Below are 461373 nucleotides of genomic sequence, written 5' to 3' on the forward strand. Positions count from 1 at the left end.
CGTGACGGTCCGCCGGTTTTTTCAGTCGAGGGGAGCAACTCATACTGCTGCGAGATAATCTCGTGCAATTCGTCGCTGGAACAGTAAGCCTCGGCCCGGTCATGCTCGGTTATCGCCCCCAGAGGCATCTCTTCAATAAAGGTAATATCGAGCCCTTTACTGCAGGCATAATCAACAAGATCAATCACCTCATCATCATTACGCCCCTTCAATACCACAGCATTAAGCTTAATACGCTCAAACCCGGCAGCAATTGCGGCATCGATACCCGCCAGTACTTTATCCAGCTTACCAGTCCGGGTCAGACGCTTAAACTTATCGGCCTGCAGGCTATCAAGACTGATATTAAGACGATCAACACCCAGCCGCTTGAGGTCTTTTGCCATTACCGGCAGCTGCGAACCATTCGTCGTGATAAGCAACTCTGCCGGCAATTTTCCCAGACGCTCTATCAACGTCAGGATACCTTTACGCACCAAAGGCTCGCCGCCAGTCAGGCGAATCTTATTAACCCCCAGCTCAACAAAAGCACTGGCTACCTGATACAGCTCTTCGAGTGATAATACATCACTGCGCGGCAGAAACTGCATCTCTTCCGCCATACAATAAACACAGCGGAAGTCACAACGATCGGTAACCGACAGACGCACGTATTCGACCCGGCGACCAAAACGGTCAACAAGCTGACTGGTGTTCTGCACGTCTGATTTTTTACTCATAATTGTTCTGGTATCTACTGTCTGTTTAGGCAAGAATATACCCGATCATTTTAATCGGTTATTACACAAAATATAAGGCCTGCCCCACAATGTACATGGTACTTAAGCATACCCACATGACCTGCGCTGCTCTTAGCATCCTATTCTTCACCATCCGCGGCTACTGGATGCTGACCGATTCAGACAGACTGCAGCAGCGCTGGGTAAAGATCACACCACATATAATCGATACCCTGTTACTGGCCAGCGCCATCGCTCTGACCATAACGCTGTCACAATATCCGCTAAGCCACGACTGGCTTACCGCCAAGGTAATTGCTCTACTTGCGTATATAGTCTTCGGAGCGATCGCACTGAAAAGAGGGAAGACCAAAGCAATCAGGACATTCGCCCTGATCCTGGCCTGGTCGAGCGTGGCATATATTGTCTGGGTTGCCCGCTACCACTACCCATGGCCGTGGCAACTGATGTAATAACAAGGCACTACAAGCAATACCCTTAACCGAATCAGACTCTAGTCGCCATCAAGCTGATTGCGACGCTTCCTGCTCCTGATACTGCAGCTTGATCATACTGATCAGCTCGTGCCGCCATGGAATCTGACGAATACCAAAGGCATTCAACAACTTAGAACAAACCAGCACCGAAGACTCAGGCCGTTCCGCATCCTGACTCTGCTGCGCAGAGCTGATCGCAGTCAGCTGCTCTGCTCTAAGCTTCTCATACTGCCCGGCAGCCGCGAGTACCGCCTCAGTGAAGCCATAGCGGGAAGTAACTTCGGCACCACAATAATGATAGGTACCCCAGTTTTCAGCTCCATTATGGATCTGCTTCAGCATCGCAAGAATAACCCGGGCAATATCAGCCGCAGAGGTTGGACAGCCGCGCCGGTCATCAACCGCTGCGATGCTCTCCTGCTCCCGGGCCTGCTTTAGTGCCCGCTGCATAAAATTATCACCGTAGGTACTGAATACCCAGCTTACGCGTAAAATTATATGTTGAGGCAGTGCCGCACGAAGCAATTCTTCGCCACGCCATTTGCTGTCACCATATACTCCTAAGGGAGATGCTTCATCATCTTCGGTGTAGCCACTCTGATAGTGTCCATCAAACACATAGTCTGATGAAAGATGAAACAACGGCACTGCCAGCTGACCACAAACCAGGGCAAGATTTTCAACCGCCTGGGTATTTAGCGCGTAGCAACGATCCTGTTCAGACCCGACCTGATCCACCGCATTAAAACCGGTGGTATTTATTACATAATCCGGCAGGTGCAGGTCCAGCTGATGCTGAACTGCTGCCAGATCACTGATATCCAACTGCTTATCAGATAGTGCGATCACATCAAAAAAGGGATCAGCAGCAGCGGCCAGGCTCAAAAAATAACCGATCTGACCATCTACTCCCGTTATCAGGACTTTAGCCGGACGGGTCAAAAATTCCTGCACCATAGATCAACCAACCCTGTCAGAATGGGATATCGTCGTCGAAGTCATCCATGCCAGGGGCAGGCTGAGGTGCAACGTTTTGCTTTGGCTGCTGGTTTTGCTGGTTTTGTTGATAACCCTGCTGTGGCGCTTGCTGCTGATATTGCTGCTGTGGAGCCTGCTGTTGAGGAGCCTGCTGCGGTTGTTGTTGCTGATAACCCTGCTGCGGAGCTTGCTGCTGCGGCGCCTGCTGCTGATAACCACCGGACTGTGACTGCTGCTGGAAACCGCCTTCGCTGCGACCATCAAGCATCTGCATTTCGCTGGCAACAATCTCAGTTGTATAGCGATCCTGACCGCTCTGATCCTGCCACTTACGGGTACGCAGAGATCCTTCCAGATAAACTTTAGAACCCTTTCGCAGGTACTCACCGGCAATCTCCGCAAGACGGTTGAAAAACACCACTCGATGCCATTCAGTACGCTCCTGCTGTTGCCCGGTATTCTTATCTTTCCATGATTCTGAAGTCGCCACAGTGATGTTGGTTACTGCGTTGCCGCTTGGCAAATATTTGGTTTCCGGGTCATTGCCCAGGTTGCCAATCAGAATGACTTTGTTAACACCACGTGCCATTGATCTCTCCAGTGCTCTTGTTCATTTCAACCCGACGGTCATTTATCGGGCCGGGTTCAGATAGCATTACAGCATACCATATTTATGCCGTTTAAAAGGCTATATTTCTCGCTTAATCAGGTGTTGGTTACGACGATAAATCTCTATAATTGATCCTTTTGCATCACTGTCAGGTAAGCAGATGGATAAGATACTTGTACGCGGCGCCAGAACCCACAACCTGAAGAATATCGACATCGAGCTTCCCCGGGATAAACTGGTAGTCATCACTGGCCTGTCCGGTTCAGGTAAATCATCGCTGGCCTTCGACACCTTATATGCCGAGGGACAACGACGTTACGTGGAATCACTATCCACCTACGCTCGCCAATTCCTGTCGGTAATGGAAAAACCCGATGTCGATCATATTGAAGGACTCTCACCGGCGATCTCTATCGAGCAAAAGTCGACTTCCCACAACCCTCGCTCGACCGTCGGCACTATCACCGAAATCTACGACTACCTGCGACTTTTATTTGCCAGGGCAGGAGAACCACGCTGCCCCGACCACGACCTGCCACTAGCCGCACAAACTGTTAGCCAAATGGTAGACCAGGTACTAGCCCTGCCAGAAGGGACTAAGTTAATGCTGCTCGCTCCAGTCATCCAGGGCCGGAAAGGTGAGCACTTACACACTATCGGTGAACTAAGGGCACAAGGCTTCGTACGCGCCCGAGTCAATGGCATCGTAGTGGATATCGATAGCATTCCGGAATTGGACAAGAACAAGAAACATGATATCGAAGCGGTAGTGGATCGCTTTAAAGTTCGTGATGATATGCAGATCAGACTGGCGGAATCATTTGAAACCGCACTGAATATGACCGACGGTATCGCCACAGTCAGTTACATGGACGGCGACGGTGATGAGCTTGTATTCTCAGCCCGCTTTGCCTGCCCCAAGTGCGGCCACAGCATCCAGGAACTTGAACCCCGATTATTCTCATTCAACAACCCTCACGGCGCCTGCTCGGCCTGTGACGGCCTGGGTGTAAAGCAATTCTTTGATCCTAAAAAAGTTGTCAGCGATGACAGCCTGACACTCTCAGAAGGCGCTATACGGGGCTGGGACCGTCGCGCACTGTATTATTTTCAGCAACTCAAAGCCGTAGCCGAGCATTACAGCTTCGATATGGACACCCCGTTCAGTCAGCTGAAACCAAAACAGCAGCAAGCTATATTGAACGGCAGCGGAAAGGAAAACATCTCTTTTCGCTACCTCAATGACCGCGGCGACATCATAAGCAAGTCCCACCCTTTCGAGGGCGTTCTTAACAATCTGCAACGGCGCTACAAAGAAACAGAATCCGATATGGTGCGCGAGGACCTGTCCAAGTACATTAACATGCAGGAATGCCCATCCTGTAGCGGAAGCCGCCTACGCCGCGATGCCCGACACGTATTTATCGACAAAGAGACGCTGCCGGAACTGGTACGACTATCAATCGGCGACAGCTGCACCTACTTTGAACAACTCAGCCTGCCCGGCAAGCGCGGCGAGATAGCCGAAAAAATACTCAAAGAGATCCGCTTGCGCCTGGAGTTCCTGGTCAACGTTGGACTAGATTACCTGTCGCTTGAACGCAGCGCCGACACTCTGTCCGGCGGCGAAGCTCAGCGCATCCGTCTGGCCAGCCAGATCGGCGCCGGACTGGTCGGCGTTATGTATATTCTCGACGAGCCCTCTATCGGTTTGCACCAGCGCGATAATGAAAGGCTGCTAAAAACTTTGATTCACCTGCGGGACCTTGGCAATACCGTCATCGTCGTCGAGCACGATGAAGACGCAATACGACTGGCAGACTACGTTGTCGACATTGGTCCCGGGGCTGGCATCCACGGCGGCGAAATCGTTGCGCAAGGCACACCAGAGCAGCTGTTACAATCGGAGAACTCAATGACCGCCGACTACCTGTCAGGGCGGCGTAAAATTGAAGTCCCAGCCGAAAGACATAAGCCTGACGAACGCTGGCTTAAGCTGCACGGCGCAACAGGCAACAACCTGAACGGTGTAAACCTCGACATCCCACTTGGCCTTCTCACCTGCGTTACCGGAGTATCAGGCTCAGGAAAATCAACACTGATAAACGGCACTTTATATCCGCTCGCAGCCACCGAACTAAACAATGCCACCACACTGGAAGCAGCACCCTACAAAAAGGTTGATGGCCTGGATCTGCTCGACAAAGTGATCGATATCGATCAGAGTCCGATTGGACGCACTCCGCGTTCGAACCCTGCAACCTATACCGGAATTTTCACACCGATTCGCGAACTGTTTGCAGGCACTCAGGAATCACGTTCCAGAGGCTATAAACCCGGCCGCTTTAGCTTCAACGTTAAAGGCGGTCGCTGTGAAGCCTGTCAGGGCGATGGCGTGATCAAAGTTGAGATGCACTTCCTGCCAGATGTCTATGTACCTTGTGATGTCTGCAAAGGCAAACGCTATAATCGAGAGACCCTCGAGGTAAAATACAAAGGCAAGAGTATCCACGAAGTACTTGAGATGACAGTAGAGGACGGACGTGAATTCTTCGATGCTATCCCTGCCCTGTCGCGCCGCCTGCAAACCCTGATTGATGTAGGCCTGTCGTACATCCGCCTTGGCCAGGCAGCGACAACCTTGTCCGGCGGTGAAGCGCAACGGGTTAAGCTGGCTAAAGAGCTGAGTAAGCGAGATACCGGCAAAACCTTATACATTCTGGATGAGCCTACCACCGGCCTGCACTTCTACGATATCCAGCAACTGCTGAACGTCCTGAATAGACTACGCGATCACGGCAACACGATAGTAGTCATCGAGCACAACCTGGACGTTATCAAGACCGCCGACTGGATCGTTGACCTCGGCCCTGAAGGCGGCGTTAAAGGCGGCATGATTATCGCCACGGGAACGCCTGAAGCGGTAGCGGAAAAGCCTCAGTCTTATACAGGGCAGTTCCTTAAACCGATGCTCAATCAGTCTTAGCCTGGAAGATAATTAAAAAACGCCCGCTCGGGCGTTTTTTTTTCACTTTTTCTAGCCACGAGCAAGGAAGGCTTGCCTTCCGTCTAGCAAGTCGAACTTATTCGACGATCTAGCTACTGTTTTTTAGACAATAAAAAACCCGGCGCAAGGCCGGGTTTTTTTAAGAACACTGAAGATTAATCTTCAGAAGTATCTTCAACCATTGCAGCGTCTGCTGGACGGTCAACTAGTTCAACCAGAGCCATCGGCGCGTTGTCACCAGTACGGTATCCACATTTCAGAATGCGAATGTAACCGCCTGGACGACCTTCGTAGCGAGGACCCAGTTCGTTAAACAGTTTACCAACAGCTACTTTGCTGCGAGTACGGGCAAAAGCCAGACGACGGTTTGCAACCGTGTCATTCTTTGCCAGTGTGATCAGTGGCTCAGCAACACGACGCAGCTCTTTAGCTTTAGGCAGCGTGGTCTTGATAAGCTCATGTTCAAACAGGGACACTGCCATGTTTTTGAACATTGCCTTACGGTGTGCACTTGTACGGTTAAAGTGCCGACCTGATTTACGATGACGCATCTTTAATTCCTTGCCAAACTATTCAGTTTAAAACCACTGATCAGGAAGCGACTTTATCGTCGTTTCTGATGCTCGCAGGCGGCCAATTTTCAAGGCGCATACCCAGAGACAGACCCTTAGACGCCAAAACATCTTTGATCTCTGTCAGAGATTTCTTACCTAAGTTCGGAGTCTTAAGCAGTTCTACTTCGGTACGCTGAATCAGATCACCGATATAGTAGATCTGTTCTGCCTTGAGGCAGTTGGCGGAACGTACAGTCAGCTCCAGATCATCAACCGGACGCAACAAGATCGGATCGATCTCTGGCTCTTCCGGCTCATCGTTAACCTGATCCTTACCACCTTCCAGATCTACAAATACAGCCAGTTGCTGCTGCAAAATAGTTGCAGCGCGACGGATGCACTCTTCCGGATCGATAGTACCATTGGATTCAATGTCAATAACCAACTTATCCAGGTCTGTACGCTGCTCTACACGAGCACTCTCAACTACATACGACACCAGGCGAACCGGGCTGTAGGTAGCATCAAGCAGTAAACGGCCGATAGTCCGAGACTCGTCTTCATCAGATACACGCGCGTCAGCTGGTACGTAACCACGGCCGCGAGCGATCTTCAGTTGCATGTTAAGGCTTGCACCTTCGCTCAAATGAGCGATGACATGCTCAGGATTAGCGATTTCAACGTCCTGGTTAAGCTGAATATCAGCTGCAGTAACAGGACCTGCTTCGCTTTTCGACAGAGTCAGGGTAGCTTCGTCGCCGTTATGCAACGCAACTGCAACACCCTTCAGGTTGAGCAGGATTTCGATAACGTCTTCCTGCACACCTTCAATGGTGCTGTACTCATGCAATACACCTTCCATCTCTACTTCAGTGATGGCACAGCCAGGCATTGAAGAGAGAAGGATGCGGCGTAGCGCATTACCCAGCGTGTGGCCAAAGCCGCGCTCCAGTGGTTCTAGAGTAACTTTTGCACGAGTCGTACTAATCTCCTGAACGTCGATATGACGGGGGCTTAGAAACTCGTTTACTGAACGCTGCATAGTTCCACCAATTAAGAAGTCAATTATTACTTAGAGTACAGTTCTACAATCAGCTGCTCGTTGATGTCAGCAGACAGATCGCTACGCTCTGGCAGGGACTTGAAAGTACCTTCCATCTTCGCAGAATCAACTTCTACCCACTCAACAGCGGTACGCTGAGAAGCCAGTTCAAGTGCGTTTTTAATACGCAGCTGAGTCTTAGACTTTTCACGTACTGCAACCACGTCACCAGACTTAACCTGGAAAGACGGGATATTTACAGACTGACCGTTAACCGTAATCTGGCGATGGGAAACTACCTGACGTGCTTCTGCACGGGTAGAGCCAAAGCCCATACGATAGACAACATTGTCTAGACGCCCTTCCAGCAACTGAAGAAGGTTAGTACCAGTCGCACCAGAGCGACGGGCTGCTTCTTTGTAGTAGCCGCGGAATTGCTTTTCAAGAACGCCGTAAGTACGACGAACTTTCTGTTTTTCACGAAGCTGTAGACCGTAGTCAGATAACCGACCTCTACGAGCACCGTGTACACCTGGAACATTTTCAGCTTTACACTTACTGTCCAGCGCGCGTACACCGCTCTTCAAGAAAAGGTCAGTACCTTCACGGCGAGACAGCTTACATGTTGGTCCTATATAACGAGCCATATTATTACTGTCTCCGGTTTAAACGCGACGTTTCTTCGGTGGACGACAACCGTTGTGAGGAATCGGTGTCACATCCGTGATGTTGTTAACCTTGTAGCCACAAGCGTTCAATGCACGCACTGCGGATTCACGGCCTGGGCCTGGGCCCTTAACAAAAACGTCTAGATTCTTTAGACCATACTCTTGAGCAGCTACACCCGCACGTTCCGCAGCTACCTGAGCCGCGAATGGTGTACTCTTACGAGAACCACGGAAGCCGGAGCCGCCCGCAGTTGCCCAACTCAGGGTATTGCCCTGACGATCAGTAATTGTAATGATCGTGTTGTTAAAAGAAGCGTGGATGTGAGCGAATCCGTCAACAACCTGCTTTTTAACCTTCTTACGTGTGCGATTACCTGGCTTAGCCATACTGGAAATTCCTATCGCTTACCACTTACTTACGGATTGGCTTACGTGGACCCTTACGGGTACGCGCATTAGTTTTAGTGCGCTGACCACGAAGAGGCAGACTGCGACGATGGCGCAGACCACGATAACAACCAAGATCCATCAAGCGTTTGATGTTCATGGATACTTCACGGCGAAGATCACCTTCAACTGTCAACTTGGCGATTTCGCCACGTACTGTATCCAGTTGTTCTTCTGACAAATCTGCAATTTTAGTGGTTTCTTCAATACCACAAGTTGTGCAGAGTTCCTTCGCTGTAGTGCGGCCAATTCCGAAGATGTAAGTCAATGAAATTACCGCATGCTTATTGTCAGGAATATTGACGCCAGCTATACGGGCCATTCAATTTACTCCAACTCTTTAGCATGCACCTGTCTAAATAACAGGTACTGCAAATACTTCTATTAATGGAAGGCGCGAGATTCTACCCTTTGATCAAAAATAAATCAAGGGCTCGCGCCAACCACTCCCAGACCAGGCTTAATTAACCCTGGCGCTGCTTGTGTCGTGGTTCAACTTTGCAGATTACTCGCAAAGTACCGTTACGACGTACGATCTTGCAGTTACGGCAGATTTTCTTTACAGATGCACGTACTTTCATGATCAACTCCAATAGCAGGGTCTAGCGCAGCAGGCCAGCACCACCACCTTTAAGATTCGACTTTTTCATCAGGGAATCATACTGATGAGACATCATATGCGATTGCACTTGTGCCATGAAATCCATCACAACAACAACTACGATCAGCAGCGACGTTCCACCAAAGTAGAAAGGCACATTCCAGGCTACCACCAAAAACTGCGGCATCAAGGAAACAGCGGTAATGTACAGAGCACCGAACAGCGTAAGGCGACCAAGAACATTATCGATGTACCGAGCAGATTGCTCCCCTGGGCGAATACCCGGGATGAATGCACCAGATTTCTTCAGATTATCAGCAACATCTTTCGGATTGAAAACAATCGCGGTGTAGAAGTAACAGAAGAAAATGATACAAACAGAAAACAGCAGAATGTACAGCGGCTGACCCGGACCCAGCGCTAAAGCGACATCCTGTAGCAATTCCATACCTTCCGTCTGACCAAACCATTGGCCAAGCGATGCAGGGAACAGCAAAATACTAGAAGCGAAGATCGGCGGAATAACACCGGCCATATTGACCTTCAGCGGCAGATGACTGGTCTGTGCAGCATACATACGACGCCCCTGCTGGCGCTTTGCATAGTTAATGGTAATACGGCGCTGACCGCGCTCCATAAACACAACAAAACCAACAGTGGCGATCGCCAGCACAGCAATGGCCAGCAGCGCCAGGATGTTTAAATCACCCTGACGAGCTGCTTCAAAGGACTGACCGATTGCACTAGGCAGACCGGCCACAATACCCGCGAAGATCAGAATCGAGATACCGTTACCGATACCACGCTCAGTTACCTGCTCACCTAGCCACATCAGGAATACTGCACCAGACACCAATGTCACAACTGCTACAAAGTAGAAGCTGGCATCCGCACTGAAGGCAATACCCTGATTAGCCAGGCCAACCGCCATACCAAACGACTGTACAGTCGCCAGGATAACAGTACCGTAGCGGGTATACTGATTGATCTTACGACGACCAGCTTCACCTTCCTTCTTCAACTGTTCGAGCGTAGGACTGACAACAGTCATCAGCTGCATGATGATCGATGCTGAAATGTACGGCATGATACCCAAAGCTAGGATACTCATACGTTCCAGCGCACCACCGGAGAACATGTTGAACAGACTCAGGATCGTGCCCTGATTCTGATCGAAAAGTTGTGCCAGACGATCAGGATTGATACCAGGTACCGGAATATGCGCACCGATACGGTATACAATGATCGCAATCAGAACGAACAACAGGCGCGACTTAAGCTCGCCTAAGCCGTTCTGACTTCCTGCTGGTACTGGTCCTTTCTTAGCCATTTATTCCTCGACTTTTCCGCCTGCAGCTTCAATTGCAGCCAGCGCGCCCTTGGTCACTTTAAGACCTTTGACGGTGACTGCCTTGTTGATCTCACCAGACAGAATCACACGCGCACGCTTGATACTGTTCTTGATGATATCGGCGTTCTTCAGTGCTTCCAGATCGATTACGTCAGCATCGATCTTAGCCAGTTCGTTGAGACGAATCTCAGCAACGAACGGTGCCTGGCGCGAAGTAAAACCAAACTTCGGCAGACGACGTTGCAAAGGCATCTGACCGCCTTCGAAACCTGGCTTAACAGAACCACCAGAGCGGGATTTCTGACCTTTATGGCCACGACCACCGGTTTTACCCAGGCCGGAACCAATACCGCGGCCAACGCGCTTTGCAGCGCTCTTAGAACCTTCGGCAGGACTAAGTGTATTAAGACGCATAACGGACTCCTTATTCGCCTTCTACACGAACCATGTAGTTTACTTTGTTGATCATGCCGCGAACGGAAGGAGTATCTTCCACTTCGACAGTATGACCGATACGGCGCAGACCAAGACCCTTAACGCACTCTTTGTGCTTAGGGAGCTTACCGATGGTGCTGCGTACAAGTGTAACCTTGAGAGTAGATGCCATCGTTAATTACCCCAGAATCTCGTCAACGGATTTACCACGCTTAGCAGCAACATCTTCAGGAGATGTCATGCCAGCCAGGCCGTTGATAGTTGCGCGAACAACGTTTACCGGATTGGTAGAGCCGTAGCACTTAGCCAGTACGTTGTGTACACCAGCAAGTTCAAGTACGGCACGCATCGCGCCACCGGCGATTACGCCAGTACCTTCAGATGCTGGCTGCATGTATACCTTAGAAGCACCGTGACGGGCTTTAATAGGGTATTGCAGCGTAGTACCGTTCAGATCAACGCTGATCATGTTACGACGCGCTTGCTCCATCGCTTTTTGAATAGCAACAGGGACTTCGCGTGATTTACCACGTCCGAAGCCTACGCGGCCATTTCCGTCACCAACAACAGTAAGGGCTGTGAAACCGAAAATACGACCACCCTTAACTACTTTGGCAACACGGTTAACCTGTACAAGTTTCTCTTGCAGGTCACCGTCTTTCTGATCGTGATTTGCCATTGTCAAACCCCTTAGAATTCCAGGCCGCCTTCACGGGCTGCATCTGCCAATGCTTTAACACGTCCATGGTATTTAAAACCAGAACGGTCGAAAGCAACCTTAGTCACGCCAGCGTCTTTCGCACGCTGAGCGATCAATGTGCCAACCTTATTCGCTGCATCAGAATTACCGGTAGCATCGCTACGCAGATCTTTCTCAACAGTTGAAGCTGCAGCAAGAACCTGACCACCATCCGCAGAGATAACCTGCGCATAGATGTGACGAGGAGTACGGGTTACGCACAGACGGACTGCACCCAGCTCACGCATCTTGAAACGAGCACGGCGGGCACGGCGAATACGAGATATTTTCTTATCGTTCATGACCCTACCTTACTTTTTCTTAGCTTCTTTACGGCGAACATATTCGTCAGCGTAGCGAACACCCTTGCCTTTATAAGGCTCTGGTGGACGGAATGCGCGAATCTCAGCTGCGGCCTGGCCAAGAGCTTGCTTATCGGCTGCAGTCAGCACGATAGTAGTCTGGCCTTCCATAGCAGCTTTAACGCCTTCAGGAAGTTGGTAATCGATTGGGTGTGAGAAACCCAGAGTCAGGTTCAGCGTAGTGCCTTTAACGGCAGCACGATAACCAACACCCTGAAGCAGCAGTTTCTTTTCGAAACCAGCATTCACGCCAACAACCATGTTATTAACCAAAGAACGAGTAGTACCGGCCAGAGAATTGGCCTGCTTGCTGCCATCGCGTGGCGCAAACTTCAGTACGTTTTCTTCGTTGGTTACTTCTACAGACTGGTGTACAGACAGATCCAGGGTACCGTTCTTACCCTTAACATTGATCTGCTGACCATCAACTTTAGCTTCAACACCTGCCGGTAGGACAACGGGACTTTTAGCAACTCGAGACATAGTTCTAGCTCCTAGAATACCGTACAGATGACTTCGCCGCCGATACCGGCAGCACGTGCAGCGCGATCAGTCATAACACCTTTAGAGGTGGAGATGATAGCTACGCCCAGGCCGCCGGATACTTTAGGCAGCTCGGAAGCGCCTCTGTAAACACGTACACTTGGACGGCTAACACGCTGGATAGACTCGATAACCGGCTTGCCTTCGAAGTATTTCAATTCAACAGTCATTACAGGCTTAGTTTCGCCCTCGACGGAGAAATCAGAAATGTAACCTTCCTCTTTCAAAACGGCAGCGACAGACGCTTTCATTTTGGAAGCAGGCATAGCTACAGCTGATTTTTCAGCCATATGACCGTTACGAATACGGGTTAGCATATCCGCAAGAGTGTCTTGCATACTCATGGTTTATTTTCCTTTGTGCAGCGCAATGCGGTAGCAGGGTGCGAATCACCCTGCCCAGACCATTGTGCTTACCAACTTGCTTTTTTCAGGCCTGGAACATCACCACGCATAGCTGCTTCACGCAATTTGATACGGCTCAGGCCGAATTTGCGGTAAACAGCGTGTGGACGCCCTGTAACCTGACAACGACGCACCTGGCGAACCGGGTTTGCGTCACGCGGCAGCTTTTGCAAAGCTACCTGCGCATCCCAAACTTCATCTTCAGAAGAAGCAGGGTTTTTGATGATTGCCTTAAGAGCAGAACGCTTCTCAGCATACTTAGCAACCATTTTTGCGCGTTTTGCTTCGCGCGCTTTCATACATTCCTTAGCCATTATTCTACCCTTACTTTTTGAATGGGAAGTTCAGGGCTGCCAGCAGGGCACGACCTTCATCGTTGTTGCGAGCAGTGGTGGTAACGGTAATATCCATACCACGCAGCTTATCTACCTTGTCGAATTCGATCTCAGGGAAGATGATCTGCTCTTTAACACCCATGCTGTAGTTACCACGGCCATCAAAAGACTTTGGGTTCAGACCACGGAAGTCACGAATACGAGGAATCGAGATATCAACCAGACGATCTAGGAATTCCCACATACGCTCGCCGCGCAGGGTCACCTTACAACCGATAGGCCAATTTTCACGAACCTTGAAGCCAGCGATTGATTTGCGGGCCAAAGTTACAACAGGCTTCTGACCTGCAATCTGCTGCATCTCTGCAACAGCGTTTTCCAGCTGCTTCTTATCACCAAGCGCTTCACCAACACCCATATTCAGGGTGATCTTGGTCAGGCGGGGAACAGCCATTACGTTAGGGCAGTTCAGCTCATCTTTCAGCTGTTGCTTAACGGAATCATTATAAAGGGCTTTAAGTCTAGACATGGCATCAACTCCTATTACTTAGCGATTACTTCGCCGTTGGATTTGAAGAACCGGACTTTGTTGCCATCTTCCAGAACTTTGAAGCCAACACGGTCACCTTTACCGGTAGCAGAGTTGAAGATAGCGATGTTAGATACTGCGATCGCTGCTTCTTTCTCTACGATACCGCCAGCCTGACCCAACATTGGGTTCGGCTTGGTATGTTTCTTAACCATGTTGATGCCAGACACGATCATACGACCGTTAGCAAGTACGCTAAGAACCTTACCGCGCTTACCTTTGTCTTTTCCTGCAATGACGATGACTTCATCGTCACGAATGATTTTACGCATTATTTATCCATCCTTTCCTACTACCCTCTCATGCTTAAAAACGCCAAGCCCTCGCGAGCTTAGCGTTTTTGCAAAATCCTGACTTAAAAAGTCGAGATCTTTATAGCACTTCAGGCGCCAGGGAAATGATTTTCATAAACTTCTCAGTACGAAGCTCACGAGTTACTGGGCCAAAGATACGAGTACCGATTGGTGCGTCGCTGGCGCTCAACAATACCGCTGAGTTTGTATCAAAGCGAATTACTGAACCGTCCTCACGACGAACACCTTTACGGGTACGTACCACAACAGCATTAAGGACCTGACCTTTTTTCACCTTACCGCGTGGAATTGCTTCCTTAACGGTAACTTTGATGATGTCTCCCACCCGCGCATAGCGACGGTGAGAACCACCCAGGACCTTGATACACTGCACTCGCTTGGCGCCGCTGTTATCAGCAACATCAAGCATAGATTCTGTTTGAATCATGGGTCTTTACTCCAAAATTCAGACTGTTTTCTTTGCTCTTTCAAGCCCAAAAAACAGCCTGCCAGAAGCAAAGGTGCGTTATATTACACCTTTACCGCCTGTTCTTCAATCTTAACTAGCGTCCAAGACTTACTTTTTGAAAGCGGACGGGATTCAGCGATAACAACCGTATCACCCATCTGACATTCATTCTGTTCGTCATGCGCATGCAGCTTAGTAGAGCGTGTTACGAATTTCCCGTAGATCGGGTGCTTCTCTTTACGCTCAACCATAACGGTAATAGTTTTGTCAGCCTTGTTGCTAACAACCTTACCAGTCACAGTACGTGTACGTTTTTCTGCAGCCATCATTAGTTACCTGCTTTCTCATTCAGTACGGTCTTTACACGCGCGATATCGCGGCGTACTTGACCCAACATGTGGTTCTGAGCCAGCTGACCAGTCGCTTTCTGCATACGCAGATTGAACTGATCCTTCAGAAGACCCAGCAGCGTTTGCTGCAGCTCTTCAGCGGATTGTCCGCGCAGTTCAGTTGCATTCATTACATCACCGTCCGTTTAACAATGGTGGTAGCAACCGGCAGTTTCGCCGATGCCAGGTTGAATGCCTCAATTGCCAGATCATCAGGCACACCGCTCATTTCGAACAGCACTTTACCTGGCTTAATCTGAGCAACCCAGTATTCAACACTACCTTTACCTTTACCCATACGTACTTCCAATGGCTTACCGGTAATCGGCTTGTCAGGGAAGACGCGGATCCAGATTTTACCACCACGCTTTACGTGACGAGTCATCGTACGACGAGCTGCCTCAATCTGACGCGCAGTGATACGACCGCGCCCAACAGCTTTGAGAGCAATCTCACCAAAGCTTACAGCGCTACCGCGCTCAGCCAGACCACGGTTACGGCCTTTCATTACCTTACGGTATTTAAGTCTCTTAGGTTGCAGCATTGATAATTACCCCTACTTTGAACCTTTCTTCTTAGGTTGAGCATTCTTCTGAGCGCGCACTTCTTCAATGCCTCCCAGAATCTCACCTTTAAAGATCCAGACTTTAATGCCAAGCACACCATAAGTAGTGTGCGCCTCATAAGTACCGTAATCGATGTCAGCACGCAGGGTGTGCAATGGCACACGACCTTCGCGGTACCACTCGGAACGCGCAATCTCTGCACCACCCAAACGGCCACCAACCTGAATCTTGATACCCTTGGCACCAAGACGCATCGCATTCTGTACTGAACGCTTCATCGCACGACGGAACATAACACGACGTTCTAACTGGCTCGCAATGCTCTGAGCAACCAGCTTAGCGTCAAGTTCTGGCTTACGAACTTCTTCGATGTTGATGTGGACGGGAACACCCATCATGTCAGAAACAGCGTTACGCAGCTTCTCTACATCTTCACCCTTCTTACCAATCACGATGCCTGGACGGGCAGTATGAATGGTAATTTTTGCATTCTGTGCAGGACGCTCGATTTCGATGCGACTTACTGATGCAGCTTTCAACTGACCTTCCAGATACTCACGTACCTGAAGGTCGTTCAACAGTTTACTTGCGTATTCGTTCTTGTCTGCGTACCACACCGAAGTATGATCTTTCACAATACCAAGTCGAATACCTGTTGGATGTACCTTCTGACCCATAGCGGTATCTCCTAGCAGTCAGCTACCTTAACGGTGATATGTGAAGAACGCTTCAAAATGCGATCTGCACGACCCTTAGCACGGGGACGGATGCGCTTCATCGTCATACCTTCGTCTACGAAGATTTCAGATATGCGCAGCTCGTCGATGTCAGCACCTTCGTTATGCTCTGCGTTAGCAATAGCAGATTCCAGTACTTTTTTAACAAGACCCGCAGCTTTTTGAGGGCTGAAAGCTAGAATATTCAGAGCTTCACCCACCGCCTTTCCGCGGATTTGATCGGCAACCAAACGCGCTTTCTGAGCGGAGATATGGGCGCCTTTATGCTTTGCGGCTACTTCCATTTTCTAAACTCCCGATTAGCGTTTAGCTTTCTTGTCTGCAGCATGACCCTTGTACGTACGGGTAGCAGCAAACTCGCCTAATTTATGACCAACCATATCTTCGGTGACAAACACCGGAACGTGCTGACGGCCATTATGAACTGCAATCGTAAGTCCTACAAAGTTTGGAAAAACTGTAGAACGGCGAGACCATGTTTTGATCGGACGACGATCATTGGCCTCAACTGCAGCTTCTACCTTTTTCAACAGGTGAAGGTCGATAAAAGGACCTTTCTTCAGTGAACGTGGCACAGCTGTATCCTCTGATTATTTCGCTTGACGACGGCGTACGATCATCTTATCAGTACGCTTATTCTTACGAGTTTTCTTACCTTTAGTCGGCATACCCCATGGCGACACAGGATGACGACCACCGGAAGTACGACCTTCACCACCACCGTGCGGGTGATCAACCGGGTTCATCGCCACACCACGAACGGTAGGACGAACGCCACGCCAGCGCGTAGCACCAGCCTTACCCAGTACGCGCAGAGAGTGTTCGGAGTTACCTACTTCACCCAGAGTCGCGCAGCAATCAACCAGCACTTTACGCATCTCACCGGAGCGCAGACGCAGAGTCGCGTGAGCGCCTTCACGTGCAATCAGCTGTGCCGAAGTACCAGCGGAACGTGCAATTTGAGCACCTTTACCTGGCTTCATTTCGATACAGTGGACTGTGCTACCAACAGGAATGCTGCGCAGTGGCAGACAGTTACCTGGCTTAATATCAGCACTCTGACTAGAGATCAACTGGTCGCCAGCCTTCACACCCTTAGGCGCGATGATGTAACGACGCTCACCGTCAGCATACATCAGCAAAGCGATGTGCGCGGAGCGGTTTGGATCATACTCCAGACGCTCAACGATTGCAGGGATATCCAGCTTATTACGACGGAAATCGATAAGACGGTAATGCTGCTTATGACCACCACCAATGTGACGAGTCGTAATGCGACCATACGTGTTACGACCACCGGTCTTGCTTTTCTTTTCGACCAGAGCAGCGTGAGGCTTGCCCTTGTGCAGATCAGGGTTAGTAACCTGGACTACGTGACGGCGGCCAGCGGAGGTCGGTTTAGATTTAATTACAGCCATTCTTGTAACCCCTCTTATTCGCCATCGATGAAGTCGATGTCGTGACCGTCAGCCAGGCATACATATGCCTTGCGTACGTCAGAGCGCTTACCCATACCGCGCTGTGTGCGCTTGGTTTTGCCCTTAACGTTGACGACGTTCACGCCTGTTACTTTAACGTCAAACAACTGCTCAACAGCCTTCTTGATTTCAGGCTTAGTTGCGTCAGTTGAAACACGGAATACTACCTGCTGAGAACCTTCAGCAACGATAGTTGCTTTCTCAGAGATGTGCGGCCCTAGCAGCACTTGATAGATGCGTCCTTCGTTCATGACAACGCCTCCTCAATTTTCTTGAGTGCAGCAACTGTCACCAGAACCTTCTCAAAGCCAACCAGACTAACTGGATCGATACCGGCAGCATCACGTACATCGACGTGCGGCACATTACGTGCAGCCAGGTACAGATTCTCTTCGAGATCTTCAGTGACAATCAGTACGTTCGCCAGCTCAAGCTCATTCAGCTTAGCTACAAACGGCTTAGTCTTTGGCGCTTCTACCTGGAAGTTATCAACAACAACCAGACGCTCTTGACGAACCAGCTCAGACAAGATGCAACGCATCGCAGCGCGATACATTTTCTTGTTAACTTTTTGAGCATGATCACGCGGCTGAGCAGCGAATGTTACGCCACCAGTACGCCACAATGGGCTACGGATAGTACCGGCACGTGCACGGCCAGTACCTTTTTGACGCCATGGCTTAGCACCACCACCGCTTACAGCGGCGCGGTTCTTTTGAGCCTTGGTGCCTTGACGACCACCGGCCAGGTACGCCGTAACGACCTGATGAACCAGTGATTCATTGAATTCTTTACCAAACGCCAGATCGGAAACTTCAACGTTTCCACCAGCTCCTGCAAGATTCAGATTCATTACAAACCCCCCTTAGGCGCCAACTTTAACAGCTGACTTAACGATTACGTCGCCGCCGGTAGCACCAGGGACAGCGCCCTTAACTAACAGCAGATTACGCTCAGCATCGATGCGGACAATTTCCAGGGACTGAACGGTTACACGCTCATCACCCATATGTCCGGCCATCTTCTTGCCTTTCCATACGCGACCAGGAGTTTGACACTGACCAATAGAACCAGGAGCACGGTGAGAGATTGAGTTACCGTGAGTAGCGTCCTGCATAGAGAAGTTCCAGCGCTTAATACCGCCCTGAAATCCTTTACCCTTAGACTTACCGGTTACATCAATTTTCTGACCCGCTTCAAAGCGTTCAACCGTCAGTTGATCACCAACATTTATTGCTTCGTCACCCGACAGGCGGAACTCCCACAAACCACGACCTGCTTCGGTCTCAGCTTTAGCGAAATGACCCGCTGCAGCTTTAGTCACACGGTTAGCACGACGAGAACCAACTGTTACCTGCACAGCAGAATAACCATCAGTCTCTTCAGTCTTAACCTGTGTAACCCGGTTCGGTTCCACCTCGATAACAGTAACTGGCACTGACACACCGTCTTCATTGAAGACACGAGTCATACCTGCTTTACGTCCGATTAAACTTACAGACATTTTATTACCTCAATTGCCAGTTGTGTACGGGGCTATTTACCCGCTATGGCTGCCCATCCAAGGCATTCCACACGCAGATATTCCCATCTGCGCATCGTTCTAATTAGCCGAGGCTAATTTGCACTTCTACACCCGCAGCGAGGTCCAGCTTCATCAGTGCGTCAACAGTTTTTTCTGTTGGCTCAACGATGTCGAGGACACGCTTATGTGTACGGATTTCATACTGATCACGCGCATCTTTGTTCACGTGAGGAGAAACCAGCACTGTAAAGCGCTCTTTGCGAGTAGGAAGTGGGATCGGACCATGAACCTGAGCTCCGGTACGCTTAGCAGTCTCAACGATCTCCTGAGCGGAAGAGTCAATCAGGCGATGATCAAAAGCCTTCAGACGAATTCTGATTTTCTGGTTTTGCATATCGATCACACAATTCCTAAATTGTTAAACGGCTTTCGCCGGCCTACCCCCATTTAACGGGGTAGCGCATTCTACTTAGCTGATACCCCCAAGTCAAGGGGATATTGCTTACGAAATAAACAGGACGTTTTTTAAACGCTTTTAACGAGAGAAACTGCTGCAGGGCGGAGCTACGAAGAATCAGACCTATTCTCCACTTGCTCAGCAAATGCGAGCCAAAAAAGCCCAGCAAAGTTTCTTTGCGCCCGGCTTTTCCGGCTATAACTGATATGGCCACACAAGAGGACGGAAGAACATTATCCTAAAGCCATATCAGTTAATAACCAGCAACAAAAAAGGCCCCCGAAGGAGCCTTTTTCAAATCAGATCAATGATTACTCAATGATCTTAGCAACAACGCCTGCGCCAACTGTACGACCGCCTTCACGGATCGCAAAACGCAGACCATCTTCCATCGCGATTGGGTTGATCAGGGTAACATCCATCTTGATGTTATCGCCTGGCATTACCATCTCAACGCCTTCTGGAAGCTCACAAGCACCGGTGATGTCAGTTGTACGGAAGTAGAACTGCGGACGGTAGCCCTTGAAGAATGGAGTGTGACGACCACCCTCATCTTTGGACAGTACGTATACTTCACCTTCGAAACGAGTGTGAGGTGTGATAGAACCTGGCTTAGCCAGTACCTGACCACGCTCAACTTCTTCACGCTTAGTACCACGCAGCAGCGCACCAATGTTCTCACCAGCACGACCTTCGTCAAGCAGCTTACGGAACATCTCTACACCAGTACAGGTAGTAGTCTGAGTTTCCTTAACACCAACGATTTCGATTTCTTCACCGGTACGAACGATACCACGCTCAACACGACCAGTTACCACGGTACCACGACCGGAGATAGAGAATACGTCCTCGATAGGCATCAGGAATGGCTGATCGATTGCACGCTCTGGCTGTGGAATGTAAGAATCCAGCGCTTCTACCAGCTTCTTAACAGCAGTAGTACCCAGCTCGTTTTCGTCTTCGCCGTTCAGCGCCATCAGAGCAGAACCCGCGATGATTGGAGTGTCATCACCTGGGAATTCGTACTGATCCAGCAGCTCGCGCAGCTCCATCTCAACCAGTTCCAGCATCTCTTCATATTCTTCAGAGTCAACGCCGCCGCAATCTTCAGCCAGCAGGTCAGCTTTGTTCAGGAATACAACGATGTATGGTACACCTACCTGACGAGACAGCAGGATGTGCTCACGAGTCTGTGGCATAGGGCCATCAGTCGCGCCACAAACCAGGATAGCGCCGTCCATCTGAGCAGCACCAGTGATCATGTTTTTAACATAATCGGCGTGTCCCGGGCAGTCTACGTGCGCATAGTGACGCTCAGTAGAATCATACTCAACGTGAGAAGTTGCGATTGTGATACCACGCTCACGCTCTTCCGGAGCATTGTCGATACCGTCAAAAGCTACAGCTTCACCACCGAATACTTCTGCACAAACACGAGTCAGTGCAGCAGTCAGAGTTGTTTTACCGTGGTCAACGTGGCCGATAGTACCAACGTTAACGTGCGGCTTGTTACGTTCAAATGCTTGTTTAGCCACGATCAATACCTCATTAATATATTGGGCAAATTATCTTGCGTTGATTACCGCATCGGCGACGTTATTCGGCGCCTCTGCATAATCAAGGAATTCCATAGAGTAGGTTGCACGACCCTGAGTAGCGGAACGCAGATCGGTAGCATAACCAAACATCTCTCCCAGAGGGACCTGAGCATTGATTACCTTACCGGAACTACTGTCTTCCATACCCTGAACCAGTCCGCGACGACGACTTAAGTCTCCCATCACGTCACCCATATACTCTTCTGGAGTAACGATTTCTACCTTCATCATAGGCTCAAGCAGACAGGGACTTGCTTCCTGCGCATACTTTTTTAACGCCTGAGATGCGGCAATTTTAAATGCCATTTCGTTAGAGTCAACATCATGGAAGGATCCGTCAAAAAGGCGCGCCTTTAAGCCGATCAGAGGATAGCCGGCAATAACACCGTTTTGCATCTGCTCTGCAATACCCTTCTCAATCGCAGGTATGTATTCTTTTGGAATAGCACCACCCACAATCTCGTTAATGAACTCCAGCCCCTCTTCATCAGAAGGACTAAACTCAACGACAACGTGTCCATACTGACCACGACCACCGGACTGACGAATGAACTTATGATTCGCCTCGACCGGCTGACGTATTTTCTCGCGATATGCGACCTGCGGCTTACCGATGTTCGCTTCCACGCTAAATTCGCGTTTCATACGATCAACCAGTATATCAAGATGCAGCTCACCCATACCCGAGATAATCGTCTGGCCACTTTCCTGATCAGTTTCAACACGGAAAGATGGATCTTCCTGCGCCAGCTTACCCAACGCGATACCCATTTTCTCCTGATCGGCCTGAGTTCTAGGCTCAACCGCTACAGAGATAACAGGCTCAGGGAATTCCATGCGCTCAAGTATGATCTTATGATCAGGAGCACACAGAGTCTCGCCAGTTGTCACATCTTTCACACCGATCAGAGCAGCGATATCGCCTGCGCGAACCTCTTTAATCTCGTCACGGTTGTTAGCGTGCATCTGCACCATACGGCCGACACGCTCTTTTTTACTTTTTACAGAGTTGATTACACTGTCACCGGAGCGCAACACGCCGGAGTAAACACGAACAAAGGTCAGAGAGCCAACAAACGGATCGGTCGCGATCTTGAATGCCAATGCGGCAAAAGGCGCATCATCATCAGCTTCACGGGTCGCGACTGTTTCAGCAGCATCATCCAAGGTACCTTCAATCGCCTTCACCTCAATCGGAGACGGCATGTACTCGATAACAGCATCCAGCATCGCCTGAACACCTTTGTTCTTGAAAGCAGAACCAGCCTGCATCAAGATAAGGTCGTTATCCAGGGTACGGGCGCGGAGACCAGCTTTGATCTCCTCGTCAGACAAAGTACCTTCTTCAAGATACTTGTCCATCAACTCTTCAGATGCTTCAGCGGCAGCCTCAATCATCTGTTCTCGCAGCTCGTCGGCCTTGTCCTGCAAATCAGCCGGAATATCTTCCAGCTCATAAGTCATACCCTGATCCGCTTCGTTCCACATAATGGCTTTCATGCGAACCAGGTCAACAACACCCTTGAAGTCCTCTTCTGCTCCGATCGGGAAATTGATCGGTACAGCATTAGCTCCCAGACGCTCTTTCAACTGATCAACGACCATGAAGAAGTCAGCACCAATACGGTCCATCTTATTGACGAACACCATACGAGGAACCTCGTACTTGTTCGCCTGACGCCATACGGTCTCAGTCTGAGGCTGGACACCAGATGATGCGCACAACACGACAACAGCACCATCGAGAACCCGCAGGGAACGCTCTACTTCAATGGTGAAGTCAACATGCCCCGGAGTATCGATGATGTTAATGCGATGCTCATCAAACTGCTTGCTCATCCCCTGCCAAAAACAGGTGGTAGCAGCAGAAGTGATGGTAATACCACGCTCCTGCTCCTGCTCCATCCAGTCCATGGTCGCAGCACCATCGTGCACCTCACCGATCTTATGGGAAAGACCGGTATAGAACAGGACACGTTCGGTAGTCGTGGTTTTACCCGCGTCTACGTGCGCACAAATACCGATATTACGGTATCTATTGATAGGAGTTTTACGAGCCACTGCTTAATCCTCAGATGCTTAGAAGCGGTAGTGAGCGAATGCTTTGTTCGCTTCAGCCATGCGATGAACGTCTTCACGCTTCTTCACTGCTGCGCCACGACCTTCAACTGCATCACCGATTTCACCGGCCAGACGCAGTGCCATGGATTTCTCACCACGCTTACGGGAAGCATCAACCAACCAGCGCATCGCCAGAGCAGCACGACGGGAAGGACGTACTTCAACAGGCACCTGGTACGTAGCACCACCAACACGGCGGGATTTAACCTCAACCATTGGCTGAATAGCTTCCAGCGCCTTGTTGAAAGTTTCAATTGGATCTTCGCTGCCACGCTCCTGGATTTTCTCCAGTGCAGTGTAAACGATTTTCTCAGCTACAGATTTCTTACCACTGATCATCAGATGGTTAGTAAACTTAGCCAGTACAATATTTCCGAATTTAGGATCCGGCAGAATTTCGCGTTTTGCCGCAACTCTTCTTCTTGGCATGATAAGCCCCTTTAAATATAGGTCTTCAGGTTATTTCAGGAATGGATACCTGACCTTACTCTTATTGCTTGCGGTCTAGCGCAGTTGTATGACACATCAATGCCGAACTTCTTTTGCTGTCCCGAAAAACGATTAAGACTTAGGACGCTTGGTACCGTACTTAGAACGACCTTGCTTACGATCGTTTACGCCACTGGTATCCAGTGCGCCACGTACTGTGTGGTAACGTACACCCGGCAAATCTTTTACACGACCGCCGCGGATCAGAACTACAGAGTGCTCCTGCAGGTTGTGACCTTCACCACCGATGTAGGAAGTCACTTCAAATCCGTTAGTCAAACGAACACGGCAAACTTTACGCAGTGCTGAGTTCGGTTTCTTAGGGGTCGTTGTATAGACACGAGTACAAACGCCACGGCGTTGTGGACATGCCTGCAAGGCAGGAACGTCGCTCTTGGCCGTTTTGCGCTTACGCGGCTGTCGTACCAACTGGTTAATTGTTGCCATTAAGCAAACTCCAGGCTTTTATTTAAGCACCAAAAAAACAGGATTTTTATTATCCCGTCACGAAAGGGCCGAGATTGTACTCAATCTCGGCCCATCAGGTCAATATTCAACCAGATTTATTCTGAATCCGGCATTGCTGCCTGATTCAACGCTTCGGTCAGCGCCTGTTGAACGTCTTCTGCACTTACAGTTACGCTTTCATCAGACTGTTGAGCCTTACGCTTACGCCCTTTGTGATACGCCAGACCGGTACCAGCCGGAATCAGACGCCCCACAACAACGTTTTCTTTCAGACCACGCAGGTAGTCTTTCTTACCTGTCACAGCACCTTCAGTCAGTACGCGGGTTGTCTCCTGGAAGGAGGCCGCTGAGATGAAGGACTCTGTCGCCAGAGATGCTTTAGTAATACCCAGCAGTACACGATCATACTTAGCGGTTATCTTACCTTCAGCTTCCAGACGCTGGTTTTCAGCTATTACCTTATGGAACTCAGCCTGTTCACCAGTGATGAACGAGCTGTCGCCACTGGTCGTGATATCAACCTTACGCAGCATCTGACGAACAATTACTTCGATGTGCTTATCGTTAATACCTACACCTTGCAGACGGTATACATCCTGAATTTCAGTAGTGATGTATTCAGCAAGCTTAGTAACGCCTTTAATACGAAGGATATCATGCGGGTTAGACGGGCCATCAGAGATAACCTCACCCTTCTGTACAGTTTCACCTTCAAATACGTTCAGGTTACGCCACTTAGGAATCATGATCTCGATCGGATCTGAATCCGCCGGACTGATTACCAGACGCTTCTTACCTTTAGTCTCTTTACCGAATGTAACGGTACCGGAGGTTTCCGCCAGGATAGAAGAATCTTTTGGCTTACGCGCCTCAAACAGATCAGCAACCCGCGGCAGACCACCGGTAATATCCTTGTTCACAGAACCTTCCTGTGGGATACGCGCCAGTACATCACCAACACCGACATCAGCACCATTAGCCAAGTTAAGGATCGCCTTAGCCGGCAGCAGGTATTGCGCAACCTGATCAGTTCCTGGGTAAAGCAGATCGTTACCACTCTCATCAACCAGCTTAACCAGCGGACGGATATCTTTACCAGCAGCAGGACGCGCTGCCGGATCCAATACCTCAGTAGTTGACAGACCAGTCAACTCATCAGTCTGTTGCTTAACGGTAATACCGTCTTCCAGACCAACCAGCAACACCTTACCCGCAACCTCAGAGATAATTGGGTGGGTGTGTGGATCCCAGTTCGCAACGATCGCACCAGCATCGACGCTATCGCCTTCTTTAACTTTAATAACGGAACCGTAAGGCAGCTTATAGCGCTCACGCTCACGTCCGTGCTCATCGGTAACACCTAACTCACCGGAACGGGAAGTCGCTACCAGAGAGCCATCAGCCTTTTCTACCGACTTCAGGTTATGCATCCGGATCGTACCGGAATTCTTAACCTGAACACTATCAACTGCCGCTGCCCGCGATGCCGCACCACCGATGTGGAACGTACGCATGGTCAGCTGAGTACCAGGTTCACCAATTGACTGTGCTGCGATAACACCGACCGCTTCACCCGGGTTAACCCGGTGACCACGACCCAGATCACGACCGTAACAGCTGGAACACAGGCCGTAGCTTGTTTCACAACTGATCGCGCTGCGTACACGAATCTCATCAATAGAAGAGTAACGCTCGTCATCAGACAGACGTTTAACCCACGCCTCGTCCATCAATGTTCCACGCTCGATCAGAACGTCAGCACCTTTCGGATCCATCACGTCACGCGCTACGGTACGACCCAGCACCCGGTCACCCAGACCGACGACTACGTCACCACCTTCGATCAGCGGCTGCATCACCAGACCTTCTTCGGTACCACAGTCGTCTTCAGTGATTACCAGATCCTGAGCTACGTCTACCAAACGACGAGTCAGGTAACCAGAGTTCGCAGTCTTAAGTGCCGTATCCGCCAGACCCTTACGTGCGCCGTGAGTCGAGATAAAGTACTGCAGTACGTTCAGGCCTTCACGGAAGTTCGCAGTGATTGGCGTTTCGATGATAGAGCCATCCGGCTTAGCCATCAGACCACGCATACCCGCCAGCTGACGAATCTGTGCAGCACTACCCCGGGCACCGGAGTCGGCCATCATGTAAACCGAGTTGAAAGAATCCTGATCAACCATATTGCCTTCGCGGTCCAGGACCTGCTCAGACTTCAGGTTATCCATCATCTTCTTCGCCAGAATCTCGTTGGCACGAGACCAGATATCGATAACTTTGTTGTACTTCTCGCCCTGGGTTACCAGACCGTCACCGTACTGCATCTCAATCTCTTTCACTTCGGCATCGGCTTCAGAGATGATATTAACTTTCTCATCCGGAATAACGAAGTCGTTAATACCGATCGAAGAACCGGATACAGATGCCTGACGGAAACCCGTGTACATCAGCTGGTCAGCAAAGATAACTGTCTCTTTCAATCCAACAATTCGGTAAGCCGTATTAATCAGACGCGAGATAGCTTTCTTGGTCATCGCCTGGTTAACCAGATCAAATGGCAGACCAGTCGGTACAATATTGAACAGCATGGCACGACCAACAGTCGTCTCAATTATGCTGGTACGCTGCTCTTCGCCGCCTTCGATATCACGAATTACTTCGTTAATACGAACTTTAACTATCGACTGTAGATCAACCTGCTTAGCACCGTAAGCACGCTCAACTTCCTGGATATCTGCAAATACAGTACCTTCACCCAGACCGTTAATACGGCTACGGGTCATCCAGTACAGACCCAGTACCACGTCCTGCGAAGGTACGATAATTGGTTCACCGTTGGCAGGCGACAGTACGTTGTTGGTAGACATCATCAGAGCACGAGCTTCAAGCTGCGCTTCAATGGTCAGCGGTACGTGTACCGCCATCTGGTCACCGTCAAAGTCGGCGTTGTATGCTGCACACACCAATGGGTGCAGCTGGATCGCCTTACCTTCGATTAGTACCGGCTCAAAGGCCTGGATACCAAGACGGTGCAATGTTGGCGCACGGTTCAGCATGATCGGGTGTTCACGGATCACTTCATCCAGAATATCCCATACCAGTGCTTCTTCGCGCTCAACCATCTTCTTCGCGGCTTTAATGGTAGTCGCATGACCACGCAGCTCCAGCTTGGAGAAGATAAATGGCTTGAACAGCTCCAGCGCCATCTTTTTAGGCAGACCACACTGATGCAAACGCAGGTAAGGACCCACCACGATTACGGAACGGCCTGAGTAGTCAACACGCTTACCAAGCAGGTTCTGACGGAAACGACCCTGCTTACCCTTGATCATATCAGCCAGGGATTTCAGCGGGCGCTTGTTAGAGCCGGTAATAGCACGACCGCGACGACCGTTATCCAGCAACGCATCAACAGACTCCTGCAGCATACGCTTTTCGTTACGCACGATGATATCAGGCGCACTCAGATCCAGCAGACGCTTCAGACGGTTGTTACGGTTAATTACCCGACGGTACAGATCATTCAGATCAGAGGTCGCAAAGCGACCACCGTCCAGCGGTACCAGCGGACGCAGATCTGGTGGCAGAACCGGCAGAACCTGTAGGATCATCCACTCTGGCTTATTACCAGACGAGGCGAATCCTTCCAGCAACTTAAGTCGCTTGGAAATCTTCTTGATCTTGGTTTCAGAGTTAGTCTGCGGTAACTCTTCACGCAGAACCTCAATCTCTTCAGCCATATCGAGAGACTTGAGCAGTTCCTGGACCGCTTCAGCACCCATACGGGCATCAAAGTCGTCACCGAACTCTTCCAGCGCTTCGAAATACTGCTCATCATTCATCAGCTGACCACGTTCCAGGGTAGTCATACCCGGATCGATCACGACAAATGATTCAAAATACAGTACACGCTCAATATCACGCAGCGTCATATCCAGCATCAGACCGATACGGGACGGCAATGACTTCAGGAACCAGATATGCGCAACCGGAGATGCCAGCTCGATGTGACCCATGCGCTCACGACGAACTTTAGCCAGCGCAACTTCTACGCCACACTTCTCACAGATAACACCACGGTGCTTCAGACGCTTGTACTTGCCACACAGACACTCGTAATCCTTAACAGGACCGAAGATCTTGGCACAGAACAAACCTTCGCGCTCAGGCTTGAAGGTACGGTAGTTAATGGTTTCCGGCTTCTTTACTTCGCCAAAAGACCAAGAACGAATCATCTCAGGTGATGCCAGACCGATACGGATCGAGTCAAACTCGTCGTTCTGTCCCTGGGATTTCAACAGATTAAGTAAGTCTTTCATTTATTTCAGCTCCTCGGGGGAGTTGACTGCGAAGCAACTGATCAGCTTCGCAGTAAACTATCTGTTAAAGGGTTACTCTTATTCCAGCTCGATGTCGATACCCAACGAGCGGATCTCTTTCACCAGCACGTTGAACGACTCAGGCATACCAGGCTCCATGCGGTGATCGCCATCCACGATGTTCTTATACATCTTGGTACGACCATTCACATCATCTGACTTAACCGTCAGCATCTCCTGCAGAGTATAAGCAGCACCATATGCTTCCAGTGCCCACACCTCCATCTCACCGAAGCGCTGACCACCAAACTGAGCCTTACCACCCAACGGCTGCTGAGTAACCAGACTATACGAACCGGTAGAACGAGCGTGCATCTTGTCATCAACCAGGTGATTCAGCTTCAGCATGTACATGTAACCAACAGTTACAGGACGGCTGAATGTGTCACCGGTGCGACCGTCAAACAGCGTAAACTGTCCGGTATCGCTCAGATCCGCCATGCGCAGCAGCTCTTTTACTTCTACCTCTTTGGCGCCGTCGAATACAGCAGTTGCCAGTGGCACACCACCCTTCAGGTTGTTCGCCAACTCAAGTACATCATCGTCAGACAGTGAATCGATATCTTCATGAGGGCCGGACTTATAACCGCCCAGCTCGCTGTTGTAGATACGTTCAAGGAACTCACGCAGCTCTTTAACTTTCTCGATGCGATCACGTTCTGCCTGCAGCATAGCGTTAATCTTAACACCCAGACCTTTAGCCGCCATACCCATATGGGTCTCAAGCACCTGACCTACGTTCATACGAGACGGTACACCCAGCGGGTTAAGCACGATATCTACCGGCTCACCATTCTCGTCGTACGGCATGTCTTCAACAGGCATGATTACGGAGATAACACCTTTGTTACCATGACGACCCGCCATCTTGTCACCAGGCTGTACACGACGCTTAGTCGCAACATACACCTTAACAATCTTCAGAACGCCAGGAGCCAGGTCATCACCGGTCTGCAGCTTGCTCTTCTTATCTTCAAACTTAGCATCAAGCTCAACACGACGCTCTTCAAGCTGTTCCTGTGCTTTTTCAAGCTGTTCCTGCGCAGAATCATCCGCCACACGAATCTGGAACCACTCGCCTTTCTTCAGCCCGGAGAGGAATTCAGAGGTAACCTCTTCACCCTTCTTAAGACCTGCACCACCTTCAGCCTTCAGGCCAACCAATGCACGCTCAAGACGCTCGTAAGTAGCTTGCTCAACGATACGAAGCTCTTCGTTCAAATCCTTGCGGATGCGATCCAGCTCAGCAGTCTCGATATCCAGTGCACGTTCATCTTTAGCAACACCATCACGGGTGAATACCTGGACGTCGATTACCTTACCGATGGTGCCGGTCTTAACACGCAACGAAGTATCTTTAACATCAGACGCTTTCTCACCGAAGATCGCACGCAGCAACTTTTCTTCCGGAGTTAGCTGGGTTTCACCCTTAGGTGTAACCTTACCAACCAGGATATCGCCAGGACCTACTTCAGCACCGATATGCACGATACCGGACTCGTCCAGCTTACCCAGCGCCGATTCACCGACGTTAGGAATATCAGACGTAATCTCTTCAGAACCCAACTTAGTATCACGCGCCACACAGGTCAGTTCCTGAATGTGGATAGTGGTGAAACGATCTTCCTGAACAACACGCTCAGAGATCAGGATGGAATCCTCAAAGTTGTAACCATTCCAAGGCATAAATGCGATACGCATATTCTGCCCCAGCGCCAGCTCACCCAAGTCAACGGAAGGACCGTCAGCCATGATATCGCCACGCTGCACTGCCTCACCTTCACGTACGATTGAACGCTGGTTGATACAAGTGTTCTGGTTTGAACGGGTGTACTTAGTCAGGTTGTAGATATCTACACCCGCTTCACCCGCCTGCGTCTCTTCATCGTTAACACGTACGACGATACGCGCCGCATCAACAGACTCGATTACACCACCACGCTGTGCAGTAACACATACGCCGGAGTCACGCGCTACGTAACGCTCCATACCGGTACCAACCAGCGGCTTATCAGCACGCAGTGTAGGTACAGCCTGACGCTGCATGTTTGATCCCATCAATGCCCGGTTAGCATCATCGTGCTCCAGGAATGGAATCAGCGCCGCCGCTACGGATACTACCTGACGTGGAGATACGTCCATGTAGGTAACTTTTTCCGGAGGCATTACGGTAAATTCATTCAGGTGACGTACCGCTACCAGCTCATCGGTCAGATTGTTGTTTTCATCCATGCCTGCAGAGGCCTGGGCGATAACATGACGACCTTCTTCGATTGCAGACAGGTATTCGATATCGTCGGTAACCAGTCCATCAACGACCTTACGGTACGGACTTTCCAGGAAACCAAAATCGTTAGTGCGGGCATAAGTCGCCAGCGAGTTGATCAGACCGATGTTCGGACCTTCAGGGGTCTCGATTGGACATACACGACCATAGTGAGTCGGATGTACGTCTCGAACCTCAAAGCCGGCACGCTCACGGGTCAGACCGCCAGGTCCTAACGCGGAAACACGACGCTTGTGAGTAACCTCTGAGAGTGGATTGTTCTGATCCATAAACTGGGACAGCTGGGAAGAGCCAAAGAACTCTTTAACCGCAGCCGCAACCGGCTTGGCATTGATCAGGTCCTGAGGCATCAGGTTGTCGGATTCAGCCATGCTCAGGCGCTCACGGACCGCACGCTCAACACGCACCAGACCAACTCGGAACTGATTTTCAGCCATCTCACCTACGGAACGGATACGACGGTTACCCAGGTGATCGATATCATCCACAACGCCTTTGCCGTTACGAATATCGATCAGGGTCTTCATCACATCCAGGATATCTTCCTTATCCAGGACACCGCTACCGGTCTCGACTTCACGCGCCAGACGACGGTTAAACTTCATCCGACCTACTGCAGAAAGATCATAACGTTCTTCAGTGAAGAACAGATTTTCAAATAGGTTTTCAGCAGATTCCTTAGTAGGTGGCTCACCAGGACGCATCATACGGTAGATTTCTACCAATGCTTCCAGCTTATTGCGAGTCGTATCGACACGTAGCGTATCAGAGATAAACGAACCACAATCCAACTCGTTGGTGTATAGCGTTTCAAAACCCGCAACACCCGCTGCACGCATCTCTTCCAGCAGCTCTTCAGTGATTTCGCTATTGCCTTCACAAACCAGCTCACCGGTCTTCGGATCAATGATGTCTTTCGCCATCACCTTACCGACCAGATACTCAACCGGAACGTCCAGCTGAGTCATGTTCTCTTTTTCCAGCTGACGAATATGACGAGGCGTAATACGACGACCAGACTCAACGATCACGTTGCCCTTGCCATCTTTAATATCAAAAGTCGCCGTCTCTCCACGCAAACGCGTAGGGACCAACGTCATTAAGACCTGCTCGCCTTTCAAATTCCACTCAGTGTTGTCAAAGAAGGTCTCGAGGATCTCTTCACCGGTATAACCCAGAGCGCGCAGCAGAATAGTAGCCGGCAGCTTACGACGACGGTCGATTCGTACGAACAGGTTATCCTTAGGATCAAACTCGAAGTCCAGCCATGAACCACGGTATGGAATAACACGAGCAGAGTACAACAACTTACCGGAAGAGTGAGTCTTACCCTTATCGTGATCGAAGAATACACCCGGCGAACGGTGCAGCTGAGATACGATTACACGCTCTGTACCGTTTACAACGAAAGTACCGTTGTCGGTCATCAGCGGCATTTCGCCCATGTATACTTCTTGTTCTTTAATATCTTTGATCGCTTTATTCGATGAATCACGATCATATATTACGAGGCGTACTTTTACGCGTAGCGGCGCCGCATAGGTGATACCACGCATCTGACATTCTTTAACGTCAAAAACCGGCTCGCCCAGACGGTAACCTACATATTCCAATGCCGCGTTTCCGGAATAGGAAACGATCGGGAATACGGAACTGAAAGCCGCATGAAGCCCTGCATCTTTGCGTTCTGCAGAATCAGCATCCTGTTGTAGGAATCTTAAATAAGAATCCAGCTGGATTGCCAAAAGATATGGCACATCCATCGCTTGTGGTAATTTACCAAAGTCTTTACGGATGCGTTTCTTTTCAGTGTATGAGTAAGCCATCTAAGTTCCCCAGCATCTGCACCTGAAAGATTCAACCAGATCGAAGGTATTTTCTCGATCTGTGAAACCGTTATTATTTGCTCTTACTAATAACGGAAAAAGGCCGGTGGCATTTTGCCACCAGCCGTATATGTATCAGCTATCAAATAGCTTGATACGAAGCACAGCTCTGTTTACTTAACTTCAACAGATGCGCCGGCTTCTTCCAGAGCTGCCTTAAGCTCTTCAGCTTCTTCCTTAGTAACACCTTCTTTAACAGGTGCAGGAGCGCCGTCAACCATACCTTTAGCTTCTTTCAAGCCCAGGCCAGTCGCTGCACGTACAGCCTTGATTACGTTAACTTTCTTGTCGCCAATAGAAGTCAGGATAACGTCAAATTCAGTCTGCTCTTCAGCAGCTGCAGCGTCACCGCCAGCAGCACCAGCAACAGCAACAGCTGCAGCAGATACGCCGAACTTCTCTTCCATCGCTTCAACCAGCTCAACAACGTCCATTACGGACATTTCAGCTACTGCATTCAAGATATCTTCTTTAGATACGGACATGGTTCAATTCCTAAATATTATGTGAGCCAGAGGCTCTTAAACTCGTTACTTAAGCGGCTAATAAAATTAAGCTGCTTCTTGTTCTTTCTGCTCGCGAAGAGCCGCCAGAGTGCGGACCAGCTTGCCTGCTGCAGCTTCTTTCATGCAGCCCATCAGCTTGGCGATCGCTTCGTCGTATGTTGGCAGAGATGCCAGCATAGCGATATCAACAATCTGTCCTTCAAACGCTGCGGTTTTCAGCTCCAGCTTGTCATTTCCTTTCGCGAAATCCTTAAGGATGCGCGCACCGGCACCTGGGTGCTCAGCGGAAAATGCAATCAGAGTTGGACCAACGAATGATTCAGTGATGCATTCGTAGTCAGAGCCTTCTACTGCGCGACGCGCCAGCGTGTTACGTACAACTTTCAGCCATACGCCAGCTTCACGTGCCTGCTTACGCAGAGCAGTCATATCCTCAACGGCTACGCCGCGGGAATCTGCAACTACAGCAGAAAGAGCGCCCTTAGCAGCTTCCTGGACTTCAGCGACAATCGCTTTTTTATCTTCGAGTCCTAATGCCACGAATTACTCCTGGATTTAGTCTTTTCGACTGTTTACCAATCGCTTCAGTTAAAACTTAAATGAAGCGCCGAGTACGGTGGTTGAATTGATCCTGTTAAGGGGATCACACCGTCTGCGCAGGCTGTTACATTAAGAGCACATCATTCGACTTGCTCACCTGCGGTCTTTGACGACCCCTGCAGCCAAAAGCGCAGGGACCCTCAATATTTACTGCCAGCTGCTTAGACGCTCAGAGAGCTCTGATCAACTACCAGACCTGGCCCCATAGTGGTGGACAGGGTGATTTTCTTCAGAAAGATACCTTTCGCAGAAGCAGGCTTAAGCTTCTTCAGCTCAGTCAGCAGCGCTTCAACGTTAGCCTTGATAGCATCAGCTTCGAAGCCGACCTTACCAACACCCGCGTGAATGATACCGTTCTTATCAGTACGGAAACGAACCTGACCCGCTTTAGCATTATTAACTGCAGTAGTTACGTCTGGAGTAACAGTACCAACCTTAGGGTTAGGCATCAGACCACGAGGACCCAGGATCTGACCCAGCTGACCAACAACGCGCATCGCATCCGGAGTAGCGATAACAACGTCAAAATTCAGATCGCCACCTTTAATCTGCTCTGCAAGGTCATCAAAACCAACAACATCTGCACCGGCAGCCTTTGCTTTTTCAGCATTTTCGCCCTGAGCAAATACTGCAACGCGTACGTCTTTACCAGTACCGCTTGGCAGTACGGAAGAACCACGAACGTTCTGATCTGATTTACGAGGATCAACACCCAGGTTTACAGAGATATCAACAGACTCTTTAAAACCAACAGTGGACAGCTCATTCAGCAAAGAAACCGCATCTTCTACGGAGTACTGCTTACCAACTTCTACTTTCTCAGCAATCGCCTTCTGGCGCTTAGTCAGGTTAGCCATTATTTTACACCCTCAACATTCAGACCCATGCTACGTGCGCTACCAGCGATGGTGCGTACAGCCGCATCCATATCAGCAGCAGTCAGATCAGCATCTTTAGTAGTTGCAATCTCTTCCAGCTGAGCACGGGTAACAGTACCCACCTTCTCAGTATTTGGACGACCAGAACCACTCTTGATACCAGCAGCCTTCTTCAGCAGGATCGCCGCCGGAGGAGTCTTAGTGATGAAAGTAAAGCTACGATCACCGTATACAGTGATAACAACAGGAATTGGCATGCCTTTTTCCATACCCTGCGTAGCAGCGTTGAACGCTTTACAGAATTCCATGATATTAACACCGTGCTGACCCAGAGCTGGACCAACTGGTGGACTTGGGTTTGCTGAACCAGCAGCAACCTGCAGCTTAATATAAGCTTCGATTTTCTTAGCCATGTTTACTCCTCGTGGGTAATAACGCCTTTCAGCTTCCCAGTTTTAAATACGGAAAAACCCCAGTTCCCAAAAAGGACCGAGGTTTTGTCCAGAAATCTGTTTATCAGGCTTTTTCGACCTGACCAAATCCCAGCTCAACCGGAGTCGAGCGACCAAAGATCAGCACCGCAACCTGCAGCCTGTTCTTTTCATAATTAACTTCTTCCACAACGCCATTAAAGTCAGCAAACGGACCATCAGTAACGCGAACCATCTCGCCCGGCTCAAACATCGTCTTCGGACGCGGCTGATCAACACCACTCTCGACGCGCTGCAGAATTGCTTCAGCTTCTTTCTCGGTAATCGGAGCCGGCTTATCCGCCGTGCCACCGATAAAACCCATCACCCGGGGAGTATCTTTCACCAGGTGCCAGGACTCATCATTCATTTCCATCTGAACCAAAACATAGCCCGGATAGAACTTGCGCTCTGACTTGCGCTTTTTGCCTTCCCTGATCTCAACCACTTCTTCAGTAGGAACCAGAATCTCACCAAAGCTACCTTGCATCTCATGCAGCTCAACCCGCTCTTTCAGGGTGTTCTGCACGCGCTTCTCGTAACCGGAGTACGCATGTACAACATACCAACGCATAGCCATGCCTCTTTCCTCTTATCCGATCACACTTGAAACAACGAAGCCCAACAAAGTATCAAGCCCCCACAAGAACAAACCAACTATCAAAACCACTACAGTAACAATCAGAGTTGTCTGCAACGTTTCCTGACGGGTTGGCCATACAACCTTACGAATCTCAGACTTAGCTTCTTTAAACAAAGTAAAGAAAGCCAGACCCTTAGCCGTCTGCAAAGCAACAAAGCCTGCCACACCAGCAAGAACCAGCAATGCAAGCACGCGATATAATAGAGACTCTTCTGAATAGACAGAATTTCCCACCACACCAGCCGAAACCAGCGCTACTACCACAACCCACTTAAGGGAATCTAGTTTTGAACCTTCGGAAGTCACTTTAGAGCTCACGATGGGCCTCGGTTTCTGATGATTTGCTTTGACTAGGTTAGATACCAACTCAGAAGAGAGTTGGCAGGCCAGGAGGGACTCGAACCCACAACCTGCGGTTTTGGAGACCGCTGCTCTGCCAATTGAGCCACTGGCCTAGTACTAACAGGGAGGCGTATATTACATGCCCCCCTGCTTATTAGCAACACTTAAGTTGCTAAATTTCAACGATTACTCGATGATTTTTGCAACAACGCCTGCACCAACTGTACGACCGCCTTCACGGATCGCAAAACGCAGACCATCTTCCATCGCGATTGGGTTGATCAGGGTAACATCCATCTTGATGTTATCGCCTGGCATTACCATCTCAACGCCTTCTGGAAGCTCACAAGCACCGGTGATGTCAGTTGTACGGAAGTAGAACTGCGGACGGTAGCCCTTGAAGAATGGAGTGTGACGACCACCCTCATCTTTGGACAGTACGTATACTTCACCTTCGAAACGAGTGTGAGGTGTGATAGAACCTGGCTTAGCCAGTACCTGACCACGCTCAACTTCTTCACGCTTAGTACCACGCAGCAGCGCACCAATGTTCTCACCAGCACGACCTTCGTCAAGCAGCTTACGGAACATCTCTACACCAGTACAGGTAGTAGTCTGAGTTTCCTTAACACCAACGATTTCGATTTCTTCACCGGTACGAACGATACCACGCTCAACACGACCAGTTACCACGGTACCACGACCGGAGATAGAGAATACGTCCTCGATAGGCATCAGGAATGGCTGATCGATTGCACGCTCTGGCTGTGGAATGTAAGAATCCAGCGCTTCTACCAGCTTCTTAACAGCAGTAGTACCCAGCTCGTTTTCGTCTTCGCCGTTCAGCGCCATCAGAGCAGAACCCGCGATGATTGGAGTGTCATCACCTGGGAATTCGTACTGATCCAGCAGCTCGCGCAGCTCCATCTCAACCAGCTCCAGCATCTCTTCATATTCTTCAGAGTCAACGCCGCCGCAATCTTCAGCCAGCAGGTCAGCTTTGTTCAGGAATACAACGATGTATGGTACACCTACCTGACGAGACAGCAGGATGTGCTCACGAGTCTGTGGCATAGGGCCATCAGTCGCGCCACAAACCAAGATAGCGCCGTCCATCTGAGCAGCACCAGTGATCATGTTTTTAACATAATCGGCGTGTCCCGGGCAGTCTACGTGCGCATAGTGACGCTCAGTAGAATCATACTCAACGTGAGAAGTCGCGATTGTGATACCACGCTCGCGCTCTTCCGGAGCATTGTCGATACCGTCAAAAGCTACAGCTTCACCACCGAATACTTCTGCACAAACACGAGTCAGTGCAGCAGTCAGAGTTGTTTTACCGTGGTCAACGTGGCCGATAGTACCAACGTTAACGTGCGGCTTGTTACGTTCAAATGCTTGCTTAGCCATAATGTTATTCCCTTACGAAAATAAGTTGTGAATTACCACGTTGACACATACAACAAAGGGCAGACATATCGCTATATCTACCCTCTGAAAAATTCTGGAGCTCATGGGCGGATTTGAACCGCCGACCTCACCCTTACCAAGGGTGTGCTCTACCCCTGAGCTACATGAGCACAACAACTATTGGAGCGGGTAGCGGGAATCGAACCCGCATCATCAGCTTGGAAGGCTGAGGTTCTACCATTGTACCATACCCGCCTAACAGTCTGATGGTGGTGGGGGGTGGATTCGAACCACCGAAGCTCGCGCGTCAGATTTACAGTCTGATCCCTTTGGCCACTCGGGAACCCCACCTCACCAATTACTTCGCCACCAAAATGGTGCCGGCACCAAGAGTCGAACTCGGGACCTACTGATTACAAGTCAGTTGCTCTACCAACTGAGCTATACCGGCATCAGCAGCGAAGTGGCGCATATATTAATCACGCTCCCCTGTGCTTGCAACCCCTTTGCATACTTTTTTTTCAATTTTTATTCCACGCTGAAAATATTCTTGCAGCTCATTGATTTTATTAGATGTTTCAGAGCCTGCTTCAAGCTTAACCCAAACCTGATAGAGGCGATCCTTGCTGACAACCTGATATACCTCCGACCGTAACAATCTATCCAACCGCTGCTGCGCCCCATTTACCTCTGCGCGCGCACCATAACGACCAAGCACATATGCCGGACCACCATTCACAGTTACCTGCTCAGCAGCCAACCCCATAGCTTTTATATTTGCCAGCAAGGCCTTGTCTGCGTCGCTAACTGACGGCCTCCCGACAATCAACTCGTAGGCCAATACTCTCTCTTCATTATCCACAACAAGCGACGATTCAATTCCGCTCATCAATAACTTCGCCTGCATTTCTTCAGCAACACTCCGACTGGATATTCCGCCAATCACATGACACCAAGACCGCACTACAGATACATCTTGCACCTCTTGCACCTCTTGAACCTCTTGAACCTCTTGAACCTCTTGAACCTCTTGTAGAGATGGCTTTCGAGACAGCAGTAGTGACTGATCCACCTCACTCAACAGTCGCAACCTGGCCACATTAGCGGGCACAGCCTTAGCTACAGACGGGTTCACCGGGGGGCGTAACTGCCAGGAAAAATACACAACATTGACCAACAAAAGCAGAATGAACATCCAACGCATACCGCTACCCCAATGCCAGCTCCAGCCCATCCATAACTAACTCCGGGCTAAAGATAAATTTGCTATTCAGGGAGCTGAATAATTCGCCGTCACCTCCGGTGACAAATATTGGATCAGTAATTGCCATCGCAGCTACTTTCTCAGCTAATCCTGAAAACAACAGATTAATACCGTGTTGCACAGCTTCAGAGGTGTTAACACCAGGCCTGGCATCAAAGGCTTGTATTGAATGATCGACAATAATTTCAGCTGTATTACTCAGCAGGTTACGGCTCATCAACTGCAAACCCGGGATAATATACCCCCCCAGATGACGGCCATCTGCAGCGATCTGCTCAACCGTAATAGCGCTACCGCAATCTACCACCCAACAAGCCTTCTTTGCTTTGCTATAGGCACTGATAATAGCAAGCCAGCGATCGACACCCATCCGGGCAGGATCTTTATAGCTATTCACTACACCCGCCTGCGCGGCAACTGTCACAGCAAACTCTGGAACCACCCCCCAACGCTGCCCGGTAAATTCAATTAACTGCTGGTTAACTGCCTTACCGGCTACCGACGCGATACGCACCCTTTCAACCCGGTCTGGCCAGATAGTATTATCAAGGTCCGCCAGACGAATACTTCCCTGGATACCGGGGCTTTGTGCATCACGCCACTTCAGAAACGTATTACCGATATCGATATCTAATACAGTCATGGTAGCCGGACACTCACTTCACCGCCGTGAAACTCACGAGTACTACCATCAACCTCTAGCAACAAGGCGCCATTAGGCCCCACCCCGCGACAAACTCCTTGCTCACTATTGCGACCTATATGTAGAGAAACAACCTGATCACGGTGTGCATTCGCCTGCTGCCACTCCTCAACGAGAGGTGCAAAACCATGTTCAGAAAACTCCTCCAAAACCGGCACCAGACTATTCATCAGCACCGCAATCAAAGTATTCCGTGACGGAGCCTGACCTGCAATTTCCTGCAGATCGGTCCAGGGCTGATCAATTTCATCAGCACTGCTGCGAGGCATATTCACATTAAGCCCCACACCTATCACTACAGAGCACTCCCCAGAGGCATCGCCTACCATCTCCAGCAGTACTCCGGCCAGCTTCCGGCCACGCCACAGCAGATCATTCGGCCACTTTACCTCAACATCCGGGATATCTAACTCACGCAGGCCACGAATCAGCGCAACACCTACCGCCAGACTAAGCCCTTCAAGGGCTGCAGCACCTTTGCTGAACTGCCAGGTAAGCGAAAAACAGAGATTACTAGCAAAAGGGCTGACCCAGTTACGCCCGCGGCGTCCACGACCCGCAGTCTGCTGCTCTGTCAGATATAACGAGCCATGCCCATCCTCATACACCGACTGCATCGCCTTAGCATTAGTCGAGGGGATAACCAGATCCAGCGAAACACGACCCAGCTGCTTAAGCGTGCTCGCTTCTAACTGCTCGGTAATAGCATCTTTATTAAGCAGATCCAGCCCTCCGGGAATTCTGTATCCCCGCCCTTTAACGCTATAGACCTCTATTCCGGATGCTTCAATCTGCCGCATCTGCTTCCATATCGCGCTGCGGCTCACACCCAGCTGACCACCCAACTCCTGCCCGGAGTGAAAACAACCATCCGCCAGCACTGTCAACAGCTGCTCAATCATCGCTATGCCCGCCTATGCAATTCGTTCAAGCACAATAAAACTATAATCATAAGGATTGGGCCCTTCGGCTGAAAAATCTTCACGGCCAATCTCAGCCCATTCTCCCGGATTAAACTCAGGGAACCAGGCGTCGCCATTCACCTCAGCATGAACCTGAGTCAGATAGAGACGGTCCGCTAACGCCAGAGCCTGCTCATAAATCTGGGCACCCCCAATCACCATCGCCTCATCACGACCGTCAACAGTACAGATACTCTCAGCCAGATCTTTAGCTGCCTGCAGGCTATTAACTACCCTGACACCATCGGGCTGATAGGCAGCATCCCGGGTAATCACAATGTTGGTTCTACCTGGCAGGGGCCGACCTATGGAGTCAAACGTCTTGCGCCCCATGATAATTGGCTTACCCATAGTAACCTGCTTGAAATAGCGCAGATCCTGAGGCAAATGCCAAGGCAGATTATTATTGATGCCAATGACACGATTTTCCGCCTGAGCAACAATAATCGCCAGATTCATAACTTCCCCTTAATACTGCTCTTTGACAAAAGCTTTGGTAACATTGAAAACTGAATTTAACCACAGGTGTTAATAACAAACCAATGAGACAATACCTCGATCTTTGCCAAAGAATAATAGATGAAGGCGTCTGGGTGGAAAATAAACGCACCGGAAAGAGATGCCTGACAGCCATTAACGCTGACTTAACTTATGATGTTGCTAGCGGTGAATTCCCGCTTGTAACGACTCGTAAGAGTTTTTACAAATCAGCAATCGCCGAGATGCTGGGCTACATCCGCGGTTATGATAACGCTGAGGATTTCAGAAAAATCGGCACCAAAACCTGGGATGCAAACGCTAATGACAATGCTGACTGGCTTGCGAACCCCTACCGCAAAGGTACCGATGATTGCGGCTTTATTTATGGCAAGGTTGGCAGGAACTTCCCGAAACCGGATGGCGGCAGCATAGATCTGCTGCGTAAGATTGTCACCGACCTGTCTCAGGGCGTTGATGATCGCGGTGAGATCTACACATTTTATCATCCGGGCGCATTTCATATGGGGTGCTTACGCCCTTGCATGTATAGTCACCACTTCTCCCTCCTGGGTGACACCTTATATCTGAACAGTACGCAACGCAGCTGCGATGTGCCGTTAGGGCTTACCTTTAACATGGTGCAGGTTTACTTTCTGCTGGCGATCATCGCTCAGATTACCGGCAATAAACCGGGCAAGGCCTACCACAAAATTGTGAATGCCCATATATACGAAGATCAGATTGAGCTTATGCGGGATGTGCAGCTCAAGCGGGAACCAATGCCGCTACCTCGGTTCAATATCAATCCGGATATTAAAACTCTGGAAGACTTGGAAACCTGGGTGACTACGGATGATTTCGAAGTGGAAGGTTACGAATACCACGAACCGATCCAGTACCCCTTCTCTGTCTGAAAAAGCCGCCCGTTCAGGGGCGGCGGGTGAATCCTGACAGCAGAAAGCCAGACTCAGGAAGCCTTAACTGAAGCGCTAGTCCGGTACGCTAGTGCGACAAGAACAGCTCCCAGTATAATCATCGGCAGAGACAGCAACTGCCCCATAGTCAGCCAATCCAGCGCTACAAATCCGATATGACCATCGGGTTCTCGGAACAATTCAACACACGAGCGAAACAGACCATACAGCAACAGGAACATACCTGAGACCGCCATCGCCGGCCGTGGCTTGGCCGAATAGAACCAGAGCACAATAAATAGCACGACCCCTTCCAGAGCAAATTCATACAGCTGCGACGGATGCCGACCAAGCCCGTCCATCGCACGGGGAAAAATCACGCCCCAACTCTGATCTGTTGCGCGTCCCCAGAGTTCTCCACCAATAAAGTTCCCCAACCGGCCTGCACCCAGACCAACAGGGATCAGCGGCGCAACAAAATCAGCAATAGCAAAGAAGCCTTTTTTATAATGATGCGCAAAATATCCAATTGCTGCGATTACCCCCAACAGACCACCATGGAACGACATGCCACCTTCCCAGATCGCAAACAACCACAACGGATCATCCAGAAACTGTGGGAAGTTATAGAACAACACATAACCAAAGCGACCACCCAATACAACACCGATCGCACCCCAGAAAATAAGATCCGATACTTGCTGCTCGTTCCAGCCGGAACCCGCTTTTCTGGCACGCCGGTTACCCAAATACCAGGCGGAGCCAAAACCGATCAGGTACATCAGCCCGTACCAATGAATTTTCAGCGGCCCCAGCGCCACCGCAATCGGATCTATATCATGCAACCACATGGAGATAATCTGCTCCCTTATATTGAAAACTGCCCCGATATAACCATGCCCGCCGCAATCGAACAATAGCTATCCCGCAGATATTGGTTTTAAATAAAGCCTCAACAGCGAAAAGCGGAGCAACACAGTGTGCCTGATCGTCTTTGCCTACCAATACCATCCTGAATATAACCTTATACTGGCCGCTAACCGTGATGAATTTTATGCCCGACCCACCCGTCCAATGCAATTTTGGAAACCACAAGACAACACCCGGGCCGCCCAACATCAAGGTCAGAACGAATTTTATACCTCCCGACTTACATCGCCGATACAGCACTGCCAGCAACCAAATAACATTCTGGCCGGACAAGATCTGGAGCAGGGAGGCACCTGGCTGGGCATGCAACAGAATGGACGTTTTTCCGCAGTAACCAACCACCGTGACGGACGTAACCGCAGCAATGGCAAAAGATCCAGAGGATTTCTGTCAACCAGCTTTCTGAGCTCTGAACAACCGGCCAGACTCTATGCCGAACAACTGGAGAGCGATCTTTACGACGGTTTCAACCTACTGATAGGCGATAACAGCGGCCTGTACTATCTATCCAACCGAAGCCAGGGCAACCATAAAATAAGCCACGGCATTCACGGCCTCAGCAACGCTCTGCTCAACACCCCATGGCCTAAGTTGGATGCCCGTAAAGAGATGCTCCAGCGACACCTTGACCAGGAGACGCCAGACGTCGAGCATCTTATTAATCTGATGGCTGACAATACGATCTACCCCGAGCACTTGCTACCGAATACCGGTATTAGCCCGGAGTGGGAGCAAGCACTGTCATCGAGCTTTATCAAACTGGAGAATTACGGCACCCGCGCCACGACTGTCATCTTGCAGAAGCACAATGGAGAAACCGAAGTAGTGGAACAAAACTATGATGTCAGTGGCGCAGGCGATCGCTACCGTTATCAGTTAGAACTGCCGCCGATCGGCGGCAGTTAAGAGACAAGCACTGACTAAAATACCAATTAATCCGGGATTGTCGGCCTGGTAAGCTGCCCTAAACCCAGGTCTTTCAGAGTCTTACGCAACAGCATATGAATCTTATCCACATCATCCATCACGATAATACGACTCAGCAGATCCTGCGCCCGTCCCATACTTACACCACGAATGGCAAACTTAATCTTCGGCAGGTTAGTCGCGTTCATAGACAACACGTCATAGCCCATCGCCATTAAGAGCAAAGCACCACCCGGATCCGCAGCCATCTCGCCACAGATACTCACCGACACACTCTCTTTATGCGCCTCACGGGCAATATACTGCAACGCTTTGAGGACCGCCGGATGATAGGAAACATAAAGCCCGGCTACCCGGGGATTATTTCGATCCACCGCCAGCAAATACTGGGTCAGGTCATTCGAACCCACTGAGATAAAATCGACCCGACGGGCAAACCGCCGCGCCTGGTAAACCGCAGCAGGCACCTCAATCATCACCCCGATCAACGGTTGATTAACGACATGACCCTCTTCCCTTAACTCATCGACAGCCCGCGCGATCAATTTCTTCGCATCTTCAACCTCCTGCACATTAGTTACCATCGGCAACATAATCCGCAGGTTATCCAAGCCCTCAGCAGCCCGCAGCATCGCCCGAATCTGCACCAGGAATATTTCCGGATGATCCCGGGTTATCCTAATACCCCGCCAACCCAGCATCGGATTATCTTCATCTATCGGAAAATATGACAACGGCTTGTCACCACCAATATCCAGCGTTCGCATCGTTACAGGGCGGGGAGCAAAGGCTTCCAGCTGCGCCCGGTATGTGATCATCTGCTCGTACTCGCTGGGAAAGAAATCCCGGATCATAAACGGAATTTCTGTGCGGTAGAGTCCGATACCTTCCGCGCCCCGATCCAGCGATCGGGCAACATCGGTAACCAGGCCGGTATTCACCCACAGCGGCATCCGATAGCCATCGGTGGTTTCAGCAGGCAGCTCTTTAAGCCCCTCCAGACCCGCATTGACTTCATTTTCTTCTCGGATAATATCCCGATAACACTGCGCCAGGTCTTCCGATGGATTAATAAAGACCCGGCCGGAGTAACCATCCAGAATAACCTGCAGGCCTTCCAGTCGGGTATAGGGCAGATCCACCGCCCCCATTACCGTCGGAATCCCCATAGAACGGGCCAGAATTGCGGCATGGGAGTTACCGGAACCATTGACCGACAACAGACCCGCCAGCTTATCTGCAGGCACTTCACCAAGCATCGCCGGGGTCAGCTCATCCGCCACCAGAATCGCATTCTCGGGAAAATCGATCTCCGACAGCGCGGGACCCGACTCCTGCAAACAGGTCAGCATTCGCCGCCCCAGATCTTTTATATCGGTAGCACGCTCCCGCAGATAAGGATCATCCATCATTGAGAACTGATGAACGTGCTCGCCAATAACATTCTTCAACGCACCCTGCGCCCAATGCCCCTGTTTGATCTGCGCAATCACTTCACCCGCCAGGGCATTGTCATCCAGCATCCGGATATAGACATCGAACAACTCACGCTCTTCAGAACGCAGCCGTTTGGCCAGACTCCGCCCCACTTTCTTAATATCGCGTCGAACCGAGGCCAGTGCTTTTTTAAATTTAGTAATCTCTTCCTTTATATCTTCAGTCTTACGCTCCGGCACACCATCAAGGTCGGCTAATGGAGTCATAACAACCGCGGGCCCTATCGCAACCCCGATACAACCCGAGACACCTTCAAACTTACGATCTGATTCACCTTTCTCATGTTCCGATAGTTTCTTTATCGAACCGGTAGCTTCAGCATGAGCAATAACGCCAGCCAACTGGGCCGACATTGTCACCATAAAAGCCTCTTCGTTTTCATCGAAACGACGTATAGCCTTCTGCTGAACAACAAGAACCCCGAGCAGGGTGCGATGATGAATGATGGGAACACCAAGAAAAGCGTGGAACTTTTCCTCGCCGGTGCCTTTGATAAAGGTATATGAGCTATGAGCCGCTGCGTTTTCCAGGTTAATAGGCTCAGCCCGATCACCAACTAAACCGACCACACCCTCAGATAATGACAGACTCGCCTGACCCACAGAGCGTTTATTAAGGCCCTGGGTCGCCATCAGAACATAACGCTCTTCGCGGGGATCAAACAGATAAATTGAACATACATCCGTGCGAATCGCACGTTGTACCCGACGCACAATAACATCCAGTACCGAGTCAAGATCCGGTGCGGCGTTAACTTCCTGTACAATTTTGCGCAGGATTTCCAGCATGCATCAATCCTCTGTTGCTTTCGCTACCAGCCGCCAAGAACCAGTCGCGTCAGTTTCGGCGACAGTTCCCGCATCGCCTTACGATACACATCACGCTTGAATGCAACCACCTGACCCAGCGGATACCAGTAGCTAACCCAACGCCAGCCATCAAACTCCGGCGAGTCGGTTTCATCAATCGAGACCGCATTATCTTCACTGAGCATTCTCAGCAAATACCATTTTTGTTTCTGACCCACGCAAACCGGATGGGAATGGTGCCTAATCATTCGCTTGGGCAAGCGATAACGTAACCAGCCACGGGTAACTGCGACAACCTCAACATCCTGAGGCGAGAGACCTATCTCTTCTTTCAGCTCCCGGTACATCGCCTGTTCCGGCGACTCTGACTCATTGATTCCCCCTTGAGGGAACTGCCACGCATTTTGACCTATGCGCCTTGCCCAAAGCACCTGACCCATCGAGTTTGCCAGAATGATACCGACATTCGGCCTGAACCCGTCTGAATCGATCACGGTGATTTCCTTAAAAACTTTTCCGCTATTGTTCCATAATTCGTTACGATTCAGCAAATGAGAGTGGTTAACAATTGCCACCAATGCAGCAAGCCACTATCCTAAGCGCACTTTTATACAATTATGGAGTTGTAACGTTGAGCCTGGCAATTTTCGATCTTGATAACACCCTGCTGAATGGCGATAGCGATCATGCCTGGGGCGAATTTCTCTGTGACAAGGGAATTGTCGACGTCGATGCCTATCGCGAAGCGAATGACTACTTCTTCCAGCAGTACCAGAACGGTACGCTGGATATTTTTGAATTCCTTGAATTTGCCCTCAAACCACTGGCCGATCATAGCGCCGAGTATATGCAGCAGCTACACCAGCAGTTCATGCAGGAAAAAATTGCGCCTATGATGCTGGAAAAAGCCGAGACACTGCTGAAGAAACACCGCAACCAGGGCGATTTTCTGCTCATTATCACCGCTACTAATCGCTTCGTTACGGGACCTATCGCCGCACATCTGGGTATCGATGACATTCTGGCGACAGAACCGGAGCAGATCAATGGCGAATACACCGGCAAGGTCGCTGGAATCCCGTGCTTCCAGCATGGCAAAGTAGAACGCCTGCATGCCTGGCTGGAAAGTACTGACCACAACCTGGAAGACAGTTATTTCTATAGCGACTCAATCAACGACAAACCTCTGCTGGATCTGGTTACCTATCCGGTCGCAGTTGATCCGGATGAGTTGTTGAAACAAGCTGCTGAAAGTAACAGCTGGCCCATTATCAGCCTGCGCTAGCCTCCAGACTGAATAAAAAAATGCGCCATGTGGCGCATTTTTTTATGCCACCCGACATTGTTTCAGCTGCTGATTAAGCGATGCCATCACCTGACTCCGATGTACCACTCCCATAAGCTTGCCACTTTCGATCACCGGATAAATTTTCGGTTTATTCAGCGCCATCATCTGCGCCAGTTCGAGAATTGTATTAGTGGGCGATACGGTCAAAGGCTCCTTATGCATCATATCCTTTACCAAAACATGGCTATCACAATGATAGCTATCATCCAGCAGAAACGGGATGCAATCCTGTTCGGATAGAAAACCGACCAAGTGCTTTTCATTATCGACTACCGGCAGCCCGATCATCTGTTCGGCCATCAGATGATCGACCGCCTGTGCCAGGGACATATCCATATGTAGCGGGGTTAAATGCTCAGACATGATGTCTTGAATCAGAATCATCGTCCTTCCCTCCTGTTATTAGATATATTTCAGTGTCGCACCGAAAACAGGATTTAACCAATCGTAACTGCTTATCTGCTCTATAGCGAAAAACTAACAGCCATAAAAAACGCTCCCAGACCTTGCGACCGGGGAGCGTTATTCGCCTAACTATTGCCCGCTTAACTGACCGGCAACAGCCTTACAAAGTAAGATTTCAGGTAATCTGTTTCCGGAATCGCCGGATGCACCGGATGGTCCCCCCCCTGATGCCCCTGATCGAAAATCTGCGCCTGACGATCCAGGGTACGGCTTTCGGAGCGAATAATGTCCACCAGCCGCTCGCGCTGCAGATGCATCGAACAGGATGCGGAAATCAATATCCCATTCTTGGCAACTAAGCGCATTGCCAGCTGATTAATCCGCTTATAAGCCTGCTCACCGTTACGAATATCTTTACGCTTCTGGATGAAGGCCGGCGGGTCAAGTACTACTACATCAAACTTCTCACCCTCTTCGAGCAGCATCTTACAACCGTCGAAAGCGTCACCCTGTATTGTTTCCAGACGTGAATCCGCATCGTTTAACCGGGCATTTTCAGTCGCCACATCCAAAGCAAATTCAGACGCATCCAGACAGGTCACATGCTCGGCACCAGCACCCAGCGCCTGCACACCCCAGCCACCGATATAGCTGAACAGGTCGAGCACTTTTTTTCCGGCAACATGCTGCTGCATGCGGGCACGGTTAAGACGATGATCATAGAACCACCCGGTTTTCTGCCCCTGCTTCACTGGTGCAACAAAAGACACGCCATTCTCTTCAAACGGAACCAGATCAGGCACTTCACCGTAAGCGGTTTCAACGTAACTCTCCAGGCCTTCCATCTGACGCATCTTACCGTCGTTACGGAACAGGATACCCTGCGGCTTAAACACCTTCTCAATTGCTGTCACGATCTCATTCTTCATCAATTCCATACCGGCAGTAGATATCTGCACGACAAAAATATCAAAGTAACGATCGATGACCAGGCCAGACAAACCATCACTATCTCCGAACACCAAACGGTAGCAGGGCTTATCAAAACATGCCTCACGCAATGATAGAGCGATATTCAGACGATGTACGAACAGCGAGCTATCCAGAGGAGTCTTCACCGTACGACTGAACAGGCGAGCGCAGATCAGAGTGTTCGGGTTTACATAAGCCAGACCCAACGCTTTGCCATTAGAACTTTCCACAACCACTTGCTCACCGGCGGCAAACTGCTTCAGCGGTGAAACTTTAGTATTTACTTCATTACTGTAAATCCAGTGATGACCACCACGAAGACGCTTATCCGCGCCGGCATTCAAACGTAACTGTTGCAAGGTAAGTACCTTTAATCTGGCTTAATAAGAAAAAGCCCCGCCAGAGGCAGGGCTAGAGGCTGATACCGGCCGGTATCAGCTCTCAGATTCGCAAACTGCGGAATAACCGTCGGCATCCAGTAACTCACCCAGCTCTTCCGGCGCACTCAGGCGGATCTTGATAAACCAGCCGTCACTGTATGGATCGCTGTTTACCAGCTCCGGTGTATCCTGCAACTCTTCGTTTACGGCGATGACTTCACCGCTCAGAGGTGCATAGATATCTGAAGCCGCCTTAACTGACTCCACAACGCCGATATCATCGCCATTGGCAAATTCAGTACCGACATCAGGCAGCTCAACGAAAACCACATCACCCAGCAGATCCTGGGCATGATCGGTAACACCAATTGCTACTACACCATCACCTTCATCACGGATCCATTCATGGCTGGCAACATACTGCAGATCACTTGGGATATCGCTCATTTTCTCTTTCCTACACTGAGAGTTTATGAAAATACTTTCTCGCCATTGCGAACAAATGACGGTTTAACAACTTTAACCGGAACCTGCTTACCACGCATATCGACGTGACAACTGTCTCCGGTATTTGCCGGCACCCTCGCCATCGCGACAGAGTAACCCAGCGTCGGTGAAAAAGAACCGCTGGTAATTTCACCCGCTTCTTCATCATTTACAATAACCTTCTGATGACTGCGCAGCACGCCACGGGTCTCCAGCACCAGTCCCACCAACTTCTGATCAACACCTTCCTGACGCTGCTGCTCTAATGCGGTGCGCCCGACAAATTCACGATCCGCCGGTTCCCAGGCGATAGTCCAAGCCATATTGGCGACCAGCGGAGAGATGTTTTCATCCATCTCGGAACCATACAGATTCATTCCCGCTTCCAGACGCAACGTATCCCGTGCACCCAGACCACAGGGCGCAACACCAGCATTTGCCAGGGCTTGCCAGAAGTCTGCGACCTCATCCTGAGGTATCATCACTTCCAGACCGTCTTCACCAGTATAGCCAGTTCTGGCGATAAACCAGCCTTCAGACTCAACACCCTGAAATATTTCAAGATTTTCGATCAACTTAACCCTGGATTCACTCAACACCGATTCTGCCCTGGCACGGGCATCAGGCCCCTGCACAGCGACCATCGCCAGCTCTGGACGCTCAGTCAGAGCAACATCATCAAAGTGTGCGGTATGATCAGCCATCCAGCGCAGATCTTTTTCGCGGGTTGCACAGTTCACTACGACCCGGAACCATTCGCCATTTACATCCGGCTCAGTCATCAGATAGACAATCAGATCATCAACCACACCACCGGTTTCATTGAGCATGCCGCTATACAGCGCCTTACCCTGAGTCTTCAGGCGATCGACATCATTTGCCAACAGGTAACGCAGGTATTGTTTTGCATCAGACCCGGTTACATCCACCACGGTCATGTGGGACACATCAAACATTCCGGCACCACGCCGCACCTGATGATGCTCTTCTACCTGGGAGCCATAGTTGATCGGCATATCCCAACCGCCGAAATCAACCAGTTTTGCACCCATCTGCTGATGTTTTTCATAGAGCGAAGTTTTACTTCCCATAACTCAAACTCGTATCTGTAACAGTGGAACCGGCAGAGTAGAACTCTGCAGATTCAGAAAAAGGGAGGTCAATGTATAGAGATTCAGGATGCAGTGCAATATATGTTCAATGATCCCGCATCCGACATAAGTCCCAGAAACCGCTGTCCTTCCCGATAAACCGATTAATCTACAACAGGGCGTCGCGCCAGTGCCGGCAAATTGCCACTCAAGCCCATTGCCTGTTGCACCAGGTGGTTTTTTACCAGCGGCGTGCCATTCATCAGATTCATACCGACATTACGTAACAGTCGCAACGCAGGCTGCTCTGAATTGAAAAGCTGTTTAAAACCCTCCATCGACGCAGCCATCTGCAGGTTGTCACTGTGACGAGCCCGTTGAAAGCGGCGCAGAATATATTCACTACTCCAGTCTTCCTCCCGTTCAACCGCCTGCAATACGACTTCAGCCAGAGCAGCAGCATCCATCAGGCCAAGATTTACACCCTGCCCCGCCAGCGGATGAATGGTATGAGCCGCATCACCAATTGCAGCAAAGCCCGGCTTTACATACTGTTTAGCATGGCGCTGACGAAGCGGAAAAACAGAACGCTGATCGGTTTCGATAACCTTACCTAAACGCCCCTCTATCGCCAACTCCAAAGCCCTGCAAAAAGCGCTATCATCCAGTTCCATCAACTCCCGCGCATGATCCGGTGAGGTGGACCAGACTATAGAGCTTAGCTGACTGTCACGCTGCCCGGTTTCAGTCTGCAGTGGCAATAACGCCAGCGGACCATCTTCCGTAAACCGCTGCCTGCAGGTAGCCCGGTTTGGCAGTTCTGTTTTTATTGTAGTCACAATTGCATGATGGCCATAATCCCACTCCCACATGGCAATACCTGCCATCTGGCGAGTTCTGGACATTGCGCCATCGGCAGCGACAACCAGTCCGGCATCAATTTCAGCTCCACTGGACAATGTTAAAAGCCTGCGCCCTGCAATCTGTTCAGACAATGAAATCAACTGCGCGTTATCGATCAGTTCAACGTTCGGCAACCCGGCACTGGCCTGATACAACGCTGTCAAAGTCACTCTGTTTTCAACAATGTGTCCCAGGCAAGGCTCATGTAGTTCGGCACTGCTGAACTGGATATTGCCGGTACCTTCACCATCCCAGACATCCATCGCTTTATATGGAGACACCCGCATCTGTCGCATAAACGACCAGGCTCCGGCGACTGTCAGCACTTGCTGTGACGCTGCGGTCAACGCACTGACCCGCGGATCAAAACCGACCTTGCGCTGCGCCGATTCAGCTTCACCAACCCGACTGAGATCAAGTGGCCGACTCTCAAGTACTTTAATACTCAAGCCACTCGGTGCCAGCAAACAGGCTAACGTCATGCCCACCATACCGGCACCGACTATGACCAGATCTGCCTCGGTAAGGTTTGTCTCTGCCGGATCATTTTTCTGAGGATGGCTCATAACTTCAATTCCGTTTATTTCAGGTCAGGTGCCGGACTATCCAGCCCCATAGCGCTACGGGCAAAAACCGTCTTTGCCATCGGGCACAGATCCAATAGCTGCAACCCGGCACTGCGCCCGAAAGCCAGCAAAGGGTCAGGATTGGAGAACAGCTTCATCGTCTGATCACTGAAACCGATAGTTTTCTGCTGATCACCACGCACCTGTTCATGAAAGGCGGACAATAGTTCCAGATTACCCAGACTCTCGCCCCTTTCTGCAGCCCTGATCAACGTTTCCGCCAGTGTCGCAGCACCGCGCAACGCCAGATTGTAACCCTGACCAGCAATCGGATGCAGCGCATGAGCAGCATTGCCAAGTACAACCAGCCCACGGCGTACCTGTTCATCCGCAACGCTTAACTGCAACGGATAACTATGCCGCTCGCCAACTTTCAGTATTCGGCCAACCCGATAACCAAAGCGCTGTTGCAAACGTTCAATAAAATCCTCATCGCTCAACCCCATCACCTCATCTATCTGAGAGTCAGGCACTGTCCAGACTAACCCCATCCGGTGCTTCCCAGCCTCACCCTCAAGGGGAAGAAAGGCCATCGGGCCGGTGTCGGTGAAACGCTCATATGCCACCTGGCGGTGATCTTGTTCCGGACTGATATTGGCTATTACAGCGTGCTGTTGATAACTCTGCTGGCGGTAGCCTATGCCCATCTGCTGCCTTAACTGTGACCGGCCACCATCAGCCATTACGACCAATTGCGAAGTCAGCTCATGAGACTCGCCCTCAGACTGCAGTCTGAGCGTCATCAGCTCACTGCCATATTCAACACGGGTTACTTCCGCCGGGCAGATCAGATCAATACGTTTCGCTTCGGGCTGTTGAATACGATCCATCAACACCCGCCCCAGCCATTGGTTTTCCACCACATAACCCAGCGCAGGCACATTTTCATCCGCGGCTTTCAGACGGGCAGCACCAAACTGACCTTTATCAGAAACATGGATATCCGTAATCGGGCAGAGATGGGTTTTCAGGGTATCCCAGATACCCATCTCCTGATAAATCATCCGACTACCGTAGGCCAGAGCGGTCGCCCTCGAATCATAACTGGGCTGGTAACTCAGACTACCTGCTGCAGGCATCGGGAACGCTTCAATTACTGCAATATCCAGCCCCAGACGATTACTGGCAGGAATCAGTGCTGCCGCCAGACTAGCCCCAACCATTCCACCGCCCACAATTACGACATCGTAACGCTTCTTCATCGTCCTGTTATCCTGCTGCAGCCATCAGTTGCTCTATCTCATCGACTGTTTTTGGCGCTCCGGCTGAAAGCACTTCATAACCCTGTTCGGTAATCAGCACATCATCCTCGATCCGGATCCCGATACCCCGCCAGCACTCTTCGACAGTTTCATCCTGAGGTGCGATATATAACCCGGGCTCCACGGTCATTACCATGCCTGGTTCGAGGGGACGCCACTCACCATCAATTTTGTAATCACCCACATCGTGCACATCCATCCCCAGCCAGTGACCGACCCGATGCATATAGAAACGTTTGTAAGCGCCACTTTCGATCAGCTCCGCCGGTTCACCCTGTAACAAGCCCAGCTCGACCAGCCCCTGCACCAGAACCTCAACCGAGAGATCATGAATATCGTTCCAGATTACACCGGGCTTAATCGCTTCAATACAAACCAACTGCGCTTTCAGTACAAGTTCATAGAGCGCTTTTTGCTCTGTACTGAAAACGCCGGATACTGGAAAAGTCCGGGTAATATCGCCAGCATAGTAATCTAACTCACAACCGGCATCGATCAACACCAGATCATCGGCCCTAAGCTCATCCCAGTTCTCGGTATAGTGTAGAACGCAGGCATTATCGCCACCGCCGACAATGGATGAATACGCTGGCTGGCGACAACCATTGACCGCAAAATGATGGGTGATTTCAGCCTCCAGCTGATACTCGGTCAGCCCCGGCTTGCAATACTGCATGGCCCGGACATGCGCTTCGGCAGAGATCCTGCCCGCATCACGCATCAGCCGGATCTCCTGCTCGCCCTTGATCAGGCGCATCTCATGCAGCATATGATCCAGCATTACCATTTCACTGGGTGCCACAGCGCCCTGCCTGGCCTGAGCGCGGATTCCGTTGAGCCAATCCCGCACTTGCTGATCCAATTTTTCATTGGTACCGATTGAGTAGTAGAGCCGCTGACACCCTTGCATCAGGGACTGTACCTTCGCATCAATATCGCTGACCGGCCACGCCTGGTCTGCACCATACTGATTACAGGCGCCTTCGGGACCCGCACGATAGCCGTTCCAGATCTCCATTTCCGGATCCCGGTCGCGACAAAACAATACAACCTCGCCCGCTTTCCGGCCGGGGATCAGAACCAACACCGCATCCGGCTCGTCAAAACCGGTCAGGTAATAAAAATCACTGTCCTGACGAAACGGATATTCGACATCACTATTACGGCTCACGGCGACAGCAGAAGGAACAATAGCAACGCTATTTCCGGACATTTTCGCCATCAGATCACGACGGCGCCGGGCAAATGTATTCTGGTTGATTCTTTGTATAGTCATAGCGTGCTCAATTTTAGTGAAGCGTAGTTCCCGGCTCAACCGACTCATCCGGTTGCTGAGGGTTAAATTCGCTGAAAATCATCATAGCAGCCATCCGTACATACTCGTGCAGCTCCATCAGATCAGATTCGCTATCCTCATTATCCTCAGGGTCCAGCTCAAGCTGGGCGATCTGCTCCATATCACTCAGGGTTTCCCGCAGCTCTTCCGTCAATGAGGCATTCGTCTGCCCACCCTGCAGCCCGAAACCGGTCAAAAACCCCTGACACCAGGCGCCTAAAGCTTCAGCACGCTGCCCAATGGCAAGATCATCATCCGGTAATAACAACTGAAAACCAAAATCAGCATTTTCCAGCAAACTCAATACACCCTGATACATATCAACCAACGCCAGCTTGGAGCTTTCGTGACGATACTCAGCAATATCCATAAGCTCGGCAGCCTGCTTAAGCCAGTCATCGGCCTTAAACCTGGCGCCAGCGGCCAAAAAGCCGCACAGCAGACCGTGTAACTCACCGGCGTTGGTGGTCAGACTGTCTTCAGCAATCAGCATATCGGATATTTCGTAGTACTCGGGGATAAACTCTTCGGGGGACTGATCAGCGCTCATAAAAGGATACTCTGTAGCTGGTAAATTACCCTGTTCAGGTAACGTATTAAACAGCCTGCTATCCTAGCATTTCACTAACCACAGCACCATTTATTAGACATAGCCAAATAGCTCAGTGAAAACCTCGATTGAGAGCGTAAATCCGCTTATGATAGGACAACATTTTTGGATCCGGACAGACCATGACCGAGCAATATTTCAACCAGCTGGAGCAGCAGGTAGAGCAACTGCTGCAGCGCTGTCAGCAGCTACAGCAGGAGAATCAAATGCTGCGACAGCAAGAAACAGCCTTAAAGCAGGAGCGCAGCCGCCTGCAGCAAAACAATATTGCGACCCAACAACGGATTGAAGCGATGATCACCCGGCTCAGATCACTGGAGCAACAAGCATGAACACCCCGCGTACCACGTCAGTCAAACTACTGGACAAAGAGTATGTGATTGCCTGCCCCGAAGAAAATGAAGCCCAGCTTCTGGCGGCTGCAGATTACCTGAAAAAGAAAATGCAGGAGGTCAAAGCCTCCGGCAGGATCATCGGCCTGGAAAAGATCGCGGTCATGGCCGCCCTGAACATTTCTCACGAGCTACTCCACTCCAGCCAGGGGAATGAAGCGCAACTGGAGCAAAGGCTGCAACAACTAAGCGCAAAAATCGAACAGGGCCTGGGCAGCTTAGAGCCCTGAGACAAACTACCTGAACCATGATCTGAAACAGTTACTACCTCGGAATAGCGTGAAAATATTTCATCTGAATTAAAACAACATGTGTTTCAAGCAGTTACTCTTATATACAAATAACGCTTTAGCATAGAAAAAAGGTTTTACAAGAGCTGACTTTCAACGCTGTAGCAGTATAATGGCGTCAGCTCCCTGGGGCTCTCGGTTGACTGGTTACGTCCCTTGAGCCGATAAGCATATATCCGGAAGCTTCTCGATTGGCCGATGTGCATGTCCGCTCGACGGAAAGCCTAAAGTTTTTCAGAAGTTACCACCTTGAACCTTCGGGTTCAGGGCCACAATCAGCGCCGAAGTCTTGGGGAGTCGCTATCTACAGCCGTATCCAGCTATGAATCTATCTACTGATCCGAAAATCAAACCATCTGGCCAGCAACCCAACTTTAAAGTTCAGCTACGGCGACAGATGCGCAAACGGCGTCGTTCACTAACCGCACAGCAGCAACAACAAAACAGCCTGGGCCTGCTGAAAACCATTCGCAACCTGAATAGCTTCCGCAACAGCGACCACCTGGCACTGTATCTGCCCAACGATGGTGAGATTGACCCTCAACAAATCATCAAGTTGTGCTGGGCCCTGGGTAAAAAGTGCTATCTACCGGTATTGCACCCGATCCGCCATAACCGGCTCTGGTTTGTCGAATACACACCGCAGACCCGGCTACATAAAAATATCTACCGAATTCTTGAGCCATCTTTAATTAAAGCGCCGCGCCGGCCAGCCTGGGCCATCGACCTGGTATTGTTACCACTGGTTGCGTTTGATGCTGAAGGAGGACGTCTGGGTATGGGCGGGGGTTATTATGACCGCACATTCGCCTTTAAACAGGGTTGGAAGAAGGGTAGCGGTACTAAACTGATCGGCCTGGCGCACGATCTGCAGAAAGTTGCACGGTTGAAAACCGAAAGCTGGGACATTCCGCTCGAGGGCGTCGCCTCAGAAGAGCGGTTCTATCGTGCTGTTCGCTAATACGTTTAAATCCTGAAGGTATTTAATTAGCCGTTAAATACCTGTCCGACTATAGCTGCCAGCTCAATATCACTGTTTGAAACTCCGGTAATCACCGTCCCTACCACAAAGGCAGCGATCAATAGCGAAACCAGATCTGGTCCTTTTTTCATAGTAGATTATTGCCTCGTTTTTTTATTATCAAGCTCATCGCCCGCCTGAAGGCTGGGTAGTTTTCCATACCAGGATTTTTTTGCAACTATTTCCTATAGTTACGGCCTATTTATCGACAACTTTATTAAAAGTTATATAAAAGAGCCTAAAAACCGGAAAAAAGTTCCAGTTATTACAGACAATTTCAGAAAAATTGATTAAAAAGCGCTAAAACAACAGGAATAGTCAAAAAAGACAGAATTGTCTGGGCGGTTATGATCGCTGCCATCATCGGTGCGTCACCACTCAACTGCCGCGCAAGGATATAGGCCGTTGAAGCAGTAGGCAAAGCGCTAAACAAAACCAACACTGCAGCTACCAGATAAGAATCAATAAACAGGCTACAGATCAACAACATCAGTAACGGAAAAAACAGCAGTTTGATGATACTGCTATAAATTACGGAACCACCGGCACTGCGCAAGGCTGTAAGGTTCAAACCGGCGCCTACCGCTAACAGCCCCAATGGCAGAGCCATGCTACTCAATAACTGAGCCACCGAACTAACCATTGAAGGCAGCCCCAGGCCACTAAGGTTAAGCAAAATGCCCAGCAGACATGCCAGTATCAGAGGATTTTTACACAGCGCTTTTAGGGTACTGGCAACACTCGACTCCCGCTGCGTATAAGCACTAAAAACCAGTACACACAAAACATTCAACAGCGGCACCATGAGTGCAATCACTACCGCTGCAATAGCCAGACTGTCATCACCATATAAAGCGGCGCTGGCTGCCAGCCCGACATAGGTATTAAAACGCATCCCCCCCTGATATACCGAAGTAAAGGCCGCACCAGACAGCGGCCGCAAACGCTGCACTAATATTAACAGCATTGAGCCTGCCGCCAACAAGCCAACTACAGCAGCTGCCACCTCAAATATCGGCACCGCTGCAATCTCTGCCAAACTTAACTTATACACCAGCAATACAGGAAAAAGCAGGAAATAGATCAGCTTTTCAGCCGGTTCCCAAAAACTATCATCCGGAAAATTTAGTCGTCTGATACCGTAACCGATGCATAACAATGCAAAAACCGGCCACAAGGCAGTGAGAATCTCATTCATTAATGGTTATAATCCAGTTACGCCTGCATTTTATTAGCGGCTGATTGAATAAGACTGGCAGCAACGGGGACAGTGCTGCCAGTCGTTTAAAACTATACAGGAGCAGACAATAATGACATCTCTCGTGCTAACGATTATCGCCCCGGACAAACCCGGCCTGGTTGAACTTCTGTCCCAGACGATCGCGTCCCATCAGGGTAACTGGCTGGAAAGCAGCTTATCCCGACTGGCCGGTAAGTTTGCCGGCATCCTGATCGTTTCGATACCGGAAGCGCAGGCAGAACCCCTGAGCAAGGCACTGGCTGAGCTCGACGCTCAAGGCCTTAAGGTCGTTGCTGAACGCAGCCAGGAACCGCAACTGAAGACCGCATATAACAGCATCAACCTGGCACTGATTGGTCATGATAAGCCAGGCATCGTTAAAGAAATTTCTCAGGCGCTGACTGCAAATAAGGTCAACGTCGAACGACTCAGCACTGAACTGGTCAGCGGCTCTATGTCTGCTGAAGAACTGTTTAAGGCTGAAGCGCACCTGCTGGTCCCTGATACGGTCGATCTGGATGATCTGCAACAGGCACTTGAGAATATCGCTAGTGACCTGATGGTTGATATTACACTTAACTGATCGTTTTCAGTTACCAAAAAGCCCGCCAAGTGCGGGCTTTTTTATTCACAGCAGGCCTTCTCAGTCAATGGAAAAGCGCCGCAATAAAGCTTGTTGCTGATGTGCAACGTCGAGCAATTCATGACTACTGTGCGCCGCCTGCTCTGCTCCTTGAAAGGTTTCAGCCGCTGCACTATTGATCGACACCAGGGTCCGGCTTACTTCAGCTACCGCCCCGGTTTGCTCTCCGGCTGCATTTTCAATATGTGCATTCATATCCCTGATATGCGATACCGCATCATTCATCGCCTGCAGCACCTGCTGCGATTCACTGGCTTTCTCAACACAGTCCTGACTCTGCTGATAACTCTGGTTCATAACCTCAGAGACCCGGTGAATAGCGTCCTGCATGCTTTCCACCATCTGCTTTATATCCTGCACCGAATCCCGGGTTCGGCCCGCTAACCCACGAACCTCATCAGCAACTACAGCAAACCCCCGCCCCTGTTCTCCGGCCCTTGCCGCCTCAATTGCCGCATTCAGGGCCAACAGATTAGTTTTATCGGCAATGCCCTGAATAGTTGCCAGAATGGTGGCAATTTTATCACCAAACGAAGCCATCTCATTACTAACACTCATCGCCTGATCGATACCACTGGCCTGGGTTTCGATACTGGCGATAGTGCCCAACATCTGTCGACTGACATCGTTACTCAGCTGCTCAAACTCATCGACCGCATTCAGGGTCGTCTGGCTATGTTGAGCGACTTCCGCGACACTATGCTCCATCTGAACCGCAGCCGAAGATGTTTGCTCCAGTTGCATGCTCTGCATATTCATAGACTGAGTTGTTTGCTGACTGATAGAAGCATTTCTTTCCGCCACATCAGACAACCGTGCCGAACCATCTGATACTTGCTGAAGAGTATCCTTCAGGCCTTCCACTACGGAGTTCAGGTAACGACTCAAATCACCAAACTCATCATTACGCTGTTCTTCAAACTTAATCCGCAGGTCACCCTGCCGGACCTGCGCCAACCCCTGATGAATTTGCGACAAGGGGCGACGAATCGCCCGTACCATAACCCCGCCGACAACCACAGCAAAAAACACGGCACCAACAGAAAGCCCCAGAATCCAGGTATGGCTAAAGCTCTCTTGCTGTTCCGCCTGATGCCTGGCGTTAACTGCTAATTGATTATTAGCTGCAATAAACGCATCCATCTCTTGCCGGGCCTGAACAATCAGCTGATCGGTTTGCTTCAGACGTTCCGCCAGCTGCAGGTCCGCAGCTACTTGAGTGGCGTAATAACTAACCAGACCATCACCATAGATATGCTTCTGTATTGAATCGACAACTCTTTTTAGCACGGCTTCACCAGGTGCGACCTGAGCCAATGCCTGGTAGGCGCGGAGTAACTCACCGTCACTATCCGCCAGCGTGGTATTCAATTCATCAAGGTCTCTGGTACGTTGAAAATTGACCAGTTGAAAACGATGCATACTAAACATCAGGCTTAGCTCTTTCGCCCTTTCAAGGACTTCTGGGCCGGGGTTACTTTCTGATAAACGCTGCATCCAGGCGTGTAGAGAATCGCCGAGTGACAAAAATTCAATTTCTGCCTGTTGCGTACGAAACTTAAGGATCAGGCTCTGCTTACGATCAGCCATCACTTTCTCTGTAATACTGAAAAATCGCTCACTAACAGACTGTATCCGCTGCAGGGCGACAGTTAACTCAGGGTTTCCGGTAACTTTTTCCGCGACTAACGCCTGCTCCTCGTTAAACTGCAAAATCCTGGCCTTAAATAACTGCCGCTTACGGTTCAGATCTTTTACCCGATTCTGCGAAATCGCCGCAAAAAGCTCAGCATTTGCCTGTTCGAGGTAGATCATCTGCTGAAAACTACCCGATAAAGAAGGGATTACATTATCTGAAACTTTAAAGAAATGATTTGATATGGTGCGGCTGGCAAACAATCCGCCAGCACCGACGACCACAATAAAAATCACCATCAGAGCGAACCCGATAATGAATTTATGAGTGACATTCAATCTCATCCATGCCTCCGCTATAGCGGTTTGTCACACCACTATAAGATCATAGGCCCCTTACCAAGGGCTCTTATTTCTATTTATGTAAACAACCGTTTAACTACTCCGATAAATGTATCCCGAATGTAAACATTTTTCCGACCACAACCAACCACCTTGGGTAGTGATTTTCAGGCACAAAAAAACCCGTACTACGATGTAGTACAGGCTTATTTTATAACGTCTCTATTTATACACGACCGGCCAGCATCTGCTCAGCCCGGTCACAGGCTGCACGCACCTGATTTGGCGCGGTACCACCAATATGATCACGGGCGCTGACAGAGCCATCCAGGGTCAGCACATCGAACACATCATCGGTAATCTGGTCAGAGAACTGCCGCAGCTCTTGCAGACTCATCTCACCAAGATCTTTACTCTGCTCAATACCGTACGCTACGGCCTTACCTACGATTTCATGAGCATCGCGGAAAGGGATACCTTTACGCACAACATAATCAGCCAGATCGGTAGCAGTGGAAAAACCACGTAACGCCGCCTCACGCATACTTTCTTTCTTCGCTTCAATGGCCGGAACCATATCAGCAAAAGCCCGCAGGCTGCCTTTGACCGTATCGATCGCGTCAAACAGCGGCTCTTTATCTTCCTGATTGTCCTTATTGTAAGCCAGTGGCTGGGATTTCATCAGGGTCAGCAAAGACATCAGATGTCCGTAAACACGACCACTCTTGCCCCGCACCAGCTCAGGCACATCCGGGTTTTTCTTCTGTGGCATGATTGAAGACCCGGTACAGAAGCGGTCCGGCAGATTGATAAAATCAAATTGCGCCGATGCCCACAGCACCAATTCTTCAGAGAAGCGGGACATGTGCATCATCAGGACACTTGATGCGGCACAGAATTCGATAGCAAAGTCTCGATCCGAAACAGAATCCAGCGAATTTTCAGTCGGTGCGGTGAAGCCCAGCAACTCAGTAGTCATCTGACGATCGATCGGGTAGGTTGTACCAGCCAGAGCAGCAGCACCCAGAGGAAGGATGTTGACCCGTTTACGGCAATCAGCGAAACGCTCAAAATCACGGCTCAACATTTCAAACCACGCCATCAGATGATGCCCAAAAGTCACCGGCTGTGCAGTTTGCAGGTGAGTGAAGCCAGGCATTACCGTATCAGCTTCCTGACGAGCAAGACCAACAAGACCCTGTTGCAAACGGCTGATCTCAGCCAGAACCAGATCAATCTCATCACGCACATACAGGCGAATATCGGTGGCCACCTGATCGTTACGAGAACGACCGGTGTGCAGCTTCTTACCGGTAACGCCGATTTTCTTAGTCAGCGCCGCTTCGATGTTCATGTGTACATCTTCCAGCTCGATCGACCACTCAAAGTTACCGCTCTCGATATCCGACTGAATCTCTGCCAGGCCATTCAGGATATCCTCACATTCAGCGTCCGTCAGCACACCAACCTTCGCCAGCATCTTGGCATGGGCAACCGACCCCTGGATATCCTGTCGGAACATCCGCTGATCAAACTCCACAGATGCAGTAAAACGTGCCACGAAGGCATCCGTCGGCTCATTAAAACGGCCGCCCCACTGCTGGTTGGTTTTTTCTTCACTCATGCTGACACCTCAAATCTTGTCGTCCCATCGGCCTGAAAGAGAGCCCGGGTACCTTGTCCTGAATCAATGGCGGGCATTATACAGCATTGCACCGGCTATCGGCATGCCGGATCAGCTGTTCCTGAGAGACTATTCTGATAAAATCGTTCTTTCACTAGTAGTTTGCCGGGCACATGCCCTCCAGGACCTTTTTATGACCGATAAAGTAATCCGAATTGCCACCCGCCAAAGCCCCCTAGCACTATGGCAGGCGGAATATGTAAAAGCTGAACTGGAGAAGCACCACCCGGGCATTAAAGTGGAGCTGCTGGGTTTCACAACTAAAGGCGACGTTCTGCTCGACTCACCGCTATCCAAGATTGGCGGTAAAGGCCTGTTCGTAAAAGAGCTGGAAGTCGCGATGCTGGCAAACGAAGCCGACATCGCGGTGCACTCAATGAAAGATGTGCCGATGGAATTTCCCGAAGGCCTGGGCCTGGCAGTGATCTGTCCACGGGAAAAACCAACCGATGCTTTCGTATCTAATAAATACAAAACCATCGATGAACTGCCGCAGGGAGCAGTAGTAGGTACTTCCTCACTACGCCGGGAATCCCAGCTGCGCGAACGCCGTCCAGACCTTAAAGTCACTACTCTGCGCGGCAATGTTAACACCCGCCTGCGCAAGCTTGATGAGGGCCAGTACGATGCCATTATCCTGGCAACAGCAGGCCTGATTCGTCTGGAGATGCAAGACCGTATCGCCAGCGAGATCAGCCCGGAACAGAGCCTGCCAGCAGGCGGTCAGGGTGCCGTAGGTATCGAATGTCGCACCGATGACCAGACCACCCTGGATCTGCTTAAACCGATGCATGACGCTGAAACAGCTTCCCGGGTAATGGCAGAACGCGCCATGAACCGTCGGCTTGAAGGTGGCTGCCAGGTACCTATCGCCTGTTATGCCACCCTGAACGAAGCCGGCGATGAACTCTACTTACGTGGTTTGGTCGCCAGTACCGATGGCAAAGAAATTCTGCGCGACGAACTGCGCAATAGCCCGGATCAGGCTGAGCAAATGGGTATCGAACTGGCAGAACGCCTCTTAGCAGCTGGCGCAGACCGAATCCTGGCCGAAGTCTACAAACAGAATAACTAACCCTGATGCCCAGCACTCTGCAAGGCAAACGCATACTGGTTACCCGGCCTGTCCATCAGGCCGGAGATCAGATTCGTCTGATCCGGCAACTTGGGGCTGACGCCGTCAAACTACCATTGCTGACCATAATCCCCACCCCTGAGGACAGCCCTGAATATCAAATAATAAAAAGCCGCATTCTCGATCTCGACCTTTACCAAAAGATAATATTCATCAGCGCTAACGCGGTCCATTATGGCTTTGAGTTGATCGATCAGTACTGGCCGCAACTGCCAATCGGCATTCAATGGCTGGCTATTGGTAAGCAAACTGCCAGTGCTATGGAGTTGAATCAGGTCAAGGCACTGCATGCCGCCAATGGATATGATTCTGAAGCACTGCTTGCTTCAGAACATCTTCAGCAGGTAGCCGGAGAACGCATTCTGATTATGCGCGGCAGCGATGGCCGGGAGACGCTGGCACAGGAGCTAGCCCGCCGCGGTGCTAAAGTAGAGTATGCTGACCTTTACCAGCGCAGCTGTCCGGACTATACGCCACAAGAGATCAGCAGTACTATTGGTAGTCTGCCGCTGGATGCAATTTTAATCACCAGCGGTGAAGCACTAAAGAATTTAACCCGTGTGTTATCTGCATACGAGGTGACACAAACACCAGTAGTGGTTCCCGGCCAGCGGGTGGCGCAACTGGCAAAGCAACAAGGCTATACCCGGATTACTGTAGCTAACGGACCTGATAGTAAGGCCATGGTACAGAGCATTTTATCGAACCTCGATATGGATGAGTAACAATGAAAAAGAGCGGGAATAACAATCAGACCAATTCCAAAAAGCAGGGAGAGGTGATTGAGGGAGAACTGATCGACAAGGAGAACGCCCCCGCAGAGGAGTCAGCCGACGAGGCGAAGCAGAACACGGCCGCCGCAGCTAAAGCCGACCCTGAAAAAGAGAAGAGCTCTGCGGCCGCCTCTAAAGCAAAACAAACATCTGAGAAACCAGCCAAACCGGGAGCAACCTGGCCAGGTAAGCTGGCACTGCTACTTGCGTTTATCGCAGTAGCCGGAGTTGGTTACCTGTACTGGCTACAGCTTCAGGCAGGCGAGAACCTCAATGCCAGCCAGCAGCAAACCAATGCCTCTGTTGAGACCGCTATCAACAAAAGTCAGCAACAGATCAATCAACAGATCGGCGCTGTCAACCAGCAGATCTCTGGCTTGAAATCCGATAGTGAACAGGAAAAGTCCAATATTACCGAACTGCAGGATCGCCTGACCAAGAGTATTCAACAGGTTACTGCACAACAGCAAAATACCCGCAAAGACTGGTTACTGGCAGAGGTTGAATACCTGCTCCGCCTGGCTAACCAGCGCGTGCTGATGGAACAGACGCCACAGGGAGCCCTGCAACTGCTGCGTTCTGCAGATAAGATCCTCAGTGAAACCGATGACGTCACGATTTATGAAGTGCGCAAAGCGGTTGCCGCTGACATTGCAGCTCTGGAAGCGGTCCCTGAACTGGATACAGAAGGGGTTTTCCTGCGCCTGAGCGCACTCAATGCTCAGGTAGAAAAACTACAGGTTATTCCACTGACCGAACAGCATAAACTCCCCGAAATCATGGATCAGGTAACCAGTGATGAGTTCGCCAGCAACTGGGGTGAAGACATCAAAGTAGCCTGGGCTAAAGTTGCCGATAAATTTGGTCAACTGGTCGTCGTTCAACACTGGGATGAGCCGGTTGAGCCACTGCTGTCGCCACAGCAGAGCTACTACCTGCAGCAGAATCTGCACCTGATGCTGGAACAGGCACAACTATCCCTGTTACAACGCAAGCCCCGCTCCTACCTGACCAGCCTGGAAAAAGCGGAAGGCTGGATTGGCACCTACTTCGAGCAGAAACACAGCAACACCCGAGCACTGCTGAAAGCGCTGACGCAACTGAAGCAGATTGAAGTTGCACCGCAGATGCCCGACATATCCAGCTCGCTAGTCACTCTGAAAGCTTACCTGCTGCAGATGCGCAAGCTTAAGGAAAGGGGGGCAGCATAAATGAAACGGATATTTATACTCCTGCTAGCCCTGCTGTTCGTCGGCGCCTGGGCTGGCCAGAAAATGCTACAGGATTCAGGTTACGCCCTGATCGCCTACGGCCAGACTAGTATCCAGATGAGTATCTGGGTCTTCCTTGCATTATCCATTGTAACCTTCCTGTTACTCCACTGGGGGATCAACCTGTTGAATCGTTCCCTGCAGTCAGGCGCCCGATTCAGGCTCTGGAACAGGGGCCGGAGCCTCAAGGTTGCCCACAATAAAACCCTCAAAGGCCTGATCGCCTTGTCAGAAGGTAACTGGTGGAAAGCTCAGCGCCTGCTTAGCCAGTCCGCAGAGAAGAATGAAATCCCTCTCGTCAATTATCTCGCTGCAGCTCGTGCGGCACAGGAGCAAGGCGAAGAGGAAACCTGCGACGAACTGCTACAAAAAGCGCGCAACAGCACCCCCGAAGCAGAGATTATCGTCGGTATCAGCCAGGCTCAGATCCAGCTCAGCCGCGGCCAGCTGGAACCTTGTCTGGCCACACTGCTGAACCTGCGTAAACGGGCGCCCAAGAACAGCTACGTGATGAAGCTGCTACGCGAAGTATACATCCAGCTCGATGACTGGAAAGCGCTCAGCCAGCTGATTCCTGAGCTGCGCCGGGCAAAAGCCCTGAAGCAGGAAAAGCTACTCCAGACCGAACAGCTCTGCTACAAGAAAATACTGGAGCTGAGCATCAGCCAGACCCTCGCAGCCAGCAACGAAGATAAACGTAAAGCACTCGGCGAAAGCTGGCACAGCATGCCGGGACAACTGATTAAAGATGATATCCTGGCGCGCCATTATACCGATCTGCTAGTCAGTATCGGCGCTGAGGAGAAAGCTGAAGGGGTCATCAAAGACCTGCTGAAGCGAAAATGGGATGAGCAACTGGTCAACCTGTACGGCCGACTCAAAGGTGCTAACCCAAAGAAACAACTGGATACTGCCCGCGGCTGGCTTAAAGACTACCCTCTAAGCCCTGACCTACTACTCACATTAGGCAGGCTATCCCAGCGCAACCAGCATTGGGGAAAAGCCGTGACCTACTTTGAACAGAGCCTGGAGCAGGATCCGCGCGCCGAAACCCTTAGTGAACTGGCTCGCCTGCTACAGCACCTGGGCGAGACCGATCGCACCCTCAAGCTAATGGAGAAGAACCTGACGCTTGTTGGCGGCGGTTTACCTGCTCTACCACTGCCGGAGAAAGGCGCAAAACTGGCAGCACCTGCGGAGCAGCAGCAGCAGCAGCAGTAGCTAGAACGTCGCTGCACGACTTGCTAGATCGCTGAACAAGTTCCGCTAGCTAGTGTCTAGAAAAAGCAAAAGCCAAAAACATAAAAACCGCCAACAGGCGGTTTTTTTATTCCCGCAACGCGGGAATGCTCTTTCTAGCAACTAGCAGGAAAGCTTGATTTCCGTTCTAGCTAGTCGAACTTGTTCGACGGTCTAGCTAGCAGCGCTTGCGCTGCGGTCTGAATAAATAAAAGCTCTGCTTTTATTTATTGCGTGGCGCGTAAGCGAACACATCGGAATGCATGTGCGCTTCGTCGAAGCCTTTTGTTTCACAGGCATCAAGCAAGGCATAAACCATCGCCGGAGAGCCGCTGGTAAAGACTTCAACATCATCGAAACTATCAAAGTCAGCAATCACCGCTTCCGGCAACAGACCGGTACGGCCGGCCCAACCCGGACTATTACCTGGCTCACTGACAGTAAAATGGACATGAACATTGGCATGCTCACTGGCCCACTGCAGAGGCAGCTTTTCCAGATAAAAATCCTGCTCGACCCGGGCACCCCAGTAAATATGAATAGGATTACTGACCTGGTTAGCGAGCAGATGCTCGGCAATACTTTTTATCTGTGAGAAGCCAGTGCTTGCCGCGGCAAGAACAACTGTTGTACTGGCATTAAGTGAGCCCGCCTCCAGATAACAATCACCTTTTGGCAGTTCAATTTCAACACTGGCATTAGTTTGCAGATGCTCCATAATTGCCACTGACAACTCACCTTCCGGCATTCTTCGAATGTGCAGCTCAATATCACTGCTCATATCCGGCGCACTACCGATAGAAAATGCAGCCCGACGACCATCCGGCAAGATCATTTCCAGATATTGACCGGCATGAAATTCAATAGCCTGACGCCCGGTTACCGGCAGATGTAAGCGAACCCGATAAACATCGCTGCTCAACTGTTCTACCGCTGCAATATCACAAACCAGTTTTTTCACTAGTAACTCTCCAGGACGCAACAGTCCTTCTATTTTCACCCAAAGATCACTGCGTGGTACCGCGGTACACGCAAATATATGCGAGGGCTGATGCCCCTCTTCTACTATCAGATCCAGCTCCGGATAACGCTGAATTATACTGCCCTGCAGCAGACTAAGCTGACAGATTTCGCAAACTCCGTTGCGGCAGCTGGATCTCATTTTGTAACCAGCAGTAACCAGACTATCCAGTATCGGTTTACCTGATTCTGCCATTACTACATGTTCATCATTAATAGTAATAGCGTAGCGGTCAGTCACCCAGAATGCCTAACTCATCCCAGATATCGTCAACCCGTTGCTTAACCTTATCGGTCATCGCAATTGGCTCACCCCATTCCCGATCAGTCTCCCCCGGCCACTTATTAGTGGCATCCATACCCATCTTGGACCCCAGACCGGAAACCGGCGAGGCAAAATCAAGATAGTCGATCGGCGTGTTATCGATCAGGGTTGTATCCCGCGTAGGATCCATTCTTGTAGTAATCGCCCAGATCACATCATTCCAGTCCCGCGCATTGATATCATCATCACAGACGATAACAAACTTGGTATACATAAATTGTCGCAGGAACGACCAGACCCCCAACATGATTCTCTTGGCGTGACCCGGATACTGTTTCTTAATCGTCACGACGGCCATACGGTAGGAACAACCTTCCGGCGGCAGATAGAAATCCACGATCTCAGGGAACTGTTTCTGCAAAATCGGTACAAATACCTCATTCAGTGCAACTCCCAGAATCGCCGGTTCATCCGGCGGACGACCGGTATAGGTACTGTGGTAGATCGGGTCCGGACGATGCGTTATACGCTCTACAGTGAATACCGGAAAACTGTCCACTTCATTGTAGTAACCGGTATGGTCGCCAAACGGGCCTTCATCGGCTATCTCTTCAGGATCGATATAGCCTTCGAGAATAAACTCAGCACTGGCAGGGACCTGAAGATCATTACCGATACATTTGGTCACTTCGGTCTTACCGCCACGTAGCAGGCCTGCAAACGCATATTCCGAAAGCGTATCCGGTACCGGCGTTACCGCCCCCAGAATAGTTGCCGGGTCAGCACCCAGCGCAACCGCAACCGGGAACTTCTCACCGGGATGCTGCTCTTTCCACTCACGAAAATCCAACGCCCCGCCGCGATGGGACAACCAACGCATAATCAATTTGTTTTTGCCAATAACCTGCTGTCGGTAGATCCCCAGATTCTGACGCTGTTTGTAAGGTCCCCGAGTGATAACCAGCGGCCAGGTTACCAAAGGCGCAGCATCACCGGGCCAGCAGCGCTGTACTGGTATTTTACTCAGATCAACATCTTCGCCTTCAATTATATGGGTCTGACAGGCTGCCGAGCGGACATTTTTCGGCCCCATATTCAGCACCTGCTTAAAGATTGGCAGCTTCTCCCAGGCATCTCTCATACCTTTCGGCGGTTCGGGCTCTTTCAGCATTGCCAGCAGCTTGCCGACTTCTCGCAGGCTCGCCACATCTTCTTCGCCCATGCCCATAGCCACCCGCTTGGGCGTACCAAACAGGTTAGCCAGCACCGGATAGTCATAGCCTTTCGGATTCTCAAACAGCAATGCCGGCCCAGCGGCACGCAGAGTACGATCGCAGATCTCGGTCATCTCAAGATCCGGATCAACCTCCACTGTAATACGCTTCAGCTCACCCTGTTTCTCAAGGGTCGTGATAAAGTCCCGCAGGTCCTTATATTTCAGGTTACTCATAGTGTCTCGGCAACAAAAAAAAGGGCAAGCCTAAGCTTACCCTTTTTTAATTTAGAAGTGGATCAGGAACGACGCATCGACAGGAAGAACTCATCGTTGGTCTTAAAGTCCTTCAGCTTATCCAATAAGAACTCAATCGCCGCCGAATCCTCCATCGGATCAAGCAACTTGCGTAGAATCCACATCCGCTGCAGCTCTTCTTCAGAGGTCAGCAAATCTTCACGGCGGGTGCCGGAACGACGGATATTGAATGCCGGATAGACACGTTTCTCAGCTACCTTACGATCCAGGTGTACTTCAGAGTTACCGGTACCCTTAAATTCTTCGAAGATAACTTCGTCCATCTTAGAGCCGGTATCAACCAGCGCAGTGGCGATAATTGTCAGACTGCCACCCTCTTCGATGTTACGCGCAGCACCAAAGAAACGCTTAGGACGCTCCAGTGCATGAGCATCAACACCACCGGTCAGTACCTTACCAGAGGAAGGAATCACGGTGTTATAAGCACGCGCCAGACGGGTAATGGAATCCAGCAGGATGACCACATCCTTTTTATGTTCGGTCAGGCGCTTAGCCTTTTCCAGAACCATTTCAGCAACTTGCACGTGACGGGAAGGCGGCTCATCAAAAGTAGAGGCTACCACTTCACCACGCACGGTACGCTGCATCTCAGTTACTTCTTCCGGACGCTCATCGATCAGCAGTACGATAAGATGCACTTCGGGATTGTTACGCGTAATCGAATTAGCAATATTCTGCAGCATCAGAGTCTTACCCGCTTTAGGCGGAGACACCAGCAGAGCACGCTGGCCTTTACCCATAGGGCAAGCCAGATCAATAACCCGGGCGGTCAGATCCTCAGTACTGCCGTTACCCAGTTCCATCTTCAGACGGTCCTGTGCAAACAACGGCGTCAGGTTTTCGAACAGGATCTTGTTCTTAGCATTCTCAGGCTTGTCAAAGTTGATCTTGTCGACTTTTAACAGAGCAAAATAACGCTCACTGTCTTTTGGCGGACGAATCTTACCGGAGATAGTATCGCCGGTACGCAGATTGAAACGACGAATCTGGCTCGGTGAAACGTAAATATCATCGGGACCGGCCAGGTAAGAGCTGTCAGCGGAGCGCAGGAAACCAAAGCCATCCTGCAGAATTTCCAGCACACCATCGCCGTAAATGTCTTCACCACTCTTGGCGTGACGCTTCAGAATAGAAAAAATAACATCCTGTTTACGGGAGCGACCCAGGTTATCCAGTCCCATCTCTTTGGCTATTTCTAGCAGTTCAGGAACGCTTTTCTTTTTCAGTTCGGTAAGATTCATAAGATATCAGTTGAAAGACGCATCAACGGCGTGAGTAGAATAATCAGGCGATCATTCAGACCAGATTGAATTGATATTGTGAAACCGGTTCTAGATACAGATTCCGGAATTTGGAGACAACACTATAGATCGTTGCCAGAAGATAGTCCAGCTATAAAGGGGAGGAATCATTGATCCTGATCAGCTCCCCATATCATGCGTTGTTACAGGCTGGCTTCGATAAATGCAGCCAGCTGAGACTTAGACAGTGCGCCGACTTTAGTTGCTTCAACGTTACCGTCTTTAAATAGCATCAGGGTAGGAATACCGCGAATACCAAATTTCGGTGGAGTCTCGTTATTCTCATCGATATTCAGCTTACAAACCTTCAGTTTGCCCGCGTAATCTTTTGCAATCTCTTCCAGTACAGGAGCGATCATCTTGCATGGTCCACACCATTCAGCCCAGTAGTCGACCAGTACCGCGCCTTCTGCTTTCAAAACATCTTCTTCAAACGAAGCGTCGCTTACGTTAATAATATTTTCACTCATAAAAGCCTCTGCAATGAGATTCGCGATTCAATTAACCGCCAATCATAACACTGTAGCTCAACTATTGTGAATACTCTGTTAAGCACTCTGTTGCTCGCAATAATTCTGCTAAGCTGTGCCAATAATTATCCGGATCTGAGCGTTTATGACACAGGAAAATATAGCCCTCGGCAATAACGAGGCCCCGCTGCTAGCCGCTATTGATCTGGGCTCGAACAGCTTTCACATCGTGGTAGCCAAACTGATTCAGGGTGAACTTCAGCCAATCGACCTTCTGTCCGAAAAAGTACAGCTGGCGGCGGGGCTGGATTGTGACCGCAACCTCACCGAAGAAGCCCAGAACAGAGGGCTCGAATGCCTCAGTCGATTCTCCGAACGTATTAAAGATATCCCACGGAGCAATATTCGCATCGTCGGCACCAACGCCCTGCGTGAAGCCCGTAACAGTAAAATGTTCATCAACCGGGCAGAAAAGCTACTCGGCAACCCGATAGAAACCATCGCCGGTATCGAAGAAGCCCGTCTGATCTATCTCGGCGTATCTCATACTCTGGCCAGCAACAGCGGCCGTCGGCTGGTTATAGATATCGGCGGAGGCAGTACCGAATTTGTTATCGGCGAACGTTTCGACCCATTGCAACTGGAAAGCCTGGAAATGGGCTGCGTCAGCTTCACCCGACGTTATTTCAAAGACGGCCGGATCAACGAAAAGAGCTTTCAACTCGCATCCTTCGGCGCACTGCGCGAGTTACTCTCGATTAAGCGTAAGTACCGCCGCCTGGGCTGGGAAGACTGTGTCGGCTCATCAGGTACCATCAAGGCGATACGTAACGCCTGTATCAATTGTGGATTTAGCAAGGAGAATATCACCGCCACCGCGCTACAAAAGTTACGCCAGAAAATTCTCAGCTATGGCCATGTCGATGAGATAGATATCGAAGGCATTAAGACTCAGCGTAAAGCGGTACTGCCTGCCGGCATCGCAATCCTGTCGGCGGTATTTGATTCGCTGGGCATAAAACAGATGAGCTTTTCAGAGGGCGCCCTGCGAGAAGGCCTGCTTTACGATATGACCGGTCGCCTGCGTCATGAAGATGTCAGGGAGCGAAGCATTAACGCTTTGATGCAACGTTATCGTGTCGATCATGAACAGGCACAGCGGGTTGAGCAGACTGCCATGATAGCCCTGACCCAGGTGCGCGACACCTGGCACCTTGAAGAAACGGCTTACCATAACATGCTGAGCTGGGCTGCCCGCAGCTATGAAACAGGCCTCACCATCGCCCACAGCCAATACCATAAGCACAGCGCTTACCTTCTACTTAACTCCGACCTGCCCGGCTTCACTAAACGTGAGCAGTCACACCTGGCTTCAATGGTGCAGGGCCACCGCAGGAAGTTTCCTGAATCTCATTTCGAAGCGATGACAATGCGTGATGGCAAGCACTATCGCCGCCTTACCGTTCTGCTCAGACTGGCCATAGTACTGCACCGCAGCCGCAGCAAAGAGCGCTTACCAGCGTTCAGACTAGAGGCGCGAAAGAAACAACTCGAGCTGCATTTCCCGGATAACTGGCTCAGCTACCACCCCCTGACCCGCTCCGATCTGGAACAGGAAGCAGGCTATCTCGAGACTGCAGGGTATACGCTTACTATTAAATGACAGTAGCTAGAACGTCGCTCCGCGACTTGCTAGATCGGAAGGTAAACCTTCCTGCTAGTGGCTAGAAAAATCAAATACAAAGTCAAAAACCAAACACATAACGGTCAGCTGTTGTTTATGCTCCCGCATCGCGGGAGTGATTTTTCTAGCTACTAGCTAGTCGAACTTGTTCGACGGTCTAGCAAGCAGCGTAGCTGCGTTCTAGCCACTTAACGCAAAAAGGCTCCCTATGGGAGCCTTTTTTAGTTCGCAGTTGCGATTAAGCTTGTGGGCCTGCCGCGATGATCGCTTCAGCAACACCATCAAACTTCTTGAAGTTCTCGGTGAACTGACCGATCAGGTCATTAGCAGTCGCATCGTATGCGCCTTTGTCTTCCCAGGTAGCACGTGGATTCAGCAGCGCAGAATCAACACCCGGTACAGACTTAGGTACGGTCAGGTTAATACCTGGCAGCTCTTCAGTCTCAGCACCAACCAGCGCGCCATCCTGAATTGCACTGATAATGCCACGGGTTGTCGGGATGCTGAAGCGTGAACCAACACCGAAAGAACCACCGGTCCAGCCAGTGTTAACCAGATATACCTGGCTATCGAATTCTTCGATACGCTTGATCAACAGGTCAGCGTATTCGCTGGCCGGACGCGGGAAGAACGGCGCACCAAAACAGGTAGAGAAAGTGGACTTGATACCACCGCCTGAACCCATTTCTGTAGAACCGACCAGCGCAGTGTAGCCGGACAGGAAGTGGTATGCCGCTGCTTCTTTAGACAGGATAGATACAGGAGGCAGAACACCGGTCAGGTCGCAAGTCAGGAATACGATCGCTTTTGGCTCGCCACCCATGTTGCTTTCAGTACGTTTTTCAACGTGCTCCAGCGGGTATGCACAACGACCATTTTCAGTCAGAGATGTATCGCAGTAGTCGGCTGTACGAGCGTCATTCAGCGCTACGTTCTCAACGATAGCGCCAAAACGGATAGCATCCCAGATGATCGGCTCGTTTTTCTGGCTCAGATCGATAGTCTTAGCGTAGCAACCACCTTCCAGGTTAAAGACAACGCCTTTACCCCAACCGTGCTCGTCATCACCAATCAGGTAACGGGACGGATCAGCGGAAAGAGTCGTCTTACCTGTACCAGACAGTCCAAAGAAAAGAGTCGTGTCACCATCTTCGCCAACGTTGGCAGAGCAGTGCATTGGTAGAACATCTTTCTCAGGCAGCAGGAAGTTCTGTACGGAGAACATCGCTTTCTTCATCTCGCCAGCGTAACGCATACCAGCCAACAGTACTTTACGCTTGGCAAAGTTGATGATCACACAGCCTTCACTGTTAGTACCATCACGCTCAGGATCACAGGCGAAACCTGCAGCATTCAGGATCTGCCATTCTTCCTTCGCTTTCGGATTAAACTCTGCAGGGCGGATAAACAGGTTCTGACCGAACAGGTTCTGCCACGCAGTTTCAGTAGACATCTTAACCGGCAGGTAGTGGCTAGAGTCGGAGCCTACGTGAACGTTGGATACAAAATGTTCGCGTTCAGCCAGATGCTCTTCTACCCGGTTCCACAGCGCGTCAAACTTATCCGCATTGAATGGACGGTTGATCGGCCCCCAGTGGATCGCATCGGAAGTGCTTGGCTCTTCTACGATAAAACGGTCCATTGGAGAACGGCCTGTACGCTTGCCGGTTTTAACTACCAGCGCACCGGTATCAGCGAGAGTTCCTTCACCACGTTGTATGGCTTTTTCAACTAGCTGAGCCGGGCTCAAATTTACGTGTACAGTGTTCACGGTTTCTTTGCTCATTACTGGATTCCCTTGGCCTTTTGCCAAAAAAAATAATTTACCTGAAAAGCTGCCAAGCCCCTGTCGACTTACATTACAACGGGACCCTTTTTTATAAGGAGGCGTATTATGTCAAAAAAGTGTACAAAACACCATCAACTGAGATCGATTCCTATCTGGCTAGCCTGTGCTAATACCTGGGGGGTCAATGTACCTGGTCCGAACCTTCGATATTAGCGCTATCTGAAAACATCATGGTGATATCAGTCTGGTCAAACTGATACAGCTCATTGCAAAACTGACAACTGACTTCGATAACGCCCTCCTCCCTGACTATTTCTTCCAACTCATCCTGAGTCATATACTTCAACGCGTCTTCCGTACGTTTACGCGAACAATCGCATTTAAACTGCAGCGCATCAGCCTCATACAGCCGACACTTTTCATCATGGAACAAGCGGTGCAGAATCGTTTCGTTATCCAGCTGTAGCAACTCGTCATCCTTCAGGGTTGCTCCCAGATAGCTGAAATGCTGCCAATCGTCGCCAGAATCCCCTTTGGCCGGCATAACCTGTAGCAGAAAGCCTGCGGCACGCTCAGCATCAGCAGCCAGGTGAATCTGGGTCGGCAACTGCTCTGAACGGCTAAAATAGGCTTCCAGGCATTGGTTCAGATGATCACCTTCAAGTGGTACCACACCCTGATAGCGCTTACCGTTTTCCGGTTCAATTGTGATAACCAGCTGACCACCCGCCATCATTTCACGGAAACAGCTATAGTCCGGCAGTTCTCCTTCAAACCGGGCAATGGCCCGCAGGTCACGCTGATGGTTACATTCAGCCACTAAAACCCGGACCTGATTTTCACTTTGCGCTTGTAACATCAGGCGGCCATCAAATTTAAGAGTTGCACTGAGCAAGCTTACTGCGGCCATCATCTGGCCAAGAATATCGCGTAACTGATCCGGATACTGGTGCTTAGCCAGCGCCTGCTGGTAGCTATCCTTAAGTCCGGTTAAAACACTGCGGATATCGGCGTCTTCAAACAAGACTCTCTGAATCTGATCGGGGCTACTCATGCTTACTCTCGTTGTACCTGGGCTGATTCGGCACAGCACACCGGATCTTCCGGTCGCTGTAAAATTATGCGCGCAATATTAACACAGTGAATCGGCGCCTTGAATCCGTCAAAAGTGAATCATGGAGCTTGCCGGGGAGGAGCAAGGCCTTATTCGCAGCGTACTTAACTATCTTTAAACTGCATAATTTTACGCCGTTCTTTCTTATTTGGCCGATGATCCGGAGCCGCAGTACCGCGCATGCTCTTGCGCTGGATTGCGGAGGTCTCCCGCTTTTCGATGCTGGCTTCGGTTTCCCTGTATAGTGTCAGCGCTTCCGGAGCCCCCCGACGCTGATCCGATATAGCCTCAATAATGACAATTTTTTCATCATATCCCTGACGAATTACCAGCCTGGCACCAAGCTCGACATTACGGCTGCACTTTGCACGCTGACCTTCATAATGAACTTTGCCGCCCTCGATCGCCTGCTTAGCAATAGCGCGGGTCTTAAAAAAACGTGCAGCCCAGAGCCACTTATCCAGGCGGACCTTCGGTTGCTGATTGCTACTATTATTCATTTATTTGCTGATTATCTCGTTGAAGTGTTCGATCGCTTTAAAATCATCGATCTCACGTTTTGGCTGCTGACTATCGGGCTGACTGATGCTCAGCAGATGGCCAATGCCGTACTGCCGGGCAGACTGCAGCACCGCCAGACTATCATCCACCAGCAAAGTACGGGCGGGGTCAAAAGGTTCATCCTGCTGCAGTTGCCGCCAGAAACCCTGATCTTCCTTTGCAATCTGATAATCATGGGAACTGATTATCCGATCAACCAGCTGATCCAGCCCGGTTTCTTCCAGCTTCAGATCGAGACTATCCCGGTGAGCATTTGTCACGATCACCGTCCGTTTGCTTTCACTGCGCAGGTGCGCCAGAAAATCCTGTACATGGGGGCGAAACGCAATACGCTCCCGAATCTCGCGTTTCAATTCGGCAATATTAACTTTCAGTTCTGCGGACCAGTAGTCCAGGCAATACCAGTTAAGGGTTCCCTGTTCTTCTCTGATACGTTGATGTAACCACTGCCTGGCCTCGGTCTGATCCATGCTATGCAGCTGTGCATAACGCACCGGCAGATGCTGCAACCAGAAGAAGGTATCAAAATGCAGATCAAGCAGAGTGCCATCCATATCCAACAGCACCGTATCGATATTTTGCCAATCCATATAAAAAGTCTGACCAGAGGGTTAATATTACTAATATTGGACATTTAATTCTGAGGATCGATCCAGTATGCCTGCAAAACCCGAAATTTTGAAGGTGACCGCTGCCACCGAAAGCCGCCTGTTTAAGGTAGAGCAGATAGAGCTGCGATTTTCCAATGGCGTCGAACGAACCTATGAACGCCTGGCAAACAGAGGCCGGGGCGCGGTAATGATCGCAGCCATCGATGAAGACGACAACGTGCTGTTGATTAAAGAATATGCCGTGGGTCTGGAAGATTACCTGCTAACCCTGCCTAAAGGGCTGATCGATCCGGGTGAAGATGCTCTTCAGGCCGCTAATCGCGAGTTAAAAGAGGAAGCCGGTTTCGGCGCCAACCAGCTGGAAGTGATCAAGCAGATGACCTCTGCACCGAACTACATGGGCCATAAGATTACTTCGATACTGGCCCGTGGATTATTTCCCTGCCGACTGGAAGGTGATGAGCCGGAAGAGATGGAAGTTGTGCGTTGGCCCCTGAGTAGAATAGAAGAGCTGTTCGCCCGTGATGATTTTTCTGAAGCCCGGGCAATTGCTGCACTGTATATGGTACGCGATAAACTCAGGCTGGCCTGACCATGCTCCTGCAGCCACTAATCAAACCTCTGCAGGTTATCAGCCACCATGCGGGTCAGGCCATAATGCAGGTTTACCAGCGGAATGATTTTGGTATCCGATCGAAAGCGGATGATTCACCGCTTACAGAAGCTGATCTGGCCGCCCACAGAGTCATCCACAAGGCACTGCAACAACTTACCCCACAAATCCCGCAGCTGAGTGAAGAAGACGCCAGTATCAGTTTTGCCGAACGGAGTCAGTGGCAACAGTACTGGCTGATTGATCCATTGGATGGCACTAAAGAATTCATCCGTCGCAATGATGAATTTACCGTCAATATAGCCCTGATCGAAAACCATCGGCCGATTTTGGGAATCATCTATCTACCGGTTAACAACACCTTTTATTACGGCGGCATAGGTATTGGCGCCTGGATACGGCAAGGATCTGGTCCGGCGCAACAGATTCACTGCCGTAAATTGAGTTCCAGCCTGAGAGTGCTGACCAGTCGACGACATAAGAATGACCGTGACCTGCCACTTCTGAACAAGCTACCAACACACTTTGACTCCGTCACTACGGAAAGCTATGGCAGCTCTTTAAAGATGTGTCGGATCGCCGAAGGTAAAGCTGACTTCTATCCCCGCCTCTACCCCACCTGTGAATGGGACACCGCAGCAGCCCAGGCGATCGTAGAGGCCGCCGGTGGACTGATAATCGATATCGATCTAAAGCCACTTCGATATAACCTGAAAGACAGCCTGCTCAATCCCGACTTCTTTGTTATAGGCGACCCGAACTTTCCAGCTAAGCTACTTACCGGTTAAGGTGTTTTACATTCCCGCGAGCCAACCCGAATAATACTTGCAACTTTCGACTGCATCGCCGGCTCGGTGATAGTTCCCGCCATAATCTGTTCGACTTCATTGTCACTGAACTGTTTATGGACATAATCAGCCAGGCAGCTGCATTGTTCTTCCGTTGCTGTACCACCCGCAACACAGCCCTCTTTAAACGGTGCCCAGGTTTTTGATGTCAGAAACTGAGTCTTCATGGTGAAGATCACCAGCATGACCGCTGCAATCCAGAGAAATACCTTACCCATAATGCTGATAGCACCTTAAAATTAATCATTATTGTGCTGCCATTCTACCAGTTTGCTAAAAGCTTTCAGCTTACTTTAGTCGACATACGGCGGTTTACTGCAGATAAAACCGTCGTAAATGTGTGGTTTTTCATTTCATGAAAACTATATTTAACGGTGCTATTATGCTGCCACTCGAGTCTGGACTATGCTTGAAAAATCATTACCAAGACCTTATCTATACTTACAACAATAATTTCTATGCTGAACCTGTCACTTAAAGGTAAATACTTATGAGCTTTGAACTACCAGCCCTGCCATTCGCCAAAGATGCCCTGGAACCACACATCTCTGCTGAGACTCTGGATTACCACCACGGTAAGCACCACAACACTTACGTGGTAAAACTGAATGGCCTGGTACCAGGATCCGAGTACGAAGGTAAATCTCTGGAAGAGATCATCATGTCTGCTCCTGCTGGCGGCGTATTCAACAACGCTGCTCAGATCTGGAACCACACATTCTACTGGAACTGCCTGTCACCAAATGGTGGCGGCGAGCCTACCGGCGCTATTGCCGATGCGATCAACGCTAAGTGGGGATCTTTCGCAGCTTTCCAGGAAGAACTGAACGACAAAGCCGTCAACAACTTCGGCTCCAGCTGGACCTGGCTGGTTAAGAATGCAGATGGTTCACTGGAAATCGTAAACACCAGCAACGCTGGCACACCGATGACCAATGGCCAGAAAGCACTGCTGACTGTTGACCTGTGGGAACACGCTTACTACATCGATTACCGTAACGTTCGCCCTGACTACCTGAAAGGCTTCTGGGCGCTGGTTAACTGGGACTTTGTAAACCAAAACTTTGCATAAAAGTTCGCCAGCTTAATCAGAACTACTCAAAAAGAGACACCTGCGGGTGTCTTTTTTTTTGATCCGTGCTGAAATGGATTACACTTATTAGGAATTTGCTAAAAACGACAAAAAATTTATCTGCCGTAATTAGTAACCGATATGGATTTCACATCAGTTTCAGGGATTAATTGTAGCAATGCGAAAAACCTATTTTCCTCTCATTACTGCCGCCTGGTTAGCTCTGACCATCGTGATGATGGGGCTTACCCTGCTGTCAGATTACAATCGGCTGAATAAAAACCTAACCAGTGATGCTCACTACGTCTACTCTTCAGCCTACGAAAAGACCCATATCAATGAAGTCCTGCTACAAAACTTCACCGCACTGGTCAGTGCAAACCCATTAGATCAGGCGGTTATTCGCAGCTTTGCCAGTGATATGCGTAAACATTATCCCCATATAATACGGCTGCAGATATTACAGCAACAACCGATATCTCCAACCGACTCAGCCTACTTTACCGGCACCGCTTTCAACAGTGACAACAATGAAACGCAGCCACTACCTTTTCCAATTATATTCATAGAACCCCTGAGCCCGGACACCCGCTACCTGCTGGGAGATGATCTGCAACTCAATCCAACCTTTGACGAAACCATTAAATATGCCCGAAAGTATCATCAACCGGTCGCATCGCCACCATTTGCTTTAACTAACCAGCGTACCGGTTACAGTTTGTTTCTGGCGTTTTATGATCGCAACACCCCGCCAGATGAAGGTAATCTGTATATCGCATCCCTGGTGATCGATATCGCCAGCTTGCTGCCCAGCTCCAGCTTTCTTAACCAGGGTGCCAGCGTCACCCTGACCAGTGAACAGGGGGAAATTCTCGACCAACGCTTCTCCCCGGACCAGGATAAACGAACAGGACAATGGCTTCCTCTGCTGAAGCAGCAGCATACGATTAATACGTTTGGTCAGTCATTCCAACTTGAGATCAGTCAGCAAGTCACCCTAAAGAATTTAAACCTGACCCTGCTCATTACTATTCTGTTCAGTTCGTTCGCCGTCTATCTTCTGCTGATGGCTTACCTGCGCCAACGCCTCAGTGTTGAGGATGAGCATTCAAACATATACAACAAACTCAAAATTGAACGCCAGCAGCTGGAACAACGGATCCACACCCGAACCCAGGAGCTTAGTGACCAGCTGATTGAAAACCGGCGTCTGACTCACCAGGTTCTCGCAGTTCAGGAAAAGGAGAGACGCAATCTGTCACGGGAGCTGCACGATGAACTGGGCCAATCTCTGACAGCGATTCGTACCGACGCCAAGATTCTCAAACGTATTCATCCCGAAGAGAGCAGTATCGTAAACCAGACCGCAGATTCGATCGATGCCATCGCCCAGAACATCTACGATGTAACCTACGGTATGATGCGCACACTGCGCCCTTCCGCCCTCGACGACCTTGGCCTGATGGATGCGATACAGGAGTGCATCGTGTCCAATCGCTTTGAAGAACACAGCATCACCCTGCATACCGACTTCAGAGGCGCCCTGAATGAGATGTCAGAGGATTACAACATCACCTTGTTCCGCCTGACCCAGGAATCATTCAGCAATATTATTAAATATGCCCGGGCCAAAAATGTCTGGATCGATATTCATCGAACTCAGTCAGGACAGCGCAAAGAGATCAGCGGCGACCGCATCGAGCTGATGATCAGTGATGACGGGATTGGCTTTAATATTGAGCAGGAAGCGTTTAAGAGCGGCTTCGGCCTGATAGGGATGCGGGAACGGGTCAGAGCCCTCGGCGGCACCTTCCAGATTCGCCGCAACCATGAAAGCGGCACCCGCATTGTTGCGATTATTCCGATCGCACCTGAACATTCAAAAGAGCTTGCAGGTGTGGCCATAGCTGATCAAGAAGTACCGGTTGGGCACGGGCATTAGGGTGCAGGCCGTCAGCCTGCATAAGTTCAGGCCGCAACACTACAGGCGCCATAAAGAAAGGTACCAGCGTTGCATTTTGTTGCTGTGCGACCTGACCAAAGATGCTCTGAAACTGCTGGCTATAGCTGGGGCCGTAATTAGGCGGCAACTTCATTTCCAACAATATAACGCGAGCCCCTGCCGCCTGGGATTGCTGCACTAATGTCATAAGATTACGCTGCAGAACTGTCAGTGCGGTCCCCCGCAGACCATCATTAGCACCCAGTTCAATCATCACCAGTTGCGGCTTGACCCGCTGCAGCTGACGGGTTAACCGGGTGACGCCGCCGTGGGTGGTTTCACCGCTGACACTGGCATTAATCACCTGATGGGAATAGCCTTTGTTGTCCAGCCTTTGTTGTAACAGGGAAACCCAGCCTTTTTCACTGGGCATGCCATAAGCCGCCGAAAGGCTATCGCCCATCACTAAAATTGAATCGCCCCATGCTAAGCTAGAAAACAGAAACAGCAGGATTGCGGATACAGGTGCCATGGATACTCCAGATTTAAAGCCGGTAATTGTTGCCAGAAACGTCGCCAAGAACTTTGCCGATATAAACCGGCCACTGACTATTTTCAATGATATCAGTCTAGCGGTAAACAGCGGAGAAAGCGTAGCGATTACCGGCCCATCAGGCGCAGGAAAATCAACTTTACTAAGCTTACTGGCAGGTCTGGACCAACCGGTTGCCGGTGACATCGAGATTCTCGGCAAGCCTCTGGCATTGATGGATGAAGCCAGTAAGGCTGAGCTAAGGGCACAACATATCAGCTTTATTTTTCAATCATTTCAACTGCTACCGGAGCTCAACGCTCTGGATAATGTTCAGCTGGCGCTGGAGATACAGGGGCATCCTGAACCGGAACAACAGGCCACACATTGGTTAAATCAGGTAGGCCTTGAACAACGTCTAAACCATACCCCGGCACAACTATCAGGCGGAGAACAGCAGCGCGTAGCGATTGCCCGGGCATTTGCCACCCGCCCCAGCCTGCTGTTTGCTGATGAGCCGACCGGCAATCTGGATGATGCCACCGGCAGTGAAATTATCGATCAACTGTTTCGCCTCAATCAGCAGCAAGGCACAACCCTGATTCTGATCACCCATGACCAGCAGCTGGCGCAACGTTGCCAGCGACGACTCAAACTACACCGCGGTCAGTTACTGGAAGTATCAAATGCGACATAACAAGCTACCAGAACAATCTGAGCGACGCCGATTCAAAACTTTACTTTTCTCGTGGCCCTGTTCTGGAAAAATCAAATACGACATAACAAGCTACTGGAACAATCTGAGCGACGCCGATTCAAAACTTTACTTTTCTCGTGGTCAGTTACTGGAAAAATCAAATGCAACATAACAAGCTACGAGAACAATCTGAGCGACGGCGACCCAGGCTTTTCTCGTGGCCAGTTCCTGGAAAAATCAAATGCAACATAACAAGCTACGAGAACAATCTTAGCGACGGCGACCCAGGCTTTTCTCGTGGCCAGTTCCTGGAAAAATCAAATGCAACATAACAAGCTACGAGAACAATCTGAGCGACGGCGACCCAGGCTTTTCTCGTGGCCAGTTCCTGGAAAAATAAGATGAGGCATAACAAGCTACTTTCGATGGCCTGGCGACAAGCGGTTACCGATCTGCGCCATATCGAGTGGCGCTCGTTGCTATTGGCGATTGCTTTGGCGACGACTTTAGCCACCTTTCTCTCCTTACTGGGTAATCAACTTGAAAAAGGGCTCGGTCAGCAGACCGCCGAAATTCTTGGCGCCGACCTGACCCTGAGCGGATCGAGACCCGTAGCCGACGAAGTCCGCGCCGCAGCAAGCCAGCAACAGCTACAGCAAACGGAAGTCATTCAGTTCTCATCGATGCTCAGCTTCAGGCAACAGATGTTACTGGGCTCTGTTCGCGCAGTCACCACACCCTACCCCCTGCGGGGCAGTATCATAACGGACTCTGGCAATACCCCGGATATACCCGCACCAGGCACCGCCTGGGCAGAACCGCAACTGCTGGAGCGACTGGGCGCCAGGATAGGCAGCCAGGTGCAACTGGGTTACAGCCAGTTCACAATTAGCGCCACTATGCTGAGCTCACCTGACCGCGGCAATGGTTTCCGTAGCTTCAGCCCGCAACTGCTGATCAATAGGGCAGACCTCGCCGCTACTCAGGTTATACAACCCGGCAGCAGAATCGGCTACCGCATGCTGTTCAGCGGCAGCGAATCACGCATTAAAGGCTTTGAACGATGGTTGCAAGATCATCTCGAGCCACAGCAACGCGTCTGGTCAGTCTATGCCGATCAGCCGATGGCCCCAGGCGCTCAGCGTAATGCATCTATGTTCCTGAAGCTGGCGGCGCTGTTTGGCCTGTTACTCTGCGGTCTGATTATCAGCCTCAGCCTGCAACGTTATAGCCTGTCCCAGTATCAGCGCTGCGCCCTGCTGATCAGTCTGGGAATGAGCCGCAGTAAACTACTATGGCTGTATTTTACTCAGCTCTGCATCGGCTGGAGTCTTGCCGTGTTGCCCGGAACCCTGCTCAGTCTCGGACTGGTCAGGCTGGTTGCCTATATGTTGCAACCCATTCTTCCCGCAGGACTCCCCCCAGCAGATCCTCAATATTATGCCAGCGGTGCAATGCTGAGCTTTGCTTTGCTTCTGATTATCGGTTTTGTACCGCTGATCCGAATGAGCCGGGTACCGGTTATGGGGTTACTGCGACAGGAAGCACTCAATCCGGGGGCGTTGCACTGGGGCGGACGATTGTTATTGGCAACTGGAATCTGGACAGTGCTGGCCATCTATCTTAGTTCTGCGCTTTCTGCACTACTGGCGATTCTGCTAAGTGCTGCCATTACACTGCTGGCCGGGCTTATCGCCAGCACTGCACTGGCACCAATGGGTAAAGCCACAGCGCGCCGCTTCAGGTTAGGTCGACTACTCAGATACAGGCTCGTGCAACAACGTAAGTGGCATCGAATGCAGCTGGGCGTGATGAGTCTGCTACTGGCCCTGCTCAGCACTCTCTTTCTCAGTCGAAGTGAATTAGTCGAGCGCTGGCAGGATCAACTGCCCGGCGATGCCCCGGATCAGTTCCTGATCAATATCCAGCCATGGGAGCTGGAGCCGCTCGGTAACTTCCTGCAGCAAAGCAATATTGAACATCAGCTATACCCGATGATTCGTGGCCGGATTATTGCCATCAACGGACAACAACCTGAGCAACGACTCAGCGCCGAACAGTTACAGCATAACTCGCTTCACCGTGAGTTGAATCTAAGCTGGTCTGCTGTCGCGCCGGATCATAACCAGCTGGTAGCAGGACAGTGGTGGCCTCAGGGCAGACAACAAACTGCCGGGCCCTTGATTTCAATTGAGCAGGAGCTCGCCGCAAGCCTTGAACTTAAACTTGGCGACCAACTCAGCTTTGATCTGGCAGGGCAGGAAATAACAGCAGAGATCAGTAATATTCGCGCGGTCGAATGGCGTTCCTTTAAACCAAATTTCTATGTTATTTTCAGCCCGGGAGCTCTGCAACAATTTCCCCAAACCTATATCACCAGCTTCCGCCGGCCTGACAACAGGGAAGGTTTTTCACAACGACTGGTGCAACAGTTCCCCGCGCTGACTCTGATCGATGTACGACAGATAATCGCTCAGGCAGAGCGCCTGATCAGACAGTTGATTCAGGCTTCGGGAGTGATATTGCTACTGACTTTATTAGCGGGATTATTCCTGATTCAACTGCTGCTGCATCAGGAGTTGGAACAACGTAACCATGAAAACTCAGTATTACGAATACTGGGTGCCACGACGACACAAACCCGTCGCCTGGATCTGTTGGAGTTTTCCCTGCTGGGATTATTGAGCGGATTAATGGCAGCCTTCATCAGCGAACTGTTAGTTGGCTTTATCAGCTACCGGCTACTGGGATTGCCACTTATTCTGCACCCATCCATGTGGCTCGCCCTGCCCGCAGGCGGAATATTAATCTTCATATCCAGCACCTTGCTTCGCAGGACAAAGTCGCCCGGATTATAAACCAAGAGCTATAGACCCAGAGAGGCAGTTGGCGCTGTCCCCGCATCATCTAATCGGGGCACAGGAAAGCAGCTGAATAATCGCTCGCCAGGGATATTTGCCAGCAGATTCTCCTTAATCGTATCCGACCGTAGCTGGGCTAAAGCAATCAGCCTTTGATTCAGTTCCTCAGCAAGGGCCTCGGCGGGCAGTGGCTTCTTACGGGCCGCGTTCTCTTCTAACAATACCGGCTCCAACTGTAACTGATCCTGCTGTACCGCCTGACCACAGATATTCAGACGCATCCCTTTACGCTCGGTCATCATCCCGCTGATTTTAGTCAGGTAATCGAGCGATTCAGCACTTAAAGCAGCCTCACCCGGTGCAAACCCAACAGGCTGGAGGGTTATAAATGCGCCGTCGGCAGCGCTTTTAGCCAACGTTATAAGGGTGGCATAAGGCTGTAAAGACTTGGTCAGAATGCCGAAAGCAGCCTGCTTCAAACCTTTTCCAGCAAGGCGCTGTACCACGCTTTGCAAGCCAAAATCAGGATCTTCCAGCGAGCCACTAATAGGAATATCCAGATCAATGTTGTCATCACTATCTTGCAGGATAGCGATCGCCGTGCCTAACGGCATCGAGAGCTGCTTACCAAACTTTGCCATCTGCTCCTGATCTGCAGGTTCAACTTCGAGGCGATTAAGCTGGATATGATTACTGCCTTCAATCATTCCCTCATTCAGTTTGCCGCTGCTCGTCAGGTGTAACTGGCCACTCTGCAGATAATATCCGGTATAACGAATACTATAAGGGCTGAGCCGCGGCATCTCTAGCTGTTGCAGTTCGCCTTTCCAATTGGCACTGTCACCGCCTCCGGCCAGGTTAGTCGCGCCATTCAGGTCCAGCCGGGTAAACTTATTCAGCGCCAGTTTCAGGTCGAAAGGAGACATCGCTCTGCTGGCGGTATCCAGCTGTTTAATACTGGCCTGTTCCAGCAAGATTTCAGTTTTAAATACCGGTTCAGTACCCAGATCCTCAAAATATATCCGGTTGTCACCGCGCAACCTGATCTCACCCACCAGAACCTGCAGGGGCGGCCCCGAAGGTTTTTCTTCAGCGTCCACTTCACCCTCAGAAGTTTCTGCAGCACTGTTATCTACTGCCGTCATTGACTCTATAGACGCCAACAGCCGATCAACATTCAGTGGAGCACCTTCGGCGGACAGGCTTTCCCGCAAGGTATTATCGACCAGCGTAATCTGCCCGATTTTCAGAACCGAATCAGGTTCAAAATGAATATCATTAACGGCAAGCTGACGGAACTGGCTCAGGCTGACCGATTCGGTCTCGCCAATCCTGGCGTTGTCTGCAGTGATCATAGCAATATCGGCAATGCCATCGGCAGCGAGCCCAATGCTTTCAAGCTTCAGCTGTTGTAGCTGCAGTAGAGAATGGTCGTTCTGTGCTGTAGTGAGGCGGGTTTCGGCCAAGGCCAATGTTTCAGCTTGCATACTGAATCGCGGTTTATCATTGCTGAGATCCAGGCTCACTGCGCCGCTCCAGCCAAAAGAGGCCAGTGCCAGCTGCAGTTTTTTTGGCATAACAAGGTCGCTGCTCTGACCACCCACATCCCCTTTAGCAACGATCGATGCAGGTTTGCCAGCAGCAATATCGACGGCAACATCACCCTGCCACCTTAAGCTCTGCTGCTTAAGCGCCAAAGCTTCATCCTGCCACGCAAGATCATCAAGCCGCAACGAACCCTGCTGGGTTATTTTGGCATTATCTCCGGTCATTTCGGCGCTGATCACCAGGTCAGTGCTCAGGGTCGCTTTTAATCCCGGCAGGAAAGGTTTAGTAAATGAATGTAGCGGCAACCGTTCAAGTTTAATCGTCAGTTCAGAACGCTTGGTATCCGGTAATGGTTTGGCCTGGGTATCCAGATCAAAACCGCCACCATTAATCGCCCCATGCAGATTTATGCTGGTGAACTCCTGCTCCCGCCACATATAGAATTTTTGTAACGAGCCGTTACTAATATCGAGTTTATGGGTCTGTTCAGGTAACCGGGCCTGCCAGCTAAAGTCATTAATACTCAGCTGATCTAAACCAAACAACCAGGCCGACGGTGCCTGTTCATCCGTTTGTAGGTCTTCTGTTTCCGGCGCAGGCGTAATCTCAACGGGACCTAAGAACAGGCGCTCAGTATCACCCTCTTTGGTCTGCCGGATATCCAGGCTAACACCATCAAGCACCACCTGACTGAGCAGGATACGCTGCTCCAACAGTGCACTGTTATCAATATCCAGTACCAGCAGGTCAAGTCGTTGTACCGGCTGATCCGGAGTCACTATCTTCACCCCTTTGACGGTAATACGACCGGTAAACCAGTTGATTCCAAGATGCTGTAGTTCAGCCTTTTCAGCCCCCTGATCCAACAGCCATTGCACTGCAATATCCCGGGCCAGATAAACTCCGGTATGTAATATCAGAAACAGCACAACCAGGCTGATAACCGTTTTACGCAACATCCCTTTGAAACTCATAGCAGCAAGCCTTTATAACAAGCATATAATCAGACACAACCTTTGATACTAGCAGCTCAACCGCTCTTGATCTGCAAAAACCAAAACTTCAGGCTAAAACTTTTATCGGGACTAAGCCCTTGTTGCTACAGCACTTTAGGATCGGGTTGGGGGACTGAGACAAAGATATAACTATCCAGCCGGGGCTCGGATTGATAGAATCGCCGCCGAAACCACATGAAAGATGTCTTAAGACACGCAGCAGTAGTGGTTTACAACAGTTCTATTACTTACATTTACGGGTGACTAATCATGGCTAATCATGACGAAAACTTCCGTGATGGTTCAGGTCCGGTATGGATCCTGATCAACCTGTGCGCACTGGCCTGGATCACTATGCCAGCCAGCATCGCATGGTCCCGGGTTATGTTTTAACCCGCCATCACCGGAACAAAAAAAAAGGCCTTCATCATGAAGGCCTTTTTTATATCTGCTACCGGGTCTATTTAATGGTTTCAACACCATTTGGCGTGCCCATCAGCACCACATTAGCGCCGCGGCGGGCAAACAGGCCATTAGTCACAACACCGACAATATTGTTGATTGTTGTTTCCAGCTCTTTCGGCTGTTCCACTTCCAGGCCGTGCAGATCCAGAATTACATTACCATTATCGGTCACGAAACCATCACGATAAACAGGCATGCAATCCAGCTTAACCAGCTCCCGGGCCACTTGTGAACGAGCCATAGGGATCACCTCTACCGGCAATGGGAAAACGCCCAGCAGATCAACCCTTTTAGTCTCATCTACGATACAGACAAACTCTTTCGCAACATCAGCAACAATTTTTTCACGGGTCAACGCACCGCCACCGCCTTTAACCAGATTCAGGCGACCATCGAACTCATCGGCGCCATCGACATAAACTTCCATCTGATCGACCGAGTTCATATCGTAGACGCTGATACCATGGCCTTTGAGACGCTCTGCAGTGGCTTCTGAGCTGGCCACAGCCGCCTCGAACAGGTTTTTAATTTTAGCCAGTTCATCGATAAAGAAATTGGCGGTCGAACCGGTACCAACACCTACAATAGAATCTCTGGATAGCTTAGGCTTGATGTACTCGACTGCTGCCTGAGCAACCGCCAGTTTCATTTCGTCCTGTGTCATTGCGTGCAAAACCCCGTATAAAAGTCTGGAACTGGCGCAGATTATACGCGTAATCACCGATATCTTATAGACGAAATCAGCCCCAGAGATTACCATTTAACGCTTTATTCATCCTGATAGCTGGCAACAGTATCAGCAGCAGATTGAAAGCATCTAATGGCTCACCGATATATTAAAAAAATACTCGACGCCCGCGTCTATGACGCCGCGATCGAAACCCCGCTGGACGAGGCGATGTCCCTCAGTTCCCGCCTGGGAAACAAGGTGCTGCTCAAGCGCGAAGACCTGCAACCGGTATTCTCCTTTAAGTTGCGCGGCGCCTACAACAAAATGGCTCAGCTGACCGAAGCAGAACGCAACCGCGGAGTGATTGCCGCTTCTGCCGGCAACCACGCACAAGGATTGGCGATGTCAGCCAAGATTCTGGGTGTAAAAGCCACTATCGTGATGCCTAAAACTACACCGGACATTAAGGTCAACAGCGTACGCGCCCGCGGCGCTAAAGTGATATTGCACGGTGAAACCTTTGACGAAGCATCTACCCACTCCCACAAGCTGGTTGAAGAACATGGTTTTACCTATGTTCATCCGTTTGACGATATCGATGTTATCGCCGGTCAGGGCACCATCGCCATGGAACTGCTGCGTCAGGAAAGTGGCCCGATCGATGCGGTTTTCGTACCTGTCGGTGGCGGCGGTCTGATAGCCGGTATTGCGGTCTATATCAAATACCTGCGCCCGGAAACAAAAGTGATCGGCGTCGAATCGGAAGATTCAGCCTGCCTCAAAGCAGCACTGGAAGCCGGTGAGCGGGTTATTCTGCCCCATGTCGGTATCTTCGCTGATGGCGTTGCAGTAGCCCAGATCGGGGAGAATACCTTCGACATCTGCCGTCAGTATGTCGATGAAGTAATCACGGTGAATACCGATGAGATCTGTGCTGCGATCAAGGATATCTTCGAGGATACTCGCTCTATCACCGAGCCGGCCGGTGCGCTGGCGGTTGCGGGCATGAAAAAATATGTCGCCCGGGATCAGATTGAAAACAAAACCCTGATCGCTATCGACAGTGGTGCTAACGTTAATTTCGACCGTTTGCGCCATGTCGCCGAACGCGCCGATCTGGGTGAAAATCGCGAAGCAATTATCGCGGTAAAGATTCCGGAAAAACCGGGCAGTTTCAAACAATTCTGCGCCGACCTTGGCAAGCGTAATATCACCGAGTTTAACTACCGTTACGCCGATGATACCGACGCACAGATTTTTGTCGGAGTGCAACTTCGACCGGGCGGTGACGGCCGGGCAGAACTGATCGATGAGTTGAAGCACGAATCTTACAAAGTGATCGATCTGTCAGACAACGAGATGGCCAAGCTGCACATCCGTTACATGGTTGGTGGCCGTGCACCGGAATCAGTAACCAACGAGATCCTGTACCGCTTCGAGTTCCCTGAACGCCCTGGGGCACTAATGAACTTCCTCAAGAAACTGGGCGGGCGCTGGAACATCTCCATGTTTCACTACCGTAACCATGGCGCAGCCTATGGCCGGGTTTTAGTCGGCATGCAGGTACCGGAAGATGAACGCCATCTGGTTACTGAATTCCTCGATGACATCGGTTACAGCTACTGGGAAGAGACCGAGAACCCGGCGTATAAGCTATTCCTCGGACAATAAAAGCAGTAGCTAGAACGTCGAACAAGTTCGACTCGCTAGAACGCTGGGCAAGCCCAGCTGCTAGTGGCTAGAAGAAACCTTCTTTATAAAAAGAGCTGTAAACGTGCTTCGTAAGCCATGTCTGTTTGCTTTACTCTGAAACCAAAAAAACCGCCTGACGGCGGTTTTTTTTTGGTTTTGCTTTTTCTAGCTACTAGCAGGAAGGTTTACCTTCCGATCTAGCAAGTCGCGAAGCGACGTTCTAGCAACGTCGAACTTGTTCGACGGTCTGGCCAAGAAGGCTCCGCCTTCCGGTCTGCCATAAAGCCCCGCTTTATGGCATTTCAGGGGAGTGTTCGAAACGATCGGTAAAGAACGCTTGCAGGGTAAACAGTATGATGGAGATACTGCCCCAGGTCAGTCCGACCACCACACCCAGGTCGACGATACCCCGCCATGGTTGCTCCAGCATATGCACCAGTTGAACCAACGCCAGAATCCCTAATAACAGACAATAACTGACGATCATCCGTTTCTTCTGAATATCGAAAAACCCCATACAGAACAATGGAGCAAGAACCAGCCGTAGCGGTGTGACGTTATCCTTCAGGAAACGCAGGCGGGCTGCAACCCGGGGCGAATAGCCCTGCTGAAAGCCACGATAGCCCTCGGCAAAGCCCATAAAAATGACACTGAAAACCAGCGCCGCCCAGTGAAACCACTGCAGTGAGTAACTAAAAGTATCCAGACCGATCAGCCCAAGGCGGAGAATCGCATTGCCAAAAATAAACGCAATACCGGCAAAACCCCACAAAACAGCAACAAAACCAAGCACAGTTAATCCATCATCATTGTCTAAAGAGCGCGAATTATAGAGGATCTGACAAACATTGACGATATCGCGACCAATTCATGCAGATAAAAAAAGGCCGCGTAAAGCGGCCTAAGAGAGAAGTTCATTCAGATTGGGATAGATGAACGACTGACAAAACATGATTATTGCTGATTAATAGCCCTGCAACTTATCGATATATTCCGGCAGGAACAGCGATATCTGAGGGATATACGTAATCAGAATCAGGAAGAACATCAGCAACGACAACCATGGCAGGCATGCCTTTATTACCCAGATCATATTCTTACCGGTGATACCGGCAGTCACAAACAGGTTAAGCCCCACCGGTGGCGTCAACATTCCGATCTCCATATTCACCACCATGATGATACCCAGGTGGATCGGATCGATACCCAGCTGAGTAGCGATCGGGAACAGGATTGGTGCCATGATCAGGATGATTGCAGACGGCTCCATAAAGTTACCGGCAATCAACAGCAGGATATTCACCACGATCAGGAAGCCCCAGGCCGGCAGACCCCAGTTTATGATCACTTCAGCAATCGAGTGCGGAATACGTTCAGTGGTCAGAACGTGAGCAAACAGCATCGCATTGGCGATAATGAAGAGCAGCATCAGGGATACTTTAGACGCATCCAGAATCACTTTCCTTATCTCCGGATGACTCACCGACCGAGGCATCGCCCACAGCATCTGCGCTATATTTCGCAGCGATGCGGTGCCAACAGTTTCGCCCTCTTTACGCCACAGTACGCCTTTCATCGGCCCGATGTCGCGGTAACCCAGCACCGAAACCAGATACGCATAAACTGCAGCTACTGCAGCGGCCTCTGTCGGACTGGCGATACCACCGTAGATGGATCCCAGAACAATGATGATCAGCATCAGACCGCCCAGAGCGATAAAGAAGGATTTACCCAGATGCCGGAAACCAGGGAACGGTTCAGCAGGTAGCTTCATCACTCGTGCGGCGATATAGATGGCGATCATCAGGATACCGCCCATCATCAGCCCCGGAATGAAGCCCGCCATAAACATCCGCGAAGCCGACACTTCTGTCGCTGCAGCATACACCAGCATAACGATCGAAGGCGGAATCAGAATACCCAGGGTGCCGGCATTAGCAATAACGCCCGCGGCAAAGGATTCGGGATAACCGGAACGCACCATACCAGCGATAACAATAGTACCGATCGCTGCAACGGTGGCAGGCGAAGAGCCTGATACCGCTGCAAACAGCATACAGGCCATAACCGATGCCATCGCCAGTCCACCACGGACATGACCGACACTATCAACCGCAAAGTTGATCAGTCGTTTAGCCACGCCGCCAGTCGATAAAAATGCCGACGACAAGATAAAGAATGGGATAGCCAGCAAGGTATAGTGCTCGGAAGTCGCCTCAAAAAACTTGAGTGCCACCGAGGCCAGAGAGTCATTAGAGAACAGCAGGATCGTTGTAACACTGGACAGACCCAGTGCAATAGCGATCGGCATGCCCATAAACATACAGGCAAACAGAATAATAAATAGCGCAGCAGTAGTCATGAGCGGTCCTCCTTATCTGAGTCCTTACGGCCTTTCTCCAGCCTTTCCTGCTCCTCCATCGCTTTCAGCTCTTTAGCAATCTCCATGCTTTCTTCGGCTTCATCGGTCATGCCAAAGCCTTCGGCCTGATTTTTAATGACTTTCCAGCCCAGCTGTAGAAAACGCAGGATCAGCATGGCAAAACCGATTACCAGAATGCTCATCGCCATCCATTTCGGCACCGGCATATCCTCCAGCTCGATACCGATCATTTTCATCTTACTCAGATAGATCCATGATCCGTAAAGCAGCAAACCGCTATACACCAAACACAAAGCGATCGCGACCAGAGTGAAAAAACGGTGTGCATTACGCGGTAGCAATTTAACAAATACATCAACACCGATATGCGCCCCGACTTTAATGCCGTAGGACGCACCATAGAGTACAAACCAGGCTGCCAGCAGCAGAGTCATCTCCTGCGCCCAGTGAATGCCCGTATTGAAGCCAAAGCGCATTACCACTTCAACGAATACCAGCAGCGTCATCGCCACCAGTAGCAGGGAGAGAAACGTCTCTTCCAGCTTTGTGACCAGATTACGAACCATAACGGCCCCCTTATAACAACGGAGAAATCCCGCACTTTGTTATTGTTATTACACCTGCTCCACAGGACAGCCTTACAGACCAGAATACAGAGCCGGCGTGGCTCTCCTGTGAAACCATAAATAGAAACATCTTCAGAGAGGGTGCTACGACGAGACCTATACTCCCGTCGTAGCTATCGTGCCTAGTGTTCCGGGAGGCCTCGCACAAGGCCTTCGGAAAACCAGTTTTACTGGTTAGAAGCTTCAGCAGCTTTGATCAGGTCAGCACCGATCTCATCTTCAAACTGAGCCCATACCGGTTTCATGGCAGCAACCCACTGAGCACGCTCTTCAGCAGAGATTTCAACTACTTCAGAACGCTTAGAATCGATGATTGCCTGCTTATCGCTGTTGGCTTTTTCAGCAGCAATGTTATTACCGAACAGAATTGCTTCATCCAGCGCTTTCTTAACTTCTGAGCGCAGATCGGCATCCAGCTCATTCCAGAATTCAGCAGAGGTTACAACCATGTAGTCCAGTACACCGTGGTTAGACTCGGTGATGTAAGGCTGAACTTCGAAGAACTTCTTGGAGTAGATGTTAGACCAGGTATTTTCCTGACCATCGATCGCTTTAGTTTGCAGCAGGGTAAATACTTCAGAGAATGGCTTCTTCAGAGGCACCGCATCAACCGCTTCAAACTGCGCCTGCAGTACGTCAGAAGTCATAATGCGGAACTTCTTACCGTTGGCATCAGCAGGTACACGCAGCACATCGCTGGCAGACAGCTGTTTCATACCGTTATGCAGGTAACCCAGACCCACCAGGCCTTTAGATTCCAGTGATGTCAGCATCTTCTGGCCATCGGCACTACCCTGAAAACGCTCTACCGCAGCCATATCCTTAAACAGGAACGGCAGATCGAACAGTTGCAGGGTTGGTGTGTATTTCTGGAATTTAGACAGAGAAGGGGCAGCCATCTGCACGTCGCCCAATAACATCGCTTCCAAAACCTTGTTATCACCGAACAGCTGGGAGCTTGGGAAAACCTTCACTTCCACTTTACCTGCCAGACGCTCTTCAACCAGCTCAGCAAATTTATTTGCCATCTGGCCTTTCGGGGTGTTCTCAGCCACAACGTGGGAAAACTTGATTTCAACAGGTGCAGCTGAAACAGCTGTAGCACCAAACATCAGGGCCATTGAGGTAACGGCGGCAGTAACTAAACGCATAACGCATCTCCAGTCTTGTAATTATTAAGGCGTTTTATTATTTACGACGGATCTAACAGCAGAATCCTCGTAGAATCTTTATTTCACCTAGTTAAATGCAAGCCTCAGGCCAACCCAACAAAATAAAATTTAAATCATTTAAACCTTTTTAATAACAACAGCTTAAACAAGCACTCCCTTTTTCAATCTTTGTCCCAACAAAAACCCAACGGGTGGGAAACCACCCAAAAAGCCAGATCAAAATGGCGGTTATCCGCCCATCCAGGCAGTACTGCAGAGACAAATAACGCTGAACACGGCCTACCCTTTTCTCTTGAAGCACGTAAAACACTAACTACAAGTACTCAAAATGATGAGAAACAGCATCGTTTAACAGATTAAAGAGACGTATATTGGCGGCACTGGCAGTCACCTGACATATATCTGGAATTAGTATGCCTATTCAAAGCAAAGTAAACCTGAGCCTCGCACTGGTTTTTCTTGTCGTTCTGATCACTTCTGTATCTGCAATTTATAAAAGTGAAACTGAGCTCTCTCTGAACATCGCCCATCAAAACACTCTCAGTACCGCCGATGCCTATTTCGACAGTATCAACATCATGATGTTGAGTGGCGCGATGGCCAACCGTCAGGATCTGCAGAAGAAGATTCTCAGCAACCCCCAGCTAACCGAAGCCCGTATTATCCGGGGCGATGCGGTTGCCAATATGTACGGTCCTGGTACAGCCGACTCAGGTATCGAAGACGAATATGATCAGCGGGCAATGAACGGTGAACCGATCACCATAGAATTAAATGACGAACAAGGTCACCGCCTTACGGTGATCCAACCGCTTCGTGCCAGCACATCTTACAAAGGCACAAACTGCCTGCAATGCCATCCGGTCAATGAGGGCGACCTATTGGGTGCTGTGCGGGTAACCTACTCTTTTGACCAGATGGATAAGCAGATCTTCAGTAACCTGATCAGTATCGCGTTACTGGAATTGGGCTTATTTATTACAGCACTGGTTTTGATCGCCTGGTTACTGCATCGGATAGTGATTAAACCGATCAACCAGATGAACCAGACCATTTGTGAAATCGAGAAGAATTCAGATCTAACCAAACAACTGGAGATCAATTCTAAAGACGAAATCGGGCAGATGTCTGCTTCCTTCAACAGCATGTTACGTAACTTCCGCGGCAGTATTGAGCACGTTGTTGAGTCCATTGAGTTACTAGGTACCAGCAGCCAGGGTATCTCGGCGGTAGCTGACGAAGCGACTTGTGGCTCAAGCACCCAAAAGGATCGGGCCGATGCAGTATCTCAGGCGATGGTCACTATGGATAATGCTACCCAGAGTGTCGCCTGCAGCGCCGCAACCACCATCAAGGCATCCAACCTGGCACTGAAACAAAGCAGCCAGGGTGTCGAGATCACCTCGGGAACAGTGCAAAAAATCGAAGACCTGCAGCAACGGATAGTGAATGCCACCGATGTTATTCTGCAACTCGAACAACAGAGCTATAACATCGATACCGTACTGGGTGTTATCCAGGGTATTGCGGAGCAAACCAATCTGCTGGCGCTGAATGCCGCGATTGAAGCAGCGCGGGCCGGTGAACAGGGCCGGGGGTTTGCGGTTGTCGCCGATGAAGTGCGTTCCCTGTCGCTACGAACCCAGAATGCAACCGTTGAAATAAACACCATCATCGACGCCTTCCAGCAGAACGCCAAAGGTGCCGCGCAAGTGATGGCTGAGGCGCGCACCGCTACTGAAGAGAATGTCTCTGAGATACAAAGGACATCACAGGTACTGAACAGCATTAAAGCCGAAATGGAGGCGATCAATGCCACCAATCTGGCGATATCCGACGCTGTAAAACAAAGTTCGGAAGCAACTATCAGCATTGAACAGTCGGTCTGTGAAATCAGTATGGGAACTGAGCAGGCCGGGGATCGGGTAGCCCGGCTGGCTCAAGTTTCCAGCCAGATATCGGAACTTGCCGGGCAGCTTGAACAACACGCCCGCCAGTTTAAGATCTGAGGTTTAGAATGCAGAACGGCAAAACCGCTGGTTTTGCAGCGTTTTTGCATTGCGCCTTATCGCTGAAGCTACTTATAGTCGCTTTTATCCAAACCGTATTTACGCATCTTGTCATATAAGGTTTTTCGCGGCAGGCCCAGGCTATCCTGAGTACCCTTGATCGACCCCCGGTTACGCGACAGCTCCTCTTGCAGCACCAGCTTCTCAAACTGGTCTATCTGTTCCGGCAGGCTCATTCTACCGCTGTCCGTCGAACTGAGTTGCTGGTCAAAGTCAAAGCTATAGGCTTCGCCAAGCAGCACATAACGTTCCGCCGCATTGCGTAATTCGCGCACATTACCCGGCCAGTTATGCGCCAGCAGCATACGCAGGTTTTCCGGATTCAGTTGCGGCACTTCTTTATGATACTGGGCCGAAGCGATCAGGGCGAAATGCTGAAACAGCATCGGAATATCTTCACGTCGATCCCGCAGCGCGGGAATATCAAGCTGGACCACATTGAGGCGATAATACAGGTCTTCCCTGTAATCACCTTGTTCACTGAGCTGCTTCAGATCCACCTTGGTGGCTGCAACTACCCGCAGATCCAGCGGAATCTGTTCATTCGAACCCAGCCTTTCAATACTTCGCTCTTCCAGCACCCGCAACAGTTTCACCTGCAGCGAGAGAGGCATACTCTCGATCTCATCGAGGAATAGCGTGCCGCCATTAGCATGTTCAAACTTACCTACACGCCGGCTCTTGGCATCGGTAAAGGCGCCTTTTTCATGACCAAACAGCTCGCTTTCAATCAGGTTTTCCGGCACCGCACCGCAGTTGATCGCAACAAAGTTTTTATCCCGCCGCGGGCTATGTTCATGAATATAACGTGCCACCAGATCTTTACCGGAACCGGTTTCCGCCTGAATCAGAATATCCGCCGGGGTATCGGCAATATGCTGAATCATCATACGCAGTTGCTGAATCCGCGCAGAGTTACCGATAATTCGAGGACCGATACCGCCCTGGGCTTCCAGCGCCTTGCGCAGTTCGCGGTTTTCCATGGTCAGGCTGCGCTTCTCCACCGCTCGTCGCACCACATCCACCAGCAATTCGGAAGAGAAGGGTTTCTCGATAAAATCGTAAGCTCCGTCACGCATCGCATTGACCGCCATCGATATATCACCATGCCCGGTGATCAGTATCACCGGCAGGTCCGGATCGATCGCCTGGACTCTTTGCATCAGCTCCAAACCATCGATGCCCGGCATATTAATATCGGTAACAATGACCCCTGGCCATTCCATATCCAGCCGGTTGAGGGCCGCTTCTGCGCTCTCCATCGCTACAACATCGTAACCAGCAAGCTCCAGGGTCTGGCCTACAGCAAGCCGGATATGTTGTTCGTCATCCACCAGCAAGATCGGTTTGTTTTGATTGCTATCACTCATCGATTCAGCGCCATTAACTAATTTCACTCTGTAACAAAAAGACTATTCGGTTTCGGTCGAATATGTTGCTCATCATCTACCAAAAACAAGGAACGGTTTATTCTGATTGCTATTATTTATCGGTTCAGCACTATTAACTCGTTTCACTGCGTCAGGAAAAATTACTCTGCTTCGGCCGAAGGCTGCGGTGCTTCTGCGGCCGGCAGATCGATTGTAAATACCGCTCCTCCGTAAGGATGATTACTGACACTCAGATGACCATCCATACTTTCAATTATCCTATACGATATCGATAAACCTAATCCCAAACCCTGCCCCGCCTGCTTAGTGGTGTAGAATGGTTCAAAGACTTTACCCAGCTCCTGCGCGGGAATTCCCGGACCATGATCACGGAAAGATATTTTCAGCCGTTCACCACAACGTTGCTGCTCAATCTCAATCCATTTTTCACTCTGCTGCTCCATCGCCTGCAACGCATTGCTGATCAGATTGACCACCACCTGCTCCAACCGCAACATATCGCCGCGTAGAAATACCCGGTCCAGATGCGCTGGCCATTCGATCCTGGCATTTTCCTTATCCAGGCGACCATACATGATCGACATAGCGCCGTCTCTGACCGCTTTCAGACTAATTGTTGTGGTTTGTCCCGAGGTCTTGCGGGAAAATTCCTTCAGCGGCGAAATGATCTTAGCCATACGCTCGGTCAGCCCCCGAATCTCAGTGAGATTGGTCGCTACTGGCTCCAGCTTGCCCAGTTGCAGAAATGAACCGGCATTATCGGCATAGCTGCGGATCGCTGTCAGCGGCTGATTAAGTTCATGATTGATACCGGCTGACATCTGCCCAATGACCGCGAGTTTGGCAGTCTGGATCAGCTCGTTCTGAGTCTGCTTATGTTCATCCATTTCGTGCACCAGCCGTGCATTGGCGCGAGTAAGATCCCGGGTTCTTTCCTCGACGCGGTGCTCCAGCTGGTCCCGGGCCTGGCGCAACTCTTCCTCATACTCTTTGCGCTGGGTAATATCATGAATCGTCACGATAAAGCGATTGCTTTGCGCATCCGACATGCGGCCAATAATCAGTTCTATCGGAAACAGTGTGCCGTCCATCCGCTTACCACAGGCTTCGATCATAAGCTCATTCTGCAGAGACTCCGGCTCCACCGTCGTAATATGCTGCCAACAGACAGCACGGTCCTGCTGACCGATCAGATGGCTGAAGTACTGTCCGGTCATCGCCTGCGCCGAGTAACGGAACAATTTTTCAGCGGTCGGATTAAATGTTTCAATTTTACCCAACGCGTCTAAGGTGATCAGTCCGGCATGGGTATTATCGATAATTGCCAGAATTCGCGCTTCATTATGCTCAAGAGCCAAGGTTTGCTGCTGCTTAAATCGCTCCCGTTCCTGTGAAATACGTCGTTTAGCCAGGAGGAACAGCATCAGAAAAACCAGCGCGCCATAAATAAAGCCTACTAACAGGATATTACTCCAGATCCGCCATTCCACCGGTTTCAGGCTGGCCAGCATCGAGACATTAAAACCGGCATCGGGAACGACCCGGGTTTGTTGCATAAATTGCCGGGTACTGACGCCATCTAACGCTTTATTGTCTATTCTATCGCCATCGATCAGGGTAATCAGCTGACTGCCATCCTGCCACTGCTGGCGCTCAATAACCTGCAACGAAGCGAGCTTATGGTCACCATAACGCAGGCTGGACATAATCCGCTGCAGGTCCGCCTGAGGCAGTGGATTAAGCGTGCGGAATTTCCATTCCGGACGGGTGCTGATAAACACGACGCCATCCTCGTCGGTCACCAGAATATCCGTCATCGGATCGCTCCAGTCTTTCTCGATATCATTCAGATCGATCTTAACGACAATGACACCCAGGTTACGACCCCGATACTGCACTGGGTAGGAGAAGTAATAGCCGCGCATCTTGGACGTTGTACCCAGGGCAAAGTAACGCCCGGGTTTGTTCGCCAGCGCATCCCGGAAGTAAGGCCTGAAAGAAAAATTTCGTCCGACAAAGCTGCGTTCCAGATGCCAGTTACTGGCCGCCAGTGTGGTGCCATCGAGGTCCATCAGATAAGTATCGGCAGCTCCGATCGTACTATTGACCTTTTCCAGATATAGATTCACCCGGTACGTCGCATCGGTACCCGGCAGTAATAACAGGTTGATCAATTCAGAATGACTGGACAGCAGTTTCGGCAGATCCTTATAGCGATCCAGTTCCTGCTGCAGACTCAGCGCATAACGACTAAGATCTGCGGCCGTATTACGCTGCAGATCATCCAGCCCCTGACTACGACTGATCGTTGCCGTCTGATACATCACCAGCACAAACAGCGCGACCAAAATCACTGTCCAGAACGACCTGAATCGGGTTATCACCACAAAGATTCCTGCAATTTATTCACAAAATAATGAGAAACAGTTTCAGATTACGCAACCTACAGACTTGAAATACAGCGGCCACAGACATACCTTTTAATAGCATACCCTGAAAATGGCAGTGTCGCTAAAAGCGCCGCTAAACTCGAATCTGCACCGCGCTGCCAAATCATCAATCGATCCCACTGCCTGGATACTTAATAATGCTGAAACGAACAAAGATTGTCGCAACACTGGGTCCATCTACTGACAAACCCGGCGTGCTGGAGCAACTGATCCGTAACGGCGTTAATGTAGTACGGCTGAATTTTTCCCACGGCAGCGCTGATGATCATCGCCGCCGGGCTACTGAAGTGAAAACCTTATCACAGAAACTGGCTATGCCGGTTGCGGTATTAGGTGATCTGCAGGGACCGAAGATCCGTATTGCACGTTTTAAAAATGACAAAATTCAGCTCGAGAAAGGCGATCGCTTCGCGCTGGACTCGTCCCTCGGCACTAATGATGGCGACCAGAGCCAGGTCGGCATCGACTACAAACAACTACCAGAAGACAGCAAACCAGGCGATATCCTGCTGCTGGACGACGGGCGGGTGCAGCTACAGGTTGAATCTGTCGAGGGCAGTCGTATCAACTGTGAAGTCACTATCGGCGGCCCCCTGTCGAATAACAAAGGTATCAACCGCCAGGGCGGCGGCCTGTCTGCGGCAGCACTGACCGATAAAGACAAACGCGATATAAAGGTCGCAGCGGCTATTGATATGGATTACATGGCGGTCTCTTTTCCGCGCTCCTCCGCCGACCTTATCGAAGCCCGTGAGCTGATAACTGCCGCGGGAAGTAATGCCGAAATTATAGCTAAGGTAGAACGTGCCGAAACCGTCAGCTCTACCGAGGCCTTAGATGACATTATCCTGGCCTGCGATGGCGTTATGGTTGCCCGTGGCGACCTGGGTGTCGAAATTGGCGATGCCGAGCTTATCGGCGTCCAGAAACACCTGATCAATCGCGCCCGGGAGCTGAACCGGACCGTCATTACCGCTACGCAGATGATGGAAACCATGATTCAGAGCCCGATGCCGACCCGGGCCGAAGTATTTGATGTGGCCAATGCGATCCTCGACGGTACCGATGCAGTCATGCTCTCGGCTGAAACCGCAGCAGGGGATTATCCGGTAGAAGTAGTCAAAGCGATGACTAAGATCTGCCAGGGCGCTGAGAAGCATCAGCTGTCCCGCCCGGCTCCCACCGGCATTACCCAGCGCTGCGAACATATTAATGAAACCATCGCCCGGTCTGCGATGTATACCGCCAACCATCTGGTCGGCGTAAAAGCGATCATCTGTCTCACAGAGTCCGGTTCCACCCCGCGCTGGATGTCTCGTATTCGTTCCGGCTTACCGATCTTTGCGCTAACCCGCAATGAACGCACCATGCGCCGTATGGCGCTGTACCGTGGCGTACAGTCGATGCTATTTGATGCAACTCAGCTGGATGACATCGAAGTTAACCAGCAGGTCCTGGAAGGCTTAAAAGCCAAAGAGTATCTGCAAAGCGGAGACTTGGTACTGCTGACCCGTGGCGCAATTATCGGCGCGGGCACCGGCACCAATTCAATGCAGGTGCTACAGGTCCCTTAAAATCAGTTCCTTAATAACAGGCATCTCAATAACTGTTATTATCCGCTATATAACAACCCGGAATCCGCCAGGATTCCGGGTTTTCCGTTTTAAGAGAGATACCGATGTCAGACCTGTCGCAACAGATTTCCGCGCAACTCAATATTAAAACCAGTCAGGCCCGCGCCACTATTGCGTTGCTGGACGAAGGCGCTACCGTGCCGTTTATCGCCCGCTACCGTAAAGAAGCGACCGGCGGGCTGGATGACAACCAACTGCGACAACTGGCGGAGAAGCTCAGTTATCTGCGCGAGCTTAATCAGCGACGTCAGACCATCATCAACAGTATCCGCGACCAGGGCCTGCTCAACGATACGCTGTTGCAGGCACTGAATAGCAGCGATAGCAAAGGTCGGCTGGAAGACCTGTATCTGCCCTATCGCCCGAAACGCAGTAGCAAAGCACAAACCGCGAAGGCCGCAGGCCTGACTCCGCTGGCGGATAAACTGACAAAGGCTAACGCTAAGCCAGAACAGCTGGCGCGAAATTTCGTCAATCCTAAACACCAGATCAACACCGTTGACGATGCCTTAGTCGGTGCGCGGCATATCCTGATGGAACGCTTCGCCGAGCAGGCGGACCTGCTGGCAGAACTGCGTGACTGGCTCTGGCGCAGAGGAGAACTGTCAACCAAGGTTATCAAGGGTAAGCAGGAACAGGGGGCTAAATTTTCCGATTACTTTGAATTTTCTGAGCCGGTGCGCCGCATCCCGTCACACCGGGCGCTGGCCATTTTCCGGGCCGCCAAAGAAGAGATCATCCGTTATAAACTACGACCTCTGGTAGAAGAGGCTGACCGGCCGCTACAGCTTATCCAGCGCTACTTCAGGTTACCCCTGAATCACTCTGCTGGCGGCATATGGCTATCGGAAACGGTACAACAGAGCTGGAAACAGAAACTACTGCCGCAACTGGAAACTAACCTGTTAAAACAGCTTAAAACTGCGGCAGACAACGAAGCGATAACAGTATTCTCACGCAATCTCAAAGACCTGTTATTAGCCCCCCCTGCCGGAATGAAAGCGACTATGGGACTGGACCCGGGCCTTCGTACCGGCGTTAAGATTGCGATCGTAGATAATACAGGAAAAGTTGTTGATCACGGGGCCATCTTTCCCCATCCACCAAAAAAACAATGGGATCAGTCGATACAAACATTAGCCAGGTTATGCCGAAAACATGCGGTTGAGCTGATCAGCATCGGTAACGGCACCGCATCAAGGGAAACGGAAAAGCTGGTCAAAGAGTTGCTCCAACAGCACCCGGAATTGTCGCTGCAACCGGTCGTGGTCAGCGAATCCGGCGCGTCCATATATTCAGCCTCAGAAGCTGCCAGTAAAGAACTCCCCGACCTCGATGTGACGATCAGAGGTGCTGTATCAATTGCCCGGCGGCTACAGGATCCGTTGGCCGAACTGGTCAAAATCGAACCAAAGGCGATCGGCGTCGGTCAGTATCAGCATGATGTCGATCAAAATCAGTTGGGCCAGTCTCTGGAGCACTGTGTTGAAGATTGTGTCAACCATGTCGGGGTTGACCTGAACACAGCATCGGCTGAGCTACTTACCCAGATTTCAGGCCTTAATAGCACTTCAGCCGGCAATATCGTAGCATTTCGTGACCAGAACGGTCGTTTTCGCAACCGTAAGCAACTACTAAAAGTCCCCCGCCTGGGCCCAAAAGCATTTCAACAAAGTGCCGGGTTCCTGCGTATTAATGGTGGCGATAACCCGCTAGATAATTCGGCAGTGCATCCCGAAGCTTATCCCCTTATAGAGCAGATCGCCCGCCATCAGAACTGTGCGGTGACCAGACTGGTCGGCAATAAAGATCAGCTATCAAGGCTCGACCCCGGACATTACATCAGTGGTCAGTTTGGTAGCTATACTGTCCGTGATGTTCTGCAGGAGTTGGAGAAACCAGGCCGGGACCCACGCCCTGAGTTCAGAACCGCACAATTTTCCGATGCGGTAGAAAAACCATCCGACCTGCAACCCGGCATGAAGCTTGAAGGGGTTGTCACCAATGTCACCAACTTCGGCGCATTCGTCGATATCGGCGTACATCAGGATGGTCTGGTACATATATCACAACTGGCCGACCGTTTTATCAAAGACCCGCATAGCATTGTAAAAACCGGTGATATTGTCCGGGTAACCGTGCAGGACGTCGACCTTAAGCGGCAACGCATCGCCCTGTCGATGAAACAAAAATAAGCTGGTCTTTGGCCTTTGCTACCCAAAAAAACGACAGATGGTCGCTTTTGAATAAAATCCTGCAGCTTTCACAGGGTTATGTTTACCCTTCTGTGGGTTATAATGGCGCTCTTTTTATCTGGTAAAGGTATTGTGTTGTGTCTGCGGCACTTGAACAGAATCTGAAATTACTGGCCGACAACGGCCAGGTATCTGCCCTCAGCGGAATTTTGCACGGCATTGAGAAAGAGGGCCTGCGAGTTGATGCCGAAGGCGCTATCAGCCAGACCGGACATCCTTTGGCGCTTGGTTCTGCACTGAGCCATAGTCATATCACGACTGACTATTCAGAAGCGCTGCTGGAATTTATTACTCCGGTATTCAAAGAGTCCGGCGAAGCGCTGAATTTCCTGCAGCAACTGCACAGTTTTACCTATCAGAATATGGGTAGTGAAGAGTTGTGGAATGCCAGTATGCCATGCCAGATCAGTGGCGAAGATGCCATTCAGATCGCAAGGTATGGCAGCTCCAATGTCGGCCAGATGAAATATATCTACCGGGTTGGCCTTGAGCACCGCTACGGCAAGATGATGCAGGCAATTGCCGGTATCCATTATAACTTCTCTCTGCCAGAAACATTGTGGCCGGTATTACAGGAGTTACAAGGCAAGAAAGGTGATCTGCAGCAGTTCCGGTCCGATGGTTATTTCGGCCTGATCCGCAACTTCCGCCGCTACTCCTGGCTGCTGTTGTACCTGTTCGGCGCCTCGCCAGCACTCTCCAGCAGCTTTATGTGCGGCCGCCAACATGATCTGGAAGAGTGGGATGAAGATACCCTGTTCCGACCTTATGCTACGTCACTGCGCATGAGTGACCTGGGCTATTCCAACAAAGCCCAGGCCGATCTGAATATCTGTTTCAACCATCTGGATACGTACGTTAAAACCCTGACTCAGGCGATCAATACGCCTTATCCGGCCTATGAAACCTTAGGTGTAAAAACAGCCGCCGGTTACCGTCAACTGAACAGTAACGTGCTGCAGATTGAAAATGAATACTACAGTGATATCCGCCCCAAGCGGGTCGCACTGTCCGGCGAAAAGCCGATCAATGCCCTGACCGAACGCGGCGTGGAATACATCGAAGTCCGTAATACCGATATTAATCCACTGCTGCCCCTGGGTATCGATCAGCAACAGTCCGACTTCCTCGACGTATTTCTGGTTACCTGTCTGCTGTCAGATCCATCTGAAATATCTGATCAGGAATGTACTCTGATCAATCAGAATAATGACTTAGTGGTTAATCGCGGCCGTGAACCCGGCCTGACTCTGACCCGGGAAGGACAACAAATAAGTATTGCTGACTGGGGCAACCAGATTCTGGATGATGTTGAAAAGACAGCCCTGTTAATGGATCAGATAAATAACAGCTCTCGTTTCAACGACGCCGTGAGTGCACAGCGAGCAAAGCTGACCGATCCCTCCCTGACTCCTTCAGCGCTGATTCTTCAGCAGATGAAACAGCAGGGCTTAAGCTATGAAGCATTCATTCTGCAACAGAGCCGAAAACACCGAACAGAACTTAGTGCAACAGCTCTGCCTGCAGAACAGCAATCCTATCTGGAACAGATGAGCAGCAGCTCCATGGAAGAGCAGGTCCAGATCGAACTTGCTGATAGCCAGGATTTTGACAGCTATCTACGCGACTACCTGGTTCAGTAATCAACTATTTACTGCAAGCATTAAAAAGCCCCGCATTGCCGCAATGCAGGGCTTTTTTATACTCTGAATATACTCCAGAGACTGAATACAAAACTAAGCAGGCATAACGCAGTATTTTTACTGCATCACAAAGCTGGTAAAGAACAGGTCAGCAACAAAGGCCTCGCCCTCTTCTGCTAACAAGACCTGCTGCACCTTTGCCAGCGCTTCCTGAGCCAGCAGATGCTGAGCGTCTACCGTTTTCAACTCTTCTTCCGGCTTTGAGCTAAGCAGCATCAGCATCTCATGGCGAATCTCCGGTTTATGATAATTCACCGCATGGTGCGCCTCCGGGCTGGATACCTGAATAGTTACTTCACACTTAAGAAAGCGCAATTTCCCCGGGCTGACAAAATTAGCTACAAAAGGCTTCAACTCAATGTAGTTTACATAGTCATCCTCTATCTGGGCTTCCGTTTCTTCATCTGCGGCCCAGAGAGGCTGCATCAATGTGCTAAGAAACAAAACCAACAATATGCGCTTCAGCATCTTTCAGCTTCCTCATGGTGTATAACTTTTATAAACCTGCCGCCATTTAAACGGCAAGATCTGTAAATCAATTAGTTATCCGCAGTATAACCTTTGATACAAAGCAGTTACCACACTCATTCACTATTGCCAGTCCAGTTCAGTTAGGATTAGTATTGATCTACAGCTAAGGCTTTATTGACAACTAAGTATCGGTTTCGATCGTCATACGCTAAACCTAGCGGCCTTACGCTAAACCTATTACAGGAGGCTGACCATGCTTGAGAAATGCCGTACGGCGCAGGAGCGCTGGGGTGGAGTAAGCGAGATCATCGATAGCTGGCTGGAAGAGCGACAGCAGCTGATCAGCAAATTCGTAGCATTGCCGCAGCGCAGTGTCAGCGAAGGCCTGGTGGAGCATATACAAGAGTTCTGTCAGATACTGATGGACTATCTATCTTCAGGACATTTCGAAGTTTACGAACAACTACTCAAAGAGGGTAGTGAATTCAATGATGGCAGTCTCGAAAAAGCCCAGGAACTGTTTCCCCTTATTCAGACCAGCACCGATGCAGCGCTGGACTTCAACGATAGCTATTCAGCCTTTGATGGCCAGACCCTGCAGGAGATGCACGAGATTACCGTGCAGCTATCCAGTTTAGGAGAACAGCTGGAAGAACGCTTCTCGCTGGAAGATACCATGATTGAAGTACTCCATACTGCCCATCGTGACCAGGTGTTTGCCGAAACGCAGGTATAAAAGGAATATACTGCCTGCTCAGACATGGCAACAATCAGGGACATATATGGGGATCACGTTTCGTACTGCCGGCTGTGCACTGCTGTCGTCAATGCTGCTCACCGGCTGCGGTTCCGGCGATAAACCGGATAAGCACGTCGAGTATGCTGTACAGGGTGCTTATTCGGCTGCAATATCTCCCAGCGCCAGGTTTGCTGCACTGGGCTCGTTTAATCATGGCGGCAGTCTGTGGAATATCCAACAACACGAACGACTCTACAACTGGAACCACAAGGCCGGTGACTACAGCATCATCGCCGCCAGTGCCTTCTCTCCTGACGAGCTCTATGCCGCTACCGCTAATCAACAAGATCTGGTGCTATGGAATCTGAGTAATGGCCAGCCTGAGGGCTTCTGGAGCTCTCCTGCGGAGATACTGGGGATGGACCTGTCTGCCAACGGAGATTACGCTCTGCTGGGGCTTGCCGATCATACTGCGGTCTACTTCGATGTGAAGAATGGCGGCGTGATGCAAACCTTTCGCCATGATGCCCGGGTAAAAGCGGTCGACCTCAGTGGCGATGCCCTGCTTGCCCTGACCGGCTCCGATGCTTACAACGCAACGTTATGGGATGTACAAGGCAATAAAGTACTGCACAGCATCAAATTCGGTAATGTGGTGGATACTGTCGCCCTGTCACCGAACAACCAGCTGGCATTCAGTTCCGGCAGTCTGGATCGTGCCGTGATCTGGAGTACACAGACCGGAGAGACACTACACACCCTGTCTGACAATCGAGATCTGTTCGGCAAGCGCCTGAGCTTTCTCTCCGCCCGTTTCTCCCCTGATAGCAGCCAACTCCTCACCGGTTCAGCATCCGGTTCAGTGCAGCTATGGGATGCGGCAAGCGGTGACCTGCTGCGTAGCTGGGAGATACATAGACGCGATCCCTACGGGCCAACCAGTACCGGCGCCTACGCCCTGGGGTTCGGTGAAGGAACTTATTATGCGCTCGGGTCTAACGGGATTTTAAACGAGTTGAAATAGGTAACTGCTTACACTGTAGTTTTTAACAGGTAAGACCGTCGAACGAGTTCGACTCGCTAGACCGCTTAGCAAGCTCAGCTAGCTAGAACGGAAAGCAAGCTTTCCTGCTAGTGGCTAGAAAAAACGTAAAAACAAAAAACCGCCGATAGGCGGTTTTTTGTTTTCTAGCTAGCCGGGCTTGCCCGGCGATCTGGGAACATTAAAAAAGGCCGCTTTCGCGGCCTTATTGTTAATGTTCCAATATCTGGCTAAGGAACAGCTTAGTCCGTTCATGCTGAGGATTATCGAAAAACTCATGGGGGTCGTTCTCTTCCACGATCTGACCGCCATCCATGAAGATGACCCGGTCGGCCACGGTTTTGGCGAAGCCCATCTCGTGGGTTACGCACAGCATGGTCATACCTTCGTGAGCCAGCTCGATCATTACATCCAGCACCTCTTTAATCATCTCGGGGTCGAGTGCAGAGGTCGGTTCATCGAACAGCATCACATCCGGATTCATACAGAGCGAGCGGGCTATCGCCACCCGTTGTTGCTGACCACCTGAGAGCTGCCCCGGGTACTTCCGTGCCTGATCAGGAATTTTCACCCGTTCCAGTAATTCCATTGCCTGTTTTTCAGCTTCCTTGCGGGGCATTTTTTTCACCCAGATCGGTGCCAGTACACAGTTCTCCAAGACAGTCAGGTGCGGAAACAGGTTAAAGTGCTGGAACACCATGCCTACATCTTTACGTACCAGCTCGATATTTTTCAGGTCTTCGGTCAGCGGCACACCATTAACAATGATATCGCCTTTCTGGTGCTCTTCCAGCCGGTTGATACAGCGAATCATTGTTGACTTGCCTGAGCCGGAAGGGCCGCATATAACAATCTTCTCGCCCTTTCGTACTTCCAGGTTAATATTTTTCAGAACATGAAACTCGCCATACCATTTATTAACGTCGCGCAGTTCCACCATCAATTGATCAGTTACAGCTTGTGGATTACTCATATCAAAATCTCTCTGTGAATCAGGCACGGTTGCTGTGGCCGGTATGGAGTTTCTTTTCAAGATGCATCGAATAACGGGACATACTGAAGCAGAATATCCAGAACATCAGGGCAACAAACAGGTAGCTCTCTGAGGAATAACCGATCCATTTCGGATCCTGGTTTGCCGCCTGACCGATCGCCAGAATATCAAACAAGCCGATAATCAGTACCAGGCTGGTATCCTTGAACAAGGCGATAAAGGTATTCACGATACCCGGAATCATCAGTTTCAGGGCCTGAGGCATGATGATCAGAATCATCTTCTGCCAGTAGCCCAGCCCCAGCGCATCCGCCGCTTCATATTGCCCGCTAGGTATCGCCTGCAAGCCACCCCGAATAACCTCAGCCATGTAGGCTGACTGGAACAGAGTGATACCGATCAGTGCCCGCAACAGCTTATCGAAGCTCATCTCTTCTGGAAAAAACAGCGGCAACATAACCGATGCCATGAACAGCACCGTAATCAGTGGCACACCACGCCAGATCTCGATAAAGATGACACAGACAGAGCGTACGATCGGCATCTCAGACTGACGCCCCAGTGCCAGCAGGATACCTAAGGGTAACGATGCGACAATACCCACCACCGCAAGTACCAGAGTCAGGCTCATACCACCCCAGAGATGGGTTTCTACCTGCACCAGACCAAATGAGTTGCCATACAGCAGGAAGAAAGCGATAACCGGATAGATCACCAGCAGAAAGATCGCCATCAGACCTTTTTTCGGTGTTTGTGGCATCACCAGCCAGACAATGGCAACCAGCAGCATGATAAAAGCCAGATTCAGTCGCCAGTATTCCTCCGACGGGTAAAATCCATACAAAAACTGATTCAGTCGAGCGCCGATAAATACCCAACAAGCACCGCCACTCGTACAAGCCTCCCGGCTGTCACCAAACCAGTCGGCATCGATAAAGACCCACTGAATAACCGGGGTTAGCCAACCGATCAGAAGATAACCCAGCACCAATGTCGCAATTGAGTTATAAGGACCGTTAAACAGATGTTTACGCATCCAGCCGATAGCACCAATGGTACTTGCCGGTGGCGGAAGCGTAGGTTGTAATTCATATTTCATTGCATCCCCTCCTAGCGTTCGGTCAGTTGCATTCTGGCGTTATACCAGTTCATAAACAGCGAGGTTACCAGACTCAGAGTCAGATACAGCGCCATGGTCATCGCAATAACTTCGATCGCCTGACCGGTCTGGTTGAGCGTGGTACCGGCGAATACGTTAACCAGATCAGGATAGCCAATTGCAGTCGCCAGTGATGAGTTCTTAGTCAGATTAAGATACTGGCTGGTCAACGGTGGAATAATGACCCGCATCGCCTGTGGAATAGTGACAAAACGCAGCGTCTTGCCTTTTGACAAACCCAGCGCAGAGGCTGCTTCAGTCTGACCGTGAGATACCGCAAGAATGCCGGCCCGCACTGTTTCAGCAATGAACGAAGCGGTATAGATGGTCAGTGCCAGCCACAAAGCGATAAGCTCCGGAATGATGGTCAGACCACCGCGGAAGTTAAAACCTTTCAGTTCCGGATGATCAAGACTCATCGGCATTCCGGCAAACAGGAACATAAGCAGAGGCAGGCCAACAATCAAGCCCACGCTGGCCCAGAATATAGGGAACTGCTGACCGGTCGAATCCTGTCGTTTATGCGCCCAGCGCGCCAGAAACCAGCTGCCGATACAGGCGACTATAAAGGCTGCAAAGACAATACCGAAGCCATCTTCAGCAACCGGTGAAGGAATTATAAGCCCCCGGTTATTCAGGAAAGAACCTAAAAACTCCATGCTCTGTCGGGGATGAGGTAAAGTCCGCAATACTGCGAAGTACCAGAAGAATATCTGCAGTAACAGTGGAATATTGCGGAAAATTTCAATATACGTTGCCGCTATCTTAGAGATCAGCCAGTTATCCGATAGTCGGGCGACCCCCATGGTAAAGCCCAGGATAGTGGCGGCGATAATACCCATCACGGCAACCAGAACCGTATTCAGCAAGCCTATTACAAAGGTCATGCCATAGGTAGACTCCTCGGTATACTCGATCAGGGTCTGAGATATTCCGAAGCCGGCTTCCTGAAACAGGAAGTCAAAACCGGTGGTAACACCAAGCCGTTCAAGGTTGGTAAGGGTCGTCGTGACTATTGAGTAGAAGAACATGCCCAGGACTGCCAGCAACAGCACCTGAAACAGTAACGATCGCTTTTGGGGATCGTTCCAGAACTTTGGCCGATTCTCAGGTGCCGCTTTTGGCTGCGGAGAACCACCGTCGGGCTTTTGACCCGGATTGGAAATGTTGGAGGACATTACTAACTCCAGTTATCAACATACAGATCATCCCGCTATAAGATAGATTCCTGCAGCAGGAACAAAAACGGCCAGCCCCGGGGCTGACCGTTGATCGAGCTGTATTAACGCATAGGCGGTGCGTATTGCAGGCCACCTTCATTCCACAACGCGTTGATACCACGCTCCAGACCTAATGGCGATCCTTTACCTACGTTACGCTCGTAAGCTTCACCGTAGTTACCCACTTGCTTAACAACCTGGTATGCCCAGTCATCAGCCAGACCAAGGCCTTTACCTTTAGGTCCGTCCAGACCCAGCAGACGCTTCACGTTCGGATCAGCACTTTCAGCTTTCATCTTATCAACGTTAGCCGATGTCAGACCCAGCTCCTCAGCGTTCAGCATCGCATTATGCGTCCACTTCACTATGTTAAACCACTGATCATCATTCTGTCGCACTACCGGGCCCAGAGGCTCCTTAGAGATAACTTGTGGTAACGCAGCGATTGAGGAAGGGTCCTGCATCCGGGTGCGCAAGCCAGCAGCCTGAGACAGGTCAGTGGTAAAGGCATCGCAACGACCAGAATCGAAGCTTTGCGCCGCCTGGTCATTAGTATCAAATACTACCGGCGTGTAGCTAATGCCCTTAGAACGGAAGTAGTCCGCCATATTCAGCTCAGTGGTCGTACCGGACTGTACACAGACCGTCGCACCATCAAGTTCTGAAACACTTTTCAGCCCCAGCTCTTTCTTCACCAGGAAGCCCTGGCCGTCGTAGTAGTTAACACCCGCGAAGTTAATACCCAGCTGAGTATCACGGGTCTGGGTCCAGGTAGTAACCCGGGACAGCATATCGATCTCACCGGAAACCAGCGCAGTAAAACGCTCTTTTGCGGTCAGCGGGATAAATTTAACTTTTGTTTCATCGCCCAACACAGCTGCAGCAACGGCACGACACAGATCGACATCCAGGCCTTTCCAGTTACCTTTATCATCAGGCACTGAGAAACCGGGCACACCACTGGTTACACCACACTGCAGCGAGCCACGCTCCTGAACGGATTCCAGGGTGCCCGCCATCGCGGAGCCGGAAACAGCCATCATCAGAGCGGTAGCAGAGATCAGGGTTTTCTTCATCGGGTAGATCCTCTTTCATGTAAACGCATTGTTTTAAGAAAAAAAGCGGTCCGCATAGAAACGGTTGAATTACATAAGTTGAGGCTCAGCAAAGAGCATTCCACTTTTTATTTTTCTTATTTGGTTTAGTGCTTAATTAGTTTCTCAGTCTAGCAACGTATTGCGTGCTGTACAGAAAACACTAAGCATCTCTTAGACTTGCAGCTTATTATAATGTTGAAAAGCGCTCACAAATGAACTGTCAAAAGCGCTCATAATTACTAACAAAATCAGTCAAAAATGTTTTTTTGACCAAAAAAAACCACCCGGAGGGTGGTTTTCGTATATCGATCAATATTGCAGTTTATTCCGCAGGATTTACTTCCAGAAGTTCAACTTCAAACACCAGCGTTTCATTCGGGCCGATCGCTTCGCCCATACCGCCCGGCCCGTAAGCCAGGTCAGCAGGCAGTACCAAGCGAGCTTTACCACCCGGCTTCATCAACTGCAGACCTTCGGTCCAGCCAGGAATAACACCATTCAAAGGAAAAGATACCGGCTCGCCACGACTGTATGAGCTATCGAAATCGGTGCCGCTAATCAGGCTGCCACGGTAGTGTACTTTAACGGTATCTGTCGCTGCCGGGCTATCGCCATTACCGGCGGTCATCTCTTCGAACTGCAGACCGCTTTCAGTGGTCACAACACCTTCTTTCTTGCCGTTCTCAACCATAAATGCCTGACCCTTAGTCAGGTTGTCTTCGGCCATTTTAGTGAACGTAGCCTGTTGCTCAGCTACCTTCTTCTGCTGGAATGCCATCATGGTGGCTTCAACTTCTTCCGGTGTCAGCAGCGGCTCTTCACCAGCATAGACTGACTCCACAGCACGGCGTAATGCTTCAATGTCCAACTGTTCGACATCAGACTTAAGCCGCTCACCCAGCATCAGGCCCAGGCTATAACCCAGCTTCTGCTCTTCAGTTTCAAGGGTATAAGGTTTCTCTACTTCGGCGACTTTCTGCTCTTTTTCAGAGCCACAACCGACCAGCATCACACTTGCTACAGCTATCGCCACCAGCGTTTTTTTCATCTTCATTCCTTAATATTCGGGTATCTGTAATCAGCAGTTAGTAATCCATTAAACTGAAAAGTTCCGGCAATTACCACCGTATTCGTCAACTGGCGGCAATAGTTAAGGTTTCAGCTTGATTATCAACATCTCTAACAAAGCTTCTAAGCTCGCCGAAGGTTTAATATTACGGTGCTGCAGGCAGGCCCGAAGATTGCTGCGGGCCAGATCAGACAGGTCACGTTCACTCGCGCAACAATCATCGGCCAGTTGATATAACCGATTCAGTTCCACCCGCTCGGCTTCCAGCTCGGCCTGTTTAAATTGCTGATAGCAGTTATTAAAACCCTGTTTATCCAGGCTCTGTTGCTGGCGTTGCTCCCGCACCCGGTAACGCAGCTGACGCAACGGCAGCAACACCGAGTCATGCCATTCAGACAGTTGCCTGTCATCCAGTAACTGCCCGCCCAGCAAGCGTTTTTCCCGAGCCAGCCAGATAGCAAACAGCAGTCGATTTACACTCAGGCCGAAATCATCCTGCAACCGCAGGCAGGTCGCTGCTACTTCAGGATCAGAATATATCTTCAGGGCAAAGTCCCAGAGCCTATTATCGTCTGACATCTGTGTTAAAATCCGCCGCCATGATTCAGTTAAACCAACTTAGCTTACAACGGGGCACCCTGCGCTTACTAGATAAAGCGCAGCTGACCATCCACGCCAATCAGAAAGTCGGCATTATCGGTGCAAACGGCGTCGGCAAATCGTCGCTGTTCAAACTGATTATGGGGCAGTTACAGCCGGACGAAGGCGACCTTCTGCTACCATCGAACCTGACTATATCCCATATGGCGCAGGAAGTAGCCGATAGCGATCGCAAGGCGCTGGACTACATTCTCGATGGTGACCACCGCCTGCGCCGTATTCAGCAGCAGCTTGCCAAAGCCGAGCAGAACGACAACCACCATCTGATCGGCAGCCTGCACGCCGAACTCGATGCAATTGATGGCTATAGCGCCGAATCCCGGGCTCACCTGTTACTCAATGGCCTGGGCTTTGTCACAGGCGATGCCGAGCGACCGGTCAAAACCTTCTCCGGTGGCTGGCGGATCAGGCTGAATCTGGCCCAGGCGCTGATGTGCCATTCCGATATTCTATTATTGGACGAGCCGACCAACCACCTGGACCTGGATGCCACTATCTGGCTGGAACAGTGGTTACGCAGCTATCCTGGCACCCTGCTGCTGATCTCCCACGACCGGGATTTCCTCGATGCGGTAACCAGCCATATCGTACATATGCATCAACAGAAAACCGATCTCTACAAGGGTAGTTACAGCGACTTTGAAAAACGTCGCGCCGAACGCCTGGCGCAGCAACAGTCTATGTTTGAGAAGCAGCAAACCCGGATTGCCGAGATCGAAAGCTTCGTACGCCGCTTCAAGGCCAAAGCGACTAAGGCCAAACAGGCCCAAAGCCGGGTCAAAGAGCTTGAAAGAATGGAGCAGCTATCTCCGGCCCACGTCGATAGCCCTTTCACTTTCAGTTTTCAGGCTTCGGCCAAGATATCCTTCCCCCTGCTCAGCCTGGATAAGGCTGATCTGGGCTATGACCAGACAATCCTTAGCCAGGTAGGGCTAACGCTGTCTCCTGGCGATAGAATCGGCCTGCTAGGTCCTAACGGTGCAGGTAAGTCGACTCTGATCAAAAGCCTTACCGCTGACCTGAACCTGCTCAAAGGTGAGCGTAAGTCCGGCGAGCACCTGAAGATTGGCTATTTTGCCCAGCACCAACTCGAAGCGCTGGACCTGGAGGCATCTCCGACACTGCACATCAAGCGTATGTCACCGAAAGCAACGGATCAGGAGATTCGAAACTACCTGGGTAGTTTCGATTTTAACGGCGACCGTGCACTGGAGCCGGTAAAACTGTTCTCCGGCGGCGAAAAGGCCCGGGTTGCATTAGCTCTGATCGCCTGGCAGAAACCCAACCTGCTGCTGATGGATGAGCCGACCAACCACCTGGATCTTGAGGTTCGTCACGCCCTGACCCTGGCTCTGCAATCATTTGAAGGCGCACTGATACTGGTATCCCACGACCGTCACCTGCTGCGTAATACCGTGGATCAGTTTCTGCTGGTTGCCAACGGCAAGGCCGAGCTGTTCAAAGGCGACATGGATGATTACCAACAGTGGCTCTCCAGCCAACGAAGAGAACAGAATCAGCCGCAACAGATTGAGCGAGAGAATCGTTCACTCAGTGCCGCTGATAAGAAAGAACAGAAACGCCTGGAAGCAGAGCGCAGAGCGCAGCTGCGACCGCTAAAAAAAGCGATTGAAAAGCTCGAAACTGCACAGGAAAAGCTGACCCAACAGCAGCAACAGATCGAAACCCTGTTGAGTGATAACAGCATTTACGGTGAGGCCAACAAAGAACAGTTGAAACAACTGCTACAACAGCAGGCAGAAACGCAGCAACAGGCTGAAGAAGTGGAAATGGACTGGCTCGATAAGATGGAACAGCTGGAAGAGTTAGAAGCGCAGATTTAAACTGCGCTTCTGGCCCATTCACATAGCCTTAGCATGCGCAATAGTGTGCACCAGCGAGTCCAGTTCACCACGACACTCGACGACTTTATTGACCACCTCATCAAGCGTTTCCCGGCTAATCCTCAATTCATCGAAGAGTTGCTCAGGAATTTCCTCGATCGGCCCGTCTGCCAGCCCCTCGCTACGCAGAGCCCTATTCGAAATAAATAGTAACAGCGCCTCATGACGGGCAACGCCATCATATTCCAGATCATTATGGTGACGAATTGACTCGCTCACGACAGTCGGCAATGACCAGTTATCTAACAACCAGCAACCGACCTGTTCACGGGTCACGTTCAACACCTGCATCTCCACATACTCCAGCGGCATATGCGGGTTGGCCTCGACATAGCGGGATAGCAATGAGAAATGCGGCGGGAAAAGATGCGCCAGAATCAGATAACCAAAATTCTGTAACAAACCTGACAGATACACCATTCCCGGTTTAGGGCGGATTTCTGATGGCATTTTTTTGCATAACAGCTCTGCCGTTGCCGCCGCATAGACCGACTGTTGCCAGTACGGCACACTATCGCGCGGCACATCATCCGGCACGTTCAGCATCTTACCCATAGCAACACCCAGTGCCAGGTTTACTACCAGATCAAAACCCAACACCCGGATTACCGCATCTTCTACTGAATGAATATCACCGGGGGCAGCGTAATAAGGCGATGCTGCCCAGCTCAGGACCTGCGCAGCCAGACTGGGATCGGTACGTACTACAGGTACCAGATCATCGATACCCGCGACCGGATCGGAACGTATCTCAACCAACTTCTGCATTGAAGCAGGCAGGGAGGGAAGTCCCAGGGTATCTTCCAGTCGCTGTTTAATGCGTAGCGTAGTAAAACGCTCTACCGCCCGGGTAATCACATGAACATCATCACCTTTAGGCTGGTTTTGCTGAATTGAACTGGTACAAAGACCCAGTGAACAGAGCGCGACATGATCCTGAAACCACTCCCGGCTCGCGCTGAACTGCAGTTCAGTGAACGGCTCGACAATGGTAAAATTATCCTGCGCCGCGATCGATTCATCGACGAATACCGGCAAAGAAAACAATTTCTTTTGCCCTTCACCGCCCTGTAACGCCGACTGACTAAAAAACTTAACCGCATCACTGCCGCGAATCGGTTGCAGATGACGTCCTGAATGCTTCCAGATACTGACCAGATTAAGCAACATATTTGCCGGAATCAGGACCAGCGCTTTACCTTCGCGGTCATTCAACAGCAATATTCTGACCAGAGGGGCTTCACCGGTGACACTTTTTTGTGAGCTAACTGCTAAAGACAAGATTCTTCTCCAAAACAGAACAAGATGCTAGACAGAGTCGGCATCCAGCCACCACTCTTTAATGATTTACTCCATTATAAAGTGCTGTCGCAAATAACACACAGAGTCTCTACCCATCTTGTGGTTCCTGTCTTTGCGGATGTTTGCTATCTCATCACGAGACACCAGTGCGCACGTTCTGGCACAAACAAAAACCAGCTTTTCACAGAAAACCAACCTTAAACTATTGAAAGAAAGAGTATTTATTTACTGAAAAACTTTACCCTCTGATTTCCCCAGCTTCAGATATACTTATCCAAGTCCCCCTTCAAGCCTTTCATGTTCTGCAGGAGCCTGTATATGATGATTTTCCGCGCTGTCATTTTGGGTACAATAATTCTCTTTTCCGGCGCTGCTATAGCAGTCAATGAAGATCTGGCACCAGAATCGGCAACCGGAATCCAGCCGGGCCAGCAACTTCAGGCCCAGCAGCAACTGGTCGTCAGCGCGCATCCCCTGGCCACCGCTGCAGGTTATGAGGTTCTGCAGCAGGGCGGCAGCGCAGCCGATGCTGCCGTCGCCATACAAGCGATGTTAACACTGGTAGAGCCGCAGTCCTCAGGTATCGGCGGTGGTGCCTTTATGCTCTATTGGGATAACAGCAAGCAGCAACTCAAGGCCTATGATGGCAGAGAAACCGCACCAGCCAGTGCTGATGAAAACCTGTTTATGCAGCAAGATGGCAAACCGATGAGTTGGTGGGATGCTATGGTTGGCGGCCGCTCAGTCGGCACTCCCGGCGTATTAGCCCTACTCGAACTGAGCCAGCAACAGCACGGCAAACTGGCCTGGAGCACTCTGTTTAATAGCACAATAGAACAAGCGACCCAGGGTTTTAGCGTATCCCCCCGACTACACCAGCTGATCAGCTCTAAGTTAAACCCGGGGTTAGGCCGTTACCCCAGCGCCCGGAATTATTTCTTCACGCCCTCAGGCCATGCAATTCCCGTCGGCCATCTACTGAAAAATCAACAGCTGGCAAACTCCATGAAACTGATTGCCAACAATGGCAGCGAAGCCTTCTATCGCGGCCCTCTGGCACAGCAGATAATTGCAGCAGTGGCGGCAGCAAAAGACAATCCTGGTAAGTTAGCACTAACAGATCTTGCAAATTATAAGGCGATTGAACGGCAGGCTATCTGCCAGCCATTCCGCGAATACAGGGTCTGCGGCTTCCCCCCACCAACCTCCGGTGGTGTTACGACACTGCAGATCATTAAGCTGCTGGAGCGTTTTCAGCTGGAACAGTTGGCACCTGAATCGGTCGAACTCAATCACCTGTTTACTCAGGCCGCCCGCCTGGCCTATGCCGACCGGGCCCGCTATCTGGCCGACAGCGACTTTGTCGACGTACCGGTTCAGGCTCTGCTGCAACAGAATTACATCAAGCAGCGCAGCCAACTTATCGATCCGGCAAAAGATATGGCTAAAGCAATACCTGGCGAAGTTTCACCGCTGCTTAGCCGAGCCGATGATCGCTCACCGGAGCTCCCCTCAACCAGCCATTTCGTGGTGGTCGACCAGTGGGGCGATGCGGTTTCGATAACCAGCAGTATTGAAATGGCGTTCGGTTCCACCCTGATGGCTGGTGGCTTCCTGCTCAATAACCAGCTCACAGACTTCTCCTTCATCGCCGAGCAGGATGGCAAACCCATCGCTAACCGGGTTCAGCCTGGCAAGCGACCACGTAGCTCCATGTCACCATTTATGATCTTTGATCAACAGGACAAACTGGTTGCAGCAATGGGCTCACCGGGCGGCAGCCGGATTATCAACTACGTCGCAAAAAGCCTGTTGCTGAGTATGACTTCAGACCTGTCACTGCAACAGATCTTCGCCCTGCCCCACATAGTTAACCGTAACGGTACCACCGAGCTGGAACAAGGAACTAAAGCAGAAGAACTGAGCCCCGCATTGCAAGCGATAGGCCACGAGATCAAAGTCCGCGACCTCAACAGCGGGCTGCACGGGTTTGAAAAGGTTGAAGGAGCCTGGCACAGCGCGGTTGATCCCCGCAGGGAAGGCGCGGCTATGGGGGATTAACAGCAGACCGCGGCTGCGCCGCTAGCTAGAACGGAAGGTAAACCTTCCTGCTAGTGGCTAGAAAAAACGCTCTCCCTGACTGACTACATAATTAATTCTCCACAATATGTATTGTGAAGATTACATATGTGGACTTTAAATATCAGAATATTTTAGAGGGCTTGGAACCGTGATGGGCGACTGAAGTCGCTGAATGGAACGTGACTAGAAAAAACGCGTTTCCTGACTACACTTCTAATTTTCACAAAATGGATTTTGAGGATTAGAGATATGGACATTAAAGATCTGGATATTTTAGAGGCTCTTGCAAACGGGACTAATCCTGTTTCCGGAGAGCAGTTACCACCCCACTCTCCCTACAACTCACCTGAAGTTATCCGGGCACTATTCAGTTGCATCAACCATATAAGACACCCACCCAAAAAAGAGAAGATGACGCCGGAGCAGCGTCAGGCAGAGAATTTAGCTAACGGTCATCCCAGAAATGCAGGACTGCCCTGGAATGATGAAACAAGAACAGCATTAGCAAACAAATTTAGTCAGAGCACGAATGTACAAACCCTCACTGAGCAGTTTGAAAGAACCCGAGGATCGATTATCTCCGAGCTCCGACGCCAGGGCCTGATCACAGAGGAGGATAGCCGAAAACTCTGAGATCTATTTACTAATAATATAATTAGCGTAGCTGGCTATCTTTGCTGCCGCGGCGATTGATAGTGTTCTGAGCTGTCTGCTGTGCTTCGAGTTTTGACTGACAGCTGACACATAAATGAATACCTGGAATCGCCTTACGCCGCGCTTCCGGGATGGGGCTGTCGCACTCCTCACAGTGGCTTAAGCTTTCACCGCTGGCCAAACGGCTTCTGGCCAGCGCTACCGCATCTTCCACACTGGCATCTATCTGATCCTGCACCGCCCCGTCATGGGCCCAACCACCCGCCATAACATACTCCGTTTTACCTGCCTTCTTCTAATATTCAATTATAGCCCTGCCAAAACCCCGCACTTGATGCAGAGCGACATTCACTGCCCACATATAAGACCAACGATTAGCAGATACAAAAAAACCGCCAACGGCGGTTTTTTCGGAAAGGTTTTTCTAGCCACTAGCAGGAGCATTTGCGCTCCGTTCTAGCGAGCGGTGAAGCCGCGTTCTAGCAACTGATTTTCATACCCGGGAGAGCTTATGCACGGCCTTAAGCGATTTCAGCTTACGCATGATCTTCGCCAGGTGAATCCGGTCGGTCACTGTAATGTCCATATGCACGGTATTGAGCTGCCCTTCGGTTTCAGTAATATCCACTTTAAGGACATTAGAACCAGCACCGGCAGCAGTCGTCGCAAGCGTTGCGATCAGGCCACGGCTGGATTCAATCTTAAGGTCGAGGTTAACCACAAACTCTTCATCGATAGCCGCCGACCATTCCAGATAAATACACTTCTCGGCATCGTCTTTCATAAAGGCGATATTGCGACAATCGGTACGATGTATCACCAGACCACGCCCGGAACTGATATGACCGGTAATAGAATCCCCCGGAATCGGTCCGCAACAGCGGGCATAGTGCAGCACCATACCTTCTGCACCTTCAATCGCCAGTGGTACTGCGCCGGAACTGGAGCTTCCGGTATCGGCTTCAACCTCTGCTCCATTATCCACCGGACGCAGACGACGGGCGACCACGTAGGCCATCCGGTTCCCCATACCGATATCTTCCAGTAACTCATCCAGGCTACCGAACTGGGCTTCATCCAGCAGAGAATTCAGTACAACCGGATCGATATCATCCAGAGTAGTGCCGTAATTCGACAGAAACTGGGTTAACAGGCGACGACCCAGCTCAACCGACTCACCTCGCTGCTGCACTTTAAGGAAGTGGCGAATAGCCGAACGCGCTTTGCCGGTCACGACAAAGTTCAGCCAGGCCATATTCGGCTGTGCACTTGGCGTTGTTATTATCTCGACCGTCTGGCCACTCTGTAGTGGCTGTGACAGCGGTGACAAGTGGCGGTTGATCCGACAGGAGACACAAGAGTTACCGACATCGGTATGCACCGCATAAGCAAAATCAACCGGGGTTGCGCCATGAGGCAGCTCGTAGATCCGGCCTTTCGGGGAGAATACGTAAACTTCGTCCGGGAACAGATCCGTCTTAACCGTCTCGATAAACTCCATCGAGTTACCGGCACGCTTCTGCATTTCCAGCAGACCTTGTACCCACTTCCGGGCCCGGTTATAGCCGTCGATAGCTGAGCTGGAATCACCATAAATCTTATAGTGGCTGTGCTCGGCAATACCCTGGCTGGCAACCGCATCCATCTCTTTGGTGCGGATCTGCACTTCGATAGTAATATCCCGTGCACCAAACAGATCAGTATGCAGGGACTGGTAACCATTGGCTTTGGGGATCGCAATATAATCTTTGAAACGGCCCGGCACCGGCTTATACAGATTATGTACAACGCCCAGCGCCCGATAACAATCGTCGACCGACTCAGTCACCACCCGGAACGCAAATACGTCCATGATTTCGGCAAAAGATATGCCTTTAGATTTCATCTTGCTATAGATACTGTACAGATGTTTTTCGCGGCCACTGACGCTACCACCCATCCCTTCCTGCTTAAGCCGGGTACGCAGTGATTCTTCTATCGTGGCGATCACATCTTTACGCTGCCCCCGGGCCTGAACCACAGCCCGGCGAATATATTTGGAGCGCATCGGGTGATACGACTGAAATGCCAGGTCTTCCAGCTCCAGCTGCAAGTCCCGCATGCCAAGTCGCGCGGCAACCGGGGCATATATATCCAGGGTTTCGCGGGCGATCCGGCGCTGCTTCTCTGGCGGCATCGCCCCCAGAGTGCGCATGTTATGCAGGCGGTCAGCCAGTTTTACCAGGATTACCCGGATATCCACCGCCATCGCCAGCACCATCTTCTGGAAGTTTTCCGCCTGGGCTTCGGCCCGGGTTTCAAATTCCAGGTGGGTCAGCTTACTGACACCATCAACGATATCGGTAACCGTCTGGCCAAACTGACCTTCCAGGCCGTCCCGGGAGACCTCGGTATCTTCGATAACATCGTGCAGCATGGCCGCCATCAGACTCTGATGGTCCATATGCATTCCGGCAAGGATTGAAGCGACTGCAAGGGGGTGGGTTACGTAGGGCTCACCGCTTTTACGGCGCTGGCCATCGTGCGCTTGTTCAGCGTAATAATAGGCACGCCTGACCGCCTTGATCTGTTGCAGGTCAAGGTATTCGGTCAGGCGGTCAGAAAGCGCATCAACTGTGGGCATCAATTACTCCTATGCCTCTAGTAACGTAGTCGACTCAGAACGACTACTAAAACAATAGAAACTATAGTGATGATGCCTTATTCGGGCGGTTTGAAAAAGCGTTATTCTTCTTCGTACTCATCAAGAATGGAAACGTCTACCAATTGTTCAGCGATTTCACGCAAAGCAACAACAGTCGCCTTGTCATTTTCCCAGTCAACTTTAGGATCTTTACCACCAGTAGCGATCTGACGCGCACGTTTAGATGCGATCATTACCAGTTCAAAACGGTTGTCTACATTTTCCAGACAATCTTCAACAGTTACGCGAGCCATCGGCGGCGACCTCAGTATAAATAGTGCGAAAGCAAAAATTTCGGGCATTTAGCCCTACTATAAAATAGCCGGCCAGTGTACCTAAGCCTGATCAGGCTGACAAGAGCCCTTCCAGCAATGCTGTCTGTTTTATCTGCTGCCGGGACAGTTCCAGTCGCCGTGCGCTGAATACAGCCTGCAGATCCTGTAGTGCCAGCTCAAACTGGTCATTAATGATCAGGAAGTCATATTCGTTATAATGACTCATCTCACTAAGGGCTTCAGACATGCGGTGGTTAATCACCTCTTCACCATCCTGGCCACGGCCGGTCAGCCGCTCACGCAACGCGGCAGTCGATGGCGGCAGGATAAATACCGAAACACAGTCAGGCATCAGGCGACGTACCTGCTGAGCCCCCTGCCAATCGATCTCCAGAATGACATCCATACCTTGTTGCAGCTGTTGCTCAACCCAGATCTGCGAGGTGCCGTACTTATTGGTAAAGACTTCAGCAAACTCGAGGAACTGACCCTTTTCAATCATGCCGTTGAACTGGTCCATGGCAACGTAGTTGTAATCCTTGCCATCCACTTCGCCAGGGCGCATATCCCGGGTAGTATGGGAGACAGAGACGCAAACCTGTCTGTCCTGTTCCAGCAGAGCCTTAACCAGGCTGGTTTTCCCGGCACCGGACGGCGCTGAGATTACATATAAAGTACCTAACTGATTCATTGTCGGTCTCTGATAGTAAATGTTCTGAATCTGCAAAGGCGAGAATATACCTTATTCGGGTAACGGTAGCGAACACCGAACCCTGAAAGCTGTTTAACGTTAAGCAAAGAAAGAGAGGGATATCAGACAGAATTCATCCTGAAACGATAACCTTTATAAATCAGAATAACGCCGCTACGGGTGATCTCATCCAGCCGGACCTGTGGGCTGATCTGATCCCCCTCACGCAGCATCCGGCCATTTACTTTGACCATTCTGGACGCTGGCTGGCGGGCATAGATGTGCACTGAGAACGATAACTGCGGTAGCTCTCTCTGAACCCCTGCCGGTAACTGACGCCAGTAAATAACCTCTTCTTCTGCCGCTGGCTGAATTTTCTCGGGCGCTGTTACAGGCTTAGCCATTGCCACTATTTCAGTAGTCGCTTCGGTTGCAGGTACCTTAGTCACAGTTGCCGGCTCTGCTGCTGTAAGGTCAATCGATGCTTCAACCTTTCTGACAGGCAACGGTGCCTTTTGCCGAGCCGTTTGCGCCGCTACAGATTCCGGCTCAGCCACCTTGATACTGACACCGTACAGCGCCTGCTTATCCACTGCATCGGGCGCGGACGGCAAACCGACATCTTCGACGATAATTGCAGGGGGCAGCACGCTGGTACCTAAAGCCGCCACCGACGACTGAAATGAATTATAAATACCACCAGCAATCAGCAACAGAACCAACACCCCAGCGGCGAGCCAATAGCGTTTTCGTTCAGGCAGAACCTCATCTGTCGCAGCCATCGACGGCACTACAGAATCAAGCTCAGAACTCATTTGGCGTTGTTTATCTGATTGTTTCAGGGCATCCAGAATATATGACATACCGGCTACCTCGTTCAGGGCACGAGCAACAGAGGCACAGATTGCCCGGTTGCCGTGTTCAGATGTATCGAAGTTTTCGGCCCGACAATACCATCTGCCGTCAGCCCCTTACTCTGCTGAAATTGTTTAACCTGCTTTACCAGAGCCCAGTCATAAACAGAACTATCTCTGCGCCCCGCCCTGCGCCCCTGAATAAGCGCCAGCTGTTTATCAAGCCACAGGGTATTCCTGCTTTCATTGCCGGGCTGAATCACGCCATCATAACCGGGAGGCATTTGCCAGAAAACAGTATATACATTGCGCCACCAGCGTTTTAACTCGGCGAGCGAGACCTCTAATTTACGACCATCAATTCTGATATCAGCCCGCTCCCCATCTATCGCAACTAGCGTGGCAAAGAAGTCCTCCCCCTTTTGATTCACCAGTTTAAGAACCGCCGGCCGGTTAAGACCGATCAGGGATTCCAGTTCACCGCTGCCAAACAGACAGGCGTAGCCCTGGCTTCGGGCAAATTTACAGACAATTGGATTCCGCTTCGGACGATACTCGACACCCCAGACATCAAATAGCGACTGGTAGGCAAAAATCTGGTTCAGCTGATACTCCTGTTTATCAGGCCAGGACCACAAGCCAAGGCTGGATGGTACAGAACCTCCGCTGGCCAGATCTGCATCAGCAGATAACACACGCTCCTGCGCCAATAACGAATTATCGAACAGACTATCACCCCACTGCCGGGTCTGATCTTTAACGCCGGGTACAAATAACCATGTCAGCAATAGCAGTACTGCAACGGCCAGCCCGGTAAATTGCCAGCGTCCTGCCATCCAACCGGTCATCCAGCCAGCCACACTGGATGAGTCCCCGCCAAGCACTTCAGAGGCGGCCCGCTTTAGGACATTCACCTCGACACGGCTTTGTCGTTCAACAAAAGCCCCTAATAAAGCCCTGTCACAGAGGATATTGATCAACCGTGGCACCCCCCGGGTCATCCGGTATAGTCGATTCAGGGTTGCGGCGGGAAACAGACGCCCCTGCACCCCGGCCACGGCAAGACGATGGCTGATATAGGCTTCCAACTCACTGCGGTTCAGTGCGCCAAGATGAAAGCGCGCTGTAATGCGCTGGGATAGCTGACGCAGTTCTGGGCGCAACAATTGCTCCAGCAATTCGGGTTGCCCGACTAATACAATCTGCAGTAATTTATGGCAATCGGTTTCCAGATTGGTCAACAGCCGGATCTGCTCTAATACATCGACCCCCAAATTCTGCGCCTCATCCAGAATCAGCACCGTATGCCGGCCCTCGGCATGAGATTGCAGCAGATGTTTAGTCAAAGCATCAATATAGTGCTTAATCCGGGTTTCATGTTGCGGATAAGTGATTCCCAGCTCGTCACATATCGATGCCAGTAACTCTTGTGAACTGTATTTAGGGTTCAGGATCAAAGCGACATCGGTAGCTTCGGGCAGTTGATCAAGTAGCGCACGGCATACAGTGGTCTTGCCGGTGCCGACCTCCCCGGTCAGCAAGACAAAGCCACCGTCATTGCCTATACCATAGAGGAGATGCGCCAGAGCCTCCCGGTGCTGCTTGCTCAGATAAAGGTATCGGGGGTTTGGCGCAATCGAGAATGGAGGTTCCTCCAAACCAAAATAGTTGCTGTACATAACAGATACCGTTGCTTTGAATATTTTTCACTATAGATCCAATATCCCGGCTTTACCTGCGGGCAGGTCAGGTGAAAATCGTTCGGTAGCAGTTGAAAAGACAATGGAAAATTGTAGCAATTTAGCCAGAGCCCAGTGTAAATCACACTTAACGGTGAAAGCACTGCGGCAGTCGGAGCCGGGAAATATGAAAATAAGCCACATAAATCATGTGCAACATGAAAAGATATCTACCGTCTGAGCAGGGCTGTCAACTAAACTTAGCAACACAACCACTAACAGACTAGTAATCCTCATGGCTAATATATCCAGGGGGGGGCTTACCAGTTCAGATTGGCATATAGATCCATCGCGTAAGGCGATCTACCTCGATGTCAATCCATCCAATCCAGTTGCATTGCCAGCGCATCTCCTTGAGCAATGGCATATTGATCGGCTATCCGATCCGAACCACGCCCGAACCCATCTGGAGTCAAACCACTACCCGGTCGGGATGGCCCGACTGGACAATTTGTCATCGATACAACTCAGCCAGATCCAGGAGCTGGTAAATGATACCACCCACACCAACTGGATCGCCCTGCTGCATAAACCCTCATTAGACCATCCGGTTGTGCGGCAACTGATCCACGACTACTTTTATGATTTCCATACTTTGCCACTCCCCCCCCAGGAAAACGTTTCCAGACTGCAGTCAACTCTGGGCCACGCCTACGGTATTGAGCTACTCGACACACCCCAGACCAGAGAGCCGCACACTGAAACAGAGTGCCAGATGATTGGTGCCAGCGAAGAGATCCTGCAGATATTTAAGCTGATACGTAAAATTGCCCATACCGATGCGCCGGTACTGATCAGCGGCGAAAGCGGTACCGGCAAAGAGCTGATTGCCCAGGCCCTGCATCAACGGTCTGACCGTGCCGAAGGACCTTTTATCCCGGTCAACTGCGGCGCCCTGCCCGATACACTGATCCACTCGGAGCTGTTCGGCCATGAGAAGGGCGCTTATACCGGAGCCCACAGGCAAAATATCGGCCGTCTTGAGGCCGCCAACGACGGCACTATATTCCTGGATGAGATCGGCGACCTGCCGATTGAACTGCAAACCTATCTACTACGGTTTCTGCAGGAAAAAACTATTGAACGACTTGGCAGTACCAAGACCCAAGTGGTTAATGCCCGGGTAATCGCTGCGACCCATGTCAATCTGCAAGAACTGGTCAGCCAGGGCAAATTCCGAGAAGATCTGTTCTTTCGGCTTAATGTACTGAATGTCAAAGTACCACCCCTGAGGGAACGCAATGAGGATATTATCCTGCTGGCGCAATATTTCTTTCAACAGCTGAAACAGGAAAGCAACAGCAGCGCCAAAGGCTATGCTAAAAGCGCCCTGACCAGCATGACCCATTACCTCTGGCCGGGAAATGTACGGGAACTGATCAACCGCGTACGCCGCGCACTGGTGATGAGCGAGCACAAGCTCATCACTGCCGATGACCTGGGTCTGGAAGAAATAGCCCCCTCCTCTCTGATTACAACATTGGAAGATGCACGTAATCTCGCCGAAAAAGAGATGCTAAAAAAAGGTCTGATGGCATCAGATAACAACATATCCAAGGCCGCCCGCAGCCTTGGCGTCTCCCGTGTCACCTTGTACCATCTGCTTGATAAACACCATATGCGTTGAAAGCGTAGTGTCTATTGCTCTGTACAACTGCCCTGAAGGGGGTGTTAGGAAAACTTAGCACTCCCCCCCCTACCTCAAATCAACAAAGCAACAAAATCATTAAATTTCAAACGGTTAGATATTTGGCCCTAAGCTTGCTTCTTACTTATGTAGAGCCTGGAGCCGTACTATGAAAAAGAAACAGAGGCCGGACGAGAAACCTGCCTACCCCTCCAAAGGCACTACTGACAGAACCGCAACAAATTCACACCGACTAATCCGATCAGTGTACGAAGATAGAGATCTACAGGAAACCGACGAAGACACTGATATGTATTTTTTACGCACTCTGTTATACAGTGCCACCCACAAGAGATACCGGCATATCAGCCTGTGGGATGAGTGCGAGCCTGCCCCTGAAAAATATCACTGACCAGGCCTGCTTACGACTATCCTAGTCACAAAAAATACTCCTTTCCCCCAATACCGCACCTGCGAAACAGCAACGTTCGCCATCTGCGACAGGCAGCATCGTTTACTTTTCATACAGTTAACTGACCCGGCAAAAACCTAGTCTGCATTGAGAGACAGTTTGAGCGTAAAGCTTGCGTTACAATTTTAACAATACAGCACCCGATCAATGCCCCTTTAACTGCCCGCAACCATTGGGCTGAATGGTATATCCGTCAATCCCCACGCCTGTAGCCAACAGCTCTGAACCAGAAAAGCAGGAACAACTGGTCGCACGGCCAACGGTTAGCACGACACTTCTCTTTCAATTTCCTATCTATAGCCGTTTCTCTTACCCCTTATCAGGTTTGCTTACCGGCCTATCTCATTGATTAAAAAATAAACAGTCTTTTTTGGCATAACTCATGCTTATAGGACCGGCACTATGGAAATCCTGACCCCGGTCAGGACTGGCCAAATCAGAATCCAGACGATTCTGACTGCCAGAGTGCGGGAAAAGACCTCCCGCAGACAGTACTAACACTATCGATTAGATCCTCTCACGAAAAGGCCATGCCTGAGTGTTCGGGCAACGCAAAGTCACGGACTCCCTCTTTTAAAGACTTTCTCTTTAAAGAGCAGGAGCAGCCGGGCTGCCGAATGAGAGATATGCCACCTCGGGCTTGCCTGATGAGGATCTTCGACCTGATAAAACCTTTAACCGGGTAAAAAAGGAGAGATCTTTACATGAGTCAGCGCTCTATCGGCCAAAACAGGCCCCGTTTCGCATCAACATTAGCTACCCTCAGCCTGAGTGCTGCCGTAGCTTTAGCAAGCGCCAATGCTGTCGCACAGCAACCTGAGCAAGCTCATTCAGCAGATCATTCAGCAGATCATTCAGCTGGGCACGGCCAGCAGGTAGCCGCAACCAAGTCTGCTGCTCAGCGTAAAGCCGCTATCGATTCTACCGAAGCATTGATCAACTCGCACAAGCAGTGGGCACAGGCCCGTGGCGCATCCAACAAGGCAACTGCTCTTGAAAGCCTGATCGCAAAAACTGAAGCCCGCCGAGAACTGATGGCTGACCTGATCAGAACCAGCCCGTCCGAAGCCCTGCGCATTGCAATTCCGGAAGAAAAGCAATCAGAGATGCCTGCCGCAGTGCAGGCGATGCTGGAACAATCTATCGACGTTGAAGGCGAACTGGAAGTAGTAATCGCAGATTATGAAGATGGCAGTCATACACAACGTCAGACACTGAAAACCCCGCAGGGTGATCGCTTTGAACTACATATCAGCGGCGGTCACTCAAAGGCCCTGCAAAGTGGCAAAAAAGTGCGCCTTAACGGTATCTTACTGACCGACAAAGACCTGAACAGCGACGGGGATATTGCGCTGGCTGCAGATGACCTTTTAACTCTGGCTGCCGATGGCGGTGCAGATGGTGGCAGCAACGGAGGCGCTGCCGGCCCTCTGCCCAACACCACAGGTGAAAGAAAAGTCGCAGTAATCATGGTGAATTTCCAGGATCAGCCAAATGATAAACCATGGACAGCCAGTCAGGCGCAGAGCCTGATATTCGATCAGGTAAACAGTTTCTATCAGGAAAACTCCTACAATCAGACCTGGCTCACCGGCGATGTACTGGGCTGGTACACAGTTCCCTTAAACGGTGCAGCCTCCTGCCCAGGTGATTACGATACCGCTGCAGACGCAGCTGCGGCAGCGTCTGGTGTAAACCTTTCTAACTACGATCATATAATCTACATGCTTCCACCTGCGAGTGCCTGTAGTGGTAACTTCGGTACAGTAGGCGGTAGCCCATCCAGAGCATGGATCAATGCCGGACTGGATTTTCAGATCCTTACCCATGAACTGGGCCATAATTTTGGCCTGCGTCACGCGCACGGACTTGACTGCTCAGGCGGGGTTCTTCAGTCCGCCTGCGTTCAATCCGAGTATGGAGACATACTCGATATCATGGGTGTTGAACAGGGTCACCTGAATGCATTTCACAAAGAACGCCTGGGTTGGTTAGGCTACAACCAGTCACCACCGATTACCGAAATCGTGACCAGTGGTACCTATACCATCACCCCGACAGAAACTAACGATAACAATCCGAAAGGGTTAAAAATTCTGCGCGGAACCGATCCATCAACAGGTCAGAACAGCTGGTACTACCTGGAGTATCGACAGCCTATAGGCTTTGATTCACCGCTGTTCCAAACCGGCAGCTATAAGTACCCGGAAAACCTCAGAAACGGAGTAGTGATCCATAAGATCATCGAAGGCGACGGAAACAGCAGCAACCTGCTGGATATGAACCCTGACAGCATTTCACGTGCTGGTCTGGATCTTAGAGATCCAGCGCTGGAAGTTGGCCAAAGCTACACGGATTCGGAAGCCGGTATCACTATTACGCCTATTTCAAACAGTACCAGCGGCATTACTGTCGATATTAGCTTCGAAGGTGGCAATGGCGGTGGTTCAACTAACAATCCTCCAGTTGCGGCCAATGACAGCACCAGCACCGAACACAACACTGCGGTAAGCGTTCCGGTTCTGAGCAACGACTCTGATCCGGATGGCGACGCCCTGATCATAAGCAACACCAGCGGCGTTAATGGCAGCGCCCAGATCAGTGGCGATAACATTATCTTTACCCCTAATACTGGCTATAGCGGTACTGAAACATTCAGTTACAGCATCTCTGATGGCAAAGGCGGGAGTGATACTGCGTCCGTCAGCATCACTGTTGCGGCGGCCAGCAATACCAACCAACTGCCTGTAGCGGCTAATGATAGTGTAAGTACTGCACACAACACTTCTGTCACTATTGCAGTACTCGGTAACGATTACGACCCTGACGGCGATACATTGTCTATTAACGGTACCAGCGGTGTTAACGGCAACGCTCAGGTCAGTGGTGGCAATATCATCTTTACCCCGAGCACAGGCTTCAGTGGCACTGAAACCTTCAGCTACACCGTCTCTGATGGCCGTGGCGGGAGCGACAGCGCGACGGTTTATGTCAATGTTGCAGCAGCACCAACGACTAACCAGGCACCGGTAGCGGTCAATGACAACGCGACTATGACTAGCGTTACAGCGGTAACCATTGCGGTGCTTAATAACGACTACGATCCGGATGGCGATGCTATCAGCGTTGTTACAACCTCCGGCGGCAATAAAGGTACGCTAATCGTTAATTCTGACGGCACGCTGACCTATACTCCGGGCAGACGTTTTAAGAATGGCGACAGCTTCAGCTATACCATCAGCGATGGAGAAAAAAGTGCCAGTGCTACGGTGAACGTCCAGCTGCAACAGAGCGGCGACTCAGGTGGTTCCGGTGGTTCCGGTGGAAAGGGTAAGGGCAACGGCAAGAAGTCCTGAATACAACATTATTCCACCTTCCAAAAATAGAAAAGGGCGCTGATAATCAGCGCCCTTTTTATTTTCTGTACTCAGCTAATCAAACGATCAATCAAGCAAATACGGTACATTGCTTGGATGCGGACAAGCAGAAGGCAAGCCCGGGTTAGTCTGATCTGAATAACAGATTGAGCAATGGGCACTATCTGAAACAGGGCCCAGTGTGGTACTGGTTACAGGCGCAAATGCAAAGGCAGAAGCTTCATTTGAGAACAGAGCTTCTTCCCAAAGATCCCCGCCTGACAACAAGGTGAATATAGAGTAAGTGGTTTCACCATTTATCTCTTCAAGCACATTGCCTGTAGGCATATCAGGCAGATAACAGTGGGTCTCTGTCACTTGCTGATTAGGTATTAAAGTACCATTACCAAACTGCACTGCAACACCGCTACCGAAGACTTCAGCATCCTCAATTTCAACGTTGGTTAACAGCTGGTCAGACAGGTTGCTCACTGTGATATCGACACAAGCCTGAACGGCAAGGATGTCGGCACCTGAAGCATCAGTAGTTGCCAGCAGCCTGATCATTGGTTCCCCACACGCTTTCTCAATACCGAGTTGTGGCGGTGCTGGTTGCGGACAATTATCCGATGCATCATCGAAAACATCTGCTGTTCCAGCATCGACAGTACTGGCCCGTGTATGAATGGTGTTACTGCCAACTGGAGAAGCGCTTTCACAAGTGACTTCTAATGTCACTGTCTGATCCCAGGCTAATGAGCCAATAACGTTACCCCAGGTTCCGGCAGGGTGCAGATTAACTGCTGCGCCACCACCATTTACCTTAGTGATACTGCAATTATTCATAGACTCCTTAATCTGAACATCATACAGAGTCGAACCATCGGTGCTGGTGTTCTTGATTGTATGGCTCATGGTATAGATGAGGCCATCACCGGCACTGTTGAACACTGGTTGAGGACAAGATTTCTCAGTCGTGAGTTCAGGCGCACCCGGAACATAACAGAACGAGATATGGCTCAGTCCATAAAAACGACCATTTTTCTGATTTACAGGTGAATGTAGCAAAGTATCAGTATTGGTATCTACAACAACATGATCATCATAATCAAACAAATTACCGTTTGGTCCACCTTTAACGAAGATACCCTCCATGCTGCCGCCTGAGCTGGTCCAGGTAAACGTATTCCCTCCGGTAATGACAATATCAACCGTCAGGTCGCCATCTGAGAATTGCCCGGTGAAAGGATCATTGACCTTAAACTCAACCATATCCTGTATGTCTCTTATACCATCCAGTTGAGAACAGGTTGGGTTTCCTTCTTCAAACCTTGGATAAATACCCAAACCAGAGGCAGCACCTGCTGCAGGATCGAATACATGGTTTGCCTGTGCCTGTGGCACTCCCATCAGCATAAACGCTATAAAAAATGAGAAGCATACCGTGAGGGCAGTACTTAATATTCCCCTCGTCCGGCCTGCTTCGGGTCTACAGTCATTTGAACTATCCATGACTATATCCTCCGTATTAATTAAATAATATTACAGGCCCTTTCTGAGTCTGCATCCCGATAACCCCCCCTCTCCATAAGAGATCAGTCACCGCATGTCTGGGGCATATTCCGTATAGCTCTTTATAACTAGCTTCAGGTACAACATAAGCTGCACACCAGACGAGAAAATAATTGAAGTTAAAATATATGCCCGGGCTCTTTTTTTTTCAGAGAAGACAATGTGGCTATGCAAATATGCGCTACCGAATTGGTATTGCTAAACATTCTACAGGCCGCTGCTTTCCCCAGATGTCCCCGGAATACAACCTTCTCACAGAGCAGCTGCAAACCTTATGCCAGACAAGCAACCCACTGATACAAAAGAAGTTTTAGTAAATTTCTTAGCTATAAACTATGCAAAATATGTAATGCAGGCTTAACAGTTTTAAAGGAATGCTTTTAACTGGATGAAAACTAAGAGGAAGTAATACAAACAACTGTTAAAGAGGCTTAACAACAAATTATAAGCGCTCGGTTGCAGTGTAAACTTTATATAACGATTGTCTGAACTGATCGGAATATGAAGAGAGAACCACAGAGAGAAAAGACAACGGCATCTGGATATTTTTTTCCTGCACAGCTATACAGTGCCGCACGCTAAGGCCCTGAAATAGTAAGCCCGCAGGATAAATCCAGCTACCGCTTATCGAACCTGTCGCTTCACTGATGAGCTGACAACAGGGTCAGCTTTCGCGACAAGAACCCTGCTAAAGGCCAACGTTTCACATCCGCGACAGGCACAACTGGTTAGTTTTCATACAGTTAAATCAGGTACTGAAAGGCCCGTCTGCATTGTGAGACAGTTTTTGCGTAAAGCTGCCGTTACAATTCTACCGGCCTATGCCCGATACCGCTCCCTTTTAATAGCCCTGAACCGCAGGTCTGAAGGTACCTGCAGCGATTTATAGCTATCCATCTATCGACCCTGAACCAGCAAAAAAACGCAGCCTGGAATACCGCTATACCGTTCATCAAGGCTTACAGCGACACTTTACTATCAACTTCCTGTCTTTTATCCCTTATAAATCCCTTTTGCATAAGCGCTTGCCCTCCTATCTCATTGATTAAAAAATAAACAATTCTTTTTGGCACGGCACATGCTTATAGGTCCGGAACTATGGAAATCCTGGCTCCGGTCAGGACTGGACAGATCAGAAACCTAAGGAATCTGAATGCCAGAGTGCGGGAAAAGAACTTCCGCAGACAGTACTAACACTATCGAAAAGATCCTCTCACGAAAAGGCCATGCCTGAGTGTTCGGGCAACGCAAAGTCACAGGGTTTCTTCTCTTAAAGACATTCTCTTTAAAGAACTGAAACAGCCGGACTGCCGAATGAGAGATACGCCACCTCGGGCCTGCCTGATGAGGATCTTCGACCTGATAAAACCTTTAACCGGGTAAAAAAAGGAGAGATCTTTACATGAGTCAACTTAGGCCCCGTTTCGCATCAACATTAGCTACCCTCAGCTTAAGTGCTGCCGTAGCTTTAGCAAGCGCCAATGCTGTCGCACAGCAACCTGAGCACGCTCATTCCGCGGATCATTCAGCTGGCCATGGCCAGCAAGTAGCAGCGACTAATCCTGCTGCACAACGTAAAGCCGCTATCGATTCTACCGAAGCGTTGATCAACTCGCACAAGCAGTGGGCACAGGCCCGTGGCGCAGCCAATAAAGCGGCAGCACTGCAAAACCTGATCGCTAAGACAGAAGCTCGCCGCGAGCTGATGGCTGAACTGATTAAAACCAACCCGGCAGAAGCACTGCGCGTGGCTATTCCTGGCGAGAAGCAATCCGGCATGCCCGCTGAAGTACAGGCGATGCTGGAACAGAAGATGGAAATCGAAGGTGAGCTGGAAGTCGTCTACGAAGATTACGAAGATGGCTCACACAAGCTGAAACACTTCCTCAAGACCTCTTTCGGTGAGCGTTTCGCACTCCACTTTTCAGGTAAAAAGCCTGTCCATAACAGTGGCAAACTGGTTAGTGCTTCCGGCGTCATGCTGGAAAACAACGATGCTGACAACCTGTCCGAAGACGGTGATCTGGTACTGGGATCAGAAGAAGACGCGCTGCTGACTCTGGCGGATGGCGGTACCGGCAATGGTGGCAGTGCAGGTTTGCCGAATGCCCTGGGTGACCAGCACACTCTGGTTATTCTGGTTAACTTCCAGGACAAGCCTTCAGAAAAGCCCTGGACCGTTGCTGAAGCACAGAATATGGTGTTCGGTACAGTAAACGATTTTTACGCCGAAAACTCTTCCCAGCAGACCTCAATTTCAGGTGATGTTTACGGCTGGTACACCCTGCCCCTGAGCAGCACTTCCTGTGACGGTTTTGCAATTCAGGACCAGGCTAAAGCAGCTGCTCAGGCCGCTGGTGCTGATCTGAGCAGCTACGACCGTTTCGTCTTCGCGTTCCCGAAGAATGGCTGTGGTTATTCCGGTATGGGCCAGGTTGGTGCGTATCCATCCAGCACCTGGATCAACAACAGCCTGACACTGCGTACCGTCGCCCACGAACTGGGCCACAACCTGGGCCTGCACCACTCACACGCAAAAGATTGTGGTGATACTACTTTGGGTAACAGCTGCTCTTCTCAGGAGTACGGCGATACCCTGGATATCCTGGGTTACTCCGGCACTGTGGGTCATTTCAACGCCTTCCAGAAAGAGCGTCTGGGCTGGCTGAGCAGCACTGAACTGGTCAATGCAGACGCATCCGGCAGCTACACCCTTTCACCGTATGCGCAGACAGGAAACACTCCGAAGGCCCTTAAAGCGCTGAAAAGCACCGATCCTGTAACCGGAAACCGTACCTGGTATTACATCGAGTACCGCCAGCCGGTAGGCTTCGATAGCGAACTGGTCAACAGAGGTATTGTTGATACGAATAACGTATTCAACGGGGTAACTGTACATATCGGCACAGAGAACGAAGGCAACAGCAGCTACCTGCTGGACATGACGCCGGGATCTGAGTTTATCGATATGAAAGATGCAGCCCTGACTGTCGGCAACCTGTTCAGCGATTCCAGCAGCAATATCACAATTGCTACGGACTCTGCCAACAGCAGCCAGGCGCAGGTAAGCCTGTCAGGCGGTTCCGCGCCAGTCTGTACCCGCGCTAACCCGACTATCTCTGTAACACCGGGTGAGAGTCCATGGGTTGCTGCAGGTACCGCAGTAGATTACCAGGTAACCGTTACCAACCGTGACAGCAGCGCTTGTAGCAACAGTACATACAACCTCAGCTCTACAGGCCTTTCCGGCTGGAACAGTAACTTCAGCAACAGCGCGCTGAATCTGGCGCCGGGTAACAGCAGTACAGCTATCCTGACCGTAACCTCTTCTGCGACTGCAGCCGATGGCTTCTATAACTTTACGGTAACCGCTAACAGCAATGGCTACAGCGCTAACTCTGCAATCACTTACGTAGTAAGCAACGGCAGCAGCAACAGCCTGCCAGTAGCGATCAGCGACAGCGCAACAACCGATGCGAATACGCCAGTGACCATCAATGTGCTGGGCAACGACTACGATCCGGATGGCGACAGCCTGAGCCTGGTATCTGCCAGCGGTAATACTGCGGTGAACAGTAATGGCACTATTACTTATACACCGGCAAACGGTTTCAGCGGCATCGACAGCTTCAGCTACAGCATCACTGATGGTAACGGCGGCAACGCCAGCGGTACAGTTACCGTTACTGTAAACGCAGTTAACAACAATCAGGCGCCGGTAGCAGTCAGCGATTCTGCAACAATGCCAAGCAAGTCTGCAATTACTATCGCGGTACTGGGTAACGATTACGATCCTGAAGGCGACAGCCTGCAGGTAACTGCAGTTACCCAGGGAGCCAAAGGCTCGGTACAGGTAAATGCCGATGGCAGCCTGACTTACATTCCGGCTAAGCGCTTCAAGAGCAGCGACAGCTTCAGCTATACCATCAGCGATGGCAATAAAACAGCAACTGCAACGGTTAGCGTTCAGCTGCAAAGCTCTGGTGACACTGGCGGTTCAGGCGGCGGTAAAGGCAACGGCAAGAAAAACCAGTAATCCGTAATAGATTCTGAATTTCAGGAAGTTAAGGAAGCGGAAGTAATTCAGGGATGAACAGGAAGGCAGAGGGAACCATAGGGACCGGTCAGGGACGACCGCATTTATACAAAGGCAAGATCATACGTAGCCTGTTAACCATTCCCCGTTAACAGGCTACCCCTGTGAATCAGGCATAAAAAGGGCGATGGAGTTAAATCCATCGCCCTTTTCTGTTTTCCCTGCCTCGCAGGGGATTATTATGGTCTCAGCGGCTATCTCCTGATTTCAGCTTTACCCGTAAGCTTTATCCATAAGCAACGGTTAAGCTGTACCGCCTGAAGCCGATTCCTGTTAAGGCAACTCCGCACGAGCCAGTGGGCAGTCACTATCTTCATTGAGACTGGCCAGAATGGCATGCGCTGCTGCTTCGTTGCCATTGATCCAGGCATCCTGCACCAGAGCAATGATCTGAGCGATACTCATCGGATAACCTACATCAGCACTGGCTGCGTTTAACAGAGCTGCAGCACTGTGCCGCAACAGGGCTTCATGATCCGTATTACCCTCGGCCCACAATGCATCCAGCAACGTATCGTGCTTATGATCGTTAGGCAGAACGTTTCCGCCCAGACCAAATGCATCCCTGTACTTAGTTTCAACCGGTACCGGACTGTATGGTGCAGTCCAGTTGCCAAAGTGCTGATCCTGCTTCCAGTAACCCGGTGTACAACCTTCGTTGGAAGGTACGAAACAGGTTGCTGTAGCAGATGCCTGTACCGGAGTACCATCTACGGCATCGTTACCGCTGGCAATGACAACATCGGTAGACTCACCAGTACCTGCTGGTATATAGCTACCGTTGTAGTTAGCAGAAGCTCCCGGAGCCAGTGAAGCCGGACCATATACGGTCTGGTCATCAGCAAGATTGCCCGGTGTACCATTATCATCGACAACCGTAATACCGTTCAGGGTTACGTTACCGGTATTGGTAACTACGCCGTTAAACAATATTGGTTGTCCTGCACCTGTCGAATCAGTACATAGCTTGGTTACTGCGATGGCAGGATTAATATCTGCCGCACAGGTGGCCTGCGCTGTATCTGAAACGGGGGTACTGGTAAAGGTATCAGCACCACTTGCAGTAACGATATCGGTTGAGCTTGAGCTGTTAGTGATAAAGCTACCACTGTAATTAGCAGAAGCACCCGCAATCAGGGTTGCAGGTCCGAACACCTGAACATCATCACCAGGAATACCTGGTGTGCCGTTATTATCCATAACAATTACACCGTCCAGAGCAACATCGCCATTATTGGTCACAGTACCGTTAAAGCTGACAACTACCGCATCGGCAGAAGCATTCAGCGCAGCAGTACACTGCTTGGATACCATAATGTCCGGATTAACATCCGGCTGGCAGGTTGCCTCGGCTGTATCGGAAACAGGTGTGCTGGCTAATGCATCAACACCTTCAGCGGTCACTGTATCAGTGGAGCTGAAGCTGGCAGTCGTAAATCCACCGGAGTAGTTTGCACTGCCACCCAGTCCCAGCATAATAGGACCAAGTACCTGAACATCGTCACCAGGATTACCCGGCGTACCATTATCATCGGTTACGGTAACCTCATTCAGTTTGACATTACCGAGGTTGCTGACAACACCGTTGAATGTAACATTGACCATATTACCGGCACTGTTAAGTGACGCGAAACAAGCTTTAGTTACTTCAATTTCAGGCTCGATAACCGGCTGACAGGTTGCTGTTGCATTATCAGATACGGGCGTACTGGTCAGTACGTCGGTACCAGTTGCTACCACAATATCGGTTGAGCTGGCACCTGAAGCGCCAAAACTACCGCTATATCCTGAAGACGCTCCTGGCGCCAGATCGATAGGACCCAGTACCTGTTGGTCATCAGTAGTATTGCCCGGGGTACCGTTATTATCGGTCACTGTTACGCCGGTCAGTTTAACGTTACCGGTATTGGTCACCGTACCACTGAAGGTAACATCCAAGCCGTCGCCGGTATCGTTGATATCGGCTACACAGGCTTTGTCGACCATGATGTCCGGATTAATATCCGGAGAACAGGTCGCTGTATCCGTTGCAGTTACCGTTGTCAGGCCGCGTGTACCGGTTGCATTCACAACATCGGTAGACGGGATAGACATGGTCAAGAAACTACCGTTGTAGTTATCTGAAGCACCGGCTGCCAGCGTTTGCGGACCATAAACAGTCACATCATCGCCGGTATCGCCCGGTGTACCCATATCATCGACTACTGTGACTTCCAGAGGCAGTGCGCCGGTATTAGTCACAACACCGTCGAAGCTAACTTCGATCATGTCACCAGCAGTATTGACGTCGGCGGAACATTGCTTAGTTACCGCAATGCTGCACACTTCAAAGGCACCCATGACATAGTCCTTCAGTACCGCATCTTCAGAATGTGAAGCCCGTGTTTCCGCCAGGAAGGCACTGAAGCAGGGAGTTTCACCCAGCAGTGCGGTGACGTTAACGCCGCCTTCATAGAAGCTTTCAAACGGAATACTGTTCAGCGGCCCGGTTCTATCTGCATAAGGCCAAAGAACAGAGACACTGTCGCTATTTGTGATAGCACAGGCAACTTTATTACCACTGCCATCACAGGTAGGGTCGCCACCGGTATCGGTTTTGGAATCAAACAGCAGATCCAAAGGCCCCAAGGAGTGCCCCTCGGCATCCAGGTTGCCATCACCATCGAAGTCATTTGGGTCCCATTCGTAACCCTGGATCCGCGGAACCGCATTGGCCCCCTGCGGATACTCAACCAGCATCAGCAGATCGCCAGCCCCCAGCGCTGATTTAGCCACATGGTTGCCGGTAAATTGCTGGGCCGTTTCACCGATAGCGGGATCCTGGAAAAACCAGAAACCGGCAAAGGCGTCACCGTTATTGGCCAGCCGGTCCAGGCCGAAGTAGATGATCAGGTCACCTGCCTGATGAGTCGGAGTAGCCATACCGGCTTCAACCACATAAGCCGCCGCGTAAGCATTCTGGATCTGGTCTTTAGGCGGTGTACTACCCGCCTTGTGCCACCATTGATCGACATCATGGATATCCTTAGAGCCACCTTTCCAGAACACACTGGTATCGGCTTCAGGATCGTTGAAATCGGGCAGGATGCCGGTAAAGGCAACCGGGCTGCCGCCATTATTAGCGCCCCCGTTATAGAGCGTTGCCCAGTCATCCGGCAGCCCTGCCCCACTATCGTCAAGGGTATTACCCTCAAGTTCAAACAGCCCCGGAGGATTTCCATCCACCGCGACGGCAGGCATCATAATCATCAGGGCAGCGGCAAAGACGCTAGCCATGATGAATGATGTAAATTTAAAAATTGATGAGAACGTTCGCATGTCCCACCTCCTCCATCTCCCGCAAACTGAAATCCTGCGAAAGATAATTTAATTTTCGATCCGGTTACGGGAGATCCCTCTGACAACAACGACGGTCATCCATTTCCCATACGACATCCAGCAGATGCCATAACCGGAACACATGAAAATAAATAGCTGTAAAACATAGGAAAGTGGCTTTATCTTTTCCCCGGTAAACCCCTAATAAAACAGGCGACGGAGGCTTTTGTTCCACCGAATATCAATCCATACAGCTACAACCTTGCCCTATCGACCATTGCGCAGATAAGGTCTAGGCAGAAACCTCTGTTTCCGTCGCTAATATAAAGTGCAAAGTCCGGGCCAAAATCGTAAGTCATTGATATTAATGTGATTAATAAGTAAAAACTCCTTTTTCAGAGCGTCGATTGTCATCACTGCTTTACAAACTTTGCAGCTATTTATTTAACCCTATGAATATAAAGAAGAAGTTTGGCGAACCTGGTTGTTAAGACCAATTAACAACCACAAATTCCTGCTTACATTTTTTGTTCAGAGGCTTTTGAGGGTGGGCATTTAAGGCTGGCTTGTGAGTTAGGGTCAGGGCTTACACCATTGAGAATAAAAAAAGGCGACGGGATTAATCCCGTCGCCATGATTTCGATCTTTTATCTTTACCTCATTATTAGTGGTATCCGATCAGGTTGAAGGACCGGAATCGTCATCCAGAACGTCAGGAATACCATCGTCATCGTCATCACACAGATAGCACTCTGCGGTAACATCATCTGAACCGACAGGCCCGGTACCTAAAGCGCCATCAGCTGTAGCATTCACTGTATCAGTGGTGCTCAGGTCACTGGCCATCAGCGTAGGTACACTGGCTGCAGTAGGATAATAGCTGCCACTGTAGTTCTCACTGGCCCCTGGGGCCAGGCTCACATTGCTTAGCACAATGCCTGCTTCGCTATCGGTTACACTAACGTTGGACAGCGCCACGTTACTGTTATTGGTGACTACACCACTAAAGTCAACCTTCACTACAATCCGCGCAGGGCTGGCCTGTGCCTCAAGCAGTACATCACATTCCTTAGTAATATCCAGTATCAAAGTGGCATCACCGGCACAGCTGGCATCACCCGTGTCTTCAATCTTCGGTCCCTGCTGATCAAAGAAGTTGGTTCCGCTTGCAGTCACTGTATCCGAGTGGCTGAGTGTACCCGGATCGCTGACTGTCAGAGAGCCTTCGTAATCAAAGGCCTGACCTGGCAACAGGTCAAATGCACCGTTAGTCACAGGAGTATCAGGAGTACCATCACCTGAAACGTCGATTCTGATCAGGTCAAATGAAGCACTTTCACTGTCGCTGAGAGTGACGTTCAGCAGTTTAAGCTGACCATTGTTAGAGCCATCACCGCTGATATCTACATCGAGGTCTGTACCATTACTGCTGACCGCAGCAACACAGTTTTTATTCACATCGATGTCAGGTATGCCCGTCACGTCACAGGTAGCCTGAGCCATATCATCAACCACATCCACATTACCGTTAACCAATGTTGCAGTCACGGTGACTTCGTCGGTCAGGAATACCTGTCCATTGGAGTCAAACTGTGGATCAGACTCAATATAGCTACCTTCGAACAACACCGTTTCTCCGGACATCAGCAGGAAGCCTGCGATACCGGCGTTGATTACGCTGCCATTGATGGCAGGCGGAATCGTATTACCGTCTCCACACTCACCCGCCGTATTACCATCATCGAAGCAGACATCGGTGATATCACCCATATCATCACTCAGTGTTACTTCCAGGGAAACCGCACCATTATTAAGAACGGTACCGTTGAAATTAACGGTAACTGTGTCACCGGCAGAGTTCAGGTCCGCAGCACAGTCTTTGGTTGCAGAAATACCACACAATTCAAACTCACCTAACACAAAATCCTTCAGTGATGCGGTAAATGAACTGGATGAACGGGTCTCAGCCATAAAGCTGGCAAAGCAACCGTCACCACCCACCAGTTGAGTGATATTGATACCCCCTTCAAAGAAAGTTTCATAGGGAAACTCGTTCACAAAGCCATCTTTAGAAGTGTAAGGCCAGACTGAAGGAGTCGGATCGTTAGGGCCGTCCTCCGCATTAGAAATAGCGCATGCCAGCTGATCACCGGCAGATCCTGCACCGGCATTATCACAAATAGCATTAGCGCCTGAAACACTGGCGCTCAGGCGAAGGTTCTTAGCAGTACAATCGCCATCCTGGGGATTATTGTTGTCTGCTTTACTACAACTAGGGTCCCACACTGCGACCTTAATTTCTGGTTGCGCATTATTTGCCTGTGGAAAGTTAACCAGTACCAGGGTATCGCCAAGCTGGTGCAACCCGCTGAATGATCCATCATTCTCGGCGGCCACTTCATCCTTAAAGAACCAGAAACCCATAAAGGTATCACCGGCATTGGCGATACGATCAGCACCAAAATAAATTATCAGGTCGCCGACATCGTTATAGGCGGCTGCATAGCCATGGGTCAGGTCAGACTTATCCGGTACGGCACCGTCTTTCCAGCTCCACTGGTCGATATCCTGGATATCCTTCTTACCGCCGTCGAATATACTCATCAGGTCCGGGTCGGTAATAATGCCGGAAAATACGTTCGCACTACCTCCGCCGTTATACAAGGTTTGCCAGTCATCCGGAGGGGTCGCACCACCATCGACCGCGTTACCCTCTAACTGGAACAAGCCCAGATCGTCTACTGCATAGGCCGCAACCGGCCCCATACATAAAAAGACTCCCAACAGCCACGCTGAGAGCGTCGTAAATAAGTTGGACGTTTTCATGTCCTACCTCCCAAACCGCCGCACTTCATGTAAGTGCGACAAGATTTAAAATGCCTTTCTGGCTATGGAGGCCTGTGTCCCCAATTGCTTTACATATCCGATTAGCTGATATGCCTGCCCTTAAAAATCGGCATTGCTATACCGTTGATAACTCGCCGCTTTCAGGCCCTGCTTAAGATAGATCGATAAATACCTGTCTTACCCAAACCAGAAAATTTGAATACATAGCTGACGTTATAAGCAGGCAGATAAAGTGTTGGAAAAACCAGCTATCCCTTACTGCAGATCACTGGCTTTTGTTGCAACTATCTCCGGTAATAAGGCCCCTGAAACGGGTGACGGAGCTTTACGTGTTACATTATTCGCCCTGTTATCAGCTACTCCCTTACTCCCCTTTCCGCATATAGCCCGGAAATGGAATTGGAAACGCTTGTTTCCATCAGACAGGTAAAAGCAAAACCCACGCCAAACAGGCAATTCGTTGATAAATAAGAGTTTTTACTTACGGAAGAGATAGCAATAAGAGGAAACTGTAAAGATGCTTTTATAGTTTTACCAGAAAGGGATCTAACTAACTGAATTATATGGGGTAAAACTATGGAAGGCTGCTAAGTGGCCTTAACACCCTTCCATTCGTTGTAAATCTATTCTTACAATGCAGAGGATTATTTCTTGGTACCTGAGGCAGCTGCATCCGGCACCAGAATGCCGCGTAGCTTGTTACGGTATTCGCGGGTTACATCCCTTGCTTCAGCCCGATCAGTTACGGCTGTCGGCGTAATCAGGACCACCAGCTCTGTCCTGGACTTGGTTTTGCTGTCACTACTGAACAGCCAGCCCAGTAAAGGAATATGACGTGCCCCGGGCACTCCTTCATTGGAGCGTGTGTCGCTATCTTCAATCAGGCCACCCAGCACCAGAGTTTCTCCGCTTTGCACGGCAACGCTAGTATCTATCTTACGCTGGGTTATAGTGGGTGAATCAATACCTGAAGTGGCTGTTTCAGCTACATCATTCACTTCCTGAGTAATATCCAGCACCACCATACCACCTGCGTTCACCCTTGGCGTTACCTCAAGCAGTACCCCTGTATCCTTGAACTGAATAGTACTGGTGACATTGGAGCCTACATTGCCATCATCATCAGTAGTAGCGCTACTGGTATTAGTAGTCTCAGAGGTTCTTACCGGGACCTGATCACCGACACGGATAGTCGCAGTATGATTATCAAGTACCATCAGCGAAGGAGAGGAGATAACATTAAGCTTCGAGTCCGATGCCAGGGCGGTTAACAATAACCGGGTGCCCACCGCATCAAATATTTCATATGAGGCACTGGGTGAATAGGCACCCGGCGCTGTGATACTGCCACCATTAAATGAGTTTCCCAGGGTACCCCGCCCGGTTTTAGAGCCGCCATCCAGCCTGTTTTTAAAAAACCACTGCAAGCCATACTGTAGTTCATCTACCAATGTGACCTCTACGATCGTAGCCTCAACCAACACCTGCAGCGGCAACACATCCAGCTTGCCCAACGCACCCAATACTTTTTCATAATCTCCGGGTGATGCCAGAATTAACAAAGCATTGTTCTCTTCATCGGCAATAATACTGACCTCACCGACATTCAGATCTGCAGGAGCATCTGATGATCGCGCTATTGTCGGCGGTGCTGATTCAGTGTCTTCTCCTGTAGCAGCGACAACCAGTTCCGCTCTGGCACGGCGATTATCTCTACCGAGGTCACTTCGCCGCTGCCCCTCAAACAGTTGAGTCAGCATGTCGGCGAGATTCTCTGACTTTCCATTCTGTACATAATAAACATACAATCCCAGCCCGCTGGATGTTTCAGCCCGGTCCAGCCGTTCGATCCAGACCCGGGCATCGCGCAGGTATTTTTTTTGTGAGGTCATAACCAGCAGAGCGTTCAAACGCTCGATCGGCATATAGCGAACCACACCGGCAAGGGGGCCATCGGCACTGTCGCCAAAAATGGCTTCCAGCTCATCCACCAGCACATCAGGCGCTACTGACTTCAACCGGAACAGGCCAACGGACATACCCACCAGCTGATCAATATCGAACACTTTTATCGTCTGATTCAGGTTGATCAGCTCTTCCTGGGTGCCGGCAAGCGTTATCAGGTTGCGGTGTTCATCAGCTTCGATTAATCCCTGCCTTGGTTTGATCGGTTCGAGGATCTTCGCCATCTCTTTCGCCGAGATATACTGCAACGGTACTATAAGCACCTGGTAGCCTTTATCCGCAGACAATTTAGATGTGATTCTCAGTTTACTGGCAGGCACCGAGTCCGCAGGTACCACTTCATAAAAGTCGTGCATCTTCACCAGCGCCGCACCATTAATCTGCAGCAGGTGTTCAAGAATCGGAATCAGTGATTTGCGAGGAATCGGTGAGCTGGTTTGAATATAGGCTGTGCCCCGTACCCGTTCATCGATGGAAAAGTTCTGCTGCAGAATATCGCCCAGTATGGTTTTCACTACCTCGGCGATCTCCGCTTCCTGAAAATTCAGCGTAATATCACCCTCTTCTGACTCTGTGACTTCCGGCCGGTTCAGGGGTTCAAGGCTCATAAAGCGTCCATTGCCCTGATACAGCTCGTACGCTGGCAGAGAAGGTGCCGGAGCTGCACCAGTCTCGGTCGCAAACCGGTCGGTTCGCAGCTCTTCCGGACTGGCGCTGTCATCCAGAGCGTTTGCCACCCCTTTGGGCATCAGGCCAGCATTATCGGCAGGCCGGTGCCAGGGATTATCCAGTGTCGCCCGCTCTTCAGGTGCCGTACAGGCACCTATCACCACGCAGCAGAGCGCCACCAGGTAATATCTTAGCTTGCTATTATTCAACATAACCATTCATCCTCAATCCAGCTACATTTCCTGCACCTTTCCTGCTCGGGCAGCAGGTTTCTGAGTCGGATTCGTTTTCCTTTCTGTAGCAGTTGAATCACTGCCCTGAGCACCATTTACCGGTGTTTTTCTCTCTTTCGGCGATACCGGCAACGACTCCCGTGGTTGCCTTAATTCCATTCGGACTAACTGATCACCGGAGATCACGCTGACCCAGTCAGCATTCACTTCTTCTAACTGCCATCGATCATCCAGCGCCATCCCAACCTCTAACCTCAGCCGTTTATCCCCTTTACGCTCCTGAAACAACGCCATAACCCTTTCACCGATTATAGTAATACCGGTTAATTTCCAGGTTTCTCTTAACTCCTGTTCATTACCGCCAGCGGGGCCGGAACTTTTCGGCTGCGGCTTGCGCCCCTCATTAAACAAAGGTCGTTGCATCACCTCTTCAAACTGTGACAATGCTGGAAACTCTGGCAGTGTAACTACCTGATCGTTGCTCCCGGCAGCTTCCTCTGCAGAAGTCTCGTCCACCGTCAGGACAACACTGAGTAAGCTCAGAAAAAGCACAGCAGATAACATCTGAAACCGCCTTGTTGAGACTGCTGAATTTTGAAAATAGCGGCTCATAAGGACGGCTCCTTAACGGCATAACCGATCAGGTCAAAGCGAACATCCATTGGTCTTGTCTGCGGTGTGCTTGATCTGGTCACCCCTGCATTGCGTTGCCGGGCCTGCCTTTGTTGTCGTAACTGCCGCAACCGTTGCTGGCGGGACTGTCGGGTCTGACGGGCATTCGCAGTCACTGAGAAGTTTTCCACAAAGAGCAAAGGCTTGCCTGACTCAAGACTATGTAGCAACGGTACCAGTTGATCGATCTCCAGGCGCAAGTGCACCTGAATAGCCACACTCTGCAATGGAGAATCATCCGACTGGTTCAGGATATTAGTACTGGCTACCTGCCCGCCATAGCGGCGAATAGCCTGGTTCAGGTACTGTTGCAAACCTGCTGCGGCAAGCGCGGGTTTAGTTTCAGGCAGATAAAATTCAACCGAGGGATTATTCTGCTGTAGTTTTTTCAGCTCTTCTTCGGTCTGCTCCATTCCTTCTCCCAGACGCCGATAAATCAACACCTGCTGTTCCAGAGAATCAATGGTCTCGCCATAATCCATGTAACTTGAAATAAACGGCCTTACGAAAAATATAATAAGCAACAGCAACAAGATGGCCAGAATAGAGACCGCCAGAATCTGACGCTGCTTTAATGGCAACTCAGCAATCATTGCGCACCTCCCGCAAGAGGCCCTTGCAACTTAGCCGTAATTGAAAAATGCTCTTTCTGTGAGCGGGGGTTAATTGTGACAGGGGATGAAAAACGGACATCATGGAACATCGTCGATTCTTCAACCAATCCGATAAGGGCTGACGCGCTGGTCGACTCGCCCTGAAAAGTTATCTCCTGGTCCTTAACAAACAAGCGTGTCAGCCAGGTATTGTCAGGGATTATCCCGGTTAACTCATTCAGCAACAGCAACGCTGAAGGCGCGGTTTGTTTCCGATTAACCAGAAACTGGCGACTTTCCTGCAGCTGTTCCAGTTCAGTCCTCAGTTTTTTCGCCTGCATCGCCAGTGCACGAGGCTCTTCAATCTCGCGGGTTAGTGATTCAACACGCTGATAGCGCTGATACAAGCCGCCAAGGGCAACCAATACGATAAGAACCAGTAAAAGCCAGAACTTTTGTTGTCGCTGGCGTTCGGCCCTGATGCGATGATCAGCACCGTCCTCCCGGGGCAAAAGATTTTTAACAGGGTTATCTATTTCTGTCAGATTGAGGCTCTCGGGAACAACGTTGGTGACTTTAATACCTTGTGCAGCCAAACGATTCAGCAAACCGTCCAGCACATCCTGGGTAACAATTGTGAGTTCTACATGAATTTTATGCTGTGCCGGATCACGACTGATAATTTCATGGATGAAATAGACCTCTTCTGCTTTGAACGGGGTATTTCGGTCCATCTCAAATTTTAAGACATCATCCAGTTTGCTGGCAGTTGCCTGCGGTAAAATTACTGTTTTGCGAAGGATATAATGACTGGGTAACAGGAGCACCATCTGATCAGCCATACCCGCCAGAGTCTTTCTCTGCTCTATTTCGTTATAATCAGGATCATCATCCAGATTAAATTCAGCTAATAACTCCAGGCCTTGTGGAGACTTCGTTTTCAGGTAACAGACGCCATTGTCTATAGCGATTAATAAAGCCTTGCTCTGTACTTTAAACTGGCTACGCAATACTGTGGGCATCAACCCTGCCAGCTCTCCTGTCCACCAATGCCAGAACCCTTTAACCGATTCGGCTACTTCATCAAGGTAGGAGCGAGTGTCAACATTAGTGTTTTCATCACTCACGGGGGTTCACCTTTGCTTTTACTAAAGCTCTGTCTGACCGAATATTTCAATTCGCCTCGAATGAAAATCCAGTATTTTAAATACCCCTTTTCCCTGCCCCCCACGACGCTGAACAACTACAGACATCCCTGATCTTGTTTGCGGATCGATCACCGCTTGCGTATGAATAGTGTAGTTTACACTTCGCATGCTTGTGGAAAAAAAAGACGATGCAAACAGCTCACCAGAGGGTTTCTCTCCTTCTGGATGTAAACGCCTGCGATCGTCTATATACTGCTCTACTTGTGCTTCAGACGCCTCAGACAGTGCTAATAAAACCCACCTGGAGGCCACCAGAGGGTTTACTACCTGTTTACCCGAGTAAACAGTCACACTGTCTCTGATCACACTAAAAACCTGTTCATCCATTCCCAGAACCCGTCTCAGCTCCAGTATCGATTCAAAGGGGGCATCTTTTGCTTCCCAATCTAAACCGGCCAGCAAGTAATCATCATCTTCAGCACCATTGAGTCGCTTCAGATCATCACCATCCCGCCAATCGAGAATAGCATCGGCCAGACTATCCGCCCTTGCATCATCAACATCAGCGGCTATCAGTAAGAGCCGTAACATGGTATCTGGCGCGCTATTGAGGTCGATCTTGCCGTTTTCATCCTCTACCGCAACCTGTATTAACATGTCAGCCAGCGGCATTTCATGAACCGACCCATCAGCCAGCCATGACACCTGATCAGCCGGTATATCCAGACCCCAGTATGCCCATTGAACACCCGCTTCAGCTGCGTATTTTGCCTGGGTGGCATGCCGCAGATTATTAGTCAGCTGACCCGAACTTCGGCTGGTTGCCGAGATAGCTGCCGCCATCAATGACAGCAATAACACAACCCAAAGCACGCTGATCAACGCGATCCCACGACTAAGCCTGAGATTACAACCGGGGGCACAGCTAAAACTCAACATATCAGCGGGCCTCCCTGATACCAAGCGCAGGCTCGCGGGGTATAACAACAAGATCAGGCCAGCCTCGGATCCGTTGCTGTTCCGACAGGAATCGTATCTGAATAGCTGCAGGCATCATTGGCAAAAATCGCCATTCGGGTTGCCAGCCGATAAAGCTATCCTCCTCTATATCCAGATAACCAAACTCAATCTGTTCAACTGCTCCTTCAGCCAGCACAAAGCGCGCTGCCGCCTGGCCACCACGGAACTCAGCCAGCAACAGATCCCAATCAACAGGTTCCTCCGAATCATAAGGTGCGGTGATCATCTCTAACCGGGCAATATCTTCAAAATCCTGCCTGATCGTCAGGTAGATCCAAAGCAAGGGCCCCTCTTCATCAAAGCGGGGCAGTGAGGCAACAAACAGTAACTCATTCTCAAGCCCCAGAAAGCCCACCGATGAAGTTGCATCGCTGCTATCAATAACCAGCTCAGGACGGGCTGTTGCCAGTAAGCGGCGCAGAAAACGTTGCGCAAGAAAGGCATCAGACACCTCCTCATTGCGCTCTGTCACCTTTTCCCAGCTACTCATGCCGATCTGCAATCCGCCATACACCAATACGGTTAACAGGCCCGTTAGCATCAGGGCGATCAACAGCTCCAGTAACGTGAAGCCAGATTGAGCGATGCGTTCAAAGGCTTTGTTCTTCATGCTGTCGCTCCAGCCGGATAGTACTCAGGGTGATATTCTGAGCTTTAGCACCATCACCCCAGCTCACCGACACTTCGATCAGATAAGGCTGCAATGACTGATTATCCACCGGTGGGTCGTCGGGAAATTCATAATCCGAGACTTCGGTTTGCCACTGCATATCCAGCATCACACCATCGTGATCACGGTCATCATACGAACCATCATCCCGACCGGGCTCAATAAACGGCTCTGACAGCAGTTCAGCCATCTTACTCTCAGCAACTAACAACGCCTGCTGGTAGACTTCCGAGGTTCGGGTTATGCGGCTGGATAATGAAAATATCTGCAGGATGATGCCCAGAGAAAGCGACAGAACGACAAAGGCAACCAGAACCTCCAGCAGTGAAAAACCTCGCGCTCTTCTGCCAGTATTAATCATCGATTGTTACCTTGCCGGTCAGCCAGTGGACAGCTATCTGATATTCCCCGGAGTCAGCTGCCACCGATAAAATACCGCCGTTTGAGCTGCCGTCAGGATAAAAGCTGATCCTGGCTGCAACGTCCTGCGCAATACCATACTGTGGCGGGTCTACTTCATTATCCAGGCTCAGTTGAACGGATTTCGGCCAGCGGTAGTTTTTTGACTGGCCGCTGATCCGCAAGGCCGGTAGTTCATCATCATATTCCACCGTTATCACCCGGCCCCCAGCTATCGCCAGGCTTCGGGCGTGACGCAACATGGCGGCCAGCTCCTGGGTACTGGTTTTCAGTTCAACGCCGGGCATAACCGCAAACAATCGCGGCGCTACTACACCCAATAGCAGCGCTGCAATCACCAGCACCACTAGCAACTCCAGCAATGTATAACCACGTTGGCTATCGTTATTGCCAGCTGCCCACATCACTGCTTTCACCCTCGCCACCTTCCTGACCATCTGAACCTAATGAGAACAGATCAAAGTCACCGTGCTCACCTGGAAAACGGTAGTGATAGTCATAGCCCCAGGGGTCTTTACGAATAATCCGTTTTTTCAGATAAGGGCCATTCCAGTTACTGGCACTCGATGGTTTACTTATCAAGGCATCGAGTCCTTCACTACTAGCCGGGTAACGTCCTACTTCAAGACGATACAGGTCCAGGGCCGCGCTATATTCCTCAATTTGCAGCATTGCCGCTTTGGTTTTTGAACCACCCAGTTGCTTCAGTACCTGTGGTCCGACCAGACTGGCCAGTAAACCCAGGATAACCAGCACCACCAGCAGTTCCAGCAAGGTAAAACCCCGCTCGGAATAATGCCATCCGATCAGTGTCCTGTGTCCGGATGGTATTTTCAGGCTATTCATAGTTTCCTCCAGCATATTCAAAGAGGCAGTTGATTAAGCGAAAGAATCGCCACCAAAATCGAAATAATAATGCCGGCAATTAAAACTCCCAGGCCGACAATCAGGGCCGGTTCAAGAATCGTCAACATACGCTGAATCGCTGTGCCTACCTGCCGGTCATAGACATCGGCAACCTTCAGCAGCATCTGATCCAGCTGTCCGGTTTCCTCCCCGACCTGAATCATCTGCAACATCAATGGCGGAAACAGCTCACTCTCGGCCAGCGGTTCGGCCAGAGTGCTGCCCTCCTTAACCCGGTCAGTTGCAACCTCGATCACTTCAGTCAGGGCGCGGTTAAGCAGCGTCTCTCTGGCAATCGTTAACGCACTAAGCAAAGGGACTCCGGCTTTAGCCAATGTACCCAGGCTGCGGCTGAACCGCGCCACTTCAAGCTTCTGACTCAGCGCGCCCCATAAAGGTAATTTAAGGCTGCGACGATCCCAGCGCAGGCGAATCTCCGGTTGCTGTAACAGGTAACGCAGATAGAATCCCAACAGCAATAAAACAAACAGAAACAACAAACCGTAATCGGTAATGCCACGGGCGGTAGAGATAACAATACGGGTTGCCAGAGGTAGCGCTTGCCCCATATCACTGAACAGCTGCTCAAACTGTGGCACGACATAGGTGAGGATAATCAATAACGATAATGCGGCGACCGCCAGCAGGATCAACGGATAGATCAGTGCCGACAAAGTACGCTCCCGCAACTCCCTGCTGCGTTCGAGATAGATCGCAAGGTCGCTCAGACCAGCCCCAAGATCACCAGCCGCCTCGGCCGCCTGTACCATATTGATGTAGAAGCGGGAAAAGGTATCCGGTTGCGCGGACAACGCTACAGACAATGATTGTCCTTTCCGAACGCCCTCCTGCACCGCCATGATAAGCTGTTTTGAGCTTTCTTCCTGGGTTACCGAAAGCATGATGGCCAGAGCCCTGTCCAGAGAGATGCCCGCCTGCAGCAGAGCAGAAAGATCTTCGGTAAAGATCATCATCTGGCTATGCTGACTCGCTTTACCCCAGCTGAGTTGCTGTGAAAGAAAGCCAGAGGCTTTCTTTGTGCCGGCCCGTTCAACCGACATCGGGATCAGCCCCTGACGTTGCAGCTTTTCAACAGCGGCATTCTGGTCCGGCGCTTCGATAAGGCCACTACGCTCGTCGCCATCACCAGTCACGGCCTGATAAGAAAAAGAGGTCATCATCAGGTCTCCCGGGTTACCCGGATCACCTCTTCCATGTTGGTGATGCCCTGCTGGGCCTTATCGCGACCATCCTCATACATGGTCTTCATCCCGGTCTGTTGCGCGGCACTCTGGATCTCCGACACATCCGCATGGCGCATGACCAGACGTCTGATATCGTCATTCATCAGCAGCAGTTCCTGTATCGCGACACGGCCGTAAAACCCGGTTTGGTTGCAATGGCTGCAACCTTTAGAGCGATACAGCAATATCGCCCCGGTAACCTGATCGGGCTGTAACCCCAACTCCGCAGTCACTTCAGGCAGTGGCGTATAAGATTCCCGGCACTTCTGACACAACATCCGCACCAGACGCTGACCGATAACCGCATTCAAAGTCGAGGTCAGCAGGTAATCTTCGACTCCCATCTCGAGTAACCGGGTGATACTGCTGGGGGCATCATTGGTATGCAGGGTAGACAGCACCATATGCCCGGTGAGTGCCGATTGGACACAGATTCTTGCTGTCTCAAGATCTCGCATCTCGCCGACCATGATCACATCCGGGTCCTGCCGCACAATCGAGCGCAAAGCATTTGCGAAATTCAACCCTATGGCAGGCTGAACCTGTATCTGATTCACCCCTTCCAACTGGTATTCAACAGGATCTTCTACCGTAATCAGTTTACGGGATGCGGTATTAAGCATATTCAGCGCAGTATACAAGGTCGTGGTTTTACCACTGCCGGTTGGCCCGGTGACCATCAACATTCCGTTCGCCACAGACAATACCTGTAGCAACCGGTCACGGGTGTGGTCGGAGAAACCCAGAGCTTGCAGATCGAGAATCACACTCTCCCGGTTTAATAGTCGCAGCACCACACTTTCGCCATGCATCGTCGGCACAGTAGAGACCCGGATATCCAGGTCATTACCCTGCACTTTCTGCTCAATACGACCATCCTGAGGTAAACGTCGCTCGGCTATATTGAGGCGAGCCATAATTTTAAGGCGGGATATTACCGCCGCGGTCAGCTGCACCGGCGGCGCTTCACCCTCCTGCAGCACACCATCAATCCGGTAACGGATCTTAAGGCGATTCTCAAACGGCTCAATATGAATATCTGATGCTCTGGCCTCAACCGCACGCTGAATCACCAGATTGACCAGGCGTATGACCGGAGCCTCACTGGCCATATCTTTGAGGTGTTCAATACTCTCATCGCGGGCATCCGCTGCCGGCTCAACCTCCGACAAAATATCGCCCATTTCGCTCTGACCTTCGCCATAAAGTGCTTCAATAGCAGAATCTATCTCAGAGGAAATCCCAACACTGGGAATTACTGAAAGGCCACAGGCAAGGGCGACTGCATCAGCTGCATAGTTATCCTGAGGGTTAGCCATGGCCAGACGGATTGAGGTATTGGTCAGTTCAATGGGAATCAGATGGAATTCCCGCAGGAAACGGTAGGAAAGCTTATCCGGCAGCAACGCCTGGGATGGAAACTCAGCAGGTTGAACCAGCGGTAGCGACAGCAGTTCAGATAGTACTTTGGCAATCTCCTTTTCTGAGATCAACCCGAGTCTGGCCAGCAATAATACCAGCGGTTCATCCCCCCCCTGCTCCTGTCGGACCTGACTTACCTGAGAGTACTGAGCTTCGGTTAGCAAACCTTGCGTTATCAACGCCAGACTCAGTTCCTCTTCCGTAACTGCCCGACTATCTGCAGAGTTCATTCAACTATCCTCCACGTCCATCGGTGAATAACAGAAACAATTTAGCTACAGAGACCCCTTAGTAAACCAGCAAATGACTCTGCAATTCGGTAACACTTTATTCGGTCGATCTTGTATCTGTAGATTTACACTAAAATATAGTCCCGATTTTATGCTCCGAATCTAAATTCTTTTGCCGGCCTCTCTGCTCACTGAATAACATCAATTAATTCAAATCCTTAAGCGCTAAAAAAATCACGTGCTATAAAAAAATACAGCAGAATATAAAATCAGAATTTTTAACCGTTAAGACGCTGAAATTACGCTTGAGAAAAATCGATAAAACTCACTGTAATCAAAGATTAACAGTTAAGGAACGTACTTTTTAATCGATTAAAACACCCTCTCAGGTGGAGGATATTTCAGTACTCTGGAAACCAACCCAAACTTTGACAGATCATCCATTTACGCTAAACCATTAACTAAAGAAACCATCGATACAGTTTGAAAAGGACCTGTCACTTACTGCTCTGCCTGTCGTGAAACTGGCTGCTCTATAGCCCGCAGAGAACAAAATGGAATTATTCGCAGGTTTCCTAACCGGGGGGACATTGGCGCGATAACTCTTCCCATAATTTTTTCTCTGACAGAGCCTGTTTTATCTGGCTCAGATTGCTGTCAGAACGGCTGCCCGGCATCAAAATCCGGACAGAGTAAGTGGGGGTTCAACATGAGCAGTATCCGTCTGATACTGGCCGGTGCAATTGTCGGCTGCATATTATCCACATCAGTACTTTCAGCCCCGGGGGGCAGCAGCGGTTTCAGCTCCGGCTTCAATGGCAATGTCGATGCATTACCACCGGGCCGACTCAAGCAACAGATTCAGAAGCTACCACCGGCAGCACAACAACAGGCACTGGAGTGGCTTGAACGATTCAATATTCCCAGCGCAGACTATGAATTCCTCAATGCCGATGAGAATGGCGCTCTGTTCTACACCGATACCGTACTGCCCGATGAAGCAGGCGGTGAAGCTGCACCTGAAAGTGAACCACAACCGGTGGCTCCGGCCGACACTTTTTTGCTCCACAGCCGTCCCGGCGCCAGTAATATAGTTTTCCTGGACTTCGACGGCCATAACATCACTGGTACCGCATGGAATAGTGGAGGCGCTTCGACATACTACGCAAAGCCTTATGATACAGATGGAGATGAGCAAACCTTCAGCGACGTTGAACGCAACAAAATCGCTGAGATATGGCACCGGGTTGCAGAAGATATGGCACCGTTCGATATAGATGTGACCACAGAGGATCCTGGCAGTTTCGGGCCTACCACCGGTCATGTTCTGATCACGGCCGATACTGATGCAACCGGTGAATCCATGCCCTACGACAATGCTGGAGGTGTTGCCTATGTCGGCGTCTGGGGAGCCTCAAGCTATACTTACTACCAGCCGGCTTTGGTCTATTACAGCAACTTGGGATCAGGCTACCCGCCCTATGTCTCTGAAGCGTCAAGCCACGAACTTGGCCATAATCTCGGACTTGGCCATGATGGCACAGCCAGCAGCAGCTATTACTCTGGCCACGGCAGCGGCTATATTTCCTGGGCGCCAGTCATGGGCGTCGGTTACTCTATGAATGTCACGCAATGGAGTAAAGGCGAATATTCCGGAGCCAATAACCAGCAGGATGATCTGCAGATTATCAGCTCTAAACTGGGCTACCGGGCCGATGATCACAGCGATAGTACAGCATCGGCCACCGCCTTACAGGTAGAGCCGGACGGTATTATTTATGTCACCTTCCCTGAAATTGATCCGTTTAACCTGCAGACGGCTAACAAAGGGATTATTGAAACCACAGCAGAGACCGACCTGTTCTGGTTTGACACTGCAGCGGGTGGCGTAACCCTGAACGTGACCCCTGCCTGGGAAGCCTTCTATCGCAGTAGTCGTCGCGGAGCCAACCTGGACATCGAAGCTGCGCTGTACGATCAGTTGGGGAACTTTGTCACCAGCAGCGACCTGCAGGATGATACACGGGCGCAGATCAATACCAGCCTTGCCGCCGGACGCTACTACCTGGCAGTAACGGGCGTCGGCAATAGCGTATCACCGTACAGTGACTACGGCAGCCTGGGGATGTATTTCATCTCCGGCTCGGTACAGCCACCACCTAGCAACGATTTCACTCCACCTGATCCGAACCCAATGGGCTGGGCTACTACGCCTGCAGCAGCAAGTCATACAGCTATATCAATGATCGCCACCACCGCCATTGATGAATCCAGCAGCGTGCAGTACATGTTCCAGTGCAGCGCCGGCGGAAGTGGCTGCAATAGCAGTGGCTGGCAAGCCTCTACCCAATACAACGCCACAGGCCTCATGCCATCCACCGGCTACAGCTATCAGGTAAAAGCCCGCGATATGAGCGGTAATGAAACCGGCTGGTCTGCCATATCCAGTGCCAGTACAGACGCAAATCAGCCGCCGCAAACATTGGATGACTCAGCGACCACTGAAGAGGACAGCAGTATTTCGATCACGGTATTGGGCAACGATAGTGATCCGGACGGTGATAGCCTGACTATTACCTCATACACCCAACCAGCCAATGGTAGCGTAAGCCAGGATAGCAGCAGCCTGGTATATAGCCCGGACAGCGGGTATTACGGTAATGACAGTTTCAGCTATACCATCAGCGATGGCTTTGATAACGCCAGCGCTAATGTAGCGGTTACTGTTTCTGAGGTGAACAATCCTCCGATCGCCGCAGCCGACTCTGCCACTGTAGCCCAGGGAGACACGGTTACTATCGCTGTACTGACCAACGACAGCGACCCGGATGGTGATAGCCTGACCATCGACAGTTATACCCAGGGCAATAAAGGTTCAGTGATTCAGGTGGGCTCTATGCTGGAGTTCACCAGTACCGGCAAGCGTGGCGGTGACAACTTCAGCTATACCATCAGTGATGGAAAAGGCGGTTTCGCATCCACAGTTGTAAACATCAGCATCACCCGCAACGGAGGAGGTGGTGGCGATGATGGCGGCGGTGGTGGCGGTAAAAAGTGCAACCCTAAACATGGCTGTTGATAACACAGAAATGCCACTATAAATAAAAAGCCCCGCTATGCGGGGCTTTGTTGTTAATTGCTCAGTAAACCGATATCTGAATCATTCTATGTTCTGGATCTATACACACATTAAAAACTCAAAGTCCTTTATTGACGAGGACTTCAGAGCACTTCTACGCGTTATAACTTAACAAAGTTACCGTTTTAGTTACCACTCGGATGACTAAACACACAGGAATGAGCCAAAACAATATTATATACAGAATATCTTATCAGCTTACGCTGATCGATAGCAGGGAAGTTGAATCCGAATATTGGAAGTTGGCTGAAGGTTAACCCTAACAGCGAATAGAACCTGTTAGGTACTTCTAGAGCTAGAGCTATGCGGGGGCGGCGAGCTCAGAATATTCCTAGCAGCAGTAGACCATAAGTGAAATTTATGTTTATTTGAAATTTATTTCAAACATTCCTATATTTTTTAATTCTTAAAATACAGCAGCGTCCACTTTTCAAACTAAGCAGACACTGGCTGTCACATTGAGTTTAGAGCGCTAAGCTTAGATATCAGAAACTGGAAGTCGATAGCGATTTTGAAGATTAATGAGACTGTTAATCTCTTTCTTATATTCCTCATACCAAAACAGTTCAATCTTTTCTGGCTTGTTCGTTTCAATATAACTCTTTATTAAATCGAAAAGCACCTTCAACCCTCTAAACTCCATGTCAGACACTTCTTCCGAAAAAACACTATAAAACATTTTTATAAATGATCGCCTAAGAGCATTATCCATTGACAACATCACACTCAACACATTCTCAGCCGTTTCCTCGGTAATATAAATCGTATTCATGCCTCTCTGACCATAATTTATAAAAACCGAACTCAATTCCCTTGGCGTTCTAGATTCGCCAACGGCTTTCCAAAGAAGCCTACCTTTCTCAATTCTGTTAGCTGAATCAGAAGCAAAGTACAGCTCCTTTAATAATTTTATTGTACTAGAAAAAAATTCAGCTTCTTCAGTAGAGTCTCTTGATGAATACCTTTCTAATCTATTTAGAGATTCTGGCAAATCGCCTCTTATCCTAAGTTCTTCATTTAGATTAATTAACTGAACCTTCTCTAGATACCTCTTCCAATCACTTTTTAAGTTAGTATTTATCAAACCACGTTTTTTCATTTCAGCCATAGTTGATACGAGGGAGCATAGATCACTTAAGTCTTGGATATCTCCTTCTTCAAGCGCTCTCGTCGTGGCGTTAATAAAATGATCAAAACCATCATTTGATAATTCCTCGTAATTATATAAATTACGCTTCCATGGGGTTTCACTCAAATCAGACCGATGATTTTTGTATTCTTCTTCAAATTTTTCCTGATCCCAATATCCCTGTTCAACGAAATAAATAAGAGAACTATACTGTGTCGTTCCTAATATGGCATCAACACTTTCAATTTTATTAACTAATTCATTTTTTGATGCGTTTTCTGGCTTATCTCTCTCTGAACTGCTGCCGAGCTTCATTCGCATACCGACAAGGGTGTTTTTCCTGTCATAAGATGGAATCATCATAAGTTCAGGATGCTTATGCCAATAAATAGTGAATAGACCTTCAAGTAAGAAGTTTCTTTGTAGCTCACTATCTTTATCACAATAACTTTCAACCTTTTCGAAGAACCCTTCAAGTCTAGTCAGACCATCAATCCAGATTCTTAAGTTATGACATTTAGTCGTATCAATCAGCTGAATAACATCGTTTAAATGTTCTTGAACTACAGGCTTTAAGCGCTCTCCAGCGTTCTCAGCTAGCAGCTTAGCCATATCAAAGGTATCCCACTCAAAAGTCCAGGTATAACCAATAACTTTTTCTTTCGCTTCTTTATAAAGAAGATCATCTTTATTATCAGATTCACTATTTTTATCTAATAATCTAGCTTCGTCCGCCAAAAGAATAAGCTTACAACCTTGTTGCTCAACGAGGTCATTTAACACACCAAGCATTTCAGGTATTTCCATACTTGTCCGCTCGATATCATCGATGGCAATGACTGTATTGCTACCCAAAGTTTCAATCAGCCTTCTTTCAACTACGCTACCCAAAGCTGAAGCAACTTTATCAACACCAGGTACACCGCCAAAAAACTTAGATGTAGTACCTGCCAAAGAAGGAACTAAGCTCGCTATATCTAAGGTCTTATTACCAAGTACTCCAGCAGCAATTTTTGCCTGTAAAGATTTTGAATCAGTCACTCCAAATGCGCTAACTCTGAAAAACTTTTTTTGTTTTTTTTCTGCAATTGGAAATAATTGTTTTGTCAGTAAGTACGTCTTGCCTGTACCCCACTTTCCATTAATTAATACAGCAAAACGACTATCTGAAGTAATGTAGCTTTCAAAGCTTTTTTGTAGGTGCTCGATATCCATATACCCAACCGAATAACAATTAAAAATCAATAAGTTAAGGCCTTACAGGATACAGCCACCCCCCTAAAAATCATAGCTAATAACCATCATATATCTAAAGTTGGCTGAAATATTCAACGATAGTGAACACTCATCCTCTTCTATATGGTTAAGAGTTAAAGGAGTTAGGGGGTACGGCCTACCCAACCAGCACCGCCAGGTACCCATCGATAATATTTTTCCTGCCTACAGATTACTCATCTGGAAATGACGCAAAGTAACGATAATTCCAGCTTCCCTGTCGAGTCGAAACACGTTCTCGTCTGATCCAGCCCAGCCGTTCAGCCTCATCGAGATACTTTCTAATGGTCTTCCTTGTAAACCTGGTATCACGGCTTAACTGATCCTGAGTGGGAAAGCAGACCCCTGTACGGGTATCCATATAGCCGCTCAGAGCCCAAAGCACATGACGAACACCTGAACAATCCGGACCTTCTTCAGATCGCCAGCAATCTCGCCAACGAAACAAAAGCAGCTGAATCGGATAGTTCATAATACTGGCGGTTATCTTTTTTAGTTCGCACCGAGTCAAAGGCTGCTGACAGCTAAAATCATTTTTTTGGATCAATTCCTGAAGAATTTCTGCGTATCCGGCTCCCTGTCGACGCAATCGACCAGCCAGCGATGTTAGCTCAGCGTTTCTACAACCGCTCAGGATCAACGAAGAGTTTTCAGGCGGTTTAGCCTTACCATCTGACAACAATAGCGATAACAGCCACTCCGGCAGCGCAGACAGTTTTATATCGGGGTTATCAAACTGATAAATACAACCTGATTGATGACGGCTGGGAGCTGCTACGATATAGCCACCATCCCCGCGTATATCTAAACCTTTACCCAGACGCCCCTGACTATTACGGGTATAACTGCCTGGATGCTGAAAAAAATAGTGGCTACCCCCACCACCAGTATTAGCCATGATAGTTTCAGACAAGCCACCGAAACATTTAACGAGGTTTTCCAACGACTTTTCACCACCATGATCGGGATCGACATCGAGTACTACAATTCCAGATTCAGCCCCAGTTCTCAGGCCAATATTTGCGTTCGGCCAACGCTCCCACCACTGCTGGATAATATTTTCGTCAGTCGTAGCATCTTTATGGCCCTGTCGCGTTCGGGGATGCTTACCGGGACTGGAACAATTGCGAGTACAAGAGCACCGCCCCCACGCACAGTCATGAAGAGGAATAACAGGCCAACCATTTGCCGCATAAGAAAGGGCCGCTTCCAGCAGCCCTAACCCATTAACTTTTGATATAGCCATGACTTTATTCCGGGAAATTATCCAGAAGCCAAAAAAGTTGCCAGTAATCTCCAACCTTAAGAGTCTCCCCTCTGGTTTTTCGAAACTCCCAGATCATATCTAAGACTTTTTTAGCTTCACGTCTCGAAGGTAGCCAATACCAAGTGAAATATGTATCACCTCCATTCTGATGCCGGTGTGGTCTCCGTTCTCGGGCTATGTTAATTCCTCGATTAAGGCCTAAATGGCTTATTGTGGTGTTTAAACAGGTTTCACCATATGCCTCCAGCATAGCCAGTTTAGAGACACCAGCAGGTCCCGCTTTCAGCAATTCAATACCTAACAACTCTTCTTTAACTGGAATGTACTTTTCAGTGCGACTTACAGAGCTAATCTTGTTCATTTCTCAGCTCCTTTGATCTGCTTTGAATAATTGATTTTGGCTTGCTGCGCGAGCCATGCTAGTAAGTCTGATTTCAGCCATGCGACTGACTGAGGGCCGAGAACTCGACGCTTTGGGTGCTTTCCTTCTCGCTCTAGCTGCCAAGTTCTAGATCGGCTTAAGCTAGTTATCTTCTTTCTGTCAGGATCGCGACATAGTGCTTCTTTTTCACCCGCTGCTGCGAGCAATTCAGCACGCTGCTGCGCTGATGGTTCAATAAATTTATTCATCTGAATAACTCCATATAGTTCTATAGCTTACGGAGCCATTTCAGTGGATTCTCCCCCGCTCTGCGTTACAGAGTCGGCAAGGTTTTTTGTCAAAAAATTCGGGAGATATGAGATCGTGACATTTTCATACTCTGTGAAAATGTCACTTTTGGCGGGATTTACTAATTTTAAAGGTGGCCGAGGCTTCAACTATGGATAAATACAATTATTTATCTCGAGATGATCCGATACCTTCCTGTTAATAAGTTCGGGATTATGTTTTAAGAAAAGGCAGAGGCTTCGATAAAAGTCATCTGAAAGAGCTCTTTTAGCTGCTGGAATGTAGACCCTCTTCATATCCAAACCATTCGGATATGTAGTAGCGTGATAACTATCAAAGATGATACGGGACAGCGCTTCGTAAGTTATTTCAACTTCCATATTTTTCTGCCAGATCAACATATCGATCAAAGGGATCGTTCTTTGAACAATGAGTTTTCCCAAAGTCATATTTCCTATACGACCGCTATCCAACGGTTCGATCTCTACGTTTAGATCTTTACGATACCCGGGCAGTAGCTCACTGATGTCTTGAATAAGCTCTTCATCAATAGCTCTTAAGTCTAAAATCAGCATCAGCGGAAGCCAGCCAACATCTTCTGTTCCTCGATCTCTGATGTCTTCAATATCCATATAAGAAAAGCTTGCTTCTGAGTATTCAGCACTAAGCTTTCCATCGATAAAAGCACCATTTTTCTCGGCCATTAATCCTGCGCTATGGATTTCCCGAAAAGTCACCGGATAAACGTGTTCTCCACATTTAAGCCTTGGCTTTTGATCTGAAAAGGGGGTAGCAATTTTTTTATGTGCTCCCCCCGCATCAGAATATGATTTCGATACCAAGATTGGATCACCCCTTAGAATCTGACTAAAACCCATTCCGTCGCACTCATCTCCGGACAAATAGTAAAGCAACATCCTGCTTTCCAATTGAAAAATCAACTCCTGTAAAGTCAGATTAAGTAGCGCATCATAGTTTTCAGGCCGGTACCAGCTTGGCTTGTCTTGATACTTCTTAATTTTTTCCATTTACAAACCTCCATTAAGCGAATATGAGAAGTCGATCAAAAATTATTGAGAACTTCCACCGCGACCAAAGCGAATGAATCTTTTCACCCAACAATATGCGCTATCAGAGCAGCAACCTTTTCCATCGCATCAGATCGTTCCTGAAGATAATCGTGGCGGTCATACACACCCTCAACACCGTTTATTTTGTGATTAAGGCAGCGCTCTGCTATATGCGGGGCAGTCCCGACACTAGCCAAGAGCGAACGGAAGCTGCGCCGTAGATCATGAACCGTAAAATGCTTAAACAGTTTCTGTGCGGCTAACTTATTAAGCGCAGCATTCAGCGTATCGGGGCTCATATGCGGATAACGCTTGCTGGTACGACGGCGGGGAAATACAAACGCACTGCCGCAACTTCTTACTTCCAGTTCAACCAGCCAACTGATGATGGGGGCCGCTAAAGGGATGGTGATCGTTTCCTCAGTCTTACTGCGCTCCGCAGGCAGAAACCATAGCCCCTGTTCCAAATCGAATTCAGTCCAGCGGGCAGCCAACAGCTCCATTTTCCTAACCCCTAGCGTCAGCAGCAGAGCGCATGCCAGATAATTTTCCCGAGTGAACTGATCAGGTCGTTCATGAAGGATTTGAAAGGTTGAATTCAACTCTTCCAGTTCCAGTATGCGATCACGGCTTCTCTCAACGCCACCAGCGTCCTTTACAGTAAAAGCGATTGCGGGATTGCTATTAAGGAGATCCAGCTTCATTCCGTGGTTGAAGAGCTGTTTCATCAACGCTAACGCATCATTCGCTACGGTGGGGCGTTTGCTGGTAGTGATACGATGAATAACCGCCCGAACGTCTCGCGGTGTTATCGCTTCAGGCCGCAAGCTGCCCAGCAGCGGTTGAACGTCGCGCTCATATTTACGACGCGGGATTTTAGGATGTTTAAGATGACGCGACTGTTCTTTGTGCCAGTCTTCAAACAGATCGTCAGTTGTACGTATTGTTCTGAGCTGATCCCGATGTCTTTCTGCTACCGGATCGAATCCATCTTTAGCAATTTTTGCCCTCAGCAAGCCAGCCTCAACCCGCGCCTGCGACAGAGAAAAATGCCCATAAACACCAATCGTAAACAGCTTACGTTTTCTGTTCATGGTGTACCGCAACGCCCAGTACGCCTTACCACCAGGTCTAACACAGAGATATAAACCATCCCCATCAGCGTAGCGCCCTGATTCAGACGACTTAATAATCGCCCGGATACTCTTATCGCTAAGTTGTCCCATCCCCATACCTACCTAGTTACCAGCTCATGCGATTGCTAGTTACCGCCGCCGAGTTACCAGTTTAGTTACCACCCGGTAACCGTTTTGGTTACCATAAGTATAGGTACAGTTGAAACAACACGAGAACAAACAGAAACAAAAAAACCTCAGAAAAGAGGCTTTTATAAATTAAAAATCAAAAAATCCGAACAAACGAGATCATTATTCGATGTTCTGGATCTGTTCGCGCATCTGTTCGATAAGCACTTTCAGCTCTACAGCACTCTGCGTGGTATCCGATACGATCGATTTGGATGAGAGTGTATTGGCTTCCCGGTTCAGTTCCTGCATCAGGAAGTCGAGGCGGCGGCCCACCGGGCCTTTCTGCTTCAGTACCCGCTTCACTTCCAGAACATGGGTATTAAGGCGATCCATCTCTTCATCGACATCGGCTTTTTGTGCCAGGATCACCATCTCCTGCTCCAGCCGGCCTTCATCCAGATCATCTTTCAGCTCTTCAAGGCGGGCTTTAAGATTATCCCGCTGTGCTTGCAGGATACCCGGCAGCTTGGTCCGGACATCAACTACGATCTCGCTGATGGCATCTAACCGCTGATCGATCAGCGACGCCAGTTCAACACCTTCCCGGCCACGGTTTTCGATCAATTCATCCAGCGCGTTCTGGAACAGCTCCAGGGCACTCTTCTTTACCGCATCCATATCCAGCTTGGTATCCTGCAGTACACCTGGCCAGCGCAGTACTTCCAGAGAATCAAGCGGCTTAGACTCAGGCAACAGTGCCGACACTTGCTGTGCTGCAGCCACCAGTTCCTTGGTAAACCCTTCGTTTACCGTCAGCGTCTGAGATTGCGCCTCTGCAACAAAGCGCAAAGTACATTCCACCTTGCCCCGGCTCAGGTTCTTACGCAGTTTCTCACGCAGCGGACCTTCCAGATCCCGCAGGCTTTCGGGCAGGCGCAGATGGGGCTCCAGGTAGCGATGGTTTACCGAACGAATCTCCCAGATCAGACTTCCCCAGGTTTGCTGAAGTTCCTGACGGGCAAAAGCGGTCATACTACGTGTCATATTGTCTATTCTCGATTAGAATTCACTTCTCGATATACTAACAGTCCTCGACGTCCGCCTCTACGCGCAGAGTCGTCATTAAAGAACAGAGAACTTAATACATGACATCATCCATCTCCGATCAGTTACAAAACCTGGGCGTAACCACTATCCGGCCAAGCAACCGCGCCCTGGACCAGACGCGGGACGTCCGTATTACGCGCCAGTTCACAAAGCATGCGGAAGGTTCAGTACTGGTTGAGTATGGCGATACCAAGGTGATCTGTACTGCTTCCGTCGAGCGCGGCGTGCCCCGTTTCCTGCGTGGCTCCGGCTCCGGTTGGGTAACCGCCGAATACGGCATGCTGCCACGGGCAACCGGTAGCCGCAGTGGTCGTGAAGCGGCTCGCGGCAAGCAAGGCGGTCGTACCGTTGAGATTCAACGCCTGATCGGCCGCTCCCTGCGCGCCTGTCTTAACCTGAAGAAAATGGGCGAGAACACTATCACCATCGACTGCGACGTTATCCAGGCCGACGGCGGTACCCGTACCGCGTCTATTACCGGTGCTTATGTTGCCCTGATTGATGCCATTAATACCCTGAAGAAAGACAAGAACGGCGCGATGAAAGGCGACCCGATCAAGTATGGTCTGGCAGCGATCTCTGTCGGTATCTATAAAGGCCAGCCGGTTCTGGATCTGGATTACGATGAAGATTCCGACGCCGAAACAGATATGAACGTGATCATGACTGACAAGGGCGGTTTCGTTGAAGTTCAGGGCACTGCTGAAGGTGCGCCATACAGCCAGGAAGAGCTGAATGCGATGCTGGATCTGGCACAGAAAGGTATCGGCGAGCTCGTCGAGCTGCAGAAAAAGGCGCTGGCTGAATAAGCGAGTCGGGAACAACAAAAAAGGGAGCTATTAGCTCCCTTTTTTATTATCTGTGTCCTGATCAGGAAATTACAGATCGTAATCAATAATCAACGGTGCATGGGCCGAGAAGACCTGATCTTTATAGATAGATGCAGACTTGATGGTTTTACGCAGGTTTGCCGTAGTGATCTGGTAATCCAGACGGGCGCCTTCGTTCAGCTCGCGGGCCTTATTGTAATCCGGCCACCAGGTATACTGCTGATCGACATGGTTTACCTGACGGAAAGCATCGACATAACCCATCTCGCCAAGTACTTCCTCCATCCATTCCCGCTCCTGGGGCAGGAACCCGGATACTTTCTGATTAACATACCAGTTACTCAGGTCGATTGGCTTGTGGGCAATCTGAAAAGGGCCGCAGAAGATAAATTCACGACGTTTACGCAGGGTCTTAGAGAAGTGACCTTTGAGCAGCTGCAAGTACTCTTCTTTTGCTACCTGAGCTTCATCACTCTTCAGGCCCGACGGTACACTCATCGCCGCTACACTGACATTATCGAAGTCAGCCTGGATAAAGCGACCGTTAAAGTCGCATTGCTCAAAACCAAGACCGGTCATAATCGCTTTGGGGATATGACGGGTGTAGATCGCAACACCGCTGTAGCCATCTTCGAAAGCATCGAAGAAATAGGCTTCATAGCCTTCCGGATGAAAACGTTTGTCGTCCAGCTGGTACTCTTTCGCGCGCAGATCCTGCAGGCACACCACATCGGCGTCCTGCCGGACCATCCAATCAAAAAAGCCTTTGTCTGCTGCCTGTTCAATACCCTGAGCATTGAAAGTGATGACGCGCATAAGTGAAAACCTGTGAAAAATCGCTGAATCTGATACCAAAGGCGCATTGTATAGGGATGTGAGGCAAATTTGAATCAACCAGAGCATCTATTTACACCCCAATCTGGGCCTTACCCTCCCCTCAACGACAGCATAGAGAGAAGCGTCGAAACCCTGTATCATACGCGCACTTTTTGAACAGCTATGCGGAGACCAAAATGCAGGATTACCAGAGAGAGTTTATCGAGTTCGCGATTGACAAAGAGGTGCTGCGATTCGGCGAGTTCACCCTGAAATCCGGTCGCACCAGCCCCTACTTCTTCAATGCAGGCCTGTTCAACAGCGGCGAAGCCCTGGCCCGCCTGGGTCGCTGCTACGCGGCGGCAATCGAAGAGTCCGGTATCGCATACGATGTTATCCTCGGCCCGGCTTACAAAGGCATTCCACTGGCTGCAGCAACTTGTATCGCCCTGGCCACCGAATTCGATAAAGATGTACCTTACGTATTCAACCGTAAAGAAGCCAAGACCCACGGTGAAGGCGGCAATCTGGTAGGCGCACCACTTGAAGGTAACGTGCTGATTATCGATGACGTAATCACAGCCGGTACTGCAATCCGCGAAGTGATGACCATTATCGATCAGGCTGGTGCTACCCCAGCCGGTACTGTTATCGCGCTGAACCGTCAGGAAAAAGGTAAAGGCGAATTGTCCGCAATCCAGGAAGTTGAGCGCGACTACAACATGCCGGTGGCCAGCATCGTATCCCTCAACGATGTGCTGACCTACCTGACCGAAAAAGGCGGTATGGACGCCCAGATCGCTGCGATTTCTGCTTACCGCACCCAGTACGGTATCTGATCGTTAAAAAAATAGCGCCTAAACCCGTAATTCTGTTGATTTTTTAACATCATGCGTGTTTAATAGCGCCCGTTGCCCGGATAGCTCAGTCGGTAGAGCAGAGGATTGAAAATCCTCGTGTCGGTGGTTCGATTCCGCCTCCGGGCACCACTACTTTAAAGCCTTGTTTTCGAACAGGGCTTTTTTGTATCTGAAGATTACCTAGTCGGTGGTTCGACTGGTTACAACTTCAGGCCTCCGGGCACCAACTTCAAAAGCCTCGCTCTCGTAGTGGGGCTTTGTTGTTTCTGGAGGATAGGATTTTTAACCACCTCTCTGGAAAAGTGGCTAGACCGCCGCTTCGCGGCTAGCTAGTTGCTAGAAAAATCAAAACTTTCCGAGTCGGTGGTTCGACTGGTTACAACTTCAGGCCTCCGGGCACCAACTTCAAAAACCTCGCCTTGTTGCGGGGTTTTGTCGTTTCTGAGGGTCGAAATTTCTTAAGCACCTCTGGAAAAGTGGCTAGACCGCCGCTGCGCGGCTAGCTAGTTTCTAGAAAAAGCCAAAAACCTTTTTAGCTAGTCCTGATGTTCATATCCTCATGCCTCCGGGTAGCAACGTCAAAAGCCTCGCTTTCGTAGTGGGGCTTTGTTGTATCTGGAGAATTGAAATTCTTTATGACCTCTCTGGAAAAGCAAAACTTTCCCAGTCATTGGTTCGACTAGTTTTACATTCAGCCTCCGGACACTACTACTTTAAAGCCTTGCGATAACCCGCAGTACTTTTTTGCTCTGTGGAACCTAACAGCCGGTTTATCGACATAGCCGACATTTAGATTCGGCTAATATCAGGGCTGACTGTGAATCTTCGATTTCTGAAAGGGGACATCTGGAGAAGGTTTGCTTGTCGTTCTTTACAACCGCCGACGATCACTTGAATTAAGTCCCTCTTCGACAGGAAAGCGCACATTTAAGCCGCACTGCAGGTGGGCTTTTTAGCCTCAACTAACGAGTGTAGGTAGAGAAAGAAAGTGCTCGAATAACGAGTTTCGATCTTGCCGCAAGATATCTACAACACTGAGCATTCGTCTTGATAAAGTTACAGCTGACTTGATTGTCACCAACTTAAACTCATATACCGAATCGGCTAAAACCGAGTAGCTGAACATCGGACGCTAATCCTATTTATCGTAGTGAGTATCGAAAATATCGCTGAATACGCCAGTACATCGCTTGAACGCGGTCAGCACCTGAGGGTCAAAATGATCGGGCTTGGTTCGGTCATCGCCCTTGGTGATAATTGACAGTGTCTGTTCATGGTTAAACGCGGGCTTGTACGGTCGTGTACTCCGCAGGGCATCGTATTGATCTGCGATACACATAATCCGGGCAGGGAGGGGGATCGCTTCCCCTTTCAATCCACCGGGGTATCCTCCGCCATCCCAGCGTTCGTGGTGGCCACCGGCAATGTCTGCCGCCATTTGTAGTAAAGGCGAGTCGGACCCCTGCAGTAACTTTTGGCCGATTTCGGTATGAGCCTTCATGATGCGCCATTCATCTTTATCAAGGGGGCCCTGCTTAAGCAACACCGCATCGGGAATAGCCACCTTGCCGATGTCATGCATGGGGGATGAATAGAAAATGGTGTCACAAAACTGAGCCCCCATACCCAACTGCTGTGCCAACTCCTTGGTGTAATAGCTTATCCGCCTGATGTGAGATCCGGTATTCTCGTCCTTATATTCCGACGCCATCACCAATCGCTCGATGGTGTCGATATAACCTTTTCTAACCTGTTCTGTGCGCTTCTGTACCAACGCCTCCAGATGTTCCTGGTGGAGATGGAGGTTCATATGGTTACGCACCCGGGCGCGGACAATGGCCGGGTGGATCGGCTTGGTAATATAATCCTCCCCTCCCTGATCAAACCCTTTGCGTTCATCTTCAATTTGATTCCTGGCCGTGACGAACAATACCGGAATATATTTGGTTCTTTCATTGGCCTTCAACCGCCGGCACACTTCGTAACCGTCCATCTCCGGCATCTCCACATCGAGAAGAATCAGATCCGGCTTGCCGATAGAAAGCGCCTGTTCCAGGGCATCAGGACCATTAGTGGCCGCGCTGATGTGGTAATCGTCCTGTAGCAGGTCTGCGAGAATTCTGATATTTGTCGGAGCATCATCGACAATCAGAATACGTTGTTTGCTGTCAGACATTAACCTCACTCCTTCATAAGTTTCAAACCAAGTTGTTGCGCTATGTCGCCAAGCAGCTCACTGGCTTGCTTATAATTATAGGATTCGATCAGCGATTCCAATTGCCGGATCGGCTGCCCTCCGGCTGTGGCGTCCAAGGCCAGGAGCTGATCCCTGATCTCAGTAAAGGCGGGCTCTGCCCCCATATCGTTAATCGCCAACAGTTTTCCCAATGCATGCAGTCGGGCTTCGAGAGCCACAACATCCACCTCTGCGGCGGCTAACGTCACTGAGCGCTCTTCCGGTTCGGTCGGTAGTGCCGCCTGGATCGCCTCAGATACCGCCTGCAAAGCGCTCGAGGTATCAAGCAACAGCGTGGACGCGGTGCCGGTTTGCTTACGGATAGCAGATTCAAGCGTCTGCGCCTTTTCCTCCACCCCAGTCGCCCCGATCTGGCCCGCTACGCCCCTCAGGGTATGGGCCAGCAATTCAGCCGTTTTAAAGTCACCCGCATCAAGGGCCTGCGAAACCTGGTCCGAAAAGCGCCTATTATCCTGCACAAAATCCAGCAGCAGGCTCTGATAAAGTGCTTTGTTCCCCATCACCCGTCGGAGTGCCACTTTGACATCGACACCCGGGATATCCGATGGCAAATTGTTGACCTGCTCACCCACCTCGGCCGGCATTGGAATATCGTTCGGGGCTTCCTCCTGCTGAATAGGGTCTGGGCTCTCTCTCACCGAACGTTCCAGCTTTGCTGTTTTAGCCAACTCGATCCAACGTATCAGTGCTGCAAACAGGTTGTCGGGATCGATCGGTTTGGTGATATGGTCGTTCATCCCGGCGTCGATAGATTTCTCCCGATCACCGGCCATGGCATGGGCGGTCATGGCAATGATCGGCACCTGTTGATTGACTGAGTCAAGGCTGCGGATCGCTTTTGTGGCTTCGATCCCTCCCATCTCCGGCATCTGGATATCCATCAGGATGGCTTCGTAGGCGCGATCTTTCACCATCGCTAATGCTTCACGGCCATTGCTGGCTATATCCACCTCAAGGCCCGCATTTTCAAGGAGTTCAAGGGCGACCTGTTGGTTAATTTTGTTATCCTCCACCAACAAGATAACAGCCCCATGAATTCTCTTTAATGCATCAATCGCGTCGCTCCGATCGATCCGATGGGGACGGACAGTGACGTTTGGTCTTCCGAATACCTGCATCAATGTATCGAACAGTATCGACCGCCCGACCGGCTTGACCAGCCTGGCTTCTATTTCGGCATATTCTACGTGCCGCATCCGCTCGTCCTGACTATGGGCGGTCGCCAGGATAATTTTGGGGTCCTGGGACAGCGACAAGGACCTGATTTGCCGGGACGTGGCCAGGCCATCCAGGCCGGGCATCTTCAAGTCCAATAAGATAACCTCATAGGGAACGCCGAGATTATCTGCCCTGGCAACCTCGGCGATCGCTGCATCACCGGAGTCAACTTGCGCGACCTCAAAGGTCATGGACTCGAGCATCTTTTCCATAACCTCGCGGGAGGTTTTGTTGTCATCCACTATCAGGGCGTGCAGGCCGCGCAGGTCCGGTTCCGGTATCAGTGGTATGCCCTCTGCCTGATGGCGGCCAAATCTGGCGGAAAAGATAAAGCTGGAGCCCTCACCCAGGGTGCTCTCGACCCGGATCTGGCCACCCATCAATTCACAGAGCTTTTTCGAAATCGTCAGGCCCAGGCCTGTGCCACCATATTTTCGGGTCGTCGAGGTATCCGCCTGGAAAAATGCCTCAAACAGATTATCCCGTACGTCCTCGGAAAGGCCGATGCCGGAATCTTCTACCGAGAACTGCAGAATTGCAGTCGTTTCATCCGCGTGAAGCGTAGAGACAGCCACCAGGATCTGTCCTGTTTCGGTGAATTTAAGCGCATTATTGACCAGATTGATGAGAACCTGCCCCAGACGCAAGGGGTCGCCAACTAAAGCAGTCGGCACTTGAGCATCGAGATCGAACAGCAGCTCCAATCCCTTTTCCTCGGCTCTGGCGCCAACCACGTTGGCAAGATTACCTAACACTTCCTCCAATTGAAAATTGGTGGACTCCATATCGAGTTTGCCCGCCTCGATCTTGGAAAAATCCAGAATATCGTTAACGATACCCAGCAGCGCCTTGGAAGAGGTTTGAACATTACTGATGTATTCGTATTGTTTGGCTGTCAGCTCCGTTTTCAATGCCAAATGACTCATCCCGATAATGCCATTCATCGGTGTACGGATCTCATGGCTCATGTTGGCCAAAAAGGCACTTTTGGCCTGGTTAGCTGCCTCAGCAGACTCCTTAGCCCCGTGCAAATCCTGTTCCGCCTGTTTGCGCTTGGAGATATCCACGACCACGGCCATGTAGAAATCGGGGGATTCTCCCTCTTTCCACAATGGAGAAACACTGAGGGTCACCCAGAAAAAGGAACCGTCCTTGCGTAGGTATCGCTTATCCACAGTATATGAACGGACCTTTCCGCTTTTGAGCCGTTCCATGTTTTCGACATCGGCTGGAAGGTCTTCGGCGTGGGTGATGTCCTGAACCTTCATAGCCAGTAACTCCTCCGGGGAGCAGCCCAGGATATCGCAATATTTCTGATTGACCCGGAGGAACCGGCCACTCGCTGTCTCGAGTAACCCGACTCCCACCGCAGCCTGTTCGAAGATAGCCCTGAATTTTCCTTCGCTTTCACCGAGGGCCTGATGAGCCTTCTTCAGCCCATCTTCGACCTTCAGGCGTTCCTGAACCTCTCTTCTCAGGCTCCGGTTCCAGAATATGACGAGGGCAATCAATAACGACGCACCTGCCAGGACTTGCCAGAGCAAATCATAATCAAATTCGAGCTCAAAGGTGACCGTGACCCACTTGCGGGTAATGGCATTGCGTTCGGCCTCATCAATGGCATCAATCCCCTTCTGAAGGATGCCGGCAAATAGAGGCCAGTCTTTCCGGACCGCCATCGAGAGTTCTACACGGTAGGGGGTTTCGCCCGAAACTTTGATACTCTTATGAAAACCCAGTTCACGCAGAGAATGGCTGGTAGTGAGAATGCTCCCAACATAGGCAAAGACTTCCCCCCGCTGCAATTGTTGCAGAGCCTCCGGCAAACTAGGAGCTTCGATCAGCTCAATGGATGGATGATCTCTTTCAAGCTGCTCTATAATTGCATAATCGGCCACCACCACGACCTTTCTCCCCTCCAACTCCCCAATATCACCGATATACCCGACCTCCTCCCGGGTGAAGATTACCGCTGCACTGGAGAAGTAAGGACGGGAAAAAGAGAGGTGCTCTTCCCGCCCCGGCGTGTGGGCAAGGGCAGTGAACATGTCCAGTTCGCCGCTCATGAACTGTTGCGTCAACTGCTCCCTGTCATCGGAGCGAAAGATCTCAAAATCAACCCCAAGAAGCTCAGACAACCTGGCAAGGTAATCTATGGAAATACCACGAAATTCATTATTCGCGTCAATGAATGAGACCGGAGCCCGCTGTGAATTGGTCCATGCCTGGATCACCGGGTGTTCCTTAAGCCAGGCTCGCTCCTCAGGGGTCAGAGGGACTTCGGGCTTATCTTTATCAAAGGTAAGACTCCACTTACGTTGAATTACTGCTTGCTCTTCTTCTTTCAAAGACACTAACCATTTATTAAAGATCGAGGCCAGCGGCGCCCAATCTTTGCGTATACCCAAGGCCTGCTGGTGATCCCCTAATGACGCACTCCCTATGACCTGTAAATTTATCAATCCTTTATTATTAATTTCATAGGTGGATAAAGCATAACTGCCAATATAGGCATCTACCTTCTGTGTTGCCACAGCCAGCATTGCCTCCATCTTTGATTCATAGATTTCAAGCTGTATTTCCGGATACTTCTTTACTAAAAGATCATGCATGACATAGCCACGCTCAACCCCTACCACTCGGCCCTTAAGGTCGTCCATTGTTTTAATGTTTTTCACTTCCGTGCGTGAAATGATGACCCACGGAGAAGAAAAATAATGATCAGTCATAGCGAAGCGCTGAAGTCGCTCGGGAGTCCGCATCATGGTGGGATGCAGATCGTAAAAGCGGCGGGCTGTTGCAATATCATGGACAGACTCGAGAAAGGGCATTTCGCTGGGGAGGAATTCAATCGATATGCCGAGATGCTCACCAAAAAGGCGCAGATAGTCCATTGATATACCTTGTATCTGCGGAACAACGAACATATAAGGAGGATACTGAGTAACACGCACACGAACAGTATGTTTTTCATCAAGCCAGGCTTGTTCTTCTGCAGATAAATTAATTCTCTGTTCATTCTCGGTTAGTTCAAACGTTGGATCATCGATCCATTTCTTACGTAGCTTATTATAAGTTCCATCATTAATGACTTCCGACAGGCCCTCATTAAGCAATGCGAGTAACTCGTCATTTCCCTCTTTTACGGCAAAGGTAAAATAGTGTTTATATTTGTCGATCGTTAGCGCCGGAACAACATTGGTAGTGCTGAATTTCTTTAGCATATGCTTGCCAACAAGCTCCGGAGTAATGATTGCATCATACTTTCCCTCAGAAAGGAGCCTGAAGGCTTGCTCGAAAGTATCGATGATTATGACGCGTGTTGAGATCTGTTCCCGCCTGATAAATTCTTCTGAGCTATCTGCTTTTTTCACCATCACCTGCATTTCGGCAAGATCATCTAATGTCCTGATTCGATTATCCCCTGCTCTCACGAAGACCATTCCATTGCTGAATAAATAAGGGACACTAAAATCAAATTCAGCCTCTCTCTCCGGCGTTCTTCCAACCGATGGCAGCACATCTATGGTGCCTCTGGCCAGCTCCTGTTTGATCTCTGCCCAAGGGACGACATCAAACTCAACCGCCAGACCTACCGCATTAAGGCTCGCCCTTAAGAGCTCAACAGAAAACCCATCCGCCTCTCCAGACTTATTTGCACCAGACAAGGGAAAATAGTCAAAATCTGATGCCGACTTTATAGGAGACAGTGACCGCCGAATGGGATCAGCGGCAGGAGGACGATAGATAAAACCCTCCAGAATTCTGTCATGATTAGCAGGAGCCAATTGAAGATCGGCGTAGGTATTCGCGATATTCTGGACGATTCTGGGGCTGACACGACCAAGCTCTACCAGATCCAACAGGATCAGTGCCTGGATAATGGCGGCCTCGTATTTGAGATGGTCTCGAATTTTTCCGGGGGCATACTTTTCAAGAATCATATCGATGGTCTCATCGATATGCTCTAAAGAATATTCCCAGCCACGCAGGGTTGCCCGCCGGAAAGCAGCTACCTGTTCTGGTTTGTTGGTTAAAAACTGCTCTGAGGTAAACAGGGAGTCACCGATAAAGTTCACCCCATAGTCGATAGCCTGAAGCAGACGAACCGGCGTGCCTCGCTGGCGAAATGTATAAGGCTGATTAGCAATGCTGCCATTCATTGCCACAATGTCTCCGGTAATCAGCTTATCCATTGCCGTCTTGTCCTTGGACTGAATATTCAGGCTTTGTGGGGCAATGCCTTCACGGGCAAACATCGCCATAAATTCGGCGCTTTGCGGTGCGTTGAGCATGATAGGTTCGCCAACAAGGTCAGCGGGAGAGACGATGTCTCTTTTGGCATCAATCATTAAGGCTTGCTGCGAGCGATGAAATATCACCGCCAGAAGCACGAAAGGCTTGCCTTTGAGTCTCTCGAGTATGACCTCTGAGGCCAGCACGCCAAAATCGGCTTCGCCAGAGGCCACGACACTGGCCACGTCGATACCAGGGCCGCCAGGCACTATATTGACGCTCAACCCTTCCTCGGCATAAAAGCCCTTTTCCATAGCCGCGTAGTACCCGGCAAACTGAAACTGATGCTCCCATTTGAGCTGCAGGGTTATTTTCTCCGGGGATGATGCTGCCGGAGTATCAGCTAAGGCTGGCCACGCTAGCGCTAACAGCAATAACGATAGCAGTAGCAGCCAAAAATGTTGAATTGGTTGCCTATACATATGGCTGCCCACGATTGAATGGGGTCTGCGAACAAGTACAGAGCCTCTAAACTGACGAGAAGACGACCCAGCTGCTGGAGGCTTGTTTTCAGGTTCGTGAGGATAGTATAGCTAATAGCGTTAACTTCCCCCGATGGAAATGGATGCTGCAGATCTCAGACACGACTCAGCCTGTCTACTGGTAACAGTACTGTTCTAGCATCGACGCCAATGTGAATTTTCATGCCGAAATGCCAGAGGTTGGCCTTCTTCATCTGGTGCATCTCTGGATCACGCTCACCCGCCTTGTTCCTGGTGGAGCCAGACCACCGCTGCGAAATCAGCTAGTTGCCAGAAAAATCGAACAACCTCAAGCGACGACAATCGTCAGCAGCAGCGCGCCCAAAATTGCTGTGATAGTTTCTTGATACTTTTATTAAGCTCTCGTGATATCTCTTTATAAACAAACCCTTACACTGCAACAAGTCGATATGGACTGACTAATCTCCCCCTAACAACACTATGTCTCGTTGCGATCCGGATCATCGATCGAATAGTAATAGGCATGCAAAAATGGAATTTACAGCATGAACAATATCAAAAGACGTTTTGGCATCAGTATGGTCGTCGCGCTGGCCGCAACTGGCCTGAGCACATCTGCATTGGCAAATGATGGATTATATATTGGCGGGCATCTTCAAAGCTCAACGCTGTCCCATAGCATAGAGCGCAATACCGGGGATGCTTCCAACCCGAGCATAACCAGCTTTGCTGAAGAAACCGATGCGGGTCTGGGCCTGCACCAGGGTTACAAGCACCACCTGGGCAGCGATACTTTTGTTGCAGCGGAGCTGTTCTACACCGATGAAAACACCAGCACGACCAATATCAACAACATGCTGCAAACCATAGTTGACCTGAATTCAACTTACGGCATCAATGTAAAAGCCGGCTTTGATGTCACCGACAAGTTTTCGTTATATGGCATCGTGGGCGCTACCGCATTGGATATCGACCTGCATAACAGCTACCCCTTCGCTCCGCCAATGCGTAACGGCAGTACAAGTGAGGTCGATTTGGCATTGGGCGCCGGTTTTGAATTTGCGTTGGATAAGAACTGGTCTGTGAAAGGCGAATATACCCGGATTAATGATGTCGATTTCACACCACTGCCAGAGGTCGCCGTTCCCGGAAAAATTAATCCAAATGAACTGGACTACGACAACATGAAAATTGCGATCAGCTATTCCTTCTGAATAACAGTATTAGTGCCAGCGTCGATTGCCTGCTTTACAAGCAATCGACGTTGCTCTTTAGTCATCATAACCTACAACAAAACAGCTCATACAAAAAAAGCCTGGTACTGCTTTGGTGTGACTGCCAGGCGCTTCTTGAAGTTACGCTGGAAGTGGCTCTGATCGGCGAAACCCAGCAGGCTTGCAGTATCCACCAGGCTGTTACCCTGCTGCAGCAGGAATTTTGCTTTTTTGATCCGTTGATCCAACTGAAAGGCGTGGGGAGACTGGCCGTATTTCGCTTTAAAACTACGGATCAGATGGTAGCGGCTCAATCCTGATTGTTCTGAGAATTCGTCGAGAGAGAGGTTCGCTTCAAGCCGGTCCATGATCATCTCTTTCACCCGTTGAACCCGATAGCTATCGGGGGTTTGCGCATCTTTCGCCCGACAAAAACCAGGCATAAAACGCTCTTCAAGAAATTGAATCAACAGACTCTCTGCCTGCAAGGGATTAGTTTCTGCCAGCAAGCTTTCAAACAGCGAATCAAAAGCCCGGTAGGTTGCAGGATCATTCTCAAACAGATCGTGGAATGGCAGATAATCCAGGCCATGAGTATTCAGCATCTCTTGTTGCAGCTGACCGATCCAGGCGGTATCAACAAACAGCATTCGGTATGACCAGCTGCCTGCTTCGGGGTTACAGGAATGCGCATCGCCGGGGTTAATGGTGACTGTAGTACCGCTACTGACAAGGTTTCGCCGGTTCAGGTTGAGATAATCCGCCTGTCCTGCATCGATTACGCCAAAAGAAAATTCATCGTGAGAGTGGGTGTGATAACAGGCACTGGAACGATCAGCACGGCGCAGCTCGACAAACGGCAGCGCCTCACTTCTTTTTAAAAAGAGTGTCTGATCTCTGGTCACCTGTGCTCTCCCCTATTGATTAACAAAAATTGTAAGCACAGTACTGCTCAGTAGCAAGCCCATCACAATATTGAAAGCTACCTGATAGCGTGCATTGGCCAGCAGTTTACGAATCAGATGGCCGATTGCGGCCCAGCTTCCGACGCCAACAAAACAAACCACAAAAGAGATCAGGCAGAACACCAACAGGTACAGTGTAGCGGGAGAATTGGCCACCACAAACAGACTGACACCCGACATCGAAACCAGCCAGGCTTTAGGGTTCAGTCCCTGAGCCAGCGCGCCTTCCAGCATACTGGGAGGGCTTTTCTCAGTCGTAGTGTCATCACTTAGCGGCTTAGCCGTCGCTATTTTATAGGACATATACAGCAGGAAAGCACCGCCCAGATACTGCAGGGTTGCGGTTATCTGGGGGTAAGCTTCCAACACTTCATTCAGACCGACCCCCACCAGAAAAACAATCAGGGTATAGGCGACAGTCGCCCCCAATACATGGGGCAAGGCCCGCATAAAACCGAAGTTCGCCCCTGCCCCCGTGGCAATAATATTAACCGGTCCGGGAGAGATTGCGCCGATCAGCGCAAATATAAACATAGAAATAAACACCGACAAAACACAGCTCCCACTGAGATACAAAGACTCGTTAATATAAACGCAGTTCTCAGTCAGTTATTGAACAATATTGCGCTCCGTCAAAGCCTCCTTATTTTGCGCAGCATCATAGCCTCGGCACAGTGACCCGGTGCTACACTGAATAGCTGATACTGAAGAGTTAATCAGGTAAAGGGATACTCCTATGGCAGGGCATCTGGCCAGCAGAATCTACGACCAGTTCAGACGCATTAATCGCAACCTGATCGGTTTAGTATTTTTATTACTAACACTGCAACCGATTCCGGCAGCAGCTATTGAAGTAGATGAACTGATTCGCCACATCGACAGGTTATGGCGCGGCGAAACATCCCAGGCCAGCATGACTATGCAGGTCAAGACCTTACGCTATGAGCGCACTATGACCATGGAAGCCTGGTCCCGGGGTAAAGATTACTCTCTGGTGGTTATCCGCCAGCCGGTTAAAGACCGGGATATCGCCACCCTCAAAGTCGAAGCGAATATCTGGAACTACCTGCCGAAAATAAACCGGGTTACCAAGATCCCCTCAAGCATGATGTCCGGTTCCTGGATGGGCAGCCACTTCACCAATGATGACCTGATCAAAGAGAGTACTTTCGAAGACGATTACCGCTCTGAGATAACCTTTGAAGGGCTCAGGGAAGACACCCTAATGTACGAGATCACCTCACTCCCAAAAGAGGATGCTGCCGTGGTCTGGGGTAAAGTTATTATGCAGCTTGAGCAAACCAGCCTGGTGCCTGTCAGGGCACTCTATTACGACGAAGATAATATCCTGATCCGCACCTTGCGCTTCGACCAGCCCCGCGAGATAGGGGAACGCATAGTGCCGATGCGATTAAGCCTGACGCTACAGCAAAAACCCGATGAATCGACGGTGATTGTGTATAACGATATCGCCTTCGGAGTCCCTCTGGAGGAATCCTTCTTCTCTTTACAAAACCTGCAACGCCGGCGCTAGCCTATGATAAGCCAGCCTCCAGCCCCTGCCCCTGCCCGGCAAAGCATTCCGATCATATTCTTTATGGCCTGGCGCAATATATGGCGTAACCCGGTTCGCAGTGCCCTGACCATCTCAGCGCTGGTCGGAGGCTTAGTGATGATGGTGCTTTATTCGGCCCTGCTGGAGGGAATGATGCGCCAGATGGTGCGCCATGCCACCGAGATATCAACCGGTCATATTCAGATTCACCGCCAGGCTTTTGCCGCTGATCAGGATCTCTACGCCACGTTGCCTTCAAGCTACCTGACGACGCTGGAACAGCAATTCCCTCAACTCAGTATCACCCCGCGGCTTTATTCATCTGCTCTCGCCAGTTCAGCACAAACATCTACAGGCGTGATGATCAGGGCGGTCGATCCGCAGCGGGAAGTGTTAGTCACCAGCATGCTGAAACATATTCGCGAGGGCAAAGCAGAACTTGGCATTGCCGACCCAGATACCGCTACGACAGAGGCCCCCGGCCTTAGCCGTTATAACCTGATCATCGGGGCTAAGTTAGCCCGTAATATGAACCTGAGCCCCGGCAGTGAACTGATTCTGGTCACCCAGGCTGCCGATGGCAGTATCGGTAACGCCCTGTTCCGTGTTGCCGCAATACTTAAGCCGCTAGAGCCAAACTTTGACCGGTCCGGCGTGCTGATGTCTGTCGAGGCCTATCAGCAACTGATGTATCTGGAAAACGGTTTTCATGAGCTGGTGATTAAACTTACCGATATAAACCAGCTTGAGAGCGTGCAAAAAAAGCTCAATACAGCACTGCAGAGCTTGCAAGCAGATCAGCCACTGGATCAACTGGGGGGCAATACCAGAGTTCGCAACTGGCGCCAGCTGACACCGATGGTGGCTGATATGCTGGAGTTGAGCCAATCGATGATGCTTCTCATCGGCCTGATTATTATCGGCCTGGCCTCCATGGGTATTCTCAACACTATGCTCATGGCGATCCATGAACGCAGTCACGAATTCGGTATTCTGCTGGCGATCGGTATGAAACGCCGCCTGTTGCTCCTTATGGTGTTGTTCGAAACGCTACTGCTGGCGCTGATTTCAGCATTGTTCGGTAGCCTCGCCGGTTTGGCAATCACCCGCTATTTAGAACCCCGCGGGATCGATTTCAGCCAGACCATGCCGGACGGTTACGACTGGGCCGGTATGGTCTTCGAGCCGGTAATGGATATTTATCTTGAACCAAGTCATATAGTCAGCGCCTGCCTGCTAATGATCGCGGTTTCGCTGATCACCTCGTTAATCCCATGCTGGAGTATCGTCCGGCTCAAGCCGGTGGAGGTGATGCGGTGAACCGACAAAACGACGATAAACAGTCAGGCTATCAACAAACCGGTCATCCACAATCCGACCAGCAGCAAGCCAGCCACTTCCCGATTGCTGTAATGATGCGACTTGCCTGGCGCAATCTGTGGCGCCATCGCAAGCGAACCCTGATCACACTCAGCTCAATCGCGGTCGGCTTCGGTCTGGCAGTGCTGTCTATCGGCTTAGGCGACGGCAGCCACAACTCAATGGTGCGCAACGCAATAAAACTGGGCGAAGGGCATCTCACGATTCAACCCCGGCATTACATCGAAGCACCGGCTAATTATAAATATCTGGTCGACGGACAACTGCTGGCAAACACGCTTGAAGAACTCACTATTGCAGGGCGTTATGAGCCCCGAATCTCACTACAGGTATTGGCCAGCACGGCGAATAATTCCACCGGCGCAGCTCTGGAAGGTATGAATCCGACAACCGATCAGCGAGTCGCCATGCTCAGACCCCGGCTGATCGAGGGCCACTGGCTTAACCCAGGAGACCAACGCGGCATCATAATCGGTAGCGGAATGGCCCGAAAACTGAAAGCCAGAATCGGCAGTAAAGTGGTTTTAATGGCCGGCACACAGGGCGGCGATTCCCAGGCACAGCTGGGCCGGGTACGGGGCATTTTTGCGGCCCAAATGGAGGAGGTGGATAACTTCCTGATTCTCTCCGATATAGAGTTTTCCCGTTACTTCCTGAGCGGCGAAGGTGCTGATGTGAAACGCCAGCCGGTAACCCGTTTTGCAATTTTCCTGGATGATCCCGACCGCACAGATCTTTGGCAGGCGAAGCTCAACGCGGTGATCGACAACGATCAGGTTGCGGTACTTAGCTGGCAACAGATGATGCCGCAACTGGTGCAATTCATCGTCATCGACGACGCCGGTAACTATATCTTTCTATTGTTGATACTGATCATGGTGATATTCGGTATCGTCAACACGGTGCTGATGAGCGTGTTGGAGCGGACCCGTGAGTTTGGTCTGCTACGGGCGCTGGGGCTGAGTCGCCATCATCTGCTGCTATTGGTTATCTGTGAATCGATCTTATTAAGCCTGCTGGCACTGATCGCAGGCTGGCTGGTCGGGGGTGGCGCGCATCTCTGGTTTTCACTGCATGGCATCGATTTTTCGGCTCTGATGGGGGAAGGAAAAGGCACCGCAATAATGGGCACTTTTATGGACCCGGTAGTATTTACCGAGCTGTCATGGCATCGGGTATTACAGCTGAGCATAATCATCTTTAGCGCGACTCTGTGCAGCGGTATCTATCCGGCTATTAAAGCGGCCAGAATCACCCCGGTAGAGGCACTTCGGACATGAGCATACACTGCAGCAACAAGAGCAACGGAGCGAGCCTATGGCGCTACTAACACTGCAGGGCGTAACTAAACACTACCGGCAAGGAGAGATCGACGTCGCTGCCCTGCGCGATATAAATCTGCAGGTCGATAAGGGCGAGTTTGCCGCGCTGGTCGGCCCCTCCGGGTCAGGTAAGACCACCCTGCTGAATATTATCGGTGGCTTAGATGCTCCGACCGAGGGCAGTACTCTGCTGAACGGTACCGATATCGGTTTGCTCAAAGATTCCGAGCTATCCAGTTTTCGCCTGTTCCAACTCGGTTTTATTTTTCAGGCATATAATCTGGTGCCGGTATTAAGCGCACTGGAGAATGTTGAGCTGATCATGGTACTGCAGGGGCGCCCTGCCGCTGAACGACGGCAGCGGGCCAGACATTATCTGGAATTAGTCGGGCTGCAACAGATGATGGATCGCCGCCCCGCCGCCCTCAGTGGCGGTCAGCAGCAACGGGTTGCAGTGGCCCGGGCGCTCGCCGCAGGACCCCGTCTGGTACTGGCAGATGAACCTACCGCCAACCTCGATTCGGAGAACGCCACCGCCCTGCTAGATATCATGCACCGCCTCAGCCACGAAGAACAAACCACCTTTATCTTCTCCACCCATGACCCCAGAGTCATGGCCCGTGCCGAAAGGATCATCACCCTGCATGACGGAACAATTGTTGAAGATGAACAGATTGATCAACCCCATGCCGCACCAGTTTAGTTTTTCCCTGCTGACGTCCACAATGGTGCTGATCCTTACTCCGTTGACGGGCCTGAGCGCCGCAGACCTGACTGGGCGCGTCTCAATACTAGGCAATGTCGCCTGGCCGGAACAGGGGGATATCGGCGATGCACACCGCACCACCGCTGATCAGCAAAGCCTGCGTCTGATGCTGGATGACTATAGCGATAGCACCGAATGGTCGCTGCACCTGAAAACCCTGCGGCAGCACTTTAACGGTCTCAGCACTGCTGCACCTACAGCCCCGCAGCAATTCCGCCTCCATTCTCTGGCAGGCGAGTTCCTCAACGAAACACCTGATGACAGCTATACCCGGCTCGTCTATGAATTCGACCAGGCGGTATACCGCTGGCGCTCGGAGCAGACCACGCTGAGTCTGGGACGGCAAGCCATCGAGTGGGGCAGCGGCCGCTTCTGGCAACCCCTGAACGTATTCGGCGCATTCGCACCCACCGACCTGGATACCGATTATAAACAGGGCATCGATGCTGCAACTCTACAATGGTATCCCTCCGCTTTCGCCTCACTGACTGCCGCTTATATCCCTGGCCCTGCAGATGACAACACGAGTAAAGATAGCGCCGCCGCTTATTACCGTGGTCTGATTGGCGACCGCGCCGAACTATCCCTGTTGGCCGGGCAGGTACTGGGCAACAACCTTCTGGGCGCAGCATTAGAAAGCGACTGGGCCGGCATCGGCTGGCGCATCGAAGGCATCCATTACGATCTGGATAATAGAGAAGACGCCGGAATATTCTGGATCGCGGGTGCTGATTACCAGTTTGAAAATGGCATTCTCGCCACCGCCGAGTGGTATCACAATGATCTGGGCAGTAGCACCGAAGCCGGCCTGGCGACAGTACAAACCACTGAACTGATCAATGCAGGCATACAACCCTATTTCGGTAAACGGGTACTGGGGCTATCCCTTAGCAAAGACCTAACGCCACTGCTTCGTGGCAGTTATACCCTGCTGGTTAGTCCCCTCAACGACAATGAAAGCCAGCACCAATACTCAACCCTGCAGCAACTTAACCTGAGCTACTCACTGAGTAATGACTCGGTACTACTGCTGTCACTGCTCACCACCAGCGGTGAAGGGCTTAACGGACAACAGAAGGTCCAGTCTGAGTTCGGACACATCCCAACAGGGGCTGTTGTTCGGTGGCGAGTGTATTTTTGAGTTGGTTGCTGTGGGTATTTCACTAACGCAGTAAAAAGCAGGAAGTCGCTAGAACGTCGCTGCGCGACTCGCTAGAAAAAACGGGCAGGCCTTTTTAGTTTGTTAGAGTCGCTATGCGGTAACTGCTAAAACCGGCTCGAATAACCTCTTGCAGCAATGCATCTTCGACGTTGAAACCATCCTCATTGCTCAGCAGTAGATGTTCAGCGGTTCGATCTGCAAACGCTTGTATTACACCGTCCTGCTCGACAAGTATTCCACGATTCTGATCCTGCAGATAATCGACACATGACTGCCAGATTTTCTCGCTGACCCGGCTAAAACCGTCAGCGCGTTTGGATAAACACGAGGAACAGACTCGGACATCAAGCATTAGATATACCATTCAGCTGAAATAGATAGGACTAGTGTTATATCTCTTTCTGCTACATTTGAATAGTTTAGAAACTTTGGGGTTGTCTGGCTTTTTCTAGATACTAGCTAGCCGAACCTGTTCGGCGGTCTGGCGAGTCGAGCAGCGACGTTCTAGCCACTGCGAAGCTACGCTTCGCCGGGTTCAGTTAATTCATAATTCGCAATCATCCGCTGCAATCTTGGCCGCGACACCCCAAGTATTTCGCAGGCTTTACCACGGTGCCAGCTGGTACGTTCGAGAACTTGTTCAACGTGATAGCGCTCCATATCCTGCAGACTGAGGCTGGCAGTCTCTTCTGCTGCAGCGGGTACTGCGAGTTCCACACCTTCACTCAGATGCACAGGCAACAGGTCCTGAGTAAGGACATCACCCTTGCACAGCGCTACCGCCTTGGTGAGCAGGTTTTGCAGCTCCCGCACATTACCCGGCCAGTGGTAGGTATTGATACAGCCCATCGCTTCCAGCGAAATAGTATTCACCCTCCGACCGAGATCTTTATTGATCCCGCTCATCAGGGTTTGTACCAGCTCTACCAGATCAGATTTACGCTCCCGCAAAGGCGGCAGGTGCATATTGACGATCTGCAGGCGGTAGAACAGGTCTTCCCTGAATGCGCCTTTTGCCATCGCCTGCTCCAGATTAACATTGGTCGCGGCGATAATCCGCGCATTGGTGTGTTGCGGCTGACCAGCGCCAACCGGTGTAAACTGACGCTCTTGCAGCACCCGCAGCAGTTTGGCCTGAATTGATGGCGACAACTCCCCCACTTCATCGAGAAACAGGGTGCCATCACTGGCCAGCTCAAATTTACCAAGCTGATCTTTAACCGCACCGGTAAAAGATCCCCGCTTATGGCCGAACATTTCGGACTCCAGCAGGCTATCCACCAGCGCAGCACAGTTAATTGCGACAAAAGCGCCGTTACGCCGGTCACTGGCGTTGTGTATCGCCCGCGCCACCATCTCTTTACCGGTACCACTTTCGCCGGTAATCAGCACCGAAGCTGTAGTATCTGCAACCCGGCCAATGGTTTTAAAAATTTCCCGCATGGCACTGCTGGAGCCCACCAGGTTGTATTCGCCATAGCCGGTATCCAGCGGGATATCGATACCGCTATCCGACTGCTGTTGCTGGTATTGCAAGGCGTTAGCCACAGCCTGATCGATCTCATCCAGATCCAGTGGCTTATGAATATATTCATCAGCACCCTTCTGCATCGCTTCGATGGTGCTGCTCATGTCATGGAAAGCGGTAATCATGATGATTCGCAGGTCTGGCAGCTGTTGCTTAAACAGTGGTAAGCCTTCCAGACCACTCATTCCGGCCATACGGATATCCAGGATCATCACGTCCGGATTGTCGCCACTAAGGTGTTCCAGCGCCTCTTCTACTGAGTGACGAATCTGTACCCCGTGAGCCTGACTCTGAAAGTGCATCTCCAGTGTTCGGCAGATAGCGTTGTCATCATCAACGATCAGTATCGTACTCATGCTTGCATCTCTTCCTTAACAACCTCAGCAATGATCTCTGCAGGTAATAGTACTACCGCCCGGGTACCGCTTTCAGCCATCGGTTCCAGTCGAACCTGCCCGGTATGCTGTTGAATAATCCGTTGCACAATTGCCAGTCCCAAACCGGTGCCTTTTGCCTTAGTGGTGAAAAACGGTTCAAACACTTTGTCGCAGATACAGGGATCGATAGTGCTGCCATTATTGCTGATAGCGATCTCTAGTTTGTGCCCCTGATCGCTGAACAGCAGCCGGGTTTTCAGCGCCACCCTGGCGATCTGGCTCTCGTTGGCTTCAGCCGCCTGAATCGCATTAACCACCAGGTTCTGGATCGCCTGACGTAATTTCACCGGATCAGCATAGATCCGTGGCAGGTTATTATCAAAATCCTGATCGATAAACACATTGCGATCCTGAATCAGCCGTAGCTGGCCCATGACCACCTGCTCCAACAGTTTATTGATCGATAACCATTCCTGACGCAACTCATCGGGCCGGGCGTAGGTCAGCATATCTTCCAGAATACCTTCCATATGGCGGATCTGATCTAATGATATCTGACACAGTTCGCGGCTGCCGCTATCCAGATCAGGTTTACGGCTGGTCATCTGCAGCCCCACTTTGATCGAGCTCAGAGGGTTACGCAGGTCATGGGCTACCATATTGGCCATCCGCCCTACTGCGGCCAGCTGTTCATTACGGACCCGTTCCTTGGTTTCCTGCTCCAGCTCAACCTGTAAGCGCTTCTCTTCGGTGACATCCTGCTTTACGGCGATATAAGCCAGGGTTTTACCCTGACTATCCCGTACGGGAGAGATCACTACGCTCTCCCAGAATAACTCACCGCTTTTCTTACGATTATGGAATTCTCCCTGCCAGATTTCCCCCTTGCGCAGCAGTTGCCACAGTTCCAGATACTGGTCATCACTGGTATAGCCGGATTTAAGAAAGCTAGGATTTCTTCCCAGCACTTCCTCGGGACGATAGCCTGTCAGATTACAAAATGCAGGATTAACGTAGGTAATACCACCCTGCGTATTGGTCATCATCACCGTATTTGCGCTCTGCTCCACCGCCTGAGTCAGCAGGCGAATCTCTTGTTCGGCCTCTAATCGCGCGGTAATATCTTCGCCCACCAGCGATATCTGCTCCACGAAGCCGTCACTGTTTTGCTGCAGGGTACAGGTCCAGGCCAGTGTCAGGCTAGCCTGCTCACGGGTCAGAATATTCCCCTGGTAGGGCGCAGCCACACGCTGCCCGGAAAAGGTCTCGTTGATCTGTTTACTGTCCCCCAGTTGATACTGCTTGGGAATAAACATCTGCAGCCAGTTCTGACCATCAACTTCGCTACGCTGATAACCGGTAAGTGCCAGGAAATGGTCGTTACAAAAGCGGATGCGACCATCCCGGTCCAGTGACACTGCCGCCAGTTCGATCTCTTCCAGCAGGTGGCGGAAGCTGCGCTCGTAAGCATTATGCTCCTGTACCTGCTGGTGCCGGTATTGATGCCGGGCATGCAGAATCGAAATCCCTATTATCATCAATGCGATCAGGCCGTAGAGTGGCAGATTGGTATAGGCAAACTGCATATTCACCTGCCGTAACGCACCCTCATTGAGAATGGTAAAGATCTTCCACTGATTGTTCCCTATCGCCTGATCCACATCCAGCGAGGAGAATGAAAAAAAGCTGTTCTTGAATAGAATCTGCCCCAGCGGGGTCTGATTTATTTTCTGCCACAAGTCCGGTGACTTTTCAGCCAGCGGATTAGTGTTACTGAAGGTCACCCGGTTAGTCTCCGCCTGGGGGCGAATCAGGCTGAAACCATTACTGCTGAGCAAAGCGATGGCATCGGCCGCAATAGCAGCATTACCCCAGACCTGTTCAAACAATTCTGCTCCATTCAGGTTCAGTACGACAATACCCCGAACCTTGTTGCCCTGACGTACCGCCGCCGCGACCCGCAACGTAGGATTATTTTCCTCGACTCTGCCTTGCTCAACATTAAGATCGAACGGCGAGATATACACCTCACCGGAATTCAGAGTCATTCCCTGCTGAAAATAGTAACGTCCCGATTTATTCTGCAACCGGCCCGGGGGTACAGCGACCAACCCACCCACATTATTGATCCGCACCACTTCCCGGCCACTGGCATCGATATAACGCAGTTGAGCATACGCGGGCTTGTGACTGGCAAAGCGCAGGAAATAACCGGTCAGATCGCGGGCCAGAGGCGATTCCAGACCGACACTACTGACATGATCCGCCAGAATATGGGCATCAGAGGTCATCTCACGTAGCCGGGTATCCATCATCTGATGGGTCAGCTCAGTGGTGGCCTGCGCTTTCTGCAAAATCAGGTCTGATTCCTGGTCCAGGGTGATTTTATAGTGCGCCGCCAGCAGCAGGCACAGCACTGCGATCCCCGGCAAGAGAGTCTTAAATGCGTCGGGCAGATATTGCCTGAGCCGGGGGGTATCAGTTTTGTTATAGGTCATAGAGCGATAGTTTACAGCTGCTCCGCCAGAATAGTCAGCATCTGCAGCGCTTTTGGCCGCTGTTCCGCAAAATCAGGCTCCAGAATCGGCTGTAATAACTGCTGCGCAGCGACTTGCGGGTCAAGCTTTGCCACAGTTTTCGCGGCAGCCGCAGTCAACGCGCTGTTACCTAATCCAAGATCGACGATCTCGGCAACTTTCTCTTCTGCCTTTTCGTGACTAAGGAAGGTAAATGCCGCCAGCACTACACCATCAACCGGATCCTGCAGGCAAGCTTTAACCCCGTTCAGCACGCTTTGCGGTGCTGGTTTATGCTGCCACACCAACTCCCCGGCCTCACCTTTAACCTGCTTAAAGAATAGCTGCTCCAACGCCCGAATCGACTCGATACGTACATTGCTTTCTTCATCCTGCAGCGCCTGAGTCAGAATAGGCATCGCGGTGCGATGGCCCACCAGCCCTAAGGTACGGGCAGACAGCTGACGAATCTGATCGGTACCGCCGAGCAACAGCGTTGACAGTGGCCCCACCACTTTAGTCAACGCTTTAAGCTTTGCATCACGCGCGGCAATCTGACCCAGGCTATTGATCGTTTCCTGCAGGATCTGTGGTTCGGTTTCCAGTAACAATAGCAGCAACCGCTCTACGGCTTCTTCGTTAACAATCTTACCCAACGCCCGGATGGCCAGAATCTGATTGGTATAATCCGGCAGCGGCGCAATTTTCTTCCGGCTCAACTTCAGCTTTTCACCACTATCCAGATGACCAACAACTATATTGCCAAACTCATCCATTTCGTCTGGCAGCTCATCGACCATCTCCCGAATATGTTCACCCAGGCCACTATCCTCTGTTGCAGTGGTGGTTTGCAGGGCAGCCTGAATATTAGCCTGGTTGATCGCGTCCAGAGTCGAACGGGGGGCGCTGTTGTTGACCTGCTCCAGCTCCTCTTCGGTCGGATAGGCGTCACCGAACTGGGCCATGATCGCCGCCATCCGGTCATTCTCAGATGGCTCTTTCTTCGGCAGTTCAGCCTCACCTGAATCATTCACCATGACGCAAGGGATCATACCCTCTGCCGGTTCTTCGCTTTCAACCTCAGCCAGCAGTTGCTCCTCACTGACCTGCTGATCATTCAGGCACAGCTCAAGTAATTCCTGGGCGGCAATGCCCGTGTGCTGCGCTGGCAGTTGCGCCAGTGCTGCAAGCGCCTCTAATACGATCTGGCGCAAAGCAGCGTTATCTTCATTTAACAATCGGTTTAGCGGCACCAGATAATCACGATGATTTCCGGCCAGCGCCTTAAGTCCGTTAACCAGATTACAACGGCTACTCAATGGCAGTGAATCATCCAGCAGTCGCTGTAGCAGCACCTCTTTCGCCTCTGCCACCGGGACGGTCTGCAACAGCAAAGCTGCCGCCTCTACTTCGGCGGCATTGTCAGAAGCGATACCCTGACGAATCGCTTCAATCAACGCAGGTTCCGGCTCCGAACCTGCTGGCAGCATGCGGCTTAAAGCATTCAATAGCAGCGCCCGCCCTTCGGCATCCAGTGTTGGCAATATCTGGGTCAGCTTTTCCGGCGAGATATGTTTAAGATGGTGTGCCTGTAGCTGTTTCAGCATCGACTCCGCCGCCGCCAACGCCTGGCTACGTACCTCAGCCAGAGGGTCATTCAGAAGTTGCACCAGATCGATAAAGTATTGCTTTGCCTGACGCTGTCCAAGGGCTTCTGCTGCCATTCCCCGAATATCACCGCTTTCGTTACGTAACGCTTTAAACAATGCAATCAGGCTGTTTTCACACTGAGCATGGCGCAGCGCTGCCGCAGCACGGCGGGCAAGGCGGGCATGACTCCCCTGTAGCAACTCGATTACATAATCGACCCCTTCCTCGCCACAGAGAGTCAAAGCCCTTAACAGGTCTGACTCAATATCCAACGGTTCCTCAGACAACACTTGCTTAAGCACTGATACCGCTTCCGGACGCCCCTGGTTAGCCAGTGCATTAATCGCATTCAGCTGAATATCCCACCAGTCGTCCCAGTCAGACGGAAAATCAGCATTGTTTTGGGATGGGTTGCCCAACGCCCATGACAGCAGTGCTTTATGGGCCCGTTCATCATCCAGCTGAGCCAACGCATTGGCGGCGGAGACTTTGGCATCCCCTTCCGGGTGTTGCTCCACAACTTCGACCAAACGCGGAATCGCTTCATCCCGCTTGAGTTGGGCCAGGGCATCGGCGGCGTCGATACAAACATCCGCATCTTCATGATAGAGGCAATCCAACAGCGGCTGCAGGCTGCCCTCAACCCGAATCTCCCCGGCTGCCCGGGCAGCATAGCAACGATCCGCTTCATCGCCATGCTGGAGTAAGTGGCTTAATACCTGATCTAACTGTTCGCGAACCTGTAGTGACATAACGTATTACCCCATAAAGCAGATGCCGGTCCGGTATCACCGCGCCGACTTTAAATATCTGATTATGACCCGTTGCCAGCAGACTCAATATCACTGCCGCTAGCAACCGATCCTGAGCAGAAAGTTCAGCTAATTATTTTCTGCTGCTTCCTGCCCTGCTGTACAACCTCTGTCCTATCGACGCGATTATTGAACGTTTCGTTCAACAGCCTTCTATTTCGATTAAACATTTCGTTGCAATAATTCTTACCCAAACATCCCGATTAAACATAAAGCACTGAAAACAAAGGATATTTACAAATCCTTCCTGTTGGTATGGATTATGCAAAATATATAACGCAATTAGTTTGCCAGACCGACAAACGCCCTCTTGAAATAATTTCACAAGCGGCGGAATCGGTCCTCCACTCGGCGAGAAATCAAGAGGTGAGATATTAAAATGACAATTCGGCACAAGAGTAAGCGGCCCTGGCTACTGGCTACTGCAGTCAGTGTTGCGCTTATGGCGACCACAGGTCAGGCCGCCGATAACAGCAGCCAGCAACTACCGCAATTGAAAGTAGATGCGGCCAAAGCAGAACTGGGCAAGCGCCTGTTCTTCGATACCCGTCTGTCCGGCGATGCGGCGATCAGCTGCTCTACCTGTCACCAGCCAGACAACGGATTTTCCCATCCGGACGCGCTGTCTCCGGGTTATCCGGGGAATGGCCATTTCCGTAACAGTCCGACTCTGATCAACACTGTCTATAAAGATCAGTGGTTCCACGACGGTCACATGGGTACCAACCTGAACGATGTAACCCGTGAAATGATCACCGAAGATTTCCTGATGAATATGGATATGCGCCTGATGCAGGAGCGTATCAAGCAGGATCCAATTTACGTCAAGATGTTTAAGGATGCCGGCTACGGTGAACCCTCTAACGGTTCAGTGCGTAAAGCAATTCCGGAATACCTGAAGACCCTGACCTCGCGTAATGCACCGTTCGATAACGGCAGCATGAGCGAAGCCGCACAACGTGGTCAGGCGTTGTTTGAAGGTAAAGCCAGCTGTAATCAGTGCCACACCGGCGCGTTGTTCTCCGACAGCAAAGCCCATAATACCGGTGTCGTAGAGAACTTCGATATTTTCAAAGATCCGCAGCGCCATCAGGCATTCATCGCCTTCAACATGTTCATGGGCAATGAAAATTACATGAACCTGAAACGTGACGTTGGTGCCCATGTGCAGAGTCACAATGCTGATGGATCGGATATCGGCAAGTTCATGACACCCACTCTGCGTGAACTGAAATACACCGCGCCTTATATGCACAACGGTACCTTGCAGACGCTGCAGGAAGTTGTCTCGTTCTATAACGGTGGCGGCGGTGAAGACAGCCAGAAGAGTGAACTGATCAAGCCGCTGAACCTTTCGGTTCAGGAGCAGCGTGATCTGGTGGCGTTCCTTGAGTCTCTGTCCGGTGATGAGTTGAACACCGCTGAGCACGTCTGGGATAAAAAAGACTACAGCTACCAGCTGATCCAGAACTGGCGCGAAGCGCGGAACTGAGGCAGGGGACAGATCATGAAAATGAATAAGAAATTTAATCTGCTGGCGATTGCAATGGCAGTCGGTAGCGTCGCTTGCGCACCATTGAATGCAGGCAGCACTTCCGCAGAAAAAGACACACTATCCGAGGCTTCAAGCACCATTGCTATCGCGCTGCAACAGAGCAAAGCAGTACCGTTGGCTGCGTTAGAAGTTAATGGTAAATCATACCCTGCGCTGGCTCCACTCGGCCCTATTCCGGTACCCCCGGATAACCCGATGACTGCCGAAAAAGTTGCGCTGGGTAAGATCCTGTTCTTCGATGGTCGCCTCGGGGGCGATGGCTCTACCGCCTGCTCCGCCTGTCACGTACCGAGCCTGGGTTGGGATTGGCCGGATGATGTGTCGCTGGGCTACCCGGGCACTATCCACTGGCGTAATTCGCAGACCATCGTCAATTCGGCTTACTACGGCAAGCTGTTCTGGGCGGGTTCTTCCAAGTCACTTGAAGCGCAGGCTCGTTCTGCAGCTAAAGGCGCAGTCGCCGGCAACGGTGAAGACGACATGATGGAAGCCCGCTTAGCGCTGATTCCGGAATACCGCGAGCGCTTTAATGACGTGTTTGGTGACGACTATCCTAAGTTATCTAATGCCTGGAAGGCCATCGCTGCCTACGAACGTACTCTGGTTCAACGTGATACTCCGCTGGATAAGTATCTGGAAGGCGACCGTACCGCCCTGTCTGCCGAACAGCTGCGTGGTAAAACGCTGTATGAAGGCAAAGCCGGATGCGTGCAGTGTCACAACGGCGCGCTGGCTTCCGACGATAAGTTCTACAACGTCGGCGTACCACCGCTGAAGCGCTGGGAAGAAGACCCTCTGGCGCAGATTACTTTCCGTTACGAGCTGTATGCGAAAGGCTCCAACGAAGAGATGTATCGCCATACTAAGGCCGACCCGGGTGTTTACTTCCGCGGTAAGATGAAATCGATGAAGGGTAAATTCCGTACACCTTCACTGCGTTACACCAAATACACTCCGCCGTATATGCATAACGGTGCGATCGCTACCCTGGAAGATGTAGTCGATTTCTATGATCGCGGTGGTGTTGCTGCCGATGGCCGGACTACCGGTTTCCCACAAAACAAGAGCGACATGATCAAGCCTCTGGGACTGACTCAGACAGAGAAAGACGATCTGCTGGCATTCCTGGATGCCTTCACTGGCGAAAGGCTGAATACCGAACGTCCGACGCTGCCACCTTATGCGCCACTGTTTACCGAGCAAGAACTGCTGGAGGCAAAAAAATGAATCCGGATAAATCTAAACAAACCGCTGAAGAGCATGGCAAGTGCATGCTGACCCGTCGTAAGTTCCTGATGTATTCCGGTACTGCGGCGGCGACTTCCAGCGTTATTACGCTGAATATGTTCCCGGGCACTGTCCAGGCTAAAGAGCTGCAAGCTCAGGTAACAACATACCCACGGACCCTTATCGCCAAACTGAGCGAGCTGAAAGCCAACCAACCTCTGGATTTCAACTATCCGGATAATGGCCCTAACTCGCAGGCGATGCTGGTGAAGATGGATGTTCCTGGCGGTGGCGGTGTCGGACCGAAGCAGGATGTCGTGGCATACAGCTATATGTGTACCCACCAGGGTGGCCCGCTGCAGAACGAATATAAGGTTGTCGGCGAGCACCGGGTACTGGGCCAGTGCCCGTTCCATTTGTCGACCTTCGACCTGCGCCGGCACGGCATCATAGTATCCGGCCAGGCTTACGAGAGCCTGCCTCAGGTATTACTGGAGCTGGATGGTGATGAAATCTACGCCGTTGGCATTATGGGTCTGCTGTTTGGCCGTACCGATAACAAACTGGCTGGCTAAGAGGAATACGTTATGACTACCAATTTCTACATTCCGGAAGACCATGCACCGCTGCCACCGGTAGGTGCAGAAGTGCTTACTACCGCCTGTGACTACTGTATCGTCGCTTGTGGCTATAAGGTCTACCGCTGGCCGCTGGAAAAAGCTAACGGCGGCCTGAAGGCGGCTGAAAACGCCTTCGGCATCGATTTCCCATCGGCACCACTGCAAGCCTGGGTCGCACCTGCCCAGCACAACGTAGTGATGCATCAGGGTAAGCCGCACAATATCGTTATCATCCCGGATAAAGATACCAAGTATGTAAACAGGAACGGTGACTCCTCCATGCGGGGCGGTCTGATCGCGCAGAAGGTATACAACCCTGCGACTGGTACCCGTGACCGTCTGACCCAGCCTATGGTTCGGATCGGCGGAACGCTGCAGCCGGTGCCATGGGACATGGCGCTGGAAATAGCAGCGGCGGTAGGTAAGCATGTAATTGATAAGCACGGGGTCAGCGCTTACGGTGTTAAGACTTACTCTTATCAGTACATCGAAAACACTTACGCGATCTCTAAATACGCATTGCGTCACGTGAACACCCCGAACTTCACCTTCCACGATACCCCGTCGGATGTGACTTCAACACCGGGTTTCCGTGATGCCGGTTTCGATAACTTCGGTCCAAGCTATGACGACTGGGGCAGCGCCGATACCCTGATGATCTGTGGTACCGACCCATATGAAACTAAGACCGTACTGTTTACTCAGTTCATCATGCCGGGTGTTTACCGTGGTATGCAGACAGTCATCCTGAACCCTCGTGAAACTGCGGGTATCGCATTCCTGAAGAAGCACGGAGGTCTGCACCTGGATGTTAATCCGGGTACCGATAACCTGGTTCTGGGCGCTATATCCAAAGTGATCATGGATAAGGGCTGGGAAGACAGCGAATGGATCAACAACTGGGTTAACAGTAAATGGGAATCAAACTCCGGCTTCGGTCAGGGCACCCGTAACACCCCCTGGCAGTGGCGCACTACCTGGGGCAAATTCCAGACTAACGGCTTCGAAGACTACAAAAAGTGGGTCAAAGGCCAGAAGGAATACGATCCTAAGTATGCGGCGAAGATTGCTGGCATCGATGTGGATAAGATCTACAAGGCAGCTGAAATGCTGGCTAAGCCAAACAAAGATGGCAGCCGTAAGAAGACCTCTATCGGTATCGAAAAAGGCTTCTACTGGTCCAACAATACCGGTAACACTAACGCCATCAGCTCCCTGGCAACTCTGGTCGGTGCCGGTGGTCGTCCAGGCCGCGTTGTAGGCCGCTTCGGTGGTCACCAGCGTGGTGGTGTTAAAGGCGGTAAGTTCCCGCGCAACAAGTCGCCGGAAAAACTGCCGGGACGTCGTCGTCGCGCACTGGATACCGACCGCTGGCTATATTCCGGCCATACCCGCTTTGCCCATGTAATCGGTACTACCTGGATTCAGGCGATGAGTGGTTCTCAAGGTCTGCAGAAAAAATTCTGGGAGCTGACAACCGCTAACCCACATCAGGTATACAGCTACGATACTCAGGAGATCATCGATACCCTGAAAAAACGTGCCGACTCCGGTGGTATGGTGGTAATCAACCAGGATATCTACCTGCGTGATCCGATCGGTGCCAAGTTTGCCGATATCGTCTTCCCGGCTGCAACCTGGGGTGAAGAGGACTTCATGCGGGCAAACGGCGAACGTCGCCTGCGCCTGTACCAGAAGTTTAACGACGCACCAGGGCAGGCCAAGCCTGACTGGTGGATCATCTCCCAGCTGGCGAAGAAGATGGGCTTCGATGGTTTCGACTGGAAGAACTCCAACGAAGTCGCTGAAGAAGCATCCCGTTTCAGCCGTGGCAGCCGTAAAGACTTCCACATGATCAAAATTGCGGCGCATAAAGAGGGCAAGACGCTGCATCAGAAACTGCTGGAATTCGGTACTGACGGTATCCAGGGTCCGGTTGTGTATAACTACGACACCGGTGAGCTGGTTGGTACTAAGCGTCTGCACGACACTGAGCTGGAGAAAGATGTTGCTCAGCTGAAGAAGATGGGTCTGGAGCACGGTCCTAAGGGCGCCAACGTTCTCGGCAAGAAGATGACTCACTTCAACTCGCAGACCGGTAAGATCAACCTGCAGAAACACCCATGGAGTCTGTTCAGCGACTTCCATGAGTGGCTGACACCGAAGGATGACGAGCTGTGGTTCAGCAACGGTCGTATCAACGAGATCTGGCAGTCAGGTTTCGATGATGTTGAACGTCGTGCTTACGTGAACCAGCGCTGGCCGGAAAACTGGGTTGAAATCCACCCGGATGACGCTAAGGCTCGTGGTATTGAGTCCGGCGACCAGGTAATGATGTACTCCGATCGTGTGGTCGGTGTGAAAGACACTATCCTGGGTATCCACGGTAACGACTTCCAGTTCTCTGAACTGATGAAGAACGGCCACGTTGAGCTGAGCAAAGCCGCCGTAACTGCTGTCGCAATTGTGACTCCTGCGGTTAAGAAAGGCGTGCTGTATGCCAACATGATGGATATGCGTCAGCCTTCAAACTCACTGACCGCGCGAATCGTCGATAACATCAGTGGTAACTACAACTACAAGATGGGCGTTTCCCGCATCAAGAAGATCGGTGAATCCCAGTACAAGAAGGAGTTCCGCAGCTTCTCCTTCGCTCCACGTAACATCGTGTAATAGCCGCATTTCGGGGGCCTGATGGTCCCCGATCCTATTTTTAGACCGGAGCCTCTTTTAAACTAAAAGTGGTACAGGTTGGTTCACACCGAACACCTGATGCGCTCCGCTCATTTTCTGCTTTCAGCGTGTTTACAGATTTTGTGTAAGGTAAAGCGATGACTAATCTCACCGATGGCTTTGGCCGTTCTATCAACTATCTGCGCCTCTCGGTAACAGATCGCTGCGATTTTCGCTGTGTTTACTGCATGAGCGAAGATGTTCGCTTCCTACCTAAAGCACAGGTTCTCACGCTTGAAGAACTACTCCTTACCGCACGCAGCTTTACCGAGCTCGGTGTAAATAAGATTAGACTGACCGGTGGTGAGCCGCTGGTCAGACCCGGCATTGTCGATCTATGCCATGAGATAAGTCGACTGGAAAACCTGCAGGAACTCACCCTGACAACCAATGGCTCTCAGCTGAGTGGTCTGGCTCATGGTCTGGCCGGTGCGGGCGTTAGCAGGATTAATATCAGTCTGGATACGCTACAAGAAACACGCTTTGACAGCCTTACCCGGCGTAACAAGTTAAGCCAGGTATTAGATGGCATTGATTCAGCCATTGACGCTGGCTTCAAGCGCATAAAACTTAACGCGGTAGTGATGAAGCAGCGCAATGATGATGAGATTATCGATCTGATTAATTTCGCGCGCAGCCGTGAGCTGGATATTACTTTTATCGAAGAGATGCCGCTGGGCGAGATCAGTAGCCACTCACGGAGGGAAAGCTTCTGCTCCAGTGATGATGTTCAGGCGATTATTCAACAACAATTCCCTTTACTCAGCAGTGCCGAGACAACTGGCGGTCCGGCTCGTTATTTCCGTATGCCGGGCGGCAGTAGCAGGATTGGTTTTATCTCTCCCTACAGCCATAAGTTCTGTGACAGCTGTAACCGTGTGAGAGTTACCGTCGAAGGGCACCTCCTGCTTTGTCTGGGCAATGAACACTCACTGGACCTGCGCTACCTGATCAGAGCGAACCCTGGAAACCTGGAACCGGTGAAAAACGCGATTATAAAAGCGTTAGGTAACAAACCGTTAGACCATCAGTTCAGCCATAGCGATGAGGTTCAACTGGTTCGATTCATGAATATGACCGGCGGTTGATTAAATTGCCCACAAATAAAAACATCGCCAAAGCGGTGTTTTTCTATATTACTTTAAGGTTTAACTTAGCCAACAATACAAACGCCATGATCAACGTAGTGAATGCTGCCGGAAGTACCTTTAGAGAGATCACTCAGATAATACAGCGCCGCACCGCCAACCTCTTCGATAGTTGGCAACTGATTATCGACCGCCTTATGCTGGTTGTACTCAAGCATCGCATCAAAATCTTTAATACCACCTGCTGCACGGGTCGAGATAGTACCCGGAGAAATACTATTCACCCGGATATGACGCGGCCCCAGATCCCGAGCCAGATAGCGGGTCGCCGCTTCAAGCGCAGCTTTTGTGCAACCCATAATGTTGTAATCACCGGTCGCCAGCGCGCTTCCCAGGTAGGAGAAGTTGATCATAGAGCCGCCATCTTTCATCAGGTCCTTGGCAAACGAAGCCATATGAATGAAAGAGAAGCAGGATACATCCATTGCCTGCAGGAAACCCTCACGGGAACACTCTGAGATCGGCGCATGAAGGTCTTCAAGCGGACAGAAGGCCAGAGAATGCACAACCCCGTCCAGCGAGCCCCAGGCCTCTTCTATGGCCTTGAACAGTTGCACCATCTGCTCATCCTTAGTCACATCCAGAGGCATGAATATTGTCGCTTCCAACTCATCGGCCAGCGGTCGAACAAATTTTTCAGCTTTGTCATTCAAATAGGTAATAGCCAGCTCAGCACCTTGCTCATGTAACTTTTTTGCAACGCCATAAGCAATACTCTTATCGTTTGCTATACCAACAACCAGAACCTTTTTACCCGCCATCAACAAATTAGACATTTGGCTAACCTTAAAATAATAAAAACAACAACTTAAAATCCATCTATAAAAAATAACTAAAGAATTAAATGATAGAGACTAAGCATTACAAACCTATTACGCACATGCACAATTTCTATGTTCATTATAACGACCCCAGCCCCAAAAAAATGAACCACAGAACACCATAATGGGTACTGGAAAAAGCAGTAGCTAAAAAGCAGAACGTCACTCCGTGACTCGCTAGAACGGAAGGCACGCCTTCCTGCTAGTAGCTAGTGGCTAGAAAAAACCTTCTTAAATGGATGAGGTGACAACGCAGGTATAAGGGGGGACTGTGCTTTTAGCTTTTGACTTTGACCTGGCCTTTGATTTTTCTAGCCACTAGCAGGTGCGCTTGCGCGCCGTTCTAGCAAGCCAAACTTGTTTGGCGGTCTCGCCACTGTTTTCGTTTTGGCGTCAGCCCAAAACGAAAAAACCCCGATCACAAAGTGATCGGGGCTTTCCGTAATTTGGTGCTTGGCGATGACCTACTCTCGCATAAGGAAACCCTACACTACCATTGGCGCTAAGACGTTTCACTTCCGAGTTCGGTAAGGGATCGGGTGGTTCCATCTCGCTATGGTCGCCAAGCAAAAACTGTTAACAAAAGTAATCCTGTAAGAGAAGGAGAGTACAAGCTCTAATCCTTCGTCTGTTCTTATCGAACAGTGTATCTTAATCTATCAGCTCAACAAACGCTTTTGGCGTTATATGGTCAAGCCTCACGAGCAATTAGTACTGGTTAGCTCAACGCCTCACAACGCTTACACACCCAGCCTATCAACGTCCTGGTCTTGAACGGCTCTTCAGGGGGCTCAAGGCCCCAGTGAGATCTCATCTTGAAGGGGGCTTCCCGCTTAGATGCTTTCAGCGGTTATCCTGTCCGAACATAGCTACCGGGCAATGCCATTGGCATGACAACCCGAACACCAGAGGTTCGTTCACTCCGGTCCTCTCGTACTAGGAGCAACTCTTCTCAAATCTCAAACGTCCACGGCAGATAGGGACCGAACTGTCTCACGACGTTCTAAACCCAGCTCGCGTACCACTTTAAATGGCGAACAGCCATACCCTTGGGACCGGCTTCAGCCCCAGGATGTGATGAGCCGACATCGAGGTGCCAAACACCGCCGTCGATGTGAACTCTTGGGCGGTATCAGCCTGTTATCCCCGGAGTACCTTTTATCCGTTGAGCGATGGCCCTTCCATACAGAACCACCGGATCACTAAGACCTACTTTCGTACCTGCTCGACGTGTCTGTCTCGCAGTCAAGCGCGCTTTTGCCTTTATACTCAATGCATGATTTCCGACCATGCTGAGCGCACCTTCGTACTCCTCCGTTACTCTTTAGGAGGAGACCGCCCCAGTCAAACTACCCACCACACAATGTCCTCGATCCCGATAAGGGACCTGAGTTAGAACCTCAATATTACCAGGCTGGTATTTCAAGATTGGCTCCACCTGAACTGGCGTCCAGGTTTCAAAGCCTCCCAGCTATCCTACACAAGTAATATCAAAGTCCACTGCGAAGCTATAGTAAAGGTTCACGGGGTCTTTCCGTCTAGCCGCGGATATACGGCATCTTAACCGCAATTTCAATTTCACTGAGTCTCGGGTGGAGACAGTGTGGCCATCGTTACGCCATTCGTGCAGGTCGGAACTTACCCGACAAGGAATTTCGCTACCTTAGGACCGTTATAGTTACGGCCGCCGTTTACTTGGGCTTCGATCAAGAGCTTCGCCGAAGCTAACCCCATCAATTAACCTTCAAGCACCGGGCAGGCGTCACACCCTATACGTCCACTTTCGTGTTTGCAGAGTGCTGTGTTTTTAATAAACAGTCGCAGCCACCTAGTATCTTCGACCACCAACAGCTTAGGGAGTAAATCCCATCACCGTCAGCGGCGTACCTTCTCCCGAAGTTACGGTACCATTTTGCCTAGTTCCTTCACCCGAGTTCTCTCAAGCGCCTTGGTATTCTCTACCTGACCACCTGTGTCGGTTTGGGGTACGATTTCTTGTTATCTGAAGCTTAGAGGTTTTTCCTGGAAGCATGGCATCAACCACTTCGTCCAAAAGAGGACTCGTCATCAGCTCTCAGCCGTATGAGATCCCGGATTTTCCTAAGATCTCAGCCTACTGCCTTAAACACGGACAACCAACGCCGTGCCGGCCTAGCCTACTCCGTCACCCCATCGCAATAACAAAAAGTACAGGAATATTAACCTGTTTCCCATCGACTACGCTCTTCAGCCTCGCCTTAGGGGTCGACTCACCCTACCCTGATTAGCATTGGATAGGAACCCTTGGTCTTCCGGCGGGGGAGTTTTTCACTCCCCTTATCGTTACTCATGTCAGCATTCGCACTTCTGATACCTCCAGGATGCTTCTCAGCTTTCCCTTCAACGGCTTACAGAACGCTCCTCTACCACGCAATAAATTGCGTCCGTAGCTTCGGTGTATGGTTTGAGCCCCGTTATATCTTCCGCGCAGGCCGACTCGACTAGTGAGCTATTACGCTTTCTTTAAAGGGTGGCTGCTTCTAAGCCAACCTCCTAGCTGTCTGAGCCTTCCCACATCGTTTCCCACTTAACCATAACTTTGGGACCTTAGCTGACGGTCTGGGTTGTTTCCCTTTTCACGACGGACGTTAGCACCCGCCGTGTGTCTCCCATAATTGCACTCTACGGTATTCGGAGTTTGCATCGGGTTGGTAAGTCGGGATGACCCCCTAGCCGAAACAGTGCTCTACCCCCGTAGGTGAGATATGAGGCGCTACCTAAATAGCTTTCGAGGAGAACCAGCTATCTCCGAGCTTGATTAGCCTTTCACTCCGATCCACAAGTCATCCGCTGGCTTTTCAACGACAGTCGGTTCGGTCCTCCAGTTGATGTTACTCAACCTTCAACCTGCCCATGGATAGATCGCTCGGTTTCGGGTCTAATCCTAGCAACTGTACGCCCTATTAAGACTCGGTTTCCCTACGGCTCCCCTAAACGGTTAACCTTGCTACTAAAATTAAGTCGCTGACCCATTATACAAAAGGTACGCAGTCACGGTCTCAAGGACCGCTCCCACTGCTTGTACGTACACGGTTTCAGGTTCTATTTCACTCCCCTCACAGGGGTTCTTTTCGCCTTTCCCTCACGGTACTGGTTCACTATCGGTCAGTCAGGAGTATTTAGCCTTGGAGGATGGTCCCCCCATATTCAGACAGGATATCACGTGTCCCGTCCTACTCGATTTCACTGTAAGTAAGTTTTCGCATACGGGGCTATCACCCACTATCGCCACACTTTCCAGAGTGTTCTGCTAACTACATTACAGCTTAAGGGCTGGTCCCCGTTCGCTCGCCGCTACTAGGGGAATCTCGGTTGATTTCTTTTCCTCCGGGTACTTAGATGTTTCAGTTCCCCGGGTTCGCCTCTCAAAAGTTATGTATTCACTTAAGAGATACCCAGCTTATACTGGGTGGGTTTCCCCATTCGGAAATGTTCGGATCAAAGCCCATTTACCGGCTCCCCGAACCTTATCGCAGGTTAACACGTCCTTCATCGCCTCTGACTGCCAAGGCATCCACCGTGCACGCTTAGTCACTTGACCATATAACCCAAAAGGGTCTGATCGAAGAGACTGATAAAACTTCATGTCATTTTTCAATGACGATGAAATAACGATACATTTACGCCGGATTAGCGCTTGTACATATTTTTCATTCTCGTTACAGGATTCAATTGTTAAAGAGCGTTTAAAGCAAAAAGCTTTAAAAGATAGTCACTTAAGCAGTGAGTATGTTTTAGAGCTTTTGGGTATTCTTCAGTTAAGAAGAAATGGTGGAGCTATGCGGGATCGAACCGCAGACCTCCTGCGTGCAAAGCAGGCGCTCTCCCAGCTGAGCTATAGCCCCAGTTGCTCTCTCTAAAGAAGATCAGATAATTCGTGTGAACGCTTGCTAAGATTTCGCTATCGTTTAAGGAGGTGATCCAGCCCCAGGTTCCCCTAGGGCTACCTTGTTACGACTTCACCCCAGTCATGAACCACACCGTGGTAACCGCCCTCCCGAAGGTTAAGCTAGCTACTTCTGGTGCAATCCACTCCCATGGTGTGACGGGCGGTGTGTACAAGGCCCGGGAACGTATTCACCGCGACATTCTGATTCGCGATTACTAGCGATTCCGACTTCATGGAGTCGAGTTGCAGACTCCAATCCGGACTACGACCGGTTTTCTGAGATTAGCTCCCCCTCGCAGGTTTGCAGCCCTCTGTACCGGCCATTGTAGCACGTGTGTAGCCCTACTCGTAAGGGCCATGATGACTTGACGTCGTCCCCACCTTCCTCCGGTTTGTCACCGGCAGTCTCCTTAGAGTTCCCACCATTACGTGCTGGCAAATAAGGACAAGGGTTGCGCTCGTTACGGGACTTAACCCAACATTTCACAACACGAGCTGACGACAGCCATGCAGCACCTGTCACAGAGTTCCCGAAGGCACTAAGCTATCTCTAGCGAATTCTCTGGATTTCAAGAGTAGGTAAGGTTCTTCGCGTTGCGTCGAATTAAACCACATGCTCCACCGCTTGTGCGGGCCCCCGTCAATTCATTTGAGTTTTAACCTTGCGGCCGTACTCCCCAGGCGGTCTACTTAGTGCGTTAGCTGCGCCACTAAGAGATCAAGTCTCCCAACGGCTAGTAGACATCGTTTACGGCGTGGACTACCAGGGTATCTAATCCTGTTTGCTCCCCACGCTTTCGCACCTCAGCGTCAGTATCAGACCAGGTGGTCGCCTTCGCCACTGGTGTTCCTTCCTATATCTACGCATTTCACCGCTACACAGGAAATTCCACCACCCTCTTCTGTACTCTAGTTTGCCAGTATCAGATGCAGTTCCCAGGTTGAGCCCGGGGCTTTCACATCTGACTTAACAAACCGCCTACGCGCGCTTTACGCCCAGTAATTCCGATTAACGCTTGGACCCTCCGTATTACCGCGGCTGCTGGCACGGAGTTAGCCGGTCCTTCTTCTGCAGTTAACGTCACAGGATGCCGCTATTAACGACACCCCTTTCCTCACTGCTGAAAGTGCTTTACAACCCGAAGGCCTTCTTCACACACGCGGCATGGCTGCATCAGGCTTGCGCCCATTGTGCAATATTCCCCACTGCTGCCTCCCGTAGGAGTCTGGACCGTGTCTCAGTTCCAGTGTGGCTGGTCATCCTCTCAGACCAGCTACGGATCGTCGCCTTGGTGAGCCATTACCTCACCAACAAGCTAATCCGACGCAGACTCATCTAATAGCACGAGGTCCGAAGATCCCCCGCTTTCTCCCGTAGGACGTATGCGGTATTAATCCAAATTTCTCTGGGCTATCCCCCACTACTAGGTAGATTTCTACGCGTTACTCACCCGTCCGCCGCTCGTCATCTTCTAGCAAGCTAGAAATGTTACCGCTCGACTTGCATGTGTTAGGCCTGCCGCCAGCGTTCAATCTGAGCCATGATCAAACTCTTCAGTTTAAATCAAGAATGTCGGAAAAAGACATTCTGTAAATCTAGCTCAAAGTACTAAACAACTACATGTAAATGAATTCACATATGGTCGCTTTGTCTTTGATAAAGCTTTTGTGCTCCATCTCAACAAGCGCCCACACGAATTATCTGATCAATCTGTTAAAGAGCGTTGCCTGAGTGACTAATGCATGCTGAATTCTTCAGCTACTTGCGAAAGCTTGTCGCTTCCGCCGTCTCAAGCGAGGTGCGTATTCTACTCAACACCCTGTTGAAGTCAACCGTTTTATTTGAGAAGTTGTAATAAACTTACAAACAAACCGTTGTGCTTCATGTTGTGATTAATTCGTTTAAAAAACTCTGTTTTTCAAAGAGTTAAACTCAACACCTCAACCTGTCTCAGTGGCCGTTGCCGGCTGCTGTCTCAAGCGAGGAAGCGCATTCTACATCGACTGGCAGAGGAGTCAACAGTCGGGCTAAGAAAAAGTGTGAATTGTGTCGAAAACTTGGTTAGTTCTTACAGACACGTGGCTCGACCGCCGCTGCGCGGCTCGTTCGTTGCTCGTGGCTCGGAAGAGCCTTCTTAAATGAGTTAGGTGAAAACGCTGATGTAAGGGGGACTCTGTTTATAGCTTTTGACTGTGCTTTTGACTTTGACCTGGCTTTTGATTTTTCTAGCCACTAGCTAGCCGAACGTGTTCGGCGGTCTAGCGAGTCGCGCAGCGACGTTCTAGCCACGGTCTTTCGTTTTGGCGTCAGCCCAAAACGAAAAAACCCCGATCACAAAGTGATCGGGGCTTTCCGTAATTTGGTGCTTGGCGATGACCTACTCTCGCATAAGGAAACCCTACACTACCATTGGCGCTAAGACGTTTCACTTCCGAGTTCGGTAAGGGATCGGGTGGTTCCATCTCGCTATGGTCGCCAAGCAAAAACTGTTAACAAAAGTAATCCTGTAAGAGAAGGAGAGTACAAGCTCTAATCCTTCGTCTGTTCTTATCGAACAGTGTATCTTAATCTATCAGCTCAACAAACGCTTTTGGCGTTATATGGTCAAGCCTCACGAGCAATTAGTACTGGTTAGCTCAACGCCTCACAACGCTTACACACCCAGCCTATCAACGTCCTGGTCTTGAACGGCTCTTCAGGGGGCTCAAGGCCCCAGTGAGATCTCATCTTGAAGGGGGCTTCCCGCTTAGATGCTTTCAGCGGTTATCCTGTCCGAACATAGCTACCGGGCAATGCCATTGGCATGACAACCCGAACACCAGAGGTTCGTTCACTCCGGTCCTCTCGTACTAGGAGCAACTCTTCTCAAATCTCAAACGTCCACGGCAGATAGGGACCGAACTGTCTCACGACGTTCTAAACCCAGCTCGCGTACCACTTTAAATGGCGAACAGCCATACCCTTGGGACCGGCTTCAGCCCCAGGATGTGATGAGCCGACATCGAGGTGCCAAACACCGCCGTCGATGTGAACTCTTGGGCGGTATCAGCCTGTTATCCCCGGAGTACCTTTTATCCGTTGAGCGATGGCCCTTCCATACAGAACCACCGGATCACTAAGACCTACTTTCGTACCTGCTCGACGTGTCTGTCTCGCAGTCAAGCGCGCTTTTGCCTTTATACTCAATGCATGATTTCCGACCATGCTGAGCGCACCTTCGTACTCCTCCGTTACTCTTTAGGAGGAGACCGCCCCAGTCAAACTACCCACCACACAATGTCCTCGATCCCGATAAGGGACCTGAGTTAGAACCTCAATATTACCAGGCTGGTATTTCAAGATTGGCTCCACCTGAACTGGCGTCCAGGTTTCAAAGCCTCCCAGCTATCCTACACAAGTAATATCAAAGTCCACTGCGAAGCTATAGTAAAGGTTCACGGGGTCTTTCCGTCTAGCCGCGGATATACGGCATCTTAACCGCAATTTCAATTTCACTGAGTCTCGGGTGGAGACAGTGTGGCCATCGTTACGCCATTCGTGCAGGTCGGAACTTACCCGACAAGGAATTTCGCTACCTTAGGACCGTTATAGTTACGGCCGCCGTTTACTTGGGCTTCGATCAAGAGCTTCGCCGAAGCTAACCCCATCAATTAACCTTCAAGCACCGGGCAGGCGTCACACCCTATACGTCCACTTTCGTGTTTGCAGAGTGCTGTGTTTTTAATAAACAGTCGCAGCCACCTAGTATCTTCGACCACCAACAGCTTAGGGAGTAAATCCCATCACCGTCAGCGGCGTACCTTCTCCCGAAGTTACGGTACCATTTTGCCTAGTTCCTTCACCCGAGTTCTCTCAAGCGCCTTGGTATTCTCTACCTGACCACCTGTGTCGGTTTGGGGTACGATTTCTTGTTATCTGAAGCTTAGAGGTTTTTCCTGGAAGCATGGCATCAACCACTTCGTCCAAAAGAGGACTCGTCATCAGCTCTCAGCCGTATGAGATCCCGGATTTTCCTAAGATCTCAGCCTACTGCCTTAAACACGGACAACCAACGCCGTGCCGGCCTAGCCTACTCCGTCACCCCATCGCAATAACAAAAAGTACAGGAATATTAACCTGTTTCCCATCGACTACGCTCTTCAGCCTCGCCTTAGGGGTCGACTCACCCTACCCTGATTAGCATTGGATAGGAACCCTTGGTCTTCCGGCGGGGGAGTTTTTCACTCCCCTTATCGTTACTCATGTCAGCATTCGCACTTCTGATACCTCCAGGATGCTTCTCAGCTTTCCCTTCAACGGCTTACAGAACGCTCCTCTACCACGCAATAAATTGCGTCCGTAGCTTCGGTGTATGGTTTGAGCCCCGTTATATCTTCCGCGCAGGCCGACTCGACTAGTGAGCTATTACGCTTTCTTTAAAGGGTGGCTGCTTCTAAGCCAACCTCCTAGCTGTCTGAGCCTTCCCACATCGTTTCCCACTTAACCATAACTTTGGGACCTTAGCTGACGGTCTGGGTTGTTTCCCTTTTCACGACGGACGTTAGCACCCGCCGTGTGTCTCCCATAATTGCACTCTACGGTATTCGGAGTTTGCATCGGGTTGGTAAGTCGGGATGACCCCCTAGCCGAAACAGTGCTCTACCCCCGTAGGTGAGATATGAGGCGCTACCTAAATAGCTTTCGAGGAGAACCAGCTATCTCCGAGCTTGATTAGCCTTTCACTCCGATCCACAAGTCATCCGCTGGCTTTTCAACGACAGTCGGTTCGGTCCTCCAGTTGATGTTACTCAACCTTCAACCTGCCCATGGATAGATCGCTCGGTTTCGGGTCTAATCCTAGCAACTGTACGCCCTATTAAGACTCGGTTTCCCTACGGCTCCCCTAAACGGTTAACCTTGCTACTAAAATTAAGTCGCTGACCCATTATACAAAAGGTACGCAGTCACGGTCTCAAGGACCGCTCCCACTGCTTGTACGTACACGGTTTCAGGTTCTATTTCACTCCCCTCACAGGGGTTCTTTTCGCCTTTCCCTCACGGTACTGGTTCACTATCGGTCAGTCAGGAGTATTTAGCCTTGGAGGATGGTCCCCCCATATTCAGACAGGATATCACGTGTCCCGTCCTACTCGATTTCACTGTAAGTAAGTTTTCGCATACGGGGCTATCACCCACTATCGCCACACTTTCCAGAGTGTTCTGCTAACTACATTACAGCTTAAGGGCTGGTCCCCGTTCGCTCGCCGCTACTAGGGGAATCTCGGTTGATTTCTTTTCCTCCGGGTACTTAGATGTTTCAGTTCCCCGGGTTCGCCTCTCAAAAGTTATGTATTCACTTAAGAGATACCCAGCTTATACTGGGTGGGTTTCCCCATTCGGAAATGTTCGGATCAAAGCCCATTTACCGGCTCCCCGAACCTTATCGCAGGTTAACACGTCCTTCATCGCCTCTGACTGCCAAGGCATCCACCGTGCACGCTTAGTCACTTGACCATATAACCCAAAAGGGTCTGATCGAAGAGACTGATAAAACTTCATGTCATTTTTCAATGACGATGAAATAACGATACATTTACGCCGGATTAGCGCTTGTACATATTTTTCATTCTCGTTACAGGATTCAATTGTTAAAGAGCGTTTAAAGCAAAAAGCTTTAAAAGATAGCTGCAAACTGCGCAGATATTTTTTAAAACTCTGTCTTTACAGAGCGGATTGACCAGATAATATGTGATTACTTGGCAGGCCTGAGTGGACTTGAACCACCGACCTCACCCCCTTCTTTTAGATGAAGTGTGGGATGCGTTCTAACCAGCTGAGCTGGCTTTCAGTTCTAACTAACCATCTACCTAGCCGAAGCTTTAAAATGGTAGGCCTGAGTGGACTTGAACCACCGACCTCACCCTTATCAGGGGTGCGCTCTAACCAGCTGAGCTACAAGCCTATTTCATAACCTGTTCTCTTATCGGTTTGACCTCACCCACTCTTTATTAAAAGCAGGGGTGCGCTCCAACCAGCTGAGCTACAAGCTTTTACATTGGTTAGAACCAATTCGCTCTCTCTATCAGTGATCAGATAATTCGTGTGAACGCTTGCTAAGATTTCGCTATCGTTTAAGGAGGTGATCCAGCCCCAGGTTCCCCTAGGGCTACCTTGTTACGACTTCACCCCAGTCATGAACCACACCGTGGTAACCGCCCTCCCGAAGGTTAAGCTAGCTACTTCTGGTGCAATCCACTCCCATGGTGTGACGGGCGGTGTGTACAAGGCCCGGGAACGTATTCACCGCGACATTCTGATTCGCGATTACTAGCGATTCCGACTTCATGGAGTCGAGTTGCAGACTCCAATCCGGACTACGACCGGTTTTCTGAGATTAGCTCCCCCTCGCAGGTTTGCAGCCCTCTGTACCGGCCATTGTAGCACGTGTGTAGCCCTACTCGTAAGGGCCATGATGACTTGACGTCGTCCCCACCTTCCTCCGGTTTGTCACCGGCAGTCTCCTTAGAGTTCCCACCATTACGTGCTGGCAAATAAGGACAAGGGTTGCGCTCGTTACGGGACTTAACCCAACATTTCACAACACGAGCTGACGACAGCCATGCAGCACCTGTCACAGAGTTCCCGAAGGCACTAAGCTATCTCTAGCGAATTCTCTGGATTTCAAGAGTAGGTAAGGTTCTTCGCGTTGCGTCGAATTAAACCACATGCTCCACCGCTTGTGCGGGCCCCCGTCAATTCATTTGAGTTTTAACCTTGCGGCCGTACTCCCCAGGCGGTCTACTTAGTGCGTTAGCTGCGCCACTAAGAGATCAAGTCTCCCAACGGCTAGTAGACATCGTTTACGGCGTGGACTACCAGGGTATCTAATCCTGTTTGCTCCCCACGCTTTCGCACCTCAGCGTCAGTATCAGACCAGGTGGTCGCCTTCGCCACTGGTGTTCCTTCCTATATCTACGCATTTCACCGCTACACAGGAAATTCCACCACCCTCTTCTGTACTCTAGTTTGCCAGTATCAGATGCAGTTCCCAGGTTGAGCCCGGGGCTTTCACATCTGACTTAACAAACCGCCTACGCGCGCTTTACGCCCAGTAATTCCGATTAACGCTTGGACCCTCCGTATTACCGCGGCTGCTGGCACGGAGTTAGCCGGTCCTTCTTCTGCAGTTAACGTCACAGGATGCCGCTATTAACGACACCCCTTTCCTCACTGCTGAAAGTGCTTTACAACCCGAAGGCCTTCTTCACACACGCGGCATGGCTGCATCAGGCTTGCGCCCATTGTGCAATATTCCCCACTGCTGCCTCCCGTAGGAGTCTGGACCGTGTCTCAGTTCCAGTGTGGCTGGTCATCCTCTCAGACCAGCTACGGATCGTCGCCTTGGTGAGCCATTACCTCACCAACAAGCTAATCCGACGCAGACTCATCTAATAGCACGAGGTCCGAAGATCCCCCGCTTTCTCCCGTAGGACGTATGCGGTATTAATCCAAATTTCTCTGGGCTATCCCCCACTACTAGGTAGATTTCTACGCGTTACTCACCCGTCCGCCGCTCGTCATCTTCTAGCAAGCTAGAAATGTTACCGCTCGACTTGCATGTGTTAGGCCTGCCGCCAGCGTTCAATCTGAGCCATGATCAAACTCTTCAGTTTAAATCAAGAATGTCGGAAAAAGACATTCTGTAAATCTAGCTCAAAGTACTAAACAACTACATGTAAATGAATTCACATATGGTCGCTTTGTCTTTGATAAAGCTTTTGTGCTCCATCTCAACAAGCGCCCACACGAATTATCTGATCAATCTGTTAAAGAGCGATGCCTGAGTGACTCAAACCGTTGCCGGTGTGTCGTCTCAAGCGAGGTGCGTATTCTACTCAACACCCTGTTGAAGTCAACCGTTTTATTTGAGAAGTTGTAATAAACTTACAAACAAACCGTTGTGCTTCATGTTGTGATTAATTCGTTTAAAAAACTCTGTTTTTCAAAGAGTTAAACTCAACACCTCAACCTGTCTCAGTGGCCGTTGCCGGCTGCTGTCTCAAGCGAGGAAGCGCATTCTACATCGACTGGCAGAGGAGTCAACCGCCGGGCACAAAATAGTGTCGTTTTTATGAAAAACATCGCACTTCGATAAGACAAGTGGCTAGACCGCGACTGCGTCGCTCGCTAGAACGTAGCGCAAGCGCTACTGCTAGTGGCTAGAAAAAACCTTCTTAACTGAATATGGAGAAAACGCAGGTGTATGGAAAAGCGGTGGGGATTTTGTTTTTGCTTTTGACTGTCGTTTTTGAACTGGCTTTTGATTTTTCTAGCTACTAGCAAGTCACGTAGTGACGTTCTAGCGAGCCAAACTTGTTTGGCGGTCTCGCCACTGTGTTCGTTTTGGCTCCGCCAAAACTCAAAAACCGCCTGACGGCGGTTTTTGGTTTTGCTTTTTCTAGCCACTAGCAGGAAGGTTTACCTTCCGATCTAGCAAGTCGCGCAGCGACGTTCTAGCCACTTAGCGAAGCTCCGCGCTGCTACGCGTTTTTATTCTCGTCTTCCTCTTGCATCGCTTCTTCGAACTCGTCGCCTTCCTCTTCGCCTTTTTCTCGCTTACCAACGATAACGGCCAGCACAATACCCAGCTCAAACAGCAACCACATTGGAAACGCCAGCAGGGTTTGTGAAATAACGTCCGGCGGAGTCAGCAACATACCCATTACGAAACAACCGACGATCACATAAGCACGCTTGGCACGCAGACTTTGTACATCGGTCATGCCACTCCAGACTATCAGCAAAGTAGCAATGGGGATCTCGAACACCACACCGAAAGCAAAGAACAATTTCAGGACGAAGTTCAGATAGCTGCTGATATCTGTCATCACTGCCACGTTTTCCGGACCTACGCTGGTAAAAAAGCCAAAGATGATCGGAAATACAACAAAGTAGGCGAAAGCCATCCCTGAGTAGAACAGAAATATACTGGAAGCCAATAATGGTATCGCTAGCTTTTTTTCGTGCTTATACAGTCCCGGTGCAATAAACCCCCAGATCTGATGCAATATAAATGGCATCGCCAGGAAGATCGATGCCACCAAAGTCAGTTTAAACGGCGCAAAGAATGGTGATGTCACATCCGTTGCGATCATACTGGTGCCTTCCGGCAGCAGTGCAGTCAAAGGCTCAGACAGCATCGAATACAGATCATTGGCGAAATAGAACAAACCAAGAAACAGTACCAATATTACTAACAACGCCCGCATCATACGGGTTCGCAGCTCTACCAGATGGGAGATAAAAGGTTGTTCCTGGTCCTGCTCTGGCAGGTCATGGTTAGGATCAATCATCGGCCTTCGGCTTACTCTCTTGCGATCCGCCTGCTACTGCGGAGTCATTACTGTCATTCACAGGCTTGGCAGCGCTATTGGCCACAGGGGAATTGGAATCCAGAGTTCCTGAGAATGGTTCTCGCATCTCATTCAACTCTTTGTCCAGATCCTCTTTCTGTATAGCGACCTGACGCTTCATCTCGTCCAGCCGCAGCTCTTCATTTATCTCTGACTGAATACCGCTAATTGTGCGCCGTGCCTTACCAACCCATAACCCTACGGTACGGGCGGCAACAGGCATCTTATCCGGTCCTAATACCACCAGACCGACAACACCGATAATCAGTAGCTCCGCAAAGCCGATATCAAACATCTGCAAGCTACCCGCTTATTTGTCAGATTTAGGCTCTTCCGGTGCAGCGTCTTTTGCTGCCGGCTTTTCGCCTTCAAATTCAGCATCACCTTCCAGCTGCTTCTTGTCTTCTTCTTTAGGCTCTTCGTTCATCGCCTTCTTGAAGCCTTTTACAGCGCTGCCCACATCACCACCGATATTGCGCAGTTTCTTAGTGCCGAACAGCAGAATGATAATCAGAGCCAGAATCGCCAGCTGCCAAATACTAATACCACCTAACATATTATTACTCTCCGTCTTACATCGGGGGCAGTTTTCCTGCCACCCATCAAATGAAAATACACGTTGTCGATCTTTGATCTGCGCCTGGTATCTTCAAATATGAACACCAGAAAGCAGACCTTTTAAAACACTACCCGGAAATATACATCATACGATGTAACTGCCATTGACCGTAGTCATCCCCGGATCGTAAAACCTGCCCTTACTAACTCTTATTAGTGCGGGACGCTTTTTCTTCCAGGCCAGACATATCAAAGCGACGAGCCAGTTCATTGATTACCGCTTCTGGACGCTCGCCCAGATGGGATAGCGTCACCAGTGTGTGAAACCAAAGGTCCGCTGTTTCATAGATCAGCTCTTTGTTATCACCACTGTGTTCGGCATCTTTTGCCGCCAGAATGGTTTCTGTGGCTTCTTCGCCGACTTTTTCCAGGATTTTATTCAAACCTTTCGCATGCAGACTGGCAACATAGGATTTATCTGCTGTTGCGGCCTTACGCGCTTCCAGTATATCGCCCAGCTGCGCCAATACATCGCTCATCAAATTAACCTATTTATCGTAAATCTTATTTGGATCTTTCAGCACCGGCTCAACCGATACCCATTCGCCATCGCGCAGCGTTTTATAAAAACAGTTTTCCCGGCCGGTGTGGCAAGCGATACCGCCCAGTTGCTCGACGCTCAACAGTAGCACGTCATCATCACAGTCGAGACGAATATCATGTAGCTGCTGAACATGACCGGACTCTTCACCTTTGCGCCACAATTTCTGGCGGGAACGGGACCAGTAAATAGCACGATTTTCTGCTATCGTCAGCGCCAGTGAATCACGATTCATCCAGGCCACCATCAACACCCGACCGGTTTTGTAATCCTGAGCGATCGCCGGTACCAGGCCGTCGCTGTTCCACATAATCTGTTCTAACCATTGTTCAGACATCGATACTAACTCAAAATTTCCACTCAAAGACCAAGCGCTCAAGGATACCCCATCCCTGACAACTCGGCTATCCCCGAATTGCGGGGCTTCTAAAGGCTAATAGCCAATTATTCTATTTAGCGGCGTAGCAGTAAAAAAGCGGCAATACCACTAAACGCCCAACTTAGCGCAGGCAATGAATCCAATGTCGCTTGCGGATCATCCACCGCTACGGCTGCGGCCACCAAAATACAAGCCACGCCGGCAAAACGATCCCAGCGTGAGCGCTGATGTTTAAGCTCCTGACGGGCGACAGACAACGCCAGCATATCCCGGCGCCGCACATCATCAAGATTCTTCAGCTGATGCAGTGCTTCATAGGCCATCTGCGGCAGATGCGGCATCTTATCCAGCCAGTCCGGTGCTTGCTGCTTCATTGTACGGTAGACAGCTTTCGGGCCCATCCGTTCTTTCATCCAGCGCTCAAGGAACGGCTGAGCGGTTTGCCATAGATCCAGTTCCGGATAAAGCTGACGCCCCAGGCCTTCGATATTAAGCAAGGTTTTCTGTAGCAGAACCAGCTGTGGCTGCACCTCCATATTAAAACGGCGGGCGGTCTGGAACAGACCCATCAGCACCAAACCAAATGAGATATCTTTCAACGGCTTTTCGAATATCGGCTCACAGACACTGCGAATCGCTGTTTCAAAGGCATATACATTGGTATCTTCCGGTACCCAACCAGAATCAATATGCAACTGAGCAACCTGACGGTAATCCCGTTGAAAGAAGGCCAGAAAGTTTCGCGCCAGGTAACTCTGATCCTCTGTCGTTAATGAGCCGACAATACCAAAATCGACAGCAATATACTGTGGCGATGATGGATTATCACGGGAGACAAAGATATTACCGGGGTGCATGTCGGCATGAAAAAAACTGTCGCGGAAGACCTGGGTGAAGAAGATTTCCACCCCCTGCTCCGCCAACTTTTTCATATCCGTGTTTTGTGCATTCAGCTGATCGACATCAGCAACTGGTATACCGTGGATACGCTCCATCACCAAAACATTCTGACGGGTCAGATCCCAGAATATTTCCGGTACATAGAGAATTGGTGAGTTGTCAAAGTTACGTCGAATCTGGGAGCAGTTAGCGGCCTCTTTACGCAGATCCAGCTCATCAAAAATAGTGGTTTCATAATCAGCCACGACTTCTACAGGACGTAAACGACGACCTTCGGCCCAGAGTTTTTCAACCAGGTGAGCCAGGGTAAATAACAAGGCTACATCTTTCTTTATTGTGCGCTCGATACCGGGACGAATAACCTTAACCACCACCTCTTCGCCGTTATAGAGCAAAGCAGCATGCACCTGCGCCACTGATGCTGACGCCATCGGCTCAGCACTAAACTCAGCAAACAGCTCCTCAACCGGAGAACCTAGTGACTGCTCGATAAGCTGTTGTGCGTATACACCGGAAAAAGGCGGAACATTGTCCTGCAGCTTTTTCAGTTCCAACGCCAGATCATCTGACAGCAGATCCCGACGGGTCGACAGCATCTGACCGAACTTTATAAAAATCGGTCCAAGCTCTTCCAGTGCCAGCCTGAGTCGCTCTCCCTGAGAGCGGTTGCCAACTGGAACGAAATAACGCCAGAACATCAAACTGAATAACAGTCGTATGTGCCAGCTAAGCTTAGTCTGGTCAAATAAAGTATCGAGACGGTATCTGGCAAAGACCCGCGCTATTTTGAAAATTCGGAGTAAACGTCTCACCGGAGGTTCCGTTATCTATTAGACTGTTTAATTGCAGGCGCAATATTGCCCACTTGGATACAGAAGGTAAAGAGCCAGCATCTTACTGCAGTTTTCTGTAAATAGCTTTAACCCAGCTCAACTCTGTTACGCCCTTCCCGCTTCGCCTTATAGAGCGCTTTATCGGCCCTTTCAAAGAGTTCATCTGCTGTTTCCTGCCCCTGAATTTCAGCAATGCCAAAAGACATCGTCACTGTGACGGGCTTACCATGAAAGTTAAAGGGGCTCGTAGCAATCGCCTGGCGTACTTTTTCCATCGCTATTTTTGCTTCTGCTGCGGTGGTTGCCGGCATCAGCACAACAAACTCCTCACCACCGTAGCGGGCTACGTAATCAGTGCTGCGGCAACGTCGGGTCAGGATACTACCGATCAGACGCAATACTTTGTCCCCGGCCAGGTGACCGAAACCATCATTGATCGCTTTGAACAGATCCAGATCAGCCACAACCACTGAAAAATGATGCTTATAGCGCTGCCAGCGGGCCAGCTCAGCCGCAATCTGTTCATCATAACCGGCACGATTCGGTAATGAAGTCAGCGGATCAGTCATCGCTTTTAAACGCTCAGCTTCCATATGAACTTTTACCTTCAGCGTTTCCTGCTCCATCTGCTCCAGGCGACTATTCATCTCCTTGTAACGCTGTAAGAGTGTCAGCTCACGACTGTCTTCCTGGCGCTTATACTGATCCACCGATTTGACGATACCTAATAGCTGAGTCGACACTTCTTGCTTCAGCGCATGCAGGTCCATCGACTCACTCACTACCCGATGAATCTGATCAACATCCTGATGAATAAGCCGGCTCAATTCAGATACTTCCCGACCACCAACTTCCTCCTCCTTGCGGCTATCCACGAGAAAGGACTGCACTTCAGCCAGTTGACCAGTCAGATTGAGCAGATAATTTTCAAAATCGGCTCCACCGTGTGCTGTCACATCAGCAATCAGCTTTACCAGATCATGTATAACCGTCGGCAGTGTATTGAGTTTAACCCCTCGCTCAATCTCGATAATCAGCTTTCGAGCATTATCACGATCGGCTTTAGGTATATGCAGGCCACTCATTAACGTCAGTAGCTCAGCGCTAATTTGCTGTAACAGCAGCTCATCATCCTCTACCGCAAGATCATTTACCTCTGGTCCATTTGAGCTCAACGAAGCTGACAGATCATTAGTCACCAGCTCTTGTCGGCTATAGCTATCTTCTGCCAGCAACGGCTCCTGTAAGGCCAGCAGGTCGTTCATCAGACCAGGCAGCTGCAAAGGGTGATGCACTACCGATGTAGATACACTTTCAGCCTGGCTCAGCCGTTCTATACTTAAGTCGGTAGTTAACTGCTGCCGTAGCTGTCGCAGCCAGCGCTGCAACGCCTGTAATAGCTCATGCCGGGATCGCTCCTGATCCTGTTCCAGACCACGCACCTCTTTTCCCACCAGCTTAACCACTGAGTCAAAAGCGTTACCCCGCTCATCTCCTTTCAGAACATTCCGAAGGTTGGCCAGGGAGCTATCCAGGATTTCCGACTGACCTTCCAGCGCAACCGCCATATTAAATAATAAATGCTTAAGCGACTTATCATCAGTACGGTCTTGCAACGCATCCATATCCAGCGCCAGTTGTTTATATTTCTCTTTCCAATCTTCCTGATTCATCCCTACACAGCCCTATCTATGGTACTCAACGATCCTAACCCTCAATACTATGCGAAACCACTCCGTTTAAACCACCCCCCCAGATAGTCCTATAGCGTATTCCGGACACAAAAAAGGCCGCTAAAATGCGGCCCCTTGTTTCAGGTCAGTGCTATAGCTCCGGAACTACAGCGCCTGACGCTCCTTCTCAATAAGATACCGGGCAACTTTCAGCATCCCCGCGTGACCGCCGGCTGTTTCCGCGGTGATGCGGTACTTACCGTTGACAATCAGGGTTGGAACGCTCTGAACCCCATAACCTTTCAGCTTAGAGGCGCCTTGGTTCATACGCATGTTAACGGCAAACGAGTTTGCCATCTTATTGAACTTAGCCTCATCCACGCCCAGATCTGCATAAAACTCAGCCAGATCCTCAACACTGCGGAAACGGCGACGCTCTTTGTGCACCGCATCGAAAGTCGATTGATGGGTTTTCTCAGTTACCTGCATCAGGTCAGCTGAATAGTAAGCACGAGCCATCGGCTCCCACGACTTACTGAAGACAACCGGCAGGCGAACAAAGTTAACATCATCAGCCTGCTGGGTAGACCACTTATGCAACATCGGTTCAAAACTGGCACAGTGCGGGCACAGATAACCAAAAGCCTCGGTCACTTCAACTTTGGACTTATCCGCAGTTGCAACCGGGAATGCCAGCTCTTCATAATGCACTCCACTCTTGTACTCCTCTGCAGCGCTAAGCAGCAACGGACTAACCAGCAGTAATACCCCCAGGCAAAGTTTCTTAAACATCGCACTTTCTCCAACAAACCAATAATTTATGTCAGTTTAATGACTCAACAATATGGGCTAAGTTCATTTTTTTAGCAATTATCGCTCAAGTACATCAACATACTTGCGATCTGCCCTGGACATATCGCTGCACCGTCATCCATGGTTCTTTGCGCCACACTATACATCCCGGACATAAAAAAGGCAGCTTACGCTGCCTTTCTTTAACCGGGACTGAATCCTGGGCCGACTATCAGTTCAGGCCCTGAATGTAGCTGGATACTGCCTGGATCTCTTTATCGCTCATCTTAGCCGCGATATCACGCATCATCTTACCTGGATCGTTAGTACGAGCCTCAACGCGGAAGTCCTTCAGTTGCTTCTCCGTGTATTGTGCATGCTGTCCGCTCAACTGAGGGAAACCAGCAGATGCCAGACCAGCACCGTTAGGACCGTGGCATGCTGTACAGGCAGAGATACCTTTAGATTCGACACCGCCACGGTAGATCTTCTCACCCGCTGCGACCAGATCAGCTTTGGCAGCACCGATCTGAGCATTCTGGGATGCAAAATACGCTGAGATATCTGCCAGATCCTGATCGCTCAGGCTGGTCAACATGCCAGTCATCTCGACAACCTGACGGTCGCCGGCTTTAATTTCCTGCAGCTGCTTCAGCAGGTAACGCTCGTTCTGGCCAGCCAGCTTAGGGAAGTTACCCACAGCGCTGTTGCCATCAGAACCGTGACATGCGGCACAGATTGCAGTTTTTGTTTGTCCTGCAGCAGCATCACCCGCCGCATGTGCAACACCCGTGATACCCACGCTTACCAGTAAGGCGATCAGTAGTTTATTCATCGACTAACCTAGACTCTTGCTATAAATTGCGAACGGTTTCTGCGACAACCTGACCCCAATCAGATTGCAACAGGGCTACCCCACCAACACCCGGACTGGCGTAATATCTCAGCCACAGGTAGAATTCCGGCGGCATTATAACCTAATATCCACACAAACTGGAACGATTAAGTCTGTTTAAACAGATAGATAGGCACAAAGTATATGTCTCAAACACAAATTCAGTACCATCTGACACGTTTTAACACTAGTGCCAGCAAACTCAGTCAGTGCCCTGAAGACATGGGTGCGGAGGTTGCTTTTGCCGGTCGTTCCAACGCGGGTAAATCCAGCGCAATCAATACCTTAACAAACGCAAAACTGGCCAGAACCAGTAAAACTCCGGGCCGTACTCAGCTGATTAACTTCTTCGATACCAATGTCGAAAATGTGCGTATTGTTGACCTGCCTGGCTATGGCTACGCTAAAGTCCCCATTGCGATGAAAGAGCACTGGCAGAAACATCTCGATGACTATCTGCAAAATAGGGATTGTCTGCGCGGCGTCGTGCTGATGGTAGATATCCGCCATCCTATGAAAGAATTCGACCAGATGATGATTAACTGGTGTATCGAAGCAGAGATGCCCCTGCATATCCTGCTGACCAAAGCTGACAAGCTTAAAAAAGGTCCGGCGCAAAATGCGGTACTGAAACTGAAACGTGATCTGGATGCCCAGAACAACCCACGACTCAGTATTCAGGCATTTTCTGCTCTGAAGAAGACCGGTGTAGAGCAACTGCGCGATCATCTGAATGGCTGGCTGCTGGCTGAAGCCGATTATGAGGAAGATGGAGAATAGGTTTTAACCATTCCTTCACCAGGCAACGCCTGTAAAAAAGAAGCTCTCAGGATCAGTAAGGGGAACACGGGATACTGAGAGCTTCAACGCATGCTTATTATCGAGAGCCACAACCTTGGCAAGGACTGTGAACGTGACCCTCATACATAAGAGTAGTCAGGGATTTGAAAAGTTCCCAATATTCGACTACCGCAGCAAGATTCTATCAATTGCTGTTATTTAGTGCGCCTGATCCCAGTTATCCCCGATACCCGCTTCCACCAGTAATGGCACATCCAGATCGGCAGCACTCTGCATCAGTTCAACTAATTGCACAGAAACGCTCTCGACCTCTGCTTCTGGCACTTCCAGAATCAGTTCATCGTGCACCTGCATTATCATACGAGCACCGGTGTCACTGTTCTGCAACCAGTGATCCACCTTGACCATCGCCTTTTTGATGATATCCGCGGCAGTCCCCTGCATCGGCGCATTGATCGCGGTTCGTTCTGCAGCCTGACGCCGCATACCGTTACTGGCTTTAATTTCCGGCAGGTACAGTCGGCGGCCAAACAGAGTCTCAACATAGCCATCTTCAGCAGCTTTCAGGCGAATATCGTCCATATAACGCTGCACACCGGGGTATGTTTCAAAGTAATGTTCAATGTACTTTTGTGCTTCATTACGACCAATCCCCAGCTGTTTCGCCAGGCCAAAGGCCGACATACCGTAAATCAGTCCGAAGTTAATCGCTTTAGCGCTGCGCCGCTGATCCACTGTCACCTGATCCAGCGCCACCTTAAATACCTCTGCAGCAGTCGCCTTATGGACATCCTCACCGTGGGCGAACGCGTTCAGCAGGCCCTGATCCTGGGACAGGTGGGCCATGATACGTAGCTCAATCTGAGAGTAATCCGCCGCGACCATTTTATAACCTTGCGGTGCGATAAATGCCTGGCGAATCCGTCGTCCCTCAGTGCTTCTGATAGGAATATTCTGCAGGTTAGGATCCGATGAAGATAACCGTCCCGTTGCCGTTACGGCCTGATGGTATGAGGTATGAATTCGACGCGTCGCCGGATTGATCATCAGCGGCAGCTTATCGGTATAAGTGCTTTTCAGCTTACTCAGGCTGCGATGCTCGATAATCATTTTCGGTAATGGGTAGTCCAGCGCCAGCTCCTGCAACACCTCTTCCGCGGTAGACGGGGCGCCTTTCGGGGTTTTCTTAATCACCGGCAGCTTCTGCTGTTCGAACAAGATCTCCTGCAGCTGCTTTGGCGAACTGAGGTTAAAAGGTGCCCCTGCCAATTCATGCGCCTTAGTTTCAAGTTCTGCCAGACGAGCTGCGTGCTCCATACTCTGCTGGGCCAATATCGTTGCGTCCACCAGGGCACCCTGTTGTTCCATGCGTGCCAACACAGGTATCAGTGGCAATTCGATATCACTGAAAACCTGTTCCAGATCAGCATCTTTAGCCAACTTAGCGTTCAGAGTCTGATGCAAACGTAAGGTTATATCTGCATCTTCCGCAGCGTAGGGCGCGGCCTGTTCCATCTCGATCTGATTGAAGGTCAGCTGCTTCTTGCCTTTACCTGCTATCTCTTCAAACTTGACGGTTTTAATGTCCAGATAGGTATCCGCCATGGCATCCATATTGTGCCGGGTCGCGGTGGAATTAAGCACATAAGACTCGAGCATAGTATCGAAAGCAACTCCCTTAAGCTCAATACCGTAACGAGCCAGAACGTTCATATCGTATTTGATATGCTGCCCTACTTTCTTATGGTTTTCGCTTTCCAGTAACGTTTTCATCTGCTCCAGCACATAGTTACGATCAAGCTGAGATGGCGATCCCATATAATCATGGGCAACCGGAAGATAAGCGGCTTTACCTGGTTCCACCGAGAATGACAGGCCGATCAGGTTAGCTTCCATATAGTTAAGGCTGTCGGTTTCAGTATCAAAGGCGAAAAGCTCTGCCTTTTCCAAACGTGTCAGCCATTCTTTAAAGTGTTTTTCATCCAGAATCGTTTCGTATTCAACAACTTCTGGAGCGGCGATAAGGTCATCATCCACTGCCGCAGGGGAGCTGCCTGAAGTTTCGCCCAGATCACTGATCCAGGTACGAAACTCGCACTGCTGAAACAGCTCGATCAGTGCTGCATTATCTGCCTCTGGTACAGGCACATCTTCAACCTTAATATCCAGCTCAAGGTCGGTCTTTATTGTCGCCAGCAGGTAAGATAGCTCCGCCTCAGCGCGATTTGCTTCCAGTTTCTTTGCCATGGTTTTAGAACCACGGAAGCCCAGCTCGGCGATGTTATCCAGGTTCTGATACAGCTGTTCAATACTGCCAATACCCTGCAACAGCGCCAAAGCAGTCTTTTCACCGACCCCTGGTACACCTGGAATGTTGTCCACTTTATCGCCCATCAGCGCCAGATAATCGATAATCAGCTCCGGCGGAATACCGAATTTATCCTTTACCCCGTCAACATCCATATGGCTGTCATTCATAGTATTAATCAGGCTGACGTGCTGATCCACCAGCTGCGCCATATCCTTATCACCTGTGGAGATAATCGTATCTATCCCTTTACTGCTGGCTTCCCGGGCCATAGTGCCAATGACATCATCCGCTTCAACGCCCGGCACCGACAGCAGTGGAAAACCCATCGCCCGGACAATATTGTGGATCGGCTCAATCTGGGTTCGCAGATCATCCGGCATTGGCGGGCGCTGCGCTTTATATTCAGTGTAGATTTCGTCCCGGAAGGTCTTACCCTTAGCATCAAACACCACCGCAACAGGGCTCTGTGGATACTGTTTAATCAGACTACGCAACATACTGGTGACCAGTCGGACTGCACCGGTAGGAACGCCTTCAGACGTCCGCATATCCGCTTGCTGTGAGGCAAAGAAGGCGCGATACAGATAGGAGGAACCATCTACTAGAATTAAGGGAGAAGTATTTGCGGTCATAGTATTGCAGTCATTGTCCGTCAGAGGATAGTGTAGGCAAGGTAACTGCCCGGATGCACCATCATATTCGATTCGCCCCTGTCACTAAAGGGGACGATTTAAAGACACGGAGATCTTATGAAAAAAGTCCTGTTATTGGCGGCCCTGTTGTTTGCGGTTCTTCAGGCCCCTGCCACGATAGCCGAGCCTCTTCCCGAATTTGATGAAAACGAACCTGTTGTCACTATTCGCCAGGGCAAGAAAGCCACTTATTACGAATACCGGATTAATGGCAAACTGAAAGAGATAAAGGTGGAACCTGTGGTAGGTAAGACTTACTATCTGGTACCCACCGATGAAGGTGAATTCAGCCGCTTTGAAAACTCATCGCTGATGCTGCCTAAGTGGATTATTTTTAGCTGGTAGATTAACAATAGATAGGTTTTATGGCTGTATATACCACCGTTAGCGGCGCCGACCTGCAGGCACTGCTACAGGATTTCGATCTTGGCCAACTGGTTGATTTTCAAGGCATCGAAGGCGGTATTGAGAATACCAATTACTTCGTTTCCCTGAACGACAATGCCGGTTGTCGCCAGGAGTATGTTCTGACCCTGTTCGAAGAGCTGAACCAGAGCGAAATGCCCTATTTTGTCGAGCTGACCACCTGGCTGGCGGAACAGGATATTCCTGTGCCATACCCGTTGCAGGACAGAAACGGCATCGCCCTGAAATCTATGCATAACCGTCCGGCTCTGCTGCAGCCGCGCTTTCCTGGCCGGCACCTTGAAACTCTGACACCGGATCATTGCACCCAGATCGGCGCTGCACTGGCAAAATTTCACGTTGCTGGCAAAGACTTCTACCTGCAGCGCCAGGCCCACCGGGGCGTATTCTGGTGGCGCCGGGAATCCGAGCATCTGACCAGTAAGCTAAGTACTGAAGATGCCGACCTGCTGCGCCAGGAAGTCGACCTGTTTGACCAATTACGCGAGCAGGACTGGCACCTGCCTCAGGGCGCGATCCATGGCGACCTGTTCTACGACAACGCGCTGTTTGAAGGTGATCAGCTAAGCGCCATCCTGGATATCTACAACGCTTGTACCGGTTACCTGCTATACGATCTGGCAATCGTTGCCAACGACTGGTGCGTTAACCCTGACGGCAGTGTAGATTCCGATCGTGAAGACGCACTACTGAAAGGATACGCATCAGAACGCCCATTTGAAGACAACGAATACCTAGCCTGGCCCCAGCTGGTAAGAACCGCCGCGATGCGCTTCTGGCTGTCACGCCTGATCCCCGCAATGGACCCGGATTCAACCCAGAAGATCAAAGACCCGGATGAACTTCGGCGGATTTTACTAAGCCGTATTGCAAAGCCAGCCAAGCTGCCTTGAGGCAGCAGACCGCCGAACAAGTTCGGCTAGCTAGTAGCTAGAAAAAGCAAGTAAGCCTTCTTTTCATGGAAAGTGAAAACGTGCTTTGTAAGAAGGGGGCGTGGATTTTGATCTTTGCCTTTGATTTTTCTAGCCACTAGCAGGCGTGCTTGCACGCCGTTCTAGCAAGCAAAGCTCCGCTTTGCGTCTAGCCACTTGCCGCCTTGGCGGCTATACTCCCCTACTGATTATTTATACAGCAATTCATGCGAGCCACTATGGACGTCTCTCATCTCCTCGATTCACTGAATGAACCCCAGCGGGAAGCGGTTTCTGCGCCGGTCTGTAATATGCTGGTGCTGGCCGGTGCCGGTTCGGGTAAAACCCGGGTGCTGGTGCACCGTATCGCCTGGCTGGTCCAGACAGAAGGGCTGTCGCCTTACTCTATTATGGCGGTGACCTTTACCAACAAGGCCGCCAAAGAGATGCGCGGCCGAATCGAAGAGCTGCTGGGCGTCAATCCCAGCGGCATGTGGGTCGGTACTTTTCATGGCCTGGCACACCGTATCCTGCGAGCCCACTGGCGCGACGCAGGATTAACGGAAAACTTCCAGATTATGGATTCCGATGATCAGCTGCGGCTGATCAAACGTCTGGCAAAAGAGATGAATCTGGACGACAGCCGCTGGCCGGCGCGACAGTTCCAGTGGTATATCAACGCTCAGAAAGATGAAGGCCTGCGTGCCGCACATATTGAGCCTGGCGGCGATCCGTATGCCCAGATGATGGTCAACATGTACCACGCCTACGAAGATGCCTGCGAGCGTGGCGGTATGGTCGACTTCGGTGAACTGTTGCTACGCTCTCTGGAACTATTACGGGATCGCAATCCTGCCCTGCTGGAACATTATCAGGAACGTTTCCGCTACATTCTGGTAGACGAGTTCCAGGATACCAACGCGATCCAGTACGCCTGGCTGAAACTGCTCTGTAATCCGCTTGATCCACGTAAGCCACTACCGGAAAAACTGATGGCCGTGGGCGATGATGATCAGTCCATTTACGGCTGGCGTGGCGCCCGGATTGAAAACATCCAGCGCTATCACCAGGACTTCGTCGAGACTTTAATCGTCCGCCTGGAACAGAACTACCGTTCAACCAATACTATTCTGCAGGCCGCCAACGAAGTTATCCGCAACAACCAGGGCCGCCTCGGTAAAGAGCTGCGCACCGACCAGGCCGACGGCGAAGCCATCTCGCTGTACGCCGCTTTCAATGAGCAGGATGAGTCCCGCTTTATCGTCGATCAGATCAGCAACTGGGTACAACAAGGTAACTTACGCAGCGAAGCGGCGATCCTGTACCGATCCAACGCCCAGTCCCGGGTGCTGGAGGAATCCCTGATCCGCGCCGGAATGCCATACCGGATTTACGGTGGCCAGCGTTTCTACGACCGGCTCGAGATCAAAAACGCCCTCGCCTACCTTCGCCTGCTCAGCAACCGTGAAGACGATACTGCGATGGAACGGGTTATCAACGTGCCGACACGCGGCATCGGTGGTAAAACTATCGAAGAGGTGCGGCTGCATGCCCGTACCGAAGGCGTCTCCATGTGGCGCGCTGCAAATGAGGTGATCGAGCTGAATAAGCTCACCGCCCGGGCAGCGAATGCGCTGCAGGCCTTTATCGATCTGGTCAACCAGATCGATCAGGAGACCGAAGGTACCGATCTGCACGAACAGACCGAGCATGCGATTCAGAAATCCGGTCTTATCGAGCACCATATGAAAGAGAAAGGGGAAAAGGCTCAGGCCCGAATCGAGAACCTTGAGGAATTGATCAGTGCCGCCCGGCAGTACCTTTCAACCTGGGAACCGGAAGCTGAGAAAAACGTTAACTCCACGCCCTTGTCAGCTTTCCTCGACGATGCCGCGCTGGATGCCGGTGATGCCCAGGCAGATGAACATCAGGACAGCGTACAGCTGATGACGCTACACTCGGCGAAAGGTCTGGAGTTCCCGCTGGTATTCCTCGGCGGTATGGAGGAAGGTCTGTTCCCCCATAAGATGTCAATCGAGGAACCAGGCCGTCTGGAAGAGGAGCGCAGACTCTGTTACGTCGGAATCACCCGGGCGATGCAGAAGTTGTTTATCACCTACGCTGAATCACGCCGTTTGCATGGTAATGAAACCTTCAACCGGCCTTCGCGCTTTATTCGTGAGATTCCTGAGCAGTATCTGGAAGAGGTGCGCCTCAACGCCAGTATCAGCCGTCCGGTGACCGCACGTCAGCAAAAACCGCAATCCTCTATGTTCAGCGGTACCGAAATACCCGAGACCCAGATCATACTGGGCCAGCGGGTCAATCATCCAATTTTTGGTGATGGCATCGTAATTAACTACGAGGGACAAGGTCCCAAGGCCCGGGTTCAGGTTAACTTCGACTTCGAGGGCACTAAATGGCTGGTGGTTGGTTTCGCCAATCTGCAGCCGCTCTGAGCACACGGAAAGCTGAGTCACTTAAAAAGGCAGATATTTATCTTCCTTTTTTCTTTTCTCCCCCGCCATTGCCGACCTTAACCTATAATCATAAGCTTGCTTTGATGTGTCTATATGACCGGTCGAACCGGGCAGCGGCCTTCCTTCAGTTAAGGAAGCATGTTGCAATTAAAATCGCCTACTTAGGGGTTTTCCACTGAATGGGTAACCCAAACTTGCGATTAGTTGTAACAAGGGAACAATGTAGTACATGGATAGTATCAGCATGCGTTACCAGGCCAGACAACGTCTGACCAGAATCAGCGGACAGCTTTTTCTGGGGCTGATCTGGTCCTATCTGATGACCTTCTACGGTATTCAGGTATGCCCCTATATCAGTGATCTCGAAGCGATGTCAGCATTCATTATGTTTGCCAGCGGTATCTTTTTTTTACTGCTGGCACAGCCTCGATTGGAACGCCTGCTGCAACTCCCTGGTCACAGCCGCTTTCCACGCCTCGTCAGCCACCTTGCATGTTGGATTATTGTTGGCAGCGCAATCAGCCTGTTCAATTATTTTTTGCTCGGTTTCCCGGCGGGCAGTGGTTTAAAAGTCATATTTGGCTTTATTGGGCTGGGCTTTTACTCAAGCCTGTCGCATAACCTAGACCATCGCTATGCACAGCTACAAAATCAAGCCACCGGCGACGATCTGTCAGAATTGCAGGATTCGCGTTTTAATTCGGTCACCACCCAGTTGATGGCCTGCTTCCTGGCAGCGCTGACTTTTGTCGGCCTCGCTATCATTCTGTTGCTCCATAATGACCTGACCCTGCACGAACAGGAATATATTGGACAACCACACAAGATCCTGTTTTCTTTACTGCTACATACCCTGTTCATCATCGGTATTACCACACTGGCTGCGATTCTGCTGACCCGTAAAATACAACGTAATATGAAGCTGATTGTCGAACATCAGCTGCAACAGATGGATAAGGTACTTCATGGCCACGCTGACGCAAAAATTCCGGTACTATCAAACGATGAATTTGGCCAATTCGCACAACGTACCAACTTATTAATATCGGACCTGCACAATAAAAACCGAGCCATAAAAGAACTACAAACGGCTTCTCATACCGACCCTTTAACAGGCATCAATAACCGACGCGCCCTCTACGATTACATATACTCGCGCCATGAAGCAGGCGAACTGAGCCCATCCACCTTGCTGATTCTCGATCTTGATAACTTTAAACAGATCAATGATAACCACGGTCATGATGCCGGCGACCGGGTACTGATCGCATTTGCCCGACAGGTAAGTCAGTTTCTGAATCCGGATTCCGTGTTCTGTCGGATCGGTGGTGAAGAGTTCGTGGTGTTGTTACCCGATGAAGACCCGGACCGCGGCTTTGCGCAGGCCAGCGCCATTTGTCAGTTAATAGCTGGTCAGCCGGTACAGGCGGGAAATATCAATATCAAAGTAAGCTGTTCGATCGGGCTGACTGAATTCAAACCACAGCGGGATACTTTTGAGGAAGCTCTGAAGCAAGCGGATCAGGCGCTCTACCAGGCGAAGGCCGATGGCCGCAACAGGGTTATCGCGGCCGCCAGCTTACCGGGCTAACGCTTACTGACCAAAATCCAGCGCCCGGATATGGCCATGGCCATCGATAGCCACCTGCACGCATTCGGTTTCAGACACTTTACGCAGATCCCGGCCATCCGGGCAGCAGCCCCAGACTTCGACTTTGATCCGCAAGGAGCTGGTGCCCTGCTCCAGTACGGTAGTATAAAAACTGAGAATAGTGCCTTCGATCACCGGCGCCATAAACGACATTGCACCGATCGAGACAGTCGCGACACGGCCCTCAGATGCTTCTGCTGCACGAATTTCTGAGGCAAGGACTGCCTGGGAGGCAACCCAACCACCATATACATCGCCAAACATATTGCTGGCAACGGCAGTAGCAGGACAACGAAGGCTTAATTCACCTTCCGGCTTAAGCAGCTGATCATCGCTTGTAATCATCATTCAGTTCCGAGTTCGGGTTGTATCTATTAGGAAAGCAGTATTCTACTCCCCTATATTAAATATAGTTAGTCCCCGATCCTAACGCATATACATTCTTTGTCAGCTGTCACATCCTTGTCATATAGCCGCCTTATAGTGACCAGCATCGAAACAAACTAATTTTCAAAAATTAATTTTAGATTCAACTCTGTGGAGCTTGTGATGAAACCGATGAAGAAGATTTTTGCCGCGGTTGCGATGACTACAACTTGCCTGACAGCGAGTGCGTCTGACCTGCTGGATCCAAAACTGCCAACGTATACTAAGGCTTCCGGCGTTTCCGGTAACCTGTCTTCTGTAGGTTCCGACACTCTGGCGAATCTGATGACCCTGTGGGCTGAAGAGTTTAAGCGTAATTACCCGAACGTTAATGTTCAGATTCAGGCAGCGGGTTCTTCTACTGCGCCGCCGGCACTGACCGAAGGTACTTCTAACCTGGGTCCGATGTCCCGCAAGATGAAAGACAAAGAGCTGGAAGCGTTTGAGAAGAAGTTCGGTTACAAGCCGACTCCTGTTGCTGTTGCGATTGATGCCCTGGCGGTATTCGTACACAAAGACAATCCGGTTAAAGGTCTGACCATCCCTCAGGTTGACGCTATCTTCTCTGCCACCCGCAAATGCGGTCTGGCACAGGAAGTAAACAAATGGGGTGGCGTAGGCGTTGCAGGCGCACTGGCTAAGCAAAGTTTCCAGATCTTCGGTCGTAACTCAGTATCCGGCACTTACGGTTACTTCAAGAAGAAAGCGCTGTGTAAAGGTGATTTCCGCAACAACGTAAACGAGCAGCCTGGTTCTGCTTCTGTTGTGCAGTCGGTATCCACTTCCCTGAACGGCATCGGCTACTCCGGTATCGGTTACAACACCTCTTCTGTCCGCGCGCTGCCGCTGACTAAGAAAGAGGGCAGCGCTTTCGTTTCACCAACACCGGAAAACGCCCTGAACGGCTCTTACCCTCTGGCGCGTGCTCTTTATGTATACGTCAACAAGAAGCCTGGTCAGGATCTGGCCCCTCTGGAACGTGAATTCCTGAAGATGGTTATGGCTAAAGTAGGCCAGGAAGTCGTAGTGAAAGATGGTTACATCCCACTGCCATCCGCCCTGGTTGAAAAGCAGATGAAGGCGCTGGGCCTGTAAATACAGCCCATCGCTTCAGCCCTTTTTTTTTTGGGGGGGGGCTAACTAACAGACCTGAATAAAGGAGCCCTGCGGCTCCTTTTTTGCTATATAACAGCTTTATTACAACCCTGTAACATGGCTGTCATATTGCTGGGCTATCTTTATCGCCATAGCCTTTAAGCATTGCCTGTAACCATGGCCTTTAACCAAAGTCTTTTAACTTCGTAGAATTGTTTCATGAATATTGATAACAGCTCCGCTATTCCTGATCTGGATTTTAATACTCCTGCAGCCCGACGCAGTCGTAAGTTTCGCGCCCTTAAAGATAAGGTCGCCAGCCTCACCATCGGCCTGGGTGGAATCAGTGTAATTATCGCTATCCTGTTGATTTTCTTCTACCTTCTCTATGAAGTCCTACCTATGTTCCGGTCCGCTGAGATTCAGCCATGGCAGCATAACGGTGCAGCAGTTGAGCCATATACCGTACCGGGATCGGGTGAAAGCCTTTATCTTGCGATGGAAGAGCAGGCTGAGATCGGATTACGGGTCAGTGATAGTGGCGAAATTCTGTTCTTCAGTACACTGAACGGTACAGTCATCCAGCAAAATCAGGTGGCACTTCCTGAAGGCACTAGCGTAACCAGTTTTGCTCTCGCGTCTGAAAACAGCCGCATCTTTGCTATCGGTCTGAGCAATGGCCAGGCACTGGTATATAAGCATGACTACAAATCCAGCTATCCTGATGGGCAGCGGGTTATAACCCCGAATCTGGCTTATCCTCTGGGTGAAGCTCCAATTACAGTAAGCGACAGCCCTCTGGAGCTACTGGCACTGAATGGTGATGAAGGCAGCTACGCACTGATCGGCGGTAATAACGAGTCTCTGAACGCGGTATTTCTTACCCTGGAAGAAAACCTGTTTACCGGTGACGTTCAGCTGGAGAGCGAAGCCACTGCGTTACCAAAGCTGAATATTCAGGCGAATAAACTGCTGCTGATGCCGGACCTGCAATGGATGCTGATCGCCGGTGAGAACGGCAAAGTAGCCGTACTTAATCTCGCCAATAAAGAAGCACCCGTGGTCAGCCAGCTATTAGATGCTTCAGACAGTAAGATCACTACCTTTGACCTGCTGCTGGGCGGCTCTGCCCTGTTACTGGGTAATGAAAGAGGTGAGGTGTCACAGTGGTTCCTGGTACGAAATAGCCGGGGACTATGGCAACTGACTAAGATCCGCAGTTTTACACAAGCCGATAGCGCTGTAACCGACCTGGCAATTGAACATCGTCGTAAGGGTTTTGCCACTATCGACGGCGAAGGCACATTGCGTCTGTTTAACACCACCGCAGAAACCAATGTGTTAGCGGAGAAAGTTGCCGAAGCAAACGCTAGCATGATCGCCATGTCGCCGCGGGCCAATGCAATCCTGATTGAGACCGGCGATACGCTGAAGTTTATGCATATCGAGAACGAGCATCCGGAAGTATCCTGGAGTGGCTTGTGGGGTGAGGTATGGTATGAAGGTCATGAAAAGCCTAAGTATATCTGGCAATCTTCAGCGGCTAACAATGACTTTGAGCCTAAATACAGCCTGATGCCACTGGCATTCGGTACCCTTAAAGCGGCCTTCTACGCAATGATTCTGGCGACCCCGCTGGCTATCTGCGGTGCTATCTACACCGCTTATTTCATGGTGCCGGGGCTACGCCGTAAGGTGAAGCCGTTTATCGAGCTGATGGAAGCCCTGCCAACCGTAATCCTTGGTTTCCTTGCCGGACTCTGGCTGGCTCCCTTCATGGAAGAAAACCTGCCCGGGATTTTTGCCATCCTGATAATTGTGCCCTTTTCAGTGCTCGCCTTTGGCTACGCATGGGCCCAGCTGCCACAACGTCTACGTTTCCTGATTCCTGATGGCTGGGACGCACTGCTGCTGATACCGGTTATTATTCTGTGTACTCTGTTCAGTCTGTGGATCAGTGGCGGTATCGAAGTGCTGCTCTTCGATGGCAATATGCGTAGCTGGCTGAGTAATGATCTGGGTATTACATTCGACCAGCGCAACGCTCTGGTTGTCGGTATCGCAATGGGCTTCGCAGTCATACCGACGATCTTCTCGATCACCGAAGATGCGATCTTCGCGGTACCTAAACACCTGAGCTTCGGCTCCCTGGCACTGGGCGCTACACCATGGCAGACCCTGACCCGCGTCGTGCTGCCAACTGCCAGCCCGGGTATCTTTTCAGCGGTGATGATTGGTATGGGCCGGGCCGTAGGTGAGACTATGATCGTGCTGATGGCCACCGGTAATACGCCGATCATGGATATGAATATTTTTGAAGGCATGCGCACCCTGGCAGCTAACATCGCTGTTGAGATGCCGGAATCCGAGGTCGGTAGTACTCATTATCGGATCCTGTTCCTGGCCGCATTTGTACTGTTCCTGTTTACTTTCGTAGTCAACACCCTGGCGGAACTGATCCGGCAGCGATTACGTAAAAAATACGGTTCGCTTTAGGTTGACTGATGATTATTCAAACAATGAAAACAGACAGTATCCGACTCTCAGTGGATTACTTAAAAAGTACGGTTCACTTTAAGCTGATTGATAGAGGATTATTCGAGTAATGAATATCTCCCTGCGTGAATGGACTAAAACCGGCTCCCCATGGGTATGGCTGAATGCCGGAGCCGTTGCCATCTGTATTATCATGGTGGTCGGCCTGTTATCACTGATTGCGGTGCGTGGTCTGAGTCACTTCTGGCCCGCTGATATCCTGCAGGCGCAACTCACTAGTAATAGCAACGGCAACAACGCCCGTATCATCGGTGAAGTCGTTGAATCGAATGAAGTACTGACCAGCCAGTTGAGCGAGGCCGGTATCAAAGGACTGCCAGACGACAAAGAGTTTCTGATCCGTAACCTGATGAAAGTAGGTAACCGTGATGTGCTTGGTCAGGACTTTACCTGGGCACTGGACTTCCACCTCTCCGATAAGCAGTACCCTGAAATGCTGTTCGCCGCAGAACGCCGTGAATGGGGCAACCTCTACGGTTACCTGCGCTCGGTAAAAGAGAACGGTGAGCAGGTCAGCAGTTACGACGGATATACTAAAACTGTCGAATATGAAGCCCTGTGGAACGACCTGGATCAACGTATCGAACGCGCCGAAGAGATCCATCAGCAGATTCTGCAAATCGAAAAGGACAAAATAGGTTCAATCAACTATGAGATTGAGCGACTACGTCTGAAAGAACGAGGCCTGCAGCTAAAAGAAGTTAGCGATTCTGCACCCTACACGGCAATCAATGATCGTCGCGCTGAACTGAACGCCGATTACGAAGTTCTGCAGAATGACCTGCTTGATCTTTACAACGCCTTTAATCGCGACAGCCTGACTGCCGAAGTATCCAGTGGCGAGATCGTTGAGATAAGTCTGTCTAAGATCGTACGTGCGTTCCGCCCTAATGATATGGGCATATTCGCTAAGATCGGCCACTACATAGCTAAACTGTGGGAGTTCATATCTGAAGATCCCCGTGAGGCAAACACCGAAGGCGGGATCTTCCCCGCAATATTCGGTACCGTAATGATGGTTATCCTGATGTCGATTCTGGTGACCCCCTTTGGCGTAGTCGCGGCAGTGTATCTTCGCGAATATGCTAAACAGGGATTCATCACCCGCCTGATCCGGATCGCGGTGAACAATCTGGCCGGTGTACCTTCTATCGTATACGGAGTATTTGGTCTGGGCTTTTTCGTATATTTCCTCGGTGGCAATATCGATCAACTGTTCTTCCCGGAAGCGAAACCGGCGCCGACCTTCGGTACACCGGGCCTGATGTGGGCATCGCTGACCCTGGCACTGCTTACGGTGCCAGTAGTCATTGTCGCCACTGAAGAAGGCCTGAGCCGTATTCCCCGTTCCGTCCGCGAAGGCAGCCTGGCACTGGGTGCGACTAAGTTTGAAACTTTATGGCGGGTTGTACTGCCGATGGCCAGCCCGGCGATGATGACCGGCGTGATCCTGGCGATTGCCCGTGCCGCTGGTGAGGTAGCACCGCTGATGCTGGTTGGTGTAGTAAAACTGGCACCGAGCCTGCCGCTGGATGGCAACTATCCGTTCATCCATCTGGACCAGAAATTCATGCATCTGGGCTTCCACATCTATGATGTTGGTTTCCAGAGCCCTAACGTTGAAGCGGCACGTCCGCTGGTCTATGCGACCGCACTGCTGCTGGTGGCTGTAATCGCCCTGCTGAACTTATCAGCAATCGCGATACGCAATCATCTCCGCGAAAAATACAAAGCTTTGGAAATGTGATCATGGATAGGAAACTAATTCTTATCACTTGCGATCCGCAACCAGCTGCTTTGGCGAAAAAGACAAAGCTCTTGAAATATAAGCCGAGCAGAAAACAGGTTTAAAGATGACTATGGAAACTAAAACTCACGCTATCGATATTTCCGCGATGCAGCGCAGCAATGAAGCGCTACGCCTGGAAGATGAAACCGTAGCCCTGACCGTCAATGATCTGGAGCTTTATTACGGTGATAAGCGCGCCCTGCACGGCATTAATATGATCATCCCGAAGAACCGGGTAACCGCCTTTATCGGTCCATCCGGTTGTGGTAAATCAACGCTGCTGCGCTGTTTTAACCGGATGAACGACCTGGTGGACAGCTGTACTATCAGTGGTGAAATAAACCTGGATGAGATGAATATCTACCAGCGCAAGGTTGATGTTGCTGATTTGCGTCGCCGGGTCGGCATGGTCTTCCAGAAACCTAACCCGTTCCCGAAAAGTATCTACGAAAACGTCGCTTACGGCCTGCGGATTCAGGGTATCACTAAAAAACGCGTGATCGACGAAACGGTTGAGTGGGCGCTTAAATCTGCAGCACTATGGGAAGAAGTAAAAGACCGCCTGCACGAAAGCGCACTGGGTATGTCCGGCGGTCAGCAGCAGCGTCTCGTTATCGCCCGGACTATCGCTGTAAAGCCAGAAGTTCTGCTGCTGGATGAACCCGCTTCAGCACTGGACCCGATCTCTACCTTAAAGATCGAGGAGCTGATCCACGAGCTGAAAAAAGACTTCACCATCGTCATCGTAACCCACAACATGCAACAGGCAGCCCGGGTGTCTGACTATACCGCCTTTATGTATATGGGTGATCTGATTGAGTTTGGTGTAACTGATACACTGTTTACCAATCCAGAAAAGAAACAGACTGAAGACTACATTACCGGTCGTTACGGCTAATACGCGGAGACACTACAGTGACTTACGAACAAGACCACCACAGTACTCACATATCTCAGAAGTTCAATGACGAGCTGGAACAGATCCGCACCCACCTGCTGACCATGGGTGGTGCCGTTGAGCGCCAGGTTAATGATGCGGTTGAAGCGTTGATCGAGGGTGATACCGAGCTTGCCGAGCAGGCCCGGAAAAATGAAAAAGCGATCAACGATATGGAACTGATGATCGATGAACAGTGCACCCTGATCATCGCCCGGCGCCAGCCTGCCGCTGGCGACCTGCGACTGATTATCTCCGTTAGCCGCGCAGTCAACGATCTGGAACGGATCGGTGATGAATCCAACCGTATCTGCCGTCACGCCATCGAACTCGCAGAACAGGGTGGCAAGATCCATGGCTATCAGGAGGTTCGCCATATCGGTAATTTAGTGCGCGACATGCTGAAGGACTGCCTTACCGCCTTCGCCCGCAGCGATGCAGAGCTGGCTTATAAGGTCGCCAAACAGGATAAAGAAGTCGATCAGGAGTATCGCTCTGCGATGCGCTCCCTGATGACCTACATGATGGAAGATCCCCGCGCTATCTCAAGCGTTATGAATGTTATCTGGGTACTGCGTAGCCTGGAGCGGATCGGTGATCACTCACGCAATATGGCGGAGCATCTGATCTACCTGGTGAGTGGTACTGACGTCCGCCACAGCAGCCTGAAAGAGATCAGGAAGACCGTCAAAGGTACTGAATAAGCCTGTTTAGTTACTGGTCACCGGACATAAAAAAGGCAGCCCCTGGCTGCCCTTTTGTATCTGTTACTCATCAGCCTATCTTTTGCACTCTGAGCTGAATCTTACCGCCTTCTTTTGGCTCGGCACTCAAAGAGAGGCCTACTGCCTGATGTCGGCCTGTATTCTTCAATCCTTCCATTACCTCAGAAGGCAGGCTACCACCGCACCAGCCGGGTACCATCTCTTTCATATAGATAAGAAAGGCTGCATCAATTTCCCACAGATCACCCTTCATATCACAAACCGCTTCACCGACACGGTCTGACGCTCTGCGCCCATGCTTTCCAGGCGTCTTCCCTCTGCGCTCAACTAACACTGTTTCACCATACAAATTGTATTCAAGATTCTGCGTACCGCTCTGATCGCTCCATGCTCACGACAGAAACCACTGTTCAAATGCCGAAGTTTCCAGATTTTAACTGAATTAACTCTGCTCTTGTAGTACGAAAAACATGATACACAGTATCAACAGCAAATTATTTTCTTCACTATCTCCTTATAAAACAATCCAGTTGGCCGATACAGCGCCTACACTTGACCCATCAGCACAATTATTTCAGGACGAAAATGGCAGAGTATATAGTTTACGGCGACCTTAACTGCCCATTCAGTTACGCCCTTCATGAGCTGCTCTGCAGCAATAATCTGCTGCATAAAGTTGACTGGCGTCTGGTAGAGCATAATTCCGAGATTGGCAGCTACCTTGGCTCTGCAGAAAGCATGGCCGAGCTTGCCAGCGACGTATTCAACATTCGTAACCGTACCCCGGATGTCGCGATATCTCTGCCGCTCAATCGCAGCGATAGCTACTTTCCCTGTTTGTGTGTCATCGCCACGCAAAAAATCGATCCAGGCAAGGCGGAAACATTCCGCCACAACCTCTACCGGGCGCTGTGGGTCGAAGGTAAAGATATCTCTAATCCATCGGTCATATTCAACTGTCTGGAAGCGTCCGAGCTACCGACAGAATTAGATGCCGATGAAACGTGTGAACAGATCCTTGAAGCCTGGCAACAGCAATGGGAACAGGGCAACTTCACCCTGCGCACACCGGCAATGCTGGCCCCGGACGGCCGTAAATTAGTCGGTCTGATGAATCATGAATCGATCATCAATTTTTTGCAGGGCGACTCGGTTGCAACGCCCGAGCTGAACAGCGGCACCCGCTATCATGAACGCCAGACTATCGCCCTCTATGGTGGCGACTCTGTTGCCGAACTCTGGGGAGTACTCTCAACCCTGCGTGATGAAAGCAATATCCTGCTGCCACAATCCTTGCAAGCATTGAAAGATCAGTTGCTGAGTGATGAACAGTGCCCCGATCTGGTACTGCTGCATAATGATGGTCAGCAGCATGATCTTACCGAACAGTGTCGGGAGCTGGGCCACTTTACCCGCGAGCAGCAGATTCCCCTCGCCGTAATCGGCCAGCCGCTGGACGATAGCGCTGAAGTCGCCCTTTATGATGTTGGGGTTGCTGATTATCTGTTGCAAAACAGAGATCCGGCAATCATTCAGTCCCGTATCAATATACTGCTGCAACTGAAACGTTCTCATGACCTGCTGGCACGGGCCGCAAGTATCGACAATCTGACTCAGGTATTTAACCGGCGAGAATTCGAACGTACTCTGGAGATAGAGTGGCGACGGGGCCAGCGATCTAAGCAGCCGCTATCTCTCATCCTGCTGGATATCGACCACTTCAAAGCATTTAACGACTACCTGGGACACCTTAACGGCGATAATTGTCTGCGCCAGGTTGCGTTAGCAATAAAGGAATCCGCGCGCCGAGCCCAGGATATTGTCAGCCGCTACGGCGGCGAAGAGTTCTGCATCCTGCTACCTGATACAGATCAATCCGGTGCACAGGTACTGGCAAACAACATCTGCAACAAAATCAGCCAGCTTGATATACGCCATAGCCCGGAGTTTCGTGATCAGCCGGTTACCGCCAGCCTGGGTATTACCACTATGACGCCAAACAACAAGGGCGTATCACCCCATAAACTTATCGAGCAGGCCGATAAAGCCCTGTATCAGGCTAAAGAACAGGGCCGCAATCGTGTCATCTGCTTTACTGCTGAATAGCCATATTCAGCAGTAATCAGCAAACGGAGGGAAGCGCTCAATTAACCCCTGCCGTCCCAGATCTCTTAATAACTGCATATTCCGCTCTGGAATCTGCTCCGGATTCTTGTAATGGGTCAGGGCCCGGCTCATCTGGGCTTCCCTGATGATATGAAAGGTTGGATAGGGTGAGCGGTTAGTCCAGTGGCTCAGATCATTTTCATCGACGCCGCCAAACAGGTAGCCCGGATGGAAACTGGCCAGCTGTAATACCCCTTCAAGACCGGCATCCTGTAACAGCTCTTCAAACAGTGCCAGCGTATCCAGATAATCGTAGAAATCCTGCAACATACGCGGCACGATCAGCAACGTCGTGGCTATCTCAGCTTCATCTGACTGCTGAATCGCTTCGATCTGCTGCAGAAAATCAGCCACCAAAGCCTCTCTTTCTATGGCAGTAGATACGCTGTAACGCAAGCTTTCATCTTGTACCACTGGCGCGGCAAAAGGGCATAGATTGAGGCCAACAACCATAGTTTCGACCCAGCGTCGGGTCAGACTAGTAACTGATTCGGGGTTATCAATATTAATTTCTTTTTTCATCCACATATACTACCTAAAACCCTGATCCCACCCCAATACATTTATTCCCTGCGGATGGTAATATAGCGCCAGTTTTTCTATGAGTATTAAAAGTGCCGATTCCTGCAGCCCTGACCCAGAATAGCTTCGATGTGCGTTGGTATACCCTGCGCCGTCCGGCAGCCACCGACGCGCCGCTGATATGGCGTAAATGGCTGCTCGATTCTGGCTCCCTGACTCAGCGACTTATAGATCTCAGCCAGGGTGACTTTCGGGTCGAAGTGGTGCGCCAGGGCTGGTCCCGGCCAACCCGTTCAGAGGCAAAAGCTCTGGGCATACCGACCCGGCAACTGGCGCTGATCCGCGAAGTGCAGCTGATAGGCAAAGGACAACCCTGGGTCTACGCCAGAACAGTGATCCCCGCCTCAACCCTGACCGGTAAGCAGCGCCAGCTCAATGCCATCGGCAATCGCTCCCTCGGCAGTGTTTTGTTCACCGACCCGACCATGCAGCGTGGGCCGCTACAGGTCAGTAAGCTTAAACTCACCAGTGGAGAGACCGTATGGGCCCGACGCTCTCAGTTTCGACTCTCCGATAAGCCGTTGCTGGTTGCAGAAGTTTTCCTGCCCGAGCTGCAACAGGTACACTATCCTGCAACCTGATTCCCGCAGACCTGTTTCTGCAAAAAATATCCCGGAAGCCTGACCATGCAGCAAGCAACACCCCAACCATCATCTCAGTGGCAGCAAAAGCTCCGCGCCTGCGGTGAGCTGATGCGGGTTGAAAAGCCGATCGGTACCTATCTTCTCTTATGGCCAGCCCTATGGGCCCTGTGGATCGCTGCTGAAGGCGTTCCCGGCATCGACCTGCTGGTTATCTTCTGCCTTGGCACATTCCTCATGCGCTCCGCTGGCTGCGTCATCAATGATTTCGCTGATCGTAAAATAGATGGTCATGTTAAACGTACTGCTCAGCGCCCGATTCCGGCAGGCCGGATCTCCGCCCGTGAATCTATCTATCTGTTTGCCGGGCTGTTAGTGCTGGCTTTCAGCCTGGTGCTGCTCACCAACCAGATGACTATTTTACTCTCCTTCGGCGGTGTTGCCCTGGCGGCCTGCTATCCATTTATGAAGCGTTATACCCACCTTCCCCAGGTTGTACTGGGTATGGCCTTCGCCTGGGCCGTGCCGATGGCGTTCAGCGCAACCCTGGCAGAGATACCACACTACGCCTGGCTGATCTATATCGCGACAGTGCTGTGGACCGTTGCCTACGATACGATGTATGCGATGGTCGATCGCGATGATGATCTGAAGATCGGCGTAAAATCCACCGCAATTCTGTTCGGTGACATGGATAAGCTGATTATCGGTATCCTGCAACTGAGTACCTTGGCAATCTTTATCATGCTGGCGCTGCAGCTTGATCTTTCGTTCTGGTTCTATCTTGGATTAACCGCAATGGCCGCACTGTTCGGTTATCAGCAGTACCTGATCCGCAACCGGGACCGGGACCTGTGCTTCAAAGCCTTTCTCAATAACCATTACGCCGGTTTGCTGTTGTTAATTAGTCTCGCGCTGCACTATTTCTTTAGCTGATTCCGCCCGAATTGTTACAATTGTCATATTCCTGTAACAGTTTCATCTTTTAATTGGGCCATCTAAATCATTGAAATGAGGTAACAGATCATGGCTTCAGGTAAACGGGTTCTGATCGTTGATGACGAAGCCCCGATCCGTGAAATGATCGCAGTTGCACTGGAGATGGCTGGCTACGAATGTATTGAAGCCGAGTCAGCTCAGGCGGCGCATCCGCTTATTGTCGATAATAAGCCGGACATGATTTTGCTGGACTGGATGATGCCAGGTACCAGCGGCGTTGAGTTTGCCCGCCGTTTGCGTAAGGATGAGATGACCTCAGATATCCCGATTATTATGATTACCGCCAAAGGCAACGAAGATAATAAGATACAGGGACTGGAATCCGGTATTGATGATTACATTACTAAACCGTTCTCGCCCCGGGAACTGGTCGCCCGGCTGAAAACAGTATTGCGCAGGACCACACCGAAAGGCGTTGAAGAACCAATTACCGTTGATGACCTGACCCTGGATCCGGTTTCGCACCGGGTCAGTGCAGAGCTGCAACCGCTGGATCTGGGACCCACTGAGTTTCGCCTGCTACAGTTCTTTATGACCCACCAGGACCGCGCCTATTCAAGAAGCCAGTTGCTTGATCTGGTATGGGGCGGTAATGTCTATGTTGAAGAGCGGACCGTCGATGTGCATATCCGGCGTCTGCGTAAAGCACTGGGGAAACGCCATGACTATCTGATTCAGACTGTCCGTGGCACCGGTTATCGCTTCTCATCACAGGTAGTCTGAGACCAACCTATGTATAACAGCAACCATTCTATAGCCAGCAACCTGCTGCTGACAGTGGTTGTCTCTCTGTTTGCCGGCTTCATTATCGGTTATCCAGGCTGGACGCTTGCCTTTGCCCTGCTGGGCTGGGCGCTGTTTCAGATCAAACAGTTTAATCGCCTGCAGCAGTGGCTGATGGATAGCTCAAATAGCGATGTACCGGAAACCTCTGGTCATTGGGGCGAACTGTTTGATGAACTGTCCCGGGACCAGAAACGCCAGCTTGGCAGAAGCCAGTCACTACGGGCTGTTATTCACCGGTTTCAACAATCATCAGCGGCCCTCAGCGATGCGATTGTCATCATCGACAACCACAACAACCTTGAGTGGTGGAATCGTGCTGCTGATCGCTTACTGGGGCTGAAGGCCAGTACCGACCGGGGCCGCTCAGTGATGAACTTGCTGCGCGATCCGCGCTTTGTCCGCTACTACCGCAAGCAAAATTACGACGATCCGTTGCAACTACCCTCGCCGCTCAGTAACGAAGTTATCCTTGAATACCGGCTGACCCGCTTCGGTGTCGGCGATCGGATTCTGGTAGCACGGGATATTACCCGCCTGAAGCAATTGGAGCAGACCCGGCAAGACTTTGTCGCTAACGCATCCCATGAGCTGCGTACACCGCTCACTGTCATCAGGGGATATCTGGAAACCTTCCTCGATCAGGACCTGCCACGCCCGCTGCAGCGGGGCATGAACCAGATGGCCAACCAATCCAGGCGGATGGAAAACCTGGTATCAGACCTGTTACTGCTGTCCCGGCTGGAAGCCAGCCCGCATATCTCAGACGAACTACCGATCCCGATCCAGTCAATCATCTGTCGTATACGCGATGACGCAATAGCACTGGGTAAAGATAAGAACCAAACCATTGAGCTCGACCTGGATCCGAACAACACCCTGCTGGGGCAAGAAGCCGAGATCTACAGCGCATTCTCTAACCTGGTATTCAATGCCGTTCGCTATACACCTGCCGGTGGCCGTATACAGATACGCTGGTGGGCAGATAAAAAAGGCACTCACTTCTCGGTTGCGGATAACGGCCCCGGCATCGACAGCATTCACCTGCCCCGTCTGTCGGAGCGTTTCTATCGCATCGACGAAAGCCGCTCCTCTGATACCGGCGGTACCGGGCTTGGGCTGGCGATCGTCAAACATGTGATGCTGCGCCACAACGGTCGACTGTCAATTAAGAGCGAGATTGGCCAGGGCAGCACTTTCAGCTGTCACTTTCCGAAAGAGCTGTTAAGCAGCGGCAGTCAGCGCCAACCTGATGATCCTGATGAACAGGAACCGAAAGATCAGGCGGCACCATCCTCGATCAGATAAGCTTTCGATATAAAAAAACCGCCGGATGGGCGGTTTTTTTTATATCGGGAGAGATACTTAATCGGAGCCCAGTCGCCCGGCCGGATCAGTACCGACTGACTTTGCAGCAAAGCCGCGCAGGTCAATCTCACCCTGATCGCTGGCATACTCTTCAACCCAGAAAATCGTCGCGCCCACCACCGCTGCCGGCATTATCAGCAGGTTAACCAACGGGATCATCATGCCAACCGAAACCAATCCACCGAAGCCCAGCGAGGTAAAGCGGCGCTGCTTCAGGGCTTCCTTCATGTCTTTGAAACTGACCTTGTTATTATCCATCGGATAATCACAGTACTGAATCGCCATCATCCAGCAACCAAACAGGAACCATAACAGCGGAGCAACCCAGCCGATAACCGGAATAAATGTCAGTATCAATAACAGCAGTAATCGGGGCAGATAATAGATCAGCTTTGAGATTTCCCGCGCTACCGCCCGGGGAATCAGAGCGATAACCGCCTGCCAGCCTTCGTCAGTGACTAACTCGCCGCGCAGACGCTGTTCAACCTTTTCTGACAAAATACCGTTAAAAGGCGCCGCAATAATGTTGGCGACAATGCTAAAGCTGTAATAGACAACAATCAGAATCGAGCCCGCCACCAGCGGCCAGAGCAGGTAACGCAAGAACTGTAACCAGTCCCAATCAGGCAAGATACTGCTCAGCAGATAATCTATCCAATACCCCATCTGGTCAATCAGAAACCAGATAGCACCACCAAATAACACTACGTTGATGAGCAGTGGAACCAGCACAAAGTGCCGTATCCCCTTCTCTGGTAACATACTGAGCCCACGCAGAAAATAACCTGCACCTTTGACCGGATTCCCTTTCATTTCTTACACTTACCTTTTAAAAACTAAAAACACTTTCAGCGTTATGCGAAAAAGTGATTGTAAAATCTGAGTAGCACTGCCAGTACCATCATCGATAAACCGATCCGGTTAATCATAAATTCCTGCTTGGTAAACTCAATCGTCGCCTGCCAGAAAACCAGAATCGACTTAATATCTTTGGTTCTGAGTACATAAAGCACCAGAGACACCAGAAAAACTCCAAAACCACCAAGCATTAACAACTGTTCTGCGACCACAAGATACATCTTTATTTCCGTTTATTTTTCTGATTAGGAAGGTCATAGATTAACAGAAATATCCTGCATAAGTGGCTGGTTTGACCTATAACTTTATGTGAATATGCAGGATATTAAGTGCAGTGAGTTCAATTTTCACCTGCAAACTATCGGAGTAAACCATGAAAGCGATCAGAATCCATCAATTTGGCGGTCCCGAAGTTCTAGCCTATGAGGATGTACCTAAACCTGAGCTGAATAACGGCGAGGTACTGGTGAAAACGACCGCCGCCGGGGTCAACCCGATTGACTGGAAAACCTGTTCCGGAGGTGGTGCCAGTGGCTTCATCGGCGACCTGCCGTTTATTCCTGGCTGGGAGTTCTCTGGGGTGATTGAGGACCCGGGTAACAGCCAGTTCGCAGCGGGGGACTCGGTATTCGGGCTAATCAATTTTCCCCAGCGCGCCGGTTGCTATGCCGAGTATATTGCGGCTCCCGCAGAGCAGATTGCCAAACTACCCGACGCTGTCGATCCGGAACTCGCCGGTGGTCTGGCCACTGCCGGCCTGACCGCATGGCAGGCGCTGTTTGATAAAGGCAATTTACAAAAGAACCAACAGGTGCTGATCCTCGGTGCTGCTGGTGGTGTCGGCCATCTGGCGGTCCAGATCGCGAAGTGGGCCGGTGCCCATGTCACCGGAACTGCATCGGTGCATAACCACGAATTTCTGGCCGAACTGGGTTGCGACCACCTGATCGATTATCACAATGAAGATATCAATGACCATGCCGCAGAGATGGATCTGATTATTGATTGTGTCGGCGGTGAAACCGGTATTCAGGCTCTGCCCTGCCTGAAACCTGATGGCGTACTGGTGACCTTGCCCTCTGTCACTAAAGACAAGCTGATCGCCGCCGGTGACGCGCAGCGACGTCGTGTCGAAACGATACTTTGTCAATCGAATGCAGATCAACTGGTCAAAATTGCGCAGCTGGTGGCAGACGAAAAACTGCACCTGCATATGGCAGACAGCTACCCTGCTGAAGCGGTTGAGGATGCCTTCCACCTCAGTGCTGAAGGACATGTCTGCGGTAAGCTGGTACTTACTTTCTGAGTCGTTCCTGTTTTCTGAAAAGCTGAGGCTATAATAAAACCCTCGGCTTTCTCAGCCGTTCCGGACCCTCTAATCATCCAGGGTCCGGGCCAGCACCTGATACTCATCCTGCAGTTCACTGACCTTTTTCAACATTTTCACCACCGAACGATCGATCAGCCCTGGAATATAGGTATCGCTACTGCTCTCAGCGGTGATACGGATACGCTGCAACTGCCGCTGCAGGTCTTTCAGGCTATGGTTAATCAGCGCAGTATTATCAGGTACTTTCTGCAGCGCTTCTGATGTCTCTGAGAAACCACTATAAACCGCCTGATATCCAGTTTTTGCCTGGGCTTCATAGCCCCAGGCCATCATTCCATACAGCGCAACAAGCCGTACGGATAACATCCCCTGCCGGCCAGCAAGGTCAATCATAGGACCGGTTTTAGAACCATCGCTTTGCTGCAGCGACAACACCAGTTGCTCAGACTGCTGCAATAGCTGCTCATTGAGGGAGAAGAGGTTAAGCAGCTGTGATTTATCCGGTTTAACCTGATACTTCGGCTTAGTTTGCTGCCAGTGCTGTACCAACTGAGTGAGCTGGGTTCGGGTTGCGTTATCCGTTACATAACTCAGCAGCGCTGTGTTATTAGCTTCAAACTGCCCGATAGCATTCTGTATAGCCTGATCGGCTTTACGTGATCGCACCCCCAGGCCAGACAGAACATAGCTTTTCAGTAGCTGCTGGGTCAGGATTCGCTGTTCGGTAGCCAGGCGCATAGCCTGGGCGGCATTATCGATAACTGCCGCCCAGACAGGCGCGCCACTAAGCAGGCAGCAAAGCGAAACCGTGGTGAGAAATTTTGCTGTTTTTATTGTTATTTTTTTCATGATTATCTTTTGTAACTCGTGAATCGAAATTTAAGTCATGCTTTGCGGCTGGAGCAGGCTTTCGACCTGCTGCAGTAATCCGCTTTCAGTCCAGGGTTTGGTTATAAATGAAGCCACTCCGGCTGCACCCGCTTCACGCTGATGCCGCTCTGTGGTTCGGGATGTAATCATCATCACCGGAATATGCTGCATCTCTTGCCGGCTTTGTATCATCGCCGCCAGCTCCATTCCAGTCATCCGTGGCATCTCCAGGTCGGTCAACACCAGATCCGGACTGTCCTTACGAATCTGATTCAACGCGTCCAGCCCATCGATCGCGGTACGCACTTCGTAGCCGGTATCTCTTAGCAGGGTCGACAAAGAGCTGCGCGCACTAATCGAGTCATCCACCACCAGCAACTTGGGCAGGGACAACAATTCCCCATGATCAACCTGACGGAACAGGTTTTTAGTGACACTCAGCTTATGCCGGATTCGCGCCGGTAGATCGACAATCGGGGCAGTATCGCCATTGGCCAGAATAGTCAGCCCCGGAATGCCCGGAATATCCGGAATATAATCACCCATATCCTTGAAGGCCAGCTCCCGATGCGCGATCACTTCACGGACTAATACAGCGACCCGTTCACCCTGCCCCATATTCACCAGAAGCACTGGAAAAACCTGATCTTGTGCATAGGGCTTACCGGCTTCTGCCACCAGGGATTCCAACGGATATGCCGGATAAGACTGATCAGCATAAGTAAAGTGTGCGCCTTGTTCGGTCTCGATAAGCTGACCATCAAGGGAGATCAGGCTCTGTTCAAGGCCATGGCTGGACAGGGCATAAATCTGCTTACCAGCCCGCACCAGAAGTGTTTTTACCATCAGCGAGTTGGCCGGCATAGACAGTTCAAAAGTGGTGCCCGCATTTTCAGCAGACCTGATATCCAATGATCCCTGTAAACGCATCACTTGCTGATAGACCACATCCATCCCGATACCACGACCGGACAACTGACTGATCTGGTCACTAGTAGAAAAGCCAGGTACCAGTATAAGTCGTTGCAGCTCTTGCTCGCTTAACTCGGTATCAGCGTCGATTAGTTGTTTATCGCTAGCAACCTGGCGCACCTTCAGGGTATCAATGCCAGCTCCGTCGTCACTACAGGTTACCCGCACCAGGTCGTTATCAAGGCGGAAGCTTAGCGTTAGCCGACCCTGTTCAGGCTTACCTTTCGCGAGTCGCTGCTGCGCCGTTTCAAGGCCATGATCCACCGCATTACGGATAATATGCATCAACGGATCGGCCAGCTGATCCAGAATCTGGCTATCGATCCGGGTATGCTCACCTTCAATTTCCAGCACGGCATCTTTACCCGAGGCCCGACAGGCCTGACGCAAAATACGCTGCATCCGATTGGTCATGGTTTTTACTTCCACCAGCCGGGTGCTGAGTACCCGGTCCAGAGTCTCTTTCTGCAACCCAGACTGAGCTATATGTAATTCCCCTGTACGCCGGATATGCTTGTCCAGCGTATCTTCAACCTCCCTGATATCCGCCGCTGCCTCCTGTAACCGGGACAGACTGGTATGCATCTCGCTGTAACGGTCCATTTCCAGGGGATCAAATTCAGAGCTCTCCCGATCCAGCTCTGGCTGCAGGGTATAATACTCATTCAACTGTTGCTCCAGCTCGAACATTATTCGCTGCAGCGCCCGCTGCCGGTCCCGACCGATCCGGCTATAGCTGCGCAACTGGGTAATCTCTTCATCAAGCTGAGTACTCAGAGTGCTGGATTCACCGGTCAGCCGCAACAAGCTATCAAGGGTCGCCTGTGGTACCCGCTGCAACACTTGCTCCTGCCTGAGCGGCTGTTGATCGGGCACATCAGGCTGAAGTGAATCACCTGACGGCGAATTATCGGGCAATGAGTCAACTAATAATGATCCGGCAAACTCGTCGCTCATTTCTTTGGCAACGTTTGCTACGGTATCAGTTTCTGCTGCAGACTCAGTGATATGCCCGGACTGAAGTTCAGCAGCCGCTAATGCTACACCTTCGTTGCGCAATTGGTAATGCCAGTCCATCAGTTGCTGTAGCAGCTGTACACTGCCCTGAGGAGCTGGGCTATTTGCCACCACCGCATCACTCATTGCGGCAATGGTATCGGCAGCAGCCAACACAGTTTCTGCCAGTGCGGAGCCCGGTAGCTGTCCAGCTTCGGTCAGCAGTTCCAGAATATCTTCCAGACGGTGTGTCAGACTGGCCAGACCGGCGATACCCGCCATATTGGCCAGGCCCTTTATGGTATGGGAAATACGCTGCGCAGAACGCAACTCCTGGAGATCATTGTCGTGCTGCAAATGACTTATCAGCTGCTCCGATTGCTGTGGCAGTTCGTCGAACAGCATATCCAGCAACTGGGGGTCTATATCATCAGACACCTGCAGCTGCAGATCGCCAGCATTCGCCACCTCAGGTTCAAGAAGATCCGCAAATTCAATACTGGCCAGCGCCAGCAAACCACGTATAAAACCGGCTTGCTCCTCGCTTGGAGCACCAGGCAGGTCGGCCAACAGCAGCTGATCAAGCAGCTGTTGATGGGATAGTTGGTCAGTAATATCGTCAAAATAAAGGATAAACTGCCGGAAAACAGCGGCTATCTGTAACTTGAGGCCTGATTCCAAGAGTCGGGGATGGCCTGCCAGGTATTCAAGATTAATCCGGATCCCCTGCACAATAAACAACGCTCCGTGCAGATGCAGCGTCTGTAGAGCCCGCTGTACTGGCTCAAGCTGCTGCAAGCTGATTGCCAGCAAAGACTCAGTGGTCTCAGCTTCATCCAGCCATAACGGTTCCAGCTGCTGCAGAGTAGCCGTCAGCATCGCCAACACATCAGGATCAATGGCAGGTCCTGGCTGTTCCAGCAAAGAAAAATCTATATCACAGAAAGGCTGTAGCAGTGGCTGTACTGGTGATTGCTGTAGTGCCGGTACAGTTGCCTCAACCCTTTCAGGCGCTATATCTGCCAACCCGAAGGTAAGCGGACTCAGGCGCTGAAAATCGGCCATCAGAATCTCCGCCAGAAATTCACGATCATCACTCGGTAAAGGCTCGTTCCAGCGCGAATCCGACATCAGTTGCAACAAGGATTCTGTCTCAACGACCTCTCGCGCTGACAGAACATTTATCAGCAAAGGAAGATACTCGCCTGATAGCGACGTTTCTCCTCCACTTTCCAGTAGTTCAGCACTTAAAGCTAAAAGATCTGAGATCCCCGAAAACCCGTCTTCGCTGCATTTATCTGCAATATCATGAAAATTATCTGCAATATCTTCCAGGTTTTCTCCTGACTCAGAAAAACGCTGCAGAATATTTGCAATGATCGTCGGCTGCGTCTGTACTGGGCTCCCTTCAGTCTCAGCAGAGACGAGCTCCTCTTCTGACCATAACTTTTCGACATCCTGTTGCAGCAGCTCAGCAAGAAAACCGCAGTCTTCTTCATCGACCGGTTCCGGCCAACGACTATCCGTCAGGCTGGCCAGCAGATATTGCCATACGGCCGGTTGTTGCACATTGGCCAGATCCAGCAGCGCTTTGCCGCAATCGTCCAGCAGCACCCGCTGGTCATCTTCCAGCTCCGGCGGTAACTGCTCCAGCTGCTCAGCAACCAAAGCCAGCGCATCCGCCAGACCGATAAAACCCTGCTCACTATAACTATCGATCCACTGTTGCAGCTGGTCGATGATTACAATACTGGTCAGTTCATTACGCTCAAGCTGTTGCAGTAACGCCTGCAACAGCTCCATATCGGTTATAAAAACCTGCTTCATGCTATTCACCCGCAACAGCTATCGGAGCTCAGGATACTTCAGGCGCAGCCAGCTTAAATACGCTGACCGAGCGCTGCAGTTCTTCAGCAGCATCTACCAGCTCATCAGACAGTTCCGCCTGCTGCTGCATCTCTTTGTTGGTTGCAACGGTGGATTGATCGATCATACTGGCCCGCTCGCGCAGCTCTTTAGCTACCCGCGCCTGCTTCGCCGAGTTCTGCGCAATACGGATTACCGACTCAACTAGGGTCTGTGTGGTAGCACGCGTTTCGCCCATTCGCTCACCAGCTTCTTCTGCCAACCGGGTGCCTTCAACAACGTCACTGATTACTGTATTCATAACATTGATGGTATCAGCGGTTTCCAGCTGAATATTGTTTACCAGGGACTCGATTTCGGAGGTTGCTTCCCGGGAGTTCTCCGCCAGTCGTTGTACTTCATCTACCACCACCATCAGACCGCGTCCGGCTTCACCTGCCGATGCGGCATGCATACTCGCATTAAGCGACAAAACGTGGGTCCGCTCGGAAATATTGTTAATCAGGTTTACAATGCCGCCGATCTCCTGGGAACGTTCGCCCAGTCGTTTAATCCGTTTTTCAGCTTCGTGAATGGTCTGGCGAATCTTGTTAATACTGCTGATGGTCTGAGATACCGAATCCATCGCCGTTTCAGAGGTTTTAATCGCTTTTTGTGAAGCATTATTAGACAGCACCGCCAGTTTCGAGATCAGCTCCATCGCTTTGATCGCCGACTCCAGACCTTTCAGGGTCAGCAGAATCTCTTCCTGATCCCGGCTGGCGTAGCTGAGCACAGTTTCTGACTGGGATTTAACCTGCACCGAAGCACTGTTTACCCGGCTCGATACAGCACTTACATCATGCAATACCGATTCAATGGATGTTGCCAACTGATTGATAGAATCGGCGATGGCACCGGTAACATCTTCCGCCACCGGCACCCGTACCGTCAGGTCCCGCTGACTGATCTGGAATACACTCTGGATCAACTCGATAATCGATGCGTTTAGGGCGCTGTTTTCCTGCTCTTTCACGGCCAGTGCCTGCTCTTTCTCATCTAGCAGACTATCCAGTACCGATGCCAGCTGTCCCAATTCATCTTTTGTTTCCAGCTCACTACGGGCTTCTACATCACCTTCGCGTACCCGGTCTACGGTAGACTGGATCTGCTTTACCGGGTCAATTACGCCATATTTGATAATTGACAGAGAGACGGCCATCGCGATGATCATCAGCGCCATCGAGATAAAGAAGTAAGTTACCGTGTCCAGTGTATCTTTTGCCTGCCGTTCCTCGTTTTGTACCTTATAGATCCCGGCAAGCGCCGTTACTGCCTGAATCTCCGGATCGAGTGCCGCAATAATTGTCTGCAACTGGGTAAACCGGGTGTTACTGCGGTCAACCGCCTGATTCAGTTCACCGAAAAGTACCCGGGCAATATCCAGATTCTCCAGTACGGCAATTTTGTTCTGTGGAAACTTATTCACGCTGATCGCTTCAAGCTGATTCGACATACGCAGCAGATCGCGATTAATCTGGGCAACCGTAACGGTACGACCGTTACTGCTTATATACTCATCAAGGTTATTGCGTAAAGTATTGAACTGATCCCGCAACCAGCCACGCTCCAGCCAGACAATCAGGGCATCGGTTTCCCACATCAGGTTTCTGATCTGTTTTGACAAGCCTTGGTCGGCGGTCAGACCGACTTCGATACTTGCCTCAGAGCCGTCATAAAAAGTGTCCTGATAGCGATCGATAATCTCCTGGAACTTCTGCACCTGGGCTTTATCTTCTTCCGTTCTCAGATATTCGTGCAGACGCTCAATATCGTTATCCACCTGCGCCATGACCTGATTAAACAAGGTCAGCTGCTGCATCTGCTTATCTGCCAGGAAGCTTTTCTCCTGGAAGCGCGCCTGCGCAACGTTAGATTTAATATCACCCACCAGCAACAGGAAATCATTCAGCTGCTGCGATCTGGCCTGTGCTTCTTCCTCGACTACAATCGTTTTGTAGTATGAGGCCGCCATAAATATCAGACCCATCACAAGTAGCGCGATAGCGATCGCAAATTTAGCCGACATCCTGAGGTTTTTAAATTCCCAGACTTGACGATCATTGATAGTGTTAACTTCCCAGAATGAACTCATCAGCTCAGTTCCCCGTTGTTTTTATTGTGCTGTTATCTTTATTGAACGCGGCCTTCTGGGTCGCAAAAAATGCCCGGTGATCGAACTCCAGCCAAAGCATGTCCTGATAGTGATACTGACCACTACAGAAACGCTTCAGTTCATCGGGTATTGCAATACACTTTTCCTGTTCAAGCTGTTGTGGATCCGTAATACTCTGTGGCGTGCTATATAACAACAGTGCCGCAGTATCCGGTTGCCGGTCCAGCAATAACAGCCAGCGCTGTCTGGTTTTTTCTTCCTTCTGACTCAGGCTGCGAGCCAGGTCATACACTGGTACAGCCTCACCCCGATGATTAATAAAACCAACGAACCAGTCCGGCGTCTCTGGTATCCTGCAGACCTGACCACAAGGGATCAGTTCAGAGTGGGTATGTTGCTGTAATAACAAAGCAAAGCCTCCCACCCTGAAACCATGCCTCAGGTCGTAAAATTGTTGTTCCGAATCATTACTCAATGCGGTCTGTGGCATCGCTCTTTCCCTGGCTGTTAATCAGATCAGCGCGCTGACCTGCGCCAGCAACTCCTGTTCGGTAAATGGTTTTCCAACCACCGTGGTAGCACCCTGCAACTGTGCCCAGACTTTGTCAGCATCCTGATTCTTACTGGATACCATCACCACTGGAATATTTTTAGTCGCAGAGTCGCTGGTTATCTGACGACAGGCAGAGAAACCATCAACTTCAGGCATCACGATATCCATCAGAATCAGATCAGGCTGCTCCTGTTGCGCCATACTGATGCCCTGCTGACCATTCGCCGCCAGAACTATCTCGGCATCGATACTGCCCAGTACATTGCAGATATGTTTCTGTTGTACCGGATCATCCTCAACGACCAGGATCTTCTTGCTCATGTTAACTCCACAGATATTTTTACCGTTGTGCAGCCAATGCTACACAGCGAAGATTTAAGCTTTTTTAAATTCATCGACCCAGTTAGATACCCGGCTGATAACACCCTGGAACTCTGCCTGATCGATCGGTTTTGTAAGGTAGGTAGAACAACCCGCCATGATGCCCTTTACCTCATCTAAGGGTGAGGTTTTAGAGGTCAGCATAATAATCGGGGTTTTTTTAAGCTCAGGAACCTCCCGCATACTGGAGCAAGTTTCAAAGCCATCAATACCTGGCATAAGAATATCCAGGAAAATAAAATCGTAATGCTGCGAAGTAACCCTCTGCAATGCCTGCTCACCGCTATCGGCGTAATCAATAGCAACCGGCAGCGGTAACTTATTCAGTTCCAGAGCAAGTGCCTGCTGCATCGCATTATTATCATCCACGACTAACACTTGGTAGCTATCGCGGTCTACTTGCTGAGCAATATTGCTATCAGCCTGATCGTCGTATTTACTGAATCGGGCATCTGCCTGTTGCTGCGCCTGCTCCAACTCTGCAGAATCTGCTTCTTCGTTCTCAAAAGTCATCTGATCCAGCGCCCGAATCACCCGGGAAGAAACCAGTGGATAGCGAATATGTGCCAGATCGTTCTGTTCCGGCTTTTCTTTGCTGACCTGAATCAGTCGGGAACGAAAGCCCCTGGGTAGCTCTTGTACCAGAGGATCACTCGCTGCATCAGCACCAAACAGCAGTAGCAGGTCAGGCAGACTTTCCTGCTCAAAATCGATCAGTGAATAGCGATTATTTTTTGACAGGCTAAGAATCTTTTCCAGCTTCTGCTGCTGATCCAGAGGGAAACCAAGCGTTCCGATATTCATTGTTATTGCTACCTTCAGACTTTAAATAAGCGTAATAACTGATGCTACCTGAGAGTTATAAAAACAGGCGGCAAAACAATTAATCAACTAGCCAGAGGTGGAATAAGTGTCCGCCAATAACGGACCGGACTACCGTAACAAGCAGGGTTCTGGGAGATAGATTCAGAATGTAGCAGGGCATCAATAACCATTGATGATACAGGTGGCAATTCACCCGTTAAATTTAAATAACTTCGCATAATGACAATGCTGATCCGAAATGTAATCTCAGTTCTCAGGATCAGCTACAACCTTTTTTATATTTATAATCTGTTGATAATCTGACGATTTTTGTTTGATCGAACGATCAAACAACCGTATTAAACTACGTGCCGAGGGACAAATTAACAAGCCCCCGAGTGTTTTTTTTGCTCGCTAGAGCAAACCTATGAACTAAAGTACTACATAAATACTAAATATAATTCTAATTTAGAATCGCGTTTTGAATATCTTCACTTTGCAGCATAAATTTTTGGCGCAGCTCAGAACCCTCTATTACGCAGGCAAGGTCTTGCCTCAAAGTGGCAACAGCAGCGACAGTCCGCGGAAAATCCAGACACCAGTTATCGATGATAAAGCTATAAATAGCAGTGGAACCTTCACCTTTGTATTTCCGAAACAGTTTCTTAAACCGTAGAGTTAGCAGGTTGAGTTCATGTTTTTCAAGGGTTTGAGGATCGAGGATTTGCGTATCAGCAGGCAAAGCGCTTTGTGCGGGGGCGGCTATGCCGCAGGCAAGCAGGACTGCCTCGCGCCTGCTGCCAAAAGAAGAAGGGACGACTTTTTCCGTCAGTAATGGCGGCTCGGAATCTGCCTCGCCATAAAATGGATCAGTAACACTAATGATTGTCCTGTTTACTGGCCTGTTTAAGATACTCACAACCTCTCCCTGGCTTATTCAGTATATTCAGATAAAGATCTGCTTAACCTGAACCTTTGACCCGACAAATAGAATTTTTTAGCCTGGACCAGCCTGAAAATATTATCATCCCTGCGACCCAAAATATTACACTTATCAACCGTTACTACATAACTGCATTTTCTGCTTAAGCAGTATACGACAACCTTTTGCAGTCGCCCCCAGCTCAAGGCAGCGGTCCTTAATCCAGGCTTTGTCATCCTCGCTCGGCGAATCAGAGAAAGCCGGTAGTCCATCACAAAAACCTTCGCTGGGCAGACTTTCCTGCCAGCAACTGCGCAGATACATACCACTGCTGACAGTACACTTATATTCCGTTTCCTTACAACTTTCCAGCCGCGCCAGGGCGCTTGAAAAACAACCTTGCCGGTCATTTTCACGACCAAACGCAGTACCCGCAACGCGCTGCTGCTCAACCATCTCCTGGTGACCACTATTCCAGGAGGCCAGCCATTGCGGACCATTCTGCCAGCCATAAAAAACAGCGATGACAATGAGTATAAGAAATACTATCCAGAAACGTCGCATTAACTCGCTACCTTCAATCAGCGGGCTTTAACATAGAGCCCGAAAAGACACATAAAGAATCCCGCCGCGGAAGCCAACATCGTAAGATTCAACAGCAGAGGGTTACGTGCAGAGAAAGGGATGAAATCATGATTACTCTGCTTATCACACAGTTGATTCAGGTAATCAAAAGATCCACCGGATGATAGGCAGTCATTAACTGCCGATAGTTCATTCCAGAACACAGCCATTAAAATAACGCCGGGAAGTACCAGCAGCAACAGACCCAGACGCAGCATTAATCGTCACTCACCCCGATATTGCTGACACCATCATTTGCTGCCAGCAGTTTCAGTTCAGCAATAAACGCCGGGGTCGGGTTGGCAACCTTATGAAGACGTTTGATCACCTCTTCCTGAAAAGCCTCTTCTTGCAATAGCATATCGTGATCATTGATAAAACGAATAAGCTCTTCATCGGACAATTGAGCTTCAGCGGTCACTTCAATAAATGTTGCGACACACTCCTGAGACAAGTTGCCAATATTAGCTGCTTCGGAACGGTTTGGCTCAAGAAGACAGTTAATACAGGAGTATAGAGCGACCATTGCATCCAATGCCGGAGATGCGCCATACATATCGAATTGTTCAAGGTCAGGCATGTTATCTTCAACATTGACCAGCTGTACCTCGAAATTCATCTTAGCACCGCTATTAGCCAACTGATTCCAGACACCATCAAGGATTATTCGTATCTGTGTACGGTCACCAAATTCCAGCAGATTAGCGAACAAAGCAAAATTAGGAAACATCCGTTCGGTTATCGCTGCAGAAAACGCACTCAGCTTCCAGCCTTCGAGAGATTTAAGCTCTTGTTCCAACAACCACTGTGACATTTCAACAATACTCCGGACATTCAATTTGATGCTCTATTGTACGGATATTGGACAAGTTTGCAGCTGTTATACCGCCTAAGATGGTTTTAACCCGAGATTTCATGAAGCACTTAAGCCCGTCATGAATAATCAGCTTTAACACACTGATTAAGCATTGTTTTTATTGTTATACTTTTTCCCGATATCTAAGGAAACTGCTTAAAAAGCATGTTGGGCCCGCTGAGAAAATATTGGGCTTATGCGCAGGATCCCTAACTCCTGACAGGAAGAAGGATAATGAAAACAATAAACCCTCTGGCTACCCTGGTGAAAGTGCTCGACACTTTCAGCGAGTGGACCGGACGCACCATCGCCTGGCTCACCCTGCTGATGGTGTTAGTCACTTTTATCGTCGTAGTCATGCGCTACGTCTTCAATATCGGCAATATTCCGCTGCAAGAATCAATTATCTATATGCATAGCTTTGTATTCCTGCTCGCCGCCGGCTACACCCTGAAACATGATGGTCATGTCCGGGTCGATATCTTCTATCGACCGATGACTGAACGAGGCAAAGCCATCATCAATATCTTAGGTACCCTGCTATTGCTGCTACCCGTTTCTATCTTCATTCTGTTGATCTCCTGGGATTATGTGGCGTTCTCCTGGGCAACACTGGAAGGCTCACAGGAAGCCGGCGGAATTGAAGCTCTATTTATTCTTAAAACATCTTTGATTGTGATGCCAATTCTCATGATTTTACAGGGTATTGCAGAGTTGCTACGCAGCATCCTGGTTTTGACCGGGCAGGGTCACCTGCTGGAATCTGATCCACAGGAGCACCCGTTATGATCGAATTGCTACCACTGCTGCTATTTCTCGGCGCTATTGTTGTTCTTCTATTGGGTTACTCAGTCGCATTTTCCCTGGCGGGAACAGGCCTGGTTTTTGCCGCTATCGGCATAATGACCGGACATTTTGAAGCAAGCTTTCTCGAAGCCGTTCCGAACCGCCTGTTCGGTATCATGAATAACACGGTCCTCATCGCCGTTCCCCTGTTTGTCTTTATGGGGGTGATGCTGGAGAAATCGAAAATTGCTGAAGAGCTGCTCGATACTATGGCCGCGCTATTTGGACCAATGCGTGGCGGCCTTGGCATCTCTGTAACGGTTGTGGGTATGTTGCTGGCAGCCAGTACCGGCATCGTCGGTGCTACGGTAGTTACAATGGGCCTGCTATCCTTACCGACGATGTTACGCCGCGGCTATGACCCCAAAGTTGCAACCGGTGTTATCTGCGCTTCGGGTACACTAGGCCAGATCATTCCTCCATCAATTGTCCTGGTTTTGCTGGGCGACGTAATCTCGTCTGCCTACCAGCAAGCGCAACTTGACCAGGGTATCTACTCGCCTGAGACGGTAACAGTTGGTGACCTATTTCTGGGTGCACTGATACCCGGTTTACTATTGGTCGGTGCTTACATTCTTTACCTGGTCTATAAAGCAATATTCGATCCGACGTCGGTTCCGGCTATCCCTAAAGAAGAACGGGATGCCATGGACAATATGCTGAAACGAGTGCTTTCTGCATTGCTGCCTCCAGTATTTCTGGTTGGCCTGGTACTCGGATCCATTCTTGCCGGTTGGGCGACCCCGACTGAAGCCGCCTCTGTCGGCGCAGTAGGCGCGATGGTTCTGGCCATGCTGCGACGTTGCTTTACTCTGGATATACTTAAACAGGTAATGCGAACCACCACCCAGGTCAGCTCAATGGTATTTATCATCCTGGTGGGTGCGTCAATATTCTCGTTAGTATTCCGCGGCTACGGTGGCGATGATCTGGTGCGGGAATTTCTTTCAGACCTGCCTGGTGGCGTGTTCGGAGCAGTGCTGCTGGTGATGCTGGTGATATTCCTGCTCGGTTTCTTCCTCGACTTTATTGAGATCACTTTCGTCGTAGTCCCTATCGTCGCACCGATTTTGCTGGCTATGGGCCTGGACCCGGTATGGCTGGGTATAATGATCGCGATTAACCTGCAAACCTCTTTCCTGACACCTCCATTCGGTTTTGCCCTGTTCTATCTTCGTGGTGTAGCGCCTGCAAGTATCGCTACTATGCAGATTTATCGTGGTGTAATTCCGTTTATCTTTATCCAGCTAATTATTCTGATTGCTCTGGCGCAGTGGCCGGCATTAGCAACCTGGTTACCGGAGCTGGTATACGGTTAATATTATTACAGGCACAAAAAAAGCAGGCATACAGCCTGCTTTTTGTTAAAGAAACTTAATTACAAAGAACGGGCGTTCAGGTAAGCCTGCTCAGATACCGCGTGCCACTTCTTGGCCTGATCACGGAACTGAACGAAAGAATCGAATACTTTCTTCGACATAGGATCTTTCGCTGCTTCTTCAGCAACTACCTGGTCAGACAGATCTTTGATCGCTTTCAGAACTTCATCAGGGAACTGACGCAGCTCGACGCCTTGCTCATTCACCAGTTGCTCCAGGGCACGATTGTTCTTCGCAGTGAAGTCAGACAGCATATCCTGGTTTGCAACACGGATAGCGCTGCGTACGATAACCTGAAGGTCTTCAGGCAGCTTCTCGAACGCTTCCTTGTTTACAAAGCACTCCAGTGTAGTACCTGGCTCATGCCAGCCTGGGTAGTAGTAGAACTTAGCCGCTTTGTGCAGACCGAAGGCCATATCGTTATACGGGCCTACCCACTCAGTTGCATCGATAGCACCGGATTGCAGGGATGGGAAAATCTCACCACCAGGCAACAATACCGGAGTACCACCGGCACGTTTCAACACTTCACCGCCCAGACCCGGGATACGCATCTTCAGACCTTCGAGGTCTTTAACGGTATTGATCTCGCGGTTGAACCAGCCGCCCATCTGCACACCGGTATTACCCGCAGCGCCAGGAATCAGACCAAATTCAGCATAGATCTCTTCCCACAGCTCCATACCGCCGCCATGGTACAACCAGGAGTTCATCTCCTGCGCCGTCAGACCAAACGGCACTGCAGCAAAGAACTGTGCCGCACGAGTCTTACCTTTCCAGTAATAAGACGCGCCGTGACCCATTTCTGCAGTACCACGGGAAACAGCATCGAAAATTTCCAGCGCGCCGACGAGCTCTTTAGCGCCATAAACCTTAACTTTGATCCGGCCACCGGACATCTGTCCAATCAACTCTGCCAGATTATTTGCACCGACACCCAAACCAGGGAAGTTTTTCGGCCAGGTGGTTACCATTTTCCATTCGATCGGTTCAGCGGTGGCTGCCGGAGCAGGTGCAGCTGCCGATTCAGTCGGCTTACAATCTGCAACTGCTGGCGCTTTCTGCTCAGTACAGGCAGCCAGACCAGCTGCTGCAGCACCCAGGCCCAGGACTTTAACAATCTCACGACGCTTCACTAGGATTCTCCCTAATATCAATTTTTTTGTTTTTCATCAACAACCTAAAGAACATATCACCAACTCATAAATGCTGCAATTTCAAACAGTAAGCAACCCCTTTAACGAACAGGGGGTTTTCCCCTGATGACTATAGAATGGCGCCCGATTTATTCTATTAAGTACAATTGCTGATATACTCATCGCAAAGCGTAAAGCCAACCAGGTAGGAATAACGTTGCAGTCGTTGAATCTTTTAAAATCGATCGCTGATGCCAAAACAAATCTGCGAAAATCAGAGCAGAAAGTGGCTGACTATGTGTTGGAAAACCCTTCCGATGTTATCCATATGCGTATTGTCGACCTGGCCTCTGAAGCTAATGTCAGCGAGCCTACTGTTGTCCGCTTCTGCCGGGCTCTTAACTATGATGGATTTCAGGACTTCAAACTAACCCTCGCCCAGGGACTCGCCAGTAATGCTAACTTCGAGCAGTTTTCACTAAACAGTAAAGATACCGTTAGCGAATTTAAGCAGAAGATCTTTGATTCAACCGTTGGCAATATGATGCGAGTCAGAGAAGAGCTGGATGCGGATACTCTGGAGTCGGCTATCGATGCTATCGTCAATGCCAGTCGACTTGAACTATACGGCTTTGGTGCTTCCGCGCCGGTATGTGATGACGCACAACATAAGTTTCACCGACTAAAACTTTCCGCATCGGCTTACTCCGATCCGCATATGCAGATGATCTCGGCCACCACCCTGACCGAGAACGATGTGGTTATCGCAATATCCCAGACCGGCCGTACAAAAGACCTGTTACATGCGGTTAAACTGGTTAAAGAGGCTGGGGTAACCGTTATTTCACTTTGTCCAAGCAATACTCCGCTGGCTGATATGGCTTCAATTTCGATCCATATCGATCTTGAAGAAGATAAAGACCTGAGCACCCTGATGTCTTCCCGGGTAGTCCATCTGGTTGTTATCGACGTCCTGGCGGTTGGCGTAGCGATGAAGCTGGGACCTGGTTTGCTGGACCATCTGAAAACTATTAAGCGTAGCCTGAAGAGCCTGCGTCAGAACGATAAACGTTTACCGGTAAGAAAGTCCTCCTCCTGAGACTTAAATGATCTTACATCGGTCAGATAATAAAAAGCCTGCTAATTATGCAGGCTTTTTTGTGTAAACGATGTCTCTCTAGAACTCCGGATAGAGAATATCCAACGGCACAGAGCGACCACTATCGATGACAATTGCAGCATGTTTCCGTTTCAGTTTTCGCGGCTCAGAAACGCCGCAGGAATGGGCTATCATCTCTACTTCATTAACCAGATGATTATGATAGTTCATCACCCTGACCGATTTATCTTCCGGCACTAAGCCACGCTGCAGATCTTTATCATGAGTCGTGATACCCGTAGGACACGTATTCTTATTACACTGAAGGGCCTGGATACAACCCAGTGCAAACATATACCCACGGGCACTAACACAGAAGTCAGCCCCGAGACAAAGTGTAGCGGCGACATCGGTGGGGTTAATACATTTACCCGAAGCAATAATTCGAATGCGATCGCGCAGGCCATGCATGATCAGTTTATTAACTAAAGCCGGCAAACTTTCACGTAACGGCAAGCCAACACTATCCATCAATGGCATCGGTGCGGCACCGGTACCACCGTCACTACTATCCAGCGTAATAAAATCCGGTGCCTGTTCGATACCGCGACTGATAATCGCTTCACAAAACTGATCCAGCCAATCGGTTGATCCCAGGACCATTTTAAAACCGACCGGTTTACCGGTAACTTCGCGAACATGATTCACCATATCAAGAAGATCATCGATAGACGCCACTTCCGGGTGGCGATTAGGACTGATAGAAGCCTCTCCTTCAGGGATGCCACGAATCGCGGCGATCTCTTTGCAGACTTTCTCTGCCGGAAGCATACCGCCTTTACCCGGCTTAGCTCCCTGGCTCAGCTTTATCTCGAACATTCTGACCTGTTCGATCGCCGCTTTCTCCCTGAGCTTTTCATCACTCATGAGACCGTCGCCATTGCGCACACCATATTTCGCAGTACCGATCTGGCAAACTATATCGCAACCACCTGCAAGATGATGTGGCGATAAGCCACCTTCACCTGTATTCATCCAGCAACCCGCTTCACGTGCACCATTAGCCAACGCCAGTACCGCGGGCTTAGAGAGTGCGCCGTAGCTCATACCGGAAATATTAAAGAATGATTTAGCGTCAAAAGGCTTTTCACAATAGGGGCCAATCCGGGTCGGCTGGGTCTTGGCTGCATCCTCTTTTAGTGTCGGAAACGGACAGTTGAGGAAGAAATAGGTACCGGGAATTCGAAGATCACGGGTAGAGCCAAATGCGATCGTGTTATCTACATCTTTGGCTGCCCTGTATACCCAACTACGCTGAGCACGGTTAAACGGCATTTCCTCGCGATCCTGAGCGAAGAAATACTGGCGAAAAAATTCACCAACATGTTCAAACAGGTATCGGAAACGGCCAAAAAGAGGGTAATTTCTTCGTATTGTCTGTTTCGTCTGATGCTTGTCTATCTGGTAGATAATCAGCGCAGCTATCAGGCCAACAACAAAAATAAATAGAAAAATGCCACCTAAAACAGCGACGAAATTGATCGCAAAACTACTAACGGGATCAATCATATCCGCACTCCATCATATTGTTCTTATTAATAAAGTCTGACGGCTATTCTATTCAGGCTAAACGTTACAAAGAGCCCCCAAGGGTTACTTCAATCCTATCCTGTTGCAACGCTGATGCCTATCAGCCACATAAATGTAAACGGCTGTTCAGAAAAAATATCTCGCTTATTGTTACCCGTTTTGTGGAAATGAAACTGAGAATCAGGAGAAAAGATTAGAAAACCGGCATTATCGCCGGTTTTTCTCTGATTCAATAAAGTCGAAAGTTTGAATCCCTTCGGTTAAGAGAAGTCGTTTAAGAATCACATCATCGGCGTTTTTTATAGTTTCGGGTAGGTCGAGCAGGACCCCTGTCTCGCCCTTAATCCTACCCTGCTCATCGGACAGCCCGCCGCCTTCATAACGGTCTGACTGTCCCCCAGCGTCAACAAAGATAGAGAGGCTCGACCCGCCATGGTAACTGTTAGGACCGGCCCGCCCTGGTGTGATTTGGTAAAGGTCCTCCCCATCATGGTCGACAAATAACGCAAAACCGTTGTGCGCCGAGGCCCCAAGGGAAAAACCTGAGCCAGCTGCATAGTGATCGTTCCCGCCATCGTCCAGGAAGACCGTAGCAGACAGGTCCCAGGCCGCGCTGTTGCCGGCACCGACCCAGCTTTTATATATATCGTTCCCACCTTCATCCAAGAACGAGCCGAGAGCCGAGTGGGAAGCAAAGCCTTGCGCATAGCGCGAGCCTTCGTAGCGATCAGGGTCGACCCCCAAATCAATCAATAGACCCCAGCCAAAATAGTAACCTCCGCCCTGCGAGAAGTTTCCGGCTTCGTAAAAATCTTTGCCGCCATCGTCCAGCAGAACACCTATCCCGCCAGAGGACAGGTGCCGGAACCCGATCCCAGCTCCCTGTGACATCCCCCTATAGATACCAACACCATTGGGATAGCTAGAGCGATAAAGCCCCAACGCTTCATAATAGTCATCCCCTCCGCGAGAGATCAGCCCCCCAAAGGCGCCCGGCCCCGCAAATCCCTGAGCGAAGCCCCCAGCCGAAAAGATATCGTTGCCGTCGCCATCCAGCACTGCACCCAGGCCATGGCATAGAGCACTGGCCTGTGCGTAACGAATCCCACGGTACACATCATCACCAGCACGATCAATCAGCAAACCAGCTCCGGCCAGGGCGCTCCCCTGGGCGAAACTCTGATTGCTTGTGTAGCGATCATCACCGGCCTGGTCGTAGAGGACGCCTACGCCCATAAACCCCGTACCCTGCGAGAAAGGCTTGTCAGACTGATAACGGTCATCACCGGCCAAATCAATCACTAACGCGACAGGACGATCGGGGCGGCCAGCACCAACCGAAGTGCGGTAGCGATCATCGCCACCGATGTCGACCACGACCTTAAAATCGAACCTATACTCGTTTTCTCCACTACCACCAATCACTATGTCCTCAGCCGAGCGCCACAAAATCGTGCCGCTTGTTCCCGCCGCCTCCGAAGCCCGTTCCCCACCGGCTTCGGCCGTTTTCAGATCACGTTCAATCTGGGCCAGGTAGTCTGGCATCACAGCTAATAAGAGCACCTCCAACCCAGCCAGAAGTTCGCTCCGGTCAACCTTCGGTAGTATTCGGATCACCTCAGCGTGCTGCCCCCAGCGCTGTCTGTCGACATCATTATGCAGATAAATAATCTCCGCAAACTGATCCGCTAGGGTTGGTAGCGAGTCGGCCAGGCGCTTGCGCTCGGTCACGCTAAGATAGCTAAAGGCTTGGGCCACATGCTGTTCTGCCAACCTGACCAACGCAAGCAAGTAACTTCCATGGTCAGCAGCCGACGCTCCTGATCCCGGTCGAGCTGTTAGATTCGCAGAAACCTTCGAAACCGCTTCAGGCATGTCCAGGTGCCGGCGAACGATTCCGAGCAGGACCTCAAGGTTAGGACCTTGCAGGGAATCTGCCTGAACCGAACGCAAGTCACGACCAAGCCCTCTCGTAGAGTTGGTGAGTTTGAGCGGAGCCCGGTGCAAGTACCGGATTGTCCTTAGCCGGAATGGATCATCGATCCGCTCATCCTGCTCAAACCGTTCGAGAAGCTGGTCAAAGCGTTCCTGCAATGGAGACTGGGATATATGAGCCAGCGCAATCACACGCGCCGCAAGCGCCGCACTGGGCAGCAGTGGTTCCGCCTCCAGATCTGGGCGCAGACTCGCATTATCTGGGAGCGGGTGATCGAGAGCCCTAGACCGCGCAGTGAGCACAACCTCGACTTCTTGCTCCCTGTCCAATGCGCGCGTGCGCACCTCAACCAACTGGTCAGGGTGCTCCTCCATAAGCTGATCCAGGTCAGGCAGGCGCTGTTGATTCTCGACCGAAAGGTCTTTAGGTTCGCCATACGACGTATCGTCAAGGAAGGTCTGGACACTGATAGTCCTGCGACGGATCAGGAGTGAGAGTCTTGTACCAGCGCTCCTCGCCTGAACCAACTGGCGGAAGTGACTTAGCACCTCGGCCGGTGGTTTCTCGAGTGAGTTCCCGTCCAGCCCAAGCAGCAGGTCTCCGATCTGGAGGCCTGCTTTATCCGCCGCCGATCCGGGTACAACGGTCGTAATCCTCACCAGGGCTGCAGCAGGTACTTTGCTCTTTACTGTTTGGGCTGTCACCATAATTCCCAGATACCCTCCGGTATCCGGTTTGGTAGAAATTGCTGATTTGACCTGCGCAGTACTGCACGACGTTAGCGTTAAAAACGCAACCACAAGCAAACAACAGGTACTAAATCTGGAGTAATATGTCATTCCTCTTCCACTGATAACTAAACTGCATTTAGGTCAACCTTACAGTTACATCATTGAAGTTTGTGCCTTCAGATTCAAGTTTTCAAATTTTGTAACCCGTTTTGTGGAAATGAAACTGAAAACCATCCACTTTTTAGAAGATATAAAAAAACCGGCTATAAAAGCCGGTTTTTCAGAGTTGATAGAGTTACTCAACAGTAACCGATTTAGCCAGATTACGGGGCTGATCAACATCGGTACCTTTCAGTACTGCAACATAGTAAGACAGTAACTGCAGAGGGATTGAATAGATAATCGGCGCCATCTCTGTTGCCAGATCCGGTAGTGTGATTAGTTGTACATCATTCCCGGGTTTAACTTTCGCTTTACTGTCCGCGAACAGGAACAACTTACCACCCCGGGCTCTTACTTCCTCCAGGTTAGCCTGTAGCTTCTCCAGTAAGGAGTTATTCGGTGCCACGGCCACAACCGGCATATCGTCATCGACTAACGCCAGCGGACCATGTTTCAGCTCTCCGGCAGGGTAAGCCTCAGCATGAATATATGAGATTTCTTTCAGTTTAAGCGCCCCTTCAACGGCAACCGGATAGATAGTCCCGCGCCCCAGAAACAGGGTGTGATGCTTATCAACAAAATGCTCAGCCATCTTCTGAATCGCAGGATCAAGCGCCAGTACCTGTTCACACAGGCCGGAAAGCTGCTGCAGATTAGCAACAATACGCTCTTCTTCGGTAAAGCCATGACGCCGGGCAAGGATCAGCGTCGTTAGCATCAGCGCAACCAGCTGACTGGTAAAAGCTTTGGTTGAGGCAACGCCAATTTCAGGACCGGCATTGGTCATCAGACACAGATCAGACTCCCGTACCAATGAGCTGCCCGGTACGTTACATATAGCCAACGAAGCCAGATAACCTTCACCTTTCGCTTCACGCAGCGCTGCTAACGTATCCGCAGTTTCACCCGATTGAGAAATAGTGACAAACAGCGTTCCAGGCATGCAGACAGTAGCCCGATAACGGAACTCACTGGCGACTTCTACCATGCAGGGGATACCCGCCAGCTTCTCAATCCAGTAACGCGCAACCACACCCGCGTTATAGCTGGTACCACAGGCCACTATCTGGATGCATTTGACCTGATCAAACAGCTCAGAGGCATCAGCTCCAAAAATCTGCTCCAGCACTCGTCCCTGGTGGATACGCCCTTCCAGTACGTTTTTGATAACCTGCGGCTGCTCGTAGATCTCTTTCAGCATGTAATGCCGGTATTCACCCTTATCGGCGGCATCATGGCCATGCTCAAATTGTTTGATCTCCCGTACTGCCAGATTGCCGGAACTATCCTCTATCGCAATCTGCCCCTGACTGATCAGGGCCAGGTCGCCCTCTTCCAGATAGATGAAGCGGTCGGTTACCTGCAACAATGCCAATGGGTCGGAGGCGATGAAATTCTCTTCGATACCAACACCGATAACCAGCGGGCTGCCCATCCGGGTTGCCAGCATACGATCCGGTTGCTGCTGATCTATTACTGCCAGCGCATAAGCACCTTTAAGCCGCTGACCTGTTGTTTTTAATGCTTGCTCAAGTGAGCTACCGCTGGATACTGCCTGATGAATCAGGTGGGTGACTACCTCAGTATCGGTATCGGACAGAAACGTATAGCCATCGGCTGTCAGTTCATCCTTAAGCTCAGCATAGTTCTCGATGATTCCGTTATGTACGATCGCAATACGATCCGAAGACAGATGGGGATGCGCATTACGCTCCTCCGGCTTGCCGTGGGTTGCCCAACGGGTATGCGCGATACCCAGACTACCCGGCAACGCATGTTCCTCTAGCCCCTTTTCCAGTTCAGCAACCTTGCCCAGGCGTTTAACATGATCAAGTAAACCTGTCTCGGCGTTATAAACCGCCATACCCGCTGAATCATAACCGCGGTATTCAAGCCGCTTCAGTCCTTCCAGCAGAATCGCTGAGACATTACGTCCGGCAATGGCGCCTACTATTCCACACATAATCCTGCTTCCCTTATGATTTCTTAACCGGACGCTGCCAGCTCTTCAGATTAACCTGTTTCGCCCGGGTTACCGCCAGCTGATCCGCTTCGATATCTTTAGTAATAGTCGAACCCGCGCCCACAGTTGCACCCGCGCCAACTTTTACAGGGGCCACCAGAGAACTATTTGAACCAATGAAGGCACCATCACCAATCTCGGTTTTTGATTTGTTCACGCCATCATAATTACAGGTAATAGTACCGGCACCAACGTTCACCCCGATACCGATTTCGGCATCACCGATATAGGTCAGGTGGTTAACCTTGCTGCCCTCACCAATATTCGCTTTCTTGGTTTCGACAAAATTACCGACTTTAGCTTTATTGGCAAGCTTGCTACCAGGACGGAGACGGGCAAAAGGTCCTACTTCACAGTTTCCCGTCAGTTCTGCCTGCTCCAGCATCGAGTTGGCTTTAATATGCGAACCAGAACCAATAACAGAGTCTTTGATGATGCAGTTAGCTTCGATAGTAACGTTATCACCGATACTTACCTGACCTTGCAGAATAACATTGATGTCGATCGCTACATCATGACCTGCCGTTACCTCACCACGAATATCGATACGTGCAGGATCCGCCAAAGTGACACCTTCCAGCATCAGCGCTTCAGCCTGGCGCAGTTGATACCAACGCTCAAGTTCGGCCTGTTGCATACGATTATTAACGCCTTGAACTTCCTGTTCGGTCTGCGGTTGAATCGCCTGAATCCGTATACCCTGAGTTGCCGCCATAGCTATAATGTCAGTCAGGTAATATTCGCCCTGGGCATTATTCGAAGACAATTCAGGAATCCACTGGTTCAACAGCGCCGCAGGTACTGCCAGTATTCCGGTATTCACTTCAGATATTGCCAGTTGCTCAGGATTAGCATCTTTCTGCTCAACAATTGCCACAACATTGCTGGCATCATCACGAACGATCCGACCATAACCCGTCGGATTATCAAGATTCACCGTTAGCAAGCCAAAATCACCCTGCTCAGCGATTTTAACAAGATCAGCCATCGTCTCGGTTCTGGTCAACGGTACATCACCGTAGAGCACTAAAACTACACCATCATTCGCAACCTGAGGCATCGCCTGGGCTACCGCATGACCGGTACCTAACTGTTCAGCCTGCTGGGCAAATTTAACCCCCTGACCCGCCAGCTTAGCTTCTACTTTTTCGGCTCCGTGTCCGATCACTACGTGAACCTGGTTATCGCCCATTTCCGAAGCAGCATCAATAACATGCTGCAACATCGGCTTACCGCCGATGGTATGAAGCACTTTAGGCAGAGAGGATTTCATACGGCTGCCCTGTCCGGCAGCGAGAATAACTATATCGAGATGGTTCAACTTTGCGGCATCCTTGGAGTATCGAAATTAAAGTCAGGTCAATTCCTGTTGACTGTTTTGTATTGACATAACTACGATTTTGGACCAACTTTAATCGATCTGTAAGCAGATGCAATATTAATTGTCAGAGAAAAATTGACAAAATGAATGAAGAAATTTATGGGCTACTCGATCTGAGTCGCCGTGAGATACAAATTTACCGCTCGCTACTATCTTTAGGGCCAAGTGCAATACGCACTGTTGCCGAAAAAGCAGGCATAAACCGGGGCACGACCTATGAGCTGCTGAAACAGATGCAGCAGAAAGGAATTGTCACCTATCTGCCTAAAGGAAAGCGCCGTTTGTTCACCGCCAGAGAGCCGGATATCCTGCTTCAGCTGGCCGAAGATCGCAGGGAATCACTTGATCAGGCGATCGATCAGCTGAAAACCAAAGTGATCCCTGATATGCATCACCTGATGCCGGACTTCAACACGGCCAATGTCAGCTATTACGAAGGTGATAGTGGAATTGAGCTGGTTTTGCGGGATATTCTGAATACAGTTGCCCAGCAAGATAACAGAAGCTATTCGGTTTTTTCGTCCAAGCCTATCCGGGAACACCTCTACCGCCCCTTCCCCAACTTCACCGCTCAGCGAATTGCAAAAGGCATTGAGGTCAATGTAATTGCTATCGGCGACGGTGGTGAAGATGCCGAGCTGAGTGCCCGTAAATGGATAAAGACTGAAGGAAAAGTCGATGCAGCCTATATAGCCGTCTACCCGCCTAAATGCGCGATTATCTCCCTTGCCTCGACTAACTACCCTACCGCCGTTGTAATCGAATCTCAGGAGGTTGCAGCGGCGCAGAAGATCATTTTCGATACCTTGTGGGGGCTGTTATAAGACAGTGGCTAGATCGTTGAGCCAGCTCAGCTGCTAGTTGCTAGTTGCTAGAAAAAGCACTCAGATAACACTTTTTCCTGGCAAAAAAAAACAGCCCGGAGGCTGTTTTTATTCGAGTAGCAATTCAGTAAGGCTGGGTTATTTACCCATCTTCTTACGAATCTGCTGAATAGTACGCAGTTGAGCTGCAGCTTCGGCCAGCTGAGCAGTCGCACGGGAATAATCCAGTTCGCTGCTCTGATCAGCCATCGCTTGTTCAGCATGTCTCTTCGCTTCTTCTGCAGCTGCTTCATTGATGTCGCCGGCACGCAGTGCAACGTCCGCTAGGACTGACACTTTGTGCGGCTGTACTTCAATGAAGCCGCCAGAAACGTAGAAAATCTCCTGCTCACCACCCTGTTTCTTAAGCTCTACAGGACCTGGTTTCAGTTCCGACAGAAGCGGAGCGTGACCCGGGTAAATACCCAGATCACCCAGGCTACCTGTCACTGAAACGAACTCGATAAGACCAGAGAATATCTCTTCTTCAGCACTTACGATGTCACAATGAACAGTCATAGCCATGTTGTTATCCTTTTAAAGGTTAACTAAGCGCAATTACATGCTCTTAGCTTTTTCAACCGCTTCTTCGATACCGCCAACCATGTAGAACGCTTGCTCTGGCAGCTCATCATAATCGCCTTCAAGGATGCCCTTGAAGCCGCTGATGGTGTCTTTCAGAGATACGTACTTACCTGGAGAACCGGTGAATACTTCAGCTACGAAGAATGGCTGAGACAGGAATCGCTGGATCTTACGAGCACGTGTAACAACTTGCTTGTCTTCTTCAGACAGCTCGTCCATACCCAGGATCGCAATGATGTCTTTCAGCTCTTTATAGCGCTGCAGTACACCCTGAACCTGACGTGCAATATCGTAATGCTCCTGACCGATTACCAGTGGATCCAGCTGACGAGAGGTGGAATCCAGTGGATCTACCGCAGGGTAGATACCCAGCTCGGCGATCTGACGAGACAGTACAACTGTTGCGTCAAGGTGCGAGAAGGTTGTCGCAGGAGATGGGTCAGTCAAGTCATCCGCCGGTACGTATACCGCCTGGATGGACGTGATGGAACCAGTCTTAGTAGAGGTGATACGCTCTTGCAGAACACCCATCTCTTCAGCCAGTGTAGGCTGGTAACCTACCGCAGAAGGCATACGACCCAGCAGTGCAGATACTTCTGTTCCTGCCAGTGTGTAACGGTAGATGTTGTCAACGAACAACAGTACGTCACGACCTTCGTCACGGAATTTCTCAGCCATCGTCAGGCCAGTCAGCGCTACACGCAGACGGTTACCCGGAGGCTCATTCATCTGACCGTATACCAGAGATACTTTATCCAATACGTTGGATTCTTTCATCTCGTAGTAGAAGTCGTTACCTTCACGAGTACGCTCACCTACACCCGCGAATACGGAGTAGCCAGAGTGCTCGATCGCGATGTTACGGATCAGTTCCATCATGTTTACGGTTTTACCTACACCGGCACCACCAAACAGACCAACTTTACCACCCTTCGCGAATGGGCATACCAGATCGATTACCTTGATGCCGGTTTCCAGCAGCTCGTTAGAAGCCGCCTGATCAGCATAAGAAGGTGCAGCACGGTGAATAGGCATACGCTCTTCTTCACCAATTGGGCCACACTCGTCGATTGGGTTACCCAATACATCCATGATACGACCCAGAGTTGCTGTACCTACAGGTACAGAAACTGGCGCACCAGTGTTTACTACGTCCAGACCGCGGCTAACGCCTTCGGTCTGACCCATAGCGATTGCACGTACAACACCGTCGCCCAGCTGCTGCTGAACTTCAAGTGTCAGACCGGCTTTATCAACCGTCAGTGCGTCATAGATCTTCGGTACACTGTCACGTGGAAATTCCACGTCGACTACTGCGCCGATGATCTGAACAATACGTCCGCTACTCATGTTCGGATCCTCTTAACATTTAAACCTGTTAACTGCCTTATACAGCAGCAGCACCACTAACGATCTCAGAAATTTCCTGAGTGATCGCAGCCTGACGAGCCTTGTTGTAAATCATCTGCAGCTCATCGATCAGATCGCCGGCGTTGTCAGTTGCATTCTTCATCGCCAGCATTCGTGCTGCCTGTTCACAGGCATTGTTCTCAACCACCGCCTGATAGACGAGGGATTCAATGTAGCGAACCAGTAAGCCGTTCAACAGCTCTTTTGCATCTGGCTCGTAGATGTAATCCCAGTGATGGTTAAGACGGTCATCATCGTCTTCTGCTTTCAGCGGAAGAATCTGCTCTACTTGTGGCTGCTGTGTCATGGTATTAACGAATTCGTTAGATACCACAAACAGCTGATCCAGCGCGCCTTCGTCATAAGCATCCAGCATTACTTTAACGGTACCGATCAGCTCCGCCGCTTCAGGCTTATCGCCTAAACCAGTTTTCGCTGCGGTCACGTTACCGCCGAACGTCTTAAAGAAGGTTACCGACTTAGAACCCAGTGCACAGATATCGATTTGGATATTCTGGTCACCAAACTCTTTCATCTTGGCAATCGCTGCTTTGAACGCATTAATGTTCAAGCCACCGCAGAGACCGCGGTCAGTTGCTACAACAATGAAACCGACACGCTTTACTTCGCGCTGTTGCAGATACAGATGCTTATATTCAGGATTGGACTTCGCCAGGTGCTGAATTACGCCACGGATACTCCGGGCGTAAGGACGGCTTTCCTGCATGCGATCCTGAGCTTTACGCATTTTAGATGCAGCTACCATTTCCATGGCGCTGGTAATCTTACGTGTGCCCTGAATACTGGCTATCTGCGTCTTTATCTCTTTTCCGGCTGCCATAGTTCCACCTATTAAACCTTTACTTAGTTCAGGTCTGCATAGCGTGTATGCAGACCCCCACTCTTACGAGTTATTACCAAGTTTGGGTAGATTTGAACTTTTCGATACCAGCCTTGAACTGAGCAGAGATTTCGTCGTTATAAGCACCGCTGTCATTGATCTTAGCCATCAGGTCAGCGTATTCGCTGTTGAAGAAAGAGATCAGTGCAGCTTCGAAATCAAGGATCTTGCTCAGGTCGATATCGTTCAGGAAGCCTTCGTTTGCAGCGTACAGACTCAGACCCATGTCACCTACGGACATCGGGGAGTACTGCTTCTGCTTCATCAGCTCGGTTACGCGCTGACCATGCTCAAGCTGAGCACGTGTCGCATCGTCCAGGTCAGATGCAAACTGAGCGAATGCCGCCAGTTCACGGTACTGAGCCAGAGCCAGACGTACACCACCACCAAGTTTCTTGATGATCTTAGTCTGAGCTGCACCACCTACACGGGATACAGACAGACCAGCGTTGATCGCCGGACGGATACCTGAGTTAAACAGGTCCGCTTCCAGGAAGATCTGACCATCGGTGATGGAGATAACGTTGGTTGGTACGAATGCGGATACGTCACCACCCTGAGTTTCGATTACTGGCAATGCAGTCAGGGAACCAGTCTGGCCCTTAACTTCACCGTTAGTATACTTCTCAACGTAGTCAGCGTTAACGCGCGCAGCACGTTCCAGCAGACGCGAGTGAAGATAGAATACGTCACCTGGGTATGCTTCACGGCCCGGTGGGCGGCGCAGCAACAGGGAGATCTGACGGTAGGCCCAAGCCTGCTTAGTCAGGTCATCGTATACGATCAGAGCGTCTTCACCGCGGTCACGGTAATACTCGCCCATAGAACAACCAGCATAAGGCGCCAGGAACTGCATCGCTGCAGGATCTGATGCACCGGCAGCTACTACGATGGTGTGCTCCATCGCGCCGTGCTCTTCCAGCTTACGTACTACGTTGGCAATGGTGGACTGTTTCTGTCCGATTGCTACGTAGATACATTTAACGCCGGTACCTTTCTGGTTGATGATAGCGTCAATCGCGATCGCAGATTTACCAATCTGACGGTCACCGATGATCAGCTCACGCTGACCACGGCCGATTGGCACCATGGCATCGATAGATTTCAGACCAGTCTGAACTGGCTGATCTACTGATTGACGCTCGATTACACCAGGTGCAACCTTCTCAACAGCGTCAGTCAGTTTTGTTTCAATTGGGCCTTTACCGTCGATCGGGTTACCCAGGGCGTCTACTACACGACCCTGCAGTTCCGGACCAACAGGTACTTCCAGGATACGGCCAGTACAACGCGCGGTCATACCTTCTACCAGACCCTGATAGTCACCCAGTACTACAGCACCTACAGAGTCACGCTCAAGGTTAAGCGCCATACCGTAGATACCGCCAGGGAATTCAATCATTTCCCCGTACATTACGTCAGCAAGACCGTGAATCAGGATGATACCGTCAGAAACGCTGACGATAGTACCTTCATTACGTGCTTCGGAAGAGACATCAAGTTTCTCGATGCGGCTCTTCAGAATCTCGCTGATCTCAGATGGATTCAGTTGCTGCATGTTTAATCCTCACACTCAGGAATTCATTGCTTCGGCCAGCTTTGCCAGTCGAGCACGAATTGAGCCGTCGATAACCATATCTTCGGTTCGAACGATCACGCCACCGATAATAGACTTGTCTATTTCGGCAGTCAGACTCACTTCGCGGCCCAGCTTAGAGCTAAGTGCCTGAGTTAATTTTTGTTGCTGCTGCTCGCCCAGATCAAAGGCAGTTGTAACGTTTACATCAACAGATTTCTGCTGACTCGCTTTCAACTGTTCGAACTGTTCAGAGATCTTTGGTAACAAAGCCAGACGCTGGTTTTCTGCCAGCAGAACAATAAAGTTCTGGGCGGAGTCATCCATCTGCTCTTCGCAGACGGAGATCATTGCCTGTGCTTTCTGCTCGCTGGTCAGACCAGGGTTACCCAGAACCAGATTCATCGTCTCATGCTGAGAGACTGCCGCAGCAGTTGTCAGCATTTCAGACCACTGGTCCAGGTTGCCCTTATCGACAGCGTGCTCGAAAGCGGCTTTGGTATAAGGCCGAGCAACTGTATTGAGTTCAGCCATCGTAAACCTCGCTTAAAGCTCAGCAGCTAGTTTTTCAACAAGCTGTGCATGCGCGCTTTCGTCTACAGACGCTTCCAGAATCTTTTCAGCACCGGCTACTGCCAAAGCAGCAACTTCTGCACGAAGAGTTTCTTTCGCACGGTTAGCTTCCTGATCGATTTCAGCTTGCGCGGCTACTTTAAGGCGGTCTGCCTCATCGCGTGCCTTGTCTTTAGCTTCGTCAACGATCTGGTTAGCTCGCTTATTAGCCTGTTCAATGATGGCGGCTGCTTCTTCTTTGCTTTTACGCATATCGGACATGGCTTTTTCCTGAGCCAGTTCCAGATCACGTTGAGCACGGTCAGCAGCGTCCAGACCTTCTGCAATTTTCTTCTTACGTTCCGCCAGCGCACCAGTAATTGGTGGCCAAACGTATTTCATACAAAATACAACGAAGAAGGCAAATGCAATAGCCTGACCAATAATGGTTAGGTTTATATTCACGCCATTACCTCTCGCGGTTGTCTTAAAAAGTAGTTACCCATAAGGGATCGTATGTAGCTCTACTTAAGCAACAGCGAACAGTACGTACAGACCCAGACCAACACCGATCATAGGTACGGCATCAACCAGACCCATTACGATGAAGAACTGCGTACGCAGCAGAGGGATCAGTTCAGGCTGACGTGCAGCTCCTTCCAGGAACTTGCCACCCAGGATACCGATACCTACAGCGGCGCCTACAGCACCCAGACCCATCATCAGTGCACCAGCGATGTACAGCAATGCCATTTCCATCAGTTTTTCTCCGATATTTAATTGCTAAAGTTAAAGTTAAATTTGAAACTGTTTTAATTAGTTATTCGGTATTACAACCACTTAGTGGTCTTCATGCGCCATGGCCAGATAGACAATTGTCAGTACCATGAAGATGAAAGCCTGCAGTGTAATTACCAGAATATGGAATATCGCCCAAGGCACAGACAGTAACCATTGCGCCCAGAACGGCAGCAGAGCGATCAAAATAAAGATCATCTCACCTGCATACATGTTACCGAACAGTCGCAGCGCCAGAGATACTGGCTTAGCCAGCAGGCCTACGATTTCCAGGAACAGGTTAAACGGTAGCATCCACTTACCCAGTGGCTGGAACGCCAGCTCACCCAGGAATCCACCAAGACCTTTCATCTTGATGCTGTAGAAAAGAATCAGACCGAATACAGAAATTGCCATACCCAGTGTTGCGTTGATATCGGTGGTTGGTACGACCTTCATATACACGTGATGCGGATCAGCGCCGAACGCTTCACCAATCTTCTGCGTAATGAACGGAATCCAGTCAACCGGGATCAGGTCCATAGTGTTCATCAGGAAGACCCAGACAAAGATAGTCAGTGCCAGGGGCGCTATCAACGCATTCTTGTGATGAAATATGCTGCTGACATTGTCTTCGACAAACTCAATGATCGTCTCAACAAAGTTCTGCGAACTGCCCGGCACACCGGAGGTTGCACTGACCGCAACTTTGCGGAAGAACCAGATAAACAAGCAGCCCAGTAAAACTGACCACATCATTGTGTCAACGTGAATAGCCCAAAATCCCATCTCTGCCGCTTCCTGAGTGGTCTTAGCGAAGCTCAGACCATTTTCAGGGTGCATGCCTAACGTCCAATTCGTCAGGTGGTGGGATATATAGCTTGAGGAAGTCATTTCTCCAGCCATTATCATCTCTCTCGTTTAAAGTTTTAGGAATCTGTTATTCAGCTTCATCTGGACCACAAAAGCGGTCAGCTGGAGCCATACATAAGTGCAAAATAAGGAAAATGGATTCAGTGGTTGAATCAGGATAAACACCGCCGCAAAAAGCAGTACGGTAATCATCATTTTCCATATTTCACTCGCATACAGCTGTCGAATCACAGCACCGGGAGTATTCTTTGCCTGAACTGCTAACGCTTTTCGGGCAAAAACATAATTGGGAAGTAGATAAATTAGTCCGCCAAACAAGGCAGAGTAAGCCGTCACCCAATTATGCAGAAGTAATACTCCTGCAATCAGAAACACGCTAACCGCTTGAATTAGAAAGACTTTATGAAATTGCTGTCGTGCAATACGAGCATGAACTCCAAGCTTCTGGTGCTCGTTTGTCATATTGCAAATAACCTCTAATCCCCTAATTCGAAGCTCAAAAACGTCAGCACGCCTCAGAACAGCCTGCGCATTATAGGGATTTCGTGCACTTGCATCAATAAGATTCACAAGCTTTTGCACTATTGTCGTACATGGACCAACTGGAAGAAGTAAGTAAATACCCTAGTATAGGTATATCTTGTATTGCTGCAGCACACAAAACACTATTTATTGTATGAGCTGCAGAATCGCTTCAAACTTCTCCCGGTTTTCATAGGCGATGGTTATTTTGCCTTTGCCGGTGGCATTTTCACTGATACTCACTTTACTGTTTAACCGCTGGGACAAGTTATCTGACAGGTCTTTCAGCAGTGGATCAGGTTTCTTAACCACTTTTGCGGGTTCATTTTTCTTCTGCTGCAGCTTACGCACCAGATCTTCAGTCTGACGTACGGAAAGATTCTTTCCGACTACTTCTTTTGCTGCTGCAACCTGCTCTTCACCTTCCATACCCAGCAAGGCACGGGCATGACCCATTTCCAGGTCACCGTATTCCAGCATCCGCTTTACTTCGTCGGTCAGATTCATCAATCGCAACAGGTTGGTGATTGCAGAACGGGATTTACCCACCGCATCAGCTACTTCCTGCTGGGTCAGTTCAAATTCTGTCTTCAGACGATCCAGAGCGATCGCTTCTTCCATTGAATTCAGGTTTTCGCGCTGAATATTCTCGATCAGCGCCATCGCAATAGCCTGTTCATCAGGCACATCACGTATAACTGCCGGTACTTCATCCAGTCCGGCCATCTGGCTGGCACGCCAGCGCCGCTCACCAGCAATAATTTCATAGAAATTATCAGATACCGGGCGAATTACGATCGGTTGCATCACGCCTTGTGCACGGATCGAGTTAGCCAGTTCTTCCAGGGCCTGGGGCTCCAGATCCCTACGCGGTTGGTATTTCCCGCGCTGAATTTGATCAACCGCCATCATCCGGTAGCCACTACCATCGTTCGTTGCCTGCGCAACAACTTCCTCTTCAAAATTTGTAGTGGTGGATAGCAGCGCATCCAGTCCGCGCCCTAAGCCTCGCTTCTTAGCCGCCATTGATCAGCCTTCCTGTTCCTGTTGTGCCTGTTTTTGGTCCTGATCCGTCTTACGGATCAGCTCTCCGGCCAGTGCCAGGTAGGCCACTGATCCGCGTGAATTTTTATCGTACATAATTGCTGGCAGGCCATGACTTGGCGCTTCTGCCAAACGAACATTGCGTGGGATTACCGTGCGGTAAACCTGGTCGCCGAAATATTCAACCAGGTGGTTGGATACATCCTTGGTCAGACTCATTCTCGGATCAAACATAGTCCGCAGAATACCTTCGATCTTCAAGTTTGGATTGAGTCGTTTATTGATCTTGTTAATAGTGCCTATCAGGGCACTGATCCCCTCCAGGGCATAGTATTCACACTGCATCGGTATGATCACGCCACAAGAAGCAGCCAATGCATTAACTGTTAGTAAGTTAAGCGAAGGTGGATTGTCGATAAGTACAAAATCGTAGTTTTCTCTAACCGTTTCCAGTGCCATCTTCATCCGGAATTCACGCCGGGGCATCTGTAGTAACTCGACTTCTGCTGCGGTCAGATCACCATTGGAGCCAACCAGATCGTAACCTGCAGGACTGTTATGGATGATAGACTCTTCTATCGTGGCGTCACCGGTAAGTACTTCATAGACAGAATTGTTCAGCTGGTGCTTATCCACACCACTACCCATTGTGGCATTGCCCTGGGGATCCATATCAAGCATCAGAACACGCTTTTTGGTTGCCGCCAGCGATGCTGCCAGGTTGACGCAGGTTGTTGTCTTACCTACACCACCCTTCTGATTGGTAATGGTTAAAATTTTGGCCACGTTCAGGTTCTCCCTAAAATCAGCAAATGCCGTTCGCCTTCAGTGTCCGGCACATCTAGCCGGATACTCTGGCGCAATTCTATCTGTTCGGGTAATTGTTCAATCTCATCAGCAGGATACATGCCTTTCATCGCAAGAAATACACCCTGCTCTGAGCATAAGTGTTCAGTCCAGTGAAGCATATCCTGCAGTGAAGCAAATGCCCTTGATATGACGCCATCAAAACGCTGTTCCGGGATAAACTTTTCTACCCTTTCATGGATAACTTCAACATTGTCCAGGCCAAGTTCAGCCTTAGCCTGGAACTGAAAACGGCTTTTTTTAATGTTGCTATCAAGTAGAGTTATCGGCAGATCCGGCCGGCAAATAGCTAGTGGAATACCTGGTAATCCAGGACCACTACCCACATCGATCAGACGCTCAACATTGATATGAGGCAGAACGCTGAGGCTATCGGTCAAATGCCGGGTTACCATATCTAAGGGTGATCTCACCGCTGTCAGGTTGAACGCTTTGTTCCACTTCACCAGGAGTGCGTGGTATTGCATGAGCTTATCCAACTGCTGTTCGCTGAGCTCAAGCTTCATCTGGCGGCTTTGTTTTACCAGCAGATCTCGATATTGCTGTTCCATTAACCGTTCGCCTTTTTACGCATCAGTTGTTGTTTCTTGAGATGCACCAGCAGTAAAGAGATTGCCGCCGGCGTCATGCCCTGAATCCGGGAAGCCTGAGCAATACTGGTTGGGCGAACATCTTCCAGCTTAGATTTCAGTTCGTTGGATAAACCACCGACGCTATCATAATCAAAATTTTCAGGTAGCGGAGTATTCTCCTGACGCCGAACTTTTTCAATATCGTCTTTCTGACGATCGATGTATCCGGAATATTTAATCTGGATCTCTACTTGTTCAGCCACTTGAGGATCACTGACTGCTTCACCTTTCAGGCTGGCGACATCACTGTATTTCAGTTCCGGGCGCTTAACCAGATCCTGCAAATTATATTCACGGCTGATCGGCTGTTGTAACTTCGCGTTAAGCGAATCACCCTCAGCTGTACCAGGCTGAATCCAGGTTTCTTTAAGACGCTGATTTTCCTGTTCAATCGCTTCCCGCTTTTCACAGAAACGCTGCCAACGCTGATCGCTGACCAAACCAAGCTCCCGCCCTTTTTCCGTGAGTCTCAGGTCGGCGTTATCTTCGCGCAGGATTAACCGATACTCTGCACGACTGGTAAACATTCGGTAAGGTTCTGAAGTACCCAGGGTAATCAGGTCATCAACCAATACACCTAAATAAGCTTCATCCCGTCGTGGATACCACTGCTCTTTATCCTGAGCCCGCAATGCCGCGTTAACACCGGCCAGCAGCCCCTGCGCTCCCGCCTCTTCATAACCGGTTGTACCGTTTATCTGGCCAGCAAAATAGAGGCCGTTAATAACCTTGGTTTCCAGGGTATGCTTCAGATCCTGTGGATTAAAGTAATCATACTCGATGGCATATCCAGGGCGGGTGATATGGGCATTTTCAAAGCCTTTGATTGATCGTACCGCCGCCAACTGGATATCAAATGGCAAACTGGTTGAAATACCATTTGGATATAGTTCATGGGTAGTCAGACCTTCCGGCTCAACAAACACCTGATGGCTGGTCTTATCCGCAAAGCGCATGATCTTGTCTTCTACCGATGGGCAGTAGCGTGGACCAACGCCATCGATAACCCCGGTATACAAGGGCGAACGATCAAGTCCGGAGCGCAGAATTTCATGGGTGCGCTCATTGGTATGAGTTATATAACAACTGATCTGCCGTGGGTGATCGGCTAACGATCCCATAAACGACATAACCGGTGTTGGCATGTCCCCTGGTTGCTCCTGCATCACGCTGAAATCAACGCTACGTGCATCAATTCGCGGAGGGGTGCCTGTTTTCAGTCTGTCGACTCGTAATGGTAGCTCTCGTAAACGGTCTGCCAGGGCGATTGAAGGTGGATCACCAGCACGACCGCCAGAATAATTATCCATACCGATATGAATTTTTCCGCCGAGGAAAGTACCTACTGTCAGCACAACGTTATTTGCTGTAAAGCGAAGACCAGATTGAGTAATCACGCCCTTTACTGTTTCACCTTCAACTATCAGATCATCGGCTGATTGCTGGAAAATCTGCAGATTAGGCTGGTTCTCAAGTATCGTTCGAATTGATGCTTTATACAGAATACGATCAGCCTGAGCCCGGGTTGCACGAACCGCAGGTCCTTTACGTGAATTCAGGGTTCTGAACTGAATTCCTGAGTGATCGGTAGCGACAGCCATTGCACCATCGAGTGCATCGATCTCCTTGACCAGATGGCTTTTACCTATGCCCCCGATTGCCGGATTGCAGGACATCTGTCCCAGAGTTTCAATGTTGTGTGTTAACAGTAGTGTTTTTACACCTGTTCGGGCTGCCGCCAGAGCTGCTTCAGTTCCGGCATGACCTCCACCAATAACAATCACATCAAAGTGGTCAGGATAGTCCACTTAACAACCTCATATTCTTACGGTTAAAGCGAGCCGATACCTGTGCAGATGACGAGGTCGTTTAATGGCTCTTTGAAAAGGAAGCTAAGTATAAACCTATGTCCGTAAATTAGAAATGGCCAAAAAATGATCACTGATTAACGATCTTTCTTTTAAATAATATAAGTAGTTTAAGTATATAAAGATCTTTTTATTATGGTTGTTATTAATAGGCAGGACGTTTTCTGTGTCTAACCTTATAAAACACAATAGAAACAGTGCTTTAGAATGGCTCAAACCTTGTGATTTAACTGCGTTTAAGCATTTAATAAGCCGTCAGATAGCTGTGTATAAAGGGGGCGGTTTTCCACAGGGGTAGTTACTCACAGCAGTACCAACCGGTTATTCATGCCTGGTTATACAGTTTACTAACAGCTTATAGTGGGTAACTTGGATGAAATAGCACCGTTAATCTGGCCATTCGTGAAAAATTACATCTGATTGCTGCTATTTTTATGCAAAAATATTTCTGCTTGGGCTGAACGAAGTCGATGTGATCCTAAAATTGATTAGTTCAGCTCGACACTGGCTGTTTTATCCCCTCTTGTTTAGCAAGCAGCTCGGCAATCTCAATCTACAGACTTTGGCATCCAGGCCAGGGAGTGGTTGTTGGATAACGTGGTATCAGCATAGCGTCGTTTGTTATCTCTCTGCAGTTATCAAATCATACTTAGCATCAGATCATGATCTTGATTAGTTTGTCGATTTCCAACTGCTGAATTTGCACACTGCTTATGCTCAATCATGAGTTATAAAGGATTTCATCGCGATCAGAGTATCCTTGTCGTTCTAGAGACATTCAGTGGAGAGCTAAATTGAGTAAGTGATGCCTTGTTTACTCGGATTGAACGGCGTTGCTGTTAGATGGTGGTTCGGACTATAACTTGTGCGAAGGTTTTGACTGTTAACGCTACTTTATATTGCGCAGCAGTGTTAACTGATGATTGAGTAAACGCCCGCCAGTCAATATTGTTCATAGCCTTATGCACAGATTATTCCCAGACTATCAACGGCTTGTCCTTCAGGCTAAGGAGAGCGTGATCACTTGTTACCTAACATTACTCGCGCCGTATTGTCTTGGTCAGAACTTCTATGCTAGATCAGATAATCTAGGGTATCTGCAAGAATTTAGGTAATCGATTTATTGTTGTGAATAACTCAAATATAGATAGGTAACTTCATTAGATTGAGTGATTTACCCACAGCAGGGATAACAATCAGATCTCGACTCCCTGTTGGCTTAGCCATTGCTTAAGTTGGGGCAGTGGCAATGCGCCGCTGGTTCGTGCAATTTCTTTACCTTGGCGAAACAGGATCAGGGTAGGTATTGATCGGATGTTCCATTTAGCGGCAATAGCTTGTTCTGTTTCGGTGTTGAGTTTGGCCAGACGCAGCTTTGGTTCAAATACTTGCGCTGCCTGAGCAAAGGTGGGAGCGAATTGTTGGCAAGGACCACACCAGCTGGCCCAGCAGTCGACAAGTACCGGGATATCGTTGCGCTGAATCAGCGAAGTGAAATTAGCGGCGTTGATGTCGATGCTGCTTCCTTGAAACAGTAATTGCTTACATTTTCCACACTTAGGTCCGTCAGCCAGACGGGGCTCTGGTAACTTATTTGTAACATTACAATGGGGACAACTAACGTTAATTGACATATCAGGGTTCCGGTATTTATGTAGAGGCTGGTTTAGAAAATAGGTTACCCACAAGTATTATTCTATAGCAGGTGCTACGCCCGCCGCCGGGCAGTTTTTCGATGCAGTTTTTTTGCACCAGATCCGCGAGGTGTCGGGTTGCGGTTGCTTTACTGACTGCTGTGAGCCGTTGGTACTCAGTGGCATTGATTGTTGTGGATAGTTTTATATTGTCTAGCAGGTAGTGCAGTATATTTACCTGTTCAGTGAGTAGCCCTGAATCTGAGTGGCGTTGCCAGAACTCTAGTACCGATTGATTATGGCTTTGCTCGGATATCGCCCGGTCCAGGCTAAGCTCCAGCTGATAAAGAAAGTAGCTTATCCACAAGGTTATATCCAGATCGCCTTGTATGCCCTGTTGTATCTGTTTTCGGTAATTTTCATTATCGCCTAGCAGGCTTTCAGATAGAGAGTATAACGGTATGCTGTTTGGTTCCGCCTGTGCCAGTGCGTGGTCTGTAAGAAACCGGGTAAGCATTGCGTTGTTTGATGCGAATGGTTGCACACAGCTGAAATGAAAATGGCTGACTGCTGCGCGAACTAGCGGATCGAGGTTTTTTTGATGTCTGGAGCTATTAAACCAGTCAACAAATCCGCAAAGCTCAAGTATGACCTGGTTAGGAGCATCGTTATTCTGCTTTGTTTTTCTTAAGTCGGTTTCGCTTTCCGATAGCAGGTTCTGTTGCCATTCGAGTATACGCTCCAGCGACAGTTCTGGTTCAATGTTGATAACTGCGTCGACTACGGCTTTAGCTATGTTTTCTGAATGTTCAGAGAGGGTTGCTTCAGCGCTGATCTTTATCCCAAGTTGTCTGGCTAAGGAATTACCAATTGCTGTCGTTTCGGTATCTGTTTTTACCGTATCGATTAACTGTTCAATATTGCTAAGCAATCCGCTGAGCTTTACTTGCGTATCTATTTTTCCAGTTGCAGTGCAGGCTTTGCCGACCAGTAGCCCCTGTTTGAAATGGATAGTTCGTATTGCCTGGATGAACTGGTCTTCCCGCCACTCTAATTGCGGCCAGTTTGGGTGTTTCCATATTCGGTAAACAGAATCTTTCATGGTTTGATTGCAGCTTCACAAATATTAATCGACTCATTTGGTGATTGGAATATTATTGTTTATCGACTCACTTGGCAAGCCGTATACTGTGCAGTTAAAATTATACCGTTTTAAAACAGTAATATAGGTTTTTGAGTGGCTTTGAAGGGGAATGCTTTGGTGAATCCAGCTAAAGGTTTAAAACCTTTAGCTGGATTGGAAGGATAGATTTTTACTTGCCGATACAGAAAGAGCTGAAGATCCGACCCAAAAGATCGTCTGAGCTGAACTCTCCGGTGATCTCGCTGAGTGATTGCTGGGCCTGACGCAGATCTTCCGCCAACAGCTCTCCGGCAGCACCGTAGATGAGTTGCTCCTGGCCAGTTAACAGCAGGCTTTCGGACCGGTTGAGGGCATCTATATGCCGTCGACGTGCGAGGAAGCCGCCTTCCGTGGTATTGGCAAAGCCCATGCAATCTTTAAGGTGTTGCCTGAGGTTATCCACACCGACATTCGCTTTAGCTGAGAGTGAAATCAGGGTGTGGCCATCATGTTCACCAATCTCAGGTGTCTCAGTGGTAAGGTCACATTTATTACGAATCACCGTGATCTTACTTTTATCATCCAGTTTACTAACGAATTCTGGCCAGATCTGCTCCGGATCATCGGTTGCGGTGGTCGTCCCATCGACCATCAACAGTACTCTGTCGGCTTTTTGAATTTCTTCCCATGCCCGGCTGATACCGATGCGTTCCACTTCATCCGGTGCATCACGCAGGCCAGCTGTATCGATGATATGCAGGGGCATACCATCGATATGTATATGCTCACGTAAAACATCCCTGGTAGTACCTGCAATATCTGTAACTATTGCGGATTCTTTTCCAGCCAGGGCGTTAAGCAAGCTGGATTTGCCAGCGTTTGGTCTGCCGGCAATAACCACATTCATCCCTTCACGGATCAGGGAGCCCTGCCTGGCTTCCTGTTTAACTTCCCCGAGTTGATCGATAATCAGCTGCAGATCTCCGGCAACTTTACCATCCGCCAGGAAGTCGATCTCCTCTTCCGGAAAGTCGATAGCAGCTTCAACGTAGATTCGTAGCTGGGTCAGCGACTCTACAAGCTGATGAACCCGCTCGGAAAAAGCACCCTGAAGAGATTTCAAAGCACAGCGGGCAGCCTGCTCAGAGCTGGAATCGATCAGATCGGCAATCGCCTCGGCCTGAGTCAGGTCAAGTTTATCATTGAGAAAGGCGCGTTCAGAGAACTCACCGGGATTGGCCAGGCGGGCGCCGCATTCAACGACTCTGCGCAGGATGAAATCCATAATGATAGGACCACCATGGCCTTGCAATTCCAGAACATCTTCTCCGGTAAAGGAGTTGGGTCCTGGGAAATACAGTGCTATACCCTGATCCAGTTGGTTTTTCTGAGCGTCGAGGAAAGGCCCGTAGTGGGCGAAGCGAGCTTTCGGCACAAAGCCCAGTACCTGTTCAGCAATCGCTGCTGAGAGTTTGCCAGAAACCCGCACAATACCCACGCCACCCCGACCCGGTGGGGTCGCCTGGGCTGCAATAGTATCCTGATCTGTTAATGACATAATGGCCTCTCTGCACGGAAAAACTAAGATTCTAAGTATATTAAAAAAGGCCTCATATGAGGCCTTTTTTATCAGATCGACTCTTACAAGAGTCTTAAGGTCAGGCTTTCTTGCCGCCGTCGCCTTCAATCTGCTTGTTGATAACATACTGTTGTGCGATAGACAGTACGTTGTTCACCAGCCAGTACAGAACCAGACCTGCCGGGAACCACAGGAAGAAGAAAGTAAAGACGATCGGTAGCATCTTCATGATCTTCGCTTGCATCGGGTCCGGAGGTGTCGGGTTCAGCAGCTGCTGAATGAACATAGTTCCACCCATCAGGATCGGCATCAGGAAGTAAGGATCCATAACCGACATATCGGTAATCCATAGCATGAATGGTGCGTGGCGCAGTTCTACGGATTCCAGCAGTACCCAGTACAGAGCGATGAAGATTGGCATCTGGGCCACGATAGGCAGGCAGCCACCTAACGGGTTGATCTTCTCTTTCTTGTACAGCTCCATCATGGACTGAGACATCTTCTGACGGTCGTCGCCATGCAGTTCTTTCAGGCGAGTCATCTCAGGGCCAAATTTACGCATCTTAGCCATAGATTTAAAGGCTTTAGCGTTAACCTGGAACAGCAATGCTTTCACGAGAATCGTAATGAAGATGATTGCAACACCCCAGTTACCAACGAAGCTGTGAATCCATTTTAGTACCATCGCCATTGGTGATGCGATAAACCAGAGGATACCGTAATCGACGGTCAGCTCCAGGTTTGGTGCAGCTTCTTCCAACAGCTCTGTTACTTTCGGTCCGGCATAAAAGTTAGCACTTACTGTCTTGGTTTCGCCTGGCTTTACATCAAATGCTGGTGAAACAAAGCCTGCGATGTGGTTGTCACCACTGACCCGGCTGCTGTAGCTATACTCAGCGCCAGAAGCTGGTATCCATGCACTCAGGAAGTAATGCTGACTCATCGCAACCCACCCATCCTGGCTGGCAGCTTTGAAGTTCGCTTCCTTCATGTCGTCAAAAGATATTTTTTGATAGTTATCTTCTGTTGTTGAGAATACGGCACCCAGGTAGGACTGCATGCCCATATCGGTTGTTTCTGAAGGGTCTCCAGAACCATCACGCTTGATCTGGCCAAACAGTTTAGCCTGCCAGTTTTCAGCGGAAGTGTTATTTACCTGATAATCCAGAGCAACTTCATAACTACCTTTGTTGAAGCGGTAGCGTTTAGTGATGATGACACCGTTATCTGCTGTATGGGTCAGATCAACAACCAACTCATCGCCTTCCAATTGGTAGCTATTAGCTGTAGTCGTATAGGTTGGACGACCATCAACACTGGCATCAGGACCGTTAGTTCCAATGAGTCCGCTTTGCGATACATAGGTACGGTTACCATTCTGTTCCAGCAGGACGAAAGGCTGATCTGCACCTAGGGTAGCTTTGTACTGAGGCAGAGCTACCTCAATAATGTCGCCACCTTTGGAATCGATTAACAGTTCCAGCACATCAGTTTTTACGCTGATCAGTTGCTTCTGCTGAGTGACTACCGCTTTAGCACCAGGAACATCGGCACCGTTTGCTGCAGGTGTTTCAGTTTGTGGCAGGTCACCACCGTTGCTGGCTGTGGTATCAGTTGATGACTGGTATGCGGAAACAGACTCGGTCTGAACAACCGGCTCCGGCTGAACGCCGTAGTCCTGGTTCCACTGTAGCACCAGCATATATGAGATTATGCCGAGTGCTGCTATCAGAATAATGCGCTGTACATCCATGGTTTCTGGACCATTCAGTTATTTGTTTGATGTCGGTTTAGGTCTTGCAGTTGCTTTAGCCTTCTTAACCAGCCGCGACCAGCTCCGCTTAATTAGCGAGTGAACATCCGGGTTTTCAATATCGCCCAAGCCTTTTCTGGCAAGGATAACTATGTCGACATTGGGAAGATCATGCTGATTAAGTCGAAAAGACTCGCGAATGATACGTCGAACGCGATTACGATTAACAGCTAAACGGATATTTTTTTTGGAGATGACGAAGCCGATACGAGAATGATCGAGTTCGTTGGGACAGGCAAGTATCAACAGATGTTTATCTGACACCTTGATGCTGGCTCGGCTGAAGACCTGTTTAAAATCCCCACCGGTTAATAGCCTTAACTGGCGGGGATATCTGAATTCATTCATTCAGTCAGCCTGACGGGCAATAATTATGCTGCCAGACTCTTACGACCTTTAGCGCGACGACGGTTGATAATTACACGACCGCTCTTAGTTGCCATGCGAGCACGGAAACCGTGAGTACGTTTGCGTTTCAGGTTACTTGGTTGAAAAGTTCTTTTCATTGTTCAGTCCTAACTTACTTAGTGTGGTGGTATCAGTAAGGTGGCTGAATCCCACGATCAAAAAACAGACGCGGAATTTTAGTTAAAAGCTAAGGCCTTTACAATCCCTATTTGGTTTTTTTTTATATATCTGACCGCCTGCATATATAGGTGGGGCTCAGTATTGAGTGCTTCTGCAGGTTTGCTTGTTTTCTATAACAATTGTTGATTATTTTGTTGTTAAACATGTAAACGCGATTAAAAACAATTGGTTGTCTTGTTGGTAACTATGGTAATTAGTTGTATTTAAGCTTTGAGCAAGCTGTTTACTAGTTTTTGTCAGTGGATATGTGCTGCTTTTGAGTGGCAAATTATCTGAAAAACAGCCTAATAAAAAGAATTAGTAACAGGGTCGTCAGAACTGTGGATAAGACGCTCTATAAAGGGTATTATCTGGGCTGTTTTTGATTTGGCTTTCGTGGTTGTTTTTGTAAAGGATTTTTTATGTCGGCGGAGTTGTGGGAACGGTGCTTGCAAAGTCTTCAAGAGGAGTTCCCAGCCCAGCAATACAATACCTGGATTCGACCACTTAAAGCTTCTCCTGATGCCGATGCTGAACTTATACTGCTTGCCCCAAACCGGTTCGTTAAGGATTGGGTAAGCGATAAGTACCTGAATCGTATCCGCGAGATCGTTAATGCAGTCAGTGGCGATATTAGCGCTAAGGTCAGTATTACTATCGCTGGCCAGAGTGCTGGTTTTGGTGGCCGCCCGGTTCGTCCAGCCCGTCCGGCACAACCTGCTGTGCAAGCACGACAGCCGGTTTCCCAGTTTGCAACTCCTGAACAAGCCGCGCCTGCGCCTGCTCGAGCCGCCAGTGTTCGTGCGCCTATTGCCGAGCCAGAATTGTTGCAGGATGCGCCGACTCAGCTGGCAATTGATGACAGCAGTTTCCAGCCGGTAGGCCGGGACATCATTGCTCCGCCACCGCCTACTATTATCACCCAGCCTAAACGCAATGTTGATGTAGAAGGTGGTGTACGGCATCAGTCCAACCTGAACCAGTCATTTACCTTTAATTCTTTTGTGCAGGGTAAATCGAACCAGTTAGCCCTGGCTGCAGCTCAGCAAGTAGCTGATAATCCTGGTGGATCATATAACCCGCTGTTTATCTACGGTGGTGTTGGTCTGGGTAAAACGCACCTGATGCATGCTGTCGGGATGGAGATGTTGCAGCGTAACCCTAATGCCAAGATCGTTTATCTGCATTCAGAGCGGTTTGTTGCCGACATGGTTAAGGCGTTACAGCTCAATGCAATTAACGACTTCAAGCGTTACTACCGTTCGGTCGATGCGCTGTTGATTGATGACATTCAGTTTTTTGCCGGTAAAGAGCGCTCCCAGGAAGAGTTTTTCCACACTTTTAATGCCCTGCTTGAGGGTGGTCAGCAGATGATTCTGACCAGTGATCGTTATCCGAAAGAGATAAACGGTGTCGAAGAACGGTTGAAGTCTCGCTTTGGCTGGGGCCTTACTGTTGCGATTGAACCACCGGAGCTTGAGACCCGGGTTGCGATTCTGATGAAGAAAGCCGAGGAGGCGCAAGTACGCCTGCCGGATGATTCTGCTTTCTTCCTGGCACAGAAAATTCGTTCCAACGTGCGGGAGCTTGAAGGAGCCCTCAAACGGGTAATCGCTAATGCCCACTTTACCGGTAGTGCGATTACCACACCATTTATTAAAGAATCACTGAAAGACCTGCTGGCTTTGCAGGATAAACAGGTTAGTATTGATAACATTCAGCGGGTTGTTGCCGATTACTATAAGATCAAAGTATCGGACCTGCTTTCCAAGCGTCGCAGTCGCTCTGTTGCCAGGCCCCGCCAGATGGCGATGAGTCTGTCAAAAGAGCTGACTAATCACAGCTTACCTGAGATTGGCGATGCGTTTGGTGGCCGGGATCACACGACGATTCTGCATGGTTGCCGTAAGGTGGCTTCGTTGCGTGAGAGCGATACGGATATAAGAGAGGATTATCAGAATCTGCTACGTCATCTGACGGCGTAACAGACTGATCTATTAAGGTGGATAGGAAAACATGAAATTTGTTATTTCCAGAGAAGCGCTAATTAAGCCGTTGCAGTTGGTTGCTGGTGTAGTAGAACGTCGTCAGACACTGCCTGTGCTGTCCAATATCTTGTTGGTTGCTGAAGGTGATCAGCTATCGATGACGGGTACCGACCTAGAAGTAGAGCTGGTTGGTCGGGTGCAACTGGATGAGCCGGCTGAGCCGGGTTCGATCACGGTGCCAGCGCGAAAGCTGATGGATATCTGTAAATCCCTGCCGGATTCTGCCCAGATTGAGCTTACGCTGACCGGTCAGAAAATGGTTATTAAGGCGGGTCGTAGCCGCTTTACTCTTTCTACCCTGCCGGCGGCTGAGTTCCCTAATGTGGAAGATAGCCCTGAAGCATTTGAGTTGAGTGTATCGCAGAACCAGGTGCGTCGACTGATCGATCAAACCGGCTTCTCAATGGCGCAGCAGGATGTCCGCTACTACCTGAATGGTATGTTGCTGGAAATTACTGAGAACAGCCTCCGTGCGGTATCTACCGATGGCCATCGTCTGGCAACCAGCGTTGCTGAGGTTGATACTAACGGGCCGGCTAATCATCAGTTTATTGTGCCGCGTAAAGGTATTCTTGAACTGGCCCGTTTGCTGCAAAATGGCGACGAGCTGGTTAAACTGGTTGTCGGTGCTAATCATATCCGTGCCCATGCCGGTGATTTTACCTTCACTTCTAAACTGGTTGACGGCAAGTTCCCTGATTATCAGCGCGTAATCCCGCAAGGTGGCGACAAGTTTATGCTTGGAACCCGGCAGGAACTGCGTCAGGTATTCAGCAGGATTGCGATCTTGTCGAATGAGAAATATCGTGGTGTGCGGTTGTCTCTGACCAGTGGTTATCTGCAGGTTATGGCGAATAATCCTGAGCAGGAAGAAGCGGAAGAAACCGTAGCGGTTGATTACGAGGGCGATAGTCTGGAGATCGGCTTTAACGTTAACTATCTGCTGGATGTGTTATCAATCGTTAATTCTGATGTGGTTCGCTTTACCCTGGCCGATTCAAACAGCAGTGCGCTGATTGAAGGGCTTGATGATAGCGACTCCCTTTATGTCGTAATGCCGATGCGTATGTAATGCCTTCTGAGGGGCTGAAGCCTTCAGCCCCTCTTCTCTCCTATGCCAATAAAAAAACTCAGCGTACGGAATGTACGCAACCTGACAGACGTTTCTCTGCAGCCCTCCTCTCATATCAATATCATTCATGGTGCTAATGGCAGCGGCAAAAGCAGTTTGCTTGAGGCGATTCACCTGCTGGGTCTTACCCGTTCATTTCGTACCAATAAATTGAACCATCTGATCCAGGCTCAGCAGCAAAGTTGTATGGTGTTTGCCCAGCTTGATGCGATGGGCACCGGCGCGGTTCAGCCTGTGGGTGTGGAACGGACGCTGGAAGGTGATGCACGTATCCGTTACGCCGGCGATAATATCGATCTGACCACCCTTGCCGAGCTATTACCGATTCAGGTTATCAACTCTGATACCTTCCAGATTCTTGAAGGAAGTCCTACTATCCGGCGACAGTTTGTCGATTGGGGAGTTTTCCATACAGACCCTTCATTTATAAGGCTTTGGCGCGCCTGCAGAAGGGTATTAAAACAGCGTAATTCTCTGCTGAAATGTGGTAAAATTGACCCTAATATTCGCAAGGTCTGGGACCGTGAGTTTATAAACTATTCTGAGCAGGTGAATACGCTTCGTGAAGCGTATCTTGCACTGTTAAAACCGGAATTTGATGCGATTCTCGATGATCTCCTCGGTGGTCTGAAAATCGATCTGAGATTCAGCTCCGGATGGGATAAGAAGCGTAGCCTCGATCAGGTGCTGGAAGACAGCTTTGAACGGGATCTGCGTCAGGGTTTTACCAGCGCCGGACCACAACGTGCAGACCTGAGAGTTAAAGTCGATGGTCATAACGCTTCAGAACGCCTCTCAAGAGGCCAGAAGAAGGTTGTGGTCAGTGCGTTGAAACTGGCTCAGGGAGCCCTGTTTTATAAACTCAACAGCAGAGCTTGTATCTATCTGATTGATGATTTGCCATCAGAGCTTGATCGGCATCATAGTCAGTTATTTTGTAATTATTTGGAGAAAACCGTCAATCAGTGTTTTATCACTTGTGTTGATAAAGCATCTCTAAGCGGTTTCTGGTCAGAACAGACCGATCTGTGTTTTCTCGAAGTACAAGAAGGTGCCCTGAGCACCGGATAATAACCAGGAGAGTTAGATGAGCGGCGACAATCAGGAATACGATTCTTCCAGTATTAAAGTTCTTAAAGGACTGGATGCAGTTCGTAAGCGCCCGGGCATGTATATCGGTGACACTGATGATGGTACCGGCTTGCACCATATGGTTTTCGAGATTGTTGATAACTCAATCGATGAAGCGCTGGCTGGTCATTGTAGTGAGATCCGCGTTGTTATCCACAGCGATGAAAGCGTAACTGTGTCCGATAACGGTCGTGGTATACCGACCGAGCTGCACGAAGAAGAAGGTGTGTCGGCTGCCGAAGTTATTATGACTATCCTTCACGCCGGTGGTAAGTTTGACGATAACTCTTATAAAGTCTCCGGTGGTCTGCACGGCGTGGGTGTTTCGGTTGTTAACGCCCTGTCTGCCGAACTGAAGCTGACTATTCGTCGTCATGGTGAAGTCTTCGAGCAGATCTATCGTCATGGTGTTCCTGATGAACCGCTGAAAGTGGTCGGTAAGGCCGAAACTTCAGGCACGATGCTGCGTTTCTGGCCTTCCGCAGATACCTTTAAAAACATCGCGTTTAAATTCGATATCCTGGCTAAACGCCTGCGCGAGCTGTCATTCCTTAACTCCGGTGTGGCGATCCGTCTGATCGATGAGCGCAGCGGTGACGAAGAGTTATTCGCCTATGAAGGTGGTCTGAGCTCTTTTGTTGAATTCCTGAATACCAATAAAACAGCCGCTAATAAGATGTTCCATTTCAATACTACCCATGAGAATGGCGTCGGTGTTGAAGTGGCTATGCAGTGGAATGACAGTTTTCAGGAAAGTATCCACAGCTTCACTAACAATATTCCGCAGCGTGACGGTGGTACTCACCTGTCAGGCTTTCGTACCGCCCTTACCCGTGCGTTGAATAACTATATCGATAGCGAGAAACTCAACAAAAATGGTAAGGCTGCGACCACTGGTGATGACTGTCGTGAGGGTTTGACGGCTATTGTTTCTGTTAAAGTGCCGGATCCTAAGTTTTCTTCTCAGACTAAAGATAAGCTGGTTTCTTCCGAGGTTAAAACCGCCGTTGAGCAGGCCATGTATGAAATGCTGAACGATTATCTGCAGGAGAATCCACAGGACGCTAAAGCGGTCGTTTCAAAGATGATCGATGCGGCGCGTGCCCGTGAGGCTGCTCGTAAGGCGCGTGAGATGACGCGTCGTAAAGGTGCTCTGGATATTGCCGGCCTGCCCGGCAAGCTTGCCGACTGTCAGGAAAAAGACCCGGCACTTTCTGAAATCTACCTGGTGGAGGGTGATTCCGCTGGCGGTTCTGCCAAGCAGGGTCGTGATCGGAAGACCCAGGCTATTCTGCCACTTAAAGGTAAGATCCTTAACGTTGAAAAGGCGCGCTTCGATAAGATGCTGTCGTCTGCTGAAGTAGGAACACTGATTACCGCGCTGGGTACCGGTATTGGCCGGGAAGAGTTTAACCCGGAAAAATTGCGTTACCATCAGATCATAATCATGACCGATGCCGACGTCGATGGATCTCACATCCGAACTCTGTTGCTGACTTTTTTCTTCCGTCAGATGATCGAAGTTATCGAGCGTGGCCACGTGTATATTGCACAGCCACCTCTGTATAAGATCAAGAAAGGCAAGCAGGAGCAGTATCTGAAAGATGATGATGCGCTGGATAACTACCTGCTTCAGGGTGCACTTGAGAATGCTTCTCTGCATGTTAATGCCGAGGCACCTGCAATCAATGGCACGGGACTGGAAGAGATCGTAAATCGTTACCGTAGTGTTGATAAGATGATTGCGCGTTTGTCCAGGATCTATCCTGAGCCGGTTCTGCGTCAGATGGTTTATACCGATCGCCTTACTGTTGAGCAGCTGACCGATGACCAGTCAGTCGCTGAGTGGATTGATAAAGTCTGTGATGGACTCGGTGATACTTTGGATGGTGGCGATGTTTACACCTCATCGGTACATGAAGATAAGGATCGCCTGGGCGTATTCCTGCCCGATGTTAAAGTGTTGCAGCACGGTGTAAGCTCAAGCTTCACTTTTGATCTGAGCTTCTTTGAATCTAAAGATTATGCAGCTATTGCAGGTCTGGGTGAAACATTGACTGGCTTGCTTGAAGAGACCGCATACTTCAAGCGTGGAGAGCGTACTTTTGCAACGACTGAGTTTTCATCCGGACTGACCTGGTTGATGGATCAGTCTAAACGTGGTCACAGCATTCAACGTTATAAGGGGTTGGGTGAGATGAACCCTGAGCAGTTGTGGGAAACTACAATGGATCCTGAATGCCGTCGTATGTTGCAGGTGACTATCGATGATGCGATCGCAGCTGATCAACTCTTCACTACCCTGATGGGTGACGAAGTTGAACCACGACGTGACTTTATCGAAACCAACGCTCTGAATGTTTCCAACCTTGATGTTTGATTGAACTGAATGTGATTACAGGTGACAAATAGTGTCGCTTGTAATGATTGCCAAAATTTAAAGCAGCCAAGTGGCTGCTTTTTTTTGACCTGGCCTATACGCTCTTCAGTGGCGCTTCATGCTATTTTTCTTGTTAGCTATCACATCATATTGCTAGTGATGCTTTTTCCTTGTGAGTGGTGTTTCAGGACGTTGATTTTTAATGAAAACCCTTAAAATTCTCAGGTTTCCATTGGTCATAGCTTGAAGTTAAATAGTTCGCTTGCTTCTTAGCGGTCACTATTTTTTGATCAGATAGAAAGCTCAATCCAGGGTAGGTCGTGTTTAAGCTTTAAACTGATCGACCCTGCTGTTCTCTTTCGATGTGGCCGGTCAGGCGAGCCAATCTTTAAGTGAGCCATGCGATCCTCTACATGTGTTGTCACTTTGTTTAAAGCAGCGGCTCTTTTTGGGCTTATGTTTTGGGAATATATATAGCTCCGTTATTTCGCATCAGTACCAATGGCGCACATGTACCTACTTTGAGTAATCGCGATCGGTCGGCTATCTCTGTTTTCTTTAAGTAATCTATTGAGTCGCAGTTTTAGGTTACTGGCTAGGCTGTTGGATTCAGCTTCTGCTGCGGATAGCAGCGCTTTTTTTAATGAGTGTGGAATTAGTGGCTGTGTAATACCATTCTTGTTTCAGTGTTTATTACTGTTCTTTGATCAGGCCGTTTTTCTTCAGGACCGCATAGATCTTTCTACTGGTCTTGGCGAGGCTGTGAATATCACCCAGGTTTGGTTGGTTGCCTGCTGCGATATCACTTTCCCATTCCTCTATCTGAGTATCGAGAAAGTCGAGTAGCTTCTTAGAGCATCCAGTACATGGGCCGTTGCATAGCTCAGACATCGGGGTATCGAATGGTATTGATTCCCTTACCTGAGCAATCAGGTCATTCATGGCTGTCGTTGTATCGGGTTTCAATATGGGCACCGGGAAAGTTAAGTTTACTAACTTTACTCCTGCTTTTGTTCTTTTAATACCTTTCTGAAGTGGTACATGCGGTACCGTAATTAACGGATGTTTCACGTGAAACATCCGCTGGCCGGAATAATATTCAGCTGAGAATATAGGGGATTGCTGATTTAAGGTCGTCACAAATCAACAGGTTTTCTGGCAGACCGCCTTTAGTGATGGTTCGCTCGCCCTTACCTGTTCTAACAAGCAACGGCTTACATCCGGCAGTGAGGCCGGCTTCCAGATCTCGCAACGAATCGCCAACAACAAAGACTGATTCAGTGTCTGCTTCCGGGTATTGATCCAGTATGCTGTTGATCATTCCAGGCAGCGGTTTTCGGCAATCGCATTGGTCATCGGGACCATGGGGACAGTATTCGATATGGTCGATATGGCCGCCCTGCTCGCCTACTAAGTGGCGCATTTTGGAGTGCATCAGGTGCAATGTTTCAGGGCTGAAATAACCTCGAGCGATACCTGATTGGTTGGTCGCGACAGCGATGGTGAAGCCCGCTTTGGACAGTTCAGCGATCGCTTCGATACTACCAGGGATTGGTAGCCACTCATCGACAGATTTAACATAGTCGTCTGAATCGAAATTGATGACACCATCGCGATCAAGGATAAGTAGTTTCATGTAGATATTATTCTCAGAATATAAAGCCATTCCTGTGCGTTTTATACTAAGGCAAACCGCACATCCTATACACAAAAAAGCCGGTATAGAACCGGCTTTTATACTTGCGGATGAGGCCGAATCTTAGCTCAGTGCAGAGATGTCAGCTACACCAAGGAAGAGGTTGCGCAGTTGCGAAAGCAGTGCAAGACGATTGTTTTTAACTGCTTCATCGTCAGCCATAACCATAACATCATCGAAGAAACTGTCGACGTCACTCCGCAGATCAGCCAGCTGCTCAAGGATAGCCTTATAGTCGCCTTGCTCAAACAGTGGGGCCAGAGATGTCTGCTTAGCAGCAACGGCTGCTGCAAGTGTCTTCTCTGCAGGGTCATGCAGAAGCTCCTGAGAGACGCTTAGCGCATCGCTAACACCTTGCTTGCTCAGGATGTTGGAAACACGCTTGTTTGCTGCGGCGAGAGCCTCAGCTTCGCTTAACGTACGGAAGTGGTTAACAGCTTTAACACGCTTGTCGAACTCTAAAGGTTGCGTAGGTTTGACCGCAAGCACGGAGAGGAATACTTCAACTGCAATGCCCTCGCCTTCGTACCAGGCGCGGAATCGCTCAAGCATAAAGTCGAGTACTTTAGTCTCGGCACCGGCGCTTGCCGGCAGATGACCATGGTTAGAAACGGCGACTTGTATAAGGTCCGCCAGGTCGAGGTCTAGTTTGCCTTCTACGATAATGCGCAATACACCCAGGGCTGCACGGCGCAGAGCAAAGGGATCTTTAGAGCCGGTAGGTGGCTGATTAATACCGAACAAGCCGGTAAGTGTATCCAGGCGATCTGCGATTGCTACAGCTATTCCAGGCTCAGACTGTGGTAACTCATCGCCGGCAAAACGAGGCATGTATTGCTCATTTTGGGCCAGTGCAACCGCTTCGTCTTCACCGTCGTTCAGAGCATAATGGTAGCCCATCAGACCCTGCAGATCGGGAAACTCAAATACCATATCGGTCATTAAGTCAGTCTTGGCAAGCATCGCTGCGCGTTCCGCTTTGAACTCATCCTGCTTCAGGGTGGCGGCGATGTGCTTCGCCAGCGCTGCTACACGAATGGCTTTAGCGTGCAGTGTGCCGAGATCTTTCTGGAATACGATATTGTTAAGGTCGTCGATGCGTGATTCCAGGGTGCGCTTCTTATCGGTTTCTAAGAAGAAAGCGGCATCGGCCAGACGTGGACGAATAACCTTTTCGTTACCTGCGATAACCTGCGCCGGATCTTTTGATTCGATATTACAGATAGTAATAAAGTAAGGCATCAGGGTGCCTTCCTCGTCAGTGACGTGGAAGTATTTTTGGTGCTCTTTCATGGAAGAGATTAGTGCCTGGGCTGGAACGTCCAGGAAGCGTTCTTCGAAGCGACCGGTCAGCGCAACTGGCCATTCGTTTAGCGCCGTTACTTCATCAAGAAGTTCGTCGTCGATCTGGGCAATACCGTTGACCAGGGCGCCTTCGGCTTCTACCTGGGCGCGGATTTTTTCACGGCGCTCGTCGAAGTCGGCGATAACTTTGCCGACGCTTTCAAGGTTTTCAAGATACTCGCTGGCGTTGCTCAGCTCGATTTCCTGATCGTAGTGGAAACGATGGCCCCGGGTCGTACGACCCGATTTAAGCCCCATTATTTCGCAATCAACAATCTGATCGCCCAGTAGCATTGCAAGCCACTGAACCGGGCGTACAAATTCGGTGCGGGATGCACCCCAGCGCATGCGCTTAGGAATTGGCAGTTTGGCAAGAGCCTCTTCAATAATTGCAGGTAGCTGGTTTGAAACTGGTTTAGCAGGCACCTCTTTACTGAAGTGCATTTTGCCATTGATCTCCTCCAGCTGTGCAACTGAAGCGCCGCACTTACGGGCAAAGCCTTCCAGAGCTTTGGTTGGTTTGCCGTCGCCGTCGAATGCGATACGTGCCGGAGGGCCTTGCATAACAAAGACGCTGCCAGGGACTTCAGTTGGTAGGTTTTGTATAACCAAGGCCAGGCGTCGTGGTGCTGCGTATGACTTTATTTCGCTATTTTTCAACAGCAAATCTGCGTCTTTACCGAACAGTTCTTTCAGGCCTGAAGTAACGTCTGCTTCAAGTGCATCTGAAAGACTCTTCAATGCTTTTGGTGGCAGTTCCTGAGTGCCCAGCTCAAAAAGGAAGTCTAGAGTTTCCATTATTTACTCTCCTCAGCACAAGCGGCCAGAACTTCGTTGCGTACACCCTCTTCCGCCAGTGGGAAGCCAAGTGCCTTGCGAGTGTTGAAATACCCCTGTGCAACTTTGCGCGCCAGGGTTCGCACCCGCAAGATATAACGCTGGCGTTCGGTAACCGAGATCGCGTGACGGGCATCCAGCAAGTTAAATGTATGAGAGGCTTTCAATACCTGCTCGTATGCAGGTAGTGGTAACGGAGTCTCAAGTGCCAGTAGTTTTTCGCACTCAGCTTCATGGTGGTCGAAGTTTTTAAACAGCTGCGGTACGTCAGCGTGCTCAAAGTTGTAAGTCGATTGCTCAACTTCGTTCTGGTGGAAAACATCGCCGTAAGTGACTTTAGTGCCGTCAGGGTTGATAGCCCACACCAGATCATAAACGCTCTCGACGCTCTGGATGTACATTGCAATACGTTCCAGGCCGTAGGTGATTTCACCAGTGACCGGGTAGCACTCAAGGCCGCCGGCTTGCTGGAAGTAAGTGAACTGGGTCACTTCCATACCGTTAAGCCAGACTTCCCAGCCAAGACCCCAGGCTCCAAGGGTCGGAGATTCCCAGTTGTCTTCAACAAAACGAACGTCATGAACCAATAGATCCAGGCCCATATGTTTCAGGGAGCCAAGATAGAGCTCCTGCATATTGGCCGGTGATGGCTTCATCACAACCTGGAACTGATAGTAATGCTGCAGACGGTTTGGGTTGTCACCGTAACGACCGTCGGTAGGACGACGGCTTGGTTGTACGTAAGCTGAGTTCCAGGTTTCAGGACCGATCGCGCGGAGGAAGGTTGCAGGATGGAATGTGCCTGCACCTACTTCCATATCCAGCGGTTGAATGATTACACAGCCCTGCTCTGCCCAATACTCTTGCAATGCCAGTATCAGCCCCTGGAAGGTGCTTACGTCTGGAGACGCTTTATCTGTCACGGAGATCACCCTTATGAATCTGTTGCTTCAAAAATAGAGCGAAATTATACACCAAAAGCTGACAGTTAAGAGGTGTGTGTGGCGGCAAATGTTTGTTTTTTGACCGCCTTGGTGGCTTATTACCTAAGTTATTTATTGGCTATGTTGCTTATCAATAATCCCGGCAGAGGTATTCCAGTATCTGGATAACCTGTTCTGTGTTTTCTGCGACTGCCATTGCTGCAGCGTCGATCTCTTTCAATGGGTGGGTGATATCAGTAGCGTGCTCAACGATCAGTCCTTTACCGAGCGCAGCAGCCATGCCAGCATCGAATGCTGCGTTCCATTGTTTGTATTTATCGCCAAAGCGAACAACGACAATGTCTGATCTTTCAATAGCTCTGGTGTGACGAATGCTATTGATCTTCGCTGCTTTATGGTCTTTCCAGAAAACCTTTTCTTCCTGGCCCAGAATGCTCACGCCGCAGTCGTCGCTGCTGTCGTGATCTGTATTTGGCGTCAGAATATCCAGCGGGAGGTTCTGTGCTTTTACCGCTGCTTTGATTTTATCGCGCCAGTCCGTGTGAATCTCACCAGATAAATAAACTGTATATCGCATCGCTCTATCTCTACTAATTGTTCTTTAATTGATCGGCTATTATATAATGTTCGCCTGATTTCATCCCGCAAAACAATTTCACAATACAAAAGGTTTCACGTGAAACATATCAAAGGTCTGCTGGCAGTTTCTGTTCTCTTTCTGATTTCGCTGTTGCCCTTAGCTTGGGCGCAACGGTTAGGATCTGCGTTGGGTCGGAAGATGGCGCGAGGAGAGAGTAAGCTGGCGAGGATTACCAGGAAGAATGTTGAGATATGTTTTCCTGAGTTGGACTCCTCTCAGAGAGAAGCACTGGCAATTAGTAGTATTGAACAAACGGGGTGTTCCGCTGGAGAGATGGGGATGTCCTGGATGTGGAAGCCAGAAAGGGTTCTAAAGAAAATCAAAAAAGTTCACAACGAAGACGTTCTAAGAGAAGCGCTGGCCCGGAATAAAGGTGTTATTGCAATTGCCCCCCATCTCGGAAATTGGGAAGTTTTAGGTTTGTATCTGAGTAGTAAATATCAGATGACATCGATGTATCGTCCGCCAAAACTAGAATTGATGGATAAGGTAATAAGACGTAAGCGCGAACGGATGGGGGCGAAGTTAGCACCGGCTAACGTCAAAGGTGTACGGATGACAATGAAGGCCCTTAAAGCGGGAAACCTGGTTGGTATTTTGCCAGATCAGGAAGCTGATCGCGGTAGTGGTGTATTCGTCCCATTTTTTGGAATCGAGGCGTATACAATGAAATTATTGCCTCAACTGGCGGCTCAAACTGGTGCAGAGGTTATTTCTGCATTTGCTAAAAGATTACCGGATGGTGAAGGTTTTGAAATCTATTTTAATAAAGCTGATCCCGCTATCAGAAGCAAAGATATTGAAGTTTCGGCGCGGGCTATGAATGCCGAAGTCGAATCTTGCGTACGTCAGATTCCGGAGCAGTACCAGTGGGAATATCGGCGCTTTGATTATCGCCCTGAAGGTGAAGCTAAGGTCTATTGATAGAAAGGTAACCCGACCAACGTTCTGTTGGTCGGTTAGACAGCTGTAAGTTTTAGCGCCTCCAGAATGCCGGAGTGAAGAGTACCAACAGGGTAAATACTTCAAGTCGCCCTAGTAGCATTGCAAAGCAAAGAACCCATTTAGCCGGCTCGTTGAGATCCCCGTAATGTACTGCTACCTGCCCGAGGCCCGGTCCCAGGTTGTTCAGGGTGGCGCCTACCGCAGACCAGGCGGTCACCTGATCCAGGCCTGTTCCCAGCAGGATTATCAGCATTATGACGAATACGATCAGGTAGACGGAGAAGAAGCCCCATACAGCTTCCAGGACGCGGTCTGAGATGGGTTTGCTGCCAAACTTGACTGGTATCACTGCGTTGGGGTGAATCAGTCGTTGAATCTCTCTGGAGCCCTGTTTAAGGATCAGCAGTATTCTTATAACTTTCATGCCGCCACCGGTTGACCCGGCGCAGCCGCCTGAAAATGCGGCCACAAAAAGAAGAAATGGCAGCATTACCGGCCACTGAGCGAAATCGGCTGTGGCAAAACCGGTAGTGGTTGCGATAGATACAACTTCGAAGACCGCTTTGCGAATGGATTCACCGGGGGGATAAGTTTCCGTTAATACAAGAACTAAAGATGCCAGAATTGAAATGCCTGTCAGGATAGTCAGGTAAAATTTGAATTCAGGGTCCCTGAAGTAATGTGTCAGGCTGCGCTGTCGCCAGGCGAAGAAATGCAGGCCAAAGTTAACCGCCGAGATCACCATGAAAAAGGTACAGATCGCTTCAATAGTCGGGCTGTCGAAGTAGCCGATACTGGCGTCATGGGTTGAGAAACCACCGATAGCAACCGTAGAGAAACTGTGCCCTATCGCATCAAATGCAGTCATGCCTGCAAGCCAGTAGCCAAGAGCACAGGCGATGGTCAGCGACAGATAGATATACCAGAGCGCTTTAGCTGTTTCTGTAATTCGCGGTGTAAGTTTACTGTCTTTTACCGGTCCGGGTGTCTCGGCGCGATAAAGCTGCATGCCACCGATACCCAGCATCGGCAGAATGGCGACTGCCAGCACGATGATACCCATGCCGCCAAGCCATTGCAGTTGCTGACGGTAGAACAAAATTGATTCAGGCAGGTAATCGATGCCGGTAATTACCGTTGCCCCGGTGGTTGTCAGACCAGACAACGATTCAAACATCGCATCGACGAAACTCAGATCCGGGGTTTGCGCCAGCATAAACGGGATCGAACCAAACAGTCCAAGTACCACCCAGAACAATACCGTGATCAGGAATCCATCACGGGTTCTTAGATCTTGCCGCACCCGATAAACCGGAGCCCAGATAATAAATCCTGTGAGCAGTGTGATCAGGAAACCTGAAATAAATGCCAGGTGAGAGCCGTCATTGTAGGCGTATGAAATGGCGATGGGCGGCAGCATAGAGATGCTGAAGATCATCAGCAGGATGCCTAGAATGCGAAGTATGACTTTATAATGCATGGTGGCGTCCGATCAGAAGAAACCCAGTCCAACCTGGAATAAGCGCTCGACTTCACCGATCTTGCGCTTGTCTACCAGGAACAGAATTACATGGTCATCATTTTCTACAACTACATCGTCATGGGCGATCAGTACTTCTTTGTTGCGCACGATAGCACCGATGGTTGTACCTGTTGGCAGGTCGATCTCTTCAATCGCTTTGCCGACCACCTTGGAGCTTCGTTTGTCACCATGAGCAACCGCTTCCAGTGCTTCGGCCGCGCCCCGGCGCAGGGAGTGGACTGCAGCAACATCGCCTCGGCGGACGTGGGTCAGCAGGCTGCCGATAGTTGTTTGTTGAGGTGAAATGGCGATATCGATCACCCCGCCTTGCACCAGGTCGACGTAGGCAGGGTTGTTTATCAGGGTCATTACCGTGCGTACCCCGAGACGTTTTGCCAGCATCGAGGCCATAATGTTGGCTTCATCATCATTGGTAAGCGCGCAGAATACATCGGTGTCTTCGATATTTTCTTCCAGCAATAACTCTTTATCAGAAGCGCTGCCGTGCAATACTATCGTGTTGTCCAGGCGCTTAGCCAGATCATTGCAGCGGCGGATGTCGCGCTCGATTATCTTGACCTGAAAGTTATCTTCGATCATTTTGGCCAGGCGGGCACCAATGTTGCCACCGCCGGCAATAATGATTCTTTTATAAGGACGATCAAGACGGCGTAACTCGCTCATTACTGAACGGATGTCGCGTTTTGCGGCGATAAAAAACACCTCGTCATCGGCTTCGATGACGGTATCGCCCTTAGGAATAATTGGACTGCCCTGCCGGAAAATTGCCGCTACCCGGGTGTCAACTGCTGGCATGTGCGCCCGCAGGAAAGATATTTCGCGGCCGACCAGCGGGCCACCATAATAGGCTTTAACTGCGACCAGCTGAGCGCTGCCATCGGCAAAATCCAACACCTGCAAAGCGCCTGGATGCTCGATAAGTCGTTTTACGTGCTTGGTAACCAATTCTTCAGGGCTGATCAGGACGTCAACAGGGATCGCTTTATCAGTGAAGATTTTTTTCTTGCTTTGCAGGTAATCGTGTTCACGCACCCGGGCGATCTTGGTGGGGATGTTATACAGGCTTTGGGAGATCTGGCAGGCGATCATATTAACTTCGTCACTGTTAGTAACGGCGATCAGCATATCGGCATCCTGGGCACCGGCCTGTTCCAGAATCGATGGGTAGGATGCTTTGCCTTCAACGGTTCGGATATCGAGACGGTCCTGCAGTTCGCGCAAGCGGCTCATATCAGTATCGACAATGGTTATATCGTTGGCTTCACTCGCCAGATTTTCAGCGAGGGTGCCGCCAACCTGACCTGCGCCTAGAATTATAATTTTCATATGTCCGCTAAGCTCCGATCAGATTCCCTGCGGGTTACTTCTGATCCTGGTTTTCTGTCTGTTTCTGGTCGTTGGTCGGAACAGTACTTTTGGTCAGTATCGCATAGTAAAAACCATCATGGCCTTCTGCCTGTGGAAACAGTTGCCGGCCTAACGGCCGTTCTATGCCCCAGTCTGCAGAAATTGGCTGATGACTAGCATTGTGCTGCAATTTCAGGAAGCGCGCCACAACCCTTTCATTCTCCTGTGGAAAGACCGAACAGGTTGCGTATACCAGCGTGCCGCCGGGCGTTAGCATCTGCCAGCAGTTCTGCAGAATATTAAGCTGTATATCGGCCAGTACTTTCAGGTCTTCACTCTGGCGCATATGCTTGATATCCGGGTTGCGCCGGATTACGCCGCTGGCGGAACAGGGAGCATCAACCAGAATTCGGTCATAAGCCTGGCCATCCCACCAGTCTGCCGATGCGGCATCAGCAATGATAACTTCAGCATCGAGCTGTAAACGATCGAGATTTTCATCGATACGCAGCGCCCGATTATCCTCCAGTTCGATAGCGGTGACATGATCCAGATCAGGCTGATGCTCGAGAATATGACAGAGTTTGCCGCCGGGGGCTGCACAAGCGTCCAGTACCCGCTGGCCCGGTTTCAGGTCGAGCAGGTAAGCGCTCAGCTGCGCAGCTTCGTCCTGCACGCTGGCCAGGCCATCATCGAAACCGGGTAAGCGGCCTACATCACAGGGGCTGGTTAGCTGGATAGCAGAGGCGGAAAAGGCGGTAGCACTGGCATCTATGCCCTCTTCTTCAAGTTCCTGCAGGTATTCTTCACGGCTGATACGGTGTCTGTTTACCCGCAATGTCATTGGCGGATGCTGATTGTTTTGTTCGAGAATCTGTTGCCAGTGGTCGGGCCAGTTATGGCTGAGTTTATCGATCAGCCACTGTGGGTGGTTGTAACGGAAGACCGGATTGCTATCCAGTTGTTCATACAGCGAATCCTGTTCCCTTTGGACCCGGCGTAAAACCGCATTGAGCAGGCCCTTGGCCCACTCTTTGTTCAGATCGGTAGCCGCCTCGACTGTTTCGCTGAGCGCTGCATGCTGAGGAATGCGCATTTCCAACAGCTGATAGAGACCGATTAACACCAGCGCTTCCAGATCCCGGTCATAGTCTTTAAAAGGTTTCTTCAGCAGCTGTTTAGCGAGCAGGTTAAGACGGGGATAATAGCGCATTACGCCATAGCAAAACTGCTGTAGCAGCGCCCGCTCCTGATCAGTTACTTTAGTTAGCCCTTTAGGCAGGGCTGTATTCAGGGATTCTTTACGGGCAATCACCGGAGCCAGGGTTCTGGCTGCTATGGCGCGGATTTTCATGTTGAATTAACCCAGTTGGGTGCCGTCAGCAAATAACTCACGTTTGGCGTTTAATACCGCAGAGGTATCCATTGCCTTGCTGCCAGGCAGTTGAATTTTAAGTAATTTTAGAGCTTTGTCAGCACAGGCAACATAGATCGCTTTTTTATCGGTGGCGATTACCTGCCCGGGCATTGTATTAGTACTGTCCTGCCCGGTCGTTTCTGCGAGCCATACTCGCATAGTGGAACCGTCCAGGCTGGTATAAGCAACCGGCCAGGGTGACAGTCCGCGAATCTGCAGGGCGATATCTGCCGCCGGGCGATTCCAGTTGATCTCGCCTTCCGCTTTTTCAAGCTTATGTGCGTAACAGGCTAGTGAGTCATCCTGCTGCTCATGGCTGATCGTCTGATCAGCTATGCCTGGCAGGCTTTGCAATAATGCTTCTGCGCCTATCAGGGCCAATTTGTCGTGCAGATCACCACTGGTTTCGTTGGCTGTAATAGGGCATGGCTTTTTAAGCAACATCGCGCCGGTGTCCAGACCTTCATCCATCTGCATAATAGTGACGCCGGTTTCACTGTCGCCGGCAAGCAGGGAGCGGTGGATCGGCGCAGCACCCCGCCAGCGAGGCAGCAGTGAGGCGTGTACGTTGATACAGCCCAGGCGCGGAGCATCAAGCACTGCCTTAGGCAGCAGTAACCCATAGGCAACTACAATCATCAGGTCAGCTTGCAGTTCGGCCAGTTGTTGGCGGTCTTCTTGCTGCTTAAAATTGAGCGGCTGGTAAACGGGCAGTTGATGCTTGAGCGCGACTTTTTTAACCGGGCTTGGAGTTAGTTTACGCCCCCGCCCTGCCGGACGGTCCGGCTGAGTATAGACACCGATCACCTCATGGCCGGCATCTAACAGAGCCTGCAGGTTGGCGGCGGCAAAGTCGGGCGTGCCAGCGAATAGAATACGCAATTTATTTGCAGAATCAGACATTTAGAATACTTAGGCCAGTTGACGATGCTGTTTTTCGAGTTTGCTGCGGATGCGATTACGCTTCAGTGGTGACAGGTAATCAACGAACAGCTTGCCATCCAGATGGTCAATCTCATGCTGGATACACACCGCCAGCAGATCATCGGCTTCCAGAGTGTAGCTCTCGCCGTGCTCATCCTGCGCGGTCAGGCGTACTTTGTTCGGGCGTACGACATCTTCGTAGAAGCCGGGTACAGAGAGGCAGCCTTCCTGCATTTTCTCGGTTTCACCGGCCAGAACCTCAAACTGGGGATTAATTACCACCAGAGGTTCGTTCTTCTCTTCAGAGGTGTCGATAGTGATGATACGCTGGTGAACGTTGATCTGCGTAGCAGCAAGGCCGATACCTGGAGCATCGTACATGGTTTCGAACATATCCTTGACCAGCTGGCGAAGTTCATCATTAAACTCGGTTACCGGTTCGGCAACAGTGCGAAGTCGTGGATCGGGAAATTCAAGAATAGGAAGTAATGCCATAGTCGCAATATATAAAGAAAAGGTTGAAAAAAGGGCGCACTAGAATTGATAATCAACCTATTATACTGATATAGATGCGCTTTGCATTGCCGATACTGTTATAGACTCCTAAAATTTCAGCGGTCTAAGACAAGGATTTGAAGAATGAAACGACTTGTTAGTAGTTTACTCAGCGGTTTTGCGGTTTGCTGGATGCTGTTATCCCCCGCCCAGGCTGAAGTGCGAAGTGACACGCTGGTGCTACAGGAAAATCATCCGAAGCAGCATGTCGTTGTTAAAGGGGATACCTTATGGGATATTTCCGGCATGTTCCTGCAGACTCCTTGGAAATGGCCGCAGTTGTGGGGATTTAACCCGCAAATAGATAATCCTCATCTGATCTACCCTGGCGATGTGATCACCCTGAAGTGGGTCAATGGCCAGCCACGCCTGATGCTTAATGATGGTATCGTTAAGCTTCGGCCCCGAGCGAAAGTATCACCTTTACATGATGCGATTCCGGCTATTCCCCTGAAAGATATCATCAGTTTTCTTACCGATAATATTGTCATGAACAGTGATGAGCTTCAGGCCGCGCCTTATATTGTTGGCAGTACCAATAACCGGATTGTTGCTGGCGCGGGTGATCGGGTATACGCCAGGGGTGAGTTGGTAGAAGACTTTCATTTTCAAAATATCTATCGCCCGGCCCGGGAATATGTCGATCCGGTGACCGACGAGCATCTTGGTTTTGAAATGTTTAAGATCGGTGATGCGGTCGTGGCATCACGGCAGAACGATATTATGACCCTGGATCTGCGTAAGACACGCGAAGAGGTTTCAGCTCTGGATCGTGTCTATCCGTCACAGGAAGAAGCGGTGCAGTCAATTTTTTACCCGGCGGAGCCGGTAGTCGAGGTTGATGGGCAGATCCTGTCTGTATTGCGGGGCGTGCGTCAGGCGGGTCAGTATGACGTAGTCGCGATTAATCAGGGTCAACGTGAGGGGCTGGAGCCTGGTCATGTATTGTCTATCCTGCGTGCGGGAGAGACGCTTAAAGATCCGATGACTAAAGAACTGATCACCCTGCCGGCTGAAAAATCCGGTTTGATGATGGTGTTTAAGGCCTATGAGAAGGTCAGCTACGCGCTGATCCTTAAGGCGACAGATGTTATTTCAATCGGCGATGAGATTCGTAATCCGAGTTAATCGCCAGGTCAGAAACAGTCGATGGACAGGGAGTGTCCATGTCAGATTATAAGGATTGGGTGACATTAAGTATGCTGCCCGGCGTTGGAACTATCACTGCGCATAAGCTGATACAGAGCTTTACTTCACCGACTGCTGTTCTGCAGGCGGATCCTGATATCTTAAAAACCTTTAATCTGCCTCTGCGTACATTGCAGGCGATATCAGATTACAACGGTGAGCACGGCAATATCCGTAAATATCTGCTGCAGGTGGATAACTGGCTGCAATGTTCCGATAATCACCTGATCTGTTTTGATGATCAGGATTATCCGCAGATGCTGCGTGAGATCGCCGATCCGCCGTTACTTCTTTATGTCACCGGTGCGGTACAACGACTGTGTTACCCCCAGATTGCAATTGTTGGCAGTCGCAATGCCAGCGTCAGTGGCTTGCAGCACGCTGAAAACTTCTCCAGAGCACTATCAGAGGCGGGATTGACGATAACCAGTGGCTTAGCCCTGGGGGTTGACGGCGCGGCACACAGCGGAGCTGTAGCGCTTAATCTGCCTACCATTGCCGTTATGGGATCGGGCGTTGATCGCATCTATCCACGGCGTCATAGCGGGCTGGCGGATGCAATTCTTGCTGCCGGAGGCGCTCTGGTCAGTGAGTATCCGTTAGCGACAGCTCCTTTGGCGCATAATTTCCCGCGGCGTAATCGTATTATCAGTGGCCTGAGTGCGGGTGTACTGGTTGTCGAAGCGGCCTGCAGAAGCGGCTCACTGATTACGGCCAGGCAGGCACTACAGCAGGGACGAGAGGTGTTTGCTCTGCCCGGCGCGCTGAATAATCCGCAAAGCCATGGTTGCCATGCTCTGATCAGAGAGGGGGCGGTACTGGTTGAGACGGTCGGGCATATTTTGGAACAGCTGGGTGCCCTGCTCGGTGGCTATGAGCTGGAAGAGCAGATGGATGAGAGTGACACCTTGCCCATATCAGACGCCGATGCCTGGTTACTTGAATTGATGGGCTATGAGCTTTGTTCTCTGGAACAGTTGATTGAACGAAGTTCTAAACCCACTGCTGAACTGATCTCTCAGTTGGTGGGGATGGAACTGAATAACTATATTGAAAAGAGGTCCGAAGGCTATCTGCGTTTAATATAGAGTGGTAAAAAGTGATAGAAAAATCTGACCTTTCAGATAGAAAAACCATACCGTTGTGTGGTTGAAACTTGATCAGTTTTCCAGTACTTTGCCAACCTTCCCGATCAACTTCATTTTTTAGAAGAGAATCATGACAAAACCATTTGTAGCTATTCTTATGGGTTCAGACTCGGACCTGCCAATCATGAAGGCTTCTGCCGACATCCTGCGTTCCCTGAACGTACCTTTTGAAATGAAGGTAAGTTCTGCGCACCGTACACCGGTTCAGACCCATGATTACGTTAAAGATGCTGATCAGCGTGGTGCTGTAGCGTTTATCTGTGCAGCAGGTATGGCAGCACACTTAGCGGGAGCAGTAGCAGCTAATACTACTAAGCCTGTTATCGGTGTACCGATTGAATCTTCTCTGGATGGTCTGGATGCACTGCTGTCTACCGTACAGATGCCTGGTGGTATCCCGGTTGCTACAGTTGCTATCGGTAAAGCCGGCGCGAAAAACGCGGCTTACCTGGCGGCGCAGATCGTAGCGGTACAGGATGCTGAACTGGCAGAACGTATCAAGGCTGAACGTCTGGCGAACACCGATGCGGTTATTGCTAAAGACGCAGCTCTGCAGGAAAAACTGGCTAACGGCGAAATCTAATCGCTATGGGCTGGTGGCATATCCGTCAGGCAGCCAGGGCGATGCACCAGGGTGGTGTTATCGCCTATCCAACTGAAGCTGTCTGGGGTCTTGGCTGTGACCCTTTCAATCAAACTGCAGTCAAACATCTTCTTAAAATAAAACGCCGACCGATGCATAAAGGGCTTATTTTAGTCGCATCAAGCTTGCAGCAGGTTGAGCCTCTTCTTGCTAACCTTACAGCAGAGCAAAGAGCCAGAGTAACCGCTAGCTGGCCTGGCCCGGTAACCTGGATTCTTCCGGACCCTGATGACCTTATTCCAGTATGGGTAAAAGGAAATCATCCCTCTGTAGCGGTGAGAGTAAGTGATCACTATCTGGTAAAAGAGCTGTGTGAAGAGTTTGGATCGATGATTGTGTCTACATCGGCTAACTATTCAGATAAGCTTCCCGCAAGAGATAAACTGAAAGTTAGTATTCACTTCAAGCGCGTAGTTTCTACTATCGTGCCTGGTAAGTTAGGTCAGCTGTCCCGACCGACCCAGATCTTAACGTTGGGTAATGATAAGCCGGTACGAATTTAACATAATAATTTCTGTTAGTGTTTGCTGACAGGGCTGAAAAAATGGGTGTAAATATGTCGGTTCCGGATATCGAATCGGTTAAAAGTTACCTGCTGGATCTGCAAGACCGAATCTGTAAAGCCTTAGAACAAGCCGATGGCTCAGCGCGCTTCGAAGAGGATGCCTGGGACCGTGAGGCCGGAGGTGGTGGCCGAACCCGGGTAATCGCAAATGGTGCTGTGATTGAGAAAGGCGGGGTTAACTTTTCTCATGTTTTCGGTAATAAATTACCCGCTTCGGCTACCGCACATCGACCGGAACTGGCCGGGCGGGATTTCCAGGCGATGGGGGTTTCTCTGGTTATCCATCCGCACAACCCATACATCCCTACTTCCCATGCCAATGTACGTTTCTTTATCGCCGAAAAAGAGGGTGAAGATCCGGTTTGGTGGTTTGGCGGCGGCTTTGACCTGACCCCTTACTATGGCAATGAGGATGATTGTCGTGCCTGGCATCAATCGGCTAAGGATGCCTGCGATCCTTTTGGCGATGATATCTATTCGCGTTTCAAAATCTGGTGTGATGAGTATTTCCATCTGAAACACCGGGATGAGCCCCGTGGTGTCGGTGGCTTATTTTTTGATGACCTGAATGAATTGGGCTTTGATCAGAGTTTCGCTCTGATGCGTTCCATCGGTGACAGTTATGCTCCGGCATACTGTCCGATTATCGAGAAGCGCAAAGACCACCCTTATGGCGAACGTCAACGGGATTTCCAGCTGCACCGTCGGGGGCGCTATGTAGAATTCAATCTGGTCTATGACCGCGGTACTTTATTTGGTTTACAGTCCGGCGGTCGGACTGAGTCGATTCTGATGTCTTTGCCACCGGAAGTACGCTGGGGTTATGACTGGAAGCCTGAACCGGGTAGTGAAGAAGCTGAGCTATACGATATCTATCTCAAGCCACGTAACTGGCTGGAGGCTTGATAATGACTGATCGCTACGCGGTATTCGGTAATCCGATCATGCATTCCAAGTCACCGCTGATTCACACCGCATTTGCCCGTCAGACCTCTGAAGCGTTGAAGTATGATGCAATTCTTGTCGCGGAAGATGGTTTTGATGAGGCTGTGGATAACTTTCTCGATGGGGCTGGCAAAGGGCTCAATGTAACGATTCCGTTCAAGGAAGAGGCCTGGGCATTAGCACAGCAGCATTCAGCCCGAGCGAAGCTGGCCGGAGCAGTTAATACACTTTACCGCAACACTCAGGGAGAGCTGTGTGGTGACAACACAGACGGCGTTGGCCTGGTTACCGATATAACCGTCAATCATGGCGGCGAGATCCGAGGTAAGACGCTGCTGATATTGGGTGCCGGAGGTGCCGTACGGGGTGTATTGGAACCTATTCTGGCGCAACAGCCTGGCCGGTTGGTCATCGCTAACCGTACGCTGTCCAGAGCAGAGGCACTGGCCGAGCTGTTTGCCGACTATGGTGATATCGAAGCCTGTAGCTTTGCTGATCTGCAAGGTCAGCAGTTTGATCTGGTGATAAACGGCACCGCCGCCAGCCTTCAGGGCGAAGTCCCTCCCCTGCCCGATGATCTGCTTAAGAGCGGCGCCTGGTGCTACGATATGATGTATGGCGCTAAGCCAACTGCGTTTAATCTCTGGGCACTGGATCATGGCGCAGACAAGGCGCTGGACGGGCTCGGTATGCTGGTTGAGCAGGCGGCGGAGTCGTTCTCTCTATGGCGTGGGATCCGCCCGGATACTTCCGAAGTAATTCAAGAGCTTAGACATCAACTGCTGGCTAAAAAATAAGCCATTGCAATCCGTTCTTGCGCCTGTTGTCTCAGGGGGTTATAACTAGTTAAAGCCCTCTGAGAGGCTGTATGAAAACGCAGCGAGCCTAGTCGTTTTCTTACGACCTCCTGAGCCGATCTCTCATCGACGCAGGATTAAGCCGTTATGGAAAAAGAGACCCGACTCTCCCCCGACCAGCTTTACCGTCACTGCAACACCGAACTACTGCCTTTCAAAACCACCGAGACCCTGGAGCCTTATACCGGTTTCTTTGGCCAGGAACGAGCCGTGGAAGCGATGGAGTTCGGTATCGGCATGAAACGCCCCGGCTACAACATGTTTGTTATGGGCAACCCCCATACAGGGCGCTTCTCCTTCGCGATCGATAGTCTCAAGGCGATCGCCAAGAAAGAACTGAAAAAAACCAGAGATTGGTGTTACCTGAATAATCTTTCGGAAAGCCGCAAGCCTGTGGTCATCCAGTTGCCCGCCGGTAAAGCCTGGCAATTTAAACGGGATATCAAGCATCTGATCGAAGGTATTCTCACTGAATTGCCAGCCGCTTTTGAAAGCCCGTCATACCAGCGTAAGAAAAGTAAGGTGGATCGGGATTTCAACCGTATGTACGACCAGGCGATTGAGAAGGTCGATAGTCTGGCTCGGGATCACAGTATCGCCCTATACCGGGATGCCGGCAGTATCGGCTTTACGCCGGTTGCCGATGGTCAGGGTATGGATGAAGCCGCTTTTTCTCAGCTATCAGAAGAGATACGGGATGAGTTCACCAGTAATATTGCCCGGCTGGAAGATTATCTGAATGAAGAGCTGGCGAGCCTGCCTAAGTGGCGTCGGGAAGCTGGCGATAAGATGAAGGGGTTGGATCGGGATACCGCCCGGCAGGCTATATCACCACTGATTCAGCCGTTACGGGAAAAGTATCACAGTAATTCCGGCGTGCCGGATTATCTGGTTGAGCTGGAAACCAGTATCGTTAAGAACGCACTGGATATCATTGGCGACGATAAGCCCAATGAAGCCCCTACTGATTCAGCACGTCGTCAGTATATGGAGAATACCTACGGTGTAAACCTGATAGTCGATAATCAGAAAACTAAAGGCGCGCCGGTGGTGTTTGAGACCCACCCTACGTATGACAACCTGTTCGGCCGGGTCGAATATAACTCTGAAATGGGTTCCCTCAGTACCAACTTTCAACTGATCCGCTCCGGTGCGCTGCACCGGGCAAATGGAGGTTATCTGGTACTGGAATCGGAGAAGCTGCTGGAGCAGCCGTTTGTTTACGGTGCCCTGAAACGGGCCCTGAAATCCCATGAGATCCGTATTGAAAATCCGATGAGCGAAATGACGGGTATGGGCACGATAACCCTGGCTCCGGAATCGATCCCCCTCAGTGTTAAAGTGGTATTGATCGGCACCCGGGAAACCTATTATCTGCTGCAGGAGCTGGATCATGACTTCGAGAAGATGTTCCGCGTGGTGGTGGACTTCGACGAAGATGTTAAACGTGATCCTGCGGCGATTCGCAACTATGCCCGATTAATGAAGACCCTGGCCGATGAAGAGGGATTGGCACCGCTTAATCGTCAGGCAGTGGCTCGTCTGGTGGAGCATAGTTCGCGTCAGACCGAAGATCAGGAACTGTTGTCTGCCCATGTTGGAGAGCTGGTGGATCTGCTCTGTGAGGCTGACTATAAGCGCATTAAGCATAAAGACGAGCTGATAAACGATCAGCATGTAGAGATGGCCCTGCAAGCCAAGGAGCGCCGTACCAGCCGGATCTCCTCGAAGATCCTCGATAGCATCCTTAACCAGACAGTATTGATCGATACTGAAGGCGAAGCTGTAGGTAAGTGTAACGGTCTTACCGTGCTGGGGGTTGGTGATGTCTCCTTTGGTTTCCCGGCTCGAATCACCGCTACCGTGCATCCTGGAAACAGGGGGATCGTTGATATTGAACGGGAGGTAGCCCTGGGCCAGCCGATTCATTCTAAAGGGGTGCTGATTCTGTCCGGTTACCTGGGGCATAAATATACACAGGACTTTCCACTTACCCTTTCAGCCAGTATCGCTTTGGAACAATCTTATGGTTATGTCGACGGCGATAGCGCCTCGATGGCAGAGATATGTACATTGATCTCTGCGCTGATCCATATTCCGATTAAACAGCAATATGCGATTACCGGCTCGATCAACCAGTATGGAGAGGTACAGGCGATCGGCGGTGTAAATGAGAAGATTGAAGGCTTCTTTAACCTTTGTAACACCCGTGGATTAACCGGCTCGCAAGGGGTGATCATCCCCCAGGCCAACGTACGTAACCTGATGCTGAAGCGAGAAGTAGTTGATGCCGTAGCTGAAGGCCAGTTCAGTATTCATGCGGTGGCGACGGTCGATCAGTGCCTTGAGCTGCTGATGGGCCGCAAAGCCGGCCAGCTCAAGGAAGATGGCACTTTCACGCAGCGGTCAGTTAATGCGCACGTGGTTAAACGACTCCGCGAAATCGCGAAAGCAAAGGCTTGATAAATGGCGAGTAGCTAGACCGCGCTTCGCGCTGCTAGTGGCTAGAAAAAGCCTTCTTAATCAGGGTATTAAGTTGGCTTAACTACAGAACGTTGTAAGAATTGTAGGTTGGTCTGAGTGAAACGAAGCCCAACAAATGTAGCGTGAAAAAATTATTTGTTCCCGCTAAGCGGGAATGCTTTTTCTAGCGACTAGCTAGCCGAACTTGTTCGGCGGTCTAGCGAGCGGCGCAGCCGCGTTCTAGCCACTTACCGTTTATTCCGCATAACCCTCAGCCAAATGATTATCCTTCAATTTCACATAATTCCCCGCCGTATAGGTAAAAAAGTCCATCTCTTTTTCAGTAAGTTCCCGTACCTCTTTAACCGGGCGGCCGACGTAGAGGTGGCCGCTTTTCAGAGTCTTGCCAGGCGGTACCAGGCTGCCGGCACCGATGATGACGTCGTCTTCTACTATTGCGCCGTCCATAACCATAGCGCCCATACCGACTAAGACCCGGCTGCCGATGGTGCAACCGTGCAGCATCGCCTGATGGCCGATAGTTACGTCGTCACCGATGATCAGTGGGAAACCGTCCGGGTTGAACGGGCCGGCGTGGGTGATATGCAGGACTGAACCATCCTGGACGCTGGTGCGACTACCGATACGGATGCGGTGCATATCGCCGCGGATTACGGTTAATGGCCAGATGGAAACGTCATCGCCCAGTTCGACATCACCCAGTACTACGGCGCTGGGATCAACAAATACTGCGTTGCCAAGTTTAGGTGTCATGTTCTGGTAGGTACGGATATTCATACGTAGGTCTCATCTGGAAATGTCGGTGATGCCCCTATAATAAACGCAGTTATGCTTAAAAGCCGATAGCGGCGATTGAAAACAGTGGTTTCAGCCCCATCTATTAAGCCATTAGGCCGTATTACAACGATCCACTAAGGGCCATTTTTTATCGATTTGTCAGGAGTTTTTCATGTCTAATCCTCTGCTGCTAAGCAATCTGCTACCCCCCTTCAGTGCGATTAAGCCGGAACAGGTTGAGCCTGCCATTGACCAGCTGCTGGCCGACTGTCGGGCGGCAGTGGCAGAGGTGATGAAAAATGTAACGCAGCCGGATTGGAACAATCTGGTCGCGCCGCTAGAGCAGAGTAATGATTGTCTGGCGCAGGCATGGTCACCGGTGTCCCATATGAATGCGGTGGTGAACAGTGATGAGCTGCGTGATGCGTATAACGCCTGTCTGCCGAAGCTGTCTCAGTTCTGGACCGAAATGGGCCAGCATCAGGGCCTGTATCAGGCGTATCAGACCCTGGCCAACAGCGATGCTTACCAGCAGCTTGATACGGCACAACAGAAAGTGATAGATAACACGCTGCGTGATTTCCGTCTGTCTGGTATCGCTCTGGAAGACGATGCTAAGAAGCGCTATGGCGAGTTGCAGCAGAAGCTGTCTGAGCTGACCACAAAGTTCTCTGAAAACGTAATGGATGCCACCGACGGGTGGAGCAAGCTGATCACCGATCAGGCTGAGCTGGCTGGACTACCGGATAGCGCTTTGGCTGCCGCCAAGCAACTGGCCGAAGCTAAAGGAGAAGAGGGTTGGTTGATAACACTGGATTTTCCATCCTATTTTGCGGTTATTACCTATGCCGATAATCGTGATCTGCGGCGTGAAATTTATACCGCTTTTGCGACCCGGGCTTCTGATCAGGGGCCGAATGCGGGTAAGTGGGATAATACGCCGCTGATGGAGCAGATCCTGACGCTGCGGGAGGAGCTGGCGCAACTGTTAGACTTCGAAAACTATTCGGAATACAGCCTCGCCACTAAGATGGCGGAAACGCCGGATCAGGTGATCAGCTTCCTCGACGATCTTGCGGAAAAGAGCCGTCCTATTGCCCGTAAGGAATATCAGGAACTGCAGGGCTTTGCGCTTGAGGAATATGGCCAGACTGAGTTGGATGCCTGGGATCTAACCTACTTTGGCGAGAAGCTGAAGCACGCCCGCTATGAGATCTCTCAGGAAGAGCTACGTCCGTATTTTCCGATGCCGAAAGTGCTGGATGGCCTGTTCCAGGTGACCGGTAAGTTATTCGATATCGAGATTCAAGAGGTCGAGCAGTTCGATAGTTGGCATCAGGACGCGCGTCTATTCAATGTTTTACGTGATGGTCAGCCTATTGCCCGCTTCTTCCTTGATCCGTTTGCCCGGGCTAAGAAACGCGGCGGTGCCTGGATGGATGATTGCCGGGTGCGTCGTCGCCTGGATGACGGTTCCCTGCAGTTGCCGGTAGCTTATCTGGTATGTAACTTTAACCCGCCGGTGGGCGATGACCCTGCCCTGCTGACCCACAATGAAGTGACCACCCTGTTCCATGAGTTTGGCCATGGCCTGCACCATATGCTGACCCGGATCGAATACGCGGATGTCAGTGGCATTAACGGCGTTGCCTGGGATGCGGTCGAGCTGCCAAGTCAGTTCCTGGAAAATTGGTGCTATGAGCCGGAAGCGTTAGCGTTGATCTCTGGTCATTATCAGAGTGGAGAAACCCTGCCCCAGGCGATGTTAGACAAGATGCTGGCGGCAAAGAACTTCCAGTCCGGTATGATGATGGTGCGTCAGCTGGAATTCTCGCTGTTTGATTTCCAGCTGCACCGTGAATTTAAAGCCGGCGATACTGTGGTGCAGGATGTGCTGGATCGTATTCGTGATCGGGTATCGGTGGTTAAGCCCCCTGCTTTCAACCGTTTCCAGCACAGTTTCAGCCATATCTTTGCCGGCGGCTATGCGGCAGGCTATTACAGCTATAAATGGGCTGAGGTGCTGTCTGCAGATGCTTTCTCCCGCTTTGAAGAGGAAGGCATTTTTAATACTGCAACCGGACAGGATTTCCGCCAGCAGATTCTGGAGATGGGAGGCTCAAAAGAGCCGATGGAGCTGTTTATTGCTTTCCGCGGTCGTGAGCCGGAAGTTGATGCGCTGCTGCGCCACAGTGGTATAACTGAATAATTGAGAAATAAGATGACTGTTGTAAAACGCTTTATAGCCGGTGCGGTATGTCCCCGTTGCGGCGAGATGGATAGCCTGAAAATGCATCGTGCAGATGGTCGTGAACATCGTGAGTGCGTACGCTGTGATTTCAGTGATTCGATGGCGATGGATGGCTCTGATCAGCCAGACAGCGAGCTGGAAACCCGGGTCAACCGGGCTGGCAAGGTTGAGCTGGAGCCAGCTCAGCCGCTTAACTTTGTCTCAAATCCATCCAGTACCAAGCACTAAAAGTCCGTTCAGAGGGATCTGCTATGTGTCAGCGTTGTGCCTGGGCTCAGGCTACCGAGCTGGAGCAGGAATACCATGATCAGGTCTGGGGCGTGCCCCAGACCGATGATCAGCAGCTGTTTGAGTATCTGATACTGGAGAGCGCACAGGCGGGCTTGAGCTGGCGTACGATTTTGCAAAAAAGGCCGGGCTACAGCCATCAGTACGAGGGTTTTGACCCAGCTACTGTAGCAGCCTTCGATCAGAATAAGATCGAACAGATGTTGCTGGATCCGGGCATCGTGCGTAACCGGCTGAAGGTTGAGTCGTCGGTACGCAGCGCGCAGGCTTTTCTTGAGCTGCAGGCTAAGCATGGTAGCTTTGCCAACTATATCTGGCAGTTTGTCGATGGTCAGCCGGTGCAGAATAGCAGGCAATCGCTCAGCGAAGTGCCAGCGGAAACCGAACAGTCAAAGGCGATGAGTAAAGCGCTGAAAAAGGCTGGTATGAACTTCGTCGGCCCGACTATCTGCTATGCCTACATGCAGGCCACCGGAATGGTTAACGACCATGAAGTCAGCTGCCTGCGCTACCAGCCATGCAGCGAATTAGGTGCTCAGTTTAGTCTTTAGCTCCGGTTGCTGCTGGGTTTTGCTGAAGCATTAGTCATTTCAGGCCCTGGCTACTGTTGTTTTCCGGTGTAGCTGACTCGATAGATCGCTCCGGCCTTATCGTCCGAGATCAGCAAGCTGCCATCCCGATCGACAATAATATCTGCAGGCCTGCCCCAGGCCTTTTCTCCCTGTAGCCAACCTTCGACAAATACTTCCTGTGTGGGCGGTGTATTCGCGGTATCGACTTTTATGACCCGGTAACCCACTTTGCTGGATCGATTCCAGGAACCGTGTTCGGCTATAAACAGGCTATGTGAAGACGTCTTCGGATAGCTGTTGCCGGTATAGAAGGTCAGCCCCAGAGGTGCGACATGGGCGCCAAGTTTCAGTGCTGGAGGTTGATAAAGACTGAACTCCTGCCCGTCATAGAGTTCGGGATCGGGAATATCTCCGGCATGGATGTAGGGAAAGCCAAAGTGCTGTCCGGTTTTGGATAACCGGTTGAGCTCATCGTCAGGTTGGTCATCACCCAGATGATCGCGGCCATTATCGGTGAACCAGAGTTCACCGGTTGTTGGATGCCAACTGAAGCCAACTGAATTACGTACCCCGTGGGCGATAATACTTTGTTTATTACTGTCCAGATTCAGACGCAGGATAGTGGCAAAACGAGGATCGGTGTTGAGGCAGGTGTTACAGGGCGCGCCAAGATTAAAATAGAGCTGGCCATCAGGGCCGAATTTCAGGTACTTCCAGCCATGGTGCGAGGCATCGGGTAAACGGTCAGTCACTAACTGGCCTTTTACCGGCAGGTCATCAACATGGCCGGCATCATCAATGCGCAGAATTTTATTTACCGCCGCGACGTAGAGGGTGCCATTGCGGTAGGCAATCCCAGAGGGCATGTTCTGGCGTCGTAGCAATATTTCCCGCTGTTCGAACACGCCATCGCCATCGCGGTCTTGCAGGCGATAGACTTTTCCTTCCCGGCGACTGCCTACAAACAAAATACCTGGCTCTCCCAGAGCCATCTGACGGGCGTTCTCTGCTTCTGCCACTGTTGTGATCCGGTAACCCTCGGGCAGCTTCAGCAGATGCAGGGGCAACGCCTGGCTGGTGATTGGTAGCAGCGATAGCAGTAACAGGTAGATATATTTCATGGCCCGGACCTTGGTTGACCGCTTTATTTTTTATCTTTGTTTCAGATAGAGGTTTTACTATTTAGTAGTTCTATTGTTTAACAGTTCTACTAAGTAGTCGCTCTATAAGAACTTTCTATAAAAAACATAGCCGCCACTTAGTCCCCGTGCCACAAACAAGGCCATAAATGCCAGCCACAGGCCGTGATTTCCTAATGGCTGGCTGAAATACCAGATCGGTGCAAAGACACAAAAGACGGAGAACAACATGGTGTTTTGCATCGCTTTGACCTGTGTCGTGCCGACAAATATGCCGTCTAGCAGAAAGCTCCAAACTGAGACCAGCGGTAGCAGAATTATCCAGGGCAGATAGACCGCAGCAATTTCGCGTACTTCCGGGATATTCGTGAGCAGGGCAATAATCAGCTCTCCAAACAGCCAGAAGAACAGGGTAAACAGTATTGCCGTGACCAGGGACCAGGATAAAGCCGCGGATATTATCCGATGTAATCCCTGGCGGTCTTTGGCGCCGAAAAGTTTACCGCTGAGGGCTTCGGTGGCGTGGGCAAAACCATCCAGGCCGTTGGAAATGATGAGGTAGAAATTCAGCAATACGGCATTGGCCGACAGAATTACCATACCTTGCTTGGCGCCTTGAGATGTGAAGAAGGCGAGCGTCAGAAGAATCGCCAAAGTACGAACGAAAAGGTAGCGATTAATGGCGATAAGTTGATAGTAATCGCCAACTGACTTGAGTTTATCCCAAGCCAGGGAGCCTTGTTGTCCGGCCAGCATTTTACGAACAAAATACAGACCGAGCGCGAGGCTGAAGTATTCTGAGATAACCGTTGCCAGTGCCACCCCATCGGTATGCATACCCAGACCATATACCGCGACCAGATCCAGCAGCATATTGAGCAGGTTAGTAGTGATCAGCAATAGCAAAGGGATGCGTGTGTTCTGGTTACCCAGAAACCAGCCCAGCAGGGCATAATTCGCCAGTACCGCCGGGGCTCCGAGCACCCGGATGTCGGCATAGAGCCTTGCCTCTTCAGTAACCAATGGCTCGGCACCGATCAACTGCAGGGCAATCTCGATCAGCGGATACTGCAGCAGCATAATGGTCAGGCCGATAATGCCGGCAAGTACCAGTGATTGAGCCAGCAACAGGCGACTGCCGCTATAGTCATGCTGGCCCAGCGCCTGGGCGGTCAGGCCGGTAGTTCCCATACGCAGAAAACCGAAGGCCCAGTATAGGATAGAGAAGATCATCGCCCCGACCGCCACTGCAGCGAGGTATTTCGGGTCTGGCAGGTGGCCGATTACCGCAGTATCGACCAGACCCAGTAAGGGGACGGTGATGTTAGACAGGATCATCGGCCAGGCCAGTGACCAGACCTGCTGATGGTCGCGCCGGCTTGCCTGCTTCAGGTATTTCAGCATCGTTTTTCCGTCGAACTTAATCAGTTAATTTGTCAGAGCGGTTTCAGGCACGACGCAACGGCAGCGAGTAGAGAAACAGGAACTGAAACAGTGCGGCAACCACTACCGACGGTCCGGCAGGGGTATCCCAGTGCCAGGAGGCGGTTAAACCCAGCATCACAGCAACCGATCCTATCAGGCTGGCAAACAGTGCCATCTGCTCCGGCGTACTGGCCAGGCGACGGGCGCTGGCGGCGGGAATAATCAGCAGTGAGGTGATCAGTAGTATGCCAACCACTTTCATGGCGATAGCGATTACCACTGCGATCAGCAACATCAGGGCCAGGCGGATTGCGGTTACCGGAACACCTTCAACCTGAGCAAGCTCTTCATTTATAGTGATTGCGAGCAGCGGATTCCATAGTCGCCATAACAGCAGCAATACCAGCGCGCCGCCGGCATAGATCCAGGCCAGATCGGTCGGTGCTATGGCCAGCAAGTCACCAAACAGGTACTCCATCAGGTCGACCCTGACATCATCCAGCAGGGCTATCGCGACCAGGCCCAGCGACAGGCTGCTATGGGCCATAATACCCAGCAGAGTGTCAGTGGCGACCAGTCTTTGCCGTTGCAGGCTGACCAGCAAAACCGCGAGAATCACACAGCAGCTGATGACAGCAAGGTTGAAGTTCAGGTCAAACAGTACGCCAACAGCTATGCCCAGCAATGCCGAATGGGCCAGGGTATCACCGAAGTAAGCCATCCGGCGCCAGACGACAAACGAGCCTAGCGGGCCTGCGACCAGGGCAACACCGATGCCGCCGAGCAGTGCGAAGAGAAGAAAATCAGCCACAGTGATGATCCTTACAGGCAGATGTTGTGTGTTCGTCAGCAGTAGCATCTTTAATAGGCATAATATCGCCATGCTCGTTATGCTGGTGGTTATGGTGGTGGCTGTACAACGCCAGATTTTCAGCCCCGGGAATGCCGAACAGTTCGATATAGGAAGGGTCGTTGCTGACCTGCTCCGGATGGCCGGAACAGCAGATGTGACGGTTCAGACAAATAACATGGTCAGTTGCCGCCATCACCAGGTGCAGGTCGTGGGAGATCATCAGTACTGCACATTTATGCTGATCCCGGATACGGGCGATCAGGTTATACAGTTCGATCTGACCATTGATATCGACTCCCTGAGCGGGTTCATCCAGCACCAGCAACTGAGGGTTTTGCAGCAGGGCCCGGGCCAGCAGTACGCGTTGCATCTCGCCGCCGGACAAGCTGTGCACTGATTGTTTCAGTAGCTTTTCGGCGCCGACATCAAGCACTGCCTGCTGCATCTTATCCCGGCTGTAGAAAGCGGCGGTCTTGAGGAATCGCTCCACGGTCAGAGGAAATGTCGAATCGATGTGTAGCTTCTGCGGCATATAACCGATGCGCAGCCCCTGCTGCTTTTCGATAGTCCCGGAATCGACTTTCAGTAAGCCTAAGACGGCTTTAACCAGCGTGGTTTTACCTGCTCCGTTAGGGCCGATCAGGGTAGTGATTTGTCCGGGTTTCAACACCATCGAGACATCACTGATGACGGTGTTTTCACCGAAACTGATACGCAGATTTTGTAGCCGTATCAGGGCTTGTGACTCACTCATTGATTGTTCTCTGATGGATTGTTTTCGGATTTGCTGTTCAGAACTTCGGTGCAGTTTGGACAAAGCCCCAGCAGCTCGACATTTTCCTGTTCAACACTGAAGCCTGAGCTTTGTGCACAGCGGCTGATGCTGTCCTGTATTTCTGATGATTCTAACTCTACCGTAGTACCGCACTCACGGCAGATCAGGAAATAACCCTGATGCTTCTCGCCGACATGGCTACAGCCGATAAACGCGTTCAGGGTTGCCAGCCGGTGTACCAGCCCTTGCTCCTGCAGGAAGTCAAGCGCCCGGTATACGGTGGGGGGCGCCGAATTAAAACCTGCCTTGGCAATAGCTGGTAGCAGATCATAAGCTCCAAGCGGTTTGTGGCTTTGCCAGATAAGTTTAAGCACCAGTTCGCGAATTTTGGTTAAACGCTGGCCGTTGGCTTTGCATAACTGCTGCGCCTGCTTTAAAGCGCTGGTCATGCAATGGCTATGATCGTGATCCTGCTGGTAGGCGATATTATTGGCTGCGTTTGAATGCATCGAAAAACCTGATTGCGAAATGTTTTGTTATATTATAACTTTACACGCACTGATTAACAGCCTGTTTCCTTTTTCCTATTATTAGCAGTGATCTGAACCTGATGCTTTGTCAAACGCCCCTAATCTTGTCCGCTACCGCCCTACGCTCAGTTGTTATCTGTGTTTGCTGTATTTTTTCGAGCCTGGTGCTGGCTCAGCAGAATAAACCGCAGGAGCAAACACAAGAGGTGCCGTTGCAGTTATTAGCCAGCATCAAACCGGTGCAGCTGATTGCAGAATCATTGCTGGGTGATCTGGCCGAGGTGGAACTGCTGATCCCTGCAGGTAGCTCGCCGCACCACTTTTCACTGAAGCCTTCAGCGATCCGCCGCATGCACGCTGCAGACCTGGTGCTTTGGGCGGGGGCTGATCTGGAGCGGTTTCTGGTTAAGCCGGTCGCCCGGCTTGAGCGGCCTGCCCTGGCTCTTCTGATGGAAGATGATGAGCATGTTGAACAACTGGCTGTTAATAATACTGCGGAGGATGAGCATCAGGATCACAACAGCCATAGCGGGCATGAGCATAACCATGGCCACGAGGGAAACCCGCATTTCTGGATGAAGCCGGAGAGGGTGCAACTGGCAGCTGAAAAAATAGTTCATGAACTGGAACGACGTTATCCCAAGATGCGAGAACAGCTGGAGCGGGCATTAGCCGATTTTAATAGTCGTCTGACGGTGGCTGACCAGCAACTACAGCAACAGTTACAGCCGCTGCAGGATAGGGGCTTCTTTGTCTTTCATGATGCTTTTGCGGGCTATGTTGAACATTACGGCCTGAAGCAGCTGGGCTACTTTACTGTCGACCCGGGTCGTAAGCCCGGTGCCAAAAGGCTGGGACAGATTCGCGCCGCGCTGGAACAGCAGCAAGCGGTCTGTGTTTTTGTTGAACCGCAGTTTACTGCACCAGTTGTCAGCAGTCTGACCCGGGGGTTGGATATCGGCGTCGGCACGTTGGATCCGATGGCGATAGAAACTACTGTCGGGCGGGATGGCTACATGGATTATCTGCAGCAATTGGCCGATCAGTTCAGCGCTTGTCTGGCAAAAAATCAAAAAAAATGAAAAAAGTTGCTAATCCCTCTTCACAAATAGAAAGGCCGTACTTATAATGCGCCCCTCTTTACGGAGCAGATGTGGTGGAATTGGTAGACACGCTAGCTTCAGGTGCTAGTGCTCGCAAGGGCGTGGGAGTTCGAGTCTCCCCATCTGCACCAATCACTTTCGGTGATTGAGTTCCGTAAGAGAAAGCTATACTCATAGCAAGGGGACGCCCTTAAACGTAACAAGTTGTTATGCAGATGTGGTGGAATTGGTAGACACGCTAGCTTCAGGTGCTAGTGCTCGAAAGGGCGTGGGAGTTCGAGTCTCCCCATCTGCACCAACTTACTCTCCCTGATTGATATCCCGCTTTCTATTCACCTATTTTTTAATTTTGTTGATTCTAGTTTTAACGTCTTCTGTTTCAAGTTTCTGATCGTATTCTTGTATTCCCTGATTCTTATCTTTTATCTGCATTCCTTTGCGTACTTCCTTCACAGTTTCTCTTTAAGTCGTTCCTTTAAGTCGTTCCTTTAAGTCGTTCTTTTTCAGTAGCTCAGTTGATATATCTGTGTTGAACTATTCAGCTGAATGCCTTTCTCAGAAACAAGGAAAGCTTTATACCGGGAGGGATTTGTGATCAGTTTAAAGGGTAAAACAGTTGTTTTGGCGTTTATTTTGCTGATCTCCCTGACAGCCGTCTGGTTAAGCTACGCCTTTCCTCCGCTGCAATATATGAAGCAATATGTTGATCCACAGCTGTTGGCTGGCTGGGTTCAGCAGCATGGTTTCAACGGTATCGTTATCTTTATCACATTGGGTGCAGTTACCGCTTCGTTTGGCTTGCCACGACAACTGGTTGCATTGGTAGCCGGTTACAGTTTTGGTTTGTTACAGGGAGTGTTGCTGGCCATTACCAGTATCAGCTGTGGTGCGCTGCTGACTTTCTGGTTTGCCCGGTTTATAGCTCGGCCCTGGGTACGGCGGCGCTTTCCAGAGGCGGTCACAAAGGTCGACCGCTTTACCGAGGATCAGGCTTTTCTGAAAATACTCACAATCCGTTTTTTACCATTAGGTACCAACATGTTAACTAACCTTGTGGCGGGTACAACCAAGCTGCCAGCATGGGTATTTTTTGGCGCCTCGTTTATCGGTTTTTTACCGCAAACGGCTATCTTCGTATTGGGCGGACATGGTTTCAACATGGGCTCAACGGGACAGCTGCTGTTTGCCGGAGCATTACTTCTGCTCTCTACCCTGTTTTGCCTGGTGATTTACCGCAGCCATAAGCTGCATCAATCCGGCACCGCTGAGCATGAGTAAAACCATCGTACTGACGATTACTGTCTTTTTTCTGTTTCTGTCAGCGGCTCTGCTGACGGGTATTACCGCGACGCCAGAGCACCGTATCTTCATTAATGGCACCGTGCTGACGATGGATGAACACAACTCGGTGGCCCAGGCTATCTCTGTTCGTGATGGTGTTATCGAAGCGGTAGGCAGTGATCAGACGATCCGTCAAATGATTGAAGCAGGTAGCCAGATTACTGATCTGCAAGGTAAAACCCTGATCCCCGGTTTTATCGATGCGCATAGTCATTTTCCTGTTTCCGGGCTGAATGCGATATCTGCGGATCTGAGCCCGCCACCCGTTGGTAAGGTAGAAACAATAGCGAAGCTGTTGCAGCAGATCCGGGAGAAGGTGGAAATTACGCCCACCGGCGAGTGGATTCTGGGATTTGGCTACGATGATTCATCACTCATGGAACAACGCCACCCTACCCGCTTGGAGCTAGATCAGATTGCCCCTGATCATCCGGTATACCTATGGCACAGTTCCGGGCATATGGGGGTGGCCAACAGCGTCGCGTTAAAAAAAATAGGCTTTAATGAGATGACGCCGGATCCCCCCGGCGGTGTCATCGGCAGGGATGCCAAAACAGGATTATTAAATGGCTTGTTGCAGGAGCAGGCCGCGCTGTCTCTGAACGAACTGATCAGTGATTTCTCAGCTATCGATTATTATCAGGTTTTTCAGCAGGCTACTGATGAGTACGTCAGTAAAGGTATTACAACGGCCCAAAGTGGGGGGATCGGTTTATCGCTGGCCCGGGCGTTGTATTGGGCAAACAAATTAGATCAGTTGCCTTTCCGGCTGGTGATTTTCCCCAATGACGAGGGCTTCGGCAAGCAGTTATTGAATGGCCAGCTGGCACCCACCGACTTTAATTCAGAGCGGTTTTATATCGGCCCGGTAAAAATTATTGCCGATGGTAGTGTGCAGGGAAGAACCGCCTTTTTACGTGAACCTTTCTATCAGAACCCATCGGATAAACCAGATTATCGGGGCTTTCCGTCAATAGAGCAGGCATCGCTGAGCAGTACTGTTTTCGCATATCACCAGGCTGGTTTTCAATTAGCGATTCACGGTAATGGCGATGCCGGTATTGATAATATTCTCCATGCCTTCAGTGCGGCGCAAAAAGAGTTTCCGGTGGCTGATCCGCGGATGATTCTGGTGCACGCTCAGATGGCCCGTACAGATCAGTTGCAGGACATGCAGAAGCTGGGCATAACACCGAGCTTTTTCCCGACCCATACCTATTATTGGGGTGATCAGCACCTCGCCCGTTTTATGGGGCCGGAACGGGGTCCGATGATGAGTCCTACCGGTTCGGCCAGCGTTATAGGACTAAAATTCAGCGTGCATACCGATGCGCCGGTAACGCCTATAGATCCATTACAGCTGCTCTGGAGCACGGTTAATCGTCGATCCGCTACCGGTCAGCTGATCGGTGCAGGACAGCGTATTTCAGTGATGCAGGCGCTCAGGGCGATGACGATTGATGCTGCCTGGCAAGTGTTTCAGGAAAAAAATCGCGGCTCGATTGAGCCTGGAAAATATGCTGATCTGGTTGTTCTGTCGGGAAATCCGCTGTTACAGCCGCAGGACATGCGCCAGTTAAGCGTTGATGAGACCATCGTTGGTGGCAAAACGGTTTATCGATCGATAAATTGATCTGCTCAGGATTATTTGTAACGGTAACTATTGTTTCCGGTATGAGCGTTATAGCAGTGAGCTTTTCCTTGTAGCAAAGCCATAGCCAGACCTGCGGTAACCATACCAATGACCAGCTCTGTTACTGGCGTATAGCATTTAATGCCTTTAAAAACCCAAAATGGTAACTTTGTCAGCTACCGACATTTGCTAACTCGCCTGCTATTCAGCTATAGATATTTATCTATTGGGTGCGTTTTTCCTGCCTGTACCACATTATTTTTTCGTCATTAATTATGATGGTTTCAAATAGATTGATTGCCGATCTTCCAGAGAAAGGATTTTTATGGTCGATATAATTCTTGAAGTGACAGGTTCTTTATTTGCTGCGATCATTTTCTTCACAACTCTGCAGGGCCTTCGTCATCATAGTGTCAGGGAACAATCAGGCACCAACCTGGTAATAGCGGGTTTCGGGCTGCTTTTTTTCGGTATGCTGATCGATATAACGGACAATTTTCCTGAGCTCAACTATCTGGTATTTATTGGTGATACTGAGGCCCAGGCGTTTCTCGAGAAAGTGGTCGGAATGCTGCTGGGACTATTGCTGCTGACATTAGGTTTCTGGCGCTGGATTCCTAGTATTAAGGCGTTGGAAAGTACTCGTAAGTCACTGGATCAGCTGAATGCACAGCTTGATCAAAGGGTGCAACAGCGCACTCAGGAACTGGAGATTGCTAACAGGCAGTTAAACGATGAGATCTCTGAACGTTGCAAAATGGAAGAGCAGCTGCAGTATAGGGTAACGCATGATCCTTTGACCGATCTGCCTAACCGTTATGCAATGAATGAGATTCTGGAACAGCAGGTTTCATATTGCCATAGCCAAAATGTCTCCAGTGCTGTGATGTTGCTGGATCTGGACGACTTCAAGAAGATCAATGATCACCTTGGGCATGAAGTGGGTGATCGGGTATTGCATCAGGCCACTAATCGTCTGAGAGAAGCCATTCCCGATGGCGGAAGTCTTGGTCGTTTTGGTGGCGATGAATTTATAGTGACATTACCTGAAATAAAAAATCCGGAAGACGTTAAGCTTATTGCCGATTTACTATTGAAGCAGTTCCGCCTTCCTTTTGTATTACTTGAGCGGGACTTTTTAATTACCGTCAGTATCGGTATAGCCACCTATCCACGGAATGGTGTGAATCCTCAGGAACTGGTGCGACATGCTGATTCAGCCCTGCACCGGGCAAAGATAGATGGACGGAATATCTATCGTCTTTTTACAGATGATATGAATAAGGTCCTGGCCAGACGTCTGGCGCTTGAGGAGCAGATGCATGGTGCCCTGGAAAGAGATGAGTTCAGTGTGAATTATCAACCGGTTATTGATCTGAACAGACAGTGTGTTGCCAGTGCCGAAGCGCTGTTGCGCTGGAATAATCCAATACTTGGCGCTGTTGCTCCGGATGAGTTTATTCCTGTTGCTGAACGCACGGGCCTGATTGTGCCTATCGGACAGTTTGTACTGAAAACTGCGCTGCAGAAAACAATTGCATGGCGAGAGCGTAGCCATGGCAGCTTCCACATCGCGGTGAATATTTCTCCCCTGCAATTTCGCGATCACAAACTAGCCAGTTTCTTAACCAGAATATTGGAGCAGACCGGGCTTCCCGGCAGTAGTCTTGAGCTTGAGCTGACAGAGGGGGTACTGATGGATAGCTCTGAGGTTGCAGATGATACGTTGAGAGTGTTGCACAAGTTGAGCATAGGCCTTTCGATGGATGATTTCGGGACCGGCTATTCATCTTTGAGTTATCTGCGTCGCTATCCTTTCAAGACGCTTAAGATTGATCGTAGCTTTATCAGTGAAATTGCTTCCAATCAGGGTGATCGGGAGCTGGTTAGCGCAACGATCTCTATGGCTCATCGTATGGGATTAAAGGTCGTTGCTGAAGGTGTAGAAACCGAAGAGCAGCTTGCCTTCCTCAGATTGGAGCGGTGTGATTTGATACAAGGGTATTACTACAGTAAGCCTGTTGTTGCTGATGATTTTGATCGTTATCTGGATTGCTGGTCTGAACCGTTAGTAGCAAGTGAAAAGGCTATAGTCTGACTGCCTGATCGCGATTGTCGCCGTCAGATTCGAGGCTGCAGGCAGTCGGCAAGACCCTATGCTTAGTTACCTAGGTGGGCCGTTGTAGCAGCGCTATTGCCATGCCAACAGTAACCAAAATCATACCGACTATTTCTTCTGTAACCGGTTGATATTGCAGTACTGTTGAGCCTAGCAGCATAACCCCTACCGGTGCCAGTGCAGTAAACAGAGCGCCCTTCTCTACACCCAGCAGCGCTGTTGACCGTATGTAGCAGATCAGCGCCACGCCTCCCACTAATACACCCTGATACAGCACTTGAAACAACAGCTGAAGGATCGAGACTTTATTCAGCCCGGGCTCAAGCTGCCAGAAATAGACCACCAGATAAGGCGCCGAGAAATAGTTGGTGGCGGCGACTCCCAGCAAGGCGTTTATATTCCAGATTCGGCCCAGCACCGCATAACTGGCCCACATTATTGCACCACTGAGAAACAACAGGTCGCCAATCCAGTATTGGGGGCTTAGACCGGGTTGGCTACTGGCAACAGTAGTAAGGATGATACCTCCACAGAGTAAAAGTAATGCCAGCACAAAGTTAAGCTGCAAGCGGCTCCTGCCTAGAATCACCATCAACAGGAAGGCAAACAGAGGTACTGTACCCAGACTAATTGCTGCTGAGTGGGTAACCGGCGCAAATACCAGTGCTGAAGTAATCACTACACTGAAGCTGGCTCCGGCACAGAGTGCCAGAATAATCCCTCGGGTCAGGGTGAGGCCCGCTTTTTGCGACGGTTTACTCAGCAGTATTACCGGCAGGAAAATAACTATGTTGGTCAGTATCCGCAACGCAGTCAGGTCGTAAGCGCTGAGACCCGCGTTCAGACCGAGCGTGGAGGCGATACTGTGCCCGCTCCAAATTAGCGCAGCCAGCAGACCATAAGCGATTCCCTGACTTTGGGGACTTAGTTTCAGTGATAGTGATAAAGACATTATTCGTTCCTCAACAATGGGTGTTGAGAGACAGCCCGGAGCTAATAATCCGCTGCGGTGAATCAGAGCAAACCACCCTGCTTAGTCAGAGTGGCGAGAGAGATTGCCGATGTTATAGCATCATGCTGGATTGATGAAGTAGGTCTGGGAAGTAAATAGTCGGAAATGCTGTGGATAACTTACTTCAGATCGATATCTTCCGGTCTGATCTGCTGCAGTACTGTCATTCCCTGAGTCTGACTTTCGAAGCTATTGATAAATTCCTCAGCCAGCGATGATATCTGTTTATTTACTGGATAGATGAAGCCGAAGTAGAACGGAATATCGGCGCTGAAGTCCCGGCTAATGCCGCCTTGCTCGGTAAACATATGGGCAGTGTAAGGATCGACAATGGATACCCCCAGCCCTTCACTGACCAAAGCCTGTGCAGTGCTAAACATAGGCGTTTCTACGGTCTGATTGGGTTTTATATTACTGCCGTGAAGAGCTGAATCGATGCGATAGCGGGTAAGTGGATTTTGATCGCCGATAGCAACAAATGGTTCACCATTAAGCTGAGCTGTTTCAATCGTGGTTTGTCTCGAAAAGGGGTGATCTTGGGGGCAGATTAGTTTACAGGTGGTGCGATAGCAGCGGTAGAAACTGATTTCACGGGTATCCACCGGCAGGTGCACTATACCCAGGTCGAATTGTTGTGATCCGATTAGTTCCGTCGCTTCAATTGAGCTGCAGGGATTGAGCGTCAGGGAGACGTTTTCGTGTTGTCGGAGGAAGCCACTCACTACACGTGGCAGGATGCTGTAAGACAGTGCCGGCATAGCTGCGATCCGCAGCCGGTCGGTGCGCTGTGTCTTAATCTGATCGATACTCCGGGATAGCTGATCTAGCCCCATAAAGTGCCGCTTGACCTCCTGATAGAGGGATTCTGCCTCGGGCGTGGGAAACAGCCGGCTGCTACGTCTTTCAAACAGAGCGAAACCGCAGTTTTCTTCTAGATCCTTTATCAGCCGGGTAACCGCTGGTTGCGAGATATAAAGCATTTTTGCCGCACCTACCATACTGCCCGAAATCATCACCGCTCTGAAAGCGGAGATCTGCTTTGCATTCATAAGGTTACCTGTTCACTTTTTAGCTGATACTCGTCAGCCTATAACATTGAGTGATAGATCGATATAAATATTGTATTAGAAATTATCGGCATAGATGTCAATAATAGTTTCCGAGAGACAGGCTGGTTATTTCTTAACCGGTGAGATAAGAGCAAAGCGAGAAGAGAACAGGAGCGCAGAGCATGGCTGTAGATCGTATTGGTACAGGTACTCGTATGAGCCGGGCGGTAATTCATAACGGTACTGCCTATTTTTGTGGCCAGGTGCCAAAGGACGAAACAGTCGGTATGAAGGGCCAGACCGAGACGGTACTGGAGAAGATTGAAGATCTGCTGGCTGAGGTTGGCAGTGATAAGAAAAATATCCTGTCGGTGACTATCTACGTCAACAATATGGCTGAATTCAGCGCGATGAATGAAGTCTGGGATAGCTGGGTAGAACCGGGTTTTGCCCCTGCCCGCGCCTGTGTTGAAGCGCAGATGGCTCGCCCTGAACTAAAAGTAGAAATGTCGGTAATCGCAGCAATTACTGCATAGATGACCGGCAGCAATCCCTGCCAGAAAACTAAAACAACGTTTAAAATAGAAAATAACAATAATTGAGGAATCGATATGCGACACTCACTCCGTAAGCTGGCTAAAGCAGTAGCGATCACATCTATCGCTGTAACCAGCACTCTGTCTATGGCGGCAGAGAAGTGGGATATGCCGATGGCTTATACCGACTCTAACTTCCACACCCAGAACGGTAAAGCCTTCGCGGAAGCGATCACTATGGCGACCGGCGGCAAGCTGGAAGTTAAAGTACATGGCGGCGGATCGCTGTTTAAGGGTAGCGAGATTAAGCGTGCAGTGCAGACCGGCCAGGCGCCGATCGGCGAACGTATCCTGTCTGGCCATGCCAATGAAGATGCGGTGTTCGGCTTTGATTCAGTGCCTTTCCTGGCGACCTCTTTTGAAGAGTCTGAAACTTTGTGGAAAGCGGCCCGTCCGCACCTGGAAAAATTGTTAGATAAGCACAATCTGGTACTGCTGTATTCAGTGCCATGGCCTCCACAAGGTATCTATACCAAGAAAGAGCTGAACTCACTGTCAGATCTGGCGGGTGTGAAATTCCGTTCTTATAACAATGCCACAGCCCGTCTGGCGGAACTGGCCGGTGCTGTGCCGGTACAGGTTGAAGCTTCTGAGCTGAGTCAGGCACTGTCTACCGGCGTTGCGGAATCATTCGTATCTTCCGGTGCAACCGGCTATGACCGTAAAGTGTGGGAGCAGCTGACCCATCACTATGTGGTAAATGCATGGTTGCCGCGTAACTATATCTTCGTCAACAAGCAGGCGTGGAATGGCCTGGATGAAGAGACGCAGAACATCGTACGGGGTATCTCTCTGATGGCTGAAAAGGCCGGTGCGGCCCGCTCTGAGCAGCTGACTGGCTGGTACCTTGAGCAGCTGTCCAGCAACGGTATGACGGTTACTGAAGCCGGTGATCAACTGCGTGCCGATCTGAAGAAAGTAGGTGAAACTATGACCGCCGAGTGGCTGGAAAGCGCTGGTGAAGTCGGTCAGGCGATCATCAACGACTATAACGCAGCTAAGTAGTTACATAAGCATCGCTGATGTTTTAAACCCTCCCAAAGCTTTAACCTGGTCGGCTGTTGTACCCAGACTTTACAGCAGTCGACCTTTTTCCCCATCGGGTATTTCTATGAATATGCATACACAGACTAAACTGGAAGGATCTGAATCCTCAATCCGGTTAAAAGGACCTGCCCGTATGATTCGCAAAGTGCTGAATGGCTTGTATAAAGGTTGTGGTGCGATTGCTGCAATGTTTCTGTTGGCGATCCTGTTTATCATCATTGCGCAGATGGTCGCCCGCTGGAGCGGAGTTCAGTTTCCCGGCTCCGCCAACTATGCGGGCTACTGTATGGCAGCAGCATCCTTTTTTGCCCTGGCCTATACGCTGAATCATAACGCACACATTCGGGTCACACTGTTTTTATCTAAGCTGAAAGGCTGGCCGCGTCACCTGGCAGACCTCTGGTGTCTTGGTGTTGCTTGTTTTCTATCCTGCTACCTGGCGTATTATGCCTGTAAGAACGTGTATATCTCACATCTGATCCATGATATTTCCCAGGGTCAGGATGCGATGCCGCTGTGGATTCCTCAGCTGTCTGTCGCTATCGGCAGCGTGGTATTTGCGATCGCCCTGCTGGACCACTTTATTCGTACATTGCTGTTCAGAGATGACACCTTTGCCGAAGATCATCATGTAGAAGGCGAGGAGTTCTGATTATGAACGAAGTACTTGCAACCGGTATTTTTCTGTTTACGTTGTTCTTCCTGTTAGGAAGCGGCGTATGGATCGGTCTTGCCCTGTTGGGTGTGGCCTATGTTGGCATGGAGCTGTTTACTGGCCGTCCGGTGGGTGATGCCATGATCACTGCTATCTGGTCCAGCTCAGCGGGCTGGTCGCTGACCGCCCTGCCACTGTTTATCTGGATGGGAGAGATCCTCTATCGGACCCGACTATCGGAAGATATGTTCCGCGGTCTGGCACCCTGGATGTCGCCTCTGCCTGGTGGCCTGCTGCATACCAATGTTGTTGGCTCGACAATTTTCGCAGCGGTTTCCGGCTCATCAGCAGCGACTCTGACCACTGTTGGTAAGATGTCGATTCCTGAGCTGAACAAGCGTGGTTATCCGGAGTTTATGATCTTCGGTACGCTGGTGGGCTCCGCCACCCTGGGGCTGATGATTCCGCCGTCGCTGACGCTGATTGTATACGGCGTGACGATTAATGAATCGATCTCTAAGTTGTTTATGGCGGGTATTCTGCCTGGCATAACCCTGGCTGCGATGTTCATGTTGTATGTCGCCGCATGGTCTTACTTTAAGCCGGAGCAGGTACCGCCCCGCGAGGCTAAAATGAGCCTGGCTGAGCGTATCAGAGAATCGCGCTTCCTTATTCCGGTTATTTTGCTGATCGGTGTGGTGATCGGTTCAATTTATACCGGTACCGCAACGGCCACTGAATCGGCGGCCTTCGGTGTGGTCGGGGCAATGACGCTGGCGATATTCCAGGGCTCACTGACTAAAGATACCTTTATTCAGAGCCTGATGGGCGCGACCCGTACCTCTTGTATGATCGCGTTGATTCTGGCAGGTGCTGCCTTCCTGGCTCTGGCGATGGGCTTTACCGGTCTGCCATCGGTGGCTGCTGAGTTTATTGCCGGATTAGAACTGTCGCCGCTGACTCTGATTCTGGCCTTGATGGTGTTTTATATCATTCTGGGCTGTTTCCTCGATGGTATCTCGTCGGTAGTACTGACCATGGCGGTGGTTGAGCCGATGGTACGTCAGGCGGGCATCGATCTGCTCTGGTTCGGTATCTTCATCGTGGTAGTTGTAGAAATGGCGCAGATTACGCCGCCAATTGGCTTTAACTTGTTCGTGCTGCAGGGGATGACCCGTAAATCGATCGGTTATATCGCACGTTGCGCGTTCCCGATGTTCCTGATCATGGTGGTGATGGTGGGTATCCTGATCACTTTCCCTGAGCTGGCAACCTTCCTGCCTGAAAACATGCGTCAGGCTCCTGGCTGATTAGCTTGTTTATCGCGTAAGCCGTTACGGAGCGGATGGTCATCCGCTCCGATTAAGTCAGTTTGTAAATCATGTTGCACTACTCGCGACAGGGACCTGTACGTTCGCAATAGCGTTGTGGGCGGTCTTAGTGAGGGAGTAATAAAGGTAGCATTATGGATACTCAACGAAATATTTCAGATGTAACCGTGGTTGGAGCCGGCATTGTCGGTATCTCCTGTGCGCTCCAGCTACAGAAAAAAGGCCACAGTGTCATCGTTGTGGATAAGTTGGCACCGGGTGAAGGAACCTCTTTTGGCAATGCAGGTGTGCTGGCGGAATGCGGTTGTGTTCCCGTTAACCTGCCGGGATTTGCCTGGAAAGTGCCGGGCCTGATGCTGGACTCACACGGGCCTCTTTCCATTCCATTCAGCTATATGCACCGGGCGGCTCCCTGGGGCCTGTCCTTTATGTGGAATAGTCGGACCAGCAAGTTTAACCGGGTTGCAGATGCGCTGAGCAGCCTGTTGCAGAATGCGACTCAGCGACACCTGCAACAGGCCAGTGAAAACAACGCCGGGCAATGGGTGCAATCTTCGCCCTACTATTATCTGTACCGTGACGAAGCCAATTTTCGTGATGACAGCGTCGCCTGGAACGCCCGGGAGAATCGCGGTATTACCTATGATCTGCTACAGGATGAACAGTTGCACAATGCTGAGCCAGCTGTATCAGGCCAGTTTAATTTTGCCGTGTCGCTACATAACCACGGCTATGTTAGTAATCCGGAAAAACTGGTCAAGGCCCTGGCTGATTCGTTTGTCAGAAAGGGGGGGCGAATTCTGCAGGCAGATATACGCGATATCAGGTTCACCGATGGTCAGCCATCCGGGCTGATTACCCATAAGGAAACTTTACCTATCAACTCTTTAGTCGTTGCCGCCGGGGTCTGGTCCCGCAAGCTGGCAGCGAAGCTGGATCGTGATATACCGTTGCAGTCAGAGCGCGGATATCACATTGAGATTAAAGATCCGGGTATTACGCTGCATAGCCCGATTATGTTTGCTGATGGCAAGCTGGTGGCCACTCCGATGGAGAACGGTATTCGCTTTGCCGGGCTGGTGGAGTTTGGTGATCTTGACGCAGAACCGAACGAGGACTTTTGCCATCGTTTGTTTTATCACGCGAAACGCCTGTTTCCTGAAATTAAAACCGACAGTTACAGCGAATGGATGGGACATCGTCCTTCATTGCCGGACAGCCTGCCGGTGATAGGTCGCTCAGAGAACTACAGTAATGTCTTCTATGCATTCGGACATCAGCATATGGGCCTTACTCTGGGGCCTCACACCGGCGAACTGATCGCCCAGCTGGTGGATGGTGAGCAGCCCGGTGTGGATCTTACCCCTTTCAGTATCAGCCGTTTCTAAGCCTCTAAACAGGGGCTGCTGTAGCGGCCCCTTTCCTTCTGATAACTGCGTTATCTGAATTTAAGTGAGGGTGCCGCAGTTTGCCCTTTGAAGAGTGCAAACACGTCCTGAGCAAGCTGCGGGACAGGGGGGAAATGGCGCCGGAATTCATGCTCAGCAATTGTGCCCATGAATTCCGGCGTCGACCTTGAGTCCTGCGACGGTATTGGTATTGGCGCGAAAACGGTCAATGCCCAGCGCAGCCGTTGAATCAGAAGTCAGTAGTCACTCTTAAAGTGATAACATTTTCTTCCGCATCAACCGAAGGTAAGTTAGAGCGTGTGTTTGTGTACTCATAATCAAGCACAACATCAAAGCTCTCATTGATAGGTTTAATGAGTTCTAAACCGATTAAATCCTGGTTATCGTCACGCTTTTTTCCTATCGAGAGAGTGACATTGTCATAATCGCGCCAATAACGCTCGTACCTGCCCTTAAGATCGATTAACTTTTCATTGTTGTAATAAAAAGGGAAAGAGACTGCGGTCTTTAAATAAATGGCCTGGTAATCCAGCTCATTATCTTCAGCGTCTTCCAGCTCCAGTTTTGCTCCTAAGGAGACAAATGCGGAGTTGTCCATAAAGAAGTAATAATTATCCGCAGATATGCTGTTTTGAGCCGCATCGCGTTCAGAGGCTGAAGCAAAATCTTTTGAGACATGGCCATAGCTGAATCTGTTATACCAGCCTTCAGCCAACGCGAATCCTAAAGATGGTGTAAGGCTATGGGAGTCGTATAGAGCTTCATTACCCAAATCAACCATTGAATAACTGTAGTAAAGGCCCAGGTCCATATCATCAACCTCCCAGGACCCGAACGCAGACAGTGTGTGTATCTGCAGATCAAAGTCACTGAACGTATCATGCTTACTTTGGTATAAGTCATAGACCAGCTCAAGCTCAGTATTTTCGCTTTCTATAGCCAGATAGCTGGCAGAAAAATCCAAAACAATTGCTTCGTCCGATTGGCCGGTCGTTGTATCCAGAGCGGAGACAGATAGATTGTCATCGTATTCAACACCAATCGATGCCGATAGCGAGAGAGGGGACTCACCCGCATACGATAATGAGCTGAATAGTAGCACCGCCCCTGCAAAGAAAGTATTCGAGTTAGCTTTATCCATGATAAGCCGATTATCCTTTTATCAAACGGGTATCAAGGGAACCTGAAAATAAGTCCCGTAGCGTTTATGGCTTACGGGACCTGCTATAGGTTTCCTGGTAAAAATTAAGCGTGCTTAGCTGCTTTTTTGGCGTTTTCTCTGGCTGCTTTTTTTGCAGCACTTTTAGCCGCTTCTTTAGCCGCTTCTTTAGCCGCTTCTTTAGCCGCGGCTTTAGCTGCCTGTTTAGCTTCGACCTTCGCTGTAGCTTTTGCTGAGTCTTTAGCCGCGGCTTTAGCTGCCTGTTTAGCTTCGACTTTCGCTGTAGCTTTTGCTGAGTCTTTAGCCGCGCTTACTGCAGATTCTTTGGCTGCTTTTTTAGCTTGGCTTTTGGCGTGAGCCACTGGCTGCTCTGAAAACTTAGCAATACGCGCGTCAAATTTTGCTTGTTGCTGAGCTCCTTTTTGCTCCATAGAAGAGGCCTTGTCCAGAAAGTGCTCATTACCGCTTTCATCGTATTGAGCTGTGAACTTATCAGCCTTAATTTGAAAACGAGCCTCTTGCTCAAATGACTGTGTGAAAGCGTTTATCTGCTGCTTATTAAAATTGCCGTCAATGACACGCTGTAAGTCAACAGCATCGATATCAAGCATCAATTTTCCGTCCGTTGCGTTATTTAACGACCGGTTCATTGCAAATAGCTGTTCAGGAGATAATTGTCCAACCAGTTCAGCAGTTAAATCAATATCGGCTTGAATAGCATCTGCATCTGTCAGGTCGGCAGTGGCTTGTAGCACTTCAGCGTCTGTTTCGTCCGCAATCGCCTGCAGTGCTTCAGCGTCTGTTTCGTCAGCAATCGCCTGCAGTGCATCGGCGTCTGTTTCGTCAGCGATTACCTGTAGTGCTTCAGCGTCTGTTTCGTCAGCGATAGCTTGTAGAGCCTCAGCATCTGTCTCATCGGCAGTTGCCTGCAGGGCCTCAGCATCTGTCTTATCCGCAATTGACTGCAGTGCTTCAGCGTCTGTTTCGTCAGCGACTGCTTGCAGAGCCTCAGCATCTGTCTCATCTGCAATCGTCAGCAGAGCCTCTGCGTCTGTCTCGTCTGCTATAGCTTGTAACTCTGCCGCAATTGCCAGGTTTTCTTCTGTAGGATCAGCATCAGCGACTTCTTGCGCTGTCGCAGCAGCTGCATCCGAATTGATCGCGGATTGGGCTTCCGCATCTGCAGCAATGGCAGCCTGAGCTGTTGTATCGGCATCAACTGCTGTTTGGGCTGTTGTATCGGCATCAATTGCTGTTTGGGCTGCTGCATCTGAATCAGTTGCTGCCTGAGCCTCCGCGTCAGCTGCGGATGCCTCCTGGCTGGCTACATCTGCCTCAAGCGCGGCTAGTGTCGCGGCATCTGCATCGGCTGCTACTTGCGCAGCTGTATCTGCCTCCTGCGCAGCCTGTGCTGCGGCATCATCAGCCAACGCCTGCTCTAAGACTGCTTGGTCATCTGTTGTAAGCGTAGTGATTAACCGCTCATCGCTATTAAATTTCTGATCATCTGCAACATCATCTGTATAACCCACCGGAAGATAGGACAAAGAAAGCACCAGAGTGGAAATAGCCGTTTTTTTGAACATGTAAGATATCCTTCATAAAGCCGTTAGAAAAAATCGCTGTTAAGTAAGCACAGAAACACATAGGAAAAACCGTCCCGTATACTTTCGCTGACTGGTTTTTAAACACTCTGTACAGATTAGGGTTCTCTGCTGTGCTTGTGAGACAGGCTTCTAATCTTCCGATTTTTCGTGCACTGAAAGAGGGTTGTATCCCCTCGCTCATCTGAGCCCATACCAAAATGCATTTAATTACAGTTGGTGGGTTATCTATGTTGCTTCAGGTTATGGTGGTGTAAACCATAGCCTCAGCATTGAGCTGGTTGGGGAGCATTAACTGCGCCAATAAGTAAAATATTGTTTATTTTCAGTGGCTTGGGTATGCGGTGCTGGTTGGCCAAAGCTTGTATGGGAATATATACAGGCTTTCATATGGCATACATGTCTCCTTTTGAACACATTGCATTGCCGAATATAGGATAATCTCTTTTATATCAGCAGGTTATCTTGTCTCTATTTGGAGATGGTGCATGTAAATCAAACCTTACAATTACGAGAAAACGGGCAGGCAAACCAGGATGAAGAGACATATTGTTTGTTATTACTCTTGTTCTGGCTGCAGAAACCCTCAACTCTATGAGTAATATACAGCAAGTATTGAGTGTTAAGATCGTCAGAGTCTGTGTAAAAGGTGGCAGGCACTTTATTCGGCAGGCTGAAAGCCCACCATGAAAGCTTGTATCATCTGGACGACAACAAGTACTAAACAGCAGCCTTTATTAAAGTACTACCTATTTTGGCGACTAAGCTGGACCGGAAAATCCCACTGCAGTCTGAGCGGGGCTATCATATCGAATTTAAGAATCGGGTATTACTATATATAGCCCGGTGTTGATCTGACCCCTTTCAGTATTACCCGCTTTTAAGCTGCAATAGCTTTTGCTCCGGGAGGCTGTCAGGCAGCTTCCCTTAGTTTCCTAATATGACAGTGTTATTCTCAGCATTATCTGAATCTTTTGACTAAAGTGTTTTCAAACAACCTGTAAGTTCTCCGTTGGGAGGTATGCATGGTTATAGCAGGCGTTGGTTGTTACTGTTGCCTACGAAGATTTGATAATTGCTTTAGATATTATCTGTTTCTGAGCCTGATGCTCGTTTTCGGACTTTTTTTTACATCCGGCTCGCTGTCCGCACGTACCCTGAATGGCTTTGATCTTTCTGACAGCCTGATCTATCAGGGGCATATCATGCCGGGCGGTCCAGCTAAGGACGGTATTCCTGCGATTGATGAACCCGAATTTGAGGCGACGACCGCTGCAGACTGGTTGAAACCGGAGAGTCGTATTATTGGGGTGGTACATAACGGAATCGCCAAAGCCTATCCAATAGCGATACTTAACTGGCATGAGATCGTGAATGACCGTTTCTCCGGGGACGGCGTGGTGATTACCTATTGTCCACTGTGTGGCAGCGGGGTGGTATATAGTGCCAGGGTTGGCGATCGCAGCCTTAGCTTTGGCGTGTCCGGGCTGCTCTATAATAATGATCTGCTGCTATATGACCGTCAGACTGACTCTTTGTGGTCGCAGCTGCATAATCAGGCTATATCGGGGCCGTTGAAAGGTTCTAAGTTAGTACAACTCCCCTCCTCTCATACCCGCTGGACTGCATGGCGTAAGCGCTATCCGGATACTCTGGTGCTGACCCGAAACACCGGTGCAATCAGGGATTATCGGCGCAACCCTTACTACGGATACGATGATAGCCCGCGTCTGTTCTTTCCGGTTGAGTTTATGAGTCATGCTTTCCATCCGAAGGAGCGGGTTATTGGTATTGAACTGAACGGTATTGCTAAGGCTTACCCTTTTTCTGAGCTGGCCAAAAATGGTGATTCAGGAATGATTGACGACCAGTTGGGAGGGGTTCCGATACAGATCGAATATGACTCGGAGCAGCGTGAAGGTCAGATCTATCTGGCTGGAGAGGAGTTGGTAACGACCAACTTGTTCTGGTTTGCCTGGTTTGCGTTTCATCCGACAACCGAGGTTTTCAGAGTAGAAAAGTAGCAGCCAGAAAATCAAAATTGAGTTTTGATTTTCCCTCCTACCTCTTATGAATCGCACGATTGAGGCCGGGAACTGATATATATCAAGAAGCTTTTTTGCCGGGCAGTTAATCTTAGTGGCAATAACTTGAGAGGTAGATGAACCATGATTTCCAATTTTTCCGACCTGCTGGAGATGTCTGTTTCCCAGGATGAGCCGCAACGTTTATTGATGTTGTTTGCACTGGCCGAGGGTGGCTCTGGTAATAAGAAAAAACAGCGTAAGAAGCAGAGCGGTACTATCTCTCCGGTGATGTGCGTTGATAAGTTGCCAGAGGAGATAGAGTCTTTTGCCGCACTGGTGAAAGAGGCCGATAGAATTTCTACGGATTGGAATTTTATAATTGTTGCTGGTCTGAGTGGCGAAAATGGCGTTGCGCCAACCACCGAAGATGCCGACCCTTATCTGAATCAAATGGCTAACGGCCTGACTATGGGTGAAGACCTGTCCCGTTATCTGATCTTTGATCGAGACGAGACACCAATTGTTATGGAATAACTCTGTGCCGGAGTTATGATCTTTAAGGGCCTTTTATGGCCCTTTTTTCTGCCTGGAATAAAGTAAGGGGCTACGGAGGGAGCTGTAAGGAGGGCCAAAAAATGAGCAAAAAAAAGGGCCGCAAATTGCGGCCCCAAAGGAGTCTCGTTTAGACCTAAACGGTCCCGAATGAACGAGTGCTGTTAAAACGCTGCTTGGCAAACATTTTAGCCTTCAGGCCTTTGAAGAAGGCGGAAGCAGTTTTGCCAAATTCAGCCAGAGCTTCGCCACGCAGTGTGTGGGCCTGACCGATGTAATAGTTGGTGTCGATGTTGTCGTGCTTGTCTAATTTAATGTCTACGTAGTAATTTTGCATTTTTTACACCAAAAATATTTAACTAATATCGCAATGATTACGATTGGGGATCTCTGCACCTTTCTGCTTTACTTCGCTCTCAATTTTGAAAACCTTAGTAAAGACAGCGGGTTTAACTAGATCGCCTCTGGATTGGTGTTTATACTAAAGTTGCACTGACTAAAAAACAAACGACAGATTTTCAGGATAATGATGAAATTATTTCATCAGTGAGGTATGTATCAGACGACTACCCCCCCTTAACGCGCTGCGCAGTTTTGAAGCTGCTGCGAGACTCGGTAGTTTTAATAAAGCGGCGGAAGAGCTTTTTGTTACGCCATCGGCGGTCAGCCATCAGGTTAAGTCACTGGAAGAGTTCATGGGACTGAAGCTGTTTCACCGTGAAAAGAGGCAGGTTCAGATTACTGTTGCCGGTGAAAAATATCTGGTAGCGGTTCAGCATGCCCTTGATGAACTGGATGGCGCGACCCGGCGCCTGATGTCAGCCCCCAATACCAGTGCTGTGACTTTTGAGGCGCCACCGGCGTTTTTGAATCGCTGGCTGATGCCCCGGATTAAAGATTTCCAGACGTTGTATCCCGACGTAGAGCTTCGGCTCAGTGCCGGTGGTGTGAGTTATATCGATTTTGACCACAGCGACCTTGATATGGCGGTATTCTTCGGAGATCAGCCGCTGGAGAACGTAGAGTCCCACCTGGTCCATCGTTCGGTGGTTGTACCGGTATGTAGTCCCCGGCTACTTGAGAATGAGGAACCGATGACTACGGCGCGGGACCTGACTAAACAGACTCTTATTCATGTTACCAGCCGGCGCAATGAATGGATGCGATTACTGCGCCAGGGTGGTGTGAGTATGGCCGGTCATGAGAAGGGATTATCTTTTTCCAGTACCCAGTTGGCACTGGGTGCCGCTCTGGAAGGGCTGGGTATCGCCCTGTCGGACCGGGAGTTGATTAGCCGGGAATTGCAGTATGGTCAGTTGGTGGTGCCTGTTGATCTGGAGCTGATAACCGGTAAAGCGTTCTATCTTATTTATCCTAAAGGACGGCAATTAACCTATGGTATGCGGGTGTTCCGTGATTGGTTGCTGGACACTATGGGACTAAATGGGGATAACCGGACGGAATAAACATAACCAGCCTTCGCAGAAAGGCTGGTTATAATCTTATAGGCTGTTACAGGGGGACTGTTGTCAGGTGATTATCCCAGGCGGGATTTATTGCCTGCGGTAACCGGGTGCTCAGCCCTGTTTGCAGGTTATGCCGGGAGCAGTGCCCTGCTCCCGTTGTAATCAGGAATTCTGCCGGGCTGCTGGTGGCGGTTACACCACATCCGTCCCTGCTTTTGATTGCGGAATGGAAGCTATCGTTATGCAGGTCCCAGAAGGTAATCAGGTTGCCCCGTGGCGCGGAAACGGCGACAAAGCGTCCGCTCTGGTCGAAGCGGCTACTGCCACAGTAGCGTTTCATCGCCAGATTGATCGGTTCGGGTGCAGGCAGCAGTTTAATTGGCTGGCCTTGCCGGTGCACTGCAACCAATGGCGGATTCTGTTCTCTACCCCCCTGATACTGGAGCGCTATTGCGGTCTCTCCCGCAGCGTTACAGTCCAGATGGCGAATGCTTAGCTGGTGGTTTTCTGCAGGCAGCAACTGCTGTTCGAGCAGTTGCCCTGAAATGAGGTCGATAGCGGCCAGTGATGGCTGCATTGAGTCCAGGTTGAGTTTTTCCCTGCCGTGATCGGGATGGGTCAGAATACCACCATTGGCGACCATCAGGCGGTTAGTGCCTGGTATGAGCCTGAGTTCATGGGGGCCGATACCGTAAGACTGAGTGTCGGTCACGATAGCAAAGCCTTGCTCAATATCACGTACTACAATGCGGCCCTGGCCATCGGCCAGATTATTCTCAGGCACTATCAGGTAGCGGCCGTCTTCGCTAAAGATACCGTGGCCAAAGAAATGCCGCCCCGGCGCGGCTGCTATACGCTCCACCAGCTGACCGCTGCTGTAGTCGACGATATCGATGAAAGTTCCGGGTCGACGGGCAATACAGGCCAGCAGTGTGCGCTGAGGATGGGCTGCGACATGATGTGCCCGATCAGGTAAAGGGTGATCGAGTAGCACACTGCCGTCCCTGCCCATAAGGTACAGATGATAGTTGCCCTGCTTATCTTTCGCCGCGGAAGTAAATAGCGGTTTATCCCGGGCCAGGGTTAAGCCGGGCAATAAAGTGGAACCGGCCAGCAGCTGGCAAAACCGGCGTCGTTTAATCTCCATCACGGCTATTAAACCCCAGTTGAATATTGAGCGGTTGCATCGCTGTGGATAACTTCTGGTGAAGTTCTTTCAGTTCGTCACTAACCTGCTGTAGCTGTTCAGCGGAAGTACCTTGTCCTAACTGTTGGATCAGGGGCGAAGGAACCGCCTGCAGCTGTTGATCGAGTATTACAAAGTGCTGTTCAATAGCATTGGCAAGCTGGGTAGCACCCTGGTTTGCCAGCAGTTGCTTAACGTTAAAAGACTTCGTGCCGCTGTAGAGATGATGCAGGGCTGCAACATTGAGCCTGATATTTTGCAATGAGCGCTCACTGCGCCATGATTCAGTGCGTTTAGCGCGGATTTTTCTCTCTTTGCCCTCTGCCTTGCTCCCGCCAAGCGGCCGCAGGATCTTCAGGTCCCGGATGACTTCGACCGGCTCTACCAACGATTTCATCATATCCACCGCGGCCTCCTGATGATCGTCGTAGTAGCTGTCAGGATCGCCGGCGTTGTATATCGAATCAGAGAAGTCTTGCCATTCCCTGACAGTGGCACTGGCGTTTGCTGCGATGTAAGAAGCGATAGCGCTGTTTAGCTGGCACTTGTAGCTATTACCTTTGAAGTCGGTAACCTCGTCGCTGCTGAATAACAATCGCTCTACAGCCGGTAGACCTTTTACCCCGATGCTCGCCCTGTGGAAATAGTCAGGCTGCAGGGTTTCAGGGTCTTGCGCCCGAAGCAGGCTGTTCAGCTGCTTTCCGATCAGGTTTTTCTTGTCCGGCCAGAACTGCATGCTGAAATTTCGCATCAGCTTCTCGATTGGGCCAAACTGGACATGCTGAATACCCTGCCAGGCGCTCATGGTGTTATGGAATGCACGGCGTGTCTGTTGCAGGTGTTCTGCATCAGGAGCTAAGCATAGCGCTTTGCTGCGCATCTCGAGTTCAGCACTGGTTTGTTGTAGCGCCTGGTAGCGGGGCAGTATGTGTTGCTTGATCTGAGCTGAATTCAGTTGTTGCCATTGTTCAGATGTTGGCGCTGCGTGCAGAGAGCCGGCACCTACAATTAACAGGCTTGCCAGCGTCAGAATTGGCCATAAACTGGCGGCTTGGTTTTTCATAGGGACTCCAGAAACTGAATCAGGTTAGTTCTATCCATTTTACTCATCTTGATTACCTGTTGTCGGGCAGGTTCTGCTTCGCCGCCGTGCCAGAGGATCGCTTCCATCAGGTTACGCGCCCGACCGTCATGTAGAAACTGAGTATGGCCATTGACCGCTTTAGTCAGGCCGATACCCCAAAGCGGAGGTGTGCGCCACTCGCTCCCGCTGGCTGCAAATTCCGGGCGATTATCCGCCAGGCCTTCGCCCATATCGTGTAACAACAGGTCGCTGTATGGCCAGATAAGCTGTTCAGATTGCTCCGGTATATCAGTGTGCTTCGTGGTAACGAATTTCGGCTGGTGACAACCAACGCATCCGCTTTGGTAAAACAGCTTCTTTCCGGCCAGCACTTCCGGCTGGCTGGCATTGCGCCGCGCCGGTACCGCAAGGTTGCGGGTGTAGAATAATACCAGATCCAGCATCTGCGCACTGGCTTCCCGGTTACCCTGCGCCGGGGTATCGCCATTCGGTTGCTGCAGACACCGGCTTTGCTGCGAGGTGCAGTCACCGTAGGGATCTGACCGGGTTGGTGTTGATATACCTATATCACCATTGAAAGCGCCGTTGTTCTGCTGATGCAAGGTCGGATTACCCGCTTTCCAACCAAAGCGACCGGTAACAACGGTCTGTTTACTGCTATCCCAGACCCGGTTGGTGCGACCGGATATTCCGTCACCGTCACTATCGTCCGGATCCGCTAATGTCAGCAAATCCTGTTCGCTGATTGCTTCCAGTAATCCCAGCCCGATCATAGGTGGAGCAATCCTTGGCGAGAGCATAGTATCCGGATGCAGCGGACCATATTGGGTATCAGTTATAGTGTACTCAGGTTTGCGTAGTACGACCGTTGAGCCATCGGTAAAGTTAACCGGCAGATCGGTATAACTGATCTGCATTCTGCCTTCTGCGGGCATACCTGTGACGGCGAAGTCCTGCAGCTGGCCTCCATAAGTCGGCTCAGGTACAACACCTATCCGGTTGTTTTTCAGTTGAATTTCTTGTTCTGTTGTCTGCGGCGGAATGCTTAGCCGCAAAAACATTGAGATCGCATTATCTTCAGGCCAGTTATTCTGCGGTGTGTGGCCCCGGCCATCCTGCTGATGACAGCGTTCACAGGAGCGGGCGTTATAGAGTGGTCCTAAACCGTCACTGGCGGTGGTTGAAGATGGTGATGAAACCCACAGCTTACGAAAAATGCTATTGCCCAGCTGGAAGTTAAGCTGATGGTCAAATTCCATATTGGCTGCGGGGTGGGAAAAGGCATTACGGTCAGCCTTGTTAAAATGTGTGGTGGCTCCACCCTGCATCACCTCACCGGTTTCGGCAGCTACGAATTGCCGGGCAGGTGACAGATCATAATCCGCGGCAGTAACGCTCCCGTGGAGACTCAGGAGCAAAGCTGCAGTCAGAGTACCGATGATGCAAAGTGGTTGTGCCATGGTTTATCCAGTTAGATTGAAAGGGTTATTGCAATACGGCAGTCGGGTTATCCAGGCTATCTGAACCTTCCAGCTCGATGTTATCCAGCTTCAGAACCGCAATAACATTTTCGATCGCTTTGGTTTCAGATTTCAGGGCATCAACAAAGTCCTGTACAACCTGATTACCTGATTTGTTGCCTTCAGCGATAAGTACATCGAAAGTTTCACCTTGTGCCGCGCGATCAACCATTACCTGAGCGGCAGCTTCAGTCTGGTCGAGCTTAGTACGAAGATTCTGGTCTACTACAGTTGCCTGAGCTGCGACATAATCAGACAGGCTAGGGCCTGAAACCTGAGTGCCGTTGACCCGGGTATAGCTACCCAGGTAGACGTTTTTAATACCCTTCGCATCGTAGTAGTGGGACCAGTGAGTGTTATCTGAGAAGCAATCATGTTCTTCTTCAGGGTCGTGCAGCATCAGGCCCAGTTTGGTACGTTCGCCAGCCAGCTCGCCATAGGCCAGGCTACCAATGCCGGTCAGGATCGTAGCGATAGCACCCTGCTCGCCTTTTTCGATAAGAGCCTTTCGAGCAGCACCGTCTTCTTTCCAGTTGCCTACCATCTCCTGCAGATCTGTAATCAGCAATGTCGTTGCCGCTTGCAGATAGTCACGGCGACGATCGCAGTTGCCGTTGGTACAATTTTCCAGGCTGAAATCGGTCGCCGGACGGTTACCCGCACCCGGATTAGTGCCATTCAGATCCTGGCCCCAGAGCAGGAATTCGATCGCATGGTAGCCACTAGCTACGTTCGACTCGATACCATCCACTTCGTGCAAGGTTTCAGACAACAGGGCTGGAGTAATTTTAGTCGCGTCAATCTTTACGCCACCGACGGTCAGGGTTGTGCTGGCAATGATGTTGGCGGTGTACTGTTCGTTTTCATCGGATTCATCACCATAGCTGCCGGCATCGACATAATCGATCAGACCTTCATCCAGCGGCCAGGCATTGACCCGACCTTCCCAGTCATCAACGATCGCATTACCGAAACGGTACGCTTCTGATTGCTGATAAGGCGCGCGGGCTGCGGTCCAGGCAGAACGTGCCTGATTCAGCGTTTGCTGGGTAGGGTTATTAAGAAAAGCGTTAATACTCTGCTGCAGATCTTTAGCAGTAATCAGAGAGTCTTCATAGGTTGCAAAGGCTATATCTGCATAAGTGTTAAGAACAGCGTCAGCGGATGGCTGAGTTGCGGCACTAACACTGCTGGCTACAAGAGCGCTGACTATAGCAATAGGTGTGAATAATGATTTGATCTGCATTACCGGTATTCCTGTTACGTGAGTAAATTGTTGCGCTGGATCTTAATGCAAACAAGAATGATTCGCAATACGAGTCTGTCATTGAGTTGTCCTCGCTCAATATTTCACCATTATGGTATGCTAACCAATGAGTCTGTATTGGTCCGAATATCTTCCGGTGCTGTCTGTATGGCAGACTCTTAACAGGGAATGTTGGAAGGAGTGTTTAAGGAAAGACCATGGCAGTCCCCTCATATCCCATCACGCGAATTCTGACTATGCGGTTTATTCAAACAGCAGGCGTTGTCTCGTGTTTTTTTGGGATGCTGTCGCATTCTGTGGCTGTTGATGCCCGGGATGATCTGGCGCAGTTATCACTGGAAGCGCTAATGAGCGTTGACGTCAAAGTGACCTCCCTGAATAAGCGAGAACAGTCGCTTTCTGAAACCCCGGCCGCCGTCTATGTGATTGATCATGAGATGATTCAGCGCTCGACCGCCCGCAGCCTGCCGGAGTTGTTGCGAAGCGTACCTGGTATGTCGGTGGCTAAATTTGGTGCTCTCGATTATGCGATTAGCGCCCGTGGCTTTAATGAATTCTTTACTAACAAGCTATTGGTCATGGTCGATGGCCGCAGTGTATATAACCCGATAAATTCAGGCGTCTATTGGGATGAGCTGGATATGTCGCTGCAGCGAATCGAGCGTATTGAAGTCATTCGTGGACCGGGAGGGGCGATATGGGGGGCAAACGCGGTCAACGGCATTATCAATATTATTACCCGCAAAGCCGATGCAGATGCGGGGCAAGGCATCTATTTAAATCAGAGCGATAAAGAAAACCGATTTGGCGAATTCTACGCGAATGGTCGTTGGCAGGAGGCCGATTGGCGTATCGATGGCCGGGTCACCGAGAATGCTGACTACGGGGATGATGAAGAGGCTTTGCAACTTAGCGGCAGGGTTGACTGGAATCTTCCCGATACTGAAGCAACCCTGCAATATGGTATAACTCATACTCGAAATGAAGCCTATAACTGGGTTTATGAACCCTGGCCAGTGGCGGCAGAAAGCACGATAGATGCCAGCAAGAGAGTTACCGACTTTTACGTGCAGGGGGAATACACCTACGCACTGAGTCCGCTGCAGACTCAGACGGTAAAAGCTTACTGGCAACATAATCAGCGGGATGATTTTCAACTGGATATTGAGTATGACATTCTGGATGTGGAGCTGCGGCGTAATTTTGTAATGAGTAGACAGAATCTTGTCTACGGTGGGGGAATCCGCTATTACACCGATCAGCTTCAGAATCGATTTGCTGAAGATTACTGGGTCTTAGGAGGATATAACAGCGATGATTCTGATATTACAAATACAACCTACAACCTGTTTATCAGCGATGAGATAAGCTTCGACTGGGGTCGCCTGAACCTGGGGCTTAAGGCTGAGTATACAGATTATAGTGGTTTAGAATGGCTGCCTTCAATGAGGGCTGCTATTCCACTCATGAGCGATCATTTTTTCTGGATTGCGCTGAGTCGCAGCGTGGTTCAGCCTTCGCGCACGTATTTGACGATCGACTATCTTGATGGTTACTACTTCGACGACTTTTATGAAGAATCTTACATAGTAAAAGCCAACCCCGGTTTTGATACTGAAAAAGTGACTGCCTTCGAGCTGGGCTTAAAAGGCCAGTTTCAGAGATTAAGTCTGCAATATGATCTGAACGCTTTCTATAATCGTTACGATGACCATTATGGCTTGGAGCAACTCGGCTACAGTTATTATGGCGATTTTGATTCCTTTGAATTGCAGCCGCAGAACCGTATTACGGCATTCGCTTATGGCTTCGAAACCAGTTTGCGTTACCAACCGGATATGCGCACTAATCTGGGCTTGAGTTACTCCCTGGTTAAGATCGATGAGGACCTGGAAACAGGGTCAACCGCTATCGATACGGTATTGTTTGATGAAGGTGCCACTTCGAAGCATCAGCTGGTGTTGTGGGCCGATCGTCAAATTACAAACCGTTTACTTCTGAGTGCACAGCTGCGTAAGGCAAGCGCCCTTTCAGATCCATACTATGGTGATCTGAAGTTAGAGCCCGTACTGGATCTGGCTGCCCGCTATCAGGTGACACCTGATGTTGAGTTTAATCTGGCAATATCCAATCTCACCTATACTTATAAAGAAGAGATTGTTTTTGGTCTGCCGCAACAGCGGGAGTTGTGGCTGGGTGTAGGGATAACTTTCTAAAAAAACAGCCAGCATATGCTGGCTGCTTTGTTTTTCATGTCGTCAAATTAACTGGCCAGATAGCTCTCCAGCTCGTCGGCGCCGCCGATCAGCTCACCATTGATGAAAATCTGAGGCGTTGTGCCCCGACCACTTATAGCCGTCAGAGAACTGTAACTGACGCCATTACTGCCCAGCTCAATCACTTCAAAGTTAAAGCCTTTTTCTGTCAGCAGTTTCTTGGCGCGGACGCAGTGTGGGCAGCCGGGCTTAGTTAATACACTGACTTTTGCAGGCTGCTCAGCATTCGGATTAATATACTCCAGCATAGTATCGGCATCGGATACCTGGAACGGGTCGCCTGGCAGGTCGGGTTCGATAAACTGTTTCTCTATTACGCCATCTACTACCAGCATTGAGTAGCGCCAGCTACGGTCGCCGAATCCGAGAACATCTTTATTGACCAGCATCTCCATGCCTTTGCTGAACTCTCCGCTGCCATCCGGGATAAAGGTAATGTTGTCTGCCTGCTGATCCGTCTGCCATGCATTCATCACAAAGGTATCGTTAACGGACAGGCAGATGATTGCATCGATACCTTCCTTAGCAAATACCGGCGCCAGTTCGTTATAACGTGGCAGGTGGGTAGTAGAGCAGGTTGGCGTGAATGCACCCGGTAGAGCGAACAGGATGACCTTCTTGCCAGCAAACAGCTCATCACTGGTGATATCGACCCACTGGTTATCCTGCTGGGTGTGAAAGGTTACCTGTGGAACTTTCTGGCCTTCGCGATTAGTAAGCATCTGTTTTTCCTTTGTCTTGGCTGTTGATTCGATGGAGTAATGATGACTCAGGTCTTGAGATAATAGAAATTAATTAAATATAGTTACTCGATAGATTTTAGCTAATCGCGGTGATTTGCTATCGAATCGAGATAAATATCGGCTCATTACTAATAGCTGGTTTTTATCTGATGCAGATGCTGGAAAGATTAGTGCTAATCCCTTAGAGTTTGGCCGTTTTTCAGATAGATCCTCTTTATATGTTGTTTTGGAATTAATGATGCAGATCTCCCATCCCCTGGCGCAGGCTTTCTACAGTAACTTTCTGGGTAATTCTCCGGCCTGGTATAAGCTGATAATTCTTGCTTTTCTGATCGCTAATCCTCTGATCATGATGGTTGCAGGTCCCGTTGTGGCGGGGTGGGTTCTGATATTTGAATTTATCTTTACCCTGGCGATGGCGCTCAAGTGCTACCCACTGCAGCCCGGAGGCCTGCTGGCGATGGAAGCGGTGGTCATTCATCTGACAGAGCCGTTGAGTGTATACAAAGAAGTAGCGGCAAATCTGCCGGTGATCCTGTTGCTGATGTTTATGGTGGCCGGTATCTACTTTATGAAAGGGATGCTGTTGTATGTCTTCACCAAGTTGCTGCTGAATGTGCGCAATAAAGCAGTACTGTCACTGCTGTTTACTCTTATGGGAGCAGTTCTTTCTGCGTTTCTCGATGCCCTGACGGTGACTGCAGTGCTGATAAGCGCCGGCGTTGGCTTTTATTCCGTATATCACCGGGTAGCTTCGGGCCGTCGGCCGGAAGATGACCATGATCATTCTAATGATGATCACCTGAAGGATGAGCATCGGACCGAACTGGAGCAGTTCCGGTCTTTCCTGCGTAGTTTGCTGATGCATGGCGCGGTGGGCACTGCGCTGGGTGGTGTGAGTACGCTGGTGGGCGAACCGCAGAACCTGTTGATCGGCGAGAAGATGGGCTGGCACTTTGTCGATTTCTTTCTCTACGTCGCGCCGGTCTCAATTCCGGTTCTGTTTTGCGGCCTGTTGACGACTCTGGTGCTGGAAAAGACCGGTTGGTTCGGCTATGGCGTGGATATACCACCGCCGGTACTGCGTATTCTGCAACAGTTTGATCAGGTGCAGCAGGCTAAGCAAAGCTGGAAGGACAAAGCGGAACTCTATGTACAGTTCATCGTGGCGGCCTTTCTGATTCTGGCGCTGGCTTTCCATCTGGCTGAAGTGGGCATAATTGGTCTGACAGTGATCATTCTGGTGACCAGTTTCAACGGTATCACAGAGGAGCACCGGATTGGCCGTGCCTTTGAAGAGGCGCTGCCTTTCACTGCCCTGCTGGTGGTGTTCTTCACTATTGTTTCGGTGATCCATGAACAGCATCTGTTTACACCGATTATTGAATGGGTATTGAACCAGGACTTGCGCAGCCAGCCGGCGATGTTCTTTATTGCCAACGGCCTGCTTTCAGCGATCAGTGATAATGTGTTTGTGGCGACGGTGTATATCAACGAGGTGGCAGATGCCTTTAAGGCAGGCCGTATCGATCGTGAGCATTTCGATACACTGGCTATAGCGATTAATACCGGAACGAACCTGCCCAGTGTTGCGACTCCTAACGGCCAGGCTGCATTTCTATTCCTGCTGACTTCTGTGGTCGCGCCACTGGTGCGCCTCTCCTATATGCGTATGGTAATTATGGCCCTGCCCTATACCATCGTACTCAGTATTTCCGGCTTGCTGGCAGTTATCTATCTGATTTGATCAGTAGCCGCCACAGCTGCTGCAGCAAAGAAGGCTTCGCTGTACCACCCACAACCGGTTGAGCCCGTTACTGCTGCCGGCGGGCCTCCCTTCTTTCCCATGCAGCATTTGCCCTTATTGCATACCGGGCATGCTGACTTCCACTTAGCTGAGTTGTGCGAAGGCTGCTGCCTTTACCGGCTCGATCTTGATGACTGGCTTTAGGCGAACTGCACATAGGGCTATCCTCTTAAATCGATAGCTCTGGTATGTGACAGCGGCCTGAAATCTGCCTGAAAGTGCTTTATTTCATAGGTGTTGGCCGGAACAGGCGTAAACGGTTGGCATTAGTTACTACAGTGACCGATGAGAAGGCCATAGCTGCACCGGCGATAACGGGGTTAAGCAGTAAGCCTGTGAGTGGGAACAGAACTCCTGCCGCAACCGGAATCCCCAGGCTGTTGTAGATAAAGGCGCCAAACAGGTTTTGTCTGATATTGCGCAGGGTCGCGCGGGACAGCTCAATTGCGTCGGGGACCGAATGCAGAGAATTTCGGATCAGTACCATATCAGCGCTCTCAATCGCGACATCGGTGCCGTTACCGATGGCAAACCCTGTATCGGCCTGGGCCAGCGCGGGAGCATCATTGATTCCGTCTCCGGTCATGCCGACCACCCTGCCCTGTGCCTGTAACTCTGTTACTTTACCGGCTTTATCGGCGGGCATCACTTCGGCAATAAAGTTATCCACACCAACCTGGTGAGCTACTGCAGCGGCGGTCTGACGGTTGTCCCCGGTCAGCATGATGACCTCTATACCGCGCTGCTGCAGACGGTGGATGGCAGCTGCGGAATCTTCACGAATTGGATCGGCGATAGCAATAAGGCCCAGCAGTGTTGAGTTTGCTGCAACATAGATTGGAGTCTGGGCAGCTGTTGCCATGGTGCTGGCCTGCTCATCCATCGTCTGGCTGGCAATGCCCTGCTCCTGCATAAAGGCCTTGTTACCAAGTACAACTTTTTTATTGGCGAGGGTTCCGCTGATACCCCGCCCGGTATGGGCATGGAAGTCTGATACCGGGAGCAGGCTGAGTTGTTGTTCCGTTGCGGCGTTGATCATTGCTTCCGCAAGGGGATGTTCTGAGGCGGCTTCAAGCGAAGCTGCTAATTGTAGTAAGCGGTTATTATCGTCATCGACAGCAATAAGCTGCGTTACTTTTGGCGCGCCTTCGGTGATTGTGCCGGTCTTATCCAGAATCAGGGTGTCGATTTTTGAGGCGGTTTGCAGTGCCTGGCCATTGCGGATCAGGATGCCGTATTCTGCGGCTTTACCGACCCCTACCATCACCGACATCGGCGTTGCCAGCCCCAGTGCGCATGGGCAAGCGATAATCAGTACGGTGGTGGCTGTCACCAGCATGTAAGCCAGCTGCGGCTCCGGACCGAACAGGTACCACAGCAACGCGGTGAAAATACTGATAATGATAACGGTCGGGACAAAGATTCCGGCAATGGTATCTGCGAGACGAGATATCGCAGGTTTGCTGGCCTGCGCCTGTTTAACCATATCAATAATCCGGCTAAGCGCGGTTTCACTGCCAACCTTCTCTGCGACAACCAGCAAACTACCTGACTTATTCAGGGTGCCTCCTGTGATGAGATCGCCCGGTTGCTTGCTGACCGGAACAGGTTCTCCGGTCAGCATCGATTCATCCACCAGACTTTGCCCTTCCAGTACCTGGGCATCGACCGGGATCTGTTCGCCGGGACGGATACGCAGTACATCGTTTTTGATAACCAGATCCAGCGGCAGATCCTGCTCTTTATCGTTGCGGATCACACGGGCGGTTTTAGGTTGCAGGTTAAGCAGCCGTTCGACCGCTTCCGAAGTTCGCCCGCGAGCGCGGATCTCCAGTGCCAGGCCGAAGTTGATCAGGCCGATAATCATCGCCGCGGCTTCAAAATAAACGTGCCGGGAGCCTGCCGGCAGCATTTCGGGAAACAGCACTACAGCACTGGAGAACAGCCAGGCGCTACCAGTGCCCAGCGCAATCAGGGTATCCATCGTGGCGCTGCGGTTGCGCAGTGCGGCCCAGGCTCCGGTAAAAAAATGGCGACCGGGAAACAGTAGGATCAGCAGGGTAAGCAGGCCGACACTGCCCCAGAGTATCTGGTCCTGAGGGGTGCGAACGCTCATTTCAGCCATAAAAAAACCGGCAATCATCAGCGGTATACCGAGGCCTAAAGCAAGAGCCGCATTGATCAGATGCTGCCTGTATTGCTTAGCATCCTGCGCTTTCTGACGGGCCCTGTCTTCTGCTTCATTACTGGCCAGGTGGGCACGGTAGCCGATCTCCGCCAGGGCGTTTATCAGGTCATCGTTGCTGATCTTGCCTTCAACATTCAGGCGACGCTGGGGGAAATCAACCAGCGCCTGATCGACATCGGGCAGCTGATTGATGCCGGTCTCAATCTTCTTAACGCAGCCGGCGCAGGAAACATTTTCCAGAATCAATGTTGTGGTCATTGCCCTACCTCAGAGAAATCATTAATCATTGTCTATAAGGTTAGAGCTTCCTGCTACTGTAAGGTCAAACTTTTTGTGATGAATATTTGATTTCTATCACATTCACAGGGAACCTATAGCGATGATGATGTTCACAGCCGAATATGAAACTGAATAAATTCACCGCATTACTGCTGATGTTGCTACTGGCCTGGGGGCCAGCGATCAGTGCTGTCGTGCTTTCCGATAGCGTCCCGACAGATCGGGTGATGACCAGTATCACAATGCCAGGTGCTGCGATGCTGGATATGCAGCAGTGCGGTGATAGTTGTGAAATGTCTGAAGCTCCTTGTGGTGAAGGTTGCATGCCGGATCCGGGATGCTGCGTTCAGGTATCAGCAGCTATCTATCTACCGGCGGAGCTGGTGGTATACAGTGACAGACAGGGCCCGGGAAATAACCGTTCAGCTGCCAGTTACAGTTTTCTGCAGTATCATCTGATCTATCACCCTCCCCGGCAATCCGCCGTTTCCTGATCGTCGACGCTGAGATAGATGCTTAGATAAGTACTTTGATCAACAATATGTCGACATGAAATTCTGATTATCTGATCTAGGTATAAACACTGCCGAACTAATGTGCAGCTAATATGCAACTACAGCAAGGTATAGCGATGAATATATCCCAGGCGGCGAAGGCAACAGGCCTGAGCAGTAAAACCATTCGTTACTATGAGCAGCAGGGTATTATCCCGGCCGCTCAAAGGACGGCGAACGGTTACCGTTTCTACGGTACATCACAACTGGAGATGCTGAGCTTCATCAAGCGGGCGCGTGGTATGGGGTTCTCTCTGGAGCAGAGCCGTGAGCTGTTGCAGCTGTCCCGTGACCCCGCGCGCACCAGCGCCGAAGTTAAGCAAAAAGCTGAGCAACATATTGATCAGATAGATCAGCAGATAGAACAGTTACAACAGATGCGGGCGGTACTGAGTGCCGCGGCAGAGCATTGCCGTGGCGATGAAAATGCCGAATGCCCGATTCTGGACCAATTAAATGGCAGCAGAGATGAACAACGGGTCTCTCTGTCTGAGGAATGATGATGAAAAAAATATTTTTGCCGGTAATGGCTTTTTTGGTGAGTCTGTCTTTTTATAGTTTGTCTTTTAATAGCTATGCCGGCGACCCGGTATGGCTGGATAACAAAACCGATCAGCAATATGAGATAACCGTTTATCGCAGTGCCAGTTGCGGCTGCTGTAAGGGCTGGATCAGCCACCTTAAAGAGCATAATTTTAGTGTTAAAGATATCACCGTAAATGATGTGACTCCCCATAAAACGCGGTTGGGAGTGCCGGCGCAAGCAACTTCCTGCCATACCGCTGAAGTGAACGGCAAAGCGATAGAGGGACATGTCCCGGCGCAGGACATTAAACGCTTACTCGCCTCTGAGAATAATATTCGCCTGTTGGCGGTACCGGGTATGCCATCCGGCGGTCCGGGTATGGACATGCCAGGAGCGCGTCGCGATGACTTCACGGTGTTTGCTGTTGATGAAAATAACAAGGTCGGCACGTATAACGAATACAGCGGGTATTAAGCATCATGACCGGTTCAGGACTATTTTCAGGACTACTGCGTAGAGGTTTGCTTGTGTTGGCTGTGGCGGCGACGGTGCTGTTAAGCGGCTGCAGTGACGGTGAGCCCAAGGTCGATGGACGCTGGTATACCCAGTCTCAGGTCGATAACGGTAAGTCATTGTTTCTGGCCCAATGCGCCAGCTGTCATGGTGCTGCGGCTCAGGGAACGCCTGATTGGAATAAGCCGCTGGCCAATGGCAAATATCCACCGCCGCCGCTGAATGGTAAGGCGCACGCCTGGCACCATCCATTGAAGGGGCTGAAGCAGACGATTCAGATCGGTGGTATCCCTCTCGGCGGCACAATGCCCGCGTTTGGCGAGAAACTATCGGAAGCGGATCAGGAAGCGGTGATCAGTTACTTCCAGAGTAAGTGGCCAGCAGCGACCTATCGGGCCTGGCTGGACCGGGGAGGCTTGAAATAGGGTAAAGGACTATCTGAAGGGTAAAGGACTTCCTGCTATGTCTTCTACAGAGCGATTTTTTGGTTTCATGGAACTACTCAGATGGTTATTTGTGTGCAGTTTTGATTCCAATTAGATCAAAAAATGTGCAGCTAAAGTTGACAGGAAGGTCAAAAAACAGGGATCATCGCCGGTTTTCAAACCGGCCCCCCAAGGGCGAAAGGCAGAGTTATGGTCAATAAAGTTTATCTGAGTGCGCAGGATCTGTTGGAAGATTCCTACCGCCTGGCACTGGAAGTATTTAATAGCGGTTTCCGTCCAGACTTTATTGTCGGTGTCTGGCGTGGCGGCACACCGGTCGGTATTGCGGTGCAGGAGCTGCTGGACTACATGGATGTGAAAACCGACCATATTTCTATCCGCACATCTTCTTACACTGGCATCGGCACCCGCAATAAAGAGGTGCGGGTACACGGCCTGGATTACCTGATCCGTAACGTCAATCAGCCTGATTCGTTGCTGATTGTGGATGATGTGTTTGATACCGGGCTGAGCATTAAGGCAGTGATCGATACCCTGAAAGATAAGGCGCGCCTTAACACGCCTCACGATATTCGTATCGCCACGCCCTGGTTCAAGCCTGCGAACAATAAGACCGAACTGGAACCGGACTATTACCTGCATAAATCGGAAGACTGGTTGGTGTTTCCCCATGAACTGAACGGTCTGAGCCGCGAAGAAGTGGTCGCCAACAAGCCGGGACTGCAAGCTATATTCGATGACTACGGTGTCTGATAAAAACTGAATCAAGATGAAAAAGCCCGCAATATGCGGGCTTTTCTTTTTTTGGGATGACTTCAATAGGGTGAGTTCAACGGAAATTGTTCCGGGCCTCAGCTGGCAATACAAGCCTCCAAATATTAAAGCCGGGGTTGCGGAGGACCACAAAGTTTAATGCGTTGATATATGAAAGGTCATCGTGACGAGGGATGAATTGTATGTATACAGATTTTTTGTCTAAAAAATAGACAGCGCGTAACAAAAATGCAGCTTAATGCTGGTATTTTGGTTGTAAATAACAGTCAAACTGGCCGTAAAACAATAATATCGTTCATGAATTCTCGTAAAAGTAATTTTATTGTTCAAAGTATCTACAATTGCCAGAGAATCTAGTATAATCTCGCGCAATTTACGGCCCATACTATTGAGTGATGAAATGGCAGACTTATCCCACTACCGAAATATTGGTATTTTCGCCCACGTTGACGCGGGTAAAACTACTACCACAGAACGTATCCTGAAACTGACTGGTAAGATCCATAAGACCGGTGAGGTTCACGATGGTGAATCTACGACCGACTTCATGGAACAGGAAGCTGAGCGAGGAATTACTATCCAGTCAGCGGCGATCACCACTTTCTGGAAAGATCACCGCATGAACATCATCGATACTCCAGGACACGTTGACTTCACTGTTGAAGTTTACCGTTCCCTGAAAGTACTGGATGGTGGTGTTGGTGTATTCTGTGGTTCTGGTGGTGTTGAGCCTCAGTCAGAAACTAACTGGCGTTATGCAGATGAGTCGGGCGTTTCCCGTATCATCTTCGTAAACAAGCTGGACCGTATGGGCGCTGACTTCATGCGCGTTGTTGACCAGGTTGAGAACGTACTGGCTGCGAAGCCATTAATTATGGTTCTTCCTATCGGCCGTGAAGAGGACTTCGTCGGTGTTGTTGACCTGTTAACTCGCCAGGCTTTCGTTTGGGATGATACTGGTCTGCCTGAAAACTTCACTGTTCAAGACATCCCTGCCGACATGGTAGAAGACGTTGAAATGTACCGTGAGCAGTTAATCGAAACAGCGGTAGAGCTGGATGACGATCTGATGATGGCCTACATGGACGGTGAAGAGCCTTCTATGGAAGACATCAAGCGTTGTATTCGTAAGGGTACTCGCGAACTTACATTCTTCCCAACTTACTGTGGTTCTGCATTTAAAAACAAAGGCATCCAGCTTATTCTTGATGCGGTTGTAGATTACCTGCCAAGCCCAACAGATGTTATCCCACAAGACCTGACGGATGAGATGGGTGAGGCAACTGGTGAAGTTGCTACTGTTTCCACTGATGAGCCTTTCCGTGCACTGGCATTTAAGATCATGGATGACCGTTTCGGCGCCCTGACCTTTATTCGTGTTTACTCGGGTGTGCTGAAGAAAGGCGATACGATTCTTAACTCGTTCACAGGTAAAACTGAACGTATTGGTCGTATGTGTGAAATGGAAGCCGACGAGCGTAAAGAGCTGGATACAGCTCAAGCCGGTGACATCATTGCAATCGTAGGTATGAAAAACGTTCAGACTGGTCACACTCTGTGTGATCCTAAGCACGAATGTACTCTTGAAGCCATGGTATTCCCTGAGCCAGTAATCTCCATTGCAGTTACACCTAAAGATAAAGGTGGAGCTGAGAAAATGGGTATCGCTATTGGTAAGATGGTTGCAGAAGATCCTACTTTCGTTGTTGAAACTGACGAAGATTCTGGTGAGACCATCCTGAAAGGTATGGGCGAACTGCACCTGGACATCAAAGTAGACATCCTGAAGCGTACTTACGGCGTAGAGCTGGAAGTTGGTCAGCCACAGGTTGCATACCGTGAGACTATTACTCAGCCGCTTGAAGACTCTTACACTCACAAGAAGCAGTCTGGTGGTTCTGGTCAGTTTGGTAAGATCGACTACCGTATTAAGCCGGGCGAGCAGAACACTGGCTTTACGTTCACCTCTACGGTTGTTGGTGGTAACGTACCTAAGGAATTCTTCCCGGCTATCGAGAAGGGCTTCAAGGGCATGATGGATACAGGTCCGCTGGCGGGCTTCCCTGTACTGGACGTTGAAATCGAGCTGTACGATGGTGGCTTCCACGCGGTTGACTCCTCTGCTGTAGCATTCGAAATCGCTGCGAAAGGTGCTTTCCGTCAGTCCATGCCTAAAGCGGGTCCACAGCTGCTGGAGCCGGTCATGAAGGTTGATGTGTTTACTCCGGAAGATCACGTTGGTGATGTTATCGGTGACCTTAACCGTCGTCGTGGCATGATCTTAGGTCAGGAAGCTGCAGGTTCAGGTGTTCGTATTAAAGCTGACGTGCCTCTGTCTGAGATGTTCGGTTACATCGGATCCCTGCGTACTATGACGTCTGGTCGTGGTCAGTTCTCTATGGAATTTGCACACTACTCTGCATGCCCTAACTCTGTTGCAGACAAAGTTATTGCTGAAGAGAAAGAGCGTAAAGCTAACAAGTAATTGTTGCTGAGGCTCTAGTGAAAAAGCCCGCTTAACGCGGGTTTTTTTGTGCCTGAGTTAACGGGATGCACTTTCTGCATGCCGCTTATCCCTGAGAATCAGTTGCCGATAAGGTAATCGCAGAAGAGAAAGAGCGTAAAGCTAACAAGTAACCATTACTTAGTTGCTTGATAAAAAGCCTGCTCAATGCAGGCTTTTTTGTGCCTGTGAATCAGGTAACTATATGCGAATATCTTTCACTACATGCCTTGCCGCTTACCCCTTGGAGTCAGTTGCTGAGAAGGTGATCGCAGAAGAGGACGAGCGTAAAGCTAACAAGTAACCATTACTTAGTTGCTTGATAAAAAGCCTGCTCAATGCAGTCTTTTTTGTGCCTGTGATTCAGGCGGGCATTGATGATTTCCGCTCACTACATGCCTTGCGCTTACCTCTTGGACTCAGTTGCTGATAAGGTAATCGCAGAAGAGGACGAGCGTAAAGCTAACAAGTAATTGTTGCTGACGCTCCGCTAAAAAAGCCCGCTTAATGCGGGCTTTTTTGTGTCTGTGATTTCTACTCTGAGCTGTTCATCTTGTATTCTGCGAGGTAGGGTTAGCATCTGAGGTGTATGTTTAGGGCTCAATTCCGTTCGGGCGATTGAGTATTAAGTAGAAAATGGAGAGTTATTACTATGGAAGAGTTAGATAGATACAGCGATCTGGCCATCTCTTTGGCTATCAGTTATACCCCGAAATTAATATTAGCCCTGGTTACACTGATTGTCGGTCTGTGGTTGATCAGAGTGGTCGTTCGTTTGTCGGAAACAGGGATGGCTAAGTCGAAAACTGATCAGACCCTGATTACCTTTATAGGTAACCTGCTCTCCTGGGGCCTGAAAGCTTTGCTGCTGATCAGTGTGGCTTCAATGGTAGGCATAGAGACTACGTCGTTTATCGCAGTGCTGGGTGCTGCTGGTTTGGCTGTGGGCCTGGCCCTGCAAGGTAGTCTGGCAAACTTTGCCGGTGGCGTGCTGGTGATTCTGTTCAAACCCTATAAAGTGGGCGATCTGATTGAGGCACAGGGCCATCTGGGGATCGTCAAAGAGATTCAGGTCTTTACCACGATTCTGACCAGTCTGGAAAATAAGCGGATTATTATCCCCAATGGTGCGATGTCCAACGGCAGCATTACGAATATTAGCGCCGAGGGTACATTGCGGGTCGATCTGTCCATGGGCATCGCCTATGACGCAGATATTGCTAAAGCGAAGCAGGTTATTATGGACGTGTTACAGTCCGATGGTCGGGTATTACAGGAGCCAGCACCATTCGTCGGTGTCACCGAAATGGCCGACAGCTCTGTTAATCTGGTCGTGCGGCCATGGGCCAAAGTGGAAGATTACTGGGATGTTCACTTTGACGTTAACGAGAAGATGAAAGTCGCTCTGGATGCTAATGGTATCGGTATTCCTTTCCCGCAGCGGGATGTGCACCTTTACAACCATTAAATGACATAGGTTTTGTTGATCCCGTCTGCAGAATGTTGAACATAAAAGCCCGCAAAATGCGGGCTTCTTTGTGTCAGGGGAACGATTGCCGAAACTACGGGTTAACCTCTTAAAAGGGTCCGTGTGATGATCGATTTCTGATACAGAGATTCAGGAATCTTATCTGCAATGGTGGCGTGAAGTGCTGGTAATTTTGACCAGTGGACACCTTGCTTATGGTGGTGGGCCGTATGATATCCGAGGTTACCGGTTAAACGATTGAACAGCGGATTGAGATTGTTATAAGAGGCTTCAAACTCATTTTTTGTATCGAGGCCTGAGTGATGTTCGTAGGTCACATATGCAGTGAACAGCAAGCTGGTAATCATCGGCAATACAAACAGTAGAAGAGCTGGCACGGGCTTGTACCAGACCATCAGGGCAACAATAAGGAATGTTATCAGGCTGTAAATGATAAACGGCTTTAACTGTTTGGGGTGTCGCTTACCGACGGTATAGCCGCGTGGATAGGCGGTGATGGCAACATCCCAGGTGTATTCAATAACGCCCATTTTTGAGCCGTCTTTACGCATCCAGCGACTCTCATCTTTCTCCTGGTCGAGGAAGTTCAGGTGGTGGCCCAGGACATGATGCAGACGCCACAGATGGGTTGTTACACCGGTGTGAAGTGCGTAGAAGAACTCAAGGCCGCGGTTCAGCGGCGTATTACGAAAGGTAAAAAGGTGCTGGTGATGATGGTTCCAGGCGCAAATTGTGCCTTTGGGAATAATCATCAGCAGATAATAGGCGAACAATAACGTCAGATTATCAAGGGTAAAGTACAAGACAAAATCGATAACCGTCAGCAACAAAATAATGGCCACCGGCCAGCGATCTTCTTTGTAGCGAAAAATAGCTGGTCCTTTAGGCGCTTGGGTCTCGGTCTGCATACGGTCTCTCAGTGACGATCTGATAAATTAAATCGGGCGCAATAGTATTTCATTGACCAGTAGTTATCCAGTTTGTAGTGAATAACCGGAGAATATGGCTGCATCAGGCGCTGATGCATTGATCTGAAGTAGATAGCACAAGGGTAGGCTGAAATATCTGCGGAGCTGTCAGGGCTAGCGTAAGGTTATTCTGGCAGGGTCTCGGTCGCCTGGTATTGTTCAATCCAGGGCGACAGTTGTTCTGCCGGCATCGCTCTGGCGATACCGTAGCCCTGGGCAAAGCGGCAGCCCAGAGCTTGTAACTTATAACCATGCAGTTCGGTTTCGACACCCTCTGCAATCACCGTCCGGTGGAAAGCATCAGCCAGGCCGATTACACCCTCGACAATAGTGAAGTCCTCTTCATCGTCGAGCATATCGATGACAAACGAACGATCGATTTTTACGGTGTCGATCGGCAAGCGTTTGAAGTAAGTGAGAGAGGAGTAACCGGTGCCAAAGTCGTCCAGTGCAACGGTAACGCCGAGCTGATGGCATTGCTCGATAAGATTGGCGACGCGGTCTAACTCTTCCAGCGCGGTGGTTTCAAGAATTTCCAGCTCTAATGCCTGTTTCGGCAATTGCGGATAGTTGGCCAGCAGTGCCTGCAGTCGCGGAATAAAGTCTGCGGATTCCAGATGGCGGGCTGCAATATTCACGCTGATATTGAGCTTCAGACCGGCCAGGTGCCACTGATTCAGTTGCCATAAGGCCTGGTTCAGGACCCAGTGACCGAGTTCTGTCGCGAGATTTGAATTTTCGATAGTGGGCAGGAAGTCATTTGGGAATACTAAACCCCGGTCCGGGTGCTGCCAACGAATAAGTGCCTCGACCCCAAGCACCTTGCGCAGCGCCATATCGACTTTAGGCTGGTAGTGCAGCACAAACTGATCAGTTGTCAGTGCATTCTGAATTTCAGACAGCGCATCCTGCTGTTTTTTGGCAACCTGTTCCAGGCTGGGATCGAAATAGTGATAACAGTTCCGCCCGCATTGCTTGGCGGTATACATCGCCTGATCGGCATGGCGCAGCAGAGTATCGGCGTCGGAATTATCTATCGGGTAGAGACTGATACCGATACTGGCCGACAGATTAATTTTATGGTCGTTGATGTAATAGGGTTCACTGATTTTGGTGGTGACCCGATCAAAGGCAATATTTGATTGTTCGACTGATTCCAGCTCCGGCAATAGCAGGACAAATTCATCCCCGCCTAAGCGTGCAGTGGTATCGTCAGCACGAATGCTTTCCTGCAATCGGTTGGCCACAGCGACAAGCAGTTTGTCGCCGATATCATGTCCCAACTGGTCATTGATCGGTTTAAAATCGTCCAGATCGAGATATGCCACCGCCAGAAGATTCTCCATACGCGCGGTGTGAGAAAGCGCCTGAGCCAGCCGGTCTGCAAGTAAGATTCGGTTCGGCAAACCGGTCAGCGCGTCATAATGCGCCATCTGCACCAATCGCTGCTGATTCTCTTTTAGATCGGTGATATCGGAGAAAATGCCAATGTACTGGTCGACCACGCCTTGTGAATTCTTCAATGCGGTGATGGTGAGCTGCTCTGCATAGAGCTTACCGTCTTTACGGCGGTTCCAGACCTCGCCTTTCCAATAGCCCTTTTGACTGATGCTATGCCAGAGCACTTTATAGAAGTCCTTGTCCTGACGACCTGAACTGAGAATGTTGGGGTTGCGGCCTATTACCTCGTTTCGGGAGTAGCCGGTCAATTCACAGAAGGCTGTATTCACGTCGATGATATTGTTGTCTGAATCAGAAATCATTATCCCTTCGTGGGCATGCTCAAATACCCGGGCAGACTGTCGCAGCTGGATCTCGTTACGTTTGCGCCCAGATATGTTCTGCAGAGTGCCGATCAGGCGTGAAGGCGCTCCAAGTTCCGAGTATTGCACTACCATGCCGCGGCACTCTACCCAGATCCAGTGGCCGGATCGGTCCTGCATACGCATCTCGCAGTCAACATGGGGGTAATTGATATCCTGTTGCCGGAACCGCTGTAATTGATGCTGATCGTCGGGATGGATCAATGCCAGCCAGGTATTGATATCGGTCGGTTGTAGCTCTGCCAGCTGGTATCCCAGAATACTGGCCCAGTTTTCGTTGAATGAGGTGACCCCATCATCGATGTACCAATCCCATAAGCCGAGGTTGGAGCCTTCCAGCGCCAATTGTAATTGCTGCCTGGTCTGATCCAGTTCCCGGGTACGCGTAGCAACATTGATTTCAAGAGTGTTGTTAGCGGTTTCCAGCTTGCGGGTGGCTGAGACCCAGCGGCCACTAAGGATTGTAGATATCCATATGCCAAAGCCGCTGACTGATAGCAGTATCAGAGCAACAAGTGTAGTGGTGTTGATAATATGGCGGTTGAAATCGTCAATAATACTGTCGACACGGCGCTGAATAACCAGACTCCAGCCGCTGGGCAGATTGGTTATAAAACTTAGCAATTGCACTTTGTCAGTATTGAAGCTTTGCTTAACCAGAAAATTGCCTGGTGGGGTGGTATTGATCTGGGCATGCCATTGTTGCAGTAGCGGTTGTTCCGAAAATTCAGTACGGAGGGCAAGGTTTTCAGGATCAGAGTGTGCAATCAACAGGCCTTTTCTGTCCAGCAGGAATGCCTCATCAAAAGGTTTAATGGTGTCGGTTGTGATCAGTCTGGAAAGGTCGTTGAGGTGTACGACACCACCAAGGTGGGCGATTAACTCTCCCTGATAGTTGAGTATAGGAACATCGATAGCGATCGCTAATTTACCATCGGCACCAATAAAGCTATCTGAGAGACTGGTCTGCAAGGTGCGGGCGGTTTGTTTAAAATATTCCCGATCCGACAGATTATAGCGCTGTAGTTTCTGTTGTACTGAAAATGGATGCGCCAGGTAGTGATCACCGTTTGGTAGCAACAGGAATACAACTGAAAAAGGGCCGTTATCGCCGACCAGTTGGCTTAGAGTTGAGTGTTTTAACGGGGCGAGTAGTTCCGGGATGCCGTTGATATTGAGATCGATCTGACGGGGGCTAAGCAAACGCCTGAACTCAGGCATTCTTGCGGTGAATTCAAGCAGACTCTGGGCGCGCTCGATCTCTCCTCCGATCTGGTTGCGCAGGGCGTTTATCAGTACCGACTGGTTATTCGCCCAGTTTTCAATCGCAAAATTTTTCAGGCTGCGCTCAAGGAAAACCGAAACCAGTAGTACGCCAAAAATAATTGAAAATACAAAGGCGAGAATAATCTTGTGACGTAGCGTCAGGGTCACCCTGTTCTCTCCGTAATAACCCATTAATCCGGGAGTGAAAAACTGCCGACAACTGTAGCACGTTGAATAAAGTGGGTGCGGCAGGCGAAACGCTTAACTGCCCAGTATGGTTAGCAGTGCTCAGAGGATTGAGAGTGGGAATAGAAATACAGGGAGGCACTTAAACTACCGGGGTGCTGTACGCTTATTAAGCTGCGTAACAGCACTCCCGGTAAGCCAGAGAGATTACTGTGCAGTCCAGCCGCCATCCATAGGTAAAGCTGAGCCCGTAATAGCCGCCGCTGCATCACTGCAGAGGAATACGGCAAAGTCACCCAGTTGCTCGGTGGTGACAAATTGCTTATTAGGCTGTGCGGCCAAAATAACATCGCGCTTTACCTCTGCTTCCGTTATGCCGCGTGCTTTAGCAGTATCCGGTATCTGATTTGCAACCAGCGGTGTCATCACATACCCGGGACAGATAGAGTTCACTGTAATACCTTGTTCGGCGGTTTCCAGAGCAACGCTTTTGGTCAGTCCGACTATGCCGTGCTTGGCGGCTACATAGGCTGATTTATAAGGTGAAGCGACCAGTCCGTGCGCCGATGCGATATTGATAATGCGCCCCCAGCCCTGCTGTTTCATACCGGGTAGGGCGCTGTGGATAGTATGGAATGCGCTGGACAGGTTGATGGCGATAATGGCATCCCATTTTTCCGCCGGGAAATCATCCACTGCTGCTACATGTTGAATGCCGGCATTATTGACAAGAATATCGACCTGGCCAAAATTTTGCGTAGCAGATTCAACCATCGAGCGGATCTGAGCAGGCTGGGTCATATCGGCATCAGAGTAAATAACCTCTACACCATACTGCTCGGCAAGCCCTTGTCGGATTGTTTCAATCTCAGCAGGGCTACCAAATCCATTTAACATAATGTTTGCGCCTGACTTAGCGAACGCGGTAGCAATTCCTAAACCGATGCCGCTTGTAGATCCTGTTATGATTGCGTTTTTGCCCTGTAGCATAAACTGACCTCCTCTAAATAGACTGTTCTTATCATATTCATTTAATATATTGGTCTTACCAATGTACCAATTGATTGAATGAAAAGTAGTCTATGTTCTTTTGTCAGAATTCACAAATTTAAATTTGTGGTGGTGACGCAGATGCGTAGCAGGGTATTGAAAATAGCTAGTCACAGTCACCGGTCAGATCCTGTTTACGACTAGCATTTCAGGCGAAACTTGAACGCGCCGATATAAGAACGAGAGGCAATCTTATAATTGTGGGGTGTTAGGGAACCTTTGAATAAGTCCTGTAAGCCCCGTAGGGCTTGCAGAGCACGAACAGGATCTGTTCGCAGGTTCCTTATTCTAGATTAGGCTGCAGCATTCTGTTTGGATCGAGCAACAGGTCGACATCGCTACTGCTAAGCAGTTGCTGTTCAATGACTAAATCGCGGATGCTTTTACCTGTCTGCAAGGCCTTTTTAGCCAGCTTGCTAGTGGTTTCATATCCGAGTCTGCTATTCAGCGCTGTAACGCCTCCGATGCTTTGTTCGACTAAATAGCGGCAGTGCTCCTTGTTAGCAGAAATACCTTGTATGCAAAATCTATCCAACAGGCTCACCGCAGATGAGAGCAGTTGGAGAGAATCCAGAATGTTATAAGCGATCACCGGCTCCATAACATTGAGCTCTAACTGGCCAGCTTCGGCAGCCATGGTCACGGTCACATCCTTGCCAATAATCTGGAAGGCGATCTGGTTGACCACTTCAGGAATCACCGGGTTGACTTTTCCTGGCATGATGGAGGATCCGGGCTGGCGCGGTGGTAAATTGATTTCATTAAAGCCACCGCGTGGACCACTGCTCATTAGTCGCAAATCGTTGCAGATTCTGGATAGTTTGGTCGCGGTACGTTTCAGGCTGCCTGAGAAAGCTACGAAAGCGCCCATGTCGGAGGTTGCTTCAATCAGGTCATCAGCCAGCTTTAGGGGTTCGCCACTGATTTCGGCCAGTTGATCGATGACAAATGCTGCGTAGTCGGGGTGCGTGTTGATCCCCGTACCAATAGCGGTAGCTCCCAGGTTAACTTCCCTGAATAATGCTGCATCACGCTCGATGCGTTGAGATTCTTCTTTTAAGGTGGTGTGGAAGGCATGGAACGTCTGACCCAGAGTCATTGGTACAGCGTCTTGTAACTGAGTACGACCCAGCTTGATGACATCCGAAAATTCATCAGCCTTTAGCTTGAGGCTGGCGGATAAGTGATCCAGCGCGTTTGTGAGTCTGTGATAATCCAGCAAAATACTTAACCTGACGGCAGTTGGATAGGCGTCATTGGTCGATTGAGACAGGTTAACGTCATTGTTGGGGTGTAGTGTCTGATAGCTGCCCAGAGTTTCGTTACACAATTGAGATGCCCGGTTGGCGATTACTTCATTCATGTTCATATTGGTGGAAGTGCCGGCACCGCCCTGCATTGTGTCTACTACAAACTGGTCATGCCATTGGCCGGCCAGAATCTCGCTACAAACCCGGTCAATCAGAGCGACCTTGCCGCCGCTCAACAGCTTTAGCTTACCATTTGTACGGGCGGCAGCCTGTTTAACCATCGCCAGCGCGATGATCAGGTGTGGAAAGTGATTAATGGCGATATTGGTAATCGGAAAGTTAACCAGGGCTCGCGCAGTTTGGCCGCCATAAAGTGCGTCAGCAGGTACAACCTGATCGCCAAGAAGGTCATGCTCGGTACGGAATTTCATTGTTTTTTTCGCCTGCAATAGGTGGATAGTGAGTGGCAAAATCAGGATTGGAAAGTAACGACTATCGGACGGTTTAAGAACGTCAGTCCTCCTAATAAAATATCAATTAAGCAAGAAGGCGGCCAAAGCCAGTGAATGTCAGCTGACTGTCAGCCAGGCGCAGGGCATGCCAGAACATTGCCTGATTAGAGGACACCATTGGTAGCCCGAACTGCTGTTCCAGCTTATCCAGGATCTGCATCGCCCGTAGATTGGTGCAGGAAAGAAAGACTGCATCAACCTGGGTATTGGCGAGCAGATCCTTCACTGCGGCCTCAATTGAGGTGGGATGAACCGAGGGAATCTCAGTATCTTTGGTTAGTTGGAAAGCACCGAAAGCCGCGACATTGAAGCCTTCCTGTTCAAGTGCTTCAAACAGGGGCAGGTTAACGTCACTGGTGTAGGGTGTAAGCACCGCTATTCTCTTTGCCTGCAGGTGATGAAGGGCTGCTTTACAGGCATTCCAGGGATTTGTGGCAGGGAGGCCGGGGCGTTGCTGTGTCAGTTGAGCTGCTATTTGTGCATCGCCAATCAACATGCTGGCAGCGGTGCAGCCGTAAGCCATTACATCCAGCTCCTGGCCCGGGGCGACCAATGCAGCGGCGGTGCCAATATCATTTTCCATTGAACGCAGTACTGTCGGATTGATCTCGCTACTGTAAGGCATCCGCGTACTGTAGAGTTCCACTTCGTCACCGACCAGCTGGTGCCAGTCGTTTTCCAGCGTATAGTCGGTTGCCAACTGTACCAGGCCTATGCGCACCCTGGCCCGATGGCTCAGATGGTCACAGGGGTAGGATTTTTCTAATGTTTTAAACTTATCGGTTGGCCTGGACATGGTGCGGTTCTCGACTGGTAAAAGCCGACCGGAGTCGGCAAAACAAGAGTAGGTAAAATAGGATTTTCAAACTATATAGCGGCTTGCATCTTCTCAATTGCTGCTGAGTTCTCTATTGATTTAATAACGACGCGGTATAGTTGGCGATAGCCGTATCCTGAACGCCGGTTCCGGTCAGGTCACAAACCGTAATTTGCGTGGCATTGCTGCGTAGCTTCGTCTCTTCTGCAATCAAGGTACCCAGTTCATAGATTGGGTTAGGGAACGTGCCAGAATAGTGGTTGAGTTCCCCCAGGGTTTCTGACTGGCTGCGCCGGTCGACAATCATAAAGTCGGCATTGCGAAGTATCGCAGGCTCCAGTTCCTGTTTGTGGTTATTGTCTGATCCCATAGCGGTGACATGAGTACCTGGTTTCAGATCCTGCCAGTGCAGTACCGGAGCAGTAGCGGGTGTAGTTGTGACCACGATATCTGCCTCGGCGCAGGCGCTGCCGGCACTATGATGAATCTGAACCGGCAGATCGTACTTCTCTGCCATTCTGGCTTTGTAGGCTTCCATATGTTCGTTGTTGCGGGCAAAGATATGTACCTGGCGAATATCGCGTACCAACTGCAATGCCGCCACCTGTAATTCTGCCTGCATGCCGGAGCCGATAACAGCAACCGATGTGGCTTCCTGGCGAGCCAGGTGTTTCGCTGCAATAGCGCCAGCCAGTGCGGTGCGAATGTCGGTCAGGCAGCCTTCATCGAAAAGTACTGAGTCCACAAGCCCGGTGGTTGATGAAAACAACACCATCAGGCCGTTGAGGCTGGGCAGTCCCAATTTCGGGTTATCAAAAAATCCCGGGCTGATTTTGATGGCAAAGCGAGCTTTGCCATGAATATGCGCGGTCTTAACATCAACTTCGCCATTACTTTCAGCAATATCCATGCTTAATATCGGAGGCATGGTGACCTCACCCCGCCCCAGTGCGGCGAATCCGCCTTCAACGGCCGCCAGAGCATCATGATCCAGTCGTGTGACGGCGCTGACCTGATCCTTATTATAGATATTCATAGTGCTTCTCTTATTTTTATAGCTGGCTTTGGCATAAGCTGCGGGCGTGATCATAGGTATCCACAGCAACGTTCTTGCCGCTGATGACAAATACAACCTTCTTGCCGCTGACATCGAGATTATGCTGATCGATCGTGGCAACGCCGATGGCGGCAGCACCTTCGACCAGCATCTTCTCCTCTTCCAGAAAGTGAACCATAGCTTTGGCGATAGCGGCTTCTGTCACCAGATAGGCTTGGTCCATCACCCTCTGTACTGCGGGCATGCTGTAGTGATTTTCCAGGCCGATACCCCCGCCGAGGCTGTCAGCGAAGGATTCATACTCAGTAACCTGCACCGGTTTGCCGGCTTCGAGGCTGGCAATCATAGCGGCTCCCCGCTCCATGCTGGCGCCAATGACTTTAACACTGGGGTTGATGGTTTTTGCGACGATGCCTATACCACCAAGCAAACCGCCCCCGGATAGTCCGGCAAAGATCATCTCCACGTCGGGCAGATCTTCAAAAATTTCGATACCGATGGTGCCCTGGCCGGCCATGATATCCGGATGATCGAAGGGGGGCAGGTAGATCATGCCTTCTTCGTTCACCAGGCGGCGGACTTCGACTTCAGCTTCATCCTGAGACTCACCAATAATACGGACCTCTGCACCCAACTCACGGATCGCACTGACCTTGTTGTCAGGTACCAGCCGTGACATACAGATGATGGTATGCACGCCAAGCTTTTTACCCGCGAAGGCGATAGCCCGACCGTGATTGCCGGTGGAGCAGGTTACGACACCCGCTGCCCGTTGTTCAGCGGTAAGGTTGTTCATGGCAAAGGTTGCACCACGCAATTTAAATGCGCCGATTGGTTGCAGCGTTTCCAGCTTCAACCAGGCTTCACAACCGAAACGTTTTGATAGCGCTTCGGAGCGCACCAACGGGGTACGGGCAACATGTCCATGAATGGTCTGTCGGGCCCGGTAGATATCGTGCAAAGTGACAATGCTATTACTCTGTGGCATCGCTTTAATCCTTGTATTATGCAGCCTGTACTTACGCTGCATGACTCCAGCCTAACCCTGTAGACAGGTTTAAGTGTGGAGTCATGCAGGTTATTTACAGTGCTTAGCGGGCGACCCAGTCACCGCTGGTGATAATCTTGTCGGTGACCCGGTTAACAGCCCGCTCAGCGCGCTCCACGATAGTATCGATATCGGCGGGGGTTGCTATCAATGGCGGAGCAAAGCCGAGAATGTCGCCATGGGGCATTGCGCGGGCGATCAGCCCCTCTTCGAGGCAGGCTGCAGCGATCTGAGGCCCGATTTTCAGGTTAGGATCGAAGTGCTCACGTTTGGCTTTATTGCTGGAAAATTCCAGTGCGTGGAGTAAACCAATACCACGTGATTCACCGATTAACGGGTGATCAGCAAAGGTTTCCTGCATGCGTTGCTGGAGGTATGCGCCGGTATCACGGGCATTACCAACCAGGTTCTCTCGGGCGATGATATCCAGGTTACACAGAGCTGAAGCAGCGCCAATAGGGTGGCCGGAGTAAGTGTAGCCATGGCCGATAGCACCCCATTGGTCGGTGCCATCTTCCAGAACACTCCACACCTTTTCGCCGACGATAACGCCGGAAAGCGGCTGATAAGCCGAAGTCAGGCCTTTAGCGATAGTGATAAGGTCGGGTTTCATATCATAGTGGGCTGACCCGAAGTCGGAACCCAGCCGACCAAAACCGGTGACCACTTCATCGGCGATTAGCAGTACGTCATATTTATCCAGCACCTTACGGATCTCTGCCCAGTACCCTTCTGGTGGTGGTACGATACCGCCAGTGCCCAGAACCGGCTCGCCGATCATCGCCGCGACAGTATCAGGACCTTCTGCGAGGATCATCTCTTCCAGTTTAGCCGCGCAGAATTTGGAAAATTCCAGCTCGCTCATGTTGTCATCTTCACGGCGATAGTAATGCGGCGCAATAGTATGCTTGATGCGCTCCAGAGGCAGGTCGAAATGGCTGTGAAACAGCGGCAGGCCGGTCATGGAACCGGATGCGATGCTGGAGCCGTGATAGCCACGGTCACGGGAGATAACTTTCTTCTTCTCTGGCAGGCCCCGGGCATTGTTGTAGTACCACACCAGTTTCAGCTGAGTTTCGTTAGCGTCACTGCCGGACATACCGTAGTACACCTTACTCATGCCTGCCGGGGCCATATTGATAATACGCTCAGACAGTTCCACCAGTGCTTCGTTGGTGTGGCCAACATAGGTGTGATAGTAGGCCAGTGTTTTAGCCTGTTCGTAAATCGCTTCTGCCATTTCGGTACGGCCGTAACCTATGTTTACGCAGTACAGACCGGCAAAAGCATCAATCAGTTCGATACCTTCAGAGTCAGTAATGCGCATACCTTTACCACCGGTGATAATCCGGCCTGGTAGTTCGCCAGCAGCATACTGTTTCAGGTGGGTGGAAGAATGAAATACGTTCTTGCGATCGATTTCGAGTAGTTTTTTAGTATCGATAGTCATCTGATCTTTCTCCAGGATTGAGCTTGCCAAAAGAGAGCTGCTTGCGCGGCGCTTTTGGCGCATCATTTGTTTATATGTCGCTTTTTTAAAGTCAGGTTTATTTAACTGCCACTGACGGTGGGTAACGCACCCAGGCAGTAGTATTTGATCTCGCTGTATTCATCGAAGCCGTGGAGACTGCCTTCACGGCCCAGCCCCGACTGTTTCACGCCGCCGAACGGCACCGGGTGGCCAGTCATCTTTATTGAGTTGACTGTAACCATGCCGAAGTCCAGAGCTCGCATCAGTTTCCAGATGCTGCGGATATCGTGCCCGTAGATATAAGCGGCCAGGCCGTATTCGGTATCGTTTGCCATGGTAATGACCTGATCGATGCTGTCATAAGGCAGGACACCCGCAACGGGACAGAAATTTTCTTCGCGGTATACCTTCATTTCCGGCGTCACATCTGCCAGCAGAGTTGGCATAAAGAAATTTGAGCCTGGCGCCTGGGTCTGATCTCCGGCAAGTAGCCGGGCACCTTTGGTGACTGCGTCATCGACAATGTCGCGGGCTTTTTCTACCGCCCGCTCGAAAATAAGGGGGCCGAGGTTTATGCCTTCATCGAAGCCGTTGCCCACTTTGAGCTTTGCCATACTGTTCTGGAAGGCTTCAAGAAAGGCTGTATATTTTTCGCGAGGTACAAAGATCCGGTTGGCTGCCAGGCAGTCTTGTCCGGAAGTTTGGAACTTAGCATCCACGGCAGCCTGTGCGGCTTCAGCGACATCCATATCCGGCAAGACTATAAAGGGCGCATTGCCGCCAAGCTCCATAGAACATTTCTTTACGGTAGGGGCGGATTGCTCCAGCAGCAGTCGGCCAACCCTGGTTGAGCCCGTGAAAGACAGCGCCCTGACTTTATCGGACTTACAAATTACCCGGGAAGCCATCGGTGCATCACCGGTCACTATGTTGAACACGCCAGCGGGAAAGCCGGCTCGTTCTGCCAGTTCCGCTAACGCCAGTGCAGAAAATGGTGTTTCACCGGCAGGCTTGACGATAACAGTGCAACCAATAGCCAGAGCCGCGGCAGCTTTGCGGGTGATCATCGCATTGGGAAAGTTCCAGGGCGTGATGAGGGCGGCCACACCTATCGGTTCGCGGATGGTGGCAAGTTGCGCATTTGGTATATGGCTTGGAATCGTTTCGCCGTATGCGCGACGTGCCTCTTCGGCAAACCAGCGCACGAATGAAGCACCGTAATCGATTTCGCCGCGCGCCTCATCCAGTGTTTTACCCTGCTCCAGTACCATCAGGCGAGCGAGATCTTCTTTGTTTTCCAGTAACAGGTCGTACCAGCGCAGCAATATGGCGGCTCGTTCGTCGGCCATCAGTCCGCGCCATGCTGGAAAAGCATCTTCTGCAGCATCAATCGCATCGTTGATCTGTTGCGTATCCAGCAAAGTGCAGTGGCCAATGACTTCATTAGAGGCAGGGTTAATCACCGCTTCGTCATTACTGCCGTGGATCCATTTACCATTTACATAGGCTAATTCGCGAACTAACCGGGGATCTTTCAGGTGAGGCATGATTGCCTCGGTTACTTTGCTGTCACTAACTTGCTTAGCTATTGAGTTCATATACTTCACCGACGATTACTTTCGTTGCTGTCTTTGCTATGTAACAACTGTACTGGGTCACCGTTAGCGATGTTTTTTGTTTGCCGGGGTGTTGGGCTGGTATTTTTCTTTTTATAAGGGGGAAATATGTTGTTTTTGCTTGATCAAAGTCAGGCATCAACGTTGACTTATTTTTTCACCGTCGTGGTCGCCATTGCTGCAATGAAAGCGGCTGCATTCAGGTTTTTTCGTCAGCCAGGCTCTGATCAAAATTCAGTTGTTGACGTTGTTGCTTGATCGTTTTGGTGACTATATAGGTGTAGTAGCGTTCGATGCCCAGGTCGGAGTCGAGCCAGTTATCAATCAGCCTTTGATACTGATCAATGTCCTTACACATCACTTTGAGGATGTAATCAACACCACCGCCGGTGGCGTAGCATTCGACAACTTCTTCGCAAGTCTGTACGGCGCTTTCAAAGCGTTGGAACGCTTCAGCGCTGTGCTGTTTCAGACTGACTTCTAACAGTACAGGGGAGCGCTTAAATAACAGTTCTGAGTTAATTCGTGCCCCGTAGCCTTCTATCACACCGGACTCTTCCAACCGTTTAACCCTTTCCCAGCATGGGCTGATGGATAGGTTAATCGCTTCAGCAAGACCTGATTTAGTGATCCGGCCCTGCTGATGGAGGATCTGAAGAATCTGTATGTCATATCGATCTAAACGCATGTTATTTTCCTGATGTGTTGAATGAATTCACAACGGCGATCCAGGCACTGCTGTCGGATTCGTCCGGCAGCAGCCCCGATTCACGCTCTTATTCAGACGCTGCAGAAGCAACATCGGTAGCCAGTACCGCAAAGGTATCGCCGATATCGATCAGCGCCGGATGACGCCGCGCCGCCAGTACCCCATCACGCCTGGCGAAATATTGCTGGGGTGGCTGGCCGGTCCGTTCGAGTGAATATACCCGCGCGACCAGCTGACCTTCGTGTATGTCATCGCCCAGAGAAACACACATTTCCAGCAGCCCCTTGTGTTCACTTTGCAGGTAGCAGGTGGCGTCGGGCATGTCGAGCAGTCTGGTCGGCTGCTGTGGCAGGTCATACTCGCCCTCGGTAATGCCGGCAAAGATCAGAAAATTATGGATACCCCGCTCTGCCAGAGCAACCGTTTCGGGGGTACTTGTGCCGCCACCGCAGAGCTCTGTGGTGACCAGTATTTTGCCCTGAGACTCAACTGCGGTGTCGTACAGGGAGGCGGCGTCCAGCTCGAACAGAATCATCGTATTAGGGGCGCCGAACAGTTTTGCGCCTTCAATACAGCTGGCTTCCTGATTGGCGTTATCCAGGCGATGGGCCGCTGCAAAGGGGATGATATCCAGCGTCTTGCCACCGGAGTGGATGTCCAGTGCAAAGTCGCACATAGGTATCAGGTAGCGCTGGAAATAATCAGCAATTCGCTCGGTGATACTGCCGGCAGGATTGCCCGGGAAAGAACGGTTCATATTGCCCTGATCGATCGGCGAAGTGCGGGTGCCGTTCAGCACCGCCGGGTAATTCATCGCCGGCACGATGATGACCCGGCCATTGATTTGCTCCGGTTCCAGGCTGTTGGCCAGCTTCAGCAGGCCAGTGATGCCTTCGTATTCGTCACCATGATTACCGCCGGTCAGCAGTGCTGTCGGGCCGTCACCATTCTTGATGACAGTGACCGGAATCATGATACAGCCCCAGGCCGAATCATCATGGGAGTATGGTAGCTTGAGAAAGCCGTGCTGCGTGCCATTCAGGTCGAAATCGACCGATGGCGAAATAGTCGAGTCCTGCATGTTTGTTATTCCTTTCATATATCAGCCTTTGACAAACAGTTGTCGTGGATAGTCGCAGAGCACTTCGACACCGGTTTCGGTAATAACGATGCTCTCGGTAGTCTCAATGCCCCAGTCGTCCAGCCACAGGCCCGGCATGAAGTGGAAGGTCATGCCTGGCTCAAGCAGGGTCTCGTCGGTTCCGCGCAGACTCATGGTGCGCTCGCCCCAGTCGGGTGGGAAGCTCAGGCCGATGGGGTATCCGCAGCGGGCACCTCCGCGGTCGAAACCAAATTTGGCCAGCTCTCCGTTAAGCGCATTTGCAATGTCGGCACAGCGGTTACCGGGCTTGGCTGCCGCCAGACCAGCTTCCAGACCGGCGTAAAGGGCGTCTGCACCACGACGGAAATCGGCGGTGGGCTCACCCAGATAGATAGTCCGTGACAGCGGGCAGTGATAGCGCTTATGGCAGCCCGCTATCTCAAAGAAGGTGCCTTCGTTGTTTTTGAAAGGGGTGTCATCCCAGGTCAGATGAGGTGCCGAGGCGTCTTTACCGGACGGTAGCATAGGGACAATGGCCGGGTAGTCACCGAAGTGACCATCATGGCCCTCCATGGCTACCTTGTAGATTTCAGCTACCAGGCGATTTTTAGGCAGGCCGGGTTCAATCATCTCCAGCGCCGCCCGGTGCATGTTTTCGACGATGCGGGCCGCGACCCGCATATATTCGATCTCCTGGTCAGATTTAATCGCGCGACACCAGTTCACCAGTCCGGTGGTATCTTTCAGATTGGCGTCGGGAAGATTGTCTTTGAGTGCCAGATAGGCGGTGGGGCTGAAGTAATAGTTGTCCATTTCTACGCCGATCTGACCCCTGTTCCAGCCTCGCTCGCTCAGCACCTGACTGGCTAGGTGCTCCATGGCGTGTCGCGGTGGATTCATGACGTAGTGATCCGGGTAGCTGAGAATATCTGACTCAGCCATGTAGACCGTACGCCTGGCCCCGTTGTCGTCCATCCTGCGGCCGTACCAGACCGGGTCGCCACTGGGGCCGACAATAACCACCTGGGGGGTATAGAAAGACCAGCCGTTATATCCAGTCAGCCAGGCCATATTGGAAGGGTCATGCACGATCAGAGTGTCAATATCGTGCCGGGTCATCGCTTGCCGAACCTTTTCGAGCCGGGTCGCGTACTCCTCGCGGGAGAAATTCAATGCCACGTCATTCATTATTATTTGTCTCTTGACGGTTATGTGGATTGCTTATGTGAATTGCTTATGTGAATTACGGCAGGCCTTGCTGCTGTCAGAAGCCAGGCCACTGGTATCGAGTCTTAAGGATCGCTGATCACCACTGTTGAGCGTCAGGTTGCTGGCGTTCCTGTTCGTTCGATTTTGTATCAGGACAATAAGCAAAGAAGCGCTGGCTTAAATGAACATATTGTCCTAATATCTGCTTTAGTTCGTGCAGTACACATCATGACAATCAATCAGGTCAATATTTTTTTTGAACTATGACAATTAATATAAAGCCCCTAATGAAGAGCGGAATTCCCAAATACCTGGCGATTTCAGAGGCTCTCGAAGAAGCTATCTCCAGCGGTGATCTGCAGGCTGGTACCCGGCTCCCAACCCACCGCGAGCTGGCAGATCAGCTTGATGTCAGTGTGCAGACGGTGAGCAATGCTTACGCTCATGCAGAGAAGAAAGGCATTGTCGATGCCTGGGTGGGTAGCGGTACTTTCGTCAGTAACTATCCGATCGAAAAAGAAGCAGAATTTATGCTTATTGAAGATAAGGATACGGAGGGGAGGGCCATTGATCTGTCTATCGCTCATCCGGTTTGTACCATTCAGCATAAACAGTTGTTCAACGATGCACTGATAAAAATTGCACACAGTGATACCGATGCTTTAATCCGGGCAGCAAGGCCGGTACAAGGGCAAAAACATCATACTGAAGCGGCTGCAGAGTGGCTGGCAACACAGAAAATTCCGGTAGAAACAGATCGCATCGTACTGTGTAACGGCGCATCCCACGGTTTAATGCTGGCGTTAGGCACCGTGGTACAGCCTGGTGATCTGGTTGCTTGCGAAGAACTTAGCGATCATGGACTTATTGCCCGTTCCAGAATACTCAACTTCAAACTCTGTGGTTTGGATACCGACAGAGAGGGCATTATTCCGGAAGCTTTTGAGGCGGCCTGCAAGCAAAACAAAATAAAGGCGCTGTGCTGTACTCCAAGTATGAGTAACCCAACCAGCTCTCATATGGGATTGGAGCGGCGTAAGGCGATCGCTGATGTCGCTCGCAGGTATAACGTGCTGGTGATTGAAGATGATGTGTATGGGGCGCTTGAGCCGGATCGGGTACCTCCGTTATCCAGCTTTCTCCCGGATCAGGCGTTTTATATTACCGCGCTCACTAAAACGGTGGCCCCGGGCTTGCGTGTCGGGTTCATGGTTGTGCCCAGGCATTTGTTGCAACACACCATCAGTCGGTTGGCTGCTTCCAGCTGGATGGCTACACCAATGCTGTTTGAGATCGCTGCTATCTGGATTAAAGATGGCACATTGCAAAGACTGATTGAATTTGAACAGCAGGAATTCGCCGCCAGGCAGCGACTGGCGAGCGAGCTGTTAGCCGGGTTTGAATATGATTGCCATCCTAATGGGATGCATCTGTGGTTGCATCTGCCAGAAGGTTGGGGGGCGGATGAGCTGGTCGCAACGGCGCAAAAAGCGAATCTGTTAATTACCGGTTACCAGCCCTTTATTGTTGATCAGGGGCAGCGGCTGCATCGGGTCAGGATCAGTCTGGGTATGGAAAGTAGCCGTTATCGCATCAAGTATGGCCTGAAGCTTCTGGCAGAGATGCTTAGCTCGGCACCGCCGCCTACACATTTTCTGTTATGAGAAGAAAAACAGAATAATTCATAAGTGGAAGGGCGGTGACACAAAAAAAAACTCTGAACTGTTTATATAAAGTATGGGTATGGAGATTTTTTCCATATCTGACTGACAGGCCGGGCCTTGTTCGCAGGTTCCTTAATGGGGACCCGAAATGTTACAGCCAGTAAGAAAATGATGACGCTTGGTAAATCTGGAAATAATAATAAGTGAGATTACTGAAATGATTAAAAACATATTGAATACAACGAAGGCCCTTTCGCTGGCTGCCTTGACCCTGACTTCGGTGCAAGCGGGAGCCGCTAACTGGAAATATGCGATTGAAGAGAGCCTGAGTGAGGTGCAGGGAGTATATGCGACGCAGTTTAAAGAATATATCGAAGCCAACTCAGATCATCGCGTTCAAATCTATCCGTTCGGCACCCTAGGCGAATCGACTGACATCATGGAACAGGCGCAGGCCGGTATCCTTCAGTTTGTTGACCAGTCACCTGGCTTTACCGGTAGCCTGATACCTGAAGCGCAAGTCTTCCTGATGCCTTACGTGCTGCCGGAGACCGAAAGTGAAGTTAACTATTTCTTCAAAAACTCGAAAGTGATCAATGAAAACTTCAAGGAACTCTACGCTCAGCAGGATCTGGAGCTGCTGAAAATGTTCCCTGAGGGGAGTGTTGCTATCACTACCCAGGAAAGCTTCCGCAGCCCTGCCGACCTGGATGGGATGAAGATCCGGGTGATGACTTCACCGCTCTTAGTAGAAACCTATAAAGCCTTTGGTGCCGTACCGACACCTCTGCCCTGGGGTGAAGTGTTTGGTGCCCTGCAGACCAAACTGATTCAAGGCCAGGAAAATCCCTGGTTTTATATTGAAAGTGGCAAGTTGTACGAGGTGACTGAAGTTATCACCGAAGCGGGCCACAATATTTTCACTACTGCGGTAATGGCAAACAGAGATTTTTATCAAGGTTTGTCTGAGACTGATCAGCAGCTGGTTCAGCAGGCATCTGAAGTTGCTCTGGATTACATTCTGAAGTATCAGGAAGGTCTGGCTGAAGAAGCTAAGGCCAAGATTAAGGCAGCCAAGCCGAGCATTGAGTTTGTCACGCTTACCGAAGCTGAGCGTGTGCCTTTCCGTGCGGCAGCCAAGGAAGTCAGAGCTAAGTTTATAGAGATGACCGGGCCTTCCGGTCAGGCCATTCTTGATCAATTAGAAGCAGACCTGGAGTTAGCCCGCAATAACTAAGGCTGGGCTGGTAATACAGGATTTTTCCTGTATTACCAGCGACTAAAGGAGCTTCTAATGATGACATCAACTTGCAGTCTGATGCGATCAGGTTACGAAAACTTTATTTTTCTAGCGAATAAAATTGAAGGTGCGATCCTTATCATCAGTGTGCTGATAATGGCACTGAATAATGTTTCGAATGTGGTTGGTCGTGTCGTATTTAATCAAAGCCTGTTTTTTACGGATGAGCTGAATAGCATTCTTATTATTTTCATTACTTTTGCAGGCACAAGCTATGCGGCAAGGCTGGGCAGCCATATCCGCATGACCGCAATTTTTGACTCTTTATCCTCGGCATATCAGAAAACGCTAATAATTATTATCGCATTTGTGACATCGATCTGCGTCTTCGCAATATGCTACTTTTCGGTGGAATACATCAGCTGGATTGCGCCTAAAGGTAAGATCCTGCCAGCTATGCAGATTCCAGTGTATCTGACCTATATCTGGGTACCGTTGAGTCTGTTTTTAACCGGTCTCGAATATTTTGCTACCGGGGTAAAGAATTTGTATAGCGAAGATATGCATCTGGCCAGCCAGGTTACCGGCGATGGCTATGATGATATTAATGAACTTTAGAGGAATAGTGCTGTGGATATGACCTCTATCATGCTTATTACCATGATCGTGTTGTTACTGCTTGGCTTCCCAATGATGATCCCATTGCTAGCTGCCACGCTGATCGGTTTTTACTTCCAATTTATGGGTTTTGATAACTCGCAGTTTATGATCCAGCAGATGCTGGCGGGTATTAAGCCGGCTTCACTGATCGCCATCCCGATGTTTATTCTGGCTGCCGATATCATGACCAAGGGACGCTCTGCCACCAGACTGATCGACATGGTTATGGCGTATATCGGCCACTATAAAGGGGGGCTGGCGGTGAGTACGGCTACGGCCTGTACAATGTTTGGAGCTGTTTCGGGTTCCACCCAGGCGACGGTAGTCGCGGTCGGTTCTCCATTGCGTCCCAAGCTGCTGCAAAATGGCTATAACGACTCATTTATTCTGTCGCTGATCATCAATTCCAGTGGTATAGCGCTGCTGATTCCGCCCAGCATTGGAATGATCATATACGGTGGTATCTCGCAGACCTCTATTTCTGAACTGTTTATTGCGGGGATCGGGCCAGGGATCCTGATGCTGATTTTATTCTCAATGTATTCGATTTTCTTTGCCGTCAGGCATGAAGTTCCAACCCTTGAGAAAGCATCTTTTAGTGAGCGTTTAGCCGTGACCAAAGAGGCGCTCTGGCCTCTGGGCTTTCCGGTTATCATTGTAGTTGGTATCTATGGAGGCATCTTCAGCCCAACAGAAGCCGCATCGACCTGTGTCTTATACGCGCTTATTTTAGAAGTGATCGTATTTAAGTCGCTGGACATCAGGGCCGTCATAGGTATCGCGAAGTCTACTGGTCTGATTACCGCGATCGTCTTTATTTTGGTGGCCGCGGGTGCTGCATTCTCATGGGTGATCTCTTTTGCCCAGATACCCCAGGCAATAATGTCGAACCTGGGATTGAATGAAGCGAATGAACTGCAACTGTTAATGGCTATTTCTGTGGCCTTTTTTGTTGGTTGTATGTTCGTTGATTCCATAGTGGTAATTTTGATTCTGGTACCGATATTCTTACCGGAGATCGACCGTGTCGGGCTGGATAAGGTATTAGTAGGCGTGATAATTACGCTTCAGGTTGCGATAGGTGCTGTGACCCCGCCATTTGGCTGTAACATATTTACCGCGGTGGCGATCTTTAAGCGGCCTTATATTGAGGTCGTAAGAGGATTGCTTCCCTTTGTTCTGATATTGGTGCTGGTTGCGGTACTGCTGATTCAGTTCCCGCAAATAGCACTGTTCCTGCGGGATCTGGCTTTTGCGGATTAAGCTGAAACCTTCCCACTTAGGAAACCCTGAATGGGAAGGCTTTACCGGTCATCTGAGTTTATCGGGAAGGCATACTGAGGTTAAATGAACCCGTAAGCTGAAATACTGAGGGATACTAAGATTCTGACCGCTGGTCATTGATGCTCAGCGCGATCGCTTCGGCGATCTTAATGCCATCGATAGCCGCCGACATAATACCGCCGGCGTAACCGGCACCTTCACCGGCCGGGAATAAACCCCGGGTGTTAATGCTTTGCATATCATGGCCCCGCTTGATAGAGACCGGCGATGATGTACGGGTTTCGACACCGGTCAGCAGCGCATCGTCCTTGGCAAAGCCTTTAATCTGTTTATTAAACGCGGGAATTGCCTCGCGAATGGCTTCGATACAGAAGTCCGGCAGAGCCTGAGAAAGATCGGTTAACTTTATACCCGGCTTGAATGATGGTTTTACCGTGCCGAGTTCGTCTGAGCTGGTGCCCTTAAGAAAATCACCGACTTTCTGCGCCGGGGCATCGTAGTTTTCGCCGCCCATCAGATAAGCGTTACTCTCCAGCTGGCGCTGAAAGTCGACGCCGGCTAAAGGATTGCCAGGGTAATCTGAAGGATCGATACCAACCACGATAGCGCTGTTGGCATTACGCTCCTGGCGAGAGTACTGACTCATGCCGTTGGTGACCACACGGCCCTCTTCAGAGGTCGCAGCCACAACTGTGCCGCCCGGGCACATACAGAAGCTATAAACCGACCGACCACTTTTACAGTGATGCACCAGCTTATAATCGGCAGCACCTAAGATCGGGTGCCCGGCGTTTTTGCCGAAACGGGCTTTATCGATCAGCGACTGTTCGTGTTCTATCCGGAAGCCAACAGAGAACGGTTTAGCCTCCATATAGACATTCTTGTCGAACAGCATCTGGAAAGTATCGCGGGCACTGTGGCCGATCGCCAGGGCAACATGTTTCGACTTGATGGTTTCACCATCGGCCAGGGTAATACCGGTAACCTGACCGTCTTCGATATGCAGATCATCGACGCGGGCGCTGAAACGGATCTCACCGCCCATCTCAATAATCTTGGCGCGCATCTTTTCTACCATCGAAACCAGCCTGAAAGTACCGATATGCGGCTTGCTGACGTACATGATTTCTTCCGGTGCGCCGGCTTCGACAAACTCGGACAGTACTTTTCGACCGTACTGTTTAGGGTCTTTTATCTGGGTCGAGAGCTTACCATCGGAGAAGGTGCCCGCGCCGCCTTCACCAAACTGAACGTTGGATTCGGTATTGAGCTTTTTCTGACGCCAGAAACCAAAAGTATCTTTGGTACGTTCGCGTACCGCTTTGCCCCGCTCAATAATCAGGGGCTTATAGCCCATCTGCGCTAATACCAGTCCCGCCAACAGACCGCAGGGTCCAAAGCCGATTACCAGTGGCCGTTCCTTCAGATCGGTCGGCGCCCGGGCGACAAATTTATACTCCATATCGGGCGTTTGGCGAATAGATTGGTTGCCGGAAAACTTTTCCAGCAGCTGCTCATTCTTTGTGGTGTCTATATCCAGGGTATAGATCAGAAAGATAGTGTTTTTCTTACGGGCGTCGTAGCCGCGACGGCGTATTTCAAAACCGGTTAGCTGCTCAGCAGTGATTTCGAGAGTAGTTAAAATGGCATCGGTCAGCGCCTGCTCATCGTGATCAAGCGGCAGTTTAATATTGGAAACACGTATCATCTGATAAAACCCGGAATGAGGGAGCCGAATCGTAAAGGCTCTGAGGTTACTTAGTTATAGTAAAGCGGGCATTTTACTGTATTTCTCAGTCAATGTATTTCAGGGGTGATCAGAAACTGTTCTGAAACCCTGAAGTTACTCCGCAGGGCCTTCCTGGAGCGTCATACTCATCTTGCGAACAGAGTTATCCACAGATTTTGGGGGTGTTTATCCTGACGGTATAAAGCTCTTACCTATTTTAAGATAAGAGCTTTGCAACTGGTGAGTTGTTGGAATGTTGTATGGTTTATTCAAGTCCCTCAATAACGCCACTTTTTAGCAATTGAATGCTGTTCGCTGCAGGTTTCTTTGGCAGCCCGGGCATGCGCATGATCTTACCGGTGAGTATGACCAGAAAACCGGCCCCCGCGTTAATCTGAATCGCCCGTACGGTAACCTCAAAGTCTCTTGGTCTGCCGTGGAGTTCCGGGTCATCGGACAGAGAGCTTGGAGCTTTGGCGATACAGACCGGCAGATGGGTGAGCCCCAGCTGCTCGACATGTTTCAGGTCTTTTTCGGCATCTTTGGAAAACGCTACGTCATCTGCGCCATACATGGCTTTGCATACCGCCCGTACCTTTTCGATAACCGTCAGGTCAAGGTTGTACAAAGGCTTAAAGGGTCTGTTTTTCTCAACTGATTTGATCACCGCTTTGGCTAATTCAATCGCGCCTTTACCACCATCGGCATGATGGGTTGTTTCCGCAAAAGCGACACCATGCTCGGCGCAGCGGGCGCGAATTATCGCTACCTCGGCATCGGTGTCGGTAGCAAAACGATTCAGCGCCACCACCGGGTGTTTGTTGAATATCTCGACACTCTCGATATGTTTATCAAGATTACCGAGGCCCTGTTTTACCGCTTCAAGATCTTCTGTTTCCAGATCGCTCTTATGATTACCACCATGCATCTTCAGCGCCCGTACGGTGGTAACCAGAACCACGGCGTCGGGGTCTAAGTTGGCTACCCGGCATTTGATATCGAAGAATTTTTCGGCCCCAAGGTCGAAACCAAAACCCGCTTCGGTGATCGCCCAGTCGGCGTACTGCATCGCCATCCGCGTTGCGATAACGCTGTTACAGCCGTGGGCGATATTGGCGAAAGGGCCGCCGTGGACAAAGGCCGGGGTGCCTTCAAAGCTTTGTACCAGGTTGGGCTGCATTGCATCCCGCAGCAGCGCCATCATAGCGCCGGTAATATTCAACTGCTCGGCATGAATTGGCTCGCCAGCATAGGTATATCCGATAAGGGTACGATCGAGGCGTTGTTTCAGGTCTGCTGCATCTTCGGCCAGGCAGAGCATCGCCATTACCTCAGAAGCTGCTGTGATATCAAAACCGCCTTCCCGGGGGATACCCTGCATCTTACCACCGAGGCCGAGTACTATTTTTCGCAGGCTGCGGTCGTTCATATCCATCACCCGGCGCCAGACGATCTGCCGCGGATCAATATTTAACGCATTGCCCTGGTAGATATGATTATCGAGGGCCGCCGACAATAAGTTGTTGGCGCTGGTTATGGCGTGAAAGTCACCGGTAAAGTGCAGGTTGATACGATCGGCGGGCATTATCTGGCTATAGCCACCGCCGGTTGCGCCGCCTTTCATGCCTAAGCATGGGCCAAGAGAGGGTTCTCGCAACGCCATACAGACCGATTCGTTGAGTTGGGTAAATGCCTGGGCAAGGCCGATAGTTGTGGTCGTTTTACCTTCACCGGAGGGTGTTGGAGTGGTTGCCGAAACAAGAATCAGCTTGCCCGGCTTTCTGCCGTTTTGGGTTAGCGCCTGCAGGTCGATCTTGGCGATATCGCGACCATAAGGGTGCAGGTAGTCACTATCAATGCCCAGCTTTTCACTGATTTCAGAAATTGGCTTAGGGGTGAATTGCTGGGCGATCTCGACATCTGTTGCCATGACAGGCTCCTTAATGATCATTCACGTATCTGCGGCTAATCTATACCTTATTTAACATTGGATAATTGATAAGCAGCAAAGAACAGTACAACTCAACTACGCAACTGCATTCATGCAAGGTATCACCCTTTAGCAGAAATTACATAGCAGCTTAAGACGCATCTGTTTGCTGATGTCGCTATCAGAACAACTCGTTCGCTTTCCATAGCAGATAGATCAACAGTTAAAGAATGTGCCGGCGTTTAGATGTAAGAATTCGTCTTTATTGGCATCACTCCTCTCACTTTGCTGGTCCTGTCGGAGTATCCGCAACAGCGTTTATACCTACAGCGTTAATGTTTAACCGGATGGTATCTTTATGAGTGAAATCGAACAGCAACTTCTGCCTTGCCCATGTTGTGGTGAAAAGGTTTCCTGTAGTGCAGCATTTCAGAATGGCTACGGCACCTATTACTCGATCAAATGTGCTTGCGGAATATCCATCAGTGGTCAGTTTGAAGCAGATGTCATGCAGCGCTGGAATCTGCGTGTCGTGGTGGATTAGCCAGGGAATTGAAGTAACAGCTGAAACCGGCAGGTCAGAAAAGAAGGCCCCATATTGTTTAAATATGGGGCCCTGTTTGATTTTTACTGAGTTAAGCGCCGAGTTCTGCCGGCACTTTTGGTTTGGCCTTAAAAGGTATCTGTGACAGCAGCACGCCGGCCAGCATCAGCATACAGCCCGTCAGTTCCCGGTTTGAGAGATGTTCATTCAGCCATAGCCAGCCGCCTAAGGCAGCAAATACCGCCTCGAGACTCATGATAATTGCGGCGTGGGAGGCTGGTGCAGATTTTTGCCCGATTACCTGTAGGGTATGGCCGATACCGACGGTTAACGCACCGGCAAACAGCAGCGGCAGCCAGGCTGCGATTATGTTGCTACCGACAAATCGCTCGGTTTCCCAGAACAGGGCGATCACTGTGCAGAGCACACCGCAGAATAGGAATTGCAGGAGAGATAGCAGCAGGTTATCCAGTTCACGCGCCAGTTTTGCGATAATTAGTACATGACCGGCCCAGAAACAAGCCCCTAGCAGGATCAGTACGTCCCCCGAGTTGATTTCAAAGCTATCGCTGACGCTGAGCAGGTACAGACCAAGCACTGCGAAAGCAGCCCCTATCCAGGTATTCAGGCCCGTTTTCTGTGCCAGTGCCAGACCGAAAACGGGCACCAACACGATGTACATACTGGTGATAAAGCCGGCGTTACCTGCGGTAGTATATTGCAGGCCGGCCTGTTGCATTGACGCGCCCATAAACAAGCAGAATCCAGCGGTTAAACTTCCTATCAGCATCGGACGCCAGTTAACCTGTTGCGGACGATGGAAAAATACCACCACCGGCAGCAGGGTCAAAGCACCCAGTAGAAAACGTCCGGCGTTAAAGCCAAAAGGCCCCAGAAAGTCCAGCCCCATGCTCTGCGCCACGAGGGAGAAACCCCAGATCGCAGCTACCATTAGTAATAGCAGATCAGCTTTTATATTTTTTGTATGCATCGCTACATTCACCCAAGAGAAAAGAGATCAAGATACCGGGCATCGGCAGGCCATGAAAATCAAAGATCTCATGCTGTATTAGTCAGACTCACCAGAGGATAGATAGCTGACAAACAGCGCCCGATTCTGTCGTGCAGATGTCATTTCTGGTCGAATAACCGATAACACCTGAGCTGTAGTGAAGAGTAATCTGTAGTGAGAAAGCCCCGTTAGTTCTCACGGTGACCGCTATGTTGTAAGGCTTAAGTGTCAGAACCGGCTTAACAGCGTGGCATAAACGACTTTTTCGCTCTATTGCTTTGTGATCTGAACAATCATTCCATATGATTCGTAGGGCTTAATTTAGGCTAATACAAAACTATAATTATAAAACTGTCTCCGCCAGCAGCATGAGCGGGGCATCGACGCATAATTTCGTATGCATGGGTGTAAAGGATGTTGTTACCATTTAAGTCCCTCCTGGTGTTTGAAGCTGTCACGCGTAATAGCAGTTTTACTAAAGCTGCCGATGAGTTGAGCGTTACCCAGTCCGCGATTAGTCATCAGATTAAAAATCTGGAAGAGTACTTCAGCGTCAAGCTTCTGGATCGCTCCGGCTCCTCAATAGTGTTAACCGAGGAGGGGGAGATCCTGTATAAGGACCTCGCTGAGGCGATGACCTTACTGCGCCGCGGAGTCAGCAGTTTAAAAGCCTCGACCTCGATGGCCCCGGTAGGAATTTCAGTACGTCCGCACTTTGCGATGAAGTGGCTATCGCCGCACCTGCAAAATGCCAATTTTGGTTTCGATTTTCGGTTTCACCACAGCAATGATTCCGCCGATTTTTCTGATTCAGATATTCAGGCTTCCATTGAGTGGTTACATCAGTCTGAAGTGCCAGAAAACGCCCGCTTACTGGTGGCTGGTAATTTGACCCCGGCATGTCATCCTTCAATGCTGGAGCGATTTGACAGCATTGATCCCGCTCTTCTGGAACAGTTCGTGCTGTTGCACGAAACCGATGCCACCGGCTGGCAGGAGTGGTTGGCGCTGGCTGGGGTGCCTGATCTCGAACCAATGAAGAACGAATATTACAGTGACACCAATGTGCGCCAGCAGGCTGCGATTGAGAAGCTGGGATGCGCCCTGGTCTGCCCGGAGCTGGTGGCTGATGATATTGCCGCCGGAAGGTTGGTGTGTCCGTTTGATCTGCACCTGGAAAGCTATTCGTACTATCTGATCGTACCGGAAGACCGGATGAATATTTCCAGAGTACGTACATTTGTGGACTGGCTGATTAACGAGTTGTAAATGGGAAGGCGGTGGCCAAGTAGCGGCTGGTTATAAAGATTCTTCAGACGAAAAAAGGGCTCATACGAGCCCTTTTTTGTAGCTATAGAACAGGATCAGGTGGTCTGTTGGATCTCAGAGCTGATGAGTTCTCCTTCGTCGCTGTTATCTACTGGTTGAGCCTCTGGTGCAGGTACATAGTCTGACTTTGAAATCATCGAACTAAGCAAGCCTACTATCATCAGTACCATCACAACCGAGAAAGGTAATGCCGCAGCGATTGAGGCTGCCTGCAATGCTTTGAGGCCGCCTGCCAACAATAGAACAGCAGCAACAGCGCCGACAGTCAGGCCCCAGATAACCCGGAATCTCACGGGTGGGTTATCGTTACCCATTGATAGTAAGGTACAGATAACCAGGGTTCCTGAATCTGCAGACGTTACAAACCAGGTCAGGATCATCAGTGTTGCCAATGCGGCCATGGCATAGCTGGCCCACTCGACATTGAGTGCTTCGATGGTGACATAAAGCGCTGTGGTGAGGTTGTTGTTGACCGCCTCTACGATACCGCCATTACCATACAGTTCCATATGCAGGGCAGTGCCGCCGAACAGTGCCAGCCACAGGAAGCTAACCAGGCAAGGTACTAAAATAACTCCTAGCAAGAACTCACGTACGGTACGGCCACGGGAGATGCGGGCAATGAACAAGCCAACAAAAGGTGCCCATGAGATATACCAGCCCCAGTAAAAAACTGTCCACCAGCCCTGCCATTGGCTATCAGGCTTAGGATCAGCCCAGAAGCCCATCTGAACCATATTGGCTAAATAATCACCGACACTGGTGACATAGAAGCCTAACAGGAAGATAGTCGGTCCGGCGAAGAGGAAAAAGGCCAGCAGGATAACGGTCAGCTTGACGTTGAACTCACTGAGAATACGGATGCCTTTTTGGACACCGGATACCGCAGAAAAGGTTGCGACGACGGAAATTACAGCGATCAGCAGCACCTGATTAACGACAGATATCTCCATATCGAACAGGTAATTAAGTCCGGCATTCATTTGAGAGACGCCGAGGCCTAGTGAAGTAGCAACACCGAAAATAGTGGCAAATACTCCGAGCAGATCGACAGCGTGGCCGATCGGACCGTAAATTTTATCGCCCAGAATCGGATAGAGAGATGAGCGAATTGTCAGCGGCAGGCCTTTACGATAGGCGAAGTAAGCCATCGCCAGACCAGCTACCGCGTAGATCGCCCAACCGTGGAAGCCCCAATGGAAGAAAGAGATTCGCATTGCCACCTGCGCGGCTTCTGCGCTTTGTGCCTCAATTCCTGCCATTGTAATAAAAGGATTGCCCTGAAAGTGATAGATAGGCTCGGCAATACTCCAGAACAGCATTGCGATACCCATTCCGGCACCAAACAGCATGGCAAACCATGAGAAGAAACTGAACTGAGGCCTTTCGTCATCGGCGCCCAGGCGCAAATTTCCCAGGCGGCTGAAAGTCAGCCACAGGCAGAGAAAGAAGAACACCGAGATAAGGCTGACGTAATACCAGTTGAGGGTCGTTTGAATCCAGTTTTTGACGTCGGCATATACGCCACCGGCAAAATCGACATTGAGTATGGTAAACAGCAGGAAGGCCGCCACCATCGCTTTTGCGAGTATCCCCATAGAAGGATTGATACCGGAGAATATTCCGGACTCGGCAATATTTGATTTATTTTTATATTGCATATTTTCTCCCGATAACAAGGAGGCGGTCGGCTAAGAGACATGCATTGCAAGTGCAAATTCAGATGATTGAAAAACCTGGATTTAAAGCCTGAACTCTAAACTGCTGGTTTTAAAATCACTGACGCCAGCCTGGCAGCAAGTGACCGTTCTTCTCGAAATCGTAATTTATTATTTTAATTAATTTATTGAGAAAAAGAGACTTATTTATCTGATGCGCTAACAAGCGCTCAAACCGCTCTATTCTGATTTTCAGCCAGCTACGACATATCAGAGCGATTAAGTTAGCAAAGCCATCAGCCTGCATCCCAATTCAAATTTCACAACTGACATTAGAAAAATTAATGCCGCGATGAATAGCGACAATAAAAGTCTGTTATTGCTAATTCTGGTTTACAGAGGGGGACCGAAGATTACAGAAAATAACTCGCATCATTTGTTTAAGTTGTTGAAATAAAACAAGTTGTTTCTTGTTCTTATGCCGGTCTTGGAGTGTTATTAAAAAAATGTCATGAGCTCAGCTAATGATGAGCGTGGAATTTGAATTGGGTTTATTAATTCTTCCTTGATAGATTTCGTTGACAGTCAGCTACGACTATGAATCACAAGCGATTCAATCAGAGATACATTCTTCTTATGACGAGAAGTAATACGGCATAAAAATCGCCTGATCCGGCGACCGATGCACAAATACAATAAGAGATTCGGAGAACAATAATGTCCCTGATTGCAACAGACCAAACACTCAGCGGTAGTTTTGATGCCTTTAAAGAGTCGGGCCCCCTGAAGACCGGGTTGCCGCCATCAGCCTATACCGATGAAAAATTCTGGGAAGCAGAAAAAGCCAAATTGTTTCCTGCGTCCTGGGTCTTAGTGGGCTTTGCCCATGAGATGGCCAAATCCGGCGACACAGTCCCAGTGACGGTCGGCGACAGTCCGCTGATTCTGGTACGTAATCAGGATGGCAGTATCAAGGCGTTCCATAATGTCTGCCGCCACCGTTGCTTGAAGCTGGTTGATAGCCCGCAGAATGTCGGACGACTGCTTAAATGTCCTTACCATGCCTGGGCCTATGGCCTCGATGGCGCACTGCGTAGCACGCCTTATTTCGGTGGCGAGGAACCTAATTCGGTACCGGAGGGCTTTGATCCACAGGAACATGGCCTTAAAGAGGTTCAGTGTGCAGTCTGGTACGACTGGATTTTCGTTAACGTCAGTGGCGATGCGCAACCTTTCGATGAATTTGTCGCGCCATTGAAGAACCGCCTTGATGGCCTGGATTTTGAAAAGGCCAAACTGGTCGGCGTGATCGACCTGGGGATAGTTGATACCAACTGGAAGTTCCTGATGGAGAACTTTATCGAGCCATACCATGTGCAGTTCGTGCACTCCTCCACCACAGATCAGCCTTTGATTGATCATTACATTGTCGACGATGGCCACTGCCAGGGCAGTGCGGTCGATCTGGATGATGAAAACGAAGGCGGTGATGGCAGTGGTAATACCCTGGCGGTCAGCTCCCGGTATCTGACGCTGTTTCCTACCTTTGTATTCGGCCGTTATTTTCCGGATCAGATGGGAGTTCACCTTAATATTCCGGTCGGCCCGGGGAAGACCCTGCAACGTCGCGCTATTTACATGACCGATGGTACTGAACTCGATACGGAAAGCGCTGAAAAACTGAAGCAGCTGTGGATCGATGTGCACAAAGAAGATCATGAGGTCTGCATTCGATTACAGGAAGGCCGTAAGTCTACTGTTGCCGATGGCGGTGTGTTGTCGACCCACTGGGAAAGCAGTGTGCGCAATTTCCAGGAGCAGGTTCTGGAAGCGGTGAGCAAATAATAAAGCCAAATCGGGGGGCTGTCAGGCCCCCTTAGATCGATTTTGTCGGGCTGTATAAGGTCGGCACTTTTTACAAGTAGGGTGAGCAATGTCTGATACAAATAATATCCGTTTCCGTCTGGATCATACAATGATCCGGGTCTGTAATCTGGAAAAGTCACTGGATTTTTATACCCGACTTCTGGGTATGGAAGTTTTGCGCAACACCGATTATCCGGAAGGCCGCTTTACCAATGTCTTCATCGGTTTCGGTCCTGAAAATATCACCACTACGCTGGAACTGACCCATAACTGGGATCAGCCAGAGCCTTATGAGAAAGGTAAAGCCTACGGACATCTGGCGTTCAACGTCGAGAGTGTTGTCGAGGCCATGGCCTATCTGGAAAGCGAAGGTGTAACGATTCGCAGCCCGGCAAAGCCGATGAATCACGGCACCCGTATGCTGGGTTTTGTTGAAGACCCTGATGGTTACGTAATCGAGCTGAACGAACCCGTTAATTCTTAAGTTTTTATGTTGTAGCAACAGTATCCGGAACCCCGGAGGGTTTGCTGCTGCTGAAATAACTGTTCCATGCTAATAAATCCAATAAAGGAAGCAATATTATGCCAACTCCAACGCTGTTTAAGTTTACAGATATCGAACACCGTTATCACGAGCTGCAACCAGGCGGTACTTACATTAAGCCATGCGTCACTACTAAGGTAAGTGAATCTATGGCCGGTGGCGTTAACTTTCTGAACAACATCTCCGTACCCTGGAACCTGGAAGTTGATGAGATCGTGTTCGTTAAAGAGGGCAACTTTCGCCTGATCGCCGATGGCGTTTCTTACCAGTGCGCCGAAGGCGATGTGCTGTATATGCCCAAGGGCATGGATGTTAAGTATGAGTGCGATGAGCGTTGCATTATTTTCTATGCGGTTTACCCGGTCGACTGGAAGCAGAAGCTGGGCATCACCGAAGTACCAGGTATTGATCCGGAAGATATGTAAGCCTCCCTTGTGATCAACACAGGACCGGTTATCCGGTCCTGACGATCGCCGGACAGTCATTGCACCAGATATGTCCGGCCGGTCGTTATTATCAGTTCCCTAAAGCTACCCGATCAGAATATCGCCTGACTGTTACACCTAAAAAAACTCCTGAAAATAACTACCATAATAATTGAGGAGGTCAGCCATGACATCCCAGAACATTACCACCCGCGTTACCGCCGTTGAGCAGGTAGCCAAAAATGTTCATGCTTATACTTTAGCCTGCGATGACCGGTCGGTTCTGCCGGAGTTCAGCGCCGGTGCGCATATCGATCTGTTACTGGATAATGGTCTGATCCGACAATACTCCCTGTGTAGCGACCCGGCCCACCTTCATGAATACCAGGTGGCAGTGTTGTTGGAAGACGACGGTCGCGGCGGTTCCGCCTGGATTCATAAATATCTGCAACAAGACAGCGAACTACAGATCCACGCGCCGCGTAATCACTTTGAACTCAATGAAAGTGCGGATAATTACCTGCTGATTGCCGGTGGTATTGGTATTACGCCGATAATGCTGATGGCAACGCGACTACAGCAGCTGAATAAACCTTTTACCCTGCACTACCTGAGCCGTACTCCTGAACAGGCCGCTTTTGCCGAACAACTCAGCCAGCAGCTGGGCGACCGGATTCAGTGTCACTATAGTTACGGTGACAGCAACAAACGCCTGAATATTAATGAACTGTTCGGTGCACAACAGCAAAACACCGAAGTCTATACCTGCGGCTCAGAGCCGCTGCTGCAATCGATTCTCGATGCGGCTGAAGATAAAACCAATATCAAAGTCATTTATGAGCGTTTTTCCGCGGCGCCAATCGACGAGTCAGCTGTTAACGGCAGTTTCGAAGTCGAGCTGGCAAACAGTGGCAAAGTGATCGAGATCCAGCCGGAACAGAGCATTCTGGAAGTGCTCAGAGCCGAAGGACATCAGATCGAAACCATGTGTGAAGAGGGCTTGTGCGGTAGCTGTGAAGTCGGCCTGCTTGAGGGCGAAGCTGATCATCGCGACAGTGTTCTCACCGCAGAAGAACAAGCCGAACAGAGCGTACTAATGGTCTGTTGTTCCCGCGCTAATTCTACCCGGCTCAAACTTGATCTCTGAGTCGAGAGCTCTATATGTAAGGCCTTTGCACAGGGTGTAACACAAAGTCAGCAGTGCAAAGACATACAGCTAATCAATACAAAAAAGATAATAAAAACAATACGGTATATGCTATGAATACAGAGTCCTCCCTTTTGGGGAAACCCGAAATTATACAGTTCAGTTGCTTGTCCGATAATTATTGCAGCCTGATTCATGATTCCGTAAGTGGTCAGACCGCTATTATCGATACTCCGGATGCAGCTGAAATCATTCGGCAGTTAGAGGCCAGAAACTGGCAGTTAAGCCATATCTTAACCACCCATCATCACTGGGATCATATCGATGGTCACCTCGAGCTGAAGCAGCGTTACAACTGCGAAGTAATTGGTTCTGAAGTCAATGGCGATATTATTCCGGGAATCGATCGCGCGGTTGAACATGGCGATCAGATCCAGCTCGGCGAACTAGTGATTGAGGTATTATCAACGCCAGGACATACCCTGGGGCATATTGTCTATTGGGTGCCATCCTTAGACGCGGTGTTTGTTGGTGATACCCTGTTTTCGATGGGATGTGGTCGTCTGTTTGAAGGCTCTCCACAGGATATGTGGCAGAGTATTCAGAAACTTCGAGACTTACCGCCCACGACCGCTATCTATTGTGGTCATGAATATACCCAGTCCAATGCCCGCTTTGCACTCTCACTGGAACCGGATAATATCGCGCTGCAACAGCGAGTCGCTGAAGTTGATAGGCTTCGTGCAGAGAACTTACCTACAGTGCCTACCTATGTGCAGCAGGAGCTTTTGACTAACCCCTTTATGCGTGCCGATCAGCCTGAACTTCAGCAGCAACTGAATATGCTGGGTTATCCGGCAGACCAGGTGTTTGCTGAAATTCGCCAGCAAAAAGACCAGGCGTAAACGCCTCTGATGGTGTTGGATATGTCTGTATTGAAGCGCTGCATAGAGGGGTGATGTCATGCTTAAACCTGAACTGGACGGCAGTTACCGGCTGTCATTTTTACTATTACCCGGTTATTCAATGGCCTCGCTGCAAGCGGCGATAGATCCTTTGCGTCTGGCCAACGAGATTACAGGCCAGTCACCTTATAACTGGGAACTGCTCAGCCCGGATAGCAAAGAGGTGGTGGCCAGTAACGGTCTGGCTCTGTCTGCAAAGGACTATCAGCACAGTAAGCCTGGTAACCTGTTTATCTGTAGTGGTGCGCGGCCATGGCAATATAGTAATCCGGCCCTGCTGTGGTGGTTACGCATGCTGTATAAGCAGAATACAGTCTTTGGCGGTATCGATACCGGTAGCTATCTACTGGCAGAGGCTAAGTTATTGAATAAAGGCCCGGTCAGTATTCATTGGCAAGCCGCGGCCGGATTTAGCAAACGTTATCCACAACTGGAGATCAGTCGGTCGCAGTTTGAAATTGCGACCGGTTGCATCAGTTGTGCGGGAGGCTTCGCGGTTAGCAGTCTGATGCTACATATGATCGAGCAGCACTTCAGCTCGGCAGTGGTTGAATCGATAGCCAGCCATCTTATGATCCCTGAACGCCAACCCAGTGTTTCAGAAGAAGATATTATTCAGCTCCATGAACCGCGCCTGTATAAAGTACTGAAGCTGATGCAGATCAGTATCAGTACGCCGCTCAGTTCGATGGAGCTTGCTGATAAGGCGCATGTTTCAGTGCGCCATCTGGAGCGTTTGTTTAAGCGCCATCTGCATACTACTCCTGCTAACTATTATCTGAAAATCCGGCTCGAGCATGCCCATCAGCTGATCCATAATTCGCCTCTGGATATCGGAGAAATAGCCGCTGTGTGTGGTTTCAGTTCAAGTCCGCATTTTTCCCGCACCTATAGCCGGTTTTTCGGTATCGGGCCAAAACGGGATCGGATGGATGCGATCGTAATCGAGCGGCCGCCGCAATCACTCTGCCAGCGCTGAGCGGACTTCGCGCTGACGGGATACAAGAATAATGACTGCGGCAATGAATACCAGCCCGGCGCCGATGATCTCTTCTGTGGTGACATTCTCGTTTAACAGTAACCAGGCTAAAAACAGGGTTGAGCCTATCTCTGTTGTGGTTAAAACCGCGACATCAGTGGCGCGTCTCATCAGGCGGGTACCGGCCATCAGTAAACTGAATGATAGCAGTGTGCTGACCAGGCAAAGGCCAAACGCCGCACCATAACCGACGTAACTATCAGGTAGCTCAGCCTGGCCTGCCAGGGCCGGGACAGATAAGCAGATAAGCGCTCCGGTGGTGACCCAGCTTAAAGATTCAAATGGTTTTTTATGTACCAGAAAATGATTGCTGAGCATGATATAGGCGCCGTAACAGGCGCCTGCAATCAGGCCACAGGTTATTCCCCATAAAGGCAGAGCGCTGTCGGTATCAACGCTGATATAGATACCGATCATGGCAAAGATGATGGCATTAAACTTCATCAGCGAAACGGATTCCTGACGCAGTAATACTGAAAAGAAGAAAATATAGACCGGAAACAGAAAGAACAACAACGTCGCTAAGCCTACGGATAGCTGACTCAGGGCAAAGAAATAACACAGAGCGCCGGTCGATAGAACCACCCCTATCAACAGTGGTGACAGCCACCCCTGAGTGCTGGCACGCCAGGTAATCAGCTGTAACAGTATCGCGGCCAGCAGAAACCTGAGCCACAGCAAGCCGACAGCGTTAGCGCCGTCAGCGTATGCAAGGTGGCCAAAGACCGGTTGAAAAGCGAAGCATATCGTCGCCGCAACAACCAGTAATACGCCTTTGAAATAGTCTGTATCATCCGTCACTGTTGTTTGCCCGCTACATTGATAAAGATCAAAATTAAGCTGTTTTTCTGGTTAACAACAGTGCTAAATACTCATGCCAAATTAGTCTGGCTAATAGTGTTCTGAGTGCATGTGGATAGGTTTAATATCTGCAAATCAAACCCTGAATTAAAACCCGTAAATAAGGCCTGAACAGCGTTATGCGATTACTGAAATCGACTATTCACCCGGAACTTCAAGCGATCAGCGGCAGCGTTTTTACGCGCCAGGCGGCGCGCGGTATTATCCTTGATGGCGAGCAGATTTTATTGCTCTATACCGAACGTTATCATGACTATACTTTGCCGGGTGGTGGTATTGATGAGGGTGAAGAGCTGCGGGCCGGATTGATTCGTGAACTTCAGGAAGAGACCGGCGCTAAAAATATCAGACATATACAGGGTTTTGGTTTGTATGAAGAATACCGGCCCTGGCATAAGCACAGCTACGACATAGTGCATATGGAGTCCTATTGCTTTCGCTGCACTATTGACGAAGAGCTAGGTGCCACCGGGTTCGAAAGCCACGAAATAGAAAATGGAATGAAGCCGGTGTGGATCAATATTCACGATGCCATCGCCCATAATGAAGAGACCATGGCAACCAGCGAGAAGAAAGGAATGTCGATTGAGCGGGAAACCTTTTTATTGAAGCTGATAGTGGAAGAGTTATTAGCTTGAATTTGCACGCGCCTGATAGCTATAAAACAGCAGAGCCAGAATAACTACAGCACTACCCAGAAACGTCATTTCACTGGGTTCTTCACCTAAGCCAATCCACACCCACACCGGTGCAATTATTGATTCTAATAACAGAAATAAGCTGACTTCGGTTGCACTGATATAGCGCGGTGCAATTTGTAACAGAACAAAGCCGATCGGCATGGCAATCGCCGCAGAGACAAACATAGCCCCGATCTCTTCATGGCGGGCAATCACTGTATCGGTATCCAGCCAACCAAAAGCAAGGATAATCAGCCCTCCGAAGATCAGTCCCGGTGTAATATCCCGTGGCGCGAATCGACGCGCCCAATTGAAATTCAGCGCCATGAATAGGGCACAACCAATTGCCATCAGGTTACCCGTTAAGCTGTTTACTCCTGTATCGTCGCTGACAATGATCGCCATACCAAGCAACGTCATTGCAATAGTCAGCCCCACGGTTAAGCTAACCTGTTCCTTCAACCAAAACCATGCAATTACTGCTGCAAATACAGGTGCTGTGCTGATAATCATCATTGCCGCAGCAGCACCCGTTTGCTGCAATGCCTGGGTATAGAAATAGGTATTCATAGCGAAAAAGAAGCCGCTAACCAGCCCTGGCCATCCTGCAGAAACGATTGCGCGCAATGCCTTCGTGCGATGACGAAGCAATACGATCAAAGCAAAACCCAGCGAAAAGAATACGCCACGCCAAAGCAACACTTCACTATGATCGATAGCCACCCAGCGTAAAATCAGGGCGTCAGGGGTCAGTAATAGCGCGCCGACCAGGCTATATAGCATGCCTGTCGTGCGAACAGGCAGACCTTGTCCTTGTCGTAGCCCCATAGCAAATCTGGCCATAGTAAATCAGCCCCATAGTAATCTTGTATAAAGGAAGTTGAAGATAGATACGCGCTGATAAAGCCCATCAGGCAATTACAAAAATGGCCCTGCCAAGCAGAGCCATTGTCGGTTATACGTAAGCAGGGATGTTATCGGGTAATCACCGGCAGTGTTGGCCATGCCCGCTTATGCAGCATCTCGCAGCCATTCTCGGTAATCAGGATATTTTCTTCGTGAACCATCATCTTTCCAGGCGCAAAGGTCATTCCCGGCTCAAGCGTCATGATCATCCCGGCCTGCAGGATCACATCGCCGCCTTCAACGTTGGATGGCCATTCTGTCAGTTGCATCCCCAGGCCATGGCCCATTCGGCCGACACTGTTACCCAGCGCACCGGCATCTTCCAGTACCGACCACATCGCTTGCCAGACATCACCGGTGGTGCGCCCCGGAGCTGCGATATTCAGGCCTGCCTCGGTGGAGGCGTAAACTGCTTCATAGGCATCATGAGTGGCTTTATCGACCTCGCCAAAGGCGAAGTTGCGGTCATAATCGCTGAAATAACCGTCGAAGTTTGCACCGGTATCAATAATCAGCACATCGCCTTCGCCGAGACGCCGGTCTGTTGGTCCCATGATGATATCGTCGTATCCTCCCTGGCCTGATGCCGAAATCAAATAGGGGCATGCATCGGCGCCTAAACGCAGCATTTCCAGATGCATCGCTTTACAAGCTTCACGCTCTGTCATACCGGCTTGCAGGTTGTCCAGCAGGAAGTCAAAACCGGCTGCGGTAACATCACAGGCAAAGCGAATCTTGGCAATTTCGGCGGCGGATTTAACACTACGCAGATCACGGACGATCTCGCTGACATCGACCATCTGATGCTGGCTTAAACAGTTTTGCAGGGCCTGATAATTTGCCGCAGGCATGCGTAAATGCGTTTCCGGGCCAAGCATTGCGCCGATGCGTCGGGAGCTTTTTGAGGCTTCGGCGAGAGTCTCTGCTAACAGCGTTACACCGTCATCTTCAGGGCGCGGTGCCGGCCAGCTGCGCACGTCTTCGATCCAGGTTTCTGCAAAGCCGGCAACGCCGATTCCCGGCACTACGGCTATTGGTTTTCCCTGCGAAGGTACTACCAGGAACCAGGGGCGCGTCGGGCTTTCCCAGAACTGTGATTTGAAACCGCTGAAATAACGGAACTCAGGCTCGGTAGAAAAAAATACAGCATCGATTTGCTGAGTAGCCATCAGACGTTGCAATTTTTCAGTACGCGCTGCAAATTCATCGTGTTCAAAGCCGCGTGGCGGAGCCATCAGTAGATCAGTCATAATATTTTCCAGTTTCTTTTTAGCCTGTTGCTTTGTTTTCCATTCAGTCGACAAATGCCAGGTCTCTTAACAATAGGGCAATATCCGGGAAGAAGATCAACAACGCCGACATAAAGAACAGGATCAGAATGAACGGCAAAGTCCCCCTGATAACTTCCATATAGGGCCTATTGAAGATCGCGATCGCGGTAAAAATATCGCAGCCGAACGGCGGTGTCGCTGAACCGATGGCCATCTGCAGGGTGATCATCACGCCGACTAAGACAGGATCGAGGCCAACTGAGGCGACGATAGGCACGAAGATCGGTGTCAGGATAACCAGGACGACCAGGGAGTCGACAAACATGCAGCCGACAAAAAAGCTCAGGGCGATCACGAACAGGATGTATTCCTTGGATGCATCTTCCAGGTTCAGTGGCGCTAACAGTTCCTGCGGAATCTGTTCAAACGAGATATACCACGAGAACGCCTGGCCCATACCCACAAGAATGAATACTACGGCAGTAATGAGGCCGGTGCTTAAAGCGGCATCGACGATGTCTTTGTATTTCAGTTCACGATAGATCACACACTCTACGATGATGGCATAGAGCACTGAAAATGATGCCGCTTCGGTGGGCGTCACCGCCCCCGAATAGATACCGCCGACTATAAGCGCAGGGAAGCCCAGCGGCAGCAGGGCTTTCTTAATAGCCTGCAGCTTCTCTTTGGTCGAGGTTTTATCCACCAGGGCGATACTGTCGCCCTGATACACGCTATAAATGTAGCAATAAGCGGAGAACAGAATTGCGAGCAATATCCCCGGGCCGATACCCGCAATGAACAACTCACCAACACTGGTATTTGCCAGTGTGCCGTAGAGGATCAGGCCGATACTAGGCGGAATCAAAAAGGCAATATCGCTGGCGTTGATGATCAGCGCCATGACAAAGCTATCCTTATAGCCTGCCTGCAGTAGTTTGGGGCGCATGATCTGGCCGACAGAAACTACAGTTGCCTGGGTCGAACCCGACACCGAACCAAATAGTGTACAGCTGATACAGGCTGTAATCGGCAGTCCACCACGCAGGTGTCCCACGAATGCTTCGATCAACCCCAGCAGGTTATGTGCAGTATGTCCGCGGGTCATAATATCAGCAGCAAGAATAAACATCGGTACTGCGATCAGGGCATTTGGCGAGATGCCGGTGACCATCTGCTGAATGATCACCCCGGTATCTATACCGGAGAAATGCACCAGGCCGATCAAAGCGCCTACTGCTAAAGGCACCACCATTGGGAAACTGAGAAACAGCAGGATGACCATCGCCGCGACGAGGGTAAAAGTAACAACGTAGATATCCAGTTCACCGGCTACGATGTCAGAAAAAAACTCAATAAACGAACTCATAATATTCCACCGGCAATCATATCGGTTAGCTATCAATTACTTCGTGCGATAAGTAGATCTCTTTATGCGTAATGTTCATAAAGAAGGCGATCAGATATTGCAGCCCGGCGATACTCAGCCCCACCGGGATAATGGAATAGATAATGTATACGGGGAACTGCAGTGCCGGACTTAAGCGGTTGAGATCTTTTATTTCAATAACATAGAAGATCGCTTTATAGGCCAGATAGAACATTAACAGTCCGGTAGTAATTGAAATTACCGTGGAAATCACTTTTTTCGCTGCGTAACTTAAAGAGTCATACACCGCTGTCATGCGTATGTTACGGCCTTTTCGGACGGCATACGCGAAACCGATAAAGGTGACTGCCACGATCAAAAACTGGTTAAGTTCTTCGGAAAAGAACAAGCTCTTACCAAAAACATATCGCCCGATGGCATTGGCTGTGGAGTTGACCATCATCAGCAGTATTGAAAAGAACACGACAAATTTCTCTATCGATTCAGTGAAACTACTGATGCTGTTGAATATATTTTTCATAAGAACACACCTTCAAAGCCACGTACTTGATTGTGACTTTTTTACGTTAATGACTCAGTAAGCACAGGCCTGATCAGGCCTACGCTTACTGATGATCAATAAATAATTAAGACGCGTCCTTAACTTCCTGAATCAGGCTTTGTAAGATTTTCTTAGCGCCTTCACGAGCGGCAACTTTATCGGCGCTGTCGTAGGCATTCTCAACAACATCATAGTAAGTCTCGTGCAGCGTAGAGCTCAGCTCCTTAAAGCGGGCGCGCTCTTCGGCATTCAGGGTCACCACTTTCATGTCAGGGCGCTCGGCCATGATTTTGTCCATGTTTTCCTGATTAATGCGTAGCTGGTAGTCATGGGCGGCCTGTTCAGCAGCGGCGATCGCTTTCTGCACCATCGTCTGCTTCTCAGCGCTCAGGCCTTTGTACCACTCGCTATTGGTAGATACTGTACCTACGTATGGTTGCTGGCCCGGGACCATCAGATAATCCTGAACTTCGTGCCACTTGGCGTTATAGACAAAGTAGATAGGGTTAACCATGCCGTCGACTGTTTTCAGCTGCAGTGCGCCGTATACTTCACCCCAGGATAGCGGCGTTGGCGTAGCTCCGAATGCTTTATAGGTTTCAACCGGAATCGTTGAAGTGAAGGTACGAATCTTCTGACCGGCAAAATCTTCAGGGCTGCGAATTGCTTTGTTTGCGCCCCACACCATTTCACCCTCTGAAATCATGGTTAACAGCTTCAGGTTTACGTTTTCGAAACGATCAGCCAGATCGTTGTAAATAGTCTTACTGCCGGTCAGTACCTTACGTACCACATCGGTATCGGTTCCCATCACGTAAGGTACGCTGAGTGCCTGTACTTCAGGGACATAAGAACCCAGATGACCGGTACCTACGGATACGAACTGTACTGTTCCTTTCGCAGTGAGTTCTACGATATCGTTCTCGGTGCCCAACTGGCCGTAATAGTAGACCTTGACGCGAATATCGCCGTCAGATTCTTGCTTAATCGTATCGGCAAAGGTCTGGGCGAAGATATCCTGCACGTCTTTCTTATCTTCTTCAGAAGCGAACTTCCAGGTTTCGGCGCTAACACCGAAGCTGATACCCATTGCTAACAAGGCTGCTAAAAGCTTTTTCATGGTACGTTCCTCAAATTTTATTTTTAGAGTTAAGGTAAGGTTTAAGTAATTATTTCAATTGATCACACACCAACTGCACCCAGTACTGTGCACCATGTCCCAGGATACGGTCGTTAAAGTCGTATTCAGGGTTGTGCAATGCACAGCCGCCAACAGACTCAACTCCGTTACCCAGAAGCGCGTAGCAGCCTGGTTTTACACGTAGCATGCTGGAAAAATCTTCTGAAATAGTGAGAGGTAAACAGTTAGCCTCGACATTCTCACGGCCCAGAACGGCTTCGGCCGCCTGGATTGCGTGCTCAGTCTGTGCCGGACTGTTTACGGTGGGGTAAAAAGTATTCACAAAGGTGAATTGGTACTGCGCACCGGCTGCCTGGCAAATACCGGCAACGATACGCTCCATGCTCTGTTCAATTTTCGCCAGGCTGTCCTCAGTGAAACAGCGACAATCACCCTTAATTGTTACCTGGGAAGGAATCACGTTTACGGTACCGTTAGTCAGAAACTCGGTAGCTGATACCACGGCGGTTTCTTCAATCGCACTCAGGTTTCTTGAAACGATTGTTTGCAATGCTAAAACAATCTGCGAGCCCACAACAATAGGATCAATTCCGCGATGCGGCATAGCGGCGTGACCACCGACACCCTCGATCACAATTTCGAAACTGCTCTCACTGGCCATCAGGGAGCCAGGGCGGACAGTGAAATTACCTTCTGGCAAGCCAGGCATATTGTGCAGGCCGTATACGGCATCAATCTGAAAACGCTCGAACAGACCATCATCAATCATCGCCTGTGCGCCCTGACCATGTTCCTCATCGGGTTGGAAAATAAAGTGCACCGAGCCATTAAAGCCTTTGTTTTTGGCTAAATAACTGGCGGCACCCAGCAACATTGCCGAATGACCATCATGGCCGCAGGCATGCATTTTTCCATCGTGTCGGGAGCGGTGATCAAAGTCATTTTGCTCATGGATAAACAGGGCGTCCATATCAGCACGTAAACCAATGCTGGCACTGCCATCACCACAACGTAAAACACCAACAACGCCTTGCTGACCAACATTACGGGTGACCTCGATGCCAAAGCTCTCGAGTTTGTCGGCAATGAAATCGGCGGTCAGTGGCAAATCAAATCCACATTCGGGAAAACGATGCATATGACGACGCCATTCGGTCATCTGAGCAATCAACTGTGGGTTTAAAGACATTATTTAATCTCCAAAAACTTATTATTTCGCAGGCTACGCAGCGTTATGGCTTAACTGTTCGCGCAGTAATGCGCCAAAACCGAATACGGAGCTGGGGTAGTTCACCAGCTGCAAGCTATGCCACGCTAATGCCTGATTACTGCTAACGACCGGGATATTCAAACGTTGCTCAATATCATCAAGTACTAACGATGCCCTTAAGGCGGTACAGGAGATAAACATCAGGTCGGCTTCAGGGTCACAGCTGGCGACTGCTGCATCGGCAATATCTTGCGGAGTGATATAGGTCATCGCGGTATCATCCTCGAATCCGAAACCGGCAATGTTTAAGACCTCATAACCCTGGGCGCTGAAAAACTCGGCGACTTCACGGTTCACGGCCTCGGTATAAGGGGTCAGGATTGATATCCGTTTGGCCTCAAACCGCTGAAAAGCAGATAGTGCTGCGGTTACAGGATTAGTGACGGGGACCCCCGGGCGCGTCTGGTGGACTAATTCGGTAATGCGCTCTACGCCGATAGCAACCGTGCCGGAAGTACAGGCATAAATGATAGCGTCGAGATCGGTGCCAGGCAGGATTGTATCGGCTGTCGCACTGATGCCTGGAGCCATGCTGCGCAGGTTTTCAATTGTTAGCGGATTTACATTGCGAACCCGGCTTGTGAAAAACTGCACATCATCCGGATACATCCGTTGCAGGTCGGCTTCGATGTTGAAGTCCGTGGCCAGGGATATCACGCCGATGCGACCTGCAGGGGCAAGATATTCCAAGGGCTGCTGATGTGTAACAGTGGTCAATTTCATCATCGTGTCTCGTTGCTCAGACTTTGTATCCTGAGCTTTTTTTATTGTTGAGATGGTGAATAAGTTATTAATCAATAATACGGTGTTGGGATGCGGTAATTCATGTAATAGCCATTGCTTGGCGATGGTCTGCCGCGAAGTTGCTAAAAAAATGCAGGAATACACTACATAGTTGTTTGGGGCTGTACCTCCTGCAGGCAGAAGCCTCTATGATTAGTAGTAACTCTTATTAGTAGTAGCTCTTATTTATTAGTGCTCTTACTTAATAGAAACTTTGACGGTCACAGGTAGAAAACCTTATGAGTAGTACTCAAGCGGCAAATATTGATGGTTTCGATCGCAAGATTCTGGAGATCATTCAACAGTCCAACCGCACCACTTCAGATCAGATAGCGGAACAGGTCGGTTTATCTCCAGCCGCGGTGCAACGGCGAATGAAACGTATGCGTGAGCAGAATATCATTCAGTCGGATATTGCCGTGGTGAATCCTAAAGCGGTGGGTCGGGGCGTCACCCTGATAGTACAGGTAACACTGGAGAGGGAGCGCTTAGACTTGCTTGATACATTCAAAAAAGAGATGAAGGCCCATCCTGCCGTACAACAATGCTATTACGTTACCGGCAGTGCCGACTTTATTCTGTTGGTGACAGCTAAGGATATGGAAGACTATGAGGGATTTACCCGCGAGGTCTTCTTCGACAACCTCAACATCCGCAATTTCCAAACTAACGTAGTGATGGATGCTGTTAAGACGGGTCTTTCGGTGCCGGTTATTCTGGAAGAAAGCTAAGCGTAGCGTAGCTGCCCTTAATTGTTCGGTAAAAAAAGCCTCGCAAGTGCGAGGCTTTTTAACTTATCTGGTAGTACGAATATTAATCGTGCGCTTATAAATAGCGCGAATATTAGCTTACCAGCTGCTGATAAAGCTCAGGATCGGTTGCACCTTCGGTACCGATTACCAACACTTTACTCAGAGCATCCAGATTCAGGGCTTCGGCAAAGGGCTCTTGCTTACGGGCAATAACAGCCGCAGCCAGGCCTGGTACTGCTGACTCACCGGCTTCGATTGCCGGATCACTGCCATAACCTTTGGCAAGCAGGCGCATAGTTTCGGCAACTGCTTCTTCGCTCAACGTCATAAAATCGTCGGCACCATTGGACAGAATCTGCCAACCCAATGCAGAGACTTCACCGCAGGCTAAGCCGGCCATCAAAGTTTCAAGATCACCATCGACTACCACAGGTTCACCCGCTTTAGCGCTCATCTGCAAACAGTTTGCCTGTTCCGGTTCAACGATAATAAAGCGCGGACGACGCTCACCCCACAGGTCCCAGAAATAACCAGCAACTGCAGAAGCCAGACCACCGACACCGCCCTGAACAAAAACGTGGGTCGGAATATCATCGTTTAGCTGTTCTACGATTTCGGACAGCATTACGGTGTAGCCCAGGGCAACATCCTTCGGCACTTCCATATAGCCTTCATAGCTGGTGTCGGAAACGATGATACGGCCATTCGCTTTAGCGTCGGAATCAGCCTGACGTACCGATTCATCGTAATTTCCTGTAATACGAATTACTTCTGCGCCAAAGGCTTCCATTGCTTTCTTGCGACCTTCAGATACATCGCGGTGAATATAGATTACGCAACCGCAACCAAACATCTGCGCGCCCCAGGCGACGGAACGACCGTGGTTACCATCGGTTGCACAGCTGACAACAATTTCAGCGACCTCATCTTTCAAGCTGCCATTCAACAAATCAGCAATGGTTGGTCGTTCACCTAAACGTTGTTCCAGGACTTTTTGCAGCTGGCAAGCGACAGCGTATGCACCACCTAAAGCTTTAAAGCTTTTCAGGCCAAAGCGCTGAGACTCATCTTTGTACCAGATAGCACCAAGTCCGGCGTCTTTAGCCATCGCGGTCAATGAATGTAACGGAGTCACTGAATACGCAGGCCATGTCTTGATGTCTGCGATCGCCTCTGAAGCCTTGGCAACGCTGATCACATCGCGTTGCGTGTCAGAGTATAGGTTTTCACTGTTGGCTACAGGATTCGCAAAGTGGGTCAGAGTACCGTTCAGTTTACACATAGTTATCAATGCCTTTGGTTGTCACAGGGTCTGCCTGATGACCACTGAATCCGGTTTATGAGATAACCGGATTCAGCAGCGCTACTTAAGGCAGATCGCTATTCGTCTTAACTAATATTTCTAATCTGCATCAGATCAGAGGGTCCATAGCCTCTGCTGCTGGAATTTAGGGTTCCTGTTGCGAGGTAATGATTATGAAAAGTTTACGAGAAGACGTTGCGGCAGTTCTTTCTAATTGGCTCTCTGGGTAATGTATTTAATCTAAATTGGCAGAATAGTGACTTTTATCCTCACTGAGGTGCTGTTTCTTTCAAAATTGCACTTAGCCGGAATTTTGTTTCCGATAAAGTAGTGTTTTAACTAAGTAAGAGTTTCGCCAGATAGAACTGGAAAGTTTCGAGAAGGATCGTCTAGGTATTTGGGAGGACAAAACATTAGCTGGAAGAGGCGGGTAAGCTGAAAAAGTCAGGTATCGCGAGCTCTTCCTGATTACTTTAGGACTTGTTTAATCTCCTGTTGTTAATTCTTTGTGCTGCTGGCGGTATTCGCGGGGTGAAACTCCCAATTCTTTTTTAAACAGTCGACGTAGCGAACTGGCACTGTTGTAACCGACCCGTTCAACTAACTGTTCGATACCCAGGCTGGTGGTTTTCAGCAGCAGCTGGAGGTGTTGCAGGCGAATGTTTTGCAGATATTCCAATGGGCTGATGCCATGGGCTTTTTTGAAGCGGCGGGATAGCGTTCTGGCGCTGACACAGTGAAGCTCTGCCAGGGTCTGTATATCCAGAGGCTGGGATATATGCCGTTGCATCCAGCTTTCGATCGAGAGTATCAGTGCATCTTCATGCTGCGCCTGTTCCTGGGTAAACATATAGGGGCTGGCGTAGCTCTGAGTTGCATCGATGAGCATGGTTTTGGCGCAGGCCAGAGCCAGCTGCCGTCCGACCTGTTGTTCTACTATCTGTAGCATTACGCCCATGTTGGCGGTCATCGCGCCGGTGCAGAATGTTTGGGGGTTCTCTACCATCAGGGTTTCCGGGCGAAACTGAACATCCGGGTAGCGTTTCTGGAACAGCCCTGATAACCACCAGCCGGTCGTTGCCGCCTGAGAATTCAGGGCGCCGCTGTCAGCCAATAGAAAGACACCGCTACAGTTGGCAGTAATCATCGTGCCTTGTTGAAACTGCTGGCGCAGCCAGGCGCACTCGCGGCTCAGGCTCTGCAACTTATTGAGCAGGTCTTTACTATCGTAGTGATGAATCCCCGGAATTATGATCAGGTCAGCTTTTGGTGCTGTCGCCAGGGAGTAGTCTGCCAGTGTTCTGCTGCCATTGGACGCAGCGGTAATCTCGCCATCCAGGGATACCAGGCTGCATCTGTACAGCTCGCTGTTATCGCCGCGTTGCCGCCATAACGTGTTAACAACATTAAAGACATCGAATGTTGAGGCGATGCCGGATGACTGGTACCCGTCGAAGACTAATCCAAGGATCTGATACATGTTGGCTGATTACGCTCGTAATATGGCGGTAAAGTGACCGGTTATTCGTGTTTTTCGTTGCTAGCATGGCAGCCCTGTTCTGATAAATCAAAAGCATGAGGTGCGAACGATGAGTGATTCCCCGATTAGCCGCTATCCGGTTCCTGAGTTGAACTCACTGCCAGATGATGTTCGTGACCGGATATTGGCGGTGCATGAGAAAGCGGGATTTATTCCCAATGTGTTCCTGACACTGGCGCACCGTCCGGCCGAATTTCGAGCCTTCTTTAATTACCACGATGCAATTATGGAGCGCGAGGAGGGCACTCTGACCCCTGCCGAAAAAGAGATGATTATTGTTGCCACCAGTGCCCTGAATGGTTGTCAGTACTGCGTTATTGCCCATGGTGCTTTGCTGCGTGTGTTTGCCAAAGCGCCTAAGCTGGCAGACCAGATAGCGATTAATTACCTGCACGCCCCGATCAGCGAGCGGCAGAAAGCGATGCTGGAATTTGCCATTATGCTATCCCGTACCCCGGAGCAGGTTCAGCGCAGTCAATATGCGGCGCTGTATGAGCAGGGCTATACCGATGATGATATCTGGGATATTGCGGGTATCACCGCATTTTTCGGATTATCGAATCGGATGGCGATTGTCACTGAGATGCAGGCCAATGATGAGTTCTACACTCTGGCCAGGGTGCCCAGGTAAAAAATAGATAAAAAATAACAGAGTGATTCCGCCTGACTTACCCCCGAATGCTGTGGATAACTCTGTTTGTATTATGGGACTGGCTCTCTCGGAGGCCCCGCAGGGCCTCTTCTTGGGGAGTGGGTTAATCTGTGAGCGACTAACAATAGCCGACTGACTACAACAGACCAGGCTCTATAACTTTGCTAAAGGTCGGTAGGGGATCCGGTAGAGAAGGGTGAAGAGAACCGGCACTACGATCAAAGTTAATACCGTGGCAAAGCCCAGGCCAAACATAATGGTTACCGCCATCGATTCGAAGAAGACATCAAACAGCAGTGGAATCATACCCAGAATCGTGGTGATCGCCGCCATGGCTACCGGTCGTACCCGGCTAACCGCCGAGTGAAATACTGCCAGGTAGGGGTCTTTACCCTGAGACAGTTCAAGGTTGATCTGATCAACCAGTACTATCCCGTTTTTGAGCAACATCCCCGACAGGCTGAGCAGGCCCAGCAATGCCATGAAGCTGAACGGAGCGCCCATAACCAACAGGCCGACAGAGACACCGATCAGTGCCAGCGGGACGGTGGCCCAGATCACCAGCGGTGCCCGGATCGAATTAAATAGCAGTACCGTGATGATAAACATCACCAGATAGCCCATAGGCAGGCCGCCAAATAGCGCCGCCTGAGCATCGCTGGAGGACTCATATTCGCCGCCCCACTCCATTTTATATCCCGGAGGCAGAGGGATCGCCTCGATTCCCGGTTTGACCCGCTTAAACAGGCTGGCGGCGGTTTCATTGCCCAATACATCATGATCGGCCATTACCGTAAGGGTGCGTTTGCGGTCCCGGCGCAAGATCAGTGAATCTTCCCAGTCTGTATCGAAGCCATTGGTCACCTGAGTGATCGGCACGTAAGCGTTGGCGGCCTGACTGTAGATCTGCAGTTCAGGCAGGCTGTCGATGGTTAACCGCTCAGACTGTGGTGCCCGCGCCATGATTGGTAGCAATTGAGTTCCTTCCCGATAAAGTCCTACCTGCTGACCTGAGAAAGTAGAGAGCAGCAACTGGTCGAGATCCTGTTTGCTGATACCGACTCTACGACCCATGGCCTCGTTGAACTGGGGACGGATCACCTTGGTTCGCTGGCGCCAGTCGTGGCGAATATTATGGGCACCCGCGTCAGCTTGCAGCACCGCGATGGCCTGACCGGCCAGTTGGCGCAGTTGATCCGGGTCTGGGCCGGTAAAGCGGGCCTCGATCTTGGCATCGGTCGAAGGTCCGATCTCCATCTGTTTGATCTTGAACTCTGCCTGTGGATAGTTATTGGCCATATAGTCACGCAGATCGGCCATCACCGGGTGCAGCGCTGCCCGGTTCTCTACCCGGATAATCAGCTGGCCGAAAGCGGCATAGGATTTTTCCGGGCCATAGGTCAGCATAAATCGCGGTGCGCCACGTCCTGCGGTAGTGGTAATTTGCTCCACCGATTTCTGTTGTAACAGGTAGGCCTGGATCGCTTCGATATCCTTCTGGGTCTCACGGATATCCGACCCCTGGTAACGCCAGTAATCGAGGTAGAATATCGGCGTATTAGAGGGCGGGAAGAACGACTGTTTTACCTGACCAAAGCCGGCTACCGCCGCGACAAAAAGCGCCACCATCAATAGCATGGTCAGGGCGCGGAAGCGCATACAGATATTTAACAGCGCTTTATAGCCGGTGAAGATCGCACCCTTGTAAAGTTCAGCATCATCTTCGTCATCGATGCTGACGTTTGGCTTTTCCTTAAACATCAGGTCGGCAAAAAATGGGGTCAGGGTGATGGCGGTAATCCAGCTCAGCAGCAGGGATATCAACAGCACCCAGAACAGACTACCGGCAAACTCCCCGGTGGCGTCGGAAGATAGGCCGATAGGAGCAAAGGCTGTGACGGCAATCACTGTGGCACCCAGTAATGGCAGATTGGTCTGGCGGGTGATCTCCATTGCAGCCTGCAGCTTGGTCTTACCTTTCTTTATCCCTATCAGGATACCTTCGGTAATCACGATGGCGTTATCCACCAGCATACCCAGGGCGATAATCAGTGCGCCCAGTGATATTCGTTGCAGATCGATGGCAAAGATCTTCATAAATATAAAGCTACCGAACACGGTCAGCATCAGGATCAGACCGATCAGGATGCCGCTCTTCAGCCCCATAAAGATCAGTAATACCGCGATCACGATTGCCACGGCCTGTGTCAGGCTGAGCATGAAACCCTGCATAGAATTATCTACTTCGGCAGGCTGGTTATAAACGTTGGAGACCTCCATGCCGATGGGACGGACATATTCCAGTTCGGCCATACGTTGTTCGAGGGCCAGGCCTATCTCCACAACATTAACCCCTGAGGCGAAGGATATGCCGACTAACAGGGCCTGTTGATTGTTGTAGTTGGTGATGTTTTGCGGCACTTCCGCGTAGGCACGTCTGACCTCGGCAACGTCGCCCAGATAGATCAGTTCGGAGGCTCCTGGGTTAGAGATCAGCAAACCTTCGAGCTCCTCTACCGTTTGAAATTCTCCGGACGGATGCAGCCGGATATATTCGCTACCGATCTTGATGCTGCCTGAATTGGAAACCTGGTTTTGAGTCTGCAACAGCTGGTAGATCCGGTCCGGTGGTATGCCCAGGGCCGACAACTTGTTGCGGGCGATCTCAACCACTACCTGCTCTTGTTGCTCGCCGGCCACGGATACTTTACCGACGCCTTTGATCAGCACCAGTTCACGGCGCAGGTAGTCGACATAATCCTTTAGTTCTTCGTAGGAATAACCCTCGCCGCTGACTGCAAGCAACACACCGTAAACATCACCAAAGTCATCAATCACCTTGGGGCTCATTACCCCGGGAGGTAACCCGGGTGTCAGGTCGTTGACCTTGCGCCTGAGCTCATCCCAGATCTGTTTCAGGTCGTCTTTGCGGTAGGTGCCTTTCATCTCGACGATGATCTGCGACAGGCCGGTGGATGATATTGAGGTAACAAAATCCACATAAGGCAGCTGTTGCAGGGCATTTTCGATCGGGTAGGTTACCTCTTCTTCGACCTGTGCCGGGGAGGCACCGGGATAGCTGGTGGTAACCATTGCCATTTTCAGGGTAAATTCCGGGTCTTCTAAGCGACCCAGGCCGTTGTAGGAAATGATGCCGCCAAGCAGCAGGATCAAAGCAAACATCCAGCTGGTGACAGGGTTCCTGATCGAGTATTCAGTCAGCTTCATTTATAGGCCCTCTTCCCTGTTCCAGGGACGGACCTGCATGCCTTCGGTGAGGAAATGCACCCCGACGGAGACCACCTGATCACCGGGTTTGACGCCGCTCAAAACTTCGATGCCCGGCTGCCTGATTTCACCGACAGAGACTTCTGCGCGGCTTACTTTCATTGTTTGCGGGTCTACCTTCCAGATATAACGGACATTACTCGACAGAGGAGTATCTTCGGCGGCAAATACAGCGCCCACAGGCAGCATAAAGTTGTCACGGCTAAGGTCGGTTACTTTGGACAGATCGATACGAATATTGGCGGACATCCCGGGCAGCACATTAAAAGTTTGTGGCGTAGGCAGGGAAAAGACGACTTTGTAAGTCAGCGTGGATGGATCTGCCTGGGTGTCCCACTCTTTCACTGTGACCAGAAATTCCTGATCCGGATGGGAATCGAAAATTACCGTTGGCTGGTATTTGGTGTCCTTATTAATACGGGAGATAACACTTTCCGGCATCTGAACAGAGATATCCACCTGATCCCGGGTTTGCAGTACCAGTATGGTTTGTTTGGCCTGAATGTTTTCATGCTGCTCCACCATCACTTTGGCGACGCTGCCGGTAAAGGGAGCACGCAGGTAAGTGTACTCGAGATTTGTTTTCGCCACATTGAGGGAAGACAGGGCGACGTTCAGCTCAGCTTTAGCCTCATCATAACCGGACTGGGCTAATAGCTTGCGCTTTAGTAGTTCCTGAGCACGTTCAAACTGGGACTTAGCAAGCGTATAACGGGCCTGACGATCATCCAGGCTGAGTTTAAAATCCTTAGGGTCCAGTCGGGCAAGCAACTGGCCCTCTGTTACCCTGCTTCCTGGTCTGACCGGAAACTCGATGAGTTGTCCACTGACCCTGAAAGCCAGCTTGGAGTCGGCATTAGCTTCGACTTCGGCGGGGAAGTTGCGAAAGGTTTCTGCGGCGGGGTCAGTTACCTGAAAAATCTTGGCCGGTCGTACTACTTGAGAGACCGGTTGGTTATCAGGTGTTTCACTGCAGCCACTTAGGCCAACTGCGCCAAATAGCAGTAATATAGCGGCTGAAAGCAGCTTTTTATTCAAAGGAATATTAGAAAGAACAGGCATATCAAACCTCATATCTGGCTTAAGGTGTATCAAGCCTGGAGAGAGCAGTTATCAGGGGATCGGGCTGAAGACGCGGAACAGGCAGCGACCTTAGGTTTGGCTAGTACCATTAAGATTAGTTTAGCCAGCTATATTCAGCCCGGAACAATTAGACGGTGAAGAATAGGCCTAAGTCTGCTTAAATAATATTCATTAATTATTGCTAACTTATTAAATAATATTTATATGACGCTTGAGCAACTACGCACTCTCTGCCGCATTGTCGAATGTGGCTCCCTGAAGCAGGCAGCCGATAGTCTGCATAAAACTCAGCCGGCGCTGTCCATGGCGATTAAGAAGCTGGAAGCTGAATACGGCTTCGAGATACTTAATCGTCAGAGTTACCGGCTGAGCCTGACCCCTGAGGGGCGGTCGTTTTACCGCAAGGCTCAGGAGCTACTGCTTAATGCCGACCAACTCAGCTCTATGGGGCGACATCTGGGAGCCGGCAATGAACCCCTGGTGCGCTTTGCCTATGATCTGACCTGCCCGCACGGGTTGATCCTGAATGTATTAAAGCAATGCCAGCAGCAGTACCCCAATACCGAACTACATGTGCTTGGAAAGTCCCGTTTCGGCGCTCTGGAGTTGTTGCAGAACGGCCAGGCAGATCTGGCTGTGAGCCCCTGGTGGCCTACATTATACGGCCTGGGAGACTTGGATACTCTGGCTATCAGTCACTTCAGGATTCTGCTGGTGGCCTCGCCAGAACTGTTCCAGCAGGGTGAGGTAAATAGCGCCGATCAACTGAAGCCTCAGGTTCACCTGATGGTAGAAGAGAGCGGCCTGAGTTTTGATACCGAAAACCTGATGTTGATTAAAGGGGTCAGGCAGTGGAAAACCCGGGATGCAAACACCCTTAAGCAGATGTTGTTAGCCGGGCTGGGCTGGGGCTTTATACCCGAGCATATGGTGCAGGATGAGTTGGCCGGGGGAGCTTTGGTCGCACTGCAACCGGAAGATATGGAATATAGTATCGACGGCGAGATCCGACTTATCCGCCGTCAGGAACAAACCTTAGGTCCGGTGGCCAGTATGTTGTGGCAGGGCTTCGCTGCGGCTAACGATGGGTTGCCCGTTTAGTGGGAAAGCCTGAGCTTCGGGTCTTCACTCATATCCAGAGTTATCCCGTTTGATTTATCCAAGAAAGCTGTGGGTAACTCTGTTTATATTATGGGAGTGGCTCCCCGGGAGGCCCCGTAGTGGCTGCTCTGGGGGAATGGGTTAATCGGTGAACGGTAGACGTCGGTTTAGCATAATAACAAGGACTATTACTAAATAGTCCTGTCGCAGAGTAGCGAGAGGACTGACCCTGGCTCCTCGGCTTATCTGGCTTCTGCCTGCGCCCTCAGGTCGAGAATTTTTCCTACCGTGCGATTCCAGTTGGCGGCACATTCAGGGCCGCAACGCTCAGCCCAGCGCGGCAAGATAACATCCATGGCAACTTTGTCACGAATAATAAGGTCGGATTCAGAAGGCTCGACCAAAACCATGTTGCCTGTATCACCAATAGAGCAGGGACCTGCAGACAAACAAGCCAGCGCTATGGCATCTTCAGTGGCTGTTTCCTGCCACATGTTTTCGGTTAGTGCTGAAATTTCATTTTGCAGAAGAGTTTTTTGCTCATCACTCAACAGATTCCACTTGTTCATATTCATTGCACCGAATGCCAGGCCCCAGCCGACACGCAGGGTAAATCCATATTCAGCTACCTTATAAAGTTCTCCGGTATAAGCTGACATAGTGCCGGTAATTACGCAGTCAACGATGCCTTTTTCGAGAGCGTCAGGGACATCATTAAAAGGTACACTCACGGGGGTAGCGCCGACACCTTCGACAAAATCCCCCAGCGTCGTCAGAAAAACTCTTATCCGCTTACCTTTCAGGTCTTCAATATTGCTTATCTGACGATTACACCAGAGCATCTGGCTTGGGAATGGGTATAGCATCATCAATTTTGCATTGTATTTTTCCGCAAAGGCGCGCTCCAACGTTGGGAAGTACGCATCCGCAACTTTTCTCTGCACCCTGATATCCTGTACCAGAGATGACAGGTCTGCACCTTCAAATATTTCACTTTCAGGCACTACATACCCCGGTAGGCCAAAGGCAAAATCAAACACGCCATTTTTTACCAGGCGCATGATTTCATAGCCCTGTAAGCCAAGCTCAGTATGCGGTTTTATTTCACCGATAATTTGTCCTTCGCTGACATCCGCAATATGCCGATTCCAGAAAGGCCCCTCGTGCTTTTGGTAATTGGTGAAATACCCCCAGGTACCTACCGCCTTGATGATGATGGTATCGTTCGCCACTAAGAGGCCGCTCATACCAGAGATCAGCAAACCAAATATGAGTGAAGCTGCGTAGTTCTTTAACGTTTTCATAAACACCGGTTTATCAAGCATTCAGGACAATGTTTCAATAGGATAGCCAGAGTAGTCTTTATTATAGCGCTTGACTATAAACACTTAAGCAACCTGACCATCTCAACCCGTGCCGGTTACTTACAACAACAAGCGTCGGTAGCAAAATACCTGAACCGGTTGCAGTTTCTCTGTTGCTTCATTTCTAATTAGTCTCTCAAATGACTATGATGCAACATAGATTTATCAAGGCATCTTTTTTATGAAAAGTCGTTACCGGTTGGGGATTCGCGGCCGTTTTTTCTTAGCGTTTGGCGCATTGAGCGCGCTTATCTTACTGGCAAGTTTTGTCAGCTGGGTATCGTATAACCGTCTTGGCAACGAGTTAAACAGTGTGGTGGAAGGTAATATCCACACCCTTGGCCTGATAGCTGATCTGAAAGAACGGGGTACAAAAATAACCCTGATGGCGCCTACCTTACTGGCTGCAAAAGATGAACAGAGCCGCCAGAAAATCCGCCAAGACTTAAATTTCAATATCACCATTATGGCTGACCTGCTGCCGCAGATTTCTGCAGTCACCCAGGACCATAATGCCCGGACAATCTTCTTTGAACAGATTGAAGCGTTAAAGGCTACCCTGGCTGAACTCGATAGTAATGTATTCGAGAAGTTTGAAATTCAGCGGCTTAAATCATCCGAAAACCAGCGGCTCAGGTGGGTGGCGTCGAGCTTTTTGAGTGATATTGATACCCTGACAGAGAATGTACAGTTACAACTTTTCAGTCGTTTTAACCAGGACTTCCCGGATTCCTGGGTTGTTATGGATAACTTCGGTAAAGATGGCGTCAGCGAGATAAATGCCGATTTACAGAGGCTGTACCGCATCAAGGCTGATGTAAACCTGCTGATTAACTTAGTGGACCGGGCACAGCATCTGCCTGATCTGAATTCTCTTATCGCGACTCAGATCCATTCCGATGAGATCATTCAGCGTATCAGGCAGGATCTCGAGGCGGTGGGTAATTTACATGGCGTACAGGCATTAAAACAAACCGTGGTGAATATCGTTTTCCTGACCCGTGGGGATAACAATATGTTTACCATCCGGAGTGAGGAGCGGGTGATCCGGGAGACCGGCCAGCAACTGCTGACCCGGATTCGTGAACAGCTCGGTAATTTGAACCAGCTGATTGCAATTCAGACAGATAAAACCGAGGCCGCAGCCCAAAACTCTGCCGATAATGCCCGGGAGACTATTCAAAAAGGCCGTATCTGGATGCTGCTGATGGTGGCCGCGAGTTTGCTGTTTTCTATTCTGATTGTCTGGCTCTATGTGGGCCGCAACATGGTGGCGAGGATTACCAGCCTGGATGCCAGCATGCGCTCGATAGCTAATGGTAATCTTGAACAGCAGGTGCAGGTGAAAGGCGGCGACGAGATTGGCGCAATGGCCCGTTCCCTGATCAGTTTTAGGGATCAGCTGGCGACGTTGCAGGAAGAGTTGGTACAGGCAGGTAAACTGGCAGCTCTTGGTCAGTTGTCGGCGGGTATAGCGCATGAAATTAACCAGCCGCTGTCGGCAATCGGGCACTATTCGCATAATGGCTTGCGCCTGATAAAAGCCGGACGACTGGAGGATACTGAGAAAAATTTAAACCAGATTTCCAATCTGACTAAACGTGCCACCACGATTATTACGCGTCTTAAGTCTTTAGCCCGTAAGCAACAGGACAATCTGATTGTGGTCGATCTGCAGCAGGTAGTGGATAACGTCCTGCTTATGCTCGAAGGCGATGAGGTCAGAAAATTAACCACCATAGAGGTAGTTTTCCAGAATCAGAATAACCTGGTCAATGCTGATCCTGTGCAACTTGAGCAGGTGCTCCTGAACCTGGTTACCAATGCTCTGGATGCTATTGCCGAACGGCCGGAAAAACTGATCAATATTGAGTGCCGGCACAATAACGACAGACTGGAAATTTACGTTCGGGACAATGGTCCCGGGATTAGCAGCGAGTTACGCGAGAATATTTTTGAGCCGTTTTTTACGACTAAACGACGCGGCCAGAGCCTGGGGCTCGGTTTATCTATCTCTTTCAACATAATTAATAATTTTGGTGGCAAGCTGACCGTCGATGATGAATCGGACGGCGGGGCGTCATTCTGTATCCAGCTGCCAGAATACCGGAGAAGCAAGTCATGAATTCAGCCATGAATGATGGCCAGGTAATCGTCATAGATGATGAAGAAATAGTTCGCGAATCAATGGTTCAGACGCTCCAGCTGGAAGGTTATAACGCCATCGCTTTTGAGAACCCCCACACCGCTATAGCAGAGTGCTCCATGGCTTGGCAGGGGGTGATTATCTGCGATGTGCGTATGGATATCATGGACGGTCTTGAGGTCTTGCAGCAGGTACTGGAAATTGATCCGGAGATCCCGGTTATCATGTTCAGTGGCCATTCCGATATAGCCATCGCGATTCAGGCCATACGCATGGGGGCTTACGACTTCCTGGAAAAAACAGATGATCCGCAGCACCATCTCAACACAGTGCAACGAGCCTGGAAAAAGCGTCAGCTGGTACTGGAAAATCGCTGTTTGCGACAGGCCATCGAAGGGCAGCACGAAATTGATAATCGACTGGTTGGCCAGACCGCATCAATCATGCGTCTGCGGGAAACGGTTTTACAACTGGCCCAGGTCGATGTTGATCTGATTATCAATGGTGCAACCGGTACCGGTAAGGAAGTTGTTGCCAAGTGTTTGCATGATTTCAGCCCGCGAGCCAAAAAGCCCTTTGTCGCACTGAACTGTGGAGCGGTGACTGAGTCGGTCATTGAAAGCGAACTGTTTGGTCATGAAGCCGGGGCTTTTACCGGGGCGCATAAAAAACGCATCGGTAAGATTGAATACGCCAGCGGCGGGACCCTGTTTCTGGATGAGATTGAAAGCATGCCGGCTTCGCTTCAGGTGAGGCTGCTACGAGTACTGCAGGAGCGAACTCTGCAACGGCTTGGTGGTAATGCAGATATCGATGTCGATATCCGGGTTGTCGCTGCTTCTAAGGTCAACCTGCGCGATGCTGCAGATCGCGGAACATTTCGCGAAGACCTGTATTATCGGCTGAACGTAGCTAGCATCGATATCCCCTGTCTTGATCAGCGTAAGGAGGACATTCCGGTTTTATTCAGCCACTTTGCTGACCAGGCTAACCAGCGCTTCGGTCGTGAGAGCAGGCCGGTGCCTGAACTGTTGTTACGACAACTGCGTATACAAAGCTGGCCGGGCAATGTGCGGGAGTTACGCAATGCAGCGGAGCGCTGGACATTGGGGTTATCGATTGGAGCAGACGCTGACACTGCGCTGGCAGCGAAAGAAGGTGATTTGGACGAGCTTGTCGCCAGCTATGAGCGGGAGATTATCGTTGCCGCCCTGAAGGCCAACAAAGGTCATGCCGAATTGACCGCCGAGGCGCTGGGTATTCCCCGTAAAAAACTCTATCTGCGGATGAAAAAGCACGGACTTGAACGAAGTGATTTTGTCGCTGATTGAGTTAATACTGACTCAACAGCGCCGATTTGTTCGGGTCAAAACTGACCCGAAAGGCTCGATTTTATTCTATGCTGGTTTTATAACCTATTGATAGACAAGATATTATTTTAATTTCCAGGTCTGGTACAGGGTTTGCAATATTAGATGGTAGCAAATGCCATTGGTATCGCTAACAAACCTTTGATTTGGAGAATAATAATGAAATTTGTAACCAATAGAACCGCAGTCCTGCTTGCGTCCCTGCTTACACTGGGATCAGTCGGTAGCGCTTCAGCAGAGACTCGCTGGGATATGCCAACGCCTTATGGCGATGGTACCCACCAGACTCAGGTGGCGCGTAGTTTTGCTGAAGAAGTAAACGCGAATTCCAATGGCAAACTGAGCATCAATATACATTCAGGTGGCTCACTGATTAAACATCCGGAAATTCACCGGGCGGTAAAAACACGACAAGTGCAGATCGGTGAAGTGTTCATCGGTCGTCTGGGCAACCTGAATCCAATTTTTAAGCTCGATAATATTCCCTTTCTGGCGACCGATTTTGATAGTGCCGAAAAACTCTATCAGGCCTCTAAACCTGAACTCAGGAAAGCCCTCGCCAAAGAGAATCTGATACTGCTTTATGCGTCGCCATGGCCAGCGCAGGATCTGTATTCAAACAAACCCGTTAATAGTCTGGCGGACCTTTCTGGTCTGAAGATGCGTTCTTATAGCCCAACCACCTCTCGTCTTGCCGATTTGATGGGAACAACTCCGGTTAATATTCCTTTCAGTGATGTTGCCCAGGCGTTTACTACCAATGCGATTGAAGCCATGGTCACTTCACCCAGTACCGGTGTAAACGGCCAGAGCTGGGACTACATCTCCCACTTCACAACTATCCATGCCTGGATTCCGAAAAATATGGTATTTGCCAATAAGCGGATTTTCGATCGGCTGGATGAGGCGACTCAGCAGGTTATTCTGACCGCGGCGGAAAATGCCGAGAAAAAAGGTTGGGCTTTAGGTCGTAAGCTTGCTGTTGAACATACCGACACACTGGCCAAAAACGGCATAACAATAGCTGAGCCAAGTGATCAGCTGATATCAGAGATGCAACAGATTGGTCAAACCATGGTTAGCGAATGGTTGAGCGAAGCCGGGGCTTCCGGTGACGCTGTACTAGATACTTTCCAGTCACTCTGATCTTTTAGTTGACTGAGAGGCGCTTGATTGTGCGATTACCACAGTACAGCGCCTCTGCAGACAGTGCATCTATCGCTTATCAAGAACCAGAACCTGAAACTATGCGGCTGTCAGTGCTGTAACACTGTGCCGCTCACGTCGGGTTTCTGATCAAAGCTGTCGGGTAAAATAATATGCAAACCTTCAGACACTACTTCTATTTAGCTTCCGTTGTTTTATCGGGCACTTGCCTGGTTGTAATGACGCTGTTAATTCTGGCGCAGATTCTGGCCAGGACTTTCAACGTGATTATTCCATCTTCGGAAGATTTTGCGGGCTGGCTATTATCCGCCACTATCTTTTTTGGCTTAGCCTATACCTTTAATACCGGAGGTCATATCCGGGTCACTATTCTGCTCACGCGGCTATCTGGCCAGTTCCGGCGTTGGGTGGAGTTTATAAACCTGTGCGCAGGCCTTTTCATTAGTGGCTATATCGCTTTTTACACAATCTATACCGTCTACGAATCATATATATATGAAGATGTGACAGATACCTATCTGGCGATGCCGTTGTGGATTGTTCAATCACCCATGGCGTTGGGATCATTGTTTTTCCTGCTCGCAGTCAGCGATAGTTTTATGGCCGCCCTGAGCAGCAAAACGCCAGGGTTTATCACCCATGAAGACGCCCTGAGCAGCGCGGAGTAAAGCATGGACATCACATTAATAGGCATTATTTTAGTTGTTTGCATGTTGTTAATGCTCACCAGTGGTATCTGGGTAGCATTAACCCTGACAGGCGTTTCGATTATCGGGCTGCAGTTAATTGGTAATGACAGCATCGGCCTGCTACTGGGCACATCATCATGGAGCGCCGTGACCAGCTGGTCGCTGACCGCGTTACCACTGTTTATCTGGATGGGCGAAATACTGTTTCGCACCCGGCTCTCAAGGGATCTGTTTGAAGGGTTATCACCGTTACTATCGAAATTGCCAGGTAAACTGCTGCACGTAAATATTTTGAGCTGCGGCATCTTTGCTGCTGTTTCCGGCTCTTCGGCTGCTACTGCCGCGACCATCGGTCGGATGACGCTGCCGGAGCTATCCCGTCGCGGTTATGACGATTCTATGTCGATAGGCACGCTGGCAGGTTCAGGCACACTGGGCTTGCTGATTCCACCGTCCATTATTCTTATCGTTTACGGCGTTTCTGCAGAAGTATCCATCGCGCGTTTATTTCTGGCGGGGGTGTTGCCAGGCCTGGTGCTGATTTTATTATTTATGGCTTTCACTATGGGCTATACCCTGCTTCAGGGCCGCTCAGGTGTCGTTGCCGACGAGGTGCAGTACAGCTTTAAGGAGAAGATTCAGGCGCTGAAAAAACTGATACCTATAGTGCTTCTGATCGGTTGTGTTCTGGGTTCGATTTATCAGGGCGTAGCGACGCCAACTGAAGCGGCCGCTTTCGGGGTTGCTGGTGCATTACTGCTGTCTGCTGTTCTGGGCAGTTTTACCCTCGAAGGGTTCCTCAACAGTATCGAAGGCGCGGTAAAAAACTCCTGTATGCTGGGTTTGATTCTGGTCGGCGCACACTTTCTGACGTTAGCGATGGGGTTTATCGGGATTCCAAATGCACTTGCCGGGTGGATTTCATCACTGGGATTGTCGCCGATAGAACTGATTCTCTATCTGACCGTGTTTTTTGTTGCCCTGGGTTGTTTTCTGGACGGCATCTCGGTGATTGTATTAACCACCTCAGTGGTGTTGCCAATGGTGACTCAGGCCAATATAGACCTGCTTTGGTTTGGTATCTTTTTAGTTCTTGTGGTTGAGATGTCGCAGATTACTCCACCTGTTGGTTTCAATCTGTTTGTCATACAGGCACTGACCGGAAAAAATATTCTCTATGTTGCAAAAGCTGCTTTGCCTTTCTTCTTTATGATTGCAACGGCCATTGTATTAATCACAGTTTACCCGTCAATCGTGCTGTATTTACCAACAATTATGTCGTCGTAACCCGATTCATTAACAGTGAACTGAGTATCTTTATGTCGACATTTTATGGTTCTTGCCTGCGACCTCTTTTTCTCAGCTAAGCCACTTAGCCTGAGTTATATCGAATATGGAATTGCACCATACAAGGACGTTCAATTTATCGGCTCTGTAGTTAATCTGACAGAGCTGAAATCAGCCCGACCTATTACCCAAGTTGGATTTGAAAATGATATCCCCGAACAAAAATAATAATAGATCACAGACAGAAATTCAGAACAGGGAAGAGAGTTCTGTCTCATCTCCGGTGATCGGTTGCTGGTTCACTGAAGACCCGTTAAACCAATCACAAGTCAGCTTTTGCGTTGCCGGTAAAGATTCTCTGCTGGCACTGTCTGAATTGCTTCCAATTCTGGAAAACATGGGTGTTACTGTTATTTCGGCCAGCAGTTCTGAGGCTATGAACATTGAAAACGCCTCTGAAACAATTGCGGATGCAAGCTGGAGCATTGTGTTTAAGCTGCAGAGTGAACTCTGTGATCTGGCCGGCAGTCGTTCTCTGCAATTGAACTTTCAGCAGCTGTTTATGGCGGTTATCCGTGGTGAAGTTGAGAATGACGGGTTTAATCGTTTAATAGCGATCGCGGACGTTAGCATTGCGGAGTTAGTATTATTACGCGCGGTTTCTAAATACCTGTTACAGATAAATGTGCCATTCAGTCAGGCCTATATGGAACAGGTACTGACCCGGCATAGCGATATCGCGGTCCTGTTAATCAGACTATTCTGCATCAAGTTTGAGCCTCAGGCTGGCGGCCCGGCTGCGCAACGAACAACTGTCATTGAGCCGCAGCAACAGTCGATTCTGGCTTGTCTGGACCAGGTCACAAAACGGGACGAAGATCGTATTCTGCGCAGCTATTTTTCAGTCTTTAATGCCATGCTGCGGACCAATTTTTATCAGTTATTGAGTACCGGTAACAGCCGCAGGGGGCTGAGCTTCAAACTGCGGGCTAAGCAGATTGAAGGCATGCCACTGCCGGCACCGGAATTTGAAACTTTCGTTTACAGCCCGAGAGTCGAAGGGGTGCACTTGCGGGGCGGAAAAGTTTCCCGGGGTGGCATCAGGTGGTCTGATCGGAGAGAAGATTTCCGCACCGAAATTCTTGGCCTGGTCAAAGCCCAGATGGTTAAAAATGCGGTGATTGTCCCTGTCGGAGCTAAAGGTGGCTTTGTCGTGAAGAACGACGATTCCAGTCGCGGAGTAACAGACAACATGGTTGCCTGTTACTCTGAGTTTATCAGTGCGTTGCTGGATATCACTGACAATCTGAAAGGCGGTGAAGTTACGCCTCCTGCTGATGTGATTCGCTACGACGACGATGATCCTTATCTTGTGGTTGCCGCCGATAAGGGCACCGCTACACTCTCGGACGTGGCCAACGGAATAGCCGAAAGCTATAACTTCTGGTTGGGGGATGCCTTTGCTTCAGGTGGTGCCAACGGCTACGACCATAAAAAAATGGGCATTACCGCACGAGGTGCCTGGCAATCGACCCGCCGTTTATTTAAAGAGACCGGGATTGATAGCCAGGCGCAGGAATTTACCACTATTGCCATCGGTGATATGTCGGGTGATGTGTTTGGTAACGGAATGCTCCTGTCACAACATATCCGGCTGGTGGCTGCATTTAATCATCAGCATATATTTATTGATCCGAATCCCGGTGCAAAAGCCAGCTATCTGGAACGTAAGCGGTTGTTTGAATTACCGCGATCCAGCTGGCTGGATTATTCAGCAGCGCTGATCTCAACCGGTGGTGGTGTATTTTCCCGCAACGCCAAGCGCATCACACTGACTGACGAGATCAGATCGCTGTGTAATATCGGCCCTGAGCACAAGGCGATCAGCCCTGACCTGCTGATCCGCTATCTGCTAAGTGCGCCAGCAGACCTGTTATGGAATGGCGGTATAGGGACCTATATTAAATCCGCTACGGAGAGTAATCAGGAGGTCGGAGACCGGGCCAATGATGCAGTGCGAATCGATGCTACTGAAGTGAAATTCAGGGTAATTGTAGAAGGTGGGAACCTTGGCCTGACGCAGTTGGCACGGATAGAGTTTGCTAATAATGGTGGCCGGGTCAATACCGATGCGATCGATAATTCCGGCGGCGTTGATTGTTCCGACCACGAAGTAAACATCAAGATTCTGTTGCAGCAATTGCTGGATGAAAATGTGATTAATCCGGCACAGCGCAATCAGTTACTCGATAGCATGACTGACGATGTTGCGGAGTTGGTGCTGCGTAATAACTATCAGCAAAGCAAGATGCTGAGTCAGTCGAACCATACCTCTCTTCTGTTCATCGATAAGCATGCACAGCTAATTCAACTGCTTGAAAAAGAGCAATTATTAAATCGTCAGCTGGAGTGCCTGCCAGACGATGCCAGCATTGAGGAACGGATAAAATCAAAGCAGGGTCTGACACGGCCGGAGATCGCCGTACTGCTGGCTTATAGTAAGACGCACCTGTTCAATAAGCTGGTTAACTCGAACATAATTGAAGACGAGCTGATCAGGGATGAGCTGTTTAATTATTTCCCACCGGTTATTCGTCAGCGCTACCCTGAATATATCCGAAACCATCCTCTGGGCAAGGAGATCCTGGCCGCGCAGATTACTAATCAGGTAGCGAATCGTATGGGGGCTACTTTCTGCAATAACCTGTTGGAAGAGAATAAGACTGATACAGCGCGGTGGGTTAAGTCTCATATTGCCGCCCGAAAAATATTCGGCACAGCAGAGCTGGCCCGGGAAATTGAAGCATTAGGCTTTGCCGTTTCTAACAGCCTGCAGATGGAACTCTATCTCAAACTGCACTTCCCTATGGAGAAAGCCGCGCGCTGGCTGCTGAAACATGCTGATGATGAGTTTAAGACCCGAAAGATTGTCGATCATTATACCGGTTGGGTGGACTACGTCAGATGCAATTTATTGCAGCTGCTCAGTGAAGAGGAAGTGAAGGCTTATCAACACGAAGTTCAGAATCTCGTTTTGCAAGGTATTCCAGCGGGAATTGCCGAGGCGCTGTCTGCGCTGGATTATCTTTACCATGCGTTGGACATAGCTATTATTGCGAACGTTAACCACCTGGAAATGGAACAGGTCGTATCCTCATATTTCAGACTCAATGGTGAACTCGACCTGTTTTGGTTGCGTCGCAACCTCAATGCTATTCCGGTTTATGACAAGTGGTACCGAAAAGCCAAGGATGTCATGTCAGAAAATATGGATCATGCGGTTCGGAATCGGGTACAGCGTTTGTTAAAACAATCCGCTAACAATGAGCCTGATTCGTTGCCAGTCAGTTGTCTGCATTACTCAGAATTGCTCAATGAGATAAAGTCGCAACCGAATCCGAATCTGGCAACGGTTACTGTTGCGATTGAGCAGATTAATACGCTGATGTAACAGCTCATCTACCGGTCTTTTTATAGCTGTCCAGGCTATTGCCGCGTCAAGCAGAGTGCTGCTTGTCTCTCTTTGCCCCTCACTTGAGGGGCTTTTTTTAATATCAATGTTTAACAGGCTCCGGGCTGTATCTTCGATTTGAGTCCTGCCTTGCTTTGCGACTTATAAAGTTGAATCTTGTTTGCGCTGATCAGAAAGCAGGCGATGAACCCCTAGTCACGCCTGCTCAGTTAGGATGGAGTTCATACTCACCTTGCGAACAGGGTTATCCACAGGATTTGGGGGTAATTCAAAATAAGCTTCAAGCCCCGGTTGGGTTATTGGCAATGATCAGGGTTTCAGCATAAGAACATTATCAATGTCTGACGCCTGGTGTCGTTCAGGAAGGGCTTCCCAGGGTTCTCCCCAGGTCCTGTTTACAATACGTCCACGTTGTACAGCAGGGCGTTGCCATATTTCTTCAGCCCAGCGCTGAACATTTGTGTAACTCTGCACGTCAAGGAACTCGCCAGCATCGTAGAGAACGCCGCGCACTAAGTTTCCGTACCATGGCCAGATAGCCATATCTGCAATACTGTACTGTTCACCGGCTATAAATTTTTTAGTTGCCAGCTGTTGATCCAGCAGGTCGAGCTGGCGCTTCACCTCCATGGAAAAGCGGTTGATCGGGTACTCAAGCTTTTCGGGTGCGTAGCTATAGAAATGGCCAAAGCCGCCGCCTAAATATGGTGCCGAGCCTTGCAACCAAAACAACCAGTTCATAACTTCAGTACGCTCTGCTAATTGCTGGGGTAAAAAATGGCCAAACTTCTCGGCTAAATACAGCAAGATCGAACCCGATTCGAAAACCCGCACTGGCTTTTCATCTGAACGATCAATTAAAGCTGGAATCTTAGAGTTTGGATTAATACCCACAAAGCCCGAGGAGAATTGATCACTTTCTCCAATTTCAATCAGATGTGCGTCGTACTCTGCCCCCGTTTCGCCTAAAGCCAGCAGCTCTTCAAGCATGATAGTGACTTTCTGGCCATTGGGTGTACCCAAAGAGTAGAGCTGTAGTGGGTGCTTACCTTCGGGCAGTGTTGCTTCATGTGTCGCGCCAGCTGTTGGCCGGTTCAGTTTTGACCAGGTACCGCCACTCTCACTATCAAAGATCCAGACTTTTGGTATCGCATATTCGTTCATCATCGCCTCTTTAGCTTTATGCTCTGGAGTATCTGTTTATTGTAGTCCGGCTGATTGGGCAGAATACAGATTCTTAAATCACGATATTTATTTCGCTGGAAGCTGCGTGTTCAGTTCAATCAGGCTACGCTAACTTCAGCGAATGCCATTATATATTGTTCAGGTTATCCACGAATGCTGTGGGTAACTCTGTTTATATGATGAGTGTGGATACTGTTGGGCCACTGTTGAGGCCACTTCAGGGACAGGGGTTAATTGATAACCTGCTTTGCATATTGAGCTTTTTGATATTCGTAATGCGCAGGTGCAGCAAATTTTATTTGTATTTTTTATCGCTGATCAGGCATCTGGATAGTGAAGTTTTTTACTGTTTTAGCGATAGCTGATTCTACTTCTGACTTTTTCAGCGTCCAGATTATATTCGGCTAGGCTTTTTAGGGTTTTCCCTTATAACTATCTAAATAGAAAGAGTTAAATGTAAAAACACAGTGTTTTAAGTCTAAAAAGATTATTCGCTTCTAGGTGGTTTTTTGCAGAAGATATACCTGCCATATTGAATATTAGTGATTAATATTTCTGCATATTTTTCGTTTACCTGTAGCTGAAAGTAAGTTAAAACTATTCCCCCCGTCTTATCCGGGCGGGTCTATATTAAAAACAATACATCCCCACAAGGGATCTATGACTATCCACTGAGGGATTCTTTCTACCCAGAGAATCCATAAAAACAATGAAGAGGAAGTTATGACAACGGATACTAAGAACCGGGCGGTTCACTCGCTCAGCTTTATCCGTGGTGATGAGCTCCAGATACCGACTTACAAAGTCTTGAAACAGGATGGTACTCCTTACAAGGGAGCAAAACTGCCTGATCTGGATCAGCACACCGCACTCCGAATTTATAAAGCCATGGTCCGCACCCGGGTGCTGGATGAACGCATGTTGGCAGCCCAAAGACAGGGACGCCTGAGTTTCTATATGCAGTCCACGGGCGAAGAAGCCACTACAGTCGGCTTCGCAGCAGCGCTGGATGATGAAGATATGATCATGGCGCAGTACCGTGAGCAGGGCGCTCTGGTCTACCGTGGTTTTACCCTTGAAGAGTTTATGAATCAGCTGTTCAGTAATGAACGGGACTACGGCAAGGGCCGTCAGATGCCGATTCATTACGGCTCCAGCAAGCTGCATTACATGACTATCTCATCTCCTTTGGCGACCCAGATTCCCCAGGCGACCGGTTACGCCTATGGCCAGAAAATGGCGGGTGAGGGTAAGTGTACTGTTACCGTATTTGGTGAGGGTGCCGCTTCCGAAGGGGACTTCCATGCCGCCCTTAACATGGCATCGGTGCTGAAAGTGCCTGTCATTTTTCTTTGTCGTAACAATGGTTACGCTATTTCCACACCTTCCAGCGAGCAGTTTGCTGCTGATGGTATCGCGCCACGGGCGTTAGGTTACGGTATGCACACCATCCGTGTTGATGGTAACGATATCCTCGCTGTCTATGCTGCAACGCTGGAAGCGCGGCGTATTGCTGTTGAAGAGAACGAGCCGGTACTGATCGAAGCGATGAGCTATCGTCTGGCGGCGCACTCGTCATCTGATGACCCTTCAGGCTATCGCAGTAAGAAAGAAGAAGAAAACTGGGCCAGCAAAGACCCTCTGTCACGTATGAAGCAGTGGTTACTGCTGCAACAGTGGTGGAGTGAGGACGAGGACAAGACTTTATACGATATCGAACGTCGTGATGTTCTGGCAATGCTGAAAGAGTGCGAAAAGCACCCCATTCCAAAACTCGAAGAGATGATTACCGATGTTTACGATGTTCCGCCACCACTGCTGAAAGAGCAGCTGGAGCATCTCAAAGATCATATACGGAAGTATCCGGAAGCGTATCCGAAGACCTCAGGGAGATTAGATAATGACTAAGATGAATCTTCTGCAGGCGGTTAACAATGCGCTGGATATTGCGATGGCGGAAAACCCTAAGGTTATCTGCTTTGGCGAGGATGTTGGCGGCTTTGGCGGTGTGTTCCGGGCGACCAGTCATCTACAGGAAAAATATGGTCGGGATCGCTGCTTTAATACTCCCTTAGTTGAGCAGGGCATCATCGGTTTTGCCAACGGTCTGGCTTCTCAGGGGTCTGTTCCGGTGGCTGAAATCCAGTTTGCCGATTATATCTTCCCGGCCTTCGACCAGATTGTGAATGAGGCGGCCAAGTTCCGTTATCGTTCAGGCAATTTGTTTGATGTGGGTGGCCTGACCATTCGTACCCCATACGGCGGCGGTATTGCCGGCGGTCATTATCATTCACAGTCGCCAGAAGCCTATTTTGCGCAGACTCCGGGACTAAAGGTTGTTGTTCCCCGTAATCCCCACCAGGCCAAAGGATTGTTGCTGGCGGCTATCCGTGACCCAAATCCGGTGATTTTTTTCGAACCGAAACGTATCTACAGAGCGTCTGTGGGCGAGGTGCCGGAAGACGATTACCAGCTGCCACTAGGCAGCGCTGAGGTTGTCAAAGAGGGCAGTGATATTACGTTGCTTGCCTGGGGCGCACAGATGGAATATCTGGAGATGGCCGACCAGTTGGCCGAGAAGGATGGTATCTCCTGTGAGCTGATTGACCTGCGTACCATCGTGCCCTGGGACATTGACACTGTTGTGGCCTCAGTGAAAAAGACCGGTCGCTTACTGATCACCCATGAAGCGCCGTATACCGGCGGCTTCGGCGGAGAAATCTCTGCCGCCATCCAGGAACGCTGTTTCCTCCACCTCGAGTCGCCGATTGTTCGGGTGGCCGGATTGGATACGCCTTATCCGCTTGCGCTGGAGAAGGAGTACATTGCCGATCATCTGAAAATTTATGAAGCGATCAAACAGAGCGTCAATTTCTAGGGGGGATGTGAGTATGTTAAAAGATTTTATCCTGCCGGATATCGGTGAAGGAATCGTTGAGTGTGAAGTCGTTGAGTGGCTGATTAAAGAGGGTGATCTGATAGAGGAAGATCAGCCGGTTGTTGATGTTATGACCGATAAAGCGCTGGTGCAGATACCTGCGCCTTATGCGGGCCGGGTCAGCAAGCTTTATTATCAGCAGGGCGATAGCGCTAAAGTACATGAACGACTGTTTGAGATAGAACTGAATGGCGTTGAATCAGCGTCAGACGTGGTTTCTGCTCCCGAGCCTGCTGTAGAACCTGTTGCAGCACAGAAGCCTGAGGCTACGGTTAGCCACAGAGAAGACTTTATCCTTCCGGATATCGGCGAAGGTATAGTCGAGTGCGAAGTGGTTGAATGGCTGATCAAAGAGGGCGACCACATCGAAGAAGACCAGCCCGTGGTTGATGTTATGACGGACAAAGCTGTAGTGCAGATTCCTGCGCCTACAGCCGGAACGGTCATTAAGCTTTATCATCCGCAAGGGGATATTGCCAAAGTACATCAGCCGTTGTTTGCGATCGTGCCTGATGATCAGAATTCTGCAGTTGCTACTGCTCATGTTGCTGAATCTAAGCCTGAGCCAGCTATTGCACCGGTCGCTACGGAAAATCGTCCGGCATCGGCACAAGCCTCTCCGGCGTCTTCTGTATCAACCCGGGGTAAAGCCCTGGCCGGTCCAGCTGTGCGTCGTGTATGCCGTGAATTTGGTCTGGATATTCAGGTTATCCCTGGCAGCGGCAAAGACGGACGGGTGATGAAGGAAGATGTCATTGCCTATCGTGTTGGTCTGGCAAGTGCAGCTGATAGCCCGCAAGCTCCAATCGTGACGACTTCTGTACCTGCTCCGGTAGTTGAATCTGGAGAGATCCGGATTGAGCCGATCCGGGGTATCAAAGCCGCGATGGCGAAGCAGATGACACTGGCGACCAGTACTATTCCACACTTCACCTTTGGTGACGAGGTCAATGTAACTGCCCTGCTGGCACTGCGTAAACAGCTGAAGCCTAAAGCTGAAAAGCTGGGCGTGCGTCTGACTCTGATGCCATTCATTATGAAAGCGATGGCGATGGCGGTGCAGCAGTATCCGGTACTGAACAGCCGGGTGAATGCAGATTGTACCGAGATCCATTATCTGCCGGACTGCAATATCGGTATGGCGGTGGATTCTAAGATCGGTTTGCTGGTACCCAACATCAAGCGTGTCGATAAGCTGAGCATTCTTGAAATTGCCGCTGAAGTACAGCGCCTGACAGAAGCGGCCCGTGAAGGGCGGGTAGCTCAACAGGATCTGCAGGGCGGCACCATCAGTATCTCCAATATCGGAGCGCTGGGCGGCACTTATGCGGTACCGGTGGTTAACGCCCCGGAAGTAGCAATTGTCGCGCTGGGTAAAATGCAGCAACTGCCGCGCTTTGATGAGGCAGGTCAGGTTGAAGCCCGCAGCATTATGAATATCAGCTGGTCTGGTGATCATCGGGTGATTGATGGCGGTACTATTGCCCGTTTCAGCGGACTTTGGCAGTCCTATCTTGAAGATCCGGCCTCTATGCTGCTGGATCTGAGCTGATCCGGCTCGCTAAGGAGACCTGAACCGGGATAAGCTTGGCAAGGGAGTTGTTCGCAACTTCTCTTAAGCCCGGTTCAGGAACCTGATGATTACAATGGATTATCCTAACTTACAGCAGTTTTATATCCCTGAAGAGCAGTCTATCTATCTGCTCAGCCATGACGACGCCAAGAAACTGAAAGACTGGGTCAATCTCTGTCAGGAACAGCTGGAGCAGCTGGGCTACACCGACATTTCAATGATCGGTAAAGGGGCTTTTGGTTTTGTCTTTGGTGGCACTAACTCTGCCGGTCGCCGGCTGGTGTTCAAATTCTCCCGGATAACCCTGCCGCAACATGTGCAGGACCGTCTCGAAGAGGAGGCATTTATACTTGGCGAAGTACAGCATGGGTTAGTTCCGCAACTGATTGAATTTCAGCGTATCCGGCGTCAGGCCATTCTGGTGATGGAGCGGGCGACAGGGATGGATCTGGAACAGTTCTCCCTGCAACAGGGGCGACTGTCGCCACGTCTGGTGGTGCATATTGCCGCTCAGATGGTGGAAATTCTGCAGGGCCTGAGAGCTTCAGCCATCGCTTCCGGCAGACCCCTGGTGCACGGAGATATTAAACCATCCAATATCGTCATCGATCCGGACAACGAAAGCATCGCGCTGATCGACTGGGGCTCATCGGTGTTCGCCCAGGTGGATCAGAACCAGCAGTATGTTTCCAATAATGTCATGGAGCTGATGTCCGGCGATCTGCAAAACACTAATGCCCGTCTGGGAGATGTCTATTTTATCGGTGAAGAGCAGCTCAACGGAGCGCTTTCGTCGCCCCGTTTTGATGAGCAGGGTCTGGCGGGTACGCTCTATGCACTGGCCTCCGGGCAATCCTGTCGCTTTGGTTATCATGCTATTCCGCCGACCTCTCTGGGCTTACCTTTGGAGTTCGCCCGGGTGTTGGAACACCTGTTGGATGAAGACCCTGAAATCCGGGCTAAAGCCGGAGATTATCTGCTGCAAAATATGGCATCGATCGCACGCACGGTAATGGTTGATCTTGATGAACCGCCGGAACCTCATCTGATCCCGGTCTGGTCTCATACTGAGACCCGGGATATTGATACGGTCGCTTATACCTCCCGCAAAGCCTTCCTGAAGGAAGAGGGGGTAGAAGAGGCGATACAGGAGATGGATGAAGTGCAGTTTGATCGTTACTACAAGAACTTTCTGCAGGGCATGGGAGAAACAGAAAAGGCGTTTCTGGCCAGTATCAGCCGGTTAGCAAAGTATCCGGTGGTGGGTGGCATTGCCGTGCGCTGGGAACCTGACGGGGTGTACATTGATTCATGCCTGAACCTGCATGATGACCGCCTTAAGGATTCCTTCATCAGCTCGGTCAATAACATGGTTAACCTGGCCAGAGCTATTTATCGGCACGGGGTATTCAAAAGTTGCCTGTTCAACGCCAAAGACACCCTGCATATTGAAAGAGATAATCCTGAGATCCCTTTTCAGCCAGAAGAAGGTATGCAGATACCGTATGAAATATCGGCGGCACCCGAGCTGGAAGATCAAAGCCGGATGCACTCTTACTTTGAAGACGGTAAAGACCCGGAAGAATTTCTTGAGCTACCGCAAACAATTATCAGCGATCTGGAGCTGCTGAATCAGATACACCATACCGGCTTGATCATCTTCGAAAGCCTGCCCACGCACCTGAAAATCCATAGCTATTACCGTCTGCTGGATCCCTCAAGGGAGCAGGAGTTTGCTGATTGCCTGGCGCGGATACTGGCAGCTGTGCCTCAAATCTCGGGACAGGGGATCTCTGGTTACATGAAAATGCCCTATCGAGACACACGCTTCTTCAGCCACATCGATCGCCTGCCAGAAAAGTATTATCCAAAAAATCCTAAGCAGGTTCTGCTGGAGCGTCAGTCCGTAGAGCAAAACCTGACGATTTAATAAAGTCGGTAGGTTATGCTCCCAGTTCCATCATCTTTACAGGAATAGCCAGTTGAAGAAGTTCGAGTTGAATCTGGATGCGCTTATCGTCGTTATACTGCTGTTTGTTGTGTCGCTGGGTATGAATTTTATTCAGTACCGAGTCTATTCAGAGACGGCCAGAGAGAACGTTAAACTGCAAATTCAGGGCCAGCTGGACCAGTTGAACCTGAGCTCAATGCAGGCCTATATCGATAAGGTGAGTGCAGAGAAGGGTAGTTAGAATAACTCTCAGGCACAGAAAAGCCCTGCTTCTTTGTTAAAGAGTAACGAGGCTTAGTTGGTGTCTTAAGTGGTGCCCGGACGCCTGCAGTTGTAACTAGCCGAAACTCGGGCACGAGGTTTTTTAATTTTTATTGGTAAGATGTAGTTCATTATAACTCAACCACTTACGGCTGTTGCCCTCGTTCAAATACGCTGCAGAAGCGTGTAAAGTATCCTGAAACAGCAATATGTTGTCACAGATGTGTCACCGTATGAGCTCATTAGAAAAGTGAAGAAAGGACAATTCTGCTGATGGATCAACAGAAAGGAATTCTCAAGGCTTGGAAAGATGACAAGGGCTTTGGTTTCATTAAACCTGAAAACGGTGGCAGAGACGTATTTGTCCATATTCAGGACTTTGGCAACATACCAAGAAAACCTCGAATAGGGGACTTAATTCAATATCAGCCAATGAAAAACAATGAAGGTCGTTTAAGAGCTGGTGATGTCCATATTGTTGGTGTCACTCGCAGGCCTGGCGTTCGAAGTGTTCGGCGAAGAAAGAAGCTACCTAAGAAAAAAGCTAAGTCTAATCCCCTCTTTATAGTCTTATCTATCTGTATTCTTTGTGCAGTTAGCTTTGTTGGATTCGAATTCTTCCAGAATGAAGCTAATTCTCTATCCTCAGCCTCGTTACAAAATGATCATAGAGATCAACTTATCCAAGATGCGTTTCATAATCATATAAGTGATTTGCAAGTATCTGGTTCAGGCATCGTGATTCGTGTTTTACCTGATGATCTGGACGGTAGTCGACACCAGAGGTTTATATTGAAGCTTTCTAATGGCCAAACTTTACTTGTAGCTCATAATATTAATTTAGCGCCGAGAATTAGCTCTTTAAGTAAAGGTGATATGGTTGAGTTTTATGGTGAATATGAATGGAACAGCAAAGGTGGCGTTCTACATTGGACTCACCATGACCCAAACGGAAGTCATGAAGATGGATGGATAAAGCACGAAGGCCAGATTTTCAAATAAAAAATTGTTGGATAAGTGGGGTCAGATGAAACTTATTGCTCAATAAAAAACCTGCTTCTTTAAGGTAAAGAGTTACAAGGCTTAAACGTAGCTCTGCCCTGAGGCCTGAATTTATAGTTAGTCGAATCGGCAGGCTCAAGCTAGTTAGCTTATTCTAGCAACTAGCTAGCCGCGCAGCGGCGATCTAGCCACTTTTCCAGAGAGGTCTTAAAGAACTTCTATTCTCCAGATACTACAAAGCCTCACTACGAGAGCGAGGCTTTTGAAATTGGTGCCCGGAGGCCTGAATTTATAGTCAGTCGAATCGGCAGGTAGCTTATTCTAGCAACTAGCTAGCCGCGCAGCGGCGATCTAGCTACTTTTCCAGAGAGGTCTTAAAGAACTTCTATTCTCCAGATACAACAAAGCCCCACTACGATAGCGAGGCTTTAAAAAATTGGTGCCGGACGCCTGCAGTTGTAACTAGTCGAACCACGGACGCTTTCAATAAATTCAAGACACAAAAAAGCCCCGCTTCTTATGGTTAAAGAGTGACGAGGCTTCAATGATTCTTAAGTGGTGCCCGGACGCCTGCAGTTGTAACCAGCCGAACCACGGACTGGTTTTTAGAATCCCAAATCCCAGACACAAAAAAGCCCTGCTTCTTTGAGATAAAGAGTAGCAAGGCTTAGTTGATTTCTTAAGTGGTGCCCGGACGCGGAATCGAACCACGGACACGAGGATTTTCAATCCTCTGCTCTACCGACTGAGCTATCCGGGCACTTAAGAGGTGCGTATTAAACTGGTTTCATGGTCTTGTGTCAACAGGATTCAGAAGAATTTTTATTTCAGTTGTATTGGACGTTATCTGGGAAGCGCCTTTGTCGGTATTGTGGTGTTTATCTGCATGATTTATTCGAATCGGTCACAGCTGTGACTACGAATCTGATTGTGGATAAGTTATTAGCGCTGATTGCTTAACGGGTGTGGGGTGAAGTTAGCCCGGAGTTGATCTCTCCGGGCAGGAGTTCAGCTTATCAGGGCTGGGATTATTTAGATGGTGGTACGTAGCCTTCCGCTTTCTCATAATCTTCGCCATCCATAAATTTCTGCATCTCTTGCTGCAGGAATTCACGGGTCGACGGATCCATCAGGCTAAGGTGCTTTTCGTTGATCAGCATGGTCTGGTGGTTGGTCCATTCGGTCCAGGCTTTCTTGGAAATGGTATCGAAGATTTCCTGGCCTTTAGCACCGGGGTACGGCATGCGATCCAGGCCTTCCAGTTCCTCTTTGTATTTACGGCACATTACGGTGCGGGTCATAGTATTCTCCAGAATAAATCAGGTCAGTTGTTTTGCCAGCAACTTCTTTACCGGGGCAGCCAGGCCGACCTTCTGTGGTTGGCGTAAGTTATACCAGAGTGTGGCGGGCTCTTCCATGACATGATTTGTAAGGTCTTTATCCTGTAGCGAGACTTTGACCGGAGTAATATCCAGGTGAAAGTGGCTGAAGGTGTGCCTGACTGGCTCCAGGGGTAGCGCACTGTCGATATCGATAGCCAGCCCGGTTTCGCTTGTCGCATCGCGAAGGTCTGATGTTTCCGGCAGGCTCCACAGGCCTCCCCAGATTCCACTGGGTGGCCTCTGTCGCAACAAAATCCGGTTCTCATCATCCAGAATTAACAGCATCAGAGTCTGTTTTACCGGTAAAGTTTTCTTTGGCCGGGGGGAAGGTAGTGTTGCGGTCTTTCCTTGCAGGTAGGCCTGACAGCTTTGCTGTAGCGGGCAGAGCAGACAAGAGGGTTTACTTCGGGTGCAAAGCGTTGCGCCCATATCCATCATCGCCTGGGTATATTCCCCGACCCGGGTGACAGGGGTGTTTTGTTCGGCATGTTGCCACAGGGTTTTCATCACTGCGGTTGTTCCGGGCCAGCCTTCAACAGCGTAGTAGCGGGCCAGAACCCGTTTTACATTGCCATCGAGGATAGCGGCCCGCTTGCCCGTTGATATCGACAGGATTGCACCTGCGGTAGAGCGTCCTATACCCGGCAGTTGCTCCAGTTCCTCGACGCTCTGAGGGAACTCTCCGCCGTATTCGGAAGCTATGATCTTTGCGGTTTTATGCAGGTTACGGGCTCGGGCGTAATAGCCCAGTCCGGTCCAGAGGTGTAATACATGGTCGGGTTCAGCCCGGGCAAGATCGACAACAGTGGGAAACTGTTGCCGGAATTTCTCAAAATACGGGATAACTGTGGTGACCTGGGTCTGCTGAAGCATGATTTCTGACAGCCAGGTGAAGTATGCTGTCTTCTGTTCCTGCCACGGCAGGTCATGGCGACCGTGCTGGTCAAACCACTCCAGCACGGCTTCTGAGAATTGCTGATCAGTCATTATTCTCCGAACAGCCCCCGTAACAGTTTCTTAGCGCCTTCAACTTTACTGTCCCCTTCGCCATCGCTGCTGCCACCACCGAGTTTCTCCATCAGCTTGCTTTCCAGCTTTTTCTTAGCCTTCTGCTTGATGATATCTTCCAGTACGCTGGCATCCGGACGACACAGCTTAGCCGGATCATCGTCGAAGCTGCCTTTGCAATCCATTGGCCACTCTACGCCTTGCAGTGAATTATTCACCGAGCAGGTTTGCTTGAACAGGTCTTCTTCGATGGTCAGGCCCAGACGGTAGTCGAGATTGGCTTTAGGCAGGTTAACCTTGCCCCGGCCCTTAACTACCATCGCGTCCAGTGCGGCTTTAAGGTCGTTATTGCTGACTACGCCATTGGTTACCTTGAAGTTACCACCGAGGTTAGCGAAAGGCGTCGAGCCATCAACCTGTTCGGCGTTGATGCCCAAGCTAGCAACATTGTTGAAGCCCTGGCAGATAGATTGTGCGATATCGATACCTCTGATTTCACCCTTAGGCATGCTGACCGAAGCAGTACCATTCAGGCTGTTCACGATAGCGTGAACCGATTCGCCGCGGGCGGTCATACTGGATTGTGAGCTGAAGGTACCGGTAATACGGTCAACTTCGGCCATATCCATCAGCAGGTCGCCGATCTGAATACCCTTAACATTTTTCTTTGAGCTGAGGCGGGTTAGCGATTTACGGACATCTATCACCGCACTGTTGCGCAGGGTGCCGCCATACATATCGGCGTTGATCTTGCTGACATTGACCAGACCGCCATGGGCGTCGGTTTGAAGTTGCAGCTTGGTCAGGGTCAGGCCTGACATCAGCAGCTTATCGAGACCGAGTTTAACGTCCAGATTCAGGCCTTTAATGGTATCCCGCGGGATCACCGGCTCTTTTGAGTAGCGCTCGCCGCTGGCCTTTGCTGCAGACTCACTGCCAGCCGCTTGCTTAGCCTCTTTAGCCGGAGGCAGGTAGCGGTCGGCGTTAATTTCGTCGCCCTGAAGGTTGAGGGCGATCGCACCGTTAGCCAGGTTAAAGGCAAAGCTGCCGTTGAAATTGGTATCGTCCAGTTTCAGCTTGAGTTTATTCAGTCCCAGCGTGTTAGCAGGGCCGCCCAGCTCAGAACTGAAGCTGATCGCTTTGAGGACTGCCGGATCGGTTGTTTCAATCGTCGGCTGGCCGAGTGCTGCCAGCAGTTCCTGCAGACTGAAGCTATCGACTTCCAGCTGACCGGTAATCGTTGGTTTAGCGAAACCTTGTATCGCAACGTTACCCGTCGCATTAAGATTTGCTGCAGTTAGCTTCAGGTTATCAATGCGAGTGCTTTCGTCACCCAGGTTGCTGGCGATATCTGCAGCCAGATTTACGCTCAGGCTTTTGCCATTAAATGGCGCGCCGCTCAGGCCAAGGGTGCTTTTCAGGCCCTTGATATCGTACTTCTGTTCTGCCAGGTCGAGGAAGAATTCCGCCTGTACCCCCGCATCGACGGTAAGTTGCTTCTCACCAGCCTGGAACTGTTCCGCCTGGAAGCTCAGCTCAGCCGGGAAGAATGCGTCGGTGACGACCTTGCCTGAAGTCATGCTGAAGTTATTCAGCAACACTTTACTGGCTGTCATCTGATCGTCGTAGCTGATATTACCGTTAGTAATAGCGATACTTTCGATATCCAGGGCCAGCGCGGCACCACCGGCGGCTTCTGCAGCATCCGGAGTCGTTGCTTCAGCTTCGGCAGTGTCACCGGGCACCTGTTGCCCGGCACCGGAAATGGCCCAGTTGGTCTTACCATCCTTGGTTTTAACCAGATTAAGCGTCAGGCCATCGAGTACGATGCTGCTCATTTTTACGTTGCCGGAGAGCAGGGCAGGTATCTCAACTGAGACCTGGGCCTGATTCAGTTCGGCCAGTTGTGGCTGACCTGGATAATTGACGCTGATCTGGTTGATCTCGATGCCCAGCCAGGGGAATACTGACCAGCCCAGGTCTCCATCGATATTTAGTTCAACGCCACCCTGTTCGAGGGCCAGCTTCTTGATCTCAGGCTTATATTCATTCGGGTCGAAGAACATGCCCAGCAGGACTCCGCCAGCGACAACAACAATCACCAACAGGGCGACCAGCCCGCCGACTATTTTTAATAGACCTTTCATGAGTCCTCCTTGGACCAAGAAACAAAATTCACATGATTTACAGCATAGTATCAGATTGATTCTAATGACCAACACTTAAGCTAGGATGAATCGTTTTTTATCAGTGGTTTGGCTGTTAAAGGGGGGGGATTTATCGGGGTAGCCTTATTGCGCTTTTGGGGGGTGCGCATTCAGTAGTTATTGGTTGTATAATGCCTGCTTTGAGACAATCCCTATTTGTAACCTATCGCGGAGTTCATCATGGCTGAGCGCAAAGCCACCGTCACCCGTAATACCCTGGAAACCAAGATAACAGTGTCTGTGAATCTTGATGGTACCGGCAAGCTTAACGTCGACACTGGCGTACCTTTTCTTGAGCACATGCTGGATCAGATTGCCCGTCATGGCCTGATCGACCTGGATATCAATGCCAAAGGTGACAATCATATCGATGATCACCACACGGTAGAAGATATCGGAATTACGCTGGGTCAGGCGTTCAAGGAAGCAGTGGGCGATAAAAAGGGTATTCAGCGTTATGGACATGCGTACTGTCCATTGGATGAAGCGTTGTCGCGTGTGGTCGTGGATTTCTCTGGTCGTGCGGGTCTGAGCATGAACGTCGAGTTCACCCGTGCCAATATCGGTCGTTTTGATGTTCAGCTATTCTGGGAATTTTTCCAGGGCTTCGTCAATCACGCCGGTGTCACGCTGCACATCGACAACCTGAAAGGCTTTAATGCTCATCACCAGGCGGAGACTATTTTCAAAGCGTTCGGCCGTGCACTGCGTAGCTCGCTGACGATTGACCAGCGGGCTGCCGACATGATGCCATCAACCAAGGGATCGCTGTAAATGAGCAGTATTGCGGTAATTGATTATGGCATGGGTAACCTGCACTCCGTGGCTAAGGCTCTGGAGTATGTAGCGCCTGATGTTGAAGTAATGGTCACTGCCGACCCGGAAAAGGTGCGTAATGCGGACCGTGTGCTGCTGCCTGGGGTTGGTGCGATCCGTGATTGTATGGCGGAAATTCGCCGTCTCGGTGTGGATCAGGAAGTCGCAGAAGCGATCGCTTCCGGTAAGCCGTTTCTGGGTATCTGCGTTGGCTATCAGGCGTTGATGCAGCGCTCCGAAGAGAATGCCGGGGTTGACTGCCTGGGCCATTTCGATGGCCAGGTTAAGTTCTTCGGCGACGATCTCAGAGAAACCGATGGCGAGCGCCTGAAGGTGCCGCATATGGGCTGGAACGAAGTGCATCAGAGTACAGAGCATCCGATGTGGAACGGCATTGCCGATGGCAGCCGGTTCTATTTCGTACACAGCTACTATGTTGATGTCGCTGACAAGAATCTGGTTGCAGGTAACTGCCATTACGGTGTCGATTTTGATGTGGCTATCGCCCGCGATAACGTATTTGCGACTCAGTTCCACCCTGAGAAAAGCCATACGGTAGGCCTGCAGTTGCTGAAAAATTTCCTTAGTTGGGACGGCAAGGCCTGAGCCTGTTAACCCCTAATAGCTATCACGACCGGGAATTCCTGACTGGATTACCGGTCTAATCGTTGATTAAAAGTTTCTAATAGGTAATACCATGGCGTTGGCAAAGCGAATTATCCCTTGTTTGGATGTAGAGAACGGACGCGTTGTGAAAGGCGTTCAGTTTGTTGATATCCGTGATGCGGGAGACCCGGTAGAGGTCGCTAAGCGTTACGACGAGCAGGGCGCGGATGAGATCACTTTTCTTGATATCACAGCGACTCACGAAGGTCGGGATACCATGGTGCATACCGTCGAACGGATGGCATCTCAGGTGTTTATTCCGCTGACTGTTGGCGGTGGTATCCGTACCTGTGATGATATCCGCACGATGCTTAATGCCGGTGCCGACAAGGTCTCTATCAATAGTGCTGCGGTGTTTAATCCCGACTTTGTTCGCGAAGCCGCGGAACGTTTCGGCTCCCAGTGTATCGTGGTGGCGATTGATGCGAAGAAGGTCTCGCAGCCGGGCGAAACGGATAAGTGGGAGATCTTTACCCACGGCGGTCGTAAACCGACCGGTCTTGATGCTGTTGAGTGGGCGAAGAAGATGGTCGCTCTTGGTGCAGGGGAGATCCTGCTGACCTCAATGGATCAGGACGGTGTGAAGAATGGCTACGACCTGGGGGTGACCCGGGCGATCAGCGAAGCGGTCAATGTACCGGTTATCGCCTCCGGTGGTGTTGGCAATCTGGATCATCTTGTCGCCGGCTGCATTGAAGGCAAGGCGGATGCGGTGCTGGCGGCATCGATCTTCCACTTTAATGAATACAGTATTCCTGAGGCCAAGCAATATATGAAGGACAAAGGGATCGAAGTTCGCTTATAGCGCTAAGCTTAAACTATCGACTCTGTCACCAAGCCCTGCTTAAATAAGCGGGGCTTTTTGTTTTCAGGGCTCAGGAATAAGTACAGGGCCAGCATATGATAAGCGGGACTCTTTTTGTTTTCAGGGCTCAGAAATAAGTACAGGGCCAGCATATGATAAGCGGGACTCTATTTAGTTTTCAGGGCTCAGGAATAAGTTCAGGGACATGATATGACAAGAACGTTAGCAGGACTCCTTCTTTTACTCTGGCTACCTGCCAGTTACGGCGCAGAGCGCGTGGTTCGTGTTGCTCCTTTGCAGCAGTTACAGGTCCGTATTGAGCAGAGCGCGCCTGCTACCGTTATCAGTTATCAGCAGGCAACCCTGAGTGCCCAGTTAAGCGGGTTGTTAATGGAACTCATCCCCAGTGTCGGTGACGAGGTTAAGAAGGGAGATACTCTTGCGCGAATCGATTGCCGTGATTATCGCCTTGCTGAAGACCGGGCTGCAGCAGAAGTGTCTGCCGCGCAGGCTATGGCTGGTTTGGCCCGGCAACAGCTGGCACGGGCAAAACGACTACAAAAACAAGGCAATGTATCCCGGGAACTACAGGACCAGCGCCAGGCTGAACTGAATAGTTCCCGCGCCAGCTTGCTGGCGGCAGAGGCAGCAAAACAGCAGGCAAGCCTGGCGGTTTCCCGTTGTGATATAGCCGCGCCTTTCAGTGGCAGTATCAGCCAGCGCCTGGTTTCTCCGGGTAATCTGATGGCACCGGGTACTGCTTTGCTGGAGATTATTGGCGATCAGAACATTGAGCTAAGCGCGCACTTATCCCCGCAACAAGTGCTCAGTATTGAGCGTAGTGCAGAGCTCACTTTCGATTCCTATGGCGAAAAATATCCTATAAGACTGCGGGTTGCAGTTGCTGCGATCAATAGTATTGCCCGCACCCGTGATGTACGTCTGGCGTTTATTTCGTCGAAGCCATTGCCTGGCGCTGTTGGCCGTCTGTCCTGGTACAGCAGTGAGCAGCACATTCCGGCGCGCTATCTGGTGCAACGTGGGCAGCAGCTGGGAGTTATGCTATTCGAGCAGGGTAAGGCGCGCTTCTATCCGCTTTCGGGAGCCGTGGAGGGGCAGTCAGTGGCGGTTGATCTGGCACCTGAAACACAGTTGATCACCGATGGTCGATTTTCAGTGAGTGACGGTGATAGCCTGATTCTGGCGGATGACAGGTAAATCTATGTTGCAACGACTGCTCCAGAATCATGTGCTGGCTAATCTCACTTTCCTGCTGGTACTGGGTATGGGTTTTCTGGCCTATGGCCTGATGCCCCGACAGCAGGATCCGACAATCAATTTTAACTGGATCGCCATTACCACGGTATTACCTGGTGCGTCGGCCAGCGATGTTGAAAAACGGGTCACCGACCCACTGGAGCGAGCAGTTCGCTCAATTCCCGATATCCGCTTTCTCTCCTCTAACAGTCGCGAAGGTGTTTCCAGCCTGCTGATTCGGTTTGAAGATATTGATGACGCTACTTTTGATAAGCATCTGACCGATATCCGGCGCGAGATCCAGAGCGCAGAAGATGATCTGCCTGAGGCTGCAAGTGATCCTTATATTCTGGAATTGACCAGCTCCAGCGCATTTCCCTCTGTGACTATTGCCGTAATTGGTGTGGCCGATGATGAAAATCTGCGAATCCAGGCGCGTAACATTGAAAAAGATATCGAGGCACTGAAAGGCGTCGACAGGGCAGATCCAATTGGTCTCGATGACCCGGAAATTGAGGTTAGCTTTGACCCTGACCTGCTCCAGGCTCAGGGACTGAGTCCGGTACAGCTGGCTGACTCTGTGGCGCTATGGTTTCGGGATATCAGCGCTGGTAGCGTGGAGGTCTCTGATCAGGCCTGGTTGGTGAGAATCGCCGGACGTAGCGCGGACCCTGATTCGGTAAAGAATATACCTTTGCTTGGGTTGGAAGGTGAAGTGGCCCTGGATCGGATCGCTGATATTACCCGGACTCGTAAAAAGGCTCAGGCTGACGCGCTGGTCGATGGTCAGCCGGCTATCGTGATTCCGATAATGAAGAAAGATAACGCCAATACCATCGAGCTGGTAGAGCGGGTGAGTGCCTATATTGATGAGCGTAATGCGCTGTCGATGGCGACGGGAGTTGAACTGCTGATCATTGACGATCAGACGGTGCCGACCAAAAGCGCGATCAGCCTGATGCAGAAGAATGCCCTGATAGGTCTCGCATTAGTGCTCTGTGTCGCCTGGGCATTTCTTGGCCTGCGTATCGCATTTCTTACCGCTATCGGTATTCCGTTTATCCTGGCCGGAACGTTCTGGGTGCTCTGGAGTATCGGTGAAACGCTTAACGTGACCGTACTGCTCGGGGTCGTGATTGTGCTGGGCATGCTGGTGGATGATGCGGTTGTAGTTGTGGAAGCGATTTACCATCGTCTGCAACAGGGAGTGCCGGTAGTCCAGGCAACGCTGAACTCTCTGCAAGAGGTGGCTATGCCTGTCACCACTGCAGTATTGACGACCATGGCAGCCTTTCTCCCGCTGATGTTGTTACCCGGGATTCTGGGTGACTTTATGCGGGTGATTCCGATGGTGGTTACAATCGCCCTGGCAATCAGTCTGGTGGAGGCATTCTGGATGTTGCCGGCGCACGTGATGATCGCCAAAATCGATTTCAGAAAACCCTCCCGTTCCCTGATCTTGCGGCAACGGCTGACCCGTCGGGTGCAGATTTTTTATCTGCGTTTGCTGACTAAGGCGTTGCGGCGTCCAATTCTTACTCTACTGAGTATTTTCATACTTTTTCTGGTGGCGATCGGTCTGGTGGCTGCAGGCAAGATTAAGATGGATTACTTTGCATCTGATCCACTGCGATTGTTCTACGTTAATGTCGAGATGCCCCCTGAAACGCCACTGGCAGAAACGTTAAAGACTACCGCCGTCATCGAGAGTCGGGTGAAACATTATCTCACTGAAGCCGATGTGCGGGCGGTGACGGTCTATGCCGGGCAGCTGTTTACCGAGACCGAGCCCTTCTTTGGTGATCATTACGGCCAGGTGTTAGTAGGCTTGAAACCGAAGACTGTTGATAATCGCTCGGTGGATCAGTTGCTGGATGCGATGCGCTCGGATGTCACAGCAATTCCCGGCCCGCTGAACATATCCTTCCTGCGCTTAAGCGGCGGCCCACCTACCTCGAAACCGGTGAGTGTAAAAGTACGGGGTGATGATTACGCGGAGATTCGTGCCGCGGCAGATGAGTTGCAAAACTATCTTAACTCGTTGAATGATCTGACCGACATCGGGGACGATGCCGGCGATGGTCGGATGGCGCTGAATATGCAACCGAACTATGACGCCATTATCCGTGCCGGATTACGGCCGGATCAGGTTATGCGTACGGTGCAACTGCTGGTGGACGGCGAAGTAGTTGCCGATATGCAGCACGATGGTGAGAAGCTGGAGGTGAGGGTAAGAGCGCAACAGAAACCGATGAACTCGATTGATCAGCTACTGACAATGCGTCTACCTACAGCAAATGGCGGCCAGATTCCGCTTTCGGAACTGGTCCATTATCAGCGTAGCGAGAGCCTGGGTAATATTCGCCATTATAATCAGCGCCGGGCGATCACCGTGGAAGCCGATATTGCAGAAGGTGGCAGGGATACGGTCATTATCAACCAGATGATCCAGAAGCACTGGGTTGATCAGCTAAAGCAACGCTATCCGAATATCGATCTGGATATGTCCGGCGAGCTGGATGATATTAAGGAAAGCCTGGACTCTATCGGTGTACTGTTCCTGTTTGGAGTTGGCTTGATGTACCTGATACTGGGGACGCAATTCCGTAGTTACTGGCAACCGGTGATGATTCTGGTGACGGTGCCTATGGCTTTCACCGGAGTGGTGATGGGGTTACTGTTGACGCAAAATCCACTCAGCCTGTTTACCTTGTATGGTGTTGTGGCACTGGCAGGAATCGCGGTAAATGCGGCGATAGTGCTGATATCGGCGGCGAATGAGAGATTAAATCGGGGTATGTCGGTGCTGCATGCGACGCTGTATGCTTCCCGGCGACGGGTGATTCCTATTCTGATTACGTCACTGACGACGATTGCCGGATTGTTCTCGCTGGCGACCGGGCTGGGAGGGCATTCCCTTATCTGGGGGCCGGTAGCGGCATCAATAGTCAGCGGACTGGTGTTTTCGACGGTTCTTACCCTGTTTGCAATCCCGTTGTTATACCGCACGTTCATGCCTTATTCCTGGCGTATGGAAGAACGGCGTAAGAAGATCAGGCGACCCCGGCGAAGCTGACTTTATTCAGGACGTTCATGCCGCTCTTAATATGCACAGGCGTATGCAAGAACGGCGCAAGAAGATCAGACGGTCCCGACGGAACTGACTTTATTTACGACCCCGGCGAGACTGACTCTACTTGCGATCCCGCTGTTATACCGGGCGTTCATGCCACTCTTAATATGCACAGGCGTATGCAAGAACGGCGCAAGAAGATCAGACGGTCCCGACGGAACTGACTTTATTTACGACCCCGGCGAGACTGACTCTACTTGCGATCCCGCTGTTATACCGGGCGTTCATGCCACTCTTAATATGCACAGGCGTATGCAAGAACGGCGCAAGAAGATAAGACGACCCCGACGGAACTGACTTTATTTACGACCCCGGCGAGACTGACTCTACTTGCGATCCCGCTGTTATACCGGGCGTTCATGCCACCCTTGATATGCACAGGCGTATGGAAGAACGGCGTAAGAAGATCAGGCGCTTCAGGAGGCAGGGCTAAGTTTATTTTAATCTCGCTGCAAAACCGGACGTTCATGCCGCTCTTAATATGCACAGGCGTATGCAGGAAAAACGAAAGAAGATCAGGCGCTTCAGGAGGCAGGGCTAAGTTTATTTTAATCTCGCTGTAAAACCGGACGTTCATGCCGCTCTTAATATGCTCAGGCGTATGGAAGAGCGGCGTAAGAAGATCAGGCGCTTCAGGAGGCATGACTAAGTTTATTTTATCTCGCTGCAAAACCGGACGTTCATCCCGCTCTTAATATGCACAGGCGTATGGAAGAACGGCGCAAGAAGATCAGGCGCTTCAGGAGGCATGACTAAGCTTATTTTATCTCGTTGCAAAACCGGACGTTCATGCCGCTCTTAATATGCACAGGCGTATGGAAGAACGGCGTAAGAAGATCAGGTGCTTCAGGAGGCATGACTAAGCTTATTTTATCTCGTTGCAAAACCGGGCGTTCATGCCGCTCTTAATATGCACAGGCGTATGCAAGAACGGCGCAAGAAGATCAGGCCCGGCGAGAGACTGATCGTTTTGGTCGTGACAACTAGTGTATTTCAGGTTCCGGTTGCTTCAGCATCCGGCGTAACTCATTAACACCTACCGGGCCTGATAAAAGGTAGCCCTGACCGAAGTGGCAGCCCAGTCTGCGTAATTCTTCAAGTTGGCTTCGCTCTTCGATGCCTTCCGATACAGACATCAGATTCATCGTTTGAGACAACGCGAGAATCGCTTCAACTACCGGTCGCGAGTTAGCATCATGGATAAAGCTGCGGTCGATTTTAACCCCGTCGATCGGTAGTCGGGCAAGATAGCTCAGTGAGGAGTATCCGGTACCAAAATCATCGATCCAGATGCTGAAGCCTGCATTCTTCCATTCCTGCAGCAGGGGTAGGGTACTGTCGAGGTTTTGCATCAGGCTGGTTTCTGTAATTTCAAGACAGATGAAATGGTTCGGCACATTTTTCTGGCGCAGGATGTCGCTTATCTGTTGTGTTATTTCGGGTCGGTCCAGAATTGCCGATGAAATATTGATCGTCAGCTTAAACTGGTCCAGGTTCTGGCATATTCCGGATAGATTGTTGCACACCCGATCGATACTCCAGAGCGTCAGCGGCCCTATCTGATCGGACTCTTCGATAACCGGGATAAAGGTTTCCGGCTCCAGCTTACCTCTTTCAGGATGACGCCAACGCAATAGGGCTTCCGCACCGATCAGCTGCTCGGTTTGCAGGTCGAAGATCGGCTGGTATTCCATGAACAGCTGATCTTCTGCAATCGCCGTACTGATGCCTTGCTGGATCAGAATTCGCTCTTCTACCAGGCGATGCATCTCAGGCATGAAGAAACGGACCCGGTTGCGGCCGGTACGTTTAGCCTCGAACATAGCTATGTCTGCGTGTTTCAGCATATTCTCAGTGCTGGTGGCATCATCCGGAAAAATGGTTATACCGATACTGCAGGACAGCGAGAAATACTTATCGTTAACCGCAAAAGGTTGCTGCAGTGACTCGAGGATCTTCAGACCAAATTCCTCCGCTTCATCGATCCATTTTACATCCGGTAAAATGGCTACAAACTCGTCGCCACCGAGGCGGGATAGTAATAGGTCTTCCGGAAAGGGCAGATCTTGTTGTTTGACTTGCAGCCGGATCAGTTTGAGCAGTCGTTGCGCGATCTCTTTCAATATCAGATCGCCATACTCATGGCTGGAAGAATCATTGATCTGTTTGAAATGATCCAGATCGATAAACAGTAACGCCAGCTTAACATCCTGTTGCTTTGCCCAGAGGATCAACTTTCTCAGTTCCTGATACAGCCCCCGCCTGTTAGGCAAGCTGGTAAGAGGATCACGGTACGCCATCAGGGCCATCTGTTCGTGACTGTCGTAGAGATGCTCCTGCATGTCTTGCAGGGCGTCGCCAAGCTCACCGATTTCGTCATTACGGGGTAAACGGAACGAAACCGGCTCGCCGTCTACTTTAAAGCCTCTGCTGCGTTCCGTCAGCGCGCCCAGTGGTTTGAGCAATCGTTTTGCTAACAGTTGTGATGCCGGGAGGATAAGTAACAGCAGGGCAAAGAACCCGCCGATCAGGCCCAATATCATCCGGTTGAGCATATCCGCAGCTTGCTGCGCCAGTGCCGCTGATTGATGCTGAATTTGTTTTTCTGTTTCAGTGAATGATATCGAATAGATAAGTCCACCAATGCGGCCCTTTTCGCCGATGATCGGCACGTTGACATGAATCTTATTATCTTGCTGGGTAAGTTTGATGTTTGGATTCAGCCTGATGCCAAGTGGCAGAACTTGTTTCACCGGAGCGTTAATAATGGCGTCGTCGTGTTTGTCTGCGTAAACAATGTTGCCCAGGCGGTTATAAACATAGAGATATTCCAGACCATCCTGGCGTTTCATTATCTGCAGGGTTTTAGTGATTGAGGAATGGTCTTTATGCTGTAAAGGAGTAGCCAGCTGAATCGCCAGGGTGTCTGCCAGAATCTCGGTATCTTTAGCCAGCTGGGTGCTGATTGTGTATCTGATCTGACGCTCAGCGTTTAGCAGCGAGTTGTCGTAAAAGTGGGTGACGAAGAACAGCGTGGCGATAAGCAGTATCGCGGCCATCACAGTGGCGACCAGGGTGATCATATAGCCGAAGCGAAACGCCAGAGAACGGTTCATTTGCTCGTCCGGCGAGTGCTGTTTCGGTGTTTAGAAACCCTGATATGATTGCCAGTAATTATTGGCCCTGATTCGAGAAAATAATTACTTAAGCTGTTCATCCCTGACCCATTCATAACTCATGTCTCTGACGGTGGCTTGCTTTTATACTATCAGCTATTGCGTCAATTTAAGCACCTTACTTACCAGTTTGTGGATTCCTGCTGATGCTTCACTGATGCTGTTGGCAAGCATATAGGCGGGGGTAGTAACGATTTTACGTTGTTGATCGATAACAATATCTCCGACAGCGCAGGCCTGGTGCTGTCCGCCCATGGCTTCTATAGCAGATGCTGTCGCAGTATCGCTGCCAATAGTGCAGACAGCCCCTTTGCCAAACAGTAAAGGGGTCATTGCCGGAGCGATACAGATCAGGCCTGCCGGCTTACCAGCCTGATGAATGGCCTGGGTAAAATGTTGCAGGTCGGCATTCACCTGGCACTTTTCACCAGTGATTGCGAAGTCGCTCAGGTTTTTGGCGGCACCAAAGCCGCCGGGAATGATCAGGGCGTCGTAATCGTCCGGGTTGGCCTGCGCCAGGTCGATAATATCGCCGCGGGCGAGACGAGCTGCTTCGGTCAGCACGTTACGTTGCTGTTCGGGCATTACTTCTCCGGTACGGTGATTGATCACATGGAGCTGATCAATATCCGGTGCCATACATTGATAGCTCGCACCTGCACTTTCCAGAGCCAGCAAGGTGAGCACGGATTCATATATTTCAGAACCGTCATAAACACCACAACCGGACAGCACAACAGCAACTTTAGTCATCAGATTCACTCCCAGAACAGATTTAAGACAGGCTTTAATTTGTTGTATTGATAACCCGGAATAATTAATCAGATCAAAACCTTAACCGGATTTAAAGAGTATAATAGCCTCTTTTATGGCCGTTACCGCGGGCCATCTGTCATAATGCTGTCATTAAGCTTCAGTTATAGTGTATTCAGAGGAATTCATACGTGTCTTTTACTAATAGCCAGCGCTTTTATCCGGAAACCCGTATGCGACGTATGCGGGCCGATGATTTTTCCCGTCGCCTGATGCGCGAAACGGTACTCACACCCAGCGATCTGATCTATCCGGTGTTTGTCATTGAAGGTGAAAATCAGCGAGAAACTGTGCCTTCAATGCCCGGCGTCGAACGGATGAGTATCGATCTGCTGGTTAAAGAGGCGCGTGAGCTGGTTGCTCTGGGAATACCTGCAGTAGCCTTATTTCCGGTAACACCTTTGAACGTTAAAACAGAACTGGCAGAAGAGTCGTATAACCCGGATGGCCTTGCCCAACGTGCAGTAAAAGCCCTGAAAGATGCCTGTCCGGACTTGGGAGTCATGACCGATGTTGCCCTTGATCCGTTCACTACCCATGGCCAGGACGGCATTATTGATCAAAATGGTTACGTGCTGAATGATCGCACCGTCGATACTCTGGTAAAGCAGGCGCTGTCCCATGCTGAAGCCGGTGCCGATATCGTGGCGCCCAGCGATATGATGGATGGACGTATCGCTAGTATCCGGGAAGAGCTGGAATCGAACGCCCATGTTAACACTCGAATAATGGCTTATGCGGCTAAGTATGCGAGCGCCTACTACGGCCCGTTCCGTGATGCTGTTGGTTCCTCCGGTAATTTGGGCAAAGGTAATAAGTTTAATTACCAGATGGATCCGGCGAACAGTGATGAAGCGTTGCATGAAGTTGCGATGGATCTGGCTGAAGGCGCCGACATGGTCATGGTTAAGCCGGGGATGCCGTATCTCGATATCGTGCGCCGGGTAAAACAGGAATTGAAAGTGCCAACATTTGTCTATCAGGTGAGTGGTGAATATGCCATGCATATGGCGGCGTTCCAGAATGGCTGGCTCGATGAGCGCAGCGTGATGATGGAATCCCTGGTCTGTATTAAACGCGCCGGTTGCGATGGTATTCTGACTTACTTTGCCAAGCGCGCAGCGCAGATTTTGAATGAATAAAGCGGGCGCTGTATAACCTGAATCAGAAACAGGGCAGGGGCTTGTAGATAACGGAGAACGACGATGGTGGAACAAGTAGCGGAGCAAAGTGAAGCGTCGATCGCGCTGGTGGAAAGCCGGGCGCCGATCGCTGTCACTGAGCCGGTTGAGGCGCCACCGGTTAACCTGAAAGCCCCTGAGCTCTATATCAATCGGGAACTGAGTCATCTGCAGTTCAATGTCCGGGTGTTGGAGCAGGCGTTGGATGAAAGTCATCCGGTATTGGAACGGTTGATGTTCCTGCTTATTTTTTCGAGTAACCTGGATGAGTTCTTTGAAATCCGGGTTGCTGAACTGATGCGCCAGCTGAAATACAGCCGGGAAACGGTCGGCCCCGATGCCCTGCATCCCCAGGTCGTAATGAAACGGATCGGGGAAATCTGCAGCGCTCATGTTGAGCGCCAGTATAAGATCCTCAACGATATTATCTTTCCGGAGCTGGAGAAAGAAGATATCCACTTCCTGCGTCGCCGCGACTGGAGCGATGAACAGCGTGACTGGATCAAGGTCTACTTTGAGGAAAAAGTACTGCCGGTGGTCAGCCCGATCGGGCTGGACCCTTCCCACCCGTTTCCGCGTCTGGTGAATAAGAGCCTTAACTTTATTGTCGAACTGGATGGTAAAGACGCCTTCGGCCGGGAAAGCGGTATGGCGATTATTCCGGCCCCCCGCTCTTTGCCCCGTTTGATCCGCCTGCCGGATAACCTCTGTGACGGTGGCGATAATCTGATTTTCCTCTCATCTATTATCCATGAGTTCGCCGCCGAGTTGTTTCCGGGGATGACCGTCGAGGGCTGCTATCAGTTCCGCATAACCCGTAACGCCGACCTGACGTTTGACTCAGAAGAGGTTGAGGATCTGGCCCGGACTCTGCGTGGTGAACTTCATTCCCGTAAATTTGGTGATGCGGTTCGCCTCGAGGTAGATCAGCGCACGCCGGAAGCGCTGATCGATTTTCTGCTGCGCGAATTCAGCCTGGATGAAGCTCATACATACCGGGTAGATGGTCCGGTGAATCTGACCCGGATGATGGCTCTGCGTGATCTGGTCGATCGTAAGGAGTTACGCTGGAAGCCATACACTCCGGGCATGTCTAAGAAGTTAAAACAGGGCGGTGTGTTCGAAGTCTTGCGTATAAGGGATCAGCTGCTGCATCATCCTTTCCAGTCATTTGCACCGGTTGTCGATCTGCTGCGTCAGGCGGCTAAAGATCCCAAAGTGCTGGCGATCAAGCAGACTCTGTACCGTACCGGAGTTAACTCCGACATTGTTAATGCGTTGGTTGATGCCGCGCGTAGTGGTAAAGAGGTTACCGTAGTCATTGAACTGCGGGCTCGCTTCGATGAAGAGAGTAATCTTCAGCTTGCCGGCCGGTTGCAGGAAGCCGGAGCGCTGGTAGTGTATGGCGTGGTTGATTTCAAAACCCACGCTAAAATGATGCTGGTAGTGCGGCGGGAAGAGGGAAAACTAGTGCGTTATTCCCACCTTGGCACTGGAAACTATCACTCCGGCACGGCCCGTTTGTATACCGACTATAGCTATATGACCAGCGATGAAGATGTCGGCGAAGATGTGCATAAGATCTTCCAGCAGCTCACCGGGATGGGTAAAATCCTGCGCCTTAAAAAATTGCAAAATGCACCGTTCACCTTGCATTCCAGAATGATCGACCTGATTAACCGGGAAGCGAAGCATGGTAAAGATGGTCATATCATAGTCAAAGTGAATGGCCTGACCGAACCGCAGCTGATCAGAGCGTTGTACAGAGCATCTCAGGCAGGGGCAAAGATTGAATTAATCGTTCGCGGGATGTGTCGGTTGCGGCCGGGGCTGGAAGGTATTTCTGAAACGATCACAGTACGCTCCATTATTGGCCGCTTCCTGGAGCACACCAGGGTCTATTATTTTGGCAATAAGGGTGAACCAGAGGTGTTCTGCTCCAGTGCCGACTGGATGGAGCGTAATATGCTGAACCGGGTTGAAACCGGATTTCCGCTGTATGGCAAGCTGGCTGTCCGGATTAAACAGGATCTGGATCTCTATCTGGCCGATAACAGCCATAGCTGGGAATTGCACTCCGATGGCAGCTATACTCTGAATCAGCCTGCGGAAGGCGAAGAACTGATCAGTGCACAGGACGCCCTGCTGAGGGCATTTGCCAGTTAATACAGTAAGTTATCTATAAAAAAGCGGCTAAGAAGGCGACTTCTGCCGCTTTTTTATGTTTTGATACGGATCAGGTGATCCCTGCACAATCTGCTGTATGATATTTTTCTGATTGCTTCTTGCTCAGTTTTGTGGAAAATGGCCCGCTGCTTTTTGTTTCTTATACGAAACAGATAGTGATAAGTTGATTGTCATGATCGGATAGCAGCAGTAGATCCTGTTGATCATCCCTTGACGTCGGCGGTGCTATCCTGCACATTGATTAGCCGCTACCCGCGGAACAATAAGAATAGAAACGGATGCCTTACCATGGCCAGTTCTCAAACGGCTTTAGAGCTGAAAGATATACATAAATCCTTTGGTGACCTGAAGGTTCTCAAGGGCGTATCACTGACTGCAAATGACGGTGATGTGATCTCTATTCTCGGCTCCAGCGGCTCCGGTAAAAGTACCCTGCTACGTTGTATTAACCTGCTGGAAAATCCCAGCCAGGGGCAGATCCAGATCGGTCAGGAAGAGCTGCAACTGAAACCGGGCAAAGACGGTAATCTGATCGCTGCGAATCGTAAGCAGCTTGAGCAGATGCGTTCCCGTATCGGTTTCGTATTTCAGAGTTTCAATCTCTGGCCGCATAAGACTATCCTCGAAAATATTACCGAAGCGCCGATTCAGGTTTTGAAACAGCCAAAGGCAGAAGCGATTGCCCGGGCTGAGCAGTTGCTGGAAAAAGTTGGCCTGGCAGATAAGCGTAATGCTTACCCGGATAACCTTTCCGGCGGTCAGAAACAGCGTGTTGCTATCGCCAGAACTTTAGCGATGGACCCGCAGGTTCTGCTGTTTGACGAGCCTACCTCGGCGCTCGACCCCGAACTGGTTAACGAAGTGCTGGCGGTGATGAAAGAGCTGGCCGATGAAGGCCGGACTATGCTCATCGTTACTCACGAAATGCGCTTTGCCCGGGATGTCTCCAGTCAGGTGGTATTTTTGCATGAGGGCCAGATTGAAGAGATGGGCCCGCCTGACCAGATGTTCAATAATCCTAAATCCCAGCGGGTACAGGACTTTATGTCCAGCCATCGCTGAGATTGATAAAACCCCGAAAAATAATAGTGAAGGGAATAATAAGATGAAGATGCGTAAGTTATTTGCCGTAGCGGCGTTGATTGCCGGCAGCCTGGTTTCTGCTCAGAGTGCAACGGCTGGCGATAAGATCCGTATCGCAACGGAAGGTGCCTATGCGCCATTTAATATGGTCGATGCCAGCGGTGCACTGATCGGTTTCGATGTTGAGATTGCGAATGCACTTTGTGCACAGATGAAAGCCGATTGTGAAGTTGTTGCGCAGGATTGGGACGGTATTATTCCGGGTCTGCGGGCGCGTAAGTATGATGCTATTATCGCTTCTATGTCGATCACCGAAGAGCGCCTGCGCGTGGTAGATTTCTCTGAGAAATACTACTCCAACGTACTGGCTTTCGTAACGCCAAAAGGCTCTACGGTTGAGACTTCAAAAGCGGGCCTGAAAGGCCTGACGGTTGGTGCTCAGCGCGCGACTATCGCGGGTCAGTACCTGGAAGATAACCTGAGCGATACCGTTAACATCAAACTGTATGACACTCAGGACAATGCGTATCTGGACCTGGCTTCAGGCCGCCTTGACGTATTGCTGTCTGACAAATTCCCGGCTTACGACTGGCTGAAGACTGAAGATGGTCAGAAGTTTGCGTTTAACGGTGCTGATATCGATATCAATGACAAGATCGGTATCGCAGTACGTAAAGGTGATTCGCTGAAAGATAAGTTCTCTGCTGCTATCAAAGCGATCGTAGCCGATGGAACTTACGCTAAGATCAACGAAAAGTACTTCCCGTTCTCTATCTACTAAGCTGATTGCGGGCTGGCTATCGCCAGCCCGTTTCTTTAAGCGACTCCAACAGGCTTTAATTCATGGATCTGCAAGGCTTTGGCCATCTCCTGATCTCGGGTACCTGGGTAACTATACAACTGGCTTTGGCGAGTCTGGCGGTTGGCCTGGTGTTCGGCTTAATGGGCGCGGCGGCTAAACTCTCCGATAACCGTCTGGCACGCTGGATCGCAACCGGCTATACCACGATTGTGCGTGGCTTGCCTGAGTTGTTGTTGGTACTGACTATCTACTTTGGTGGCGCTCAGCTGCTGATGTGGATGGCGGGATGGTTTGGTTACGACGAATACATTGAGATAGGTCCGTTTATTGCCGGTGTTGCCGCGCTGTCGATCGCCTTTGGCGCTTATGCGACAGAGGTTTTCCGGATGGCGATGATGGAGATTCCAAAAGGTCAGTGGGAGTCGGGTCTGGCTTGCGGTATGAGTCCGGTGAAAACCTTTTTCAGGATAATCCTGCCCCAGGTCTGGCGTCTGGCGATTCCCGGTTTAGGTAACCTGTTTCAGGTGCTGATGAAAGATACCGCGCTGGTATCAGTGGTCGGTTTGAACGATATTATGCGTCAGGCGCAGGTGGCGATCAGCGCGACCAAAGAGCCTTTTACATTCTTTATGATTGCGGCCTTTATCTACCTTCTTCTGACTGCTGTTGCGACCGCAGTGACAATGCTGATGGAGCGAGCAGCTAATCCTGCAGCCCGGGGGAGAAACTCATGAGCTGGGAATGGGGTGTTATCTTTCAATACTTTCCCCGTCTGCTGGACGGTGCCTGGCTGACTCTGGAGCTGGTTCTAATCTCCGGCCTGACCGGTATTGCCCTGGCTATACCGCTGGCGTTGATGCGAGCTTCGACCAATCGTCTGGTACAGTTTCTGCCGTTCTGTTTTATCTATTTCTTCCGTGGCACGCCGCTGCTGGTTCAGATATTCCTGGTTTATTACGGGGCATCACAGTTTGATGTGGTCCGTGAATCGATCTTCTGGCCGGTGCTTAAAGAAGCCTACTGGTGTGCCATTATCGCTTTCAGCCTGAATACCGCAGCCTATAGTGCGGAACTGTTCCGCAGTGCGATTCAGGCCATTCCTGTCGGCGAGATTGAGGCGGCAGAGGTGGTTGGTATGAGTAAGCCGATACAGATTCGTCGCATCATTCTGCCACGGGCATTCGGTATCGCGCTGCCTGCGTATGGTAATGAAGTCATTCTGATGCTCAAGAGTAGTGCGCTGGCCAGTACTATTACCTTGCTCGATCTGACGGGTATGGCGCGTACAATTATCGCCCGGACCTATACGCCACTGGAGATGTTCCTGGCGGCGGGCCTGGTTTATCTGGGGATCAGTGCGCTGGTCATCGGTCTGTTCCGCTTACTGGAATACCGCCTGAACCGTTACCAGTATTATCATCACAGCAATACTCCGAAAGACCTGGACCCGCAGTTGCGGGACACCCATATCGATAGCTGATCAGGCGCTGAAGTCTTTGATCAGCTGTTGGTAACCCTGACGAAAATCCGGAAATTTGAATTGGTAACCGCTGTCCAGTAAGCGTTGGTTGTTGCAGCGTTTACTGCCAATGACCCGGCGCGCGCTCGGCTCAGTTATTGTTGTACCCAGCTGCTCTGCCAGCCAGTCAGTTACTTCGTGTAACGGCGTGGGTGAGCAATCACTGGCCAGATAGACCGGTTCCAGCGTTTCATTACCTACTTTATCGATCAGGTGCTGCAGCACACCGACACAATCATCCCGATGGATCCGGTTGCTGTAACTCAGGGGGGCTTGTGGATAACCGATTCCCTGGCTGACCTGATTCAACATATAGTTGCGCCCGGGGCCATAAATGCCGCTGAAGCGCACAACGCAACCGGGAATAGCGTTGTTCAATGCCAGTTGTTCGGCTTGCAGCATGATCTGGCCGGAAAAACCTTCAGGTTCGGTGGCAGATGTTTCATCTATCCACTGATGCTCAGATTGCTGGTATACCGCGGTGCTGGAAACAAAGAGCAGCTGCTTTGGGGTATGGCCGCTGTTCTGCAATGCCGTCAGCAGGTTTTTCAGGCCTTCGGGATAGGCTTCCCGGTAACGTTGCTCATCTCTTTTCCCCGCGGCAACAGCGTATACTACGATGTCGATCTTGTTGGTAAGTTGCTGTAGTGTCTGCTGTAACACAGGCAGATTGCAGAGATCGGCAGCAATTCCTTGGATCACCGGCGGTAGCTGGTTTATATTACGACGAAGGCCTGCTATCCGGTGGCCCTGGGCTGCGAGTTCGCATCCCAGTGCTGAACCAATATCGCCACAGCCGGCAATAAGAATCTGATGTTTGCTCAAGGTAATGTCCTGCTCTTTAAGGCAACAGGCAACATCATAACAGAGGAATCTCCAGCATGACGCTGACCGAGCTACGTTACATCGTTACCCTGGCTCAGGAACAACATTTCGGTCGTGCCGCTGAGCGCTGTTTTGTCAGCCAGCCGACTTTGAGTATTGCGGTTAAAAAGCTGGAAGAAGAATTGGGCACAGCGCTGTTTGAACGCAGTAAGCATGCGGTTCGGGTTACCCCGGTGGGGCAGAAAGTTGTGCGTCAGGCACAGACCGTACTGGAGCAGGCCGAATCTATTAAAGATCTGGCTCAGGAGGGCAAGGATCAGCTGGCCAGTCCGCTGCGGGTCGGTGCTATCTATACTATCGGGCCTTACCTTTTTCCCCATCTGGTGCCGCAGATGCAGCAGCGGGCACCGAAAATGCCGCTCTATATCGAAGAGAACTTTACCGAAAACCTGCGTCCTAAAA

383 protein-coding genes, 11 tRNA genes, 6 rRNA genes, 1 other RNA gene, 1 pseudogene and 2 riboswitches (2 of these 404 running past the window's edge) are annotated in these 461373 nt (G+C 50.2%); of the genes and pseudogenes, 148 read left to right on the plus strand and 254 right to left on the minus strand.

From position 1 onward, the window contains the following. Nucleotides 1-719: the 5' portion of a GTP 3',8-cyclase MoaA gene (gene moaA, locus ACQUQM_RS17600; RefSeq protein WP_432471176.1), read on the minus strand. The gene continues 292 nt to the left of window position 1, outside the view; the window shows 719 of its 1011 coding nt (coding positions 1-719); its start codon is at nt 717-719; its stop codon lies beyond the left edge, outside the window. A gap of 89 nt (nt 720-808) precedes the next feature. On the opposite strand from moaA (ACQUQM_RS17600), the gene ACQUQM_RS17605 reads away from it, so the two are divergent. Further along, complete coding sequence (locus tag ACQUQM_RS17605) at nt 809-1192, plus strand: SirB2 family protein (RefSeq protein WP_432471177.1); 384 nt, start codon at nt 809-811, stop codon at nt 1190-1192. A 51-nt stretch (nt 1193-1243) separates the two neighbouring features. Here the strand turns inward: ACQUQM_RS17605 and rfbD are convergent, their stop codons facing one another. Then, entirely contained in the window at nt 1244-2173 is a 930-nt protein-coding gene (gene rfbD / locus ACQUQM_RS17610; protein WP_432471178.1) for a dTDP-4-dehydrorhamnose reductase, read from the minus strand. 16 nt (nt 2174-2189) lie between these two features. Further along, nucleotides 2190-2783 carry a single-stranded DNA-binding protein gene (gene ssb, locus ACQUQM_RS17615; RefSeq protein ID WP_432471179.1) on the minus strand — a complete coding sequence of 198 codons (594 nt, stop codon included), beginning with the start codon at nt 2781-2783 and terminating at the stop codon, nt 2190-2192. A gap of 181 nt (nt 2784-2964) precedes the next feature. Here ssb and uvrA point away from each other — a divergent pair, with 181 nt between their 5' ends. Next, complete coding sequence (gene uvrA, locus ACQUQM_RS17620) at nt 2965-5790, plus strand: excinuclease ABC subunit UvrA (protein WP_432471180.1); 2826 nt, start codon at nt 2965-2967, stop codon at nt 5788-5790. A 176-nt stretch (nt 5791-5966) separates the two neighbouring features. On the opposite strand, the gene rplQ is transcribed toward uvrA, so the two are convergent. From rplQ to folA, 50 genes are all read right to left on the minus strand, one after another. After that, nucleotides 5967-6362, minus strand: a complete 396-nt coding sequence (rplQ, locus tag ACQUQM_RS17625) for a 50S ribosomal protein L17 (RefSeq protein WP_432471181.1) — start codon at nt 6360-6362, stop codon at nt 5967-5969. Nucleotides 6363-6402: 40 nt separating this feature from the next. Continuing rightward, entirely contained in the window at nt 6403-7407 is a 1005-nt protein-coding gene (locus ACQUQM_RS17630; protein WP_432471182.1) for a DNA-directed RNA polymerase subunit alpha, read from the minus strand. Between the two features lie 26 nt (nt 7408-7433). Then, nucleotides 7434-8054: a 30S ribosomal protein S4 gene (gene rpsD / locus ACQUQM_RS17635; RefSeq protein ID WP_432471183.1), complete on the minus strand. Its 621-nt coding sequence runs from the start codon at nt 8052-8054 to the stop codon at nt 7434-7436. Nucleotides 8055-8072: 18 nt separating this feature from the next. Next, nucleotides 8073-8462 (minus strand): 30S ribosomal protein S11, encoded by a 390-nt coding sequence (gene rpsK, locus ACQUQM_RS17640; protein WP_019622838.1) that lies wholly within the window; start codon nt 8460-8462, stop codon nt 8073-8075. Nucleotides 8463-8487: 25 nt separating this feature from the next. After that, nucleotides 8488-8844, minus strand: coding sequence for a 30S ribosomal protein S13 (gene rpsM / locus ACQUQM_RS17645; RefSeq protein WP_432471184.1), 357 nt, complete (start codon nt 8842-8844; stop codon nt 8488-8490). Nucleotides 8845-8986: 142 nt separating this feature from the next. Then, complete coding sequence (gene rpmJ / locus ACQUQM_RS17650; RefSeq protein WP_083935407.1) at nt 8987-9103, minus strand: 50S ribosomal protein L36; 117 nt, start codon at nt 9101-9103, stop codon at nt 8987-8989. A gap of 21 nt (nt 9104-9124) precedes the next feature. Next, nucleotides 9125-10453 carry a preprotein translocase subunit SecY gene (gene secY / locus ACQUQM_RS17655; RefSeq protein ID WP_432471185.1) on the minus strand — a complete coding sequence of 443 codons (1329 nt, stop codon included), beginning with the start codon at nt 10451-10453 and terminating at the stop codon, nt 9125-9127. Continuing rightward, a complete protein-coding gene (gene rplO / locus ACQUQM_RS17660; protein ID WP_432471186.1) occupies nt 10454-10888 on the minus strand; it encodes a 50S ribosomal protein L15 in 435 nt (144 codons plus the stop codon). Between the two features lie 10 nt (nt 10889-10898). Further along, complete coding sequence (gene rpmD, locus ACQUQM_RS17665) at nt 10899-11081, minus strand: 50S ribosomal protein L30 (protein ID WP_432471187.1); 183 nt, start codon at nt 11079-11081, stop codon at nt 10899-10901. A gap of 6 nt (nt 11082-11087) precedes the next feature. Then, on the minus strand, nt 11088-11588 hold the full coding sequence (rpsE, locus tag ACQUQM_RS17670; protein WP_432471188.1) for a 30S ribosomal protein S5: 501 nt from the start codon (nt 11586-11588) through the stop codon (nt 11088-11090). A gap of 11 nt (nt 11589-11599) precedes the next feature. Beyond that, nucleotides 11600-11950 carry a 50S ribosomal protein L18 gene (rplR, locus tag ACQUQM_RS17675; protein ID WP_432471189.1) on the minus strand — a complete coding sequence of 117 codons (351 nt, stop codon included), beginning with the start codon at nt 11948-11950 and terminating at the stop codon, nt 11600-11602. A 9-nt stretch (nt 11951-11959) separates the two neighbouring features. Continuing rightward, a complete protein-coding gene (gene rplF, locus ACQUQM_RS17680) occupies nt 11960-12493 on the minus strand; it encodes a 50S ribosomal protein L6 (RefSeq protein WP_432471190.1) in 534 nt (177 codons plus the stop codon). An 11-nt stretch (nt 12494-12504) separates the two neighbouring features. Beyond that, nucleotides 12505-12897, minus strand: a complete 393-nt coding sequence (gene rpsH, locus ACQUQM_RS17685) for a 30S ribosomal protein S8 (protein WP_432471191.1) — start codon at nt 12895-12897, stop codon at nt 12505-12507. A 68-nt stretch (nt 12898-12965) separates the two neighbouring features. Beyond that, nucleotides 12966-13271, minus strand: a complete 306-nt coding sequence (gene rpsN, locus ACQUQM_RS17690) for a 30S ribosomal protein S14 (protein ID WP_432471192.1) — start codon at nt 13269-13271, stop codon at nt 12966-12968. A gap of 10 nt (nt 13272-13281) precedes the next feature. Next, complete coding sequence (gene rplE, locus ACQUQM_RS17695) at nt 13282-13821, minus strand: 50S ribosomal protein L5 (protein WP_432471193.1); 540 nt, start codon at nt 13819-13821, stop codon at nt 13282-13284. 14 nt (nt 13822-13835) lie between these two features. Beyond that, on the minus strand, nt 13836-14153 hold the full coding sequence (gene rplX / locus ACQUQM_RS17700) for a 50S ribosomal protein L24 (protein ID WP_432471194.1): 318 nt from the start codon (nt 14151-14153) through the stop codon (nt 13836-13838). 100 nt (nt 14154-14253) lie between these two features. After that, nucleotides 14254-14622: a 50S ribosomal protein L14 gene (gene rplN, locus ACQUQM_RS17705; protein WP_432471195.1), complete on the minus strand. Its 369-nt coding sequence runs from the start codon at nt 14620-14622 to the stop codon at nt 14254-14256. A gap of 83 nt (nt 14623-14705) precedes the next feature. Next, nucleotides 14706-14969: a 30S ribosomal protein S17 gene (gene rpsQ / locus ACQUQM_RS17710; RefSeq protein ID WP_432471196.1), complete on the minus strand. Its 264-nt coding sequence runs from the start codon at nt 14967-14969 to the stop codon at nt 14706-14708. 2 nt (nt 14970-14971) lie between these two features. Further along, nucleotides 14972-15163 carry a 50S ribosomal protein L29 gene (rpmC, locus tag ACQUQM_RS17715; RefSeq protein WP_432471197.1) on the minus strand — a complete coding sequence of 64 codons (192 nt, stop codon included), beginning with the start codon at nt 15161-15163 and terminating at the stop codon, nt 14972-14974. Then, nucleotides 15163-15576: a 50S ribosomal protein L16 gene (gene rplP / locus ACQUQM_RS17720; protein ID WP_432471198.1), complete on the minus strand. Its 414-nt coding sequence runs from the start codon at nt 15574-15576 to the stop codon at nt 15163-15165. The genes rpmC and rplP overlap by 1 nt, the downstream gene beginning before the upstream one ends. Nucleotides 15577-15588: 12 nt before the next feature. After that, nucleotides 15589-16275, minus strand: coding sequence for a 30S ribosomal protein S3 (rpsC, locus tag ACQUQM_RS17725; RefSeq protein WP_432471199.1), 687 nt, complete (start codon nt 16273-16275; stop codon nt 15589-15591). An 11-nt stretch (nt 16276-16286) separates the two neighbouring features. After that, entirely contained in the window at nt 16287-16619 is a 333-nt protein-coding gene (rplV, locus tag ACQUQM_RS17730) for a 50S ribosomal protein L22 (RefSeq protein ID WP_432471200.1), read from the minus strand. A 15-nt stretch (nt 16620-16634) separates the two neighbouring features. After that, the gene (gene rpsS, locus ACQUQM_RS17735; RefSeq protein ID WP_215953571.1) at nt 16635-16910 is read right to left on the minus strand and encodes a 30S ribosomal protein S19; all 276 of its coding nucleotides are present in this window, start codon (nt 16908-16910) and stop codon (nt 16635-16637) included. A gap of 15 nt (nt 16911-16925) precedes the next feature. Further along, the gene (gene rplB, locus ACQUQM_RS17740; RefSeq protein ID WP_432471201.1) at nt 16926-17753 is read right to left on the minus strand and encodes a 50S ribosomal protein L2; all 828 of its coding nucleotides are present in this window, start codon (nt 17751-17753) and stop codon (nt 16926-16928) included. Between the two features lie 14 nt (nt 17754-17767). Then, nucleotides 17768-18064 carry a 50S ribosomal protein L23 gene (gene rplW, locus ACQUQM_RS17745; RefSeq protein WP_126159339.1) on the minus strand — a complete coding sequence of 99 codons (297 nt, stop codon included), beginning with the start codon at nt 18062-18064 and terminating at the stop codon, nt 17768-17770. Then, nucleotides 18061-18666, minus strand: a complete 606-nt coding sequence (rplD, locus tag ACQUQM_RS17750; RefSeq protein ID WP_432471202.1) for a 50S ribosomal protein L4 — start codon at nt 18664-18666, stop codon at nt 18061-18063. Before rplD ends, rplW begins: the two co-directional genes overlap by 4 nt. Before the next feature lie 12 nt (nt 18667-18678). Further along, complete coding sequence (gene rplC / locus ACQUQM_RS17755; protein ID WP_432471203.1) at nt 18679-19317, minus strand: 50S ribosomal protein L3; 639 nt, start codon at nt 19315-19317, stop codon at nt 18679-18681. A gap of 103 nt (nt 19318-19420) precedes the next feature. Next, entirely contained in the window at nt 19421-19732 is a 312-nt protein-coding gene (gene rpsJ / locus ACQUQM_RS17760) for a 30S ribosomal protein S10 (RefSeq protein ID WP_019622815.1), read from the minus strand. Between the two features lie 374 nt (nt 19733-20106). Beyond that, complete coding sequence (tuf, locus tag ACQUQM_RS17765; RefSeq protein ID WP_432471204.1) at nt 20107-21330, minus strand: elongation factor Tu; 1224 nt, start codon at nt 21328-21330, stop codon at nt 20107-20109. A 30-nt stretch (nt 21331-21360) separates the two neighbouring features. Beyond that, nucleotides 21361-23454 (minus strand): elongation factor G, encoded by a 2094-nt coding sequence (gene fusA / locus ACQUQM_RS17770; protein ID WP_432471205.1) that lies wholly within the window; start codon nt 23452-23454, stop codon nt 21361-21363. A gap of 18 nt (nt 23455-23472) precedes the next feature. After that, the gene (rpsG, locus tag ACQUQM_RS17775) at nt 23473-23943 is read right to left on the minus strand and encodes a 30S ribosomal protein S7 (RefSeq protein ID WP_432471206.1); all 471 of its coding nucleotides are present in this window, start codon (nt 23941-23943) and stop codon (nt 23473-23475) included. A gap of 132 nt (nt 23944-24075) precedes the next feature. Next, entirely contained in the window at nt 24076-24450 is a 375-nt protein-coding gene (gene rpsL, locus ACQUQM_RS17780) for a 30S ribosomal protein S12 (RefSeq protein ID WP_432471207.1), read from the minus strand. Nucleotides 24451-24566: 116 nt separating this feature from the next. Continuing rightward, the gene (gene rpoC / locus ACQUQM_RS17785) at nt 24567-28790 is read right to left on the minus strand and encodes a DNA-directed RNA polymerase subunit beta' (protein ID WP_432471208.1); all 4224 of its coding nucleotides are present in this window, start codon (nt 28788-28790) and stop codon (nt 24567-24569) included. Between the two features lie 78 nt (nt 28791-28868). Continuing rightward, nucleotides 28869-32963, minus strand: a complete 4095-nt coding sequence (gene rpoB, locus ACQUQM_RS17790) for a DNA-directed RNA polymerase subunit beta (RefSeq protein WP_432471209.1) — start codon at nt 32961-32963, stop codon at nt 28869-28871. A gap of 173 nt (nt 32964-33136) precedes the next feature. Further along, nucleotides 33137-33508 carry a 50S ribosomal protein L7/L12 gene (gene rplL, locus ACQUQM_RS17795; RefSeq protein ID WP_432471210.1) on the minus strand — a complete coding sequence of 124 codons (372 nt, stop codon included), beginning with the start codon at nt 33506-33508 and terminating at the stop codon, nt 33137-33139. A gap of 66 nt (nt 33509-33574) precedes the next feature. Beyond that, nucleotides 33575-34069 (minus strand): 50S ribosomal protein L10, encoded by a 495-nt coding sequence (gene rplJ, locus ACQUQM_RS17800; protein WP_432471211.1) that lies wholly within the window; start codon nt 34067-34069, stop codon nt 33575-33577. A 221-nt stretch (nt 34070-34290) separates the two neighbouring features. Then, complete coding sequence (gene rplA / locus ACQUQM_RS17805) at nt 34291-34986, minus strand: 50S ribosomal protein L1 (RefSeq protein WP_432471212.1); 696 nt, start codon at nt 34984-34986, stop codon at nt 34291-34293. Then, a complete protein-coding gene (gene rplK, locus ACQUQM_RS17810; protein WP_432471213.1) occupies nt 34986-35420 on the minus strand; it encodes a 50S ribosomal protein L11 in 435 nt (144 codons plus the stop codon). The genes rplA and rplK overlap by 1 nt, the downstream gene beginning before the upstream one ends. Nucleotides 35421-35523: 103 nt before the next feature. Further along, the gene (gene nusG / locus ACQUQM_RS17815; RefSeq protein ID WP_432471214.1) at nt 35524-36057 is read right to left on the minus strand and encodes a transcription termination/antitermination protein NusG; all 534 of its coding nucleotides are present in this window, start codon (nt 36055-36057) and stop codon (nt 35524-35526) included. A gap of 12 nt (nt 36058-36069) precedes the next feature. Next, nucleotides 36070-36438 (minus strand): preprotein translocase subunit SecE, encoded by a 369-nt coding sequence (gene secE / locus ACQUQM_RS17820; protein ID WP_432471215.1) that lies wholly within the window; start codon nt 36436-36438, stop codon nt 36070-36072. Between the two features lie 61 nt (nt 36439-36499). Continuing rightward, nucleotides 36500-36575, minus strand: a tRNA-Trp gene (locus ACQUQM_RS17825). Between the two features lie 73 nt (nt 36576-36648). After that, entirely contained in the window at nt 36649-37872 is a 1224-nt protein-coding gene (gene tuf, locus ACQUQM_RS17830; RefSeq protein ID WP_432471204.1) for an elongation factor Tu, read from the minus strand. A gap of 95 nt (nt 37873-37967) precedes the next feature. Continuing rightward, nucleotides 37968-38042 (minus strand) — tRNA-Thr (locus tag ACQUQM_RS17835). A gap of 11 nt (nt 38043-38053) precedes the next feature. Next, nucleotides 38054-38127, minus strand: a tRNA-Gly gene (locus tag ACQUQM_RS17840). Nucleotides 38128-38139: 12 nt separating this feature from the next. Then, a tRNA-Tyr gene (locus ACQUQM_RS17845) sits at nt 38140-38223 on the minus strand. A 24-nt stretch (nt 38224-38247) separates the two neighbouring features. Next, nucleotides 38248-38323: transfer RNA gene (locus ACQUQM_RS17850), tRNA-Thr, on the minus strand. A gap of 24 nt (nt 38324-38347) precedes the next feature. Further along, nucleotides 38348-39076, minus strand: coding sequence for an SPOR domain-containing protein (locus ACQUQM_RS17855; protein WP_432471216.1), 729 nt, complete (start codon nt 39074-39076; stop codon nt 38348-38350). Between the two features lie 4 nt (nt 39077-39080). Further along, nucleotides 39081-39779: a type III pantothenate kinase gene (locus tag ACQUQM_RS17860; RefSeq protein WP_432471217.1), complete on the minus strand. Its 699-nt coding sequence runs from the start codon at nt 39777-39779 to the stop codon at nt 39081-39083. Beyond that, complete coding sequence (birA, locus tag ACQUQM_RS17865; RefSeq protein WP_432471218.1) at nt 39776-40741, minus strand: bifunctional biotin--[acetyl-CoA-carboxylase] ligase/biotin operon repressor BirA; 966 nt, start codon at nt 40739-40741, stop codon at nt 39776-39778. Before birA ends, ACQUQM_RS17860 begins: the two co-directional genes overlap by 4 nt. Before the next feature lie 12 nt (nt 40742-40753). Beyond that, nucleotides 40754-41260 (minus strand): type 3 dihydrofolate reductase, encoded by a 507-nt coding sequence (gene folA / locus ACQUQM_RS17870; RefSeq protein ID WP_432471219.1) that lies wholly within the window; start codon nt 41258-41260, stop codon nt 40754-40756. A gap of 83 nt (nt 41261-41343) precedes the next feature. On the opposite strand from folA, the gene ACQUQM_RS17875 reads away from it, so the two are divergent. After that, nucleotides 41344-42195, plus strand: a complete 852-nt coding sequence (locus ACQUQM_RS17875) for a thymidylate synthase (RefSeq protein WP_432471220.1) — start codon at nt 41344-41346, stop codon at nt 42193-42195. A gap of 53 nt (nt 42196-42248) precedes the next feature. Here the strand turns inward: ACQUQM_RS17875 and lgt are convergent, their stop codons facing one another. Further along, complete coding sequence (gene lgt, locus ACQUQM_RS17880; protein ID WP_432471221.1) at nt 42249-43046, minus strand: prolipoprotein diacylglyceryl transferase; 798 nt, start codon at nt 43044-43046, stop codon at nt 42249-42251. A gap of 127 nt (nt 43047-43173) precedes the next feature. Here lgt and ACQUQM_RS17885 point away from each other — a divergent pair, with 127 nt between their 5' ends. Then, a complete protein-coding gene (locus ACQUQM_RS17885) occupies nt 43174-44031 on the plus strand; it encodes an NRDE family protein (RefSeq protein ID WP_432471222.1) in 858 nt (285 codons plus the stop codon). Nucleotides 44032-44057: 26 nt separating this feature from the next. On the opposite strand, the gene ptsP is transcribed toward ACQUQM_RS17885, so the two are convergent. Both ptsP and rppH read right to left on the minus strand, forming a co-directional pair. Further along, entirely contained in the window at nt 44058-46337 is a 2280-nt protein-coding gene (ptsP, locus tag ACQUQM_RS17890; RefSeq protein WP_432471223.1) for a phosphoenolpyruvate--protein phosphotransferase, read from the minus strand. Nucleotides 46338-46360: 23 nt separating this feature from the next. Then, on the minus strand, nt 46361-46852 hold the full coding sequence (rppH, locus tag ACQUQM_RS17895; RefSeq protein WP_432471224.1) for an RNA pyrophosphohydrolase: 492 nt from the start codon (nt 46850-46852) through the stop codon (nt 46361-46363). A gap of 137 nt (nt 46853-46989) precedes the next feature. Between rppH and ACQUQM_RS17900 the strand changes: the two genes are divergently transcribed. Then, entirely contained in the window at nt 46990-47643 is a 654-nt protein-coding gene (locus ACQUQM_RS17900; RefSeq protein WP_432471225.1) for an HAD family hydrolase, read from the plus strand. Between the two features lie 42 nt (nt 47644-47685). Here ACQUQM_RS17900 and ACQUQM_RS17905 read toward each other — a convergent pair whose 3' ends face one another. From ACQUQM_RS17905 to ACQUQM_RS17940, 8 genes are all read right to left on the minus strand, one after another. After that, on the minus strand, nt 47686-48090 hold the full coding sequence (locus ACQUQM_RS17905) for a CBS domain-containing protein (protein ID WP_432471226.1): 405 nt from the start codon (nt 48088-48090) through the stop codon (nt 47686-47688). A gap of 161 nt (nt 48091-48251) precedes the next feature. Then, nucleotides 48252-49442, minus strand: a complete 1191-nt coding sequence (locus ACQUQM_RS17910) for a class I SAM-dependent rRNA methyltransferase (protein WP_432471227.1) — start codon at nt 49440-49442, stop codon at nt 48252-48254. Between the two features lie 75 nt (nt 49443-49517). Continuing rightward, a complete protein-coding gene (gene gcvH / locus ACQUQM_RS17915) occupies nt 49518-49910 on the minus strand; it encodes a glycine cleavage system protein GcvH (RefSeq protein WP_432471228.1) in 393 nt (130 codons plus the stop codon). Between the two features lie 23 nt (nt 49911-49933). Further along, nucleotides 49934-51040 (minus strand): glycine cleavage system aminomethyltransferase GcvT, encoded by a 1107-nt coding sequence (gcvT, locus tag ACQUQM_RS17920; protein ID WP_432471229.1) that lies wholly within the window; start codon nt 51038-51040, stop codon nt 49934-49936. A gap of 164 nt (nt 51041-51204) precedes the next feature. Next, nucleotides 51205-52509: an FAD-dependent monooxygenase gene (locus tag ACQUQM_RS17925; protein WP_432471230.1), complete on the minus strand. Its 1305-nt coding sequence runs from the start codon at nt 52507-52509 to the stop codon at nt 51205-51207. 14 nt (nt 52510-52523) lie between these two features. Further along, nucleotides 52524-53771, minus strand: coding sequence for a 2-octaprenyl-6-methoxyphenyl hydroxylase (ubiH, locus tag ACQUQM_RS17930; protein ID WP_432471231.1), 1248 nt, complete (start codon nt 53769-53771; stop codon nt 52524-52526). A 7-nt stretch (nt 53772-53778) separates the two neighbouring features. Then, a complete protein-coding gene (gene pepP / locus ACQUQM_RS17935) occupies nt 53779-55107 on the minus strand; it encodes a Xaa-Pro aminopeptidase (protein ID WP_432471232.1) in 1329 nt (442 codons plus the stop codon). Between the two features lie 13 nt (nt 55108-55120). After that, a complete protein-coding gene (locus tag ACQUQM_RS17940; RefSeq protein ID WP_432471233.1) occupies nt 55121-55717 on the minus strand; it encodes a UPF0149 family protein in 597 nt (198 codons plus the stop codon). A 182-nt stretch (nt 55718-55899) separates the two neighbouring features. On the opposite strand from ACQUQM_RS17940, the gene ACQUQM_RS17945 reads away from it, so the two are divergent. The 4 genes from ACQUQM_RS17945 (at nt 55900) to ACQUQM_RS17960 (ending at nt 57420) form a co-directional block, all read left to right on the plus strand. Then, nucleotides 55900-56109, plus strand: coding sequence for a TIGR02449 family protein (locus ACQUQM_RS17945; RefSeq protein WP_432471234.1), 210 nt, complete (start codon nt 55900-55902; stop codon nt 56107-56109). Then, complete coding sequence (locus ACQUQM_RS17950) at nt 56106-56399, plus strand: cell division protein ZapA (RefSeq protein ID WP_432471235.1); 294 nt, start codon at nt 56106-56108, stop codon at nt 56397-56399. The genes ACQUQM_RS17945 and ACQUQM_RS17950 overlap by 4 nt, the downstream gene beginning before the upstream one ends. A gap of 180 nt (nt 56400-56579) precedes the next feature. After that, nucleotides 56580-56759: non-coding RNA, 6S RNA (gene ssrS, locus ACQUQM_RS17955), on the plus strand. A 22-nt stretch (nt 56760-56781) separates the two neighbouring features. After that, on the plus strand, nt 56782-57420 hold the full coding sequence (locus ACQUQM_RS17960) for a 5-formyltetrahydrofolate cyclo-ligase (protein WP_432471236.1): 639 nt from the start codon (nt 56782-56784) through the stop codon (nt 57418-57420). A gap of 26 nt (nt 57421-57446) precedes the next feature. On the opposite strand, the gene ACQUQM_RS17965 is transcribed toward ACQUQM_RS17960, so the two are convergent. Both ACQUQM_RS17965 and ACQUQM_RS17970 read right to left on the minus strand, forming a co-directional pair. Then, a complete protein-coding gene (locus ACQUQM_RS17965; protein ID WP_432471237.1) occupies nt 57447-57572 on the minus strand; it encodes a hypothetical protein in 126 nt (41 codons plus the stop codon). Between the two features lie 185 nt (nt 57573-57757). Further along, nucleotides 57758-58678, minus strand: a complete 921-nt coding sequence (locus ACQUQM_RS17970; protein WP_432471238.1) for an AEC family transporter — start codon at nt 58676-58678, stop codon at nt 57758-57760. Between the two features lie 112 nt (nt 58679-58790). On the opposite strand from ACQUQM_RS17970, the gene ACQUQM_RS17975 reads away from it, so the two are divergent. Then, a complete protein-coding gene (locus ACQUQM_RS17975) occupies nt 58791-59303 on the plus strand; it encodes a glycine cleavage system protein R (protein WP_432471239.1) in 513 nt (170 codons plus the stop codon). A gap of 60 nt (nt 59304-59363) precedes the next feature. Here ACQUQM_RS17975 and ACQUQM_RS17980 read toward each other — a convergent pair whose 3' ends face one another. After that, nucleotides 59364-61343 (minus strand): methyl-accepting chemotaxis protein, encoded by a 1980-nt coding sequence (locus ACQUQM_RS17980; RefSeq protein ID WP_432471240.1) that lies wholly within the window; start codon nt 61341-61343, stop codon nt 59364-59366. Nucleotides 61344-61566: 223 nt separating this feature from the next. After that, nucleotides 61567-62964 (minus strand): argininosuccinate lyase, encoded by a 1398-nt coding sequence (argH, locus tag ACQUQM_RS17985; protein WP_432471241.1) that lies wholly within the window; start codon nt 62962-62964, stop codon nt 61567-61569. Between the two features lie 193 nt (nt 62965-63157). On the opposite strand from argH, the gene hemC reads away from it, so the two are divergent. Genes hemC through ACQUQM_RS18005 form a run of 4 tightly spaced genes read left to right on the plus strand, consistent with a single transcriptional unit; the run spans nt 63158 to nt 67424 of the window. Continuing rightward, entirely contained in the window at nt 63158-64099 is a 942-nt protein-coding gene (gene hemC / locus ACQUQM_RS17990; protein ID WP_432471242.1) for a hydroxymethylbilane synthase, read from the plus strand. Nucleotides 64100-64104: 5 nt separating this feature from the next. Continuing rightward, nucleotides 64105-64884, plus strand: a complete 780-nt coding sequence (locus ACQUQM_RS17995; protein WP_432471243.1) for a uroporphyrinogen-III synthase — start codon at nt 64105-64107, stop codon at nt 64882-64884. A 2-nt stretch (nt 64885-64886) separates the two neighbouring features. Beyond that, nucleotides 64887-66143, plus strand: coding sequence for a uroporphyrinogen-III C-methyltransferase (locus tag ACQUQM_RS18000; protein ID WP_432471244.1), 1257 nt, complete (start codon nt 64887-64889; stop codon nt 66141-66143). Then, nucleotides 66144-67424 carry a heme biosynthesis HemY N-terminal domain-containing protein gene (locus tag ACQUQM_RS18005; protein WP_432471245.1) on the plus strand — a complete coding sequence of 427 codons (1281 nt, stop codon included), beginning with the start codon at nt 66144-66146 and terminating at the stop codon, nt 67422-67424. It begins immediately after the preceding gene. Between the two features lie 241 nt (nt 67425-67665). Here the strand turns inward: ACQUQM_RS18005 and ACQUQM_RS18010 are convergent, their stop codons facing one another. From ACQUQM_RS18010 to trxA, 4 genes are all read right to left on the minus strand, one after another. Further along, a complete protein-coding gene (locus ACQUQM_RS18010; RefSeq protein ID WP_432471246.1) occupies nt 67666-68703 on the minus strand; it encodes an FAD-binding oxidoreductase in 1038 nt (345 codons plus the stop codon). Beyond that, nucleotides 68696-70177 carry a 4-hydroxy-3-polyprenylbenzoate decarboxylase gene (ubiD, locus tag ACQUQM_RS18015; RefSeq protein ID WP_432471247.1) on the minus strand — a complete coding sequence of 494 codons (1482 nt, stop codon included), beginning with the start codon at nt 70175-70177 and terminating at the stop codon, nt 68696-68698. Before ubiD ends, ACQUQM_RS18010 begins: the two co-directional genes overlap by 8 nt. A gap of 62 nt (nt 70178-70239) precedes the next feature. Then, complete coding sequence (gene rho, locus ACQUQM_RS18020; protein WP_432471248.1) at nt 70240-71499, minus strand: transcription termination factor Rho; 1260 nt, start codon at nt 71497-71499, stop codon at nt 70240-70242. Between the two features lie 203 nt (nt 71500-71702). Further along, nucleotides 71703-72029 (minus strand): thioredoxin TrxA, encoded by a 327-nt coding sequence (trxA, locus tag ACQUQM_RS18025; protein WP_432471249.1) that lies wholly within the window; start codon nt 72027-72029, stop codon nt 71703-71705. A gap of 145 nt (nt 72030-72174) precedes the next feature. On the opposite strand from trxA, the gene ppx reads away from it, so the two are divergent. Further along, on the plus strand, nt 72175-73692 hold the full coding sequence (gene ppx, locus ACQUQM_RS18030) for an exopolyphosphatase (protein WP_432471250.1): 1518 nt from the start codon (nt 72175-72177) through the stop codon (nt 73690-73692). Between the two features lie 259 nt (nt 73693-73951). On the opposite strand, the gene ACQUQM_RS18035 is transcribed toward ppx, so the two are convergent. The 4 genes from ACQUQM_RS18035 to yrfG form a co-directional block, all read right to left on the minus strand. Beyond that, nucleotides 73952-75499 (minus strand): phosphoenolpyruvate carboxykinase, encoded by a 1548-nt coding sequence (locus tag ACQUQM_RS18035; RefSeq protein WP_432471251.1) that lies wholly within the window; start codon nt 75497-75499, stop codon nt 73952-73954. Nucleotides 75500-75683: 184 nt separating this feature from the next. Then, entirely contained in the window at nt 75684-76556 is an 873-nt protein-coding gene (gene hslO / locus ACQUQM_RS18040) for an Hsp33 family molecular chaperone HslO (RefSeq protein WP_432471252.1), read from the minus strand. 164 nt (nt 76557-76720) lie between these two features. After that, nucleotides 76721-77116, minus strand: a complete 396-nt coding sequence (gene hslR, locus ACQUQM_RS18045; RefSeq protein ID WP_432471253.1) for a ribosome-associated heat shock protein Hsp15 — start codon at nt 77114-77116, stop codon at nt 76721-76723. Continuing rightward, nucleotides 77117-77767: a GMP/IMP nucleotidase gene (gene yrfG / locus ACQUQM_RS18050; RefSeq protein WP_432471254.1), complete on the minus strand. Its 651-nt coding sequence runs from the start codon at nt 77765-77767 to the stop codon at nt 77117-77119. It lies immediately after the preceding gene. Nucleotides 77768-77834: 67 nt separating this feature from the next. Between yrfG and nudE the strand changes: the two genes are divergently transcribed. Beyond that, nucleotides 77835-78380, plus strand: a complete 546-nt coding sequence (gene nudE / locus ACQUQM_RS18055; protein ID WP_432471255.1) for an ADP compounds hydrolase NudE — start codon at nt 77835-77837, stop codon at nt 78378-78380. 2 nt (nt 78381-78382) lie between these two features. After that, entirely contained in the window at nt 78383-79189 is an 807-nt protein-coding gene (gene cysQ / locus ACQUQM_RS18060; protein WP_432471256.1) for a 3'(2'),5'-bisphosphate nucleotidase CysQ, read from the plus strand. Here cysQ and ACQUQM_RS18065 read toward each other — a convergent pair. Then, nucleotides 79186-79467 carry a hypothetical protein gene (locus ACQUQM_RS18065; RefSeq protein ID WP_432471257.1) on the minus strand — a complete coding sequence of 94 codons (282 nt, stop codon included), beginning with the start codon at nt 79465-79467 and terminating at the stop codon, nt 79186-79188. The two genes, cysQ and ACQUQM_RS18065, sit on opposite strands and share 4 nt — an antisense overlap. Nucleotides 79468-79739: 272 nt before the next feature. On the opposite strand from ACQUQM_RS18065, the gene ACQUQM_RS18070 reads away from it, so the two are divergent. Together ACQUQM_RS18070 and ACQUQM_RS18075 are read left to right on the plus strand one after the other, a co-directional pair. After that, entirely contained in the window at nt 79740-80321 is a 582-nt protein-coding gene (locus ACQUQM_RS18070) for a Fe-Mn family superoxide dismutase (RefSeq protein ID WP_432471258.1), read from the plus strand. A 178-nt stretch (nt 80322-80499) separates the two neighbouring features. Next, nucleotides 80500-82263, plus strand: a complete 1764-nt coding sequence (locus ACQUQM_RS18075; RefSeq protein ID WP_432471259.1) for an ATP-binding protein — start codon at nt 80500-80502, stop codon at nt 82261-82263. On the opposite strand, the gene ACQUQM_RS18080 is transcribed toward ACQUQM_RS18075, so the two are convergent. Continuing rightward, on the minus strand, nt 82178-82795 hold the full coding sequence (locus ACQUQM_RS18080) for an arylesterase (RefSeq protein WP_432471260.1): 618 nt from the start codon (nt 82793-82795) through the stop codon (nt 82178-82180). The genes ACQUQM_RS18075 and ACQUQM_RS18080 overlap by 86 nt on opposite strands. Here ACQUQM_RS18080 and ACQUQM_RS18085 point away from each other — a divergent pair. Together ACQUQM_RS18085 and ACQUQM_RS18090 are read left to right on the plus strand one after the other, a co-directional pair. Continuing rightward, a complete protein-coding gene (locus tag ACQUQM_RS18085) occupies nt 82794-83492 on the plus strand; it encodes an ABC transporter ATP-binding protein (protein ID WP_432471261.1) in 699 nt (232 codons plus the stop codon). The two genes, ACQUQM_RS18080 and ACQUQM_RS18085, sit on opposite strands and share 2 nt — an antisense overlap. Before the next feature lie 401 nt (nt 83493-83893). Further along, entirely contained in the window at nt 83894-86350 is a 2457-nt protein-coding gene (locus ACQUQM_RS18090; RefSeq protein WP_432471262.1) for an ABC transporter permease, read from the plus strand. Between the two features lie 8 nt (nt 86351-86358). Here ACQUQM_RS18090 and ACQUQM_RS18095 read toward each other — a convergent pair whose 3' ends face one another. After that, the gene (locus tag ACQUQM_RS18095) at nt 86359-88875 is read right to left on the minus strand and encodes a DUF748 domain-containing protein (RefSeq protein WP_432471263.1); all 2517 of its coding nucleotides are present in this window, start codon (nt 88873-88875) and stop codon (nt 86359-86361) included. A 291-nt stretch (nt 88876-89166) separates the two neighbouring features. On the opposite strand from ACQUQM_RS18095, the gene ACQUQM_RS18100 reads away from it, so the two are divergent. Further along, a complete protein-coding gene (locus ACQUQM_RS18100; protein WP_432471264.1) occupies nt 89167-89289 on the plus strand; it encodes a hypothetical protein in 123 nt (40 codons plus the stop codon). A 67-nt stretch (nt 89290-89356) separates the two neighbouring features. Here the strand turns inward: ACQUQM_RS18100 and rpiA are convergent, their stop codons facing one another. After that, on the minus strand, nt 89357-90025 hold the full coding sequence (gene rpiA, locus ACQUQM_RS18105; RefSeq protein WP_432471265.1) for a ribose-5-phosphate isomerase RpiA: 669 nt from the start codon (nt 90023-90025) through the stop codon (nt 89357-89359). A 156-nt stretch (nt 90026-90181) separates the two neighbouring features. Here rpiA and ilvA point away from each other — a divergent pair, with 156 nt between their 5' ends. After that, nucleotides 90182-91702, plus strand: coding sequence for a threonine ammonia-lyase, biosynthetic (ilvA, locus tag ACQUQM_RS18110; protein WP_432471266.1), 1521 nt, complete (start codon nt 90182-90184; stop codon nt 91700-91702). Nucleotides 91703-92015: 313 nt separating this feature from the next. Here ilvA and ACQUQM_RS18115 read toward each other — a convergent pair whose 3' ends face one another. The 4 genes from ACQUQM_RS18115 to ACQUQM_RS18130 all read right to left on the minus strand — a co-directional run bounded on the left by ACQUQM_RS18115 (nt 92016) and on the right by ACQUQM_RS18130 (nt 95883). Then, nucleotides 92016-92516, minus strand: a complete 501-nt coding sequence (locus ACQUQM_RS18115) for a hypothetical protein (RefSeq protein ID WP_432471267.1) — start codon at nt 92514-92516, stop codon at nt 92016-92018. 171 nt (nt 92517-92687) lie between these two features. Further along, nucleotides 92688-94085: a TRAP transporter large permease gene (locus tag ACQUQM_RS18120; RefSeq protein WP_432471268.1), complete on the minus strand. Its 1398-nt coding sequence runs from the start codon at nt 94083-94085 to the stop codon at nt 92688-92690. Further along, complete coding sequence (locus ACQUQM_RS18125) at nt 94082-94672, minus strand: TRAP transporter small permease (protein WP_432471269.1); 591 nt, start codon at nt 94670-94672, stop codon at nt 94082-94084. Before ACQUQM_RS18125 ends, ACQUQM_RS18120 begins: the two co-directional genes overlap by 4 nt. Before the next feature lie 227 nt (nt 94673-94899). Beyond that, on the minus strand, nt 94900-95883 hold the full coding sequence (locus tag ACQUQM_RS18130; RefSeq protein ID WP_432471270.1) for a TRAP transporter substrate-binding protein: 984 nt from the start codon (nt 95881-95883) through the stop codon (nt 94900-94902). A 434-nt stretch (nt 95884-96317) separates the two neighbouring features. On the opposite strand from ACQUQM_RS18130, the gene ACQUQM_RS18135 reads away from it, so the two are divergent. After that, on the plus strand, nt 96318-97913 hold the full coding sequence (locus ACQUQM_RS18135) for a methyl-accepting chemotaxis protein (protein WP_432471271.1): 1596 nt from the start codon (nt 96318-96320) through the stop codon (nt 97911-97913). 68 nt (nt 97914-97981) lie between these two features. Here the strand turns inward: ACQUQM_RS18135 and ACQUQM_RS18140 are convergent, their stop codons facing one another. Beyond that, nucleotides 97982-99343, minus strand: a complete 1362-nt coding sequence (locus ACQUQM_RS18140; RefSeq protein ID WP_432471272.1) for a sigma-54-dependent transcriptional regulator — start codon at nt 99341-99343, stop codon at nt 97982-97984. Between the two features lie 161 nt (nt 99344-99504). Then, a complete protein-coding gene (locus tag ACQUQM_RS18145) occupies nt 99505-101751 on the minus strand; it encodes an ATP-binding protein (RefSeq protein WP_432471273.1) in 2247 nt (748 codons plus the stop codon). Between the two features lie 200 nt (nt 101752-101951). Between ACQUQM_RS18145 and pyk the strand changes: the two genes are divergently transcribed. The 3 genes from pyk (at nt 101952) to gshA (ending at nt 107346) form a co-directional block, all read left to right on the plus strand. Beyond that, nucleotides 101952-103388: a pyruvate kinase gene (pyk, locus tag ACQUQM_RS18150; protein ID WP_432471274.1), complete on the plus strand. Its 1437-nt coding sequence runs from the start codon at nt 101952-101954 to the stop codon at nt 103386-103388. Between the two features lie 104 nt (nt 103389-103492). Continuing rightward, nucleotides 103493-105643, plus strand: a complete 2151-nt coding sequence (locus tag ACQUQM_RS18155) for a Tex family protein (RefSeq protein ID WP_432471275.1) — start codon at nt 103493-103495, stop codon at nt 105641-105643. A 137-nt stretch (nt 105644-105780) separates the two neighbouring features. Further along, nucleotides 105781-107346 carry a glutamate--cysteine ligase gene (gene gshA / locus ACQUQM_RS18160; RefSeq protein ID WP_432471276.1) on the plus strand — a complete coding sequence of 522 codons (1566 nt, stop codon included), beginning with the start codon at nt 105781-105783 and terminating at the stop codon, nt 107344-107346. Between the two features lie 117 nt (nt 107347-107463). On the opposite strand, the gene ACQUQM_RS18165 is transcribed toward gshA, so the two are convergent. After that, nucleotides 107464-107874, minus strand: coding sequence for a flagellar basal body-associated FliL family protein (locus ACQUQM_RS18165; protein ID WP_432471277.1), 411 nt, complete (start codon nt 107872-107874; stop codon nt 107464-107466). 256 nt (nt 107875-108130) lie between these two features. Between ACQUQM_RS18165 and rsd the strand changes: the two genes are divergently transcribed. Further along, nucleotides 108131-108613, plus strand: a complete 483-nt coding sequence (gene rsd, locus ACQUQM_RS18170) for a sigma D regulator (protein ID WP_432471278.1) — start codon at nt 108131-108133, stop codon at nt 108611-108613. A 46-nt stretch (nt 108614-108659) separates the two neighbouring features. Beyond that, the gene (locus ACQUQM_RS18175; RefSeq protein WP_432471279.1) at nt 108660-109640 is read left to right on the plus strand and encodes a WD40 repeat domain-containing protein; all 981 of its coding nucleotides are present in this window, start codon (nt 108660-108662) and stop codon (nt 109638-109640) included. A 229-nt stretch (nt 109641-109869) separates the two neighbouring features. Here ACQUQM_RS18175 and ACQUQM_RS18180 read toward each other — a convergent pair whose 3' ends face one another. From ACQUQM_RS18180 to ACQUQM_RS18205, 6 genes are all read right to left on the minus strand, one after another. Next, the gene (locus ACQUQM_RS18180) at nt 109870-110598 is read right to left on the minus strand and encodes an amino acid ABC transporter ATP-binding protein (RefSeq protein WP_432474845.1); all 729 of its coding nucleotides are present in this window, start codon (nt 110596-110598) and stop codon (nt 109870-109872) included. A 52-nt stretch (nt 110599-110650) separates the two neighbouring features. After that, nucleotides 110651-111751 carry an amino acid ABC transporter permease gene (locus ACQUQM_RS18185; RefSeq protein WP_432471280.1) on the minus strand — a complete coding sequence of 367 codons (1101 nt, stop codon included), beginning with the start codon at nt 111749-111751 and terminating at the stop codon, nt 110651-110653. 11 nt (nt 111752-111762) lie between these two features. After that, nucleotides 111763-112989 carry an amino acid ABC transporter permease gene (locus tag ACQUQM_RS18190; RefSeq protein WP_432471281.1) on the minus strand — a complete coding sequence of 409 codons (1227 nt, stop codon included), beginning with the start codon at nt 112987-112989 and terminating at the stop codon, nt 111763-111765. A gap of 104 nt (nt 112990-113093) precedes the next feature. After that, nucleotides 113094-114107, minus strand: coding sequence for an amino acid ABC transporter substrate-binding protein (locus ACQUQM_RS18195; protein WP_432471282.1), 1014 nt, complete (start codon nt 114105-114107; stop codon nt 113094-113096). A 343-nt stretch (nt 114108-114450) separates the two neighbouring features. Beyond that, nucleotides 114451-115176, minus strand: coding sequence for an FKBP-type peptidyl-prolyl cis-trans isomerase (locus ACQUQM_RS18200; RefSeq protein ID WP_432471283.1), 726 nt, complete (start codon nt 115174-115176; stop codon nt 114451-114453). Nucleotides 115177-115278: 102 nt separating this feature from the next. Then, complete coding sequence (locus tag ACQUQM_RS18205; RefSeq protein ID WP_432471284.1) at nt 115279-115776, minus strand: TIGR02444 family protein; 498 nt, start codon at nt 115774-115776, stop codon at nt 115279-115281. 20 nt (nt 115777-115796) lie between these two features. Here ACQUQM_RS18205 and ACQUQM_RS18210 point away from each other — a divergent pair, with 20 nt between their 5' ends. Next, nucleotides 115797-117701: an ATP-binding cassette domain-containing protein gene (locus ACQUQM_RS18210; protein ID WP_432471285.1), complete on the plus strand. Its 1905-nt coding sequence runs from the start codon at nt 115797-115799 to the stop codon at nt 117699-117701. Nucleotides 117702-117719: 18 nt separating this feature from the next. Here the strand turns inward: ACQUQM_RS18210 and ACQUQM_RS18215 are convergent, their stop codons facing one another. Beyond that, entirely contained in the window at nt 117720-119042 is a 1323-nt protein-coding gene (locus ACQUQM_RS18215) for an HDOD domain-containing protein (RefSeq protein ID WP_432471286.1), read from the minus strand. Nucleotides 119043-119381: 339 nt separating this feature from the next. Here ACQUQM_RS18215 and ggt point away from each other — a divergent pair, with 339 nt between their 5' ends. Then, the gene (gene ggt / locus ACQUQM_RS18220) at nt 119382-121124 is read left to right on the plus strand and encodes a gamma-glutamyltransferase (RefSeq protein WP_432471287.1); all 1743 of its coding nucleotides are present in this window, start codon (nt 119382-119384) and stop codon (nt 121122-121124) included. Nucleotides 121125-121394: 270 nt separating this feature from the next. After that, the gene (locus ACQUQM_RS18225; RefSeq protein WP_432471288.1) at nt 121395-121778 is read left to right on the plus strand and encodes a hypothetical protein; all 384 of its coding nucleotides are present in this window, start codon (nt 121395-121397) and stop codon (nt 121776-121778) included. A gap of 22 nt (nt 121779-121800) precedes the next feature. Here the strand turns inward: ACQUQM_RS18225 and ACQUQM_RS18230 are convergent, their stop codons facing one another. From ACQUQM_RS18230 to ACQUQM_RS18255, 6 genes are all read right to left on the minus strand, one after another. After that, entirely contained in the window at nt 121801-122067 is a 267-nt protein-coding gene (locus tag ACQUQM_RS18230) for a DksA/TraR family C4-type zinc finger protein (RefSeq protein ID WP_432471289.1), read from the minus strand. 225 nt (nt 122068-122292) lie between these two features. Then, nucleotides 122293-124422, minus strand: a complete 2130-nt coding sequence (locus ACQUQM_RS18235; RefSeq protein ID WP_432471290.1) for a RelA/SpoT family protein — start codon at nt 124420-124422, stop codon at nt 122293-122295. Between the two features lie 101 nt (nt 124423-124523). Beyond that, nucleotides 124524-124736, minus strand: coding sequence for a DNA-directed RNA polymerase subunit omega (gene rpoZ, locus ACQUQM_RS18240; RefSeq protein ID WP_432471291.1), 213 nt, complete (start codon nt 124734-124736; stop codon nt 124524-124526). Nucleotides 124737-124827: 91 nt separating this feature from the next. Next, nucleotides 124828-125448: a guanylate kinase gene (gmk, locus tag ACQUQM_RS18245; protein WP_432471292.1), complete on the minus strand. Its 621-nt coding sequence runs from the start codon at nt 125446-125448 to the stop codon at nt 124828-124830. 122 nt (nt 125449-125570) lie between these two features. Continuing rightward, nucleotides 125571-126311: a general secretion pathway protein GspB gene (locus tag ACQUQM_RS18250; RefSeq protein WP_432471293.1), complete on the minus strand. Its 741-nt coding sequence runs from the start codon at nt 126309-126311 to the stop codon at nt 125571-125573. Between the two features lie 14 nt (nt 126312-126325). After that, the gene (locus tag ACQUQM_RS18255; RefSeq protein WP_432471294.1) at nt 126326-127981 is read right to left on the minus strand and encodes an AAA family ATPase; all 1656 of its coding nucleotides are present in this window, start codon (nt 127979-127981) and stop codon (nt 126326-126328) included. Nucleotides 127982-128276: 295 nt separating this feature from the next. Between ACQUQM_RS18255 and ACQUQM_RS18260 the strand changes: the two genes are divergently transcribed. Both ACQUQM_RS18260 and ACQUQM_RS18265 read left to right on the plus strand, forming a co-directional pair. Beyond that, nucleotides 128277-129668, plus strand: a complete 1392-nt coding sequence (locus ACQUQM_RS18260; RefSeq protein WP_432471295.1) for a sigma 54-interacting transcriptional regulator — start codon at nt 128277-128279, stop codon at nt 129666-129668. Between the two features lie 988 nt (nt 129669-130656). Next, nucleotides 130657-130758: riboswitch (cyclic di-GMP riboswitch) on the plus strand. An 86-nt stretch (nt 130759-130844) separates the two neighbouring features. Beyond that, the gene (locus ACQUQM_RS18265) at nt 130845-133496 is read left to right on the plus strand and encodes an Ig-like domain-containing protein (RefSeq protein ID WP_432471296.1); all 2652 of its coding nucleotides are present in this window, start codon (nt 130845-130847) and stop codon (nt 133494-133496) included. Nucleotides 133497-133583: 87 nt separating this feature from the next. Here ACQUQM_RS18265 and ACQUQM_RS18270 read toward each other — a convergent pair whose 3' ends face one another. Further along, nucleotides 133584-135008 carry a hypothetical protein gene (locus ACQUQM_RS18270; protein ID WP_432471297.1) on the minus strand — a complete coding sequence of 475 codons (1425 nt, stop codon included), beginning with the start codon at nt 135006-135008 and terminating at the stop codon, nt 133584-133586. A gap of 1272 nt (nt 135009-136280) precedes the next feature. Next, nucleotides 136281-136383: riboswitch (cyclic di-GMP riboswitch) on the plus strand. 87 nt (nt 136384-136470) lie between these two features. Between ACQUQM_RS18270 and ACQUQM_RS18275 the strand changes: the two genes are divergently transcribed. Further along, nucleotides 136471-139104 (plus strand): Ig-like domain-containing protein, encoded by a 2634-nt coding sequence (locus tag ACQUQM_RS18275; RefSeq protein WP_432471298.1) that lies wholly within the window; start codon nt 136471-136473, stop codon nt 139102-139104. 333 nt (nt 139105-139437) lie between these two features. On the opposite strand, the gene ACQUQM_RS18280 is transcribed toward ACQUQM_RS18275, so the two are convergent. From ACQUQM_RS18280 to gspE, 13 genes are all read right to left on the minus strand, one after another. Beyond that, nucleotides 139438-142482 carry a DUF7507 domain-containing protein gene (locus ACQUQM_RS18280; protein WP_432471299.1) on the minus strand — a complete coding sequence of 1015 codons (3045 nt, stop codon included), beginning with the start codon at nt 142480-142482 and terminating at the stop codon, nt 139438-139440. A gap of 678 nt (nt 142483-143160) precedes the next feature. Then, the gene (locus ACQUQM_RS18285) at nt 143161-145308 is read right to left on the minus strand and encodes a hypothetical protein (protein ID WP_432471300.1); all 2148 of its coding nucleotides are present in this window, start codon (nt 145306-145308) and stop codon (nt 143161-143163) included. A 665-nt stretch (nt 145309-145973) separates the two neighbouring features. Next, entirely contained in the window at nt 145974-148175 is a 2202-nt protein-coding gene (gene gspD / locus ACQUQM_RS18290; protein ID WP_432471301.1) for a type II secretion system secretin GspD, read from the minus strand. 21 nt (nt 148176-148196) lie between these two features. Continuing rightward, nucleotides 148197-148760, minus strand: coding sequence for a hypothetical protein (locus tag ACQUQM_RS18295; RefSeq protein ID WP_432471302.1), 564 nt, complete (start codon nt 148758-148760; stop codon nt 148197-148199). A gap of 44 nt (nt 148761-148804) precedes the next feature. Further along, nucleotides 148805-149461 (minus strand): type II secretion system protein GspM, encoded by a 657-nt coding sequence (gene gspM / locus ACQUQM_RS18300; RefSeq protein WP_432471303.1) that lies wholly within the window; start codon nt 149459-149461, stop codon nt 148805-148807. Continuing rightward, complete coding sequence (locus ACQUQM_RS18305; protein WP_432471304.1) at nt 149458-150588, minus strand: PilN domain-containing protein; 1131 nt, start codon at nt 150586-150588, stop codon at nt 149458-149460. Before ACQUQM_RS18305 ends, gspM begins: the two co-directional genes overlap by 4 nt. Nucleotides 150589-150609: 21 nt before the next feature. Then, nucleotides 150610-151548, minus strand: a complete 939-nt coding sequence (locus ACQUQM_RS18310; protein WP_432471305.1) for a general secretion pathway protein GspK — start codon at nt 151546-151548, stop codon at nt 150610-150612. A 1-nt stretch (nt 151549) separates the two neighbouring features. Next, a complete protein-coding gene (locus ACQUQM_RS18315) occupies nt 151550-152239 on the minus strand; it encodes a prepilin-type N-terminal cleavage/methylation domain-containing protein (protein WP_432471306.1) in 690 nt (229 codons plus the stop codon). Next, nucleotides 152220-152660 carry a type IV pilus modification PilV family protein gene (locus tag ACQUQM_RS18320; RefSeq protein WP_432471307.1) on the minus strand — a complete coding sequence of 147 codons (441 nt, stop codon included), beginning with the start codon at nt 152658-152660 and terminating at the stop codon, nt 152220-152222. Before ACQUQM_RS18320 ends, ACQUQM_RS18315 begins: the two co-directional genes overlap by 20 nt. Continuing rightward, nucleotides 152653-153135, minus strand: a complete 483-nt coding sequence (locus ACQUQM_RS18325) for a GspH/FimT family pseudopilin (RefSeq protein WP_432471308.1) — start codon at nt 153133-153135, stop codon at nt 152653-152655. The genes ACQUQM_RS18320 and ACQUQM_RS18325 overlap by 8 nt, the downstream gene beginning before the upstream one ends. After that, a complete protein-coding gene (gspG, locus tag ACQUQM_RS18330; RefSeq protein ID WP_432471309.1) occupies nt 153104-153565 on the minus strand; it encodes a type II secretion system major pseudopilin GspG in 462 nt (153 codons plus the stop codon). The genes ACQUQM_RS18325 and gspG overlap by 32 nt, the downstream gene beginning before the upstream one ends. A 17-nt stretch (nt 153566-153582) precedes the next feature. Then, nucleotides 153583-154806 (minus strand): type II secretion system F family protein, encoded by a 1224-nt coding sequence (locus ACQUQM_RS18335; RefSeq protein WP_432471310.1) that lies wholly within the window; start codon nt 154804-154806, stop codon nt 153583-153585. Further along, nucleotides 154806-156521, minus strand: a complete 1716-nt coding sequence (gspE, locus tag ACQUQM_RS18340) for a type II secretion system ATPase GspE (RefSeq protein WP_432471311.1) — start codon at nt 156519-156521, stop codon at nt 154806-154808. The genes ACQUQM_RS18335 and gspE overlap by 1 nt, the downstream gene beginning before the upstream one ends. 709 nt (nt 156522-157230) lie before the next feature. Here gspE and ACQUQM_RS18345 point away from each other — a divergent pair. Next, nucleotides 157231-159600, plus strand: coding sequence for an Ig-like domain-containing protein (locus tag ACQUQM_RS18345; RefSeq protein WP_432471312.1), 2370 nt, complete (start codon nt 157231-157233; stop codon nt 159598-159600). A 538-nt stretch (nt 159601-160138) separates the two neighbouring features. Here ACQUQM_RS18345 and ACQUQM_RS18350 read toward each other — a convergent pair. The 7 genes from ACQUQM_RS18350 to ACQUQM_RS18380 all read right to left on the minus strand — a co-directional run bounded on the left by ACQUQM_RS18350 (nt 160139) and on the right by ACQUQM_RS18380 (nt 167362). Continuing rightward, entirely contained in the window at nt 160139-162004 is a 1866-nt protein-coding gene (locus tag ACQUQM_RS18350; protein WP_432471313.1) for a P-loop NTPase fold protein, read from the minus strand. A gap of 232 nt (nt 162005-162236) precedes the next feature. Further along, nucleotides 162237-163310: a bifunctional DNA primase/polymerase gene (locus ACQUQM_RS18355; RefSeq protein WP_432471314.1), complete on the minus strand. Its 1074-nt coding sequence runs from the start codon at nt 163308-163310 to the stop codon at nt 162237-162239. Nucleotides 163311-163314: 4 nt separating this feature from the next. Next, a complete protein-coding gene (locus ACQUQM_RS18360; protein ID WP_432471315.1) occupies nt 163315-163692 on the minus strand; it encodes a hypothetical protein in 378 nt (125 codons plus the stop codon). Next, nucleotides 163689-163961 carry a helix-turn-helix transcriptional regulator gene (locus ACQUQM_RS18365; RefSeq protein ID WP_432471316.1) on the minus strand — a complete coding sequence of 91 codons (273 nt, stop codon included), beginning with the start codon at nt 163959-163961 and terminating at the stop codon, nt 163689-163691. Before ACQUQM_RS18365 ends, ACQUQM_RS18360 begins: the two co-directional genes overlap by 4 nt. Nucleotides 163962-164150: 189 nt before the next feature. Beyond that, nucleotides 164151-165029 carry a DUF6387 family protein gene (locus ACQUQM_RS18370; RefSeq protein ID WP_432471317.1) on the minus strand — a complete coding sequence of 293 codons (879 nt, stop codon included), beginning with the start codon at nt 165027-165029 and terminating at the stop codon, nt 164151-164153. 83 nt (nt 165030-165112) lie between these two features. Then, on the minus strand, nt 165113-166297 hold the full coding sequence (locus ACQUQM_RS18375) for a tyrosine-type recombinase/integrase (RefSeq protein ID WP_432471318.1): 1185 nt from the start codon (nt 166295-166297) through the stop codon (nt 165113-165115). A 201-nt stretch (nt 166298-166498) separates the two neighbouring features. After that, nucleotides 166499-167362, minus strand: coding sequence for a YicC/YloC family endoribonuclease (locus ACQUQM_RS18380; protein WP_432471319.1), 864 nt, complete (start codon nt 167360-167362; stop codon nt 166499-166501). A 101-nt stretch (nt 167363-167463) separates the two neighbouring features. Here ACQUQM_RS18380 and rph point away from each other — a divergent pair, with 101 nt between their 5' ends. Further along, nucleotides 167464-168234, plus strand: a complete 771-nt coding sequence (rph, locus tag ACQUQM_RS18385; protein WP_432471320.1) for a ribonuclease PH — start codon at nt 167464-167466, stop codon at nt 168232-168234. A gap of 69 nt (nt 168235-168303) precedes the next feature. Here rph and ACQUQM_RS18390 read toward each other — a convergent pair whose 3' ends face one another. Then, nucleotides 168304-169071: an exodeoxyribonuclease III gene (locus ACQUQM_RS18390; protein ID WP_432471321.1), complete on the minus strand. Its 768-nt coding sequence runs from the start codon at nt 169069-169071 to the stop codon at nt 168304-168306. Nucleotides 169072-169268: 197 nt separating this feature from the next. On the opposite strand from ACQUQM_RS18390, the gene pyrE reads away from it, so the two are divergent. Both pyrE and ACQUQM_RS18400 read left to right on the plus strand, forming a co-directional pair. After that, a complete protein-coding gene (gene pyrE / locus ACQUQM_RS18395) occupies nt 169269-169910 on the plus strand; it encodes an orotate phosphoribosyltransferase (protein ID WP_432471322.1) in 642 nt (213 codons plus the stop codon). A gap of 74 nt (nt 169911-169984) precedes the next feature. Next, nucleotides 169985-170060 (plus strand) — tRNA-Phe (locus ACQUQM_RS18400). A 1009-nt stretch (nt 170061-171069) separates the two neighbouring features. Here the strand turns inward: ACQUQM_RS18400 and ACQUQM_RS18405 are convergent. The 3 genes and pseudogenes from ACQUQM_RS18405 to ACQUQM_RS18415 form a co-directional block, all read right to left on the minus strand. Next, nucleotides 171070-172107, minus strand: coding sequence for a response regulator (locus ACQUQM_RS18405; protein ID WP_432471323.1), 1038 nt, complete (start codon nt 172105-172107; stop codon nt 171070-171072). A gap of 5 nt (nt 172108-172112) precedes the next feature. Continuing rightward, complete coding sequence (locus tag ACQUQM_RS18410) at nt 172113-178124, minus strand: transporter substrate-binding domain-containing protein (protein ID WP_432471324.1); 6012 nt, start codon at nt 178122-178124, stop codon at nt 172113-172115. A gap of 182 nt (nt 178125-178306) precedes the next feature. After that, nucleotides 178307-178423: pseudogene (locus tag ACQUQM_RS18415) on the minus strand (IS5/IS1182 family transposase); the annotation flags it as partial. 267 nt (nt 178424-178690) lie between these two features. On the opposite strand from ACQUQM_RS18415, the gene ACQUQM_RS18420 reads away from it, so the two are divergent. Continuing rightward, nucleotides 178691-179359 (plus strand): outer membrane protein, encoded by a 669-nt coding sequence (locus ACQUQM_RS18420; protein ID WP_432471325.1) that lies wholly within the window; start codon nt 178691-178693, stop codon nt 179357-179359. Between the two features lie 86 nt (nt 179360-179445). Here ACQUQM_RS18420 and ACQUQM_RS18425 read toward each other — a convergent pair whose 3' ends face one another. Together ACQUQM_RS18425 and ACQUQM_RS18430 are read right to left on the minus strand one after the other, a co-directional pair. Beyond that, nucleotides 179446-180264: an AraC family transcriptional regulator gene (locus ACQUQM_RS18425; RefSeq protein ID WP_432471326.1), complete on the minus strand. Its 819-nt coding sequence runs from the start codon at nt 180262-180264 to the stop codon at nt 179446-179448. Nucleotides 180265-180276: 12 nt separating this feature from the next. After that, a complete protein-coding gene (locus ACQUQM_RS18430) occupies nt 180277-180858 on the minus strand; it encodes a LysE family translocator (RefSeq protein WP_432471328.1) in 582 nt (193 codons plus the stop codon). Between the two features lie 202 nt (nt 180859-181060). Here ACQUQM_RS18430 and ACQUQM_RS18435 point away from each other — a divergent pair, with 202 nt between their 5' ends. From ACQUQM_RS18435 to ACQUQM_RS18455, 5 genes are read left to right on the plus strand one after another with little or no spacing between them, the layout of a single operon-like run. Continuing rightward, complete coding sequence (locus ACQUQM_RS18435) at nt 181061-181858, plus strand: outer membrane lipoprotein-sorting protein (RefSeq protein WP_432471329.1); 798 nt, start codon at nt 181061-181063, stop codon at nt 181856-181858. A gap of 3 nt (nt 181859-181861) precedes the next feature. After that, nucleotides 181862-183199: an ABC transporter permease gene (locus ACQUQM_RS18440; RefSeq protein ID WP_432471331.1), complete on the plus strand. Its 1338-nt coding sequence runs from the start codon at nt 181862-181864 to the stop codon at nt 183197-183199. Continuing rightward, nucleotides 183196-184539 (plus strand): ABC transporter permease, encoded by a 1344-nt coding sequence (locus tag ACQUQM_RS18445; RefSeq protein ID WP_432471332.1) that lies wholly within the window; start codon nt 183196-183198, stop codon nt 184537-184539. The genes ACQUQM_RS18440 and ACQUQM_RS18445 overlap by 4 nt, the downstream gene beginning before the upstream one ends. A 37-nt stretch (nt 184540-184576) precedes the next feature. Then, nucleotides 184577-185284 (plus strand): ABC transporter ATP-binding protein, encoded by a 708-nt coding sequence (locus ACQUQM_RS18450; protein ID WP_432471333.1) that lies wholly within the window; start codon nt 184577-184579, stop codon nt 185282-185284. Beyond that, a complete protein-coding gene (locus tag ACQUQM_RS18455; RefSeq protein ID WP_432471334.1) occupies nt 185247-186488 on the plus strand; it encodes a hypothetical protein in 1242 nt (413 codons plus the stop codon). Before ACQUQM_RS18450 ends, ACQUQM_RS18455 begins: the two co-directional genes overlap by 38 nt. A 94-nt stretch (nt 186489-186582) precedes the next feature. On the opposite strand, the gene ACQUQM_RS18460 is transcribed toward ACQUQM_RS18455, so the two are convergent. The 4 genes from ACQUQM_RS18460 to ACQUQM_RS18475 all read right to left on the minus strand — a co-directional run bounded on the left by ACQUQM_RS18460 (nt 186583) and on the right by ACQUQM_RS18475 (nt 193332). Further along, entirely contained in the window at nt 186583-186861 is a 279-nt protein-coding gene (locus ACQUQM_RS18460; protein ID WP_432471335.1) for a hypothetical protein, read from the minus strand. A 167-nt stretch (nt 186862-187028) separates the two neighbouring features. Beyond that, complete coding sequence (locus ACQUQM_RS18465; protein WP_432471337.1) at nt 187029-188393, minus strand: sigma-54-dependent transcriptional regulator; 1365 nt, start codon at nt 188391-188393, stop codon at nt 187029-187031. Further along, a complete protein-coding gene (locus ACQUQM_RS18470; protein ID WP_432471338.1) occupies nt 188390-190912 on the minus strand; it encodes a PAS domain S-box protein in 2523 nt (840 codons plus the stop codon). The genes ACQUQM_RS18465 and ACQUQM_RS18470 overlap by 4 nt, the downstream gene beginning before the upstream one ends. Before the next feature lie 11 nt (nt 190913-190923). Beyond that, nucleotides 190924-193332 (minus strand): HEAT repeat domain-containing protein, encoded by a 2409-nt coding sequence (locus ACQUQM_RS18475; RefSeq protein ID WP_432471339.1) that lies wholly within the window; start codon nt 193330-193332, stop codon nt 190924-190926. Nucleotides 193333-193771: 439 nt separating this feature from the next. Between ACQUQM_RS18475 and ACQUQM_RS18480 the strand changes: the two genes are divergently transcribed. From ACQUQM_RS18480 to moaA (ACQUQM_RS18500), 5 genes are all read left to right on the plus strand, one after another. Then, nucleotides 193772-194884: a cytochrome-c peroxidase gene (locus tag ACQUQM_RS18480; RefSeq protein WP_432471340.1), complete on the plus strand. Its 1113-nt coding sequence runs from the start codon at nt 193772-193774 to the stop codon at nt 194882-194884. A gap of 15 nt (nt 194885-194899) precedes the next feature. Continuing rightward, on the plus strand, nt 194900-196174 hold the full coding sequence (locus ACQUQM_RS18485; protein ID WP_432471341.1) for a cytochrome-c peroxidase: 1275 nt from the start codon (nt 194900-194902) through the stop codon (nt 196172-196174). Then, entirely contained in the window at nt 196171-196749 is a 579-nt protein-coding gene (locus ACQUQM_RS18490; RefSeq protein ID WP_432471342.1) for an arsenate reductase (azurin) small subunit, read from the plus strand. Before ACQUQM_RS18485 ends, ACQUQM_RS18490 begins: the two co-directional genes overlap by 4 nt. A gap of 12 nt (nt 196750-196761) precedes the next feature. Next, nucleotides 196762-199467 (plus strand): arsenate reductase (azurin) large subunit, encoded by a 2706-nt coding sequence (locus ACQUQM_RS18495; RefSeq protein WP_432471343.1) that lies wholly within the window; start codon nt 196762-196764, stop codon nt 199465-199467. A 158-nt stretch (nt 199468-199625) separates the two neighbouring features. After that, nucleotides 199626-200615: a GTP 3',8-cyclase MoaA gene (gene moaA, locus ACQUQM_RS18500; RefSeq protein ID WP_432471345.1), complete on the plus strand. Its 990-nt coding sequence runs from the start codon at nt 199626-199628 to the stop codon at nt 200613-200615. Between the two features lie 65 nt (nt 200616-200680). Here the strand turns inward: moaA (ACQUQM_RS18500) and fabI are convergent, their stop codons facing one another. The 18 genes from fabI to ACQUQM_RS18590 all read right to left on the minus strand — a co-directional run bounded on the left by fabI (nt 200681) and on the right by ACQUQM_RS18590 (nt 221388). Then, entirely contained in the window at nt 200681-201451 is a 771-nt protein-coding gene (fabI, locus tag ACQUQM_RS18505) for an enoyl-ACP reductase FabI (RefSeq protein ID WP_432471346.1), read from the minus strand. 496 nt (nt 201452-201947) lie between these two features. Beyond that, a 5S ribosomal RNA gene (gene rrf, locus ACQUQM_RS18510) occupies nt 201948-202063 on the minus strand. A 120-nt stretch (nt 202064-202183) separates the two neighbouring features. Continuing rightward, nucleotides 202184-205076, minus strand: a 23S ribosomal RNA gene (locus ACQUQM_RS18515). A 228-nt stretch (nt 205077-205304) separates the two neighbouring features. Then, nucleotides 205305-205380 (minus strand) — tRNA-Ala (locus tag ACQUQM_RS18520). Between the two features lie 64 nt (nt 205381-205444). Beyond that, nucleotides 205445-206985: ribosomal RNA gene (locus tag ACQUQM_RS18525) — 16S ribosomal RNA — on the minus strand. A gap of 804 nt (nt 206986-207789) precedes the next feature. Beyond that, nucleotides 207790-207905: ribosomal RNA gene (rrf, locus tag ACQUQM_RS18530) — 5S ribosomal RNA — on the minus strand. 120 nt (nt 207906-208025) lie between these two features. Beyond that, nucleotides 208026-210918 (minus strand): 23S ribosomal RNA (locus ACQUQM_RS18535). Nucleotides 210919-211289: 371 nt separating this feature from the next. After that, nucleotides 211290-211366, minus strand: a tRNA-Ile gene (locus ACQUQM_RS18540). A gap of 170 nt (nt 211367-211536) precedes the next feature. Beyond that, nucleotides 211537-213077, minus strand: a 16S ribosomal RNA gene (locus ACQUQM_RS18545). The 16S, 23S and 5S rRNA genes sit together here with 2 tRNA genes alongside, the layout of an rRNA operon. A gap of 867 nt (nt 213078-213944) precedes the next feature. Further along, a complete protein-coding gene (tatC, locus tag ACQUQM_RS18550) occupies nt 213945-214757 on the minus strand; it encodes a twin-arginine translocase subunit TatC (protein ID WP_432471347.1) in 813 nt (270 codons plus the stop codon). Beyond that, entirely contained in the window at nt 214750-215112 is a 363-nt protein-coding gene (gene tatB, locus ACQUQM_RS18555; RefSeq protein ID WP_432471348.1) for a Sec-independent protein translocase protein TatB, read from the minus strand. Before tatB ends, tatC begins: the two co-directional genes overlap by 8 nt. Nucleotides 215113-215127: 15 nt before the next feature. Continuing rightward, complete coding sequence (gene tatA / locus ACQUQM_RS18560; protein ID WP_432471349.1) at nt 215128-215373, minus strand: twin-arginine translocase TatA/TatE family subunit; 246 nt, start codon at nt 215371-215373, stop codon at nt 215128-215130. 205 nt (nt 215374-215578) lie between these two features. Further along, a complete protein-coding gene (locus tag ACQUQM_RS18565) occupies nt 215579-215914 on the minus strand; it encodes a phosphoribosyl-ATP diphosphatase (protein ID WP_432471350.1) in 336 nt (111 codons plus the stop codon). A gap of 9 nt (nt 215915-215923) precedes the next feature. Continuing rightward, nucleotides 215924-216313 (minus strand): phosphoribosyl-AMP cyclohydrolase, encoded by a 390-nt coding sequence (gene hisI, locus ACQUQM_RS18570; RefSeq protein ID WP_432471352.1) that lies wholly within the window; start codon nt 216311-216313, stop codon nt 215924-215926. 116 nt (nt 216314-216429) lie between these two features. Further along, on the minus strand, nt 216430-218067 hold the full coding sequence (gene ubiB / locus ACQUQM_RS18575; RefSeq protein ID WP_432471354.1) for a ubiquinone biosynthesis regulatory protein kinase UbiB: 1638 nt from the start codon (nt 218065-218067) through the stop codon (nt 216430-216432). A gap of 107 nt (nt 218068-218174) precedes the next feature. After that, the gene (locus ACQUQM_RS18580) at nt 218175-219761 is read right to left on the minus strand and encodes a GGDEF domain-containing protein (RefSeq protein WP_432471355.1); all 1587 of its coding nucleotides are present in this window, start codon (nt 219759-219761) and stop codon (nt 218175-218177) included. 165 nt (nt 219762-219926) lie between these two features. Further along, nucleotides 219927-220553, minus strand: a complete 627-nt coding sequence (locus ACQUQM_RS18585; protein ID WP_432471356.1) for a thiol:disulfide interchange protein DsbA/DsbL — start codon at nt 220551-220553, stop codon at nt 219927-219929. A 232-nt stretch (nt 220554-220785) separates the two neighbouring features. Further along, complete coding sequence (locus tag ACQUQM_RS18590; protein WP_432471357.1) at nt 220786-221388, minus strand: c-type cytochrome; 603 nt, start codon at nt 221386-221388, stop codon at nt 220786-220788. Between the two features lie 204 nt (nt 221389-221592). On the opposite strand from ACQUQM_RS18590, the gene yihA reads away from it, so the two are divergent. Further along, entirely contained in the window at nt 221593-222228 is a 636-nt protein-coding gene (gene yihA, locus ACQUQM_RS18595) for a ribosome biogenesis GTP-binding protein YihA/YsxC (RefSeq protein ID WP_432471359.1), read from the plus strand. Nucleotides 222229-222447: 219 nt separating this feature from the next. Here the strand turns inward: yihA and polA are convergent, their stop codons facing one another. Beyond that, entirely contained in the window at nt 222448-225192 is a 2745-nt protein-coding gene (polA, locus tag ACQUQM_RS18600; RefSeq protein ID WP_432471360.1) for a DNA polymerase I, read from the minus strand. Nucleotides 225193-225309: 117 nt separating this feature from the next. Here polA and ACQUQM_RS18605 point away from each other — a divergent pair, with 117 nt between their 5' ends. The 4 genes from ACQUQM_RS18605 to ACQUQM_RS18620 all read left to right on the plus strand — a co-directional run bounded on the left by ACQUQM_RS18605 (nt 225310) and on the right by ACQUQM_RS18620 (nt 230660). Then, nucleotides 225310-225597: a DUF2782 domain-containing protein gene (locus tag ACQUQM_RS18605; protein ID WP_432471361.1), complete on the plus strand. Its 288-nt coding sequence runs from the start codon at nt 225310-225312 to the stop codon at nt 225595-225597. A 20-nt stretch (nt 225598-225617) separates the two neighbouring features. Beyond that, a complete protein-coding gene (locus tag ACQUQM_RS18610; protein ID WP_432471362.1) occupies nt 225618-226571 on the plus strand; it encodes a homoserine kinase in 954 nt (317 codons plus the stop codon). A gap of 257 nt (nt 226572-226828) precedes the next feature. Further along, nucleotides 226829-229048 (plus strand): DNA helicase II, encoded by a 2220-nt coding sequence (uvrD, locus tag ACQUQM_RS18615; RefSeq protein WP_432471363.1) that lies wholly within the window; start codon nt 226829-226831, stop codon nt 229046-229048. A 250-nt stretch (nt 229049-229298) separates the two neighbouring features. Beyond that, entirely contained in the window at nt 229299-230660 is a 1362-nt protein-coding gene (locus ACQUQM_RS18620; RefSeq protein WP_432471364.1) for a GGDEF domain-containing protein, read from the plus strand. Nucleotides 230661-230663: 3 nt separating this feature from the next. Here the strand turns inward: ACQUQM_RS18620 and ACQUQM_RS18625 are convergent, their stop codons facing one another. Next, nucleotides 230664-231068 (minus strand): acyl-CoA thioesterase, encoded by a 405-nt coding sequence (locus ACQUQM_RS18625; RefSeq protein WP_432471365.1) that lies wholly within the window; start codon nt 231066-231068, stop codon nt 230664-230666. Between the two features lie 201 nt (nt 231069-231269). On the opposite strand from ACQUQM_RS18625, the gene ACQUQM_RS18630 reads away from it, so the two are divergent. From ACQUQM_RS18630 to phoU, 5 genes are all read left to right on the plus strand, one after another. Then, nucleotides 231270-232241: a PstS family phosphate ABC transporter substrate-binding protein gene (locus tag ACQUQM_RS18630; RefSeq protein WP_432471366.1), complete on the plus strand. Its 972-nt coding sequence runs from the start codon at nt 231270-231272 to the stop codon at nt 232239-232241. 219 nt (nt 232242-232460) lie between these two features. After that, nucleotides 232461-234737 carry an ABC transporter permease subunit gene (locus tag ACQUQM_RS18635; RefSeq protein ID WP_432471368.1) on the plus strand — a complete coding sequence of 759 codons (2277 nt, stop codon included), beginning with the start codon at nt 232461-232463 and terminating at the stop codon, nt 234735-234737. 109 nt (nt 234738-234846) lie between these two features. Beyond that, nucleotides 234847-236544, plus strand: coding sequence for a phosphate ABC transporter permease PstA (gene pstA, locus ACQUQM_RS18640; protein WP_432471370.1), 1698 nt, complete (start codon nt 234847-234849; stop codon nt 236542-236544). A 106-nt stretch (nt 236545-236650) separates the two neighbouring features. After that, a complete protein-coding gene (gene pstB, locus ACQUQM_RS18645; protein WP_432471371.1) occupies nt 236651-237484 on the plus strand; it encodes a phosphate ABC transporter ATP-binding protein PstB in 834 nt (277 codons plus the stop codon). A gap of 17 nt (nt 237485-237501) precedes the next feature. Beyond that, nucleotides 237502-238227, plus strand: coding sequence for a phosphate signaling complex protein PhoU (phoU, locus tag ACQUQM_RS18650; protein ID WP_432471373.1), 726 nt, complete (start codon nt 237502-237504; stop codon nt 238225-238227). Nucleotides 238228-238297: 70 nt separating this feature from the next. Here phoU and ACQUQM_RS18655 read toward each other — a convergent pair whose 3' ends face one another. Further along, the gene (locus ACQUQM_RS18655) at nt 238298-238501 is read right to left on the minus strand and encodes a hypothetical protein (protein WP_432471374.1); all 204 of its coding nucleotides are present in this window, start codon (nt 238499-238501) and stop codon (nt 238298-238300) included. Nucleotides 238502-238833: 332 nt separating this feature from the next. Here ACQUQM_RS18655 and ACQUQM_RS18660 point away from each other — a divergent pair, with 332 nt between their 5' ends. Further along, nucleotides 238834-240354 carry a diguanylate cyclase domain-containing protein gene (locus ACQUQM_RS18660; protein WP_432471375.1) on the plus strand — a complete coding sequence of 507 codons (1521 nt, stop codon included), beginning with the start codon at nt 238834-238836 and terminating at the stop codon, nt 240352-240354. A gap of 6 nt (nt 240355-240360) precedes the next feature. Here ACQUQM_RS18660 and ACQUQM_RS18665 read toward each other — a convergent pair whose 3' ends face one another. Continuing rightward, a complete protein-coding gene (locus ACQUQM_RS18665) occupies nt 240361-240936 on the minus strand; it encodes a DUF1415 domain-containing protein (protein WP_432471376.1) in 576 nt (191 codons plus the stop codon). A 92-nt stretch (nt 240937-241028) separates the two neighbouring features. Here ACQUQM_RS18665 and ACQUQM_RS18670 point away from each other — a divergent pair, with 92 nt between their 5' ends. From ACQUQM_RS18670 to phoR, 4 genes are all read left to right on the plus strand, one after another. Beyond that, complete coding sequence (locus tag ACQUQM_RS18670) at nt 241029-241577, plus strand: chorismate--pyruvate lyase family protein (protein WP_432471378.1); 549 nt, start codon at nt 241029-241031, stop codon at nt 241575-241577. Between the two features lie 45 nt (nt 241578-241622). Next, nucleotides 241623-242513 (plus strand): 4-hydroxybenzoate octaprenyltransferase, encoded by an 891-nt coding sequence (gene ubiA, locus ACQUQM_RS18675; RefSeq protein ID WP_432471380.1) that lies wholly within the window; start codon nt 241623-241625, stop codon nt 242511-242513. A gap of 90 nt (nt 242514-242603) precedes the next feature. Next, nucleotides 242604-243299 (plus strand): phosphate regulon transcriptional regulator PhoB, encoded by a 696-nt coding sequence (gene phoB, locus ACQUQM_RS18680; protein ID WP_432471381.1) that lies wholly within the window; start codon nt 242604-242606, stop codon nt 243297-243299. Between the two features lie 9 nt (nt 243300-243308). After that, a complete protein-coding gene (phoR, locus tag ACQUQM_RS18685) occupies nt 243309-244667 on the plus strand; it encodes a phosphate regulon sensor histidine kinase PhoR (protein ID WP_432471382.1) in 1359 nt (452 codons plus the stop codon). A gap of 57 nt (nt 244668-244724) precedes the next feature. Here phoR and cysZ read toward each other — a convergent pair whose 3' ends face one another. After that, nucleotides 244725-245540 (minus strand): sulfate transporter CysZ, encoded by an 816-nt coding sequence (cysZ, locus tag ACQUQM_RS18690; RefSeq protein WP_432471383.1) that lies wholly within the window; start codon nt 245538-245540, stop codon nt 244725-244727. A 41-nt stretch (nt 245541-245581) separates the two neighbouring features. After that, complete coding sequence (locus ACQUQM_RS18695; RefSeq protein ID WP_432471384.1) at nt 245582-245806, minus strand: hypothetical protein; 225 nt, start codon at nt 245804-245806, stop codon at nt 245582-245584. Nucleotides 245807-245958: 152 nt separating this feature from the next. Between ACQUQM_RS18695 and ACQUQM_RS18700 the strand changes: the two genes are divergently transcribed. Continuing rightward, nucleotides 245959-246891: an NADP-dependent oxidoreductase gene (locus ACQUQM_RS18700; protein ID WP_432471385.1), complete on the plus strand. Its 933-nt coding sequence runs from the start codon at nt 245959-245961 to the stop codon at nt 246889-246891. Between the two features lie 69 nt (nt 246892-246960). Here the strand turns inward: ACQUQM_RS18700 and ACQUQM_RS18705 are convergent, their stop codons facing one another. From ACQUQM_RS18705 to ACQUQM_RS18750, 10 genes are all read right to left on the minus strand, one after another. Continuing rightward, complete coding sequence (locus tag ACQUQM_RS18705) at nt 246961-247764, minus strand: hypothetical protein (protein WP_432471386.1); 804 nt, start codon at nt 247762-247764, stop codon at nt 246961-246963. A gap of 30 nt (nt 247765-247794) precedes the next feature. Beyond that, the gene (locus tag ACQUQM_RS18710; RefSeq protein WP_432471387.1) at nt 247795-251580 is read right to left on the minus strand and encodes a hybrid sensor histidine kinase/response regulator; all 3786 of its coding nucleotides are present in this window, start codon (nt 251578-251580) and stop codon (nt 247795-247797) included. 28 nt (nt 251581-251608) lie between these two features. Next, nucleotides 251609-253753, minus strand: coding sequence for a methyl-accepting chemotaxis protein (locus ACQUQM_RS18715; RefSeq protein ID WP_432471388.1), 2145 nt, complete (start codon nt 253751-253753; stop codon nt 251609-251611). A gap of 4 nt (nt 253754-253757) precedes the next feature. After that, nucleotides 253758-254264, minus strand: coding sequence for a chemotaxis protein CheW (locus ACQUQM_RS18720; RefSeq protein WP_432471389.1), 507 nt, complete (start codon nt 254262-254264; stop codon nt 253758-253760). Between the two features lie 21 nt (nt 254265-254285). Next, on the minus strand, nt 254286-254648 hold the full coding sequence (locus ACQUQM_RS18725) for a response regulator (RefSeq protein WP_432471391.1): 363 nt from the start codon (nt 254646-254648) through the stop codon (nt 254286-254288). Between the two features lie 54 nt (nt 254649-254702). Beyond that, nucleotides 254703-255512, minus strand: coding sequence for a response regulator (locus ACQUQM_RS18730; RefSeq protein ID WP_432471392.1), 810 nt, complete (start codon nt 255510-255512; stop codon nt 254703-254705). 463 nt (nt 255513-255975) lie between these two features. Then, nucleotides 255976-256431, minus strand: coding sequence for a hypothetical protein (locus ACQUQM_RS18735; protein ID WP_432471393.1), 456 nt, complete (start codon nt 256429-256431; stop codon nt 255976-255978). Nucleotides 256432-256566: 135 nt separating this feature from the next. Then, nucleotides 256567-256998: a hypothetical protein gene (locus ACQUQM_RS18740; protein WP_432471394.1), complete on the minus strand. Its 432-nt coding sequence runs from the start codon at nt 256996-256998 to the stop codon at nt 256567-256569. Between the two features lie 17 nt (nt 256999-257015). Next, on the minus strand, nt 257016-257276 hold the full coding sequence (locus tag ACQUQM_RS18745; protein ID WP_432471396.1) for a hypothetical protein: 261 nt from the start codon (nt 257274-257276) through the stop codon (nt 257016-257018). Continuing rightward, nucleotides 257276-257872, minus strand: a complete 597-nt coding sequence (locus ACQUQM_RS18750) for a YjaG family protein (protein ID WP_432471397.1) — start codon at nt 257870-257872, stop codon at nt 257276-257278. Before ACQUQM_RS18750 ends, ACQUQM_RS18745 begins: the two co-directional genes overlap by 1 nt. A gap of 276 nt (nt 257873-258148) precedes the next feature. Here ACQUQM_RS18750 and ACQUQM_RS18755 point away from each other — a divergent pair, with 276 nt between their 5' ends. Both ACQUQM_RS18755 and ACQUQM_RS18760 read left to right on the plus strand, forming a co-directional pair. Continuing rightward, the gene (locus ACQUQM_RS18755) at nt 258149-258703 is read left to right on the plus strand and encodes a TRAP transporter small permease subunit (RefSeq protein ID WP_432471398.1); all 555 of its coding nucleotides are present in this window, start codon (nt 258149-258151) and stop codon (nt 258701-258703) included. Beyond that, a complete protein-coding gene (locus tag ACQUQM_RS18760) occupies nt 258700-260079 on the plus strand; it encodes a TRAP transporter large permease (protein WP_432471399.1) in 1380 nt (459 codons plus the stop codon). Before ACQUQM_RS18755 ends, ACQUQM_RS18760 begins: the two co-directional genes overlap by 4 nt. Before the next feature lie 59 nt (nt 260080-260138). Here the strand turns inward: ACQUQM_RS18760 and ACQUQM_RS18765 are convergent, their stop codons facing one another. Next, entirely contained in the window at nt 260139-261275 is a 1137-nt protein-coding gene (locus ACQUQM_RS18765) for a TRAP transporter substrate-binding protein (RefSeq protein WP_432471400.1), read from the minus strand. A 217-nt stretch (nt 261276-261492) separates the two neighbouring features. Here ACQUQM_RS18765 and ACQUQM_RS18770 point away from each other — a divergent pair, with 217 nt between their 5' ends. After that, nucleotides 261493-262374 (plus strand): MurR/RpiR family transcriptional regulator, encoded by an 882-nt coding sequence (locus ACQUQM_RS18770; RefSeq protein ID WP_432471401.1) that lies wholly within the window; start codon nt 261493-261495, stop codon nt 262372-262374. Between the two features lie 78 nt (nt 262375-262452). Here the strand turns inward: ACQUQM_RS18770 and ACQUQM_RS18775 are convergent, their stop codons facing one another. From ACQUQM_RS18775 to glmU, 4 genes are all read right to left on the minus strand, one after another. Next, nucleotides 262453-263943: an FMN-binding glutamate synthase family protein gene (locus tag ACQUQM_RS18775; RefSeq protein WP_432471402.1), complete on the minus strand. Its 1491-nt coding sequence runs from the start codon at nt 263941-263943 to the stop codon at nt 262453-262455. A gap of 228 nt (nt 263944-264171) precedes the next feature. Then, complete coding sequence (locus tag ACQUQM_RS18780) at nt 264172-266739, minus strand: PDZ domain-containing protein (RefSeq protein ID WP_432471404.1); 2568 nt, start codon at nt 266737-266739, stop codon at nt 264172-264174. A 187-nt stretch (nt 266740-266926) separates the two neighbouring features. Next, nucleotides 266927-268756 (minus strand): glutamine--fructose-6-phosphate transaminase (isomerizing), encoded by a 1830-nt coding sequence (gene glmS / locus ACQUQM_RS18785; RefSeq protein ID WP_432471405.1) that lies wholly within the window; start codon nt 268754-268756, stop codon nt 266927-266929. A 13-nt stretch (nt 268757-268769) separates the two neighbouring features. Then, on the minus strand, nt 268770-270137 hold the full coding sequence (gene glmU, locus ACQUQM_RS18790) for a bifunctional UDP-N-acetylglucosamine diphosphorylase/glucosamine-1-phosphate N-acetyltransferase GlmU (protein WP_432471406.1): 1368 nt from the start codon (nt 270135-270137) through the stop codon (nt 268770-268772). Nucleotides 270138-270280: 143 nt separating this feature from the next. Between glmU and ACQUQM_RS18795 the strand changes: the two genes are divergently transcribed. Further along, a complete protein-coding gene (locus ACQUQM_RS18795) occupies nt 270281-271021 on the plus strand; it encodes a TrmB family transcriptional regulator (protein ID WP_432471408.1) in 741 nt (246 codons plus the stop codon). Between the two features lie 138 nt (nt 271022-271159). On the opposite strand, the gene ACQUQM_RS18800 is transcribed toward ACQUQM_RS18795, so the two are convergent. The 19 genes from ACQUQM_RS18800 to rpmH all read right to left on the minus strand — a co-directional run bounded on the left by ACQUQM_RS18800 (nt 271160) and on the right by rpmH (nt 289322). Next, complete coding sequence (locus ACQUQM_RS18800; protein ID WP_432471409.1) at nt 271160-271585, minus strand: F0F1 ATP synthase subunit epsilon; 426 nt, start codon at nt 271583-271585, stop codon at nt 271160-271162. A 33-nt stretch (nt 271586-271618) separates the two neighbouring features. Further along, nucleotides 271619-272995, minus strand: a complete 1377-nt coding sequence (gene atpD, locus ACQUQM_RS18805) for a F0F1 ATP synthase subunit beta (protein ID WP_432471410.1) — start codon at nt 272993-272995, stop codon at nt 271619-271621. Nucleotides 272996-273032: 37 nt separating this feature from the next. Next, on the minus strand, nt 273033-273896 hold the full coding sequence (gene atpG, locus ACQUQM_RS18810; RefSeq protein ID WP_432471411.1) for a F0F1 ATP synthase subunit gamma: 864 nt from the start codon (nt 273894-273896) through the stop codon (nt 273033-273035). 73 nt (nt 273897-273969) lie between these two features. Beyond that, nucleotides 273970-275514 carry a F0F1 ATP synthase subunit alpha gene (gene atpA / locus ACQUQM_RS18815; protein ID WP_432471412.1) on the minus strand — a complete coding sequence of 515 codons (1545 nt, stop codon included), beginning with the start codon at nt 275512-275514 and terminating at the stop codon, nt 273970-273972. Between the two features lie 15 nt (nt 275515-275529). Then, nucleotides 275530-276066, minus strand: coding sequence for a F0F1 ATP synthase subunit delta (locus ACQUQM_RS18820; protein ID WP_432471413.1), 537 nt, complete (start codon nt 276064-276066; stop codon nt 275530-275532). 12 nt (nt 276067-276078) lie between these two features. Next, the gene (locus ACQUQM_RS18825; protein WP_432471414.1) at nt 276079-276549 is read right to left on the minus strand and encodes a F0F1 ATP synthase subunit B; all 471 of its coding nucleotides are present in this window, start codon (nt 276547-276549) and stop codon (nt 276079-276081) included. A 63-nt stretch (nt 276550-276612) separates the two neighbouring features. Further along, nucleotides 276613-276837: a F0F1 ATP synthase subunit C gene (atpE, locus tag ACQUQM_RS18830; RefSeq protein ID WP_425424959.1), complete on the minus strand. Its 225-nt coding sequence runs from the start codon at nt 276835-276837 to the stop codon at nt 276613-276615. A gap of 87 nt (nt 276838-276924) precedes the next feature. After that, nucleotides 276925-277767 (minus strand): F0F1 ATP synthase subunit A, encoded by an 843-nt coding sequence (gene atpB, locus ACQUQM_RS18835; protein ID WP_432471415.1) that lies wholly within the window; start codon nt 277765-277767, stop codon nt 276925-276927. Between the two features lie 15 nt (nt 277768-277782). Continuing rightward, nucleotides 277783-278196 carry an ATP synthase subunit I gene (locus ACQUQM_RS18840; protein WP_432471416.1) on the minus strand — a complete coding sequence of 138 codons (414 nt, stop codon included), beginning with the start codon at nt 278194-278196 and terminating at the stop codon, nt 277783-277785. Nucleotides 278197-278403: 207 nt separating this feature from the next. Then, complete coding sequence (locus ACQUQM_RS18845; protein WP_432471417.1) at nt 278404-279282, minus strand: ParB/RepB/Spo0J family partition protein; 879 nt, start codon at nt 279280-279282, stop codon at nt 278404-278406. 3 nt (nt 279283-279285) lie between these two features. Beyond that, nucleotides 279286-280086, minus strand: a complete 801-nt coding sequence (locus tag ACQUQM_RS18850) for a ParA family protein (RefSeq protein ID WP_432471418.1) — start codon at nt 280084-280086, stop codon at nt 279286-279288. A 2-nt stretch (nt 280087-280088) separates the two neighbouring features. Then, nucleotides 280089-280718: a 16S rRNA (guanine(527)-N(7))-methyltransferase RsmG gene (gene rsmG, locus ACQUQM_RS18855; protein WP_432471419.1), complete on the minus strand. Its 630-nt coding sequence runs from the start codon at nt 280716-280718 to the stop codon at nt 280089-280091. Then, nucleotides 280718-282607: a tRNA uridine-5-carboxymethylaminomethyl(34) synthesis enzyme MnmG gene (mnmG, locus tag ACQUQM_RS18860; protein WP_432471420.1), complete on the minus strand. Its 1890-nt coding sequence runs from the start codon at nt 282605-282607 to the stop codon at nt 280718-280720. Before mnmG ends, rsmG begins: the two co-directional genes overlap by 1 nt. 1256 nt (nt 282608-283863) lie before the next feature. Next, nucleotides 283864-284301 carry a thioredoxin TrxC gene (gene trxC, locus ACQUQM_RS18865; protein ID WP_432471421.1) on the minus strand — a complete coding sequence of 146 codons (438 nt, stop codon included), beginning with the start codon at nt 284299-284301 and terminating at the stop codon, nt 283864-283866. Between the two features lie 16 nt (nt 284302-284317). Continuing rightward, nucleotides 284318-285403, minus strand: coding sequence for a DUF4172 domain-containing protein (locus ACQUQM_RS18870; protein WP_432471422.1), 1086 nt, complete (start codon nt 285401-285403; stop codon nt 284318-284320). Nucleotides 285404-285614: 211 nt separating this feature from the next. Then, nucleotides 285615-286982: a tRNA uridine-5-carboxymethylaminomethyl(34) synthesis GTPase MnmE gene (gene mnmE, locus ACQUQM_RS18875; protein WP_432471423.1), complete on the minus strand. Its 1368-nt coding sequence runs from the start codon at nt 286980-286982 to the stop codon at nt 285615-285617. Between the two features lie 100 nt (nt 286983-287082). After that, nucleotides 287083-288756: a membrane protein insertase YidC gene (gene yidC / locus ACQUQM_RS18880; RefSeq protein WP_432471424.1), complete on the minus strand. Its 1674-nt coding sequence runs from the start codon at nt 288754-288756 to the stop codon at nt 287083-287085. Nucleotides 288757-288774: 18 nt separating this feature from the next. Next, the gene (gene rnpA / locus ACQUQM_RS18885) at nt 288775-289164 is read right to left on the minus strand and encodes a ribonuclease P protein component (RefSeq protein WP_432471425.1); all 390 of its coding nucleotides are present in this window, start codon (nt 289162-289164) and stop codon (nt 288775-288777) included. A 23-nt stretch (nt 289165-289187) separates the two neighbouring features. Next, entirely contained in the window at nt 289188-289322 is a 135-nt protein-coding gene (gene rpmH / locus ACQUQM_RS18890; protein ID WP_432471426.1) for a 50S ribosomal protein L34, read from the minus strand. A gap of 483 nt (nt 289323-289805) precedes the next feature. On the opposite strand from rpmH, the gene dnaA reads away from it, so the two are divergent. The 4 genes from dnaA to gyrB are packed head-to-tail and all read left to right on the plus strand — an operon-like array spanning nt 289806 to nt 296074. Then, a complete protein-coding gene (gene dnaA / locus ACQUQM_RS18895; RefSeq protein WP_432471427.1) occupies nt 289806-291368 on the plus strand; it encodes a chromosomal replication initiator protein DnaA in 1563 nt (520 codons plus the stop codon). Between the two features lie 31 nt (nt 291369-291399). Then, entirely contained in the window at nt 291400-292503 is a 1104-nt protein-coding gene (gene dnaN / locus ACQUQM_RS18900) for a DNA polymerase III subunit beta (protein WP_432471428.1), read from the plus strand. Between the two features lie 42 nt (nt 292504-292545). After that, nucleotides 292546-293634, plus strand: coding sequence for a DNA replication/repair protein RecF (gene recF, locus ACQUQM_RS18905; RefSeq protein ID WP_432471429.1), 1089 nt, complete (start codon nt 292546-292548; stop codon nt 293632-293634). 16 nt (nt 293635-293650) lie between these two features. Next, the gene (gene gyrB, locus ACQUQM_RS18910) at nt 293651-296074 is read left to right on the plus strand and encodes a DNA topoisomerase (ATP-hydrolyzing) subunit B (RefSeq protein WP_432471430.1); all 2424 of its coding nucleotides are present in this window, start codon (nt 293651-293653) and stop codon (nt 296072-296074) included. 693 nt (nt 296075-296767) lie between these two features. Here the strand turns inward: gyrB and ACQUQM_RS18915 are convergent. The 5 genes from ACQUQM_RS18915 to ACQUQM_RS18935 form a co-directional block, all read right to left on the minus strand. Continuing rightward, on the minus strand, nt 296768-297040 hold the full coding sequence (locus tag ACQUQM_RS18915; RefSeq protein WP_432471431.1) for a hypothetical protein: 273 nt from the start codon (nt 297038-297040) through the stop codon (nt 296768-296770). Nucleotides 297041-297173: 133 nt separating this feature from the next. Further along, nucleotides 297174-297710 carry a D-glycero-beta-D-manno-heptose 1,7-bisphosphate 7-phosphatase gene (gmhB, locus tag ACQUQM_RS18920; RefSeq protein ID WP_432471432.1) on the minus strand — a complete coding sequence of 179 codons (537 nt, stop codon included), beginning with the start codon at nt 297708-297710 and terminating at the stop codon, nt 297174-297176. A gap of 123 nt (nt 297711-297833) precedes the next feature. After that, a complete protein-coding gene (glyS, locus tag ACQUQM_RS18925) occupies nt 297834-299912 on the minus strand; it encodes a glycine--tRNA ligase subunit beta (RefSeq protein ID WP_432471433.1) in 2079 nt (692 codons plus the stop codon). Continuing rightward, nucleotides 299912-300874 (minus strand): glycine--tRNA ligase subunit alpha, encoded by a 963-nt coding sequence (gene glyQ / locus ACQUQM_RS18930; RefSeq protein ID WP_432471434.1) that lies wholly within the window; start codon nt 300872-300874, stop codon nt 299912-299914. The genes glyS and glyQ overlap by 1 nt, the downstream gene beginning before the upstream one ends. Nucleotides 300875-301025: 151 nt before the next feature. Next, a complete protein-coding gene (locus tag ACQUQM_RS18935) occupies nt 301026-301472 on the minus strand; it encodes a YtoQ family protein (protein WP_432471435.1) in 447 nt (148 codons plus the stop codon). A 99-nt stretch (nt 301473-301571) separates the two neighbouring features. Here ACQUQM_RS18935 and ACQUQM_RS18940 point away from each other — a divergent pair, with 99 nt between their 5' ends. Then, nucleotides 301572-302459 carry a lysophospholipid acyltransferase family protein gene (locus tag ACQUQM_RS18940; protein ID WP_432471436.1) on the plus strand — a complete coding sequence of 296 codons (888 nt, stop codon included), beginning with the start codon at nt 301572-301574 and terminating at the stop codon, nt 302457-302459. A 52-nt stretch (nt 302460-302511) separates the two neighbouring features. Here the strand turns inward: ACQUQM_RS18940 and ACQUQM_RS18945 are convergent, their stop codons facing one another. From ACQUQM_RS18945 to def, 5 genes are read right to left on the minus strand one after another with little or no spacing between them, the layout of a single operon-like run. Next, nucleotides 302512-303960: a TrkH family potassium uptake protein gene (locus ACQUQM_RS18945; RefSeq protein WP_432471437.1), complete on the minus strand. Its 1449-nt coding sequence runs from the start codon at nt 303958-303960 to the stop codon at nt 302512-302514. A gap of 12 nt (nt 303961-303972) precedes the next feature. Beyond that, the gene (trkA, locus tag ACQUQM_RS18950; protein WP_432471438.1) at nt 303973-305349 is read right to left on the minus strand and encodes a Trk system potassium transporter TrkA; all 1377 of its coding nucleotides are present in this window, start codon (nt 305347-305349) and stop codon (nt 303973-303975) included. Nucleotides 305350-305383: 34 nt separating this feature from the next. Beyond that, nucleotides 305384-306724: a 16S rRNA (cytosine(967)-C(5))-methyltransferase RsmB gene (rsmB, locus tag ACQUQM_RS18955; RefSeq protein ID WP_432471439.1), complete on the minus strand. Its 1341-nt coding sequence runs from the start codon at nt 306722-306724 to the stop codon at nt 305384-305386. A gap of 6 nt (nt 306725-306730) precedes the next feature. Then, nucleotides 306731-307690 (minus strand): methionyl-tRNA formyltransferase, encoded by a 960-nt coding sequence (fmt, locus tag ACQUQM_RS18960; RefSeq protein ID WP_432471440.1) that lies wholly within the window; start codon nt 307688-307690, stop codon nt 306731-306733. 9 nt (nt 307691-307699) lie between these two features. Continuing rightward, nucleotides 307700-308206: a peptide deformylase gene (def, locus tag ACQUQM_RS18965; protein WP_432471441.1), complete on the minus strand. Its 507-nt coding sequence runs from the start codon at nt 308204-308206 to the stop codon at nt 307700-307702. A 144-nt stretch (nt 308207-308350) separates the two neighbouring features. On the opposite strand from def, the gene ACQUQM_RS18970 reads away from it, so the two are divergent. The 7 genes from ACQUQM_RS18970 to ACQUQM_RS19000 all read left to right on the plus strand — a co-directional run bounded on the left by ACQUQM_RS18970 (nt 308351) and on the right by ACQUQM_RS19000 (nt 316075). Beyond that, entirely contained in the window at nt 308351-309394 is a 1044-nt protein-coding gene (locus tag ACQUQM_RS18970) for a LysM peptidoglycan-binding domain-containing protein (RefSeq protein ID WP_432471442.1), read from the plus strand. Between the two features lie 38 nt (nt 309395-309432). Continuing rightward, nucleotides 309433-310542 carry a DNA-processing protein DprA gene (gene dprA / locus ACQUQM_RS18975; protein ID WP_432471443.1) on the plus strand — a complete coding sequence of 370 codons (1110 nt, stop codon included), beginning with the start codon at nt 309433-309435 and terminating at the stop codon, nt 310540-310542. Nucleotides 310543-310672: 130 nt separating this feature from the next. After that, on the plus strand, nt 310673-311185 hold the full coding sequence (gene purE, locus ACQUQM_RS18980) for a 5-(carboxyamino)imidazole ribonucleotide mutase (protein WP_432471444.1): 513 nt from the start codon (nt 310673-310675) through the stop codon (nt 311183-311185). Nucleotides 311186-311190: 5 nt separating this feature from the next. Then, nucleotides 311191-311748, plus strand: coding sequence for an L-threonylcarbamoyladenylate synthase (locus ACQUQM_RS18985; RefSeq protein ID WP_432471445.1), 558 nt, complete (start codon nt 311191-311193; stop codon nt 311746-311748). Nucleotides 311749-311801: 53 nt separating this feature from the next. Continuing rightward, a complete protein-coding gene (gene hemF, locus ACQUQM_RS18990) occupies nt 311802-312716 on the plus strand; it encodes an oxygen-dependent coproporphyrinogen oxidase (RefSeq protein WP_432474846.1) in 915 nt (304 codons plus the stop codon). A 2-nt stretch (nt 312717-312718) separates the two neighbouring features. Further along, nucleotides 312719-313552, plus strand: coding sequence for a shikimate dehydrogenase (aroE, locus tag ACQUQM_RS18995; RefSeq protein WP_432471446.1), 834 nt, complete (start codon nt 312719-312721; stop codon nt 313550-313552). 147 nt (nt 313553-313699) lie between these two features. Beyond that, nucleotides 313700-316075, plus strand: coding sequence for a Lon protease family protein (locus ACQUQM_RS19000; RefSeq protein WP_432471447.1), 2376 nt, complete (start codon nt 313700-313702; stop codon nt 316073-316075). Nucleotides 316076-316330: 255 nt separating this feature from the next. Here the strand turns inward: ACQUQM_RS19000 and ACQUQM_RS19005 are convergent, their stop codons facing one another. Then, a complete protein-coding gene (locus ACQUQM_RS19005; protein WP_432471448.1) occupies nt 316331-316873 on the minus strand; it encodes a gamma carbonic anhydrase family protein in 543 nt (180 codons plus the stop codon). Nucleotides 316874-317045: 172 nt separating this feature from the next. Here ACQUQM_RS19005 and prlC point away from each other — a divergent pair, with 172 nt between their 5' ends. The 3 genes from prlC to ACQUQM_RS19020 are packed head-to-tail and all read left to right on the plus strand — an operon-like array spanning nt 317046 to nt 319963. Continuing rightward, nucleotides 317046-319082 (plus strand): oligopeptidase A, encoded by a 2037-nt coding sequence (gene prlC / locus ACQUQM_RS19010; RefSeq protein WP_432471449.1) that lies wholly within the window; start codon nt 317046-317048, stop codon nt 319080-319082. Between the two features lie 12 nt (nt 319083-319094). Beyond that, nucleotides 319095-319352: a YheV family putative zinc ribbon protein gene (locus ACQUQM_RS19015; RefSeq protein ID WP_432471450.1), complete on the plus strand. Its 258-nt coding sequence runs from the start codon at nt 319095-319097 to the stop codon at nt 319350-319352. A gap of 23 nt (nt 319353-319375) precedes the next feature. Further along, entirely contained in the window at nt 319376-319963 is a 588-nt protein-coding gene (locus ACQUQM_RS19020) for a DNA-3-methyladenine glycosylase I (RefSeq protein WP_432471451.1), read from the plus strand. A 50-nt stretch (nt 319964-320013) separates the two neighbouring features. Here ACQUQM_RS19020 and ACQUQM_RS19025 read toward each other — a convergent pair whose 3' ends face one another. From ACQUQM_RS19025 to ACQUQM_RS19045, 5 genes are all read right to left on the minus strand, one after another. Further along, nucleotides 320014-321105, minus strand: a complete 1092-nt coding sequence (locus ACQUQM_RS19025; RefSeq protein ID WP_432471452.1) for a PQQ-dependent sugar dehydrogenase — start codon at nt 321103-321105, stop codon at nt 320014-320016. A 102-nt stretch (nt 321106-321207) separates the two neighbouring features. Beyond that, nucleotides 321208-322527, minus strand: coding sequence for an MATE family efflux transporter (locus ACQUQM_RS19030; RefSeq protein ID WP_432471453.1), 1320 nt, complete (start codon nt 322525-322527; stop codon nt 321208-321210). A 43-nt stretch (nt 322528-322570) separates the two neighbouring features. After that, nucleotides 322571-323359, minus strand: a complete 789-nt coding sequence (gene znuB, locus ACQUQM_RS19035) for a zinc ABC transporter permease subunit ZnuB (protein ID WP_432471454.1) — start codon at nt 323357-323359, stop codon at nt 322571-322573. Further along, nucleotides 323352-324155: a zinc ABC transporter ATP-binding protein ZnuC gene (gene znuC / locus ACQUQM_RS19040; RefSeq protein WP_432471455.1), complete on the minus strand. Its 804-nt coding sequence runs from the start codon at nt 324153-324155 to the stop codon at nt 323352-323354. The genes znuB and znuC overlap by 8 nt, the downstream gene beginning before the upstream one ends. Beyond that, complete coding sequence (locus ACQUQM_RS19045) at nt 324152-324685, minus strand: Fur family transcriptional regulator (RefSeq protein WP_432471456.1); 534 nt, start codon at nt 324683-324685, stop codon at nt 324152-324154. The genes znuC and ACQUQM_RS19045 overlap by 4 nt, the downstream gene beginning before the upstream one ends. A 101-nt stretch (nt 324686-324786) precedes the next feature. Here ACQUQM_RS19045 and znuA point away from each other — a divergent pair, with 101 nt between their 5' ends. The 6 genes from znuA (at nt 324787) to ACQUQM_RS19075 (ending at nt 330881) form a co-directional block, all read left to right on the plus strand. Continuing rightward, nucleotides 324787-325788: a zinc ABC transporter substrate-binding protein ZnuA gene (gene znuA, locus ACQUQM_RS19050; protein ID WP_432471457.1), complete on the plus strand. Its 1002-nt coding sequence runs from the start codon at nt 324787-324789 to the stop codon at nt 325786-325788. Between the two features lie 65 nt (nt 325789-325853). Continuing rightward, nucleotides 325854-325940, plus strand: a tRNA-Leu gene (locus ACQUQM_RS19055). A gap of 80 nt (nt 325941-326020) precedes the next feature. Further along, nucleotides 326021-326107, plus strand: a tRNA-Leu gene (locus ACQUQM_RS19060). Between the two features lie 293 nt (nt 326108-326400). After that, nucleotides 326401-327087, plus strand: coding sequence for a TVP38/TMEM64 family protein (locus ACQUQM_RS19065; RefSeq protein WP_432471458.1), 687 nt, complete (start codon nt 326401-326403; stop codon nt 327085-327087). Continuing rightward, a complete protein-coding gene (locus tag ACQUQM_RS19070) occupies nt 327080-328783 on the plus strand; it encodes an amidohydrolase (protein ID WP_432471459.1) in 1704 nt (567 codons plus the stop codon). The genes ACQUQM_RS19065 and ACQUQM_RS19070 overlap by 8 nt, the downstream gene beginning before the upstream one ends. 325 nt (nt 328784-329108) lie before the next feature. Further along, entirely contained in the window at nt 329109-330881 is a 1773-nt protein-coding gene (locus ACQUQM_RS19075; RefSeq protein WP_432471460.1) for a putative bifunctional diguanylate cyclase/phosphodiesterase, read from the plus strand. A gap of 70 nt (nt 330882-330951) precedes the next feature. Here ACQUQM_RS19075 and ACQUQM_RS19080 read toward each other — a convergent pair whose 3' ends face one another. Together ACQUQM_RS19080 and ACQUQM_RS19085 are read right to left on the minus strand one after the other, a co-directional pair. Further along, nucleotides 330952-331854, minus strand: a complete 903-nt coding sequence (locus ACQUQM_RS19080; RefSeq protein WP_432471461.1) for a DMT family transporter — start codon at nt 331852-331854, stop codon at nt 330952-330954. Between the two features lie 179 nt (nt 331855-332033). Further along, nucleotides 332034-332963 (minus strand): LysR substrate-binding domain-containing protein, encoded by a 930-nt coding sequence (locus ACQUQM_RS19085; RefSeq protein WP_432471462.1) that lies wholly within the window; start codon nt 332961-332963, stop codon nt 332034-332036. 182 nt (nt 332964-333145) lie between these two features. Between ACQUQM_RS19085 and ACQUQM_RS19090 the strand changes: the two genes are divergently transcribed. The 5 genes from ACQUQM_RS19090 (at nt 333146) to ACQUQM_RS19110 (ending at nt 337980) form a co-directional block, all read left to right on the plus strand. Beyond that, entirely contained in the window at nt 333146-333499 is a 354-nt protein-coding gene (locus tag ACQUQM_RS19090) for a RidA family protein (protein WP_432471463.1), read from the plus strand. Between the two features lie 75 nt (nt 333500-333574). Further along, on the plus strand, nt 333575-334564 hold the full coding sequence (locus tag ACQUQM_RS19095) for a TRAP transporter substrate-binding protein (RefSeq protein ID WP_432471464.1): 990 nt from the start codon (nt 333575-333577) through the stop codon (nt 334562-334564). A gap of 106 nt (nt 334565-334670) precedes the next feature. Then, nucleotides 334671-335258, plus strand: a complete 588-nt coding sequence (locus ACQUQM_RS19100) for a TRAP transporter small permease (protein ID WP_432471465.1) — start codon at nt 334671-334673, stop codon at nt 335256-335258. Between the two features lie 2 nt (nt 335259-335260). After that, nucleotides 335261-336571 carry a TRAP transporter large permease gene (locus ACQUQM_RS19105; RefSeq protein ID WP_432471466.1) on the plus strand — a complete coding sequence of 437 codons (1311 nt, stop codon included), beginning with the start codon at nt 335261-335263 and terminating at the stop codon, nt 336569-336571. A gap of 155 nt (nt 336572-336726) precedes the next feature. After that, a complete protein-coding gene (locus tag ACQUQM_RS19110) occupies nt 336727-337980 on the plus strand; it encodes an NAD(P)/FAD-dependent oxidoreductase (protein WP_432471467.1) in 1254 nt (417 codons plus the stop codon). Between the two features lie 250 nt (nt 337981-338230). On the opposite strand, the gene ACQUQM_RS19115 is transcribed toward ACQUQM_RS19110, so the two are convergent. Together ACQUQM_RS19115 and ACQUQM_RS19120 are read right to left on the minus strand one after the other, a co-directional pair. Then, the gene (locus tag ACQUQM_RS19115) at nt 338231-339142 is read right to left on the minus strand and encodes a hypothetical protein (RefSeq protein WP_432471468.1); all 912 of its coding nucleotides are present in this window, start codon (nt 339140-339142) and stop codon (nt 338231-338233) included. A 104-nt stretch (nt 339143-339246) separates the two neighbouring features. Then, nucleotides 339247-340746 carry a hypothetical protein gene (locus tag ACQUQM_RS19120; RefSeq protein WP_432471469.1) on the minus strand — a complete coding sequence of 500 codons (1500 nt, stop codon included), beginning with the start codon at nt 340744-340746 and terminating at the stop codon, nt 339247-339249. A gap of 1124 nt (nt 340747-341870) precedes the next feature. Here ACQUQM_RS19120 and ACQUQM_RS19125 point away from each other — a divergent pair. Then, nucleotides 341871-342788, plus strand: a complete 918-nt coding sequence (locus ACQUQM_RS19125) for a DUF3179 domain-containing protein (RefSeq protein ID WP_432471470.1) — start codon at nt 341871-341873, stop codon at nt 342786-342788. A 144-nt stretch (nt 342789-342932) separates the two neighbouring features. Beyond that, nucleotides 342933-343325, plus strand: a complete 393-nt coding sequence (locus ACQUQM_RS19130; RefSeq protein WP_432471471.1) for a ribonucleotide reductase subunit alpha — start codon at nt 342933-342935, stop codon at nt 343323-343325. A gap of 154 nt (nt 343326-343479) precedes the next feature. Here ACQUQM_RS19130 and ACQUQM_RS19135 read toward each other — a convergent pair whose 3' ends face one another. After that, complete coding sequence (locus ACQUQM_RS19135; RefSeq protein ID WP_432471472.1) at nt 343480-343680, minus strand: RSP_7527 family protein; 201 nt, start codon at nt 343678-343680, stop codon at nt 343480-343482. A 220-nt stretch (nt 343681-343900) separates the two neighbouring features. Between ACQUQM_RS19135 and gcvA the strand changes: the two genes are divergently transcribed. Continuing rightward, entirely contained in the window at nt 343901-344809 is a 909-nt protein-coding gene (gene gcvA / locus ACQUQM_RS19140; protein WP_432474847.1) for a transcriptional regulator GcvA, read from the plus strand. A gap of 46 nt (nt 344810-344855) precedes the next feature. Here gcvA and ACQUQM_RS19145 read toward each other — a convergent pair whose 3' ends face one another. The 4 genes from ACQUQM_RS19145 to ACQUQM_RS19160 are packed head-to-tail and all read right to left on the minus strand — an operon-like array spanning nt 344856 to nt 349845. Continuing rightward, entirely contained in the window at nt 344856-345956 is a 1101-nt protein-coding gene (locus tag ACQUQM_RS19145) for a DUF1513 domain-containing protein (protein WP_432474848.1), read from the minus strand. Then, on the minus strand, nt 345946-347058 hold the full coding sequence (locus ACQUQM_RS19150) for an imelysin family protein (protein WP_432471473.1): 1113 nt from the start codon (nt 347056-347058) through the stop codon (nt 345946-345948). Before ACQUQM_RS19150 ends, ACQUQM_RS19145 begins: the two co-directional genes overlap by 11 nt. After that, nucleotides 347055-348539, minus strand: coding sequence for a di-heme oxidoredictase family protein (locus ACQUQM_RS19155; protein ID WP_432471474.1), 1485 nt, complete (start codon nt 348537-348539; stop codon nt 347055-347057). Before ACQUQM_RS19155 ends, ACQUQM_RS19150 begins: the two co-directional genes overlap by 4 nt. Before the next feature lie 25 nt (nt 348540-348564). Continuing rightward, complete coding sequence (locus ACQUQM_RS19160) at nt 348565-349845, minus strand: imelysin family protein (RefSeq protein ID WP_432471475.1); 1281 nt, start codon at nt 349843-349845, stop codon at nt 348565-348567. A 218-nt stretch (nt 349846-350063) separates the two neighbouring features. Here ACQUQM_RS19160 and ACQUQM_RS19165 point away from each other — a divergent pair, with 218 nt between their 5' ends. After that, on the plus strand, nt 350064-352082 hold the full coding sequence (locus ACQUQM_RS19165) for a TonB-dependent receptor plug domain-containing protein (protein ID WP_432471476.1): 2019 nt from the start codon (nt 350064-350066) through the stop codon (nt 352080-352082). A 47-nt stretch (nt 352083-352129) separates the two neighbouring features. Here the strand turns inward: ACQUQM_RS19165 and ACQUQM_RS19170 are convergent, their stop codons facing one another. Continuing rightward, on the minus strand, nt 352130-352864 hold the full coding sequence (locus tag ACQUQM_RS19170) for a glutathione peroxidase (RefSeq protein ID WP_432471477.1): 735 nt from the start codon (nt 352862-352864) through the stop codon (nt 352130-352132). Between the two features lie 256 nt (nt 352865-353120). Here ACQUQM_RS19170 and nhaB point away from each other — a divergent pair, with 256 nt between their 5' ends. Next, nucleotides 353121-354632, plus strand: a complete 1512-nt coding sequence (nhaB, locus tag ACQUQM_RS19175; RefSeq protein ID WP_432471478.1) for a sodium/proton antiporter NhaB — start codon at nt 353121-353123, stop codon at nt 354630-354632. Between the two features lie 283 nt (nt 354633-354915). Here the strand turns inward: nhaB and ACQUQM_RS19180 are convergent, their stop codons facing one another. Further along, on the minus strand, nt 354916-357138 hold the full coding sequence (locus tag ACQUQM_RS19180; RefSeq protein WP_432471479.1) for a heavy metal translocating P-type ATPase: 2223 nt from the start codon (nt 357136-357138) through the stop codon (nt 354916-354918). A 143-nt stretch (nt 357139-357281) separates the two neighbouring features. Between ACQUQM_RS19180 and ACQUQM_RS19185 the strand changes: the two genes are divergently transcribed. The 7 genes from ACQUQM_RS19185 to ACQUQM_RS19215 all read left to right on the plus strand — a co-directional run bounded on the left by ACQUQM_RS19185 (nt 357282) and on the right by ACQUQM_RS19215 (nt 363943). Next, the gene (locus ACQUQM_RS19185) at nt 357282-357653 is read left to right on the plus strand and encodes a hypothetical protein (RefSeq protein ID WP_432471480.1); all 372 of its coding nucleotides are present in this window, start codon (nt 357282-357284) and stop codon (nt 357651-357653) included. A 113-nt stretch (nt 357654-357766) separates the two neighbouring features. Next, nucleotides 357767-358213, plus strand: a complete 447-nt coding sequence (gene cueR, locus ACQUQM_RS19190; RefSeq protein WP_432471481.1) for a Cu(I)-responsive transcriptional regulator — start codon at nt 357767-357769, stop codon at nt 358211-358213. 2 nt (nt 358214-358215) lie between these two features. Then, a complete protein-coding gene (locus ACQUQM_RS19195; RefSeq protein ID WP_432471482.1) occupies nt 358216-358713 on the plus strand; it encodes a DUF411 domain-containing protein in 498 nt (165 codons plus the stop codon). Between the two features lie 5 nt (nt 358714-358718). Continuing rightward, the gene (locus ACQUQM_RS19200; RefSeq protein WP_432471483.1) at nt 358719-359177 is read left to right on the plus strand and encodes a c-type cytochrome; all 459 of its coding nucleotides are present in this window, start codon (nt 358719-358721) and stop codon (nt 359175-359177) included. Nucleotides 359178-359387: 210 nt separating this feature from the next. Continuing rightward, a complete protein-coding gene (locus tag ACQUQM_RS19205) occupies nt 359388-359951 on the plus strand; it encodes a phosphoribosyltransferase (RefSeq protein ID WP_432471484.1) in 564 nt (187 codons plus the stop codon). A 421-nt stretch (nt 359952-360372) separates the two neighbouring features. Continuing rightward, nucleotides 360373-362457, plus strand: coding sequence for an elongation factor G (gene fusA / locus ACQUQM_RS19210; RefSeq protein ID WP_432471485.1), 2085 nt, complete (start codon nt 360373-360375; stop codon nt 362455-362457). 670 nt (nt 362458-363127) lie between these two features. Then, nucleotides 363128-363943, plus strand: coding sequence for a mechanosensitive ion channel family protein (locus ACQUQM_RS19215; RefSeq protein ID WP_432471486.1), 816 nt, complete (start codon nt 363128-363130; stop codon nt 363941-363943). Between the two features lie 101 nt (nt 363944-364044). Here the strand turns inward: ACQUQM_RS19215 and ACQUQM_RS19220 are convergent, their stop codons facing one another. From ACQUQM_RS19220 to doeA, 12 genes are all read right to left on the minus strand, one after another. After that, a complete protein-coding gene (locus ACQUQM_RS19220; protein ID WP_432471487.1) occupies nt 364045-364872 on the minus strand; it encodes a fatty acid desaturase in 828 nt (275 codons plus the stop codon). Between the two features lie 185 nt (nt 364873-365057). Beyond that, nucleotides 365058-368189 (minus strand): bifunctional diguanylate cyclase/phosphodiesterase, encoded by a 3132-nt coding sequence (locus ACQUQM_RS19225; RefSeq protein ID WP_432471488.1) that lies wholly within the window; start codon nt 368187-368189, stop codon nt 365058-365060. A 225-nt stretch (nt 368190-368414) separates the two neighbouring features. Continuing rightward, nucleotides 368415-369197, minus strand: coding sequence for a 3-hydroxybutyrate dehydrogenase (locus tag ACQUQM_RS19230; RefSeq protein WP_432471489.1), 783 nt, complete (start codon nt 369195-369197; stop codon nt 368415-368417). A gap of 343 nt (nt 369198-369540) precedes the next feature. Further along, entirely contained in the window at nt 369541-370938 is a 1398-nt protein-coding gene (locus tag ACQUQM_RS19235) for an aspartate ammonia-lyase (RefSeq protein ID WP_432471490.1), read from the minus strand. Between the two features lie 106 nt (nt 370939-371044). Continuing rightward, complete coding sequence (locus ACQUQM_RS19240; RefSeq protein WP_432471491.1) at nt 371045-371815, minus strand: maleate cis-trans isomerase family protein; 771 nt, start codon at nt 371813-371815, stop codon at nt 371045-371047. Nucleotides 371816-371927: 112 nt separating this feature from the next. Then, nucleotides 371928-372872, minus strand: coding sequence for a cyclodeaminase (locus ACQUQM_RS19245; protein WP_432471492.1), 945 nt, complete (start codon nt 372870-372872; stop codon nt 371928-371930). Between the two features lie 16 nt (nt 372873-372888). Continuing rightward, on the minus strand, nt 372889-373881 hold the full coding sequence (gene eutB, locus ACQUQM_RS19250) for a hydroxyectoine utilization dehydratase EutB (RefSeq protein ID WP_432471493.1): 993 nt from the start codon (nt 373879-373881) through the stop codon (nt 372889-372891). 103 nt (nt 373882-373984) lie between these two features. Continuing rightward, a complete protein-coding gene (locus ACQUQM_RS19255; RefSeq protein WP_432474849.1) occupies nt 373985-375391 on the minus strand; it encodes an aspartate aminotransferase family protein in 1407 nt (468 codons plus the stop codon). A gap of 101 nt (nt 375392-375492) precedes the next feature. After that, entirely contained in the window at nt 375493-377010 is a 1518-nt protein-coding gene (locus ACQUQM_RS19260; RefSeq protein WP_432471494.1) for an NAD-dependent succinate-semialdehyde dehydrogenase, read from the minus strand. A 217-nt stretch (nt 377011-377227) separates the two neighbouring features. After that, nucleotides 377228-377716 carry an Lrp/AsnC family transcriptional regulator gene (locus tag ACQUQM_RS19265; protein ID WP_432471495.1) on the minus strand — a complete coding sequence of 163 codons (489 nt, stop codon included), beginning with the start codon at nt 377714-377716 and terminating at the stop codon, nt 377228-377230. 88 nt (nt 377717-377804) lie between these two features. Continuing rightward, nucleotides 377805-378836, minus strand: a complete 1032-nt coding sequence (gene doeB / locus ACQUQM_RS19270; RefSeq protein ID WP_432471496.1) for a N(2)-acetyl-L-2,4-diaminobutanoate deacetylase DoeB — start codon at nt 378834-378836, stop codon at nt 377805-377807. 3 nt (nt 378837-378839) lie between these two features. Then, on the minus strand, nt 378840-380027 hold the full coding sequence (gene doeA / locus ACQUQM_RS19275; RefSeq protein WP_432471497.1) for an ectoine hydrolase DoeA: 1188 nt from the start codon (nt 380025-380027) through the stop codon (nt 378840-378842). A gap of 308 nt (nt 380028-380335) precedes the next feature. Between doeA and ACQUQM_RS19280 the strand changes: the two genes are divergently transcribed. The 4 genes from ACQUQM_RS19280 to ACQUQM_RS19295 all read left to right on the plus strand — a co-directional run bounded on the left by ACQUQM_RS19280 (nt 380336) and on the right by ACQUQM_RS19295 (nt 384875). After that, nucleotides 380336-381712, plus strand: coding sequence for a PLP-dependent aminotransferase family protein (locus ACQUQM_RS19280; protein WP_432471498.1), 1377 nt, complete (start codon nt 380336-380338; stop codon nt 381710-381712). 217 nt (nt 381713-381929) lie between these two features. After that, the gene (dctP, locus tag ACQUQM_RS19285) at nt 381930-382949 is read left to right on the plus strand and encodes a TRAP transporter substrate-binding protein DctP (protein WP_432471499.1); all 1020 of its coding nucleotides are present in this window, start codon (nt 381930-381932) and stop codon (nt 382947-382949) included. A 57-nt stretch (nt 382950-383006) separates the two neighbouring features. Continuing rightward, the gene (locus ACQUQM_RS19290) at nt 383007-383570 is read left to right on the plus strand and encodes a TRAP transporter small permease (protein ID WP_432471500.1); all 564 of its coding nucleotides are present in this window, start codon (nt 383007-383009) and stop codon (nt 383568-383570) included. Nucleotides 383571-383588: 18 nt separating this feature from the next. Next, nucleotides 383589-384875 carry a TRAP transporter large permease gene (locus ACQUQM_RS19295; protein WP_432474850.1) on the plus strand — a complete coding sequence of 429 codons (1287 nt, stop codon included), beginning with the start codon at nt 383589-383591 and terminating at the stop codon, nt 384873-384875. A 115-nt stretch (nt 384876-384990) separates the two neighbouring features. Here ACQUQM_RS19295 and ACQUQM_RS19300 read toward each other — a convergent pair whose 3' ends face one another. Together ACQUQM_RS19300 and ACQUQM_RS19305 are read right to left on the minus strand one after the other, a co-directional pair. Continuing rightward, entirely contained in the window at nt 384991-386604 is a 1614-nt protein-coding gene (locus tag ACQUQM_RS19300; protein WP_432471501.1) for an NAD(P)/FAD-dependent oxidoreductase, read from the minus strand. 286 nt (nt 386605-386890) lie between these two features. Continuing rightward, on the minus strand, nt 386891-388555 hold the full coding sequence (locus ACQUQM_RS19305) for a formate--tetrahydrofolate ligase (RefSeq protein ID WP_432471502.1): 1665 nt from the start codon (nt 388553-388555) through the stop codon (nt 386891-386893). 358 nt (nt 388556-388913) lie between these two features. Here ACQUQM_RS19305 and ACQUQM_RS19310 point away from each other — a divergent pair, with 358 nt between their 5' ends. Continuing rightward, on the plus strand, nt 388914-389099 hold the full coding sequence (locus tag ACQUQM_RS19310; RefSeq protein ID WP_432471503.1) for a hypothetical protein: 186 nt from the start codon (nt 388914-388916) through the stop codon (nt 389097-389099). Nucleotides 389100-389190: 91 nt separating this feature from the next. On the opposite strand, the gene ACQUQM_RS19315 is transcribed toward ACQUQM_RS19310, so the two are convergent. Next, nucleotides 389191-390090 (minus strand): DMT family transporter, encoded by a 900-nt coding sequence (locus ACQUQM_RS19315; RefSeq protein WP_432471504.1) that lies wholly within the window; start codon nt 390088-390090, stop codon nt 389191-389193. A 435-nt stretch (nt 390091-390525) separates the two neighbouring features. Between ACQUQM_RS19315 and ACQUQM_RS19320 the strand changes: the two genes are divergently transcribed. Then, nucleotides 390526-391380: a LysR family transcriptional regulator gene (locus ACQUQM_RS19320; protein ID WP_432471505.1), complete on the plus strand. Its 855-nt coding sequence runs from the start codon at nt 390526-390528 to the stop codon at nt 391378-391380. Nucleotides 391381-391475: 95 nt separating this feature from the next. Here ACQUQM_RS19320 and ACQUQM_RS19325 read toward each other — a convergent pair whose 3' ends face one another. Next, nucleotides 391476-393101 (minus strand): BCCT family transporter, encoded by a 1626-nt coding sequence (locus tag ACQUQM_RS19325; protein WP_432471506.1) that lies wholly within the window; start codon nt 393099-393101, stop codon nt 391476-391478. Nucleotides 393102-393815: 714 nt separating this feature from the next. Here ACQUQM_RS19325 and ACQUQM_RS19330 point away from each other — a divergent pair. The 6 genes from ACQUQM_RS19330 to ACQUQM_RS19355 all read left to right on the plus strand — a co-directional run bounded on the left by ACQUQM_RS19330 (nt 393816) and on the right by ACQUQM_RS19355 (nt 399024). Beyond that, nucleotides 393816-394943, plus strand: coding sequence for an aromatic ring-hydroxylating oxygenase subunit alpha (locus tag ACQUQM_RS19330; protein ID WP_432471507.1), 1128 nt, complete (start codon nt 393816-393818; stop codon nt 394941-394943). A gap of 88 nt (nt 394944-395031) precedes the next feature. Then, entirely contained in the window at nt 395032-395448 is a 417-nt protein-coding gene (gene gloA, locus ACQUQM_RS19335) for a lactoylglutathione lyase (RefSeq protein WP_432471508.1), read from the plus strand. A 98-nt stretch (nt 395449-395546) separates the two neighbouring features. Continuing rightward, nucleotides 395547-395933, plus strand: coding sequence for a cupin domain-containing protein (locus ACQUQM_RS19340; RefSeq protein ID WP_432471509.1), 387 nt, complete (start codon nt 395547-395549; stop codon nt 395931-395933). 187 nt (nt 395934-396120) lie between these two features. Further along, complete coding sequence (locus ACQUQM_RS19345) at nt 396121-397080, plus strand: PDR/VanB family oxidoreductase (RefSeq protein WP_432471510.1); 960 nt, start codon at nt 396121-396123, stop codon at nt 397078-397080. A 113-nt stretch (nt 397081-397193) separates the two neighbouring features. Continuing rightward, nucleotides 397194-397985 carry a hydroxyacylglutathione hydrolase gene (gene gloB / locus ACQUQM_RS19350; RefSeq protein ID WP_432471511.1) on the plus strand — a complete coding sequence of 264 codons (792 nt, stop codon included), beginning with the start codon at nt 397194-397196 and terminating at the stop codon, nt 397983-397985. Between the two features lie 58 nt (nt 397986-398043). Beyond that, nucleotides 398044-399024 carry a GlxA family transcriptional regulator gene (locus ACQUQM_RS19355; RefSeq protein ID WP_432471512.1) on the plus strand — a complete coding sequence of 327 codons (981 nt, stop codon included), beginning with the start codon at nt 398044-398046 and terminating at the stop codon, nt 399022-399024. On the opposite strand, the gene ACQUQM_RS19360 is transcribed toward ACQUQM_RS19355, so the two are convergent. Then, nucleotides 399007-399885 (minus strand): EamA family transporter, encoded by an 879-nt coding sequence (locus tag ACQUQM_RS19360; protein ID WP_432471513.1) that lies wholly within the window; start codon nt 399883-399885, stop codon nt 399007-399009. The two genes, ACQUQM_RS19355 and ACQUQM_RS19360, sit on opposite strands and share 18 nt — an antisense overlap. Before the next feature lie 179 nt (nt 399886-400064). On the opposite strand from ACQUQM_RS19360, the gene ACQUQM_RS19365 reads away from it, so the two are divergent. Continuing rightward, the gene (locus ACQUQM_RS19365; protein WP_432471514.1) at nt 400065-400583 is read left to right on the plus strand and encodes an NUDIX hydrolase; all 519 of its coding nucleotides are present in this window, start codon (nt 400065-400067) and stop codon (nt 400581-400583) included. Here the strand turns inward: ACQUQM_RS19365 and ACQUQM_RS19370 are convergent. From ACQUQM_RS19370 to ACQUQM_RS19400, 7 genes are all read right to left on the minus strand, one after another. Next, the gene (locus tag ACQUQM_RS19370) at nt 400575-401468 is read right to left on the minus strand and encodes a DMT family transporter (RefSeq protein ID WP_432471515.1); all 894 of its coding nucleotides are present in this window, start codon (nt 401466-401468) and stop codon (nt 400575-400577) included. The genes ACQUQM_RS19365 and ACQUQM_RS19370 overlap by 9 nt on opposite strands. Nucleotides 401469-401599: 131 nt before the next feature. Continuing rightward, entirely contained in the window at nt 401600-402781 is a 1182-nt protein-coding gene (locus tag ACQUQM_RS19375) for a M24 family metallopeptidase (RefSeq protein ID WP_432471516.1), read from the minus strand. 43 nt (nt 402782-402824) lie between these two features. Beyond that, the gene (locus tag ACQUQM_RS19380) at nt 402825-404171 is read right to left on the minus strand and encodes a TRAP transporter large permease (RefSeq protein WP_432471517.1); all 1347 of its coding nucleotides are present in this window, start codon (nt 404169-404171) and stop codon (nt 402825-402827) included. A gap of 25 nt (nt 404172-404196) precedes the next feature. Beyond that, nucleotides 404197-404712 carry a TRAP transporter small permease gene (locus ACQUQM_RS19385; RefSeq protein WP_432471518.1) on the minus strand — a complete coding sequence of 172 codons (516 nt, stop codon included), beginning with the start codon at nt 404710-404712 and terminating at the stop codon, nt 404197-404199. A gap of 106 nt (nt 404713-404818) precedes the next feature. Beyond that, nucleotides 404819-405853 carry a TRAP transporter substrate-binding protein DctP gene (gene dctP, locus ACQUQM_RS19390; RefSeq protein WP_432471519.1) on the minus strand — a complete coding sequence of 345 codons (1035 nt, stop codon included), beginning with the start codon at nt 405851-405853 and terminating at the stop codon, nt 404819-404821. 49 nt (nt 405854-405902) lie between these two features. After that, complete coding sequence (locus tag ACQUQM_RS19395) at nt 405903-407063, minus strand: M20 aminoacylase family protein (RefSeq protein WP_432471520.1); 1161 nt, start codon at nt 407061-407063, stop codon at nt 405903-405905. A 33-nt stretch (nt 407064-407096) separates the two neighbouring features. Beyond that, on the minus strand, nt 407097-407870 hold the full coding sequence (locus tag ACQUQM_RS19400) for a maleate cis-trans isomerase family protein (RefSeq protein ID WP_432471521.1): 774 nt from the start codon (nt 407868-407870) through the stop codon (nt 407097-407099). Nucleotides 407871-408166: 296 nt separating this feature from the next. On the opposite strand from ACQUQM_RS19400, the gene ACQUQM_RS19405 reads away from it, so the two are divergent. Beyond that, nucleotides 408167-408658 (plus strand): Lrp/AsnC family transcriptional regulator, encoded by a 492-nt coding sequence (locus ACQUQM_RS19405; RefSeq protein ID WP_432471522.1) that lies wholly within the window; start codon nt 408167-408169, stop codon nt 408656-408658. A 112-nt stretch (nt 408659-408770) separates the two neighbouring features. Here ACQUQM_RS19405 and ACQUQM_RS19410 read toward each other — a convergent pair whose 3' ends face one another. Further along, nucleotides 408771-409961, minus strand: a complete 1191-nt coding sequence (locus ACQUQM_RS19410) for a diaminopropionate ammonia-lyase (protein ID WP_432471523.1) — start codon at nt 409959-409961, stop codon at nt 408771-408773. Nucleotides 409962-410466: 505 nt separating this feature from the next. Beyond that, nucleotides 410467-411462 carry a GlxA family transcriptional regulator gene (locus ACQUQM_RS19415; protein WP_432471524.1) on the minus strand — a complete coding sequence of 332 codons (996 nt, stop codon included), beginning with the start codon at nt 411460-411462 and terminating at the stop codon, nt 410467-410469. Nucleotides 411463-411571: 109 nt separating this feature from the next. Here ACQUQM_RS19415 and ACQUQM_RS19420 point away from each other — a divergent pair, with 109 nt between their 5' ends. After that, nucleotides 411572-412153, plus strand: coding sequence for a peroxidase-related enzyme (locus tag ACQUQM_RS19420; RefSeq protein ID WP_432471525.1), 582 nt, complete (start codon nt 411572-411574; stop codon nt 412151-412153). Nucleotides 412154-412327: 174 nt separating this feature from the next. Here the strand turns inward: ACQUQM_RS19420 and ACQUQM_RS19425 are convergent, their stop codons facing one another. Then, on the minus strand, nt 412328-415402 hold the full coding sequence (locus ACQUQM_RS19425; protein ID WP_432471526.1) for an efflux RND transporter permease subunit: 3075 nt from the start codon (nt 415400-415402) through the stop codon (nt 412328-412330). Next, nucleotides 415403-416524 carry an efflux RND transporter periplasmic adaptor subunit gene (locus ACQUQM_RS19430; protein WP_432471527.1) on the minus strand — a complete coding sequence of 374 codons (1122 nt, stop codon included), beginning with the start codon at nt 416522-416524 and terminating at the stop codon, nt 415403-415405. It abuts the gene before it with no gap. Between the two features lie 225 nt (nt 416525-416749). Between ACQUQM_RS19430 and ACQUQM_RS19435 the strand changes: the two genes are divergently transcribed. Continuing rightward, the gene (locus tag ACQUQM_RS19435) at nt 416750-417646 is read left to right on the plus strand and encodes a LysR family transcriptional regulator (protein WP_432471528.1); all 897 of its coding nucleotides are present in this window, start codon (nt 416750-416752) and stop codon (nt 417644-417646) included. Between the two features lie 242 nt (nt 417647-417888). Here ACQUQM_RS19435 and ACQUQM_RS19440 read toward each other — a convergent pair whose 3' ends face one another. Beyond that, nucleotides 417889-418950 carry a TRAP transporter substrate-binding protein gene (locus ACQUQM_RS19440; protein ID WP_432471529.1) on the minus strand — a complete coding sequence of 354 codons (1062 nt, stop codon included), beginning with the start codon at nt 418948-418950 and terminating at the stop codon, nt 417889-417891. Nucleotides 418951-419191: 241 nt separating this feature from the next. Between ACQUQM_RS19440 and ACQUQM_RS19445 the strand changes: the two genes are divergently transcribed. The 6 genes from ACQUQM_RS19445 to ACQUQM_RS19470 all read left to right on the plus strand — a co-directional run bounded on the left by ACQUQM_RS19445 (nt 419192) and on the right by ACQUQM_RS19470 (nt 429120). Beyond that, nucleotides 419192-421135, plus strand: coding sequence for an ATP-binding protein (locus ACQUQM_RS19445; protein WP_432471530.1), 1944 nt, complete (start codon nt 419192-419194; stop codon nt 421133-421135). Beyond that, the gene (locus ACQUQM_RS19450; RefSeq protein ID WP_432471531.1) at nt 421132-422487 is read left to right on the plus strand and encodes a sigma-54-dependent transcriptional regulator; all 1356 of its coding nucleotides are present in this window, start codon (nt 421132-421134) and stop codon (nt 422485-422487) included. Before ACQUQM_RS19445 ends, ACQUQM_RS19450 begins: the two co-directional genes overlap by 4 nt. Before the next feature lie 198 nt (nt 422488-422685). Next, on the plus strand, nt 422686-423672 hold the full coding sequence (locus tag ACQUQM_RS19455) for a TRAP transporter substrate-binding protein (protein ID WP_432471532.1): 987 nt from the start codon (nt 422686-422688) through the stop codon (nt 423670-423672). 239 nt (nt 423673-423911) lie between these two features. Next, nucleotides 423912-424361, plus strand: coding sequence for a TRAP transporter small permease (locus tag ACQUQM_RS19460; protein WP_432471533.1), 450 nt, complete (start codon nt 423912-423914; stop codon nt 424359-424361). 3 nt (nt 424362-424364) lie between these two features. After that, on the plus strand, nt 424365-425669 hold the full coding sequence (locus ACQUQM_RS19465) for a TRAP transporter large permease (RefSeq protein WP_432471534.1): 1305 nt from the start codon (nt 424365-424367) through the stop codon (nt 425667-425669). A gap of 205 nt (nt 425670-425874) precedes the next feature. After that, nucleotides 425875-429120: an NAD-glutamate dehydrogenase domain-containing protein gene (locus ACQUQM_RS19470; RefSeq protein ID WP_432471535.1), complete on the plus strand. Its 3246-nt coding sequence runs from the start codon at nt 425875-425877 to the stop codon at nt 429118-429120. Between the two features lie 330 nt (nt 429121-429450). On the opposite strand, the gene yghU is transcribed toward ACQUQM_RS19470, so the two are convergent. Then, on the minus strand, nt 429451-430305 hold the full coding sequence (gene yghU, locus ACQUQM_RS19475) for a glutathione-dependent disulfide-bond oxidoreductase (RefSeq protein WP_432474851.1): 855 nt from the start codon (nt 430303-430305) through the stop codon (nt 429451-429453). A gap of 744 nt (nt 430306-431049) precedes the next feature. On the opposite strand from yghU, the gene ACQUQM_RS19480 reads away from it, so the two are divergent. The 6 genes from ACQUQM_RS19480 (at nt 431050) to ACQUQM_RS19505 (ending at nt 438051) form a co-directional block, all read left to right on the plus strand. Next, nucleotides 431050-432234, plus strand: coding sequence for a thiamine pyrophosphate-dependent dehydrogenase E1 component subunit alpha (locus tag ACQUQM_RS19480; protein WP_432471536.1), 1185 nt, complete (start codon nt 431050-431052; stop codon nt 432232-432234). Then, the gene (locus ACQUQM_RS19485; protein WP_432471537.1) at nt 432227-433204 is read left to right on the plus strand and encodes an alpha-ketoacid dehydrogenase subunit beta; all 978 of its coding nucleotides are present in this window, start codon (nt 432227-432229) and stop codon (nt 433202-433204) included. Before ACQUQM_RS19480 ends, ACQUQM_RS19485 begins: the two co-directional genes overlap by 8 nt. 13 nt (nt 433205-433217) lie before the next feature. Then, the gene (locus tag ACQUQM_RS19490; protein WP_432471538.1) at nt 433218-434816 is read left to right on the plus strand and encodes a dihydrolipoyllysine-residue acetyltransferase; all 1599 of its coding nucleotides are present in this window, start codon (nt 433218-433220) and stop codon (nt 434814-434816) included. A gap of 94 nt (nt 434817-434910) precedes the next feature. Continuing rightward, entirely contained in the window at nt 434911-436767 is a 1857-nt protein-coding gene (locus ACQUQM_RS19495) for a protein kinase domain-containing protein (protein ID WP_432474852.1), read from the plus strand. Nucleotides 436768-436819: 52 nt separating this feature from the next. Next, entirely contained in the window at nt 436820-437029 is a 210-nt protein-coding gene (locus tag ACQUQM_RS19500) for a hypothetical protein (protein WP_432471539.1), read from the plus strand. A gap of 293 nt (nt 437030-437322) precedes the next feature. Further along, complete coding sequence (locus ACQUQM_RS19505; protein WP_432471540.1) at nt 437323-438051, plus strand: DUF3465 domain-containing protein; 729 nt, start codon at nt 437323-437325, stop codon at nt 438049-438051. A gap of 684 nt (nt 438052-438735) precedes the next feature. Here the strand turns inward: ACQUQM_RS19505 and ACQUQM_RS19510 are convergent. From ACQUQM_RS19510 to ACQUQM_RS19525, 4 genes are all read right to left on the minus strand, one after another. Continuing rightward, nucleotides 438736-438811 (minus strand) — tRNA-Phe (locus ACQUQM_RS19510). A 268-nt stretch (nt 438812-439079) separates the two neighbouring features. Continuing rightward, the gene (locus ACQUQM_RS19515) at nt 439080-439352 is read right to left on the minus strand and encodes an oxidative damage protection protein (RefSeq protein ID WP_432471541.1); all 273 of its coding nucleotides are present in this window, start codon (nt 439350-439352) and stop codon (nt 439080-439082) included. Nucleotides 439353-439370: 18 nt separating this feature from the next. Continuing rightward, nucleotides 439371-440420, minus strand: a complete 1050-nt coding sequence (gene mutY / locus ACQUQM_RS19520) for an A/G-specific adenine glycosylase (protein ID WP_432471542.1) — start codon at nt 440418-440420, stop codon at nt 439371-439373. Then, nucleotides 440420-442588 carry an AsmA family protein gene (locus tag ACQUQM_RS19525; protein WP_432471543.1) on the minus strand — a complete coding sequence of 723 codons (2169 nt, stop codon included), beginning with the start codon at nt 442586-442588 and terminating at the stop codon, nt 440420-440422. The genes mutY and ACQUQM_RS19525 overlap by 1 nt, the downstream gene beginning before the upstream one ends. Before the next feature lie 240 nt (nt 442589-442828). Here ACQUQM_RS19525 and hisB point away from each other — a divergent pair, with 240 nt between their 5' ends. The 5 genes from hisB to ACQUQM_RS19550 all read left to right on the plus strand — a co-directional run bounded on the left by hisB (nt 442829) and on the right by ACQUQM_RS19550 (nt 449268). Next, complete coding sequence (gene hisB, locus ACQUQM_RS19530) at nt 442829-443422, plus strand: imidazoleglycerol-phosphate dehydratase HisB (RefSeq protein WP_432471544.1); 594 nt, start codon at nt 442829-442831, stop codon at nt 443420-443422. Continuing rightward, nucleotides 443423-444070, plus strand: a complete 648-nt coding sequence (gene hisH / locus ACQUQM_RS19535) for an imidazole glycerol phosphate synthase subunit HisH (protein WP_432471545.1) — start codon at nt 443423-443425, stop codon at nt 444068-444070. Between the two features lie 91 nt (nt 444071-444161). Further along, nucleotides 444162-444935 (plus strand): imidazole glycerol phosphate synthase subunit HisF, encoded by a 774-nt coding sequence (gene hisF / locus ACQUQM_RS19540; RefSeq protein ID WP_432471546.1) that lies wholly within the window; start codon nt 444162-444164, stop codon nt 444933-444935. Nucleotides 444936-445145: 210 nt separating this feature from the next. Then, complete coding sequence (locus tag ACQUQM_RS19545) at nt 445146-446153, plus strand: efflux RND transporter periplasmic adaptor subunit (RefSeq protein WP_432471547.1); 1008 nt, start codon at nt 445146-445148, stop codon at nt 446151-446153. 4 nt (nt 446154-446157) lie between these two features. Further along, complete coding sequence (locus tag ACQUQM_RS19550) at nt 446158-449268, plus strand: efflux RND transporter permease subunit (protein WP_432471548.1); 3111 nt, start codon at nt 446158-446160, stop codon at nt 449266-449268. Nucleotides 449269-449560: 292 nt separating this feature from the next. Here ACQUQM_RS19550 and ACQUQM_RS19555 read toward each other — a convergent pair whose 3' ends face one another. The 3 genes from ACQUQM_RS19555 to elbB form a co-directional block, all read right to left on the minus strand. Beyond that, the gene (locus ACQUQM_RS19555; protein WP_432471549.1) at nt 449561-449995 is read right to left on the minus strand and encodes a hypothetical protein; all 435 of its coding nucleotides are present in this window, start codon (nt 449993-449995) and stop codon (nt 449561-449563) included. 313 nt (nt 449996-450308) lie between these two features. Beyond that, entirely contained in the window at nt 450309-452441 is a 2133-nt protein-coding gene (locus tag ACQUQM_RS19560) for an EAL domain-containing protein (protein ID WP_432471550.1), read from the minus strand. A 156-nt stretch (nt 452442-452597) separates the two neighbouring features. Next, on the minus strand, nt 452598-453254 hold the full coding sequence (gene elbB / locus ACQUQM_RS19565; RefSeq protein ID WP_432471551.1) for an isoprenoid biosynthesis glyoxalase ElbB: 657 nt from the start codon (nt 453252-453254) through the stop codon (nt 452598-452600). A 191-nt stretch (nt 453255-453445) separates the two neighbouring features. Here elbB and hemB point away from each other — a divergent pair, with 191 nt between their 5' ends. The 6 genes from hemB (at nt 453446) to ACQUQM_RS19595 (ending at nt 460047) form a co-directional block, all read left to right on the plus strand. Then, on the plus strand, nt 453446-454456 hold the full coding sequence (hemB, locus tag ACQUQM_RS19570; RefSeq protein ID WP_432471552.1) for a porphobilinogen synthase: 1011 nt from the start codon (nt 453446-453448) through the stop codon (nt 454454-454456). A gap of 63 nt (nt 454457-454519) precedes the next feature. Continuing rightward, nucleotides 454520-456661, plus strand: coding sequence for a polyphosphate kinase 1 (gene ppk1, locus ACQUQM_RS19575; RefSeq protein WP_432471553.1), 2142 nt, complete (start codon nt 454520-454522; stop codon nt 456659-456661). A 309-nt stretch (nt 456662-456970) separates the two neighbouring features. Next, entirely contained in the window at nt 456971-457744 is a 774-nt protein-coding gene (locus ACQUQM_RS19580) for an ABC transporter ATP-binding protein (protein ID WP_432471554.1), read from the plus strand. A 43-nt stretch (nt 457745-457787) separates the two neighbouring features. Beyond that, nucleotides 457788-458546, plus strand: a complete 759-nt coding sequence (locus ACQUQM_RS19585) for an ABC transporter substrate-binding protein (RefSeq protein WP_432471555.1) — start codon at nt 457788-457790, stop codon at nt 458544-458546. Nucleotides 458547-458608: 62 nt separating this feature from the next. Then, nucleotides 458609-459301 carry an ABC transporter permease gene (locus ACQUQM_RS19590; protein ID WP_432471556.1) on the plus strand — a complete coding sequence of 231 codons (693 nt, stop codon included), beginning with the start codon at nt 458609-458611 and terminating at the stop codon, nt 459299-459301. Continuing rightward, the gene (locus ACQUQM_RS19595) at nt 459298-460047 is read left to right on the plus strand and encodes an ABC transporter permease (protein ID WP_432471557.1); all 750 of its coding nucleotides are present in this window, start codon (nt 459298-459300) and stop codon (nt 460045-460047) included. Before ACQUQM_RS19590 ends, ACQUQM_RS19595 begins: the two co-directional genes overlap by 4 nt. Here ACQUQM_RS19595 and ACQUQM_RS19600 read toward each other — a convergent pair whose 3' ends face one another. Next, on the minus strand, nt 460048-460911 hold the full coding sequence (locus tag ACQUQM_RS19600) for an SDR family oxidoreductase (protein ID WP_432471558.1): 864 nt from the start codon (nt 460909-460911) through the stop codon (nt 460048-460050). A gap of 56 nt (nt 460912-460967) precedes the next feature. Here ACQUQM_RS19600 and ACQUQM_RS19605 point away from each other — a divergent pair, with 56 nt between their 5' ends. Beyond that, nucleotides 460968-461373, plus strand: the 5' end (the start) of a protein-coding gene (locus ACQUQM_RS19605) for a hydrogen peroxide-inducible genes activator (protein WP_432471559.1). It continues 503 nt past the right edge of the window; the window shows 406 of its 909 coding nt (coding positions 1-406); the start codon lies at nt 460968-460970; its stop codon lies beyond the right edge, outside the window.

The sequence above is a fragment of the Amphritea sp. HPY genome, assembly GCF_050870985.1.
Lineage (GTDB): Bacteria > Pseudomonadota > Gammaproteobacteria > Pseudomonadales > Balneatricaceae > Amphritea.

Excerpts from the sequence above, each read along its gene's own strand:
- phoB (WP_432471381.1), top strand. The coding sequence starts at position 242,604 with ATGGCTTCAGGTAAACGGGTTCTGATCGTTGATGACGAAGCCCCGATC.
- rplQ (WP_432471181.1), bottom strand. The coding sequence starts at position 6,362 with ATGCGTCATCGTAAATCAGGTCGGCACTTTAACCGTACAAGTGCACAC.
- rplA (WP_432471212.1), bottom strand. The coding sequence starts at position 34,986 with ATGGCTAACCTGACTAAGCGCCAGAAGGCGATTGCTGAGAAAGTAGAA.
- ACQUQM_RS19085 (WP_432471462.1), bottom strand. The coding sequence starts at position 332,963 with ATGAATGCAAAGCAGATCTCCGCTTTCAGAGCGGTGATGATTTCGGGC.
- ACQUQM_RS18165 (WP_432471277.1), bottom strand. The coding sequence starts at position 107,874 with ATGCTGAAGCGCATATTGTTGGTTTTGTTTCTTAGCACATTGATGCAG.
- rpsM (WP_432471184.1), bottom strand. The coding sequence starts at position 8,844 with ATGGCCCGTATAGCTGGCGTCAATATTCCTGACAATAAGCATGCGGTA.
- dnaN (WP_432471428.1), top strand. The coding sequence starts at position 291,400 with ATGAAATTTGTTATTTCCAGAGAAGCGCTAATTAAGCCGTTGCAGTTG.
- yrfG (WP_432471254.1), bottom strand. The coding sequence starts at position 77,767 with ATGGATTGGCAAAATATCGATACGGTGCTGTTGGATATGGATGGCACT.
- gloB (WP_432471511.1), top strand. The coding sequence starts at position 397,194 with ATGAATACAGAGTCCTCCCTTTTGGGGAAACCCGAAATTATACAGTTC.
- ACQUQM_RS18985 (WP_432471445.1), top strand. The coding sequence starts at position 311,191 with ATGGGCTGGTGGCATATCCGTCAGGCAGCCAGGGCGATGCACCAGGGT.
- ACQUQM_RS18195 (WP_432471282.1), bottom strand. The coding sequence starts at position 114,107 with ATGAAGAAAACCCTGATCTCTGCTACCGCTCTGATGATGGCTGTTTCC.
- ACQUQM_RS19280 (WP_432471498.1), top strand. The coding sequence starts at position 380,336 with ATGAAGAGCGGAATTCCCAAATACCTGGCGATTTCAGAGGCTCTCGAA.
- rplK (WP_432471213.1), bottom strand. The coding sequence starts at position 35,420 with ATGGCTAAGAAAATCGAAGCTTATATTAAGCTGCAGGTTGCTGCTGGT.
- ACQUQM_RS19110 (WP_432471467.1), top strand. The coding sequence starts at position 336,727 with ATGGATACTCAACGAAATATTTCAGATGTAACCGTGGTTGGAGCCGGC.
- ACQUQM_RS18285 (WP_432471300.1), bottom strand. The coding sequence starts at position 145,308 with ATGAAAACGTCCAACTTATTTACGACGCTCTCAGCGTGGCTGTTGGGA.
- gmk (WP_432471292.1), bottom strand. The coding sequence starts at position 125,448 with ATGAATCAGTTAGGTACTTTATATGTAATCTCAGCGCCGTCCGGTGCC.
- atpB (WP_432471415.1), bottom strand. The coding sequence starts at position 277,767 with ATGGCTGGAGAAATGACTTCCTCAAGCTATATATCCCACCACCTGACG.
- ACQUQM_RS18760 (WP_432471399.1), top strand. The coding sequence starts at position 258,700 with ATGATCGAATTGCTACCACTGCTGCTATTTCTCGGCGCTATTGTTGTT.
- ACQUQM_RS17905 (WP_432471226.1), bottom strand. The coding sequence starts at position 48,090 with ATGATTCTGATTCAAGACATCATGTCTGAGCATTTAACCCCGCTACAT.
- ACQUQM_RS19150 (WP_432471473.1), bottom strand. The coding sequence starts at position 347,058 with ATGAAAAACCAAGCCGCCAGTTTATGGCCAATTCTGACGCTGGCAAGC.
- ACQUQM_RS19240 (WP_432471491.1), bottom strand. The coding sequence starts at position 371,815 with ATGTCCAGGCCAACCGATAAGTTTAAAACATTAGAAAAATCCTACCCC.
- ACQUQM_RS19440 (WP_432471529.1), bottom strand. The coding sequence starts at position 418,950 with ATGAAAACGTTAAAGAACTACGCAGCTTCACTCATATTTGGTTTGCTG.
- ACQUQM_RS17855 (WP_432471216.1), bottom strand. The coding sequence starts at position 39,076 with ATGCGTTGGATGTTCATTCTGCTTTTGTTGGTCAATGTTGTGTATTTT.
- phoR (WP_432471382.1), top strand. The coding sequence starts at position 243,309 with ATGTATAACAGCAACCATTCTATAGCCAGCAACCTGCTGCTGACAGTG.
- ACQUQM_RS19075 (WP_432471460.1), top strand. The coding sequence starts at position 329,109 with ATGGTCGATATAATTCTTGAAGTGACAGGTTCTTTATTTGCTGCGATC.
- ACQUQM_RS19595 (WP_432471557.1), top strand. The coding sequence starts at position 459,298 with ATGAGCTGGGAATGGGGTGTTATCTTTCAATACTTTCCCCGTCTGCTG.
- ACQUQM_RS18365 (WP_432471316.1), bottom strand. The coding sequence starts at position 163,961 with ATGAATAAATTTATTGAACCATCAGCGCAGCAGCGTGCTGAATTGCTC.
- ACQUQM_RS18280 (WP_432471299.1), bottom strand. The coding sequence starts at position 142,482 with ATGCGAACGTTCTCATCAATTTTTAAATTTACATCATTCATCATGGCT.
- ACQUQM_RS19015 (WP_432471450.1), top strand. The coding sequence starts at position 319,095 with ATGACTGTTGTAAAACGCTTTATAGCCGGTGCGGTATGTCCCCGTTGC.
- ACQUQM_RS19385 (WP_432471518.1), bottom strand. The coding sequence starts at position 404,712 with ATGAAAAATATATTCAACAGCATCAGTAGTTTCACTGAATCGATAGAG.
- ACQUQM_RS18265 (WP_432471296.1), top strand. The coding sequence starts at position 130,845 with ATGAGTCAGCGCTCTATCGGCCAAAACAGGCCCCGTTTCGCATCAACA.
- atpG (WP_432471411.1), bottom strand. The coding sequence starts at position 273,896 with ATGGCAGCCGGAAAAGAGATAAAGACGCAGATAGCCAGTATTCAGGGC.
- polA (WP_432471360.1), bottom strand. The coding sequence starts at position 225,192 with ATGACCGCAAATACTTCTCCCTTAATTCTAGTAGATGGTTCCTCCTAT.
- ACQUQM_RS19305 (WP_432471502.1), bottom strand. The coding sequence starts at position 388,555 with ATGGCAACAGATGTCGAGATCGCCCAGCAATTCACCCCTAAGCCAATT.
- ACQUQM_RS18455 (WP_432471334.1), top strand. The coding sequence starts at position 185,247 with ATGAACAGATTGATCAACCCCATGCCGCACCAGTTTAGTTTTTCCCTG.
- rplE (WP_432471193.1), bottom strand. The coding sequence starts at position 13,821 with ATGTCTAGACTTAAAGCCCTTTATAATGATTCCGTTAAGCAACAGCTG.
- ACQUQM_RS17875 (WP_432471220.1), top strand. The coding sequence starts at position 41,344 with ATGAGACAATACCTCGATCTTTGCCAAAGAATAATAGATGAAGGCGTC.
- ACQUQM_RS17940 (WP_432471233.1), bottom strand. The coding sequence starts at position 55,717 with ATGAGCGCTGATCAGTCCCCCGAAGAGTTTATCCCCGAGTACTACGAA.
- ACQUQM_RS19585 (WP_432471555.1), top strand. The coding sequence starts at position 457,788 with ATGAAGATGCGTAAGTTATTTGCCGTAGCGGCGTTGATTGCCGGCAGC.
- ACQUQM_RS19455 (WP_432471532.1), top strand. The coding sequence starts at position 422,686 with ATGAAATTTGTAACCAATAGAACCGCAGTCCTGCTTGCGTCCCTGCTT.
- tatB (WP_432471348.1), bottom strand. The coding sequence starts at position 215,112 with ATGTTTGATATCGGCTTTGCGGAGCTACTGATTATCGGTGTTGTCGGT.
- ACQUQM_RS18945 (WP_432471437.1), bottom strand. The coding sequence starts at position 303,960 with ATGCATTATAAAGTCATACTTCGCATTCTAGGCATCCTGCTGATGATC.
- ACQUQM_RS19070 (WP_432471459.1), top strand. The coding sequence starts at position 327,080 with ATGAGTAAAACCATCGTACTGACGATTACTGTCTTTTTTCTGTTTCTG.
- ACQUQM_RS18210 (WP_432471285.1), top strand. The coding sequence starts at position 115,797 with ATGATTCAGTTAAACCAACTTAGCTTACAACGGGGCACCCTGCGCTTA.
- ACQUQM_RS18840 (WP_432471416.1), bottom strand. The coding sequence starts at position 278,196 with ATGACAAACGAGCACCAGAAGCTTGGAGTTCATGCTCGTATTGCACGA.
- ACQUQM_RS18320 (WP_432471307.1), bottom strand. The coding sequence starts at position 152,660 with ATGATTAATACTGGCAGAAGAGCGCGAGGTTTTTCACTGCTGGAGGTT.
- ACQUQM_RS18380 (WP_432471319.1), bottom strand. The coding sequence starts at position 167,362 with ATGACACGTAGTATGACCGCTTTTGCCCGTCAGGAACTTCAGCAAACC.
- gspE (WP_432471311.1), bottom strand. The coding sequence starts at position 156,521 with ATGAACTCTGCAGATAGTCGGGCAGTTACGGAAGAGGAACTGAGTCTG.
- ACQUQM_RS18390 (WP_432471321.1), bottom strand. The coding sequence starts at position 169,071 with ATGCGCGTCATCACTTTCAATGCTCAGGGTATTGAACAGGCAGCAGAC.
- dnaA (WP_432471427.1), top strand. The coding sequence starts at position 289,806 with ATGTCGGCGGAGTTGTGGGAACGGTGCTTGCAAAGTCTTCAAGAGGAG.
- dprA (WP_432471443.1), top strand. The coding sequence starts at position 309,433 with ATGTCAGATTATAAGGATTGGGTGACATTAAGTATGCTGCCCGGCGTT.
- ACQUQM_RS19180 (WP_432471479.1), bottom strand. The coding sequence starts at position 357,138 with ATGACCACAACATTGATTCTGGAAAATGTTTCCTGCGCCGGCTGCGTT.
- ACQUQM_RS19045 (WP_432471456.1), bottom strand. The coding sequence starts at position 324,685 with ATGCATTCAAACGCAGCCAATAATATCGCCTACCAGCAGGATCACGAT.
- glyS (WP_432471433.1), bottom strand. The coding sequence starts at position 299,912 with ATGGAAACTCTAGACTTCCTTTTTGAGCTGGGCACTCAGGAACTGCCA.
- ACQUQM_RS18225 (WP_432471288.1), top strand. The coding sequence starts at position 121,395 with ATGGACATTAAAGATCTGGATATTTTAGAGGCTCTTGCAAACGGGACT.
- ACQUQM_RS18435 (WP_432471329.1), top strand. The coding sequence starts at position 181,061 with ATGGCAGGGCATCTGGCCAGCAGAATCTACGACCAGTTCAGACGCATT.
- ACQUQM_RS18095 (WP_432471263.1), bottom strand. The coding sequence starts at position 88,875 with ATGAGTTTCAAAGGGATGTTGCGTAAAACGGTTATCAGCCTGGTTGTG.
- ACQUQM_RS18315 (WP_432471306.1), bottom strand. The coding sequence starts at position 152,239 with ATGAAGAACAAAGCCTTTGAACGCATCGCTCAATCTGGCTTCACGTTA.
- ACQUQM_RS19445 (WP_432471530.1), top strand. The coding sequence starts at position 419,192 with ATGAAAAGTCGTTACCGGTTGGGGATTCGCGGCCGTTTTTTCTTAGCG.
- ACQUQM_RS19490 (WP_432471538.1), top strand. The coding sequence starts at position 433,218 with ATGTTAAAAGATTTTATCCTGCCGGATATCGGTGAAGGAATCGTTGAG.
- ACQUQM_RS17925 (WP_432471230.1), bottom strand. The coding sequence starts at position 52,509 with ATGAGCCATCCTCAGAAAAATGATCCGGCAGAGACAAACCTTACCGAG.
- rpmC (WP_432471197.1), bottom strand. The coding sequence starts at position 15,163 with ATGAATGCAACTGAACTGCGCGGACAATCCGCTGAAGAGCTGCAGCAA.
- ACQUQM_RS18725 (WP_432471391.1), bottom strand. The coding sequence starts at position 254,648 with ATGAGCAAGAAGATCCTGGTCGTTGAGGATGATCCGGTACAACAGAAA.
- ACQUQM_RS19245 (WP_432471492.1), bottom strand. The coding sequence starts at position 372,872 with ATGAATATCTATAATAAGGATCAGGTCAGCGCCGTCACACGACTGGAT.
- ACQUQM_RS19375 (WP_432471516.1), bottom strand. The coding sequence starts at position 402,781 with ATGACTGATCTACTGATGGCTCCGCCACGCGGCTTTGAACACGATGAA.
- rpoZ (WP_432471291.1), bottom strand. The coding sequence starts at position 124,736 with ATGGCTCGCGTAACTGTTGAAGATTGTCTGGAAAATGTAGACAACCGT.
- ACQUQM_RS18845 (WP_432471417.1), bottom strand. The coding sequence starts at position 279,282 with ATGGCGGCTAAGAAGCGAGGCTTAGGGCGCGGACTGGATGCGCTGCTA.
- ACQUQM_RS18705 (WP_432471386.1), bottom strand. The coding sequence starts at position 247,764 with ATGAAAAAAATAACAATAAAAACAGCAAAATTTCTCACCACGGTTTCG.
- ggt (WP_432471287.1), top strand. The coding sequence starts at position 119,382 with ATGATGATTTTCCGCGCTGTCATTTTGGGTACAATAATTCTCTTTTCC.
- ACQUQM_RS19215 (WP_432471486.1), top strand. The coding sequence starts at position 363,128 with ATGGAAGAGTTAGATAGATACAGCGATCTGGCCATCTCTTTGGCTATC.
- birA (WP_432471218.1), bottom strand. The coding sequence starts at position 40,741 with ATGATTGAGCAGCTGTTGACAGTGCTGGCGGATGGTTGTTTTCACTCC.
- rnpA (WP_432471425.1), bottom strand. The coding sequence starts at position 289,164 with ATGAATGAATTCAGATATCCCCGCCAGTTAAGGCTATTAACCGGTGGG.
- ACQUQM_RS18085 (WP_432471261.1), top strand. The coding sequence starts at position 82,794 with ATGGATACTCCAGATTTAAAGCCGGTAATTGTTGCCAGAAACGTCGCC.
- ubiD (WP_432471247.1), bottom strand. The coding sequence starts at position 70,177 with ATGAGTAACCTGAAATATAAGGACCTGCGGGACTTTATCACGACCCTT.
- rsmG (WP_432471419.1), bottom strand. The coding sequence starts at position 280,718 with ATGGAACAGCAATATCGAGATCTGCTGGTAAAACAAAGCCGCCAGATG.
- argH (WP_432471241.1), bottom strand. The coding sequence starts at position 62,964 with ATGAGTGAAGAAAAAACCAACCAGCAGTGGGGCGGCCGTTTTAATGAG.
- recF (WP_432471429.1), top strand. The coding sequence starts at position 292,546 with ATGCCAATAAAAAAACTCAGCGTACGGAATGTACGCAACCTGACAGAC.
- ACQUQM_RS18185 (WP_432471280.1), bottom strand. The coding sequence starts at position 111,751 with ATGAAATATGAATTACAACCTACGCTTCCGCCACCGGCAAGTACCATT.
- ACQUQM_RS18075 (WP_432471259.1), top strand. The coding sequence starts at position 80,500 with ATGCGAAAAACCTATTTTCCTCTCATTACTGCCGCCTGGTTAGCTCTG.
- fabI (WP_432471346.1), bottom strand. The coding sequence starts at position 201,451 with ATGTCTAATTTGTTGATGGCGGGTAAAAAGGTTCTGGTTGTTGGTATA.
- ACQUQM_RS18255 (WP_432471294.1), bottom strand. The coding sequence starts at position 127,981 with ATGTACAGCAACTATTTTGGTTTGGAGGAACCTCCATTCTCGATTGCG.
- ACQUQM_RS18205 (WP_432471284.1), bottom strand. The coding sequence starts at position 115,776 with ATGTCAGACGATAATAGGCTCTGGGACTTTGCCCTGAAGATATATTCT.
- ACQUQM_RS19435 (WP_432471528.1), top strand. The coding sequence starts at position 416,750 with ATGACGCTTGAGCAACTACGCACTCTCTGCCGCATTGTCGAATGTGGC.
- mutY (WP_432471542.1), bottom strand. The coding sequence starts at position 440,420 with ATGACTGATCAGCAATTCTCAGAAGCCGTGCTGGAGTGGTTTGACCAG.
- ACQUQM_RS17605 (WP_432471177.1), top strand. The coding sequence starts at position 809 with ATGTACATGGTACTTAAGCATACCCACATGACCTGCGCTGCTCTTAGC.
- pyk (WP_432471274.1), top strand. The coding sequence starts at position 101,952 with ATGCTGAAACGAACAAAGATTGTCGCAACACTGGGTCCATCTACTGAC.
- gmhB (WP_432471432.1), bottom strand. The coding sequence starts at position 297,710 with ATGAAACTACTTATCCTTGATCGCGATGGTGTCATCAATTTCGATTCA.
- ACQUQM_RS18350 (WP_432471313.1), bottom strand. The coding sequence starts at position 162,004 with ATGGATATCGAGCACCTACAAAAAAGCTTTGAAAGCTACATTACTTCA.
- ACQUQM_RS19380 (WP_432471517.1), bottom strand. The coding sequence starts at position 404,171 with ATGAGTTCGTTTATTGAGTTTTTTTCTGACATCGTAGCCGGTGAACTG.
- ACQUQM_RS19115 (WP_432471468.1), bottom strand. The coding sequence starts at position 339,142 with ATGGATAAAGCTAACTCGAATACTTTCTTTGCAGGGGCGGTGCTACTA.
- rplX (WP_432471194.1), bottom strand. The coding sequence starts at position 14,153 with ATGCGTAAAATCATTCGTGACGATGAAGTCATCGTCATTGCAGGAAAA.
- ACQUQM_RS19005 (WP_432471448.1), bottom strand. The coding sequence starts at position 316,873 with ATGAATATCCGTACCTACCAGAACATGACACCTAAACTTGGCAACGCA.
- ACQUQM_RS18625 (WP_432471365.1), bottom strand. The coding sequence starts at position 231,068 with ATGATGATTACAAGCGATGATCAGCTGCTTAAGCCGGAAGGTGAATTA.
- rpoC (WP_432471208.1), bottom strand. The coding sequence starts at position 28,790 with ATGAAAGACTTACTTAATCTGTTGAAATCCCAGGGACAGAACGACGAG.
- ACQUQM_RS19415 (WP_432471524.1), bottom strand. The coding sequence starts at position 411,462 with ATGTATCAGATCCTTGGATTAGTCTTCGACGGGTACCAGTCATCCGGC.
- rpmJ (WP_083935407.1), bottom strand. The coding sequence starts at position 9,103 with ATGAAAGTACGTGCATCTGTAAAGAAAATCTGCCGTAACTGCAAGATC.
- ACQUQM_RS18695 (WP_432471384.1), bottom strand. The coding sequence starts at position 245,806 with ATGTATCTTGTGGTCGCAGAACAGTTGTTAATGCTTGGTGGTTTTGGA.
- ACQUQM_RS18580 (WP_432471355.1), bottom strand. The coding sequence starts at position 219,761 with ATGAATCAGGAAGATTGGAAAGAGAAATATAAACAACTGGCGCTGGAT.
- pstA (WP_432471370.1), top strand. The coding sequence starts at position 234,847 with ATGAATATCTCCCTGCGTGAATGGACTAAAACCGGCTCCCCATGGGTA.
- ACQUQM_RS18310 (WP_432471305.1), bottom strand. The coding sequence starts at position 151,548 with ATGTTGAGTTTTAGCTGTGCCCCCGGTTGTAATCTCAGGCTTAGTCGT.
- ACQUQM_RS19130 (WP_432471471.1), top strand. The coding sequence starts at position 342,933 with ATGATTTCCAATTTTTCCGACCTGCTGGAGATGTCTGTTTCCCAGGAT.
- ACQUQM_RS18410 (WP_432471324.1), bottom strand. The coding sequence starts at position 178,124 with ATGTATAGGCAACCAATTCAACATTTTTGGCTGCTACTGCTATCGTTA.
- ACQUQM_RS18720 (WP_432471389.1), bottom strand. The coding sequence starts at position 254,264 with ATGCCACAGACCGCATTGAGTAATGATTCGGAACAACAATTTTACGAC.
- gcvH (WP_432471228.1), bottom strand. The coding sequence starts at position 49,910 with ATGAGCGATATCCCAAGTGATCTGCAGTATGTTGCCAGCCATGAATGG.
- lgt (WP_432471221.1), bottom strand. The coding sequence starts at position 43,046 with ATGTGGTTGCATGATATAGATCCGATTGCGGTGGCGCTGGGGCCGCTG.
- ACQUQM_RS19330 (WP_432471507.1), top strand. The coding sequence starts at position 393,816 with ATGTCCCTGATTGCAACAGACCAAACACTCAGCGGTAGTTTTGATGCC.
- moaA (WP_432471345.1), top strand. The coding sequence starts at position 199,626 with ATGACTAATCTCACCGATGGCTTTGGCCGTTCTATCAACTATCTGCGC.
- ACQUQM_RS18275 (WP_432471298.1), top strand. The coding sequence starts at position 136,471 with ATGAGTCAACTTAGGCCCCGTTTCGCATCAACATTAGCTACCCTCAGC.
- ACQUQM_RS18005 (WP_432471245.1), top strand. The coding sequence starts at position 66,144 with ATGAAACGGATATTTATACTCCTGCTAGCCCTGCTGTTCGTCGGCGCC.
- ACQUQM_RS19290 (WP_432471500.1), top strand. The coding sequence starts at position 383,007 with ATGATGACATCAACTTGCAGTCTGATGCGATCAGGTTACGAAAACTTT.
- ACQUQM_RS19220 (WP_432471487.1), bottom strand. The coding sequence starts at position 364,872 with ATGCAGACCGAGACCCAAGCGCCTAAAGGACCAGCTATTTTTCGCTAC.
- ACQUQM_RS19370 (WP_432471515.1), bottom strand. The coding sequence starts at position 401,468 with ATGGCCAGATTTGCTATGGGGCTACGACAAGGACAAGGTCTGCCTGTT.
- ACQUQM_RS19430 (WP_432471527.1), bottom strand. The coding sequence starts at position 416,524 with ATGCCTGTTCTTTCTAATATTCCTTTGAATAAAAAGCTGCTTTCAGCC.
- ACQUQM_RS18490 (WP_432471342.1), top strand. The coding sequence starts at position 196,171 with ATGAATCCGGATAAATCTAAACAAACCGCTGAAGAGCATGGCAAGTGC.
- ACQUQM_RS18870 (WP_432471422.1), bottom strand. The coding sequence starts at position 285,403 with ATGAAAGATTCTGTTTACCGAATATGGAAACACCCAAACTGGCCGCAA.
- ACQUQM_RS18610 (WP_432471362.1), top strand. The coding sequence starts at position 225,618 with ATGGCTGTATATACCACCGTTAGCGGCGCCGACCTGCAGGCACTGCTA.
- znuA (WP_432471457.1), top strand. The coding sequence starts at position 324,787 with ATGCTTTGTCAAACGCCCCTAATCTTGTCCGCTACCGCCCTACGCTCA.
- ubiH (WP_432471231.1), bottom strand. The coding sequence starts at position 53,771 with ATGAAGAAGCGTTACGATGTCGTAATTGTGGGCGGTGGAATGGTTGGG.
- ACQUQM_RS19255 (WP_432474849.1), bottom strand. The coding sequence starts at position 375,391 with ATGACTATCGATACTAAAAAACTACTCGAAATCGATCGCAAGAACGTA.
- ACQUQM_RS19505 (WP_432471540.1), top strand. The coding sequence starts at position 437,323 with ATGGATCAACAGAAAGGAATTCTCAAGGCTTGGAAAGATGACAAGGGC.
- ACQUQM_RS19485 (WP_432471537.1), top strand. The coding sequence starts at position 432,227 with ATGACTAAGATGAATCTTCTGCAGGCGGTTAACAATGCGCTGGATATT.
- ACQUQM_RS18035 (WP_432471251.1), bottom strand. The coding sequence starts at position 75,499 with ATGAGCAAAGAAACCGTGAACACTGTACACGTAAATTTGAGCCCGGCT.
- rpsD (WP_432471183.1), bottom strand. The coding sequence starts at position 8,054 with ATGGCTCGTTATATAGGACCAACATGTAAGCTGTCTCGCCGTGAAGGT.
- ACQUQM_RS18700 (WP_432471385.1), top strand. The coding sequence starts at position 245,959 with ATGAAAGCGATCAGAATCCATCAATTTGGCGGTCCCGAAGTTCTAGCC.
- rpsC (WP_432471199.1), bottom strand. The coding sequence starts at position 16,275 with ATGGGTCAGAAGGTACATCCAACAGGTATTCGACTTGGTATTGTGAAA.
- ACQUQM_RS18715 (WP_432471388.1), bottom strand. The coding sequence starts at position 253,753 with ATGAGTTCATTCTGGGAAGTTAACACTATCAATGATCGTCAAGTCTGG.
- dctP (WP_432471499.1), top strand. The coding sequence starts at position 381,930 with ATGATTAAAAACATATTGAATACAACGAAGGCCCTTTCGCTGGCTGCC.
- rho (WP_432471248.1), bottom strand. The coding sequence starts at position 71,499 with ATGAATCTTACCGAACTGAAAAAGAAAAGCGTTCCTGAACTGCTAGAA.
- ACQUQM_RS19465 (WP_432471534.1), top strand. The coding sequence starts at position 424,365 with ATGGACATCACATTAATAGGCATTATTTTAGTTGTTTGCATGTTGTTA.
- cysZ (WP_432471383.1), bottom strand. The coding sequence starts at position 245,540 with ATGAAAGGGAATCCGGTCAAAGGTGCAGGTTATTTTCTGCGTGGGCTC.
- ACQUQM_RS19145 (WP_432474848.1), bottom strand. The coding sequence starts at position 345,956 with ATGGAGATTAAACGACGCCGGTTTTGCCAGCTGCTGGCCGGTTCCACT.
- rplN (WP_432471195.1), bottom strand. The coding sequence starts at position 14,622 with ATGATTCAAACAGAATCTATGCTTGATGTTGCTGATAACAGCGGCGCC.
- ACQUQM_RS18605 (WP_432471361.1), top strand. The coding sequence starts at position 225,310 with ATGAAAAAAGTCCTGTTATTGGCGGCCCTGTTGTTTGCGGTTCTTCAG.
- doeA (WP_432471497.1), bottom strand. The coding sequence starts at position 380,027 with ATGAATGACGTGGCATTGAATTTCTCCCGCGAGGAGTACGCGACCCGG.
- ACQUQM_RS17980 (WP_432471240.1), bottom strand. The coding sequence starts at position 61,343 with ATGAGATTGAATGTCACTCATAAATTCATTATCGGGTTCGCTCTGATG.
- ACQUQM_RS18485 (WP_432471341.1), top strand. The coding sequence starts at position 194,900 with ATGAAAATGAATAAGAAATTTAATCTGCTGGCGATTGCAATGGCAGTC.
- fusA (WP_432471485.1), top strand. The coding sequence starts at position 360,373 with ATGGCAGACTTATCCCACTACCGAAATATTGGTATTTTCGCCCACGTT.
- ACQUQM_RS19125 (WP_432471470.1), top strand. The coding sequence starts at position 341,871 with ATGCTCGTTTTCGGACTTTTTTTTACATCCGGCTCGCTGTCCGCACGT.
- tatA (WP_432471349.1), bottom strand. The coding sequence starts at position 215,373 with ATGTTAGGTGGTATTAGTATTTGGCAGCTGGCGATTCTGGCTCTGATT.
- ACQUQM_RS18745 (WP_432471396.1), bottom strand. The coding sequence starts at position 257,276 with ATGCTGCGTCTGGGTCTGTTGCTGCTGGTACTTCCCGGCGTTATTTTA.
- ACQUQM_RS18000 (WP_432471244.1), top strand. The coding sequence starts at position 64,887 with ATGAAAAAGAGCGGGAATAACAATCAGACCAATTCCAAAAAGCAGGGA.
- ACQUQM_RS18335 (WP_432471310.1), bottom strand. The coding sequence starts at position 154,806 with ATGATGACCTCTTTTTCTTATCAGGCCGTGACTGGTGATGGCGACGAG.
- rsd (WP_432471278.1), top strand. The coding sequence starts at position 108,131 with ATGCTTGAGAAATGCCGTACGGCGCAGGAGCGCTGGGGTGGAGTAAGC.
- hisB (WP_432471544.1), top strand. The coding sequence starts at position 442,829 with ATGGCTGAGCGCAAAGCCACCGTCACCCGTAATACCCTGGAAACCAAG.
- ACQUQM_RS18655 (WP_432471374.1), bottom strand. The coding sequence starts at position 238,501 with ATGAAGGGTGATCTGTGGGAAATTGATGCAGCCTTTCTTATCTATATG.
- ACQUQM_RS19550 (WP_432471548.1), top strand. The coding sequence starts at position 446,158 with ATGTTGCAACGACTGCTCCAGAATCATGTGCTGGCTAATCTCACTTTC.
- ACQUQM_RS17630 (WP_432471182.1), bottom strand. The coding sequence starts at position 7,407 with ATGCAGCGTTCAGTAAACGAGTTTCTAAGCCCCCGTCATATCGACGTT.
- ppx (WP_432471250.1), top strand. The coding sequence starts at position 72,175 with ATGACACAGGAAAATATAGCCCTCGGCAATAACGAGGCCCCGCTGCTA.
- ACQUQM_RS17950 (WP_432471235.1), top strand. The coding sequence starts at position 56,106 with ATGAACACCCCGCGTACCACGTCAGTCAAACTACTGGACAAAGAGTAT.
- pepP (WP_432471232.1), bottom strand. The coding sequence starts at position 55,107 with ATGACTATACAAAGAATCAACCAGAATACATTTGCCCGGCGCCGTCGT.
- ACQUQM_RS19095 (WP_432471464.1), top strand. The coding sequence starts at position 333,575 with ATGCGACACTCACTCCGTAAGCTGGCTAAAGCAGTAGCGATCACATCT.
- ACQUQM_RS18665 (WP_432471376.1), bottom strand. The coding sequence starts at position 240,936 with ATGAAAAAAGAAATTAATATTGATAACCCCGAATCAGTTACTAGTCTG.
- ACQUQM_RS18800 (WP_432471409.1), bottom strand. The coding sequence starts at position 271,585 with ATGGCTATGACTGTTCATTGTGACATCGTAAGTGCTGAAGAAGAGATA.
- rpsJ (WP_019622815.1), bottom strand. The coding sequence starts at position 19,732 with ATGCAAAACCAGAAAATCAGAATTCGTCTGAAGGCTTTTGATCATCGC.
- ACQUQM_RS19310 (WP_432471503.1), top strand. The coding sequence starts at position 388,914 with ATGAGTGAAATCGAACAGCAACTTCTGCCTTGCCCATGTTGTGGTGAA.
- def (WP_432471441.1), bottom strand. The coding sequence starts at position 308,206 with ATGGCATTACTTCCTATTCTTGAATTTCCCGATCCACGACTTCGCACT.
- ACQUQM_RS19365 (WP_432471514.1), top strand. The coding sequence starts at position 400,065 with ATGCGATTACTGAAATCGACTATTCACCCGGAACTTCAAGCGATCAGC.
- rpsN (WP_432471192.1), bottom strand. The coding sequence starts at position 13,271 with ATGGCTAAGGAATGTATGAAAGCGCGCGAAGCAAAACGCGCAAAAATG.
- rplC (WP_432471203.1), bottom strand. The coding sequence starts at position 19,317 with ATGTCTGTAAGTTTAATCGGACGTAAAGCAGGTATGACTCGTGTCTTC.
- rplW (WP_126159339.1), bottom strand. The coding sequence starts at position 18,064 with ATGAACGAAGGACGCATCTATCAAGTGCTGCTAGGGCCGCACATCTCT.
- pyrE (WP_432471322.1), top strand. The coding sequence starts at position 169,269 with ATGCAGGATTACCAGAGAGAGTTTATCGAGTTCGCGATTGACAAAGAG.
- ACQUQM_RS18460 (WP_432471335.1), bottom strand. The coding sequence starts at position 186,861 with ATGCTTGATGTCCGAGTCTGTTCCTCGTGTTTATCCAAACGCGCTGAC.
- yidC (WP_432471424.1), bottom strand. The coding sequence starts at position 288,756 with ATGGATGTACAGCGCATTATTCTGATAGCAGCACTCGGCATAATCTCA.
- ACQUQM_RS19355 (WP_432471512.1), top strand. The coding sequence starts at position 398,044 with ATGCTTAAACCTGAACTGGACGGCAGTTACCGGCTGTCATTTTTACTA.
- ACQUQM_RS17965 (WP_432471237.1), bottom strand. The coding sequence starts at position 57,572 with ATGAAAAAAGGACCAGATCTGGTTTCGCTATTGATCGCTGCCTTTGTG.
- ACQUQM_RS18475 (WP_432471339.1), bottom strand. The coding sequence starts at position 193,332 with ATGTCACTACAGGTTCGCGAACAGTTAGATCAGGTATTAAGCCACTTA.
- ACQUQM_RS18405 (WP_432471323.1), bottom strand. The coding sequence starts at position 172,107 with ATGTCTGACAGCAAACAACGTATTCTGATTGTCGATGATGCTCCGACA.
- rpmD (WP_432471187.1), bottom strand. The coding sequence starts at position 11,081 with ATGGCATCTACTCTCAAGGTTACACTTGTACGCAGCACCATCGGTAAG.
- gspM (WP_432471303.1), bottom strand. The coding sequence starts at position 149,461 with ATGATTGCTGAGTTGCCATTAAAGCAGCGTCAGATTCTGGCGGTCTCT.
- ACQUQM_RS18260 (WP_432471295.1), top strand. The coding sequence starts at position 128,277 with ATGGCTAATATATCCAGGGGGGGGCTTACCAGTTCAGATTGGCATATA.
- ACQUQM_RS19100 (WP_432471465.1), top strand. The coding sequence starts at position 334,671 with ATGAATATGCATACACAGACTAAACTGGAAGGATCTGAATCCTCAATC.
- fmt (WP_432471440.1), bottom strand. The coding sequence starts at position 307,690 with ATGTCTGATTCTGCAAATAAATTGCGTATTCTATTCGCTGGCACGCCC.
- gcvT (WP_432471229.1), bottom strand. The coding sequence starts at position 51,040 with ATGGGAAGTAAAACTTCGCTCTATGAAAAACATCAGCAGATGGGTGCA.
- ACQUQM_RS18420 (WP_432471325.1), top strand. The coding sequence starts at position 178,691 with ATGAACAATATCAAAAGACGTTTTGGCATCAGTATGGTCGTCGCGCTG.
- ACQUQM_RS18090 (WP_432471262.1), top strand. The coding sequence starts at position 83,894 with ATGAGGCATAACAAGCTACTTTCGATGGCCTGGCGACAAGCGGTTACC.
- ACQUQM_RS19200 (WP_432471483.1), top strand. The coding sequence starts at position 358,719 with ATGACCGGTTCAGGACTATTTTCAGGACTACTGCGTAGAGGTTTGCTT.
- gyrB (WP_432471430.1), top strand. The coding sequence starts at position 293,651 with ATGAGCGGCGACAATCAGGAATACGATTCTTCCAGTATTAAAGTTCTT.
- rpsL (WP_432471207.1), bottom strand. The coding sequence starts at position 24,450 with ATGGCAACAATTAACCAGTTGGTACGACAGCCGCGTAAGCGCAAAACG.
- aroE (WP_432471446.1), top strand. The coding sequence starts at position 312,719 with ATGACTGATCGCTACGCGGTATTCGGTAATCCGATCATGCATTCCAAG.
- ACQUQM_RS19345 (WP_432471510.1), top strand. The coding sequence starts at position 396,121 with ATGACATCCCAGAACATTACCACCCGCGTTACCGCCGTTGAGCAGGTA.
- ACQUQM_RS19195 (WP_432471482.1), top strand. The coding sequence starts at position 358,216 with ATGAAAAAAATATTTTTGCCGGTAATGGCTTTTTTGGTGAGTCTGTCT.
- folA (WP_432471219.1), bottom strand. The coding sequence starts at position 41,260 with ATGAATCTGGCGATTATTGTTGCTCAGGCGGAAAATCGTGTCATTGGC.
- ptsP (WP_432471223.1), bottom strand. The coding sequence starts at position 46,337 with ATGCTGGAAATCCTGCGCAAAATTGTACAGGAAGTTAACGCCGCACCG.
- ACQUQM_RS19170 (WP_432471477.1), bottom strand. The coding sequence starts at position 352,864 with ATGCTTACTAATCGCGAAGGCCAGAAAGTTCCACAGGTAACCTTTCAC.
- ACQUQM_RS17995 (WP_432471243.1), top strand. The coding sequence starts at position 64,105 with ATGCCCAGCACTCTGCAAGGCAAACGCATACTGGTTACCCGGCCTGTC.
- ACQUQM_RS19450 (WP_432471531.1), top strand. The coding sequence starts at position 421,132 with ATGAATTCAGCCATGAATGATGGCCAGGTAATCGTCATAGATGATGAA.
- rpsH (WP_432471191.1), bottom strand. The coding sequence starts at position 12,897 with ATGAGTATGCAAGACACTCTTGCGGATATGCTAACCCGTATTCGTAAC.
- ACQUQM_RS19525 (WP_432471543.1), bottom strand. The coding sequence starts at position 442,588 with ATGAAAGGTCTATTAAAAATAGTCGGCGGGCTGGTCGCCCTGTTGGTG.
- ACQUQM_RS18660 (WP_432471375.1), top strand. The coding sequence starts at position 238,834 with ATGGCAGAGTATATAGTTTACGGCGACCTTAACTGCCCATTCAGTTAC.
- rplO (WP_432471186.1), bottom strand. The coding sequence starts at position 10,888 with ATGCGTCTTAATACACTTAGTCCTGCCGAAGGTTCTAAGAGCGCTGCA.
- rplL (WP_432471210.1), bottom strand. The coding sequence starts at position 33,508 with ATGTCCGTATCTAAAGAAGATATCTTGAATGCAGTAGCTGAAATGTCC.
- atpE (WP_425424959.1), bottom strand. The coding sequence starts at position 276,837 with ATGGCATTGCTGTACATCGCTGGTGCACTGATGATGGGTCTGGGTGCT.
- hslR (WP_432471253.1), bottom strand. The coding sequence starts at position 77,116 with ATGAATAATAGTAGCAATCAGCAACCGAAGGTCCGCCTGGATAAGTGG.
- ACQUQM_RS18450 (WP_432471333.1), top strand. The coding sequence starts at position 184,577 with ATGGCGCTACTAACACTGCAGGGCGTAACTAAACACTACCGGCAAGGA.
- rplP (WP_432471198.1), bottom strand. The coding sequence starts at position 15,576 with ATGCTGCAACCTAAGAGACTTAAATACCGTAAGGTAATGAAAGGCCGT.
- yihA (WP_432471359.1), top strand. The coding sequence starts at position 221,593 with ATGTCTCAAACACAAATTCAGTACCATCTGACACGTTTTAACACTAGT.
- hisI (WP_432471352.1), bottom strand. The coding sequence starts at position 216,313 with ATGTCTGAACAATGGTTAGAACAGATTATGTGGAACAGCGACGGCCTG.
- ACQUQM_RS19325 (WP_432471506.1), bottom strand. The coding sequence starts at position 393,101 with ATGCAATATAAAAATAAATCAAATATTGCCGAGTCCGGAATATTCTCC.
- ACQUQM_RS18480 (WP_432471340.1), top strand. The coding sequence starts at position 193,772 with ATGACAATTCGGCACAAGAGTAAGCGGCCCTGGCTACTGGCTACTGCA.
- atpD (WP_432471410.1), bottom strand. The coding sequence starts at position 272,995 with ATGAGTAGCGGACGTATTGTTCAGATCATCGGCGCAGTAGTCGACGTG.
- znuC (WP_432471455.1), bottom strand. The coding sequence starts at position 324,155 with ATGAGTGAGTCACAAGCCCTGATACGGCTACAAAATCTGCGTATCAGT.
- ACQUQM_RS18180 (WP_432474845.1), bottom strand. The coding sequence starts at position 110,598 with ATGGTGGAACTGCGCGACGTTAATAAATGGTATGGCGAGTTTCATGTT.
- ACQUQM_RS18175 (WP_432471279.1), top strand. The coding sequence starts at position 108,660 with ATGGGGATCACGTTTCGTACTGCCGGCTGTGCACTGCTGTCGTCAATG.
- gspD (WP_432471301.1), bottom strand. The coding sequence starts at position 148,175 with ATGTTGAATAATAGCAAGCTAAGATATTACCTGGTGGCGCTCTGCTGC.
- purE (WP_432471444.1), top strand. The coding sequence starts at position 310,673 with ATGACAAAACCATTTGTAGCTATTCTTATGGGTTCAGACTCGGACCTG.
- ACQUQM_RS19300 (WP_432471501.1), bottom strand. The coding sequence starts at position 386,604 with ATGATACGTGTTTCCAATATTAAACTGCCGCTTGATCACGATGAGCAG.
- ACQUQM_RS18935 (WP_432471435.1), bottom strand. The coding sequence starts at position 301,472 with ATGCGATATACAGTTTATTTATCTGGTGAGATTCACACGGACTGGCGC.
- ACQUQM_RS18125 (WP_432471269.1), bottom strand. The coding sequence starts at position 94,672 with ATGGTTCGTAATCTGGTCACAAAGCTGGAAGAGACGTTTCTCTCCCTG.
- ACQUQM_RS19590 (WP_432471556.1), top strand. The coding sequence starts at position 458,609 with ATGGATCTGCAAGGCTTTGGCCATCTCCTGATCTCGGGTACCTGGGTA.
- ACQUQM_RS19425 (WP_432471526.1), bottom strand. The coding sequence starts at position 415,402 with ATGAAGCTGACTGAATACTCGATCAGGAACCCTGTCACCAGCTGGATG.
- ACQUQM_RS18230 (WP_432471289.1), bottom strand. The coding sequence starts at position 122,067 with ATGGCGGGTGGTTGGGCCCATGACGGGGCGGTGCAGGATCAGATAGAT.
- ACQUQM_RS19105 (WP_432471466.1), top strand. The coding sequence starts at position 335,261 with ATGAACGAAGTACTTGCAACCGGTATTTTTCTGTTTACGTTGTTCTTC.
- ACQUQM_RS18100 (WP_432471264.1), top strand. The coding sequence starts at position 89,167 with ATGGCTAATCATGACGAAAACTTCCGTGATGGTTCAGGTCCGGTATGG.
- gspG (WP_432471309.1), bottom strand. The coding sequence starts at position 153,565 with ATGAATAGCCTGAAAATACCATCCGGACACAGGACACTGATCGGATGG.
- trxC (WP_432471421.1), bottom strand. The coding sequence starts at position 284,301 with ATGTCAATTAACGTTAGTTGTCCCCATTGTAATGTTACAAATAAGTTA.
- tuf (WP_432471204.1), bottom strand. The coding sequence starts at position 37,872 with ATGGCTAAGCAAGCATTTGAACGTAACAAGCCGCACGTTAACGTTGGT.
- ACQUQM_RS19025 (WP_432471452.1), bottom strand. The coding sequence starts at position 321,105 with ATGAAATATATCTACCTGTTACTGCTATCGCTGCTACCAATCACCAGC.
- rpmH (WP_432471426.1), bottom strand. The coding sequence starts at position 289,322 with ATGAAAAGAACTTTTCAACCAAGTAACCTGAAACGCAAACGTACTCAC.
- ACQUQM_RS18345 (WP_432471312.1), top strand. The coding sequence starts at position 157,231 with ATGAGCAGTATCCGTCTGATACTGGCCGGTGCAATTGTCGGCTGCATA.
- ACQUQM_RS19120 (WP_432471469.1), bottom strand. The coding sequence starts at position 340,746 with ATGTTCAAAAAAACGGCTATTTCCACTCTGGTGCTTTCTTTGTCCTAT.
- cueR (WP_432471481.1), top strand. The coding sequence starts at position 357,767 with ATGCAACTACAGCAAGGTATAGCGATGAATATATCCCAGGCGGCGAAG.
- ACQUQM_RS18375 (WP_432471318.1), bottom strand. The coding sequence starts at position 166,297 with ATGGGACAACTTAGCGATAAGAGTATCCGGGCGATTATTAAGTCGTCT.
- secY (WP_432471185.1), bottom strand. The coding sequence starts at position 10,453 with ATGGCTAAGAAAGGACCAGTACCAGCAGGAAGTCAGAACGGCTTAGGC.
- rph (WP_432471320.1), top strand. The coding sequence starts at position 167,464 with ATGACATCATCCATCTCCGATCAGTTACAAAACCTGGGCGTAACCACT.
- ACQUQM_RS19395 (WP_432471520.1), bottom strand. The coding sequence starts at position 407,063 with ATGTCTTTAAACCCACAGTTGATTGCTCAGATGACCGAATGGCGTCGT.
- cysQ (WP_432471256.1), top strand. The coding sequence starts at position 78,383 with ATGCTCCTGCAGCCACTAATCAAACCTCTGCAGGTTATCAGCCACCAT.
- ACQUQM_RS19260 (WP_432471494.1), bottom strand. The coding sequence starts at position 377,010 with ATGAACTCAATAGCTAAGCAAGTTAGTGACAGCAAAGTAACCGAGGCA.
- ACQUQM_RS18780 (WP_432471404.1), bottom strand. The coding sequence starts at position 266,739 with ATGACATATTACTCCAGATTTAGTACCTGTTGTTTGCTTGTGGTTGCG.
- ACQUQM_RS18755 (WP_432471398.1), top strand. The coding sequence starts at position 258,149 with ATGAAAACAATAAACCCTCTGGCTACCCTGGTGAAAGTGCTCGACACT.
- prlC (WP_432471449.1), top strand. The coding sequence starts at position 317,046 with ATGTCTAATCCTCTGCTGCTAAGCAATCTGCTACCCCCCTTCAGTGCG.
- ACQUQM_RS18470 (WP_432471338.1), bottom strand. The coding sequence starts at position 190,912 with ATGACCTATAACAAAACTGATACCCCCCGGCTCAGGCAATATCTGCCC.
- yghU (WP_432474851.1), bottom strand. The coding sequence starts at position 430,305 with ATGAACGAATATGCGATACCAAAAGTCTGGATCTTTGATAGTGAGAGT.
- ACQUQM_RS18590 (WP_432471357.1), bottom strand. The coding sequence starts at position 221,388 with ATGAATAAACTACTGATCGCCTTACTGGTAAGCGTGGGTATCACGGGT.
- ACQUQM_RS18355 (WP_432471314.1), bottom strand. The coding sequence starts at position 163,310 with ATGGCTATATCAAAAGTTAATGGGTTAGGGCTGCTGGAAGCGGCCCTT.
- ACQUQM_RS18795 (WP_432471408.1), top strand. The coding sequence starts at position 270,281 with ATGAATGAAGAAATTTATGGGCTACTCGATCTGAGTCGCCGTGAGATA.
- doeB (WP_432471496.1), bottom strand. The coding sequence starts at position 378,836 with ATGAAAGGAATAACAAACATGCAGGACTCGACTATTTCGCCATCGGTC.
- ssb (WP_432471179.1), bottom strand. The coding sequence starts at position 2,783 with ATGGCACGTGGTGTTAACAAAGTCATTCTGATTGGCAACCTGGGCAAT.
- rpsQ (WP_432471196.1), bottom strand. The coding sequence starts at position 14,969 with ATGGCTGCAGAAAAACGTACACGTACTGTGACTGGTAAGGTTGTTAGC.
- ACQUQM_RS19165 (WP_432471476.1), top strand. The coding sequence starts at position 350,064 with ATGGCAGTCCCCTCATATCCCATCACGCGAATTCTGACTATGCGGTTT.
- ACQUQM_RS19205 (WP_432471484.1), top strand. The coding sequence starts at position 359,388 with ATGGTCAATAAAGTTTATCTGAGTGCGCAGGATCTGTTGGAAGATTCC.
- ACQUQM_RS18190 (WP_432471281.1), bottom strand. The coding sequence starts at position 112,989 with ATGTCCTCCAACATTTCCAATCCGGGTCAAAAGCCCGACGGTGGTTCT.
- ACQUQM_RS18740 (WP_432471394.1), bottom strand. The coding sequence starts at position 256,998 with ATGCGACGTTTCTGGATAGTATTTCTTATACTCATTGTCATCGCTGTT.
- rpsG (WP_432471206.1), bottom strand. The coding sequence starts at position 23,943 with ATGCCAAGAAGAAGAGTTGCGGCAAAACGCGAAATTCTGCCGGATCCT.
- ACQUQM_RS18360 (WP_432471315.1), bottom strand. The coding sequence starts at position 163,692 with ATGAACAAGATTAGCTCTGTAAGTCGCACTGAAAAGTACATTCCAGTT.
- elbB (WP_432471551.1), bottom strand. The coding sequence starts at position 453,254 with ATGACTAAAGTTGCTGTTGTGCTGTCCGGTTGTGGTGTTTATGACGGT.
- ACQUQM_RS19495 (WP_432474852.1), top strand. The coding sequence starts at position 434,911 with ATGGATTATCCTAACTTACAGCAGTTTTATATCCCTGAAGAGCAGTCT.
- ACQUQM_RS19545 (WP_432471547.1), top strand. The coding sequence starts at position 445,146 with ATGACAAGAACGTTAGCAGGACTCCTTCTTTTACTCTGGCTACCTGCC.
- mnmE (WP_432471423.1), bottom strand. The coding sequence starts at position 286,982 with ATGTCATTAACAGATCAGGATACTATTGCAGCCCAGGCGACCCCACCG.
- ACQUQM_RS19090 (WP_432471463.1), top strand. The coding sequence starts at position 333,146 with ATGGCTGTAGATCGTATTGGTACAGGTACTCGTATGAGCCGGGCGGTA.
- ACQUQM_RS19405 (WP_432471522.1), top strand. The coding sequence starts at position 408,167 with ATGAGTAGTACTCAAGCGGCAAATATTGATGGTTTCGATCGCAAGATT.
- atpA (WP_432471412.1), bottom strand. The coding sequence starts at position 275,514 with ATGCAGCAACTGAATCCATCTGAGATCAGCGAGATTCTGAAGAGCCGC.
- ACQUQM_RS18250 (WP_432471293.1), bottom strand. The coding sequence starts at position 126,311 with ATGTCATATATTCTGGATGCCCTGAAACAATCAGATAAACAACGCCAA.
- rpiA (WP_432471265.1), bottom strand. The coding sequence starts at position 90,025 with ATGACACAGGACGAAATGAAACTGGCGGTTGCTCAGGCAGCAGTCGAG.
- ACQUQM_RS18130 (WP_432471270.1), bottom strand. The coding sequence starts at position 95,883 with ATGCGTTTAGTTACTGCCGCCGTTACCTCAATGGCCCTGATGTTTGGT.
- ACQUQM_RS19460 (WP_432471533.1), top strand. The coding sequence starts at position 423,912 with ATGACGCTGTTAATTCTGGCGCAGATTCTGGCCAGGACTTTCAACGTG.
- ACQUQM_RS18620 (WP_432471364.1), top strand. The coding sequence starts at position 229,299 with ATGGATAGTATCAGCATGCGTTACCAGGCCAGACAACGTCTGACCAGA.
- trxA (WP_432471249.1), bottom strand. The coding sequence starts at position 72,029 with ATGAGTGAAAATATTATTAACGTAAGCGACGCTTCGTTTGAAGAAGAT.
- rpsE (WP_432471188.1), bottom strand. The coding sequence starts at position 11,588 with ATGGCAAATCACGATCAGAAAGACGGTGACCTGCAAGAGAAACTTGTA.
- ACQUQM_RS18370 (WP_432471317.1), bottom strand. The coding sequence starts at position 165,029 with ATGGAAAAAATTAAGAAGTATCAAGACAAGCCAAGCTGGTACCGGCCT.
- ACQUQM_RS18430 (WP_432471328.1), bottom strand. The coding sequence starts at position 180,858 with ATGTTTATATTTGCGCTGATCGGCGCAATCTCTCCCGGACCGGTTAAT.
- ACQUQM_RS18820 (WP_432471413.1), bottom strand. The coding sequence starts at position 276,066 with ATGGCTGAACTCAATACAGTTGCTCGGCCTTATACCAAAGCCGCTTTC.
- ACQUQM_RS18465 (WP_432471337.1), bottom strand. The coding sequence starts at position 188,393 with ATGAGTACGATACTGATCGTTGATGATGACAACGCTATCTGCCGAACA.
- ACQUQM_RS19185 (WP_432471480.1), top strand. The coding sequence starts at position 357,282 with ATGAAACTGAATAAATTCACCGCATTACTGCTGATGTTGCTACTGGCC.
- ACQUQM_RS19030 (WP_432471453.1), bottom strand. The coding sequence starts at position 322,527 with ATGCTGAAATACCTGAAGCAGGCAAGCCGGCGCGACCATCAGCAGGTC.
- ACQUQM_RS19470 (WP_432471535.1), top strand. The coding sequence starts at position 425,875 with ATGATATCCCCGAACAAAAATAATAATAGATCACAGACAGAAATTCAG.
- ACQUQM_RS18135 (WP_432471271.1), top strand. The coding sequence starts at position 96,318 with ATGCCTATTCAAAGCAAAGTAAACCTGAGCCTCGCACTGGTTTTTCTT.
- rplB (WP_432471201.1), bottom strand. The coding sequence starts at position 17,753 with ATGGCTGTAATTAAATCTAAACCGACCTCCGCTGGCCGCCGTCACGTA.
- pstB (WP_432471371.1), top strand. The coding sequence starts at position 236,651 with ATGACTATGGAAACTAAAACTCACGCTATCGATATTTCCGCGATGCAG.
- ACQUQM_RS17970 (WP_432471238.1), bottom strand. The coding sequence starts at position 58,678 with ATGAATGAGATTCTCACTGCCTTGTGGCCGGTTTTTGCATTGTTATGC.
- ACQUQM_RS19160 (WP_432471475.1), bottom strand. The coding sequence starts at position 349,845 with ATGCAGATCAAATCATTATTCACACCTATTGCTATAGTCAGCGCTCTT.
- ACQUQM_RS18730 (WP_432471392.1), bottom strand. The coding sequence starts at position 255,512 with ATGAATATCGGAACGCTTGGTTTCCCTCTGGATCAGCAGCAGAAGCTG.
- ACQUQM_RS19295 (WP_432474850.1), top strand. The coding sequence starts at position 383,589 with ATGACCTCTATCATGCTTATTACCATGATCGTGTTGTTACTGCTTGGC.
- rplR (WP_432471189.1), bottom strand. The coding sequence starts at position 11,950 with ATGAACGATAAGAAAATATCTCGTATTCGCCGTGCCCGCCGTGCTCGT.
- ACQUQM_RS18155 (WP_432471275.1), top strand. The coding sequence starts at position 103,493 with ATGTCAGACCTGTCGCAACAGATTTCCGCGCAACTCAATATTAAAACC.
- ilvA (WP_432471266.1), top strand. The coding sequence starts at position 90,182 with ATGGCTCACCGATATATTAAAAAAATACTCGACGCCCGCGTCTATGAC.
- ACQUQM_RS17860 (WP_432471217.1), bottom strand. The coding sequence starts at position 39,779 with ATGACTGTATTAGATATCGATATCGGTAATACGTTTCTGAAGTGGCGT.
- rsmB (WP_432471439.1), bottom strand. The coding sequence starts at position 306,724 with ATGAAAATCCGCGCCATAGCAGCCAGAACCCTGGCTCCGGTGATTGCC.
- rpsK (WP_019622838.1), bottom strand. The coding sequence starts at position 8,462 with ATGGCTAAGCCAGGTAATCGCACACGTAAGAAGGTTAAAAAGCAGGTT.
- ACQUQM_RS18585 (WP_432471356.1), bottom strand. The coding sequence starts at position 220,553 with ATGTTTAAGAAACTTTGCCTGGGGGTATTACTGCTGGTTAGTCCGTTG.
- ACQUQM_RS19400 (WP_432471521.1), bottom strand. The coding sequence starts at position 407,870 with ATGATGAAATTGACCACTGTTACACATCAGCAGCCCTTGGAATATCTT.
- ACQUQM_RS19480 (WP_432471536.1), top strand. The coding sequence starts at position 431,050 with ATGACAACGGATACTAAGAACCGGGCGGTTCACTCGCTCAGCTTTATC.
- ACQUQM_RS19515 (WP_432471541.1), bottom strand. The coding sequence starts at position 439,352 with ATGACCCGCACCGTAATGTGCCGTAAATACAAAGAGGAACTGGAAGGC.
- eutB (WP_432471493.1), bottom strand. The coding sequence starts at position 373,881 with ATGCCACAGAGTAATAGCATTGTCACTTTGCACGATATCTACCGGGCC.
- ACQUQM_RS19230 (WP_432471489.1), bottom strand. The coding sequence starts at position 369,197 with ATGCTACAGGGCAAAAACGCAATCATAACAGGATCTACAAGCGGCATC.
- nudE (WP_432471255.1), top strand. The coding sequence starts at position 77,835 with ATGCCTGCAAAACCCGAAATTTTGAAGGTGACCGCTGCCACCGAAAGC.
- ACQUQM_RS17945 (WP_432471234.1), top strand. The coding sequence starts at position 55,900 with ATGACCGAGCAATATTTCAACCAGCTGGAGCAGCAGGTAGAGCAACTG.
- hisH (WP_432471545.1), top strand. The coding sequence starts at position 443,423 with ATGAGCAGTATTGCGGTAATTGATTATGGCATGGGTAACCTGCACTCC.
- ACQUQM_RS19265 (WP_432471495.1), bottom strand. The coding sequence starts at position 377,716 with ATGCGTTTAGATCGATATGACATACAGATTCTTCAGATCCTCCATCAG.
- ACQUQM_RS17960 (WP_432471236.1), top strand. The coding sequence starts at position 56,782 with ATGAATCTATCTACTGATCCGAAAATCAAACCATCTGGCCAGCAACCC.
- hemC (WP_432471242.1), top strand. The coding sequence starts at position 63,158 with ATGACCGATAAAGTAATCCGAATTGCCACCCGCCAAAGCCCCCTAGCA.
- ACQUQM_RS19320 (WP_432471505.1), top strand. The coding sequence starts at position 390,526 with ATGTTGTTACCATTTAAGTCCCTCCTGGTGTTTGAAGCTGTCACGCGT.
- ACQUQM_RS18140 (WP_432471272.1), bottom strand. The coding sequence starts at position 99,343 with ATGAGTGATAGCAATCAAAACAAACCGATCTTGCTGGTGGATGACGAA.
- ACQUQM_RS18270 (WP_432471297.1), bottom strand. The coding sequence starts at position 135,008 with ATGGATAGTTCAAATGACTGTAGACCCGAAGCAGGCCGGACGAGGGGA.
- ACQUQM_RS18775 (WP_432471402.1), bottom strand. The coding sequence starts at position 263,943 with ATGATTGATCCCGTTAGTAGTTTTGCGATCAATTTCGTCGCTGTTTTA.
- ACQUQM_RS18235 (WP_432471290.1), bottom strand. The coding sequence starts at position 124,422 with ATGCCCACAGTTGATGCGCTTTCTGACCGCCTGACCGAATACCTTGAC.
- ACQUQM_RS19155 (WP_432471474.1), bottom strand. The coding sequence starts at position 348,539 with ATGGCACAACCACTTTGCATCATCGGTACTCTGACTGCAGCTTTGCTC.
- dctP (WP_432471519.1), bottom strand. The coding sequence starts at position 405,853 with ATGAAAAAGCTTTTAGCAGCCTTGTTAGCAATGGGTATCAGCTTCGGT.
- ACQUQM_RS18440 (WP_432471331.1), top strand. The coding sequence starts at position 181,862 with ATGATAAGCCAGCCTCCAGCCCCTGCCCCTGCCCGGCAAAGCATTCCG.
- ACQUQM_RS19315 (WP_432471504.1), bottom strand. The coding sequence starts at position 390,090 with ATGCATACAAAAAATATAAAAGCTGATCTGCTATTACTAATGGTAGCT.
- ACQUQM_RS18120 (WP_432471268.1), bottom strand. The coding sequence starts at position 94,085 with ATGACTACTGCTGCGCTATTTATTATTCTGTTTGCCTGTATGTTTATG.
- hemF (WP_432474846.1), top strand. The coding sequence starts at position 311,802 with ATGTCGGTTCCGGATATCGAATCGGTTAAAAGTTACCTGCTGGATCTG.
- ACQUQM_RS18750 (WP_432471397.1), bottom strand. The coding sequence starts at position 257,872 with ATGTCACAGTGGTTGTTGGAACAAGAGCTTAAATCTCTCGAAGGCTGG.
- ACQUQM_RS18080 (WP_432471260.1), bottom strand. The coding sequence starts at position 82,795 with ATGGCACCTGTATCCGCAATCCTGCTGTTTCTGTTTTCTAGCTTAGCA.
- ACQUQM_RS18200 (WP_432471283.1), bottom strand. The coding sequence starts at position 115,176 with ATGAAAAAAACGCTGGTGGCGATAGCTGTAGCAAGTGTGATGCTGGTC.
- gloA (WP_432471508.1), top strand. The coding sequence starts at position 395,032 with ATGTCTGATACAAATAATATCCGTTTCCGTCTGGATCATACAATGATC.
- hslO (WP_432471252.1), bottom strand. The coding sequence starts at position 76,556 with ATGAGTAGCCCCGATCAGATTCAGAGAGTCTTGTTTGAAGACGCCGAT.
- ubiA (WP_432471380.1), top strand. The coding sequence starts at position 241,623 with ATGCAGCAAGCAACACCCCAACCATCATCTCAGTGGCAGCAAAAGCTC.
- hisF (WP_432471546.1), top strand. The coding sequence starts at position 444,162 with ATGGCGTTGGCAAAGCGAATTATCCCTTGTTTGGATGTAGAGAACGGA.
- ACQUQM_RS19420 (WP_432471525.1), top strand. The coding sequence starts at position 411,572 with ATGAGTGATTCCCCGATTAGCCGCTATCCGGTTCCTGAGTTGAACTCA.
- nusG (WP_432471214.1), bottom strand. The coding sequence starts at position 36,057 with ATGGCTATGCGTTGGTATGTTGTACATGCGTACTCCGGTTACGAGAAG.
- ACQUQM_RS18065 (WP_432471257.1), bottom strand. The coding sequence starts at position 79,467 with ATGGGTAAGGTATTTCTCTGGATTGCAGCGGTCATGCTGGTGATCTTC.
- ACQUQM_RS19020 (WP_432471451.1), top strand. The coding sequence starts at position 319,376 with ATGTGTCAGCGTTGTGCCTGGGCTCAGGCTACCGAGCTGGAGCAGGAA.
- rplD (WP_432471202.1), bottom strand. The coding sequence starts at position 18,666 with ATGAATCTGAATCTTGCAGGAGCTGGTGGAAACGTTGAAGTTTCCGAT.
- ACQUQM_RS19000 (WP_432471447.1), top strand. The coding sequence starts at position 313,700 with ATGGAAAAAGAGACCCGACTCTCCCCCGACCAGCTTTACCGTCACTGC.
- ACQUQM_RS18970 (WP_432471442.1), top strand. The coding sequence starts at position 308,351 with ATGAAACGACTTGTTAGTAGTTTACTCAGCGGTTTTGCGGTTTGCTGG.
- uvrD (WP_432471363.1), top strand. The coding sequence starts at position 226,829 with ATGGACGTCTCTCATCTCCTCGATTCACTGAATGAACCCCAGCGGGAA.
- rplV (WP_432471200.1), bottom strand. The coding sequence starts at position 16,619 with ATGGAAGTAGCCGCAAAGCATAAAGGCGCCCATATCTCCGCTCAGAAA.
- ppk1 (WP_432471553.1), top strand. The coding sequence starts at position 454,520 with ATGGTGGAACAAGTAGCGGAGCAAAGTGAAGCGTCGATCGCGCTGGTG.
- rplF (WP_432471190.1), bottom strand. The coding sequence starts at position 12,493 with ATGTCTCGAGTTGCTAAAAGTCCCGTTGTCCTACCGGCAGGTGTTGAA.
- trkA (WP_432471438.1), bottom strand. The coding sequence starts at position 305,349 with ATGAAAATTATAATTCTAGGCGCAGGTCAGGTTGGCGGCACCCTCGCT.
- ACQUQM_RS18565 (WP_432471350.1), bottom strand. The coding sequence starts at position 215,914 with ATGAGCGATGTATTGGCGCAGCTGGGCGATATACTGGAAGCGCGTAAG.
- ACQUQM_RS18295 (WP_432471302.1), bottom strand. The coding sequence starts at position 148,760 with ATGTTATCTGCTGTGCTTTTTCTGAGCTTACTCAGTGTTGTCCTGACG.
- uvrA (WP_432471180.1), top strand. The coding sequence starts at position 2,965 with ATGGATAAGATACTTGTACGCGGCGCCAGAACCCACAACCTGAAGAAT.
- ACQUQM_RS18495 (WP_432471343.1), top strand. The coding sequence starts at position 196,762 with ATGACTACCAATTTCTACATTCCGGAAGACCATGCACCGCTGCCACCG.
- rpoB (WP_432471209.1), bottom strand. The coding sequence starts at position 32,963 with ATGGCTTACTCATACACTGAAAAGAAACGCATCCGTAAAGACTTTGGT.
- ACQUQM_RS19340 (WP_432471509.1), top strand. The coding sequence starts at position 395,547 with ATGCCAACTCCAACGCTGTTTAAGTTTACAGATATCGAACACCGTTAT.
- ACQUQM_RS18710 (WP_432471387.1), bottom strand. The coding sequence starts at position 251,580 with ATGAAGCAGGTTTTTATAACCGATATGGAGCTGTTGCAGGCGTTACTG.
- ACQUQM_RS19410 (WP_432471523.1), bottom strand. The coding sequence starts at position 409,961 with ATGTGTAAACTGAACGGTACTCTGACCCACTTTGCGAATCCTGTAGCC.
- ACQUQM_RS19235 (WP_432471490.1), bottom strand. The coding sequence starts at position 370,938 with ATGAAATTCCGTACCGAGCATGACCTTCTTGGCGATCAGGTTGTACCT.
- ACQUQM_RS18630 (WP_432471366.1), top strand. The coding sequence starts at position 231,270 with ATGAAACCGATGAAGAAGATTTTTGCCGCGGTTGCGATGACTACAACT.
- ACQUQM_RS19135 (WP_432471472.1), bottom strand. The coding sequence starts at position 343,680 with ATGCAAAATTACTACGTAGACATTAAATTAGACAAGCACGACAACATC.
- ACQUQM_RS17975 (WP_432471239.1), top strand. The coding sequence starts at position 58,791 with ATGACATCTCTCGTGCTAACGATTATCGCCCCGGACAAACCCGGCCTG.
- ACQUQM_RS18070 (WP_432471258.1), top strand. The coding sequence starts at position 79,740 with ATGAGCTTTGAACTACCAGCCCTGCCATTCGCCAAAGATGCCCTGGAA.
- nhaB (WP_432471478.1), top strand. The coding sequence starts at position 353,121 with ATGATGCAGATCTCCCATCCCCTGGCGCAGGCTTTCTACAGTAACTTT.
- ACQUQM_RS19560 (WP_432471550.1), bottom strand. The coding sequence starts at position 452,441 with ATGAACCGTTCTCTGGCGTTTCGCTTCGGCTATATGATCACCCTGGTC.
- ACQUQM_RS19080 (WP_432471461.1), bottom strand. The coding sequence starts at position 331,854 with ATGTCTTTATCACTATCACTGAAACTAAGTCCCCAAAGTCAGGGAATC.
- ACQUQM_RS19580 (WP_432471554.1), top strand. The coding sequence starts at position 456,971 with ATGGCCAGTTCTCAAACGGCTTTAGAGCTGAAAGATATACATAAATCC.
- tatC (WP_432471347.1), bottom strand. The coding sequence starts at position 214,757 with ATGATTGATCCTAACCATGACCTGCCAGAGCAGGACCAGGAACAACCT.
- rfbD (WP_432471178.1), bottom strand. The coding sequence starts at position 2,173 with ATGGTGCAGGAATTTTTGACCCGTCCGGCTAAAGTCCTGATAACGGGA.
- glmS (WP_432471405.1), bottom strand. The coding sequence starts at position 268,756 with ATGTGTGGAATAGTAGGCGCCATTGCCGGACGTAATGTCTCAGCGATT.
- ACQUQM_RS18635 (WP_432471368.1), top strand. The coding sequence starts at position 232,461 with ATGAATATTGATAACAGCTCCGCTATTCCTGATCTGGATTTTAATACT.